This is a genomic window from Acinetobacter sp. MYb10 (assembly GCF_002980175.2).
GTDB lineage: Bacteria > Pseudomonadota > Gammaproteobacteria > Pseudomonadales > Moraxellaceae > Acinetobacter > Acinetobacter guillouiae.
Genome location: NZ_CP058272.1, coordinates 921,769 through 1,383,141 on the forward strand (window position 1 = coordinate 921,769; position 461,373 = coordinate 1,383,141).

Sequence of the window (461,373 nt, forward strand, 5' to 3'; positions counted from 1 at the left end):
TTGCAGCAATTTTCTCTCTACCAATTCATACGCTTAGTCTAGATCGATATTTCCATATAATCCGAAGTTGAGCAAATAGATCGACTGAGAACTTTCTTTTCAGCGATATAAGTTTTATCGCTGTTATTTACACGTACAACAAAGCCAATCAACTTATTGTCTCGATAAATCGCAGATCTAAGCTCCAATTGATCAATAAATGTCTTTTGTCAGCTTTACTCTTGGTGTTGACATATATAGAATCTCTAGCTGTCGCAATGCTAAATACTATATCAAGCTATTCTCTACAGTCTACTTGTAAAAAAACTTGATAAACTCTAAAATCTTAGATAGTATTGCACACGTTCCAAGTAGTTGATAATTAATCAATTCACTTGATGAAGGGCCTGTAGCTCAGTTGGTTAGAGCAGCGGACTCATAATCCGTTGGTCCCCAGTTCAAGTCTGGGCGGGCCCACCAAATAAGACAACCACTTAGGTGCATTAATCCTAAGTGGTTTTTTGTTGTTTGCTATTCTTGATTAACTATTTTACATCTGCTTTATCGTCAATTAGCTTTTTTCTTTTAATCGAAGTGTGGAACTTGCGCCCCCTCATTTTTCAGCATTTATACATTTCTCTCAATTTACAACAAATATTCATCATCCTTCCCTTAAAAGCATTGAAGTATAAGTCAATTAATCAAAATTTTAGCTTAAATAAATTGACTAGAATCTAGCATTTGCAATGTAATTTTCTTTACCTCATCACGGCTCTGTTTGATATGCTCTGTAGTCGCATTTAGCGCAGAATCCCGTTCTTTTCTAAAAATAAAACCTAAAATAGTCTGATGCTCAGCATAAGTTGCCTCTATACGATATTGTTTGGAGAAATCTAAGCGACGAATAATTCTAATTTTTTCACTCAGTTCTCGATGTATTCGTGCCATTTCCTGATTACCTGCTGCACGAACAAGAGAACAATGGAAATCTTCATCTTGTTGAGAAAGCGCCTTAATATCTTTTAGGTATTGCTCAGGTTCGATACACCATAAATCTTTTAATACTGCCAACTCAATTGATGGCTCCCCAATATGAGCGCAAAGTATTTCGATGGCTGCTTTTTCTAAAATGATGCGAACATCATACAGTTCTTCATAATATCTAAAGTTCAGTGGTCTCACCTGCCAACCACTTCGAAAACTAACCTCTACATAACCTTCCTGCTGTAAACGATATAAAGCTTGACGTATAGGGGTACGACTCACTTGATAAGTTTTAGCAATTTCTGACTCAGTAAAACGCTCACTCGGCATAAGTTTAAAATCAAAAATATCATTCTTGATTCTTCGATAAACCAGCTCAGACAAATTGTCTGAGCTTTTTAAAGAATTCTTTATTTCAGTCATATCCTATTCCATATAGACCAATGGCTCACCACTATGTACTGTCTGACCAGCGCGACAAGTCACAGCTTTTACAATACCGTCTTCAGATGCATATACAGGTAATTCCATTTTCATAGCCTCGATGATCGCTACAGTTTCACCTTTCTTCACCACTTGACCATGTTCAACCAATATTTTCCATATATTGCCTGTCATTGATGCATTTAAAGCGACAAAGTGACTAAAATCTTGCTGTTCAATGTAATCCTTTTGGGTTTCTTCTGGATGGATAAAATCTTCTTTCCATCGTTCAACTTCAGTTTTAAAAGCAAACTGTTGTTTTTCTTTAAAGACCTCGATGCTGTCAGCTTCATCCTCTAAAAATTTACAGTATTGCGCATAATCAAATTCAGTTTCTTCAATTTGAATTTGAGCTTGACCATTGGCAAAATCTAAACGCCACTGATCTAATTCAGCTTCAGTAACCTCAAAAAATTTGATTTGGTCAAAAAATTGCAGGAACCATTGTTTATCGCCAAATTGTTTATTCTTTTTAAATTTATTCCAGATCGGTAATGTGCGACCAATTAATTGGTATCCACCTGGTGAATCCATTCCATAAATACACATGTACATACCACCAATTCCCACAGTCCCTTCTGCGGTAAATGTACGTGCTGGATTATATTTAGAGCTTAATAAACGATGACGCGGGTCTATCGGTACTGCGCAAGGTGCTGTCAGATAAACATCTCCTAATCCAAGCACAAGATAATTTGCATTAAATAAGATTTGTTTAACTTCATCACGGTGTTTCAAACCATTAATTCGCTGAATAAAATCCACATTATTTGGAAGCCATGGTGCTTTGGCGCAAACACTTTCCTGATATCGTTCAACTGCACTCAGGGTGGCACTATCTTCAAATGCCATGGGTAAATAAACGATACGTGATGGTATTTTTATTTGGCTTAGATCTCCCATTTGTTCTTCTAAATAGAGCAGTTCAGCGATTAGCGTTTTTTGCGGGATGATCAAACCATCATATTTAATTTGCAAGGAACGAACACCAGGTGATAATTCTAAAATACCTGCGATATTGTGAGCACGTATCAGCTCTATCAATTTGTGGACACGTAACCTAAGGGAAAGATCCAGAATATTGTCACCATACTCAAGTAAGATATAACTATCTCCGGCTTGACGATAAACTGTTTTTGGAGAAAGCTGCATAGCCTCTCTCTGTGCCAAAATCGTCGTACCCATTTCCGCTTTAGAAATAGGGGCTACATCTGGAACAGCAGTTGAAAAGTTTTCAATCAAATCTAGCTGCTGTTGTTCTAATTGATTCGCTTGTTCTACGCTTAATGGATAAAAAGAGATTTTATCATCTGCTTTAAGTTGTCCGATTTTCCATAATTCTGCTTTAGCAATCGTTACTGGGCAAACAAACCCACCAAGACTTGGTCCATCTTTAGCTAAAATAACAGGGAAATCACCTGTAAAGTTGATTGCGCCAATGGCATATTCACAATCGTGTACATTGGAAGGATGTAATCCAGCTTCTCCACCATTTTCTCGTGCCCAACTAGGCGTTGGCCCACTTAAACGAATTCCTAAACGGTTTGAGTTAAAATGAACCGTCCATTCTGAAGCAAAGAATTCTTCAATATATTCTTGTTTAAAAAAATCTGGTGCGCCATGTGGGCCATATAGCACTCCGATTTTCCATTCGGTGCTATAGCTTGGAATTAAGTGGTTAGACAATGCTTGTGGTTGTGCAATGGCAATAGGTAACTCATTCATAAGTAAAGTCGGATTCACCATTTTAATCGTATCACCTGCACGAAGTGTACGACCAGCATGACCTCCAAAATTACCTAATGCAAAAGTCGAGCGACTGCCTAAATATACTGGGACATCCAAACCATCCCGTACTGAAAGATATGTTCGACAACCGGATTCAACTTGCCCTAACTCAAGTATCTGTCCAGACTTGACTGTGATCGGTTGCCAAAAATGAATAGTTTGATCGTCAAGATATGCAGAACATGGCGCACCTGTTAATGCAATGGTGGTATCAGCATGAAATTTTAACGTAGGCCCCATCAAGGTAAATTCAAAACCCGCAGCTTTAGCATCATTGCCTACAATTTTATTTGCCAATTGGAAAGCAAAATCATCCATAGGGCCTGATGGTGGGACGCCAATATCCCAATAACCAATACGCCCAGGATAATCTTGAATCGAACTTAATGTTCCCGGCTGAACCACTTCAATCACCCGAGGTGTATATTTAAAATCGTCTAACATCCGTGTCCAGATTTGCATACTTTCAAAGCGAACATCTGAAATAATCTCACGCGCATAATCAAGATTGGTACTAATACCGTTGAGTCGTGCTTCAACTAATGCTTGTTTTAACTTTTGTATCGCAGCCTCACGATTTTCAGCATGAACGATGATCTTAGCAATCATTGGATCAAAATATTGAGAAATTTCAGTGCCTGTAGATACCCATGTATCAACCCGAATTCCTTCAGGGAAATAAACATCAGTTAAAACACCTGGACTCGGCTGAAAATTCTTAACTGGGTCTTCTGCGTAGACCCGAACTTCTATAGCTGCACCTTGGGGCTGTATATGCGCTAAGTCATCCCAATCCAACCGATCCCCTGATGCGACTTTTAGCATACATTCGATTAAATCCAGCCCTGTTACCATTTCTGTTACAGGGTGTTCAACTTGTAGTCGAGTATTGACCTCTAAGAAATAAAACTCATCTCGTGCTGCATCATAAATAAACTCAACGGTTCCAGCGCTACGATATTGAACCGATTTTCCGAGCTCAATTGCAGCTTGATGTAGTTTTTTTCGTGTTGCGTCAGGTAAATTTGCTGCAGGTGTTTCTTCAACAATTTTTTGGTTACGACGTTGTAGTGAACAATCCCGTTCTCCCAAAGCAACCACTTGACCTTGACCATCACCAAATATCTGTACCTCTACATGACGAGCCTTATCTATAAAGCGTTCTAAAAAGACGCCAGCATCCTTAAAAAATTGCTCACCTAAGCGTTTCACACTTTCATAAGCTTCCATTAAGGCATCTTTTGAGTCACAGCGGGTTAAACCAATACCGCCACCACCTGCGGTACTTTTCAGCATGATCGGATAACCAATTGTTTCCGCAGCTTCGAGTGCTTCATCTAAACTATTTAATAAACCTGTTCCGAGTGTCATTGGCACATTGGCTATGGCCGCCAGTTCACGTGCACGATGTTTTAGTCCGAATTCTAAAATTTGCTCGGCTGTAGGCCCCATAAATGCAATATCGTTTTCCTCACATGCTTGAGAGAACTCAGCACTTTCAGAAAGAAAACCATAACCCGGGAAAATCGCTTGTGCGCCTGTGTCTTTTGCAATTCGGATTAACTTTTCAATACTCAAATACGTATCTGCTGGCTTAATCCCCTGTAAAGCAACTGCGAGGTCTGCATCTAATACATGCTGAGCATAACGATCTGTGTCTGAATAGACAGCTATACTTTTGATGCCTAATTTCTTTAAGGTTCGAATGGCTCTTACAGCAATTTCACCACGGTTTGCAATTAATACAGTATGAAACATGATGCTTTCCCCCCTTAATTCGATACAGCTGGTACTGGATTATTTCGCTGTTGGATATATGCCCGCCATCCTCCCAAATGACTGATATTCTCTGCATCTTCCAAACCATAAGGTTCACAGATAAAGCCTTTTACCCAGCGCCCATCTTCAAGTTCCACATTTCCCATACCCAGTGGTGTCGGGATTTCTGCAACAAACTCCCCAAAACGAGCAGTTGGAATATCCCAAAGTTCTACAATAATGGCTTTCCCCTCAGCTTCATTACGTGCAAGGCCCGGTTTAGGCGGCACTGTCCCATTCAATGCATATAGAGAATATTTACTGGCAGTTTTGGTCGTTTCAATATGTACAGCATCTCTGCTGGTCAATTGAAAATTCAGTGGCATACCTGTTAAATGAGCCCCAACAACAGCCACACGGATATGATGATCAGATCGGGTTAAATCCAGTTGAGTAGATTTCAATTTTGCTTGTGTTGCACCTAACTTTAAATCGAGATATCGCTGCCAGAGTTTTCCAAAATGAGTTAATGCAGCATCATGCCAAGCAGGTGCAATTAAAGTAATTCCAAAAGGTAAGCCGTCTTCTCGAAACCCTGCGGGTAAAGCCAGTGCACTTAAATCAGCCAAATTGGTGAAATTAGTATATGTACCAAAATGAGAGTTAAACTTAATGGGTTCAATTTTCATTTCTTCGATTGTGTAAATTGTGGGGGATGTTGGTACGATCAAAGCATCAAATTGAGCCAATTTTTCCTGAATTTCACGTGCCAAATCTTGTTTTAGATACTCTGCGTTGTAAGCATCAATCGCTGTGTATTGATAACCCTGTTTAACTATTTCTAAAACTGTTTGATCAAATGCTTCAGGATTTTGTTCGATAAAATCTTCTAAAGCAGCAGTTCGTTCAGCCACCCAAGGTCCTTGATAAAGTTGTACTGCGAGTTTTTCAAAAGCCGTAAAATCAATCTCTGTAATAGAAGCCTGAAAAGACTCAAGTAATTTTAGTGCTTGGTTAAACGCTTGTTCCGATTGTTGATCATCAAAAAAATTTAAAGTGTCGGGTATTGCAAAATTGAGTTTTGAGGTAAAGCGTGCTGGCGCTGTTTTTGGATTCTTCCGCGAGTAACTATCTCGCGCATCATGTTTTTCTAATAGATTGGCAACATATTCAGCATCTACAACTGTTAAAGCAAAAATCGAAATACAATCAACAGTCTTACAGGCAGGCAATAGACCATGATTTGAAAAACGCCCTTTGGTTGGTTTTAATCCAACAATATTGTTAAAACCAGCTGGAACACGGCCAGACCCTGCAGTATCAGTTCCCAATGAAAAAGGCACCAGACCACGAGCCACTACGCTCGCTGAACCAGAACTTGATCCACCACTTACATAATTTGGATTAAAGCTATTTTTAACTGCGCCATAAGGAGATCGAGTGCCAACTAATCCAGTTGCAAATTGGTCCAAATTTGTTTTACCAACGACAACCGCACCAGCATTTTTCAATAACTGGACAAGTGCGGCATCTTGTTCAGCAGGATGAGAGATGATCTTACATGCCGCTGTAGATACAAATCCTTTTACATCAATATTGTCTTTAACTGCGAATGGAATTCCATATAACGGAAATTGCTGATAAATATTCTCTAAGTCATGAGAATCGATTTGAAGATCTTCAATCTGTTGTTTGATTTGTTCGACAGTCGCAATTGAAATCCATGCATTATCCTGCGGATCAAACTCACTCACTAAGTCACACAATTTTTCGATATTAATTTCACCAGTTTGATAAGCCCGTTGCCAATCACTAATCGTCCAGCCACTCATTTTTTCTAAGTACATTTTTTGAATCCCATCTTGTATACAAGTTTGAATTACATTTGCAGGATCCATGCCAAAAACTAACAATCTGTTTTTTATATTCTTTTTATATATGTGAGACTGATATGCAATAATTTAGATCAATTTTTTTTAGTCAAAATGCAAGCTTGCTATTTATGAGTGCAATATAGGATGGTTTATAAAATTGGTGCTCTACTTAGGCAACTTCATCCACTTGTTCATCTGAATAGATTGAAGTCTGTAGCGGTCAACTGCTTTTTAGAGTGAGTCAGCATCACCTTTATGCTCTTTCAAAAGCTCAAGTTTTTTTATGATTTAACTTTATTTTATCGTGGCGATCTTTTACGTTTTTTATGACTTTTCCTACAAATTTTTATTTTCTTATGTTGAGAAATATGACGATTTACGCTCTAAATATTAACCTTATATTTTAAGTATCACTTCTCTATAAGTAATATGTGAGCAATCCAATAAAAAATGCGTATTAAATTTTTACGCAATAAATAATAATATATAAGACTCGTCCTACGCCTACATAAAACAACAGCTATATTTTATCAATGAGAATGCTATGGTTAAGCTAAGTGGTCAGTTAATCTGTGTGTCTGAACAAGAATTAAATATCGTAATCAAGTGTCTTCCAGAACATATCAAGTTAACCAGACAAGAACAAGGTTGTGTTTCTTTTGAGGTCAAACAAAGCCAAAATCCCTTAATTTGGGATGTACATGAAGTTTTTGAGAATCGACAAAGTTTTGAAAATCATCAACGTAGAATATCTGGTTCCGTATGGGGAATTAAAACCCAACATATTCAAAGATTATATGAAATAACCCTCGATTAAAGGGCTATCTCAAAAGTTTAAACTTTGCCTAGCCTGCTCTATTCACTTATTCCAACTCTTTTAATATCGCCTCATTAAAGGCAGGAATATCATCTGGATTACGCGATGTAATGAGTACCCATCCCCCCGTATTACAACGATGAACTTCTTCATCTATCCAGTTTGCACCTGCATTCTCTAAATCTATACGAATACTTTTATATGAAGTCAAATTTTTATCTTTAATTCTTTCTGCATTGATTAAAGCCCATGGTCCATGACATATGGCAGCAATCGGTTTCTTATGGTCTGTAAAGGATTGAATGATTTTCTTAGCATTCTCATCAATTCTCAATTGATCAGCATTGACCGTTCCCCCTGGAATAACCAGCAAATCATAATCACTTGGATCTACTTTTTCCAAAATCGCATGCGGACTATATGACACCGATTTTTCATCATCATGAACAACGGTTCGTACATCGTTTAATTCAATCGCAGCGTGTATGCTTTCTATGCCCTTGCTCGTCAAAAAGTCCAAAGGTTTTTTAAGCTCATCATGCTCAACGCCAGAATTGGAAGTGATGAATAGTACTTTTTTAGTCATTTTCTTACTCCAACAATACGGTATATTTCAAGCTAACAAAAAATACGATTGTAGATGTACAAGTTTTAGCTTCTTATTGTTAAATGTTTTAGGATATTGTTTTAAGGCTTGTTATATATCCTTTTATTTTTTTGATCTATAAATAATTAAACACCACTATTAAGCAGCCTATGTATTAAACATCAAATACCGCCATAACAAAAACTACAGAAAAGACCAAAAATTATTCATTCAAAAAATGGCATAACTATTGCTTTTTCAAGTGACCTTTTAGTTATGAATCTCCTCAATGAAGCTTATTAAACGCTCTTTATTTTTACAAGTGATGATTGCATTGGTGATTGGTTGTTTATTCGGTTACTTTTTGCCTCATATTGCGATCAATTTTCAAGTGTTTGGTAATGGCTTTGTCAAACTTGTCAAAATGCTGATTGCACCGCTTATATTCTGTGTCATTGTGTTAGGAATCTATGGTGCAGGAGACTTAAAAAAAGCTGGGAAAGTGGGAATAAAAACGCTGATTTATTTTGAAATAATGACCACTATCGCTTTAATTTTAGGATTAGCCGCAGCTTATATATTTAAACCTGGACATGGTATGCACGTGGATATTTCAACATTAGATGCATCCCAAATGACCAAGTACAATGAAAATATCCATGCAGTTACAGGCGTATCTGATTTCTTTTTAAATATGATTCCTCAAACTGCTGTGGGCGCATTTACAGGGAATGATATTCTGCAAGTGGTTGTCTTTTCAATTTTATTTGGCGTTGCATTATCTATGCTGTCTAAAGATGTCAGTGAACCTGTAGCCTCTTTTATCGACAAAATATCTCAAGTTATTTTTAAAATCATGTCCATTATCATCAAACTAGCCCCTATCGGCGTTTTTGGTGCAATTTCTTTTACCGTGGCAAAATTTGGAATAGAAACCTTACTTAATTTGGGCTATTTGGTCTTAATTTATTATGCAACTGTGATTTTCTTTGTGATCTTCATACTTGGTCTGGTATTAAAACTCTTAGGTTTCAATATTTTTAAGCTCATTCGCTATTTTAGAGAGGAAATCACCATTGTATGTGGAACATCATCTTCTGATTCGGTATTACCGCAAGTGATGTATAAACTAAAAAAATTAGGGATAAAAGACTCCACTGTAAGCCTAGTCATTCCATCGGGTTACTCTTTTAACTTAGATGGCTTTTCAATTTATCTCACCCTTGCTGTTGTATTTATCGCGCAAGCGACAGGTGTTCACCTAACAATTTCAGACCTCATCATGATTCTTTTAATCACCTTATTTACCTCAAAAGGAGCACATGGCATTCCTGCATCAGCGATCGTTGTACTCGCTGCGACTTTATCCAGTTTTCCTGTTATCCCGGCGATTGGCTTGGTATTGATCCTTTCAGTGGATTGGCTGATTGGTATTTTAAGAGCAGTAAGCAACTTGATTGGTAATTGTGTCGCAACTTTAGTGATTGGTGTATGGGAAAATGATGTTGATAAGAAACGTGTACATCAAATGTTAGATGATCCGAACTGGGCAAAAAATGAATTGAGCAGTTAAAACGCAATTAACACATAGTGGGGAAAAATTAGAGTTTTATTCTGTAGCAAAACCAATGCACTACATAACCAACGCACTATTAGCAACACAATACGCTTTAGATAAAATCCTTTAACGCTATCTTAAGCACACATATTTCATAAAAACCATTTCCGCATTGAGTCGCTGAAATGGTTTTTTTATGAATCACAGTTATTCACTTAAACTAAAGCCCTCAATCGAAGACCATTCCAGGAAGCACACACAAAAAATCGTGCTGATCATCATGACGGATCATTTGATATGGCTATGCTGTGATTATCTATGCTGTCATTAGCCATACGGTAATGTCCCCATAATACAATCACCAACACCATACCCCCTGCGCATAATGCAACGAGAAAACCCGATCTTAGCCCATAGCCATCAACCATTTGTCCAGAGATTGCTGCTCCTAGTGCCACACCAACATTTAACCCAGCCAGTAACCATGTCATACCTTCCGTCAGGCGATGTTTTGGCACAATGCGCTCAACCAGTGCCATTGCGACGATCATCGTCGGTGCAAAAAATACTCCTGCCAGTAAAACACTACTTGCCAGCATCGTAATACTATTCACCCATAATAAGGGTAATGTACTCGCTGCAGTTGCCACACCTCCAAGTAATAAAAGATGCTGTAAAGACATTTTCAATTTAACTGCACCAAATAATAAGCCAGCTAAACATGAACTTAACGCATATGCAGAAAGCACCAAACTAGCAGCTGCAGGCTGACCAAGATGTTCAGCAAAGGCGACACTAACGATATCAATCGTGCCTACAATGATCCCCATTCCAACCATTAACAATGTCAGCAAGCGTATCTGAACAAGCATAATGATTGAGCCGGAACGCTTATGAATTAAATATTGTGTGTCGATTTGGGGTTCTGTACCTCGTTGTAACACCAGTAAAAATACACCGATAATCAACAACAATGTTGCAACCAGTAAACTTGCTTGTGGTAACACTGCTATCGATAAGCCAACAGACAATGGCGGGCCAATAATAAAGGTGACTTCATCTAGTACTGTTTCTAGTGAGTAAGCGGTTTGTAATTGAGCTTGTCCAGCATATATTGCCGTCCAACGCGCCCTTACCATGGCAGATATACTGGGCATAAAACCCGCCAATAATGCACCCACAAACAACGTCCAATCAGCTGCCCGCCACCATGAAGCAAATACCAATACTAGTAAACCAATACTGCTGATCGTTGTTACGATAGGCAGTATGCGGCTTTGTCCATATTGATCAACTAACTTTGATACTTGGGGCGACACTAATGCGTATGTCAATACGAATACCGCAGATACTCCTCCTGCCAGCGCATAACTCCCCCTCATTTGAGACAACATAACAATGATACCAATGCCGGTCATCGGTAAGGCAATCCGAGCCAATAGCCCAGCCAAAGCAAAACCTTGGGTCCCCGCGACAAAAAATAGTTCTCTATATGGACCAATCATCAGACTCTCCTGAATACAATCTCTTGCAAACATATAAGGATTCAGCAAAAATACATACACTGCGTATGAATAAAGCATACATTCATACGCAGTGTATGTAAATAATCATACGAAACGTATGTAAGGAGAAGTTGATGGTTCGTCGTACTCGTATTGAAATGGAAGAAACCCGTGCTGCACTGATTACAATGGCTCGAAAAGTCTTTAGTGAACGTGGTTATGCCGATACCTCAATGGATGATCTCACTGCACAGGCAGGTTTCACTCGTGGTGCGTTGTATCACCATTTTGGTGATAAAAAAGGATTACTGGCTGCAGTCGTTGCACAAATCGATCATGAAATGGATCAACGTTTAGATATGATCTCCGAACAAGCTAAAGATATTTGGTCGGGATTTAATCAGCGTTGTCATACTTATCTGGACATGGCAATAGAATCAGAATATCAACGCATCGTACTGCGTGATGCACGGGCAGTATTGGGTGGCGCATCTATAGATTCGCAACAACACTGTATTGATTCGATGCAAAGACAGATAGCACAACTTATCCAGCAAGGAATCATTGAGCAAGCTGATCCGCAAGCACTCGCCTGCTTAATTTATGGCAGTTTAGCTGAAGCCGCGTTTTGGATAGCTGATGGTGAAGACCATAATCAAAGACTCAAGTCTGGAAGAACAGCACTAAACCTTTTACTCCGCGGGTTATTGATTAGGGTCTGTTGACAATTCGTCTACGTTTGCGACTAAGTGTGTTTTTTAGGCGATACTAGGCACGAAGTATGAAATTTAGTCATTCTAAATAAGTAGTTCGTAACGACGTAGCGGCAAAAAATACACTAGTCCCGAAGGGTTGTGGCTAAAATTATCTCAGCCTTCGTTATGAAACTCGAAAATAGTCTCGCTATTCTCTTCGTTTCATGCCTTGCCTGCTCAATTTTAACCTACAACGCAAGCCATTTATGAAATGGCAACAGACCCTAAAGTAGATCAATAAAAATTCTGATTGCTATGAGTACAAGCATTAAATTGAAACTCGATATTCAGAATAATAAAGTCAGAGAATTAGGATCGATATCCCTATTGATGACTTCAATTTAAGATAGTTTTTAGCTTAAACCTATCCTGATTTTAACCATGTATCTTTTGTCTGCTATACGATAAATTAACTGTAATTTTGAATTTTCGAGGTTTTTTTGAACTGGAATAATATAGAGATCCATTTTTCTCAAGTTGTTTTAAAACCATTTACATCTTTAGATGCTGATGAGGTATTTCAGCATATTACTCCCACCTTAACTCGATATATGGCTTGGGATCCTCCGCAAAGCCGTCAAGAGTTTGATGAGATCTGGCATAAATGGCTAGAGAATATTAAAGATGGGAATGAGTTAATTTTCGTCGTCACAAACATTGCCAATCATGAGTTTCTTGGCCTTGCAGGATTGCATCAAATACAAACGGAAACACCTGAATTAGGCATTTGGATTCGAGAAGATCGACATAAGTCAGGATTTGGTAAAGATGCGGTAACAAGCATGGTTCATTGGGCTTCAGTCAATTTGAGTTTTAAAAATTTTATTTATCCTGTAGCTGTCGAAAATTATGCCAGTCGCCATATCGCAAAATCTTTAGGTGGGGTTATTTCTGAGTATAAAAAGAAACCTAAATATGATTCTGTAACCTATGCTATTTCTCCTCATAATGCATAATACCAATGGATAGATTGAATTGTTTATGATTTATTGATGCAGGATATTGAGCATCTTTGCAGTTTTATCATCAACTCTCGCGGTATTAGTGGCATTTTCATGTAAAAGCCGATACGATAATGAGAATTATTGTTATTTATATGGAATAAATCATGGCGCTGAATGCACATCGCACTTTTATTCAAGTGAAAGAGAAAATATATCTAGGTCCAAACTATATCCGTATTATTTTTGACTGTGCAGATGTAGAGAAATTCAAACACACCAGTATTGGTGATAACAATAAAATTTTTATTCCAAGGCATGATCAAACCACAATAGAAATTCCTGATTTTGATTTTAATCAACGTAAATGGATTGTCAGTAATCCTGAGATGATGCCAGAAATTCGGACTTATACCCATCGTGATATTGATTTAGTCAATAAAACTCTAACCATCGAGTTTGCAATGCATGGTACAGATACGGTGGCTTGTCACTGGGCAGATCGTGCTCAACCTGGAGATCAAATTGGCGTAACCATGTCTACTGCTGCTAAAAATTCAATCCCTACAGGACTAAATCATTATCTCATTATCACCGATGGGACGGGACTTGCAGTCACTCAAGCGATCTTAGAAAAATTAACAGCTGATGCCAAAGTATATGTTATTGCAGAAGTGGCAACTGTAAAAGATCAAATCGAACTGCAGACGCAAGCTGATTTAGAGCAAATATGGCTGTTCAATCCGAACCCGCTTCAACAAAGCTTATTGGCTGACGAGTTGTTACGCCATCCTGAATTCATTAATCTACCAGCAAGCCGTTTTGCACATATTACCGCTGAACTACAAGCTGTACGCGCATGTCGTAATATCTTAAGAAAGCAAAGTGATTGGGGCAAAGAAGATTGTTATGCCTGTTCTTACTGGCAGATTGGGAAAGCAGATAATGAACGACAGTCTAAAGTGCTAGATGATTAAGCCCAAAGTAAATAAATGATCAATCCCGAAATATCTGGTTTATATTATTCTGAGTAGATGCGTTAAAACCTTACAAACTAGCGTTTATAAGGTTTTTGATCCCCAAAAAAACTCAATTGAAAAAACACGAGTCTTAGAAATATAGAATAATTAGAGAATCAAGTTTAATACCTAAGAACTGACAAATTTCCAAACTCATTCATGAATGTAATAGAGAAAATCAGCTACACATCAAAACCAAACCCATATTATTGATTTAAAAATATTTAAATCGTTTTCTCATTCATATAGCGCCAATATCGCTTTGGTACATATTGAATATGCAGTTTAATGTTTTTTCGCGCTGAAATATTTACACTGTTAAAATAATCTTTCCAAAGCTGATCATATAGAACCTCTTGATGATCTAATTCAACACTAAAATCCTGACTAGAGCCTTGATGAATATTTTGATCAATTTCTAAGACATTCATATTGACTTGATGAACCTGTCTTAAATCATAATAGATACCAAAATTTCGTTTTTCATCATAAATAAGCCAGCGCTGGTCTTGATATCTGGCTTTAAAATGCTTTTCGATCAAAGGCAAAACATTGAAATCTGGCTTAACCAAGCTTAAAAATAATTCATCTTTACATTTTTTAAAGCGAACAAAAGCTTCCATACGATGTTTTTCTCTTCCCACTTGTTTGGCCCATTTTGACAGTGCCAAAACATCTGGATGACCATAATCTCGATCAATCGCTTTTTGAGCGAAGAATGCATAAACACTAAAATTAAACAGATGTTGAAAAGCATCTTCCTGTTCAGATAAAAAAGTATAGTAAAAATTACGTAAACCACTTGCTGAAACTTTTAACTTTAGGCCTTGCCAAACTCTATTGGCTTGAGCGTCATTGGATTCAACAAAAATCGTTTCATCAAATAAAGCGGCTTGGGTGTTGTTTTCACTTGAGACAATGACATCGAACTCTTTAAATTGAAATGCACGAAATACACAGCACAAAATCCCTGTCATGGTCCCATCAAAAATATATTTCGCCATTTAGAATAACAAGTCCAACTGGGGTGAAAGTTGTTGAGTATATTTTGAATGCCCTGTCTGTAATATTTTCTGGCGAATTTGGCTGGGTAATTGATCTTTTAAAAATGGTGGAGTATCTGCACAACGAATAAAATGCATTGCCCTATTATAAGCAATTCCCAATTTTTTGATTTGATCAATATGAATTTTACCAAAGCGACGTGCTTGAACAATCTTTTTAGCTGAACGTACCCCAATTCCAGGGACTCTTAAGATCATTCGATATTCAGCTTGATTGATATCGATAGGAAATTGTTCAGGATGACGTAGCGCCCAGCTCAGTTTGGGGTCGATATCTAAGTCTAAATTTGGATGCTTTGCATTGACAATTTCAGTCGCTTCAAAACCATAAAATCGCATTAACCAATCAGATTGATACAATCTATTTTCACGCAATAATGGCGGTGCTGAACCCACTGAAGGCAATGCTTTTTCTTCATCATTAATCGGAATATAGCCCGAAAAATATACCCGTTTGAGTTTAAATTCTTTGTAGTGACGATCAGCCATTAAGATAATATCCTGATCCGTTTCATTATGTGCGCCCACCACCATTTGAGTTGTTTGTCCTGCTGGAACAAACTTCGGCACAGTTTTTATAATTTTTCTTTCATCTTTAAATTGAATCAAACGATCTCGAATAATACCCAAATCTTTTTGCACTTCATCATGGGTTTTTTCAGGAGCAAACTTTTTAAGGCCTTCCGCGGTAGGCATTTCTAAATTGATACTCATCCGATCTACATAAAGCCCTGCCTCATGGATAATCTCCTGTGAAGCACCTGGAATCGTTTTAAGATGAATATAGCCATTAAAGTTTTCTTCTAATCGTAGCTTTTTAACGACTTGTAGCATGCGCTCCATAGTATAGTCTGCTGACTTAAAAATTCCTGAACTGAGAAACAGCCCTTCGATATAATTTCTTCTATAAAAATTAATGGTTAAATCAACAACTTCTTGTACCGTAAAAGCAGCTCGTTTGACATCATTAGAACGGCGAGAAACACAATATGAGCAATCAAAAATACACACATTGGAAAATAAGATTTTAAGCAGCGACACACATCGACCATCTTCGGTATAACTATGGCAAATTCCAGCCCCCGTATTGCCTAGCCCACTGTCTTTGTTTTTACGGTTACTGCCACTGGATGAACATGACACATCATACTTCGCAGCATCTGCTAAAATTTGCAGCTTTTCTCTAATACGCTCTGTCATCACTCACACCTAATTTTCCGAATGAACTTTAGTGATTATATAAATTATGAGCGGTCAACAACGGCGATTTCTTTATTGTTGCGACATGAGCTGTCGTATAAATTTAAAACGTTAAATAGAAATTATTGTGCTAGAAAAACCTACATTATTTGCCCATTCAATTGAATGGGCAAATAACTTAAGCAGAAACAACTACATTTTTTAAGCTTGAGCGGAAAGTGGGACACCAAATAATCGATCAAAAGACCAATTAAAAATAAAGGTATAAATTGGAATGATAACAATTAAAGCTGCATCTAATAAAAATGCCTCTAGAAAACTAATATTCATCCACCATGCAATCAATGGAATAAGAAAAACCACCAAGGTTAATTGAAATCCGATCGCATGAGCTACACGGCGTTTTACTGTACGTTGACGTAAAGTTTGGCGTTTTTCCCATGCTTCAAAAATTAAGTTATAAATAAAGTTCCAGCTCACAGCAATCGTGGTAATCAGGAAAGCCAAAGGCCCCGTATGGGTTAATTGTGTACCCGAAAGTAGTGCCAGCCCTAAAGAAGAAATACCTAATCCAATGATTTCATAGGTACTTACATAAATTACTCTACGTTTAAGACCTTGCATAAACTTACCCAAACAGATTTTCAAAAAAGCTATTTTAATTTCAGTTATAATAATAGATAAAGACAATAGCTTTCAGTTTGACTGATACCAATTATGAATTTCACCAGCGAAAATATAGAATTATTTGTAAAAGTACTGGATACAGGCTCTTTTTCTGCTGCGGCTCGTGCCTTAAATCGAGTACCATCAGCCGTCAGTATGGGCATCGCAAATATCGAAGCAGAATTAGGCTTACTACTGTTTGAAAGAACACCCCGCAAAGTGATTCCGACAGCTTCAGCACTTGCCCTAGCCCCACAGGCAAGAATCATCTCAGAACAATTAAAACAATTGAGTAAGCATGCTTATGAACTGTCCTTAGGTTTGGAGAGTACTTTAAAAATAGGTGTTGTATCGGATGTAAACAATCAGAAACTTTTACAATCTATTGATAAACTTGCATTAAAATATCCGCTGCTCAATATCGAAATTATTACTGCACCACAAGATGATATTTTGCATTTACTGTATTCAGAACAAATCACAATTTGTTTAGCGGGTTCAGGGCAACATATCAAAATGCAAGAACATTTGCAGTTGGTCAGCATGGAGGTTGTTGTTGCAACTATATCTGCAAATCATGCCTTGATGGATCAAGCAGTTCATCCTATTTATATCGAGGATTTGGTTAATGTTCGACAAATTGTTGTCGCGAGTAGTGCGCTTGATATTGCAGATTTGAGATCGGTAATTGCTGCATCTTACTGGCGAACCAATGATCTACAAACGGCGATTGATATGGTTGAGATCGGCTTAGGATGGGGAAATTTTCCATATTCATTGGTTAAGTCACATATTGATGATGGGCGTTTAATCCAAATTGATTTTAAAAACACCTACAATCAACTTTCTGTTCCGATTTATCTAATTTGGTTAAAAGATAAAGCACTACCTAAAGCATCGCGCGAATTAATCGAGTTAATTAGACAAAGTCTAAATGAACATAACGACTCTTTGAGTAACAGCAATACTCTCTGACTCAACGCTCGATAGTGATTTTATTTTATCCAGTTTTCATTGTAAATTTATTAGAATTGAATGAAATTCTATAAAAAATTTGACTTGCGAAGCTCAGCACTTACAATACGCCTTTTAGATTTCTAGTATTACCTAAATCATGTCAAACGATCAAATTGAAGCACAAATTGTAGAATTAGACAATTTGCAAGAACACCGTGAAATTGTGACATTTATGCGTAGATCGTCACCGCTCAATACTTCACAACGTACTGCGCTTGAACAACATCGTGATTTAATTTTGGAATACCCTGTCGGCGATTTACGTCAACACTTTGAACATCCAGAACGTCCACTTACGGTAGAAATTGGTTTTGGTATGGGCCGTTCTTTGGTTCTGATGGCAAAAGCCAATCCTGAACGTAATTTCGTTGGAATCGAAGTGCATGTACCTGGTATTGCGCAATGTGTTTATGAAGCAGGTATGGCGGAAGTTAAAAACCTACGTGTTTTAGATGCAGATGCAATTCAAGTTTTACGAGAAATGCCTGACAATAGTATCAATACGGTTCAACTTTATTTCCCTGATCCTTGGCAGAAAAAACGACATTTTAAACGCCGTTTTGTTTCTCATGATCGTATGCCATTGGTTGAAGAAAAACTTGAAATTGGTGGTACATTCCATGCTGCAACAGACTGGGAACCATATGCTGAATGGATGCTCGATGTTTTAGACAATCGCCCTCGTTTAGAAAACTTAGCAGGCAAAGGCAATAGCTATCCTCGTCCGGACTGGCGTCCACAAACCAAGTTTGAACGTCGTGGTATTGAGGCAGGCCATAAGATTAATGACTTTATTTTTAAGAAAATAAACTAATGATCTAAGAAAACTAGACTGAGTCTACAATTAAACATTATAGGGTTAAATATTAATTATTTAACCCTATTTTTACATCTAAATTTAGGTAATTATTCGAGTTAATTCTTGTTCTAAAAATAATTAATTCAAACAATCAAAACATAAATATAAGACCTCATACGAGCCATAGTCTCTACTCAGCGCAAAATTCAGCCGGATAAGAATCAAGAGAAGAAATCAGGGCTAAAGGTCAATTAAATAATGGTCATTTTTTGATATTCAAACAAATATTGATAATTGTCATATCAAAGTCTGAACGGCTACAAATTGAAACCGGTTCTAAAACAACATTCTCCACTTGCATGTAATTTTACATCAAGCTCTTTGACTAATACTTTCAGCATTCACTCAGCGTGACTATTATTTTATATGTTGTAATTTAATGACGGTAGTTGGTTCATTTTAAAAGATTATTCAGTAAGGATTCTTTTTATACATATAAAGCTACCTTTGGCGCCCTGCTCTTTAACTCCATTAAAAATCGTATTTTGGTTGATTTTAAAAACAAACAAAAATAAACTACCTACCGTTAGGTAGTTTTAATTATACAAACTTGGGTGAAATTTATGCAAGGTCACTTACAGACTCACAAAATGAGTACTTCATTTATCATATTACTCTCACTATTAACTGCTTTAGATGCCTTAGCAATTGATATTTATGTGCCCGCATTTCCAGTGATAGCGACCTCATTACAGGTATCTACCAGTCAAATCCAACAAACATTATCAATTTTTTTAGTAGGTTTAGCTGTTGGCCAAGGCTTATATGGACCATTTCTTGATCGTTTTGGTCGAAGAATTCCATTATTAATTGGTTTAATTATTTTTATTTTGGGTTCTCTGCTCGCAGCAGTCACAACTTCACTTGAACTATTATTGTTCGCACGCTTTCTTCAAGCCATTGGTGCTGCGTCTGGTCTGGTCACACCTAGAGCAATTATTAGCGATATTAGTAATGAGCAAGATGCAGCTCGCCATTTTTCTGTGTTAATGCAAGTCATGATGGTCATTCCAATCATTGCCCCTTTGGTTGGAAGTCAACTTTTGAACTACGGCACATGGCATATTATTTTTTATACATTAGCCTTACTATCTTTTATGTTATTGGTGTGGAGTAGTATATCTGTTCCAGAAACATTAGCTCTTTCGAATAGACAACCCTTAAATCTAAAAAATATTTTCAAAAATTACTATCTTCTATGTAGAAATAAAAGCTATTTCAGTTTTACCCTTGCTGGAGGCTTTCTACTCGGTGGGTTCTTCTTCTACATTAGCAATTCACCCTATATTTTTATTCAACATTACTCAGTCAGCCCTGAACATTATAGTTATCTCTTTGCACTCAATGCACTGTGTTTCATCATCTTTGGTCAGCTTTCAATTTGGTTATTGAATAGAGGATGGTCTGCTTACCAAGTTTTAAAGCTAGGCTCTATTATTTTAATGTTTTTTACACTTATGCTTAGCCTAGTAACGTTACTGTATACACCAAGTTTATGGGTTTACACCCTATTACTGACTATGGTTATTAGTTCTACAGGGCTTTTATTTGGTAATCTTACAGCACTGACCATGCAACAGGTACAACATCACTTAGCAGGAATCGCTTCAGCTTTAATTGGCTTACTTCAATATAGTTTCGGAGCAGTTATTGGTTTTATTGCCAGTCTTGCAACAGAAAATATCCTCGTCCTTCCTGTAACTTTACTTATATGTGCTTTTTGTATGATTATATTAAATACAATTGCTCATAAAAATGCTTAAAAATAGATAGTGCTAAATATCTAATATTAGATATTTAGCACCTTTTAACCGAGTAACACCTCAAGTGCTTTTAAGATCGCATCTAATCTTTTTTTATATTTATCTTTACCACCATAAATGAGCTCACTTTGCAAAGCATCTACAAAACACATGCACAGTCGAGCCAAAGTCGTTGAATCAAACTTCTTGTTTTCTATATTTTCAGGGAATACGTTTTTAAAGATATTCTCCAAATCATCCATAAATATATGCATCGGATCAATCACTTGATCATAAATATGCTGTGGTGGGTTAATGAGCGCATTCATCCAAAATTGTACATCATATGAAGCATCAAATCGTTCACCTATGCTGCAGAAATACGCACAAAGTTGTTGATGAAAATTTTCTCCACCAGTTAATGTATTTTTTGCATAAGTCAGTTCATGATTGATCATAATCGGAATTAGACTCAAATATAAATCATCTTTATTTTTGAAATGTGCATAAATAGAGGGTTTTTTAATGCCAACGTCTTCGGCTATTTCATTCATTGATGTTGCAGTAAAGCCTTGTTTTGCGAATCGCTGCAATGCAATACTTTGAATTTTTTTTGCTGTCACAAATGAAACCTAACAAAAATTTTGCCTATTATATTAAAATTATCATCATTAAAGAAGAATTTAAGCTAAAGTCACCTGACTTCATTTTATAAAGCCATCACTAAAGATATATTCAATAATATATTTTTAATGGAGAGGCTAATTACTTATACATTTTTTGTGCGTAACTGATTGGTTTTAATATTCCACAATTTTGATCAAGCACATGTTCATTACCTCCTAATCTAATAATGGTTTAAAATTCATATACCTAGTTAGATAAGTTAAATAAACGTTAATCAAACCAAATTTTAGTTTGTTTGTTAATTGATCATTCTCATTTTAATCACCCTTTTTAATTAAACTTATAGGCTTGGTCCGAAAGTACTTATCAATACGAAAACCAGCATGTGTATTTTTGATATTTTTTACTTGAAGTAATCAGAATGTGATCATCAATTATTTAAATAAATGATTTTATAATCAAATTTCTACCTATGCTTTAAAAGCACATCATCTTAAAAATTTGACTACAAGGTATAATCTTTACTTTTAAAAACTATAAATATTTCTTTTTTATTCATAAAGATAACATCTATTTTATATATATCTATTCCATTTTTTCATATTTTTATTAATTTAAAATTCTCATTAAGATCGGAGAAATTTCAAAAACACTGGAAAGAAAAATGTTGAATACAACAGATTTTCATTTTAAAAATTTGGCTTTGTCCCTCGGTATTCTCAGTTTTACACTTTTAGTTGGTTGTGGAAATAAATCGCCACAAAACAATGAACCCAAAGCTGAAGCGTCACAAACAGCAGAACAACCACAAGAGGTCCGTTTTGCTTGGGGTGGTGGTCCCCGTGTCTGGGTCCTAGGTAAAGCCGACGGAGATTTTGAAAAAGCTTTAGGCACCAAAATTAAGTGGGTTGAATTTGCATCGGGAGCAGATGTGATTAATTACTTTGCTGCCAATGAAATTGATATCGCCCGTTTTGGTTCAAGTCCAGCTGTTGCAGGGATCACTCGCGGATTACCCATTGAAGTCATTGGCTTAGAGGGTCTAATTTCAAGTGCAGAGCGTTTGATTGTTCGACCTGAAATTAAAACTCTACAAGACTTAGTGGGTAAAAGAGTTGCTTTCCCTGCAAACTCAACTGCACAATATGCATTAGAACAAGCACTTACATTAAATAAAATTGATAAATCAAAAATCAAATTATTACCACTTAAACCTGCTGAAATTGTTTCTGCATGGACTCGTGGCGATATTGATGCTGCCTATGTTTGGGGCCCATTTACACAACAATTAGAAAAACAAGGTGGCAAAGAGATTTATCGTACAACGACACTAAATGAACAAGGCATTTTGGTTTATAACAACTTCGCTGTCCGCAAAGAATTTGCAGAAAAACACCCCGATCTTGTGATTAAGTTTTTAAAAGCATACCAAGAACAAGTTGATGAATATAAAAAAGATCCGAAATTAGCTTCTGAAAAAATTTCTAAATACTTAAACCTTCCATACGAGCAAGTTGAAACTACATTGGCAGGTATTGATTACATTCCTTTGAAAGATCAAGCATCTGAAAAGTATCTAGGTACAACATCAAACGATGAAAACTCAGGCTTGGCAAAAGCAACTCAAGATATTGCTAAATTTTTAGTCGGTATCGGCGAGCTAAAACAGTCTGATGTTCCAAAAAGTTATGCGCCCAATATCGACAGTAAATACCTTATCGAAGCAACTAAATAAGGTTATAGAATGAGTCAGTTGAACCCGTTTAAAGCAAAAGTAATTAGTGCATTATCACTAATCACTTTTGTTGTTATTTGGCAGCTTGTGTGTACCTTTAAACTTGTGTCACCCATTTTATTGCCATCCCCCTTACAAATAGTAGATACAGTTTTAGATTTATTTCAAAACGGTTATCGAGATGCTCCATTTTATCAACACATTTTAGTAAGTACGGCACGTGCATTTTTTGCATTTTTCATTGCCATTATTATTGGTGTTCCTTTGGGGTTGTTAATGGGCCGTAGTCCTGTACTCAATGCCATTTTAGATCCATTCGTACAATTTTTACGCCCTATTCCTAAAATTGCTTTAATCCCATTAGTTGTTGTGTGGTTGGGGATTGGTGAGGCATCAAAATTTTTCCTAATCTTTATTGCTACTTTACTTAGTATAATTGTTGGCGCAACTGCAGCAAGCCAAAACGTTCCACAGGGTTTAATTCAAGCTGCACAAACAATGGGACTAGGAAAAGCATCAATCTTATTTCGTGTCATTTTACCCTCTTCACTTCCTGAAATTTTCACCACGATTCGCTTATCGATTGGTATTGGTTGGACCTCATTAATTGCGGCTGAGATGGTTGCTGCAACGTCAGGTTTAGGATGGATGATCATTAACGCGGGCTCATACTTACGTACTGATGTTGTGATTGTCGGTATTATTTTACTTGGAACAATTGGCTTTATTTTAGATTGGCTCATTGTAAAAGCACAGCAAAAATGGGCACCTTGGACAGGAAAAGTATAATGACTCAAGCATTTATTCAGCTAAATAATCTTCAAAAAACATTCAAGCAAAACAAATCTGAAAATACGGTTCTAAAAGACATTAACTTAGAAATTTCTGAGGGTCAGTTCGTTTGTTTACTTGGTCCATCTGGCTGCGGTAAATCAACTATTTTGAACTTACTTGCAGGTTTTGAAAAACCTAGCTCTGGTAACATTTATGTAGATGGTCAACCTATTTCAGCACCAGGCATTGATCGAGCTGTTGTATTCCAACAAGCACAATTATTCCCTTGGCTTACAGTGAAAGAAAATATTTATTTTCCCCTTAAGCAATTAAAGGGAGAGCCTAAATACATTACCGAACAAACTGAATATTACTTAGAAAAAACAGGTTTAAAAAAATTTGAAAATCATCGCGTTTGGCAAATTTCAGGGGGGATGAAACAACGTGTTGCACTTGCCCGTGCTTGGGTCATGAAACCAAAAATTTTACTCATGGATGAACCCTTTGGTGCTTTGGATGCTCAAACACGTATCTTGATGCAGGAAACATTAACTAAGCTTTGGCAAGATAACAAAACGACCGTTTTATTTGTCACTCATGATATAGACGAATCTTTACTTTTAGCAGATCGCATTATCTTAATGGCAGGACATCCTGGGCGTATTGCAGAAGATATTCAAGTCAATTTACCCCATACACGTACGATTGAAAATATTGCTCCACAGCCAGAATTCATTGAAGCCAAAAAACATATTTTAGAAATTATGCGCAAAGAAGTTAACCGCATGATTGATTACATACACTAAATCTACAGGACACTTTTATGTTATTAAGTCATTTACCCCGCGTTAAACTTGTTCATGCACCTACTCCTCTTGAGTTTTTACCTAACTTAACCAAAGCATTAAACGGTCCTGAAATTTATATCAAACGCGATGATGCAACAGGTCTTGCTACTGGTGGAAATAAAACCCGTAAATTAGAATTTTTAATAGGCGATGCAATTGCAAAAGGCGCAACACATGTGATTACTCAAGGTGCAACTCAATCTAACCATGTTCGTCAAACCATTGCTGCAGCAAATAAATTCGGCTTAAAAGCATCTGTTTTACTTGAACAACGCGTCAGTGATGCTGCAGATGAATATTACAACAATGGGAACTTATTGCTGGACGAAATTTTAGGTGCCATATCAATTGAAGTTGTTCCTGGCGGCACAGACATGGCTGCTGCTTTAGAAGCAAAAGCAAAAGAATTAGAAGCACAAGGTGAACGCCCTTATATTATTCCAGGTGGAGGCTCAAACGCTATTGGTGCTTTAGGTTATGTATCTACTGCAATTGAATTAATTAACCAACTCAACCAGATCCAACTTGCACCAACTCATCTTGTACATGCAACAGGGAGTACTGGAACTCAAGCAGGTCTTTTAGCGGGTATTGTTGCAACGAATTCTAACTTACCTGTGTTAGGTATCAGCGTTCGTGCTGAAAAATCTAAACAAGAAGAAAACGTCTATAAACTTACTCGCTCAACTTTAGAACATCTTGGTTTGAGTGCTGATCTTATCGCACGTGAAAAAGTTGTGGCAAATAGTGACTATGTTGGCGAAGGTTACGGTATCCCAACAGACAGCATGGTTGAAGCTGTTGAACTCCTTGCCAGAACTGAAGGTATTTTGCTTGACCCAGTTTACTCAGGTAAAGGTTTTGCAGGTTTAGTAGGCCTAATTCGCCAAGGTTATTTCACTAAAAACGACAAAGTGATCTTTCTGCATACTGGTGGTGCTGTAGGCTTATTTGGGTACCGTAAAGCATTCTCTCACAAAGACGCATACCGCTTGTAAAATGATTGATTTTTCAGAATTTCCTACGCTCGGAATCCTGGGTGGCATGGGGCCAGGTGCTGCAGTTGATTTTCAACAGCGCCTGCTCGATGCAAGCCCTGCAACTAAAGATCAGGAACATATTCCAACTATTGTTTGGAATCATGGTGGAATTCCTGACCGACAACTTGCACTTAAAAACTTAGGTGAAAGTCCTTTCAAAGCCATGTTACATGGTTTAAAAATTTTAGAACGTAGTGGTGTTGCTAAAGTGGCAATTCCATGTAACACCGCACATTTTTGGCATGCTGACTTACAACAACAGACCAATATTGAAATCTTAAATATGATTGAAATTACTGTACAACAGATTTTGGATCATTATAAATATGGTGATAAAGTTGGAATTTTAGCAACCAAAGGCGCCCTTTCTACCGAGTTATATCAACGTGAATTAAGTAAATATAACATCCCTTATGTAATGAATTCTGAAGAAGAAATTGAAAAAAAATTTATGCCTGCAGTTTATGCTGTTAAACGGAATGAATCAGAAAAAGCAGGTATCATTTTTCAAGAACTCAGTCAACGGCTTATAGATGTAGGTGCAGGTTCAATTATTTTAGCCTGTACAGAAATTCCCTTGGGCTTACACGCCATTCAATCTCCAATTTTAAATGTAAGCTTCGATACTACGCAACTTTTAGCAGATGCTTGTGTAAGGTGGTTTTACTAAAAATAAATCAGTCTTCATTTTCTATTTAAGAGAATACTTTGAATTATTTTCGGCTTTTTATTGCCTTACATTATATGGCATAAGCATGGATCAAGCAGTATATAAACCCATCTATAATCAATATAGATAAATATCTAGTGTTCGTAACATCAGTATGCATTGATAAAATTTAATTAACTATTCTTGATTCTAAAAGTTAAGCTTTGTCCCCAATGCCAAGACCCAAGCATTGTTGATATCATGTGTTGCACCAGGATGAACAATATATTGCAGGCTTGGACGTAACATCAGCCATTTTGTTGGATAATAACTATAATTTAATTCAATATTATATTCGGCATCAGCATTAATTTGTTTCTTATCATCTGCAAAACGATTATTGATATGAATACGATTAAGCGCAAAACCCAAATTATCCTCAGCTCGGCTGGTTATCACCCCATAATACTTTAGACCGATCTGTTGAGACTGATCCACCTTGTTGGTGGTACGGCTATGGAATGTAAAATTTGCAAAACTGTGTAAGCCCTGCTTTCCTACACCAACTGAAGTAAGTTGCTGGTCAAAATTAAACCAAGCGCCATAGGTATGATTTTGTTGCTGCCCCGTCCGTATATCCTTTTGATTTTTAGTTTCATCTGCAGTGTTATATATTGCCCCTACGCGATAAGTTCCTGCTAATGCATTGATCAATGATTTCGGTTGCCAGATCATCTCTAACGGAATGGTGACACCATCAGCTTGATGGGTACTCAGATTCCAGCCATGCCGTTCTAAAGCATTTTGAGGGTTATATTCATAAACACCGATTTGTAAGGCGAGTTCTGGGTGAAATTGATATTTTAAACGACCACCCCATTGAGAAATTGGAGAGTTATACCAAATTCCGCTTTGCCATTTTCCCATTTGCGTAGCACAAAATGAATTATTTTGAAATTCACAAGACATCACATTGAAATCTGTACCCATTCCCAAACGCCCTAATTTAATACTGAGCCCCTGTTCTTTAAAGTTTTTCTCCAAAGAAAACTCGGTCAATCGACTTTTACTGTTGCCACGACCATAATTTGCTTGAACATTGGCAAGCTGTGGTGCGGATGGATCAGAAATACCTTCTGAAGATAAACTTTGTCCTTGTCTTGCTGTGATTGTTGCTCTTAATGTGATCCCCTCCCAATTTGCCAGCTTTTCTAAATCTAAAGTTGAACCAATTAAAAATTGACTGGCATATTTAGGATCACTCCCCGGATTGTAGCCACCATCAACTAAATAAGCGCTGTCTACAATCAAGTTTGCATCTAATTTAATGCCTTGCTTTAAAAGTTCAGTCCGCATCCCCTCCCAATCACCAAACAAATAAGGACTATTTTTGTCTAAGCTGTATTGAGCAGCATGTAACTGTATACTGAGCAATGAAACAAGAGAAATTGTAAATTTAATCAAATTTGACATAGGTTTACCTTAATTTTGCAAAGTCCATAATTTAAATAAATGACAGATGCTGGTTTTGCTATTCGACAAAACATGGTTTAATTTTTGGATTTCTCAAAAATGTGAATGATGAATACGAGTTAAATCAATCAAGGCTTGATTTAACTAAAAGACGATTGTTCCAATAAATATTTGAGGGAATTTTTAAGCGCCTACGTGGTCACAATAATCATGACAAAACTCCATTAAGCATGATTACTCATTGACGTTTATTCATCATTGAGTCACTAGCTTGGTTGGACAAATCTTTGCTGGGCTGCGAGATAAGACAGATACAACACGGGTGCCACAAAGAAAGCGACACTCCAGAAATCTAGATACACATATAAAAAAGCACCTAAAAATGCGCCAATCACAAAACCCACCACAATGCTGAAACTGTGCTGTAACTTTTGCATATTGCTATGGTTCCGATCTCTTAAATAATTAGAAATATCTATACCTAACTGTGTTGTATTTCCCGTCATCATGGTGCTCGGACTAATATGTTTAATTAAGGTTTTACTTGAAGTGTTACGAATAGCTAAGGCGATCAGCCCTAAACCACCTGTAATTGCGACAGTGACACTATTGGCATCTTTAAACGGTTCAAAATATAAACCTGCAAGCATAAACCCAATTAAAAAAATTGCTTCCCCCAAAAATAAATAACTTAAGGTGGTATGTTTTTGTACGCTACGATCAATCCAATATTTGGTGATGGCAACAGTCAGAATAAATAAGGGAATTGCCCCAAGCTTAATCCAAATCCCAGGCCCACCTTTGACCCAAGCAGCACCAGCTAAGACTAAGTTTCCTGTGACATGCGCAGTAAAAAAACCAAACAGTGCGATAAAGCCAATGGTATCAATTGCGCCACCCACAATTGTCAATAACAAAGGATCTCGACATGTTTTCCAAAACCCACTCGGCGGCGTCGTTTGTATATTTTCCATGTTCTACTCGTCATTCAATAATTAATTAGAATTAGGATCTTTCAAAACCTAAGCTTTTTTATAGTTGTCCCGATTGATGTAAATCATCAGCAATAAAACTGGGGGAAGCAAAAATAACCACAGTAGTGCAAATTTATATACGATTGCGGCAACTGCGCATCCCAGTGCAAAACTCAACATGGTTGGAAAAATTGCAACAATACTCTGTCGAATTTGCAGTCTTTTTTCCTGAGAAGGTTTGGAAAAAAGCTCGGCAATATTTAACATCAATTGTGTTGTAGCACCCGTCATCACGGTTGTTGGTGATTCTTTCGTCCAATGGATACGGTGCATCGCGTTTTGAATCGCCATAGCCGCCACCAACAACATGCCTACAGTGAAACTCATGATGGTATCGTATTTCGGAAAGGGCAAATAAAAGTAGGAACATACGGCGACAATACTAAAAAGCAAAAACATCAGTTTTAGAAAAAACGCATATGAACTATTTTGATGTCGGATAAACTTTTGATCCAACAATTTGACCGATAAAACTGTAATACAGAACATCGGTAGTGCTGCCAATTTAGCCCAAGCACCTGTTTGACTCTCGGAGACTAAAGCCGCGCCTAATGTTACAAAATTACCTGTCACGTGGGCAGAAAATAAGCCATGCAATGCGAGAAAGCTTGCAGTATCGACATAGCCTGCATTGAAGCTCAATAACTTACTTAGTCTGAATTGCATCATTTGCCCCTTTCTCCTGTTATTGCATCACCCTATCGTTAGGATAATAAGTTTTTAATCATTGGCATGAGTTGTTCGCCAATAACCATCCCCAATAAACCGCATAGGGCCACAAAAGGGGGGGCTGGAGATTTCACATTTAATAGGTAATACAACACGCCAACCAACAACCCAACGGCCAAAGAGATCAGATAGATTTTCATAAATTTCTCCCCCAATAAAATTCCACCTAGTTTCAGATGGAATTTTTTAGGTTGGTTTTAAAAAGCAAAACAAGAACAGCCTAATGCGCCCCAAAATGATTTTTTATCCTGATCATTGATAGGAACATCAAGCATCCATGCATGCGAATGTCCATGCATGCCACAGCTGCTAGAACATGCACACACTGCTGAATCTTTTTGTAAGGGTTGTAAGGAAGGCGCATTACGATTTTCAGAGTGGCGCCACTGCCCGCCAAATCGCTTGACTGGTGACCAATCAGGCGAAGCGGGTGGAATCGGTGGATCTTGTTGCTTAAATTCGGCACCCGCATAGACCACTTTACCGTCCATCACCGTCATGACTGATTCAATAAATTGAATTTCATCGCCCTCAACAGTGAGATAGTCATCTGAGAGTACAACTAGGTCTGCATGTTCCCCTGCGACTAAAGCGCCTTTATGGTTTTGCTCGCCTGAAAACCAAGCAGATCCTTTGGTCCATAGTCTTAACGCTGTTTGACGATCAAGTAAGTCTTTCTCATCATATAAAGTAAAACCACCCACAGTTTTACCTGTGGTTAACCATGCCAAACAGACCCAAGGATTGTATGATGCAACACGCGTCGCATCTGTTCCAGCGCCCACTGGTACACCCAACTCAAGCATTTTTTTTACCGGAGGCGTGTCTTTGGCTGCATCGGCACCATAACGCTGAACAAAGATTTCGCCTTGATACGCCATACGGTGTTGAATGGCAATTCCTCCACCGAGGGCACCAATCCGTTCTATGTTTTTTTCTGAAACCGTCTCTGCATGGTCAATAATAAAACGGGTTTCAAATGGCTTTTTACCATTGACACGTTCAAAAACATTGAGCAATCGACTAATGCTTTCATCATAGGTGGCGTGAATTCGAAACGACCATTTCTTCTCAGACAAATGTTCAACAATAGCTTCTAATTCAGTTTCCATTTTTTCTGGAAGATCTGGGCGAGGTTCATAAAAATCCTCAAAATCACCAGCTGACCAAGTCAGGTTTTCACCCGCACCATTCATCATCAATAATGCATCACCATCACCAGGAAACGTCATTTCTGTCCATCGTTGATAATCTTCTAACTCTTCACCGGCTTTTTGTGCAAAGAGGTTATAAGCAATACGAACGGTCATTTGATCTTTTTCATGCAATTGATTGATCACTGCATAATCATCTGGATAGTTTTGCCCACCCCCTCCGGCATCAATCGCAGAAGTAACACCGAGTCGATTTAACTCACGCATAAAATGTCGAGTAGAATTCACTTGATCTTCGACGGGTAATTTGGGTGCCTTACCCAGTGTTGAATACAGAATTGCAGCAGAAGGCGTTGCCAATAATAAACCTGTTGGCTCGCCTTTTTCATTGCGTTCTATTCTGCCCCCGGGTGGATCAGGAGTATCTTTATTAAAACCTAAGACGTCTAATGCTGCTCTGTTCAGCATTGCACTTGCATATAAGTGCAGAATAAAAACAGGGGTATCAGGTGCAGCTTTATTGATTTCAGCTAAAGTTGGTAAACGCTTTTCTGCAAATTGGAATTCAGTCCACCCACCGACAACACGTACCCACTGTGGTGCTGGCGTATTTTCTGCCTGCTCTTTGAGTAAGCTTAAAGCATCTTTAACAGTCGGAACCCCTTCCCAACGCAACTCCATATTATAGTTAAGCCCGCCACGGATAATATGGAGATGGCTGTCATTTAAACCGGGAATAACGCGACGACCATTTAAATCAATCACTTTTGTCGAGTCGTTGGCCAACTTCATGATGCTATTTTCATCACCCGTGGCAAACACTTTTCCATCAGCGATCGCAATTGCATCTACTTCAGGTTGTTTCGGGTCAAGCGTGGTAATTTTGCCGTTCTTAAGAATTAACTGTACATCTGTCATGATCATCTCCATGTAGATGAATATTTATATCCATAAGGTTTATTTTGCTGACACAGGTGCAATAACTTCATGTTGCGTTGTGGTTCTTTCTGGCGCTTTATGTACCATAGTATATGCATAATCTACGCCCATACCGTATGCACCCGAATGTTCACGCACAATGTCCATCACTGCATCATAAGTTTCACGATGTGCCCAATCACGTTGCCACTCAAGTAAAACTTGTTGCCAGGTTACAGGAACCACGCCTGCTTGAATCATCCGTTGCATCGCATAATCATGTGCTTCTTTTGAAGTTCCACCTGAAGCATCGGCAACCATATAAATTTCATAATCACCTTCCAGCATTGCACCAAAAGCGAATGTAATATTGCAAACTTCAGTCCATAAACCCGATACGATAATTTTTTTACGATGATTGGCTGCCAATGCATCACGAACCTTTTGGTCATCCCATGAGTTCATAGAGGTTCTTTCGAGTAAAGGGGCTTCAGGGAACACATTTAATAATTCTGGAAAAGTGTGTCCTGAAAAACTTTCTGTTTCTACTGTTGTAATGGTGGTTGGAATATTAAAAACCTGAGCGGCTTTAGCCAATCCCACCACATTATTTTTTAAAGTTTGACGATCAATTGACTGTACGCCAAAAGCCATTTGTGGTTGTTGATCAATAAAGATGATTTGACAGTTTTGAGGTGTAAGTTGTTCTAAAAATGCTTTATTCATTTTGATTAGCAACACATTTATAAAGGAATTTATATAAAAGCAAAAATACACGTAAACCACTAGACACTATTTTAAATACAAACTGTATCCTAAAAAGATACAATGATTGATCAGCGTAGGATGATGCGTTACTTTAATCATTCAAGTGAAGAGTACTTTAAAATTAAATGGATAAATTAGACTGTATCAATACTTTTATTAGTGTCGTTGAATATGGAAATTTCAGCAGTGCATCACGTCACTTAAACATTACTAGAGATCAAGTTGCGAAAAGAATTTGCCATCTGGAAACTATTTTTAATACGGTCCTGTTCATCCGCAATACCCGCAAAATGGATTTAACTCATTCAGGTGAAAAATTTTATCAACACTCTAAAGTCATTATGAGTGAGTTTGAATGGGCAACCAGTGACTTTACTCACGACCAGAAATATCCCGAGGGTAAACTCAGAATCAATGCACCTCATTCATTTAGACATGCGCATCTTACCGAGATCATTTCTAAATTTATGACACAGTACCCCAATATCAAAATAGACTTGTTACTTTCAGATAAGTTTTTAAATATCAGTGAAGATCAATATGATATTGTTCTAAGAATCAGTCAGGATATTGATCAGCGCAATGCTCACCTGTTTAGTACCTATCATCGACATTTCTATGCAACTACAGCTTATTTTGCAAAATATGGCGTACCCAATACAATTGATGAGTTAAAACAGCACAGTTTATTGTTGTATTCACAAACCGATTCAAGTACTAAAATTGTGCTGAATAAGAATAAAAAAGAAGAAACTATTTACTGTACGCCGAAATTGACATGCAATAGTGGCGATTTCCTTTTAGATTTTTGTAAACAAGATCAAGGCATTATATTTTTACCCGATTTTTTAGCAAAAAAAGATCAAGATGCTGGAAAAATTGTTCGCTGTTTAGAAGACTATCATTCAAAGCAACTTTATTTTTATGCAATCACACCATCTCAACAAAAGATTCCAAAAAAAGTGAAGCTCTTTTTAGATCATCTCAAAAAACACTTATCTGATCGCTAAAATATAAAGCTTTAGACTAGACTTTAACCTAATAACTAAGTATTCACTGCTCATGTCGTATCTTTATAGATAGCAATTTAACAAAGTGTTGTTTATGCAATTATTCAGCATCTAAGCTTGCAAGCTTGACACAGATTTGAATTTTGGACTAAACACATTGTTCTGTAATCGTGTTTGCATATACTCAGCATAAACCGATAATTTTTCATAAATATGTTCAGAATAAAACATATCTTCGACTAGGTTTTGCGCTTGAGCTAGATCATAAAGACCTGATAAATTTAAAATTTTAGCATTCATTTCTGAAAATTTACGACATAAAGCCACATAAAAATCATCTTTATATTTAAACAAAAGCTTCTGCATGTTTAATTTATGATCATGATGATCTAATTGCAAATTTAGACCAGCTTGATCATTTTCGGGATTTACCAAGAAAATTCGAACCTTAAAAAAACATTCTATTTCAAACAAATAATCTGAATTGATCGGTTGATCTGTAATTAAAAAGATACGATCAACTTCTGCCTGAGTCAGTGCTTTGAACAACTGAAAATAAACAAATTCCTGTGCATCCCATGTTTGATCTTGTAAGTCTAAAAATAGATTTAAACTTTCTAGAACGACATCATCCTTGGTCAAGTTCATGGTTTTTTCCACCTGATAATAAGGTTTTAAAATATCTTGAACTTGTGCAGTCAGAACTGTTGAGTAAAGCACTGTTTGATTTAAATTCGCCAAAATAAACGGTGAAAACAAATAAGCCAGACTTAAATGATTTGAAGTAATTGCAGATTGGATAATCGCTGTACTTTTCTTTTTTGAAAATTCACGTAAGACTTTGGCACGCAACAATGTAGCTTCTAAGTTTACAAATCTTTGATTGAGTTGCTCTATCACATTTTCAGAGCAACCATGCTCACATAAAACTTGTGTGAGCACATTCAACTGAGTCGTCACAAACATATCCCTGCCTCATTGTATACTGCATCGTGTGCGACTATTTTGGAAAGAAATCAAAAAGAAATATAGCCACAAAATTTTAGAAAAAATATATAACAGATAGAGCTGTGCTGATTGCTTCTGTTATAGTTATTTTAAATACCCACTTGCATTGACATATGTATAAATCTGAACAACTGGCCCATAGCCTAAAACTATTGATTGAAAATGGGACGTGGAAAGCGCATGAAAAGTTACCCTCACTACGTCAACAGGTTGAACAATCAGGTTTAAGCCTGATTACGGTGATGAATGCTTATCAAGAGCTCGAAGCGCAAGGTCTGATTTATTCAAAAGAAAAGTCAGGGTATTTTGTTGTAGAACAAAGCTCAGATCACCCCACTACATTACATGTTATTAATGAAACAGTTGAAATTAACTCCGTTGTTTTTAAATATTTAAAATCAACCCAGTCCGAACACATTATCCCTTTAGGCTCTGCCTTTCCCAATAGCCAGTTGCTCTACTCCGCTAAACTGATACAAACGCTCGGACAACTTGCTCGACAACGGCGTAGCTATGAACAAACACCCAGCCTCCCACCCGGAAATTATCAACTGAGAAAAATTATTGCTCAAAAGTATGCTATGCAAGGCATCCCCACTGATCCATCTGATATTGTGATTACGTCTGGAGGTTTAGATGCATTAAATCTTTCATTGCAAGCACTTACACAAGCTGGGGACTATATTTTATTACAACAAACGATTTTTTATGGGGCATGGCAAGCGGCTGAACGACTTGGATTAAAAGTAATTACTATTCCAGAGCACCCTGAACATGGCATTGATTTAGACGCATTCGAACAGGCAATTTTAAAATATCCAATTAAAGTGTGTTTGATGATGTTAAATGGTCAGAATCCAATTGGCTTTACTGTGAGTGACGAAATTAAATTAAAATTGGCGAAGTTACTCAACCAATATCAAATTTATTTGATTGAAGATGATGTCTATGAAGAACTTTACTATGATCAGAAAAAACCCCTCTCTATGAAGTATTTTGATCAACAAAATTGGGTATTACATTGTTCTTCTTTTTCAAAAACATTAGGTGCAGGTTTTCGTATCGGTTGGGTCTATGCAGGTAAATTCTCTGAACATATTCAACACACTCAACTTATGAGCACCCTTTCAGTCAACTCATTTATCCAAAATGCCTTGGTTGAATACCTCTCTCATCGTCATTATGAAAAACATTTAAAAACTTTACGATCCACCTTACAACGTTATAAAAAACAATATTTTAATTATTTAAAAACCCATTTACCTGAGCAATGCCATGTCAATTATTATCCTTCCGGATACTTTCTATGGATTGAATTGCCTGAACAAGTCGATAGTAATGAGATCTATCAGCACATGTTAGAACACGGTGTTAGTGTCGCGCCGAGCAGCTTATTTAATATTAGCAATCAACAAAATCACTTTATTCGGATGAATTGTTCATTTGAAATGAATGAAAAGATTCAAAATGCATTAAACCAATTGATTTATATTATTGGTAAATCAGTCGCAACATAAGCTGAATTTTTATAACAGATTCATCATTGCTTACTTATCTGTTATAGTTTTTTTCTAATTTTTTGTATCTACAGTGTGAACACTTTTCTATCCATAATGAATCTATATTAAGCAGAAAGAGATTTTGCGATGAATGATGACAAAAGCCCTAAAAAACCACAATATGCTGATAGCTCGATTTCAGACAAAGCCTTTAAACGCATGATCATCTGGTTTTTTATCTACTGTAGTCTGTTTTGTATTGGTGTTATTGTCACAATCGGTGCAGATCACGCTGCTTTAAACTAGATCTCAATTGATTTCAAAAGATACAGAAAAAACACTCACTTAATCAAGTGAGTGTTTTTTCTGTATCTGTTGGCTTAAAAGTGTATAGACATCTTTAAGATCTTCCCGCCCCATAACCTGTAACATGCGCTGATGCATATTTAAAATATTCACATCTCCACGCCTTGCAGGACCCGTCTGCATTGTTTCAGGATCATTTTGAGTGGCTTTTTTTGCTGTTTCCAAAATTAATGGATACAGTAAATTAAAATCGACCTGCTGTGCATCGACCACTTGTTTAGCCATGTCATAACAATAATTGGTAAAATTACAGGCAAATACCCCTGCCATATGTAAGCTCAGCCGCTGTGCTGAATTATATGGATAAACCTGATTACTTAGACTATTTGCAAGCGTCGTTAGAGCAGACAAATCCTCTTGCAAAGCTGTTTCAATAAATAACGGGGTATTCTGCCAATCCACTTCACGTTCAAAGCTAAAAGTCTGTAAGGGGTAAAAAACCCCAGATTTTACATGGTGTTCAGTCAATATATTGAGGTTGGTACTGCCAGAAGTATGAACAATCAAAACATCCGAAAGTTGTGAATGAATCGTTTGGATGACTTTAGCAATGGCTTGGTCACTCACCGCAATAATCAATAAATCAATTTCAGGGTCTATACAATGCACAGCATCAATAGCCTGAGCATTCACCTGCTGGGCTAAGCGTTGTGCATTGTTTAAATCACGACTATAAATCTGAACAATATGATGTTGTTTTGACAATGCTTTTGCAAAATGTGTAGCAACACGACCTGAACCAACAATACTAATACGCATATCAACATCTAAAACTTTAAATATAGTTACAGCATGCCAATAAAAAAGGGATGAATCAATTCATCCCTCTCAGATTATGATGATTACATCAATTTAATGCATTGTTTAAGTAAATAATTCGCTCAGCGGTACGTTTATTAAAACACTTGGTATATTGCATCTCTTTGTTTTGCTGAGACATCGCATCATCCCAATATTGACGTTGTTGCTGATAGGTTTCAATTTCACTGTCTGGAATATCACCAAAACTTTTCTGTGAAATGACTTTACAATCAACATCACGTTTTTCAAACCATTCTGTTTGATCTTGCTTAAATTGTGCTTTTTGTTCATCACTCAAACTATCCCAAGTCTGGTTTAAACGATCAACTTGTTTGAGCTTTTCTTCATCTAGCTCTTTTTTGCGGATATCCATGGCTTTTTGTGCAAGCGCTGTTTGCTCTGCATTTTCAATTTGGTTGACCTGCTCGCGTTCACGCATATCTTTATTTTCTTTCATATAGGCTGCGTATTGCACCGCTTTTACCGTAACAAAAGTTACCCCTTGAATAACTGCATCCTGATTAAGCACATCAAGGGTTAAACCATCTTTGTCTGTTTTCACAACATTATAATTAAACTTGCCTTTCAGCTGATCATTGGCCAATACCAATTTAGATTCACCAGCTTCGATATACTCACGTATGCTGCGATACCCATCACCCTCACATCCCTCCTCACAATCTTGCCCAAATTCTGCATATGAATTTTCAGCACGCTGTTGTAAGCCTTTCGGGAATTGAACCACTAACTGACTTTCACATTCCAGTTGATTGGTTTTAGACGAATCTTCAGTAATCGTACGAACATTCTTGACTTCAAACTTTAAAGCATTGTTAATTTTCTGAAGTAGTGCTTGGTCAGCTTCATAACCAGAATTTTTAATATTATCTGCGACTTCACGCAAATACTCATCTTTCAAATATTTTTGAATTTGATTGATATTATCTTGATTGGTACAACTCCACTCTGCAAGTTCAGAATTACCTTCATCTTTTTTCTTTTTGAAGTAATCACAGCCTGACAGCATTAAGGTACTCGAAATCGCAGCAATCATAAATAATGGGTTTAATGATTTATTCATTGTTTATACGATCATATTTTTATGTGGGTCATTTAACCAAATAATTGAAGAATTTTCGAGTAAAAAAATAAAAAGCTTCTGGATATTCAGAAGCTTTTTATACAATTTATGCCTGTTTTAACACCGAACATACCGCTCAAAAAGATTATGGCGTCGTTGCACCAAGTACTTCAAACTCAATACGGCGGTTTTTAAATTGCCCTTCTTTGGTTGAATTATCTGCAATTGGATTGTCTTGACCATGTCCTTCAGCAGTTAACTGCGAAGTATGTACGCCCTTTTCAACCAAATATGTAACAACCGATTTTGCACGTTTTTCAGATAATTTTTTGTTTGAATCCGCATTCCCAACATTATCGGTATAACCTTTAACCACAAGTTTTGCATCTGGTAGTTGTTTTAACAAATTCGCTGCCTTATCCAAAATCGCTTTATTGGCTTCTGGAATACCTGAAGAACCTGTCGCAAAATTAATCACCTGTAAATTCAATGCAGCGGCAATATCATTTACATTGGCTTTATCTGCCTGAATGCTTGAAAGTGCTTGGTCTGCTTGTAAATTACTTGTATCTACATTTGCAGCACTACTGGTTGGAGCTGCATTTGCATCGGCTGTTTGCTGTGCAGAAATGTGTAGATTAGGAACAACAGCTTTTAACTCGTCTGCCAATTTTTGTGCTTGCGCTAAATCTGCTGTTTGAATGGTAAGTTGATCACCGATCCAAGCCAGTGAAATATTTGGAATGCCTTTAATTTTAGCCAACACCTGATCTACAGCATTTTGATCTGGCAAATCAGCAGCATAAGCACCACTGGCTGTAAGTTGACAATGATCGTTTTGGCCAAACACTGAGGCAATACTAGTTTTTAAACTATCCAGTAAAGATTGACTGCTCGATTGTGCCTGACAACTTGCTAATTTACCTTCAGCATCTGTAGAAATTTGCAGTTCAGCGGCTTGCAAATCAGCAACAGCTTGTGAAGCTCCACTGCTTACTGGATCTCCCCCAGCAGGCGGTTTACTACTGCATTGTTTAAATAACAATGCGGCCAATCCTGCAATCACCAACAGAGCGATAATTGGCAATAACCAATTGGATTTTTTAGGTTCATCTTGGATCGAATTTGTTGTGATTGTAGACGTATCAAGAGGTACTGGTGTTGGAGATACACTTTGTACAGGTATCGGTGCCACAGGTTCTACAGGGGGGATAACAGCCTCAGCCACGGGTGCAGCTTGCGTTGTGGCTGCGAAACCAAGACCGCCTACACTTAAGCCCAGTGTGGCAAATAATCCTGTTGCCCAAGCTGGCAAAGCATCTTGAATATTGTTCCATTGCGCTTTGATAAAATCAAAAATTTCATGCTTACCATCTGAACCTGCTTGATCTGCAAGCAATGATAAAGTCGGAGCAATAGAATGGTTTAATGTGGTTTCAATTTCTTGGGTCGGTGCATTGCCCGCAACCAGTCCTAAAAAATGCGCGACTGTTTCTGGTTGGTGACTGAAAATATCGCCTAAGCGAGGATTTAGATTTTGTTGAAGTGTATTAATAAGTTCTGGTTTTGATTTTAAAACTGAGAGGAGAATGGGATAAAAGGCACTTAAAGCACCGATTTTTTCATCTTGAAACTGAAGATCACCCTGTAAAACTTTTGTGGTCACCCGTTCTTTTAGAAGCTCGATAATATTCATAATTTTGGACACTCCGATTTCATTGTTGTATTTGTCACATTAAAAATCATTTTATTGATCATTTTTTATTCTAGTGATTAAATTCTAATAGTTATAATAGCTTTTTGTAGCACAGCGTGTTCAATATCTATTTGAAAAGCCAGCTTATGCTGGCTTTTTGTTTCAATTTTTGCGCTTATGTAAATTTTACAGCTTAGGCAGTAAACGTTTGTAGCACTTTACCGACCATTTTTTGATTGATTAATGGCGTATTTTTTCCATGAGATAAAATACTGTCATTGTTAACAACCCATTCTAGATCTGGATCAACCAAAGCCCAACCCGACTCTTTGACCCAACGATCCGTCATATTGGCCACTTTTGCAGGGGCAAGCGTAACTTTTTCAACCCATTCTAAAGGCTCAAACAAACCTTCACGAACCAATTGCACCCCAAAAGACACATAGGTATCAAATGCGCTAATACCGGGTAAAGTCTCGGCAAAAGGCGCTAATTTCGCAGAACCACTCAAAGGTTCATGATGGGTACAAATCGCATCAATCACACCGTCTTTGACACCTTGACGCAGTAATTCTTTGTCATTTTCAGCACGCAATGGTGGGCGCACATGTGCCAAAGAATTAAAACCATCAATTAAGTGTTCTGTTAAATGCAATTGATGCATTGCAACATCTGCTGTCACAGGCAAACCTTTGTTTTTTGCAATTTTAATCAACTCTACAGATGCACCACTTGAAAGCAAACCAAAGTGCGCTTTGACGCTTGTGGCTTCAATCATCAACAGGTATTTCGCAATAGCAACAGTTTCAGCCAGTGCTGGAATCATCGGTAAACCTTGGCGTGAGGCAATAAACCCCTCATGTACACAACCGTCTTTTGCGATCTGATGCTCTTCTGGATAAAACACTACGGTCATGTCTAAACCAGCCGCATATTCCAAGGTACGCAGAACCACATCATCATCTTTAAAAGTTGCATAGGCGTTTGAAACGGCAGTACAACCACCCTTTTTTAAACCTGCCATATTTGCGGGTTGTTTACCATTTAAACCTTGGGTTTGCGCACCAATCACTTGTAAATGAATACCACCATCTAACATGGCTTTTTCTACAAGTCCATGAATCAAAGCACCATTGTCTTGCACGATCGGCTTTGAATCAGGTGGGGTAAATACATGCAAAATACCATTTTCACGTGCCGCTTTACCTTCTGACTTCAAGGTACCATGCTGTTGCTGACCTGGTTCACGTAATCGTGCACACAAATCCACCATGGTCGGTATCAACCATTTTCCTTGTCCGTCAATTGTATCTACGACATTGGCAGATGATTCGACTATTTTTCCATGTTCAACATAAACCGTTTGTACAGTGTCAATTTTTTTGATTGGGTCTAAGACACGTACATTTTCAATTTTTACACTACTCATGACTTTATCCTTAACCTTAAACTGCAATTGCTTCTAACAAACCTTTCTCTTGCAACTGACCTTGCATTGCCAAAGCCAAAACAGCCATTCGCACTGCAATACCATTGGTCACTTGATGCAAAATTACCGACTGCGCACCATCAGCAATACTAGAATCAATCTCTACACCGCGGTTCATAGGTCCCGGATGCATAACAATACAATCAGGTTTAGCCATGGCAAGCCGATCTTTATTTAAACCATACATTTTGTAAAATTCAGCTTGTGACGACAAAGCTGGTGAATCAATACGTTCATTTTGAATACGTAGAGTAATGATCACATCACAGTCTTTAATGCCTTCATCCATTTTATTGAACAAGCGAACGCCTTCACCATATTCATCAAAACCACACGGAAGCAAAGTATTTGGTGCAATTACACGGATATCTTTACAACCTAAAATCTGTAACGCTGCGATATCTGAACGTGCAACACGCGAATGCTTAATATCACCAATAATCGCCAGACTAATGTCTTCAAAATTCTTTTTCGTTTCACGGCGAATGGTTAACATATCTAACATTGCTTGAGTTGGATGAGCATGACGCCCATCTCCAGCATTGATGATTGCAACATGCGGACAAACTGTTTCAGCAATAAAATGCGCTGCGCCTGATGAAGAGTGGCGTACAACAAAAATATCTGCTGCCATCGCTTCGAGGTTCCATAGTGTATCGCGCAATGTTTCCCCTTTTGAAGTACTTGATCGTGCAATATCAATATTCAATACATTTGCAGATAAGCGTTTTGCAGCCGCTTCAAAAGTAGTTCGTGTACGTGTCGAATTTTCAAAGAATAAGTTCATCACTGTACGACCTTCTAAAAGTGGTGTCGTTATCAGTTGATTTTGATCATTTATAAAGGAATGGGCTGTATCTAGAATTTTGGTGAGGGTTGCTTTAGAAAGACCTTCGATGGTCAGGAAATGCTTTAAGTTTCCGTCATTATTGAGTTGAATCTGACTCGGTGTATGCAATGCCGCCAAGTGCATGAGAGATTCCTTAGAGGTTAAGTTAACGTATTATACAGATTTTCTTTTTCTTTGGCAGTTGAAGTTTTGGACAAATAGTCATAAAAGTCAGCGATCAAATTTTAAATTTGATCTGCTTTAAGTCTGCCAGTTTGAGCGTTAAGTTCATCAATTTTTCTCGAAGTTGCTGAATCATATTGAGGTAGTCAATATCTGATTGATCTTTTAACAGCTCAATATAAGCATCTATTCGCAACAAGGCTTGATTACGCCATTTAAGTAATTCTGCTATGGGATGGTACTTTTGTGGATCAAAATCATGCAATTGATATTCCGATATTTGTATATTGGTTAATGTCACATCGTATTCTTTTACACGTTTTAAGCACTTTAAGGTATCTTCTAAACGAAAGCGGATCTCGTGTTCACAAAGAAATTTTAAATGTGGAAAATCCTGTTGAGCAGCAAAATATTGTGCCAATGGCAGAGTAAAATCCTCATAAGGATACCAACGCCCATGTGCACAGGAGATTAATTCTTTATATTTTTTCTGTTCAACCCACAGTTTAAACACAACAGCCTTTGCTTGATGATAATGACTTAATCGCAGCTCAGTTTGTTGTGCCGACTCATCAGCCGTACCCACGTAAATCATTTGGTTGTTTTTTAAATATTTGCTAATTTCTGCATTGAATTTCGTATAACTCAAGTGATTGTCTCACAGCTTATCCTCAGCTTAAAAATACTATAAATGAGTTTTAATTTTAATCACACTGTATCAATTAAGCTCTAACACTATAGCTAGAGCTTATTGCCCCCACTTATCTCAATGCACCAATATAGTGATGTGAAACTTGTGCTCGATAAATTTCTTCTTCTGTTGCACCAGAAACATATGCTTCCTCGCTTTGTTCAACTTGCGTTGTCGTTACTGTATTCACAGAGGAAGCTGGTTGTTCCTGTTCTAATAAATGCTGTAAGCGCAAGGCATGACGATTTAATTCTGGATCTTGAGTCGCCAATGACATATCAATCACATACTGTGCATAGCTTTTATTATCCACTAAATACATCACATCAATCACACGTCCTGTCACACGTCTTAATCGCGTTAAGATTAATGCCCCGATGGAAAACGCATCTGCATGTGCAATAAATCTGCTGTTGTTAATATCTTGCATAGAAATCCCCGTATTTATTAATTCATTAAAAATTCAATTAAATTTCTGAGCCAATACGATGGATAATTAAGCAAATTGTGTACCAAAATCACACCATAAAATGAATTAATAATGCATACACATTATTCTCTATTTAGAAGTTTAGCTATTAGAACTCGCCCCACACATTGCGGATCTTCAAATAGATCTAGAAATTGCCCCGTATGCACTTTGCGCTCATCATGAACTATATTCAACCTGTCAAAAAACTCAGAAACGAGAATATAATTTCTCTTAATCAATATTTTAAATTAAATCAATTACATGAGAAAAATAAATTGTTTAATTCTAAAAATCTTGCAATGCCACACCTTACATTCAAAGTTTAAATAGCTTTGCGTAGGCGATGCCTCACTTTTCAGAGATGAAAAGTGACAAAAATCTTCCGTCGTGCGAGGGGTACGTCCTTTACCCCCGCCCAACGGCGACATCCCTGTCGCCCCACTATAGGATCACCATCTATGATTCAAAAGTACAAAAATGAATTGATAACCAAGAGTTTCTAAAAGTTCATACAAAAACATAAGCTTCATTTATGATCAATGAATTGATGCAAATCAGTAATACTTCAAATCTTTCAGAGCTTTGCTCAATATTTCGATTTTTTTGCTTTTTAGTCATTTGACCTAGCCTATCAACTAAAGCATCATGATTATCAGCGACACTATTCTGTTCAATACATCAGTGCAATTGTAAAAATAAATCCATGTTTAAGCCTTACATTGAATGTAAGAAAGTTAAATCAAATTTTAATGATAAAAATAGCGCCAACACATTTCCAATGAAATCAAAATCAATAACAGTCCCATCACGATATTAAAAAGACGTGCTCGATTTCCTGTATTTAAAAAGCTTGCTAACTTTTCACCAGCAATCCCCCACAGTAATAAAGATAGATAACAGACGACAAAATAAATCACTACAAAAACCAATAAAACAGCATGGATATGCCCCGTTGAAAATAGCCCTGTACCCGCCACTGCGGCAATCCATGCTTTGGGATTTAGCCATTGCATCAACGCACCCTGTATAAAGGTTGGTATTTTTACTTCATCTTGGGATTGACTTGAGATAACTGTCCCTTTTGCACGTAGAATATTGAGTCCGATCCACAACAATAAAACTGTACCTAAAATCGTGATCACATCAAGAAGTACAGGATAAACCACAATCATTTGATATAAACCAAAACAGACTGATGCCAATAACAAGGTAAAACCAATGGTCGCCCCTGAAATAAATGCAAAAGTTGCTTTTACACCATAATTCATACTGCTGGTTAAAATGGTCAAATTCACAGGTCCCGGTGAAATCGACATAGATAGCGAAAAAATAAACATTGAAACAATAAGACTGAGCATTTTTTAAATTCGTTATTTGATCTTATCTACATATTGATATTTGAATATATTTCAAGCAAAAAAACCGAATTTTTAACTGAATTTAGTACTTTTTATAAAATTTCGGACTTAAAAGGCCATTCTATAAGTTTTCGTCATCAAAATACGCTAAAATACGCGATTGCTTTTTTAATGTCTTTGGAAATATTCATGAATTCGAAACCACGTCTTTCTACATATTGGGTTACCTGTGCAGATGGACTAGAAACCTTACTGCAAGAAGAAATTCAAGGTTTAGGGATTCAAGATATTGAAAAATTTCCTGGACGTTTAGTCTTTAAAGGCAAACTCGAAGATGCATACCGTGTTTGTATGTGGTCACGTTTGGCTTCTCGTGTACTGACACCGATCCATGTCCATGAACTTGAATTTACCCATGACGCACGTGACGTTGCAGAAGAACTTTATGAAGGTGCGATCAATTTTGATTGGTCACTTATTTTTGCACCACAAAGTACTTTCGCAATTCGTCTTCACGTAGAACGTGATATTAAAGTCAATACACAGTTTGCGACTTTACGTGTTAAAGATGGTGTGGTTGATTCCTTCATGGAAGCTGTAGGAAAACGTCCAAGTATCGACATTAAACAGCCTGAAATTACCCTGTATGTGCTTGCTGGAAAAACTGAACACACCTATTGTTTAGATTTATCTGGGGATTCTTTACATAAGCGTGGCTATCGTCGTTTTATGACAGATGCCCCAATAAAAGAAAACCTAGCAGCCGCTATCCTACAAAAAGCACAGCTTAAACAACGCAATCCAGAAATTATTCTTGACCCAATGTGTGGTTCAGGAACCTTTATTATTGAATCATTGATGATCCTAACTGATCGTGCACCTGGTTTAGTGCGCCGTTTCGGCTTTAATGGCTGGAATGGGCATGATCATGAGTTATGGATGTCGATTAAAGCTGAAGCAGCTGAACGTCATAAAGTTGCCCTAGAACAACCTTTACCTAAATTCTATGCCTATGATGCAGATTGGGAAGCAGTAAAAGCAACCAAACAAAATATTATTGCTGCTGGATTTGAGCAACAACTGGATCAAATTCAAATTGAAGAGCGTACTTTAGCAGATTGGCCTGATTTCCAAGCAGAAGGCAAAACTTCATTTATTGTCACCAATCCACCTTATGGTGAGCGTTTAGGGGAAAAAGCCTCTAACCGAGCTTTATATCTGGGTCTGTCAGCACTTCTACAAAAGAATTTCCCCAATCAACATGCTGCCGTTATCGCAGCAGCTGTTGAACAAGCTGATGTATTGGCATTTAACAATCCACAAATCTTACGTTTAATGAATGGTAAATTGCCAATTTATATTCGTTTTGGTGATATTAAGCCTGCAGCAGTGGTTAAACCTTTCCTTGCAGATTGGCAACCTCAACAATTTGAAAAAATTGAAGGTGCAGAAGACTTTACCAATCGTTTACAAAAAAATATGCAAGCTTTGAAAAAATGGGCTGTAAAAGAAGATATTTATTGTTTACGTCTCTATGATGCAGATTTACCAGACTTTAATGTCGCTGTAGATTTGTATGGTGATCGTTTACATGTTCAAGAATATGCACCACCAAAAACCATTGACCCAGAAAAAGCCAAAAAACGTTTTAACCTCGCTTTGGCTTCAATCCGTGCCGTAACAGGTTTAGGTCGTGATGCGATCTTTATCAAAACCCGTGCCCGTCAAGAAGGTAAAACCCAGTATGCAAAACAAAGTACTGCATCTAAACGTTTTATTGTTCAAGAAGGTAAAGCCAAAATTTTAATCAACTTGACTGATTATTTGGATACTGGATTATTCCTAGATCACCGTCAAATGCGTCTACGTATTGCAGCTGAAGCTAAAGGAAAACATTTCCTGAACCTGTATAGTTATACCTCTACAGCAAGTCTACACGCTGCTTTAGGTGGTGCTGCAAGTACGACAAGTGTTGACTTATCCAATACTTATCTAAATTGGTCTAAAGAAAACTTTGTCTTGAATGGCTTAACAGTTGATCATCCAGATGAACAGCATCAATTCTTCTCAAGTGATTGTTTTGAATGGTTAAAAGAAGGTCATGAACAATATGACATGATTTTTATTGACCCACCAACCTTCTCAAATTCAAAGAAATTCTACGGTACTTTTGACGTGCAACGTGACCATATTTCTTTACTTAAACGTGCAATGAATCGTCTAACCACAGAGGGAACGTTGTATTTCTCAAATAACTATCGTGGTTTTGAGATGGATGAAGAAATCGATGCAATGTTTGATGTACAAGAGATCACCAATGAAACAATTGGCTTAGATTTCAAACGTAATCAAAAAATCCATAGAGCATGGAAAATTAAACACTTCCCTGTTTAATCATGTTGGACCTCGGGCTTATTTATAAGCCACGGGGTCAATTTCGTGTCCTATATAAAGTGTAACGCGATCTTGGGTTGTAATTCGAACATCATGGCGTTGATATGGATTATAACCAACCTCAATTATTCTATATTTTTCTAGTGGCTTTAAATATTTATCCCCAGGTTGATTTGGATCTGGATCTTTTTTCTGCCACTCGAAATCAGTTAATACAGTAGAATAAATTTCATCTTTTTTAGCATCGTCTGACCTTTCCTGAGCAACTTGTTTATGCAGATTATTTTGCTCTTCTACAGGTTGTTGTGCATTTTCCTTTACAGCTTTAATAATAATGGGTGACAGTTTAACCACACCTACAGATTGCTCTGCAAGATCTTGATCATCTAATTTATCTGCCAATGCCTCTATCGAACTGAATGCCATCAAGAGAAAACCGAATATTTTTAAATAATCAGATTTGTCCTTATCTTTGATCCTCATGATCAACTTTTCCTTTCTTATTATTCCTCATTGAAAAAACTATCAATTTTTGACCGTTTTTTCAATAAATTCATGAAAAACCCGATAATAGGTAAAACCTAAATAAACACGCATAAATAATTGAAGATTAAAATAATATGATAAAAAGCCAAGGCTATGCCGATTGCTTCTTCTAGATGGTTTATAGATCTATGCATCCCTATAGCTCTGGATGCTTGATTGGGGGATTAAACAGGCCTTAATAAACCTTTGCATCAATTCTGTGATGTGTAGTGTTTTCCCTATTATGCGGAAAGTCTTAATGTGGCATTCTGCTGCACAATCAACCTCATTTCCCCTTCACAAGTGCTATCCATCAATATTACTTCCCCTTGCACCAATGCTTGCACTTATGTAGAACACTAAAAAGTCCTCAAGCTTGCAATGCCATACCTTATATTCAAAATAACACGCAAAAATATAAATGCATATCCAATAAAAAAGCCAACCACCTTGCGGTAGTTGGCTTCGGTTATACTGTTGGATAAATTAACTTAATTTTAATTTACCAAAATCAAGTTGACCATTTTCAGCACTGATTAAGATGGTATCACCTGCTGTAAATTGACCGGCAAGGATTTGCTGAGCCAATGGATTTTCAACCTGTTGTTGAATTGCACGTTTAAGTGGACGCGCACCATATACAGGATCAAAACCAGCATCAATCAGAATATCAAAGGCCTGATCATCGACTTTCAACCCAATATCTCGTTCAGATAAACGTGAACGTAAACGATCCAATTGAATATCCGCAATGCCACGAATTTGTGATTTTTTCAATGAGTGGAATACCACCAACTCATCGATACGGTTAATAAACTCAGGACGGAAATGTTGTGATACGGCATTCATCACCGTTAAACGAACATCTTCATCACTCGCACCTTCACCGAGTTCACGTACATCACTTGAACCTAAGTTCGATGTCATCACAATCACAGTATTTTTAAAGTCAATCAAACGACCTTGTGAGTCAGTTAATCGACCATCATCCAACACTTGTAATAAGATGTTGAATACATCTGGATGGGCTTTTTCAACTTCATCAAATAACACCACACTATACGGTTTGCGGCGTACTGCTTCAGTTAAAACACCACCTTCTTCATAACCCACATAACCTGGAGGAGCACCTACCAAGCGACTCACCGAATGCTTTTCCATAAACTCTGACATATCGATACGGATAATTGCATCATCACTGTCAAATAAGAAGTTACCTAAAGCCTTGGTTAACTCGGTTTTACCCACCCCTGTTGGTCCAAGGAATAAGAACGAACCACTTGGACGATTAGGATCAGATAAGCCCGCACGTGAACGACGAACTGCATTTGAGACAGCAACCACAGATTCATCCTGTCCCACCACACGGTTATGTAAGAAATCTTCCATATGAAGCAATTTCTCACGCTCGCCTTGTAGCATTTTTGATACAGGAATACCGGTTGCAGCACTGACCACTTCTGCAATTTCATTTTCAGTCACTTTGGTACGAATCAGTTTCGGTTCTTCATTGACTTCCGCAACCTCTTCTTCATTCAAACGTTTTTGCAACTCTGGAATTACGCCATATTGCAAACGACTTGCTTCTGCCAAATCACCTTCACGTTGCGCTTTTTCAAATGCAGTACGTGCTTTATCAAGTTCGATTTGCGCCTGATTTGTACCATCGACTAGACGCTTTTCTGCAATCCAAATTTCTTCCAAATCACTATATTCTTTTTCAACATCTGCAATTTGTTTTTCCAAATGCTCAACTTCAGCTTTACTGACTGAATCTGCATCTTTTTTCACCGCTTCCAATTGCATTTTTAATTGGATTAAACGGCGGTCTAAACGGTCAAGTGGCTCAGGTTTTGAGTCAATTTCCATTTTGATACGTGATGCTGCTTCATCAATCAAATCAATCGCCTTATCTGGCAATTGACGGTCTGTAATATAGCGATGTGACATTTTCGCAGCAGCTATAATGGCAGAGTCGAGAATTTGCACACCATGATGCGTTGCATATTTGTCTTTTAGACCACGTAAAATTGCAATGGTGTCTTCAACACTTGGTTCATCCACCAAAACTTTTTGGAAACGACGTTCTAATGCTGCATCTTTTTCAATAAATTGACGATACTCATCCAGTGTTGTTGCACCCACACAACGTAATTCACCACGTGCCAATGCAGGTTTTAACATATTACCTGCATCCATAGCACCATCACCTTTACCTGCACCGACAAGCGTATGCAGCTCATCAATAAACAGGATGATCTCACCATCAAATTTAGCCAGATCTTTAAGTACTGCTTTTAAACGTTCTTCAAACTCACCACGGTATTTTGCACCAGCCAGCAACGAGCCTAAATCTAATGATAAAACACGTTTACCTTTTAAGCCTTCAGGCACCTCACCATTGATAATACGCTGTGCCAGACCTTCAACAATCGCTGTTTTACCTACACCTGGTTCACCAATCAATACCGGATTATTTTTAGTCCGACGTGACAGCACTTGAATGGTACGACGGATTTCTTCATCACGACCAATCACAGGATCGAGTTTGCCTTCCGCAGCACGTGCCGTTAAATCTACGGTATATTTATTGAGTGAATCTCGCTGATCTTCATGGTTATTTGCCATAACTTGTTCGCCACCTCGAATATTTTCAATTGCTTTGCGTAGTTTGTCGGTTGTTACACCTACACTGGTTAACAATGTTTTGGTTGCACCTGTTTCAGCAAGTGCCAAGATCACCCAGTCGGTAGATAAAAATTCATCTCCTGCTTTTTGAGCAAAACTATCTGCCAAATTAAGCGCACGTACAGCTTCTGGATTTAAATTGATATCCCCAGTCGGTGTTCCAATTTTTGGTGCATCAGTTAAAGCTTTTTGCAGTTTTGTTTTTAACTCAGGTAGATTGGCGCCTGACTGTTGCAACAGACTTAGATTGGATGGTTCTTCCAACAAAACGGAAAGAATATGAATACCCTCAATTGCGGTATTATCATTACCCATTGCCTGAGATTGTGCATCAGATAAGGCTTGCTGCAGGCGGTTCGTAAATTTTTCAAATCGCATTCTTGTTATTCCTCACAACAAATTTTGTACTTGAATAATAAATGGGAACGTTTTTTTCGATTTCAATAGCAATAATGAATTAATTTATATATTTTTCAAAAACTTACCAAAACACTTGGAATAGATTTCAGTATTAATATCTGTGCTGAAACGTTATTTTTCAAGTAAGCTGATGGAAAAATATAGAGGATTAGTTTTTTAAGCGTTTGTATTTTCAACGATATGCTTTAGAGTAAGGAGTATTGAGAGATTTTAGTATAAGAACAATGTTGACTTTCGGTAAATCATTAACTGTGTTAATTGCAGTATCTGCACTGTATGCCTGTGGCTACAAATCGCCAAATAGTGAAGAATTTCCGCACAAACATATCCAGCAATTAACACCGAATATATCAGGCATAGAATTAAAATGGTTTAACACTTCTGATGATATAAATAGAAAAGCCATCAATGAAAATTTTATCATCTACAGTTGCCCTGAAAGTGATGTGAAACAAAAACCTGTAAAAAACTTTAAAATATGTACTTACGATTTAAATCACGATCAACAGATTCAGCCTCATTCCATTGCTGCACAAACAAATCAATTTATCGATCAAATGTTCGCGCTAAATCACAGTCACTTTCTCATCACTATTAAAACCTTTCAATCTGGTGTGAATGATCCAATGCAAGCCTATTTGTTCAATGCACAGACACAAAATTTAACGGCCTTGACTTCATTTTCTTATACTGCATTTTCTCAGACAATTTTAGAACAAATGGTACAGGAAAAGACCTATCAAAAGAAAGTTTTAGAATATGGCACTACGGTTTATTTTGATCCTCAATATATTTCTGCTAAAGAAGCCGCAGAAGCTCAAGAAGAACTCAAACAACAACAGCAATCTGTAATCGAAAATTTCAAAGATATTTTTAGAGACAGGCCTGAAGAGCCAAAGCGTGATTTTTCACCAGATGATTATCGTGTTCAACCTGCCGAACCTTTTAATTTAAAGCTTATTCAACAGTTAAAGCTTTATCTACAACAATACCAAGCAGAATGCTATTTAATGGTTGATCCCGAAACACAGCTCTTAAAAACACCACAAAGTTATATATATGGTCATGATTTTTCTCAATTTCTGCCACAGTTAGAAAAAGAGTTAGGGCTGTCTGAATGCAAAAAACCAGCGGAATCATCACCTGTAAATGCCAAATATCTAAAATATCAAAGTATTGATGATGTTAAGGGCTCAGGAAATCATTATGTATTTTGGTTTACGCCCATTGGTTATGATGTATTCGAAATCAAACAGCATGGGCAAAATAAACAATTTAAGCTGCCCATTGACTCTGCTTGGATATATCAAAGTAGAAATAAACTGATCATCATCTATGGTCAGACTTACTTTGTCATCCCACTTTCTTAATGAAGCATTTTAACTTAATAAAAATCTTAACCTACGCTATTTATTAAGTATTCAATAGCTTTACACTTCTGACTTTGTTGCAGAACTTTGAGAAACCGCACTATTCGCTGCGACACTTTGAGTAATCCATACATTCCCACCAATTACGGCGCCTTGACCAATGGTAATACGCCCAAGAATGGTTGCACCTGCATAGATCACCACATTGTCTTCAACGATTGGGTGACGTGCATATTCTTTCTGTAAGCGCCCAGAATCATCAATTTCAAAACGTTTGGCGCCAAGCGTTACGGCTTGGTAAATCCGCACATTTTTACCAATAATACAGGTTTCACCAATCACCACACCTGTACCATGATCAATAAAGAAACCTTGATCGACTTGTGCACCTGGATGTATATCAATACCAGTTTTTGAATGTGCAATCTCAGCAATTAAACGTGCCAGTAGCGACAAATCTTTTTTATAAAACTCATGTGCAATTCGGTGGTAAATAATTGCCAAAATACCCGGATAACACAATAAAACCTCATCAACACTTCGCGCAGCTGGATCACCATCGTAGGCTGCAATAACATCTGTATCTAAAATACGGCGTAGATCTGGTAATTTTTGTGCAAATTCACTGACGATACTTTGTGCCAATACCTCAATCACATCGGCATTTTCGTTGTGTTTTTTATATTTATAATCATAGGTTAAATTGAGTTTGACTTGCTCCAATAATGAGTGCAGAGTTTTCTCAAGTGCATGTGCAATATAAAAATTTTCGCTTTGTTGGCGTAGGTCAGGTGGTCCAAGTCGCATTGGAAACAAAATGCCACACAGATCATTCATAATTTTCTTAATTTCATCTTTTGAAGGTAATTCCCTACCGCCAAAGTCTTTTAAGCTTTTACGTTGAGTACGCCATTCATTTCGAGCTTGTTGTAGCTCATCCACAATATTGGGGATATTCCATTGGGTCATATATTTACCTACTGAAATGACTTTTCACAATCCATGCGCTTAACATGAAATTTTATTATTCACTTTGAATAAACAGGGTCTGTTGGCAATTCGTTTATGTTTGCGACGACGAGTGTTTTTTAGGCGATCCGAGGCACGAAATACGAAATTTAGTCATCTAAATTAGTTGTTCGTAACGAAGTAGCGGCAAAAAACACTCTAGTCCCTCAACTACGCTTTAGACTGCAAACAAAGCAGTGCTTTGTTCTTACTCTGGGTTATCGTTAAAATTATCTCAGCCTACATTATAAAACGCAGAAATAAGCTGGCTATGCTCCTTATCCCATGCGTTACGACATATTCGCCTCATGCTCATTTTAACCTACAACGCAAACTATAATATGAAATGCTAGCAGACCCTTGATACTATTTTATTAGCAATCTTGTAGATAAACATTCTTCGTATAAAGATATCTTTAAAAATCATTTAAACCCTATTTCAAAATAAGAATAAGCAATTCAATTTTTATTAATTTATAGAATATAGAAAATCATTATAGTTGTTATCAATACATCTGATACATCAAGACTTAGATGTAATTCTAAGTTTGAAGAAAGGCAACTGAAATGACGAGTTTAAATCAACAACACTTTACCGAATTAACAACGGCTCAAATTGAAAACATCTTTGAACAAGCAAAACAACGTGTAGAAGATCATTATTTAGAATTTACAGGGACGATTTTACCTCATGAAGCATGGGCTTTGTTTAAAGCGGGTCATGTGGTGATTGTCGACGTACGTACCAACGAAGAACGTAAGTTTGTGGGCTATGTAGAAGATACCATTCATATTCCTTGGGCAACAGGAACTGCTCTAAACCGCAATCCACGCTTTGCCAAAGAACTTGAAACTAAAATTGGAAAAGACAAGATCATTCTACTGCTTTGTCGTAGTGGTAAACGTTCCGCAGCAGCTGCAAATGTGGCTTTTAATGCGGGTTTTGAAAATATTTACAATATCGAACAAGGCTTTGAAGGCGACCTTGATGAAAATGATCATCGTGGTTCTTTCAATGGATGGCGTTTCCACAACTTACCTTGGCGTCAGGAATAAAGCTTTTGCTTTATTCCCCTTATGCATTTTTATAAGCAGTTGAGAATGATTAAAGACGCTCTTAATTAGAATCAAATTAATGCAATAAATACCCGTCACAATTAAACACCAATAGCAAAATTCTTACTTTATTGGAGATGATAAAAAACAGCATTTTTAAATCAAATCAGTAATCAATAATTAATTTCAAATACCACCAAGGATTAAAACATGGCTAAGAACCAAGAAGTCACACGCCAAGCGCTAAATGATCAAGCAGCCCGTCAACTTGCCAATGCGACAAAAACAGTACCTCAACTCTCAACTATTACACCTCGTTGGCTGACACATTTATTGCAATGGACCCCTGTTGAAGCAGGTATTTATCGGGTCAACAAAGTCAGCAATACCGATGACATTCAGGTGGCTTGTACACAACGTGATGAAGCAACACTTCCACAAACTTTTGTCGACTATGAAGTTAATCCACGTGAATATTTTTTAAATGGTGTTTCCACTGTACTGGATATTCATACCCGTGTTTCTGACTTATATAGTAGTCCACACGATCAAATCAAAGAACAGTTACGTTTAACCATTGAAACCATTAAAGAACGTCAAGAAAGTGAATTGATCAATAATCCTGAATACGGCTTATTGGCTAGTGTTGCAGATGAGCAACGTATTTCCACTTTGACGGGTGCACCCACACCAGATGATTTTGATGATTTACTGCGTAAAGTTTGGAAAGAACCAGGCTTCTTCTTAGCACATCCCGATGCGATTGCCGCTTTTGGACGTGAATGTACCCGTCGTGGTGTTCCACCACCAACTGTAAGCCTATTTGGTTCACAGTTCATCACTTGGCGCGGTATTCCACTGATTCCTTCAAATAAAATTCCAGTTGAAGACGGCAAAACCAAAATCATCTTGTTACGCGTTGGTGAAAAGCGTCAAGGTGTTGTTGGCTTATTCCAACCAGGTCTTGCTGGTGAACAGGCACCTGGCCTATCTGTACGCTTTATGGGCATCAATCGTAATGCAATCGCCTCTTACTTAATCTCCTTATATTGTTCTCTTGCTGTGTTGACAGATGATGCACTCGCTGTGCTCGAAGATGTGGAGGTAGACAAGTACCATGACTATCCAACAACTTACAAGTAATCAACCTACTCCAGATATTTCTTCTGATCATATTGCTGATGCACCCATCAGTGAATCTGTCATTGCACAATTGGCTGCTGAATTTTTTTCGGCTTTACCCAAGCAAAACCCACAAGGTTTTAACTTTGATATACCCGATCAACGATCTCAAGGTATTAGTCACCAACCACAGCCTAAAGACCCGATTACTGCATTGTCTGGGCGCATACCTGCTATTGTGCAACAGGCAAATTTAAACCCGGATTCTACACATCACTATGTAGAACCGACCGCCGACCATCCCGAGCGTAGAATTCTATCTTCTTCGCCCATTGTTGGTGGTGCAAATACTCCTGATCCATTTGCTGTCGGACAAAAGCTAGATTTGTCTTTGGATCCTACACAAATCACACAACAGACTGCACCATCAAACCTAACAACCACTGCGCCACATCAAGCTCAATCGAGTTATTACTTTTTGGATCTGCCTCACCCTGAAGTTACCAGCGCCCAAACAGTCAATACCAATGCGGCTCAAACTGATGTGCTTAAAAATCCATATGCGTTTGATCATTATCATGTGACAGATGATCAGCAATTAAAAAGTGTATTACAAGATCGTAATGACAAACCTGCAACAGCAGCGTCTGGTTATTATTTTCTTCAATCACCCACCATTGAAGCTGTTCGTCCGCATTCAGATGTGCAAATACCAGCGAATGCTCAGAACTATCAACCCATTGATATTTTGCAAATCCTTCGGGATTTTCCCATCCTACAAGAGCGTGTAAATGGTAAGCAATTAGTTTGGTTGGATAATGCAGCCACCACCCATAAACCTCAGGCGGTCATCGATCGAATTTCATATTTCTATCAACATGAAAATTCGAATATTCACCGTGCAGCACATGAACTTGCAGCACGTGCCAGTGATGCTTATGAGCATGCACGTGATGTTGTTGCTCGCTTTATTGGGGCCGCTTCAGCAAAAAATATCGTCTTTGTTCGAGGTACAACAGAAGGCATCAACTTAATCTCAAAATCGTGGGGTAAACAGAATATTCAAGCGGGAGACGAAATTATTGTGTCCCATCTTGAACATCATGCCAATATTGTGCCTTGGTACCAACTCAGTAAAGAAACTGGTGCAAAACTCCGTGTAATTCCTGTAGATGATACTGGTCAGATTCAGATTGAGGAGTTTGTAAAATTGCTCAATCCTAGAACCAAACTGGTTTCGATTACACAGGTTTCAAATGCCTTGGGTACTGTAACGCCTACTCAAGAAATTATTGCATTGGCGCATGCAGCAGGTGTGCGAGTTTTGATTGATGGTGCTCAGTCTGTTTCGCACATGCCCACCAATGTTACTGCCTTAGATGCCGATTTCTTTGTGTTTTCTGGGCATAAAGTTTTTGGCCCAACGGGTATTGGCGCTGTTTATGCCAAGTCTGAATTACTTGATAGCATGCCTGTATGGGAAGGCGGCGGAAATATGATTCAGGATGTGACGTTTGAGAATGTGGTCTATCAACCTGCACCAAATAAATTTGAAGCAGGTACGGGGAATATTGCAGATGCTGTTGGCTTAGGCGCTGCTTTAGAATACGTAGAAAGTATTGGAATCCATAACATTGCACGTTATGAACATGACTTGCTTGAATATGGTCAACATGCACTACAAAGCGTTTCTGGACTACGCCTGATTGGTACTGCATTAAATAAAGCCAGTGTGATGTCTTTTACACTGGCAGGCTATGAAACGGAAGAGGTCGGGAAAGTACTCAATCAATATGGTATCGCCGTGCGTACTGGGCATCATTGTGCCCAACCGATCTTACGCCGTTTCGGTGTTGAACGTACGGTACGCCCTTCTCTTGCGTTTTATAATACCACTGAGGAAATAGATTTATTGGTTTCAGTATTGCATCAACTCCGCCGTGCTAAACCTTATAAATCCTAATTTTAAACTTTAGCTTTTAAAGCTTAATTTTTAAGTTTTAGTTTTAGTTTTAGTTTTAGTTTTAGTTTTAGTTTTCAAAGACTTTATTGATCGTTCATAATCACATGCTTAATTAATTAGGCATGTGATTTTCGAGGTGAAGATTATATGATCTATTTTTGAATAGGGTACATAATTTATCCAATGGCTAAAAACACCCCCTAAATTCGATAAAAAGCTACACTACAACAAAAAAATTAAGCCACCATTTAGTTTAAATCAGTTTGATCTACCACTATTTTCATCAACCTATTTTTGCATCATTTCTAAGGCGATGTTACTCTTAACTTTAAAGTAAATATATCAACTGTACCTGTTAGTAAGGACAGTAATCTTTCGAGCTAACAAATCGTGGGTCTGCATAATTCTTTTGAATGATAGCCTTCCATTTAATACGCTTATCTTCCAGCCATTTAAGCGTCTTTAAATCTTCCTGATTTGTAGTGGGTCTAATCTTGCTATAATCAGATACAAACTTCCCTATCCAACAATAGTCGGAAATTAAGCTAGGCAATGCATCATTTTCTATTTTTCCATTGAAAAGACTTTGTTCTTCATAAGCTTTTAAAATAGACACTTTCATTAATGCTGAATCATAAATAGCATCAGATACTTCACTCTTGATTTTTTTATCTATTACCTTATAAATTGGTGTATCCAAAGAGAAATAAGCACTTGAAGATTCAAATGATTGCTTTAATTCCTTACTGTCTAATTCAGTAGCATTAGAACAAGCACTTAAACTAACAGAGATAAAGCAAATAAAAATTATTCTTTTTTTCATTTTAATACCTATTTGGTGGAAATGGGGTGAGAGGACCTTCCCCTCTATAGGTTCTGTCATCTGTTAATTGTTTGACCATTCCTGCATGATAGTCTTGTTTAAAAATTCTATTAAAAGTTTGTCTATTAATATATAAAGGGCAATAATTATTACGAGCCAACGCCCTTGTATCTAAGAGAACTTGCTTAATATCCATGGCATTTTTGATTCCCAAAATAAGCATAACATCTGTAGGTGAAAAGCCAGTTTTCACTTTTAGACTAAATGCTGTTTTTTCAAATTCATGAATAATCTGAAAAGCTTCTTTTTGAGCATGTTTTTTAACGTACTGGCTGAATTTTATATACATTTGAGTATTAAATGAGAGCTTGCTAAGCATGCCATCACCTAATTTATTAATATCATATTCTAGTCCAAAACGTACAGCTAACAAAACTTCAATTTTATTAGTAAGTTCGGCCTGTGACCAATACCAACTATCAAAAAAGAAATTATATGGTGCTGCCTTGTAATAATTATCAACTTTTAAAATTGGGTTACAAGTTAAAGAATTATACTTACATAGCTCTACATCTTCAGGAAATTGACCATTCGGTAACCCTATACTATCGCTCATAGCTTACTCCCAACTTTCCATAGGTTCAGATAAGACTGGGATAATGAATTGTATCTGTTCTTCTTCATTTCCTGAATTGATGGCTTGTGTTTTTCCTTCAGCATCCGTGATGCCTTCAATAACTTCACCTGAAGCTCTTATTATTCTATAAGGTAATTCTGTGATAGGCTCATTCGTGGTTTCATCTAATAATTGATACTGCAAACCAAAATTTGTTGAGATTACTTTATCTATAAAGCTATTTTGTAAAGGCTCTTTTGAGCTTGAAGAACTTCTATAATTCTCACCTTGGCTTGTTCCAACAACATGATCTTGTTTAGGTAAAATTTTAGCTCCACAAGTCAATAAGTCATCAACATAAGCAACAGCTTTGCCATCCATAATAATATGATCATGGCTTTTAACAATTTCAGACCAACATTTGCACTTAGGGCAAAAGTGACCATCTCCAGCACGTAGAAATAGATTTCCCATTTGAGAGGTTCGTTGTTGTGTTGCTTGAATGATACCTCCATGATTTGTCATAGAGTTATGAATTGCAAAACCTTTAGCCATGATTAACACCTTCTTGGCACAAAAAGCCTTCAGGGGCCTTATCACCGATAAAGATATTTATAGCTACAGAGTTATTAGGGCTATCGACAATCTCATCACCATTCTCTAAGTGGCTTCCTACCAATGCAACGGACTGACCATTTATAAGGCACCCCTTGCCAGCACCTGAAATGATTTTAGAAATCTCCCCATCTACATAAATGACATCATCACCGACTAAAGCAATAGGCAATCCACCAATTCGGCTTTCCAATGCACTCGCTTTCACTAACCCACCATTTTTGGTTTTAGCCCCATTTACCGCAAGGTAATAGATCTTTTTGGGCCTATGTCGAAAATAAAGCTGCTCTGCTTTTATTGTTTGCTTTATGTCTTCTTGAGACATTTGTTTTAACTGTTCAATTGGTAATTCATGTAAAAAATTAGGTTTTGTCATACATAGTCCAATTATTGTTATTGAATGAAGAACATAGCGATTAAAACATAAAATCAACTATTAAGACAAATTTAATTGAATTATTAATTATATTTAATAATTTAAATTTATTTACTCAAATTAACGACAGTCTTTTATGGCGCTTCTGTTCTGATTATCTCGCTTATATAAGTTTATGACCAATCGCATAAAGTAAATCACATACATCTTTCTTGTCCTATAATTTAACAATCACATGCTTGAGCATCTAAATAAAAAAGCGAGATACTACAAAAAATTAAACCATGTATGTTATTTATGCCTTCAATCAAAAAACTTTTCCTACTATCTAGCTTAATTATAGCAACTCAATCCTTTGCCTTACCTCAAGACTCACGTCGTGCAGGTGGCATAGCGGTTATTCCTGTTCCTAAAACCGTGTTAAATGTCACTTACCAAGACAAACCTGTCTTGATCGTGGATGGTGAAAATTCAGTAAACCATATTGTTTTTGGTATTCCGCTTTCAGTACCACTGGGTATACTGCAATTACAAAGCTCAACAGGCCCAATTAATATTGAAGTGAAGCCATTTAAATATGCTGAGCAGCGCCTCAATGTAAAAAATCAGGATTATGTCAATCCAAATCAAGAACAACTTGATCGTTATAGCCAAGAAGCTAAAGAACAAAATAGTGTTTACAGCTCTTTTAGCCCTGCTCAATGGAAAGACTTTCCAAAATTCATCAGACCTACAGCAGGAAAATTTAGTAATTCATTTGGTCGTAAACGCTTTTTTAATGGTGAAGAGCGTGCTCCACATTCTGGTTTAGATATCCCTGCCCCCATCGGACAAAAAGTTGTTGCGCCAGCTGCGGGAAAAGTGGTTGCGACAGGTAATTATTTCTTTAATGGGAATACCGTCATGATCGATCACGGACAAGGTCTGATCAGTATGTTTTGCCACCTCAGTAAAATAAATGTAGAAAAAGGGCAAATCTTGAAACAAGGTGAATTATTGGGATTGGTGGGTAAAACAGGGCGAGTAACAGGTCCACATCTACACTGGGGAATGAGCTTAAATAATGCCAGAGTTGACCCACAATTATTTTTATCACCTTAATTTAGCAAGAAAAATGCTAAGAATCCGTTGAACGGTTGTTTCAAAAATGCTTATTTTTGAATAAATACACATTTTGTAATAATTTATTTTTTTTAATTTTGACCAGATAAGTCACCGACTTAAGTCGTCAAAACCCATTAAAAAAAAGCCAATCTTTTGATTGGCTTTTTTTTAATTAAGTCAGTTATTCTGCAGAAATAATTTCAAAATCATGGGTGATTTCGACACCACCATCGGACAGCATTTTACTTGCTGAGCAATACTTTTCGGCTGATAATTCAACAGCTTTAGCCACTTGCTTCTCTTTTACTTCATGCCCTGTCACCACAAAATGTAAATGTATCTTAGTGAATACAGCTGGAATCGTGTCTGCTCGATCCGCTTTGAGCTGACAAACAACATTTGTTACATTTTGCCTAGATTTCTTTAAGATGGTCACAATATCGAATGAAGCACACCCACCAAGTCCCATTAATATGAGTTCCATAGGACGTGGTCCACGGTTTTCACCACCATATTCAGCAGAACCATCCATTACAATTTGATGACCACTTTCTGATTTTGCTTCGAAAGCAACATTCTCTAACCAATGAACGCTAGTTTGCATTGCAACTACCTAAAAAAAGCTATAAATTTACGGGGTACCTGTACACTAGCATAAAATGAGTTGATAAGGAATTTCATCTCTACTGCTTCTACGTGACGAGTTCAATTTAGATCAACAGATCTAGTTATTATCCAATTCGGAATTTTTAAGCATGTCTTCTAATTTTGCACAACTTAGTACAGATGCTTTGTCTCCTGGTCAACTACCTGAGTCAGTCAAAGCTTTGCTCAAAAGAGCCCACATCAATCGTTTTCCAAAACGCTCAACGATTATTGATGCAGGTTCAGAGTCAAAATCACTGTATTTAATTTTAAAAGGTTCAGTTTCAATTATTTTACGTGAAGATGATGAACGTGAAATTGTTGTTGCATATTTGAACCCTGGGGACTTTTTTGGGGAAATGGGATTATTTGAGCAGAATCCACAACGTACTGCGGAAGTAAGAACCCGTGACGTATGTGAAATTGCTGAAATTTCATATGACAATTTCCACGAAATTAGTAAACAATATCCTGACTTAAGTTATGCCGTATTTGCACAACTTGTTCGTCGTTTAAAAAATACAACACGCAAAGTAACTGACCTTGCATTTATTGATGTATCTGGTCGTATTGCACGTTGTTTAATAGATCTTTCAGCACAGCCTGAAGCGATGATCTTGCCAAACGGCCGCCAAATCCGCATTACTCGCCAAGAAATTGGTCGTATCGTGGGTTGTTCCCGTGAAATGGTTGGTCGTGTTCTAAAAACACTTGAAGAACAAGGCATGATCGAAACCGACGGTAAAGCCATCCTTATATTTGATGTATCTTTGGAAGAATCTAATTTTTCTGAAGACGAACTAAGCACAGATGATGAATAAAGCTTAAGAACAAATTTGAGAATTTAATTCCTTAAAGAATTATGTTGAATGGGATAAATATCAAATATTGTCAAAAAGTTAAAATATAGTTTAAAAGCAAACTCCCGAGTTTGCTTTTTTCATGTTGCGATAAATACACAGAGAATTACTGTGAGCTGGTCTCATGACCATGTTATAAAACAAGACCAAGCTAAAATGAGCATTTTATAAAAAAATCAGATAACTTTATCTTATTTTGATAATTAGAAACATTCTTTCACTTAGTTATCAAATTTAAATTACGTTATTATTCTCATAAGATACTGAATATTAATTTTGAAGGACATGAAATGAAGTCAAATCGTTTAGGGCATTCTGATCTTGTTGTACCTGAAATTTGTTTAGGTACCATGACCTTTGGTGAACAGAATAATCAAAATGAGGCATTTGAACAACTTGCTTATGCGCTCGATCAAAATATTCATTTCTGGGATACTGCTGAAATGTATCCGGTACCACCTAAACCAGAGACACAGGGATCGACTGAAAGCATCATAGGGAATTGGATTGCTCAAAACGGTCAACGTGACAAACTCATTATCGCCACCAAAATTGCAGGCCCCCAACAAGGCGGCAGTCAAATTCGTGATGGGCATACCAAGTTTATAGAAGCAGAGATCAGTAGTGCTATTGATAGCTCGCTCAAGCGCTTACAAACAGATTATATAGATCTTTATCAACTGCATTGGCCACAACGCCCTGTTAACTTCTTTGGCACGTTAGGCTACAGCAATCAGCTTGCGGCACGTACACAAGACATTACACCACTTGCTGAAACCTTAGAAGCACTCTCGAAAGAAGTGAAAAAAGGGCGTATTCGTCATATTGGCTTATCCAATGAGACACCTTGGGGTACCTTAAAATTTTTACATTTAGCTGAACAATTGGGCTTAGAAAAAATAGTGAGCGTACAAAATCCTTATAGTCTACTCAATCGTACTTATGAAATTGGGATGTCTGAGATCGCACAACACGAGGGCGTTGGCTTACTCGCTTACTCACCCTTGGCCTTTGGTTACTTAACTGGCAAGTATCGCCACGGCGCACGCCCTGAAAAAGGACGTATTACACTATTTTCTCGCTTTAGCCGCTATAGCAATCCACAGAGCGATTGGGCGACAGAACAATATGCACAGCTTGCAGAAAAACATGGTTTAAGCCTTACCCAATTGGCTTTGGCATTTATTAAACAACAATTTTTTGTGAGTAGTACCATTATTGGTGCGACTACGCTCGACCAACTAAAAGAGAATATTCAGGCCTTTGATACCCAATTGTCTGAAGAAATCTTATTGGAAATAGATGCGATTCATCAGCAGCAGCCAAACCCTGCACCTTAAACGCTATTTTTGAAACGCTCGTTGTTCTACGTTGTTTTCAATAAAAAAGGATGCATAAGCATCCTTTTCTATTCGATAGGTTTTATCAAAAAACTTATCTTCCGCCTCGCGCAGTATAAACTGCCATTGCAGCAGGTAAATTCTTTTTCATTGCATTGATACGATTGACATCAGATGGATGTGTTGACAGTAATGCAGAACCTTTTCCTCCACCCTGTTTCGCCATTTTTTCCCACAAGGTAATTGCCGCTTGAGGATTATAGCCAGCTTTCGCCATCATCATTAAGCCACCCTCATCCGCACGACTCTCTAAACTACGTGAGTATGGTAAGCCTACCCCGACTTGACTTCCCAAATCGAGCGCTGCATTGCCTAATTCACCAATTTGGCTGCCTGCATAAGATTTACCAATACCAACTGCAAGATTGGTCAACGCTTGCGCACCTAATTTTTGTTTCGAGTGCTCTTCTAAAGCATGGGTCATTTCGTGGCCCATCACCGCAGCAACTTCAGCTTCAGATAGATTAAGTCGATTTACAATCCCTGTGTAGAAAACCACTTTACCACCGGGTGCAACATAAGCATTGATTTCGTCTGACTTAAGTACCGCCAATTGCCAATCAAATCTTTGACCCGTTTGGTTCATTTGATCAGCAAAAGGTTTTAATCGAATAAATGCTGCATTTACTTTTTTATAAGTTGCAGAAGTTGTATCTAAAGTCTTATTCAAACGTGCTTCTTGCACTGTTTTATTAAAGCCTTGTGTTGCATTTAAATTAAGCGTTGCAGAATCAGCACCTGCCATATCTGCGATAGTTGAGCACCCTGAAATTGAAATGGCAGTCGCCGCACAAAGACTAAGCATTAATTTATTGTTCATTATAATCAACTCCATGGAGAACAAATAAAAGCATTGTGGATTATATGCAAATGTTACATAAGGATAAATCAATAAAATCCATTAATTCATATTAATTATGTAAGTGAAATATCACAAAAATTGAATCGCCAACCAATATATGAGACAAATTACATTCAGGGTCAAATATATGTTTTTCAATGGAATAATCTTTTGTTCTAAATGTTGATCATTTCTTTTGATAAACAAAAATGCATTCTGGATCAAAATAATAGGAACCAGTACACATGCAACCATCACACTCAAACCAAGCAATGCATTATTGATGATATTCAGATCATTGGTTTGTGCCTGAATAATCAGCATTGCGATCGTTGGAGCACCGCCCATTGCGAAAATCAGAGAATAAAATATCGTACTCGATATATTCTTTTGCATCCTACAAACTCAATGTGTGTCTAAAAATACATTTTAACAAGCTAAGCTTGAAAACCTAGTCTAATTGATATCGACTTTAGTCTTTTTTAGCTGTAAATAAAAAGCCCGATTTACATCGGGCTTAACGTTCTACAATCAAATTACTTTTTAATCACAGATTGATAGATTTGCTTTGCTTCAACCATGTTTTTGTTTAAATCTGAAATACGGTCGTTATTTGATGGGTGCGTTGAAGTGAACTTCTGTACCCCATTATTACTACCACCATCAATCTTGTTCATTTTTTGCCAAACGCTGATTGCTGCTTCAGGATTATAGCCAGCTTTCGCCATAAGCATTAATCCACCACGGTCAGCAGACGACTCTAAACTACGTGAATATGGTAAACCTACACCATATTTACTTCCGATATCTAAAGCTTGAGTGCCGACTGAGCCCAATTTATCGCCTGCATAAGTTTTGCCCATTTTCACAGCAAAATCTGTAATTGCAGTTGCGCCAGCACCACGTTTAGAATGCTCTTCTAAGGCATGGGTCATTTCATGTCCCATAATGGCAGCAATTTCAGGATCAGTCAGTTTCAATTGATTGACGATACCTGTAAAGAACACAACCTTACCGCCAGGCATGACAAATGCATTGAGTTCATTGGATTTAAGCACGCTCAATCGCCAGTCAAATTTTTGACCAGTTTGATTTGCTTGATCAGCAAAAGGTTTCATCTTTAAGAAAACAGCATTAACTCGTTTATATGTTGCAGATGTTGTATCAAGTGCTTTTTGTGCCTTTGCATCTTCAACAAGAAGTTTATAATCTGCTGCTGCATTGAGGTTTAAAGTCGCAGAATCATTACCCGTTAATTCAGCAACAGTGGTACACCCTGTTAAGCCTATAGCCAACCCTAAGCCAAGTAATAGTTTCTTGTTAATCATTATTTTCACCAAATTTCATAGATCTTATTGCAAGCTTCAAAACGAAGCTCAGCTCTTAGCGGCTGAATTATGTTGTATTTTACAAAAAAAATCAAAATATAATCACACTTTATTTAAAACACCTGAAAATAATAACAATAAAAAAAGCTCCCGCAGGAGCTTTTTAAAGTTTGAATCAATTAAGCATCAAATGGATGACGCATCACAATTGTTTCATCACGATCTGGACCTGTTGAAATGATGTCGATAGGACATTCAATCAACTGTTCAATACGTTTTACATAGTTAATTGCGTTTTGTGGCAATTGATCCAATGATTTCGCACCAAACGTAGACTCAGACCAACCAGGCATAGTTTCATAAATTGGTTTTAATGTTTCAAATGCAAGCGCATCTGTAGAACCCACACAACCTGAATCTGCAGCTTCATAACCGATACAGATTTTCACTTCTTCCAAACCATCTAAAACATCAAGTTTAGTTAAGCAAATACCTGATAATGAGTTTACATCTACAGAACGACGTAAGATTTCAGCATCAAACCAACCACAACGACGCTGACGACCAGTCGACGCACCGAATTCTGAACCCACAGTACCCAAATGTTTACCAACTGAATCACCAACATCATTGGCAGCATCATAAACAAGCTCAGTTGGGAATGGACCTGCACCTACACGAGTTGTATAGGCTTTGGTGATTCCCAAAACATAGTCAAGATGCAATGGACCAAGACCTGAACCAGAACTTACCCCACCAGCGGTAGTGTTCGATGAAGTTACATACGGATATGTACCATGATCGACATCAAGAAGTGAGCCTTGCGCACCTTCAAACATGATGTTTGCACCATCTTTACGATAGTCATGCAATGTTGTAATCACATCTAAAACTAATGGCTTAACCACTTCGCGCCATTGATCACAAAGTGCCAAAACATCTTCAACTTTAACTGCTTCAACACCGAAGAATTGAGTCAATTGGAAGTTATGATATTCAAGAAGCTCTTCAAGCTGTGCTTTAAGATGTTCGCCACCACGAACTAAATCCGCAACACGGATCGCACGACGGGCTACTTTATCTTCATAAGCAGGACCAATACCACGACCCGTTGTACCGATTTTGGCATTACCACGTTTCTTCTCACGCGCTTGATCAAGTGCAATATGGTGAGGAAGAATCAACGGACAGTTTGGAGAAATACGCAGACGTTCACGAACGGGTACGCCTTCTTTCTCAAGAATATCCATCTCTTTGATCAATGCTTCAGGTGAAAGTACAACACCATTGCCAATTAAGCAAAGTACGTTTTCACGTAAAATACCTGATGGAATGAGGTGAAGAACTGTTTTCTTACCACCAACGACGAGCGTATGCCCTGCGTTATGTCCGCCTTGATAACGTACTACCGCAGCTGCTTGATCTGTGAGCAGGTCAACGATTTTACCTTTACCTTCGTCGCCCCATTGGGTACCGAGTACCACAACACTTTTGCCCATAATAGCCTCATTACATCATGCTGTTAAAATAGAAAACCAAATCGAATGACATGAACATTCAATCTGATACTTAAATTGTTTCGATTTTCCACTCACCAGCAACATTCACCATCTGGTGGGTTGCATTTGGAACTGAGTTTAAATCGTCATTACCCAATAACTGAATTACACTTAAACCTTGTTGACGTGCTACGGCAATCGCATCCAGCAACGTGGATTCGGTACCTTTCGGTGCAACTACTTTTTCAATCTGTTGACGTTGACCCGCACTTAAGGAATACAAGTCACAAGAAAAGCCTGTTGCAGGACGCGCGCGTCCAAAGTGTTCACCAATACCATCATAACGACCACCTTGTGCCAACGGTGCAGCACGATTTGGTGCATACACGGCATACATTAACCCAGTGTGATAATGGTATGAACGAAGCTCTACAACATCGATACCAATATTGAGTTTTGGCCAACGTGCTTGAATTTCTGTATATGTTGTTTTAAGTACCTCAAAAGCATTTTTAAATGCTTCATCAGCAAAAATTTCTGCGCTAATATTCGTTTGCAATGCATCCAGATCACTTGCATAACGACCTAAAGCATAAAAATCAGAACCAAACTCTAAATCTTGAGTGAATTCAGCAAGTTCTGGTAGTGCTTTGCGCTGATACAAATCAGATAAATGGCTTTCTGTTGATTTGTTTAAACCCACATGTTTTACCAGACTTCTAAACAGTCCTACATGCCCTAAATCAAGATGGATACCATCAGCTAAACCCGCGGTATTAATCAGATTGAGCATCACGTCGATCATTTCAACGTCTGCGTCAATACTGTCTGATCCAAATAACTCTGCACCTAACTGAAGTGGTGCACGTGTGGTATTAAAACCTTGTGGTTTAGTATGAAGTACAGTTCCTGCATAGCAGTAACGCGCCACACCTTGTACTTGATGTACATGGGCATCAATACGAGCCACTTGTGGTGTCATATCGGCACGCACACCAAGTAAACGACCAGAAAGTTGGTCGATGACTTTAAAAGTGGCTAAGTCTAAATCTTGATTCGATTCGGAGAGAGAAGAAAGAGATTCGATGTATTCGATGAATGGCGTATACACCAGCTGATAACCTCGTGATGCGAGGAAATCTAAAGCTTCACGGCGCAATTTTTCAATTACTTGCGCTTGCTCTGGTAATACATCAGCTACACCATCAGGTAATAACCATGTCTCTGAAATGGGCATGTTGTAAACCTAAATCCTGTCAGCGCGGAAGTAATCCGCATAAAAAAATCGGGAACACACCCGATTTCTCTTATTTTAGCACGATCATCTGCGCCATGCATTAATAAAATAACTTTTGATGCCTAGATAATTTGACCACTTATGCATAATTTAGGCAAAAAACTATCTATTACACATTACCCCACTTCAATTCTTTGTATTTATTTAACTTTTCACACCAGTGTTGATTGCTATTTACGTTATTCAAAATATAATTTATTCGTTTAGAAAAACAGCATCTATTTAAAGCAACTGAAAACTAAAAATTGGGGAAGTATGGAACTACATAGCAACTTATATTACACGCATCCAAATACGGAAATCATGCAAAAGCTAGGCCGTTTATTTCAAGAGCATTGCGGTGAACAAGACAAATTTATTGCTATTGCAGTTGAGCTCAATTCACAATTGGGGCAAGAACTTGCAGAAGATCTTTTAAATACAGTTAACAATATTGATTTTGATTTGGGTCCTGAATCATTACACGCTATTGCAGGCTATTCAGTTGCCCATTTTGTGCATGGTTCTTCGGGTGATGAGTTTATCGAAGCAATCCTACTTTTCTTAAAAGCATTACTCCCTGAAATTCACACTCTGGCTTGGGGTTGTGGGGATGATGACCCGTGGGAATTCTGGTTTAAATTTGAAGGCGATGAGTTGATTCGTGAAGATGATGAACCTTTCAATGATCCTGAACAAGATGACGAAATAAAATCTTCCATTTATACATGGTGGCATACAGGTTTACCTGAAAAAATCAAAGAAGGTTTCTTAAACCAAGAATAAATTTTCATTCAGATTTAAAGGGAAGTACAAAATCGAATCGCTGTACTTCCCTATTATTTTGACTCTTTCAGCTATTTTAAATAGTCCTCAATACTGACTACTTGTGAAAATATTTGAAAGGCTGACAAACAGGCTGTTTGTACTTCTTCTGCTTCAACTGTTCTGCCTGAATAGCTCAATTGACGCGTCGCTGTAGCGTCTGCAATGATCGTCGGTTGATAAGCAAATTCTGCCGCTGCACGTGACGTCGCATCAACACACATATGCGTCATCATGCCACTAATCACCAATTTATCAACATTCAGTCGCTCTAATTCTGCTTTTAAAGTGGTTTGAAAAAAGCTATTGGGATAATGTTTTTCAATCACAATTGAATCGGTCTTAACGCGTAAATCCGTATGCAATGCTACACCCTGCGTTCCTGCTTCAAAAAATGTAGCATTGGGTTGATTGGCAATATGCTGAATATAAATAATCGGCTGCTCACGCTTTATAAATAGATCTTCCAATCGATTGATCTGTTTTAAAGCCTGTTCCGCACAGAACAACTCCATTTTTCCTTGAGGAAAATAATCATTTTGGACATCTATTACTAATAATGCAGTTTGGCTCATGGTGTTTCCCTAACCCTTGTGTTGATGTTTTTATAAGATTAATCAAAACAGCTGGCGATTTGCAGTCACTCATGAAAGAATAATCAATTAGAAACTTTCAAACTGAAAATTTGTTCAATTCACTATGTTGCCAAATGACCCAATTGACCTCAAAATTTTAAAAATACTGAAAACTGATTCTCGGCTAAGCAATAAAGAGATCGGAAAATTAGTGCACCGTACAGGCCAAGCTGTAGGAAGTCGCATTGCTCGAATGCAAGATGAAGGAACGATTCAGAAATATACAATTACGCTACAGCACCAATCAACACAATTTATACGTGTGATGATGCAAAATAATGAATTTGAACAGTTTGAAGCATTTATCGCTCAATTTGAGTCAATTGAAAGTTGCTATAAAGTCTGTGGTTCCGCTTGCTATATGCTGGTTGCTCATTTCGATAGTCATGCAATCAATCTATTTATTGAGCAACTCTCTGAATGGGGACAATATTCAGTAGATAGTGTCGTAAGAGCAATTGAAACTCAGCCTTAATTTTATATCCAAATCCATATCATGTAAGAATAACAAATGAAATCTTCAGAAAAAACATTACGCGAACATAGTAAATTTCTAAGTTTAGTACTTCGACATCAACCAGAAACCATTGCAATCCAACTCGATTCCGAAGGCTGGACGGATGTACACATCCTTTTACAGCAAATGATCAAACACAGAAGACCACTTAAACTCGTAGAGTTGATTGAGGTCGTTGAAAGCAGTGATAAAAAACGCTTCCAACTTTCACCTGATCAAAACAAAATCCGCGCAGTACAAGGTCACTCTAGTGCTCAGGTTCAACGTGAGTATGTTGCTATTACGCCACCCGATACACTTTTTCATGGAACAGCAACTCGCTTTGTCGACAGTATTTTAGAAAAAGGCTTAATTTCAGGTGAACGTCATCACGTACATTTATCTGCTGATTTAGTCACAGCCCAGAAAGTGGGACAACGACATGGCAAAGTCATCATTTTCATCCTAGACACCAAACAGATGCATCAAGATGGTTTCCAATTTTATTGTGCTGAAAATGGGGTTTGGTTGACTGAACAAGTGCCGATAAAATATTTAAAGTTATTCGAAAGCGAATCAAAAAAACTAATCCAGCGGTAAGGCTGTGGTCTGTTTAATCTTCTGTAAAGGGATTTCAGTTTTGACATTCTGGATCCCTGGAATTTTATTTAAATGATTAATTTGAAATTTACGATATGCCTCTAAATCAGAAACCACAATACGTAAGAAAAAATCACAATCTCCTGCCATAAGTTGACATTCAACAATTTCAGAAATATTCATAATGCTTTCGATAAATCGATTGACCGCTTGTTCATCCTGACTCTTTAACCAAATTCGTGCAAAGACTGTCAAACTAAGATCTACTTTGTGTGGATTGACCAATGCAACATATTGGTCAATGATCCCCTCATCCTCCAGTTGCTTTACTCGTCTTAAACAAGGTGAAGCGGATAAACCTATCTGTTCTGCCAATTCATTATTTTGTAGTTTTCCATTACGTTGTAATGCACACAAAATGCGCCGATCTATCTGATCCAATTTCATAAAATTATTTCTAGTAGATAAAACCAAAAAATAACATATTCCAGCAATAATATTGCAAAAATTATTTTAAAGGCAGCAAGTTTAGCGAAATATAGCGAATCATTTGGCATAAAATAAAAATCACCTTGTTTTAGCGACCATTGAGCGACTCATGTTAAGTTTTAAGAACACTACGACTGAACTGACCTATTCAATTGAATTTAGAGAGTTTGTACGTGGGCTTAAAACCTCTATTCCAATGCTACTGGGTATTATCCCTTTTGCACTGGTTTTAGGAACACAAGCAGCACAAAAAGGATTTTCTGCCTTAGAAGTTCCATTGTTAACAGGACTCAATTTTGCTGGTGGTTCTGAGTTCGCCATTATTGAAGTCTGGACGCAGCCACCTCAATTGTTGTTTTTAATTCTGATCACTTTTCTGGTCAACAGCCGCCATATTTTAATGGGTGCAAGTTTAGCACCCTATATTCGACACTTGCCTAATCGTAAAGCCCTTCCATTATTATTTTTTATGTGTGATGAGAGTTGGGCCCTTAGCATTACGGATGCACACAAACAAAACCCTCGCAATCCCTATGCAGGATTTAGTGTGTTTTTTTATATCGGCCTTTGTTTTGCGTTATATGTTATGTGGGTGGTTTTTACCACGATGGGAGTCGGCATTGGTTCTTTCCTTGGTGATGTCACAAAGTTTGGTTTTGACATGGCATTCCCCGCAGTTTTTCTGGTGCTTTTACGCGGAATGTGGAAAGGCTTTAAACCCGCACTGCCTTGGCTGATAAGTCTGATCGCGGCCGCACTGGCCTATTATTATCTACCTAAAGGCTGGTATGTATTGATTGGTTCTATTTCAGGAATTATCGCTGCTTTTTTACTGATTGGAGATGAAGAATGATTCATATGACGACATTCATCGCCATTGTTTGCGTGGGATTAACAACCTACTTAACTCGAATCTTAGGTTATTTACTGTTAAAAAATAAACACCTCAGCAAAAGAACCACGCGAATTTTACAGGTTATCCCCGGCTGTGTTTTGATATCAGTGATTGCACCCTACTTTGTTACGGATCAACCAGCCAACTTGATTGCAATTATCATCACACTGTTCGCAGCTTGTTATTTTTCATTATTACCCACTGTACTGATCAGCATCATTGCAACAGGGATTTTGAGATACTTTATGCTTTAAACGTTCTCAATAGCCTGTCACTCTTGACTTGATGCAATTCAAAACCTCAATTAAGGTTTTGAATTTTGCTGTAATATTTTAATTAATTCACCGTTTTGAAACTCAACTTGAGTCAAACGTGTTGAGGTATTGTCTAAAACTTCCTGCTGTACATGCATTTTTTTAGCCAAATCTTGCATAATTTGTAAGGTCTGTTTGAGATGTTGCTCTTGTGCATGGATCTGTTGCTCATGATTCTGCACATGCTTAAGCCATTCAAGGTTTTCTTTCTTTAACTTTCCCATTTGCCAAATCACAAACATCATGGCCAGATAAAGAATCACAATAACCAAATATATAAAAAACATCATTCACCCCCAACTAAACACGTCAATCTTCGTCTTGATTAAACTCAAGTCATTAAAGTTATTTTTAAGTGATAAATACTAGATTAATAAAATGATTCACACAAATCTAACAAGCGATTTGCATAGCCCCATTCGTTATCATACCAAGCAAACACTTTCGCCTGTTGACCCACGACCATAGTTTGAGTCAGATCAACAATCAGTGAATAAGGTGAATGATTAAAGTCACTTGAAACCAATTGCTCATCTGTAACAGACATAATCTCAGCATAATCATATTTTGCTGCTTGGATTAAGGTTTGGTTAATTAAATGAGCTGTTACAGGCGCTTTAGCAATAAATGTTAAATCAATGGCGGCAACATTAATTGTTGGTACACGGATTGAAAAACCATCAATACAGTTTTCCATTTTGGGCATGACTTGTTTTAATGCACCCAAAGCAGAAGATGTAGTTGGAATAATATTTTGTCCTGATGCACGTGCGCGGCGTAAATCTCGATGTGCATGATCCAGTACAGATTGATCTGCTGTGACCGCATGAATTTCAGTCATTAATGCGCTGTCAATTCCAAATGCATCATCAATAATTTTGACCAAAGGGACTAAAGCTTGTGTGGTACATGACACACCCGAAATAATTTGATCACTAGCTTTAACATCATGATGATTTACCCCATAAACAATGGCAGCATCAACAGTATCAAAAGGTGCAGCACCGATAATGACGCGTTTTGCACCAGCTGTTATATGTTGTGTTGCAGCGGCTCTTGAACGAAACAGCCCTGTACATTCTAAAACAACATCAATGTTAAGCGCTTCCCAAGGCAATAATTCAGGATTGGCTTGTCTTAAAATTTGAACTTTCTGTTTAATTTGCCGTGCGTCAATCGACATATAAAGCTGTCCATTTTCTTGAACGATATTCACCGCACCGTCAAAGCGACCATGGGTAGTATCATATTTAAATAAATGAACCAGCGTTTCAACATCTGCAATATCGTTAATGGCAACAATTTCAAAATGGAAGTTTTTCGGATTTTCAAACCAAGCGCGTAATACATTCCGTCCAATTCGCCCGAATCCGTTTATTGCCACACGTTGCATCAGATGTCCTTTTACAGCCAAATTACTTTATGCGGTATATGTTATAAGATTTATAGTGACTACTGTTAGAATATGCTTTATTTAGTCATAAAAAATTCTCAAAAATAAGTTTTTAATTTACTTAGGATAAAAATAAATGAGCAGCTCATTGTCAAAAACAAAGCCATATTATGAAATTCGAAACGAAAAATATCGTTTTAAACAGCTAAAATTTTAGACTTTGGAGTTTAATTATTTAATTAAATTTTGCAATTACAAAGGTTAGATCATGAAAACATTACAAATTGTATTGAACACTGCACTGCTTTTGATTGCTGGAAATAGTTTTGCAGCACCTTATCAGCGTTGCTCAGACCAACAGCAACAACAATTGATTCAACAATTTAAATTGGTCAATCAGCGTTTTGCCAATACTGAAGCCAAAACATATCAAAGCTGTATCCATTTAGACAATCAACAAAAAATTCAGCTTATTGCGATCAGTCAACCGATTGCTTATAAATCTTATGATGATATGGAACATGATCTAAATTTATACTTAATTGACTCTTCTCAGCATAAAATTCTGCAAAAGTATAAAGCACCAGAAACTTTTTACTCAGATGCAGATCATTATGATGGAGCAAAACTCCACAGCACTAGATTTTCAACCTTGCCGAATACAGATGTGGTCGGCTTAGAGACTTCATCATCACATGAAGGTGGTTTTACCTATAGCCATAATAATCTTGCTTTATTTAAAGTTAACCCTCGCCAACCAATCAAACAAGTTTTTGCGGGTATTGGAACAAATAATAGTGGTTATGAAAGAATTGGAAATTGTGTAGGAAATAATACCAGTTCAGATGTGAGACGTATTTTAGTGCTTTCAAACAAAACCACACATGGTTTACAAGATATTGTATTAAAAGAAACCAAAGACCAAACGAAAACCAACTATAAAACCTGCACTTCGGTAAAAAAACAATATAAACAACAACTGACCATTAAATTTAATGGTCAAGTATATAAATTACAGCATAATGATCTATTGGGAATTGACCCTTTTTAAGCAAGCTTAAATACGATAATGGCAATGTGGCTATGTTTTAAATTTATACAACCAAAATTTACCCCAGATGAAAGTTGAAAATGTATAGAAATACCAATAATTCACCTTAAAATCATTGGTGGACACTACATTTTCCGTTATACTTTGGCGTTTTTAAAAATAAGCCCGTGTGGTGACTGAGCACAAAAATCAGACTCAGCAACGCACTTTTAGCCAATACGAAAATTAAGGAGTGACTTGGTTGTGAGTACTCGTTTTATGACAACTGCTGAAATACGTGAAGCATTTTTGCGCTACTTTGAATCGCAAGGACATACACGTGTCGCGTCAAGTTCACTTGTACCTGCCAATGACCCTACTCTGCTTTTTACCAACGCAGGGATGAACCAGTTTAAAGACTGTTTCCTTGGATTAGAAAAACGTGACTATGTTCGCGCAACGACGTCGCAAAAATGTGTCCGTGCAGGCGGTAAGCACAACGACTTAGATAATGTCGGTTATACAGCACGTCACCATACATTCTTTGAAATGTTAGGTAACTTCTCTTTTGGTGATTACTTTAAGCGTGACGCGATTCGTTTTGCTTGGGATTTCCTTACTGGTGAAGAATGGTTAGCACTACCTAAAGATAAATTATATGCCACTGTTTATCATACAGATGATGAAGCGTTTGACATTTGGAACAAAGAAATTGGCTTAGCTGCAGATCGTATTATCCGTATTGGTGACAATAAAGGCGAAAAATACGCTTCTGATAACTTCTGGGCAATGGGTGATACTGGCCCATGTGGTCCTTGTTCTGAAATTTTCTTTGACCATGGTGATCATATTTGGGGTGGCTTACCGGGCACACCAGAAGAAGATGGCGACCGTTTTATTGAAATCTGGAACAACGTTTTCATGCAGTTTAACCGTACTGCTGATGGCGTACTGCATAATCTTCCTGCACCATCTGTAGATACAGGCATGGGCTTGGAACGTATTTCTGCTGTTTTACAGCATGTCAATTCAAACTATGAAATTGACCTGTTCCAAGACCTATTAAAGTCTGCTGCTGAAATTATTGGTGTTGATACATCTGAAGCGGTTGCAACTGCACAAGCAAACAATAAACCTATTGAATACCCTGCTTCACTTAAAGTGGTCGCAGACCATGCACGCTCATGCTGCTTCCTGATCGCAGATGGCGTTAACCCTTCAAATGAAGGTCGTGGTTATGTATTGCGTCGTATTATTCGTCGCGCAGTACGTCATGGTAATAAAATGGGCGCAACGGGTACATTCTTCTACAAGATGTTGCAACCATTAATCGATGCTATGGGCACTGCTTATCCTGAGCTTGAACAACGTCGTAATGTGATTGAAGCAGCTTTGATTCGTGAAGAAGAATTGTTTGCCAAAACGCTTGAACAAGGTTTAAAACTGCTTGAAGGTGAATTAGTCAACCTCAAAGGTAAAACCATTCCAGGCGAAACCGTCTTTAAACTTTACGACACTTATGGCTTCCCTGCTGATTTAACCGCAGATATCGCACGTGAACGCGAACTGGAAATTGACGAAGCTGGTTTTGAAGTTGAAATGGCAGCACAACGTCAACGTGCACGCGATGCAGGCAAGTTTGCTGTTGACTATAACAGCATTGTGAAAGTAGATAGCGAAACTCAGTTTGATGGCTATGAAGCAACTCAAGGTCAAGGTCAAATTATTGCGATCTATAAAGATGGCGTACAAGTTGATGAAGTCGTTGAAGGCGATGAAGCACTAATCGTATTGAACCAAACACCGTTCTATGCAGAAAGCGGTGGTCAGATTGGTGATACAGGTCTGTTCAAAAACGATACTGGTATTTTTGAAGTTCAAGATACTAAAAAATCTGGTGGCGCGTTTGTCCATCAAGGTATCGTGACAATGGGAAGCCTAAAAGCGACTCAAAATGTTGAAGCAATTGTAAAAGCAGATCTTCGTGAAGCAACTGCACGCAATCACTCTGCAACTCACCTTTTACATGCTGCTTTACGTCAAGTATTGGGTGAGCACGTACAACAAAAAGGTTCGTTGGTCGCTTCTGACATTTTACGTTTTGACTTTGCCAATGACCAACCGGTGACATTCGAACAAATTCAACAGGTTGAACGAATTGTAAACCGCGAAGTAATTGCAAACACCGCCGTTTCTACTGAACTTTTAGACATTGATGCCGCAAAAGAAAAAGGCGCAATGATGTTGTTCGGTGAAAAATATGGTGATGAAGTTCGTGTACTTTCTATGGGTTCAATCCAAGATGAGAAAAATTTCTCAATCGAACTTTGTGGTGGTATCCATGTAAAACGTACTGGCGATATTGGTCTGTTTAAAATCACCTCTGAAAGTGGTGTTGCAGCAGGTGTTCGTCGTATTGAAGCTGTTACAGGTACCAAAGCGCTTGAAATCGTTCAAAAATTTGATGCAGATATTTTGCATATCAACGATTTATTAAAAGCACAGAAAGATCAAACTGTTGAAAAAGTTCAATCAACGCTAGAAACAGCACATCAATTGCAAAAACAAATTGAGCAATTGAATCAAAAATTGGCGAATTTCCAAGCCTCTGATTTAATCAGTCAAGTGACGGAAATTGCGGGTCGCCAAACACTTATTGCCACAGTTCAAGGACAAGATGCGAAGTCTGTTCGTCATCTTCATGACAGTGTCAAATCAAAATTAGATAATGCAGTGATTGTGCTTGCGGCTGTAGAAGGTGACAAAGTTAGTCTTATCGCATCTGTAGCTAAAGATTTCACTGCAAATCTAAAAGCGGGTGACATCATCAAACACTTAGCAACTGAGCTTGGTGGTAAAGGTGGTGGTAAACCTGACTTAGCACAAGGTGGCGCGCCACTAAACGAGAAGTTTGAACAAGTGATGGCAGATTTAACTGCTTGGCTTGCTCAAAAATAATACTTCACCTTTTGTGTAACTGACCCTAATGCCGATTAGGGTCATGGCTTATATGGAACAACTATGGCATTAATCGTTCAAAAGGATTAGTGCCATTCAGACACACTAAGACACACTAAGACAAAAATTATAATAAAACCCTTATTCTTCAATATATCTCTCAAATTTTATATAGACACACTAGGACATATTAGGACACAATGAGTCTCACTAATTATGTACACATGCGTGTACATAATCATGAATTTTATTAGCCTTTTAAAATTATGTACACAGGTGGACTATGGCTTTAACTGAGGCATGGCTTAAAGCCAATAATGGTAAGGCACGAGATAAAGTCGAAGAAGTTGCAGATCGAGACTCTATGAGTGTCAGAGTTTCTGCAAAAGGCAAGATAGTATTTCAATTGCGCTATAGATTCGCAGGTAAGGCCGAAAGGTTAGATCTGGGGACCTACCCTCACCTATCTCTAAAAGATGCTCGATTCAAATCTAGTGAAATGCGCGCACTACTTGATAAAGGTCAAAATCCAAAAATTGAAATACGTGTACAACAGCAAAAATATATTGATGCAACAACGCTAAAAGAAGTGTTTACAGATTGGTATGAAAGTTATTGCTTAAAAAAGAAAACATCAGCTGCAGATATAAAGACTTCATTCGAGTTACATGTATTTCCTGAAATCGGTGATTTACCTATTGATCGGATTACCTTACAACAATGGCTTGCGATTTTAGAGGAATTAGCTGAAGAAAAACCCTCAATTGCGGAAAGAGTGCTTACCAATGCCAAACAAGTTTTAAAATGGGCTAAGAAGCGTGAATTGCTTGAAGTGAATGCACTATCAGATATTTATGCAAAAGAAGATTTAGGAATAGAAAAAAATAGAGTCAATCGGATTCTAAGCGATGAAGAAATAACTATGGTTCTAAAGGCCATAGAAGAGTCGAAGATCCTACCTAAAAATAAAATATTCCTTAAGCTTTGCTTGATGTTCGGTTGCCGTAATGGTGAATTAAGAAAGGCAAAGAAATGTGATTTTGATTTAAAACGTAAAGTTTGGATCGTACCAGTAGCAAATAATAAAGTAGGTAAAAAAACAGGGCGTGAAATAATCCGACCGATTCTCCCCGAAATGGAAGATTTAATCAAAGAGGCAATGGAACACAATAACAGTGAATACTTTTTGACTAATGATAATGCTGATACGCCTATGGGAAATGGCGCATCAATCGCCCTACCCGCGAATGTAATGGAAAGATTACGCAGGCATCATGATTACCATATGAAGCATTGGACACTTCATGATCTCAGAAGAACCGCGCGAACAAATTTTAGTGCTTTTACTTCACGTGATGTGGCTGAATTGATGATCGGTCATGTAATGCCTGGTGAACAAGGCACATATGATTATTATGAATACATACCTCAACAGACTGAAGCCTATAAAAAATGGCTTAACAAATTAAGCCATCTTTTATCATTTTAAGTTTATTTTGTAGCTTAATTTGGTTCTGTGTGAACCCATATTATTGGTAGTTCTTCACTATTATGGTTATATGGAATTACCTTATTTAAATCCAAAGGAATTCCCGAATAAGATAATTGTTTTAGTTTTTTGTTTTCTGTTGTCTTACCATGGAATGATTTAATTAGAAGAGAACTTAAATCTGTAATGCTATGAAATTCTCCAGCTTCATCTTCTTTATAACCTGTGGGATAGTATGAAAGTATAATATCAGTTAAATTTTTTTTATTATTATCAAAAATATATTCAACTCTTTCATCATTCCAATCCCCATGCCAAATCAATTTATAAGCGATATTCTTATTAAGATCATTACTGATTTCAATATTCATGCATTTAATAACCACATCATTGACTGTTACATCAAATTCTGAATAGTCCTTATGATCATTTGACATTATCCCTGTAACTTTTAAATGTAATTCCAAGGGAGCAGTTGTAGCTAGTTTTATATCACCCAAGTCCCCAAATCTATTATTCACGAGTGCCTTTGATATAGATATTGTATATCCATCATCATTTTTTTCAAAATCATCTGTATGTACCAACAGAAATCTCTCTAATTTTCTATAGTATATAGCAATATATAATTCCGTCATTGTTAAATTAGAATATCTTTTCAAACTATTAAAATAGTTATCTTTAAACGTATAATCATTCCTTGGATCATCATTATAATTCTTAACCTCAACTAAAATTTGCTTATCGTTATTCATAATAATTCTAAAGTCAGGAATTTTTACTTCTTCTGAGATATATGTATATGCATCACCTGCATCCTCTTGTTTTATGAGTTTAACCTTGTTTAGTCCTCTTACAATATACGAAAATAGACCCTCGTTTCTTTTCCCATATAACATTGCATCATTTTTTGCAGAATCACCAATTTTTTCTTTGATAGTTTCACAAACTTTATTAACGACATCATCATCACTTATATTATATCCTAACTCCTCAACTAAAATTGAAAATAGTTCAAAGGTTTCAAATTTCTGAGGATTTCGTTTAACTTTTTTCATTGTGTTGTAATTCACTGAAAATAAAATAAAAGTATAACCGAGGTATATTGTGTGCGCCAACTATGTGCCAATTTCAAAAGACAGAGTTCAGCTTTAAGATCTGCTTGAGCAAACCTTTGACTATAAGACAGATATCTAACCGAATTATGCTGGGCCTATCCACTTTTCAAACAAAGGTAATATTGAATGGCGTTTAGCCCGAATCGGATTGGTGACGCCTTGGGTGGAAGATTTAAAGAAAATTAAAACGACTCATTTTGACGGGCCACTGATTATCCACAGTTTTTAAATTTGAATTTAAATTACTAGAAAACTATCATTAATTTGATTTTGTAACGATTTCAAAAAAATGAAAGAAAGGATTATCGCGCTCATCGACATTAATAACTGTTATGTGTCTTGTGAGCGCCTGTTTCAGCCTAAATTGAATGGAAAACCTGTAATAGTCTTATCCAACAATGACGGCTGTGCTGTTGCTAGAAGTCAGGAAGCCAAAGACCTTGGCATAAAAATGGGTGTTCCCCTATTTCAGATCAAGGACATTGTTAAAAAACATAATGTCGTGGTTTTATCCAGTAATTATGCAGTCTATGAGGAAATGTCACATAGATTCACAGCAACAATAAAATCATTTGTCAGTGAAAAAGATGTTGAAGTTTATTCTATTGATGAAACGTTTGTTGAGCTTACAAGCTATGCAAATCAAGATTTAAATGTACTTGTAGGAAAAATCAAAGATGCCCTGCTTAAGTGGCTAGGCTTACCCGTCTGTATAGGTATAGGCAGATCAAAGACTGAAGCAAAGATGGCAAATCATATTGCAAAGAAAAATAAGCATTTTCAAGGAATCTGCAATTTAGTTGAAATGGACCCATGTTCTAAAGAATCGCTATTTCAAAATATAGATGTTGGGGAAATATGGGGAGTCGGTCGGAAACATTGTAAAAAGCTTCACTCACTCAATATTAAAACAGTATTTGATTTAGCTATCGCAGATCCAGCATTTATTCAAAGTCAGTTTTCAGTCGTTATCAAGCGTACAGTCTTAGAGTTGCAAGGCACTGCATGTATCGAATTAGAAGAAGTTGCACCCGACAAGAAACAGATAGTTTCATCGAGATCATTTGGGCAACGTGTCTCAGATAAAGACGCCCTTTCTGAAGCAATGAGTTGTTATATTCAAGCTGCAGTTAAAAAATTAAGACGACAAAATGGATTGACTGGGTGTGTGATTGCTTTTGCTCACTCAAACCCATTTGATACTAAAAAACCATTCTACAAAGCAAGTGTGAGCGTTTCATTTCCTGAGCCGACGGATTCAGCAGCACAGATCATTAAGAGTGTTTTGAAACAAATGGATAAGGTTTACAAAGATGGAGTGGATTTTAAAAAGTGCGGTGTGATTCTGACTTGCATTGAATCGAAGTCTAGATATGTGCCTGATCTACTTGCAGACTATGAAGCCATCCAAAGGAATGATGATCTACAACGTGCACTCGAACAAGTAAATGAGAAGTTTAACAAGAAACTAGCTATTGGTCCATGTCTGTTAAAGGATAGAAAATGGAGTATGAATCGAGGAAAATTGACCCAAAATTATTTTAGTTGGGGTGGACTACTAGTTGTAAATAAATAATTATCTAAACTCATTATTATACTTTCTTTCTACAATAAATATGCTTATCTTTACGTGCTAAGATTTCCTTATTTAAATCAGAAACATATTTAATATCAACTTCAAAAAAATTAATTAAAGAATAACTAACGCTTACTGAATCAAAATTATGTTCAGTATTATAAAAATTAAACAATTCGCTCGTGTTTTCATCATTATTTTCACAAATTTCTATTGCAACTCTTGGAGAAACAGGCAATTTAATAAAAAATCCACCATTTTCAAATTTTTGATTAAAACAAGGATCATCTGAGGTTATAAAATCTATTACAGATTTATTATAAATAATATTAATTTTATCAACTCTTTTGATGCGTGTTTGGTTAATTAGTTCAGCGATACAAAAAAGAAAATAAATTTTAAATGTATGAAATTCATCCTTATCAAACTTAAAATCTTCAAAAATTTTTTTTATACTACAATCATCATTGCCTAGACCAATATTAATAATTTTTTTAGGTGTCTTATATAGCTGAAAAATTATAAAAAAAATTAATGTGCAGTATTCTTTGAAAGTAAAATTAGTTTTATCACTTGAATTAACTACCTTTTTTAAAACACTACTATATTGAGCCTCTTCATCACTAAACTTATCTTCAATTGTATTATGTTTATAGATTTCTTTTAATTTGTTTAACTTTTTATATTCTTCATCTACATTTATATTTAAATTTTTCAATTTCAATATTCTTTTTTCAAGATTACGTATAGAAAATTGAAAATCAAGAATTGGCTCAATAGTCAATCTATATATATCAAAATCACCAAAACCACTAGAAATACATAATTTTTTAAATAAATCAATTTGAACTTCATTAAACATTACTATTTTATAAAAATTTTTCTTGAATGCAATATTTTTAACATCTGAATGAAAAACACTCCCCCGACCATCACTAATTCGCAATAAGCTACCATTAGCCCATCTTTCTAAATAAAATTGACTAACAAAATGGTGATTTTTTTTAATGTTTATTTTCTCAATATTCATATGCATATTGTTAATAAAAAAATAATATTAACTTATTAGTATTAGATATTCAATTATGAAATTAATTAAATATCTAATAATTGCCCTCAATCCGAGGGCCATGCTTCAATCAATTTTTCTGAATCAGCTGCGTGTCCATCAGCTGCTTTTGCCACTGTTCGATATTCAGTGATGCACTTTTCGAGTATGTCACTGTTGGTATTGGTGTACTCAATGATGGTTTCTTTGGAAGCACTGGACAAACGGCTGTTTGCAACTTTGAGTTGCTTTGACAAGCTGTCAGCGCTGGCACTAGCAGTGCGACTATCAGACTCAATTTGTTTAATTTTGGCATTATAGTTTTGCTCCGCTTTTAACTGTTGTTCAGACCATTGTTTCTCTTTTAGTGCTGAGTCCGCTTTGGCCTTTGCATTTTCAGCTTGCAAAACAATTTCAGCATGTTTGTATTTTTCTATCTGCCCTGCTTTGTGGTTCAATAAGGCAAGGCAAATTAGTAATAAAAAAGCGAGAAGTCCGATTAAGATTTCTCGCCATTTTGATAGTACTTTAAAAATCCATATCATTTGTCGATACTCCATTTTTTATATGCATTAGCCAACTTCACATCATAATTATTAATTGCATAATTTTTGCCGTTATATCCTTTAGCAAAAGTTTTCCAATCTTTGTTTTTAAGGGCATTCACAAGATTATTTATCTTTATATATCGGCACATCGCATCAAGCTGTGAGGCTTCATCTTTATACATGGCATTAATAAAGGATTGTAATGTTGGATATTCAAGGGCTTTCCAGTGATAGCCCATAACCTGCCCTAAGCCCCATGAAGCTGACTCTAAAGCAGAAGTGCGACTAAATTGTGCTGCTGCATTTAAACGACCATGCTGTGCCGAATATAATCCATAGCCGCCTGCTGTCTTATTGCATAGATCTGGGCGCTTAATCATCATTTGATCAGCTATAAAGGTATTACCACCATTATTTGCAATTAATCTTTGTCGCATCACATGACGTTCAAATAGAATTACAGGTGTACCATCCAAATTAAATCCTGAGCCTTTGCATTCGACTTCAATTACAGCTCGTAATGATGCAATTTCAATACCCAAAGCATTCGCTTGATCCTTAATTTGAAGCTCAGTAAGTTTTTTATTCATTTAAATATTGCTCCAAATGCCTCTTTAACTTCCGAGATAATTTCATTAAAAGATTTGCCTTTTAGAAGCTGTACGGACTGGTAAGTAATGCCAATACAAAGCATTCCAAAAATGGCAAAAATCAACATGACAAATCCCTGTGCCATGTGTGTGTAGTGGGTTAAGTCGTAATACTCAATAAATGCAGATCCACCATATAAGCTAATGGCCACACTAAAAGTGAACTTCATAATGACGCCCATGGTGATTTTGATACGCCCTTGTGTGTCGATATCCCCTGATAAAGTCAGTGCAAAAATAGCCCCAATTACCGCAGCCATAATTTTAAAAAGCCATGGTAAGCCTTTGATAGAAATTGGATCGTTCACTTTGTTCCCCTGATTTTTGGCAATAAAAAAACACCTTTCGGTGCTATTGATAACAATTGATATTTAGACTTAAAGGGTCATGGCTTGCTGCCAGAGGATATCCACTTCTTCGTCTTTAAGCTCAAGCAAATTACACATTGCAATAACTGATTCTGATTGACGTTGAAATTCATCTGACTCTGTATATTCGATCTGAAAACGTTTACGCAGTGACAGATCTGGAATGTTTTCGATTGTCGATTCAACTTTTTCGAGTAGATTGTTTTCAAGTAGAGCAAGTTTAAATTGACGACGAGTAAGCGGTCTGAGTGTGTTTAAATAATCAGCTCGTTTCTCGGTCGATGTTCGTTTATCTACCCATTGCCCACGGCTCCAAATGTGAAAATGAGTAGGTCTTGGTTCTGAATATGTGAGATCTGCAAAAACATGACAACCTTCATTTAACTTTTGTAGCAATCCTGTATGTTGTTCTTCAGTTATTTCGACTAAATCGCTTGGCAATTCAGAATAATCAATGTTTAGATCATAGAATGATTGTGTTTTTTGACTAAAATTTAACATATTAATAACCTATTGCTCGCCACATTGTTCCACCAAGTGATCCTTTTGAGTCTCCAGAAAACCCCTGCTGACTAAAAACAAATGATGAATTGTAAATACTTCCTTCAACTACAAGTGCACCACCATCAGCATCATTGAATGATGTTGTTCTGTATTTACTCATTCGTGATATCTGAATATTTAGACATTTATTTGAAAATGAAATCGGAAAGTAAACCGTTTTGATTACTTCTTCTGAGGAACCCTCTACGAAGCCCCACTGTTCAATTAAACCATCTGGGTGAATTCTGTATCCATTTTCTTGATAATTTTTACCACTGTTCAGTGTTGTATTAATTGTGATATTGCCAGAACCATCAAAATTTGCACTTCCTGATACTGCGCCTGAGAGCGCAATATTTCGGGCATTGGCAAGTTTTGTTGCAGTAGCTGCATTACCAGTAGTGTTTTGGTTACCTGCAGTATTTACGCCAGGCAAATTGATATTTGCTGTACCATCAAAAGCTATACCGCCGATTGTTCGACCTGTAGCTAGTTTTGTAGCAGTTGCAGCATTGCCAGTAGTGTTTTGGTTACCTGCAGTATTTACGCCAGGCAAATTGATATTTGCTGTACCATCAAAAGCTATACCGCCGATTGTTCGACCTGTAGCTAGTTTAGATGCTGATGAAGCATTTCCTGAAATTCCACCATCAACAGTCAATTGTCCTTTAACGTAAGCCCCATTTGTCGGAACTTTTGCATCATCTGAATATGAGTTCGAAACAAGTAGATTTCCAACTCTAATACCACGTGCTGAGCCTGCACTGTCCCCACCTAAAAAAGAAATTGGCTCTAATGATCTAGTTGCTACTTTATCAAAAGAAATATAGCCTGAAATTTCTAAATTTCCAGTGATTGTTCCACCAGCAACAGGTAGTTTAGATGAATCATTTTGATAAAGATAATTCCATCCTCTCCATGACACACCATTATCGAATGTTTGTCGGGTTATCATGACAACACTATTAATAATGGTGTGAGGATAAAAAATCTGAACAGTTACTCCTCCATTTGTAAAAACACTTAATATTCCATAGCTATAGTTTCCGTCAATCGAAAAACCATTAACTTGATAAAAACCAGAATCTCTTGCAGCATTAAGTGAGCTCTCATTATTGATACCGCCCAAATAAGCTATTTTCGCTGTGCCAGTTGTATTTTGATTACCAGTTGTATTTACTCCTGGTAAATTTATATTTGCAGTACCATCAAATAGGACTCCTCCGATAGTCCGTGCAGTTTTCAATTTCAGTGCCGTAGCACTTGATCCCGTATCTGCAAGGTTAACAGCCTGAACAAATGCTGTTGTAGCTACCGATGTATTGTTTGTTGCTGTAGGTTGGGTTATGAATGTAGGTGATAGATTTATATTTCCTGAGCCATCAAATGATGCACTAGCTGACATACCGTTGGCTGTTGAAGAAATTGTTCGGGAAGTAGCAAGCTTTGTAGTAGTTGCAGCATTGCCACTTAATGAGCCAATAAATGTTGGTGCTTTTACATTACCTGGTAGAGTAAAATTACCATTATGATCAACCGTTAATGCACTGTTATTACTATATTTTATACAGAAGTTACTGTTTGCAGTATCATCAAATATTCCTATACTCCAAACACCCGAGTGACTTGGTGGAAGAATGCTTATTCGGTCATTAAATACCCCATCTTTCGCACCATTTCTTAGTCCTATATATAGTGTATTATCGGTATTAATTGAGCCTTTTATATACGCCCCATTTAGAGGGACTTTAGCATCATCTGAATATGAATTCGAAACAAGTAGGTTTGCAACTCGAACCCCTCTCGCGCTTCCACCTGTTAAAAAAGAAACTGGTTCAGCCGATGTACTCACAACTTTATCAAAAGAAATATTGGCCGATAAATCAGATGTACCATCGAAATCTTGACCATATATTTTTCTTTTATTTTGTAGTTTTGTTGCGCTTACAGCATTTGCTGTTTTATCAAGCTTTTCATCTATAATCTGATTAATTGCTAAGGCTAAGGTATTAAACAAGAAATTAAACCATTGTCGTGCTGGTTTAAGGTTTACAGGAAAACCATCTTCAAGTGTTAAACCATCTGTATTTTTTTGCCCATTTTTGGCAAATTCAGGAAGCTTTTTAACTGCCATTTTTACATGCTCTCAATAATAAGTGATACACCCGCAGGCAATGGGAAAAAGAGTTGAACGAGAATTTTGTCCGAGTAAGACTCTCGAGTTAAAAACTTGAAAGTTACTGACATATCTTTGTTGTCAATCACTTTGAATTTTTCGTGATTAAGAACTAATTTAAAAATTTCTTTGGTCTGGTTTATATTTCCAGTACTCGTATTTTTTAGAATTTTGGCCTTAATCAAATTTCTTAAAAATTGCCCTTTGGGGATCAATCCACCAGTACCTGATTGACCAGACTCACGGAAGAATCCCCCCACATCGGGGTTATCTGTTTCGCCAAATGTCAGTGCATTTTCTTGATCGATAAAACCAAAATATTCAAGCTGTGCTGCACCGGGGATAATTAAGGGTGTTCCCGTCCAACGGGCTAAAGTTTCTAGATAAGGATCTGTTGCGGTATCAACATCATAGTGGCTGTGTAAATTATTCAAAAAATTAAAGCAGTCAACTAACGGGGAATTGACTGCTTCAATCATTGCAATATATTTAGGTTTTAAACGATGTTGACTAGTAATCAATTTTTTATAATCACCAATCTTTTTTTCATCCACTGGTCACCTCGATTTTGATCGATGAAGGATCACAAAAAGCAACGCAGCCAAACGGTAAAATATAATCTGTAGAATATTCGACATTGTTGGCCACAATAATTATTGAGGAAACTTCATAAGTCTGGCTCTGCTCAGATCCATATAGATTGGCTGCACCAATAAGCTTGTTTTGCGTAATCTTATCGCCTATGTCTAATGCGTTTACATATTCAGCAAGTAGCTTTTTAATTGATTCTTCAGTATCAGCACTGTATGAATCATTCGTTGTGATTTGGATCTTAAAACTGATGTTTATAACATCTGGTCTATACAGCTCTATTGTTTCTGCATCACCATAAACATTGACGACAATCACATTGGTATTTCCATATAAATCACATCCCATGGATTTATATTTGTGGATCAGTTTTCCGATTGCTTGTGAGTCACCACCATAAGCAATGACACAAATCGATTTAGGCGGTAATCCATTGGCATCAGCTACTGTTTTTTTATTTTCAAAAAATTTACAGCGCGTGACATTAGGCAAATCTAGGATTGCCCCTCGTAAACCATCAGGTAAGGATCGAGATGGTATTGCGACAGATAAAGCCTGTCTTTGACGTAACTTGGCATTGGTTTCTGCATCTTGGCCAATCGACGATGAGTTCTGATTATTTACGCTTTGCCAGCCTCGAGTTGGATTCAAAATAATTTTAATGGCATTCGCTGTAGCTAGAACTGCACCCGCATTTTCTGCTGTAGCAGAAACGACAATAGATCCTGATTGCGGGATCGTAATATTTAATGGCAAGATCCATTTGTTGTTATTGGTGTCCGCTACTACACCCGCACGTATTAGCGTTCCTGAAGTACCGGTGATTGTCACATCAACGGTCGAGTACGTTGCTAATGCGCGAGAAATGCCATTAATTTTGACATTACGTGTTAAAGCTTCAGTATCAGCGGTTTTTGGGCTAAATGAATTATATGTTTTTACACATGCTGCATTCACATCTGCAATGGCTAAAGATACTACTCCTAAAAACTGACCATCTAAGCTGTCATTTTCTAAGTAAACATCATTCCCATAAATGTTTTTATATTGCTGTTTGAAGTAAGCAAGTATTAGATCATACGTGGGTGCACTAATCCCATTTTCATTAATGATTGGTGCAACTGTTGTAATTGCCATTAATCATAAGCCCCTGTTACTGTAGTTTGGCCATAAATAGTATTCACAGTCATCGATACTGTTAAACTGCGAGTATCTGAATCAAGTGAACTTTGGAAAGACTCAATACTCGTTACTCCAAAGGTTTCTAGTACTCGCTGGCGTAATGTGAGTTCATATAAATTCTTAGACTGTTTTCCGAGAATTGCTTGAGACCAACCTGTGCCATCTGACGTATCAGCAAACCACTCACCAATCCATAGCTTGAGCCTTGTTTCAATTGCCTGAGCAACAGCCTCTGCACTATCAATATGAAAGTTATTTAGACCAGACCCAAAGCTGTAATCACCCTGTTCATCTTGTTTTCTATAACGCATAAAAAAAGACGCTTTCGCGCCCCTCATTTTGATGTATCTATTGTTTTGGTGGTCCTGAATTATCAGTGCCTGATTTAACCCCTGTTGTAATGTGGCTTATTAAACTCACTGTCTTGGCCACAACATCTGCAAGTGATTTGATAATGCCCGTTACAGTCAAAGTTTTTTTCATTTCCACATCACAATGAAAAATTGCCTTTGAACCGATAAAATGAATTTCTCCACCTGGTGTGATTTGAATCTTGCAACTGTTCTCATCATTACGGATCTCTAGATTATCTGTAGAAATATCATTGATTTTTTTTGTTTGGGATTGTGGCCTAAAAAAAGCGAATCCATCTGATAAATCATGTTTTCGCATATCAAAGGGATTTTGAATCCCTCCAGACTGCCACCACAAATCTATATTACGATCTGCAAAGGAAACTAAGCACTCATCACCTTTCTTAATAGGGTGTGTGATCGTAAAGCCACCAGCACACGGAAACATCACCGGCACATCTTGAATAACGGGTAATTCAACCGTTTCAATATCACCACTGGTGCTCATTACTGGGATCTTAATCAAAGGCTGAACATTTACCGTTACAGCTTCAGAGTCATAACTATCAATTTCGCAAGGCAAGGCCGTCCAGAAGTTTGCTAATTCTGCTTTAATGGCATCTTGCATAATTGTTAATTGATCGGGTGAAAGCTCATTAAAACTTAAAGCCATTGGCTATCCCCCTGCAGTGTCAGATGGCCGATAATTATCATCAACCGCCTCAATGGTAATCCCTGTTTTAGGTACGATTGCATCTATACCAATACAAACTAAATCCGTGTACCACTCAGTGCCCCGCGTATCTCCGTGATGCTCAACTGATCTAATAAGAAAAAGGCCACCTGCATTGGTGGCCATTCTAGGATCCTTTTGGGCTTGATCTACTTCTTGGCCACCATAGGAAATATCGTACCCCTCAGTTTGTAGATTGGTCATGTCGACTTGAACGCGTCCGCCCCACTTCATTTTAGGATTCAACAAGCAAGAAACCTTAAGCCCCTCACTTGTTAATTGTGGCATCCCTACCATCCCTGTAGTAGGCGTAAGCACTTGAACAGGTACTGGTGTATATCCAACCACTGGTGCAATGCTTAATGTGTCATCTGAGAAGTCTATAAGCATGTTATTTTCTTCATAGAACTGACGTAAATTCTGTTCTAACGATCCAAAAAATACACGGCCACGTGGATATTGTTGTTGGCGAAGATCCACTAAATCACCATTTTCAATTCCTTGTTTGTTTGCCTCAGCAATTAAAATTTTGCCCGTGTCATCAATCGTGGTACCTGCAGGTACGCATTGATTCACTAAGGCAGCATTTTTTAATCTGTCACCGCTTTGGGCGAGAATACATAGCCAAGTATCAGTAGGATTATCTCGTCCACGGCGATATTGAAAAACCCGACCTTTAAAAACGATTTCTAAAGGGCCAAGCATATAACCACTTTCAAAAATTAAAGTAGTTTCAATACGTTCATTGTTCATTCCAGCCAAGCGATTCATTGTAGATTCACTTAGATTGTAAATATAAAATTCCGCAGCTTTCGGTGTTGAAGTGGTCGCTTGTCCAATGTGAAATACGATTTTGAAGTCGGATAAATCCAACGCTTCAGGTTGACCATTATTAATTTGCACAGTCAATTTACACTTACGATCCCATAGTAATGTCATGACGGATCACTCCAATAAAACTGGATTTTCGAACCCAAATCATAAAACCCTTGCGACTCATCTTTATTTGAATTGGTCACAATTAGAGATCCTTTAATTAAATGTTGATGCTGTTCAAGTAAGTCTATATTTGGATTCATCGCTAAACCTGAAATAATCGGGTTTTCTGAACCGTCCATCACATCCAGATACCAGCAATCTAAGCGAAAAATGAGTTGCAATTTATAGGTGATTTTATTGAGTTGAACAGCGAACTTTTGATTTCCTATACCTAAAGGGATTTTGTATATGCCCATAATTAACTCCCAAAAATACCAGTAGCAATCTTGCTCAAAACTGATTCATTTTCTGGTGTAGCCTGTACTGTTCCACCATTAGAAACGCCTGCAGTACTTGCTGGATTAGCTTGGTTATCAAGTAAAACAATTGTTTCAGATGATTGAACTAAAAACACTTTTTTCAATGTCATTTCAATCATTAAGACATTTTCAGTTTGTAAGTCTGTTGTACATCCAAGAGATTTAATCAGCATGTTTGAATACAGACGTTTACCTGTAGATATTACCAAAAGTTGCTTTAAGTTTTGAAGCTGTTGCAATGTTTCATATACAGCAACAAGGCCAGTGGTTTCAGATAAAAGCGAATCACCTACTAATCCATTTAACTTGCCTGCACTTTCTGACCAACCAACTTTAATTATTACCTCAGGCGGCTCTTTATAAGCATGATCAGCCATAGGAGATCCAACCTCTGTCGGATGCTCAGTAATCACTAATTCATCTTTATGCTTTTCTTCGATAGTTACGTCAGCGAAAAGCCCCATGATTGTACGTCCACGGCCTGCAAGCAAAAGTGAACCAGCTATTTCAGTTAAAGGTGATGCCGCAACAGTACCTAAAGCAGTATTTAAGATTGAGTTAATTGACATATTTCACCTATAAAAAAACCAAGCTCAAAAGCTTGGTTCGTTGAAATTATTTGACTGAATGTGTTTATCGTTTTAATTTCTCATAATATTATGATCAAAAATACATTGAGTCTTTGAAATGAAAAAACTTCTCCTACTTACAATCTTATTCAGTGGCGGGGCTTGGGCAAATTGTGATGATCCTAAAACATCTTTTGAAGTTCAAAAGTGCTTGTCAGATGATTTAAAAGACCTTAATAAAGAAATGCAATCTTCATATTCAAAATTATACAAACAGACACAAGCTAAAGTAGAATTAAAAAAATCTCAAAATGCTTGGGATAGTTACAAAGATATCCAGTGTGGGGATTTCATTGCTGTAAACACTGATCACAGCCCTGCATCTACAGCATACTCATTAGCTTGCCAAGCAGATCTTATACAACAACGTATTGAATTTATTAACAATCAAATTGATTAAGCAATAACACTCTTCGCATTTCTAGCCATGACAGCCATTGAGTTTTCTTGCTGACGTTTAATGGCGTTAGCAGACTCAATAGGTTCTTTAGCTCCGTTGATAGTCATATCCGTTTTAAATTCTTGATGAATTGTCACATTTGACGTAGACATTTTTGAATTAACACTATTGATATGAGATTTCTCAGGATTTCTAACAGGTGCTGCAATGTTTTGAAATGTAATACCTGAAAATAAGTTTTTGCGATCATTAATATAATTTGTTTTGGATACTGGTTGATTTAATGAAATATTAAAAGGCTTAGGTATAAACTTTTTCAAGTCATTAGTTGTTCCATGTCCATGAACATTTTTTCCAGAACCAAAAACTAAATTATCCTCTACCGATTTTTTATAAAATTCATCAACCCAAGCCTTTCTATTTTTCTTATCTGACACATAAGGATTAGCATAATTTAGATGCCCACCAATGCTAGATTTTTGACCATTAGCCCTTTTTCCTAAATAGCTCAGTACCTCTTCTTTCACCTTCAAATTAATATCTTTTAAAGGCATATTTTGTACAGAGCCATAAGGATTGAGCTTAATAACTTTACCTGTTTTGGTTTTATATGACTCAGGTCCTGTGATTTTGGTAAACTGTCTTTTGGCATTTGCTACATCACGAACTGATTCCCCCCATTTCCCTGAAGCCACACGATTTAAGATTGTGTCCACTACTCCCTGAGTTTGTTTTGTAAATGCATCACCTTTAAGTGATGGAACAACTTCAGTAGAAGTTACTTTAATTAAGTCCTCAATATCTTGTTTTGATAGGTGCAGAGTATTATTACTAAATTCAGTTTGACTAACACTTGTAGAGTCCTTAATCACATTCTGTGCCAAGGTAGCCACACCCACTACAGCATTAATTCCTTTTTGAATATTGCCTTGTAAGCCATCAATAAAAGATGATTTATCTTTATTCAGTGGTTGTTCAATATTAGTGGGTTTAACAGTCTGAGGGATGGTAGGTTGTGAAGCTGCAGAACTATTAGGTTTTATAGTTTGCGGTTTATTTGGCTGTTGTGCATTTTCGGCAAATTTAGCTAAATCTTTAGCACTCTTAGGCGTTTCGATCTTTGGTTGTGATTGATAACCGATTTCACCACGTTCACGTTGATCTACCCGAGTTTGAGCATCTTTATCACCAAAAAAAGCCAACCCTTTATCAACTAATCCAAAACCTGCATCCATCCCATTAGCAATAGCATCACGTGGGGCAGAAACTTCCCCATTTTCATCTGGAGTGGGATTAGCCAGCTCATTGCCTACATTAGATAAAACATCTTTTGTGGTTTCGACAACTTCCTGAACAGCACTGACTGGATCTGAAATAATCTTTTGAACAAAGTTAATAACTTTATCTTTGATCTTATCGAGCAAATCTAAAAAGTCTTTGATCTTATTGATAATGGTATCAATGCCATTTGTCCATTTAGACCAATCAAATAAAGACTTGCCACCATCACGCCAAGTTTTATAGTCATCATAGAGTAAGGCTAATGCTGCAGCTAAAGCTAAAATGATCCCTATCGGGGATGCAAGAAAAGCCAAACGGAATAGTTTTAATACGCCAATAAAGCTTTTGATCATTGGAATAAATTTAAAGATCATCCCAAACGTTTTGATGAATCCACCAAAAACTAAGGCCAACATGCCAAAGCGTAAACCTACACCAAGCATCTGCTTAATTTCGGGATTTAACTGGCTAAATGCTGAAATCCCCGCTTGTATTAACTGATTAAGCAAACGCAGAATTGGAATTAAAGCCTTACCCGCTTGCATTACAATGACCTGAAAACCTGTCTTGGTTACCATAGTCAGGTCACGGTATTCAGTCATGAAATCATTGCCTGATTTGGTCAAATCATCATTCATGCCAAGCTGTTCTTGTATCTTTTGGTATTTCTCCATGTTCGATACAAATTTACCATCACGCATGGCCAATAAAGTATTTTGATCAATACCTAATGAATTGGCATAAGCATTAGCCTGATATGCTGGCATTTGAGCAAGCACACCACTTAGATCTTTCATTACATCGACACGATCACGCATCTCACCATTAGCTTGTTGTGTATTCACGCCAAGGCTGTTGATCATTCCCTCATAACCGGGTGAATTACGCATTTTTTCAGCTAATGATTCTAATGTGCCGATGGCGCTTTCAGCATTACCACCCATTTGGCTTATGGCATTACCAAATGCAGTAATGTTGGTTGCACTTGCACCTATGCGCTGTGAAGAAAAATAAAGCTTATCTAGCTCGCTTGCAGTTTGCCGCACTGCAATCACCGCGCCAGTGGCCAAAGTCAAAAGGGCAACTTTAAGCGAAGCTGATTTAAGCTCTACACGCCCCATTGCATCCTGCATTTGACCTAAACCGGTATTATCAGTTTTAAAACCTAATGCAACCATGAAGTTGCGAATTACACCTTCTTCAGCCATGAAACCACCTAATTATTTACTTTTCTTTTTCACGCTCTTCAATGATCAAATATTCATTGTCAGCAACAACATCAAGAGCATCATTCATCAATGCAATATCTGCCAAATCAACCTTGCCATTTTTTAAAGATTCAAACTTGCACATGCCTTTTATTACAGGACGTAAGAGCCAATCTTCTTTATCTGGAAGGCTTTTAAAATCTATGTGGACTGTTCCTGAATGGTCGATGCCTTCATAAGCAGTCCTTGAATAAAATTTCCCAGACTGACACGAATCACAGCAACAACAAGCGGGAGGATCTGCACCATGTCGAGATCATCAAACATAATCGATTGACCACGACACACGACCGATGAACCACGTTTCACAACAGATAAGCATTTGTGAATGATGTAATTTACATCCTCTTCAGGCATTTTGGAGAATGCATCCATTAATGGCTCTAAGGCTTGAGCTAAAGGCTCTAAATCATCAAGGTCATCATTATTACCTTCCTTGATAGAATCGATAATGGCATCAAGATCCGCTTTGGCCACCTCAGAAATGATTGGCATAAGTGTAGGAACGATCGGTGCGATTTTTCGTGATACATGAAATTGATCGAGCGCATTTAAGCGCCCGATCGTGTAATCATGCTCACCAATTGTGATGAGTTCATTCATTGATAATTAAACCTTATTCATAGGTGCCGTATTTCATATCGACTTTGATTGAATCAAAAACCCACTCAACCATTGCCCCTGTCTTTGCATTGGTATAATCAGGGACTTTCTTAAATGCACATTTGGACGCAGTGTGGTTATCACCTGAACCTGAATGATTCAAAGTGATGGTATTTTTGCCCCATTTACGTGTAACGCCTTTCTGAGCGTTATAAATGTTCATCAGCTTGGCATTTGCCGAAGATGTTTTAAGTAGGCGAACCGTGACCTGACCTGAATTATCAGCATGCAAAGAATGCATACCCTCACCATCTGCACCAATCGTCATGGTGTTTTTATCGCCAGCCATTGCAAATGTAATACCTTCCTCTGCAATACCTGCACCATACCCAAGATCGATGACACCGTCAGCGCTCGTTAAAGAGCACTGGGTATCCATAAAGCTATACGTACTCATAATGACTCCTTAGCGATTTACTGCGACTAGAACATCGGCAGAGTGTGTTGCACCTGCCAACTTTGCCGCAATTTGAAATACTGGGGCTTTACGTGCTTCACGTTCCGACTGAGCTTGATCATCTAAGCTATTGGCAAATACATAAAAGCCTTTTGGTAGATAATCACCAGTGTTTAAGGCCCCAAAGCTATCACCATTCCATTGCCCCTCACCCATCAAACCATTATTCATTCCCTGCTCGCATGCGCGCTCAAGTACACCACACTGACGATTTACGCCTGCAGCAGTTTGGGGAATTTTGGTTGTGTTGGTGTAGTACAGATTCCAAAGCGAATTTTCTAAATGATTTTTAAGCCAATCTAAGCCGTGGATTTCATCAATGAATGTTCCATCACACATTACACCCTCTTGTAGAATGGCTGTGTCATTGTCATAACCTGCAAAAACATTACAGTTTTTAGCCGTCAATGCATTCGCTTCTGAGATTTTTAAATCTTCAGGTGGAATGCCCGGCAATTGCTTAAACTTAAGAGTAATGGTGGTATTAGTACCGTTAAAATTCACGCTAAATGCACGACCAAAAACTGAAGCTGCAGCATAAGCATTGGTGCTTGAAAAAATACAGAAGGTACGGCGGTACTTCGCATTTGAAAGTTTGTAAGCAATATCGGTTTTGCTTGTTGCGCTTGTTGAATCATCTACCTGAGTCGTATAACCAAACACGCGTACAGGATCAGCCGCTTCAATCAGAGAGGCAACAGATAAAACTTGCTCATCGGTTAAGTCAGATGCCACAACCAAACCGTACCATTTTAGTGAATCTAAACATGCTGTAATTGCAGCTTGAATAGTTTCAGGTGTTTGTCCATCTTTGTGCCAATAGCCAATATATAAAGTTCGAGGCTTTGGTGATTGGCCAAAGTACGTCAATGCCGCTTTATATTCTGGATCATCAACGCCATAGTCTTGGCCAACCTCTTTGATGCTTGAATATTGGCGCATACGCTCAATATTATCGATCACACCACTAGTTGAACCTAGAATCAGTAAAGAGCCAAACGAACGAGGCCCTGCCGCTAATGCAGCAAGACTAATGCTGACATTGACGACATTAGAAACAGGTAATGTCATTTAAGACTCCTAATTTCGATGAGTTTTAATTTGAAAACTTTTGAATGTTTTGACCGCATACGTCCGTTTGGTCTTACGTCTAAAAGTAGCGACCAAGTCATAACGATGCACATATTGTTGGTTTAGGAAGTCGGGTGCGGTGATAATTTCATCACAACCAACATATTTGATTTTGTACTCGTGTAATTGAGCAATGTTTTGCGGAATGCCTAGACCATCTTTAAAGATATTTGCAAATGCCTGACCACGTTGGCCATAAAAGGATAAAAGCAGTTTTAAGGTTTCGTGGCGTATAGAATCCATATCCTCGTCATGTTGTTCAAACATAGGACCATCATCTGAGTTGAGCGCCTTTACTGCAAAACCACACCAATCCACGCCAACGGCGGGCATAGGTGGTGGATCTTCTTGCCAGCGAGGGCGCACGAACTGACCTTGTAGAGATGTAACCCCTACAATGAATGCTTGAAAAATATCTTCTAATTCACGGTCATAGGCGACTGTTCCGCTTGGTGGAATATAACCACCTGTTGCAGAGTCGCCCATTTTTACCCCAAAGGTTTTAAGTCACAGATTGCTTTATTGAATCCACGCCCATAATGCAAATTGTCAAACACCTGAACAACATAGTAAGTTTTACCTTTCCATGTAATCTCATCGGCTTGATGATCTTTACTGCCCGCTATTAATGGGGTTTTGGTGTGAATATTTATTGCGCCTTTAATCAGTGTGCCATCTTCTCGACGATCCATGTTTTGACCGCTATTGGTTGTCACCACGCCACTAAATTTAAAACTGTTTTCAGTTTTAATCGGTCGCCCATTCTCTCCAACTTCAACTTCGATCCGCTTACAAATAAGGTCCTTTGTCGTAAAGTCAGGATCTTGAAGAACGTCTGATACATCAAGATTAGGCACGTTTAATTTCCTCCTCTCCGCGCATCACAACATAAGTATGTGAATTACGGTATTGAGCTGTATCTACTAATGGCTTTTCAGACTTTCGCCCTCGAGCTTTACGGCCTTTGATTGTCAACGGCGCTAATGGGGCAAAATCACCCGCATTAATAAATCGTTTAACATTCATGGTGGCTTTCATGCCCGCAAATTCAAGATAGAAATACATGCGCTTGGTGTTACCAGTTAATGCAGCATCAACAGCCCATGTTAGCTTTTCAGCGATAACATCTTGAACCTCTTCAATACCAGGTACTAAATGCGGTCGTGGGGGTAAGTTCATAGCTGGGGAACCAGTTTCGAGTAAATAACCAATAGCTGCATTGGTCATACCGTCTCCATCTGTTCTGGCCTCACCATGTGGTACACCCACCAAAACATCAGTTTTCGATAACTCAGATACAGCATTGAGAATATCGAGTAATCCGTTTCCTGTTGAAGTTACACTCATAGTTGAATTCCACCTGCACCAGCCATCATCATGAGCTCATAGAACTGAATACCAAAGGTCGTCATATTCCAATGCCCTGCATCTGTGATTAATACACCTGATACATCCATTGATTTAGATACACTATCTACTGATTTGGACGTTTCATTGCCTATGACTTTTCCTGCATCACCGCCAATACTTGAAGCATCCATCCCACGCTTGTAAAGCGTGAGATAGTGAGCGATAAAAAGAGTCAGACCATAATCAATCAAACCATCAGGATCATTAGGATCACCCCAACGTGAAACAGGCAATAGCTTTTTTCCAAGGTTCAAGTAGAAATTGAACTGAAAGGATGGATATTCATTCACATCGGCAAACATCGGCATAGATTCACGAAAGGATGATTCAGTAATCATGATTATTTACCTTTTGCGTCCGCTGCAGTGGATTGTTGAGCCTTAGTTAATTGCACTTTTAAATCTGCAATTTCTTTATCCTTGGCTTTACTCGCCTTTTCTAATTCATCGATCATTGCGTCCGCTGCAGTGGATTGTGCTGTTAATGATTCAATTGCAGCATTTGCAGCATCAAGCGCAACCTGTAGCTCGCTTGAGAGTGCATCACTCAGTGTGATTTCCTGCGCATGTGCCTTAACAAACCAATGTTCTGCAATATCTTGCTCAACTTCTTGCAAGCCGGGTTGCAGTACTATAGTTTTTGCTTCCCCTTGGTCATCACGACCAAGGTTTACAGTGAGCTGCTTTGACAAAAGGATCTGAACTAACTTAGACATAACAACTCCTTATAGCCCATCAGCATAGTAAGCGGTTTCAGGATAAACCCACTCGATGGCACCCAAACGACCAAAATAAGTGGTCAATTGACGTAAATCACGATATTCAATCGGTGTACGTTGCAACGGTACTAGAGGGAATCGAACACGGTTTTCAGATTGTGTGTAGGTCGCCATGCGATCAGTACCACCCACTCCTCGCCCAACACACCACTTGGATGGCTGAATATCCAACTCGCGACCATTAACAGTATTAGACAAACTATTGAGCTTTAAGAATGTGAGAATTGAAATGTTGCCTGCTTCACTTACAATCCGATTAACTAAATAACTAAATTGAGTCGGTGGAATCAGTAATTTATCTGGACAAACGGCAAAACCTGAAGCAATCCAAGCATTGTTTAGAATTAAATTCACATCGTCTAAGATTTCTTGTGGAGTAGCGGTCTTCCAGTTTTTATTAACATTGGTAGCACCAACTTTTGAAGAGTTGAGCAATCCCTCAACACCTAAAATTTCATCCCCGATATAGACTTGCTCGTCAATATCCATTTGATGCTTGAGCTGTAATCCTGACAATTTTTGAGAATCTACAGGACGACCGACTGCTCGTGCTGACTCAAGCTCTGGGATGGTCCAACCAACTTGCATTGCCCATAAAGTCAATGGTTGCGCGGTTTTACCAATATCCAATGCAATACCAGCGATAGCATCGGTATTCTTACCTACCCATGATTTACCGTTCGGTGAAGCACCACCTGCAGCTGCAAAAGTAGAGTTGGTAAAGGATGAGGTTTCATCAGCAATCGACACATCAGAGCGCAAGTCAACATCACGCCCCCATGTTACGCTCACCAATGGATCGTGCATGGTTTGATCGAGACGCTCTAATTCACCCAGTAAGAAAGCACCAGTACTATCCACTGTTTGAGCATCAAAGGTGCGCATTCCCATACCATTGTCACGTGTACGTGCACGAATAGGATTGCCCATTGCTACTGCCTGCGCCATGGTAGTGGCTAAGAGTAATTTACTCATATTTTTATTTTCTCCAGACATAAAAATAGACGCTTATAGCGTCCTGTTTTACATCAACTAAGCTTTAGATATTAAATGAGATTTCTACATTGCCTTGCGCATCTGCATCGTGCATGAACATGGCGTTTTTCAATTCAATTGTATTTGTGGCATCCGCAACTGCTTCAATACCGCCAATAGGTTTAAGTTCGGTACCAGCAGCAACACGAACAAATACTGCACCTGCTTTTTTGGCATTTCCTACATTACATTTGACAGTCATATAACCACGGCGCAATACATCTTGGATAATTCCTGAATGGGGAATTGCAGCACCCATGCCGTTTAAGGCTGACTGTGTTGGGTATGAGCGAACAATTAAGCCGTAAACATCAGTATCTGCAGCAGCTAAAGGAACAATTCCATCTGCCGTTAATTTTCCAAATACACCGAACGCACCAAAACTACCAACCGCAAGATGCGCTTCAATTGTTGAATGTGATTTTCGGCTCACATCACCCGGAATGCCTGACGGCATACGATATAAAAATGCATTACTCATGCTTATTTTCCTTTATTCCAAAATTCGCGGTTACGAGCGTTAATATCTGCAGGCGATGCTGGCGCTCGACCAAAGTCACGGGTAGAAATACCTGAACGAACACCAGCTAAATTATTTTGCTGTTTCATTAACTCAGATGCACCAATGAATGCAGCATCAATCGTTGCAACTGACATTGCATCAAAATCTGAATTGCCACCAATAAATGGTGATATAGCTTTTTGACCATCCGTGGTTGTATAGGCTTGTTTTAAGGCTGATCGTTTAGCATTTAATACAGCCTTGCCATTATTCGCACTATCCATAGTGGGCAACTTAATGCCTGGTACCAATATTTCAGCGCGTGATAGTACTTGTTTTAACGAGTCACCAGTATGATTTTGAACGCCTTGTTCTGATAATTTAGCCGCTTCTTCAGCTTTTAAAATATCATCTTTAGTTTTTTCTGGATCATCATCTGAATTGTCGTCATCCTCTGTTTTCTTTTCAGGATCATCAGAGTCTTTGGTTTTTTTCTTCTCCAAAGCAACTAGACGCGCATCCATTGTTTTAAGGGTTTTAAGAATTTCGCAATTGACTTCAGCATCACCGGTTTGAGTACCAGATTCATCCTCAGGATCTTCATCCTCAGTTTTTATATCAGGCGCTTCATCTTCAACTGCTTTGGCTAATTTCTCAGCCTCGTCAGCATCCTTTGTTTTAACTAGATTGCGGATACGATCAGCAAAACTAATTTTCTTCTTAGCCATAAAGCTATCTCCAATTTTACAACGTGACCCACAGCGCCCTTTAGGAACCAAGGCGATGTGATTTCCAAAAATATTAGTTTGAAACCCTTTACCGACACTAATTTCAGTATAATCAGCATCATAACCTAATGAAATTTCAACCTTTCCAGCCATTACCGCATCAATTGTTTCTTTATCAGTAATAAGTAGATCTGCAACCAAACAATCAGAATCAATATCATCTCCACGGCGGACATTGTTCGCAGAGCCTTTAGATAAATCTTTCCAGTTCTCAGGATTCACCCAATCATTAGGATGATCATCAGTTACAGGCTTCCCCTCAAAGCTTGCGATAGTACGTGGATCAAAAAGCACATCCTCATCACGCTCAATGATAATCAAGCCTGACTTGTCCGCTGTAACTGGAACCTCACCATCGCCATACATCAGCTTACCGATACGCGCAATTGGAACATCACGGCAAAGTAAATAACCTTCAGGTGTAGTTTCCCGTGTGCGACCAATCTGACCAGTCGTGTAAAAGTTTGAGCGATCAACTGTCTTTTGGTCTTTTGTCTTTTTTGGCTTAAACATGCTTCACCATTAAATAGGCAATAAAAAACCACCATATTGGTGGTTTTTTTACAATTAATATGCTTAATTACATGTGGTTAGTTTTACTTCATCACAAATAAAACTAGCTAATTTTAATAACTTTAATTCAAAAACTTTCAATATTAAAATTGAATGGAGAGAAAAATGAGCATAAAAGATATTATTTCTTCTGCTGGCCGTAATTTGCACACAATTATTATCACAGCAAAAGAAGATGGTGGGCCGACAGAAACAAGAGAAGCCGAGCCTTATAGCTATCGAATTAAAGGAGGAACAGAAAAATTTTTCTGTTACGATATTGAACGTGGCGGAATTAGAAACTTTCACGTATCCAATATTATCTCTGTAGAAGAAACAAACAATAAGTTTACTCCTCGTTGGGATGTTGAAGTTTAACTACTTCATCGCCATTTTCAACTCGAATAGTAATTGCTTCTAAACGATCTGCGGCGACAGCCAAATTTAAACAGGCATGTCGCCATTTTTCATTATTTTCTTTTAAAGCCTCCAATTCAGCTCGCTCACGTATTTCGATTAATTCATGTCTAGTCCACATATTTTTTCCTCTTAAAACACATTAATAAAACTTTTTATTTGATCTCAATTAATAATCATTTGGTATCACTGGTTCAGGATAACATCGGCAATTAATATCACAGCCCGCATGCGCTCTTCGACCAGACTTAACATCAACAATTGGGGGCTCATTCCAGTAAATGAATTTCCCATTCAACCAAGCATGCCTTTTACGTACATCCTCATCATCCGAATCGCGCCAAATGTACCCCTCAGATCCCAAATTTTCTGCCCGAGCTTGTGTAAATATACTTTGTGCTCTGCTTACTTCCGTACGTGCAATAGTATTTGCCCGTGACTTGGTCACATGGCCAGTGGCCATAATCAGGCTAGATGTTTCACTGGCTCGGCTACCCTCAATCAAGGCACGTGTAGACAAATCACTTATTCTTTGTGCTGCATCGAGTGGCAAGGATTTAATTAAGCGGATTTGCTCATTAATTAATTGTTGGTACACCGCACCAATATCAGTATTGCGAATTTGATCTCTGACACCTCGCGATAAATCTTGTGCATAAATCAACCAAGTTTTCTCATCACGTAAAGCTACATCTGTAATAATTCTACCTGCAGCATTTTTTGCCCAAAAATCTAAAGTATTTGCATACTCGTTTAAGGCAGAAACAATAAGAGCATGTGATCTTGGATCATTTACGTTAAAGCCTTTAACGATCGTATCAATATAACCCGCAATTTTTCTAAGCTGCTGACTGTACCGAATCTCCATCTTTCTTGCCCGATTGGGTGTCAGTCGGTTGATTTGATTCTTCATCATATTCACCCTTAGGCGGTGGTGGGTCATCGTCTGCAGCTTCTATTTCTTCATCTGTGATATGAGAAAAAATTCCAGTCACTTCTGAAGATTGGCGCAATTCTTTCAAAGCGGTTTTACGGCTGATTAATCCGCTTTCTTCAACAGTAGTAACCGCTTGAGCGACCGTGTTGGCCACTTCAGCTTTAACCTTTTCATCAATCTGCCACAGAGAAGCAAAATCAAATTTAAATGAATCAGGTAAGGCTTTACCTAATTTAGACAATGACACAACAGCTAGAAGCGTTTGCAACGGCGTACGCATCCGGCCTTCTTGCTGTTGATTAATATTATCGTAATAGTTAGATAAGTCACTTTCACCTGTTGCACTAAAACCTGCGGGGGATTGACCAAACAAACGAACCAAAGGGATACCAGTTGCACCAGCAATTTGTTGTCCAAACTGCATCAACAAATTATCTAAGCCAGTAAAACTATATTGATGTGTTTCGAATGTATCTTCGGCATCCATCAAGGTCATGCCTTCATTAGATTGCCACTGCCGAATCTGTTGAATCTGCTTAACTAAAGCATCATAAAGTCGTCCACCCTTTGCGATGATCTCACGCAAGCCTTTAACCTTATATGTGCGTAAATGCGCCTTATAGACCAACTGGCCAGCACCTAAAGTTGCACTATCAAAAATTGTTAAACGATCCTCTAAGCGCTCAATAACTGATTGTCCCCATAAATTTTCAGCAATTGCTTGCCAATATGGGAGTTCTACTCCATCCATACGTATTACACGTGAATAGTGAATTTTTTGATTACACAACCCCACTGAGTCGGTGATTACATCGTAATACTTAGGCATTCCATAATAAGGGCCATACTCTGTTACAAGATCTTCTAAGCTCGGCACCACCATCCAACGATCTAATACTATTAAGCCTTTGAATTGATCTTTAGCTACAGTATTAATATTTAATGGTGTCGAGACATTTTGACCATCAATCATCATGACGGCAATTGCACCGCCATAAAGTCGAGACCACTTAATTGTTTTATTAAGTTTATCCCAGACCTGTAAGCGGTCTAATTCCTGATTAATTTCCTCTGCATCTTCTGGAGACTGCAAGCCTCGCATGTTAATGCCTTCTCGTGTCATATCATCAGCTACAACATCAACAACTTGACCGACCACCCAAGACGATCGATACATTGATTCAACTAGCAATCGATTGCGACTTAAGTAATTTGCGCTGTAGGTTGATTGATCGTGTTGACTTCCAGCACCCAAGCCAACCCGAGCCGCGAAGTTTTGAAAACTATCCGCAGTAAATTTAAGTAATCCCATATCTTTCTCGAATTAAAGCTTGCCCCAAACGCTAAGGAATGAAACTTGCGGATTAAAACAGATCATGACTCCATCAGCCCTGTTGGGTGATGCTGTGCCGTCTGGTTGCTTATTGACTAAGATCTTGCCCACGCCATTTTTTGTATAAGTCGGCTGTGATAATTCAGTGGTAAGTAATGCCAACTCTTTTGGATCTATGTCTTTACTGGATAGAGAAATGATCATATCGGGATCATATTCACGCCCCTCGAGTGCTCTAAAGGTTTCTTGAAATCTCAAACGTAAAGACCACCACGATTGGGCTTTGAGGTTGGCAAAGAAATCCTTATTTAAACGACTTTCTACCATCTGCCCATCTGGATCATGTACAGCGCCTGAACCTCTAAACGGTTGTACATCAACTTCAGGCAATCCCTTTTCACGCTGTTGCTCGTTAATGACGCGCGAATCTCCACGGCATCCAGCTCCTAAACCATCAGCATCATAGAAAAGCGTATCAATAGACCTTTCTATGCTTATGTCCATTGCTCTTTGAGTAGTTCCGAATATATCGTCGCCCTTACCACTCCATGTGTCTAGATAGTCCATCACAACACCATGACGGCACACTAAAGAGTTTTTATCCTTGCCCTCATCTGCAACATCCAACCCGCCAATACGATCGCCAGTCGGCTCAATCCCTAGTTTGAGATGTGCATCAATAGAAAGCTGAACCCATGCAGATGGAATTAATACACCTTCAACAGAAGCTGCATAGTTAATATCGACCTCTTGAGCTAATACAACATCATCCAATGTGGCCAGTTGCTTTTCATACCATGGATGGATCTCTTTGCCGTTGTAAAAGACCGTCCAATTCTTATCAGGATTTTCACGCCACGGCATTGTAAAGACTGAATATCGACCACTGAAGCGATCTTGATGAAATCTATCACCAATACCATTGGGTGTTGATCCTTTGATATGAACGTTGGTATTTTGCGATATTGCCGCATCTACCGCTTCTTGACGCTCTACAAACGCCCATTCATCAAGAAAGTACATCGTGGTACGTCCACCACGGCCAATGTTGTCACCCGCCTCACCTGTGATGGTTGCTCCATTATCAGGATTGATGATACGCATGTAATTGTCATGTACTTTTTCAACAAAGCCCTTAGGCTTCATCCAATCAGGCATTTTACTGAACATATCTCGGATTTTATGAAACAGCGTTTTAGGGTCACCCTTTTTATCAACCAACTCTTCCTTACGGCTTCCTACACCGCCAGCAAAACCCTCAACAAATAGCCAACGATGCAAGAAAAATCCTAGAACTACATAAGACATTCCCTCATCACGTGATTTTTCAATCAAGCCGTGTGTTTGGGTGTTTTCACGTTCAAGCAACCAATCTACAAGTTCAACCTGTTTTGGACGTAATACAAAAGGAAGATTTGCAGGCAAGCCGTATGACATACCACGAGGATCATAAGTCCAGATCCAATGGTTAAACCAATGCACTGGATCTGTTCGGCATTTGTAAAGTTCTGCCTGTTTGCTTAATTCGTTTTGCTCTGTCACCGCTTTATAATAATAACGGCGGCTCATTTCCCCTATCACATCAGGCAAACGTGTATTGATTGTCCATGTCTTGATTAAGGGTGCAATTTCATCCAGTGCATAAGTCATAACTTACCTGTAATCGCTAAACGTGAAAGTTCTTGCGGGGTCATTTCTGCAAGTTCTTCAGGGCTTAAGATTGGTTGAGTTTTCTGTTCAGTCTCAGTTTTAATTGCCCCACCATTTGCACCTGTGACCTCTTGTCGAGTCACACGCCCATCTGTTTCTTGAAAGGCTTGTTTAAGCAGATTTTGTTTTAATCGCTTGTTTTTACCTGACTCGTTGTACATTTTTTGAAGTTCGTTAAGGCGAAATGCTTTGTTTGCAATCGCTATATCTTCAATATTTTCTCGGAAGTCCTTGCGTGTACGCTCAAACAACTCTTTTAATTTTTTGCTTAGGTTACGTCCAGCCACTTTTGTCGGGTCGTAAACTGCAACCTGTTGCCGGGTTATCTCAATATTAAAATCTTGCTTTACAGCTTCGACTACTTGTAAAGGGGTTTCAAAGCAAGCAAGAGACTGAACTATAAAGATTTTCACAGGCTCTTTTAGTGCTGCCATAAACTCACCTTCGTAAAGCTACGTATAGCAAAATAGTCAAAAAAAAGAGCCTCAAGGCTCAATTAATTAGACATGTACCGCAGCACTTGGAAATATTTAAATCTGATACAAACGGCGGGTTTTTAGCGACCTCAACCATTCGCTTGACGTTTTCGCTTGCTCCCCAGCGTTTGACCACCCCGATAAACTCTTCTACATCATGGCCAGCTAAATAATGTTTAGGTAAGCCTGTGTGATCACTGTAGAGAGTTTCCCCATCTTCGTCACGCTCTACACCAATGTGATATAGCTCATGCTCAATCAAAGCACAAAATTCACGGTCATTTGCACGTTCGCAAAAGCTTGCATCGACAGTAATTAGATAAACAGGAACAAATCCAAACCAGTCGCGCATTTGCTGCTCTTGCCGAGCTTTACGCCAACCACCTTGATTAAACATGACCTTTTCACACTGCCCTAATACCATTCTCTTTTTAGCAACGGCGGCAGATGATGCCCATGCGAATGCTAAAAAAGTTTCATCATCATGAAGTAATTCAGCTATATGGTCATGGTCGGGATTATGAAGTGCACCGCCAAGCGTTAAGAAGTTTGTGATCACCCATTCTTTTAGATCCACGGCGGGTGCCAAGCGAATCGCTTCTTCTTCCTCTGCTTGATCAATAAAATCAGTCGGTGGAAATGGTCTAATCTGTTCCATTGAAAATATGCCTCTTCAAATTCTTGAGCCACTGACTAGAAAAATTAGATTCGACCTGTAATGGTCCATATTCCTGAATTTTATATCTTGGCGCTGACTCCATTCTTACAACGGTGTAACCCATATCGACAGCAACATCGTAACGATCCATACTCCAAGCTTTATCTTTAAGCTTACCTTTGCAGCCGCCCGACCATGGCCCACCAGAAATTTAAACTAAAATTCTGAGTTCAATAAGATGAAAATCAAAACGCCAATGTTTTGTTGATTCAAATTGGAATAATTTCTCATACTTGATATTGAATACATTTAGTGATTGCTCAAAGTCTTTAAATGCCTCTAAGTATGCTTCTTTTGCCTTAGGTAAAGGTCTTGTTCTTGGTTTTAGTTTAGGTAGATTCTTTTTTGTTCGTTCATGATACTGCTTTAAATCCAATGGAATGTGACTCCCAAAAATTGACTTCAGGTTAGTGTTTAACTAACAAAAAAAGTTAACTTAAAAAATTTATTTTTTTAATTATAAATATCAACAACTTATACATATTGTGAAAAACGCAAAAAATCATTAAAATAAATATCAAACTTATGGTTATTAATTAAGTTTTTATCATTCCTTAAAGTTTCTAATGAGGTGAAGTATGTTATATTTTTTTTTAATCTTGTTCTTAGGAGTATCTATTGATGATAGAAATACATATTAAATTGACAATAAAAAAACCCCAAAAAGCAAAATCTATAGTTTGGCGACTCGATGACTTGCTTAAAGGGATTTGGTCTTTTCTACTTAGAACTAACTGGACATATGTCTTTGTTTTTACTAAGTGTATATATTGGTTACATGTATATATAAATCAATATATACCTTATCTTACAACTTAATGGCCCCTGCTTCAAGCAAACGCTTTCTAATGAAGGCGTTTTTGTTTTAAACAATATATTTAAAAATAAAAACCCCGCCAATATCTAAAATTGAGCGGGGTTCTTTGTGCCGTAATCCGTTCGGCTAAACTACATTCATCTCGGTAAATATCTTTTGTTTCCGCCACTTGTAATGCAGAAATGCCCACCCCTTGGACCCACACAATAATTATTTCCAGAGCATGGGCAATAACTTGAAGTGGTGCGAACTGGTGGTTTAGTTTTAGGACTAGTACTTCTGCTACCAGTGCTTTTATTCTGAGCTGGTTTGTTAGTTTTATAAATTACTTGTGGTTCAGAAACTCTATATTCATATGGTAGACTTTCATACTTAGGTTTATCTCTATAGATTGTTTCTGGCTCTGCAATAGGCTTTCTAAAACAACCTTCGTAATCACAAAGTAGATAAGTGCTAATCCATCTTGGTGAGGCCGTATCATTACTTATTCTTGCCCAATTCCCATAATATCCATAAATATAAATTTGATTACCACCATACAGCTTATCTATCTCATTCCCATTTGGTGCATCTTTGACTAAAATAATATCAGTATTCACCCATTTGGTTGCTATTGGACGGCTTTCATAATTATATGGTTTACTTTTCAAAACTTTATTAGGTGCTACACATCCAACCAATATTAAGCTTATGGCAAATGTAATTATAAGTTTAAACATATTTATTTTACTTCTACTTTCAAATAAGTAACTAAATTTTATAAATTTCTTTCAAACAAATCAATGTATAATTAATTTTTAATGACCTAAAACCGTGTCACAGAAATATTAGATTAATGATAAACATAGCACCCTTTAAAGTGTTATAAAAACATATTAAAAAAAGCTATGTGAAGAACAGGAATTTTTTCAACTGCTACTGTTAGATAGTTGCTAAATAAGTTAGCAAAAAATATAAGTTCAAGAACGAATATCAAAATAGTCACTATAACAACCTTCTGCATAGTGAAAACTTCATTATGTTGTTGATGAAATGCTAATAACGAATTAAATGCAACTGATATATAAAGTGAAATAAAAGCACTTATAAAGAAAACCCCTTGTACATTTAAGTAATAATTATCAGTTAAACCAATTACAACAACATTTATAATTAGAATAATATATACCAAAAAACAAATTGAAACTCGTGTATAACTTCCAAGGGGTTTATTACTCATAAAAGAATTAAAACAAATAATCATTATTACTATAATAAAAAAACAATTTATAAAAAATAAAATTTTGATATCAGAATTAGAATTATCTGTAACTTTTTTCATAAGAATAGCGATAATATTTGTAGTACCAACTAAAGTAAACTGCTTACTTACTTCATTGCTTAAGCTTATCCTAAAATCTTCTTTAGACGATTTTTTATTTTGAGATTCTACAAAACTCACTAACTCTAGATCATATCTTTCTAAAATTTTATATACTAATTCATTTAGTTCTTCTAACATATTTGAATTAATTTTATAAACTAAAAATTTTTTTCTCCAAAGATAATTGTCAAATATATTTTTTATTTTAGTTAACTCTGTTTTTGTAAGATCACAATCATTAATTTGATTCCAAGCATTGAGTATTTCAGATTGAAAAACTATTCTCCTTTCTAACTTATGGATATCAATCAGCCACACTCTCAGTCTTTCTGACTTTTGTATATTATCTTTAATAATTTTTAGTTGTAAATCGCAAGTAGTCACTCAGAATAAACTCAATAAAATTAAACCCCGCAATGCGAGGTTTTAGACGGCGGTGTTATACAAATTCGCCAACATATCACAAATATGCCATACCCTGTATATACAGTCAAGTGGATTCAATATCCTTAATTTGTTTTTCAATTTTTATAAATTTTTCAATTAAAAAGTGTGGGTATCGTGATTTTATGAAAGCTAAACCGCATTTAATGTCCTGCTGAATTTGAGCGATATAAGTATCATTGCTTTTAGCTATATCTCGCAATGACTCACCCATTACGTAATGCCACCAAATTGAACCGATCCAGTCCTGTACAACCTCATCATCTATAGATTGTAGATCAATTAATAATTTTTGGATTGCTCTCGCTTCATTGCTATTTAACTCACAGCAAACCCCTTTGCGCTTTACACACAAACGATCTATAAAATTTTCATCTTTCATGTACATTGCAAGCAATCTTTCACGCTGCTTTTGCGTAATCCGTTTTGTTGGCATTGTTTTTACAATACGTACCATTGTTTCATTATCACCATTTATCCAAGCCCCTAACTGGCGACACCATTCCTCAAAGCTGTATTTTTTCCAGTCTGTTGACTGCATAATCGTAACTGCTGCATTCATATAATCACCCTTTTAACCGTCTAATTTCTTCAATCGCCTTGCCACTTTTTACCTGTTCAGTGCTATATCTGAACACTAAATAACCCAGCTCCTGAGCTGAGTTATATTTCTCCATATCCGCTATATAACCTTTCCCCCTTGTATGTCTGCCATTGCTCCAAATACCTCCTTCAACTTCAATTAAAATCTTGGTACCAGTAATATGAAAATCAGCTCTCCATTTACGATTCTCATTGAACTGATACTCTTGTTTAAATTCGATTCCGTAAGCTCTCAAGTGCTGAATTAATGTTGCTTCACCATCACTTACAACACCTTCTTTTTTTAATGAATTACTACGCTTCGATTTTCTTTTCACCTTAGGCGCGTATCTCTTTTTATATTCAGCAATTGAGATACTTTCCACTTACGCAGCACCTCTGCTCTTGGATTTAAATCCAACGTCAGCAAGATGTGATTTCCAATTCTGGCGTTCAGTTGGATCAGCAAGTTTTGCAGCTATGCGACCAGCAAGATTTTCGTATGATTCACCTGCAGTGCTGTACTTGCTGATAACTTCAGGATGTCGAGCAAGTTTGTTTGCAAACATGTACATCTGACTTGGTGAAGCGAAAACAAGGAAATCAGGATCTAAATTAATTTGCTCAGGCTTAGATTTATTTCCGTATTTATGGCGATTTTTTAAAAGCCAGTCTGCAAAGTGGTAAATCATCAAGTCATCACAAAGATTGTTTCCAGCATTAAAAAGTTCGAAAGTTTTCTTTTCGCGCTCAAACCAACTTGCTTCGATAATTTCTTTTGGTACTACAGAAGAATCAGCTTGATCTAATTCCAAACGGAGTTTATTAAAACAAAGCCACCCATTTTTATTTTTAGATTCATTAATAGATTCTTTGAAAGATTCCGTGTCCCAACGTTGGGACTCTTTAACGGAATTGTTGGGACTGTTTAATGGAATTGTTGGAACTGTTCCATTATTGGTACTGTTCCATTGTTGGGACTCTTTAGACCCTTTAATAGTACCATTGTTGGTATTGTTTAAGTCTTGATTTTCATCACTTAACAGTACCGTTATTGGTACGGTTTCACGACCACTCACTCCCATTAATTGATATACTTTTACCTGTTTTGTACGTCCTTTTCGCTCACCTGTATCTTGAATTAATCCATCTTCTATTAACTCATCGATGATTTTCAAAACGGTTTTACGATCCATTTCGGTATCTTCAACCAATCTGGCCACACTTGGATAAGCGCAATGATCCTCACTTGCACGATCCGCAAGTGACAGCAAAACCAATTTTTTTAAAGGTTTTATACTGCCGCCTTTCTTTTGTTTTTGTCTAATTTTCCATGCCCATACAGTTGCATCAAGGCTCATAATTCACCGACCTTAGGCTTTACGTAGCCACCAAATGAAATGACCTGTTCAGCCTTGATCAAGCTCGTAATAACCTGATGTGATAACCAAATCGTGATCTTGAATCGATAAGCCATCTTTTGGGTCAATTCTTCCTTGGTTACAGCTGCATTCTCTTCGTTGTAACCACGCATTCTTAGATTGCCTTTTTTGATGTCATGAATATGGTTCAACAAAAGCAAAGTTGGTTCATAAAATGATTGGATTTCCTGAGTCTGCTTATGCTCAGGTTTAATTTGAAAATGGCTATTCATGAAACCTCCGCGACTGCTTGTTCAGCTTCGGTTAAACGGCGATTGGCTTGGATTTCTGCAATTGATGCTGTGCGAATTTCATTTGCAAAAACATGCAGCAAATAACTTTTAGACTCAATTTCGTACATATCAAGATTTGAGTGAAACTCTTCAACACTGAATAATTCCTCTGAATCTGTCGTGTAGTGTGGCTTTGTGAGAACCACAACATCACCCAGCAGAAAATCAGCATTAATGTTGTTTGTGTTTTGGTGTTGTGCTAAATTTGATTTCATATTCATTGGTCCCATAATTGATGAATTAGAAGCCTGATTTCTGAGATCAGGCTTTTTTATTGTCTAAAACTTGAAGTGGAAATTTGACCTGACTATCCCCGTCATTCCCGTCACCGACCACTATCTCCCGCATCCGCTCATTTCTTTTGATTCGCTCAAGCCCTAAATTGACGATATGCCATTCACCAACAATGGCTTTTTCGAAGAGGATCGAAGCTTGTCTACTCATTTCCATACCGTAATACGCAGAAATATCTCGAAGTTTGTCCATAATTTCAGGGTCGTGCTTAGTGCGAAGATCTTCTTTTTCAAGACTCATAATTGTTCCTATGCAATTAAAGATTGGAATTTTTTTAAAGATGAACAAAGTTCGGCAGCTTTAAATTTCCCACTTGTGGCTTTTTCGGCTCGGATAGCAACATCTACAGACATGTTCCAACGCCCTGAAACATAGCCACTAATATTTGATTGACTTACCTCTAAGGCTTTAGCAGCAAGATCTTGGCTGCCAAAATGCTCTACTAGTTGTATGTATAAGGCTTGCATTAGCATTCTCTTATTAAATTATAAGTAACAAGATAGATAATATTAGCATACTAATAAATAGTCAATAAGTATTCTTATTTGATTTCATATTAGTTGCCTAATATTATTTTCATAACTAATGTGAGTTTTTAAAATGCTTAAAGATAGACTTAAAGAAGCCAGAAAGAACGCTAAGAAGTCTCAGGCTGATGTGGCTGAAGCTATTAAAATTACACAATCAGCATATAGTCAGTTAGAGACAGGACGTGTTGACTCTTCTACTCACCTTCCTGCTATAGCTAAATTTTTAGGTGTAGATGCTTATTGGTTGCAAACAGGTGTGGGATCTTCAACTGTAGGAAAGCAGGATTCAAATTTTACTAATGTTGTAATCAATGAAAGCCCACTTTATAAAATTCCAATCCTTGATTTTGTTCAAGCGGGGATATTTCATGAATCAGGGTATGATGGGATTAATCCAAAGGGTGAAACTTATACAACTTATCGCAGTTGTCGTCCAGATAGTGTTTTTTCCCTTGAAGTTTCAGGATTAAGCATGTCTCCAGAATTTATGCCAGGTGATAAATTAGTAATTGACTCTGCAAAAGAACCTTATCCAGGCTGTTATGTTATTGCTCAAAATGGTAGCCATGAAGCAACTTTTAAAAAATATCGAGCAATTGGTTACGATGATCATGGTCGTGAAACTTTTGAATTAGTTCCACTAAATTCAGACTTTCCTACCATGAATTCAATACAACATGAGATTCGAATCATTGGAGTTGTTGTTGAGCACCTGAGATCGTTTGGAAAGTAGATAAGGATTTAAGAACATTGAGAAAAAATTTTCTATTGTGCGCACTAATGCTTGTAACTACTTTATCTCAGGCAGAAACATGGAAAAAGATTTATATTCCAATTAATAAAAATTATATTCAAGAAATATTTATTAATGAAAAATTTAAATTACTTTCAAATGGAAGGATTAGAGTAAGCTTCAAAGAATATGTTGGCTTTGTAGGTTCTTATGACTTACATCAGGTTGAAATTGATTGTAAAAAAAATGATGTTACTGATCTTGGCGGTCAACTTTTTGACAAAAATGGAAAATTAACAAAGTTTGATATAGCTAAAAAATCTAAAATTAATTTAAAAACAGATACTACATATAAGTTTATTTTTAATGAGGCTTGTAATCTTAGATAGGATTAGCTTCTTAGGGTTTAAAACTGGACCAAATAATATTCCTTCCAATGACAATATGAACCCTAAAATTATCAGAAAGACATGACATATATACAAATTTGACTTATCTCACCCTGCCTCATGCGGGGTTTTATTTTATGGATCAATAAACAAAAAAATAAAAACGCTAATAAATATATTAGCAAACTTATTGACTGTTAATATTAGTATGCTAATATTTATCTCATACAAAAACAAAACCCCCGAAGCCGACCAAAGCTATTCGAGGGTTTCTACTCAAAGAGTGAGATAAGTATGAACACAAAACCGCATTCAATCAATCCCGTTGTTACACATCGTGTACAGCCATTCAGCTTTATCAAAGTTGCAGCAATAAGTGGTTTATTCACAGTAGGTGCTATCGGTCTTACATATGATCAAAAAGCTACTGAATATAAACCTGCAGTAGTAGTTCCTAACACTGCCCCTTCTTCATATAGCATTCAAGCTTTAAAGGTCACTTCTGATTCATCAGGCATGGCCGTTGTTAAACTTGATAGCTTCTTACTTAAAGTTAGCTTTGATTTTGAATCTCATCCAGATAGCTACGGCGTACCTGGTTCAGAATTCACAACTGTTGATATTACAAACTTGGCAATTGAGAAAATCACGGACGTAAATGGTCAAGAATGGAATGACTTTACTGACTACAACGATCACCGAATGATTAATCAAATTATTGTCGGATATATCGAACGTAATAAATTAGTGGAGGCAATCTAATGAATACATCTACTCCTAAAAAATCAGAATTCATTAGTGATGAAAACGGCGAATTCCGTATGCGTATTTATTCATCTGAATACATTCAAAAAAATGGTGAAATTTACCGTGTAAGCAAATCAGGCTATTTGTTTCTTATCGAATTCGCAGAGCACTTAGAGAAACCTTGGATTAGCCTTAATTTTGAACGTGAGCGCAAATTCCAAAAACGTAAAGCGTTAGCAATCGGTCTTCAAAATTCAAATATTCCCTCTTACGAACGTCGCGCATATAAAAAGCGTATGGGCTGGACTGGAGCTTAATCATGACTAATTCAAATAATACAAACATGGATCTTTGGAATTCTTTAAGCATCACAGATCCAAAGAAAGTTAAACCGATTACAGGTAAATCTTATAAAGGCTCATCACCTCAACCGTATTGGTTAGTTCAACGAGCTACCGAGACTTTTGGCCCTTGTGGCCAAGGTTGGGGAATTGAAATAGTTCAACAAGGTTTTCAGCAATGTAATGCCGAAACAATGATGCATTATGCGACAGTCCGCGTTTGGTATATGCAAGAAGGTAAAAAGTGTTCAGTGGAACATATGGGCGGAACAATGGCCATGTATAAAACCAGTACAGGCAAAATGATATACGACGAGGATGCTCCTAAAAAATCAGTCACAGATGCAATGGTGAAGGCGCTTAGTTTTATTGGTTTTGCTGGTGATATTTTCTCAGGTATTTGGGATGATTGGAAATATCAAGAAATGGCTGCAGCACATTATAATGAGCAAAAACAACAGCCCTCTCAAAATCAAAATAATCAGCAAAACTCGAGACAGGCTCAACAACCGAATCGCAATCAAAATAATCAAGCTAGTGGCCAGCAACAAAAGCCATTGGCTCAGCGTTTTAACGATGCTCTAAACGCTATTAAAGATGCGAAAAATCCTCAAACCCTTGATAAAGCAATTAACACATTCAAAGGTACTCAATACGAGTCAGGTATATCAAAAGCCTGCCGTGCTCGAGCAGATCAAATGGGATGGAATGAAGCACCACCGATAAACCAAGTTCAACAACAAAATCAAATGCAGCATTGAGGAAAATAAAAAATGAACATTTTAAATGGAAATGAAGCTTTCGCAGCATTAATTGCTGGTAAAAATATCATGTGCCGTGCTGTAGGCGAGTTGATGGTATTTGACGATCTTGATCAATTCCCAGCTACTGTTTTTGCTATGCAGAATTATGAGTTTTGTATCAAGATTGATGAAATTACAATTAATGGATACACATTCTTAAAACCTTATTCTCTAGAAGAACTTTCAGAAGGACAAGATGTGTTTTTACTGGGTAATACTGGAAGTATTGTTAAAGGACAATTTATTCCTGAATATGAAGAACTCGTATTAGCAGTAAAAAATGGTTCGGTACAGCGTGACTTTGAAAGTGCCCAAAATCAAGCTAAAGCTATGCAAAGCTTACTTGGTATAAATAATGATTTAGTCTTAAAAGTTGTTAATTTTCAAGAATTCATGAAACCTGAAGCTAAACCCAAAAAAACTACACGTAAAAAAGCTGAGTCAAGTAGTGAAGTAGCTCAAGGCGTTGTTAAAGAGCCAACGACTGAAAGTCGTAAAGGATTCACTATTCAAGAAGTTTCAGAAATTGAAACAGATCCTACCTTAATAATTGATAAATTTGCAGCGCAAATTGCAAACTGTACTACGACAGAAGCTGTTCTTTTGTTACGCCCAGTGTTTTTTGCCAATGGTCATCTAGAGCGTGAACATACTCAACATCTTTGTAAGCTAACAGAGGATAAGTTGATAGAGCTTGATCCTGAACAATATACGCCAAAATTAACAAGCTTGGACAATCAAATTTATATAGATGGGATTAACTCTTGTGAGTCTGAGCAAGAAATTGAAATCACTTTAAGGGATCTTGATTCTCAAGGGTTTTCAGCAGAACAATTACTCGAAATTACGATGGCCAAAGAAAGCAAATTGGCGGAATTTAGCCAGCCTATCACAATCGTTTCTCAGGAAATATTGACCACCACAGAAGATTCATTAATTGCAGATGATAATTCTCCTGCATTGCATCCATATCAATCGGTTCTTGATGAGTTGATAGAACGTTTAAAGATAGTTAAGACTCCTAAAGAAGCAAACGCCCTATACAAATACACAATGAATTGGACTGAAGAAGAACGCAAGCCAGTTATGGATGCTATCCATAAACGTTTAGCTGAATTTAACCCACCAGAGAAATCCCAATCATCATTAATGGTAAGGATTCAAGAAGCAAAAACTTTGATTGAACTTACAAAACTTGAAGATGAAATAAGCGAATGTGATCCTCAAATTCAGGAAAGTTTAATGAGCTTTGTAAGTCAACGGCGTTCAGACCTCATGATGAAAACTGACATACCATGGGAAGCTAAAAATTGAAAACTGTAGTTAAAACCAAAAACTTAAGAGCTTTTCAAATTTGGTTGGAAAAGCTTGGATATGAAGTTAAAAATCTCAAATTTAAAGGTTTCACGGCGCGCATTAGCGACCGTGGAATCAAAAAGAAACATCACTATGTATTGGTAACTGATGGCTTAAATGGGAATACAGCAGCTTTTGAATTAGGTAAGGAATTTGAGGAGCACTTATCTTCACCAGATATAACTTTGAGGACTAAACATGGAAGGGTTTCTAATGTTGCTTGAAGTGACGATTTTATTAAATGGGTTCGTAATTATTAATTTAGATTTATGGTGGATGTAATGGATATAGCAAGTTTAAAACTTGAAGGAACACCCGCTGAAGTTGCAGAACAACTGTTCCAGCAAATGATTGGGCCTATGTTTGAGCATCTAAAAAAGACAGATCCACAAATGGCAATTGAATTTGGATTTTGCATAGCTGGTAATGCGATCGCTAGTTATATGAACAGTCTTGATGATGTTAATCAAGCTGAAAGGTTAATTATAAAGTCTACTCTTTCTATGGCTAATGATATTAAACGCTCTAGAAAGAAAATTTGCTGAGGTGTAAATATGGAAAAATATCTAACATCAAATAGTGTGTGTGAAATGTTTCATATTTCAAAACGCACCTTAAATAGATGGCAAGAAAAAACACCATGGGGTGTTCCATTCCCTGCCCCTGCATTTGGTTCGGATGGTGGAACAATGAAAAGATATCTTACAACTGAAGTAATAGCATGGGAAGAAAAGTGCCAAGTTTCTGAACCTGTTAAAAAGGCTATATAAATAGTATAAAAGTTAAAAATCGCAAAACTTAGTACTTTTAGTCTATTTCAATGATTGTTAGCGTATTTACGTTGCTATATACTGTCCCGAATTTTACGGCTTGCTAAAAAATTCAGTATTTTCATTTATGTACATATATGTGTACATAATAAAAGTCACGGTAAGCAGGAATAAACTTTACCTGTATAAATTCAAGGGTTTAGGCGTTATGGCATTAATCGTTCAAAAATATGGCGGTACTTCTATGGGTACTCCCGAGCGCATTTTAAATGTTGCTCGTCGTGTAAAGCGTTGGCATGACCACGGCCACAAGGTTGTAGTGGTTGTATCCGCAATGAGTGGTGAAACAAACCGCTTATTGGCTTTAGCGAAAGCCATTACCGAAACCCCTGATCCTCGTGAACTAGACCAAATGGTGTCTACGGGTGAACAGGTAACGATTTCAATGTTAGCAATGGCGCTCAATTCAATTGGTGTTGAAGCTAAGTCACTCACAGGTCGCCAAGTTGGTATCAAAACTGACAGCGCGTTTACCAAAGCCCGTATCGAATCTATTGATACAGATGTGATGACAAATCATTTGGATGCAGGTCGTGTCATTGTTGTTGCAGGCTTCCAAGGTTTCGACATTGATGGCAATACAACAACTTTAGGCCGTGGCGGTTCTGATACCTCTGGTGTTGCACTTGCTGCAGCATTAAAAGCAGATGAATGTCAGATTTACACAGATGTGGATGGGGTTTATACCACTGATCCTCGTGTTGCACCTAAAGCGAAAAAAGTTGATCGTATTTCATTTGAAGAAATGCTTGAAATGGCATCTCTCGGTTCTAAAGTATTGCAAATTCGTTCTGTTGAATTTGCAGGAAAATACCAAGTGCCTTTACGCGTATTATCAAGTTTTGATAATGACAATGATGGCGCATTCGACGAAGATTTCAAAAACAATGTCGGAACACTAATCACTACTGAAGCGGAAGACAATATGGAACAGCCAATTATTTCTGGTATCGCATTTAACCGTGACGAAGCTAAATTAACAATTTTAGGTGTACCTGATGAACCAGGTATTGCGTCTAAAATCTTATCGCCTATTGGTGCTGCAAACGTTGAAGTGGATATGATCATCCAAAACGTTGAAGAAGATGGCACAACTGACTTCACTTTTACCGTGAATCGTGGTGAACTTAAAAAAGCCAAAGCAATCCTAGAAGAAACGGCTACAGCGATTGGTGCGCGTGAAGTTGCTACGCGTGATGACATTGTTAAAGTGTCGATTGTTGGCGTTGGTATGCGTTCTCATGCAGGTGTTGCAAGTAAAATGTTTACTGCACTTGCAGATGAAGGGATTAATATCTTGATGATCTCGACTTCTGAAATCAAAATTTCTGTGATTATTGAAGAAAATTACTTAGAACTTGCAGTTCGTTCACTCCATACAGCCTTCGGTTTAGACCGTGAACATGGCGAATCGAGTGCGCGTGCATAATTTTTGATCAAATATAGCAACTTATTCGCTGTTTTGACCAAGAAAAAATCAGAGCCACTATAGTGTTTTCTATAGTGGCTCTGTTATATTAGTTTTTGAGGTTTTAGAGAAATTTCAATAGAGCAATGTGAAAATGAAAAATTTGTCACATTATTCTGTTAAAATTATCGGTGCTATTTAAAGTTGTGTTTTCTAGTTTTTAGAAATTCATCGCAGGTTTAGCGTTTAAGCAAGGAGATAAACATGCTGATTCTGACCCGCCGTGTCGGAGAAACTTTGATGATTGGGGATCAAGTCAGTGTTACTGTGCTTGGTGTTAAAGGCAACCAAGTTCGTATTGGTGTAAATGCCCCAAAAGAAGTTTCTGTACATCGCGAAGAAATTTATCAACGTATTCAACATGAGCGTGCTATGCACGAGCATTTGCAACATATTGATCAAGATTATCAACCTTCTTTTGAAGATGATAATTCGCAAAACACCTATAATCGTTAAGATTATAGTGGTTTTGGAAACTAAAGCGGCTTTTAAGCCGCTTTAAATTTTTATTGATCAGTAAAAAACATCATCCGTTTTATTCAAGACCCAGTGCTTTTTTGACTGGCGAATAGCTACGACGATGTTGATCAATCACCCCATGTTCAGCGATGGCGTCAAAGTGTGCTTTGGTTGGATAACCTTTATGTTTAGCAAAACCAAATTGCGGATACAACTTGTCTAGCTCAACCATTTCATGATCACGCGTTACTTTGGCTAAAATACTTGCCGCACTGATCTCAGCATGTAAAGCATCCCCACCTACGACCGCATCACAGCTCATGCTTAAGCCTTTAGGAACTTTATTGCCATCTACAAGCACATGTTCTGGTCGCGTTTTAAGTGCCTCTACAGCACGTCGCATCGCCAATAATGAAGCTTGCAAGATATTCAGCTCATCAATTTCTTGATGTGTTGCTTCAGCAATTGCCCAAGCAATCGCTTTTTCCTGAATCTCAATGAATAACTTTTCACGTTTTTTTTCAGTTAATTTTTTAGAATCATTTAACCCTTGAATTGGGTTGTTTGGATCTAAAATAACTGCAGCTGCAACCACAGAGCCAACCAATGGACCTCGTCCTGCTTCATCTACACCAGCAACTAACATTTTCTTTCCTATCCTAAAAGAAGCTCAACAGGTTTTATCTGAGTTCATACATCATCATCTTGAGATGATGACAGATCGAAAGCCCTTTTCTTTCTACATAACTTCAATCGACTGATCAAAATTTAGAATATTTTGCTTAGCGTGAAAGACGCCATTTAAAGAAAAGAGCATCAGTCCTAAGACCATGAATTTATCAACATACAAAAAACTGTATCAATAAATTCATATGTCTTTGATGCTTTAATGCAACTATCTCATCGCTTCTGCAACACATGCATTAATTGTTTTTGTCACGACATTTGAAACAATCGTAGCACGCGCTTGAGGATCTAAAGCAGCTGTTGCTAAATCTACAGTGCTAACACTTTGGGGTGCCTTTTCACTGACACAACCACAAATTTCACTTTGTACATTGTTTTTCTGGTCTGCAGTCATGACTTTTGTTGCAGTCTTCCAAGCAGGTAAATTATTCAGTTCAGTTGTACATTTCGCATTGATCGCGATTTTAAGCGCAACACCACCTAACTGCTGAGTTGTTGACGCTGCTGCAGCACCTGTTGGATCATTGGTCGCGCAAGCCGTTAGAGCTAAAGCGATTGAAGCAAGAAAGACAACGCGTTTTTTCACAATTTTTTCCTTTTTATGAGATAAAGCTAGGCTATTTTGCCTAAACTAACACTTGGATTAAACTAAAAATTTGAATAATCACCTCATTAGACGCTAAATGGATAAATATTTCACAATTATTGCTTTAAGCGTTGCAAATTTAAAACAATACGTTGAGTTTTTAGAACTGATTTCTTTTAATAAAATCCATATTATAAGCACTAAATTAAATTGGAATCTGTGTCATGCAACAAAAATCACAATACTATACAAGGACAGCACAATGGTTGCATTGGATTATGGCAATCATCTTTATTACCGCTTGGGTCATTGGTTTTTATAGTGGCAATTTTTTAAGCTATGATGTCGATGGACCGTTTAAAGGCGATGTCATTACTCTACATAAGAATATTGCATCGGTGATTATCTTTTTGGTCATTATCCGTATCTTTTGGCGATACACTCACCCTGCCCCTGAACTACCTGAAACCATGTCACCATTGATGAAAACTTTGGCTCATTTAGGTCATTTGGGTTTATATTTCATGCTATTGGCATTGCCAATCACAGGATGTTTATTTAGCTGGAGTGCTGGTCATCCCGTGCCTGTATTGTACTTATTTGAGATTCCAAGACTTGTACAAGATAATCCCGATTTAACAGCGATTGTTAAACCTTTACATATTTATATTTCATGGGCTGCTGGCTTACTTCTTGTCGGACATGTTCTCGCTGCGCTCAAACATCATTTTATTGATAAAGACAATGTATTGAAAAGTATGACACGACAAGGTTAGTCATATACAGATTAAAAAGCCTATTAAAAGCACATCAAAACGGTGTGCTTTTTTTATATTTTTATTGTGGTTTAAATTTATGGCGCTTTAAATTCTAGATCTTTACTTTAATGCTTCTTTCGCACAACCTTTTAAACTATTCATCACTGCTTGTTGAATCAGCTTATTTTTTGCAGCTTCATTAAAAGTTGCCATCACCAGCTGTTTAGCTGGTACATCGTTCAAAGCATTATCACTGACACAGCCACAGATTTTTTGCTGTGCATGTTGCTGTTGTGCAGCTGTCCATAAAAATGAGGATGCTTGCCAAATCTTTGACGCTTTTAACTCACTGGCACACTGCTGTTCGATTAAAGGCTTTAGCATTTTCTGCGTAATCGTTTCTGTGCTTGAGTCTGCACATGCAACAGTCACAGGTAAAATAATGAATAAGGTTAAACTTGTTGTTAAAAATTTCATCCTATTTCCCTCATGAAAAAAAAAGCAGTGTTCACACACTGCTTTTATATGCTTAAAGAATATAGCTTGATTTAAGCCAATTGATCAATTTGATTGTTCCATTTTTGCTTTTCTTCATTTGAAATAAATGACGCTTCAAATGAATTTTTTGCCAATTGCTTTAACTCTGTATTTGAAAGATCTAGTGCTTCAGCAATCGAAATAAAATTATCATTCATATAGCCACCAAAATAAGATGGGTCATCTGAATTGACAGTCACATGCACACCTTTTTGCAATAAACGATGAATATTATGTTGTGCCATATCATCCACCACACACAATTTTAAATTGCTCAGTGGACAAACAGTCAAAGGCATCTTTTCTGCAATTAAACGTTGCATCAGTGCTGGGTCTTCTTCTGAACGTACACCGTGGTCAATACGGTTTACTTTTAATAAATCTAAAGCTTCCCAAACATATTCAGCAGGCCCTTCTTCTCCCGCATGTGCAACCACCAAGAAACCTTCTTTGCGTGCTTGAGCAAAAACTCGTTCAAACTTAGCTGGTGGATGCCCAACTTCGCTTGAATCTAAACCTACAGCAATAATTTGATCTTTATACGGCAAAGCTTGCTTTAACGTTTCAAATGCTGCTTCTTCACTTAAGTGACGCAGGAAGCACATGATCAAATGAGAGCTTATACCCAACTTTGTTTGAGCATCATCGCATGCACGTTGTAGACCATTGATCACCGTTTCAAAGGCAACCCCGCGGTCAGTATGTGTTTGTGGATCAAAGAACATTTCAGTATGTACAACTTTATCTTCTGCACATTTTTCAAAATATGCCCAAGCTAAATCATAAAAGTCTTGTTCATTGATCAGTACATTTGCACCTGCATAATAAATATCAAGGAAAGACTGTAGATTATGAAAGTTATATGCTTGTTTAACTTCTTCTACAGATTTATACGGGATATCAATTTGATTACGCTGAGCTATTGCAAACATCAACTCAGGCTCAAACGTGCCTTCGATATGTACATGGAGTTCTGCCTTGGGTAAGGCACGAATAAGTTCTAATCTATTCACGTTTTTCCTCAAACTTATTAAATTAAATTTCAATCATCCAAATCGCTTGGATTCATTTCAATCTGATTAAAACAAAAAAGGGTGCAAACTTGAGTTTACACCCTTTTCTTATTTAAATTTATTAACCACCAAATGCAACGAATTTAATCACCCAAAGCACAGCAATGATCCAAACCATATATGGAACTGTTTTCGCTTTACCTGTAAATAATTTAACCAATGCATAGCTGATAAAGCCCATTGCAATACCGTCTGCAATAGAATAAGCAAATGGCATAAATACAATGGTTAAAAATGCTGGAACTGCTTCGGTAATATCATCCCATTCAATATTGATGATGCCTTGAATCATCAACACACCAACAAATAATAATGCTGGAGCAGTCGCAAATCCAGGAACAGATTGAGCCAGTGGTGCTAAGAATAAACACGCTAAAAATAAAATACCAACAACAACTGCAGTTAAACCTGTACGACCGCCTGCAGCAACACCTGCAGATGACTCAATATAAGGCGTTGTTGATGATGTACCTAAAGCAGCACCGGCAACAATTGCAGTTGAATCGGCAAATAGCGCTTTTTTCAAACGTGGTAATTTACCATCTTTCAATAAACCAGCACGATGTGAAACCCCGACCAATGTTCCGGTTGAGTCAAATAAATCAACCAAGAAGAATACGAAAATAACGCCGACTAAACTTACCGTAAATAAGTTTTCAAAATTCATTTGCATGAATGTCGGTGCAATAGAAGGAATCGAACCAACAACCCCTTTAAATTCATTTAAACCTAAAGCTGTTGCAATACCAGTGATTGCTAAAATACTGATAATAATTGCGCCACGAATTTTATAGTGGTGCATAATCACGATCAGGAAAAAACCCAATAAAGTCAGTAAGACTGTAGGTTGTTTTAAATCACCCAAACCCACCAAAGTTGCTTGATTTGCAACAATAATGCCTGAGTTTTTCAATGCAACCAGTGCAAGGAATAATCCAATACCACCACCGATTGCAAATTTCAATGACATTGGAATCGCATTGACAATGGCTTCACGGATTTTAAACATGCTAATTGCGATGAAGACAAGTCCGGAAACAAATACAGCAGCCAAAGCGGTTTGCCATTCAACGCCCATACCTAAACAAACGGAATAGGTAAAATAAGCATTCAGTCCCATACCTGGTGCAAGTGCAATCGGATAGTTTGCAACAACCCCCATGACCAAACAACCAATCGCAGCGGCTAAACACGTTGCCACAAATACGGCGCCATGATCCATACCTGTTTCTGAAAGAATCAATGGGTTAACAATGATGATGTAGCACATTGTTAAAAATGTCGTTAAACCTGCCAGTATTTCGGTTCTAAACGTTGTTTTGTTTTCGCTCAGTTTAAATAAGCGTTCAAGCAAACCCGCTGAAGGATTTGGATTCGTCATTGTTGAGCCCCTGTTAAGTTTGAGCTATTCGTTGATAAAATCGAGTTCATTTAAAAAAAATGCTAAATGCCGTCAATTAAGGCCATAATTCAGCATTCAATAAACATACCAAAATGACATTTCCGATAAAAAACTTGAATTAAAAAAGCTGCAGATTAGCAGCTTTCATTTTCTAGAAGGTTTAACGGTCGTTATCGATTACATATTACAAATTATAACATACAGTTTAAATAATTTTATCAATCTGATGCTTTTAGTCATCCAATTCATGTGAACTCAGAAGTTTAGTGCTTTAAGGATATACAGTACGTAAATCAAATCACCGTATTACTTACTTTTAAATGATTGTGATTATTAGGATTAGACTCAATTTTCCGAATGGTTAAATTCGCATCTTTGATAATATTTTGCATTTCTTGTTGTTTTTTCTGTTGCGAATCGACATAAGAAAAATAGCCTAGAAATATCACACTACTAAACACGAAAAAAGTTACAAGCTTTACCATTTCAAAATCAAATCAGGGTATAAATTTCGCTGATTATACACACAAATGTGACACAAATAACACTTTAACAATAAAATTGTCCGACAAATCACAAGTATTAACTTGCGCTTTCATAGTGCATATCAGGCTTTAAATCCTGCTATACATCTAAAATGGTGCTATTTGTTTTAAATGATGATAAAAAAACAACATGAAACTTGATGAATCATAGGCAATCTTTAAATACATAAAATTTTTAACAACAAGAGTTTAGACAGCTTAGCTTACACACTTTTAAAAGCATGTAAGCTTTTAAATCAATAAGATTTAAATACACTATTCAAAGATTTAAGCCAACTCACTTAAGTTTTACATAGGGCCTTCAACTGATATTCCACCTAAGGCTGCAATCAGTTGGGCTGTATTTTTTAACTGCAAATGCTTGAGCTGTAAAGTTGCCTGTTCCGCCTGTAAGGTTAAATTCTGTGCTGTGATCACTTCTAAATAACTGACTAAGCCAGCGTTATAGCGTCGAGTTACAACTTGTTCATTTTCTAAAGCAAGTTTAAATAGTTGAGCTTGTTCAGATTGTTGCTGTTTAAAACTGGATGACTGTAAAAGCGCGTCTTCCACCTCTTTCCAACCCGTTAAAACAGCCTGTCTATACGCTGCTGCTTTTTCAGCATAACTCGCTTGTGCTTGTGCAATCTCAGCCTTACGTTTTCCACCGTCAAATATCAATGCCGTTGTTTGTAATCCAGTCGACCACAAGTACTGTGGTGCTTGAAACAGTTGACTCAACACACGACTATTTACTTCACCCGTTAAACCAATACTGAGATCGGGTAACCATGCCGTTTGAGCCAAGCCCAATTGGGCATGTGTTGCAGCCAATTCACGTTCAGCACGGATTACATCAGGACGCTGGATCAGCATCCGACTTGGTAACTGAGTGGGTAATAGTGGAACTTTAAAGTGCTGTTCCTGTTTGGCCAATTGAAATTGAGCAACTGTTTTACCTTGTACCACAGCTAAAATATTTTCTTGTAAATCACGTTCCCGCTGGGTTTCTATCTGCTGGATTTGCACTTGCTTGAGCTGTGTTTCAGCCTGTATCACATCCGCGCGCGCAATCATTCCAGCAACATATTGGTTATTTAAAATTTTGACGGAACGCTGATAACTGTTTTGGGTTTGTCGTAAAACATCCAACTGCGCATCCAGTACTCGGATATTCCAATAGCTTTCTGTGCCCAATAATTGTTGATTGAGTTTAACTGCAGCTAAGTCAGCCTGTGAAGCCTCTAAATTTGCCTGTTGCCCTTCAACTGCTTTGGCGACCCTGCCCCATAAATCAGGAATCCAACTGACCTGAACACCCGTTGTAGATTGGTTATTTGGCGTACTGTCCTTTGTTCCACTACGTTGTGCAGAACCATTTAACTTTAAACTTGGCAAACGGTTAGCGCGTTGCTGCTCAAGTAAGGCATTGGCTTGTTGATATCGTGCTTCTGCTTGTTTCAGACTCAAATTTTCTTGATTCAATTGTTGCATCAATTGACTAAGAATAGGATCTTGAAAAATTTCCCACCAAGTGTTGGCATTGACTTCTAAGCTTGCGGTTTTTTTCCAATTTAAAACAGCATATTTATAATGATCATCCGTTTGAAGGACTGGCACTTTATATTCAGGCGGATGCAACACAACAGTAGAATTGCATGCAGTCAATATCAATAACACACTAAGGCACATGACATTTTTAACGATTAAACTCTGCATTATATTTTCCTATTTACCTCAATGAAGTGCATATTTATTTTTCAATTTCAAACAAGATTCAGCACATTTTTCCAACACCAAATACAAGACAGGCGTTGTATACAACGTCAATAATTGACCCAAGGCTAAACCACCCACAATGACAACACCCAAAGGCTGACGTAACTCTGCCCCTTCTCCCCAGCTAAGTGCCAGTGGAATTGCACCCAGCAACGCTGCGGTATTGGTCATCAGAATTGGACGAAAACGGAGAGCTGCGGCAGACAAAATAGCCTGATATGCAGTCTTGCCTGCTCTTCTTTCTAATAAAGTAAAATCAATTAAAAGAATGGCATTTTTTACAACAATTCCGATCAATAAAAACATGCCCAAAAGTGCAATTAAGGTGAATTGGAAATTAAATAACCATAAGGTCAACAAAGCCCCCAAAGCCACTGCGGGTACTGTCGATAAAATCGTCAATGGATGAATCAGACTTTCATAGGTAACCCCAAGAACGATATAAATAAGTAAGATCACCACACAGACAAGTAACGGGGTCGATAAACCAGCCTGCAAACTTTCCGCCTCGACATCTTTATCTGTCATGATAAAAATTTCATTGGGTAACATCACTTCGGGTAAAACACTACGAATAGCTGCATCCGCTTGTTCATAGCTATAGCCTTGTTTAACCACATAACCAATCCCCATTGCGGCATATTGGTTGCGTCGATAAACCCGATCATTGGTAATACCATAAGACCATGTGGCAAAATTACTGAGTGGTACAGCAATACCTTGTTGGTTTGGAATGCGTACATTTGCCAGCGCTTCAGGATGTTCAGTAAAGTGTTTATCGACTTCCATCACCACATAAAACTGTTGGGTTTGATCATAAATAGTCGAAATTTGGCGCTGCGAAAATGAGTTATTGAGTACGCTTGAAATATTTTCTATATCCACACCCAAACGACGTGCTGCTTCACGGTCAATGTCTAAAGTCACATGCTGGGCACCTTCATCGCCCATGGTTTCAACTTCTTCTAACTCTGCAAGCTTCTGCATTGCCTGAGCAACTTTAGGCACCCACTGACGTAGCAACGCAACATCATCAGATTGCAGTAACAACAAATAATCTTGCCCACTTCCACTTGAAAATGGATCATCCAATTCTAGTTCCTGTTTGACTTGTGCAGAAAAAATCGCACCTGCCAGCCATGGGGCATTTTTTTTAATTCTATCTACAATTTCATGTGAAGATTTGCCATCTCGCTCTGCTTTGGGTTTTAAACTCACCATTAAAAAAGAATTGGTGATTCCACCAGCACCACCAGACGTACCAATCACATCTTTGACTGCGGGATCCTTTAATACACTTTCACTAAAGGTGGCGATTTTGGGTTGCATAATTTGAAAGGAGAAACCATCATCCCCTCGAATAAAAGCTTCAACCCGTCCGGTATCTTGCTCAGGTAATACCCGTTTGGGTAATGTTTGATAGACATATACAGAAGCAGCAATTGCACCTCCCCATAGCAAAATGACCAAATAACCGTGTTTGATCATCCATTTCAGTGAATGCAAATAGAGCTGACTCAAACCCTGCATCAAGCAATGGCTATAGCGATACAAAACCTGATGTTGATAACGCTCTAATGGTTTTAAACAGCGTGCAGATAAGCTTGGCGTAAGGACTAGGGAGACAAATACAGATAAAATAATAATAAAAATCAGTGTTAAAGAAAACTCTCTAAACAATCGTTCGATTACACCTCCCATAAATAGCACGGAAATAAAGATCACCACCAAAGCCAAATTCATTGCCAGCAAGGTCAGACCGACTTCTCGAATACCATTTAAGGCAGCCTGTATAGGCTGTTCACCCTGTTCTATATGACGTTCAATATTTTCCAAAACTACAATTGCATCATCAACCACGAGCCCAATCGCAACAATCACCGCCATAATCGACAAGTTATTCAATGAAAATCCAGCGAGATAAACCAGGCTGCATGCGCCAATCAAAGTCACCAGTAAAGCAATACTTGGAACAAGAGCACTTTGCAGACGACCTAACATCAGTGCGACCACAATAATCACCAAAAGCATGGAAAATAATAAAGTATCCCTTGCCTCATTTAAGCCCGCCCGAATAATTTCCGATCCATCCATCACTGTGGTCAGTTGTGAATCTGCTGGAATTAATCTGCTTAACTCTGGTAGTTTTTCTTTGATCTTTTCAATTGTGGCAACGGTATTTGCATTGGGTTGACGGCTGATTTTAATAATAACCGCTGGTTTGCCATTGTGAAAACCACTTACATAACGGTTTTCGACCGAATCCTGTACCTCAGCCACATCTTTTAAACGGACAACTGTCTGACCATTTTGATGTATGATCAAATTGGCAAAATCATCCGCTTTTTTTAAACGACTTGGAAGCTCAACTTGCCAACGTAACTGTTCAGTTTCAATTACCCCTAAGGCTTGTACTGTATTACTTTTTACAATCGCTTCACGAACTTGCTCCAAAGACACCCCTTGTGAAATCAAGGCATTTGGATTGAGTTGAATTCGCACAGCTGGCATAGATGCCCCGTCAATGACAACTTCCCCAACCCCATTAATTTGCGCAAGATTTGGCTGCAGCTGATTACTGGCAATTTCATAGAGTTTGCCCGCAGAAAGATGTTCTGAACTCAGTGCCAAATAAAAAATTGGACTCTGGCTTGGATTGATCTTGAAATATTCAGGAGGGCTTGGCATTCCAGAAGGCAGCTGTGACATCGCAGCATTGATTGCAGCTTGGACCTCTCTGGCGGCTTCATTGATGTCAGTCTTTAAATCAAAATGCAAAACCACTTGGGTTGCGCTTTGATTACTTGAAGAATTAATCGCTTTTACCCCTGAAACGCCCATCATGGCGCGCTCTAATGGCGTCGCCACGGTGGCAGACATACTTTCAGGACTTGCACCAGGTAAACTTGCTCGCACCACAATCGTTGGAATATCTGCCTGTGGTAAAGCGGCTACAGGTAAGCGAAAATAGGCCAATATACCCAATAATACAATTGCGATTCCCAGTAAAATACTGGCAACTGGTCGGTGAATAAAGGTCGAGAGAAAAGTCAAAACTCTCTCCTTGTCGTATCATGATCTGTGGGTAAATCATCTACAGATAAATCTGAATTGGTATGTTGCAATGAATATTGCAGACGATCAAAAAATAAATAAACCACTGGTGTAGTAAATAACGTCAGGACTTGACTTAAAATCAAACCACCCACCATGACGATCCCAAGAGGCTGACGTAATTCAGCCCCTGAACCCGACGCAAGCATCAATGGAATTGCCCCAACCAGTGCCGCAAGTGTGGTCATTAAAATTGGGCGAAAACGCATCAGTGCGGCTTGATAAATCGCTTGCTGTGGTGACAATCCGTCATTACGTTGTGCAGCCAAAGCAAAATCCACCATCATGATGCCATTTTTCTTGACCAGACCAATCAATAAAATGATCCCAATCAAGGCAATCATGTCCAGTGGTCGATTAACCATAAACAATGCCAACAAAGCACCAATTGCAGCAGATGGCAAGGTAGAAAGAATGGTTATCGGGTGAATAAAACTTTCGTACAGAATGCCCAACACAATGTACATGGTCACTATTGCTGCAATCACCAACCAGAACGTATGTTGTTGCGAGTTCTCATAAGCAGCAGCTGCACCTTGCAGTTTGACTTTGACTTCTGTTGGTAGATTTAGACGCTGTTGTACACGATCAATCGCTTTGATCGCATCCCCGAGCGCGACCCCTGATGCAAGATTAAAAGATACCCCATTGGCTGGAAATTGTGATTGCTGTTGCAGAATAATAGGCACGCGTTTTTGCACAATATTGGCAACAGAACTGAGTAATATCGGCTCTCCACTTTTATTATGAATATAGGTTTGCCCTAAAGCATCTATACCTTGAGTGAATGTTGGGTCCAGTTCTAAAACAATACGATATTGATTAGATTGCGTGTATAAAGTTGCAATCTGGCGCTGCGCAAATAAATTTTGTAAAGCTAAACTGATATCTTCAATGTTTAAACCCAAACGTGCTGCGGCATCTCGATTGACATCAATAAATGCTTGTAAGCCTTGTCCACCCTCTTCACTGGTGACTTGTGCAAATTCAGGTTGTAGTCGTAAAGCATCAACAAATATAGGAGTCCATTCGGCTAAATCTGTCGTTTTAGCAGCGCTTATACTCAGTTGATATTGAGTACGACTAATTTTATCTTCAATACTCAGCTCTTGTACTGGTTGCATCCAGCCTTGAATACCTTCAACTTGAGCGAACTGTCCTCTAAGTCGTGCCATAATTTGATCTACAGGATCTCTTTCAGCATGCGGCTTTAGATTAATTAAAATACGTCCATTACTTAGTTTTGGATTATTGGCATCTATACCAATAAATGAAGACAAACTTTCCACAGCAGGATCTTTTAAGATCTGCCCCGCGAGTGTTTGTTGACGCTCACTCATGGCTTGGAATGAAATATCATCAGGCGCTTCAGTCACCACCTGTATGACACCACTGTCCTGTACAGGGAAAAAGCCTTTGGGAATCATCCAATACAGCAGACCCGCTAAAATGACGGTACTCAACATCACCGCAAGAGTCAGTACTTGATGCCGAAAAACCCACTGTAAAGCTTTACCGTATTGCTGGATAATTCGGTCTAGACTCCAGCGACTGTGAGAAGTTGAATGTTTGGCATTTTTTAATAAATATGCGCACATCATTGGCGTCAATGTAAGCGACACCACCAATGAAATTGCGATTACTGCTGCTAAAGTGACAGCAAATTCATGGAACAGTCGCCCAACCACATCCCCCATAAACAGTAATGGGATTAATACTGCAATCAGTGAAATCGTCAGGGAAATTAAGGTAAAGCCGATTTCTTTAGATCCTTTAAGTGCGGCTTGTAATAAGCTTTCTCCTGCCTCACGATGTCGTGCAATATTTTCCAACATCACAATTGCATCATCGACTACAAAGCCTGTCGCAATGGTGAGTGCCATTAAAGTCAGGTTATTAACAGAGAATCCTAAAAAATACATGACGACAAAAGTACCAATAATCGACAGTGGTACGGCAATACTAGGAATAATCGTAGCGGATAAATTTCTTAAAAATAAAAAAGTCACCATCACCACCAAGCACACGGCAAAAACCAATTCTTTTTGCACATCATCAATGGAGCTACGAATACTCTCAGTTCGATCGGTTAACACTCGAATTTTGACATTTTCAGGCAGATTTTTTTGTAGCTCAGGCAATATTTGCTTAATCTGATCTGCAACTTGAATCACATTGGCATTCGGTTGGCGCTGTACATTGACCAAGATTGCAGCTTGACTGTCTGCCCAAGCCGCCATATAGCGATCTTCGCTTCCTTCTATGACTTTTGCCACATCTCTAAGACGTATCGGTGCGCCATTGTTCCAACGTAAAATTAGATTTTCATAATCTGCAATCGAGCGAATCTGATCATTGGCATCCAACATGGTGGTGCGATATGGTCCATCAAAGCTGCCTTTGGGTTGATTTGCATTGGCAGAATTAATTGCAGAACGCACATCCTCAGCACTCATTTTATAGGCAGCAAGTGCCGCAGCATTCATTTGCACGCGTATTGCTGGACGTTGCCCACCCGCGAGGCTGACCATCCCGACACCTGAAAGCTGAGAAAGCTTTTGCGCAACTCGGGTATCCACCATGTCGTAGACTGTTGTTAAAGGTAAAGTTTCTGAACTGATCGCAAGGGTAATCACAGGAACATCAGCAGGATTTACTTTACGGTAAACCGGTGGTGCTGGTAGATCATTGGGTAATTTACTGCTGGCTGTACTGAGTGCTGACTGTACTTCTTGTTCAACGACACCAAGTTCTGCGCTCAGTTCAAACTGCAAGGTAATAACGGATGCCCCCACTGAACTACTAGAAGACATTTGCTTTAAACCAGCAATTTTACCCATTTCTCGTTCGAGTGGTGCGGTGATTGTGCGTTGTACTGTATCGGGATTGGCGCCAGGTTGAAAAGTATAGACTTGAATAATTGGATAATCGACCTGTGGCAAAGCAGAGACAGGCAACAACCGCCAAACCAAGAAGCCACTCAACAGCAGTGCTAACATCAATAATGTGGTTGCGACTGGACGTAAAATAAAGAACCGTGAAATATTCATGATTTATCCAGCAGTTGGCTTGGCCGTAGAAATTGGCTGTTGATTCTCTACAACAATTTGAACTTCTTTGCCTTCCGAAAGACGATCAATTCCTTCAAGTACTACTTTTTCGCTCCCCTTTAATCCGTCTAAAACTTCAATTTGACCATTCGATGTCATCCCCAGTTTTAACATGCGAATTTCGGCTTTATTTTGCGGATTGATGATATACACATAGCTGCCTTTTGCACCATGTTGTACAGCATCACTCGGGATACTGATTGCATTTTGAATGGTTTGAGTATTTAAACGCACATTGACAAACTGATTTGGGAATAAGGCATCATCATAATTATCAAAAATTGCTTTTATTTTTAAAGTCCCTGTACTGATATCAATCTGATTATCTATTGCTTGTACATGCCCCAGCGCAAGTTGTTTTTGCTCTGTTTTATCCCAAGCAGTTACCAACACTTTATCGCCATTTTTTAATGCTTGACGCAGGTTTGCTAAGTAGTTTTCTGCCACTGAAAATTGCACAAAAATTGGATGAACTTGAGTGATACTGACTAAACCAGCACTTTCATTGGCTTGAATAAGGTTACCAGCATCTTTCTGTCTAAATCCAACCCGCCCCTCAATAGGCGCATAAATTTTAGTATAAGACAGCTGTAGTTTTGCAGCATCTACTTGCGCCTTGTTCGCCTGTATTTGACCTTTAAGCTGGTTGACCAGCGCCAATTGCTGTTCTACTTGTTGTTTCGCAATTGAATCTTGTTTAAACAGTAATTGATAACGCTGCAACTCTGTTTCAGCATTTTGCAATTGTGCTAAATTCTGCTGCCGTGTTCCTTCAGCCTGTGCAAGTGCGACCTGAAACGGCGCTGGATCAATTTGTGCAAGGAGCTGACCTTTTTTTACGGTTTGCCCTTCTTTAAAATAAATCTGCTGTAGAACCCCGGAAACCTGACTTTGTACATTCACAATATGCGTAGGAATGACTGTACCAATTGCTTTAATTTCAACCTGTAAATCTTGTCGTTGTACTGGTACAGTTCGCACGGGTACAGGTTTACTCCATTGGCTATATTCCTCTGCGGGTTTGGATGAGGTTTTTTTCCAATAGAAGCCTGCTAGTCCGAAAATAATCAGCAGCATAAATCCAATTAAATATTTAAATTTACGGCCAATAAAACTTTTTTTGGGGTTTACATTTACAGATGGCTTACTCATAAAAACTCTTATTCATAAAGTCGCAGAACGATCAAAATTTACAATTGCGAAATAATTAAAGTGAAATTTCACAGATACCCATTGTTCATCTCATTAATAATCAAGAATAAATAAAGGTTAGCTTCGCTAATTATCATGTTGCATTTTGTAATCTTTATTATTGCATTTAATAATCATTATCACTATCATTATTTTCAACACTTTCTTCCTCCAGCAAAACTCCATGTAGTTCGCTTTTTAAACAGGCAACTCTTATGCATTTGAACGTACAAAAGCAGCAATGGTTTGATCATATTTATCAAGACCATCAAAATACTTTACTTTTGTGGTTCAAACATAAACTTCACAACCATCATCACTCTGAAGATCTTAGTCAGGAGGTTTTTTATCGTGCATTAAAAAGTAATTACTGTTTTGAAAATATTAAAGAACCCAAAGCATGGTTATTGGGAATTGCGAAACATGTAATTATTGATCATTGGCGCCACCAACAAGTTGAACACTTATATTTAGATGCGTTAATACATACACCACAGGATGGCTATCCATCTGTAGAACATGAAATATGTATTCGAGAAAGTTTGTATCAAGTTCATCAAACACTAGAAAGACTACCCGAACGCGTAGCACAGGTCTTTTTATTATCTCAAATGGAAGGTATGACCTACCGCGCAATCGGTGAAAAACTTAATATTTCTGAAGCTACGGTAAAACGAGATATGAAACAAGCTTTTTTAGCCTGCTCCAGCATTTATAACACAACCTTTAATTCATAATATTTTTTACCTACAAAACAATAGATTAAATAAAAACTAGTATATAAATCCAATTAAACATATTTTAAAATTTATCTCAAACTTATTTAACATCCATTTACTGATTAAAAAAGTTGTTTTAAGCCCTCTCTATCTCTCACTATTCACTCTTGTGATCGACTGTTTTCGCATCCAAGTACATACACACTATTTAAATAATAAAAAAATGAGCTTTTTTTTAAAAATAAACGACTAAGTACATGAATATGACTCATACGAGAATCTAATGAAGGAACATCAAAGCAAACATGCATTAGCAATTGCAATTCGAACTGCACTTTGGGGCGGATCTATTTGTTTAATACATGGAACTGTATTTGCTGCATCGAACCCATCTGATGACCAAGAACAAAATTCTACTCAGCTTCCTACCATCACTGTATCTGCCAATAATACCAATAGCCTTACAACCGAAGGCTCTGGTTTATATACTGCTAAAGCCACCACAGCATCAACAGGCTTGGCACTCAGCCTAAAAGAAACACCGCAATCGGTTAGTGTGATGACCCACCAAAGAATGCAAGATCAAAATCTTACACAACTGACCGATGTTGCAAACCAAGTTGCAGGATTAACAGTTAGCCAGTCTGGAAATGTAGGTTCTGATTCTTCACCAATTTACTCACGCGGTAAAAGTGTAGATAGCTATTTACTTGATGGTGTAAAACTCCTAAGTACCTACTCTTCTATTTTTCAAAGCCAAGACACTACGCTTTTCGATAGAATTGAAGTGGTACGAGGAGCGACAGGTTTAATGACTGGTGCGGGTTCCGCCAGCGCTAGTATTAATATGGTTCGGAAAAAACCATTACAAGATTTTAAAGCATCAATCAGTACAGATCTTAGCTCATGGGATTCATACCGTTTCGATGGCGATATCTCAACACCTCTTAATCAATCGGGTACGCTTCGTGGACGTGCTGTAGTTGCTTATCAGAACTCGGACTCATACATAGATCGCTTCAATGAAGAACGCAAAGTGGCCTATGCTGTTGTTGACACTGATTTATCAGATAAAACTCAAGCAAGTCTAGGCTTAAGTTATCAACAAATTTATATTACTGGACAAGCTCGTGGCGGTTTGCCTGCTTTTTATAGCGATGGGACACGAACAAACTGGTCCCGATCAGATTCAGCAGCACCCAGTTGGTCTTACTCAGATCGAACAACCACTTCACTCTTTGCCGATGTCAATCATCAGTTTAATGATAACTGGAAATTAAAGGCTTCATTAGCACGTATCATTACGGAATCAGATGAATTAGTTGGCTATGCAAGTGGTGGAACACCCAATAAAGAAACTGGTAGTGGGGTTTCGATTTATTCTACTCACTGGGCTTATAAACCAATTCAAGACTTGTTTAATGTCAGCTTAAACGGCTCATTTGATTTATTGAATCAAACCCATGATGTGATCTTTGGTTCAACATTAACCAGAAGTGAAAATAGCCAGCCGTACTTTACCAATTGGTGGATTGATGGTTGGAGTGGAAATATTGATAATATATATAAATGGGATGGAAATACGCCTGCACGTCCAAATAATCCTGCCGTAGGATGGACCAAAGAAAATAATACAAGTTCATCATTTTATACGGCAGCTCGGTTCAAATTAAGTGATGATTTAGCACTGTTGCTCGGATCACGTTTAGAAAATTGGAAGTTAAAAAAAGAAAATAATGACTATAAAGAAAATAAAATTACAGTCACAACCCGTAAAGAAGAAAATAAACTGATCCCTTATCTTGGCTTAGTTTATGATCTCACCCCTAATTGGTCTGCTTATGCGAGTTATACAAATATATTTTCTCCACAAGATCTAAAAACAAGAGCTGGGGATTATATAGACCCATTAGAGGGAAATAGCACAGAACTTGGAATCAAGGGCGCTTTTTTTGATAATCAACTTAATCTAAGTGCTGCAATTTATGAAAATAAAGAAGATAATTTTGCGGTCGCGATTCCTGAACAGCCTGATAACTCACATTTAGCACCTGATGGATCTCAAGCATATACAGCAGAATCTGGAACCAAGAGTCGCGGTATTGAATTAGAAGCCACAGGAAAACTCACAGATGCTTGGCAAATCTCCTCAAGCTTTGCCCGTAATTTAAGCCGAGATCGTAATGGTAAGCTCTTAAACCCTAATATTCCAAGTAATACTGCCAAACTTTATACAACCTATAGACTTCCTTATCTTAATGAAGCAATAACCGTTGGCGGAGGCATACGTTGGCAAAGTGAAATTCAATCAGCAGATCAGAAATTTACCCAGAGTGAATACAGTGTTGTTGATTTAATGGCACATTATAAAATAAACAATAAATTAACAGCCAATCTCAATATAAATAATCTTTTTGATAAAAAGTATTATTTAACAACAGGCAATAGCTACTACGGTGCACCAACTAATTTTAGAGTGGGGTTAAAATACGATTGGTAATTCTGAAACCTATTTATAATTAGCTAAACATTGATTTAGCTTAAAATAAACCAATGAGTTAGATGTAGAGAAAGTTACCGTTAAGGTGGCTTTCTCTACAAATTCAAATATTATCAAGATAACTAAAATAAACGCCTCTGCTGGTCTAGCAGTAAATCTCATCTAGTTCTTCCGTTGATTTTTAAGCTGCCTATATGGCAGTGAACTTGAAGAAGCGATTAAGAAGTTAAAAGTTTAATTTCTAAGCTGCCTATATGGCAGTGAACCGCAACTCTTAGTGCTCCCTTCTGATTGTCTTTTTCTAAGCTGCCTATATGGCAGTGAACAATAATTTTAAATCAAAAAACGCTCTGATAACAGCAAGTTAAATATAAAAACCACAAAATACCCAAAGTTTTTAAAGCACATATAACCTATTGATTTTATTAAACTATAAAATGATCAAAAAATATTGGGGGAAATTTTGGTACGAATAGAAGAATACCTAAACCCTAAAAAATCATTGTTTTCACTATTTCATACACAGCATTCCATCCATCCAAATAAAAAATACATAGCAAAAAACCATCCGCAGATGGTTTTCATAACGCATGATTTATTACTGAAGTGAGTTTTCACTTCAGTATGATTGATTAAAATTTAAAGGTTGCGCCTACAAATACTTTTTGACGCTCAACGAAGTATGCGTCTGCACCATTTGACAATTTTTTATCAAGTAAATTAGTAAAGCCACCACGTACAGTGAGCTTATCATTCACTTGATAATTGCTTGCTAGATTTACAATCGTATGTGGTTTTTGCATCGTAGGAGTAGCGCTTTTATCAGTTAAATATTGCTTACCTAAATATTGCGCAGACAATTCTACATTGAGTGGATCTATCGGTTGCCAATTTAGGGCTGAATTTACCGTTAATTTTGAAGTGGTCAGTAAGGTTGCACCAGTATCTTCATTTTTTGCTTTTAAGAAATACGTTGCATTATTATTCCATTTTAGATTGTCTAAAACTGGGAAATTTACAACCATTTCTAGACCACGCGTTACTGCATTTTGAATATTTTCATTTCGAGTAAACCAAATACCACCTTCGTGACCTAACGGCGAATAAGTGATTTTATTTTTAAAATCTGTATGGAAGAATGTCAAACCTAGGTCTGTACCAAAACCAGTATAATTTACACCAATTTCATAGTTTGTGCTTTCCTCAGGCTTAAGGTTTGGATTACCTGTCATAAAGCAGCTACCACCCGTATAGGTATCTGGCTTTTGCTTACTGTCATACCAAATTTTACCTCTTAACCCATTGCAACCATTCCCACCAGATTCAGTTGCCCCACCAGGAGATGATTCTTTCACAGTTGGTGCACGGAAACCTTTTGCGATCCCCCCTTTAATCACAAGATCATCCATTGGACTATAAACTAAATAACCTCTTGGACTATGATGCTCACCATATTTATCATCATGATCTAAACGATTCCCTACTGTTAATGTCAAATTATCGAGCAGTGAAATATTGTCTTCAAGAAATAATGCCCAATTTTTATTATCCACCTTAGGGTCGGTATAGCTTTTCCCATCCCAACTGCCACCAGGTAGAGTACCAATCGTATCAGTATTGGTTAATTCTTGTTTTTTCCATTGACCGCCAACAGTTAAGACTTGCTTAAACATTAGCTCAAATGGCATGGTTAAGCTACCCTCAACAATCAATTCATTTGATTTACTCGTAACCTTATTAATACTTGAATCATAATCATTGTAGTATGCGCTTAACTTAGATTTACCAATTGCCCACTCACCATCATGCGATACGCTAAATGAATTATGTTCTAATTTTTTAGCTCCCCAACTGGTCTCTTGTTCTGCACCTGTTTTGGCGTTAATTTGAGAACCTTTTTCATTCTTTTGGATACTGTGCCCTGCTTCAAAACTGAATGACTGTTTATCTGTTGGCTGATAGTGCAACATCGCATTGTAGTTTTGATCTTGAGAACCTGTGGTTCCGTTACCTGCTGAATATTTCTTATCTGCCTCTCGTTCAGTCATCCCTGCCGTCAAGCGTAAACCTAAGGTATCAGTTAATGGACCAGCAGCCATGACACCTGTTTGTAAAGAAGTGCCTAAATCAGACGAAGTTGTTGGCTGAGTATAATTTAAAGTGACATTACCGCCCCAAGCATTGGGAATCTTCTTAGTAATAATATTAATTACACCTCCCATGGCATCTGAACCATATAAGGAAGACATTGGACCACGAACGACTTCAATTCTTTCAATCATATCGGGTGTAATCCAGTTTAAATCCTGACGACCTAAATCTGGACGATAACTTACATCTCTTGAAGACCCGATGCGTTTACCATCAACTAAAATCAGTGTGTAATTGTCTGGTAAACCACGCAATTTAATCTTAGAACCTTCCTTCGAAGGACTAATTCCACCTGTTACCCCAGGGACTTTACTTAATAACTCTCCAAGACTACCCACAGGTTGTTTTTCAATATCTTCGCTTGTAATAACACTAATACTTGCTGGTGCTTCTTTAACATCTACTGCCTGACTACTCGCAGTCACCACAATTGTTTTTAACTTTGTCGCATCTTCAGAAGTATCTTTTGCATATGCTGAAATTGACATTGCTGTGAGTATAGAGATTGACAGCGTTTGAAATCTTAATTGTTTATTCATGTTAATACGCAACTTAAATTACGGAGGAATTGTGAAAGAATTGTTGCGTATTGTATTTGAGCAAAATCTCAAATGCAATTACTAATAATAATAATTATCATTTATATATTTTTAACTTGAGGTAAATTTATGCAAATACACTTAATCTCAAATACATGAAAAGTATTGTTTTTAAAGACCAAATTCAAGGAATAGTTTTATCAAAGTTGAATTCAAAAATTTATTTTTGGGTGCACTTTTTATAGCTTTCTTTTTCTACAAAAAAGAAAGCTTACAAGCCATCAAACTGCTTGTAAGCTTTCCTTTGCTTATTTTACTCACTATCATCAAGATCAAATTGGTCAGTTTTAAAGAATCAAATACATTAAAAATTTATAAATATCAAAATCTTCAATAATTAGTACAATGTTTTTGATCAATCTTACTCAATTTTTTCTGATTCAATAGAAATAAAACCCGCTTTTCCCCCTAAAAGCATAGTCCTATTTCTTGATAAAATAGTTAAATGAAATGTTACTTTTTCGGTAAAGTGGGTTTAGTCGCATAATCTACACCATGCTTTTCTAAATACTCACGAATCAGTTGGCGAACCACTTGTGAAGGCTTTAGATCCTGACGATTGCACAATTCCTCAAAAGCTTCCTTTTTGTTCGGGTCTATCAAAATAGTTAATCTTGCTGTTTTATTTTCCATATCCCCAATCTCTTAATTTATTTAGAAATAGAATTCTAATAACATTTATGAGTTTTTCAATGATATTTTTTTATTTTATAGTATTCATATTTATAACTTTACATTCATAGACTTAAGTCGACTATTTCACTCAAGTTTCAATATCTTTAGATAACCTATATTCGGGCTGTATTTATATGCTAAATATACTTTCTATTTTTGAGTATTGATGATTTAAAATGGCTATTACACCTTATCCAATATAATAGCCAATCGATGTTTTTAGGAAAAATCTAACTCTTTTTCAAAAATTCGAAGTTCATGTCTTGCCATCGCTAAGTTCGATTTTTGGCGATCCAATACCAGATATAAAAATAAATCGCTATTCTTTTCAAGTGGACGTAATAAATGATACTGCTTCCCGAGTGTGATCAAAACATCATCAATCGTATCTTTCAAATCTAGTGCTTTTGCTGTTTTAATTTTTGCTCTTAAAACTTCCGTATTTCCAGCAGCAGCTAGTTCTAAATCGATCCCCGTTCCTTGAGCGGCAAGTGATAATCCACTTGTATAGTCTACAAGTGCTGCTGCTGTGAAGCCATCAATTTCAGCCAATGGATTTAAGTCAATTTTAGCCATTATTTTTTACCCCTTTTATTCAATATAAGATGATTTATATAGATTTATAACACTATATAACAACATAAAAATATCATAAAATGATAATAAAATATTATCTTATTATAATAATATGTGATTTTTTTAATGTTTTTCAGCACCTTGACACACAAAAGCCCTCCAATGAGGGCTCTATCAAGCTTTTGAACTTTTTAGCTCAGTGCTTACATCACTATAGTAAAATTAGATCTTCTTCTTTTAGCAACTTTTATAATTTTTGTTTGTTTTGTTTTCATAGGCAAATAGTAGATAAGAAATCTGTAAAAATAATTACAGTTCAAAAATATCCAATTAATTTTTAAATCCAACACCATGATTGCATAGCATTTTTTGACAATAAAAATTAGCCAAAAGTACTCTTGGTTAAAACCACAAAATTAGTCGTCATTCTGCTTGAATGATATTTTCATTTGTTTAAAAATCAAGCCCGATGCGATAAAACCAAGGCATCCAATAACGATAAACTCAACAATAGCTTCCGTTAAACCTAGAACAAAAAAAACTATGGATAAGACTACCGATACAGTAAAAACGATCTTCGCAAACATTAGAATTAAGCCACTTTAAAGATCAATGTAAATTTAACTATAAAATCATAGTATATAAGTTTTATGAAATTAAATAAGTAACGATAAATTTCTGTGTAATCGTGACTGCACTAAGCTCAATGATTATCTATGTTTTGGATTTGTAGTCTTGTTTTAATCCACTTTATTTTTATAGCGTTAGATGAAAAATCCTATTTTTAGAAAAATCTGAACAAATTATCAATCTATTAAATTTAGTTGTCCATCCGTTATTTTTAAATTAAATGAAGTTAAGAATTTAGCAGTTCTGTTCTTTTGGAGATAGAATTCCTAGGTTTATATTTATCAACTGCGATACAAACATTATGCTCAAGCTGAAGATATGCCAAAGTTAAGATACGATATCGGCAATAGCTGCAGAATCAAGATAAAAACCCTATTGTATTTTTAATAATTTAGATTCACTTTTCATGTGAATCAATATTAATGATCAGGGAATGGTTGATCTTGTCATGATAAAATCATTTTTTAAAGTAATTCAAAAATCGTTTGGAAGAATTTTTCATGAAACTTATAGTAATTTTATCTACCTTTACGGTTTTACTTTCCGGCTGTGCTGCAATGAGTGTTGAACAATGTAAAACTGCAAATTGGTTTAACGTTGGCGAAAAAGATGGCGCTGCTGGAAATAAATCCCACTTAGATAAATACTATTCCTCCTGTAAAAAAGCCAATATTATTCCTAGTCAAAATCTTTATGAAATGGGTTATCTAAAAGGGTTAGGGGCTTACTGTCAACCTGAAAATATTTTTTATGAAGCTTTAGAAGGTCGCGGTAATTTTCGAGTTTGTCCTGCAGAGAAACGTGAATCCTTACGTCATTATTATCAAGTCGCCAATAACTTTTATCATGCGAATTCAGAATTTAATACCTCACAAAACAACCTAGATTACTATCTTGGAAAGTTAGATAGTAAAGACCTCTCTACCAAAGATCGTGATGACTATAAAAAGAAATTATCTGACCTCCGAAGCAATAGCAGTCAAGTACGCTCACGTTATCAAGATGCACTTCGGAATCTAGAACGTTTTAAAGCTGAGCATGATCTCTATTAGTTTTAAACAAAGTCACAGAGATCTACTCAGTAATGATTTCGAACGTCGCTTGGAATAAATCATTCGAATAAAAAAGCCTCACATCACTGTGAGGCTTCCCCTTAATTTTTGCGCTGATTAAGGATTATTGTATGTTTATTCACTATAATGAATTAACAATCACAGTTTTACTAAATAACGTGAAATGTGTCAATTTTAAAACATGAAACAACCATATTTTTTCAACTATTCACCATCATTCAATGATACAGACTTGTTTTCTTAATGGACTATCATCTGCAAGATCGTCATTAGATGAACCAATACCATGTGTAATGCCATTTTCATCATAAAATGACAAAAATGTATAAGTTTTATTTTTATCACAGTCTACATAATTGATCATTTTCATATATTTAAAAGAATTATCCTGCCTATCCTTAGCGACTCTTAGCATAACTGCTTTATATCTAGGCTGGTCCAATTTTGGCTCTCTTTTTACAAGAAAAAGCGACTTTTTTATTTTAGATGTATGCTTATCATCTAGCTCTTTTTTAAACTTTTTAATATCTAATTTTTCTTCAAGAAAAGTCGGTTTTATTGGATCAGCAAAGCTAAATTTCGAATTCAATAAAAGAAATGCCAAGAGAATTTTTTTTATCATTGATTTGAATGTCATCTACAAAAAAAGTTCAATCATATCAATTAAAGCCCCAACTTTTGATGGGTGCACTCGCTAAGTAATTTTAAAGACTTATATCAATATCGATGTTGTTGGCAATGTCAGAAACAATATCTTTATTCGTATTCACAATCAATCGACCTGTTTCCACGATCAGATCAACGGCATCCAATGGATTGATCGAATTCACGATATCATTCATTATGCTAGAGTCTTTTTGCTCTTGTTGAGATTGCTGTTCTAAATCTTCATTTTCTAAATTATTCACTTTGTTCTCCCATAAGCCTCATATAAAAATCTCCCAATGATCAGGAGCTATTCAGTTGACTACATCTCGATAGCAGAACTATGCCATATTCCCTCTACAGGACCAATAGCTGACTTCTATTCATAGTCTCAATCCAGCAAATGCAGAGTCTTATAGTGATCTTGTGAATATGTATCTTTTTTTGACATGTGGTTCATCCCCACAATAAAACGAGACAGACTATTGAAATGGTTTTCATCATTGAGTCTTATCTTGATTGAAAAATTAAACCCAATCAAAAAATAAAAGTTGGTTCATTTAGGTGGGGAATCAAGTTATGGTTATTTCTTTCTGGAGATCTTAAAACTTACAGTGTTTTAATTCCAAAAAACAGAAAATATTTTTTCTTTACCAGCATTTTTGATCCTCACCTTGTAGCCCGCTTTCTTAAATTCTTCACCCAAATTAATTATGTCATGTTGAGCAAAATCTTTAGTAATGTATTCACTTACAAATAATTCTCCTTGATCAGCTTTTAATCTAATTTGTGTTTTCAAAAATCTTTTAAGCTGCTCAATTGAAAAATATGGCGCTTGATTGGAATCAATATTAGCTTCACTCATTTTAGGTATTGGCATTTCAAAACTCACAATCGCAAAGTAAAAAAATATTATGAACAGCTTAACTTTGAATTGGGTATAAAAATTGAAATATCATGTATTCTTTGTCATTTCATTTATATGATTATTTTTTAACAACTTTTAAGCAATGATGACAAACCTCCAACTCGCCATCTTTACAATAATGTGTCTCAATCACACGATGAAAGCCAAACATACATTTTAATAGTTGGATCAAAATCAATCCCTCCATAAAATAAAAAGCCCATCTCAAGATGAGCTTTTCCATTGAACTATTCTACTTTGGAAACCATATTCCAGTTGGCACATTTCCCAACAGGTGTACAAGTAAAGTTAAAACAATAAATACAAAAAAGAAAAAAACGATGTTTATTGATTTGTCTATCATGATTTCACCCTCATTTTATTGTTGTTTCTTTTTTATACAATAAATTATGTAAAATATCAAACAATTTAAGTAACTTAAAATATATTTTTTACCATTTGTTAAAATAAATTATCAAACAATCAGAATAAAAAATCATGGATTATTCAAAATGATCACCATTTCACTCTAACCCAAATGCAGCAAGGCAAAATGAAAAAATATAAAAAAAGACGCCTTAGCATCTTTCATTTATATGAAGTTTATTTAAACAATAATATTTAATTTTTTAAGTAAAAAATTTTTAATAATTTCATTCTCATCTAATAACATCAGTTCATCAGATACCCAAAAAATATAAAATACGTTTTTAAACTGAATCTTTCTTTTAAAATAGTTTGTTGTTGAATTGGGTAATTTGCCTTTTACTTTAAAAGACTTTTTATTATCATTTCCTAGCAACTTACTTCCATGCCAGGGACCGCCTATACAAATATTCATAAGAATTAATTTTAAAGATGTTGTTCTGAATTTACATCAAATCTATAAATAAACAACCCATACCTTCGTATAAATTTTAAGCAAAACAATAATAGGCCACATCATTGGATCAAATAGCGCATTATTTGAACTCCAATGATGTCAAGTTAGAAAGCAGAACATCCGTTTACAGTAGCTATTCCAAATATGAATTCATTCATATTTATTAAAAGTGTGCTTAAAATCACATTAAATCCTCAATATTCTTTCAATAAAGCTTAACTATTCAGCTTTCCATCGATACTAATATTCATTTTTCAAATCGTTTTATGCTTTTAGATAGAAGCCAGATACTTATCATTTATTGATTAGGCTAAAATTAATAAACCCACCTAAAAAATAGGTGGGTTTATTAAAGACTTAAATACCAAGTCAAAGTGAAAAGCACAACCTTCTTCACTGGTTAAATTTTACACAATTCATATTAAGATTCAAGAAAATATTTTACCTTTTGGTAAAGCTTCATATATGTATCGTAAATTTTATGTAACAGACTGCTTAAATCCTTAGCAAATCGCCTAAGGATTGTCGGTCTAAGCGATCTAAAGCTTAAATTTTCATGGATTACAATAACCACGCGCTTGATTCAAATATGTCATATCACACATATAAAAACTGGATTCAACATATTGATTAAATATAATAATTTATAATTCAAAAACGTAGCCCGATAAATTTTCCAATCGCGCCGTAATATGAAATATTTAGAGGAATAAGCTTATTACTATAATACCCATACATAAAGTCATTCGCTTTTTAAAAATTTTTTAAGCTTTTGTTATTTATACTTATACGATCATTAATTGGGTTTTGACAAATGATTGACAATCTCACCTATTTTGCAAAAGTTATAAGAGCATATTTTGTCTCAGATAAGCAATATTTAACCAAACGTTTTATTAATAAACTTGGCTATATTCCCAATTTTGATCAACCCAAAAGTTTTAATGAAAAAGTCACGGCACGAATGATTTTCGAAAGAGATCCATTACATACCTTATTAGCTGATAAATTGGCCGTAAGAGAAGTGATCAGCAATAAAATTTGTTCTTCTCATCTGATCCCATTGATCGGCGTATATAAATCTTACAATGAAATTGACTTTAGTCGAATGCCCGACAGATTTGTTTTGAAATGCAATCATGATAGTGGCAGTGCAATCATCTGCAATGATAAGCGTCAATTTGATCAAAGTAATGCTGAAAACAAATTAGCGCATCATTTAAAGCAAAATATGTATTTCAGAAAAAGAGAATGGCATTACAAAAATATTAAGCCATCAATTTTAGCTGAGCAATATGTTGATTTATTGATTGACCAAGAGACTAAATTAACCATTACCACTTGTAGAGTCCATTGCTTTGAAGGTCAACCCAAATTTATTGAAGTCGATGTACAAGATAGTCTCAAAAATGAATATTCAAATATTTACGATACATCGTGGACACTCCAACCATTTACAGTTGATTTAAAAAGCAATAGCCCTGCATATTTAAAGAAACCAGCTCGGCTAGGCATCTTAATTGAGCTATCTCAAGCGCTCTGCCTTAAATATAGTTATAGCCGAATAGATTTTTTAATATCAAAAAATAATATCTATTTCAGTGAAATAACCCTAACACCTAATGCTGGAAGAATGGTCATTGAACCTAAAGAATGGGATATGAAACTTGGTAGTTATTGGCATTTATTTTAAAATGATTCAAAAACACCCACAAAGAGCCAGACTTATGGGTATATAAATCATGCAAAGCGAGTAAAAAATACGAAGTTTACTTCAATGAAAATATGACATATTACATGTAACCGATCAGTCACTACACAATAAACTTAAACTCAAATTTCCCTTTATAATCAATAGCATCTAAATAATCTTTAATATCATGTGCGATATTCTTAAAGGTTTCTAAAACATCACTTGGTGGATCAATAACGACTTCAATTTTATAATTTTCATCTTCTGTTTTTGTCGTCTGTGTATATACGCCATCACAACTCATTTTTAATTTTAGATAATCCTCTAGCGCTTTAGTTAAATGATTTGTTACCAGCTCAATTTTTGAAAATTTGTGCATATACCCTCTTTCCTAAATCGCGTGTCATAACCAGATAAAGAATTTCGTACCTACCACCCAAATACTCTTTAACTTATCAGAAAGATCAGTTATCCAGACATTAGTTCTTAAGTTACGATTCACTATATCGTATTTTATAGATATACTAATTCAAATTCAGGCTGAAAATCAACTACTATTCTTTTGAAATTTCTACCATTTTGAGATTTCATACCAATAAAAATTAATTTTTCACATATTTTCTTCTTCTATTCTTATATTTCCTAATATATTTTATACCAACACAGTTCTTAAAAAGATCTTGCATAAATTAAAAAATAATCATGTGGAGTGAATCATATTGGTATTGAAAGTTCCTCCTCCCTTTGAGAGAAAGCGAGGATGAGGGGGCTTTTATGTTGATCTGTGGCTTTTAAAGGACTTATGAAGAAGTCTAAAATGTAAAAATTAAAGTCTTATCTACAATGGTTGTAACTGTTCAGATCATTTTACTCAGCACTAATCCAAGTATGCCCCAATCCAAGTGTGATCCAATATAGGTTTGATGAATAAAGCACGGAAAATAATTCATCTTCAAATGACAACAAAATCAAAAATAACATTGATTTAAATGAATTAATATTTACACAACTAGGGATGATGATTTTAAAACCAATGGCAATAAATCATTTATCTTTACGCGCTAATCTGTTTTTTATACAAGACTCATTTAGAGACTACCATAGCAATATCTTAAAATTCTCATAACTAATCGACATATAAATAAAAAATTACTGATTGAACTAAGAAACTAATAGATTTTTTAAAAGAGTACTTTTTGTTTCATAACATTTCCAACATATAAGTCTATACATAAAAGTGTTATGGTATAACAATTCAAAAAAAGAGTTCTTCATGACAAATCCATATATCAATAGCAAGTTCTATATTCTAATTTTAGTCTTATTTATATCAATTATGACCACTAATGTAATTCATAATGATTTATCAGACACCTTATTAACCATAATTAACTGTTTTATCATCATAAAAATATTACATGTATTGTCTATTCAACTTTTAAACACAATCTTTAAAATTTGTAATCCTTAATTCAATTAAACTATACAGTTATATTTATTCAATATAAATAGAATGTTCTTCAGCAACGATTAAAAAAAATTTAAAATAAAACACTTATGAGTACAAATAAGTCTAGAAAACGCTAAAATCATCAATTTAATTTTTATAGAAAAAAGCCCTCAAATGAGGGCCTTTATACATTTCTTAGTATCCAACAGTAAAACGTTGATTAATATGGTTGTTATTTTCAATTTCATCAGATAATGCTATTGCAAAATCTTCAGCTGAAATTTTACTGCCATCTTTACCAATTATAAGTTCATCTTTTCCTAAACGAAATTCTCCTGTACGTTTACCTGGAGCAAACTCAGCCGAAGGTGATATAAAAGTCCATTCAATATCATCAACGTGTTTAAGTTTTTCAAGGAAATTTACAGCAGCTTCTGCTTCAGGTTTATACGCAGCAGGAAAATCATCCGTATCCAATAAGCGTACATTTTTGTTGGGAATAGTCAGTCCACCAGCACCACCAACAACCAAATAACGCTTAACTTTAGAATCCCGAATTGTGTTAATCAATGCATTCGCATCTAAGCCATGAAAAGGAACAGCACTTATCACGGCATCTTGCCCTTTTAGAGCTTCAACAAGCGCTTCATGATCATTTAAGTCCACATCTACGGATAAAACACGTTCCGTATCAGGTACTTTATGTGTATTACGTGCGATGGCTTTAACGTAATGACCACGTGAAACAAGCTCTTCTAAAATACGTGAACCCGCCATACCTGTTGCACCAATTAAAGCAATCTTCATAATCGTTCCTCACTTATTTAAGATAATTCAAAAATCTTAATCAAATAGTTTTATAAACCATTAAATATAAAACTTATAATGTTTAAAATTTTATAAATAATTTACATATGAAATAATTAACAATTTATAGATTAAGATTAATAATCCATTATCACCTACATAGCTCTATTTTAAATTATTAGTTAAGTTTATTTTCTGTCAAAATCATGTAAACAATGTCACTTTTTAATAGCTCTCATGTATAGGTATTTATTTTTAAGTACAATGATTTTAGTAACTGACTTTCACTTAAATAAAGCTTGTGCCTTATTTTAAAATATACCTACTAAGATGGCTGAGTTGCCTTAGCTGACCCTATTAAAGGTGGCCAATAAACAGAAAAACGTTATGATTATTCACTTCGATTAGCTAAACACACAGCCCTAAATTTTTGCATCTTTAAAAACTACCTACCAAGAGTGTAGCATTTTATATTCAGGATGTAGTTTTGATTAGTTAAGATATTCTATGAGGTAACTCTTAGTCACTTTAGACCGATTAAATTAAGGCTAAAATTATAAAAAAGAATTGAGAAGCTAGAATATTTGATTCAAGTGCTTCTCATCATTTGTCGTTGCTGGCGAACTAATCCTAACTGCATCTTTCTCTCAAGTATTTCTTCTTCAGAGAATGATAATGAATCTTTTAATATTTCAATAGGTAATGAACTATTTTCAATCAAATAGCAGTCTTGATCAGTTGACCACTCTGAAATCAATGTTGCTTTTTTGCGCTTATGTCTATGATGCATATAGATACCCTTAATCAAAAACCTTATAGATTTATTTGCCGATCAACCCATTCCAAAAATTTATTTTTATTATTTATTTCTGGTGCGTTGACTATTACTATATTTTTTTTACTGCCAAATTTACCCGAGATTTTGTTTGGTTTCTCAAAATTAAACTCATCATCTGTGCCCTCATTTAAAGATCTGAAATATTCAGCGATCTTCTCAAAATTTGTTTTGCTATTAAAATCAGGTCTTAAAAGTAAAAAATTATAAATTTGTTCTAAAACAAAATCATAGTTAATATTTTTCATAATATGCTCAGTTCAAATTTATTAAGTAATTTAAGTATTTTCAAATTCATTATATCTAACGATAGAATGACTAAATTCTACCGTTAGATGGTTTATAATGACTATACCTTTCCACGAGAAATAAAACCAATCACAGTAAGGATAACAGCCACGACTAATAGAATAACTGCAAAATCTTTTGAAAGACCTGCTACACCACCAAATCCTAAAAGACTCGCTATAAGTGCTATTACAGCAAATATAATCGCCCAACGAAACATAATATAGTACTCCCTAAAATATATTTTGATTTAAGATAACACTATAAATTAATAATTTAATTCGAGTGTTATTTTATGTGATTAAAATGTTCTAGTTTAGAATATATTTTCACTTAAAATAACACTAAAACTTAAGCATAACAATTAAGATCAACTTACTATTTTAAAAATAGTAATTGCTAAAATTTACTTTTTATATAATTTATTAAGAATAAAATATCGATCGACGCGTGTATCCTTTAATTTAGGCATAATCATTTTTATCATGAATAATACAGAACAAGAAATAAAAAGCATGATGATGACTTCAACAGAGTAACTTATCATGAATAAAAGGCTATAAAACCCTAAAAAGAAAGATAGGCTTAGGAATACCTTTTGTAAATAAATTGTGATCAATACCCCATACAGTAAAGCTGATAAAAACAAGTTGAATTTCTTATTCATCCCCAATTGATCAAAAATAATAATGAGCAATGAAATACTTAAAACAGAGACAATAAAAATAACAATATTTTTTAAAATTTGCATTTCATCCCCTCTTATTTCATATTTATAAAAATGCTCCCCCCTTAGTTGTCCGACTAAGGGGGAAGACTCCCCCAATACACAACACTTTTTATTTAGCACATCAATTTTATAACGAATTATTTTAATTTAAGCGTTAGCGACAATCACCTTAAATTAAGATTCAGATTTATAATAATGATGAGCACTTGTGGTGTATCTAGGCAGTATAAATAATATGAAATTTAGCGATATAATCCATGGCTTACATGATTGTGAGAAATTTCTTACATTTGTATATTTTTTAACCACACAAAATTCAAAATATGTAAATTAAATATATTATTTTCAAATATTTAATTTTAACAATAGGCTCAATTTGTTTTGTAAAGTAACAAAACACTCAAACAGTGTTAAAAAACTTTACATTTCATGTTTAGACCGGTTGGTACGATTTGTTAGCTTTTGATTAATTATCAATGTATTGTAGTCATCATTACTAATCTTTCTATGTGAATACATAAAGCTTATTAATAAAATTAAAGCGTTAGCACTTAGTTCGAAGTAATTATTTATCGTGGAAGCCTTCTAATGGAATTTGTAAGAGTTTTATATGCAAGTAAAGCTACGAGTACTCATCCAAATCTTAAGAATGATTTGATAGAAATTCTTAACACAGCTGTTGATTTCAACTCTCGCAATGAAATCACAGGCGTTCTTTATTATGGACATGGATATTTTGTTCAATGTCTTGAAGGACATAAAAGTAAAGTTGATGATCTGTTCTATAATCAAATTTTAAAAGATCAACGTCATCAAAACTGTGAGATTTTATATTACGAAACATGCGACATAGGTTTGTTTAAGCATTGGAATATGAAATTTGCCCCTGTCAATAAAAGACTTGGTGACTTTTTCCTAGAAAATCATCGTGATGATTTCAATCCATTTCTTCTTTCTAGTGAGACGATCCCTTCTTTTATCGACCTTTTAGCGGGTGAATACGCTATTGAGCCATATAATTTTGATATCAATGAATAAGATTTTTTATACGAATCTACGCAACTTGAGGAAAGATGTATGCTAATTCGATTGTGCTATGCGAGTACTCGAAATGAATTAGCCAATGACCTTATTGAAGATTTAAATGCTATCTTAAATACTGCGCGTGATTTTAATGGAAAAAATAAGATTTTTGGCGTTCTATATTATGCCAATAATCATTTTTTTCAATGTCTTGAAGGTGAAAAGCCTATAGTTCAAGCGCTATTTCAAAGTATAAAAAATGACGCTAGGCACAATAGCATTATTGAATTTGAAATCATGGATATTGACAAAATTAGTTTTAAAAACTGGTCAATGAAATATGTACAAAAGTGCTCAAAAGTTGATTTATTTTTTAATCAGCTTGGCTATAACTCATTTACGCCAGCAGCCCTCAATGACGTTCATTTAAATAGCTTATTAAATGAGCTTTTGAAAGAAAAGCAAACTCGAGTGCGTAAAAAGGTCGGTTTAAATCAACGAGGAATCTCCTCATTTCTTTAAATATCAAAAGAGAGGGTTATGGACCCTCTCTTTTAAAGAATTTTAAATTTTGACTGATTGACTCGAACCCAGTTACTCTGATTCACCAGATATAAATGCTTTCACTAATTTAAAAAAGTGACAAGCTTCCCAGCGCCATTACAAATCGAGACTAGTTAATGAATGGATTAATCTCTTGTTGGCCGCTTGTTAAGTTTTCACTTTTAATTTCCTATATCTATAGAAATGTATTGTTACCATCCCTAAATAGATAAAGTTAAATCGTTTTTACCTTAGGTACATGTTTTAAATTATTATGAAAATTATTTATCTTTAATATAATTAAGTTTTATGAGTAATTTATTTTATTGTTATTATTAATACTAACTACTTTAAAGTTACAATTTTTATAATTAATATTTTCGTTTATTCTTGCATGATCAAGTTCATCCCATAATTCAAAGTAAAAAAATTCAGATGTGTCTGAGTAAATCCAAAACCACAAAGTAGATTCATCTTTTTTGACTGGGTCATAAATACTATCTTTAACTTTGACAAGTTTATGTAAATGAAATTTATCATCTTGAAGTACTATTTCATGAATACTCAATAGTGTGATTCCTGCAATTTAAAATCATTTAGACTATAACTCATTTTTATTTCTTTTTTTTATTATGATTTTTTTAAAAATGTAATTTAATGATTAAATGTACATATATCTTTATATATGTAAGTTAAATTTAAGATAGGTTTGAAGCACCTTAGTACTTAACTTAAATAAGCCAAGTATTGCTACATTTTCTAGGTATTTTTATTTTGTTGCTAACTTATTGCAAACATGTTGAATATACCTCCATTTTCTGCAATTTTTCTGAATTCACGTATAATAGAGATGCAACAAAAGCAAAAAAAAGACCTATAAGCTTTTGAATCACTTATAAGTCTTTAAAAATCTTGGTAGGTATATCCAGACTCGAACTGGAGACCTCTACGATGTCAACGTAGCGCTCTAACCAACTGAGCTATACACCTGAAGTGCTGAGAATATTATTCATTTTTTAATAAGATGACAAGCCTTATTTCTTTACTTTTAATGCATTCGCACACTCTTTAAGCAATTTCTTGATATTTTGAATATCCTGTTGATTTTCATTACCTAAATAGACAATTTTTTGAAAAATCTGATTCACTTGTTCAAACAGATGTTTTTGTTCAGTCCACAAGGCTAAACGCTGCATCCATTGTTGAAAGGTTTCTGATTCAGCTTTTTGATCAACCTCAGATAATTGATGATTAAATTGAGCAATGATTCGCTCAAGTCCTGACATTTGACGAGTGCGCCAAAATTGCGTCACCCCCCAATAGATCAGCAGTAATCCAAGAATTCCAAAAATTAAAACCAAACCATAACTATAAGCCGATGTTAAGCCAAGCTTGTTCATCCAGCTGCTTTGCTTCTCTGCATCGTAACCGACAACCTTACTCTGCCATTGAAAACTGGCATAGTCACTCCAAACACGCAGCGTTCTAAGCAGTGATGAATGCTGGAAACGCAAATTTGAATAACCCGCATCACCAAAAATCGAACGATCGTCATTCATCACATTTTGCATACCACGATCAATACGCATCGGTGCAATGATGGCCGTTGGATCAATGCGTTGCCATTGCCCGTGTTGATAAACCTCAGCCCAAGCATGTGCATCTAACTGACGTACTTCCCAACTTTGACCATCAGGAGACAGCTCACCACCTTGGTAGCCTGTGACTACACGCGCTGGAATTCCAACATAACGCATAAGCAAGACAAAGCTTGAGGCATAATGTTCACAAAACCCCTGCCGAGATTGAAACAAGAACTCATCAACGCGGTTATTCCCCAACCTTCCTGGTGCAAGTGTATAAACAAACTTTTCTTTCTTGTACCAGTTCAATACATTCTGAATATAAGCTTCAGGATTAGACTGGCTCTGCTGATACAGATTTAAAGCAAACTTCTGGGCTTGTAGATCACTCTTTTTCGGATAACTGAGGTTATTTTTCAGCATCATCTGTTCAAAATGTGCATCCTGAATATCTCTAACCTGACTCCCCATCCACTGCAATTCAATTGGCTGGGTACGCTGTACCAGTCGTTTAGGTGTTATCGACCAATCTTGGTGTAACTCAAAACGTTGTTCTATTGGAATCGACTTTTCCAAACCGGTAATCCATTGCTGACTTGGATCACTGGCAAGATATTGATAATGAAATCCATCAATCTGCCCTGCGATCTTGGAATAAGCTTTTACCCGTTTATTGGCAAACTCACTTGTCCACGTTGTACCATCATAACGATCAAGCACCATCGCTCGCCAATACAGCTCATTACGATTTGGCAATTGCTGCATATTGCCAATAACTCGAAATGCCAATGCACTTGACTGTGAAAGCTCAGCAATATCACCCGGTGACATGCGATCACTTAATCCCGTTACCGCTTTATTATTGGGAATGGGGATTTGCCAAAGTGGTGGCAAACGCGGAAAAAACATAAACAGTAAAATAAAGAATGGCAAAGCCAAAGCAATAAATTTAAGGATATGCAATGAATCACTTTTAAGTGACTGAAAAATCGGTTGCTCTATTTCAAAATTGGCGATTTGTACACGATACAGTCCAACCAAACAACTGATTAAACAGCATAAAACTAACAGTGCCATCCAAAAGGCTTGGCTGTGTAAAAACAAACTGGCACTGACGAACAAAGCAAAGTTAAACAGAATAATAAAGTCACGCTTTGATTTGGTTTCTAGTGCTTTCGCAAATAAAAATGTGGAGAGAACCGCTGTACCTGCTTCTACGCCTAAAAATGTGCGGGAATCAAAATAAATGATGAGCAAAGCTAAAAGTGCAAAAACTAATTTTGGGGTTTGTGCAAATAATCGAGGCAGATTATAGACTTGATGTTTATTGGTTTTGTCATAATACAGTGCTAAACCCACGATATTAATGAGGAATAAAATAGACAATGCCACAGGCATATAAGCCAGCTGTGCCAGCCAAATCAAACTCAGCACAACTAAAATTGAAATTTGTATCGATTTATTCATTGTTCATCCTCATGCTTGCGCCAATAAGGTTTTGATATGAATATAGTGCTGTTCACCAATCCCGTTTTCAGTTTGTGCATGCGGTAAAATGATGCTGTACGGCGTTTCCGTCTGATGACATCGATCGACCAACTCCATCATAAAACTTAGCTTCTCTTCATGGTCTGCGCTTGGCATTTTGCTATATTCAATTTGCATCGCATGGGTATCAACCAAATCATCGAATTGCTTTACAAATAACCCTTGTCCACGCGCGGCCTGTTTCCAAGAAATGCTTTGCAATGAATCACCTGATTTAAAAGTCCTTAACTCTTTAAATTCATCTAAATCAGGCTCACCTGTATTGGAATAATTCTGTGATTGATGGGTTAAAGACTTCGCTTCAGGGGCAATCCAGTAACTGTCAGTTAAATAAATATAGGTCCATGCCCGTACTAAACCAAGCGGATATGTGGAGTAAATTTGAATTGGGGGAACTGAAAATTCACCTCGTTGTTGTGGGATAAAATTCAATTCAAAACTTTGTTGTTTTTCTTCAAATAGAAAGGATTGTAATTGTTCATCAATTTTAAAGTTTAAAAACTTAGGCGTAGCACGATCTTGTTGTAGGTTAATTCTCACCTTAAAAGCTTCATTAACCTTACCCACCTCATCAACAACCACATCTAATGTAATCGCATGTAATTGTTTAAAACTGAGATAGAAACTAATACATAAAATTGCACTGATTAAAAAACAAAAACCAAGAATTAAATTGTTGGCATAATTAATCCCAGCGATAAAAGTAATCAGAATAAGGACCAGATACAGAAAACCTTGTTGGTACATAAACACCAACACTTGGTTTTGTTTCAGTGTACGGGTTCCTGTATAGCGAAACCGAAGATGCAGCCATTTAACAAATCGTTGACCTAACATAAGCGTTTCCAATTAACCCTTTACAGGAACTTTTTGCATAAGTGCTCGTGTCTCAGACTCACCTAATCCTATACGATGCGACACCACAGCAACAAACACTGCCTGTACATCATCTGCAATTACAAATTGTCTTTTTTCAATCAAGGCAGAGGCTTGTGCTGATTTTTTTAATGCCAATAACCCACGTGGAGATAACCCATGACGACCTTTACGTGTTTCTTCTGCTAGATCAAGCATATATTCAAAAACAACATCACTCAATGTAATTTGATTTACCACACATTGTAATTGCAAAATTTCCTGATGTTGGAAAATCGCTTGTAACTTTTCAATCAAATCATGGCGCGAGTTTTGCTGCAATAATAGTTTTTCTGCTGCGCGTGATGGATAGCCTAAAGACAGTCGCATCAAAAAACGATCAAGTTGTGACTCTGGCAAACTATAGGTTCCACTTTGAAAAAGTGGGTTCTGTGTTGCAATCACCCAAAATGGTTGTGGTAAAGGGTAACGTGTACCATCTATAGTGACATTGCCCTCCTCCATTGCTTCAAGCAAAGCACTTTGGGTTTTAGGGCTACAGCGGTTAATTTCATCTGCAAGCAGAATTTGGGTAAAGATTGGACCATGTTTAAACTCAAATTGATGTTCTTTTTGATTAAACATATTGATCCCAATCACATCACTTGCCAGCATATCATTGGTAAACTGAATCCGTTGAAAATCGAGACCTGCTAAACGTGACAAGCTGCTGGCTAAGGTGGTTTTTCCAAGTCCGGGTAAGTCTTCAAAAAGTAAATGTCCACCAGCCAATAGACTACATAACGCCAGTTTAGTCTGATGACTTTTATCTAAAATAATTTGGTTGATTTGACTTAAAAAATCATCAATTTTTGGATAAAACTGAGTGAGGTCTAAATTTGATACAGTGCTATGTTGTTCTGATGCTTTTACTTGTGTTGTTCCCCAAATCACCTTTTATTTCCCCAATAAAATTATTGTAACTTCCTTAACATACACGGTTTTAAGGAATACTCAATCTTGACTGCGATAAATCCTTATTTTCATTTGCTGAATACACTTCAACATTTATAGCTTCCCCTATCAGCCAAAATTTACACTTTTAATTTTGCGGCATGCTCTAACTTTGTTTTTAAATCGTGTGCACCAATTGAAAATTCACTTTCTGAAATTTCAGCCTGTTTAATCAATTCGATTAAGGTTTTATTGATGGGTGCTTGTTTACCTAACTGTTGGGCGAGCTGGACAACTTCCCCATTGATCCAGTCCACTTCTGTGGTTCGCCCTGTCATCAAATCATCTTGCATAGATGAACGCGCCAAGGGATCGATTGCCAACATTTTACGGCTTAATATTTTAAAAATGAAATTGGGCAAACTGATTATTTTAGGCAATAGATGTGCCGAAATTGCCGTGAGTTTGGCTGGCTGGATTTGTGCTAAATCTAAGAGATGTAACGTTTCTTGTTGCGCCATAGCAAGGCATTGTCGATATTGATGATTAGACAATTGTTGTTTTAATGGTAACTTTGATAAAGCATTGATTGAATTATTTAAATTCAGCAAAATTTTTGCCCATTGCACCGCAAGCATATCCTGATCAAAAACAATCTCTAATTCAGCTTGTTTAAAAAGCTTGGCTAAATCCTGTTGCTGTGTATACGCTTTCACATGCAACGCACCAGATGTCCCTTGATGAAAATGCCCAACTGCTTGAACTGCAACATTAAAAGGCACCATGCCTTCTAAAATCGAATGATGTTTTAAAATCTGCTTTAAAATTGGAACATTACTCAACCCATTTTGAAAACTCACAATATAGGGCCTGTGAACACCCAAGTTGTCATAAAGTTCCTTGGCCACTTGCTCAGTCGCAGCCGATTTTACACATACAAAAATAATATCGGCATCTGTGACTATTTTAGGATCAACACTGAGATGTAAATCATTTGCCGCGATTTTTATCGTTTTACCAGTGTAATCTGTCAGTTTTAAACCAGACGTCCTCAATTCTTCATATACACGAGGACGTGTAATAAAGCTCACATCAGCACCTACCGCTGCTAATCGACCGCCAATATAGCATCCAATACTACCCGCACCATAAATACAGATTTTCATAGCAGTCTCCTTGCATTTATATCTATTAGATGATTCTAGCGGAGTTAGTCTTTGCCAACTGTCAGTTATCCGACAAGTCTAATCATGAAGTACACTGTTATTGCGTTAAACCGATAAATCGCTTCGCTCATATTCAAAAAAAACGGCACCCAAGTGCCGTTCTATTTAAGCTTTAAATCAACGGGTACTTATATCAACATGGACACTTCTTCATTGTTCCACCAGCCGTTGGATAGCGGGCATCTACACAATAGCGATGAAAGGTCTTTTCATCCATTGCATCCATATCGGGATGATGCTTTTTCATGTGTTCCAGATAATTTTGATAATCTGGAACACCCACCATCAAACGGAAACTTTGCTGTAAGCGTGTCCATAATGTTGCAATTCTGGACCAATTTTTAGGATTAAAAATTAGCTCCTTTTGCGACATGATGGTCATCTTGATGATTTTATAAATCACCGTTTTACCACCTTGAGCAAATTTAAGCTTCATCACTCACCTCTCACTCTATCTGTAATATCAACTTAGTGTGATTTAGAAACAGACACTTCTTCAGGATCTGCATACACCGCTGGTGCTTCATTTACTGTTGGCGTTGGACTTGCCAATGCACGACGAATTGCGCCAATAGCAGCAAACAGCATCACAATCGCAACAACCATAAAGAATGCACACAGTGCAGCATTGATTTGATTGGACAATACAATGGTTTGCATTTCTTCAAGTGTTTTGGCTGGTTTTAAAATTTCACCATTGGCAATTGCTGTTGAGAATTTATCCGCCTGAGCCAAGAATCCAATCTTAGGATTGGTATGGAAGATTTTTTGCCAACCCGCAGTCATACAGGTAATGAATAAGAAAATTGTTGGGATAATGGTGACCCATACATATTTTTCTTTCTTCATTTTAAATAAAATCACCGTACCTAAGATCAAAGCCATTGCCGCAAGCATCTGGTTACCGATACCAAACAAAGGCCATAAGCTGTTAATACCACCAAGTGGGTCGACTACACCTTGATAAACAAAGAAACCCCATCCAGCGACAGCAACCGCAGTACCGATCATATTCCCAACAAAGTTGTGTGAGTTTTTAAGTGCTGGAACAACGATACCCACTGTATCCTGTACCATAAAACGACATGCGCGTGTTCCTGCATCGACAGCAGTTAAGATAAACAAGGCTTCAAATAAGATCGCAAAATGATACCAGAACGCCATCATTGAACGATTATTAAAAATATCCGTGATGATGTGAGCCATACCAATTGCAAATGTTGGCGCACCACCAGTACGCGAAAGAATCGTACTTTCACCCACTTCTTTTGCCAGCAAGCTCAATGTCTCAGGTGTAACCACAAAACCAAGTGTACGTACTGCTTCTGCTGCGCTCTCTACTGTAGTACCCAATACTGCCGCTGGCGCATTAATCGCAAAGTAAACACCAGGTTCAAGCACTGTTGCACAAATCATTGCCATGATTGCAACAAATGACTCCATCAACATACCGCCATAACCAATGACACGAATATTGACTTCGTTATCAATCAGTTTAGGTGTAGTCCCAGATGAGACTAAGGCATGGAAGCCAGAAATCGCACCACAAGCAATGGTAATAAATAAGAATGGGAACATAGATCCAGCAAATACAGGACCAGTACCATCAACAAAATGCGTAACAGCCGGCATTTTTAACATTGGCATTGCTACAATAATACCGACTGCTAAACCCGCAATTACACCAATTTTCAAGAATGTTGATAAATAATCACGCGGTGCTAATAACAGCCAAACAGGTAGAACCGAAGCCACGAATCCATAAATGATGAGTGCCCAAGTAAGTTGTGTTCCTGTTAATGTGAAAAATGGTCCCCAATAAGGATCAGCAGCAACATTTCCACCATAAACAATTGCAGCCATCATTAACACAAAACCAATGATAGAAACTTCTGCAATCTTACCCGGACGGATATAACGCATATAGATGCCCATAAATAAGGCAATCGGTATCGTTGCTGCAATACTAAACACACCCCAAGGACTATGTGCCAGTGCTTTCACCACCACCAGTGCCAATACGGCAAGGATGATAATCATTACACCTAATGCGCCAAGCATCACCACTACACCTGCAAATGAACCCAGCTCTTGCTTTGCCATTTCGCCAAGTGAGCGCCCATCTCGTCGTGTAGAGATAAATAAGACCAAGAAATCCTGAACTGCACCAGCAAGAACAACCCCGACCAAAAGCCAAATTGTTCCTGGTAGATAACCCATTTGAGCAGCAAGAATAGGCCCAACCAATGGCCCCGCTCCTGCAATAGCAGCAAAATGGTGACCAAAAAGTACATATTTATTGGTCGGGACATAATCCAAGCCATCTGCTAAACGATGTGCTGGTGTTAATCGCCGAGGATTCAGTTCAAAAACTTTGGTCGCAATAAATAAACTATAAAAACGATATGCGATGCTATAAACACATATCGCTGCAAGCACTAGCCAAACCGCATTGACATGCTCACCCTTGCTGACTGCAAGTATTCCAAAAGATACTGCACCAATTATGGCGACAATCACCCAGATCAATTTTGATAAGGGTGATGATTTTGTTTGAATATTTTCCATTAAAACCTCACATCTTGATTACAAAAAGCAGTTCCATTGTTTTTATAAAGCGTAATGCATTTCCGTGACTCATTCCTTGGTGACTCTACTCCTCATTTTTTTGTTTTCATCTAAGACTTTGGCATTAAAACTGGTCTGAATATGTACTATTAGCATGACATCACAGTGACTTAAATCGCGACTTTGTTATTTTTATCATCAATGTAATTATCCGACTCTCTGACTCTACTATTAATTATAGGCTGTCGATCTACGACTTTAGTCGAAAATTTAGCCGATGTTCGCTATTTTTATAAAGGCTTGTACTTTTAAAAAGCCGTATAGCAACTCAAGCTATGCGCAATAAAAAAGGGATGATTTTCATCATCCCTCAGCGTCATCATTTTTCAATAAAATGATTAAGCACGCTCTAAGTAATCACCAGTACGGGTGTCTACACGAACGCTTTCTTCTTGCTGTACAAATAATGGAACACGTACAACTGCACCCGTTTCAAGTTTAGCTGGTTTACCACCACCACCTGAAGTATCACCACGTACACCTGGATCAGTTTCAACGATTTTCAATACAACGAAGTTTGGCGCACTAACGTTTAATGGAATACCATTAAATAGCATAATTGTGCATTTTTCGTTTGAATCGTCTTTTAACCATTTTGCAGCATCGCCCATTGCAACTTTATCAGCAGCAATTTGTTCGAAAGATACTGGATCCATGAAGTTCCATAATTCGCCATCGTTGTAGAGATAATCCATTTCTACTTCTACAATATCAGCTGCTTCTAAAGATTCACCTGATTTAAAAGTTTTTTCTAATACTTTGCCAGATCTTAGGTTACGTAGTTTTACACGGTTAAACGCTTGACCTTTACCTGGTTTTACATATTCGTTTTCCATGATTGAACATGGGTTACCATCAAGCATAACCTTTAGGCCAGCTTTGAAATCATTTGTAGAATAATAGGCCATGAAAGGCACACTCCGAACTTACTAATTTAAATCTCTACTGCGATGCTATCAGCAAATCACCCGATTTGTGACAGTGATCATTCCAAACAGCAAAGAATGTATTTTACATTTTTCGTATTCTAAATGAGCAATACATCGTGAAGCAATGAAAAATTACCCATGTTCGGTCAGATTGAGGGTAAAATCTTCGATTCATTGGTGATTCACAGCTGTTCAATACAAATCAGCTGTACTGAAAGCATTTTTCCAGTGAAACATTTCAGATTGAACCTGACAGATTCAATCTGAACAAGCAATACCACCCGCTTTCCCCTATCTTCAACTATTTATTGCACGTGGCATGTTAAATTACTTATATCAAGAGCAAAATTGGCAATCTCAACTCAGTGATTTAATTACTGATCCATTAGAACTGTTAGAAATACTCGAACTTTCTAAAGCACAGTTATTGTCTGGTGCAATCCTTGCGTCTGGACAATTTAAACTACGTGTGCCCCGTGCATTTGTCAGAAAGATGGAAGTTGGCAATCCCCTAGATCCGCTTTTACTGCAAGTTTTACCACATCATCTGGAAATGGAAGAACACGAAGGCTTTGTCACAGATCCACTTGATGAAGAACAAGCCAATCAAATTGCTGGGGTCTTACATAAATATAAATCACGTTTTTTACTGACCCTCACTGGTGCATGTGCCGTGCATTGCCGTTATTGCTTCCGTCGTCATTTTCCATACCAAGAAAATTTACCTAAAAATGAAGATTGGTTGAACATTAAAGGCTATTTAGAAGCTCATCCTGAAATCAATGAAGTGATTTTAAGTGGTGGCGATCCATTAACTTTATCTAACCGAAAATTAGCCACTTGGATAGAACGTCTAGAATCTCTCAGTCAGATTAAGATCCTGAGAATTCATTCACGCGTTCCAATTGTAATTCCAGAAAGAATCGATGAAGAGCTGGTTTCTTTATTGAAAAACAGTAGGCTACGTGTAATTCTAGTGGTACACTCGAACCATCCTGCAGAATTAGATAATTTGACCTGTGCAAAGTTATCTCATTTAGCAAAACAAAATATTCTTGTGTTGAATCAAGCGGTTTTACTTAAAGGTGTGAATGATTCTGCACAAACTCTCGTTAATTTGAGTCAACGACTTTTTGAAGCACAAATTTTACCGTATTATCTTCATGTTTTAGATAAAGTAAAAGGTGCGCATCATTTCGATTTAGGGACGGAAAAAATTGATCAGATTTATAAGGATGTATTGGCCAGTTTACCGGGTTATCTAGTTCCTAAATTGGTTCGAGAAGTTGCGGGAGAAAATAATAAAACACCGCTGTTTGGAGTCACAACCTTTTAAGAGTTGAAATGCTCATGATAAATAAAGAAATTTCAGAAATTTTTCAAAATATCACGGTTCTACAACGAGAAAGTCTAAGTTTTGCAGAAAATTCGGTGGCATCTGTCAATGCATGGGTGGCCACACTATCTATTATGCAACTTGGCGATACCTCAGAGTCGGTCTTAAAAGCCATTTGTGAAATCAGCGAACTCGATTGTAGCGAAATGCTGCGCTTTGATTTAATTCAAGTTTTACACCCAATTACCGAAAGCATTTTATCAAGCCTTGAAAAAAACATCTTAAATCAAGGTCTTTCTCAAAATGCGCGTATTGAACATATTATTGATTTATCCTCTAGAATTCGTACCTATTTTGCCAACGTCTATATCAATATTGTGCGAAGAAGTCATCAGACACTGGTTTCAAATAAATTCTCATTTTTTAATTTCAAACAAAAACGAAATTTACAAACAGCCCGTACACTTGCAACCTTTTATGCTTTAGAACAACTTGGTTTATTGTTGGTTCAACAGCAAATGCTCTACAGTGGTCCATTGACCCATCAATGGCTCACTACACATCATCTTTATGAGCTTGCGGTTAAAAACCAAGAATTTAATATCAATATCAACCAATTACAAGGCACACACTTTACCATTCAAAATATCCAGCAAGCCTATGCGCAAGTGCTGCTTTTGGATATTTTTAATACGCACCAGATTCGCCCTTCAGAAACACAAGCACTTTATCAATGTACTTTTGATTGGGTCAAACTGATCCAAATTTTACCAAGAGAAACCAGCTTATCGCGTTATGTGATTGATGGCTCTAAAGACGTTCCACCAATTTATAATCGCAAACAACATGCGAATTTCCGTACTTCTTTGTATATTTCTACACAGAATCTGCTCGAACATATTAATTCAACGATTCATAAAGACGAATATCTGTCTAAAAATGAACAAATCTATTTATCTGCTGCCTTAAAATTTCATGTGCAAAATGTCTTGGGTACAACAACTGAACGTCAACATGAGCGTTATGAATACTCTGCACAACTTCAAATTTGTTTTAGCTTACAAACCGCACACTTCTATTTATCCAAAGCTAAAAATTTCTATGAAACACTTAATTTAAATAATAATTATGCATTTCAGTCTGAGTCCAATATTCATTCATCGATTTCAACAGGTTCAAGCACTACATCGAACTTAGGACAAATCAAAACTTTAGACCGTGAAGCAAAACAGATCTATCAAACCCAAGTACTGGATATTAGTGTAAACGGTTATCGTATTCGCTGGTCAGATGAAACCCCACGAAATTTACGCACGGGTGAATTTATCTTGGTCAACGAAAGTCTCAATGACAAATGGAAAGGTGCGATCATTCGTTGGATCAAACAATCGGTTAAAAAAACCTATGAAGTGGGTTTAGAGGTTTTAGCTCAAGACATCTACCCATGTGCGGTAAAAGTTCCAGCTGATCGTTCGACGATTAACTACCACCCTTGCCTTATGGTTCAAGTGCAAAATTTAAATGAATCCAACGTTTCTATTATTTTGCCAAATTTACCGTTCTTCAAAGAACAGCAAGCAATTTATCTACGTTTAGACACTGAAGAAATTAAGGTGTATTTAACAAAAACATTGTTAATTACCCAGAGCTTTATTCAGTACGAATTTGAATTGATCAATGATGAAGAAAATGACCGCATTGATCAATTCATTCAACACCAATCTGCCAATTTGAATAATCAAGATGTATGGGAAGCTTTAAAGTGAGAAATTTATTATTATCGAAAAAATTAAAACTCTCTGAAACTAGATTACTCATTATTGATGATAACCAGATTCGTTATAATCAAATTATTGATCTTTTTCAAAGTAAGAATCATCAAGTACAAGCGCTTTTATTGGATGATTTAAAAAGTTTTGAAAAACAACTCAATACCTCATGGGACTTGATTATTTTTGGTCGTGCTTATGACATCAAGATTGAGCAAGCTATTACCTTGATTCAAGCCTCTGCTGATATTGATCTGCCTGTTTTGTTCTTAGAACCTGAAGATTATCAAACCAACCAATATCAATCCTATATTCAAAAAGGCATCTATGATGTCGTTAATTTAGAATATACTGATCGTTTTTACATTAGCTTAATCCGTGCGTTGTCATATAGCCGTACCTTACAAGCGAAAAAGCACCTTTTAAACGATCTTGAAAGTGCAAAGAATCAAGCCCAAGCCTTGGTTGAAGAACAACATAAAGCGATTGCCTTAATTCAGGAAGGTATCCATACCCAAGCCAATGCTGAATATTTAAAATTGTTTGGTCTAAAAGATGAAGCAGAAATTATCGGATTGCCGATATTAGATATTTTAAAACCGAAGAATATCAATGATTTTAAACAACGTTTTAAAAAGATTTCTCAAGGTAATTTTGATTTAGCACGTTTTGAAATTGATACACTGAATAGCAATGCTAAATCAGAAAATCCATTAAAAATTGAATTTCTGCCTTCAGATGAAGAAGACTGTATCCAAATCACCATTGAAATCAATTCTGCAAGTCAAAAACCGCAAACACAACCCTCCGAATCGAATAAGAAAAACATCAGTGCTGTCGCAAGTAGTTTGCAAAAAATTCAGTACGCTTTAATTAACCAACCTGCCAAATCGAATGCATTGGTACTGTTTAGCTTTGCCGCTTGTCCTGAGAATATTTTAACTTCTCCTTGGAAAACAGCCGTTCAATACTTAGATGGCTTTAAAAACTTTATTCAAGAACAAACCAATACCACGGTATATCAAATTGATATGTTGTTGTATGCAGTGATTTTACAAGCTGAGTCTGATACCATTTTAGAATCTCGTATTCATGGGCTGCATGCTTTAGAAAAACCACAATTATTGGAAATTGATGGTCATACTTACCCACTGAATATCAAGATTGGCTATTCAAACATACAGCAAAACAGCTTTACAGAAGCAAGTTTTAACGACGTTTTAGAACAAGCTTATAATCATCGTCTGGCAAAAAAAGACTCTGTATCCGACCAACAATTAACGGCAACTTTACAGGACACTAAAATTGAATTGTCATTGCTTGAACCAAAATTAGATCAAGCAGAACCGCTGCAAGTACAAAGTAACTCAATTGAATTTGCCCCAAAACCTCAAGTTGAAAATACAGCTGTAGAGAAACAAGTTCAAATTCAAGAAACACCAGCGCCACATATCTTTAAAACCTCCGCGATTCTTGGTCAAATTGCTCAATCTCTTGAAAAAGGTGAGATTCAGCTAAAATACCAGCAGCTTTATGACAAACAAGATAGCAATTTAAATACCTATGAAGTCAGTAGCGGTTTTATTTTTGAAAATCAGTGGAAAAAAGTAAGTAATTTAATTGATTTAGATGATGATATTGAGCTTTCAATTAAATTAGATCGCTGGATTTTAGTCGAAGCATGTAAGCAATTACATAACTTTATCACTCAATATCCAGAAGCAAAATTAATCGTCAATTTAAATCGTCATGTGCTGTTCCATGACAAACAGTTCCCTGAGCTTATTTCTAAACTATTGACCATTGTTGGAAGCCGCCAATCTCATCCACTGATTTTACAATTTGATGAAGAAGATATTGCAAAAAATATCTTAGAAACTCAAAAGCAAATTGGCGTTTTACGTGATCATGGTGCCGAAATTTCAATTCGACGTTTTGGTTCGAGCATTTCAAGTGAAGCAATCTTAAAACAATTGGATGTGAGCTTAGTAACGCTGGATGAGAAGTTTACAAAGCAGCTCAATAGTGATGCGACTATGACGCAATTCCAGCACACCCTTGAAAAATATCATGCAATCAAGCCAATTGAATTGCTACTGAAAAATCTAAATGATATGAACTCTTTTGCAAATGCTTGGAATGTAGATGTCAGATTCTTGCAAGGTGAATATTTCCAAAAGAAATTGGATCACTTGACTGATGTTCAAGATCAATAGAGTCTAATACTAAAAAAGGTTGAGTGTTTTAAATGCTCAACCTTTTTTTAAATCTATCACTTTGTCTGATCCTGAAATAGATCAACACGAGATAAAAATCAGCAACAAAAAAACGGGCTAAAGCCCGTTTTTTATGTTTTGTCGTATTAACGCTTAACAGAACGTGACATACCAGCAAAACGTTGTTTGAATTTATCGATACGGCCGCCAGTATCAACATTCTTCTGTTTACCAGTATAGAATGGGTGGCAAGCTGAACATACGTCTAGATAAAGTGTTTCTTTACCTAAAGCTGAACGAGTTTCGATAACGTTACCACATGAACAAGTAGCAACTAATTTTTCGTATTTTGGGTGAATATCGGCACGCATGGTCGATTCTCCTAAGTTAAGAAAGGTTTAGCTGTCATCGCAATTAACCACTCTCAAAGTCTAATAAAACTTTGAGGAAAGCAGATTTAAATTAAAAACCAGCAGGTTAACACCACAACAGACCATTTCTTTTGGCCCACCGAGACTATAAGCGTCAGAGCTAAGCACAACAAGTGGGCAAGATTATACTCGAAATATTTATAAATTGCGAGCCAATCGATACTAATTTATTCGTCAGGATGCTTTTGCTTAGACCAGTAGTTTGCAATCACCCCACAAACCATTAACTGGATTTGATGGAAAATCATAATCGGTAACACAATCATACCTAAAGGTTGCCCAATAAATAAAATCTGCGCCATAGGCACACCACTGGCAAGGGTTTTCTTCGATCCACAGAAGAAGATTGAAATCTGATCTGCTTTGCTAAATCCAAGCCATTTTGGAACATACAACGCCAACAGCATAATCACCGTGAGTAGAATCGAACATGCCAAGGTGAGATAAATCAATGTAGATAAGCTGACCTGATGCCATAAACCTGCCACCACTGCCCCACTAAATGCACCATAAACCACCATCAAAATCGAGCCTTGATCAAAAACTTTGACGATCTTTGGCATTTTCTGCATCAATGGAAATACATAGGGGCGTAATAGTTGCCCTAAAACAAATGGAACCAATAACAACAAGGTGATTTCGATAATAGAAGAAGTCGGATCGTAATTATGCTTAGATTGACCGAAAATAAATATGCTCACCAAAATCGGAGTAATAAACATACCGATCAGGTTTGAAAATGAGGCACTGCAAACAGCCGCTGCCACGTTCCCTTTTGCAACAGAGGTAAATGCAATTGATGATTGTACTGTCGACGGCAAAAAGCACATAAACAGAAAACCCCAATACAACTGTTGACCCAGCAAAGGTTCAAGCACAGGTTTTGCCATTAGTCCCAATAAAGGAAAAACTAAAAAGGTAAAAGCAAAAACCAATCCATGCAATTTCCAATGCAAAATCCCCTCAATCACGGCTTCACGTGATAATTTTGCGCCATGTAGGAAAAATAAAATTGCAATCGCAATTGTGGTGATTTTTCCAAAGATAAGCGCTGCCTGACCTGAAATCGGTAAAATAGAAGCTAAAACCACCATCGCGATTAAAAGTATCGTAAAGCGATCCAATGCTAATAATTTCAACATTTTCATAAGCAACGTCCTGTATTTTAAACATGAAAAAGCCCAGTAGTTAAATTTTACTATCGGGTAAAATTCAATCTTACTGAGCGAAATAAATAAAGCTACTCATTTGGCTAAATGTTCACTATTTATTTACGACACATATCAAGTTAATTTAAGGTCTATTGATATGTCTTTTCCAAATAAACAATAGCCCCGCATCATTTTTAAATGATCAATTATTTCGTGCATCTTGATCTTGTTGGATCAATTCAATTTTATAGCCATCTGGATCTTCAACAAAAGCAATGACTGTGACACCACCTTTCATAGGTCCAGCTTCACGTACCACATTACCACCACGTGCTTTGATCTCTTCACAGGCTTTATAGGCATCATCGACACCAATGGCAATATGTCCATAAGCATTACCTAATTCATAACTTGCAGTATCCCAATTATGGGTAAGCTCTAATACAGTATGATGCTCTTCATCACCATAACCCACAAATGCTAAAGTAAACCGCCCTTCTTCATAATCACGTTTACGAAGTAATGTCATACCGAGAACTTCAGTATAGAACGCTAAAGATTGTTCTAAATTGCCTACTCGTAACATGGTATGCAACATGCGCATGATTTATTTTCCTGTTTGATCAGATATCATCTGCCAATATAGGCAATACAGTTCAATATTTCAATTTATCTATATTTCAGCTGATCAATGATGTCGTCTTCTGGATTATTTTTAAGCAATAACCGCTTATTTTAGATGAACACTACAGCTTTATCTTTCGAATAAGCTGTTTGAATGTGTTAGCAATCCAACGATTCAAATTCTCATCCTGTTAAAAAAGCCTACTTTATCTATAAGATAAAATAGGCTCTTGCGATCATCATAAATCTATCTTGAGTAATTCAGTCGCTTACTCGATAGATTGATTCACCTTTTGCGCTTGATGTTCTCGCAATAATTTTCCAACCCATAGCACAAGCAATAGAATCGGAATACCAATTAAGGTGGTCATTAAAAAGAATTTAGGATAACCAATGTGGGTGACAATTGTTCCAGAATACCCGCCTAAAATCTTAGGTGTAAGCGTCATCAATGAACTAAAGATCGCATATTGAACTGCTGTAAATGACACACTGGTCAAACTAGACAAGAACGCAATAAATGCTGCACCAGCTAAACCAGAAGCTAAATTATCGACAACAATGGCAAAATACAGCCAACCAGAACTATATTTCTCAATCACTTTACCCTTAATCTCAACGGCTGCAGATGAATCCGCTTTGATTACTGGAATTGCTTGAACATCTACATCGATATCACTTTTTATCGTTGTTAATTGATAGCTTTGTTGAGTATTTAATGCTGCTTGTGCGTGTTGATAATTGACCACGGCGATCACATTTTTTGAGCCAGAAGCATATAAGGCTTTACCGTCAATCGCACCACTAAACAAACCATCTTTATCTAATTTTGCAGGATATGATTTGCCATCGAGTTTAAGGGTAATCGGCTGATCTGGATTAAGCTCAGATACAGGTATTCCTGCAATCTGCCCCTTAACCACAATACTTTGCTTTGCTTCTGTTTCAGACAATTGATTGTCACTGGTAATAGGCAACAATTGAATTTGAGGCTTGGCATTTTCTTTTAAATAGGGCACCGTATATTCATTCGCGACAGCCTGATCAACCAATGCTGCTTTGATATGAATGGTATTTTCCTCTACCAATTCCTGACCAGGCACAGAAACTTTCCAATAGCCTACTTCATCAGGTTGAGCTTGAAATTTCTTATCGCCAATCTGTACAGATACAGCTTGCATTGGTGCACCCGATTTTACCAACCCAATAAAGATCAAATTGGTTGAACTTGCTAAAACAGCACCAACAAACATCAATTTCATAATGTTCATACGTTGCGCAAGTAAGCCACCTAAAAAACCACCCAATAGGCTAAAAATAACCCCGTAAATTTTAACGGCTTCTGCAATTTGCTCTTTGGTAAAGTTTAAATCTTGATAGAAAACATTCGAAATAACACCCGCAATAATGTCTGAAATTCGATAAAAACCGATCAATAACAGTAAAACCAATGCTAGCTTTACCCCATAACGCTTAAAAAAATCAGCAATCGGGTTAACCCAAGTCTCATAGGCCATCTTTTTATTGACCACACCAAAACGAATCAACGATGTTGCAACAAGAATTGCACCGAGACCTGAACCTAAAAAGCGTACTGCTTCCATTAAAAACTTCAGCAAGTTGTCTTCGACTTGCCAAGTCGCTTGCAGATATTGAACCATGTCATCGGAGTAAATATATAAACAAACAAAACTCGCCACAGCCAAGATAAAGACCAAAACTAAACGATAGTAATCAATATTTTTATAGTGTTTATCAACTCGATTAACCAAGGGTTCTCGGATTACTAAAGTGGTGATAATGCCCACTAGCATCACCAGCGCCATCGTTAAATAAGTATATTTCCACGCTTCATAAATATAGTTCCCTTTTGCAGTCCCCAAAGAAGCAGCAAGAAATAAAGCGCCCGCACCTGCGAGAATCATCCCTAAACGATAGCCTGCGTTATAGGTCGATGCCAACACCGTTTGCATTTCGGTTTCAGCCAGCTCGATTCGATAGGCATCAATCACAATATCTTGTGTTGCTGCGGAAAACCCCAGTAATACTGCCCCCACAGCCATTTGGTAAATATAACTTTGGCCCAAAGCTGGATCAGAAAACGCCATAATACAGATCGCACAGATAATCAGTACTTGTGCAATCAACAACCAAGCACGGCGCCGACCCAGTTTTTTGGTGAGTATCGGGACGGGTAATTCATCAATCAGCGGTGCCCATACAAATTTAAAAGAATAGCCCAGCGCGGCCCAACTAAAAAAAGTCACTGCACTTTTTTCAATTCCAGCCTCACCTAACCATAAAGATAAACTTGAGAAAATGAGCAGAATTGGAATACCTGCTGAAAACCCAAGAAAGAGCATAATTGCAGCACGCCGATCGATAAAAGCGGCAAAAGCAGATTTCCACCCATTTTTTGCTGTGGAATTCTGCTCAGCTGATTGCTGAGATAGTTGCGTTGTCATTGCGTTGTTATTTTCTGAAAAATGAAATAGTGCTATTCAACCGCTTAATGCTTAGAGTTTCAATCACTTTTATGCAACTGATGAGCGCTTTTACAGATATTTCCGCTTTTGGCGCTTGATCTTTACCCCCAATCCTGTATACCTTTAACTTTTCAACCCATATAAGTTTTGGATTTCACCTGTGACCCAAAGACACGATCAATTAAGCTCTACCACTGTTTCAATTACGACGACTGCAACCCCAATACAAAAAACTGAAACGATTTTTCCATCTGCTTTTGATCAAACGGAAATTCAAAACACGTTGACACAAACCGCACTAAAATCAGAACAACTGACGCATATCCCCAATCTAAGCAAGATTCCTACGTCAACCAAGCGAATCAAGCCCTTAAATAATTTCTTAGGGCAAGATCGCGCTAGAGCCTCTGTAGAAGCAGGGATTGCTTTACCTTATTCAGGCTACAACATTTTTGCTGTGGGTACGGCAGGTCTTGGCAAAAGAACCATGATCAAGCGCTTGCTGCAACAACATGCCAAAACCATGCAAACGCCTGATGATTGGGTCTATGTTTATAATTTTAAAAATGCACGACAACCGATTGCACTGCGTTTTCAAGCAGGCCAAGGCAGTAAGTTTCAAGCTTTAATCCATCAAGCATGGCAAACCATTCTCAAGCAACTTGAACGTCGCTTTAGTGCCGAAACGTATCACAATCGTATTGAACGCATTCGTCAAATTACGGGGAATGAGCAACAACTCGCTTTAGTTGAACTGACCAAAGAAGGCGAAGACCTCGACCTAAAACTGATTAATCGTAACGATGAACATATTTTTGTGCCGATCCATGTCAAAGATGACAAAGTATTGGAAATGTCACAGGAAGATATTAATGCGCTTGACAGTAAACAGCGCGCAGAAATTAATTCCAATATGCGTTATATGGATAAAAAGCTTGAGCGCCTTGGTCTACAACTCGGCGATTTGGAAGATGATGCACGTGATCAAGTTTCTGAACTGAATCGTGATATTGCCAAACAAGTGGTGATTCCTCGTATTGATTTAATTTTAAGTAAATTTAAAACCGTTCATGGACTCGATCAATACTTAAAACATTTTGCAGCAGATATCATTGAAAATGTTGAAACGATTTTAGACCAAGAAGGTGAAGAGTTCTCTCCTGCTTTATTTAATCGGGTTCCTTCACGTTACCAAGCCAATGTTGTGGTCAGCAATAAACCGAATTCCGGTGCACCAGTTATTTTTGAAGACTTCCCAACACATTACAATTTACTGGGACATGTTGAACAGCTGACGCAAAATGGCACCATCACCACGGACTTTACTCTGATTCGCCCAGGCTCATTGCACCAAGCCAATGGTGGTTTTTTAATTTTAGAAGCAGAACAGCTGTTAGAACAGCCTTATGCATGGCAAGGGCTAAAACGTGCATTAAAATCAGGACAATTAAAGCTATCCTCTCTTGAGCACATGCTGACTTTAACGGGCAGTATTTCAATTGAGCCAGCATCTGTGCCACTCAACTTAAAAGTGGTTTTATTGGCAGAACCTGAAATTTATTATGAAATTTTAGAACTAGAGCCAGAATTAGGCAGTGTTTTTAAAATTCGTGCTGATTTTACCGATACCCTGCAACGTAATGATGATAATGAACAAGCTTATATGCAACTGATTGCAGACTATGTTCAACAAGACAAATTACTGCCTTTTGATCGCTCAGCATTGGCGGCATTACTAACAGATTCAAGTCGCCAAGCTGAAGACCAGAGTTCATTGTCTCTACATGCTTTGACCCTAGGTGACTTGATCCGTGAATCTCATCATCACGCTGCACAGTCAGATGAAAAGTTAGTCACCTCTCATCATATCAACACTGCCCTTAAACATCGTCAATATCGCTTAGGCTATTTAAGAGAACTCTATTGGCAAGACTTGTCACGTGGTACCCAACTGATTGAGACACGCGGCCATCGCTTGGGTCAGATCAATGCTTTATCCGTGATCCACTATGCTGATGTTGAGTTTGGTCTACCTTCACGCTTAACCGCTTCTGTATACCAAGGTGGCGGTGACATTCTAGATATCGAGCGCAGTGTAGAACTTGGTGGTTCATTACATGCCAAAGGTGTCTTGCTGATGTCGAGCTTCTTAAAGGCTCATTTTGGTCGTGAACAGATTTTGCATTTCTCTGCTGCCCTCGCCTTTGAACAAAGTTATGGTCAAGTGGATGGTGACAGTGCCACGGTTGCAGAACTATCTGCATTGATTTCCGCAATCTGCCAATTGCCTATTGATCAATCGTGGGCGATCACAGGTTCGATGAACCAATTGGGTCAAGTTCAGCCTATTGGTGGGGTCAATGCAAAAATTGAAGGATTCTTCGATGCATGCAAACTCCAAGGATTAACAGGCAAACAAGGGGTGATTATTCCACGTCAGAATATGCAGCATTTAATGCTTCGCCATGATGTGATTGAGGCTGTCAATGAGGGGCAATTCCATATACATGCAATTGACACCATTGATCAAGCTTTAGAAATCCTAATGGCACGTCCTGTTGGAACATTAGACAAGAAAGGTCGTTATACCAAAGGTTCAATCTATGCAGCAGTGATGGCACAGCTTGAATATTGGCAAGCCTTGGAAGATGGCGTTGAAATAGAGCAAAAGCCAAAGAAAAAGAACAAAGGAAAAAAACAGAAAAAGGCAGAAGCTGAATCAGCAAGCATCATTACTGACGAAAACCAAACTGAAGTTGCGGCAAAACAAAATAAGCACAAGTCAGCTTAAGTTGCTTCTTGGCTAAACTTCAGATAGACAAAGCTTTGAATATTCAAAGCTTTGTCTAATTTATTCTGATAATTTGTTAAATATTCAAAACAAACAAAGATTGAAACAGTGCATCAGTCACGACATAATCTCGTCTAGGCAACTGATCAGTTCAGCCAAGTGAAAACAACATAAAGCTTAGCCAATAAAAAAGCACCTTCTGGTGCTTTTTCTACATCATCTACTTATTAAGCATCTGCTGCTGGGCTATATTGCTCAATCAATGGTTTTAATTCACCATTTTGGAACATTTCTAGCATAATGTCGCTACCGCCAATCAATTCGCCATTAATCCACAATTGCGGGAATGTAGGCCAATTTGCAATTTGTGGCAAAGTTGCACGAATATCTGGATTTTCCAAGATATTTACATAAGCAAATGGACGACCAATTTGGCTAAGTGCTTCAACTGCACGTGCAGAAAAACCACATTGTGGGAATTGCGGAGTACCTTTCATATAAAGAAGTACTGCATGTTTAGCTATTTGATCGCGAATTAACGCTTCTGTATCACGCGCTTGTTCAGTCATTGATTAAATCCTCAACTCATCTGCCTGCATTATACCTAAATCCACAATAAAGAATATGTCTAGACGATTATTTCCAATTTTATTTATATTAAAGCTTTAAATCTTGCGCATATTTTGGTTAGATAATCCTTTACCCTTTCCACTCCTAACAGATAAGAGTTAGTTATGAATAACATCACCCTCGCTCCGGTACAAACTGATCAACCTTCACATTTGATGCCTGTATTCAGCCGTCAACCGATCAGCTTTGTACGAGGACGAGGTTCTTATCTTTATACTGAAAATGGTACAGAGTATTTAGATGCATTGACAGGTATTGCCGTGTGTGGCTTAGGACATGCTCATCCTGTGCTGGCAGAGGCTATTGCAGAACAAGCGGCTACATTAATCCATACCAGCAATATTTACGAAGTCGCTTGGCAAACTGCAGCAGCGCAAAAGCTGGCTGAAGTTTCGGGTATGGAAGAAATCTTTTTCTCAAACAGTGGTGCAGAATCAAATGAAGGTGCAATTAAAATTGCACGTAAATTTGGTCACTTACAGGGTGTTTCTAATCCCAAAATCATTGTTGCGGATCAATCATTCCATGGTCGTACCCTTGCAACGCTTTCAGCTACGGGCAATAAAAAGGTTCAAGAAGGTTTTGCACCATTAGTTGAAGGCTTTATTCGTGTGCCTTTTGGCGATGTAGAAGCCATTGAAGAAGCCGCTATTCAGCATCCTGACATTGTGGCAATTCTGGTCGAACCGATCCAAGGTGAAGGCGGTGTCAATACCGCACCTCAAGGCTTTAGCTACCTTGAAGATATTCGTCGTATTTGTAATCAACATAATTGGTTGATGATGCTAGATGAAGTCCAAACAGGTAATGGTCGTACCGGTAAATACTTTGCTTATCAACATACCAATATTATTCCAGATGTTTTAACCACAGCAAAAGGCCTAGGAAATGGTTTCCCAATTGGTGCTGTGATGACACAAGGTCGTGGTGTTGGGGTACTTGCTGCGGGAAATCACGGCTCTACTTATAGTGGTACGCATTTAGGCTCACGCGTTGTCTACACAGTTATTGACTTGATTCAAAAAGAAAACATCGTTGCAAATGCTGCTGAAATTGGAGCATATCTGGTCGATCAGTTCCGTGCTCAACTTGTAGAGCAAAATGTGATTGTGCGTGGTTTCGGCATGATGATTGGTATCGAATTACCTAAAGACTGTGCCGAATTAGTAAACATTGCACGTGATAAGCATCATTTAATTATTAACGTTACTTCAGGCAATGTGGTGCGTTTACTGCCGGCTTTGAATATGAATCATCAACAAGCAGATGATTTATTAAAACGCTTAGTGCCTGCAATTAAAGAGTTCCTTGCCTAAGTGTGTATAAACGCTTTAAGAGATTAACCTGTTAATCTCTTTTGGTTTCATCATCATTGCGTATAAAATTGCAGATATAGAAAAGCCGCTTTAAAGCGGCTTTTTTATTAGAACTTATTAGAATTAGAACTTTGACTCTATGAAGCTTCTTGGAAAATTCTACCACCAGGTAACTGGCTAAAATATTGTTTCAAAGCATCCAAACAACGATGAATTTTCATCGGCTGCTGTTCACGCTTTAAGGTCACAGCACTTAAAGTGAAAGTTGGTAATTTCCACTCTGGAAGCACTTCAACCAATGTTCCGTTCATTAATTCTTTTTGCACATCTAAATAAAGGATCCGCGCAATACCATGCCCATGTTGGCACAATGATTTTGCAACAAATACGTTATTTGTCTGAAGACGATGCTTCATTTCTAAATTAACAACTTCACCAGTTGCGCCATGCTGAAATGAAAAATGTTGAGAATTTTTCATGATATTTATCGGAATCAAATCATGATTCTGTAAATCTTCAGGACGTGAAATAGGTGCTGTTTGATTTAAATAACTTGGCGATGCAACTAAGATCTGATCGACTCGTGCAAGTGGCATACAACTCAAGTTATTCGCATCTTCGATTTTTGAAGACATGCGAATAGCAATATCTATACGCTCTTGAATCAAGTCAATATATTGGTTATCTGCTTCAAAATGAACCATCAAACCTCTATGTGCAGACATCCAATGCGATAAAGCAGGAACAACATGTGTTGCTCCTATTTCTGGGGTTGTCGCAATACGCAAATCCCCAACTAAATCATCGCGCAACTCATTAATGCGGATTTTTCCACGCTCTGCGGCAGCGAGCATTTCTTGACAACTGTGGAAAAAAGCTTGACCAGCCTCAGTTAAACTCAGCTTTCGCGTAGAACGATGTAGAAGCGTAACTTCCATTTCATGTTCTAGAGATCTAATTTGCTGACTAACCGCACTAGTCGTAATGCCAAGGTCACGCGCGGCACCACTAAAAGAGCTTTTTTCAACAACACAAGCAAATACACCCATTGCCCGAAGTTGATCTAACATAAATTTCCCTCTGAAATTATGAGCTGTTTCACACTTTTTTGTTCAAAACAACTCATTGTATTATACGAAGAAAATTACACTTTGCATTAAAATATTTAATTTATTGGTAAAATATTTGCTGGGTTTATCGGTTTGCCATCTAAACGTACCTGAAACTCCAACATGGTACTGCTAGCACCTGAAGATCCCATCTCTGCAATCTTCTGTCCTGCTGTCACAGTTTGACCACTTTTCACCAACATTTTGCTGTTATGAGCATATGCAGTAATGTAACCATCAATATGTTTTACTAAGACAAGATTACCATATTCTTTTAATCCATCTGCAGCATAAACCACCTGTCCATCTGCTGCGGCAAAAATTGGATCACCTTGATTCCCTCCAAAACGTATTCCTTTAATATTATTCGCAATATTATAATTTGCAATAACAGATCCATTTGATGGTTTTACCCATCTCAATTGAGTTGATTGTACTGTCGTCGTCGTTTGTACAGGCGGTGGCGTTACTGGCTGAGCCGTCGTTGTGCCAGTTGGCGACGTCGGCTGCTGCGTTGGTAACTTAATCGTTTGGCGTTGAATTTGTGGTTCATTGCTCGTCAACGGTTTCGTTGTAGATCGGGTGACATTACCCCCACCTTTTTTCAAACGTAATGACTGCCCTACATAAATTCGATAAGGCGCAGCAATATCATTCATTTCAGCAACACTGAGATAACTCAAACCATAACGCATAGAGATTGCACTTAGGGTATCACCAGAACGAACTGTGTAATAGTCAGGTGCAACAGCATAACGTGTAGGGTTATTAATTTGAGGCTTCGATGCACACCCAGTCACCACTATGGTAGAGGTGATTGCTATTGTGGACAAAATGATTTTCATCCATCGCTTAGGCATTTGAATTGGAAGTGTTGATCGAGCCAAAAGCATTGATTTCCCTCTCTACAATCTTAAAATTTAAAAATATTTGCTTAAGATTAGCAAAATACACACGTATTTCACTGTTTAACAGTGCTTTTTCACAAAGTTATAACACTCATACATCAAAATGACTATGTGAGAGTTGTGATTGTAGTGTTTCAAGAATTGTGTAATTGGTTGCATCCATCTGAATTGGGGTAATACTGACGCAACCATTGGCAATGGCAAAAAAGTCACATTGCAGGTTTTGTGCGTTTTTTTGGGGATCTGTCACCGCTTCACCCGCCAAACCAATCCAATAGACTTGACGACCACGCGGGTCAACCTGACTGGTCATTGGTTTTGATTGTATACGACGACCCTGATACGTAATTTGAGCCCCTAAAATTTCTGCGACATCTGGAATATTGATATTTAAGATATGTCGTGGAGGCAGCTCGGGTAAGCCCTTAGCAATAAAGTTGTAAACCCAGTTTGCGGCTTGCGCATAATCTTCAGGGTGGTCATAGGAACGTACATTACTGCCTGCCAATGAAACTGCGATTGCAGGCTGTTTCATCAACCGTCCTTCAAATGCCGCCCCTACGGTTCCAGAATAAAGGACATCGTCACCTAAATTTGCACCACTATTGATTCCACTGACAACTAAATCAAACTCAAAATCAAATAAACCATTCATTGACAAATAAACACAATCAGCAGGTGTGCCGTTTACTGCCCACATATCTGGTGCAACTTGAATCGGTCGAAGTGGTCGATCTAAGGTTAATGCACTTGAAAAACCACTGCGCTCACTTTCTGGCGCAACAATAACAACTCGACCTAATGGTCGTAATGCTTTTGCTAAAGCTTGAATACCTGGTGCAAAAACACCATCATCATTGGCAACTAAAATATTCACTAAAAAGTTCTCTGACTAAAAAATATTAAATGACTGCCGAGTAATTTAATTCAAATTTATTGAACAATTATATATAGTTACTTACTCAATTTTAAATCTAATTTGTGACTATAAAGATGATTACACGTTCTCTTACTCGTACTATTTCTATCGCACTCATCACACTTTGCGCACAATCTGCATTTTCAGAAACATTAACTTCACAAGAATCTGATCGAATTGTGAAAGAAGATATTGCCGCAACACAGGTGCTTGCCGAAGTTTGTCCAGCGTTAATTGGAAACAACCCTGCATTTCAAACTAAAATCGGAAGTTTAACCCAAACCTTATTAAAGGATTTGTCTAAACCTACAACATTGACTCAACTTCAACAAGATCCAGAATACCAAACCGTACTCAAAGAAGCACAAACCAGTGCCAAAGAAGTTGATCAAGCTGAACACAAAGCAGTATGTGCAGATGTACTTGAACTTCCACACTAACATAAGATAAAAAACCTCCCCCCCCCAATGCGATGTTAAAAACCCTTTTTTGACATCTTTTGCATTGTTCAGTTTGCGAAAATTTCAAATAAATCTACAACATCGATACACTTTCTCTATATTTTTCACAGTTTTTACGTTTAATCTATGCAGGTTCTCAAATTAAAAATTGATTAGGTTATTTATGCGTATGACTTTAAAAATGCTTACATTAAGCCTTGTTTCAGCAAGTGGTTTGTTTATGACCCATGCTTTTGCCGCATCTGACAAAATCGAAGTCACACAGCAACAAGTATCTAAAGAAGAATTGGCTGCAATTTATGTATTGTCGGATATCTGCCCGAGTCTAATTAAAACAGATGCTGCGTTTAATAAAGGTTTTGATCACTTGCTTAAAGACTATATGCCTAATGACAAAGATCCTAAAGCAACCTTAAAATCACTTGCCAAGCAAAAAGATTTCCAAAGAGCATTAAAAGAAGCAAAAAGTGATGCTAAAAAAGCGGGTGATACTGAAAACACAGCAATTTGTAATGACATTAGTAACTATCAGTCATAACGATTTCTGCAATTTATTCAACAAATATTGAATTAGTTACAATAAGTAAGAAATAAGCCGACTTTCCTTATAGAAGTCGGCTTTGCTTTGCCCTAAAATGCTAGCCTGTTTGTGCTCATATAACGATTGGAACGACCTAGAATGACTCGAAAAAGCGCCATTGCTGCATTATTACTTTTACCTTCATTTTCTTATGCAGCAACCGTCTTAACAACTCCGCCAGAATTAAATAATAAATCGTATGTCTTAATGGACTATGAGACAGGTCAAATTCTTGCATCGAAGAATGAAAATGAAAAATTAGCTCCTGCTTCGATGACGAAAATGATGACGAGTTACATCATTGAGCAAAAACTTCTTAAAGGCGAACTGACCGAAAATGAAAAAGTTCGCATGAATGAGTCTGCATGGTGTCGTGGTAGCAGTACTGAATCTTGTATGTATGTGCCGTTAAATGGTACTGCAACAGTTTTAGAAATGTTACGAGGCATTATTATCCAGTCGGGTAATGATGCATCTAAAGCAATGGCTGAACATATTTCAGGTAATGAAGGTTCATTTGCCTATGCAATGAACCAAGAAGCCAAACGTGTGGGCATGGTCAATACACACTTTATCAATGCAACAGGTATGCCTGCTGAAGGTCATTACTCCACTGCAAAAGATATGGCGGTACTTGCTAAACATATCATTCATGACAGTTCAAAATATTATCCTATTTATTCTGAAAAAGAATTTACCTTCAACGGGATTAAACAAGGTAACCGTAATGCCTTGCTTTATACTGACCCAAGTGTTGATGGCTTAAAAACAGGTCATACAGAGGAAGCTGGTTATTGCTTAACCACATCTTCAAAACGCGGTCCAATGCGTTTGATTTCAGTGATTTTTGGTGCACCGTCTATGAATGAACGTGCGAGCCAAACACGCTCATTGTTATCTTGGGGTTATTCAAACTTTGAAACGGTCAGCGTTCAACCTGCAAATCAAGTGCTTGCTAAAGCAAAAGTTTATTTTGGTAAAGAAAATGATGTACAAATTGGTTTAGCTGAAAACTTCAATGTGACCATGCCTAAAGGTCAAGCCAATGCAATCAAAACACAAGTCACTGTTCAACCCAACTTAAATGCACCATTAAAACAAGGTCAAGTCGTTGGTAAATTAACAGCAACCTTAGATGGTAAAGTGATTGCTGAAAAACCATTAGTGGCTTTAAAAGCTGTAGAAGAAGCAGGCTTCTTCTCTCGCTTAATCGACCATATCAAAATGTTCTTTAGCAACTTGTTCTAAGTTATTCGCTTAAACCTAATATTGAATCTATTAGACTAAAGCACAGGCATCCTGATCACAGATTTGGATGCCTTTTTAATTTATACTCGGTAAAAATACACTGGTTAAATTTGCTTTTGACATGGAAGCCAACATGAAAAAAAATATTCGTTCGTATTTAAGTCATCATCCTAAAATTGATTCAACTTGTTATATTGACGATCTCTCCGTTGTGATCGGTGAAGTAACTTTGGCGGAGAATGTATCTGTTTGGCCTTTTGCAGTGATTCGTGCTGATGTCAATCACATCAAAATTGGTCGTTATTCTAATGTACAAGACCATTGCATGTTACATGTCAGTCATAAAAATGATGCTAAACCCAATGGCTCACCTTTAGTGATTGGGGAAGATGTGACCATTGGACATCATGTCACCTTACATGGTTGTACCATTGGCAACCGTGTTTTAGTGGGAATTAATACCATTGTTCTAGATGATGTAGTGATTGAAGATGATGTCATGATTGGTGCGGGCTCACTGGTTCCACCGCGTAAGCGCTTAGAAAGTGGTTACCTCTATGTGGGAAGCCCAGTACAAAAGGTTCGACCTTTAACTGATAAAGAAAAGGAATTTTTGCCTTATTCCGCAAGACACTATGTCAAAGTAGCAAATCAATATTTAGAAGCGAATGATTAGGGATACAACAAACATATAAACATCTTTTAAAGCATATTGATTATTTGAATTAAGTGGTTCAAGTCGACTTCGTTCCACTGAAGCACAGTGGAATGAAGCCTATATTTTTTAGATCAAATTTCTATTTTGAAACATTGTAGTATTTGGTTAATTCTTCAAATACTGGTGCTTTGACATTATCTTTTAAGATATATCGAGTAATCACACCTTGATCTGTATGTATTTCCATAAAGATATTTTGAGAACTTTTAAAGTCCCCCATAAGATTGACTGGAATAAGCACACTGTTGCGAGAGCGATTTGCCTTAAAAGCAAAATCAATTTCAGTTGGTCCAATCACATTAAATGAGTGACTTTTTGCGCCATCACTAAATACAACTTTTTCAATATTATATTTTGTATAGGCACTATTTAAGCTAAGTTTCACTTTTAAAAAATCTTTATGTGTCTCATTCCACACTACGGTGACGATTGGACAAAGCTCATTTGGCTGACAAATTAATAATCCCTGCGTACCTAAATTTGAAGTAGCGTCATTAGGATTTGAAGCACACCCAGTAATTAGTAATACACTGAAAGGTATACATAATAATTTCTTTATCATACTTTTTTAAATCCTATTGTATGCCCAAAAATTGAAATGGTGGAGCGACCTTAAAAGAAGAATTAGCCTTACCTGCATAAACTTTTGCTTGATCAGCACCCAACTCAAGCTTTCTGGTTTGGCCATCTTTAAAATCAATCTCTTTTAAGTCTACCCAAAAAACATTTGGTGATACAGCAGATTCAAAAAAATAAAGTCCTCGCTTATGATCTACCACTGTACGCCAACGTGTAGAGGAGATATTTGGCTCTTCTTCTGTATTGAGTCCAAACGGAACAGATGTGTTACGTATCACGCTAAATACACTTGCTAAAGAATATTCAGGAGTCGCATCTTTAGGAATCGCATTTATATAAAAAGATGCTCTTGCAAACCGATCTGCAGCTCGATTGGTCCCAGGTAACATCGTTGTTCCGCCAATTTGTTTCCAATATGTATTTAACGCCAATTGCTGATCAAAGGTTGGAGAGTTTGTCATCACTTGATATTGTCGATTATGATGGATGACCTGCTTACCACCAATGTATTCAATAATAGCACTGTCACCCGTTGCATCTGAAATTGATAAATGCAGAGTCGCTAGTCTTTTTTCACCTGGCACTTGATCTGTCACTATCATAAACGGCTCTTGTGCTAAAGCCTGAATTGCTTCATCTACTGTTGCATAGTTATCTAAAACATACTGCGCCCAAAGTGAGATACTTAATGGCGGTTTTTTATTGTTTTTAACATTTGGATATTCAGACTCAACCAGCCAAAGTAAATTTGCAGCCAAACCCTTTTCATTTACACCATCTGTTGTTGAAATATCATAACCTGTTGCGACAACACTGCCATATTTAGATGTCCATTGAATCGATTTTGGCCCAGCCATACCACTGCGTTTTACATTATTGGGCAATATCCACAAGTTTGTTCCAACATCACTTTTCCAATCCATAGAACGTGCTGTCATCACATCATTATTGCCTAAATAAACAACCCGCGTACATGCCGTCGCCAGCTCAGCCGCAACCAAAAGCCCTGCTGCAAACAATACCTTTTTTATTGCCTTTTTCATGATTATACTCACTTATAAAATTACTAAAGTTAGACTTATTTTTGACTCAATATAAGCATATATTTCCAATAAAATATGCTTAAACTATATTTATCAAAAAAGTTTATTTCCACTCTATTTGTGATTACACATCTTTAAACGATAGATCCATGAACTAATTAATTTTGGATAACCATACCTATTCAACGAAGCATCCAATAAAACCAAATTGAATAAACTCACTATTAACAGGAAAAATAAATAATTGTTAAGTTTAATAAAATTTTATATATGCGTATTTTTTATCATATGTTTAAATCATAGTAAATGCCTTATTCGGGTATTTATTGTACAAAAATAAATTAAATGTCATTCACCATAAAACCAATAACTTTGAAATATTTACTTATGAGTTGCTACCTCTATCTATTGGTCATTACTGATAAGAATTAAAATAAAAAAAAATTACTTCATAAATTGATGTCACATTTAATTGCATTTAGATATCAAGATATAAGAATATTTTTATTAAACTTTTTACATGAAGTATCACCAAAAAAACCATGAGATAAATCTTTCCTTTATAAAATAAGCAAATTAAAATTTAAAAAAATAAACAAAACTCGACCATGAGGTATTTTTAAACAGGCTATAGATATAAATCCTTTTAGGGTGATCAAAGAAAACCCTTATGAACATAGCCACCACGCGCTAAATTTTGTAGAATAATACTTTATCTCCCTTGGTGCTGGTCATGACCGCTTGGACACCCCACGTTACTGTTGCGACAGTTGTAGAAAAAGATGGAAAATTTCTTTTTGTAGAAGAATATACTGAAGGTGTAAGCCATACTGTGTTCAATCAACCCGCTGGGCATGTTGAATCTGATGAAACCATTATTCAAGCTGCGTTACGTGAAACCATGGAAGAGACAGGATATGCAGTAGAAATCAATTCATTACTGGGAATCTATACCTATACCCCACCCATGTTTCCAGACCGTACCTATTTTAGATTTTGCTTTTTAGCCCATGTAACTGAATACTTTCCAGACGCGCAACTTGATACAGATATCATTGGTCCGCAATGGATGACGCTTGAAGAACTGCTTGAATCTGCTCGCGCAAGAAGCCCTTTGGTCATTAAAGCTGTACAAGACGCACTTTCTGGGCAAAAATACCCGCTTTCGCTCATCTATGAGCACCAAAACTCTCCTTTAATTTCAAATTTGGATGCCTAATCCTATGCAACAACGTGTCATCGTCGGTATGTCGGGTGGTGTAGATTCATCTGTTTCTGCTGCACTTTTACTTCAACAAGGATATCAAGTTGAAGGGCTTTTCATGAAAAACTGGGAAGAAGATGATGGCACGGAATATTGTACCGCAATGGATGACCTTGCTGACGCACAAGCTGTGTGTGACAAAATTGGGATCAAACTCCATACTGCAAATTTTGCAATGGAATATTGGGATCGCGTTTTTGAACATTTCTTAGCAGAATATGCCGCTGGGCGTACGCCAAACCCAGATATTCTGTGTAATAAAGAAATTAAATTCCGTGCATTCTTAGATCATGCTGTCAATTTAGGCGCTGATTTTATTGCAACTGGACATTATTGTCGTCGTGGTGAAACAACCACCAATTCAAAAGGCGATCAATATGCGCCTTTATTACGTGGTGTAGACAACAACAAAGATCAAACTTATTTTCTTCACGCAGTTCATGGTCGTGAAATCAATAAGACCTTGTTCCCTGTTGGTGAGATTGAAAAACCACAAGTACGTAAAATTGCTGAAGAGCTTGGTTTGGCTACTGCCAAGAAAAAAGATTCAACGGGGATTTGCTTTATTGGTGAACGCCGTTTTAATGACTTCTTAAAACAATATTTACCGGCTCAACCTGGGAAAATTGTCTTAGATACAGGAAAAGAGGTTGGTGATCATCACGGCTTAATGTACTATACGCTCGGTCAGCGTGGTGGTATTGGTTTAGGTGGACTCAAAGGTGCAGAAGAAGGTGCTTGGTTTGTTCTACATAAAGACATCGAAGGTAATCGTCTTGTGGTTGGACAAGGTCATGAACATCCACTGATGCAGAGTACCATTTTATGGTCTGAAACAATTGACTGGGTTGCGGGTGAACAAGCGATTCCAGACACAGGTTTCCGATGCACGGCAAAAACTCGTTACCGTCAGCCTGATCAAGCATGTACAATTTATAAAGATGCAAACACGCCAAATGGTGTTCGTGTCGAATTTGATGAAGCACAGCGTGCCGTAACGCCGGGACAAAGTGTTGTTTTCTATGTCGATGAAGTCTGTTTAGGTGGAGGTGTGATTCATCATACCAATGCACCAAAACCAGATTTTATTGAGTAATGATTAAAAATTATTTAAAGGAATTTAGGCATGGTTGAGTTGCCCTTTCAACAGCCTCAAACTTTGAATCAACGCCAAAACCGAGCTTTGGCGTTAGCAGCTGTGTTTCAAGCAACGCAGCTAACCCATATGACTGCAATGTCAGGACGTCAAAGTATTGGTGAAAGCGGTAATTTTTATTTTGAACAGCTCATCAAAGCCAGTCTCAATATTCGTGCCACTGCCAATTCGTCTGGTCAAACTTTAGACTTCTTCAATCAATTGGCAGACATCTCCTTAGGTTTAAAAGCTTTAGAAAGTAGTATTACGCAACCTTTCTCGACATCACCGAAATCTAGAATTCCTAAAATTGCCAATGCAAAACTGCCAATGACTTATGCCATGTCATTATTGGCCTTGGAAAAAAAAGTTTATAGCAATCCAAAGTTTGTTGAAATTATTGAACAATCTCAACAAAAAATATTAAAACAGCTGTCTTTTTTTGATAATAACTATTTACATCCAAGTATCATTGCCAATTTAGCACAAACCTATGTCGACACTGCTGGTCAAATTAACCCTCGAATTCTAGTCCGTGGTAATGCAGAAGCCTTTAAAGACTCTGCACATACCAATCGTATCCGTGCCAGTTTATTCACAGGCTTACAAATGGCTCACCTATGGCGTCAATTAGGTGGTAGTTCATGGAATATGATCTTTAGCAAACGTAAACTTCTTCAAGATATTCAAGATCTTGCTCGATTACAATATCAGGTTGTTTAATTTGATACTGTTCGAGTTACGCCATTCGCTCTAATTCCAAAATTTAAGGAATCTTTATGAACGCTTTAACCGCACTTTCTCCACTAGACGGACGCTATGCAAGCAAATGTGATGCATTACGCCCTTACCTCTCTGAGTTTGGTTTAATCCATGCTCGTGTGACTGTTGAAGTGCGATGGTTACAAGCGCTTGCAAATCGTCCTGAAATCACAGAAGTTCCAGCTTTTTCTACTGCAACCAATACAGCTTTAGATGCCATTGTTACTCAATTTTCGGAAGATGATGCTAACCGTATTAAAGAAATTGAACGCACCACTAACCATGATGTAAAAGCGGTTGAATATTTCTTAAAAGAAAAAATTGCACATATTGATGAGCTTAAAAATGCAGGCGAATTTATTCACTTTGCTTGTACTTCAGAAGACATCAACAACCTTTCTCACGCTTTGATGTTGAAAAATGGTCGCGAAGTGTTAGTTGTTGCTATGCAACAAATTGTTGATTCTATTGTGGCTTTAGCTGAAACACATGCAGAACAACCAATGCTATCACGTACCCATGGTCAAACTGCGAGCCCAACCACTTTGGGTAAAGAAATGGCCAACGTTGCATATCGTTTAGCGCGTCAAATCAAACAATTTAAACAAGTTGAATTATTGGGCAAAATTAATGGTGCGGTAGGTAACTACAACGCGCACTACTCTGCTTATCCAGAAATCAACTGGCCTGCTCACTCACAAGCATTTGTTGAATCACTCGGTTTAACCTTCAACCCTTATACAACTCAAATCGAACCACACGATTACATCGCTGAATTGTTCGATGCTTTACGTCGTTTTAACACAATTTTAATCGACTTTAACCGTGACGTTTGGGGCTATATCTCTTTAGGCTTCTTTAAACAACGTCTAAAAGAAGGTGAAGTAGGTTCTTCTACAATGCCTCACAAAGTCAATCCAATTGATTTTGAAAACTCTGAAGGTAACTTGGGCATTGCCAATGCAGTATTAGCCCACTTAGGCGAAAAATTACCAATTTCTCGTTGGCAGCGTGATCTTACCGACTCGACTGTATTACGTAACATGGGTGTTGGCTTGGCACAAAGTTTAATTGCTTTTGAAGCATGTTCAAAAGGTATTGGTAAACTTGAGCTTAATGCAGCACGTATTCTTGAAGACCTTGATCATGCTCAAGAAGTATTGGCTGAACCAATCCAAACTGTAATGCGCCGTTATGCAGTTGAAAAACCATATGAAAAATTAAAAGCATTGACTCGCGGTCAAGCGATGACACGTGACATGATGGTTGATTTTGTCAATGGCACTGAACTTGAAGCCGTACCTGCTGCTGATCGTGCACGTTTGGCTGAAATGAGCCCTGCGACTTACACGGGTAATGCTGCGGATCAAGCCAAACAAATTAAAGATTTGATTGCTAAAATCTAAGCTTTTAATCTTCTAAAAGACCTGAAAATGCGAAGCCAATGCTTCGCATTTTTTTGCTTTTTGATTACAATGCGCAGTAATAATTTTTAGAAAATACCATAATGATTTATCATGCCTTAACAAAAAAACATTGGCTTGTTCTTGCTATTCTTGCAATCGCAATCATTCTTGCCAGTATCAATCCTTTAGAATATCCATCCTACATGCTGCATCAGATTGGCACCTTGCTCATGCTGATTACCCTGTTTTTCTGTCTAAAGAAAATAGGGCTGACATTTTCATCATTTTTATTGTATATCCTCTTCTTGGTGATTCATGTCATTGCAGCACATTATCTTTATTCTTATGTGCCTTATAATGATTGGTCAATCAAATACTTACATTTTGATCTCAATCAAGCAATGGGTTGGACACGTAACATGTTTGACCGCTTTGTACACTTGTTCTATGGTTTATTCCTTTACCCATTTTTCTACCGAATTTTCCAAGTCTGGTTACCAAGCTTAAAGCCTAAAACCTTATTTTTATTGGTCATTCAATTTGTTATGGCAACCAGTTTATTTTATGAATGGATTGAATGGTGGATTGCCATTGGCCTATCTCCAGAAGAAGCTGAAAACTACAATGGGCAACAAGGTGATATATGGGATGCACATAAGGATATGTTCTTAGCCACCATTGGTGCAGTCATGACAGGACTAGTCTCTTTAAAAGCTGCGACAAAAGGGAATCATCCTCAATAATACGGACTTTCCTCTCAATATACTCACTCAGCGATCAAGTTCTTGGTGAGTATAGAATCCACTGAGTTTTACTTTTGCAATCTTTGTTTATTCTCTAAGATATCGGGCAAACTGCGCTCGATCCAACCAATCAAATAGTTTAATTTTTCAGCCGCTTGTGCACCTAAAATCGTCAATTGATACTCTACTTTCGGTGGTACTTCAGGGTAAACCGTTCTCAATATAAAGCCATCTTGCTCAAGCACTTTTAATGTCTGTGCCAGCATTTTTTCGCTGATCCCCTCAATTCGATTGCGCAGTTCACTAAAACGTTGCACACCATCATTTAAACAACGTAAAACCAATACAGACCATTTGCTGGTTAAATGCTCCAATATTTCTCTAGATGGGCACTGACTGGATAAAACTTGACCAATTAAATCACTTGAAGCATAGATGCTCATAAATTCTCTCTACACAGTAATTAGCTTACTTTTAGGTACGTACTTACATATAGTAAGTTTAATGATTATGATAATAACATCAAGTTTAAAAAACATCCAATTTAAATCATATTTAAAGGTGAATTTATGAAAATCGCAATTACAGGTGCAACGGGTCAACTTGGACAATTGGTGATCCAAGCCTTACTTCAACATACTGCTGCTGAAAATATTGTGGCGCTGGTTCGAAATATAGATAAAGCACAGTCGCTCAAACAACAAGGGATTGAACTTCGCCTATTTAACTATGATCAACCTGAAACATTAATACCTGCTTTACACAATGTAGATAAATTACTTTTAATTTCAGCCAATGAAATTGGTCGTCGTACCCCACAACATAAAGCAGTTATAGATGCCGCAGTCGCAGCCAAAGTTGAACACATTGCCTATACCAGCTTACTCAATGCAACAGATAACCCACTCGGTTTAGCGCAAGAACATCGTGAAACAGAAGAACTTATTCTGCAAAGTGGTTTGAAATATACGTTTTTACGCAACAATTGGTATAGCGAAAATTATCTTGGTAACGTTAAGCATACTGCGGAAACAGGAACGCTTTACGGCAGTGCTCAAAATGGAAAAATCAGTTCAGCTTCTCGTTTAGATTATGCTGAAGCTGCGGCCAAAGTCCTTGCTTCCTCAGGACATGAAAATAAAACCTATGAGCTTGCAGGTTCAAATCATTTTACCCTTGCAGATTTAGCCTCTTATATCGCTTTGGCATCAGGTAAAACTGTACAGTATCAAGATATCAGCCCAGAAGATTATACTCAGGCGCTTCTCACAGCAGGATTAGCCCAAGCACTTGTAACGGTTATTGTTGATGCAGATGTACAGACTGTAAATGGTGCAATGTATAGTGAAAGTAAAGACTTGGAACATTTGATTGGTCGTAAAACAACGCATATTCAGGATCAGGTTAAAGCTTTATTTTAGGTATTTTAAAGATGAGCATGGGCTTAAATACAAAATTTAAGCCCATGCTATATTGAGCAATTAAGGGTGAATATTTTTGATAGGGAAATCGATATTCATCTCTAGATCTGCGAGGGACTGCCTTTCTGTGTTGTACATGGTTGCACGGAACACCGCAATTTTTTTCATCGTCATTGGATCATTAATATTCAGTATTGGCTTAAGTTTATGCTTAACATATAAATGAATCACTTCATCAAATTCTAAATAAACGTGTCCATCAAACATAATCTTGATCGGGACTTGATATCGTCGTTTTAACTTAAATGGCACCGAAAGTTTAATCGGAATATCCACTTTTAAAGGAAATTGAGGCAACAGTTTATTTTGATAAACCAAGTCCGTAGTTGTTTCTAATGGCATTAGCGTTTCAATCTGAATATCAGTCTCATAATCAAGCTCAACCTCAATCGGCGTTGTCACAACAAAACTTAAATTAGCCAAATATTTGCCTTTCAAAGGTAAAGCCAACTCACGGTCAATCGTCAACTCAGTATCTAAAGCGCCTTGTGCATGTGTTTGTAAATAATTCCCCACATGGATTTTTGTCGGTAAAGATTCCGACAATTGAATTTGTGCGCTTTGTGCAGAAACCTGCATTGAGGCATGAATATTCAAATATAACCAAACGCACAGCGCAATGAGCAACACGACGCTGATAAAAGTGAACAACAAATTTCGTATAGATTTAAAGATCCACATTTCCATACCACCCTATTTTAAAACTTCGGACTGTGGTTGTTGTGGTTCTAATGGCAGATGATCGCGACGTGATAGCCTTAAACTATTGAGTGGAATTTTAAGTTGCCCTTTTTCAATTTTTACTGGCAATGTATTTTGAACATCTACTGTTGCTTGAAGTGCTGATTTAATTGGAACATTGAGGTGGCCTTGAATTGGAATATTGGTTTTTAATGTCGCATCAAGTGGCACATGTAAATTTTCTTTAAGTAAAACCTTTACAGGCGCATCAAACTTTAAATGAATATTTTGGTTGAGTGGCACTTGTAAATTAATCGGCACATCCATATGAATCGGGATGTTCCCTTTTAACGGTAAAGTAATATCTTTGCCTAAAACAGTGACTTTAACCTTGGTATCAATCGGCATATCCTGATTGATTTTGATCACTTCATTCACAGGAATTGTGGTTTGAATTGGGACTTCATTATCAAAATACACATGTGGGGTTAAGGTTTGTGTAATCGGTAAGTTTAGCTTTTCATGAATAGGAATTTCAGCTTTCACTTTTCCTTTGACATCCACATCTAATGCGTCATGAATTTGTACTTTGGCTTGTAAAGGCTCTTTTAAATCGATACGTACAGCTTGATTTTCAAGTGGAATATAAATATTAAAATGTTTAAATACCCAGATTGCAATCAATACACCACACACTGTAGCAATAAGAATAAAGGCAACTCCTGCCATAACTTGCTTCAACTGCAAAATCCTGTCCTTAATTTTTATCCTTAATTATTTTTCATTTTAAATACTTATGTGAATTAATATGCGTTTTTATGTATAAAAGTCGAAGGATTTTGTTTAATTAATAAACAATTGATATCTAACCTACGGATTATTTCGAAAAATCAGCTAACCAATAGCACTGCACAATTGCTGTATTATTTTTATACTCAACACTCACATCGCCTTTTTCATAATTTTGATTGAATTTTAGAGTTTTAAATCGCTGCTTTGCTGCTGTAGCACTCAAATCAAAATATAAATATTCATTGTATTGTTGCGCTGGACGACCAAAACTAAATTCTATTTTGCGAATAGGAATGCCAGCATAAGTGACATTTTTTAATTTATAAGTGGTTGAGTCATATACCTGTTTATCCACATATTTTACATCAATCGTATAATGTTCAAGTGGTGCAATCAGTTCTGTATTTTCATTATGAAAATCATATTGCTGCCGAATTGCACAGTTTTGTTCAAAACGATCTTTTAATAAAGGACGTAATTCTAAGGATTTTGCATGTGTAGCTCCCATTAGCAGTAACATCATGCTCAGTATCTTTTTCTTCATGTTATTTTCCATTGATGCAAATTACTTTATATAAAATAGCTTTTATTAGACTTCTTGCGTTAGTCAAAAATGAGCATTTAATACGTGCTTCGTTTTAAATATTGATGAAACCATAGATGGTCTTTCTATCGTGAGGCGACATGGAGGTCGCCACGTTGGGTGGGGGTACAGGACGTACCCCTCACCCAACAGAAGATTTTTGTCATCTTTTCATCTCTGAAAAGTGAGGCATCGCCTACGCAAAGTAATTTAAACTTTAAAGTAAAGCGCGGCATTGCAAACTTTATCTTCTATTTCATCCTTAACCACATGATTCATTAAAATTACCTGAATCTCATCATCATGAGTATAAAGATCAAACTGCTGACGAATCGCACAATTTTTTTTTCAAAATGGTCCTGTAATATAGGAGTTAAATCGAGACTTGTATGTGGTGATGCATGAATCACTGTTGATAAATTCAGCAAACCTAAAGCAAAAATTGATAATTTCTTATTCATTTTTAATATTCTCGAAGTTTTAATTAAAATCATGAATTAAATTTAAATCGAACCAGCTTTAGAATATAAAAAAAGGAGCTTCATTTGAAGCTCCTTTTCGACGACTCTTACAAATTATGCATTTGTTTCAGCCGGTACTTTTGGATAGCTTACGCCACATACTTGTTCAGCAATACGCAATACTTGGCAGCTATAACCAACTTCGTTATCGTACCAAACGTAAGCTGTTAAACGGTTACCAGAAGTAATTGTTGCTTGTGCATCAAATACACCCGCTGTACGCGAACCAATAAAGTCAGACGATACAACTTCTGTAGAGTTGGTATAGCCAATTTGACCTTGAAGGTTAGAGTTGATCGAGATTTGACGAATATATTCGTTCACTTCTTCACGATCTACTTCTTTCTCAAGTGTTAAGTTAAGAATAGCAAGTGAAACGTTTGGTGTTGGAACACGTACTGAATTACCTGTTAATTTACCTTGTAACTGAGGTAATGCTTTCGCAACAGCTTTTGCAGCACCTGTTTCTGTAATAACCATATTCAGAGTTGCAGCACGACCACGGCGATCCGCTTTGTGGTAGTTATCAATCAAGTTCTGGTCATTTGTAAATGAGTGAACAGTTTCCACATGACCATTAATCACTTTGTATTTGTCTTCTAACACTTTTAAAACTGGTGTGATCGCGTTAGTTGTACAGCTTGCAGCAGAAATGATTTTGTCCGAATCAATGATGTCTGCTTGGTTAACACCAAACACGACATTCTTCATATCACCTTTACCAGGCGCTGTAAGCACAACACGACTTACGCCAGGGCATTTAAGGTGTTGAGATAAACCATCGATATCACGCCATTTACCCGTGTTATCAATCACTAGTGCATTGTCAATACCATAAGCTGTGTAATCAACTTCAGCAGGACTAGACGCATAGATCACTTTGATAAAGTTACCATTTGCAATGATTGCTTCATTTTGTTCATCAACAGAAATTGTTCCTGCAAATGGACCATGAATTGAATCACGACGTAACAATGAAGCACGCTTTTCTAAATCACCATCAGATGATTTACGTACAACAATCGCTTTAAGGCTTAAACCACGACCAAGACCTGATTGGCTAATGATTAAACGCGCTAAAATACGGCCAATACGACCAAAACCATAAAGAACAACATCTTTAGGCTCAACTTGCGCAGGACGACCTTCTAAAGATTGAACAGCTTGAGCAACAAATGCATCAATATCGCCACCCTTTTCTTTATATTCAACTGCAAGTTTACCTAAATCAACTTCAGCAGAACCGATATTATCTAATTTCGCTAAAGCTTCTAAAATAGGGAAAGTATGTACAACAGAAAGCTCAACATCCATCATACGTGTACGACGGTGTGCTTTAAGAATTTGAATTACTGAACGGTTCACTAAAGAACGACCGTACACAGAAGTCACAATGTTTTTTTCACGGTATAATTGACCGATTAATGCAATCATACGTTCCGCGATTTCTTCACGGTTTTTCCAGCGACCTTGGTGCTCTGCATGTAGGGCGATGATAGTGTCTTTGCTCACAGATACGTCCTCTATTTATGTATATCTAGACATGGATTTTTAAACCCCATAATTGTAATGTAATTCTCATTTAGTTGAAATCAAATCGTGATACATTTTTATAATATTTTGTCATACTAGGTATTTTATTTTAAATTATGCCTTGATCTCTAAACAATATTTTAGCCATTTCGATTTTTTACATCTATGTAGATTTTTAGTATTGATATTGACTTTAGCAGACTAAGAGGAAAATAAACCAGATAACAATAAAGAAAAAACCAGACAAAAGAAAAAATAAAGCTGATGTAGCTTCGTTAAACATCCTATTATCGCGCTTAGTCTGAGCTTTCTACTCAGCCCCTAACACGCGCTTTAATCATCATTAATCGACGCATTAAATTCTTCCAAATCAAAATCAGCTAAATTTTCGGGCAGCTTCATTAAATAAGGAAAGCGAATAATACCATTGTCCCCTGAAGGAAATGCGTAATGGCGCTCCAATTCACTCATTGAAGTCAGGCTTTCAAACTCAATAAATACACTATACTTTGCTAAACCTTTAGGGACAGTTAATACCTCTAAATAGGTTTGTTTTTTTATCAACATTGCAGCATGGTTTGCTTGAACAATATCTTTTTCAACTTTCCCACCTTTGATCATTTTTTTTAACAGCGAGCCTTCTACTTCATTTTGTTCATTCTTTAATTGTTTAACATAGCTGTCTAAAGCCCTATAATCTTTCACTTGCTCAGCGATAATTTCTTGAAGTTTTCTAATTGGCTGTTGAGAACGTTCATGCATGACTTGCCACTCTCGCGGACTCATTGGAATAAAAATTTCATCTTTACGCTTTTCCAATAGCTTTAAATAAGCCAGCAAACGATATTCAAACAGTTGTACATGAGAATTAAAAAATAATGCGGGTTGTTCTTTAAAGTCACGATAATGCGATAAAATTTCAGAAAATATTCGATGTACACTCATAAACAAATATTCAAATTCTTCAATATGTGATAAATCGCTTTTAACCGCATTTCTTAAAGGCATCAATATATTGGCCGTGAGCAACTGTTCAATGGTTTTGATATGGTTTTGTGCAACCGTATCACTATTTTTCCCCACCATTCCAAGGGGTTCCATCAAAAATGGCAAGAGCTTGTTTTCTGTGAATTCTTCAAATTCTTGCACAATTTCAATTACATCTCTATGGACTTGATGCTGAATTGTGACCATTTTCTGAATCAAAAGATCCGTGCTATCTCGATATTCACTTTCACTCATTTGATCCGTATCGAGAACCAAACCCGTTACATAGACCTGATTTTTATATTCAATATTTTCTTCAAACAAAAAGCGTCGAATTGAATAAGGATTCTGTTCAAAATTTTCAATTGGTGCAATTAAATAGATAAATTCAGAGGTTTTAACAATCTCAAACTTACGAATCCGTTGTTCTCTTAAAATAAAATACTTAAAAAAAGGACGTTTCATTAATTCAGATGATTTGGTCAATAAGGGCTTAAACCAATAACCCAATAATTGTTGTTTAATAAACACTTCAATAATAAAACATTTAATTTGATCAGAAGTTAAGTTGCGGATACCTGCTGGCGCTTCAATATTTAATGTACGGATCAATTTCGCCACATCTTGTAAAAAAACACGACGAATCAGTAATTTTTCTCGCTGCAAATTTAGATGATCATCCACCGAAATCAAATCAATTTGATACAACGCATTTTCTAAATAGTCTGCAATCTGAATACTATCTGTAATATTTTTTAACCAATTGATTGAGTTGCTCAGTTTGGTTGCAATGGAACGCATTCGCTCATTTTCAAAGGTATATTTTAAATTTTCTAATGAATTTGTGATTTTAAATTCAAAGCTGTTATTGCCTTTGTTCCATTGAATTTCTTTCGGTCTTAAAATTTGACGCTCAATCTCTTCGCGTATTTCGATATTGGCTTCATCAAAAACATCACACAAAACCTGTTCCCAGTTTAAATCGGTACTAGGCTCTAATTGCAATAAGGTTGCCCGTGTTTGATAGGGAATTATTGTTGTGTTCATAATATATTCAGCGTTTTTTTACTCAAAAACCAAATTAAAACATAGATTAATGAGATGAATTTAACACTTTTAAAAATTATAGTCCAATAATTATCAATTTATTTTTTATTGATTAACCAATTCTTTCGTCTAATTTTTCGATATTCAAGGCTAAGTTTTTCCGTTTATTGTTTTGTTGATAGAGATGCCAAATCCCTTCCAATACCAAAACCCCCACAGCACACCAAATTGGAATATAGGTAAACCATTCATCTGCTGAAATAGACTCACCCAGCGCCAAGGATGCTAAGGCCAACAAGACAGGTTCTAAATAACTTAACAATCCAAACAAGACCATCGGTAGATGGCGACTCGCCAAAATATAGCTACCTAAACCAATCGCACTCAGTATCCCAAGTCCTGCAACCACAAATATTAAAACCGGTGCATTAGCAAATTGGCTATAAGCATCTAATCCTGTTTGAGTGAAATAAATTGCGATGGGAATACAAATTAAAATATCCCACCAAAAGCCACCTAAATTATCGGTTTTAATAGTTTTTCGAACAAGAAAATAAAGCGAATAGCCCAATGCAACACTGAGGGTTTCCCATGCAATAGTGCCCAAACGCCATAATTCGTGCCCTACTCCAAGCACCGCAAAAGCAACGGCAACCATCTGGAATTTAGATAATTTCTCTTTATAAAAAATGCTACCTGCAAGGACTAGAACCAAGGGTAAAAGAAAATACCCAAGCGATACTTGTAAGCCGCGTCCATTCATCGGCCCCCAAAGGAAAAGCCAAAGTTGGAAACAGGTCAAAATAGAAGTGATGATCAATAAAAGTAATAAAGCAGGTTGTTTGACCATTCGATGATAAATGGTTTTAACATGGACAAAATCACCGCTCAATAACATAAATAAGGTCAGGAACGGTAAAGTGGCGATAATCCGCCAACCAAAGGTTTGTTGACTATCTAGATCGCCCAGCAATTTGGTATAAAAGTATAAGACCCCAAATGTTACAGATGCCAATACAGACAATACGACGCCCTTAAACATCTGTCGCCTCACGGTGATTTTCAAATAAATTCTTAGGCATTATAAACATCTTCACCCAAAATTAATTTGAATATTCAATTATTTTTCCAAACTCAAGAGTTGCAAATATCGAAATATTCAAAATATATCGGCTTAAATTTCTGATTATTCTTGCGCGTTCTGCTTGGTTCGAATCAGATCTTTTAAGTTAAAACCAACAGTCTGGGCATAACGAAGAAATTCAGTTACTTTTGCTTCATCTGGATGAGGGTCTCTAGACAGCAACCACAAATATTTTCGCTTAGGTTCTCCCACCAAAGCCATTTGATAGTTTGAATCAATTTTTAACACCCAATAATCACCACGTCCCACCGGCATCCAACGAATCGCTTCTGGAATAAAACTTACTTTAAATTTTGAATTAAACGGCTCATTACTGATAAATGCTTCACCCAATGAACGTAATTCTTGTCCATTTTGATCTACGCATCGATTATCAACTGCGACATTGCCATATTCATTCACGGTATATCGTGCAGTCACATCAGACTTACAATCTTTTTGAAAATACATTGGCTTGCGGGCAATTTCATACCATAGCCCTAAATATTGACCCAATTCCAATTTTGGAATCGCAGCTAAAGTCGAATTTTCCGCATAGGCTTTTGGATAAAAAAAGCTCGAAAAAACCATCCCGAATACGATTATTAATTTTTTAAAGTCATAAGAATTGGGTAATATTTTAAATAATTGCACCTTATACCCTCAGCATTACTTTTTACTATTTATTATAAAATAATCAGAAATTTAAACTTAGACTGTAGCTTTATGTATCCTTGTTCGAGCTAAAGCTACAGCAAGCACAAAAGTGAAATCATCTCACAATGAGACAATTACTTTAACATTCTGGTTTTTAAACGCACAATTTCGTCACGTAATCGCGCAGCTTGTTCAAATTGCAGTTCTTTAGACGCTTTTAGCATTTCTTTTTCAAGCTTGCTAATGTGTTTCGTAAAGAGTTTTGGATCAGATAAAATATGACGCTCATCCGCAGTTAAAGCCTGATGCTGGTCACTAATACCTGCTTCAATTTGATCATCGCTGATCACTTCACCAGTATCAATTTCTTTAATTGCTTGACGTACAGCACTGCGTGGAATAATGCCATGCTCTTCATTAAATTGAATTTGTTTGGCCCGACGACGATCAGTTTCATCTATGGCTTTCTGCATCGAATCAGTTATACGGTCAGCATATAGAATCGCCTTACCTTTTAAATGACGAGCGGCACGACCGATGGTTTGGATTAACGACCGTTCAGAACGAAGAAAACCTTCTTTATCTGCATCAAGAATGGCAACCAACGATACTTCTGGCATATCCAGACCTTCACGCAACAAGTTAATCCCGACCAGAACATCATGTACTCCTGTCCGCAGTTCGTGAATAATTTTGACACGCTCAACGGTATCAATATCTGAATGTAAATAAGCCACCTTAACCCCATATTCTTTTAAATATGAAGTTAAGTCCTCTGCCATCCGCTTGGTTAAGGTGGTGACTAAAACACGTTCATCGAGTTCTTTACGGATATTAATTTCTGAAAGCACATCATCCACTTGAGTCAATACAGGACGTATTTCAATTTCTGGATCAACCAATCCTGTTGGACGTACCACCTGCTCTGCAACTTGTTCAGATTTTTCCAGTTCGTATTTCGCAGGTGTTGCACTGACATAAATAGTGGTTGGAACAATACGCTCCCATTCCTCAAATTTCATCGGACGGTTATCCAATGCACTAGGTAAACGGAAACCATAATTGACCAAGTTTTCTTTACGTGAACGGTCACCTTTATACATTGCCCCAATTTGTGGAACAGTCACATGCGATTCATCAATAATCAGTAACGCATCATCTGGGATATAGTCAAATAATGTCGGAGGTGCTTCACCCGCTGGACGACCAGATAAATGACGTGAGTAGTTTTCAATGCCATTGGTATAACCCAATTGTTGCATCATTTCTAAATCATAACGGGTCCGTTGTTCGATCCGCTGTGCTTCAAGGAGTTTTTCATGCTCTTTAAAGAACACTAAACGATCAGCCAATTCATCGCGAATCGTTCCAATCGCACGCTGTAAATTGTCTTTTGGTGTTACATAATGGCTTTTTGGGTAGATTGTTATACGCGGTGCTTTACGGACCATTTTCCCAGTAATTGGATCAAACCATCGAATTGAATCGACTTCATCATCAAACAACTCAACCCGAACTGCATGTTGGTCCGATTCAGCAGGGAAAATATCGATAATTTCGCCACGAATACGATAGGTACCGCGTAAAAATTCCAGCTCATTACGGGTATATTGCATTTCAACAAGTCTGCGAATAATGTCATCACGACTAATTCTGTCCCCTTGTACAATATGCAATAACATACTCATATAAGCATTGGGATCACCTAAACCATAGATTGCGGATACTGAAGCGACAATAATGGCATCACGGCGTTCTAATAAAGCACGTGTAGCAGAGAGACGCATTTGGTCAATATGATCATTGATTGCTGAATCTTTTTCAATAAAAGTATCCGAAGATGGTACATAAGCTTCAGGTTGATAATAGTCATAATAACTAACGAAGTATTCAACTGCATTGTTTGGGAAAAATGCTTTAAATTCACCATATAATTGTGCAGCGAGAGTCTTATTATGTGCCATGACAATAGTTGGACGTTGCGTTTGTGCAATCACATTTGCCATGGTATAGGTTTTCCCTGAACCCGTTACACCGAGTAGAAGTTGGTCGTGAAAACCTTTATTTATGCCTTCGACTAATTTTGCTATTGCCTGTGGTTGATCCCCAGCAGGTTGATAATTTGTAACAAGTTCAAAAGGTTGATGTTCACTCACAATAATTCACTCTTTAACCAATCGGGAAGAAGCCACAGTAGTTTAACAGAAACCAATTAAACCCATACATTGACACCTATTCTAGATGGGGCTTTTTACACAATATTCAACAAATACCTTGACCCTTTTTTATTTCAATAGCAACATGGAAACAAGCCAATTAAAAGATTGAAAAACATGACATATCACTATCATGATGAAAGCATAATCAAAACTTTGCCAGAAGATACTGTGTTTGTTTTTGGTAGTAATATGGCGGGTACTCATCAAGGCGGTGCGGCAAAAACAGCACATTTACATTTTGGCGCAACCAAAGGTGTTGGACGTGGCTGGGCAGGACAAAGTTTTGCTATACCGACCATGAATGAACATTTACAACAAATGCCACTTTCGCAAATTCAACACTATATTGATGATTTTAAAATTTATACAAAAAATCACCCGAAGATGAAATATTTTATTACGTCGGTGGGTTGTGGTGTTGCAGGCTATAAAGTCGAAGAAATCGCGCCGATGTTTAAAGGTATTTCACGCAATGTGATCTTCCCTGCTTCATTCCGTCCATTTGTAGAAAAAACCTTGCCTAAGCTCACGCAAAAATTACTGCATAGTTTTTTAACTGATGACGTCATATTTAGTTCAGATATAGAGCAAAAGATTCAAAGCTTAGATTTAACTGAAGCTGAAAAAAGCCTTGCTACGATTATTCTCAATACGCCAATGTATCCTAACGACAGTAATGGTCGAGATCGTATTTTTGAAATACAAGATATCCTGCACAATTTAAATGGAAAAATATTTGAATTTCAATCTAATTCAGAAGGTTCAATGATTTTTGGAGGGGCTATTTTAGCACTTTTAGAACTCTATAATTTAAATGAAACAGACTTTATTGCAGTATGGACTGGTCAGCGTACTATTGCTGCACCAAAAGCAGAACATCGGGCTAAAAAGTAAAATGCTGTGATTATTTTTAATTGAACAACTATTTATGTTAAGTTTTTACTTATGTTATATAGTTAAACAGGGGTTGTTAACAATTCGTCTATGTTTGCGACTACGTGTATTTTTTAGGCGATACTAGGCACGAAGTATGAAATTTAGTCATTCTAAATGATGAGAAACATCGTTTCGTAAGGTAACACGTAGCGGCAAAAAACACACAAGTCCCGAAGGGTTGTGGCTAAAATTATCTCAGCCTACGTTATGACACTCGAAAATAGTCTCGCTATTCTCTTCGTTTCATGCCTTGTCTGCTCAATTTTAGCCTACAACGCAAGCCATTTATGAAATGTCAACAGCCCCTAAATTAATAAACAATTTTTTGGAAAATATATGGAGCAAATGGATTTAACAATATTTGATTTGTCTCCAATTGCCATGTGGCTACAAGATTTTAGTGGTATAAAAAAAATATTTGATGAATGGACCGCGCAAGGTATTTCCGATATTAAGCAACATCTATTGGAAGATACTAGCCGTTTAAAACCTTGTTTGGCGGCGATCCGCACCATTCATATCAATAAAAGCACCCTGATTTTATATGAAGCTGATGATTTAGCGGAGATTTTAGAAAAATTTCCGGAAATGCATACAGAAAATACTGAACTATTACATATCCAATTTTTTTCAGCGCTTTGGAATAAAGAAACAGATTGCTCGATTCAAGTGGTCAACCTTAGCTGCAAAGGCAAAAAAATTGATATCCAACTTAGAGCCAATATTTTAACGGATGCGAAACAAAGCTGGGATCGAGTTTTATTAACCACGGAAGATATCTCTCAGTGTCAAAATGCACGTCGGATTGCAGAATCCCTATTTTTGCATTCACCCACTGCCCTCTGGGTCAAAGACTACAGCAAAATAAAATCATTATTTAATCAATTAGTAGCGAATAATGTCACTGACTTAGATCAATATATTCAGCAAAATCCAGATTTTCTATTTCTTTGTTTTGAAAACATCCGATCCGTTGGTGTAAATCAAGCTTTACTGGACTTATTTAATGCCGACAATGAACAACATTTTTATCAGCATTTAAATCATATTTTTAGAGAAAATTATCAACAAAATTTTCATAAACAATTATTACATTTATGGAATGATCATCATCAACTTAAACGAGAATGTGAATACCAGTCAATCAATGGAGATTTGCTGCATGTACTCGAACAGTTTGTTATTTTTCCAGATTCAAAACATAACTGGGATACCGTGCAAATTGCCTTTACCGATTTAACGGAACGAAAAAAATTAGAAGATCATCTGCAACATGCCAGTAAACATGATCAATTAACGCAGTTATATAATCGAACATTTTTTATCGGTGAAATTCAACGCTTACAATCTCAAAAATTTAATTCACTTTCATGTATGTATTTAGACATCAATGGTTTAAAAAGAGTGAATGATTTACAGGGACATCATGTCGGCGACTTACTGATTCAACGTTTTGCACATCTGTTAAAAAAATCCACCATCAAAACACCTTATTCTGTTTCGCGTATTGGTGGTGATGAATTTGTGATTCTTATGCCTGAATCAAATCATCTGCATATAGAAACATTACTTAAGATCATTCAACAAGAATTAGAGATAGATCGACTGAACAATCCTCAACATCCAATTCATGTTGCGATTGGTTATGCGACAACAAGCCATTATAAAAATATTGATGATTTATTAAAAAAAGCAGATCAAATTATGTATCAAGATAAGCAAGCATATTATTTATTAAATACGGATTAATGTCTTTTAAGAATTAAAGAAATTAATTGAAATTAACCAACATCAATGTAAACCCAATAAAAGGATAACCAGCGATCATAAAATACAATAAGTAATAAATAACTTGGATTTTATTATTTTATATCGCTCTTTTTTAGGATATATTTCAAACATTCTAGATCACCGCTCAACACACGAGAATCTTATAATGGAATTTTCTGATTCTTCTATTTTTGATATATCACCTACCCCGATGTGGATAGAGGACTATAGCGAAGTAAGAGAACAATTTAATCAGTGGAAAGGCCAAGGAATCACAAATCTTCAAAGCTTTTTAGAAGAAAATCCAGATCAGATTACGGCTTGCGCACATAAAATTAAGATTCTACATGTCAATAAAAAAACCTTAGATTTATTTGAAGCCAGAAATCAGCAACACCTGTATCAGAACTTAAATATTATTTTTCAGAAAGAAATGCTGCACTCACATATCAAAGAGCTGGTTGCACTTTGGAATGGAGAAGCTGAGTTTTCAAATACCACAGTCAATTACACGATTTCAGGCAAAAAATTAGACATCAAATTACGCGGTATCATCATGCCGGGTTCAGAAGTCAGTTTAGACCGGGTTTTAATCACCACTGAAGATATTACGGACTATCAAAATGCGCGCCGTTTAGAAGAAAAAAATCGCCAACTGGCAGAATCTCGCTTTATTTACTCGCCTACCTCGTTGTGGGTTGAAGATTTTAGTCGTGTAAGACTCCGCATAGACCAACTCCGTGAAATTGGTATCGAAGATTTTCGCACCTTCTTAGATGTACATACCGACTTTGTAAACCAGTGTATCGAAGACATCATCTTATTGGATGTCAATCAAGCAACCCTTGATTTATTTAAAGCCAAAGACAAAGAAACCCTGTTTAAAAACTTAAACAAAGTATTTGCAAAAGAGATGTATCAGACTTTCCGTGAGCAACTGATTGAACTCTGGAATGGTAAAATTCATCATCAACGTGAAGCTGTAAATTATGCATTGGATGGTTCAGTACGAAATGTATTGCTTCAATTTACTGTTTTCCCAGGTTATGAACATGACTGGAGTCTAGTGCAAGTTGCATTGACTGATATTACTGCACGGAAAAAAGCAGAAACGTATTTGGAATATTTAGGAAAACATGATGTTCTGACTAAATTATTCAATCGTTCGTTCTATACAGAGGAAATTAATCGTTTAGAGCGTGGTGTACTGCGTCCGACTTCAGCCATTTTTATTGATATGAACGGTTTAAAAGCCATCAATGATCAGTTGGGTCATGATGTCGGTGATGAATTGCTGCGACGAATGGGCAATATTCTGACTCGCACCATTGCCAATACAAGTTATACCGCTTCCCGTATTGGTGGAGATGAGTTTGTGATTCTTATGCCTGCGGCAAATGAACAGACCGTCGAATCGATGATTATGACCATTGAAGAATTACTCAATATCGACAATCAATATTATTCGTCACAGCCTATTAGTATTGCCATTGGTTATGCAACAACATCTGCAAATGAAAGTATAGACAATATGTTGAAACGTGCAGATTTATTGATGTATCAAAAGAAAAAAAATTATTATGAATATGTCACGGAAATGTTAAATGGTAGTGCTTAATATTCCACAAGGATAAATGCTATAGCGTTAAGTAAACGATTCTTTTTAATTCTTATTATAAAAATAGGTGCATCAAGCACCTATTTTTATATCTCAAACACTTAGCGTTTTCCCATCGAACGGCGTGTACCACGAGGTGGCATCCAAGTACGATCTGCATATTGCTCAGGTTTAGGACGGACGTTGTTGTGGGCAACATCATCATCATTTTCTAAAGATGATGGCATTGGAAATGGTAAATTCACCAATGGCTTCTTTTTGGGAGTATTTTGGGTGCTCATGTGATTCACTCAATTTTAACTGGCTATATTGTACGTAAATTTCAGCTTTGATGCGAGTGCTCTTAAACTTTCGCTTTTATTTGTATTCTCTTGATACATTAATTTCTGCTTTTCATGAATATTTATTGAATTTGCATAGATATTAGACGACCAAACATGAAAAATTAGGCTATGATAATGTGCTTTTTATTTTTTTAATCCCTATAAGAAGGAATAATGCCGTGGACGTACGTCTCTCTGATCGTGTAAATGCCATCAAACCGTCTCCAACGCTTGCTGTTACCAACAAAGCTGCTGAATTAAAAGCTGCGGGTAAAAATGTAATCGGATTGGGCGCTGGCGAACCAGATTTTGACACCCCACAACACATCAAAGATGCTGCTATTACAGCGATTAACAACGGTTTTACCAAATATACCGCTGTTGATGGTACACCAGGCCTTAAAAAAGCAATTATTGCGAAGCTAAAACGTGATAACAATCTTGACTATGCTGCAAATCAGATTTTAGTGTCTTGCGGTGGTAAACAGTCTTTCTTTAACTTAGCACTTGCTTTGTTAAACAAAGGTGATGAAGTCATTATTCCTGCACCATATTGGGTAAGCTATCCAGATATGGTGATCATTGCTGAAGGTGTTCCTGTCATCGTGAAATGTGGTGAAGAACAACGTTTCAAGATGACACCTGCTCAACTAGAAGCTGCGATTACAGACAAAACACGTTTGGTGGTTTTAAATAGCCCTTCTAACCCAACAGGCATGATCTACAGCAAAGCTGAACTTGAAGCTTTAGCAGAAGTGCTCCGTAAATATCCTCAAGTTTATGTTGCTTCTGATGATATGTATGAGCCGATCCGTTGGGATGATGAGTTCTACAATATTGCTACTGTAGCTCCTGACCTTTATGAGCGCGTTATCGTGCTTAACGGTGTATCTAAAGCATATGCAATGACTGGATGGCGTATCGGCTATGCAGCAGGACCTGCAAAATTGATTGGCGCAATGAAAAAAATCCAATCACAATCAACTTCAAACCCAACTTCGATTTCACAAGTTGCTGCTGAAGCTGCATTAAATGGTCCTCAAGATGTACTTCAACCGATGATTGAAGCATTCAAACGTCGTCATGATCTCGTTGTGAATGGCTTGAATGAAATTCAAGGGATTAGCTGCTTACCTGCTGATGGTGCATTCTATGCTTATGCCAACATTCGTCCTTTGATTCGTGCAAAAGGCTTAAAATCTTGCACAGAATTCTCAGAATGGTTATTGGAAGAAACTGGTGTAGCTGTAGTTCCTGGTGATGCTTTTGGTTTAGGCGGTTATATGCGTATTTCTTATGCGACTGCAGATGAAGTACTTGTTGATGCGCTTGCTCGTATTAAAAAAGCTGCAGATTCTATTGACGGTGTTGATGCAGCAATTGCTTCAATCGCAGCTGAAAAAGCAGCACAATAAGACGAGATTGGTTTAAATGAAAAATGGGTGTATTGATTACACCCATTTTTTTATCTTTGTTTATATTTTTAGATTTGTTGATATTGCTTATCAACACGTCACGATGTTTTATCAATAAGCATCTATGCTTTATGCAAATTATTCTTTAAGGAGCAAGCCCGTGGTATTGTCTCCATCATTTCCAGTACCGTAATGATCTATACGTACAGTATCAACTTGCACAGTAGATGTGTTTGCCGCATAGTACTTTTCATGATCGACTAATAATAACCCTGTGGTATTGTCTCCATCATTGCCTGTGCCATAATGTTCAATTCTCGGCTCCTTATTTTGATCAAGCTTTGAATAAGGCACAAGTTTTATTGGCTCTTTCAATAAAAGACCTGACGTATTATCTCCATCGCTACCTGTACCAAAGTGATCAATGCGTATTTCTTGCGTATTTTGATGTGATGCAAAACTTAAACTTGAAACACTACAAAGACCAATAACAGTTAATCTGATTAAAGTTTTCATGTCATTCTTCCCATTGAGATATCATTTCATTCTAGAGGTCGAAACTATACAATTCACGGTCATGGGAATTACATTTATGACATTAACCAATCTAAGCAAGTCTTTAATAAAAATCTGAAATCTAGCCTAAATCTTCAAGTTTTATTGCTGTTCCAGATCAGTTTGGCTAAATACGATTCAGTGTTAAAGCGCGTTTTAAAGCATAAAAACTAACTTTGATCATTTGTATTTATTGATCACTTTGTATCAATGACGCTCTAAATACTTTCGGTGCACATCCATATGTTTGTGTGAAAGCACGAGTGAATGCTGCTTGTGAGCTATATCCTACTAATTCAGCAATTTGAAAGATATTTTTGTCTGTCTCTTTTAGAAACTGACTTGCCAGTCTCATCCGCCAATTTTTTAAATATTGAATTGGAGAAACACCGACTTGTTCAACAAATTTTTTAGCAAAACTTGAACGTGATTGATGGGTGGATTGAGCCAAATTTTCTACATCCCATGCATAAGCAGGACGATCATGCATCAAAGATAATGCTTTACTAATCGCAGGGTCACGTAAAGCAACAATCCAACTTTTATGTTCAATGGTCGCCTTTACCAACCAAAACCGTATTGACCACACCAATAGAAGATCAATGATTCGTGAAAGCATCACTTGACTACCAAGGCTAGGATGCTCAAGCTCAAGCTTTATCGCAGCAACAGTCATTGGCACCCATTCTGCAATTTTACCAGTATCATTATGCGATGGGACATGGATATAGCGAGGCAACCCCTCGATTATGGCTTCACCATAAATTCCACTGAGTTTAAAAATACAGCTAATCACAGCGGCTGTTTGGTTTTCAGCATCCAACAATTCAATCGTGTGTTCTCCAGCCGAAGGTAGAACAATAATATCCCCTGCTTTTAAAACAAGATCTAGATTAGTGTTTGCTACTTTAAGTCTGCATGTCGCCTGCTGAACGATATGGATATATGCATAATCCTGTTTAAAGCTTAACTGTTGTTGATCTGTAAATCGCGCGAAGTCATAGATCTCACCTGATATTTTTGCAAACTGATAAATATCAAAGAATAGATCCGTTAAAGCACTTTTTTCAGCATATTCATCTCTCATTCTTTGTCACAATTCCTAAAAAGTGTTTCTGCAAAAACATTGGTGTTTCTGTTATTGTTAAAGTGAATTTAAACATGAATAATCGTTTATAGAAGCTTTTTTGAGTATAAAAATTACATCCTGTATCTATCCAATCTTTATACAAAAATTCTTCAACCATTTAGCTCAACAAATACAATAGCATTTAGCTAGGAGACACACATGAGTAATAAACCGACAATTATATTCGTACACGGATTTTGGGGAGGCGCTGCTCATTGGAGTAAAGTGGTAACTGAGCTGTCTCACCGAGGATATGAATCATTACGTGCAGTAGAACTCCCGCTGAGCTCACTGGCTGAAGATGTTGAACGAACTAGAAAAATGATTGCGCAAGTTAAAGGAGATGTGCTTCTGGTTGGTCACTCATATGGTGGCGCTGTAATTACTGAAGTTGGCAATCAAACGAATGTGGTAGGCCTGGTTTATATTGCTGCTTTTGCACCTGACTCAAACGAAAGCCCTGGTGGCATTACTCAACAACATTTACCTGAAGCTGCACCAAACTTAGAACCAGACAGTGATGGTTATCTCTGGCTTAAAGCAGATAAATTCCATGAAAGTTTCTGTCAGGATTTAACCAAAGATGAAGGGTTTGCAATGGGTATCACCCAAAAAGCGCCAGTAGCAAGCACTTTTGGCGATACGATTTCCACGCCAGCATGGAAAACGAAACCATCTTGGTATCAAATCTCGACTCAAGACCGAATGATCCACCCTGAAAATCAAAAAGTCATGTCTGCACGCTTAAATGCAAAAAAAGTGATTTCGCTAGATGCAAGTCATGCTTCTTTGGCATCACATCCAAAAGAAATTTCAGACTTGATTGAGGAAGCTGTCAGCTTTCTTGCTCAATAAATGATGAATGAATAGAGGAAATCAACAGATTTCCTCTATATCTTAGACCCATTTAAAACTAAGATTTATCGAAATTCAATTTGGCTATATAAATGCCTAAATTAGAATTCAGTAATAAAACCTCTACAACACTTTAAAACCGATGCTCCAGCTTTAAACTAACATTATGTTTATCATAAGAATATAGCCACTCTACATTGCTGTTATTTTGATTATATTGATAAGTGAGATTAGGTGTTAAACCATAAAAAGCCCAACGAGGTGCACTTAAAATCAAAGTATAATTTTGTTCAAAATCATGTCGTCTAGCCTCCAATACCGGAGTAAATTTATCAAATTGACGCCAACGGAAAGAACTAAACAAATTTGCGTTAAAACCTGAGTCAAAGTTTTTGGAAAGGCCTAAACGTATGCCCTGTTGCTGATAAGCCGTAAAATATTGTTCTTGGGTATTATGGTCGACAAAATCCAGTCCGCCAAATAGCGTCCAGTTTCTCGGTAAAATTTTCCAAAAGGTTGAATAGACTGAATATTCCACGCCATCTTGGCCTTTATACTGGGAATAATTTATATCCTTCATTTCGGCTTCTAACTTGACAGCTTTGTCGTTAGAGATAAAACGCATCCACTCACCCCTTAGCCCATAAGCACTATACAGCGGGTCGTGGGCATAGTATTTATGTTCAAATACGGGTGCAATCAAGACTTGATTACGTTCGTTGTAATAACTATAACCCGCATTTAAGTTAAAAGTTAATTCATTATAATCTGTCTGCTCTGGATAAACTTGACCATAGAATAATCCGCGCAATGCAATGCCATGTTGTCCAGAAAGCGACCATCGTTTAGTTAAGGTCGCTTCATAGTCCAAACCTTGCGCACTGATCGCGTCAGGTGTGCCACGCTTTACTTGTTCAATAGGAACGACCTTCTTAGTCTCAGGGTCAATGCCATAATACGTAATGATGTCGTATTTATCGGAAGCATTATTAACATTACTGGCATAACGTGAACCAAAAGCCAATGAACCATGCCATTCATCTCGTTGTTTAAGCCCTTTGAGATACATCTCTACAGTTTGACCTATACCTTGGGCAGCAGGATCTGTAGACAGAGCCAGTTGAGATTGAATCTGCTGAAATAACTGTTGACCTTGCTGATTTTTTTGTTGTTCGGTGTAGATACGAGCCAGCTCAAGTTGGGTCATTAAATTATTCGATTGAATCTCTAGGCTATGTTTAAGTTTACTCTCAGCTAAACTTAAATTCCCCTGTGTTCGTGCCATGACACCCTCAGCGAACTCAGTCAAAGCCTGATCATAATTTGGAAATTTTTTATATTTTTCAAGATAACTTAAAGCCACTTGCCATTGTTTTTGCATCACTGCCAAGTAAAGTGCATATGCAACTTCTGCGGGTTCATCCTTAACCACATATTCTTGACCTTGTATGATCAGATTCGGTAATGCTTGTGTGTTCTTAGGGTCTTCTGATTTGAGTAATTTCTTATCATTTTGATATTGCTGTTGGCTAATTTCCTGATTTAACCTGATACTGGTATCATCCGCTGCATAAACACATTGTCCACACTGCAATACGGCACCAAGCAATACTATTTTTTTCATCTATAAACTCACCAGATAGAATAAAAAAAAAGAAAGACTTACCGAAGTAAGCCTTTCTCATTTAAATCATTATTTTTTTCCACCAAAAGCAACGTCATGCACATTATTGTTAAATGTTGCAATTCCAGCTAAGCTGCTTTGGCTATTATAGAATTGACCTGAAACTGTCCCTGCACCAGCTGACGGATTAGTCGTCCAAGATGCATTTGAACCACTAATCGTTGCGTCGTTATTAATTGTTGCAGTACCCAAATTAAAGGTACGTGAACTATCGCTCAATGAACCCGTTAACTGTTTGGTTGCAAAGTTAGCGGTAAAAGTACCTGACAATAAATTAGAGCCATTATAATTATTGACACCTTGAACACTATAATTTGCAGTACCTGTAGACGGTACGCTGGTATCCGCATCTTTACCATTGTAATAAACAGTGTGTGTTGCTGGATCAACCGTACCTAAACGCTTACCGCTGGCATCTTTGGCTTCGGCATTCCACTCACCAAACCAAACGTCTTGTGTAGGCACTTGTTTATAGTTAGCATAACCAATCCCAGCATGAGATGCTGGAAGCCCAGGTAAGTAAGGGCTTAGACGTACAACGCCATTGCCATCTGCATAGCCGTTAAAACCTGAGAATGCAACAATTGCACCGTTATAAAGAGTGTTAACACCAAAACCAACACCTGAGTTTGGATGAGTCGGTCCAAGTGAACCTGTAGAACCAACTACAATATTACCAATATCACTTGATTCACCTACAACAGCTGCTTGTGCAACACCCACTAAACCAACAGATAGTAAAATAGCCAATGAGATAGATTGAAGTTTCATTTTAAGTTCCTCGATATGAGTTTTAAAGTTTTATCATTAAGAATAAAAATAAAAGTCTTAATGATTATCATTAAAAATAAAACATGTGCTGCACTGATTTTAATTTTAAATTCAAGTGTAAAATCAAGGAGTACGTGTCTTATTTTCCACACATTTATTGCACACCAAGTGCAATAAATTTGGTTAATTACCTCTAAGTTCCTTAAAACTTATGGGTAATGCTTAGCTTAAATGTTCGACCTGGTGCTGCAATTGCCGAACGAGTTAATGGATCAATATAGAATTCGTCAGTGAGATTAGTCCCCACCAGTTCAAATAAGGTGTCTTGTTTAAGTCGATAATTGATATAAGCATCCACAATGGTCATTGAGTTCCATGCCAAAGGGGTATTGGCGTAATAACTCATCTCTATATCGTTATAGTTTTTCGTTTCAGGATTTTCATACTTATGGTGATAACTCGCACGAGTTCCGACTTCAAGTTTTTGATCAAAGAATCGTCCACCAAGTGTTAAATTCACTGAATATTTTGGGGTTGCCATACTGACCAAATATCCGCCTACAAATCCATCATCAACACAACGATTTAATAAAAACTGGTGGCTCGCCCCTAAAAGCATCGCTGAGTTTTCATCACAAACTTTATTTTTAAAACGATAATTGGCACTTAAGTCAGTAAAGAAACGCCCATTGTCAAAGCGACTTTGCAGTTCTAATCCTTCTGTGGTAAGGCTATCGACATTGCTAAATGCCAAAGTTGGACTACGCTCAATCGCATTCTTAGTTTTGTTATAGTAATAAGCCAATTTAATATCTGCATAACTGCTGTTTTTAAATAACTCAGATAGATTATGAACATAGGCAAGTTCATAATTTGATGCATGCTCTGGTTGTAACTTATAACCACTTAAGGTTCCAGAAAACCCAATCGTGCTTTCAAACATACTTGGCATTCTATAAGCTTCGCTATAACGTAAATACATTCGACTATTGGGGCTAAAATTAACCGTTGCTGAAGCTGTCGGTGTCCAACCATGATCTTTGCTTTTTTGCACACCTGTTTTGGTTAAATCAATATCTTCATAACCGCTAGGAATGCCACTACCAGAATAATATCCATAATCCCGACCTTGTACTAAGGTCCCATTTAAAAAGGGATTATTGGCAATGGTTAATTTTCCACGGTTATCCATTTTGTAATCAATTTTATTAGATTTCTGATAAATTCGACTTAAAATTCGAGCCTGCTTGCGCTCCTCAGTCCAACCTTCCGCTAAAGCAAGAGCCTCAATACTTTCTCGTGTTTGCTGTTCAAGTTCTGGTGTCATATTTGGGCGTTTAGTAAAATAAGTCATACTTAATGCCGTGGCTTTTTTAATCAGGCTAAACTGGGGATCACCCGCATTGACTCGTTCATTAAGAAAATCATCAAAGGCCCAATAGTTTTGATATCTTGCACCTGCGTTTAAATTCAGCCATGAGACAGGTTGATAGTCAAAGTTAAAATTAAATTCTTTTTCTTCTCGACGACCTGCTCTCGGTAACATCCTATAACCCGAATTTGTTCCGTTAATATTCGGGTCTTTATAAATATCATCCGAACTGAGTTTTTCTTTTTGAAAACTCCCCCCAACAGTTAAACCCAGATTAGACAGCAATTTAAACTTATTACTTAGGGTCATTCCTTGGCGAGTATTGTCTGAGTTTGCGGTAGCACTGTTCACAAAAACACCCAAGTTTGCATTGGTATCATTGGGAAATCCACCTGAACTATAGGTATGACTCTTGGTATCAGTCCGCCAAATATTGCCGTAGAAATCGACTAAATTATTGTTTTGAGGTTGATATTTGTATTCCATATTATAGGCTTTGGAGTCGATATGACTTAAAGGCCATTGTGGTACCCCTGCTTTATTTTTGACGACTTCACCCCAAGCAATTCGTGAAGGTAAAATTTCTCCATTGATGATTGAACTGTCCCGATAACCGAACTCTAAACGCTGTTCATCTGTAGGTTTCCACGCCGCTTTTAACAAATAAGATTCTGTTTCAAGGGATGTATTGGGAACTTCTGTACCTCCTGGGTAAACTTTGGCAAGGTATGGAACGTAATTAAATCGTCCTGTGGCAGGTTTATCATAAAAATCACTGCCATTTTTCCCTGCAAAGTGATTGCCTTTATTACGATAAGCATAAGCAGCCAAAACTTCAAAATTATCACTACGTCCTGCCAAAGCAATACGTGTTGCAACATCATCGCCTGAATAAATATTATTTTCTTTATTCTGCCGTGCTACTTTAAATAAGGATGGATCATAATAAGGCTCGAAAACTGGATTGCCTTGCCAGTCCGTTCCTGTAGCTGGATAATTTGGATTATCGTAAATGCTTTGACCAGTTAATAGTTGTGGTTCTCTAGGTTTCACTGCATTGCTGCTGGTTTCTACTTTTATCTCCCCACCAAAATTTTTACCTTCCTTTAAAACATCATCTACAGCTAGAGTATGAATAACGACCGCACCACCCACACCTGTATTTACATTGCGTGTGATGGAAGGCCCCTTAATGACTTGTAGCCCACCGATTAAATTAGGATCAATATAACTCCGATTATTCGCACCGTTATAGCCACGCCATACAGTGAGTGCCTGTTCTGTCCCATCAATAAGGACAGGAACACGGCCCGGTCCTTGAACACCACGGATACTTGGATCTAAAGCACCACTGTTTCGGGCATCACCACTGTATACGCCGACCATTCCCTTGAATAAGTCTGCTGGCTGAGCACCTTTATATCGTTCTATTTGCTCTTTGCTGGCATAGACGCTAGAAATATCTTGATCATAAACATCATTCTGCCCTTTTGTATCGCGACTGACTGTGCCAAAAACAGTCATTGGGCTAAGTTGTACGACATTTTCTTGATCAGCTATCATCGGCTGAGATTGTACTGGAATGGGTCTAATTTCAGCTTTATCCACATGCTTCAATATATAGCCATTTCCAACTTTCACCACAGTAAACTCGGTTGCTGCTAAAATATGTTGAAAGCCGTTTTCTAGATTATATTGTCCGCTTAAACCTAAGCTACTTTTACCTTTGAGCTGATTTGCATCAATTGCAATCGATGTACCCGCTTGCTCAGCAAAGGTATTTAAAACACTGGCAAGTGAACCCGCTGGAATATGATATGACTGCGTTTCTGTACTGAGCGCATAACTGCTTTGTGTCGCGACTGTTGTTGCTACACCCACACAAACGAGATGAATCGCCAATGCCAATGATGTCACTTTGAAAGAATATTTTGGATGCTTTTGACCGCAAACAGCTTCACTCATTTTACGCCCCAGTAAATGTAAATAAGAATCATTCAATATATTAAATTAAATGTATTCCTAATATTTGCTTCTACTTACTATGACGTACAAGAATTGAAAAAGTGGAACCGTTTATTCAAAATAAATTTAAATTATCTATCTTTTATTTTTCCAAGATTATTATTGATTATATTTATCCATCATTTTTAAAAACGATATGCATAGTCAGCCTTTCATAAACTCAGACACAAGAATATAATTTCTCTTAATTAATATTTTTAATTAAATCAATTGTATAGGAAAATAAATTGTTTGATTATAAAAAGTTTGCAATGCCACAACTTACATTCAAAGTTTAAATATCTTTGCGTAGGCGATGCCTCACTTTTCAGAGATGAAAAGATGACAAAAATCTTTTGTTTGGCGAGGGGTACGTCCTATACCCCCGCCAAACGGCGACATCCATGTCGCCCCACGGTAAGATCACCATCTAGGATTCAAAAGCACAAAAAATGAATTGTTAACCAACAGTTTCTAAAAGTTCATACAAAACATAAGTTTCATTCATGATCAATGACTTGATGTAAATCACTTGTATGAATAATTAGAAGATTTGATCATATTTTATCCTAAAATTTTAGGTCTAATTTAAAGCTAAACAGCATGATTCAAACCAAGTGCTTAAATCATGATGTTTATTGCAAAGTCACAACTGTGAAATATGGGGTAATTTGATAGACATTTAGCTGAGGGAACACACTGCTTAATAATTGCAATGCACTTTCGGTATGATCTAAAGGCAATACAGCATTGACCTTAATTTGCTCTAACTTGTCAGCGTTAAATATAATTTTTTCTTTACTATTTCGATTCAACTCATTTAGCACTTTTGACAAAGACATATTTTCAACAATCAAATGCCGTTGATTCCATTTCTGCTGTTCATTGTATAAATTAAAAGTATGTATAGGTTGTATACCATTTCGATCAAGTATGACTTCTTGCCCTGCTGTCACAATCACAGAAGATGCTTTGGTTTGATCTTCGTCTTGTTTCGAGGACTGAACTTTCACTTTGGAATGTAGCATTTTAAGCCCAGTCGCATCTGGCTGATATTGAACACTAAATGCAGTTCCCAATGCTTCAATTTGACCATGTTGGGTTTTGACAATAAAAGGACGGGCTTTGTCTTTGGCCACATCTACAAATATTTCTCCTTGAACCAACTCCACAACACGCTGATTTGCTGAGAAGTCCAGATTAACCGCACTCTGACCACTGAGTTTAAGTTGTGAACCGTCTGCTAAGGTTTGGGTTTTCCATTCTCCCGCATGATTTTTAATATCAGCGGTTAGATATGACACTGGATGATAAATAAAATAACTATAAATACCCCCTACACAACACAATATCACCGTTAAAATTCCACCATAGCGCATATTTTTTTGCTTACGGGCACTATGCAAACCTGTTTTTAAGACAGATTGGGTCATTTTCTGTTGTTGTGGAGTCTGTACCAGTTTTTGAATCGAAGTAATATATTGCTCGATATCTTGAGCAATTTTTTGGCGTTGCGGACTCTTGCTTTTCCAAGCATCAAAATCTGTTTGCGCTGTTCTTTTGAGTAAGTCATCATCGGTACTCAGCAGCACAATCCATTCCGCTGCTTCTTCGATTAATTGTTGCTTACTCTTCTCTTCTTCAATCATTTACTCAAACAAATCCTTCTCTTGTTTCAGTGCGTAGCATTGCACAAGGCAAGTTGCTAGATATTTTTGAATCATCTTGGTTGAAACACCAATGATTTCTGCAATTTCTTTATGGGTTAAACCTTCAAAATAATGTAGCACAAAAGCTTGCTGTGCTTTTTCAGAGACGCGTATCAAAGCCTGACAAATCTGGTCAATGGCTTGAACAACCTGAAGTTGATCTTCTGGCGAAGGAATTGTATCCAGCATATATTCCATCTGACTTAATTCATTCAGATAGGCTTGTTCTATGCGCTTACGGCGCACCTGATCAATCATTAAATTTCTAGCAATGGTCACCAGATATGCACGAGGTTCTTTTACTCCAAAAAGTTCATCACGCGTTTGCAGAATTTTAATAAACGTATCTTGTACCAAATCTGCAGCTTGCTCACTATTGCCTACTTTTTTTCTAAGCCATTGATGCAACCAAGATTGGTGATTACGGTACAATTGATCTACAAATGCAGGATTTTTGTTCACAATAGGATCAACTCTTTGACGGTCTGTTAAATGATAATAATTATCATTTAAATGTCAAGACACTCTGAGAGAAATTCCCCGTATATATGATTATTTTTTAGTTCATGTACATCCTTATGTTCTATTTGATCGTTTAATATACTTAAAAAATAAAGTTAAATTATCAATAGTTAATGCACATTGAACCTCAATATCTTGGTTATCATTCAGTGTAAATTCCGATTTATTATTTATGGATATTTTTATCATAAAATAATCTACCCTTTGGCATGTTGTTTTAATGACTACAATAAGGACAAGAGGGTTTTTCTATAACAAGATGATATGAACTTGCACCATGTTCTAAAATAAGTCCTCGAATTTGCTGCTCTAAAGCCTCATCATTAATTTGTTGCAACTGACTACACTTTTTACAATATATTCTCATATTGGTTTGACTTCCCTTGAATGAATATAATGCTTGTTCACTGCCCAGCTTAAATTTAACCAACAATCCTGCTTTAACAAGCTGTTTCAGGGTTTGATAGACACCAGCAAAAGATAATTTTTTCACTTTTAAATCTGGACTATACAAAATTTCGGCTGCTGTCAGCTCTCGTTGTGCATTTCTTAAAATATTCAGTACAGTTAATCGTGTTGTGGTTACTTTTAAGTTTGCTTGCAACAGCAAGCGTTTAAGTTCTTCAGTATTTTTATAATATTCAAAGATTTCCATCCTGAGATTATCCTCATTTATGCTTTTAACCACATCCACAATTGCACACAAACCATCATCAAAACAATGGTCCCTACTGCCCATGGATGAGGCACAGTCCAAATTAAAATTCCAGCAGCCACACTCATACTGGCCAAAGAAAATAGTTTTACTTTTACAGGTAAAGTTCGTTTGAGTTGCCATTGCTGTAAAATTGGAGCAATGACTTTATTATTAACAATCCACTGATGCATTCGCTGCGAACCCTTTGCAGCAAACAACGTCGCAAGAAAATAAAAATCAAACGTAGGCAAACCAGGAACCACCAAACCGATCGTCCCTAAGACCAGACATAACCCCGCCAGTGCAATACAGATCCAGCGAACCAACCATGACTTCGCCAATCTCGGCTCCGACATAGAAATACTGGTATTTAGATTGGTCTCTGACCCCGTTTGCTTCATTGCTTGATTTCCTTTATCCATCATCAATTATTTATTTCAGTGTTTTTAATTGTGCTAAAAGTTCACCAAAACGATGAAAGCCTTGCATAGCCCCCTCAATAATCAATTGCTGTTCCTCTAAACTAAAATTTGCATCATCTAGGGTTTGCTTGAAACGCTTCCACACTAATCCACGACCCTCTGGATATGCTGCTAAGTTACGTGCAGCAAAATCAGCATTAAAGCCAAATCTAGCCTGAGCCTCTTTGAGTAAAAATGCTGCGCCTAAGGTTGAACCTTCTGAAACATAAATCCAGCCCAAAGATTGTGGAAAACTGATTTCATCTGTTGCAATACCCTGCTGCTGAGGCGTTAAACCTAAATCAGCCAAGTCTTGTAAAGCTGCATCGGAACGCCCACGCACATCTAAATCGGGAATCAATTGTTCAACCTGTGAATCTTGATAAAGATGTTCAACATCTTTCTGAAAATAATATTGCGACAGGGTGAATTGCGCATAATTCTCTTTACTCTCAAACGCGCCTGATTGCTGCATCAAAATTTCCATACGTTCATGCTCTGCCAGTGTTTCTTGTTTCAAGCGTTGCATTAAACTACTGCTGATCACTTTTTCTGTTGATGCGTTCATAAAAACTCCTAAATAAACCCTTTCATTGTTTAATGATCCAATCAGCGATTACGACCAAGCTTAAGCTGAATGGGAAAATCCACCACGATTGCCAATGCTTCACCATTGACAATATGTGGTTTAAATTTTGCTTTTTGTGCAGCTTGTATAGCTCTTTCATCCAAACTACTGATGCCTGAGCTTTGCTTTACTCTGACATCTATTGGCTGCCCTTGTGGATTGATTTTGATGGTGAGAACCAACAAGCGCTGCTGGTTTTGCAATTCGCGATCATCGTAATTAAGCTTGCCAAAGCTGAGTACATCAACCCGACTCACGGGAAGCGGTTGCTGTGGTTGAGAAGTAGAGGCAGCGTTTTGTTCTTTTTTATTGTCTTTGCCTGCTTCACCACCGGCACGTTTGGCTATCTCATTTGACTGACCAGAAGCAGTCTGTTCAGTATTCGCAGATGATTTCGTTTCAGTGAATGTTTGCGTTGACTGACGATTTGATTCAGATTTACTTTCCGTCTGTTGATCGGTTGGTTTTTTTTCTTGTGTTTTCGTTGTCTGTTGTGTTGTTTGATCCATCTTCAACTTTTTTGACTCAGTACTGTGTATCACTTTGACCTGTTGTTGATGTTGTACCGCTGTTGCTACTGTAGATTGAGGTTGTGCTTTTGATTGCGTTGCAGCTTGCTCTGATGCCATCTGCAGCTTTGTACTGCTTTGTTGTACAACATCGGTTTTGTTCAAGCTGATAAAACGAATTTGAATCGCATTTTCAGGTGAATGTGATTCAATACGAACATCTGTTTTTAAATAAGACAAAGACCATAACAACAATATATGACTGATCACTACCCCACAAAACGTAGAGTATTTTTGCTTATCATTTGAAGCGAGAATTACAGCAGACATAGGCTTAGATACAGCACAAATAAATGTAGCGCATTTGCTGAGTGCTGGATAAAACCCTGTGCTTTTCTTGTCTGCTCAATCTATTGTATTGCGTTGTACTGTTCATGAATCCTTCCTGCTTCGTCTATCAGATCAATTGCCGTGAATTTAAAAAACACTGCCTTTATCTATATAGACGAATGAGAAGGCAAAAATGCCTAATGAGAAATGTAATTAAATGTAAATAAGAATGGTTTAGAAGAGGTAATTTGACGATAAAATGCGGGGAACTAACCATATCTATTCAAATGTAAAGTCAATCTGTCAAAAAACTCAGACACATGAATATTATTTCCATTAATTAATATTTTCTATTAAATCAAATATATGTAAAAAAGTTTTTCGGTTATAAAAAAGTTTACACTGCCACTTCTTACATTCAAAGTTTAAATATCTTTGCGTAGGCGATGCCTCACTTTTCAGAGATGAAAAGATGACAAAAATCTTCCGTTGGGCGAGGGGTACGTCCTGTACCCCCGCCCAACAGCGACATCCATGTCGCCCCACGGTAGGATCATCATCTATGATTCAAAAGCACAAAAACGAATTGATAACCAACAGTTTCTAAAAGTTCATACAAAAACTTAAGCTTCATTGATGAACAATGACTTGATGGAAATCATTTGTATGAATTATTAGGTGGTTTGTCTATATAACAATAAACTTATATAAATAATGCAGTTAAAACAACTGACCTGTATATCTAAAGAAAACTATACGAGATAAAAATAATAGGAGGAAAAATTAGGTCATCTAAATGAATGCATATAATAAATGCGGTGATTCGCTAGAAATATTGTAGAGAACAAATGCTTATCCTCTACAAAACACAAGACTAAAAATTAAAAGCTTAACGCAGAGCGCTTAAGGCAGTTTACGTACAGGTAAAGCTTTGCCACGTAATTTCTCAACAGCACTGAGAATAAACACAAAAAATACTGGGACAAAAAAGATTGCAAGTATCGTCGCACTGACCATACCACCAAAAACCCCTGTACCAATCGCATGTTGAGTTTCAGAACTTGCACCTGTAGCAATCACCAATGGAATTACACCAGCGGTAAAAGCCAAGGATGTCATCAAGATCGGTCTTAAACGAAGTTTGGCAGCTGCAACAGTGGCTTCAATCAGAGTCATTCCCTCTTCTTTTAGCATTTTGGCAAATTCAACAATCAAAATGGCATTTTTTGCAGATAATCCAATGATGGTAATTAAACCCACTTTAAAGAAAATATCATTGGGAATCCCTCGGATCCATACTGCAACCACTGCACCAATCATACCTAAAGGTACAACCAACATCACCGACAATGGAATCGACCAACTTTCATAAAGGGCAGCAAGGACGAGGAAGACCACCAACATTGACAATGCCAATAAGAAATTGGTTTGTGCTTCGGACTGTTTTTCCTCCAAAGATTGCCCTGTCCACTCATAACCAATTCCTTTTGGTAATTGCTCAATCAATCGCTCCATTTCCTTCATCACTACCCCTGAAGAAACCCCTTCTGCGCCTGCCCCTGCAATACTCAATGATGGTCGTCCATTATAGCGATTGTACTGCTGCGGAGACTGTGTCCACACAGGTGTAACAATCTCAGACAGTTTAACCAGTGCTCCAGTCTTATTAACCGCATTCAAATTTAGAATATCAGTGACTTTCATCCGTGAATCGGCATCGACTTGAACAATCACTTGCTGCATTCGTCCTTGATTTGGAAAATCATTGACATACATTGAGCCCATTGAAGATGAAATGGTGTCTGTCACATCAGCAAAATTCACACCTAAAGCTTCTGCCTTATTCCGATCAATTTTTAAATCGACATTACTGCCTGATGGTAAACCCTCTGGATAAACATAAGCCAGTTTTTTACTGGTTGCTGCAAGACCAATCAACTGTGCTTGTGCCTCATTCAAAGCTTGCATTCCAAGATTACCGCGATCTTGTAAACGTAAAGTAAAGCCCGAAGTTGTTCCCATTTCTTCAATTGCTGGCGGTAAAACAGACATAATCGTACCTTCTGCACTTTCTGCCATGGCCGCATTTACAGCGTTAACCTCATCTGCAGCAGAGGTATTTCTGTCTTTGAAATCTTTTAAATTTGTAAAGGCAATGGCAGTGTTATTGCCAGAACCACTAAAGCCAAACCCGAGTACAGAGACATTTTCTTTAATACTTTCTCTGCTTTTTAAATGTTCCTCAAACGATTTTACAATGGTCAATGTACGCTCTTGACTGGCATCTGCAGGCAATTGAAATGAGGTGATAAATGAGCCTTGGTCTTCTTCAGGTAAAAAAGCGGTTGGGATCGATTTAAACGCAAATAATAAGAAACCTGTCAGGACAACAAATACAATCATCACAGTAAAAATGTGTTTTAACAATTTCACTAAAATTGCTTCATACTTTTTATTGACGCGGTCAAAAAAGCGATCAAACCACGCAAAGAAGCCCTTTTTCTGATGATCGGCTTCAATCGGTTTTAACAAGGTTGCACAAAGTGCAGGGGTTAAGGTCAGTGCTAAAAATGCTGAGAATGCAATGGATACCGCCATGGTCACGGTAAATTGTCTATAGATAATCCCTACCGAACCACTGGCAAAGGCCATTGGTAAAAATACCGCCACCAGTACCAAGGTTATCCCGATGATTGGACTGGTAATTTCTTGCATTGCTTTAGAAGTCGCATCAACAGGTGATAAGCCTTCCGTTGCCATGATACGTTCCACATTTTCAATCACCACAATCGCATCATCGACAATAATACCGATGGCTAAAACCATACCAAACATGGTTAAAACATTGACCGAAAAACCACTGATCAACATCACTGCAAATGTGCCCAGAAGTGCAATCGGTGCAACAATTGAAGGGATCAAGGTGTAACGAATGTTATGTAAAAATAAATACATGACAAGGAAAACCAACACCATTGCTTCCAGCAAAGTCATGATTACTTTTTCAATCGAAATTTTAACAAACGGCACAGTATCATAAGGAATCGAATATTGCATCCCCTTTGGTAAAACCTTGCTCAACTCCTCAACTTTTGCTTTGACCGCTTCAGAGGTCTTAACCGCATTCCCGCCTGGGCTCATTTGAATCGCCAAAGCGGTTGCTGGCTTTCCATTTTCTAAAATAGAAAAACTATAGGTTTGCGCCCCAAGCTCCACCCGTGCAACATCTTTAAGTGTGACTTGTGCGCCACTCTGATTGGCACGCAAAGTAATATTTTGAAATTCTTCCACTGTACTTAACTGCCCTTCAGCCGTTAATGGCAGTGTAATCATCTGTCCTTGGACCGCAGGCAAACTCCCGACACTTCCCGGAGATATCGGCGTATTTTGTGCTTGAATGGCATTTGTGACATCTTTAATCGACAGCTGATAAGACACCAGTTTGTTTGGATCTATCCAAATACGCATGGCTTTTTCAGATCCAAAAGATTGGATACGTCCAACCCCATCAACCCGTTTTAATTCTTCAACCACATTTCGAACCAAATAATCACTTAAATCAATTTCTTTAAATTGATCATTTGGTGAGTTGATTCCGACCATCATCAGAAATCCAGAAGATGCCGCTTCAACAATCAGTCCTTGCTGTCTAACAGATTGTGGCAATCTCGGTTCGATAGACTTTAGTTTATTTTGCACATCTACCTGAGCCAACTCTGGATCAGTCCCCGGTTTAAATGTGGCGGTGATACTCGCTTGACCACTGGCATCTGAGGTGGCGCTGTAATAAAGTAAATTCTTTACTCCCGATAACTCTCTCTCAATCAAGGTAACAACACTATCATTCAAGGTTTCTGGTGTTGCTCCCGGATAGGTTGCATAGATACTAATCGAAGGTGGTGCAACTGAAGGAAAACGAGAAATCGGCAACTTTGGAATACTTAAGACACCAAACAGAATAATAAAGAGTGCAATTACCCAAGCAAAAATTGGCCGTTTAATAAAGAACTGCGATATCATAATTTTTCTCCTATATTCGGAGAAGACTGACCTGCCGTGCTTTGATCACTGCCCTTATTTTGTGCTTGCGTGCCCCCAACATCGGTTATGTATTGCGACTTCCACTGGGTTATTTTTAAAGGCTGTTCTGGCTGTTGAATTCGATCATGCCCCTCAACGATGACTTTTTCACCAGCTTTAATTCCACTATTCACCACATAGAAACCTTTATATAACTGCCCTAAACTCACTGGACGTGTTTCAGCAGTCTGATTTGCTTTTACAATCATCAGTTGTGCTTGACCTGAAATATCTCTTTGCACAGCTTGCTCAGGTACAAGTAAGGCATTGGGTTGTGATGCTCTGTTTAAACCAACTCTGACATACATCCCTGGCAATAATTTCCGTTGAGGGTTATTTACTTCCACACGGATGGTGACATCACCCGTATTAGGATCTACGCTGGTATCTGAGAATAAAATCTTTCCAGTCACTGGATACAATTTACCCTGACTATTGGATATGCTGACATCAGCACCACCACGTTGTAACAACGAACCATCATTCAAACGATCTTGCAATTGCTCATATTCAGAAATTGATTGTTTAACATCAACATAGACTTTATCTAACTGATGTACCAAAGCCATTGGATTGGTATCGCTGGTGCTGACCAATGCACCTTCGGTTACCAGCAACTTACCAATTTGACCTGAAATCGGAGCGCGTACAGTCGCATAGCGTAAGTTTAAATTTTGTCGTGCCAATGCTGCCTTGGTTTGAGCAACTTCAGCCAAAGCCTGTTGATAAGCGGCTTCCGTATTATTAAATTCCTGTTTACTAATGGCATTGGAAGGAAGCAGTTGTCGATATCGCTCCTGTTGCGTTTTTAGACGCACCACTTCTGCCTGTGCTTTTGCCAATAAAGCCTGATTACTATTGACATCTGCTTGAAGAATTTCCGAATTGATCTTAAATAAGGGTTGTCCAGCCTTAACTTCACTGCCTTGGGTAAACAGCACCTTTTCAATAATTCCGCCAACTTGTGGGCGAATTTCTGAAATTCGATAGGCTTGTACACGTGCAGGTAAGTTTTCAATCAAATGAATATCTTGCTGTTGAACGGTATAAATACTGACTTTGGCTGGTGCAGCCTGCTGTGCTTGTTCTGCTTCAGCATTTCCTGAGCGATTACATCCAGTTAACGCACTCCCACTTAAAACAACCAATAAAATAATAAAAAAATAAGGCTTAGGCATCATCTGCACCCAGAGTTCTAGATATGACGATTATTGGCAATATTTGTGTACTTAGCGTCACCAAAGTGTGGAGATTGTGTGGATATAGCCACTAAAAATAAATTATGATGGGCCTGTATCCATTTTAAAGTATCCAGCAATGGGCAATATTTCTTTTGCGTCTGATCCAGCCAGTAAACAAATTTTAGTCGTTGAAGATGATTATGATATCGGCGATATTGTGGAGCATTATCTGAAAAAAAATGGCTTCAATGTGCTTAGAGCACTTAATGGACAGCAAGCCATCGAAATACATGCGCAGCAACAGATTGATCTGGTGATTCTTGACGTGAAATTGCCGATCTTAAATGGTTGGGAAGTTTTAAATCATATTCGTCAATCCAAACAAACCCCTGTGATTATGCTGACCGCATTAGATCAAGAAGTGGATAAAGTCACAGCACTTAGAATCGGCGCTGATGACTTTGTGGTAAAACCATTTAATCCAAATGAAATTATTGCCAGAGTTGAGGCAGTATTGAGAAGAAGTGCAATGTCATCTCAGGCGAAAGCCCAAATCATTAGCTTTAAATCAATTGAAATTAATACAGAAACACTTTGTGTATACATTATCAAAGAACATTCGAAAGCACTGTTAAACCTTACCTTAACGGAATTTAAGATTCTTGCGTTGATGTCGCAAGCACCCTACAAGGTTTTTACCCGATCAGAATTAATGAACCATTGCTTGCCTGATGGTGATGCCTTAGAGCGTACTGTAGACAGTCATATCAGTAAATTACGTAAAAAACTGGAAGATCATCATCAAACTGACTTACTGATCAATGTCCGTGGTGTTGGCTATCGTTTAAGGCATAATGATGAAAAATAACATTGGAATTAGCCGCCAGCTGATTATCACCATGGCCAAAGTGAGCTTATTGACCACTTGTTTTTCCTTGATTTTTGGCTATTTGACTTATTTTGTTGCCATCGAGTTTAAATTGGTCTCGCTAGAACAGTTAAATTCTGAGGATTGGTCATTTAATTTGATTGATCTGATCTGGATTTTACTGGTGACTTTATGCGGTTCATTAACCTCTGTTTATTTAGGATTAAAATTAGCGCAACGCTTTATCGCCCCGCTAAATTCTTTAGCCATTGCAGCAAGAGAAATTAGTTTGGGCAATCTTTCCGTAAGAGCGCAATTGGACAATCCCTCTTCTGTCGCTGAAATCACAAAGATGATCAATGATTTTAATCGTATGGCAGAAAAACTGGAAATCTCAGTCAACAATGCATCTATTTGGAATGCCGCAATTGCACATGAATTAAGAACACCTGTGACCATCTTACAAGGTCGCTTACAAGGCGTGCTTGACGATATATTTACCCCAGATAAAGCCCTATTAAAAAATTTGCTCAATCAAGTTGAGCAACTGTCATTTTTAATCGAAGATCTAAGAACCCTAAGTCTGGCGGATAATCAACAACTTCGACTTAACCTAGAGTCAGTTTGTCTATCTGACGTCATTACACAATCTGTAAACTTACTTCAAGACCGTTTTGATCAAGCAAAATTAGTCATCGAAACCGATCTATCAGATCAAGCCTGCTTTTTTGACCGACAACGGCTTGAACAGATTTTAATTGCGTTATTTGAAAATGAAATTCGTTATGCACAGGCAGGGATTTTACGGATTAGCACCCAAAAAAAATCAGAAGGTTTGGTTTTAACCATTGAAGATCAAGGACCCGGTATTGCAGATCAGCATATCCCCTTTATATTTGATGCGTTTTATCGACTTGAAGAATCCAGAGGCAAGAAGAATGGTGGCAGTGGTTTAGGTCTATCTGTTGTCAATGCAATTATGATCGCGCATGAAGGTCGGATTGAATATTCCAAGTCACAAGCTTTAGGGGGAAGTTGTTTTAGTATTTTATTTAAGCCCGACGATTTAAATAAAATATAAGATCAGCATCCAAGTGTAAAATCGACTTCATTGAAACAAGCATTCAACTCATCTGTTTTAAATTGACAACTATCAGCAACTATAGACAGATAACATAGCGGCCTGTAGCTGATCAAAGCGCTATCCAAACACATTTCTATGGCTATTGGTCTATGGTTATTGGGACCTATTTGATTTTAACCTAGCGTAATTTTCTTTAAACGGTAATCCAATGTTGCCCGACTAATTCCAAGCATACGGGCAGCTTCTGATACATTCTGTTGGCTTTTATCCATAGCGCTACGAATAATATTTTGTTCAAGTTGATCTAAAGAGAAATTCTCACTAAATAAATCCTCTACATTGATCAGCGATTGTGCAGTTTCACCCACTGCTTCTAAATCTTTATGTTGAGGAAACAAACTGTCCAATTTAATTTCCTGTTGATGATCGGTCAGTAAAGTGGCTCTTTCCAATAAGTTTTCCAACTCACGAATATTGCCAGGCCAATCATATTTCATCATAAAGTTTTTCGCTTTATCACTGAGCCCTTTTAGGGTCTTGTTATACATATTTTCAAAGCGTGCCAAAAAGTGATTAATCAGCAAGGGAATATCTTCTCTTCGCTCACGTAAAGGCGGAATAATCACAGGAAAAATATTTAAGCGATAATATAAATCTGCACGGAATTTTCCATCTTTAACGGCCTGCTCTAAATCCTCATTGGTCGCAGCAACAAGTCTGACATCGACTTGGCGGGTGCGACTATCTCCTACCCGTTCAAACTCACCTTCTTGCAGCATCCGTAATAACGCAGCTTGTGCGCGTGGTGAAAGCTCAACCACTTCATCTAGAAAAATAGTTCCGCCATGGGCACGTTCAAATTTTCCCATTCGAGATTGAACCGCACCAGTAAATGCGCCTTTTTCCACCCCAAACAGTTCTGACTCAATCAGATCAGGAGGAATACAGGCACAATTCACAGCCACAAATGGTTGCGCTTGGCGCTGACTGCCATTATGAATACCCCGTGCAAATGCTTCTTTGCCAACGCCTGTTTCACCCTGTAATAAAACTGCGACTTTACTCCCTGCTGCTTTTTTAAGTAGATCACAGACTTTGCGGTAGGCGACCGACTCGCCAACTGCATTAAACATGGTGTAATCACTTTCAGCATCGGTATAGATATTTTTCTTTAATTGATTGAGTTCCGCCTGTAAGGCAATGATTTCATCTGAGACGGCATCGGGTGACATAAAGCGAATCAACTCATCGGCATTTTCCCATTCACTCAACGGCTTCCCAATGATTCGACAATGCTCATCACCTTGAGCAACGCAATGTGTCTCTTGATAGATAATGGTCTGCCCCATGACAAAGCTGCTATAGCCACAGGCATAGCCCAATAACATCCAACAAGCAGGTTGATCTGAAGCACCAAATTCACTTAAATGCACCTCTGCCTCAAATGAATTAAGCCAGTTAAAATCAGCATAAAACTGTTTTAAATCATGACTTAAATGCAGCTCATTGACGTCAACCTGCACCATACCACGGATGCCATGCATTTGCGGTCCAGCCATAAAAGCTTCTGCTTCATTTAAATTTGGTCGTAGTTTTGAGGTCACTTCTGCATCGCGCATGCCAGCTTGGTAACCACAACGAATAAAAAAGCGTTTAGTGCGTTCAAGCCCCAACATTTGATAAAGATCTTTTCTTAAAAAGCCCAGAATACTGGTATGCATCAACAGCATTCGATTTTCATCAAACCAGATTTGTCCGTGTTGAGCATCAAAAACGATTTTATCGAGTAAATCTTGAATATCTTTGTTCTGTTCCAGTATTTTTTTATATACCTTCACATCTTTGGCTGGGGGCATAATATATCCATCCTTGGCTATATGTCTTTGTGAATGCAATCTTGATATTACCTAATTCTGAACCAAAAGCTTCACTACCTTTTCTTATATTTTCATACCTTTAAGGTATATTGTTTTTATTTTAACCAATATCAAGTCTTTATTGGTTTTTATAAACATTAACTCGACCTTTCCCCATCAAAATCACTGTTTCATCTTTTGATGAAATCAGCATCTCTTTACGTTCATTATTTGATGAAAATAATGCTGTTGTGCTTCATATCCTCATGAACAAAAAATATTAAATATTTGAATTTTAATTAAATTTTAAAGTTGGCACGACTTTTGGAATATCTAGAGCAAACCTAGCACATGAGCATGAAGCTCTACATCGAAATTGTTTTGATGTTGATAAAAGGATAAGCACATGATTGACGCTAAACAGCCTACCGCATTGGTCAAATATATCCGTATTACTGGTGAGCGGAATGCCAAATTTGTCGAGTTCGATTTTGCCATTCAAGACCCCACGCTTTTTGTTGAACTGATTCTCCCCCAACAGGCTTTTCAGCATTTTTGTGAAATTAATCATGTCATTGAAATGACCGCAGAACAACAAGCTTGGAATGATGCGCAGGAAGATAAATGGCGTTATGGCATTGAACCGACTGTTTTAAATCATGCTCGCCAACATTCTGATCAAGAAGATCAGGCTTAATTCTACAAGGAGAAGCTAATGACTTTAGAAATTAAAACATCCAATTTGCAACCGATTCGTCAGACTTATGCGTATATCGAACGCCGTTTTGGAGTCAAGCCCGCAACACGCTACCAAGAAGTCAGCTTTGATATTCAAGCTTCGACAAACTTTCACTATCGCCCCTTGTGGAAGCCAGACAAAACCTTAAATGATAAAACCCATACGGCTTTGCAAATGCAAGATTGGTATGCATTTAAAGACCCTCGCCAATTTTATTACGGTGCTTATGTGCAACATCGTGCACGTCTGCAAGATACCGCTGAAAGTCATTATGCTTTTTTTGAAAAACGTCAGTTGGTCAATAATCTCAGTGATGAAGTGAAACAAAAAATCATCCAGTGTTTATTACCTTTTCGCTATGTCGAACAAACGGCCAACTTACATATGATGTCAGGCAGTGCCTATGGTTATGGCACCGTCATCACCCAAGCATGTATTTTTGCAGCAATGGATCGTCTCGGTATGGCGCAATACATTTCACGTATTGGCTTAATCCTCGATGGCAATACAGGTGAATCATTACAGCAAGCCAAACACGCTTGGCTAAATGATGAAACTTGGCAACCCTTACGTAAACTTTGTGAACAAAGCCTAACCGAACAAGACTGGTTCAAACTTTACATTCTGCAAAATCTGTTGATTGACAGCATGTTACAAGAGCTGGTTTTTGCACAGCTGGATGAATGGCTGGTTGAAAATGGCGGGCGTGATATTGCCATTCTTACTGAATTTATGAAGGACTGTTTAACTGATTTAGCGAAGTGGTCAGACAGTGTTTTAAAAACTGCAATTTTAGAATCTGAAGACAATAAAACCCTGATTCAATCATGGATCACGGAATTACTACCACAAGTTAAACAAGCATTTAGTGCTTGGGCACAAACCGCACTTACGGATTCTGGGATTGATTCAGGTCTAAATAAGATCTCTGAACGTAGCAAAAAAGCCGGCAACATTTTACTCGATTTAGCAGCATAAGGATTTGCCATCATGACCTCTAAAGTTTATTTAGCATTGCAAGACAATGACACCTCACGCTACATCATTGAAGCGATTGAACAGGACAATCCTGAAGCAACAATTCAATATCTTCCCGCGATGATTCGGGTCGAAAGCACTGGCGAGCTGGTGGTACGTGCAGAAACAGTATCAGAAAAACTTGGGCAAAACTGGGATATCCAAGAACTACAACTCAACATGATTACCTTGGGTGGCAATGTTGATGAAGATGATGACAGTTTTACCTTGAAGTGGAACTAAGCCGTACTTCCCCTAGATTTAAAGCATAAATAGCAGGCAGCTGCATGTAAGTTAAAGGATGATCAAAATGAATAGCCAAGCCAAAGTAAACAATAAAAAGCTCAATGCCAAAGAACGTTATCGGATACTCACCCGTGATCTAGATTGGGACTTTTCCTATGCAGATCGTAAAGATGCCTTTCCGTATGAAGAGTTTGAAGGCATCAAAATTACCGACTGGTCGAAATGGGAAGATCCTTTCCGTTTAACCATGGATAACTATTGGAAATACCAAGCAGAAAAAGAAAAGAAGCTATATGCCATTTTTGATGCTTTTGCACAAAACAATGGGCAAATGAATGTTTCAAATGAACGTTATGTCAACGCGATTAAACTGTTTTTAACCGCGGTAACCCCGCTTGAGTATCAAGCGTACCAAGGCTATGCCCATGTTGGGCGTCAGTTCAGTGGCATTGGTGCACGTATCGCCTCGCAAATGCAATCCATTGATGAATTACGTCATGTACAAACCCAGATTCATGCGATGAGCCATTACAACAAGTTCTTTGATGGCTTCCAAGACTGGGCACATATGCATGACCGGGTCTGGTACTTGTCTGTACCTAAATCATTCTTTGAAGATGCACGTTCAGCGGGGCCTTTTGAGTTTTTATTAGCAATCAGCTTTGCCTTTGAATATGTCCTAACTAACTTATTGTTCGTTCCTTTCATGTCGGGAGCAGCTTACAACGGTGATATGGCAACCGTAACATTTGGCTTTAGTGCACAATCAGACGAAGCACGCCACATGACGCTAGGACTGGAAATTGTAAAATTCTTACTGGAACAGCACGAAGATAATGTGCCAATCGTACAAGAATGGATTGATAAATGGTTCTGGCGAGGAACTCGCCTACTCTCCATCGTCGGCATGATGATGGATTACATGTTGCCAAATAAAGTCATGTCATGGAAAGAAGCTTGGGAAACTTATTTTGAAGAAGCAGGTGGCGCTTTATTTAAAGACTTAAGTCGCTACGGGATTCGTATGCCGAAATATAGTGAAGTGATTAGCAAAGAGAAAGAACATGTTTCGCATCAAGCATGGTGGATTTTCTATAACTTCGGTCATGCAGCAGGCTTCCATACGTGGATTCCAACAGATGAGGAAATGGATTGGCTCTCAGAAAAATATCCTGACACGTTTGATAAATACTATCGCCCACGTTGGGAACTTGCTCGAAAAATGGAAGCTGAAGGTAAACGCTTCTATAGCGCGGGTTTACCTCAATTGTGCCAAGTGTGCCAAATTCCAATGACCTTTACTGAAATGGATGGTGACCCAACGCTATTTAGCTACCGCGATTCAATTTACAAAGATGAACGTTACCACACTTGCTCTGATGGTTGTCATGACATTTTTGAACGCGAACCTGAGAAATACATCCAAGCGTGGCTGCCTGTACATCAAATTTTGCAGGGTAACTGTGGTGGTCCAGATTTAGAAAGTATTTTAAGGGATTACTACAACTTTAATGTCGGTGCAGACAATCTCGATATTGAAGGTTCACCTGACCAACAGCGCTGGAAAAAGTGGAAAGGCAACGCAGCTTAAACCCTCATCCAAAAATTAAAAAATAAACAATGGATGTTGTCTAACTCGACAGCATCCGCTCAAGGATTTATTCAAAAGTTTAAGGAAATACACCATGACTGTACAAGCGATTGTTGAAAAATATCAATTTGAACCACTAGACCTACAACAAAATTACGGCGAAAACATGTTGTTGTTTATTGGTTGGGATCATCACACCTTATTTTGTTCGGCACATGCTTTTGTGGTTTCACCAAAACAAAGCTTACAAGCCTTGATTGATGGGCAAATTCAGGCGGGTTTTGAGCAACATCCCGATTTTAGACATATTGATTGGTCTAAAGTTGAATTCCGTTTAAACCGTAATCTTTTACAGGCTGATTTTTCTAAGTCCCTAGAAGATTTGGGTTTTGATCATAAATCTCTCCTGCGCTTTGTAACGCCTGATTTAGCAGGTTACCAAGGCACACATGTTTAAGGAGAACACAGATGAGCTATCAAGTCACGATTGAACCAGCAGGAACCATCATTCAAGTTGAAGAGGATCAAACCATTTTAGATGCAGCATTGCGTCAAGGTATTTGGTTGCCCTTTGCTTGCGGACATGGCACTTGCGGTACATGTAAAGTTCAAGTCACAGACGGCTTTTATGATGTAGGTGAAGCCTCACCATTTGCACTTATGGACATTGAACGTGAAGAAAATAAAGTGTTGGCTTGTTGTTGCAAGCCAGAATCTGACATGGTCATCGAAACTGATGTGGATGAAGACGAGGATTTCTTAGGCTATTTAGTCCAAGACTACCAAGCTAAGGTTATTGAAATAACGGATTTATCGCCAACGATTAAAGGTGTCCGACTTCAACTTGATCGACCAATGCAGTTTCAAGCAGGCCAATACATCAATATCCAACTCCCTAATATTGAAGGAACCCGGGCATTTTCAATCGCCAATACACCGAGCGAAGCAAATCTGATCGAATTACATATTCGTAAAGTGCAAGGGGGTGCTGCAACACGCTATGTGCATGATGAACTGAGTGTTGGTGAAGAAATGGCGCTTTCAGGACCTTATGGACAATTTTTTGTGCGTAAGTCTGATCAGCAAAATGTCATTTTCATTGCAGGTGGTTCAGGGCTTTCAAGCCCTCAATCGATGATTCTGGATCTTTTAGAACAAGGTGACACCCGTATCATTTATTTGTTCCAAGGTGCACGGGATGTTGCTGAATTATATAACCGTGAAAAATTCGAACAGCTTGTCAAAGAATATCCAAATTTCAGATACATCCCTGCTTTAAATGCGCCTAAGCCAGAAGACCAATGGACAGGGTTTACAGGTTATGTACATGAAGCGGTTGCCAATTATTTTGAAAATAAATGCAGTGGGCACAAAGCATATTTATGTGGCCCGCCACCGATGATTGATGCCGCCATCTCCACCTTGATGCAAAGCCGTTTATTTGAAAAAGACATCCATACCGAACGCTTTTTAAGTGCTGCAGATGGTGCAAATGGGCAATCACGTTCGGCACTTTTTAGACACATCTAAAGCTGAGTGGTTGAACCCTTAAATTATCCAATATAGCAACACCAGCTTGAGTGATCTGCACCGATTCCAGATCACTCTCAAGATACTCATGCCAAATACTCATATCAATCAAAGGAAGATGATGATGAATAGACAACAAATCGATAGCCTCGTTCAGCAAATGAATGTCGCGACAGCAACAGGTGAAGTCAATCTGCGTGTTCAGCAAATCGTTATACGTTTACTTGGTGATTTATTCCAAGCCATTGAAGACTTAGATATGTCTCAAACCGAGCTTTGGAAAGGCTTAGAATATTTGACAGATGCAGGTCAAGCCAATGAACTGGGACTTTTGGCAGCAGGTCTAGGGCTAGAACATTACTTAGATTTACGTGCAGATGAAGCAGATACTAAAGCAGGTATTACAGGTGGAACACCACGAACAATTGAAGGACCGCTTTATGTTGCAGGTGCGCCTGAGTCCGTTGGCTTTGCTCGTATGGATGATGGCTCTGAATCTGCGCACGTCGATGCCTTAATCATTGAAGGCATTGTCACTGACACTGCTGGACAGATTATTCCCAATGCAAAAGTAGAAATCTGGCACGCCAACAGTTTAGGCAACTATTCATTCTTTGATAAATCTCAGTCTGCATTTAATTTACGCCGCAGTATTTTCACCGATACACAAGGTCAATATATCGCTCAAACCACCATGCCTGTCGGTTATGGCTGTCCACCTGAAGGTACAACACAAGCTTTACTCAATTTGTTGGGGCGACATGGTAACCGCCCTTCGCATGTTCACTACTTTGTCTCTGCACCGGGTTATCGCAAACTGACCACCCAATTTAATATTGAAGGTGACAAATACCTTTGGGATGACTTTGCCTTTGCTACTCGTGATGGACTGATTGCTACTGCGCTGGATGTAACGGATCTCGCAAAAATTAAACAATACAATTTAGATAAAGCCTTTAAACACATCAAATTTAATTTCCAATTGGTCGAAGACGCTGATCAAGTCCCCTCTACAGAGGTTGATCGTCGTCGAGTAGCCGCTTAGTCAACAATGTAGTGATGCTTAATCCGTTTAACTACAGCTACCTGCAATAAAAATATCATTGAAAAGGATTTTCTATGAAACAATTGATGTTCAAACTTTCAGTTCCATTGATGCTCGGTTTAACCAGTAGCATTGCCTGTGCCACAGAAAATGGGGCTGACTCATTTGCCCTCGGTGCCGAAGGTATGATGGCGGGCGCACTACCACCTGCTGGCGTGTATCTATTAAGCTATTATCAAAATTATCATGCTGGAAGTTTTGACAACGGCCCAGCGAATTTTCATTTAGATGTAAATGCCTTTATCCCCCGTTTGGTCTGGATGACAGAACAAAACTATCTCGGCGGTCAACTGGGTTTCTATGCCATACAGCCTATGGTTGATCTCAGATTATCTGCAGCGGGGATGTCAGACCATAACACTGCCTTAGGTGATTTAATGTTGGGGTCAATGTTAGGTTGGCATCAAGGAGATCACCACTGGATTGCTGCGGTAGAAACAGTACTCGCCACAGGTCAGTATGATAAGGCCACAGCACAACAACCTTTGGTCGCCAATATTGGCAAAAACTATAATACTGTTCGACCGATTTTTGCTTACAGCTATGCGCCAAAAAATGGTTTAGATATTTCAACTAAAATTTCTTATAGCTTTAACACTGAAAATGATGATACCCAATACAAATCTGGGGAATATTTTGCTGGTGATTATAGTCTTGGGTATAAACTTACTGATCAGGTTAAAGTGGCTGTTGAAGGCTACGCTTTGAAGCAAACCAAGTCAGATAAGCAACAGGGTGAAAATATTGCGATGCGTGGACAAGTTTTGGCAATTGGTCCTGCAATACAATATCAAGATAAAAACTGGTCAATTGAAGCAAAGTATTTAAAAGAAACTCATGTTGAGAATCGCCCTGAAGGTCATACGAGTGTATTAAAATTTGTGTGGGCTTTTTAGTGGCTATGCTTTGCACTTAGCAGTATTTGGTTTTTTACGCAGATGCTCAATTGTAGTTGTTAAATCATACTCATAATCAGTCATTAACGCCGAATGAACTTCATTCGGCGTTAATTTAGAAACCGTCAATTCGGGTTAAAGTAAAGCTGCAATATATCAACATAAATCACTTCGGTTTACGCCAATAATCATTTATAAATCTAATACCAATCTTTTGCCTTTGGCACGAGATACACAGATCATCATCGATTGTTGTGATGCCTTTTCATCATCACTCAAATACTGATCAAAGTGCTCTGCCTCACCGTCTAGAATTGCAGTTTCGCAGGTACCGCATACTCCTTCACGACACAAACACTCAACATCGATATTCAGTGCTTCAATCGCCTGTAAAATAGTCTGGTTGCCTTGAACTTCGACTTGCTGATTGGATTTCGCCAAAACCACAGTAAATGCTTCACCATCTTCAGGTACGGTTGAAGCAAATTGTTCCCAATGAATATATTCATCTCGATAACGATGAAAATTACAACGATCAATCACCGCATCAATCATTGGCTTTGGCCCACAGACATAAACGTGTGTGCCCTTTGGCTGTGCGGAAATTAATTGATCGAGATCAAGGCATTTCCCATCTGAATCGACATAACTAAAAATATGTTCAGCATGTTTTTGTTTGAGCTCTTGAAGCAGTGCAGCATGCTCTGGCGAACGATAGGCATAATGCAATTCGTAATCTGCTCCTCGTGCAGCCAACTCATCCATTTGCGGCACAAAAGGCGTAATCCCAATCCCACCCGCAATTAAAATATGTTTTGCGCCATTTTCAGCCAGCGGAAATAAATTTTTAGGTTCTGAAATCAGAATTTCATAGCCTTCATTGCATTGCTCATGCATATAGACCGAGCCACCTTTACCTTCTACATCTTTGCGTACGCATACTTGGTAAGTGCTAAGATCCTGAGCACAGCTCATCAGTGAATAGGCATTGGAAAGCTGATCATTCATTTTAACAATGATATGACTGCCCCCATTAAACTGAGGAAAATTTTGTCCATCCTGACGTTTAAATGTAAACCGTTTGATCAATGGTGTAAGTTGCTCTACCCCTGTGACCACTGATGCAAACATTTCATAATGACTTGCCATGTCTAAATCCTCTTTACCACATGTTGCTTTTTTAAGTACTTATTCAAGCGCTTTCTCATTGGAGGGCAGCGTGTTGGATGATCATCAATGAATGTCCAACACGCCTTTATCCTATAGCCCTAAACACATATATTTAATGGTCATGAATTCTTCTAAGCCATACTTAGAACCTTCACGGCCTACCCCTGATTGCTTCACACCGCCAAACGGGACCACTTCATTTGAAATTGCAGTTGAGTTCATCCCCACCATGCCATATTCAAGTTTTTCTGCGACACGCCAGATCCGTGAAATGCTTTCGCTATACACATAGGCTGCCAAACCAAAGATGGTGTCATTGGCTTGGGCAACCACATCTGCTTCATCACTAAATCGAATCAGTGGTGCCACTGGCCCAAAGATTTCTTCTTTGACAATTTCCATGCTTTGATCCACATCAGTAAGCACGGTTGGTTCAAAAAAGGTCTGTCCAAGTGCATGCTGTTTACCACCACAAGCCACTTGTGCACCTTTTTTTCGTGCATCATCAATCAACTGTTGAGCCTTAAGGACGGCTTTTTCATTGATTAAAGGCCCTATCTGTACATTTTCTTCAAGACCATTGCCAATCTTAAATTTTTCAACTTCTTGCACAAATTTCTCAGTAAATGCCTGATAAACCTTGTCATGTACATAAATACGGTTGGCACAAACACAGGTTTGCCCTGCATTACGGAATTTGGCAAAAATTGCACCTTGTACTGCTTTATCTAAATCCGCATCATCAAAAATAATCAATGGCGCATTTCCACCGAGTTCGAGCGCAAGTTTTTTAATCGTGTCTGAACATTGCTGCATCAATAAACGGCCAACAGGCGTTGAACCAGTAAAAGTCAGTTTTTTGACTTTTTCATGACTGGTAAATACTGCACCAATTTCTTGTGATTGACCTGTTACAACATTGATCACCCCAGCAGGAATCCCTGCCATTTCTGCAAGTTTTGCAATGGCCAGGGCGCAATAAGGCGTTTCATTGGCAGGTTTAATCACAATCGTACAACCCGCAGCTAAAGCTGGCGCAGCCTTACGAGTAATCATAGCGATTGGGAAATTCCAAGGCGTGATCGCTGCAACCACTCCTACAGGTTCCTTGGTAATGATAAAACGCTGTTGATTGTTGGTGGTAGGAATCACATCACCATAAACTCGCTTGCCCTCTTCTGCGAACCATTGAATAAATGAAGCAGCATATTTCACTTCACCTAAGGCTTCAGCCAAAGGCTTGCCTTGTTCAATGGTCATGATACGAGCCAGTTCGTCAGCATGTGCCAATACCAACTGATACCAAGCCAATAATAAATCTGCGCGTTTTTGTGCAGTTAAGGCTTTCCACGTTGCTAAGGCTTGATATGCAGCATCAACCGCTAGGCTTGCTTCTGCTGCCCCCATATTGGGAATAAGCCCAATCTCTTCACCTGTTGCTGGGTTGGTGACGGGTACAGTGGCATTGGATTGTGCATTGATCCACTGACCATTTACCCATCCACGTTGTTGAAATAGCGGACTACCTTGCAAACTTGACATGTCATGATCCTATGGTTTGAAAGCAAGGTACGACTTTATTTGCCGCACCTTTAACTTGAGCGCTTCTCTAAAAAACACATGATCGAGCTCTTGGCCCCAGTGATATTTTGAGAGGCTCCCTTAAATGATTATTTGTGATATTGCGCAACGAGGTTTTGGAAATAAGCAATGCCGTGTTCACTAATCCCCGAACGTTGCTTATCCGTCATGATTCGCCCTTGACCGCGATAACCACGTGACTTTAAGCCACGTTGCACACTTTCAACCAGATTTAAATCTTCTGGGCGGAAGACATTACGATACCATTCAATCAAATCTTTTTGGTCTTGAGTCAGTTCTTCATTGGTAAAGTAAATATCATAATGTTGTAATGTCGTTTCAGCATCTACAGGAAATTCATAGATCACGGTCATAAAATTACCGCCTGGTGGCACATTAAACATGGTGCAAGGCCATGTCCAAAAACCACTAAAGGTTGGATCTTGTACCGATGGATCCAGCTTGAAGGATTTTTCTGAAGAACGTGCATATCCATATTGCAAGGTCCAGTTTTGATGTGTGGTATGCCAATATTTATCCACCTGAACAGAATCAGCAAAGCCCGGATGCGCAGGTCCGCAGTGATAACATTCCATATAGTTATCTACAATCACTTTCCAGTTCGCTGGTGTTTCCGTCACAAAGCGTGCTGCAAGTTTTAAATCTTTGATGACCGCACAAGTTTCATTGAGCTTTTGTGCAAACTCAGGCAATTGATCTTCAACACAAGTGGCATTTTCATCCATATTGATAAAGATAAAACCGGCATACTCTTCAACTTTTACAGGCACCATACTTGAGTTTTGTTTATCAAAGGATTCAACATGATCACAGTTACGTGCCAGCGCCAAACTTCCGTCTAACTTAAATGTCCATGCATGATAAGGACAGGTAATCACATTCTTCGCTTTACCACTGCCACTTAACAACTCATGTCCACGATGCGGACAGACATTATAAAAAGCCCGTAGTACGCTGTCTTTACCGCGAATCACAATAATATTTTCACCAATGACCTTACGGGTAATATAGTCATTGGCTTGAGCCACCTCACTGCCGTGTGCAACGCAAATCCAGCTTTTTGCAAAAATTTCTTCTTTTTCACGCTCAAAAACCTGAGACGATGTATAGAACACTTTGGGAAATGTCCAAGCAACGTCTGGGTTTGAACAGAAATCTTCTGGTAATTTTTCAACTGCATTCATGTTTTTACTCCATTAAACTCTTTTTTGTCCTAACGACCGTTTGTTTAAAATTGGCTGATGTTCAAATCAATTGAACATTGGCTTTAACGAACTCAGCATGCGCTGATATAAATCTTGCACCACAGGACAGTCACGTACTAAACGCAAACTGCCATGTAGTAATCCTTTACCGAGATAAAATTCGGTTGCAATATTGGCCTGTTTTAACTTGTCAGCAAAAATACGCCCATCATCACTGAGTGGGTCATACTCAGCCACAGCAATAAAACTACGGGGCATATCGGAAAAATCCTGTGCCAACAGTGGTGATAAACGTAAGTCCTGCCAGTCGCTTGTATTTGGCGCATAGGCTTGCAAGTAATCATGCATATCCGCTAGCGACAGTAACGGTGCATCTGCTTGCTGCTGACAAGATGCCGTATCAAAACCACTACTCAAACATGGATAAATCATTGCAAGACCACAGGCTTGAGCCCCTGTATGTTGTAATTGCACTGCAAGTGCAGCCGCTAAATTACCGCCCGCACTGTCCCCCATCAAAACAATTTGATTTGGATTAATCTTCCATTGCAGGCCATGTTGATAGAGCCAGTGATATACCGTTTCACAGTCTTCATATGCAGCTGGAAAATGGTGTTCTGGTGTTAAGCGATAATCCACACTCAGCACAGCAACATTTAAATCACGGCATAAATAGCGAGTGATAAACTCATGTGAATCAAGATTTCCCACCATCCAACCGCCACCATGAAGATATAAAATACATGGCCAACCTGTCGCTGGTACTTCACCCAATGGTGAATACAACCGAACATTGACTGGATGATTGAGCTGCGGCACAGTTTTATCTTCAATATTGACCGTACCATCACGCGGTAAGGTGTAATGTAAGCACATCGCATCATACGCAGCCCGAATAGAATCGATATCGTCATCCGCAGGTGAATAAATGCTGCTCCAATACACCAGACTTTGCATTTCTTCACTCAATCTATAGTGCATGCTCGATTGTTGTGTCATGACAATTCCTTTTGACTGGTTTTATCCGCAGTGGGTTCAATTGCAACATCAATGTGCATATGTTTATTTGCGTCTGTTTGATCTAAAGATTCCAACTCACTAAAACTCATTTGCTCAATCAGATGGGATGGAACCTTTGAATAATCCTCAATCAACCATTTCACCAAGCCATAGGTCTGTATCAAAATAATCACAATGAATGGCAATGCAGTCACAATGGTCGCGGTCTTCATGGTGTCCAAAGGTGCTTTAGAGAAAATCATCGCAATCGGAACAAGGGTTAGCATCACACACCAGAACAAACGTGCATTTGGTGATGGGTCTTGCCCCTCACGTAAACCACGAGTACAAGTTGCCGACACTGCATAGCCCACAGCATCCATATGTGCTGCAAGAAAAATCACCATAATCCCAAGGAAAATCCACATCATCAGCTTGCCAGCAGGCAATAAACCAAGCAGTTGGCTAATCGCAACTTCACCACCTTGTTGGCTTAAAACTTGTGGCACATTGACCATACCGTGAATAAAGTTATAGACACTGTAGTTTTCAAACACCCCAAAGATGAACCATAAACCAACGCTACCGCCGATGACCATGGCAAGAATCACTTCTTTGATGGTACGTCCCTTTGAAACACGCGTTACAAATAACGCCACACCCGGTGCATAAGAAATCCACCATAACCAATAAAATACGGTCCATTCACGGGTGAACTTTCCATCGCCCATTGGGTCGGTAAATAAACTCATATCGACAAAATTGGTTGCCATTAAGCCAAAGCTCATCAGCGAGTTATTCATAATGAATTGGGTCGGCCCAAAGCACAGCACATAAATCGCAAACAACACCACACCTAAACACACCATATGGCTGAGACGTTGCATGCCCTTATCCATCCCCACATAAGAACTCAGGGCGAATAAAATCGATACTGCAAAAATAATCACCACTTTGGTCATAAAGGTATTCGGGATACCTGTCAACTGCGACAATATATTGGTAAAAGTCACCGCAGTCAGCACCAAAGAAATTGTTAAAGCACCGAACATACACAACAAGAACATCAGATCGACAAGGCGCCCAACAGGTCCAGTTGCCTTAAAACCAGTGACCGCTTCAATCATTGACGCCAAACTTAAGCCTTTATTTTTTCTGACGTGATAGCTATAACACAGTGAAATTGAAGCCAGCGCATAGATCGACCAAGCACTCAATCCCGAATGAAAGAATGAGTAAGCAACGCTATATTTCAGTGCTTCCGCAGATTCAGGAGTTAAATTTAAACCCGGTGTTTGATAATAATAAGCCCAGTCTAAAAAGCCCCAATATAAGGTCGAAGAACCAATACCCGATAAAATGAACATGAAAATCCATGACATGGTACTGTATTGCGGTTTGCCTTCACCTAACTTGATTTTTCCATATTTACTGAATGCCAAAGCAAAGGTAAAAATAATCGATAAAAATGCAAATAAAAGCACTGGTGTAGTAAAAACAGATGTTGTCCACTTCATCCATTGAGCCGCAAGCTGTATAGATTCAGTCGAGTAAATTGCCAAACCAGCCACCGAAATAAACACAACGGCAAGACTGGTTATTGCAAGTGTCTTATCTGTATAAAGTTTTGTATTTTGATTATCCATATCCATTCAATCCATCTTGGATCCTGATTGTTTATTCCCTAAGGGCGATTACTCCATCGCGAATAAGTCCATTTTTTGATGTGTTACAAATGCTGCTATCGCATCTCCAACATCGTCCGTCTTGGCTGTTCCACCCACATCTGGTGTTTTCGGGCCATATAGCAATACATGTTCAATTGCCTGCATAATCTCTTGACCTGCTTGAACCACCTGTTCATCACCATCTGCCAAGAAATCCAACATCATTGCGCCAGACCAGATTGCAGCAATTGGATTGGCAATTTTTTGACCATAAATATCGGGTGCAGAACCATGTACAGGTTCAAACAACGATGGGAAATTACGTTCTGGATTTAAGTTTGCAGAAGCAGCTAAACCGATCGTTCCTGTACATGCAGGCCCCAAATCCGACAAAATATCACCAAACAAGTTTGAAGCAACCACGACATCAAAACGTTCAGGCTGTAACACAAAACGCGCGGCCAAAATATCGACATGCTGTTTGTCTGCCTTGATTTGCGGATATTGTTTTGCCATCTCATCAACACGTTCATCCCAGTACGGCATACTGACTGCAATACCATTTGATTTGGTTGCAGCGGTAATTTTTTTAGCATCGCGTTGATTGGCAAACTCAAAAGCATATTTCAAAATGCGGTCTACACCATGACGGGTAAACACAGCTTCTTGTAAAACAAACTCACGCTCAGTACCTTCAAAAGCCTTACCACCAATCGCAGAGTATTCACCTTCGCTATTTTCACGTACCACGTAGAAATCAATATCCCCCGGTTTTTTACCTGCAAGTGGGCATTTCACCCCTGGCATTAAACGTACTGGACGTAAATTTACATATTGATCAAAACGACGACGGAACTGTAGCAACGACCCCCAAAGAGAAATATGATCTGGCACTTTTTCAGGCCAACCCACTGCACCAAAGAAAATCGCATCGTATTGCTGTAAAATTTCAAACCAGTTATCCGGCATCATTTTTCCGTGTTCAAGATAGTAATCACAACTTGCCCACTCAAACGCATCGAACTGTAGCGCTATGCCATATTTGTCTGCAGCTGCCTTTACAACCTTGATCCCTTCTGGTAGAACTTCTAACCCGATTCCATCGCCTGCAATCGTCGCAACTTTATACTTTTTTGCCATAACGCTCCCTTACACCTTTGGTTAATATCCTTAGCTGTAAACATGCTATTTTCAGCAAAAATGATCAATAATAAAACTATCACCCCAATGGACACGGATCGTGAATAATCTACCTAACCTATCGGATTTAAAGGTTTTTTGCACAGTCGCAAAACGTAAAAGTTTTGTTGATTCTGCTGAGGAACTGGGTGTTTCGCCTGCGTTTATTAGTAAGCGCATCAACATTTTAGAAAACAATTTAAACTGTAAATTGTTTCATCGCAGTACCCGTCATGTCAGTTTGACTGAAGATGGCAAACTGATTTTGGAGCGAGTCGCTCATATTTTGGATGAATTTGATGAAATCAGTGAGTTGGTCAATAACCCATTAAGTACCCCCACAGGCCATCTGGATATTGTCAGTAGCTTTGGTTTTGGACGGAAACATGTTGCACCGATCCTGTCTAAACTGCTGACCATGTATCCAAAATTAGAAATTCAGTTTGATACAATTGATAATACGAAAGATTTAATTCAACACAGTATTGATCTAGATATTCGGATTGGTAATGAAATTGCACCCAATATGATTGCCAAAAAAATGGTTTCTAATTTCCGAATTTTTTGTGCTGCACCAAGCTATTTACTAAAAAATGGAATGCCTGAAAGTTTAGACGATTTACGTAGTCATGATTGCTTAACCATCAGTGAACGTGATCAATCCTCGGTATTATGGAAATTACGCCACGCTTCAGAAGATATGTCGGTACATGTCACCCCACGTTTTATTTCCAACAATGGTGAAATTATTCACCAATTGGCAGTCGAAGGTCATGGCATTATCTTACGTTCAATTTGGGATGTTGCAGATGAGTTGATTAGCGGTCAGTTACAGCATATTTTGCCTGAATACTGGCAAGATGCCGATGTATGGGCTGTCTACCCGTCACGTTTAAAAAGCTCATCTAAATTACAGACCTGTATCCTGTTTATCCAAAATGAATTACAGAATCGATTGCAGCATGTTCAGAACCTATCACGTGGACAACTGATTCAACCGGTAGAATCGGTAACACAGCACGCTGAAAAGGTATTTTTATAATCGAGATCAGCTGCCTGCTTTCTTTTTTTAACAACATCATGCACATTAATTCAATCATGAACATGCAGGCAGCATATGAGCACGGCAATATTTGGCCTTATTTTAATCGCAGCGGTATTTCACGCCACATGGAATGCTATTGTCAAAGCAGGCTCAAATAAATTTTTAACCACTGTACTGGTGACTGCATCAGCAGCAGTTTTAGCAGCGCTACTGCTGCCCTTTTTCCCGATACCACATCGCGCTAGTTGGCCTTATATTTTGGCCTCAACGGGAATACAGATTCTCTATTTTGGTATGGTTGCCAAAATCTATCGTGTCGCTGACATGGGACTAAGCTATCCACTGATGCGTGGTACTGCACCGCTTATTGTGGCAGTTTTAGGGACATTCTTGCTGCATGAAACATTAGAACTTAATGCTTGGCTTGGGATCATTACCATTTCCATCGGCATTTTATCTATGATCTTCGCGACCTCTCAAACAGGAAGAAAAGGGATTGGCTTAGCCTTGCTCAATGCAGTTTTAATTGCTGGCTATACCTTGGTGGATGGTCATGGGATTCGTCTCTCAGGATCACCCATTTCTTATATCTTATGGAGCTTTGTGCTCTCAGGTCTGATCTTTTTTATGTTTGCCTTGAAAATGCAGTATCGCCAGATGGGTGATTATTTTCGTCATAATTGGCATTTCGGTTTAATCGGTGGGATTGGCTCATTTTTCTCTTATGGACTTGCATTGTGGGCGATGACACTTGCACCAGTTGCTATTGTTGCCGCACTGCGTGAAACCTCGATTTTATTTGCTACGCTAATTTCGATCTTTATTCTTAAAGAGCAAGTTAATACGATACGTATTATCTCGTCATGTATTATTTTAATCGGGGCATTGGTCCTAAGAGCCGTCTAACCCTAAGAGCGGCCTAATCCTAAGTGCCAACTATTCCTAAGAGTGGCTGGCCTAGGCAGAACCGAAAGAACCAGTCTATTTTAAATAGACTGGTTGATCTTCTATGTTAATTTTAGAAATAATAACCAAGTGATAAGTAAAATAATTTATTCCACTGATTACTGTCGCCTTGTGCAAGACCATTGGCACTACCGCCTGTCATTGGATCATTACGACTCCAAATATATTCGCCCTGAATCCCTACTGCTTTGTAATTAAAATACACCCCAGCAATTAAACGATCTGAATCTTGATAGCCCTTTTGATCTTTAAAGAAACGGCTATAGGACAGATAAGGTTTAATATTTTCCAACTGATAAAAGGGTTGAGCCAAGGTGTAATTAATTTCATTGGCCATAAATTTGCCTTTATTGGCCACTTGGTAGGGATAATCAAACGCCCCGATGGTTGAGCTATTTGGCAGAAGATTATCGGCATTTTTAATGTTCTGTTCACCTGCAAGGAAGAGCCATTGCCATGCTTGATAATTGGTTGTACTAAATACACTCCATGTACTTCGATGACCATCTTGCTGCGTGCGATTATTTTCCAGATCTGAGTACCAGAATGAACCACCAATCTCAGTTGAAAACTTTTGCGCTGGGTCCAACTCAAATTTTTTAGATAAGCGCGTCACCCACATATTTTTTTCATCGATATCTGTGCCTTGGCTTAAATCATCGGCTTGAACGAAGTTACCACTATAGCGACTTGCGTCTTTGGATGTTCCTGTATAGTTACCGCCATCTGTTGGATAAAAACCTAAAATAAAATTGTATTGATCATTTTTAAACTGATACTTCGCACCTAGATTTTGAATATCTTCTAAGCCAACCGTATTTAGCAAGGTTTCATAATAGCTGTTGCCCCACAGTCGACCAAATCCAAAATCAACTGACTGGAAACCCACGGTAAAGCGTTGTTGGTCTGAAATTTTATATCCAGCCCAAGCATCTTTTAGAAATAATCCATCACATAAACGGCTGTATTGGTAACAGCGTAGATCTAATGAGGCAATCCAATTTGGATTTTCATAACTCAATACTGTTTTAATATCTGCAAGCTGCCAATCCTTGTTTTTAGAACCTTCATTTGCTTCAACGATATAATCTTTGTACATATATCGGGTACGGATTGCGCCAGAAAGTTTAAGTTCACCTGATTCTGTTTTAGGGTCACCTATACTTAAATCTGCTGCAAAACTAGGCATGCTGACCAAAAGCCCCATTGAACCTATAAATAGAAATAACTTCTTCATTGTTGTACATCCTTGTTTAACCTCATATAAAAATGAAGAATTTATGTACAACAAACAATGGGCAAACTATAAAGTCGGAATTTACAGACTGTGTTTAATGCGGATTGATTCAATCACGATAAGGAGGTAAAAAACTGTGATTTTTAGGTTTTATTGAAAAACCAAACTTATGGCAACGATTCAAATCAAAGCTTCTTAAAATCAATAAAATCGTTTGAATTTTGATTACATGCAGCTAACTTTGATGTACTTTTATAAACAGAAATCTGCCAGACATTAATGTCATCATAGCTTAATGGAATACCTGCTGGAGTCTTTGCGAATTTTCCTAATGGATATAAAATAATTAGAGAAAAATCTTCTCCATAGCAAAAATTAACGTAATTATCATGATTAGTCTCGACTAATTTCCACCCTCCATCTTCAAGTTTTTTATAAATATTTTTCATTTCATCGCGATTTAAATCTGCTTTTTTAATCTTAATTAATGCATATTGCTCACCATAATTATGATTACCACGAGCATTAATATCCTTATATTCATAAATATAGCCATGAAAATATATATTCATAAAATTCTTAAAACGATCAGGAATAATTTCTGCTTTATCTGTATTTGAACATGCAGCCAGCCAAAACACTAGAAATGAGGTTACAATAGACTTAATAATTTTTTTCATAACGATCCTAAAAAACCTAATTATAAGTATTTTTTAATTCTATTTGGCACTTTGCTTAAAAGACCTAATTTTTTCATCTCGGCATAATATATAGCGTAGTTTTTCCTAGCAAGCAGTTCATTTTTTTGTGCGACATATATATCGGCAATATTTAAGTAAGCTACTGCTCTACTTGGATCTAGCTTTATAACATGGTTTAAAATGCTTAAAGATTCATTATAATAACCTAATTTATATAAATAAAATGCAGAATCATTAAGCTCTTGAATATCATTTTTGCTATATACAGACAATTGGCAATTTATGCTTTTGATTATTTCATCTATTTCTAATCTTTCAGACTTTTTCATTTTTTTTAAATTTTGGCTTGTTGAATAATTCATATAAACAACTGCGCCTCTTCCCCCACCTACATCAGCCTCCCAAATAGGTAGATCTTTTTGCTTATCCCACTTTCCAGCACACATACCACTTAACATTGTTGGAATAGCATCAACAATCACTTTATTTTTATTATTGATAATTAAACAATAATGTTGATCTTGATCTGAAATCGGTAACGTCAAAAAGTTATATTTTTTAGTAATGTATGAATATTCAGGAAAGACTTCTTTCGATGAAAGACTAAAATTTGCATCACTTAAATTTAGCGGACTGCAATTTTTATAGCTTAAAAAATCAGGAGTTGCATGTACTGTAAAAAATGTACTACTTAACAATATAAAGAGCGTTTTCTTTAGCATTATCGTTGTCCTAATGTCTGTGTTAAATATTAACAATTATTCGTACCATCATCTTTAAACCTATAATATACAACCCAATAGTCTAGGTACTTTTTTGTTATACTAAACCCATTCTTGCCATCTTTCGAAGAATAATTTTGTTTTGTAGGATATAAGATTGCCATTTCATTTTTTTCATCATAACAGTATATATCTTGATTCTCATAGGTTGATTTAACTTTTTTCCAACCCATATCTTTAATTCTTTTTATTACAGTGCTATTATAAAATTCAATACTCATGTATTTTTTACTGACAAAAACATTATAATTTTCGACCTTATCCTTGACTATAACTTCAACAAAATCATATTTAACATCATAAAATAATTTTTCACTTACTAAAGTGTAATTTAAACTATCTTTATTTTCATACATATTTGTATTTGAACTACACCCCACCATTAAAAAAAATAAAATACATATATATTTCAACACTATAAAAACCTTCGACTTTCAACCCTATTAATTAATCAGCACTTCAAACAAGAAAACTACTATCTTAATTTTCATTCACTCCAAATAATTTTAAATAAAAACTCCATATAAATTACTTACAACCATTTACACCACCATCATTATATACATAATAAATCAACCAATCATTAAAATCACCAAAGACAACTCTACTTCCACTTCTATCAAAATATTCATTCTTTTCTGGATATAAAATTCCTAATTTATTATAAATACCATGACAATATATATAATCCATTATAAACATCCTTTCTTACCCATCCTTCTTTTATTATCTTTTCTTCAACACCAAAAAATTCAACTTTACTCATGTTATCTTTGGATATCAAAATACTAGACATTTCAGCATTAGGCTTCACTATCCCAGGCTCATACTCATATTTATACCCTTTAAAAACCAATTTTGAAAACTCTTGAATATCGACCTTATTTTTGTGTGAATTATTATTTACACATGACACTAAGAAAAAGGGTAATCCTAGTATAGAAAAGAATATTTTATACATTTTTAATCTATAAGTTTTATCCAAAGTTGATTTTAGTTTTGTCAATAAAAAACCATTCAAAATTCAGCATCCTTACAATATGACGTTCCTTCTTTTATATACTTTATACTTATCCCCCACTTATCAAGAGAACTAGATTTTATGTATAATTTTTGACCAAATTTATCATAATATTCCATTTTTTCTGGATAAATGATTGTCATTTGATTATACCAATCATAACAAAACACATACTGATCCTCAGATGTATAGACCAACTTCCAATTTTTCTCTATTTTACTTTTTATCATTTCAAAATCAGATAAGGATAAATCAGACTTAGGAATAAAAAAATTATAGTAGTTCGCAAAACCTCGTTTCATTCCTACCTTTAAATCATAATTAAGACCTTCAAACAAGTAAGAAACTTCTTTCTCAACTTCAATTTCATTGTTTTCAGAACTATCTTTATGTATGCCATTACAAGCTTGCAAAAAAAAGATCAAAGTCATTAAATAAATAAACCTCTTGATAGCACATCATCCTTAATAATTTATGTAAAAACGCAGTACTACATATTGCTAATATTTTATGGCTTATTATAATATCCCATACAATAATCAACACCATAGGCATTAAAATATAACTCTAAAGCCCAATTATTTTTATCATCATATTTAAATATATTACCTTTGGAATCATAATGATTATTTTTACTTGGAAATAGAATTGATAAAATCTGATATTCATTTAAACAATATTTAAACAATACATCATTTTGATCAACCAATTTCCATCCATTTCTATTTAATTTTTTTTGAACTTGTTGAAATTCATAAAAACCCATCTTTTTCTTACTTATATCAATAGCCATATATTGCGTGACATCTTTATCAATAAGGTTAAATGATTTTGGCTCATATTGAACAAAATAAGTATTTATAACCTTATTAAAATCCTCTTTATAAACAATATCAGTTGGCACATTACTTTTTTTAATTATGCAACTTGAAACAAACAAAGTACACAACATTATTATTGCAATCAGTTTTTTCATTACACCTCTATTTTTATTTAAAACCTTCAACTTACAACCTGTATCATAGCTTATAGACTAATTAATTAGAATAACCATTTTAAAAAAAATTCATCTTTCTTATCAGAAAATAAATAATCGATTAAAAGAAAAATTAATGAAACGCCCCCTAAAGCTTGAGTTAATAAAAATATTAGGTCATTAAAAGGCATTAGATAATCATCTTTAAAAAAATTATAACTAACCACTAAAAAAACCTGTCAACCCTAAAAAGCATCCCTTTATCAAACAAAATAAACAAGGATGATCCTCTGCTTTGAGATTAGATATAAATTACCCCAACACAACTTCAATAATTATGGTAAACATATAAAAATACTTTCTTATTTATTGTACTGTGGTTCATTTAACTTTAGACTCGATTTCTCTTGATAGGCTTCGTTACAATGGCTTTTATGAGCTAGCAATCTCAAAAGATCTCTTAAATTATCCTATTTAAGAGATCTTAAAAATCAATTTAAAAAGATCTATAGCTCTTTTAACATATCCTTAGCAGGCTCATAACCTCCATTTACAGCTATTTCCAAGAACTCTTTAGCTTTAATTTTATTTTTTGGTACACCTAAACCATTTAAATACATATATCCTATTTTTGATGCAGAAACAACTTTAATATCTTTATCTGTAGAGTTAAATAACATTAAAAAAATATCCAAAGCTTGTCTATAGTTTTTATCACAATTTCCTCCTGTTAAGTATTCTGCACCTAAATTTATACCAGCAGGCATATACCCATTTTCAAAAGAATTTTTATATAATTTACAAATTTCAGGAGTTCTTAGATTTTGATAATGAAAAACTTTTGCTTTGACAAAATCACCAACGATTACATCATGTTCAATTAGTTTGTTTGCCAATAAATCAGCTTTTTTTAGATCACGATAATCTTCCAAGTTTGGCATTTCACCTAAATATAAAGAGGCTAAATCAACAAGTGCAAAACAATATTTTTTTTCAACTGCTATATTATTATTTTCAATAAAACCATCAACATCTCCTTTTTGTAAATCTAGTAATGCTATTTCTGAATAAGAGGCTGGAATAAATTCTTTTGATTGATTTAATAAAAATAATGCTTTTTCTGTATTTTTTTCAACACCACTCCCTCTAATATACCTTGCACCTAAATTATGCATTCCCAAAGGGCTACCCAAATCTGCCGCTATTTTTATGTATTTAATTGACTCTTGAATATCACCTTTTTTTGAAAAATAATCTCCTAACCAAGCATTCGCCTCAGGATTATTATTATCTGCAGAAAATTTTATAAGTTTAAATCCTTCACTTTCATTCTTAGTAAAATATTTACCATAATATTTCAAATTCCCTAAGATATATGCATCAGCTGGTCTATTATAGTTTTCTTCTAAACATTTCTTTTCATTTTTAGTAAAATTATTAAAGTCTATATCGCAATTTGGATAAAGCTTTTTGTTTACCTCATCATTAATGCTAATAGGTACTTTACCACATCCTATTACTCCATTTGCATTGGTTATTGCACAAGGAACTTTTATAACATCAAAACGATTGGATTCAGTATTAGAATTTATACATCCATTTAAACCTCCCAATATTAAAAACAATGGGATTAACAAAAAAACTTTCATAAACCCTCTATATAAAACATTCTTCATCTACAGAAATCAAAAATCTTATTAGTCAAATTTTAATTTTAAATTTCCTATTAAATAAATATAATTTCTATTGTTCAAAATTAAAAACCTCAAACAATAGAAAAACAATAAAATTATTTTATTTTTTGCAACATATCTATAGCAGGCTGAAATCCATAGTTTTTAGCATACTCTAGATATTCTTTTGATTTATTTAAATCACGATTAACTCCCAATCCATTTAGATACATATAACCTAAATTTGAGGCTGCTACAACTTTTATGTCTTTATCTGACTCGCTATATAGTGAATTAAAAGTAGTTAATGCTAATTTATAATTTTTAGAACAATTATTACCTAACAAATATTCAGAACCAACGCTTAAACCAGCAGATAAATAACCTTTATCAAAAGATAATTTATACAAATCACAAATCTCAGGATTAGCAACTCCATCTGATTTATATTGTAATACTCTAGCCTTCAATGCATACCCTACAGCAACATTATGTTCTATTAATTTATTCGATAAATCAATAACTTTATCCAAATCACGATAACCTTCAAGATTTGGCATTTCTCCCAAGTATAAAACAGCTAAATCAGCATAAGAAAACCAATACTTTTTATCAATTGCAATGTTATTATATTTAATAAACCCCTCTATATTACCTTTTTGCAGTTCAATCAAAGCTATCTCTGAAAAAGAAGCAGGAATATATTCTTTAGATTGATTTAATAATAATAATGCTTGATCTAAATTTTTATCTACACCAATTCCTCTACTATATCTTGCACCTAAACTATGTATTGCCAGAGGATTTCCTAGATTAGCTGCTTCTTTTATTAATATTGTTGCAGAATTAATATTACCTTCTGCTTCAAATTTTTTAGCTAACCAGAATTTAGCTTGAGGATTCTGATGCTCTGCAGCATATTCGATATATTTTAATCCTTCTGCCTCATTTTTATCATAAAACTCTCCATAATATTTTAAATTTCCTAAGATATAGGCATCAGCAGGTCTTTTATCATTCTGTTCTAAGCACTTTTTACTACTATCATTAAAATTTTCAAAGTCTATTTGACAATTTGGTATCAATTTTTGATTGACTTCATTTTTTAGACTTATTGGGATCTGTCCACATTTGATCGTGCCATACTCATTTGCAATTTCACATGGGATTGAAATTATATTTGGATTTTTATCCTCAATAGTATTTATCTTTGAGTTTGTGCATGCACTGAGCCCGCCAATTAAAAAAATAAAAACAATCAATATCTTATACATTAAAATCCATCCATCCAAACTTCAAATTTTATTTTGGTACACTACATATCGTAATTTGTGGGCAAATAGAGCCACTAACACCAGCAGCAGCACCTACAACACCACCAACTGTTACTGTTTGATTTGATAAACTATACAGTTCCTTTGGAGTTTTAAAACCCAAATTTTGTTTAATACCGCTAGAATCAAATATTGTAGTGCAATTTGATGCTGTTCCACCTACTGTAGCTCCAGCAACTCCTGTTCCACATGCCGACAAACTAATACCAGAATTCATTTCTCCAGCACTATATAATTTTTGTACATTTCCTGTCGCTTGAGCAACTGCTCCTATGGAAGGGCAAAAGCTTACCAGTTTACATCTTTTAAGTTTATTGTCGTCTGTTTTAGAATAAGCACTTCCAGCCAAACCATCAAATCCGCCTACAAACTTAAACGATCCTCCAACAACTGTTCCTTCAGTTCGAGTCATCATATCTGATATTGATTTTTGTGGTAATTGAGACTTTCCAGGAACATTCATTTGATTAATTCCCATCTGCCCACTATATTCTCTTCTTTTTTCTTTTCTTTTTAACTCAGCTTCTTGTCGTTCTAATCTTTCTCTTTCCTTTCTATGAGCTTCATCTCGTGCATTTATCTGTCTAAAATATTCTCTACGATACTCTCTATCCTTTTGTATGTTCATATTTTCATTTAAAATAGAAGGAGAAAGCCCTTCTATTTTAAATGGATCTCTTCTATCTTTTCCAGCCATTAACCCCATTGGATCCACCCACTGATTTGGATCATTCACATAAACGGAACTATTCATACCACCAAATAATCCTATCGGATCTTTACTCACATACCTTGCACTAAACGGCTCGTAATAACGATAACGGTTATAGTGTAAACCTGTTTCCTTATCGTAATATTGCCCTTGAAATCTTAAGTTGGTTTGCTCAAGCAGATTATCACTTGTATTAATTTCTAAAGCTGTGCCCCATGTATCCTGTTTAATTTCCCAGACACATTCCCCTAGCTCATTACTTAAAGTTTGTGGTGTACCGACTTGGTCACAGTGGTAAAAGGCTACACGTTCTAATTCAGCATTGTTTTTTCTGGTTTCTGTTTTCCATACAGGGTCTTTATAAATCGAATAGGGTACGTTTTGAAATTGGCGATAGTCTGGTGTTTCTATCAGTTTAATAAAGCCAACATATCCAGTCTGTAATAGCGGTACAAAACTATTCGGTTCATAGACATAGTGTTTGGTGTAGTCTTGCTGTTTTGATTGAGTTTGGTTTGCTTGATATGACTCCCATATCATTAGATCACCATCCCAACCAAATAAGGTTAGGCTGTGGTCTGTTTGGTTATTCTTAAATAATCGTCTGCCAAACACATCATAACCATAGTCTGTAATTTGACCATTGTTGTCACTTTGAATCAGACGGTTTAAGTTATCCCAAGTGAGTTTTAAGGTCTGACCTGCTTGAGTGGTTTCAATCACATTGCCCTGTGCATCATATTTATAATGTTTGCCTTGATACTGGCTAATCAAGTTATTTTTCACTTGCGCAGCTTGTGTGGCAATCGGATCAATCAAGTTCCCCGCAGGATCAAAACTAAAGCTCTCCGATTTATATGGGTTTTGGCTTTTGATTAAACGTCCGATTGGATCATATTGGTAATTTAACTTTCCTAGACGACTATCATCGACTTGAGTCAGCAAATAGTTTTTATCATAGTGATAATAACGTCCTGCTTGAAATTGTACCCTGTCCGTTGTTTCTTGTTCAGGGCGAATGACTTGTGAGGTGAGTAAGCCCACATCATTATAATTCTTGGTTTGCACTAAACCATTGGCCAGCAGTCGTGTGGTTTCACGATGTAAATCATCACGTTGGAATGCCACCATATCTTGTTGGTTAAAAGCAATGCCATAAATATGCCCTGATCCATAACTTAGATTGGCTTGTACTTGTCCATCAGGACGAATGGTTTGAGTCAAATTCCCCAATTCGTCGTACTCATAACGTAATACTGCTGTGAGTGGGGTTAGATTTGCTACTTTATAATGTTGATGCTCACGTACCAATTGTCCGAGTTGATTGCGATAAAAATCAATTTGGCTTTCTGTATTGGTCGCTTTGCTGAGTTGGTTATTTAAGTTGTATTCAAATTCTTCAACTTGGCTATGCCGAGTCTGCAAATGGGTATAAGTCTTTGACGCGATCGAACCATCCGTATGATAGCCGAATTGAGTCAGAATATTTGGTTGGCGGATTTGAAATAAAAATCCATTGTCATGATATGTAAAGTGCTTTTCTTCACCATCAAAGGCTTGTTCACGTACCAATTGCCCAAAACGATTATAGTCAAATAGATATTCGGCATGGTTTTGATTGCTTAGTTTTTGAATTCGACCTTGTTTATCCCACTGGTAGCCGATTTGGTGTCTATTGGCATCGACCCGTTGTTCTAATAGCCCGACTTGATTGTATTTATATTGGGTGATTAAACCTTTACTATCAGTATGCTTAAGTAAACGCCCTTCTTCATCATGTTCAAATTGTTCTTTTAATCCATCAGGATAAATGATTGCTTGTAACTGCCCTCGGTCTTTACCTTGAGTACTGTAGAGATACTGAACCTGTTGTGCATCCGCAGCAGCTTGCGCGGTCAGTGTCCCTTCTTCATCATATTCCCAAGCACTGCTTTTCCCTGAACAATCGGTATACGACACCATCTGCCCAAGATCATTATATTGAATTTTCTTTGAGCCACCTTTGGCATCAATCACTTCAACCAATTGGTTGTCATTATTATATTTATACTGGGTGATATGTCCTAAAGGATTAATGTCTTTGCTGACATTGCCATCAGCATCATATTGTTTTTTCCAGATATTGCCTTCTGGGTCTTTGGTTTCAGTCAGATTACCATTTTCATCATAGGCAAACAGAATAATACCACCATTTGGCTGTACAATTTTCACCAATTGATCTTGATCGTTATAGACTTGCTCTGTTTCTAAGCCTGCAAAATCAATTTGACGCGTAATCCGTTTTTGACTATCTCGAGATATCCACTTTTCACGACCATCGGCTAAACGAGTACGATAGGTAAAACCGTCTAAATCAAAATAATAATAGGTTGGAACTTCATAAGCATCATAGACTGCCACTTGACGCAAACGTGGATGCCATTCTAAACGGGTTTTAAAACTGCCATCATCTGCCCATTCCTCAATCGCTTTGGCTTTGGGTGCGGTAGATTCATATCGAATATTTTGCCCACGTCCAGTACGATCTGTATAACGGGTCAATTGATGGGCATGGTTATATTCATAACTGCGTGTATGTCCATTTTGATCAATGGCTTTGATCAGATTGCCTTGTTGATCATATTCATAACGTGCCAATGCTTCCGCTTGTTCATCGACAAATGCGGCAATGACTTTGGCTTGTTCATTAAAAGCAAATTTAACTAAATGTTTAGCGCGCTTCAATTGGAAATCAATCGCTTGTAAATAGGCAAATTGTTCAAATAACAAATAGGTCAGAACCACCTTTTCATCAGTCTGATCATTAAATTGTTGAACGAGGTGATAATGTTTTCCAGCATTAAAACTATGAAAATGAAAATTCCAGTCTGAACCAAAATTCAGCAATAAATCTCCACCGTCATGTGGCGCAACATTAAAGCCTTCAAAGGGTACCTGATATGTTTCATACACGATCGAAGCAGGCAGTTGATGTTTACGTCCATTGCTGTCAATAAATAAATACCCATTTTGGTTTTGTATGATCACATTGGAAAATGGCATCATCCAACGTGCGCCGATCATACTGTGGTCAAACTCATTCATTTGAGAGTTATATTGACGACTAAAGGTAAAACCAACTTTAGGCAAGTAAAAGTCTGAATGATTAACCCGCTCAGCGCCAATCGCATAACTGATACTTTTATCCGTTTTAGAACTTTGATCTTGAACTAAGGTCGCACAAATCGGATCATTTAAAGCATCAGGTTGTAAGGTGACAAACTCTAAAATATCACCATTGATATGCTGCTCATGTTCGCCTGTTTGGTTTAACGGTACACTGGCTGTGGCTTTTTTACCTTGAGTTTGGATGACTTTTAGTGTTTCTTGAATCAACCAAGCAAGACTATATTGAGTTCCTGCATTGCTTTGTTGTTGAATCACTGTAGCAAGGTGTGGTGTCGCCTTAAGCACTTCTTCTGTTAATCGTGTTGCGATATTCGGGGTCATCTTTGCTGTCATATCAGCTTGTGCAGGTGTACCCAACAAATCAATCAATGGCTGTGCCCAGTTGCTAAACTGTTTGCTGGGATCACGTTTTTCAGCTGTGGCTCCCGCTGCAGCAACGCTGGGTAATCCAGCTACAGCACTGCTACTAAAAGCTTGGAGAATTGAAGTCCCTAATGTCGTAGCACTCGACAATAAACCTGATAATTTACCTTGTGTTTCTTGTAGGAATTTTTCTAAATCGCCTGCCATCTGCGCATTTAAGTGTAGCTGCATACGACGTAAATCAGCTTCTTTGATTTTGCCATTGGCTGGGTATAAACATTCGGCCATTAAACCCAACATTGGACGTAAAGCCATACGCACATGTGCTTCTGTATTCGGTTGTAAAAATAAACCGATTAAGTTCATGCTTAACAATGCCGATTGTTGTACGCCTGCCTCAGCTTGTTTGGGTTCAGTAGCAAATAAAATAAGGTCTAAAACACTGCCGGATAATGCAAAGATATTGGCGACTGTCGGTACATTGGCGCTTGCTTTGATCTGTTCTAGGCTGGTATTTCCGCAAGCCTGTAAATAGTTTTGGATTTGATGGGCGATAAACTTATGGTCTTCTGTATGCGTCAGGCTGGCCAAATTAAATACTGCCAACTCTACCGCTGGCTTGGTCTCTTTAGCGGCTGGTTGTTGCTGTGTATTTGACCCTGCGGTCTGATTTTTACTGTCTATAAATGCCATAAGCTTAACCTTAATACGTTCTAATTTTTAATTTAATTTCAATCAATTAAAACTCAAAAAATGTTCAATTATTTATTTCGCGCGTTATATACATCTGGTGGTTCAGCAGCCGTTTTCCGCACAGTCACTTGTTTGGTGACATAACGAGACTCTTCCAGATCCATCCGTACCACATCCTTATCCATATCATAAATCGACTGCGGTTTTCTCACTTCGACAGGTGCTGTCGCTTGTGGAGTCTGTTGAGTCAAAATTGGCGCAGGCTGACTGACTTGTTGAGGAATATTTTGTGGGATCGTAGGTACTGATGCATCGCCTTTTCGAGTGGTAATGCTATAGGTTAAGAAGCGAGAGAAATATTCATCTTTTTTAATAAAATCATCCACCACTTTCACTGGGGCATCTAACCCATTTTGAGCAGCGCCAAATGACTCTGCAACAAAACCTTGCCCCAGTGACGACCCAAATCCTGTTCCAGCAGTTATATTAGAAACTAAACCGCTGGTCTGTTGAGCAAACAATGCTGAGGCTTGGTCTTTAAAGAAATCGATGCCTTGATCTTTAATGTTTTGTAGGGATTGACTTGGATTAGCAATCATCTGGCCCACATTCATCATCTGTGACGGAGATAAATTTAAATTCAATGCTGAAGAGACGGAACCTAATGCACTTTGAGTAAATTGTTCTTTAAATTGTCCCAAGCTTTGTGTGCCTAAGTCTTTTAAAGCGTTTTTGCCCATATCTTTCAATGAGTCAGCATTCAAAGTGAATAAATTGTTTTTGAGTTGGGACATCATATTTTGTCCCACTGAATTTAATGTATTTTGTGCAAAACTTGTGGCACCACTGACCACTTCTTCTGACCAAGTATAATCACGGTTAAAATGACTTGCTTTATCCCATGCACTCCGTGGATCAGTTTCAAATTCAACTTTGGCAGGGCCAGGTGCAATACCTGTCACTTGGGCAAAACCATTGCCATCCAGCTTGCCAGACACTTGCTTGCCAAATGAGTCAATTACTTTAAAGCCGGTTTGTTTAAAGAAGTCTTGTCCACCATAGCTTTTTAATAAGTCGAGCGCGCCTTTAAGCGGATTCGATGGGGGCAGTTGTGCTGATTTACTGACACTGGCACCCGGCTTAAATGTGTGCTGCCCAGCATTGACCTCAAACTTACCGCCTGTTTTGGGGAAAATCCCTGAACCATTTAGGGCAATCTGCGATGAGCCACCTGTAATCAACACTTCTTTTGGACTACTGATTTCTATCCGATCTTCTGTAGATGAGATGGTAATCCCCAGTTTAGCAAATACATCTAAAGCATCTGACTGCGCTTGAATTTCAACTTTACTTTGCGCTGCAATGGCTTTAATGCCACCTTGTGCAGCAAATAGGCTCACTTTGCCTAAAGCTTGCCCCAAAAGATTCTTTTGGGTACTGAGGTTAATACTATCGCCCGCAGTATGGTTAATGATGCCTGTGGCTGAAAGATGGATATCTTCAGGGGTACTTAAGGCAATCCCATCAACAGAACTGAGTAACATGATGGCTTTTTTATACTTGGCAACATCTTTTTCAATTTCTTCGGCAAAAGCTTTGAGTTGCTCAATCGATTCTATTTCATCCGTCTTTTGATTCTTGGCAATATCGCTTAAAGCTTTACTGTTGGTCTGACTGCCTTCAAGTTGCTTTTTGGCAAACTCTGAATCAAGGTGATCACCTTTGGCTTGGTCTTGTTTATAGGTCGAAAGTAGTAAACCTTGCCCTGCCCGAACTGCTCCCCATTGGTCAGTTCTCAGCTCAAAGCCTTCACCACGATCATCACTTTCTGCTTTGTCTTTAGGATGACTCAGTTTGCCCAAGTTGAGTTGGCTGGCGGCATGACTACTCTGTAATTGGCTGCTGATTTGGCCAGTAGTATCGTCAAACCTCAGTTGATTGTAACCACTGCCTTGATACTCTCGACTTTTGATTCCTGCCAGTTTCTTGGTGTCAGGCAGTTTGCCTTTGTCATCAAACTTACTTGGATGACGTTGTGCTTCATGGATGCGCCCAACCACAAATGGACGGTCAATGTTGCCATCAAAGAAATCAATAACAACAATTTCACCGATTCTCGGTAAGAATCGCGCCCCATAGCCTTCACCTGCCCATGGGGTCAGGACATCGACCCAAGCGGAATCTGTGTCATTGTCATTAGAACCCGCACCGCCATCATGGGTGTTGTCTTCATTACGGCTAAACAGGAAGCGAACTTTAATACGCCCCCATTCATCAACATGGATTTCTTCTCCGCTTGGCCCCACTACTTTGGCCCGTTGTGGTGATGCCATCGGTCGGTGTTGTAATGGGTTATAAGCTGGAACCGTGCTGATGTTACGACGTTGAATGGTTAAATTACTGGCTTGACGTTCATCACTCGTGTTGCTGGTGATTTGGGTGGCTTGCCAATTGCTTTGTTGAACTAAAGCGGTGACTTGATCGGTGAGGTCTTTAGGTAAGTTATTTTGGTTATAAAAGCTTTTAGCCGTGATTAAAAACTCTTTGTCTGCACCTGAGTGTTGATCTATCTCAGGGTGTTCATTTAGTTCAAACCAATAACCAACATGTGCATCGCGCACTGTTGACGTTGCTGTAAATTGTTTGGCTTGTGAATCGTAGTAGTTGCTGAGGTTTTGATTAAACTTTTCAATCTGACTGTTGCCCGATGGCGTTGCGCCATCTTCGCCATTCAAGTCTTGAATCCATGCAGGGCTAAAGTGCCATGCTTGTTCTAAAGCTAGACTGGCATTGTCATAATTTTCACTATGGCTGTGTTTACTTTGGACACTGCCAGCGCCTTCATCAATATCCAATACATCGGCTTGCCAACGCTGGATATGCACCGAAGTCGGTTGAATGGAACGCTGACCAATAAAATTGGTGATTGAATCAGTTTTTTCTACAGCGCTGCTTCTATGGAAGCGAATATTGCGGCGTTCTAAGGCACTAAATTGCGAGTTGTCATCAATTAAACGGAGCTTTTGTGCTTGAATTTGTTCTGTTGAGCTCGACACTTTAAGTTGTGCTTCATCGATCAGCCAGTTAATCCCTTCACTTCTCATCAAACGGGTCAGGAAGTCAAAGTCACTTTCAGATGCCTGCATAATGAATGGGCGCACATCATAGTCTTTGCTTAAGCCACTCTTATCTAGACTCAGACTTGAGGCAAACAGTGGGCTGCGTTGTGCCCATTCTTGGAACACGGTTTGGATCACATCCACAACCGACTTATTCATAAATACTCGAGAGTTTCTACGGTGTTTCCAAAGTGCTGTTGGGTCTTCTACAGTCAAACGATAGATGGTAAGAGAACCATCAGATGCGCCAATATCGGCTTGGGTCACAATCCCTGAAATACGGGTTAATTCGGATTTATCTGTGACGATATCAATTGCAGCTTGAGTTCCAATAAAGCTTTTTAAAGGGATAGTTGCTGACGTTGCAAGACAGATGAGTTGAAGTCGAACACCCTCATTGATTTGATGTGTTCCATCAATGCGTTGTAGGAACACTTGCTGGCTCAACGCCGAATTAGAAAATTGTACGTGAATCGCACGTTTTTGTGCTGATAATCCAAGCTGCTCCAAAGCAGCGTAAATATTGTTAGACATGCGTTATTATTTAATTCTAAATTGTGATCAATTGTACTAAAAAATTTAGGGCTTTGTCTATACAGACCTGTCTACATTGCGCTTAATATTTAAGCAGAAATGCATCTATTTTTATTATAACTCATATAAAAGATAAAAATTTCTCATTGTTTTATCAAATATTTATTTAAAAATACGCCCTTGCTTAAAACACGATTATTACACTGAGCTGATGTTTGACTATTTTTATTTCGATTCGGTCAATTCACATAATGCGTTTTAAACAGTATGGGGAAACTAAACAGCTTTGAACCAAAATTAGGGCGATACAACATGTACTCATTGAATTTTTATTCATTTTAAATTGTGCAACGACAACTCAAATAGAATAGACCTCTACAAACATGGCTAAAAAATCCGCTAAATAGCTTATCCATTCTATTGTTTTAAATTTTTGACGACACTTGATACTTATCTTTAGTTAAGGATCTTTTTTATAATCAACCTGTCAAAAACTCAGACACAAAAATATAATTTCTCTTAATTAATATTTTTCAATTAAATCAATTATATGGAAAAAATAAATTGTTTGATTATAAAAATTTTGCAATGCCACACCTTATATTCAAAGTTTAAATACCTTTGCGTAGGCGATGCCTCACTTTTCAGAGATGAAAAGATGACAAAAATCTTTTGTTTGGCGAGGGGTACGTCCTGTACCCCCGCCCAACGGCGACATCCCTGTCGCCCCACGGTAGGATAACCATCTAGGATTCAAAAGTACAAAAATGAATCGATAATCAACAGTTTCTAAAAGTTCATATAAAACATAAGCTTCATTTATGATCAAGGACTTGATGCAAATCACTTGTATGAATAATTAGGCGGTTTAACTATATATAAATAATAAAAAAGCTGGTGATAAGTGAGAATTAAACACTCAGCACCAGCTTTTAGCTAACATTAATTAATAATTAAAAGTATAACTCAAACCAAAGGTCCGCCCTTGTGCCCGCATACTAGACACAGGGGAAAAGGTAATTTCTGACTGCTGGCTATACACCGTGCGATAGTCTTTATTCCACACGTTATAAATTCCAAAATCCACCCGCCCCTTATACGCAGGGAAATTCACTAGGGTATCCATAATCGCATAACCCTTTATTTTTGCAGCACGGTTTGGAACCACCTTATCACTGTTCACTGCAACCTTATCATCTTCAAATGCTTTGTCAGTTCCTTTTACAGCAAGCATCTGTACACGGAATCCATAACCATCATCACTATTCCACTCACCAAAAATAGTTCCCTTAGTTGGAGATACCTGATAAGCATTTAACTCACGCCAATTACCAGCCGCATCCTTATATTGTCCACGGGTGTAAGCCAATGTACCACCAATTTTAAAATCATCCAGAATTGGATATGCCGCAGTCATTTCAGCACCGTAAACACGCTGATCAGTATCAGCAATATTGACTGAACGGTCCGCATTGAACTGAATGACTTTATCAGATGTGTTATAAAAGCCAGTAATTCCTAAATCAAGTTTTTGATCATCTTGCAGACGCCAACCCAGTTCATAACTATTGACGGTTAGTGGTTCTATATTCGCAGTTGAAACGGTCAGAATTGAGACATCACGCAACATCCGTAATACATCTGGATAACTAAATCCTTGAGAAAAATTGGCAAATAATTGCTGATTATCAGTAAGTTTATAAACTGCGCCTAAATTAAACAAAAACTTGTCAGCATTTGTTGAATCACTCGCTACGCTTTGTGTTTGTCTAGAAGGTGTATAAGCGTCTGTATCTGCCTTGATATATTGATAGCGCGTTCCCGCTTGTAGATTAAAGCGATCCGTTAATTGATAATCTGCCTGTAAAAAAGCACCGATATTTTGAATGACAGTATCTGGACCAGCATCTAATCTTCTACCAGTATCCTTGTAAACCATACCGTTATTGCTGACAGACAATACGTCATAATGCTGAGTATCTTTTTCTCGGTCATAATCCAGACCATAGGTCAGATTAAGATCACGCGCTGCAAGCTTAAAATCAGACTGAACTGTAGACCGCATTCCTGCCACATCAACCGTATATTGCGATTGATTTACCGTCGCGCCACCAGCATAAACTGGGAAAAAACGTCCTTTTTCATTTCTATAATAGGCTTCCAAATTTACCGTCTGCCCCCATACATCCTGATTTTGATATTGGGTATTAAAGGCATAACGATCCGTAAATGGCTGATTACTTAATTCCAGTCCCTTGATTGCTCGTTCAGACTGTGGCCCTTTAGCAATGGTATAGTTCGGTCCATAATCAGGTAGATAACGAGTATCTTGCTTATCCTTATAATACTGCGCACCAAAACTCAAGCTTTGTGTGTCAGTCAAATTAAAATTCAGGCGCCCATTTATATCTAGTGTATCTGTATCATTACGGCTGGTCTGATTGGGTTCAGTTGCGATTCGATCCCCATTCGCATCAAATAATGATCCTCGACTGGTATAGTTCGCACCAAGAAAACCATCCATTTTATCATTGCTGAAAGAAACGCTCTGACCCGCTTCATAAGCCAGGCCATCTCCTCGGAAATTATCAGCAGAGGTTATCCCTAATTTCGTCTCAAAACTCAGTGGTTTCGATTTGTCAGCACGTTTGGTAATGATATTAATAATCCCACCCGTTGCGCCAGAACCATAGATACTGGTTGCCCCAGAAATAACCTCAATCCTTTCAATCATCCCCGGACTAATACTGTTCAATTGGCGCGCAGGATCACGCGATCCCGTCTGAGATACACCATCAATCATCACCAGTACCGTTCTGCCTCGCATGGTCTGGCCATAATTACTTCCAGTACCACTAGACGGCGCCAGTGAAGGAACCAGTTGAGCAAGAACATCTGCTACTTTTCGCCCTGCCCCAGCCTGTTTTTGTACCTCTGCTCCGCTAATGTTCTGTACAGTCCCTGCAATATCTGCAATGCTTTTTTCTGATCGTGTTGCTGTAATAACGATCTGTGGCAATTTCTGGACAGATTCCTGTTGTTGAGCATTGCTAACTGGTGTCTGATTATTCGAGGTTTCATCCTGTGCATATAACTGACTACTGATTGCAATAGATAAAACACATAAGCTGAATTGGGAAAGGCGCATCCTGTTTCCTCAGTTGTAGGCCTGAATTTTAGCGCTAATAATAATCATTATTATTACTGATGTAAAACATAATATTCCGATGGTGTATATCAAACCGGTTCTGGCATATTCGAGATAAAAAACAATTAAGTTGTTGATTTATTATATTTTACTGTACTCTTATTTCTGTTTCATTTAGTCCATCACCTTGCCGATAACGTCCACAGCGTGAGTAAAATTCATTTCGATAACAATGATATAGAACTGCTGTTTTTTCCAACATCTTTATTTTTTTCTGCGCTTGGTAAGCAATATCTTCTGCAATATAGGCATAAGATTTTACATTTTCATCCGGCTCACCCACAATTTTACTGGCAGCTGAATTTTCAAAGATAAAATAACTCATCATGCGCATAACAGCTCTGAAATGTCCTTGCCCAAGCACATGTTTTTCACCGAGTAAAATATGCCAGCCCAGATCAGAGTCATCAGCATCATAATAAAGTGCCAGTCGATCGCGCTTGGCTTCATATATCTCAAGATAACCGACATCTGTATGTTCAATCGTAATAATAAATAAACGCTGATGATCATCACAAATCATCTTTTCAAAATAAACGGCCAGTTCAAGCTCTGGTTTATTCAGCTGCCACTGCGGAATCACATGAGGTTCATGCATCCATTTATACAATAATGGAAAATCCTGCGGAAGTTGCACAGCCCTTAATCCATAAGCTATTCCTCTTTCCTCGTAATGGAACTCATCCAACAGCTGTGAAGATAATGTCATCATAAATATTTACTCAATTCAATTTCATGCAGATGCAGTAAAGTGATAATAATCCTGTGCTGAATGTTCGCTGAAAAACTGGTCCCGTTTCTGCCGTTCTTGGATTTCCATTTGCTGAAACTGCTCGAGATGATGACGGGCAATATCTGGACTCAAAATAAACACACCATCGGCATCTCCCACCATTAAGTCGCCAGAGGAAATACAGGTATCTCCCATCTGTATTTGCTGGTCAAACTCCACCACACACTCTCCCTGCTGACGTGTAGTCAGACAACTGACCGATGAAGCAAAAACGGGGACCTTCATGTTTCTTAAAGCAGTTACATCCGTTACTGCACCCAATATGATTACAGCGGCAAGCTGATGATATATGGCAGCGCGATGTCGCTGTTCTCCCCAGCAGGCACGATGTTCCAGCTGACGTGCATCAATGACCAGTACATCACCCGGCTGACTGTTCAGCAAAGCCTGACGCAGTGCCATACCATTGACTGAATGCACTGTAGCCGTACGCACCCGACCCACAGCATGCCCAATCTGGTTAATCGCATGAATCTGTGGTAAATGCCCTTGGTCCAGTACATGACCAATGGTTGAGCTGGCAATATCTGCATAACTCTGGATTAAATTATTTAACTGCTCTTGCATGAGTATTGACCTCTGTGTTCATCCTGTCTCAGTAATGGACAGCTTGCACAATATTCTTTCTGTGCTTCAGGTAACTGAAAATAAAAGCAGCATTTTTTACGTTGATAGGTCGTGGACGATTGCTGCCGACTCTGATCCAGTAAATAAAATGGGTTTTGTTTTAGGCCCAGATCAGCTGCAGGCAAATCTATCAAAAACTGCCGTTGATACTGGATACGGCTAAGTAAAGCTTGGTTACCCCCTTTTCTGTTCAGCATGTCGTAAAATTGCAGAATTCGTAATGCAGTATTTTCCCACAACAAAAATTTCTGTACTTTCCCTGTACGGGCAAGGACATCAAATAACTTTTTCAGGTCATCCAGTATGAATCGCACATATCCTTCAAAAGATTGCTGTTTTCTACTGACGCCATGCTGTAATTGGGGCAGATTAATCAGATGCAGTGTTCTGTCCCAATACCAGTCAGGAGGCAATCCTGTGGAAATACAGGATAAGTCCCATGGCAAATCAATATCCTCAGAAGTCAGTGCGTAAAAATATGGGAATAACAGAGGGACAGCCCAGTATTTAATGAACATGGATGTAGCGCAGGTTAAATTCACTGCATCCACGCGAGAACCAAAATCATTTAATGCTATCAAACATGCAGAGGGATTTAGCAGATCAGTAAAACTCAGTATCTGCTGACCCTCTACAGGTAGTACATCAAATTGAATATTCAGGCGTTCAGCCAGCAACTGCCTAAGTACTGATATATCAGATTTTGTCATTTTAAAATCAGACCCAATATTCAATACTGCAATCTTTGACTGCACACCTGAGTTTTCTCTATTCATGAAATTAAACAACACTCCTGAATACATTCGGCACAGTTCCCATACTGCTTGGCATACTTCCCACCCTATTATCTTGTTCAAGTAGTGGGCGGATCAGTTGCTTATATGGCCACAACTCACTATCAAATAGGATATGCTTTAATTCAGCTCGGGCCGTATCCGTAAATGGCACATCATCCAGTGCTTGCTGTAACTGCTGAGCCAATACACGCCATAAATCCGCCGAGTCAATCTGATAGAACTCTGCAACAGTTTCCAAGATACTGGCCAGATTGACCTGTATACCGAGTGTCTGTAGATAGAGAATCAAACTTTCCACGCTGTCGTGGTACAACGTAATACGAAAATCATGTGGACTCAGGTACTCAGGATCAGGCAAGCCCTGCTGCTGCATCCATGGCTGATAAATACGGACAGAATCATGGTCGCGGAGCATGAAACCAGCGAACTGCCCATGTTCCAGTACAATACAGATATTCTGACCATGAATTTCGCCCATCAGACCAAGACGGAACAGGCGCAAATTTACCTCAAAGAAATCACGGCATAATGCAGCAAAAATATTGCAGATATGCTGTGGTGTAACAGTTAAATTCTGCCATTTTAGAATCAGATCAAATACACATCCCTGCCCATCCATCAGTTGCCCTAAGCTAGCCATAGGAATAATCTGATAAGGTGCTTGTAACAACTCAGCAGGAATCCTTCGGCGCTGTGCTGCGAGATGCATCGGACGTTCATTGAACAGCATTAAATTATCTGGCGTTAAATTATCCTGCTGCTCCGGAAGATAAGCCCACCATTGATTTTCATCGCATAACCACAGACGTCTTTTCAATACCTCATCTTTTTGCTTAGCGAGCTGTAACAGTTGCTGATTTTTTTGCCCATTGATCATTTTGACAATCGGTAAAAAACGCAATGAACCCAAAGACTTAACTGCAAGTGGTAATTTTAGACTATCCTGTGGCTGTGACGCTGAAAGAAGGCTTCTTAGTGACGAACTGGCGTACCAGCCGCTGGACTGAAACGCTAAGGGGATAATGTCCTTATGTTGCAACTCTTCAGAAAATTTGTCAGACAGCACATGCTTGAACTGCCACGCATGTAAGGGAATCGCCAAATAACCATCCCCCAGCGCTTTTTCATCACACTCCTGTTTCAACATCAGGAACTGTTCCGCGTTCAGAAAAATACGAGCAGGTTGCTGCCTGCTGATCTCAGTAACATCCTTCCCATAGACCAACTTTTCTCTATTTACTGCAACCCAGTGAACATTCATATCCTGAGCAAATTCAGGACTGAAATACTGATATTCATCGGAACTAAAACCGTCCTTTAACTTGGCCAACGGATGATAAGGGCGATCTCGCAAAGCGGCATACTGCTCCAGCTGTATAAATAAGTCTGCGGGATGCTGCGTTAACCACTCTGAGGAGGACAACTGATGTTGCTGAGACAATTCTGCATGCAACATTGCCTGTTTTAAATCTGCACGAAAATCTGCCAGTTTTGATGCATCAGCAGAGTTGAAGCAGTGTAATTGCTGCATGAAGTCAAATAACTGCAATGCACTTAATTTCTGAACATGATAACCCTGTGCTTCGTCCATGCTAAGCTTATAGATCGATGCTCCAACATGCATCTGCCAACGCTGTTTCAAACCCTGTTTCAGCGGTAGAATCAAACACTCAGTCTGTGCAGAATTAAATAAAACTGCAAAACACTCCCCAACTGTATAACTGTCGAAAAGTGATTCAAAGCCATGCTGAAATCTTTGTCTGCATAGTCGTTGAGCCTGATCCTTTGTCAGGATCTCCGATTCTGAAATATATTGCTCAGCAAGTAGGCTATTGACCAAATCCATCAATATCTCCTGCCCTGAAACAGCAGGTGAAAATACCATGGTATTCATTCGTTTATCCCCCTAAACAGGCTGACGGAAATGGAACAGAGGGTTATTGACATAACGCATCTGTACATCACCATCACCGAATAAGCGGCGGCGGGTCAGCGATTCAATACAATATTGCTCTGCAAAGACATCAAACACCGCATAGCGTGACTGATGTTCAGGATATTGCTGCTGAAAATCATGAATAATATCTGCTGCTTTTTGCCAGAAGACCTGTTCACTAAAGTCAAGCTGCTGTTGTAGTGTCATGGCGATATCACTCAACGCAACAAAGAATAGACAAGCGCAACTAAAATCCCGTACTGCATTTAAATCATCCGTGAGGATAAATGACATGCGATTGGCTTTCGCATGTTCCGCAGGTAATGCATGCAAGGTCGGAAAAGCTTCTGGATGGGTCAGATGATCAGGACTAAAGCGTACCCCATCATGAAAATCCTTTAAAATGATCCGTACTGGCCAGCCATTACGATGAACCAAAATGATATTCTGCCCATGCGATTCAGTTCCAATTCCTTCAGCAAAGAGTAAATATAGAATTGGCTGAATGACCACAGACAGCAATTGCCCAACCCATGCATCCACACCATACTGATCCAGCCAAGGTGCGATCAGTAACTTCCCATCCTGCTGGACATGACCAATTCCATTCAAAGGAATCGCGTCTTCACCAGATTTTAGATACTGCTGCACACTTTCACGCCACAGACTGGCAATAGTTCCATATGCCTGTTTGGCATGTGATGCAGGCAGACGCGTGAAATCCACTGCTGAGGCATGTACTTCACCAAGAATATCAAAATCCAATTTTTGGGCAATTTCACTGTTCTTTTTTAAACCCTGTAGCCAATCTGTAATTAGCGGCCCATTCATTGCGGTATGCGTTGCCAATATCCGTGAACTTGAGGTATTTGTCAGACTCATAGACATTTTGATATAAGGCTTTTCAGGATGTTGTAAATTGGTCAGTGTTCTCAGTGACTGCTGAGCAATATAGGCATATTCCCCTCGTCCCAGATAAACAATCTTCTGCTCAGCAATTTCCTTAAAGAACACATGCACAATAGTATTTTCCCATTGCCATGGATGAACGGGTAACCAAATATACTCATCTGCATTTTTTTGCTGATCCAAAACCTTTGCAAACTCTTGCTGATCCTGTTCAGTCAACTGCTGCTGCAGGAAATCATCCGCATTTAAATGACTGGATGCGTTATGGGAAAATATGGACTGATGTACTGCAATCCACACCAGATGAATAGGTTGTGCATATTCAACCCCATATTTCAGATTATCCTGCAGATTAAAACCAACTCGAGATTTATAACAAGGATGATAGGGGTGGCCATCCATCAGATAGGTTTCCAGCACATCATAACTATATTGTGCTGCTGGTAATGCATACTCATTCTGGCAATGTTGAGACTGCACATCATGAATAAAAGTTCGCTTCAATTCACTGATAAAACCATCAATCTGGGCTGCCTGTGGAATACTTCTGACGATCTCATCAATCACTAAATTCAACTGTGCAACCGTTTTCTGTCCCTGATGATCTTCACGGATAACATCTGAAGCAGTCATGCGTACCAGTCCAAAACTGAGATGTCGCTGTCCTGCAGCCACGTAACGAACCGACTGCCCTTGTGAATTGATCACATCTATATAAAAAACACCATCCTCAAATTGGGCTGGAATCACCTCTTCATAAATCAGTGCCTGTAGCAATTGTTTGATCACACGCTGTTCAACTTTCTGCATTGTGACTTGATCAGGCTCTTGCCAAGCCAAAGTGCTTGTATTCACAGAATGTGTGGCCGTGGAAAGTGCTGGATGTAAATTGCCCATTATTTTTACCTTTATTGATTTTGAACCAAAACGTCCGCTTGCTTCTGACTCGGAAACTTCCATGCAGCGGGTAATGCCAACAGCATCACTCCTGCACAGATCAAAAACAGTTCCCGTATTGCATGAATTTGAGCAATTGCGAGTTCAGGTGAATATGAAATATTGTGTGTACGAATTTGCAGATATAGTGCTGCAATCACAACAGCAATTGCAGCGCAGATCCGGCGCAGTAAGTTATTAACAGCTGCTCCCTGAGTCACCAGTTCCTGATCTTCCAGACTATTTAACCCAGCTGTTGTCGCTGGCATATAGGACAAACCAAATCCCAACCCATGCAAGATCATACAAAACATCAGGGATATAACATGTGTACCAGGAATCAATGCCAGACCAGCAAATGCAGCAACAGTCAACAGAAGACCAAAACAGATTAATTGTCGGGCACCATGTTGATCGAGATATTTACCCGCCCATTGACTACATAGACTGGTGGTCAATGCACTGCTCATCAGGATCAGCCCTGTCCACACTGGACTGAGTTTTAAAGTATTCTGTAACAGTAGTGGGATCAGGAGTAAGGTAATGAACAGTCCGATGGTATGCACAACTGAAATAATGACACTGTAGTTAAAACCACTACTGGTAAACAGTTGCCAGTCAATTAAGGCATTGGGCTTATTACGACTAAACCAAATAAAGCCACAACATGCCGCAATGCCTGTACTGAACAACAGCAGAAACTCAGGTCTTTGGATGTCACTCAACTGCTGGATACCACTCAAACTGAGCAGTAACGCCACAATACCCACAGCAAGCAGTACAAAACCACTCCAGTCAAAACCTAACAATCTCATATTCGTCTGCTGTGACGGCAACCAACGCAACCCCATCACCAATGCACAGATGGTTAGCGGAACATTCAATAAAAATAACACCTGCCAGTTCCACCATACCAAAACCAGTGCACCCAGCATGGGTCCACATGCCAAAGTCAGCATAATCATGGCACCCCATAGCCCTGTAGCAGTACCCCGCTGCGCACGCGGAGTTACCATAAATATAATTCCCAGAGACAATGGGATCATCAATCCACTTGAAAAGCCTTGTAAGGCACGAACCAGCAGTACAGTTTCAAAATGCCCTGCAAAAGCACCATACAGCGAGCTCAAACCAAAGACTGTCAACGCAGTCAGATATACCTGACGTTTACCAAATCGCTGACTCAAATAACCTGTGAGCAATAGACTCAGGCTCATACTCAGCAGAAAAATAACCATCACCCAACTGACGGCTGTTTCATTGATCTGAAAATCATGCATCAACTGAGGAATAGCGGGGTTAAAACTACTGTTATTTATACTGACGGTGCCAGTCCCCAGCATCACACAGATCATCACCCAACGTTGTAACCCTGAAGATGCAGGATTTTCTGTCTGCAACAGTGGTTGTGGCTGTTCAGCCATCTCCTGTCCCCTGTGTTATTTGCTCATGACTTTTAAATACTGATCATCGGTTTTCCCAGAGGGACGCGGCATGACTGTATTTGTTCGGGAATTATTTATTTGGAATTCAGTCGTCAAGGCCTGACTACCTAGCTGAAAATCCTGAAAGCCTTGTTTTCCGTCTACATCAAAATAGTTTTCTTTCAGAATCTGATTGGCGATCCGTGCGGAACGAAATGCGCCCAATCCCAGATCAGGGGTACCTACGCCATGGTGTTGTAGACTGGTATTTTGAATATAGATCTCACCATCCCCTTGATATTGCAGTTGATGATGCTCACTAATTTTCCAGCGTTGCTGGGTATCTAATACAATCCCGTCATTTAGCTTATTCAGGAACGTCTGTGCAGGATATTGATAACCCGTTGCTGCAATCACTGTACTAGCCCGGAGTTTCAACATCTGCTGCTGCTGAGTCTGTAAAAATTCAAGTTGGATATTATTCGGACCATGTAACTGTGCATTCTCCAACTGATAGTTGCCAGCAATAGTCACACAGGTATCCGCTTGTCCAATACTACGGTGATAAAGGCGCTCATAGATTTCCTGAATGGTTCTGCTACTGATACCCTTATACAAATGGGCTTGTGCAGTTGGCAGAGTATCCTTGAGAGCTTCTGGTAAATGGTAGAAATAACGCATGTAATCTGGACTAAAGCTTTCCAGACCCAATGGTGTATTTTCCATGGGTGAAAAACCTGCGGAGCGGGTCAACCAATACAAATGGAATCGGGGCTTACCTGTTTCTGATGAAATCTGCTGATCAAATAAATCAATAAAAATTTCCGCCGCAGACTGACCAGAGCCAATCAGTACCACATTGCCAGACAGATTATCGGTACACTGCTGTAGATAGCTGGAAGAGTGCAGACAAGAGGCGGTCTGTTCTGAAATGGTTTGTAATGGTTTGGGTAATCGCGGCACCGTTCCCACCCCCAATACCAGTTTACGGGTCTGATGAATGGACAATCGTCCACGCTGTTCAGCAATCACCTGAAAACCTCCAGAGATTGGAGCAACGTCCACCACCCGCTGACCAAAGTGTAGATCATGCAACTGCTGTACGACCCACTGGCAATAATGGTTATATTCTTTGCGTGGAATATACAAATTCTCACGGAAGTAAAACTTATAGAGACGTTGCTGTGCCTTTAAATAGTTCAGAAAACTATAAGGGCTTGTCGGCTCAACCAGACTGACCAAATCAGCCATAAAAGGGACCTGCAACATCGCACCTGGTAGCTGTAATCCTGCGTGCCAATCAAAATTTTCGCGTTTTTCAAAGAAACAATACTTCAATGAAGCATGCTGATTCAGCAACGCAGCAAGACTTAAATTAAAGGGCCCCAGACCAACACCGATGAAATCAAGCATAGTCGGCCTCCTCAATAACTTGTCTAACATAGAGTGGATTTTTTAAATCGACATAGATTGATTGCTGAGAAATATCAGCTTGCAACTCATCCAGTTCATACAGACGTGTCATCATATTGCCTTTATAGGGGAAAGTTTCATGATGCAAAACAGTCTTTAATAAATTGCTTTCAGGATATTTCTGATAGGCCTGCAACAAGTAGGATTGCAGCATTTCAATTAATTGTTGCTCCTGAACGGCGCCAGTCATACCTATGGCATTAATCAGACCAAATAAGGTATTACCAATAAAGTAATAACGGAAACGTTCATCCACCAATGACAATGGGCATACTGCCTGACCATCTGTTGCCAGTGTCGGATAATGTTTCAAAATTTCTGTGGCAAGCTCACGGATATAGTAAAACCCTTGATTATCCCTAAACCATACTGTTTTAGGCATACCCTGTTCCAGTTCAATCAAGGTATTCTGTTGGTGTGCTTCAAAAGCCATTCCATATTCATGATACAACTCCATCAATGGCAGAATGGTCATTTCCAGGAAACGATCAAACCATAGCAAGGCAACTTGTGACTGAGACTGACCTGTTTGTTTTGAAATATCTGCAAAAATTTCACTGAAACGATTTTTTGCCAATACAGGATGATCCTGACACAATGAAGCAATACAAGTCACATCATCACTGACCTTAAATGGATTTTCACGCAGAATACAGATGGTTTCATCCAGTACCTGACCATCAAATTTCAATGCAATCCAAGCAGGATCACTCAAAGCCTGAAGGTTCGGATTTCTCTGCCTGAATTCACTTAGACAATCATCATGCCACAGCTGATAACTCAACAAACCACGGTGGCATTCCTTATACAGATTGACCCGAACTGAATTAGTCACAGCCACAGTCATGGATGCCTTGAACATCCAAGGTGATTGCTCACTGTACAGCGTACGTACTGAAGTTGTTGCTTTGACATCCCAGCCTAGGGCGCCAAAATCAATCAATTTTTCTTCATGTAAAAGCTGTTGATACCAGTCCTTGTCCTTTAAATAACGTGCCTGCCATGGATGTAAAGGTAACAAGGCATAGTCAGGAAACTGGGCTATTTTTGCTCGGTGATACGCATTGAAATATGGCTCTAAATCATGTTTAAACTGTGTGGGAATATCAATTTTATGCGCATTGTCCGAAGCAATATGTTCTGGGTGCACATATAAAAATTGCATTTTGAAGGTATTCTGTGTTTCAGGTGAAAAAATCTTCCAGTCATCCTGTACAAAACCCTGACGGCTTTTTGGTGAAGGATGCATGCTATGACCAAGTACCAATGCCTGTTCACTCTGAATAAAATTTTGTTGTTTTGCTATAATCTGATCAAAATCTGGTTCACGATGACTGAGAAATTGCTGTAGTGCCCTGTGACTCTGAATCCAACATTCCAGCAATGAAGATGCATCAAGTTGCTGAGCTTTGGATTGTTCAATTAAATTTTCCAGTAGATTTGCCGCAATACTTACAGGGCTGAGTGCCAGATACTGATCTTCTCGCTCGACCCACGGCAAGTCAGCAAAACGGTGTCGCCCCACCTGACTGAAATATTCAATCGGTGCATAAAGAAACCCATTGATTGCGTGCAAAGGGATACTGAGTAAAACTTTACCCTTGCCTCTGTCTGTTAAATGAGGAGATTGTTCTGTTAAAGAGAGAAAACGACCATGACCTGTTTCTTGTAAATATGAGTTCACTAAATGCTGCAAGGCAATTTTATTTGTGATTGATCTCATCAGGATTACTCTGTGGGGGGATAAGTACCTACGGAGAATATCCATGCTTAATTACAAATACAAATGATAACTATTATTATTTACATTCAATAATAAAAAATTACTCCCACTTAACAACTCTTCATTTTTCTCACACAGTAAAGTCTAATCAAATCACTCAGACTATAAAATTCAACCTTAAATTTCCTAAAATGCTGATCAATGAAAGACAGGATCAGATAAATTTATCTTGATTAAGCGTGATATAAATCACGATTATTTTATAATTTTTAACAAATAGAAAGTTTGCCCTCTTAATACTTTCTTCTCGTTCCTGAATAGAGCTAGAAACAAATTACTAAAAACAAAAAAGCAATTCGCTAGGATCAATTGAAAGAAATGATACAAGCCGAGTAAAAAAAGATTTATGAAAGCAAATCATTATAAATTTAAACTAAATATAAGTGCTTTATTCTGTATTCAGTAGTTTCTGTGAATTACAATCATTCTCAATTATACTTTCGTCAATTTAAAGCAATCTCAGGGTGAGATAAAAGGAAACAAGATGAAAAGCAACAAAATTTTTAATAAGAAGTCTGATGTAAAAAAAATCATTCCACTTATATCAATTGGTGGGTTCATCTTTTTATCACAATCCTCTTTTGCTATTTCACCCACAGAGGCTACAGATACAGAAAACAAAGCTGCGGTGCTTCCAACCATTACTGTCAGCGCATCACGCTCAGATGAATTCTCCTCTTCTGCAAAACAAGTGACCAAATTAGATGAAAAACAAATTGAATTTCTAAAAAATGCGTCTTCTGGAAATATCGCCACTGTTTTAGCCAAAGTTGTGCCTGGCTTATCTGATTCAAGTCGTACAATTACCGATTATGGGCAAACTTTACGCGGACGTAATGCCTTGATCTTGGTTGACGGCGTACCCATGAATTTGACACGTGATACATCAAGAGGTCTTTCATCAATCGACCCTCAAAGTATTACGGGGATAGAAGTCATTCGTGGCAGTAATGCGATTTATGGAAGTGGTGCTGCTGGCGGAACGATTTCAATCACCACCAAAGCAGCGGGCGGTGAACCGACTGCAAAAACTGTGATTGGGCTACAAAGCGGTTTGACCAACTTTCGTACAGATGCTTTAAGTGGAGATATTCATCAATATTTTTCTGGAAGCTTAAATAACTTTGACTATGCATTTGATTTTGGCTATCAACGTATTGGTAGTCCATACGATGCCCGAGGCGATCGTGTTGCACCAGAACCAAGTCAAGGTGATTTATTTGATGCGGATGCATATAGCGTAGGCGGTAAACTTGGCTATCACATTGATGATAACCAATACCTGCAATTTGCAGCAAATTACTATAACGCTGAACAAGACTCTGACTATGCCTCTGACCCAAGTGTAGCAAAACTTCCTGCCGGTAGCGTACCTGCAAAAGCAATCAAAGGGCTTAAATTAAAAGACCAGAATAAAAATGAAAATCAAATCTACAATTTAACCTATAACAATAAAGATTTATTTGGCAGCAAAGTTGACGCGCAAATCTATTACCGAGACTTTTTTACTCGCTTCTCGCCATTTGATGCGCGTAAAGTCAGTACACGTGGTGGGCAAGTCGATCAGGTTTATCAAAATAATAATGTACTTGGCAGTCGCCTAACCGTAAACACCCCACTAGAATTTTTAGGTGATACTTCAATTGTTTGGGGTGGCGATTTTAGCCGTGAAAAAAGCGAAATGCCTCTAGATACGTTTGATCCTACAATTTATGACCAATCTGGTGGTTTAGAATTTGTTAAAAATGGAAAACTGATCTATTTACCTGAATTAACCACCCAAAGCATCGGTGGTTTTGCGCAATTAAAACATAATTTTAATGAGCAATGGTCTGCTGAAGTTGGTACGCGTTATGAAGACAGTTATGCAAAAATTGATAGCTTTGTTCCATTATCACAATTAGGTAAACCAAAGCCTTATACCGTTAGGGGTGGTAAAGTGACGGCGGATGCATGGTTATATAATGCCAATATCACCTTTAAGCCAACAGATCAGCACTCAATTTACGCATCTTTTAATCAAGGTTTTCAATTGCCCGATGTAGGGGTTGTAATCCGTAATGCAACAGCAGGATTTAACTTAGCATCATCATTCCTTGAACCCGTTAAGGTGGATAATTACGAGCTCGGTTGGAATGGTCATTTTAATAATTTTAGCTCAAGCTTAGCGGTGTTTCAGTCAACTTCAGATCTGGGTGGTGTTCAATCCTTTAACAATGGCTTGATACTGACGCGTACCAAAGAAAAAGTGACTGGTGTAGAAGCGACTCTTGATTATCTTGATGATGCAAAAGTATGGGGAACTGGAGGAAGTGTTACATGGATGAAAGGCCGTGAAACGCCACAGAACACCAATAAAGAACAAGACATGACGGGTTACCGTATTCCACCTTTAAAAGTAACAGGATACATTTCTTATAGCCCAACAGACACATGGACAAATCGTTTACAAGCGACATATTTTGCTTCAGAAGATTATCGCTTAAACGGTCTCAACAGTTTTGGTCGTTATGATGTGAAGTCATATACCACTGCAGATTTAATCAGTAGTTTTGCCCTCAACAAAAAAGATACCGTTACGATTGGCTTAGAAAATATGTTTAACCGTAAATACTATCCTTTATACAGCCAACTTCTCCGTACCAGTAATAACACCAGCCATCTGCTGGCGTCAGGTGCAACATTGAAAGTGACTTATAGTCATAAATGGTAAGATTTGATAATAAAACCTTGTGCTTTTGAATCAGAAATGGTTGTCCTACCGTGGGGCGACATGGATGTCGCCCCTTGTGTGGGAATACGGGGGTACAGGACGTCCCCCCGCCCAACATGAGCAAAAACAAAGCACGGCTTTGTTTGCAGCGCAAGGTTTGGCATCCTCTACGAAAAGTCAGGCATCGCCTACACAAAGGTATTGAAACTTTGAATGTAAGGTGGGGCATTGCAAACTTTTCATAATCAAACAATTTATCTCGCCATATTTTTGATTTAATTAAAAATATTAATTTCTTGGGTTTGAGTTTTTTGACAAGTTGACTATACATAAACTCACATGACAAAGAACAGCAAAAAGCCGGCAGTATTGAAACGACCGGCTTTTTTAATTTTGGATCACAAACTATTTAGCTATTTATTACGATAAACAATAAATTATGCGCTTAATTCAACTGCAAGTGCTGTAGCTTCACCACCACCAATACAAAGTGTTGCGATCCCTTTAGTTTTACCTAAGCGTTTTAAAGCATGGATCAAGGTCACAATGATTCGTGAACCTGATGAACCCAGTGGATGCCCGAGTGCACAAGCGCCACCATTAATATTGACTTTTTCAGGATCAAGTTTAAATGCATCAATTGCAGCCATAGTGACCATGGCAAAAGCTTCGTTAATTTCCCAAAGATCAACATCGTCTACGGACCAACCAACATTTTTCAGTAGTTTTTCAATCGCTCCCACAGGTGCAATGGTAAACTCTTCAGGATGCTGGGAATTGGTTGTATAGCCTTTGATTTCGGCCAATACAGTTAAACCACGCTTTTGTGCTTCTGACGCCGACGTGATCAGTAGTGCAGATGCACCATCACTGATTGAACTAGAGTTTGCAGCAGTAATCGTACCGTCTTTAGCAAATGCAGGTTTTAAGCTTGGGATTTTATCAATCTTGGCATTTTCAGGATTTTCGTCCACATCTACAGTGATCTCACCCTGACGTAACGCCACTTTAACAGGCGTGATTTCGTCTTTAAAATAACCTTCTGCAATTGCTTTTTTTGCACGCGTCAGTGAGCGAATTGCAAACTCATCCATTTGCTCACGGCTATAGCCCTTTTTATCCGCCATTTCCTGTGCAAAACTTCCCATTGCACGCCCTGTACCCGCATCTTCCAAACCATCAAGAAACATATGATCAATCACTTGACCATGCCCCATCCGAGAACCTGAACGTGCTTTAGGTAATAAATACGGTGCATTGGTCATAGACTCCATACCACCGACGACAATAATTTTGGCACTTCCTGCTTTAATGGCATCGCTGGCTTGCATTGCAGCTTTCATCCCAGAACCACAGACTTTATTGATTGTGGTTGCGCCAACATGATCTGGTAAACCCGCTTTTCGCATCGCTTGACGTGCTGGACCTTGTTTTAAACCCGCAGGTAATACACAGCCCATAATCACTTCATCAATATCAGCAACAGGCACATTGGCTTGTTCAACAACTTTTTCAATGACGACTGCACCCAAATCCGGTGCAGATAAACTTGCAAGACTGCCTTGAAAACTTCCCATTGCAGTACGACGAGCAGCGACGATGACAATCTTTTCCATTCGAGTTCACCTTGTATTTTAAATGCGTATACTTTTGAAGCGGGTATTTTTGAAAATAGCATATCCATTGATAACATGTCTAAGCCGCCAAAGCGACTTAGCATTTAAACTTGGCTGGTTAAATTAGAATTTTAAGCTCGCTTTGTCACAATCAAGCCACAGCGAGATTTGAGGTGATCAGTTCTACCCCGGTTGCCGCCTGAATTTGTTCTAGGCTTACATCTTTGGCCAATTCAATCAACTCAACACCTTGGGGAGTGATATCCATCACCCCTAGATCCGTAATTATACGGTTTACAACCAGTCTTCCAGTAAGCGGTAATGAACATTCAGCGACAATTTTAGGACTACCATCTTTAGCACAGTGTTCCATCAACACCACGACTTTTTGAACACCAGCAACCAAATCCATTGCACCGCCCATACCTTTTACTTTTTTCCCAGGGATCATCCAGTTGGCTAAATCTCCCTTTTCGGATACTTCCATTGATCCTAAAATGGCAATATTGACCTTACCACCACGAATCATGGCAAAAGATTCAGCACTAGAGAAAAATGCAGCACCCTTACGTGCAGTTACGGTTTGTTTACCCGCATTAATTAAATCTGCATCGACAGTAGCTTGTGTTGGAAATTCATCAATCCCCAATAAGCCATTTTCAGATTGAAGCCAGACATTGATATTGTCAGGAATATAGTTTGCAACCAAGGTAGGTAAGCCAATGCCTAGATTGACATAAAAGCCATCTTCAAGCTCTTGCGCTGCACGTTCAGCCATTTCATTACGCGTCCAAGCCATGATTAAATCTCCGTCTTCAATGTCAATTGTTCAATTCGTTTTTCAGGCTGCGCATTTAAAACAATACGACTTACATAAATTCCCGGTAAATGAATTGAATCTGGATCTAACTCACCAATTTCAACAATTTCTTCAACTTCGACAATGGTCAATTTGCCAGCCATTGCACACTCTGGGTTAAAGTTTCGTGCAGTCTTACGAAAAATTAAGTTGCCAGCTTTATCTGCCTTATAGGCTTTTACCAAAGCAATATCTGCAACCAATGCTTGTTCGAGTATGTAATCTTTACCATCAAATTCGCGGACTTCTTTGCCTTCGGCAATCAATGTCCCAACACCTGTTTGGGTAAAGAACGCTGGAATGCCAGCACCACCTGCACGTAACTTTTCAGCCAAGGTGCCTTGAGGTGTCAACTCAACTTCAAGTTCACCATTTAAATATTGACGTTCAAATTCTTTGTTTTCACCGACATAGGATGAAATCATTTTTTTAATTTGTTTGGTTTGTAAAAGCTTGCCTAGACCAAAATCATCCACACCTGCATTGTTAGAAATACAAGTTAGACCCGTTACACCAATTTCTTTTAAGGCATCAATCAATGCTTCTGGAATACCACATAATCCAAAACCACCCACTGCAAAAGTCTGGTTGTTTGCAACCACATCAGCCAAAGCTTCATGTGCATTCGCGACAACTTTGTTCATCGTTTTAACTCTATGTCCTTTAGAATTATTATTATTAACATCGAGCAAATTATTTTAGAAATTGATTCTTTCAAATGTCTAATGAGTAAAACTCATTAATCTGATTTGATCCTGAAATAGTGGACTTTATGATGGGCTAACATTCTTTTTAAAACTGGTGTGCCAATATCGTTTCAATAAATTGCGAAGAAATATTAGAAAGTTCAAAATCTTTTTTATAAATGATCCCAACCGAAAGATTGACATTGCCCTCTTCAATTTCAACCAAGACATTATTTTCTTTATCGATATAATTTTGAAAATGACGTGGAATCGCACTGACCCCCATACCAAAAGCCACAAAATGCGACAATGAACTAATCTGATGACACTCAAGTTTTAAATCTAAGATCATATTATTTTGTGAACATTTCTCTTCCACCACGTGTCGAATGATCGAAGGTTTCTGTAAAGTGATAAAAGGATAAGCATACAGCTCACGCCATGTCACACTTTTACGCTGCGCCAACTCATGATCCTTGGGAAGTAGTGCTAAAAAATCTTCATTGAAAAATGGCTTAAAAATTAATTGATCATTGTGTTGCGGTTCAAAACAAATCCCAATTTCAAAAATGCCCTCTTGGACTTTTTCAATAATTTTTTCATTGGGAATATCATGGATTGAAAAATTGATATTGGGATGATTCTTATTAAATTCATGCAGTACAGCAGGTAAAACTGCATGTGTTGCGAAAGGCATCGAGGCAATATTTAATGTGCCACGATGTAATTTAAAACGCTGTTTGACATCTCTTTCCATGTCTTCCCAATTTGCCAAAAGTTTTTTAGCAAATGGAATCAACGAATTTCCCTCAGCAGTAAGATCCACACGGCGGGTATTGCGCTTAAACAGCTTGCCACCCAACTCATCCTCTAAACTTTTGATACTTAAGCTTAAAGCAGATTGACTTAGGCAAAGTTCATTGGCGGCATTGGCATAATTCAATGTCCGAGCAAGAACTAAAAAAGCTTTTAACTGTTTGAGTGTCATACGGCAACCTAACTGATTTATAGCGCTATAATACGCTAAACCAAGCGAGTTTTGATCCTAAAATGAGTCATTTGAGCTATCGATTTGCTTATAGAATAAGATATCAATCCATGCTAGCTGATCTCACTTTTGCTCAGATTGATGTCTTAATGAAAGTTTTTAATTTGTATGATCTGTAAAAATATGTTTATGCATTTAAATCAGGGCAAAATCGATATACGACGTATTTCAAGCAACATACTTGTCAATAAAATCACTGCTATAAATAAAAATTAAAATGCTCAATATATACTCATTCATCTATACCTCCACTTTGGCTTTTTTCTTTTGCTTATCTATGACCTATTGCGCAAAAACCTCATGAAACTTGTTTCTATTCATTAGTTTTCCATATTGACTCATAAATATTTTCAAACAATGCCTCGAATAATTTGGATTATAGTTTTATCCATCATTTGGAAATGGATATTCCAATTTATAAGTCTGGACGATTTATAAAAGCTAAATTTATTGATCAATATTAATTTCTCTAGATATCCATTTTTATTGGTTTCACTCACTAATGCATTTTTATGATTGAGATAGCCTTGTCGTGATTTGAAATAAAAACAAGGTGGGTTTTGACATATATTCTTTAAGGACGGAGTAAAAATATGTGGGAACTGGGTATAATTTTACTTTCTCTTGGCTTGTTGATGTACACAGCCTACAGAGGATTTTCTGTAATTCTCATGGCACCGATTTGTGCCTTATTGGCCGTCTTGCTGATTAACCCTGCCAACGTTTTACCATTTTATTCTGGTGTGTTTATGCCAAAAATGGTGGGCTTTATTAAAGATTATTTCTTGGTGTTTTTGCTGGGTGCGATTTTTGGTAAAGTTGTTGAAATGTCTGGTATTGCTGAATCCATTGCCAAAACGATTGTTAAATTAATTGGCTCTAAAAATGCAATGCTTACCGTTGTTCTGCTAGGGGCAATTTTAACCTATAGCGGCGTCAGTTTATTTGTCGTGGTTTTTGCAGTCTATCCTTTTGCAAACCAATTATTTAGACAAGCAAATATCCCTAAACGTTTGATTCCTGGCACGATTGCACTGGGTGCTTTCTCCTTTACCATGGATGCCTTACCGGGTACGCCTCAGATTCAAAACGTTATTCCAACTACATTTTTTGGAACCAATATTTATGCAGCGCCATTTTTAGGGATTATCGGTGCAATCTTTGTTTTAGGTGTTGGTTTAACTTATCTGGAATGGCGTCGTCGTGTTGCTGCTCGCAATGGAGATGGCTTTGCATCTGGTATTACTTTAACAGAAGCCGAACTTCAACAATTCGAAAATCAATCTCAGCAACAAGATAATGGTTCTGGTCTACGTCAATTCATGGCATTTGTTCCCTTAATTTTAGTTGCAGTGATGAATAAATATTTATCTACAGCAATTAAAACATGGTATCCAAATGGCTTTGATTTTAATGCACTCGGACTGGCAAACTACACTGTCGATGTCGCAAAAACGTCAGCGATTTGGGCAGTTGGTTTGGCTTTAATCGTTGGGATTGTCACTGCGATTATGTTCGATTATCGTCGTGTTTCAACCAGCTTTAAAGAAGGTGTAAATGCAAGTATAGGTGGTTCTCTACTCGCTGTGATGAACACTGCATCTGAGTATGGTTTTGGTGCAATCATTGCCGCTTTACCGGGTTTTGCCGTAATCAGCCATGCTTTAGGTCATACATTTACCAATCCACTAGTCAATGGTGCAGTCACCACAACCGTTTTGGCAGGGATTACAGGTTCAGCATCTGGCGGTATGAGTATTGCCCTCAGTGCCATGGCTGACCAATACAATACAGCTATTGCTGCAATGGGCATTCCTGCTGAAGTCATGCATCGTATTGTTGCAATGGCATCTGGCGGTATGGATACCTTACCGCATAACGGTGCCGTAATTACCCTACTTGCAGTCACTGGGCTTACACATAAACAATCTTATAAAGACATTTTTGCCATTACCATCATTAAAACAGTTGCAGTATTTGTCGCAATTGCCGCATTTACATGGTTTGGTATCGTCTAAGTTTATCTTCAAAATGAACACAGGGAGTCAATAATGAGTCAACTTCTCAAAGATAAAGTTGCATTTATCACAGGTTCAGCAAGTGGTATTGGTCTTGAAATTGCCAAAAAATTTGCCCTTGAAGGTGCAAAAGTAGTGATTTCGGATATGAATGCGGACAAATGTAATGAAGCAGTTTTAGCCTTAAAAACTGATGGATTTGAAGCCTTATCTGCACCTTGTGATGTTTCAGATGAAGATGCTTATGCTGCTGCTATTGGTCTAGCACATAGCACCTTTGGTCGTTTGGATATTTTGATCAATAATGCTGGTTTTCAACATGTTGCTGCCATCGAAGAGTTTCCAACTGCCATTTATCAAAAACTACTAAATGTCATGCTGGTGGGTTCTTTTATTGGAATCAAACATGCATTTCCAATCATGAAGGCACAAAACTATGGTCGTATTATCAATATGGCTTCGATCAATGGTTTAATCGGCTTTGCTGGAAAAGCGGGTTATAACAGTGCCAAACATGGGGTGATTGGTTTAACTAAAGTTGCAGCGTTAGAATCTGCTCGTGATGGAATCACGGTCAATGCATTATGCCCAGGTTATGTCGACACACCTTTGGTACGTGGTCAAATTAAAGATTTAGCCAAAACCCGTAATGTCAGCGAAACAAGTGCACTTGAAGATGTCATTTTAGCCATGGTGCCACAAAAGCGCTTACTCAATGTTGAAGAAATTGCAGATTATGCCGTTTTCTTGGCGAGTGAAAAAGCAGCGGGCGTGACGGGTCAGGCAGTGGTTATGGATGGTGGTTATACCGCTCAATAATACAGTTGATGATTGTAATGATCATGAATTTATCTCTATGTAAATCATCTAACCAGATGTAATACATATTCATTTGTAGGGGAAATTCTCCCCTACTGTTTTTAGTGTTTCTATCTTTAGTTTTTATCAAAGTGAAAGGCTCACTTTGTCATGTGTCATAACGAGACAATCCAACGTTCTCAGGTTATTCAAGGAAAATGAATATATGAAACCCATAAATAAAGTTGCCATTATCGGTACTGGTGTTATTGGTGCAAGTTGGGCAGCATTCTATTTAAGTAAAGGATTTCAGGTGAGTGCTTTTGATCCTGCTGTTGATGCAGAATTAAATTTAAAAAATAGAGTTCAGACCTATTTACTTGATTTGTTTGAATTGGCTGAAGAGCAAACCACTTCTTCTGATCATTATGTTTCAGACACTTTAAAAAATCTCACTTTTTATCAAAATCTAGCAGATGCGGTAAAAGATGCCGATTTTATTCAAGAAAATGGTCCTGAGCGGATTGATCTAAAAAAAGACTTATATGCACAGCTTACTCAAAATTGCCCCAAAGATAGCATTATCGCCTCAAGTTCATCTGGCTTAAAAATCTCAGATATTCAACATGATTGCCTTTATCCTGAAAGAATTGTACTGGGCCATCCTTTTAATCCACCACATTTATTACCTTTGGTTGAAATTATTGGTGGAGAAAAAACCCAAGCCAACTATATCCATGATGCTTTTGAATTTTATAGATTATTGGGGAAAAAACCGATTTTAATTCAAAAAGAAGTCAAAGGCCATGTCGCCAATCGTTTACAGTCTGCAATTTGGAGAGAAGCGTTTTATCTGGTTTCTGAAGGTGTATGTAGCGCAGAAGATATTGATATTGCGATCACCAATGGACCTGGATTACGTTGGGCAATATTTGGTCCTTATTTAAATATGCAGTTGGCCAATCAACATGGATTTAAAGCCGCTATGCATCATTTAGGTGAACCAATGTCTGAATGGTGGGCTGATATGCACCCTTATACTTTATCTGAAGAAAAAATTGAGATGCTGAATGAAGAAACTCAGCAGTTTGTTAAAAAGCTAGGCGATAAGAATCTTCAATTACTTCGTGATCAGGCATTACTGCGATCTTTAAAGATGCGTAAAGAGTTAGATTTGCCTTAAATGGGATTTTACAAAAGTGATCTCCTTTGATTCTCCAGAATTCTCATCTGGAGAATTTAGTCTTCAAAAACTTAGCCAAGGGAATCAGGATCATTGACCTTCCCGCTCCTAAATTGAATCAACAGATCAAAGCACCCCAAGCAACAATTTTAGACTGAACCTTGTTGCTCATTTTTGAACTATATCAAAAATGCCCATTAGCTTTTAGATTGTTCGAAAATTCGAATAGACATGCCAAGTTTCATATCATTATTGTTCTACTAAAAACATTTATCCTTGTCTTATTCGCTACTTTAATCATTAAGTCGCCCAAATAAGGGAAGTATTATGCTCAACAATAAAATAAAGTTAAAACAAATGTGGTAAAGCAACTTCGATATGATGAATGAAAATATAAATAATCTCTAATTCAAATGGTGACCCAATATGCGAACTTTCTATACGATTCTCATCGGTATAATGCTACTCCTTGCAATTCTTTTTATAAGTCGAATATTACGTGGTCGCTTTAGTCCAACATTATTTTTTATTCTGTTCATCTTGATTTGGTTTGTAGCAATGAGCTGGAATATGTATATGGGCATACAAGCAGGATATGCGGTTAAAGAAGAATTCTTAATATTTTTACTAAATTTTGGTATTCCTTCTCTTCTCGCAACTTACTTCATATATAAAAAATAAAAGCTCTATTTAGCTTACTAAGGTTAAAAACCATCATGTAAACAACGATCAAAACTAGGGTCTGTTGACATTTCATAAATAGCTTGCGTTGTAGGTTAAAATTGAGCAGGCAAGGCATGAAATGAAGAGAATAGCGAGACTATTTTCAAGTTTCATAACGCAGGCTGAGATAATTTTAACTACAACCCTGAGCAAGAACAAAGCACTACTTTGTTTGCAGCGCAAGGCGCAGCGGGGGGACTAGCGTGTTTTTTGTCGCTTCGTGTTACCTTGCGAAACAATGTTTCTCATCATTTAGAATGACTAAATTTCGTATTTCGCGCCTAAAATCGCCTAAAAAACACACGTAGTCGCAAGCATAGACGAATTGTAAACAGACCCTCTTATTACTTATTATAAAGCACTCTCCAAAGAGAGTGCTTTTTGAGTTAACTTTTACTGGTTAAACATGATTAGGCATAGATTTGATCAATTAAAATTAGCTTTCCTTTTTTCGATAAAAGCCGCAATGCCCTCTTTATAATTGTCTGATTGTCCAGCAATACGCTGTAACTCTCGTTCCAACTGTAACTGTTCAGCCAAAGTATTTTGCGAGGCAGTATTTAATGCCTTTTTAATTAGCGAAATCGAACTGCTTGGTTGCTCTGCCAAACGTTCCGCCAATTCAATCACGCCCTGATCAAAAGCATCATCTTCATAGACCTCCCAAATAAGCCCCCAACTCAAGGCTTTCTGGGCAGATAACTTATCCCCGAACATGGTCAAACCTTTGGCTCGGGCAAGCCCCACCAGATGTGGCAAATTCCACGTCCCACCTGCATCTGGGATTAAACCGACTTTGCAAAAAGACTGTATAAAAGCAGCAGATTGTTTGGCCACAACAATATCGCAAGCCAAAGCCAAATTCGCACCAGCACCAGCCGCTACGCCATTGACCGCAGCCACAACAGGTTTAGCCATATTGGAAATTTTAACGACTAACGGATTATAAAATTTTTCTAAGGCAGCACCTGCATCATAATCAGCTGCGCTTATCACCTCTTTGTTTCTGGCTCTTAAATCCTGACCCGCACAGAAGCCCTTGCCTGAACCAGAGATTACAATGGCTTTAATCTCAGTAGAAACCGCCCACAGGTCTAAAATTGCAGCAATTTCACGATGCATTTGCTCATTAAAACTATTGAGCACCTCGGGACGGTTTAAGGTTAAATAGCCCACCCGATTTTCCTGCCGAATCAAAATATGTTGAAAATCCATTTATTTTTACTCATTTAAATAAAAAACAGCCTGACCCTGCTTAAAAAGCAAAGTCATCTTGTTCTAATTCCATTACCGCTTCAGCACCTGATGCAATAGCAGCCGCATGACTTTGGGTACGGTGTAATAATTTTTGAAAGAAAAATTTCGCTGTGGTTAATTTAGCCTGATAAAATTTTTCGTCCTGCGTTGCTTGGCTTAACTTTTCATCTGCTACTTGCGCCATACGTGCCCAAAGATAAGCAAACACGACATAGCTAGAGAAATACAGATAATCAACTGAAACAGCGCCAATTTCTTCTGGGTTTTGCTGTGCTTTTTTGGCAACACTGTCTGTGATTGATAACCACTGTTGCTTGAGTTCCGTCAGTTTTTCCAGATAAGCTGCCAATACGGTATTTGATTGATTGGCTGTAATAAACTGTTCTATTAAATCAGTCATATTTTTTAATAGTTTGCCATCCGACTTGAGCACCTTACGTGCCAGCAAATCTAAAGACTGAATCTCTGTGGTTCCCTCATACAAGGTTGAGATACGGGCATCACGAACAATTTGCTCCATGCCATGTTCAACAATAAATCCATGCCCACCAAAAATTTGTACGCCGTGTTTTGCAGCTTCATTGCCTGATTCAGTTAAAAAAGCTTTGGCAATCGGGGTTAAAAATGCCAACAATTCATCTGAGATTTTCTGTTGTTCAGGATCATTGGATGTTTCAACAATATCAACATGCTGAGCCAGAAAATACGCCAATACGCGACCACCTTCAGAAAAGGCTTTTTGCGTCATTAACATCGAACGCACAGCTGGATGCACAATAATCGGATCAGCATTTTTATCTGGATATTTTGCGCCTGATAAAGCACGCATCGCCAAACGTTCTTTGGCATAACTCAATGCACCTTGAAATGAAATCTCCGAAGCCGCCAACCCTTGTACAGCTGTTCCAATACGTGCTGTGTTCATAAAGGTAAACATACAATTTAACCCACGGTTTTCAGGACCAATTAAATAGCCTTTGGCCCCATCAAAATTTAAAACACAGGTTGCATTGCCATGAATCCCCATCTTGTGTTCAATCGCACTACAGATAACCTTATTGCGATCTTGGCAATCACCTGCATCATCGAGGTTAAATTTAGGCACGATAAACAGTGAAATCCCTTTGGTCCCCGCTGGTGCTTGTGGTAATCGGGCTAAAACAATATGAATAATATTTTCTGACAGATCATGTTCACCAGCAGAAATGAAGATTTTTTCGCCAGTTATTGCATAACTTCCATCTGGGTTTGGTTCGGCCTTGGTGCGGATCAAACCTAAATCTGAACCGGCATGTGACTCAGTTAGACACATTGTCCCTGTCCACACGCCACTAATCAGTTTGCTTAAAAATTGTTGCTTCTGTTCTGCTGTGCCATGATGTTCAATGGTGCGCATTGCACCATGCGATAAGCCTGGATACATTGCCCAAGCCCAGTTAGAACCACACAGCATTTCTGAGATTGCAATACGCAATAATGTGGGTAGACCTTGACCGCCATATTCAGGATCCGCCGTCAGTGAGGTAAAACCCAATTCAGTATATTTATGATAAGCCTGTTTAAATCCCGCTGGGGTTGTAACAACACCCTGATTTAAATGACAACCTTCCTGATCACCATTTTGATTGATGGGTGCAAGCTCATTTTCACAAAAGTCTGCTGCGGCATCTAAATATTGATTGATCAATTCACGACTGACCGTTTCCTGATATTTGGGTAGTTTTTGGTAGTTTTCTTCTGTTTGCAGCATTTCATGCAATACAAATTGCATATCACGCAGTGGTGCTTTGTATAAAGGCATAGTGTTTCCCTTTTAGTTCTTCTGCCGATGATGCAGATAGAGATGATTTCCCTTGGATGACAATTTTATTTTACGATTGCTTAAAAATATCAAATAAATTTCTTATTGCAAAATTTATTTTCATTTTAATTAGATAAATTTATTCAAAAATACCATCAAAAATATGACAAACCGACACAACAAGCTGTATTTTAACAATAATATTTAAATAAATAAAAATTCAAGTATAATATTTGATTAAAAAATAATTTTGTATAGCAAAATATTATTTCGTAAAATTAAATTTTATAGTATGGTAATTAGATCGCTTAACACTCCAAGGATGATTTATGGATAACCCTCAATACACAGGTCTTGAATTCTTAACTGCTTTAAAAAATGGTGAAATTTCAGCGTCGCCCATGGCGCAAACCATTCCTATGCAGTTAATCGAAGTTTCTAAAGGCAAAGCGACGTATAAGGTTACGCCAAGTCAAGCGCATCGAAATATACAAGGAACAATCCATGGCGGTTTTTGTGCGACTGCTTTAGATACTGCAACGGGAAGTGCAGCACATACCTTACTGGAATATGGCGTGGGTTATGGCACGATTGATCTCAATGTGAAAATGATTCGCCCAATGCAGATCGATACCACCTACTACGCACAAGCTGAACTGATTAATGCTGGACGTAATATCATTACCACAGAAGGTAAAATTGTGGATGAAAATGGCAAAATTTATGCTTTTGCGACGGCAACACTGATGATCATACGAAAATAATAAAAAGACTAAGCCCTTGTGCGGCTTAGGGTCTGTTGACATTTCATAAATGGCTTGCGTTGTAGGCTAAAATTGAGCAGGCAAGGCAGGAAACGAAGAGAATAGCGAGACTATTTTCGAGTTTCATAACGAAGGCTGAGATAATTTTAGCCACAACCCTGAGCAAGAACAAAGCACTGCTTTGTTTGCAGCGCAAGGCGCAGCGGAGGACTAGTGTGTTTTTTGCCGCTACGTGTTACCTTGCGAAACGATGTTTCTCATTATTTAGAATGACTAAATTTCGTATTTCGCGCCTAGTATCGCCTAAAAAACACACGTAGTCGCAAACGTAGACGAATTGTCAACAGCCCCTATTCTTTTATCACTGTTTTCTTCATGACATAAAAATCTATTCGGTCAATTATAAAACTTAGAATTGCCATGGCTAAACCCACAGCCACACAGACACTCCATCCCCAATGTTTCCACGTGTAGACCGCAACCAAAGAACCCAACGCAGCACCACCAAAATACAATGTCATATAAATAGAATTAATTCGAGAACGTGCTTGTGCTGAAATTCGATAGACCAGATTTTGGTTAAGTACATGAAAGGCCGATAAACCAAAATAAGCCAAAATCACACCTCCTGCATAAGCCAGCAAAGACTGTTGGGCAAAAAACAGTGGAATCCATGCCAGTACCAATAACCACATACAAATCAGTGCAACTTTATTTTCCAATCCTTTGGCAATTTGTTTTCCCGCCCAAGGGGTTGCAAACACACCCGCCAAACCAACTATGCCAAATAAGCCAATTTGGAAATCATTAAAATGATAAGGCGCATTGGCAAGAATAAAAGTCATGGTGGTAAAGATCAACGCCAATATACCGAAGCCGATCCCACCTGCCAGACCGCGGCGGATTAAATGTGGCTGATCAACGGCCAATGTAAACAATGAACGATAAATTTGCAGCACTGTTAATTGATGAGATTTTCGAGCAACGGGTAATTTAAGCCACATCACTACTGCAAAAGCTAAAATCACAATACCACTGAGTAAATACACCGCATGCCATGACCAAACGGTCGAAAGTAAGCCTGCGATTGATCTGGCCAAGAGAATGCCTAAAAACAAGCCACTCATCAGTGTTCCGACAATTTGCGGGCTTTTTTGAGGGCTCGCCAAACCAGCAGCAAATGGCACCAAGACTTGTGTCGTAATCGAAAAGAAGGTGGCTAAAAAGGTAAAACCATACAATACGGACAAACTTTGACTTAAAGAAAGTCCGATCTGGGCGAAACCTGTGCAGCACATCAACAAACAAATATAGCTACGCTTTTCAAAAAAATCACCGAGCGGCACCAAGATAAACAGACCAACGGCATAAGAGAGTTGGCCGATCACAATTGTTAAAGCGACTTGCTCTGCATTGACCTGTAAGGCTTCTGCAATAGAATAAATCAAAGGCTGGTTATAATAGTTCGAACCTGCACAAATTCCACATGCCATTGCCATGATGAAAATAAAGCTTTTTGACAAGATATGCGTTGTGTCAGGTTGAACTATTTTTTCCATTGCGCAGCTCACCTTATTTTAGAATTTGTACATCGACACAAAGTTAATGCGAGAAACATCTGCTGTTCTTCCATCAAACACTTCACGCTTACCTTGATGATATTCCATACCAATATCAATTTGCTCAGCAGGTGAATAAAACAGATTGGCAGCATAATCCGTTAAACGCTTATTTGCGTCAGGATTGAGTTTTGCATAGGCTGAATCATCATCAAAATCAAAAATCGATGCAGATAAATTTGCACGCCATTGCGGATTAAATTTATATGAATAGCCAATATTTAAGCTATTGAGTTTATTCATCTCTAAATCTGTTTTTTGCGCATTTAAAGAAAAATCACCTGCCGCATTTAAACTGGTTGCATTTGTCAGGCCAGTTTGTGTGGTATATGGCATGAATTTTTGATCACCCACGATATATTGATAATTCGCCTGTACAGATTGCGCTGGGCTTAGTTGGTATTTTAAACCAGCACCCGCGCCCCAACTGACTTTTTTAACGGTATCTTTCGCAACATCTACTGATTTTTCATTGACAAAACCTTGAGCCAAAGCCGTTAAGGCACCTTCTTTTACCGTATATCGACCTGTCAATGTCGGGAATGCTGAAACCCGAGATCCAGTGTATTCCAATGCGACTTTTAAATCACTCTTGCCATTTATCTTCCAGTCATAGCGCACTTGAGGTGTACGGGTATAAGAGGTTCCCATAAACTGAGTATAATCGACGGACTCTGTACGTGTTTCCATATTGGACATCAAAGACCATGTTTGACCGAAAGTCCAATCTTTATAAGTAAAGAAAGCATGACGAATACGGAATTTACCATCGCCTGTACCCATATTGGCACTGTCAAAGAAATCGGCTTCAATATTTCCTGTTACAGCCTTATCTGGACTGTTGAAATACACCCCGATTCGACTGGCATTGATCATGGCATCTGAGCGGGCATGATCGGAACGCTTGTCACTTTCAAACGGAGTACGGTTTAAGCTATTGGTGGTTCTTCCTCCCGAATCTGGTGAGGACTTAAAATCAACTGCAGCATCAAGTCGAGCAATTCCATAGACTTTAACATTGTCGGTCCAAGTCACCCACGAAGGTGCTATTGGCTTCGCGGTTTCAAGTGATTTATTTTTTTCTACATTTTCTTCAATTTTTGCTTGTTTGACCTGCAAATTATTTTGTGACAGCTTTTGAGCTTCGAGTTCTGCTTTGAGTTTTTGCAGCTCTGTCTCTAACAAATTAATCCGTTGTTCTGCTGTCACTGGTGAATTTGCAAAAATAGTCCCTGAAGCCACAGCGCAAGCTGTGGCTAAAATTAATTTTTTCATCTTTTAATCCTTAAAGAAGCTTTTTTTCCTACGCTTATAAACTAAGCGTCTCGTGCATCTATCAACGGGCAGCCCGTTACTGCCTGTAATTCATCAAAACTCAGTCCCGAAACCATTTCAGTGACATAGGCTTTGTGATCTTTTAATTCAATAATGCATAAATCGGTATAAATACGATCTACACACTGTTCCCCTGTAATGGGATAACTCAATGCATCGACAATTTTAGCTTCGCCCTTTTTGGTGACATGCTCCATATAGACATAAATTGACTTGGCTCCCACCGCTAAATCCATTGCACCACCTACAGCGGGAATATCATCAGCTTTGCCAGTATGCCAATTGGCTAAATCGCCATTCACTGCGACCTGAAAAGCACCAATCACACAGATATCCAAATGCCCACCACGCATAATGTCAAAGGAATCTCCATGATGCATAAAGCAACCACCATCCAATAAAGTCACTAACTCCTTTCCAGCATTGACCAAGTCCTCATCTTCTTCACCTGCTTTGGGTGGCGGGCCAAAGGCCAAAACCCCATTTTCTGAGTGTAGAAAGATTTCTTTGTCTTGAGGTAAATACTTCGCAACATTGGTGGGTAAACCTATACCTAAATTGACATAAGCTCCTTCGGGAATATCCTGAGCAATCAACTGAGCGATATCTTCACGAGAACGTTTTTGAACTGACATTAGATATCTCCTACTTTGACAACATGCTGTACAAAAATCCCGGGGGTGATAATGCACTCAGGATCAAGGCTTCCTAGATCTACCGTATGATTCACTTGAACAATGGTTGTTTTTGCCGCTTTTGCCATAATCGGGCCAAAGTTCCGTGCTGCCTTACGATAGGTCAAATTCCCCCAACGATCGGCTTGATCGGCATAAATCAACGCAAAGTCAGCTTCAAGCGGATACTCAAGTACATAGTTTCGACCGTTAATGGTTCTGGTTTCTTTGCCTTCTGCGACTTTTGTGCCATAGCCTGTCGGTGTAAATATTGCACCTAGACCTGCACCTGCCGCTTGAATACGACAGGCTAAGTTGCCCTGTGGAACCAGTTCTAACTCAATCTTTCCTGCACGATATAAGTCTTGAAATACAGTCGAACCTGCTGACTTTGGAAATGAACTGATCATTTTTCTGACACAACCTGCAATGATCAGCTTGGTCAAACCACGATCACCAGAGGCAGCATTGTTATTGACAATGGTCAGCTCTTTTTTACCTAAATCGATTAAGGCTTCAATCAGTTCCGCAGGCTGACCTGTCACACCAAAACCACTGGTCATGATGGTTGCGCCATCAGGAATTGCCTTTAAAATCGGTTCAATGTCACTGGTGATTTTATTTATCATTTCGCTTGTCCCTTTTCATCCTTAAATTGACGTGACAGGTCAAATTGTCACTCTGCCTTTTGCGGGTTAAATAGTCGGTCTTTAATAAATAACAGTGGAATTACACCGCATATAAAGTACGCCCCAGCCATCACCAACAGTCCTAAACCAATCGAACCATGTTGTGATAAATAACCGATGGTTAATGGTGAGAAAATTGAAAGTACTTTACCGATGTTATACGCACCGCCGACTGCCGAGCCTCGAATTGAGGTTGGAAAACTTTCAGTCATATACGTGGCATTGATTGCATACGGTATGCCGTATAGAAAACCAAAGAACAGCATGAGCCATAAAATATTGGCAGGCGTGTTAAGGTAAACAATCACGGGAATAAATAGAGCTGTGCCAATTGTGCCGAATGCAAATACAGCGCGGCGACCCAATTTATCCGCAATAATTCCAGCAATAATTTTGGCAAACATCATGATTAAGAAAGTGCCGACCATATACATCGCCATTTCTTTAAACTTGATTCCTAGATCAGATTCCAAATAAGCCGGCAGCCAGTTACTCACCCCGTAATAACCAAATTGCAAAGCACCAGTACTCAAAATCCACAGCACAAACATGGTGCCATGTTTCTTATCTTTCAAAATTTCCCAATACGGATTCTGACGTTTTACAGGCTGTGCATTTTGTGGCGTTGCAATGACTTTTAATTGGCGTGCTTTTTTCCATGACTCAGGCTCAGGTACGATAAAATGCATCAGTACTGATAAAATAATCGGGGTAATTGCAAGCCAATATAGGAAACGCCAGCCATGTTCAGGAATAATATGACCTGCCAATAAAGTCGCAAGTAAAGACCCCAAGGTATAGCCCGTCATCAGTGTTGCCAACACTGTAGAACGATGTTTGGTCGGCACCATTTCAGACATTAAAATATTACAGGCAATATAAAGTGCGCCTAAGCCCATTGCACCGACTGTTCTTAAAATCGCAAATTGCATATATGAATGCGTAAAACCCAATGCACAGGTCAGAACAGAAGAAAAAGCAATAAAGAATACGATCACGCGTACTCGGCCAAAGCGATCACAGGCCCATCCGCCGACTAAGCCACCCACAGCGGAACCTAACAAAGTCAAACTGCCCAATGTGCCTGCTTGTACACCACTCAAATGAAACTCGGCCTTTAAACTGGTCAAACTTAACGCTAAAAAGCCTAAATCTGCGCCATCACAAAGCAAAGTAAAGAATGCAAAGATAAAGGCCGTAATCCAAATCTTTTTGGGTGTCTGAATCACCTCTCCAGCCCCATTATTACCACTATTATTTTGTGTAACTGTTTCCGTTGTCATGTCCATATCCTCAGAAGGAATATGAGGCATCCCCTGCCTCATGGCATCTAATTGTTATTAGGCTGTAGCGTCCCTAATCATGTTTTTTGCGATAATCAATTGTTGAACTTGCGTGGTTCCTTCATATAAACGGAACAAACGCACATCACGATAAAAACGTTCAATGGCATATTCACTGATATAACCAGCACCACCGTGAATTTGTACGCAACGATCTGCGACCCGACCACACATTTCAGTGGCAAACATTTTTGAACAAGATGCTTCTGTACTAATGTTTTCGCCATTATCACGGCGACGCGCAGCATCGAGCACCATACATTTTGCCGCGTAAATCTCAGCTTTTGAGTCTGCAAGCATGGCTTGGATCAATTGAAAATTAGCAATCGGCTGACCAAATTGTTTGCGCTCAATGGCATAGTGAAGTGCGTCATTTAACATCCGTTCAGCCACACCGACGCTATATGCACCAATATGTAAACGACCTTTATCTAAAACCTTCATGGCTGTTTTAAAACCAATACCTTCAATTCCGCCAATCAGTGCTGATGCTGGAACGCGGCAGTTTTCAAAAATCACATCACAAGTATGAGAACCTTTTTGTCCCATCTTTTGATCGATTTTTCCCAAACTAATCCCGGGCGTATTGGCTTCAACTAAAAATGCAGAAATACCACTTGCGCCTTTAATATCAGGATTGGTCCGCGCCATCACGGTAAAAGTAGCAGCATGTGGTGCATTGGTAATAAAGCGTTTGGTACCATTTAAAACGTAGAAATCACCATCCTTGACCGCACTGGTTTTTAAAGAGGCGGCATCTGAACCTGCCTCAGGTTCGGTTAAGCAAAATGAACCAATAATTTCACCACTGGCATAACGAGGAAGATATTTTTGTTTTTGTTCTTGTGTGCCATCAATCAAAATTGCACTTGAACCAATACCATTGTTGGTACCAATCAGTGAACGGAATGCCGGTGAAGTTTGCCCAAGTTCAAATGCAACATTCACCTCCTCTTCCATGGTAATTCCCAATCCACCATATTCTTCTGGAATGGTTAACCCAAACAAACCTAACTCACGCATTTGTTGCACGATATCCTCAGGAATTTTGTCCTGCTCGGCAACCTCATGTTCACGTGGAATCAATTCATTTTTTACAAAGTCACGAATTGTTGTGAGCAACTGTTGCAACATTCCTTCATCACGGATCATCTATGATCTCCCTTCTTTTGTAGCTTCATTGCATCCATCAGCTATTCCAGCTGGGTAATGGATACCCTGTTTTAAATCTTGTTTACTGCGAATGTGTTTCATAGTACGAGATTGAAAACACAAATTTCAAGCTTTTTTGAAAATTAATTTCATTAAGCGAAATTTTATACTCTACCAATATTAAATATCAATCACTTATAAAAATATGCTGACGATAAAGTGCCGAGAGGAATAAAAAATACTTGAAATAAATTTCAAAACACGCATTATTAAAGAAACATAGTTTTGATCTGCGAAACAAGGAATCAAAAAATGAGTGAAATAACAGGGAACAGTTTCATTGAAGTTGACTATTCTGTTCAGAAAGTAGCGATCGTGAAGATTAATCGTCCAGAGGCTAAAAATGCCTTAAATACACAGGTACGTAAGCAACTGGCTCAAGTGTTTACCGAATTAAGTTTTAATGACCAGATCCATGCCATTGTGCTTACAGGTGGTGAAGAAGTTTTTGCCGCAGGGGCAGACTTAAAAGAAATGGCAAGCGCAACCTCTACAGAAATGTTGCTACGTCATACAGAACGTTATTGGAATGCAATTGCGCAATGCCCTAAACCCGTGATTGCTGCTGTAAATGGTTATGCACTGGGTGGTGGTTGTGAACTTGCCATGCATAGCGACATTATTATTGCGGGTAAAGGCGCAACTTTTGGTCAACCTGAAATTAAAGTCGGTTTAATGCCTGGCGCAGGTGGAACCCAACGTCTCTTCCGTGCAGTGGGTAAATTCCACGCGATGCGTATGATCATGACGGGTGTAATGGTCAAAGCCGAAGAAGCATATAGCATTGGACTGGTTTCCCAAGTTACTGAAGATGACCAGACCATCCCAACTGCCATTCAAATGGCTCAAAGTCTAGCAAAAATGCCACCGATTGCCCTACAACAAATCAAAGAAGTTGCATTAATGAGCGAAGATGTTCCATTAAATGCAGGTTTGGCATTGGAGCGTAAATCATTTCAATTGTTGTTTTCGACCGAAGATAAAAATGAAGGCATTCAAGCATTTATTGAAAAGCGTAAACCATCATATCAAGGCAAATAAGTTTAATCGATAACAACAATGGAATAGAAATGGCTAGAAAAGTATTGATTAGTGCAGGCGGTTCAGGAATTGGACGATGTATTGCAGAAGCATTCTTAGCGCATCACGATGAAGTTTTCGTTTGTGATATCAATGCAGAAAGCTTAGCGCAATTCCAAAAGGCCTATCCTGCACTACATATTTATGCATGTGATTTATCTAACCATGATGAAATCAAATCTATGTTTAGTGATGCCATCAGCAAACTGGGGCATATTGATGTTCTGGTCAATAATACAGGGATTTCTGGCCCAACCATCGCAGCAGCAGAATTGAGTTTTGCCGATTGGAGTGCAGTATTAAACCTTAATTTAAATAGTACCTTTGCGATCACCCAACTCGCTATCCCCTTTTTAAAACAGTCGGAAGCAGGTGTCATTATCAATATGTCATCGATCGCTGGACGTTTGGGCTATCCATATAGTTTGGCTTACGCGACCTCTAAATGGGGATTAATTGGTTTTACCAAAACATTGTCGATGGAACTTGGTGCAGACAATATTCGAGTCAATGCCATACTTCCAGGTGCAGTGGATGGGGAACGTGTTCAACGGGTGTTACAAGCGCGTGCAGATGTCGCTCAAACTTCTTTGGATGCCGTTACGCAAAATGCACTTAAAAATCAATCGCTCAAATATTTTGTCAATCCAAAGCATATTGCCGATTTGTGTATATTTTTAGCCTCGGAAAGCGGTTGCTCTATTTCTGGACAAATTTTACCAATTGATGGTGATAAACAATGTCTGAGTTAACCCACCAGACTGTACTGGTTTCTTTCGTTTCTATTTTTTTCCGTCTCTAATTTTTCGTTTAATCTGGATCAGTTATCAGGATGATCGACATGACTTATGATATTCAAAGCATGGCTGTAATTGGTGTTGGTATTATGGGCAGCGGTATTGCTCAAATTGCCGCACAATCAGGTCATACCACCTATTTATATGACACCAAAGAAGGTGCTGCGCTACAGGCCAAAGAAAAGCTGGCAGCAACTTTTCAAAAGCTGGTCGATAAAAATAAAATCAGCGCTGAACAGGCGGAAAATGCCAACAAACATTTGATCGTTGCAGCGCAACTTGAAGATTTAAAAGCCTGCGACTTGATTGTGGAAGCGATTATTGAGCGTTTAGATATCAAACAAGCGTTGATGCAACAACTCGAAGAGATCGTTTCAGACACCACTATTTTAGCCTCAAATACTTCATCGCTTTCAATCACAGCCATTGCAGCAAACTGTAAAAAACCACAACGTGTAGTCGGTTTCCATTTTTTTAATCCGGTACCACTGATGAAAGTTGTGGAAGTGATCCAAGGATTAAAAACGGATCCACGTATTGTAGATGCATTAAATGAGCTATCACGTGCATTTGGTCATCGACCTGTTGTTGCCAAAGATACCCCAGGATTTATTATTAATCATGCGGGGCGCGCCTATGGCACCGAAGCGTTAAAAATCTTAAATGAAAACGTCTGTGACATCAGTGAAATTGACCGCATTTTAAGAGATGGTGTTGGTTTTAGAATGGGACCATTCGAACTCATGGATTTAACAGGACTGGATGTATCACATCCTGTAATGGAGTCGATTTATCATCAATACTATGAAGAAGCCCGTTACAAGCCCAATCCATTGACCAAACAAATGCTTGAAGCCAAACAACTTGGGCGTAAAGTTAATCAAGGCTTTTACCACTATGAAACAGGCACAAAAACAGGTGAAAAACCCGCACAGTTTGTTGAGCGTTTAACAGACTATCCAAAAGTTTGGATTGCAGCTGATTTTGCTGAAGATAAACAACAACTGGAAGATTATTTAATCCAGCAAAATATTGTCTTAGATACAGGTTTAGAACCATTACCTGAGAGTTTATGTTTACTCGCTTGCTACGGTGAAGATACCACCCAAGCAGCGACACGTTTAAAAGTCAATCCACAACAAGCTGTTGCCATAGATATGCTATATGGCATAAGCAAACATAGAACGTTAATGCCGTCACTGGCGACAAACACTGAGTATCGTCAAGCAGCCCACTCTATGTTTAATTTAGATGGTGCTATGGTCAGCATGATCGCTGAAAGTATTGGCTTCGTGGCACAACGTGTTTTAGCCATGGTGATTAATTTAGGTTGTGATATTGCACAACAAAATATTGCCAGTGTCGATGATATCAATGCCGCAGTCCGTTTAGGTTTAGGCTATCCATTTGGCCCTATTGAATGGGGTGATCATATCGGTAGCCAAAAAATCTTACTCATTCTCAATCGTATCTCAACACTGACCTATGACCCACGTTATCGCCCTAGCCCATGGTTACAACGTCGTGTCGCATTAAATTTACCGCTTACTTTTAATTCTGGATTTTGAAAAGGAACTTCTCAATGTTAAATGCCTATATTTATGATGGTTTACGTAGCCCGATTGGTCGTCATGCAGGTGAGCTTGCTTCAGTACGTCCAGATGATTTAGCTGCGGCAGTTTTGCAAAAGCTCCTTGAAAAAACTGGGGTTCCGGGCGCAGCGATTGAAGATGTTATTTTAGGCGATACCAACCAAGGTGGTGAAGATAGCCGTAACGTTGCCAGAAATGCCCTATTAATCGCGGGCTTACCTGTGACTGTTCCTGGCCAAACTGTAAACCGTTTATGTGCAAGTGGTTTGGGTGCTGTAATTGATTCTGCACGCGCCATCACCTGTGGCGAAGGCGACTTGTATATTGCAGGTGGTGTAGAAAGCATGTCACGTGCCCCATTTGTGATGGGTAAAGCTGAATCTGCCTATAGTCGTGATGCCAAAATTTACGACACCACAATTGGCTCACGCTTTCCAAACAAAAAGCTGATTGCGCAATACGGTGGTCACTCAATGCCTGAAACTGGTGACAATGTCGCAGTTGAGTTTGGCATTACCCGTGAACAGGCAGATTTATTTGCTGCCCAATCACAAGCAAAGTATCAAACAGCCAAACAAGACGGCTTTTTTACTGGTGAAATTACCCCAATTGAAGTCTTTCAAGGCAAAAAGTTACCGCCAAAGCTGGTTTCTGAAGATGAGCATCCTCGCCCAAGCTCAACGGTTGAAGCCTTAACCAAATTAAAACCATTATTTGAAGGTGGTGTCGTCACTGCTGGAAATGCATCGGGTATTAACGATGGTGCTGCTGCACTACTCATCGGTTCCGAAGCAGCGGGCCAAAAATATGGCTTAAAGCCAATGGCAAGAATCTTGTCAGCAGCAGCAGCAGGTATTGAACCTCGTATTATGGGTGCTGGCCCAATCGAAGCAATCAAAAAAGCCGTTGCACGTGCAGGGCTAACTTTAGATGATATGGATATCATTGAAATCAATGAAGCTTTTGCTTCACAAGTATTATCTTGCTTAAAAGGTTTAGATGTTGATTTTAATGATCCGCGTGTCAACCCAAATGGTGGTGCAATTGCCATTGGCCACCCACTTGGGGCTTCTGGTGCACGTCTTGCACTGACAGTTTCGCGTGAGCTGATCCGCCGCAATAAGAAATATGCTGTTGTTAGCTTATGTATCGGCGTAGGACAAGGCTTAGCTATGGTGATTGAAAACGTGTCATAGCATTGACTGTTTAATCACTAACCGAGTATCCATTCATCACAACAGCGCAGTGATGAATGGATTTATTTTGCAGAGCGAAATATAATAGCCAAACTGTTGCTTTATTATATTTGAGTATTGAATGTCTCAGAATTCAGAAACTGAACAACCTATAAATTTTGATGAGATACGTCTTGATCCTATTTCACATATTCATCGGGAAAATAACCCCCAATTTATCGCTTCTTTAGCACGTGGTTTAGAACTATTACGTTGTTTTTCTGCCAACAATCAAGTCTTGGGAAACCAAGAACTGGCAAAAATGACGGGTTTACCAAAACCAACCATTGCGCGGATAACCAATACCTTAGTGTCATTAGGCTATTTAAAACAACTACCTAATTCCACCAAATATACCTTGGATATCGGTGTTTTATCTTTAGGCTATGCAGCCTTGTCCAATATTTCTATCCGTAATATTGCACATCGCTATATGGAAGAAATGAGCCAATATGTGCAAGCACCGGTTGCGATGGCAACCCGTGACCGTTTAAATATGGTCTATATCGATGTGGTTCAGATCGAAACCGCTTTAAATATGCGCCGTCCCATCGGCTCAACCCTACCCATTCACAGCAGTTCCATGGGGCGAGCTTGCTTGGCGGCTACACCTGAACGTGAGCGTAATTTTTTACTGGATGCGCTTAAACAAAAAAATGCTGAAAACTGGCCTGCAATTAAACGTTCTTTAGAACGAGCTTTCCGAGATTATCAAGATTACGGATATTGCCTTTCTTTAGGTGAATGGCATAAAGAAGTAAACTCTGTTGCTGTACCTTTAGTCAGCTCCAAACATGGTCTTTATGTGTTTAACTGCGGTGCACCAAGTTTTCATTTAAACCCTGAAAAACTTGAAGGTGAAATTGGACCCCGTTTAATCCATATGGTGCACAACATTCAAGATGCTTTGAGTGAAACGCCTTAACAACGATGTTTAAAATCAGATGCTTAAAATCAGCAGATACATGGTTGTGTGGATTAAAAGTTCCGATTTCATAATGACAAACCATAGGCATGATGAAAAACACTCTCTATACCCCAACCATTATTTTAATGGCAGTTGCAGCAGGCATCTGTACTGGTGGGAATTATTTTAGCCAACCACTGATTCATTCCATTAGTCTAAGTTTAAATTTAGCAGATACCACCACAGCATGGGTGCCTACTTTAGCGCAAATCACCTATGCAGCAGGTCTGCTGTTTTTAATGCCTTTAGGGGATATTCTTGAAAAGCGTAAGTTGTTGTTTATATTTATGCTGCTTGCCTCAATTGGGCTAATTATTAGTGGTTTTTCCCACAATATTTATCTGTTAATGTTCGGTACCATCATTACAGGGTTATTTTCTAGTTCAGCCCAACTGTTGTTACCACTGGCTGCCAGTCTGGTTCCAATTCAACATAGTGGTCGTGTTGTTGGTTTTTTACTGAGTGGGTTAATGATGGGTGTCTTATTGGCACGCTCATTATCAGGGATGATGTCGACGCTTTTTGCTTGGAATGTTATTTATCTGCTCAGCGGTTTTTTATTATTGCTCATTGCGATTATTTTGTACCGTAATATTGGCTTATTTCCTCCAACCAAATCTGAAAATTATCTCAAAACAATTCACTCACTGCCGCAAATCTTTATTCAAAATCGTCGCCTAAGAATCAGAACCTATATTGGTGGATTAACCTTTGCCTGTGTAAGCTTAACCTTTACCAGCATGTCTTTACTCTTAGCTCCTGCGCCTTATTTTTTCAGTGATTTTACGATTGGCTTATTTGGGTTTGTCGGTGTTTTAGGGACATTCGTTGCCAATTTTTCAGGTAAATTTATTGATCAAGGCTATATTCATAAAATTTCGATATGTTGTGGTATCGGTCTGATTTTAAGTTGGCTATTGTTTTTGTTGCTTTCTTATCATTTTATCTTTTATATCATTGCCTTACTTACCCTTTATGCTTCGCTCTCGGCTGTTCATGTCACCAATCAGAGTATTGTCTTTAAGCTTAACCAACAATTGCGTTCACGTTTCAATGCCATCTATATGACAGGTTATTTCGCTGGCGGTGCTTTAGGGACCACGAGTGGAAGCTATGCATGGAAACATTTTGGCTGGACAGGTGTATGTATCTTGGGCTTAGTTTTTGCCCTGCTGTGTCTATATTATTGTCTTGCAGATGCTAAAAATCAGCACAATTCATAGTGTTGTGCTGATCTTTAAAAGCAGTCTTTCATCATCGAGATAAAGCTGAACTCAAATAGATGTTTATAAAAGCCCGAATAAACGTCCACGAATAATGTCTTCTGCATCTTTTACAATACGGTTGACCAGTTCATCACATGTCGGAATGTCATGGATCAGACTGGCAACCAAACCACATGACCACGCCCCAGCATTGACATCACCATCGATCATCACTTTAGGATAAACACCTGCAACTTCTTCAATGATATCTTCAAATTTAATCTGGTCACCAAGTGCTTTTTCTTTGGCTACAATTTTTTCTACAGCTGCATTATTCATAACGCGCTCAGTATTACGCAAAGCGCGCATAATTAAACGAGTATCTCTTTCTGTAGCATTCAGGATCGCCTGTTTCACATTTGCATGTACTGGCGCTTCTTGAGTTGCAATAAAACGTGTTCCCATATTAATACCATCCGCCCCCATGGCTAAAGCGGCAGCAAGTGAGCGTCCATCAGCCATACCACCTGATGCAACAAATGGAATTTCTAAGGTATCGGCAGCTAAAGGCAATAAAATCATATTCGGTACATCATCTTCACCGGGGTGCCCACCACACTCAAAACCATCGACAGAAACAGCATCACATCCAATTTTTTGAGCTTTTAGACTATGCCGAACCGAAGTACATTTATGAATCACTTTAATTCCAGCAGCCTTTAAATAAGGCATGACCTGTTCAGGATTACGGCCTGCTGTTTCTACAACTTTTACCCCACCCTTAATAATTGCCTCGACAAAACCCGGATAATCAGGTGTATTGACTGTGGGTAAGAAAGTTAGATTGACACCAAAAGGCTTATCGGTCATTTCTCGACATCGGGCAATTTCTTTTGCTAGATTTTCAGGTGTTCGCTGGGTTAAACCGGTAATAATGCCTAACCCACCAGCATTTGAAACTGCAGCAGCCAGCTCGGCAAAACCGACATAATGCATACCGCCTTGAATAATCGGATGTTCAATTTCAAATAATTCTGTAATTTTGGTTTTCATATTCTTTCCACTCACTATTTTATATTTAGATGCTCATTTCTTAGCATCCTATGCTTATCGATAATTTATTAAATCTGATCGATCATGAGTCCACTGTATTCTCACTTTGTTTGCAAGGTGACGAATTTAAACAAGCTCTGAGTACCTTGATGAAAAAAAACCCATTTTCCGTAAGCAAACTATTTAACATGCATCTTATTAAAAAGGCCAACAATGTAGGTCGTTGCTAGCCTTTCAGTTTTAAAGCAATAAAATTAGCTAATTTCAGTGCGGATATTATTCACCATGTGGAGAAGACGCGGTGCAATATCCTCTTCAAGTTTTTCGCGGTTCATAATAAAGCTTGGTCCGCCGCAGTTAAATACCAGTAGACCATGTTGTTCATGAATCAAGGGGACTGCCACTGAATTGACATCTTTATGCCATTCACCAATTGAAAAACAATAACCAAAATCTTGATAATCTTTAAATGCCTTATCTAAATCACGGTTAATCTTGATCCAATCGTCTTTATGTTTGCTACGGATTGCATCAAGTAAAAACTCTCTTTCATCTTCAGGCATTGCAGCCAGACATGCACGTCCCATTGAACTTAAATGAATCGGTAAATAAGTACCGACTTGGCGACGCATGGTCATATTGCCCTTGCCTTGTACCACATCCAAATAAATCATATTTAGACGATCACGCGTTGCCATTGCCACAGCAGCACCCGCATAATCCGCTAAGTTTTTCATATAGGGATGTGCAATATTACGGATAGACACATTAGAAAGCATGGAGTAACCAAACGCCAAAACCCCAACTGAAAGTTGAAATTTGCTTGAATTTGGGACCTGCTTGATATAGCCCAAACGTGACAATGTGTGCGTTAAACGGGTAATGGTCGGTTTAGGCAAACCCGTCATTTGTGATAACTCTTGATTACCCAAATGCTGATGTTTTGGGGTAAAGCAACGTAAGAGTTCTAAACCACGTCCTAAAGCTGTAATAAATTGACGATCATTTTCATCTTGCATATCTTCAATCGGATGCAATAACTCATGCCTCAAAGGCGCTAATAATTTTTCTGTTTGTTCTGCATCTACGGCATCATTCATGGTTATACCAATTCACATATTTGTTTCGCACTGCGAAAATTATAATCTATTTTTTCTATAAATAGCAAAAAGCAATCATCTGATTCACTTTGAAAATAAAACGATGCATCTATCTCGATGTGAAAAGTCTAAATTTGCTTATTTTATTGAAAAAAATGGCTTTAGACTGCTCACATCATCTATTTAAAAACTATCCTATCACGCCTTTGGCTTTTAACTCATCAAGTTTAGCAGGAGAAATAATACGGCCTAAGATTGTTTGAGTATGTTCGCCTAATAAAGGAGGCGCATTTCTATACTCTACAGGTGTACGTGAAAGCTTAATCGGAGAACCGACTACAGTAAGTTTTTTACGTTGAGGATGTTGCATTTCTACCAGCATCTCTCGCGCAATTACTTGAGGTTCATTAAAAGCTTGCTCTAGATTATTAATCACACCAACAGGCACTTTAGCAGCATAAATTGCACTCACCCACTCATCGGCAGTCTTGCTTAAAAAATGCTTTGATAAAATTTCTATCACTTCATCACGATGCTTAACACGATCTGCATTACGGGTAAATCGAACATCATTGGGTAACTCTGGCAAACCAATACTTCTACACAGTTGAATAAACTGGGTGTCATTACCACAAGCAATGATAAACTCTCGGTCAGCGGCTTTAAACAATTGATAAGGCACAATATTGGCATGTGCATTGCCATAACGTACTGGCACTTTTCCAGATGAAAGATAATTCATTCCTTGATTTGCCATTGTGGCAATTTGCACATCAAGTAAAGCCATATCTATATGTTGTCCTAAACCCGTCATATGACGATTGAGCAAAGCCGCTTGTATGGCAATGGTTGAATATAATCCCGTTGATAAGTCTGAAAATGCGACACCTACTTTTTGCGGACCGCCACCGGGTAAATCATCTTTTTCACCCGTGATGGACATGAGTCCACCCATTCCTTGAATGATAAAATCATAGCCAGGTTCTTCTGCTCTCGGTCCATTTTGACCAAAACCCGTAATCGAGCAATAAACCAGTTTAGGATTAATTTCTGATAAAGAAGCATAATCCAAGCCATATTTTTTCAAAGAACCAGCTTTGTAGTTTTCAATGACCACATCGGTATCTTGAATAAGTACTTTGATGAGCGCCTGCCCTTCAGGATTTGCAATATCAATTGCAACAGAAAGTTTATTACGATTGGTCGACTGATAATAAGCGGCTTCTCGTGTCTCTTGTCCGGCGTCATCTTTCATCCAAGGTGGTCCCCAAGAACGCGTATCATCACCTAGTTTCGGTCTTTCAACCTTAATCACTTCTGCGCCTAAATCGGCAAGAATCTGTCCACACCACGGTCCAGCCAGTACTCGACTTAAGTCAAGTACACGAATTCCATTTAAAGCACCCATGTTTATTCCACTAACCTTTGATTAATTTCCTACAGGAAAATTTATTTAACATAAATTTCGCATAGCGATATATATTTTTAATATACACAGAAAACTTTAAAAATAAAACTTAATTTTTTCATCAAAAGTGATGATTTTTATTCAACAAATATAGATTAATTAAATCAAATAATTAGCCAACTGAAAAACAAGCACAATATACCGCATTGCGAAATTAATTTTCAAAATATATTGTTTTCTACTGATCCTTTGATTACTATCGCATCAATATGCAGGGTTTTAGCAACATCAGCTCGATGTTTTCAACATGTTGTACAAAGGACAAGACTATGATTCGAGATCAGGAAACACTCAAACAATTAGTAGATATGATTCGACAGTTTGTAGATGGTGTCCTTATCCCTCATGAGAATGAAGTCGCGGAAACAGATCAAATCCCTCAAGCCATCATTGAGCAAATGAAAGCTTTGGGTTTGTTTGGGCTGACGATTCCAGAAGAATACGAAGGTCTTGGCTTGACCATGGAAGAAGAGGTGTCCATCGCTTTTGAACTTGGACGTACTTCGCCTGCCTTTCGTTCACTGATCGGCACCAATAATGGAATCGGTTCGAGTGGCCTGATTATTGATGGTACCGAAACTCAAAAATCATTTTTCTTGCCCCGTTTAGCACGTGGTGAAGTGATCAGTTCTTTTTGCTTAACTGAACCAGATGCAGGCTCAGATGCTGCCTCTTTAAAAACCAGTGCTGTAAAAGAAGGTCAGTTTTATATTTTAAACGGCACCAAACGCTTTATTACCAATGCACCTCATGCAGGGGTGTTTACGGTGATGGCACGAACCAATCCAGACATTAAAGGTGCTGGTGGAATTTCTGCTTTTATCGTAGATCGCAAAACCGCAGGAATCTCTCTAGGTAAAACAGATAAAAAAATGGGGCAAAAAGGTGCCCATACCTGTGATGTGATTTTTGAAAACTGTCGGGTTCCTGCTTCAGCACTGATTGGCGGTGTCGAAGGTGTAGGATTTAAAACCGCAATGAAAGTCTTGGATAAAGGTCGTTTACATATAGCCGCAATCAGTGTCGGTGCTGCCATACGTATGTTAGACGATACCTTAAAATTCGCCCTTGAGCGTAAGCAATTTGGACAAGCGATTGCTGAATTTCAACTGATTCAAGCCATGCTTGCTGACTCCAAAGCAGAAATTTATGCAGCGCAATGTATGGTTTTAGATGCAGCAAGACAACGTGATGCTGGGCACAACGTTAGTACAGAAGCATCATGCGCAAAAATGTTTGCCACTGAAATGTGTGGTCGCGTAGCCGATCGTTGCGTACAGATTCATGGTGGCTCTGGCTATATCAGTGAATATGCAATTGAGCGTTTTTACCGAGATGTGCGTTTATTCCGTCTCTATGAAGGCACCACCCAAATTCAACAAATGATTATTGCGCGAAATATGATTCGCGCTGCGTCTTAATTAATTTTTAGGCACTTTAAAACGATTTGAAGTGCTGTAAATCAAATGTAGGTAATGGATTATGGCGACAAACTACAATACACATCTCTCTTCAATACAACCTCACACTTGGAAAATTGCATTTGTTTTTGCATTTTTAGCCTTGTTGGTGGATGGTGCCGATCTGATGCTGCTGTCTTATAGTCTCAACAGTATTAAGGCAGATTTTGGTTTAAGTTCCGTGCAGGCTGGTATGCTGGGTAGTTTTACCTTGGCGGGTATGGCTGTCGGTGGAATATTTGGGGGATGGGCATGTGACAAATTTGGTCGAGTACGGATCGTGGTTATTTCTATTCTCACCTTCTCACTACTTACATGTGGACTAGGCTTTACCCAAAGCTTTCTTGAATTTGGACTATTACGCTTTTTTGCTTCTCTCGGACTTGGCTCGCTTTATATTGCCTGCAATACCTTGATGGCGGAATATGTACCTACACGTTACCGTACAACGGTATTGGGTACCTTACAAGCAGGTTGGACGGTTGGCTATATTGTTGCAACGCTACTCGCTGGATGGATTATTCCAGATCATGGCTGGCGTATGCTGTTTTATGTTGCCATTGTACCGGTGTTAATTGCTGTTTTAATGCATCTTTTGGTACCAGAACCACTCGCATGGCAACAGTCTCGTTTACAACAACCAACACGCGATAAAAATTCTGAGGAAACTTCAGCATTTAAACTGATTTTTAAAGATAAACGAAATCGCAATATGTTTATCTTGTGGGCGCTCACAGCAGGCTTCTTGCAATTTGGTTATTATGGGGTAAATAACTGGATGCCTTCATATCTAGAAAGTGAATTAGGCATGAAGTTTAAGGAAATGACCGCATATATGGTCGGTACCTATACCGCTATGATCCTCGGTAAAGTCCTTGCGGGGATGATGGCTGACAAACTTGGTCGTCGCTTTAGTTATGCCTTTGGTGCGATTGGGACTGCTATTTTTCTACCACTGATTGTTTTTTATAACTCACCCAGCAACATTTTATATTTATTGATCGCTTTCGGATTTTTATACGGTATTCCTTATGGTGTAAATGCCACCTATATGACGGAAAGTTTCCCAACAGCGATTCGTGGTACAGCGATTGGTGGTGCCTATAACGTGGGGCGTCTTGGTGCAGCACTTGCGCCTGCAACGATTGGCTACTTGGCGTCGGGTGGTTCTATTGGTTTAGGTTTTGTGGTGATGGGAGCTGCTTATTTAATTTGCGGCGTTATTCCTGCCCTCTTCATCAAGGAAAAACTCTACGATCCGCAAAAATCGTAAAAGTAACCTTGTAAAATCAGTTATCCCATTTTAAAGCCAGCTAAATCTAGCTGGCTTTTTTGTGGGTATCATTTTGAATTTGCTCATCAAGCAGCCCTTTTTTGATGCTTTTTTATTTGATATTTTTAGCCCAATAAATTAAAATACCGCTAAGCGAAATAGGATTTCTTTTTATGAAAGATTTACAACGAGAGTCAATGGAGTTTGACGTAGTCATCGTAGGCGCAGGCCCTGCGGGTCTTTCTGCTGCGATTAAAATTCGTCAATTAGCGCTTGAAAACAATCTTCCAGACCTTTCCGTCTGTGTGGTTGAAAAAGGCTCTGAAGTTGGTGCGCATATCCTTTCTGGTGCTGTACTTGAACCGCGTGCAATCAATGAACTTTTCCCTGACTGGAAAGAACAAGGTGCACCTTTAAATGTACCTGTGACTGAGGACAAAACTTATTTCCTCATGTCTGCTGAAAAGTCACAAGAAGCACCGCATTGGATGGTTCCTAAAACCATGCACAATGATGGTAACTATGTTATTTCATTGGGTAATGTAGTGCGTTGGTTAGGTCAAAAAGCGGAAGAATTAGAAGTTTCTATCTTCCCTGGCTTTGCTGCTTCAGAAATCCTTTATCATGAAGATGGTTCTGTAAAAGGTATCCAAACTGGTGATATGGGTATTGGTAAAGATGGTGAACCTACTCATAACTTTACTCCTGGCTATGAACTTCATGCAAAATACACAATTTTTGCAGAAGGTTGCCGTGGACATCTCGGTAAACGTCTGATTGCAAAATACAACTTAGATCAAGATGCTGATCCGCAACATTACGGTATCGGGATAAAAGAGCTTTGGGAAATCGACCCTGCAAAACATAAACCAGGTTTAGTGATGCATGGTTCAGGCTGGCCTTTGGCAGAAACAGGTTCTTCAGGCGGCTGGTGGTTATATCACGCTGAAAACAACCAAGTAACCTTGGGTATGATTGTCGATTTATCTTATGAAAATCCACACATGTATCCTTTTGCTGAAATGCAACGTTGGAAAACGCATCCACTGATCAAGCAATATCTTGAAGGCGGTAAGCGTATTTCTTATGGCGCACGTGCAGTTGTTAAAGGCGGTCTAAACTCACTACCTAAACTGACCTTCCCAGGCGGTTGCTTAATTGGTGATGATGCTGGTTTCTTAAACTTTGCTAAAATCAAAGGCTCTCATACTGCGATGAAATCGGGTATGTTGTGCGGTGAAGCTGTATTTGAAGCAATCCAAGCCGGTCATGAGAAAGGTGGCGATTTAGCAGTGGCACGTGTCGCTGAAGGCGAAGACTTCTTTGCTAAAGAATTGACTGCATATACGGACAAATTCAACAACAGCTGGTTAAAAGAAGAGTTACATCGTTCACGTAACTTTGGTCCAGCAATGCATAAATTCGGTTTATGGATGGGTGGTGCATTTAACTTTATCGATCAAAATATCTTTAAAGTGCCATTTACACTACATGACCTTGCACCTGACTTTAGTGCATTAAAAACTGTAGATACTGCGACATTTAAACCTACCTATCCAAAGCCAGACGGTAAATTAACCTTTGACCGTTTATCTTCTGTATTTGTATCCAATACCGTACATGAAGAGAATCAGCCTGCTCACTTAAAGCTGACCGATGCTTCGATTCCAATCAATGTCAACTTACCAAAATGGGATGAGCCAGCTCAACGTTACTGCCCTGCTGGTGTTTACGAGATTATGGAAAATGATGATGGTTCTAAGCGCTTCCAGATTAATGCTGCAAACTGTGTTCACTGTAAGACTTGTGATATCAAAGATCCATCTCAGAATATCACATGGGTAACACCGGAAGGTGGTGGTGGGCCTAACTATCCAAATATGTAAGCTGGATACTTAGGACGATGCTTTAATGCTGCTCACCACTAAACATGCGAGTGTTTAGATAATTTTGTGTAGTATTAACAGCGTCTTTTACCCCAATTTGTCGAGTGATATAAGCTCTTCATTTTCATTATTTAGGTAAGTTTAGTTCCCTAGGGAGCTAAACTTGAAAGACAAAATAGAATAAGTCTTGGCTCAAATTAAGTTGACTATAACTTAATTTTGCACTTTAATTTTATTGATTAAAAGATACAAATGATTGAAAAAATGAAGAAATTTAAAATTAAAAAGCTGATGTACCCTCTGATTATTCTTACATTTTTTCCCACTACACTTGTATTTGCAGAAAGTTTTGAAGCGCTACTCGAAAAAGCCAACAATGGGGACGTAAAAGCGCAATACCAAGTGGGTTATCTTTATAGCAGTGGCAATCAGGGTGTGTCCTTTGATGAAGAAAAAGGTGTTTTTTGGTTTAAAAGAGCCGCAGAAGCGGGTGATTCAGAATCTCAACTCAGTTTAGCAATGAGTTATTTATGGGGCTCAGGTGTCGGTAAAAATACCCGTAAAGGTATTGAATGGCTGACCAAATCTGCAAATCAGAACAATGCGATGGCACAATACAATTTAGCTGAAGAATATTCAGATGGGAAAAATATCAAGAAAGATCTAGATCTTGCAAATTATTGGTATCTTAAGTCGGCTGAAAATGGTGATGTGACTGCACAATTTAAATTGGGATCTCTATACTTAGATGGAAATTTAGGTCTACCTCAAGATATCAATAAAGCAAAAGAATGGCTGAAAAAAGCCGCAGATCAAGGCTATGAATTAGCACAACGGCAATTGACTGTACTATGATTGAAGACAATAAAACCACCAACTTACCAATTTATAGAATTGATTTTTAATGATTATTTATTTTGACTGATACTTTTTTAAATCAGCGGTTTTACAACATTTAAAACCTCATGGCTTTTAACAATTAAACAAATACATTGATCAAAAATGGCTTTTGAATTTTGTATAAATTCATCTTCCATCGCATCTAAATGTAAGTGGCTTTCTTTTTGGACTTTTTTGTACAAGGCAAATAAATCATGCTTATACTGAGACTTACAACTGAGATTGAATTCCTTGAGTTCTTGCTCAAGTTCTAAACGCATATTTTCAATAAAATGCTGACGTGAAGCTTTATTATTCTGAATATAAAATAAGCGTGTTTGTTCATAAGTTCCTTTATGAAATATCATTTCATAAATTTTCATCGTAATACTTACCTATAGATTTGTATTTTCACTCTTAAAAGTAGAATTCATACAAATGTGTTATTTTATAAAATTTATCTATGTTCCCATTGAGATAATGTATTTTCAGTCTTTTATAAACATCTTTATCTGTTGTTTTTTATTAATCCTTAAAAACTCCTATTTCCCTTGGGGAAGGGAAATAGGATCAAGGCATCAAGAATCTTTAAAAAAGATCTCCCTCTAATTCTGTAGAATTTATCACAATAATCTTCAATTAATCAATACACCATCAACATAAAAACAGACAGTTCTGTATATTTTTGTTTAAAAAACATTCATTCGCAATCAAAGTGACTTGTTTATTTACATCGGCGTTTAAAGTTTAATCAGATTAAATTGTAGAACTGGATAAATTCAAATTGTTGCTATGCTAAAACCAATGATATTACAAAGGTGTATTTGAATATCATGTATTAAACTATCACGAATATAAAACTTTCCTAATATGCCTAAAGCATATCCAAGGCCTTGCTATAAGCTGATGGTGCTCATTTTTTTAAGCCTAGAAGTATTTTGGTTTTATTAGACAGCTCAACATACTTACTTTTAAATGATTTCAACATCTATTCGGAAGCATATTGAGGGCTTTTCTTTTTTTCAGATTAACAATCAAATTTTAATTATTTTTACCATAAAAATTAACGCTCTAAACTCAGCCTAATTTTTTAAAAAACCAAGTCGACACGTATGTCTCATAAAAATCTGCTTACAACACTTTCTATTGCATTAATCAGTCTTTCTATTTCAGCATGTAATAATGATTCAGACCATTCAAATACTGTGGTGGAAACCAAGAAACAACCGAATATTTTATTTATCATGGCTGATGATTTAGGTTATTCAGATTTAGGGGCATTTGGTGGAGAAATACACACCCAAAATATTGACGCACTGACCAAAGAAGGTCGTATTTTAACGGACTACCATACTGCCCCGACCTGCTCACCGACGCGTTCACAATTGATTTCGGGTACAGACCATCACTTAGCTGGCATTGGGGCTATGGCTGAGCTCACTCCTGCCCACTTAAAAGGCCAGCCGGGTTATGAGGGCTACTTAAATGAGCGCTCACTCTCAATAGCAGAAGTGCTTAAAGATAATGGCTACCGAACCTATATCAGTGGAAAATGGCACCTCGGTTTAACCGCTGAAACTAACGCACATGTAAAAGGCTTCGATCATTCATTTACGCTATTGCAAGGTCTAGATTTACACTTTAAACAAGCGCCTAGTGCATATAAACGTAATGCCACCTATACGGAGGATGGTAAAGTTGTTCCAATTTCAGCATTACCCGATGATTTTTTCTCAACCAATTACTTCACCGATAAGCTAATTAGTTATTTAGAGTCAGGTAAAAATTCAGGAAAACCATTCTTTGCCTATGCTGCTTACACCGCACCTCATTGGCCATTACAAGCCCCAGCTGAATATCGTGACCGTTATCGTGGCGTTTACGATGCTGGTTATGATGTGATCCGTAATGGTCGTATTGCCCGCCAAAAACAACTTGGTCTAATTCCAGCTAACTTTACTGCAGCCGAACCGATTGCGACAAAAAATGCACCACAAAAATATGGCAAATGGAATGAACTTTCCGCTGAGCAAAAAGTCTTAGAAGCACGCAGAATGGAAATCTATGCGGGTATGGTCGAAAACCTTGATGCCAATATTGGACGCGTGATTGAGTATTTAAAACGCAATAACTTATACGACAATACTTTAATTTTCTTTGTTTCAGATAATGGAGCTGAAGGCTTTATTCGTGGTAGTTATGGGGCTGAATCAGGTTTTGATAATCGGGTGAACAATGTCGGTACATCCAGTTCTTATCACTATGTCGGTCCGCGTTGGGCTGAAGTCAGTGCTGCACCTTTCCATTTATGGAAAGATACTGCGGGTGAAGGTGCAACCACAGCACCAGCCATTGTTAAACTTCCTCATCAAAATAAAGCGCAAGCAACCTATCATGGTTTTGCTTCAGTGCTCGATGTTTTCCCAACTGTTTTAGATTATGCCAATATTGCTGTCCCACAAAGTCAATATAAAGGTCGTCAGATTAATACCCCAAGCGGTTACTCGTGGAAATCGGTGCTTGAAAATAAAGCACAGGCGATTCGTCCTGTAAACTTTAGTTTTGCAGATGAATTGCATGGCAGTAAATATGCGCGTCAAGGCGAATGGAAAATTGCTTTACAAGGTAAAGCAGAGCTAGGAACGGGAGCTTGGGAATTATATAACTTAAAAAATGACCGTGGTGAAACCCAAAACCTTGCACAAAATAACCCAGTAAAACTACAAGAACTACTTGATGTGTATAACAAATATACCCAACAAAATGGGGTGAAGGAATACAACATTCAATGAAGTTTAGCCCTCTTTTAATTTCACTGTGTAGCCTGTTCCTTGTAACAGGCTGCAATAAAGCTACGCCCGACTCGCACCATTCTCCCAAACAAACCAGCAAAGCTTCTATACCACTTGGTTCATTGCAGCAATGCGAACACTATTCAGGTTTACCCAATGCATGGCAAAAAAAGCCAACAGCAGGTATGGTTTGGATTGCCAAAGGTTCATTTCAGCTCGGCTCCGATAAAGCCTATCCCGATGAACTCAATTTTGGGCAAAAACAACGTCAAGTTGAGGGTTTCTGGATCGATCAAACCGAAGTGACTGTGGCGCAGTTTAGTAGTTTTGTAAAAGCAACCGGCTATGTAACCGACGCAGAGCAACAGAAACAGGCAGCTGTATTTTCACCAGATGCAAATAAGCCTAATCAGTGGTGGCAACTCAAGTCTGATTACACTTGGAAAACGCCTAATGGCGCTTCGGGTCAAGCTCCACGCCCTGCTGAACCTGTTCGCTATGTGACCAAAAATGATGCTGAACATTACGCAGTTTGGTTAGGACGAGATTTACCTACCGAACAAGAATGGGAATATGCTGCAAAGGCAGGCTCAAAAACCGATACGCCACTGCATCAAGCGCCTCAGGATGCCCATCAACATCCACAAGCCAATTATTGGCAAGGTGAATTTCCAATGCATAATTCTGTTGAAGACCATTTTGCAGGTGTGGCACCTGTCGGCTGCTACCCTGCCAATGCGTTCCAATTGTTTGATATGATTGGGAATGTCTGGGAGTGGACCTCCTCTGTATATCAAGGCGCGCATGATCAACATATGGGAAATTATACTGATCTGCGTCAGCAAAGCATCGCAGCAACCCAATATGTGATTAAAGGTGGTTCTTTCTTATGTGCTTCGAGTTATTGCTCTCGTTATCGAAATAGTAGTCGATATCCGCAAGAGTTTGATTTGGCTGCAACGCATGTGGGGTTTAGAACAGTATTACGAACTCACCCATGAGACAAGGATAGGTTAAAATCTAGAGATCTGGCGAATTTATACACTTAAATATAAATTCGTCTGCTTTAAAAAAGAAGGGTTGAATAGAACAAAGCAACACTTAACCACTTTCGCTACAAATCAGCACTTATACACGTTTACGTTTTTCAATCATCTTGCCAAATACCAATCCCAATTCAAACAACATCCACATTGGAATTGCCAACATGATCATCGAAATAGCATCTGGTGGCGTGACAAACATCGCAATAAAAAAACAGCCCACAATAATAAAGCGTCTTTTTTCCACCAGCGTTTGCGTGCTGACCAAACCGATTAAAATCAATACCAGTGTAATAATTGGAATTTCAAAAGTGACCCCAAACACCAAAAAGAGTTTTAAACAGAAACTTAAGTAACTGTTAATGTCCGTCATTGGTGCAACGGTATCAGGTGAAACACTGATAAAAAAATGCAGAATCGAAGGTAAAGCAATAAAATAGGCAAAGGCAATCCCTAAATAAAACAAGCAAATACTGCTCAATAACAATGGGAATGCCAGACTCTTTTCTTTTTCATACAACGCAGGTTTAATGAATGCCCAAATCTGATAAATAATAAAAGGCATCGCCAGCATCAGCGCAATAAAGAAATTCAGTTTAAAAGGTGCCATAAATGTTGCAGTTACATCTGTAGCAATCATGGTCGAACTGGCAGGTAATTGGGCACGTAGTGGTTCAGATAACATTGAATAAGTTCTGTTTGCAAATGGCAACAAACAGAAAAAAAGCACAATCAATACCCCGATAATTTTAAACAGATGCTGACGCAACACCATCAAATGTCGGGTGATTGGCATTGCTTCAAGCTGAGTCGCTTCTTCGGAAACTTGCTCTTGTAGCTGCGGTATCATTGATGTCATACGGCCACCTTCAATTGCGATATTGACTTGGATTGAACAAGATCAATACTGAGTTTTTCATCATTACATTGAACTTGTTTTAGCCAGATACTTGGCAAATAGACTGTAGGAATATCACGTGAGACAGGTTGATAAATCTGCTTCACTCTCAGCTGGGCTTTTTGCTGTTCTTTTAATTGCGGTTGCTCTAATTGCTGTTTCTCTAATCGTGCTGGCGCTTGCTCTTGCTGTATAGCATCTTCAGGCATAGCCGATAATTGCTGTAGCTCATGCATCTGCGCCTGCATTTTTTGCTCTAATTCTTGAATACGCTGCATCTCATTCTGCATCTGTTCGCGCAATTCAGATAAGCGTAATTCACGGTCAATGTCGTTCTGAACATTGCTGATGAGACGTTTCAATTTACTGTACCATTTCGCAACAAAACGCGCAGCTTCAGGGAGTTTATCAGGTCCTAACACCAACAGCGCAATAATCCCAAAAACCAATAATTCAGAAAATCCGACATCAAGCATGTGTTAGTTCTCCAGTTTTAGTGCTTTACCGTAGAGTTCACATCAGCATTGCTATTTTGATGTTCCTGTGTTCTTGGTTCATTCAGTGCAGCAGTGGTTGTTTCATCATCTTGAATTGATTTTTTAAAATCCTTCACCGCACCACCGACATCTTTACCTAAATTTTTTAATTTAGATGTGCCAAAAAGTAAGATCACCACAATTGCAAAAATAAGTACGTGCCAAATCGATAATCCAGCCATGGTTTTTTACTCCTGATATTCTTGTGTTATTTCAATCATTATGTGTACAAAGACAGTTTAGCCATGTACTACTAAAGAAATGATGCGATAGCAATAGCATCAAAATCTTCTTCAGTAGTCAGGCGATATAAAATTAAATAGTCTTTTGTTAAGCAGTTTTCTTAATCGAGCGGGCATTGACCAATTGATTATTCAACACCACTTGATGCCCACGTTTTGTATCCACAGTATATTGCGGCTCTTTAATGGTATCGACATAGATCCAGTCCGCTTGAACCTGCGTTGCAGTAAAGCTGACATTCAGATAACCACGTTGATTTAGGTTGGTATAATCCAATTCATCAATCAGTGTGGTAAACGCCATTTCAAACTGCTGTAACTGTTCCACTGGAATATTGAGATACTTTTCAATTCCCGGCGATGACACTGAACTTGTCGCCAGCTCAACACCGACAAAATCACCCGCCTGACTATACAACTCTGATGACCATGCATTATGGGTATCACCTGCCAGCACTACGACCTTCTTGTTCAATGCTTTTAAGGTACCATACAGAATTTCACGTTCAGCATAATAACCATCCCAAGCATCTAAATTATAAGGTGCGACAGTGGTTAAACGTGCCTTTTCAATTGCTGTCAATGTTGGATCGCCCTGTAGCACACGCATTTTCAGTTGCACTAACTCCATGATCATCGTATTGATTTGATTTAAAACCTCTTGAGTTGCGTTTCCACTCAGAACTGTACTCAACGGTACCAGTAATTCAGCAGGGATTAATATCTTACCCATCAACACTTGCTGACCCAATACATTCCACGTTGCCTTGGATTGAGCCAACTTTTGCTGTAACCATTCACGTTGGGTATACCCCATCAAGGTTCGATTCTGATTGGTTAAGTCAGTCTGAAAACGTTGAAAATCCATACCAGAAGCGGTGATATAATCGGTATATTCCAGTTGCTTATCTCTGGCAAGGATACGGGTATCTAACATGGTCAATTGCACCAGTGAACCAAAGTCAAACTGGCGATAAATATTGAGATGATCATTTGCGGAAATAGGACGAATCGGCATCCATTCAAAGTATGCTTGTAATGCAGCAAGTTTACGATCGAAGAAAGCCCCTTCATTGGCTTGGTGATTTTCAGCGCCTTCTCGCCATGTATCATTTGCCAGCTCGTGATCATCCCAAATCACAATAAATGGATGACGGTGATGCAATGTTTGTAAATCTTTGTCTTTACGATATAACGCATAGCGTTTGCGATAATCATCTAACTTGATAATTTCTTGATTATTGTCCGCAGCCAAAGTACGTCCCAACTTCACTGCATCTTCTGTTGCATAACCACCTTGACCATATTCATAAATATAGTCACCCAAATGAATTACCACATCAACATCTTGCTTGGCCATTTCACGATAAACATAGAAATACCCTGCTGGATAGTTCGCGCAAGAACATACCGCAAAACTGACTTTGCTGGGGTTGATTGGTAGCGTTTTGGTTTGTCCAACTGGTGAAACTTTATTGCCAAAGCTAAAACGATAGAAATAGCGTTGATCTGGTTTTAAGTTTGTGGCATCAACTTTCACCGTGAAGTCTTGTGCTTTTGCTGTGGTGACTTTGTCTGTTTTAATGATTTGCTTGAATTGATCATCTAAAGCAATTTCCCAAGTCACTTGCAAACGTGCGCTGCTATCATTGGGCGTCAAGCGTGTCCATAAAATCACGCGATCTTGTAAAGGGTCTCCACTGGCAACCCCATGTTCAAAATTGACTTGTAGTGTTGTTGATTCTCGATCTGAACTGTCATTACATCCCGTAAAACCCGCAGATAAAGACAGTGCACCAAAACCGAATAGGCTTTTTTGAATAAGTTCTCGTCGTGTAATTTTGGCTGTCATACTTTACTCCTTAAACTATGGCTACATTACAAATACTAAATAAGACCTAAATTTATTTATTCTCTACGGTCCCATTAACTAGATTGACTCATTGAATACACTTACATTAATTGAGAATATCTAACGATTTTTCCGTATCATAAATTTTTTCCAAACTGATAATTCTCCGCTTATCATATCTGTCACTAAAAATTTCTTTTCTAAGCGCTTCAATTGATTTTTCCTGATCAAGCATATTCAAATCACGCCGCAAAATTTCACCTCGCTTTTGCATATATATTTCTGCTTGGTTTTTAAATTGCGCTCTTGATTTATCAACAGATTCCATCCGCTCGGTCACTTCAGGACCAAACACTTTTAACCGCTCCTTGCGGATCTCTTCCTGTGAACCTCCTCTATTTTTTATTTCCTGAACTTTACGAGATACATCGTTAAAGTCTTTATTAAACTTTATGGCCTTTCTAGATTTTTCGGGCAGGTTGTTTATCGCTGTATTGAGTTCCTGTTCGATTTCATCATCTGTCATCCCTGTAGAGTCATTTATTTTTAAAACAACCAACTCATAATCTTCAATTTTGTCACTTGCACCAAATAATGCCTTTATCTCAAAGGGGGTAAAAAATCTTTCTCGGATAGATCGAATCGCATCTACAAGTCTTTTCGCATTTTTATAATTCGCTTGATTTTTCGAATGTGCCTTATGCGTTAAAATGACCTGATCGGTATATTTGACATACCTAATCCATAAATCCTTTACGATACTTTGAGCCGGATCAACCAACAGCTTATTGAAAAAATTTAAACCAAAATTGGTAGGATCAGATTCAGTTGGATTATTTTTTAACAGCTTATCAAAACAATCCTTGGTCATATTGTCTAAAACAAAAGTTTGATTTGTATCAAAACTTAATTCGCAGTAAATATTCCCTCCAAACGCATCAACCGCAATGGGTATAAAACCATTGCTTGGTTTTATACTACCTATATTTAAAGCGGTCGCTTGATCTGGCTTTAAATCCTCCTGATTATTTGTCTTTTTATCTATTGGCTTAAACACAAGCCATAGAAAACAAACAATAACTACTAGAAAAAAAGATGAAACTAAAATACTTTTTTTCATTTAAAATCCCTGATTTTTTGTTTTAAATAAAATCAAGCTATATTTATTCTTTATAGATCAATATAGCCCAAAGTCAATCACATATTATTTTCCTTTAAATAATTTGCATGATCTTTTAAAACATCAATTGGGTTTGGAATTGTTGCCCATTTCGTCGGTGTTTGAATCCAACCCCAATTCCAAGGCCAGCCTGAAACTGAGAATGATTCATCGTATTTACTAAACGTTCCTGACTGTTCTCTATGTTTCCAGTTATAAATTCCTTTTAAGTTTCCTAGACGACTACTACATACCGAGACCGTACCATCATGTGCTTGGTTGGGAAATAAATTTACCACTTCATCAATTTTTCCCGTCCATGATGTCATATAAACAGGATAGGAATTTCCATCTAATCCTTTGATAGAATATCGATCAGGTGTATTGGGTAGATTATAATCGCTTGGGTTAGCTGTCTGTTTTAGACATTGAGCAGAAATGGGAATACCTTCAGGGAATAAAGTATTAAAATCTTGCATACTTTTGGCACTATTGGCTCGGATCCCTTCAAGCAAATTAATATAATTTAGACTGTTACGACGATAATCTTCATCTGGTAATTTTCTAACACCCTCACCGCCCCACACCCAGAACGAGGTGTTGGCATTAAAGGTTTTAATATCATTTTCATCTAATCTGCCATCAATTATGATTTTATGAAGTGCACTTAAAAAATCATGTCTATAAATGATATTTTGCAAAAAATTCAACACAGACTGTAGCGAAGAATAAGGCAACATACTGCTAATATCTAATTTTCCAGTTGCTTCATATTCTTGGATATTTTGATCAGCAAATGGACTTCCCCGATGTGGAGAACCAACAGTCGCGATGGAGGACACCAACTCAGGTTTAACCCCAAGCGCATAACGAGATGTCGGTCCACCTTGACTATGTCCTACTAAATTAAATTTAACGTCATCACGATAGTAAGTCGTTTGAATATACTGTAAATGCTTGATTAATTCTTCACCACGATATTCATTGCTATTTAAAGGACTTATAGAAACAGCTATCGCTGGTGTGGACTGTTCAGCCAATTGAGTTAATGTTGAGCCCCAGTAGTCATAAATAGAAAATTTTCCTAAAAACTTTACATGTTCTGCCCCTGCTAAGCCATGTACAAGCACAATTGGTTGAGGAGTATTTTTATTTTCATAGCTGTCTACAATTGGATTTACATTAAAACCCGCAAAAGAATAGCTTGAATAAACTACTGTTGAAATTAAAAATGCCCACTTGGATAAATTAAAATCTTGCATACGTACTCCAATTTATAAAAATTTTCTTGTCATGGTCTATATCGTCGTCTCAAACTAAAATACATACCAAGATTCACAAATCCTTCGTGCTGTCTTATCGATTGGTATTGATTTAAATCATTTCTTAAAGTTATAAAAGTTGTGGAGTTTTATTGATAAATATTCACAACACAGTGTTAAAGTATAAAATTTAGAAATATGCGTATTGACATTTCACCACGAATTCATTGACAAATTACGACAAATATAAAGACCGATATGTATAAAGTATTTTCTTTTAGGGTTTTAGTAAATTCAATTGAATTAAACATACAAATAAAAATCACTTGAATAATAAAAAACTTATTATCTTAAATGCTTAATTATTATTTATGATGATCAAAAAATTCAGACTATAAATAAAAAATTAAAATCATACCATCCAAGGTTATTATTTAATTTTCATTTGATTAATATAATAAATACAACCAAACCAACGCATTATTTATACAAGTGATTTATATCTAGTCATTGATCATAAATAAAGCATATATTTTTGTATAAACTTTTAGAAACTATTGGTTATCAATTCATTTTTTGTACTTTGAATCATAGGTTGTCCTACCATAGGGCGACATGGATGTCGCTGTTGGGTGGGAGTACATATTTTTAATATGCTTCATTTTTAAACGCTTCATTTTTAAATATAAATATCCCACCTCACATATCTAAGTGACTAATAATTAATAAATTACAGATCAAAATCAATAATAATTTTAATCACATCTGCAGGTGCCGATGCCGCTAACTTAAATGCCTCAATACTTTGATTAAAATGAAATTTTTTTGAAATTAGAGGTTTCACATTAATTTGACCAGAAGCAATCAGCGCAATAGAACGCTCATAATCATTTGCGTAACGAAAAATTGAAATCGTCTCAATCTCTTTGACCTGCATGGCAACAATATCCATAGGCACAGCGTGTTGTGGCATTCCAACAAAAACCAGTTTGCCCGCAGGTTTTAGACAATCGGGTGCTGCTGCAATTGCGCTTGCATGACCACTACAATCAACAAATACATCAACCCCACCAGCAAAGTGCCGTTGCACAAAGCACTTTAAATCTTCCTGTGCGACATTACATGCAATTAAACGCTCACCATAATGCTGGACTAAAAAATCCAACTTTTGCTGTTTTACATCCGTAATGATAACTCGACTACAGCCTGATGCGAGTAATGCCAATGCCATTAAAGCACCAATCGTCCCAGCACCAGTAACCACAGCAGTATCTCCAGGTGAAATACCCACTTTGCGAGCCACATGTACACCTGAGGCCAAAGGTTCAACCAACACCGCTTCTTCAAGGCTGACATGATCTGGTACCTTAAAGGTTAAGTTTGCAGGATGAACTACAGACTCACGCAATACACCATGTACAGGCGGTGTTGCCCAAAACTGAATATTCGGATCTAGATGATACAAACCCTGCATCGCTTCTGGAGAATTGGGCTCAAAAACCCCCGGCTCCATACATACGCGATCGCCTATTCTTAAATGTTGAACTGCTGAACCAACTTCAACAATGATCCCACTCGCTTCATGCCCCAGAATCATTGGTGCATTGACAATAAAATCACCAATTCGACCATGCTGATAATAATGCACGTCACTGCCACAGATACCCACTTTGGCAATTTTAATACGTACATCAGTTGCACTTAGATATTCATTGATCTCAATATCACGAATTTGCAGTTTATCTTTTTCTTCCAGTACCAATGCTTTCATTGTGATTGCTTCCTTGGGTGTTGTTTTCCGTTGTTGCTTTTTTTGTTTTTGACTTTCTGCTGCTACTGACTTATTCCAGTAGCAATGGTTGATGACATTCTTAATTGAGTTATATTTTCAATTGAGTCGTATTTTTTAAAATGAGCGATCTTATAAGACCACTCATTTTGAATAATCAATTAAAGCCTTACCACCAATATTCCAATTGAGCACCAAAGTTTGAACCACGATTCACATTGTGAAAATTGTTATTCGGCATCACCAAGTCACGCATTTTTTGCTCATTATCGTTCCAAAATGCATAGGTATAATAAAGGCGCAGTTCTGGACGATCATAATAGCCTGTGCCCTTTATCGACCAGGTTGGTACCAGTGTCAATTTGGTCAGATTACGGGTTTGGTCATTGGCCCTAATTTGGTCATAGCCAATTTCAGTGGAAATTTTAAAATGATCTTGAACCACATACGCCACCCGAGAGCCCACTGAAATCCAATCACGATCTTGTTGATTCTTCAGTTGGTCTTTTTGGTAGATAAATTGAGCTTGTCCATTGAATTTCTTACTGTCTGAGCTCCAATCCAAGATTTCAAGAAAGCGCAGTGAAGAAGTATCTCGATCCAGTTCAGGGTTACCGGTATAACTCAGCCCGATCCCAGCGCCTTGACCATATTGTAGCGCTACGGTATTTTTACCATTCAATACCTCAGCCGTGACATTTTGCACGGTCAGTGCCCAGCCCATCTCATCTGCATCAATCAATGACAAACCTGCATTGATTGTATTTTTAGAACCGATTGGAATCCCTTTCACTGTCACATCATGTCGATTGATATATTTTTCCTGAAATACATTGTCTTTTCGGGAAAACACATAACTTAAGGACAAGTCATTGATTTTATAATCATCAATACCAAAGCCAGTAGCACTCTGATTCCAATAAAAGAAATCTGTCATGTGAATGTCATTACGTTGATAAAATCTCCTGCCTGCCCAGAGATTTGCCCCATTCAGATAGGAAATATTTCTCCAATCCAAATAAATTTGGTTCATTCGGGTAAAACCATTGTCATCATTAAAACTTAATGTTTGCCCATATCGGTTATAAAACTGAAGCATTCCGTTGATGTTAATTTCGGAATTATCTTTTAACTTGATCAGGTTTTGTTTGGCAAAAAACTCACCGTATTGTTCACATTCATTTCCAAGACGATACTTGGTCGGCGCTCCCGTGAGTTGAAAACACTCTTGTGTTTTGCCATTTTCAGTTGCACCGATTCCCGTACGAAAATAGCCACCAAATTCAATCGCAGATGCAATTTGCGACAATAAAAAAACCGCTGTTCCAACAATCCATACGTTTGTTTTCATGTTAAATTCCTTTTTTAAGCATGAGTTTGCCTTATCCCTCTGATTCATTCAGTTGGATGGAGTAAAGAGCGCACTCATTAAAGTTATATTTATTTCAATTCGGGTTAGAGTTTAATGATGAGATAAAACCATCTCCTTTAATTCATCTCATTGCCTTTATTTTCAAGCACATTGCGCTTGATTTTTACTTAACGTAAATCCACAGGAAGTAAGTCTTCCGCAATATTTTGATAACACACAGGACGCATAAAGCGACGAATCGCCAGCGTACCTACAGAGCTTGCACCAAAGTTTGTTGAAGCTGGATAGGGGCCGCCATGAACCATGGCATCACATACCTCAACCCCAGTTGGGAAACTATTTGCAAGAATACGACCTGCTTTACGTTCCAGCACAGGCAGTAATTGACTTGCAACGTGATGATCTGCTTGATCAAGATGAACCGTACAGGTAATCTGCCCCTCAAGGGACTTCGCCACGTGCATCAATTCATCGATATTTTTAACAATAACCACTAAACCCAGCGGTCCAAATATTTCTTGTTCTAAGGTCTTATTCTCCAGCCATGCTTTGCCTGTTGTAACAAACAGATAAGGACTCGCATTACGCAAATCACTGCTTGAACTAAAGACTTCACTTACATCTGCTGTATTTGCCAAACGTTTTTGCCCTTCACGATAAGCCTCGGCAATCGCATCGGTTAACATGACCTGTGCTGGAACAGATTCAAGTGTTTTTACAACAGTTTGAATATACGCATCTGCTGCTAAACCTTCGATCAACACGGCGACCCCAGGATTGGTGCAGAATTGACCTGCGCCTAATGTCAATGATTCCGCCCAGCCTTTGGCAATTTCATCACCACGGTTGGCAATTGCATTGGGCAAAATAAACATTGGATTGACAGAACCCAGTTCACCAAAGAACGGGATCGGTTCTGGACGTGCAACACAAAGATCATATAAAACACGTCCACCACGCAACGAACCTGTAAATCCAACCGCTTTAATCAGCGGATGTTGTACTAAACTTTGACCAACATCTAATGCTCCACCATGGACTAAACTAAATACACCAGCATGTAGTCCACATTTTTCAATCGCAGCATGAATCGCTTCAGCAACAATCTCAGCTGTACCTGGATGTGCCTCATGCCCTTTAACCACAACTGGACACCCTGCGGCCAATGCCGATGCTGTATCCCCGCCTGCCGTTGAAAATGCCAGCGGAAAATTTGATGCGCCAAACACTGCAACTGGTCCGATTGGGCGTTGCATCAAACGAATATCTGGACGTGGTAGTGGCTTTCGATCCGTAAGTGCAACATCATGACGGCGATCCAAAAACTCACCTTTCAAGATATGTGCAGCAAAAAGTCGCAGCTGCCCCACAGTACGTCCACGTTCTCCTTCCAGTCGAACCTTGGGCAACCCTGTTTCTTGGGTTCCAATCTGGGTAATCGCATCTGCTCGGACTTCGATTTCATCAGCAATGACATTGAGAAAAGTCGCGCGCTCCTCAAGCGTTGAGTAACCATAAGTACAAAAAGCATCTTCTGCAGCTTGGCACGCTTGATTGACAAGTTCACGATGACCGACAGAAAAACGAGATACTGAACCATCAATAGGGTTATTGGTAAAAGTCTGATCAGTCGCAATCCACTTCCCTGCGATTAAGTGCTGACCATGTGGTTGAAAAGACATTGTGCTTTTTCCTCGATCAAGTTGAGTAAATTAACCAAAATAACGGACGCGGAAAGCATCAATCAGTACTGCAATAAAAATCATAATTCCTCCAATCATTCCGACATAAAAAGAAGGCACATTGATAATTGCAAGTCCGACCTGAATGATCGTGAGTAGCAATACACCACCCAATACGCCTTTCACATTACCACGCCCACCAAATACACTGACACCACCAATAATGGGCGCCGCAATCGCATAGAGTAGATAGCTTGAGCCTTGATTTGATGTAATCGCCATTTGCCATGAAGCCAGTAAGAATCCCGCAAGAGCAGCAAGAAACCCAGAAATGGTATAGGTCATAATTTTGATACGCTTCACTCGGATTCCCGCAGAGAGTGAAGCAGCAGGATTTCCACCTACAGCATAGATTGAACGACCTAAAACGGTATGTTTCAACATCACGCCAATAATCAGCAACATGATCAAAAATACCACCGGCATTAATGGCCAAGTCCCGAGGGTTGCTTGCCCAATCCAGGTATAAGCTTCTGCAAAATTATTCAGCGTTTTGCCTTGTGTTAAGGCCAAAAGTGCACCTTGAAGGATGATCATCATTGCTAGGGTTTGGATCAACGCAACCATTTTTAGTTGGGTGATACACCAACCATTAAAGAACCCAATAAAAGTACCGACCAATAAGCCCAGTAAAATCGCGGCAAACCAAGGTAATCCCCAATCAGAATAAGCAAGTGCGCCTACAGCAGCGGAAAAACCTGCATTTGCTGGAATTGAAAGATCGATTTCAGCAATCAACAATGGCAATGCAACAGCCAAACCCAAAAGCCCTAAAACGGTTGCCTGCACCATGATATTTTGCAAATTAAACACGGTAAGAAAGTATTCATTAAATGCACCAAAAATGATGACCAAAGCGATCAACCAAATCCAGACCACGTTGTGGAGCACCCAACCTAAAATTTCGCGGGTATTTTTCTTTGCTGTAATGTTGGTGATCTTATTGTCTGCTGCTATTTCATTACCCATTGCATCTCTCCTTACTCATTGCATCTACCCTTATTATTGTCTCGTGACATCACGCCTGAACGGATGCGCGTAGACGGTCGACGGTAATCTCCTGCCCCGTCAATGTTTCTTTTACAGTCCCTTGATCAAAAATACACACCCGGTCGACCACACGAGCCAATTCGTCCATATCGGTTGAAACAATGATGACCGCAACACCAGCACGACTAAGTTCATCAATGATGCGCAATACATCTTGTTTCACCCCAATATCAATTCCACGTGTCGGTTCATCCACCATCAGCAATCGTGGCTTTGCTGCCAACACTCGTCCCAAACACACTTTTTGCTGATTACCACCACTCAATGTATCCACTGCATATTCAGCATTCGGTGCTTTCACCCCCATTGCGTTAAAATAATGCTGAATCACCGAATCCTCTGCCTGTTGATCGATAAATCCCAATTTTGAGCGTTGTGATAAAGAAGACAGCGCAATATTCGATCCAATTGACATCTGTCCAACAGCCCCATCATGACGACGATCATCAGAAAGATAAGCTATTCCCATATCAAAGGCTTCATGTGGAGACGTTGCTAAAGCTTGCGCATCTTCACCATGCATTGAGATCGAACCTTTTGCAGGATGCAATCCAAAGATTGCCCGAGCAATTTCTTTTGCGCCTGCGCCAGGCAGACCTGTAAATCCAATCACTTCGCCTGGACCAATGTTCAGTTGTTGCAAGGCCAAATCTTTGCCATATATATTTTTTAAACAAACAGCAGGGATTTGACCGGTGTAATCACATCGCTCCCGTTGAAAAAGCGCAAGGTCTCTCCCGATCACCAACTCAGTCAGTTGTTCAGCACTCATGTTACTCACATTGTCAGAACCACCTGCCAAACTGCCATCACGTAATACAGTCACCGCATCACAAATTTCAAGAATTTCATCGTTGTAGTGTGAGATAAAGATAAACGTTACCCCCGTAGCTTTTAATTTATGCATAAAATCAAATAACTGACGGCGATCAGCAACAGTTAATGCCGCTGTTGGCTCATCTAAAATAATCACCCGACCACCAGAGAACATCGCCCGTAGAATATTTAACTTACGTCGTGCCACCGCATTTAAATGCCCTGCTAGCGCTTTGGCATCGATATTGGTTCCTTCAAGCATGCGACTTGCATTGCCACGCAAAGTTTTCCAATCGATAAAGCCTTTTTTATTCGGCCAAATACCCAGCATCAGGTTTTCTTCTGCGGTCATGTTGTCAATGATCATTGGCTCTTGTGTCACCAAGAAAACCCCTACGGCTTCCATTGCTTTGACATCAACATGCTCAAGTACACGACCATTTAAAATAATTCGCCCAGATGTGGGGGTGACTTGTCCCGAAATGATGCCAACCAATGTGGATTTACCTGCACCGTTTTCACCCAGCAAGCCATGAATAGAACCTTTACGAATTTCAACCGTGACACCGCGTAGTGCTTGAACCACACCATAACTTTTGGTCACGTTCTCAATGCTTAGGATCTTCTCATTAATTGCCTTATCAATATTCCGTTCATGTAATCCCATTTTTTCTCTCAACATTGCTTATTTGTCATCACTGGAACAAGTCTGCTTTACTCAATGCGAATTAAGCATAGGGAATGCCCCAATCCTTCTCAGCTACTGCCCCCCAATGTCTTGCATCACTAGCATTGTCCTTATTGATGACAAAAGCAGGAATAATCAGTGTTGGTCCTGTTTTACCTTTTACGATGACGCCCTTTTCCCAAAAGTACTTGGTGTTGTGGTATTCACCCAAAGGCACTTCTGCATTTTTCAATGAATGCTTAGTTAGCATTTCAACCGCAATCTCACCATAAGCAATTGGGTCTTGAGATACACATGCATCCATATAGCCTTCCTGAATCCATTTCAAAGCAATTGGCTCACCATCAATCGTCACAAAAATAACATGGCCTTCCTCACCGACCTTCTTCCAACGATTTCTTTGTTGCAATGCAGTCGCAATACCGCGTGCAGGAGAGTCAGAAGGTGCATGTACTGCATCTAGATCAGGATGCTCAGATAAGGTAGATAAAGTTACCGCCAGCATTTTTTCCAGTTGCCCTTCAGTCGGTCGAGACAAATAGGTAATTTCTGGGTATTCCGCAAAAACTGAATCCATGCCTTCTTTACGTAAACGCCATGCCACAGAAGCCAAAGCACCAAAACAATTTAAGACTTTACCTTTTGGCTTTCCGTACTTTTTGACCAAACGACTTACAATTTCCTCTGCAGCAATGACACCGCCTTGAAAATTATCAAAACTTACAGTAATTGCGACATCACCACCATCCGCAGGCGTATCGATAATACCGACAGGAATTTTTTGCTGGTTATAGCGCTGGATGGCAGAAACAATCGCCTGACTGTCTATTGAATCTGAAATAATTGCAGATGGTTTTGATAAGAGTAAGCTCTGCCACTGCTCAAGCTGACGGGTACTGTCAAAGTTTGCATTGGTGGCTTGAAACTCGCCTGAGTTGGCTTGCACCGCACGTTTAACAGCTTCTTCCTGAATCACAAAAAAGTAGTAATCAAGACTTTTATTGGAATATGGAATTGAAAGACGAGTTGCGGTTGATGTAGAACGACTACATCCTATAAGCCCTCCCCCCAAACTCAGTCCTATACCTGCTGCAACTGCGCTTTTAAATAGATTACGGCGGGTTATTCCGCCCTGATTTGATTTTGTCATTGGAATATCTCCTTTATTCCTTATTTATTAAATCTAGTAATACTACATTTTTAATTAAACTGTCAATAACATCCCATGCAGAATATTTAAAAAATAATCTTTAGATACAATAAATAGATACTTAAAATTAAACAATAAAAGCTTAAATATATAATAAACACGGATATTTAAGAGAAATATCAACCATTTTATTCTGGTAAATCGATTTTAGTTTTATAACAATAAAATATAGTTTTACTATATTATCGCATTTTTACGTAAGAGGTTCCATCAAAACACGCCACCACCATCCCCACCGCTTCACGAGTAAACAGACCATTTTCGACCACACCCGGAATTCGATTGAGCTCAATCTCTAATGGTGATGGATCTTTGATTATTGGCGCACAATGGCAGTCTAGAATAAAATGACCACTGTCTGTCACGACGGGTTGCCCATCACGCATTCGACGTTCAATCCGTATATTGTCAATACCATGTTCTGCAAGTACACGTTCAACCATTGCTAAGGTTTGCTTCCATGCAAATTGCACCACCTCAACTGGAAGCGGAAAGCCACCCAAACAATCGACAATCTTGGTTTCATCACAAATACAGATCATTTGTTTAGAAGCGTGTGCGATGATCTTCTCCCAAAGCAAACAAGCACCACCACCTTTGATCATATTAAACTGGTGATCAACTTCATCTGGACCATCAATGGTCAGATCAATTTCACCGATCTCATTGGGATCCGTGATTTCAATCCCCACCTGTTGTGCCACCTCAATGGTTGAACGAGAAGTGGTGGTACACGTCAGGGTTAATCCATGTTCTCGGATGTGTGCACCCAACTCTCGAACAAAAAAATGCGACGTCGTTCCAGAACCTAAGCCCAATTTCATACCATCATGGATAAAATCCTGAATTACTCGGCGTCCTGCTACTTTTTTTGCTTCATCCTGTTGATTACTCATTCAGTACTCCTGTTACTTACGCAGCTTCACTGCTACTTTTTAATTGATCAAATCTTGTCCGTGTGCCATAAATCAAGCGCCGGCAATTGATCAGGAAATTGACTACCACTTGCGATTGCAATGGCAGTGACTAACATATTGGTCACCAGATGATGGTTCAGGCGTGAAGCCAACGGCGTCATAAGCTCGGTATGCTCATAAGGCTGCACAGCAATCAGCACATCTGAAATCTGTGCCAATGGACTATCATATGCCGTAATCGAAACCACTTTCGCACCACGTTTACGGGCAATGCTGGCAATCTCGACCATTTTTCGCGTATGTCCAGACTGCGAATAAATCAAAATAACTTCTTCAGGTCTGGCACTATCGGCATGAATACGTTGGTGCTTTGTACCAAGCAAGGCCTGACAGCGGATACCCAGTCGTTGAAATTTATGTTCTGCATCCACAGCATTGATTTCAGACATTCCTGTGGCATAAATGCCAACCCAATTTGCTGCTTGTAGGCAACCTGCGCCCGCCGTGATTTGCTCTGGCACTAAATCTTCAGCCAAGCGCTGAATTGCATTCAGTGAATTACGGCAGGTTTTTCGCACAATATTTTCAATACTGTCATTGGGAATAATTTGCTCATAAGCAAATGGTGCAGATGGCACTAAGCTCTGCGCCAACTGAAGTTTTAAATCCTGATAACCCTCAAAACCAAAACGGCGGCAAAAGCGCATAATGGTTGGATCACTGACAGAACAGACTTCAGACAGACTCGCCATACTCATCTGAATCACTTCAGATGGTGATGTCACCACAAAATCAGCCACACGTCGTTCAGCACGATGCATGTTTTCACTTTCTTGAAGAATCCGCTGTAACAAACTGACGGTCATACCACTACACTCCTAGCCGCCACCTGACAGCACATCAAATCAAACTTGTAATAAATCCGCCAAACGACTTAAGCGTTGCTTGGCAGAAATTTTCACCTCTGGGCCACCGCCCCAAGGTACAACAAAAAAAGGCACATCAGCACCCACTGCGGCTTGTTGATCAATGGGTGTATCGCCAACATAAGCCCAACCACCAGAAACCAAATTCATCGCGTCCGCCACAGCCAACAAATGTTTTGGATCTGGTTTACAGGCAGGTACCGCATCCGCACCTAAGGCCACATCAAATAACTCAGATAAGCCCAATTGCTGCAACACTTTAGCAGTGATTGCATGGGTTTTGTTGGTACAAATACCCAATTTTATCCCAGCCGATTTTAACGCCTCAAGATCTTCACGTACGTGTGGAAAAATTCGGGTATGCCCCGCAGGATTGGCCAGATACGCCTGTTGATAACATTGTAAAGTTTGCTGTAATGTTACTTCGTCATAGGCAACATCCAATTCATCTAAAATATCGATAATCAGCCGACGTGGACCATTGCCAAGAAATTTTTCAACAAAATGCGCCTCAAGCTTGGGCCAACCATTTTGAGCAAAGCCAATATTTAAAGCCTCCGCAATATCAGGCGCACTATCAATTAGCGTACCATCTAAATCAAAGATAAATGCAGAATAAGCAGTCATAAAAAACTCCTGAGAATTATTGGTCAAAAATTGGAGAACTTAACGCGGTAAGCGTTTGCCCCAATACGGGATAGAGACTGCGATACATTTCATGCGCTTGTGCATACACCTCAGCGACTGCCAAATTTGGCTGTTCTCTAGAAATTGCCCGAAAGTTTTTGATCGCACTCTGTGCATCGGGCCAAACCCCCATTGCCAAGCCAGCAACCAATGCAGCACCAAAGGCGGCACCTTCAGCAGCACCATCGGTCGTCACCACCTCACAACCAAATACATCAGCCTGAATTTGTCGCCAAAGGGTAGACTTTGCACCACCTCCAGAAGCTTTAATCACATGCTTTTCAATCCCTAATGGCTGCATTAAGGAATACATATCCGCCAAGGCATGCACCACCCCTTCCATCACAGACCGAGCAACATCACCACAATCATGTCGCGCAGTGAGACCGATAAGCGCACCACGCGCTTTAGGGTCGGCATGTGGGCAACGCTCACCATAGAGATAAGGTAAAAACAATAAGCCCTTTGCACCCGCCGTACTCGCTGTTGCTTTGGCAACAATTTGCTCAAATGAAAGATGTTGCCCGTCAGCAATATGACAAAAATTCTCACGGAACCAATTCATTGCACTGCCAGCATTGAGAGAGACACCCATACAATGCCATTTATCAGCAGCCACATTGCAGAAAACCTGCAAACGACCTTTCGGGTTTTCTTGTGCTGTCTCTAAGGCAGCAGCGAGAATCCCACCTGTACCAAGTGTGGTTTGCAGTTCACCCGGCTCAATCACACCTGAACCAAAAGTCTGAATTACCGAATCCCCACCCCCACCCGCAACAGGCAATCCCTCTGGAAGGCCGAAGAGTGCTGCGCCTACTGCTGAGACGTGTCCTGAAATCACTTGTGATTCAAATACAGGTGGGAGTATCGCAGGATTAATTCCTATCTTTTCGATTAAATCCGTGGCCCATTGTCGCGAACGCACATCAAACAAGCCTGTGCCAGAAGCATCAGAAACCTCAGTGGCAATCACCCCAGTCAGACGTAAACGCAAATAATCTTTCGGGTTCAACATGCTACGCATACGCGCAAATAGTTCAGGCTCGTGGCGTTGCATCCAAAGAATTTTGCCACCGGTATAGCCCACCAACATTCTGTTATTGGTTGCCGCAAGTAATCCATCCAACCCACCAGCAGCCACGACAATATCATCACATTCAGCTTGATTACGTTGATCATTCCATAAAATGGCTGGGCGTAAAACTTGCTGTAAAGCATCAAGTGGAACCAAGCCATGCATCTGCCCAGACAAGCCAATACACAATATTTGCACTGGAGGCGCTTTGGCCAATGCCCCTGCGACAGCCTGACGTGCACCCTCCACCCACAATTCAGGATCTTGCTCTGTCCAACCTGGTCGAGGTCTAGACAATGGATAAGTTGCGATATCGGCTGAAACAACTTTTCCTTCAATATCGACCAATAAAGCCTTACATCCTGAAGTTCCTATATCTATCCCTAGAAGTACTTGCATAAATCAATTCTCCACGCCGTGGTGTAAACGAATATGTTTGAAATTAAAATATTCAAGCAATCCTTCACGACCATGTTCGTAGCCAACACCACTCTGCTTACGACCACCATAAGCAGCATTCATTATTCCAGCATCAACGTTATTGATCGCAACATTGCCATAATCAAGACCCACTGAAACCCGATGAATTTCTGTCAAATTTTGAGCATAACAATAAGCTGCTAAACCATAAGGCGTATCATTGGCATAGCTGATTGCCTCATCCAAATCATCAAAAGGTGCAACCCCAACCAAAGGACCGAACGTTTCTTCGCTCATGACTTGCATACTATGCTTACAATCCGCGATCACAGTTGGACGAAAAAAATGTCCTTTGGCATATTGAATCCCCTCTGGTGCTTTACCACCAGCCACCAACCGTGCGCCTTTAACCAAAGCATCTTGGAGATGGGTACGCGTTTTATCTAGAGGCTCAGCAGATGCCATTGCCCCAAGATCAGCGGCTGGATTTTCCAAGCCATTATCGACACTCAATGCATCAGCCGCCGCTGCAAGTTGAGTAACAAACTCCTCATATATTGCGCGATGCACATAGATGCGATTAATCGCAATACAGATTTGCCCACAATTACGGAAGCTACGACGTGCTGCACCTTTGACCGCTGCATCAAGATCGGCACTCGCAGTGACAATCATCGGGCAATTGCCACCCAACTCTAAAGACAGACGTTTCACTTGTGGGCAACTTTGTTGAATATGCAAACCCACTGCACTTGAGCCCGTAAATGCAATTTTATCCACTAGCGGATGCTCGACCAGTGCCTGCCCCACTTGTGAGCCTTTACCCGTCAATACATTGACTACTCCTGCAGGAATACCCGCTGCATGACATTTTTGTGCAATTGCCAAAGCAGTAAATGGCGTCAATTCAGCAGGTTTAATAACGATGCTACATCCAGCAGCAAGGCTGGCACATAATTTCCATCCCACCAACTCAGCGGGATAGTTCCACGGTGTAATTGCAGCAACCACACCAATCGGTTCACGTACCACTAAACTTTGAAATCCTTGTTGATCATTGGGAATAATTTCACCATGCACTCGCGTGGCTTCTTCAGCATAAAAATGACATGCTTCAGCGAGTTTTAGAATTTCACCTTTTGCTTCATTAACAGGTTTGCCTTGTTCCGCTGTCATGATCATTGCCATATTTAAGGCATCCGCAGCAATAAGGTCGCCTAAACGATGCAAAGCAATCGCACGCGTTTTTGGCACGAACTTAGACCATGAAGCAAATGCATGACGTGCAGCAGAAACAGCCGCATCAATCTCATCCGTTGTTGCTGCAGCAATATGACCAATCACCTCACCCGTTGCAGGGTTTAGCACAGGCAAGCGAGACCCTTTGCCTTTAGAAAATTTTCCGTCGATATATAAAGTACTGTCGAGTACAGCGATTGATTCAGCTAAAGCATTATTTTTCATCATTTACTTGACGCCTTCCTATGCGAGTAATCTTGTTATTCATTATTAAAATATATAGTAATACTATTTTTATGCAAGAATAATTTATAAATTATCTGAAAACCCTTTGGGAAAACATCAAAATCAACAATAAAAATAAAATAATTTATGAATAAAAAACAAATAAATATATTAAAACCCCATTAATGTAAGCGTATAATCTCTGCATATACTCAATACACTACTTGACCAAAGCTAAAATTAAAAAGTAGTATTACTAGATAGAAGAAATGATAAACAAAGGAAGGATTCTCCATGTTACCCACATCACTCAACAGCGCCAAATTGGTTGGACGTGTTTGGCTTCCTCACAAAGGGCCATCGGTTGTCATCTTACGTGACAACATACTGATTGATGTTACTGAGTCAGTCATCTCAATGGCTGATTTTCTTGACCATGATCCTGCTGGTCGTTTTGACCAACTCACAGGTGAAGTGCTTGGAAGAGTTGAAGATTTGGTGCTTGATCCTACAGAAATGGGTTACCACGCAGATCGTCCTTGCTTACTTGCACCCTGTGACTTTCAATCCTTAAAAGCATGTGGGGTTACTTTTGCCAAAAGTATGGTTGAACGTGTCATCGATGAAAGAACCTCTGGTGATCCTGCTCGTGCCGAAGCATTACGTCAACGTATAGGTACACTGATCGGTGGCAGTTTATCGAATATTCAAGCGGGTTCTGAGCAAGCAGCTGAAGTTAAAGCGACATTGATTGCTGAAGGTTTATGGTCACAATATCTCGAAGTCGGGATTGGGCCAGATGCAGAAGTCTTCACCAAGTCACAACCCATGTCTGCTGTAGGTTATGGTGCACAAGTGGGGATTAATCGAATTTCAGCATGGAACAACCCTGAGCCAGAAATAGTGTTGGCGGTGGATAGCCAAGGCAATATTCGTGGTGCGACGCTGGGCAATGATGTCAATCTACGCGATGTTGAAGGCCGTTCAGCGCTATTACTCGGTAAGGCAAAAGACAATAACGCATCATGTTCAATTGGCCCGTTTATTCGTCTATTTGACTCAGAGTTCACCCTTAGCGATATTGAGAATGCCACTCTTCACATGTCTGTAACTGGTGCAGAAGATGGTTTCAGCATGTCGGGACACTCCAATATGGCTGAAATCAGTCGTAAACCCGCGCATCTGGTCGCACAAACCTACAATGACTCGCATCAGTACCCAGATGGCTTTATGTTATTTTTAGGCACAATGTTCGCGCCAACACAAGATCGAGAAGGTCAAGGTTCTGGCTTTACCCATAAACCTGGTGACGTGGTCGAAATCTCAACTCCGCTTTTAGGCACATTACGCAATACTGTTGTTTATGCTGATCAAGCACAACCATGGACTTATGGAACCCGTGCACTGATGCGTAATTTAGTAAAACGAGGAGTGCTCTAATGAAATTAGTGGTCACTGATCAAGCCTTTGGTAATACACGACATGAGCAAGCGGCCGCGCAAGTTGCTGGGGCAAGTTTTGCAGCATTTCAATGCCGTAGTGAAGCAGAAACAGTACAAGCCGTTGCAGGAGCAAATGTAGTACTCAACAACTTTGCACCAATGACCCATCGTGTGATGCAGGCCATGGCAACTGGTGCAACCATTGTACGTTATGGGGTTGGTGTCGATAATGTTGATCTCGTCGCAGCAAAACAACTTGGGATACAGGTTTGTAATGTACCTGATTATGGTATAGAAGAAGTCGCTGATCATGCGGCTGCCATGACCTTGATGATGGCACGTAAACTCAATCAGTATGACCAAGGTATCCGCGCAGGTGAATGGAAGATCGATCGGATGGTTACGGGTATTCGTTCGTTGCGTAATACCACCGTAGGTTTAATCGGGCTGGGACGTATTGCGAAAGCTTATGTCTCACGCCTCGCTGCCTTTGGTTGTCATATGATTGGCTTTGACCCATATGTCACCGAAGTGCAAGCAAAAGCACTAGGCGTTCACTTAATGTCACAGGAGCAAGTGATTTCTTCTGCCCATGTTTTATCGCTACATGTTCCACTGACCCCAGCAACACGTCATTTGATTGATGCTGAGGCGATGGCAAAAATGCCTCAGGGTTCAATCATTATCAATTGCTCAAGAGGTGGATTGATTGATGAAACAGCATTAGCCGCAGCCTTGCTCAGTGGACAAATCTCAGGCGCAGGACTTGATGTCTTTGCACAAGAGCCATTACCAGCAGACTCGCCTTTACGTACAACACCTCATTTAATCATGTCTCCACATGCGGCCTTTTTTTCTGATACATCGGTAGATACCTTACAGCGCTTAGCCGCTGAAGAAGCATTACGCTGTTTACGTGGTGAACCGTTACGATGCTCACTCATCACATAAAATGGAAAAGACAAAGAGAAAAGATATGGATTATCGCAAGAAAATGGACTTAAGCAATAAACTGGCACTGGTCACAGGTGCAGGTCAAGGCATAGGCGCAGCAATTGCTGAAGCACTGGCAGCGACAGGCGCCGAAGTTATTTGTACCGACATCTTACTGGATCGTGCAACAACAACTGTACAAGCGTTAAAAGCCAAGGGCTATCTTGCGCGTGCGGAAAGCTTAGATGTCACGGATAGTGCAGCGATTAATGCGCTTGCTCAAGCTTTACCAGCACTGGATATATTGGTATGTAATGCGGGCATTGTGACAAACACCCCAGCTGAGCACATGACAGATGAGGAGTGGGATAATGTCATCAACATCAACTTGACTGGCATCTTTAAGACTTGTCGTGGCTTTGCCCGTCAAATGCTGGATGCTGGACGAGGATCGATTATCAATATTGGTTCAATGTCAGGACAGATTGTCAACGTGCCACAACCACAATGTCACTACAATGCCTCAAAAGCAGGCGTGCATCATTTAACGAAATCTCTTGCGGTTGAATGGGCTCAACGTCATATTCGGGTGAACGCTGTTGCCCCCACCTATATTGAAACACCGTTATTAAAAAATCTTGAAAACCAAGATAACTTAGTCAATCAATGGCTGGATATGACACCGGCCAAACGTATGGGGCAAGCTCATGAAATTGCGTCTATTGTGCAATTTCTGGCTTCAGATGCCTCAAGTCTAATCACAGGTTCAATCATTACGGCGGATGCAGGCTATACCTGTATTTAAAGTCACATCGCTCAATGCGATCTATTAAGCTTGGGCCTAACTCGAAAATAAAGGAAGATGATCTTATTCAAGCATTGGAACAGAATCAAATTATGGGGTATGGTACAGATATAGTGGATCAGCAATCTAGTTGAGCGGCTTGTTGTTTAATCAAGTCGAATAGCCCAAAGCAACTCAAGCCTCATCTACTTAATTTATCCATTACAGGAGAGATGACTAAAACAATCACTGAAACATAGCAATGATTATTTTCAACGCTATTTCGATATTAAAAGACGATTTAAATAAGAATATTCCAAAGATTAAACGGAATTTAATTGACTGGACAAACAAAGTGAAAATGATGCTGAAAGAGAAAAAAATTCTTGTGAATTTATTGAAATTTTCTCTTTTAAAAACTTAACTTATAACCAACTCGCTCAAAACCTATTCATTTTAAATGCACTGCTTTTAATTGTAAGACTCTAAATGATTAGGTTATTTAAAACAATGAATTGAATCAATGGATGTTGATCTCAATACAGTAAAATCAATTCTCATGGACAGGAATAACAAGGGAGAACACTATGGCTGGTTTATCAATTTGGCATGTAATCATTTTTGCGATTGTGGTTATTTTATTATTCGGAACCTCTAAGCTTAAAAATATTGGTAAAGATGTTGGCGGCGCAGTCAAAGACTTTAAAAAATCAATGCGTGAGGAAGAAAACATCGCATTAAAAGAAACCAACACGCTTGAACATGAGGAGACCAAGAAACCATCCGACTCAACCATTAACAGCTAAGTTTAGGGATGATATAGATGTTTAATGTTGGAATGTCTGAACTTTTTGTGTTTGGCATTATCGCTCTTCTGGTACTTGGACCAGAAAAACTGCCAGAGGCCGCTCGTTTCGCGGGGAAATGGTATGCCAAACTCATGCATTTTGTGAACAATGCCAAACAAGATATTGACCGTGAACTCGGGTTATTCGAACTGCGTGAGCAAGTCCAACAAGAAATGCAGCGTATGGCAGAGCTTGAACAAAAAATGCAATCCCAACTTGCTGAACTTCGGCAGCAAACAGAGGCAAGCGACGCTAAACAACAGCTACAGAGCAGCGCTATTGAAAAAACAGCAAAGTTTAACAGTTTGATTTATTGTGATTTGTTGAGTAATCAAGCGTATTACGCAGTATTTACACCCCATTATTTGCAAAAATTTTTACAGCATCAACCACTATCTAATGATTATCAGACAGAGCCTAAAGCCTCATCTCTGGTAAAATTAAAGGTGATCGCATGAATACACAGCTCCCTCAATCTTCATCACCCGCTGTGATTACAAAAGACCTACCGTCTGAAGAACTACAGCAAATGCCACTGATTGAACATTTGGTGGCGCTTCGTCAACATTTGTTTAAAACGGTAGGGGTTCTATTCGCACTGTTTTTTTGTTTATTGCCTTTTGCCAATCGAACGTATCAACTACTCTCAGAACCGTTAAGAGCTCAGCTTCCTGCCAATTCATCCATGATCGCAACAGATGTTACTGCAACATTTATGGCACCCTTTAAGCTTAACTTTTTTGTGGCGATTCTGCTGGCAATGCCTTTTATTATTTATCAGCTCTGGAGTTTTATTAAACCCGCACTTTATGAAAAAGAAAGATCACTGGCACTTCCCTTGTTGTTCGGTAGCATCCTATTATTTTACGCAGGGATTGCCTTTGCTTACTTTATTGTACTGCCTTCTATTCTGCACTTTTTCATTAGCGTCTCTCCCGAAACCGTCGCACCCATGACCGATATCAATAGTTATCTCAGCTTTTGTTTAAAGTTATTTTTGGTGTTTGGGGTAACTTTTGAAATTCCAATGATCACACTTTTATTGATTTTGATTGGTGTGGTTAGCACTCAGAGTTTAATTGCAAAACGCCGCTTTATTATAGTGGGCTGTTTTTTTATCGCTATGTTTGTAACACCACCTGATGCAATTTCCATGATTATGCTTGCGATCCCAATGTGGTTATTGTTTGAGCTAGGTTTATTATTTGGAAAATTACTGGAAAAGCGAAGAAAGCTCTAAACTCGTCCAACTAGCTTAAAACACTAAACCTAAAATCTAAAACTAAACCCAAAATTTAAACTTAAAAAACTTATAATCAAAGAAATGGCATGCTCATCAATGAGCATGCCATACAAGATTATGCAATTTTAATAATCGGTTTGAGTGTAATACCCTTGTGACTATCTATCGCAGCTTGATTGATTTCATCAAATGCATAGAATTTTACAAGTTGGTCAAAGGGAAATTTCCCTTGTTGATATAAGCGGACTAACTCAGGGATAAATTTCTTGGGCGAACCACTCCCCTCAACGACACCTAAAATCGTTTTCCCACCCAATAACAGATCATTTACATCAAATTGTGCAGTTGTGCCTAATTGAGGTGCACCTACCACGGCGATTTTGCCTAAAATACCCAGCGCATCAACACCTTGTTTTAATATCTCAGGTCGCCCAGTAGATTCCAATGCAAAGTTGACTCCACCATCAGTAATCTCTTTAATCGCAGCCACAGGATCTTGAGTTTTACTATTGATCACATGAGTTGCACCCAATTGTTTTGCCAATTCCAAACGTGATTCAACAATATCAACAGCGATAATGATCGAAGCGCCACACACTTTTGCCGCAAGTAAAGCACTCAGACCAACAGCGCCAGCACCCCAAGTCACAAAACTACTGGCAGGTGTCACTTTTAAAGCATTTATACATGCGCCAGCACCTGTTTGAATACCACAACCTAATGGTCCTAATAGTTCAATTGGTACGTCTTTGGTCACTTTAACCGTGTTATTTTCACGACTTAAAGCATAGGTTGCAAAGGAGGATTGGGCAAAAAAATGATCATTAACCACGCCATGATCATGGGTACAAAGTGCATGATTCCCTTCTGAATCTGCCCCACTAAAATTTCGTCCAAAAAACTCTGAACAATAGGCAGGATTACCAGTATTACATTGGGTACATTTCCCACAATAACCATAGCTTAAAACCACATGATCGCCGACTTGAAGCTCGGTTACGTTAGGGCCAATCGCCTCAATAATTCCTGACCCTTCATGTCCAAGGACGGCAGGCAGCGGTACCGGATAATATTGATCACGTACAATCAAATCGGTGTGGCACATTCCTGTAGCAACCACTTTTACCAATACTTCATCACCTTGCGGCTGACGTATTTTTAAAGCTTGCAGCTCAAAGTCAGCACCTTTACATGGGGTCACTGCGGCAATAATATCTTTTAATTCACTCATGGTATAACGTCCTGTCATGATTTATTTAATTGTTTAAAAAGGATAATGTGGCGCTTGAGCCTGTACTGTAATCCATTGCCACTGGGTAAATTCATCGGCATTGGCAGGGCCGCCAATACGCGTACCATTACCTGATGAACCAAAACCACCAAATGGATTGACCGTTTCATCATTTACGGTCTGATCGTTGATATGTAGCAAGCCCACTTTGAGCTGCGCACCGAGTTGCATACCTCGTCCCACATTGGAGGTAATAATGCCTGCTGAAAGCCCATAATCGCCGTCATTGGCTAATTCAATGACCTGTTCATCTGAGCTAAACGGGATCAATACCGCAACAGGACCAAAAATCTCTTCACTAAAAATCGAATTGTTTGCAGTCACATCTGTCAGTACAGTCGGTTGAAAAAATACCCCATCGGCATGCCCGCCGATTTCCAATGTTGCGCCTTCATTAACCGCAGCACTGACCAATTGTTCTACACGTTGCGCTTGTTTAGCATTGATCAATGGCCCAATGGTGACATTCTTGTCACAAGGATTCCCTACCACAAAATTCTGCACTTTTTCAATTACACGCTGTTTGACCTGTTGATAAATTTTTTGGTGAATCAAAATCTTGCCAGAGGTCATACAAATCTGCCCAGAATGTAAAAATGCACCCCATGCAATATTTTCTGCTGCCAACTCAATATCCGCATCATCCAAAATAATCAGTGAGTTTTTCCCACCCAGTTCTAGAGAGACTTTCTTTAAGGTCTTTGCCGCATTCGCCCCAACAATCCGTCCAACTTGGGTTGATCCCGTAAATTGGATACTGGCAATATTTTTATCCAAAGTCAGTGCTTCACCAACTTCGGCCCCACCTGGCAATACATGCAGCAGCCCCTTTGGCAATCCTGCAAGTTCAAAAATCCGTGCAATCACATAGCCACTACACACTGCTGTACGCTCATCAGGTTTTAACACCACCGCATTACCAAAGGCCAAAGCAGGTGCCACAGCACGTAAAGCTAAGTACAGTGGAAAGTTAAATGGAGAAATGACCCCAACAACACCTAAGGGCAAGCGTTTCGCTATACTTAGTTTGCCATTTTGCGTAGGTAATAATGTGCCCTGTTCAGTTGCAGGTGAAGCAATACAATGTTTAAGCACTTGAATCGCAATACTCACTTCAAAGCCTGCTTTCAGTTGTAATGAGCCACTTTCCTTAACCAGCCACTCAATCACTTCCGCTTGATTTTCTGTCAGTAAAGCAGCAGCTCGCTCAAACACTGCCTGACGCTCTTGATAATTTAAAGCCCACCACTGTTGTTGAGCGGCTTTGGCTTGTTGTGCAGCACTCACCACATCAGCGGCAGTGGCATAACCGATTTCACCAAGCACTTGACCTGTTGCAACCTCAATCACACTGTAGATGTCTTGGGCTGACTGCCATGAACCGTTAAATAATTTTTTATCCCAAAGCTCTTTTGTGAATATAGACATGATGACCTCTTCAAAATTTATTTAGACAATTGCTTTACTGTTCCAACTGCATCCTTGTAAAAATGACGCAATCAATGTGTTACACCTGCTTTAAATTAAAAAATGTAAAACACACGAAAATTTAGACCGTAATCTTTCTTAAATCCGCTTTCTGTTCGTGTGTCTGAAAGCAACTGTGCACTTAATTGAGTTTTTGCATTCAGCATTTGCTGAAACTCCAATCGCGCTTGTTGCTTTTCCATGTTCTGATCCAGTTTGATTCCATCCAGCTGTTGTTCACCCCCATAATTTGCGGCATAACCTAAGGCGATTCTCTGTTTAGAATTCAAGTCGTAACGTAAGTTAAATTGAGTTTGATAGCTGGTCGCTTGTGAAAGTGTTTGATCACCCTTTCCTGCTTCATCGTTGTCTCCATACCAAATCACATCTTGATAAAGTTCAAAAGCAAACTTGCCATATAGCGGCTGTACCCATGCCAGTTGAAGATCATACTTAAATCGGTTTTCGCCTAAATTCACCGCATCATTTCGATCATATTGCCCAACTGGCAAATAAATAAATGGGGTAAATGCCAGATAACGACCCGATGAACCTTGTTCAGGTTGATTAATCAACCAAAATGCAGAAGCAATCACTGGATCTGCAAAACCTGAGGCATTGTTTAAATCAGTATCGCCAATTTGCGTATGCCGTACTGTTCCAAACGGTAAAATTATTTGAGGTGTTGCACGTAACCCAGCGATGTCGGTGTAATGAATTAAGCGCGCGATACCAATATCCGATTTAGATTCAGCACTGGTTTTTTCGCCATTTTGGTAATAACCCTCCATTTGACTATGTTGATAATAGAACACACCTGCATTGGTGCCTTTTGGCAATGCTGTATAATCCCCCACGTTTACGTCAATCGCATGGCTATACTGTACAAACATGCCACTCAACATAAGAAGCAGGCTATTTTTATTGCTAAAACGCATCATCTATTCCCTTTAGTTTCAAGCATCCTTTTCACTGCTCATTGCACTTGTTTAAATTTTTAATCAAAAATCAATCGATTTATTCATGAGGAATCGACCATCTACACTTGATGAATCGTTTGATAGATTTGTTTTAATCAAATATGAGCCATGGAATATTTGCAGTTAGCGTGCCAATATTTTTATGATTAACAATCATAGACTTAAAATAAAGCCACACTCCCAATGTCCAATAAATGAACAGCATTGAGAAAGCGCTGTCCAATCAATGGACAATCACTGGGGGCCTAAAACAAGGATGGGTTAGCGATGTTGACGAGTAGATGAAATATCTTCTAAACAATTAAATATGGCGCTTGTTGAACTGGTCGTGAACGATAAAGCAAAATTATGTTAGTAAGACAAAAATTAAAATATAAGTTATTAAAAAACACATATGACTAATTCTTAAATTTACTATTTTAATAAATCGTACGATCAGAACATGAAAGCTATAAAAAGACTGTCATTACTTTGAGTAAATAAATTTAAATTATTAAATATAATTAATAATTCAATTAAATTTGTCTTAATATTTGGTTTTATGTTTTAATCTCTATGTTCTTCATTCAATAACAATAATTGGACTAAGTATGACGAAACCTAAATTTTTACATGAACTACCAATTGAACAGTTAAAACAAATGTCTCAACAAGACATAAAGCAAACAATAAAAGCAGAACAGCTTTATTTTCGACATAGGCCGAAAAAGATCTATTACCTTGCGGTAAATAGAGCTAAAAGCAAAAAAGGTGGATTAGTTAAAGCGAGTGCGTTAGTAGGAAGCTTCTTAGAGAATGGTGATGAGATTGTCGATAGCCCTAATAACTCTGTAGCTATAAATATCTTTATCGGTGATAAGGCCCCTGAAGGCTTTTTGTGCCAAGAAGGTGTTAATCATAGCTAAAGGTTTTGCAATTCATAACTCTATGACAAATCATGGAGGAATCATTCAAGCAACACAACAACGAACCTCTCAAATGGGAAACCTATTTCTACGTGCTGGAGATGGTCACTTTTGTCCTAAGTGTAAATGCTGGTCTACAATACAACCAAGTCATAACCATATCATTATGGACGGAAAACCAGTCGCTTACGTTGACGATCTATTAAGTTGTGGAGCTAAAATTTTACCTAAACAAGATCATGTTGTTGGAACAAGTCAAGGGGAAAACTATAGTAAGAATACAAACTCATCAAGCTTTTTAGCTCAAGGCTTAACTCTATATTCAGGTCAATATCAGTTAGTAAATAATTCAAATAATCAACCCTATAGCAATGTAAAATACATTGTTACCTATGCTGATGGTCGTACTATTGAAGATGTCACTGATGAAAATGGCATGACAGAAAAACTAGAATTTACAGAAAAAGCAGAAGATATTGAAATTAAACTTTTTGAGGCTGATTCATGGTAGATCAACATCAGACTACAACAACCAAAATTGCAAAAGTAGAAATTGTAAAATTAAAATCACCTACCCGCCTCGTCCTATACGGTGGTGCCCGATCTCTTGGAGATAATGGGGCTTTTTTTCATGCCTCTAAAAATGTGATTGCTGATTATAAAAATGATCTACCTCTGAAATCTTATTTTATTTCAAATGGAATGAGGCAGTTTATTGATCTAATAAATGTTCAACCTGAAAATTCCATTCAATCTTTAGACGTTTTTAGCCATGGTTCTGATCTAGGTCTTTATAGTGTGATTGGTGCTTCTTTAAAAAAATCAATGACATTTGAATATTCTCAGTCAAATAATTTATCATCTAATTTATATAGAAATAGATCAACAAAATTGGATCAATATGAATTTTTTGGTGGAGCTAATTGGAGAAATTTATTCATTATTTCAGACATTAATTTTAAAGTTTTTACAAATGAATCAAAAATAGAAATACATGGTTGTAATAGTGCATTTGATGGAGAGCTAGACACTCTTAGCTCTTTAATATCAGTTGCTTTATTCAAAGCTGGTAAAAAAAGAAGTGTTGTTATTGGGCATGCGGATTTTGCTAGTCCAAATAGAGGGGGGACAAAGGATATGTCTAAACAAGATTATCGACATGAGACACGAATAATTTATAATAATGGTAAAGTCATTGCTAAAACACGCAGAGAAGGTCGTCTTTCAGCCGAATTTATAAAAAAAGCTTTAGGAGGGTGAAGTCGTGGAAAATTATGAATACTGGGTTAACGTTTATTCTGCTGTTTTTTCAATATTAATTATATCTTTAAGCTTAAATTCTATTATTTTTATAAAAGATAAAATTAATAAAGTACTCTCTTTTTTTGTCTTTACTGGTCTATATTCTTTAATTTTAAGCTACTTTTTTGGAAAAGCATTTATTGGTTACACTCAACAAGAATTGCTTTTTAAATTCATTTTTGAAGGTTATAGGGCTCATATCTTTCATGGAAATATATACCTATTAATAACTTTAGTCCTTTTAATTCTTTTAATTCTAAGACTATTAATTAATAGAAAAAACCTACATCGACAAGTAAAGGATAGAGCGTCTTGAATTTTTCAGGCTCTCTTTCAGCTGAATTTAGAAAAAAAGCTTTAGTATGGTGAAGTCGTGGAAAATTATGAATACTGGATTAACGTTTATTCTGCTGTTTTTTCAATATTAATTATATCTTTTAGCTTAAATTCTATTATTTTTATAAAAGATAAAATTAATAAAGTACTCTCTTTTTTTGTCTTTACTGGTCTATATTCTTTAATTTTAAGCTACTTTTTTGAAAAATCTTCAATTGGTTATACACAACAAGAACTTTTACCAACGTTTATTTATAAAGGATATAATTCTCATATATTCCAAGGGAATACATATTTGTTAATAACTTTAGTCCTTTTCATTCTATTAATTATAAGACTATTAATTAATAGAAAAACCCACATGGACAAGTAAAGGATTGATCATCTTGAATTTTTCAGGCTCTCTTTCAGCTGAATTTATAAAAAATGAACTAAAGGGCTGAATAGAAAATTACAATTAATTGCCAATATATTTATAAATCGTTGTTCTTGAGATATTTAAGCGCTTCGCTGTCCTTGCGATATTGCCATTTTCTTCTTGTAACACCTGCACAATCATTTGCTTGGTCAAGCTATTTAAGTTTTTATTTTCATCTAATATCAGTTGCTTACTTTGCTGCTGAATCGCTAAATCAGCTTCAGGTAAATATAAATGATTTAAAATTTCACTGTCTTTAAATGCTGCGGATAGCTTCACTACATGAATTAATTCACGAATATTTCCTTCCCATGCGTGCCTATTAAATTGTTGTTCTACATGGCTCGACCATTGCGCTATACCAAATTGATCCAGAACGTGATGTAAAATAACCTGTTTATCTTGACGTAAGCGTAAGGGTTGTAAATGTACCTGAAAACCGCAAATACGATAATATAAATCACGGCGGAATGACTGCTGTTGTATTTTACTTTTTAAATCCTGATGTGTTGCACATAACAGTTTAAATGCTGACTTGATCGGTTTACGTCCTCCAACCCGATAGAACTGCTGATCTTGTAGCACTCTTAAAATTTTCACTTGTAAATGTAAAGGCAAATCACCAATCTCGTCGAGAAAGAGTATGCCCTGATCTGCCAGTTCAATTAAACCTTTTTCGCCTTGCCGTTTAGCACCTGTAAAAGCGCCGCCTTCATAACCAAATAATTCTGCTTCAAGCAAATGATCTGGTATTGCACCGCAATTAATCGAAATAAAAGGTAAATCTACATCCAGCTTCTGATGTAACTGCTGAGCAAAATGATCCTTACCTGTACCTGTTTCTCCGGTAATCAATACAGGAATATCGGCTTTTAATGCTTTCAGCGCCTGATCAAGCAAATGCTGTGTCGTGATTTTGCTTGTTTCATTCTGCAACCGCCCATTCACACTACGTAGCTGGGCATAAAAAAATGCATGGTCAAAACTTTGAATTAAAAAACAATCACTCGAATTTAATGGATTCAAATGCTCAGTGAGTAAAAAATGATCCATTGGTTGCTGCAACAATTGCTCAATAGAACAATTCAGCAGTTTCAACGCCATTTGGTTGGCTTTGAGGATTTTTCCTGATTGATCCAGTACGATCATGCCCGTATAGGCATTGTCCAACAAATCTTTAGAATGTTGAAAATAAAGGACCCGTTGATCAGGTTGTAGTGCTGCCTGAATAATCTTATTTTCCAAAATATAACTTTGGTAAAGTAAGTGACGCAACCAATTGCTCGCCAAAAGCCCTTGTGGTGAAGTGATATCTAAAGCACCGAGTACATCACCACAGCCATTGAATATCGGAACCGATGCACAAGAATAATTTGAAAACTCATCTAGATAATGTTGATGCCCTGTCATGATCATAGGCTGTTTAGACATCACACTACATGTCGGTGCAATCGCACCAAACACAGAGGGCTCAATAATACGACCCGTGCATAAATAATGATATTGGTCATCTAAATCAGGATTGTGACGTTCAGCAATAATTTTAAGCTGATGATTAATTAAGAAAACGATAACATCCTGTTGCCCAAATAAGCGCCAGACATCATTTAATACACCTTCAGCCAATGCGGCTAATTTTATATCGCCCTGTGAAAGGTCAGCGACAGGAAACTCGTCTAAGTCAGTGATTTTGGAGAAAGGACTTAAGCCCGAATTTTTTGCACTTTCCCAAAGCTGTAAAATAGGTGAATCTCGTTGCACAATCTCTGGCAGTTCTCCAGTATTGTAAAAGTTATATTTAATATTTTGCCAAGAAAATTCAGATAACCCATCCATAAGCCTATTCCAAATCCAGCAGTTGCTTTCGATCATCCCTTTGATGATCCCAATATAAAATCACCCTCTATAGAATATGACAAGGGCTAAATACAATTAAATATGTAGCACAAAATCTGCATCATCACAAAATCCCATACGGAGATTTAAAATAAATACTCATGTAAATCAATTATATTTCACATTGCATACTGTCTTTAAATGCAGTCTAGACTTCATTCTTAAATGTTATTTTTCAATCTAAATAAAATGAAATCAAACAATATGTTTGGGGTCTGTTGAAAATTCGTCTATGTTTGCGACTATGTGTGTTTTTTAGACGATACTAGGCGCGAAATACGAAATTTAGCCATTCTAAATGAGTAGTTCGTAACGACGTAGCGGCAAAAAACACGCTAGTCCCGAAGGGTTGTGGCTAAAATTATCTCAGCCTACGTTATGAAACTCGAAAATAGTCTCGCTATTCTCTTCGTTTCATGCCTTGCCTGCTCAATTTTAGCCGACAACGCAAGCCATTTATGAAATATCAACAGCCCCTCATCAATGAAATCATAAAGGGCGCAAACAACACCATGATAATTCCTGAAATAATCATGGATAGACTAGCAATCACTCCTTCTAACTCATGACGTTGTCTTGCTCGCGCAATCCCCATCGCATGAGCGGCATTTCCTAGAGCGGCGCCTTGTGCAATACTGTTTTTATAGCGCATCCATAACAGTAAAAAATCACCAAATAACATCCCCACTAAGCCTGTTATGACCGTAAATAAGGGAATTAAACTGATTGAGCCGCCAATTTTTTCAGTCAACTCCAAAGCAAATGGAATAGAAATCGAACGTGCCAAAAGACTATTTTTCAAAATTTCATCGAAATTGAACATACTTGCCAATAGCCAGCTACTTAAAATCCCCACCAGCATAGACACACTAGAACTGACGATTAAAACGAAAAAATATTGTTTGACGATCGCTCTATAACGAAATACAGGAATCGCAAATGCCACTGTAATTGGTCCTAACATGGCAACCAAATATTGGGTGTATAGGTAATAGTCTTGAAAGCGATGCTGAAATATAAAGATCAAAATAATACTAAGACTCGGCACCACAATAATCGGAGAAAAATATATTTTCTGGGTAAAAACAAATAAGCGCTTTGCCAAGAAGTAACACAGTACCGTCCAAAGCAAGTAAAAAATCCCCCACAACTCCGTCATTCCATATCATCCTGTTGCAAGAATATTTTCACCATCAACACAGAGCTTGCCATCACCAAAGCGGTACTGAGTAAAATCACCAGAAATATTTTCCAACCACTGATCAAAAGCAATTGCTGATACTGAATCACACCGACCACTGGTGGAATAAAAAACAGCAACAGCTCACCCAATAGAATATCTGCACCTAGACTCACCTTTTCCAAATTGAGCCATTGCATTTGCAATAAAATCAGCAATATAAAAAAACCTAAAACACCTGATGCAATGGGTAAATTCAACAGTTTTTGCAACATATATGCAAAACCCCAAATCGCTATAATCAAGCTGATTTGGTAGCTCGCGCGCTTAATCGTGGTTAACTCAGATATTGTATAAAACACTGTCATTTACATCCGTATATTCATCATGACTCAAGCTAAATTTAACGGTACATACCTTTTTTCAACTTGAAATTGAGTGATATATCCGTAGTTTGCAGTGCATTAAAGAAAAAAAATAGCTACAAAAGTAGCCGATAAAAATATAACAGTTTAGCCATGTTTTAAAAATCTGTTATATTTTTTCTCCTCATTTTCTGTACCTACATCCCAACTAGATTATCGTGCAACATCATAATAATTATTTCTAAGTAGGTAGTTTTTATGGAACGATCTATGGTTTTTTCCAAACTTAATCATGACGGTCATGGGTCTATAGCGATCCAATGCCTCAAGCAACGATGGGGCATGCAATGAGTCTCGGATTAACTGCACTAGAACTGGCAAGAATTCAGTTTGCTTTCACTGTGTCTTTTCACATTATTTTCCCTGCAACCTCTATTGGTTTAGCCTGTTTCCTTGCACTGCTGGAATGGAAGTGGTTGCGGACACAAAACCCTGTTTACAAAGACCTATTCAAATACTGGATTAAGATTTTTGCTGTTGCATTTGCTATGGGTGTTGTTTCAGGCATTGTCATGGCCTACCAGTTTGGTACCAACTGGAGTGAGTTCTCGCGTATCTCAGGGAGTGTGACGGGGCCATTGCTCACCTATGAGGTTTTAAGCGCATTTTTCTTAGAAGCAGGCTTCTTAGGAATCATGCTTTTTGGTTGGGGCCGAGTCACCGCAAAGGCACATTTTTTTGCCACACTTATGGTCGCCATTGGAACCTGTATTTCAATGTTCTGGATTTTGTCCTCCAACAGTTGGATGCAAACACCGCAAGGCTTTGCAATAGAAAATGGCATCATTGTTCCGACGGACTGGTGGGCAATTGTATTTAACCCATCGTTCCCCTATCGCTTTGCACATATGGCAACAGCTGCATTTTTAGTGTCTTCATTATTGGTTGTGGGCACAGCTGGCTGGCATCTGCTTAAAGGTCGTCGTGATGAATTAATTAAAAAATCATTCTCTATGGGTTTATGGATGGTACTGGTAACTTCTTGTTTACAGGTAGTTATTGGCGACAACCATGGTTTAAATACCTTAAAACACCAACCAGCGAAATTGGCAGCAATTGAAGGACACTGGGAGACCAACCGTGACCATGCTATGCCACTTCTGCTGTTTGCGACACCAAACATGCAACAAGAAAAAAATACAACTGAATTCGGTATTCCCTATTTAGGCAGTTTGATTCTAACCCACTCCTTAGATGGCGAAGTCACTGGATTAAAGGACTTTGCAGCTGAAGATCGTCCAAATGTAGTCATCGTTTTCTGGAGCTTCCGTGTCATGGTGGGTCTTGGCATGTTAATGGTGCTGCTGTCTTTAACAGCCTTATGGCTACGCAAAAAGAATCGGCTATACGAGTCTACATGGTTTCATAAATTCGCCATTGTGATGGGCCCAACGGGTTATATCGCTTTACTCGCAGGTTGGGTTACAACAGAAGTAGGAAGACAGCCTTGGGTGGTTTATGGCGTATTACTTACCAAAGATGCGTTATCGCATACCGTAACAGCAGACCAAGTGGGACTCAGTCTGATCATTTTTGTACTGGTGTATACCGTTGTATTTGGTGCAGGGATTTATTATATGTTCAGACTCATGAAATCTGGACCTGAGTTTTTAACTCATTTAGATCCTGAAATAACAGGTTTAGGGCATTTTAAAACCCCATTACGCCCCCTCAGTGCTGTGGATGATCCAATCGATGGACAACAAGCGCCGCTAGATCAAAATAAGGAGAAACATCATGATTGATCTCGCTTTAATATGGGTCGGCATTATCGGTTTAGGTGTACTGATTTATGTAGTGATGGATGGCTTTGATTTAGGCATTGGAATTCTCTTTCCATTTATTCCAGACCGACAAGAACGTGATGTCATGATGAATACGGTCGCCCCTGTCTGGGATGGTAACGAAACATGGATGGTGCTTGGCGGCGCGGGATTATTTGCAGCCTTTCCGCTGGTCTATTCTACGGTACTCTCTGCTTTATACCTTCCCATTATATTTATGGTGGTCGCATTGATTTTCCGTGGTGTTGCCTTCGAGTTCCGCTTTAAAGCAATTCGAACCAAATACTTATGGGATCAAGCCTTTATTTGGGGATCGATCTTATCTAGCTTTTTCCAAGGGGTTATCCTTGGTGCATATATCCAAGGTATTCAAACCACTGCGGGTATTTATAGTGGCGGTGTATGGGATTGGTTTACCCCTTTTTCACTTTTCACTGGTTTAGGTGTTGTTGTCATGTATGCCACTTTAGGTTGTGGCTGGTTGATTTTAAAAACGGAAGCGCGTTTACAAGACATCATGTATACGCTGATGCCAAAGCTGTTAATTACGTTAATGATTATTTTTGCTGCCGTCAGTATCTATACCCCGATCACACATCCTGAAATTGCCCAGCGCTGGTTTGCATTACCAAACCTTATATATTTCAGCCCTGTGCCTATTTTAGTTGTACTCTTTTCTGGTTTAATTTTACATGCTTGTAAGCAGCGACATGAGGTCAAACCTTTTGTTTATACGCTGGCATTGGTTTTTCTGGCATTTACTGGATTTGTAATTAGTTTATGGCCCAATATCATTCCACCTTCAGTTTCAATTTGGCAAGCCGCTGCACCAGAATCAAGTCTTAAATTTACCTTGGTCGGCGCGGCAATTCTGATCCCAATTATTATCGCTTATACCTTCTTGTCTTACTGGGTTTTCCGAGACAAAGTCCGTATTGGTGATGAAGGCTACCATTGATCAAGGAGTTTTAGATGAACAAATACATCAAACAACTCAACCCTGCAACATGGTTTATTTTGTTGTGGTGTTTCGGTTTTGCAGCATTGGCTCTAATTGCGGGGTTGTTTAGATTAATGCTTAGTTTTGCCTATTAGGCATATACCTGTTGATGATCTGACTAGCGAAGAAAGGATAAGCATTTAACTATGCTTATCCTTATTTATAGCCAAACCACCTAATTATTTATACAACTGACTTTGCATCAAGTCATTGATCAGAAATGAAGCTTAAGTATTAGTATAAACTTTTAGAAACTGCTGGTTATCAATTCGCTTTTTGTGCTTTTGAATCATAGATAGTTATCCTACCGTGGGGCGACAAGGATGTCGCCGTTGAGCGGGGGTATAGGATGTACCCCTCGCTCAATAAAAGATTTTTGTCCCTTTTTATCTCTAAAAAGGGAGGTATCGCCTACGCAAAGATATTTAAACTTTGAATGTAAGGTGTGGCATTGCAAGCTTTTTAGAATCAAACAATTTATTTTCTCCATACAATTGATTTAATTAAAAATGTTAATTAGGAGAAATTATATTCTTGTGTCTCAGTTTTTACAGATTAACTATACTTGGACGCTTAAATGTCCTGACTGCTAAAGATGGTGCCCCTTATTTTTAATAACGGGCATCACTCGATTTATCGGATTAAGCAAAAAATTAGAATTTAAAGGTATAGGTTGTGATAAAACGATTTTCCACAAAATCTCTACCTGGAAGGTTTCCAACACCATATTTAATATCAGCATCAATATAGCGCCATTCCACTCCAAGTCCCTTTAACCATCCTTCTGGAACAGTATAGTTTACAATCAAATTTTTCTCGGTTTCTTTATTATCCTTAAAGCCAGCCCGATAAATGTCACTACCATTCAAATAACGCAAGGTCAGTTTCAAGCCTGGTACGCCATGATCTTTAAAGTCATAACTATATAAGGCATGCCAAGTAAACTCTTTCGCTTTATAAAATGCAATTGCAGACCAAGTCTGTAAATATCCTTGCGGGACATAACCATTTAAAAGTGGAATATTGTCCTCACCCATATGCTTTTGCACACCCGCTAAAAAGGTATTTGGCCCATGTTGTGCACTCGCTTGTAATCCTACAGATTGGACATCGATATTTCCAAAATAAGCATCGCCATCCTCTTTATAATTAAAATAGCGTGCATCTACTTTTAGCTTGGTCTCATTGACTTTTTCTGTATAAACCGCATTGAAATAGTGTTGTTGATAAATATCTTCCAACTGACCAAACCAGTATGAACCAGTGAAGTTTGGGGTAAACTTATAGTCTAATCCGATAAAATTTAAACCATCACTTCTTTTGTTGGGATCTGTGGAGTTGCCCAAAGTGAATTTTCTATATTCATCATCATCTCGAGCATTGACATGGGTAAAACGGCCTGCGGACAGTTTTAAATTTTGAATGTCTTGGCTTTCTAGCATTACCCCAGCATAGGTCGTGACCAATTGTCGAGAATCATCAATAAATAAAACCGGTGTTTTTGGAAAAAGCTCCCCCACTTTAAGCTCTGTATTTTGATATTTAAGTTTTAAGGTGGCCCCTAATTTTAAATAATCCCGTGCTTGTTGGGCTTCACTTTTGTCATATTTAAAAACGGTATCTAAACGTTCATCATAACGATTATTTAAACGTAGGGCATATTGAAAACCAAAATCCAAACCGACTTGTAGCGCAGTGTCGCTATAACCTGACTCAAAGCGCCCAGATGCTGCCTGCGACCAACTGCCGAGGTCATTCTTGGTATCTTCGTAGTCACGTTCATTATAGAAATTGCGTAAATAAATACTGGTGTTACTCTCTTCTAAAAACTCGGCATAAGCAGCATCTATACTCAGACATCCAAACAGCGTATAAAGTGCAACTCGTTGAGTTCTATAAAGCAGATTTAGCTTTAACATGGGAAATCCTTTCCTGAATCTTTGAAATTCTTGTTGTGTAAGTTCTAGGGTGTTCTTTGTCTTATCCTCCAGACAAAAACTTTTGCACTTCCTTAAAATATAAATAAATTCAAAATGATATAATTAAGAAAATACATCAGTATTACTCATTATCAGAATTATTAATGTAATTTTCCATGTATAATGTGGTATATGTTTATACCTTTTCAGTCATACCACTGCTATTTCAAACCTAGATAAACAATTTTTTATGTATAAAAACATTTTAAGATTTTGAAAAATAAATATTTTTTATTATTTTTAATGATCTAACAACATGGTTATTTTCAAGCTATAGCATGACAGCATCACAGTTTTATGATTTGAGCGGGTTAAATATACCTTTTAAGTATTTAAAGATACCGAATTCAGTCTAGATAAGGGGATTACATTCAATTAAGGTATATAGAAGGATTTATGAACCAAGCAAGATTAGGAATGATGCTGGCTCAACGCACAACATATCTTAAAAGATATGACGCAAACCAGCATTATGGCAAGATTAAGGAGATAGCCATGACAGCCAATAATATTAGAATTTTCGAGACGGAAGAAGTACAGAATTTCATTAACCTACTCAGCGGACTTGAGCAAGACGGTGGAAATCCTCGTACTAAGCAAATCATTCATCGGGTGGTTTCTGACTTATTTAAGACCATTGAAGATTTAGAGATTTCTTCTGACGAATATTGGGCTGCAATTGCATATTTAAACCAGCTAGGTACCAGTCATGAAGCAGGCTTACTTTCTCCTGGTTTAGGCTTTGACCACTTCCTTGATATGCGTATGGATGCAATTGATGCCGCTTTGGGTATTGAGAACCCAACTCCGCGTACCATTGAAGGCCCACTTTATGTCGCAGGTGCACCTGTTGCCCAAGGTTTTGCTCGTATGGATGATGGCAGTGATCCAAATGGCCATACTCTGATTTTGCACGGTACAATTTACGCTGCAGATGGTCAACCACTGCCAAATGCACAAGTTGAAATCTGGCATGCCAATACCAAAGGTTTCTATTCACACTTTGACCCAACTGGCGAACAACAGCCTTTTAACATGCGCCGTACCATTATGACGGATGCTCAAGGTCAATACCGTGTACAAACGATTCTGCCTGCAGGTTATGGCTGTCCACCAGAAGGTCCAACCCAACAATTGTTAAATCAATTAGGCCGTCATGGTAATCGTCCTGCACATATTCATTTCTTTGTATCTGCAGATGGTCATCGCAAACTAACCACGCAAATTAACGTTGCTGGCGACCCGTACACTTATGATGACTTCGCCTACGCAACACGTGAAGGCCTTGTGGTTGACGCAATCGAACATACAGATGCAGCAGCGATCCAAGCCAACGGTGTTGAAGGTCCATTTGCCGAAATGGTATTTGACCTCAGACTTAGCCGCCTTGTAGATGGTGTTGATAACCATGTGGTTGACCGCCCTCGCCTACAAGCTTAATTCAGCTAAAAGTCATTTTGTGAATCTAGAAATCAGGCGAGCTGTAATGGTTTAGCCTGATTTATTTTATGGAAAAGATATTTAGATGGATATTCATACTTTTGATGCAGCACGCAATACTATTTTAACCGTTGTTCCTGAAGATGCGAAAGCTCTGGCTCGACTGCGTGCCATTCTACAAGCAGGTCAATTTCCGACGGTTACAGTGATTGGCAAATATAATCATGGTAAAAGCCGACTGTTAAATGAGCTTATTGGTCAAGATATTTTCTCAGTTGCGGATAAACGAGAAACGGTGGCCCTCTCCGAACATCTGCAACATCATATCCGTTGGTTAGATGCACCGGGTTTGGATGCTGATGTGGCGACAATCGATGATCAACTTGCTCAAGATGCGATGTGGAATAAAGCAGATATTCGCCTAATGGTCCATTCGGTACGTGAGGGTGAGTTTGATCCTTATGAATTACACTTATTCCAGCAATTCGAGCAAGATGCAAAGCAAACCCAACGACAAAGCTTACTGCTGCTTACCCAAATTGACCAGATTCCAGATCAAACCATTTTAGCGCAGATTATTGGCAGCATTCAAAATCAAGCACCAACTGCAACTGTACTACCTGTATCAGCTACACGGCACCGTCAAGGTATCGAAAATTCCAAACCCGTACTGGTACAACGCAGTGGTATCCCCGAACTACAACACACACTTCATCGGATGCTTGAGCAAGTCCCCGCAATACGTCAATTTGAAAAAAAACAGATCATTGTTGATCTAAAAACGCGCTTATCCCAACACCTAGAAACCATTCAAAGCAACATTCAGCAACTTACAGCAACCTTACAGCAGCAACGCCAAAATTTTGAGCGTGATCTCAATCAAATATTAGATAAAGTACGTCAAGATTTACAACCGGTCCTACAGGTCTCTGGGCAGGATAATTCGCTAGAACCAGATTCTTTTGCCAATATGTATAAAGTAACCGCAGGCAAACGTGATCGTAACCGTATTCAAGTGGCTTATTCTCGTGCCTGTATCGAAATCAATAGCCATCTGGTGCGCTATGGTGTGGTGGGTTTACCTGATACGCAAAAAAGTAATGTACGTAGTCTAGATACGGTCATGGTTGCGGTGATGGGTGTCTCGGTCAAACTGCGTAAGGATCTCAATCTTATTTTTGTCGAAGAATCAGGTCGTCAGCGTTTACGTGGTGAATTTGCCCATTATTTTGAATTGTCTTCTGATCGAATGCAGTTGCAACAGCAATTACTTAATTTGCAGCAGCAACAGCAGCTCATCATACAAGCCCAACAGGCATCAACCACTTTGGAGCAGGTATAATGACCGTCCATGATTCGATTCAGACGCTGATTGCGAGCACCGAAGCTTTTGATCAGCAGGAACAGGACATCATCCTGCATTTAAATAAGATGCACACGTGGCATCAGCAACTGGCGATCAATCTCAATAAACAACGTATCAATCCCATTGGACTGACATCATATAGTCAGATTACCCAAGACATCGCAGTACTCAATTCTCAGCTTAAAAGCTATCTCAGCCATTGGGAAACACAATTAGAAACCCTACATGCTGCACAATCCATCGCAGATCATTTTGACGATAAGATTATTTTGCTGATTTTCGGAAAATTCAATGCGGGTAAAAGTTCATTCTGTAATGTATTGGCAGAGTGTTTTCACAGACATCAGCAAAGCGTTGAATATTTTTATCTCGACTCAGGTCAAATCATCCATAGTCAGGAGCGTTTTAAAGAAGGTGCCACAGAAACCACCACACGCTTACAAGGCGTTTGTTTAGCGAATAATCTCATCCTGCTGGATACGCCAGGACTCCATTCCGTTACGCCAGAAAATGCCACATTGACCCAACGCTTTATGGATAGTGCGGATGGTGTCCTTTGGCTCAGTAGTTCCTCCTCACCCGGTCAGGTCAAAGAATTAGCAGCTTTGGGGCAGGAATTACGCCGACATAAACCGTTATTGCCAGTGCTTACACGAAGTGATTATTTTGAAGAAGATGAAGTCGATGGCGACATTTGCCAGATTCTATGCAATAAAACCTCTGACCAACGTTATCTGCAAGAAACCGATGTTTATACCCGTGCTATTGACCAACTGATCGCAATGCAAATTGATCCTGTACTGTTGCAATCGCCAATTTCAACTTCCTCTCAGATGTTGAAAAATGCGGATTTCAATGATCAGGCTATGCAAATGACAGGTTTTAATCGTTTATTTGATGCACTTTTACATTTGATCCAACCTGCTCTAGCTTATAAACAGCGTAAACCTGCGGAAGCCTTGTTACATCATTTACAAGAACAAATTCTAACGCCTTTACAACTTGAAGTTGTGCCACAACTGCATCAATTACAGCAGCAGCTAAGCAATGCTAAGAGCGCCTTAGCACAACATAAACAGCAGATCATTACGCAAACATGGCGCAGTATGATTGCAACCCTGCCAAGCTTATTAGAGCAACATGCCGAGCAGCAAGCGGTGGATGAATTGTATAGTGCACTGACCCAACAGGCTCAACAGCTTCTATCACAACATATTGCAAATACTTTATCGGATTATCAACTACAATATGCCCCTCTCAGTCCGTTACAGTTTGCTGAGCATCTGGCGTATGAAGTGATTTATGCTGATGATGCAACCGAGATCTTGGCCATTGGCCATGACCGTTTATATAGCGAGATCTCACATAGTTTATGGCAAAAGCTTGATCTATATAGCGATGAAGTTATTGCACAATGCCAAGAACTGCTGAGCAATCTTCAAGAGCAAATTGCCACCATCCAGCAAGGCTTAATCAATGACGAACAGGAACTACAATACATTGCGAATTCATTAAGAATGAAGGGATAAAGACTGATAATGTCATTTTAAAATCATGGTTTCAAATCATTAACTCAATAGATCTCATTCATAAATCAAAAAAATGATCATGTTGAGTGAATCATATTGGTATTGAAAGTCCCTTCTCCCGTTGGGAGAAGGCGAGGATGAGGGGATTTTATATTGATCTCAGCGCAGATATATACTCGATTAATCCCCATCGAGTTGAAGTGGAATCCCTTCCTCTTCAAAGACCTGTCGAATACATTCTAAAATCTTAGGTAAATAAGGACTTTGATCCATATTTCTCACGGCTAATGAAATAGGACTATAGGCCTCTATATCCAAAATCGGAATATAGACCAGATTTTTCATGCCTATTTCACTGGCGCTTTCAGGAATAATGCATATCCCTTCCCCTGACGACACCAAACCCAAAGCCATATGGATTTCTCGAACTTCAACCATATCTTTCGGTACCAAGCCTAATTCGGTAAAAATGGATTGAATCAAGGTTGAGAAATTGGGCTTCTGTGTGGCTGGATAAGAAAAAATAGGTTCATTGATGATTTGCGATAAATAAATACCTTTATCAATATAACTGGTTAAATGATGATTTTTATGCGCGGCTAATTTTAATTTCTCTTTGTACAATAAAATGCGCTTAATCGATGGATCACTAATTCTTAAACGACCAAAGCCTAAATCTATTTTACCGAGTTTGAGTGCTTCGATTTGATCCTTGGTACTGTGCTCAATCAGCTCAACCTGAATGTCAGGGTTATTTTGACGAAATAAATAAATTACCTGAGGCAGTAATGCATACAGCAATGAACTGACATAACCAATACGGACAATTGTATTCATTGAACTAATACGCTTCGCCATAGAGGTGGCTTGCGCAGTATGAGTCAAAATTTGTACCGCATGTTGGTAAAAGAATTGCCCTGCTTCTGTTGTTCTTACTGGACGTGTGCCACGCTCAAATAAAAGAATACCGAGTTCTTCTTCTAACTTTTGAATCTGACGGCTCAATGGCGGTTGAGCAATACATAGTTTCTCTGCAGCTTTGGTAATACTCTGCTCTTCGACCACCGTAACGAAATAACGAAGATATCTTAATTCCATCTCTCTAAATCCCTTTTATATACCTTTTAAGTATCTAAAAATACCAAAATCGGCCTAGTTAAAGATATTACATTAAATTAGGGTATATAAATAGATTGATACTTAAGAAATAACCACGATGTACAAGTCCATAGAAACGCTGTTAATCGAAATTCCAACGATACGTCCTCACAAGATGGCCGTTGCGACAATGCAAACCCAAACCTTGGTCCTGATTAAAATCACGACTGAAGATGGTTTAATTGGCTGGGGTGAAGCGACCACAATTGGCGGTTTAGGTTATGGCGAAGAAAGCCCTGAAAGTGTAAAAACCAATATTGAAACCTATTTTGCGCCATTGTTAAAAACGCTGTCTGGTGCCAATATTGCCCAAACAATGCAAGTGATCCATCGTAATATCAACGGTAATCGTTTTGCGAAATGTGCTGTTCAAACTGCATTATTAGATATTCAAGCGCAACGTTTAGGTCAACCCCTGAGTGAGATTCTAGGCGGTCGCTTACGTGACAGTATTCCTGTGCTTTGGGTTTTGGCGTCGGGTAATACCGAAAAAGACATTGCCGAAGCAGAAAAAATGATTGCGTTAAAACGTCACAATGTCTTTAAGTTAAAAATCGGTTCACGTCCTGTTGAACAAGATGTTGAGCATGTATTGGCAATCAAAAAAGCCTTGGGTGCAGACATCTCAATTCGTGTAGACGTTAACCGTGCTTGGTCTGAACTAAATGCAATTAAAGGGATTCAAATGCTTCAAGATGGTGGCGTTGACCTGATTGAACAGCCTTGCGCAATACATAATATTGAGGCCATGCAACGTCTTAGCCGTAAGTTTGATATCGCGATCATGGCAGATGAGTCGTTAACAGGTCCGCAAAGTGCTTATAACTTGGCAAAAACCAATGCAGCCTCAGTCTTTGCGGTAAAAGTTGCGCAATCTGGTGGTCTGATTGAAGCATGCGAAGTCGGTAAAATCGCCAATCTGGCAGGTATTGATCTTTATGGTGGCACTATGCTTGAAGGTCCTGTTGGAACAATTGCCTCAGCACATGCCTTCTCTACATTTAGCAATCTCACAGCGGGAACTGAATTATTTGGCCCACTGCTACTGACTGAAGAAATTTTAAAAACACCGCTTCAATATGGCAATTTTGAGCTCAAAATTCCAACTGGTCCGGGCCTCGGCATTGAACTAGATGAAGACAAAATCGACAACCTACGTCGTCAATAATTCAAGGAGCTGACATGCTTTTCCAAGTACGAATGGATGTACACATCCCCCTCGATATGCCCGTCGAAAAAGCCAATGAAATTAAAGCAATTGAAAAGGCTTATTCACAAGATTTACAACGTCAAGGGAAATGGCGTCATATCTGGCGTATTACAGGTCAATACTCAAACACCAGTATTTTTGATGTAGAGAGCAATGAAGAACTCCACAATATTTTACAGGGATTGCCTTTATATCCTTATATGAATATCGAAGTGACTGCCTTAAACCGTCATCCGTCTTCAATTCGAGAAGATGACCATTAAGCAGCGGGTGTAAATTCATTGACTAAATAACTGTGAGATAAGTTCTTTCTCACAGTTTTTTAAGTTTCTATACATGTCTATCTTTGCTAATGCGGCATGTATAGAAATTTAAAAACATGGATAAAAGGTTCGTCTTATGATTGATAAAAGTAAGCTCTCGTTGACTGAGGTTCTGTCACACATCAAAAATGGTGCAACCATTATGATTGGTGGCTTTGGAACAGCAGGACAGCCCGCAGAGCTGATCGATGGGCTGATTGAACTTGGCGTTAAAGATCTGGTGATTGTCAATAATAATGCAGGCAATGGCGATTACGGTCTGGCTAAACTGCTTAAATCGGGTGCAGTCCGTAAAATCATTTGTTCTTTCCCACGTCAGTCTGATTCTTGGGTATTTGATGAACTCTATCATGCGGGCAAGATCGAACTTGAACTGGTTCCTCAAGGCAATCTCGCGTGTCGTATTCAAGCTGCTGGGATGGGTTTAGGTGCAGTGTTTACCCCAACAGGTTTTGGCACCTTATTGGCAGACGGCAAAGAAACTCGTCATATCGATGGCAAAGACTACGTGCTTGAATATCCGATTAAAGCAGACTTCGCACTGATTAAAGCACATCAAGGCGACCGTTGGGGCAACTTGGTTTATAACAAATCAGCACGTAACTTTGGTCCAATCATGGCGATGGCTGCAGATGTCACCATTGCACAGGTTTCAGAGCTGGTTGAATTAGGTCAACTCGATCCTGAACACATTATTACCCCAGGAATTTTTGTTCAGCATGTGGTTGCAGTTGATGCAGCCAATGGTAATGGAGAATAACAATGAGCTACCAAAAACTAAGCCGTGACCAAATTGCTGAACGTGTTGCCCAAGATATTCCCGATGGGGCTTATGTCAATTTAGGCATTGGTTTACCGACCAAGATTTCAAAATATCTGCCAACAGACAAAGATGTATTTTTGCATTCTGAAAATGGTTTATTGGCTTTTGGTCCTCCACCTGCCAAAGGTGAAGAAGATCCTGAGCTGATTAATGCAGGCAAAGAATATGTGACTATGCTAACGGGTGGCTCGTTTTTCCATCATGGTGATTCTTTTGCCATGATGCGTGGTGGACATCTGGATATTGCTGTATTGGGTGCATTCCAAGTGGCAGCCAATGGCGATCTTGCCAACTGGCATACCGGTGCGCCAGATGCGATTCCTGCGGTGGGTGGTGCAATGGATTTGGCTGTAGGGGCCAAGAAAGTCTTTATCACCACAGATCATGTGACTAAGCAAGGTGAACCTAAGATTGTTGAAGAACTGAGCTATCCAGTAACAGGCAAACATTGTGTTGATCGTATTTATACCGACTTATGCGTGATTGATGTGACTACAGATGGCTTAAAAGTGCTTGAAAAAGTTGCAGGTCTAAGCTTTGAAGAATTACAGGCTTTGACGGGTGCTCAATTGATTGATGCGACACAGGGATAATAAATCCCTCCCTTGCGGAATGATTAAATCTCTCCTAACGGAATGATTAAATCTCCCCTAACCCCTCTTTATGAAAGAGGGGGAACTTCTTCTTTTACAAAGAGGTGAGCTGCGGCTGTAGCAGCGCAAGGGAGATTATTTAAGGATATAAACAACATGAAAAACGCTTACATCATAGATGCCATCCGTACCCCATTTGGTCGTTATGCTGGTGGTCTTGCGCCAATACGTGCAGATGACCTCGGTGCAATTCCAATTCAAGCATTGATACAACGTAATCCAACGGTAGATTGGCAGCAAGTCGATGATGTGATCTATGGCTGTGCAAATCAAGCCGGTGAAGACAATCGTAATGTCGGGCGTATGTCAGCATTATTGGCAGGTGTGCCCTACCAAGTGCCAGCAACCACTGTGAACCGTCTATGTGGATCGTCACTGGATGCGATTGCCATGGCAGCTCGCGCCATTAAAGCCAATGAAGCAGATTTAATCATTGCCGGTGGTGTAGAAAGCATGAGCCGTGCGCCCTATGTGATGGGCAAGTCGGACAGTGCTTTTGGACGCAGTCAAAAGATTGAAGACACCACCATGGGCTGGCGCTTTATCAATCCAAAACTCAAAGAATTGTATGGTGTGGACAGCATGCCACAAACCGCTGAAAACGTGGCAGAACAATTCAATATTAACCGTGTGGATCAAGATCAGTTTGCGCTAAATAGCCAACAACGTACTGCGGCTGCACAAGCTCAAGGTTTTTTCCAAAATGAGATTGTGCCCGTCACTATTCCACAGCGTAAAGGTGATGCTGTGCTTGTGGATACCGATGAACATCCACGTGCATCAACCACTTTAGCTGCGCTGACAAAACTTAAAGGTGTGGTCAAAGCTGATGGTACGGTCACGGCGGGTAATGCATCAGGGATTAATGATGGTGCAGCGGCATTATTGATTGCCTCAGACGAAGCTGTAGAAAAATACCAATTAAAACCACGTGGCAAAATTATTGCAGCAACCACGGTGGGTGTTGAACCACGAATTATGGGCTTTGCACCTGCGCCTGCGATTAAGAAACTGCTTAAACAAGCTGATCTTAGTTTAGCGCAAATGGATGTGATTGAACTAAATGAAGCTTTTGCTGCCCAAGCTTTGGCGGTAACCCGTGATTTAGGTTTGGCAGATGATGATGCACGCGTCAATCCTAATGGTGGGGCAATTGCCTTAGGTCATCCTTTGGGCGCATCAGGTGCCAGACTGGTGACGACTGCCTTAAATCAACTTGAACAGATCAAAGGTAAATATGCTCTATGTTCAATGTGTATTGGGGTGGGACAAGGTATTGCATTAATTATTCAACGTGTTGATCAAAATTAAGGAACGAGCAATGCCAACTTTTCAATCAGCGGATGCACAGATTTATTATCAAAGTTTTGGAAACCCTAACTCCCCTGCACTGGTCTTTTCAAATTCCTTAGGGACCAACTATAGCATGTGGCAAAAGCAGTTCAATTATTTTAAAGAACGCTTTTTTGTCATTTGCTATGACACCCGTGGACATGGTTCTTCATCTGCGCCACAAGGTCCTTATACCTTGCCCCAATTGGCTGAAGATGTGATTCGATTACTGGATCATTTAAATATTGAAAAAGCCAGTTTCTGTGGCATTTCTATGGGGGGGTTAACAGGTCAATGGTTAGCCATTCATTATCCACAACGATTTAATGCTGTTGTTATCAGTAATACCGCAGCAAAAATTGGACAAGAACAAGCATGGCTAGATCGTGCCCAACTTGTCCGAGAACAAGGTTTAACCAGCATCGCAGCAACCGCTGCATCACGTTGGTTTACAGATCCCTTTATCCAAAGTCATCCTGCAATTGTCAATAATCTGTGTAACGACTTAAGTGCTGGCAGCGCAATAGGTTATGCCAATTGTTGTGAGGCTTTGGCTAAAGCGGATGTCCGCAATCAACTCAAAGATATCACGATTCCAGTTTTGGTCATTGCAGGAACGCAAGACCCTGTAACTACAGTTGCAGATGGGCAATTTATGCAACAGCACATTCCGCAATCCCAACTTGTGGAAATTCAAGCATCGCATATTTCAAATACTGAATGTCCTGAAGCATTCAATGCTGCACTTGAAAAATTTCTCTCTGAAATTCTTACGACTGAGCTTTGACACTTAATTTTTGACGCAGCATAAAGGGATAGAACATATCCCTTTATTTTTGGCATTTCATCAAGACTTGATAAAGCATATTTAAAATAAAATGATGAGATAAAACTCAGTACCAAACACTTTAAAATAGGGTCTGTTGACATTTCATAAATGGCTTGCGTTGTAGGTTAAAATTGAGCATGAGACGTATACGTCGTAAAGCATGAATGAGAATAGCGAGACTATTTTCGAGTTTCATAACGAAGGCTGAGATAATTTTAGCCACAACCCTGAGCAAGAACAAAGCACTGCTTTGTTTGCAGCGCAAGGCGCAGCGGGGGGACTAGTATGTTTTTTGCCGCTACGTCGTTACCTTGCGAAACAGTGTTTCTCATCATTTAGAATGACTAAATTTCGTATTTCGCGCCTAGTATCGCCTAAAAAACATACGTAGTCGCAAACATAGACGAATTATCAACAGACCCTAAGCCTCTTTATTTAAAAGTATAAATATATACCCACAAAGTAATAGAAAATTACATATAAAAATAACAATCATTTTATTTAATCAGGACCTGCATATCGATAAATCTGCTGTTTTTAGAAAACATCTAAAAGCATTTATTTCCCAACACTCTATTTCTCAACAATAATGAAAAGGATATTTCAATTGAAAAAAAGCCCCTCAAATAATCAACTGAGCGATAAACACCACTTAATCAAATTAGGTGTTTTAAGTTGTTTATTGCTTGCAGGATGTAGTTCATCCTCTCGTTTAGAATCAAACCCAGTGCAAAAACAGGTCACGATTCAACGTGACAATTTTGGCACACCGCATGTCTATGCCAAGGATACTTATGGTCTTTTTTATGGCTATGCTTATGCAGTCGCAACTGATCGTTTATTTCAAATGGAAATGTCAAAACGTACAGGTTTAGGCACTGTTGCTGAAGTGCTCGGTCCCGATTATCTACAATATGATATTGCAACCCATAGTCGCTTTAATCCTGAACAGATTAAACAACAAATTGCCCGACTTTCTCCTGAAGATCGTGCCATTTTCGATGGTTATGCTGCTGGTTTTAATAAGCGTGTCCAAGAGGTTTTGGCCAATCCAGAGCTGATGCCTAAAGAATTTATTGATTATGACTTTAAACCATCGACATGGCAGCAAGAAGATATCGCAATGGTCTGGGTGGGCTTAATTCTCAATCGCTTTTTTTCAGCCAGTTCAGAAGTCTCAAACTTAGATTTACTGACTCAACTACAAAAAGAAAAAGGTCAGGAAACAGGATTAAAAGTTTATCAGCAATTACGTTGGCTAGATGATCCGAGTGCTCCTACAATTATTCAATCTAAAGCAAAACCACAAGTTTCAGCACATCAGCAACACATGTTAAAAGGTATAGCGCCTATCTCAGACCAAGCAGCCAAAAACTATTTAGCTCAAGCGCGTATTGCATTGGGTAAAAGTGTGGTTGATGGCGTCCCTACAGCCAGTAATGCCTGGGTGGTCAAAGGAGATAAAACGGTAGAAGGCCAAACGGTTTTATATAATGGCCCTCAACAAGGCTGGTACACGCCTGCCATTACTTATGCGGTTGGGTTACATGGTGCTGGCTATAATCTCACCGGGATTACCCCCGTCGGTCTACCTGCAATTCTATTTGGAACCAATGGAAAAATTGCTTGGGGTTCAACTGTCGGTTCGCTTGATACCAATGACGTCTATCAACTCAGCTTAAATCCGAGCAATCCAAAACAGTATCGTTATCAAGGCAGTTATATTCCCTTTGAACATCAACAGATCAAAATTAAAGTCCGTAATCAACCAGACCACGTTTTAGATGTGTATCAAAGTAAACAAGGCTTTGTCAGCACATGGGATGAAAAAAATCATACCGCCTATGCACAAAAACGTAGCTGGGAAGGTGTAGAGATTGAAACTTTATTGGGCTGGGCCAATGCAGCAAAAGCGAGCAACTGGCAAGAATTCCTAGATCAAGCCAAACGTGTCGCGGCTTCGATTACGTGGTTTTATGCCGATACCCAAAATAATATTGGTGTCGCTGCATTGGGTCGTTTACCGATCCGCCCTGAAAACCAGCATATTCAACTGCCTGCTCAAGGTGATGGCTCAATGGAATGGCAGGGTTTCTATGATTTCTCACATAATCCCAAAGCCTATAACCCTGAAAAAGGCTATATTAGCAGTTGGAACAATAAAGCTTATGCGGATTTACGTTCCGATTCCTCCAACTTCTCTCATGTTGACCGTGTCAATGAACTGATTGAACCCCTAGAAAGTAAAGCAAAATTAAGCCAACAAGACATTTGGGATATCAATAAAATGGGCGCTTGGTCGGATCTGAATGCGCGTTATTTTATTCCTTATATGGTCAAAGCTGCGCAAAGCCCGAACGCATCACCTTTAGCAAAGAAAATCGCACCGATATTGGCGAGTTGGGACTTCAAACTTCGTCCTGACAGTGAGGCTAAATTCTATCAAGGCGCAGCACCTGTCATTATGCGTACATGGCTCAATCAAATGATTGAATTGGTGCTTAAACCAAATCTATCTGAAAATATTTATGCACGTTATACAGATACCCTTTACCCAGTAAATAATGACCCACGGAGTACACAACCTGCGAATGCATCTAAACTGATCTGGAATGCACTGCAAGGCAAACAAGCCAGCGTTGCTCAAACCGTTGATTTCTTAAAAGGACAATCAGCAGATGATGTGGTGTTAACTGCCTTGGAAAACACCTTAATTCAGCTTTCAAAACAATATCATTCAGACCAACCCAATGATTGGAAAATTCCTGTTGCCACAATGGGATTCTCCAACAAAAACTCAGTGGGTATTCCATGGGCTGATCAGGCGCATCAACAACAGCTGAGCACCTATGGGAATACAGGGAGTGCAACCTTTAGAGTGGTACTCAATCCCAATCAAGTCAGCATGTGTTCAATTCTTGCACCTGGTCAAAGTGGATTTATTCATCGCAATGGAAAGACCGATGCACACTTTGCCGATCAGCTCCCATTATTTGAAAACTATCAATGTAAGGATGATGCAGTAAGCCAAAAGCAAATTGATCAAGCAACACAACAAAGTATGACTTTAACCTATTAATTTTTACTCGAAACAGCCCAATATATAGATATATTGGGCTGTTTAAATTTTAAAGCTTGTTCAACTTATATATTTTCAGAACTTATCAAGCCTATATTCGCAATCAGTAGATCACTGGAAGCGATACCACTCTTTTTAGACTGTGCTACCTACTTTTAAATATCTATGCACATTTTTAATAGCGAATCATCACTGATTTTAATTCAGTGAAATCTTCAATAAATGCATCTGAAAACTCTCGACCAGTTCCTGAAGCTTTCACACCACCAAATGGAACCGACGGATCTAAAAAAGTATGCATATTGACCCATAAAGTACCCGCTTCAATTTTCGGTATTAAACGCAAAGCTTTGGACAAATCATTGGTCCAAATACTTGCGGTTAAACCAAACCGAGAATGATTCATCAGCTGAATGAGTTCTTCGTCCGTTTCAAATGGCATTAATCCTACAATTGGGCCAAAGGTCTCTTCTAAAAATAATGGATCATCAATCGCTTTTAAAGAAATTAAAGTCGGTTCGACAAAATAACCTGTTTGTTGCAAAGTATCTCCACCAGCAATAATTTGATTATTGGCTTTGGCCAAATCTAAATAATGCTTTACTTTATCAAAGTGAGGTCGGTTAGACAGCGGACCAAACATACTGCTTTCATCCATAGCCGATCCAATTTTAAATTGAGATAATGCTTTAGAAAGCTTTGCAACAAGCTCATCATATTTTGTCTGATGCACAAAAAAACGTTCTGGCGATGCACATACTTGGCCTTGATGCACAAAAGTTGCTTGTATCAAGGTAGGTAAAATCTCATCTATATTTGCATCAGCCAAAATGGCAATCGCATTTTTACCCCCCAACTCCAAGCTAACACGAGTTAAATCACTGCTCATCGCAAGCTTACCAATAGCAATCCCCGTAGGTACTGAGCCTGTGAAAGAAACCTTTTTAACCAAGGGTGACTCAATCAGATATTGCCCAGTTTCGCCTTTACCCGTCACGACATTGATCACACCTGCTGGAATACCCGCTTCAATTGCTAACTCCGCTAAACGTAGCAATGACAAACTGGCAAATTCACTGGGTTTCAGCACAATGCTACAGCCTGTTGTTAAAGCTGAACCAATTTTCCAAATGCCAATCATGAGTGAAAAATTCCACGGAACAATACCCGCGACGACCCCAACAGGCTGCCTTAAGGTAAATGCGGTATATTTTTCACCTTGTGTAGAAGGAATAGAAGGTTGCATGGTTTGACCATGAATCTTGGTAGCCCAACCAGCAAAATATCTTAAAAAAATAATAGATTGTGCCACTTCAAGATGACGGGAAATATGAATTAATTTTCCAGTAGACAAAGACTCTAGTTGCGCAAGTTCCTCAGCATATTGCTCAATTAAATCTGCCAATTTATTTAGTTTTACACCACGTTGATACGGTGTCGTTTCAGCCCAAGCATTTTGAAAAGCATGATCTGCACTGGATACTGCATCTACAACATCTTGTTGACTAGCGATACTGATCTGAGCAATGACTTGTTCGGTAGAGGGGTTTACAATATCAACTTTATTTGAATGTTGAGCAGCAACCCACTTTCCGTCAATAAAATGTCCATGCGCTCTATTCAAAAAAGTCTGTACGCTATCTAATATTTTGACTTCATTCATTTTTATTCCTCACACTTAACTTTAAAGGGCTTAATTAATAGATATATTGCAAAATCAATTGAGCATATAGATTGGTCTTATCATCATAGTTTTGAGTACCGCCACTATGGATATCTTGCTTCGGTTTATACAGCCCAATGAGCGGAATAACGGTAACGTTTTTATTTACAGACCAGACCGAAAACACATCCAACTCATGTCCATCAACATTTGTTAAAGCTTTATTTACTGTTTTAAACTTATGTGCCAAAGCACCTAATATAAAATTTTCTTTTAAATTCATCATGTAAGATATTTGATGAATATCGGCATTTTTATTGAAAGGACCCGCATAGTTTCCAGCAACCTCCCCCTGAAACCATGTTCCAAATCCCACGGTATTTCCATAAAACATGGGATCATATTGGTCTGAAAAACGACTAAAGCGATAGCCTAGCGAAGGCGTATATTTTGAGGATAAAAAGTTATAGTTCAGTCCTAAATAACCTGCATTTTCTTGGTGTTCCTTTTTGTCTTGAACAACAAATTCAGATTTAATTTGTAATTCTGGTAACAGTTGATAATTCAAACGTAAAGCATAATTTTTAAGATCTTCCCGCCCTGAAATATGCTCGGCATCGTCAAGATCTAATACATTTAAGTAAGTAAATCCGATACCTTTATCATTAAGTTGATACATCAGATCAGTTACAAAGAGTTCTGATGAAAATTGTGCTTTATTATTCGATTTTAAATAGGCCAGTTTTAAGGTTGTATGATCTTGCAATTTATATTGCAGCAGACTGGTAAAATCAAAACTGCGTCGTGCCGCCAGATAATAGGTCCCTCCACGGTCTAATGCGCCATCTGCGGGTAGTTTCCCAAGGTTTAATGCATCACCAGCAATAAAAAAACCGTCCCCAATCATTATATTTTGTCGACCAATACTTAAATCATATGTGGTCAATTGATCTTTATGAGTACCATCTTTAAAACCAATGACCCATTCGTTCACATCAGTTTTACGTTCTTTACCATTACTATTTTGTCCTGCATCCCCCTCTCCAAATGTGGCTGAGCTAATCCCACTCAAACCTGCATAGAGTTGGTTGTTATTCAATGTGTATTGTCCTTTTGCACCATATTTAAGATGCCCTTCTTGCCAATTTATTCTTTGCTCAGCTATGTTTTCACCGTTATAACTTTTCCCACTGCTAAAAGCACCCAAGGTGACTTCAAAAATCGGTTGGATTTCTATTTCGCTTGCATAGACAGTTGAAAAAATTGAGACAAAGAGAGTCCCTCTCATCACTTGAGAAAGTAGCGTTTTCATACAAAATTCCTTTTTGTGAACGGTCTACAAGACGCTAAGTTTTGGGTAACTTATTGGTTACCCATACTTGCTGATTGGCATCTTTAGTGATGCTCATGCTGGGTATTTTCTTTTTCATCACCCAAGTTCAAGGTCGGTGTATTGTCAAAGAAATTCCACGGTTTGATTAAGGTATAAACCCATTCTGTTGGCATAATTGGCCATTCTTCAGCACGTGCTACATGGGTTGTTCCTGTCGTCATCCAGACCACAAGGTCTTTATTCTCAATATTGTCATTGTTACGAATAAACTGTCCTAAACCAGTATCTTGCGTTGAGCGATTTGAATATTTACCTTCAGGGTAGCGTTCATCAGCATTGTACTGCGTCACCCAAATTTGCTTATCCATAAAATTCAGGCGTTTAAATAACCATTCATCTTTGGCAAAATTTGCCCCCTTCGCCACAGGGTGTGTACCGCCAGCAAACGGAATCAGCTGATAAGAAACTGGGTTACCGAGTTTATTTTCCTTATTAAAGTTGGTTAGCAAACGAATAGTCGACGGATCAAACTTTTCAGCAGCGTTTTGCTCATTGCTAATCACCTGACTATCAATTTGCATCGTACTTGTACGAACACCACCTCTGTCATTTACCTTTACGACAGGGTCCATGTGCATAAAGCTATTATTTTCCCCATCGACATCCATATCTAAACGGAAGTTATAGATATGTTGATGCGTGGTACCAACAATATTATGGTCAATTAACGTGCCGTATTTAGTGTCTTCTTTGGCAGTACTATCATGCATAGTTCGCGCTTTAACACCTTTAACAGCTTCAATTCCTGTTGCACCAGCATTAATTCCAATGACACCATTTTGAGCAAATACCCAATCAAACATGTAATCATAGTTTCCAACCGTACTAATCCACCGCACCACAAGCTCACGGCGGGCTTCACTTGCATCCTGATCACCAAAAATTTCTTGATGCTTATACTCAGGTCCAGCGTATCGCTCAAAAATTGCGATCGCATTTGGAATAACTTGGGGCTGCCCTTTGTAGTCAGCAATCACGGCATCCAGTAAAACCGCATTTTCTGGCGCATCTGTTCCCAGTTGAATCGATGAAGTGAGTGTTCCCATACCATACTCACCTGAGTCTAGATAAGATTTAAAGTACCATCCCATATCTGGGTCACCATATGGAACAACCATTCCACCAAGGTTGCCCTCATACATGACTTTACGCTTTACACCCTTATCTTTATAAGTCACGGTTGAAAGCTGTAGGCCAACACGAGAATCTAGTCCAACATGGAAACACCAGTTTCCCCAATGTACAGTCTGTCCAGTAATTGTGAAGTTTTTACCTTCAGGTTCAATAATGTTCAGTGGTTTAATTTTCGGGGGTTGCGTATTTTTAGTCGCATAAGGTCGATCTGCCATCGGAACGGGAATCATTGCCCCTTCTTCAATTTTAATAATTTTTTCTTTATCTAGATCAACCACAGCAACTAAATTTTCAATAGGATGTGCCCAATAATTGCCATCGCCTGTATCTAGATATGACACGACTTTTAAAACGTTCAATTGTTTGTCTAAACCATCCTTACCGCCAAAATATCCAACAGTTAAAGGATTGGTAATGACCTTTTTAACATCTGTTACGCCTCGTTTACGTAAAGCTTCCTGATATTCTTTGCTTGACTCAATCACACGCTGGACTGTCTCGAAGTTATCTAGCAGGATCATTCCATGTGTATCTTTTAATACATTCCATTTTGTAACTTGCTGAGTATGAAGGTTCACCTCACCTTCAATCGCTTGATTACCTTTTAATAAAATAAAAGATGCTATACGGTCTTCTTTATAGTCTTTGTGGTTAATAAAATAATCCCACACTTTGGCTTTTTCAGGTTCTTTCAGCTTTAACTCGGCAAAACGCATATTTTTATAGGCATATTTTGAGCGATTAATGCTCTCAAATGTTTTTTTGATTTCTTCTGTATTTAAACTATTGAGTGGGTGAAACGTGTTTTCAATTTTAAATGTTTGATCTAAGCCAGACTGAAATACTTCATTGAAAAAGTCTTTGCCAATTACAGGCTTACCCTCTTTAATAATTAATGGCACACTTAACTTTAACGGCTTACCATTGACTAAAACCTGATCTGAATTTGGTTTAGCTCTCACCACTATAGAGCCTTTGCTGATCATATATGTATTGGTAAAATCATCTTTTACAACTTTAGCGCCTTGCTCGCTCATATTTTGATATAAAGGGACTAATTCTGCCTGTCCACCATGCGCATAAGCTTGTGTGTTCAGCCCCCAAAAGCTTGCAGCTATAGATAAGTTAAGCGCCAATATTTTTTGTATATCATTGAATAATCGTTGTTTACGCATCAGTTTCATCCTTTTCATCTATCCCTAAACTATCTAAGACAGATAGTTAAATGCACGTTCCTATGTGTGAAATTCGTGAGATAAACTGAATATTTTTAAGTTTATTCAGTCGTTCCTAACTGTTCTCATCGATTTAATTTCAACACACTTGCATGGGGCTAGCTTGTTCAGGAATGACCTCGAACTTGTCTAGAAGTGACATGAAAAAAACAAAAGACTTAAGTCAACACATGCTCTCTAAATTCTTTAGGAGAGACACCATAATTCTTTTTAAAGATTTTTGAAAAATGCGCGCCATCCCAAAATCCCCATTTCAATGCAATTTGGGTAATCGAGCTTTGCTTATTTTTTTTATCAAGCAAATCTGCTTTAATTTTTTCTAAGCGTTTGAGCTGTATATACTTGTTAATCGATAAATTTTCTTGAAGAAATAATCGATAAAGATGCCGTAACGATACACCAATATGCTCAGCAATCAGCTTAGGTGTCAGATCTGGTTTGGCTAAATTTTCAATAATATAGCGCTCTGCTTTTTCCATAAGATTATTTGAATCATGCATATTTTTATAATTAATTGTCGGCTTGATTAAAGCAATCAAGGCATCTTCAAAAGCATTGCCATCTTCAGTTGCATACCAAAGTTTAATGTTTTCAGCAGACATATTTTTCATAATATTTTTAAGTAAAAAACCACTCATATTTTGCGTAATGAGTTTGCCAAAATATTCAGAACTAATATTTTCTTTCAACAATTTTTCCCGCGACAGATGCACAGAAATTTGACTGACTAAGCCTTGTGGAAACATAGAAATTGTTTCAACTGGGTCGAGTAATACAATATCGCCCTCATTGAGACTCAAGGTTTCATTTTTATAGTTCAACTGTATTTTGCCCGAATACTGCAAAATCAAAAAACAAAAACGATTATTTACTCGATCGATTTCATCCGCTTTTCGGACAATTTTGTTTGCATTATTTTTAATAAAAGCGATCTCAGTATCGCCCAATAAAAAACATTCAACTTCGCCAATGAACAAATCACGTGTACCATCAAAATCTGTTTCAAAATTGCCGCAAACATTTTTGATATTACGCGTCCAAGTTATTAGTGCATCACGTACATATTGGTTCATCCGCTCACTTCCTTGTTTTACGGTTTAAACTGTTCAAAAATCGATATTAAATGTACTTCTCGCTCATAAATTCTTTTGTTTATTATATAAATAGCGAATAGTCTAAAGCTGATAGACCCTTTCAACCTATCAGCTTATTAAGCCTTATACAATCCCCGCAATATCCTTTAAAATTTTAATAAAAATTTCCTTTTCATTTTCAGGATATTTTTCAAAAACTTCATTTTGATGGCTATCGGCAATATCAAACAGATAATGTGCGGTTTTCTTGCCCTTTTCCGTTAACTTAAAAAATCCATCCGTTTCAATCAATAAACCATCTTTTTTTAAGATAAGCGCAGCTTGTTCGATCTCACGCATCGGCATAGCAATATCACGTGGTAAATCTGCTTTATTGGATGCGGTACCACTGCCCAACACCAATAATAATCTTGCTTCACTGGTGCGAAATCCAGTGATTAACTGCTTCGGAATATAATCGGTCTGATAAAATTTAAACGCCCGACTCATTAAATAGCAGACATTACTATATAAATGCCCTTGATGTAATTCGCCTAAGTCTTCTGCTTCTACAGTATCTTTGAGCTGTAATAATGGATGAGGAATCACACCTGAATACGCACCTTGGTGATACACCAACGGACTACGCCCTTGATCATGAAACTTAACGACTTTGCCAATTATAATCCAGTGATCACCACCTTCAATAATTTCGTGTCGTTCACATTCAAACACTGCTGAACAATGATCCAGAACAGGCGATTGACCTGCGCCAACTTGATAACTTGTACCTTCATACTTATCGATATTGCGACGGGAAAACTTATTGGATAACTCAATTTGAGAACCCGATAAAATATTTACCGCAAAATGTGTGGCTTGCTCAAATACAGAAAAACTCGATGATTTTTTATCGATACTCCATAAAATGAGTGGTGGGTCTAAAGACACTGAGTTAAAACTATTTGCAGTGACTCCAACCTTCTCACCTTGCTCATTTTGTGCCGTCACAATGGTCACACCTGTAGCAAAATTACCCAAAGCCCGTCTAAATTGCATTGGATCTATTTTGATTTCATCCATTGATTTTAATGAATTCATTATTCTCTCCTGAATCTTTTATCCTATTTAGCTCGGTATCTGAAATTGCTTGATCCTGTTAAAAGCAATTAAATATCCAGTACCAATCGTGCTGACTTTGCACGGGAACAGCACACCAGTATTTGTTCATTACTGGCTTTTTCTTCATCAGTAAAATACACATCACGATGATCAGGCTCACCTTCGATCACATCGCACATACAGGTTCCGCAGACGCCCTGTTCGCAAGACATTTCAATCTCAATCCCTTCTCGTGCCAGTGCTTGCAGAATGGTTTCTTCGGCATTGACCATGATGATCTTGCCACTACGCTCAGCCACAACTTCAAATGCATCACCGTTGGTTTCAACCTCAACCTGAAAATATTCCTTATGAATCTGTTGCTCAGGAAAATTTTGTGTCAAAGCCAAATTAATCACCCAATCCATAAATCCATTGGGACCACAGGTATAGATATGGCTTGCTTTGTCTATGTCCTGAATGGCAGATTGAAAAAACTCGCGATGGCTGGCCCCTTCCGATTTAAAATGAAAGGTGGTAAAGGGCGCCAATACACTATTTCTAATTTCATCGACAAAGGCACATTGCTCTGGGCTTGCCCCGCAATAATGCAGTTCAAAAGATGCATTTTCTTGTACCAATTGATAGGCCATAGTGATCAAAGGAGTAATTCCAATCCCCCCACCCACCAGTACAGCATGTTTGGCTTTGACTAATGGAAACAGATTTTTCGGCTCACTGACCTGTATTTGCATACCATCTTTTAAATCTTCAAAAGCCGAGACTGAACCACCACGCGATTCTGGATCACGTAAAATCCCCAATCTGAATATGCCAACATCTTTTGGGTTTTGGCATAGTGAGTACTGACGCACCATACCATTAGGTAAGTGCACATCAATATGCGCACCTGCTTCAATTTTTGGTAATGTGGCAGAATTTGCAGATTCAAACTCCATGACTGCAACATTCCCACCTTCTACATGACGGTTTCTGACAACCACGTTATAGAGTGTAGCCATGATTTATCTCCCTTTTATGCATCTCGCCCAAGGCTTAACGCATAAATAATCCACCGTTAATATCCCACGTCGCCCCAGTGACAAAAGCTGCGTTTGGACTTGCCAACAAGGCACAGGTTTCAGCAATAAATTCCATACTACCTAATGCTTTGACTGGGATATTTTGAATAAATTGCGCCATTTTCTCGTCAGATACCACACTGTGTACAATCGGTGATTCCATTGGCCCAGGTGCTATGGCGTTTACAGTCACACCTTTAGCAGCAAACTCTTTGGCAAATATTTTGGTCAAAGTCACAATTGCACCTTTGGTTGCAGCATAGTGAGCGCCTGTCGCAGTGCCTCCATTTTGCCCTGCCAATGAAGCCATATTGACGATACGGCCATAGCCTTGATCTGCCATATATTTGCCAATAATCTGACACGCTTGAAAGGTTCCTCGCTGATTCACTTGGGTGATCCAGTCAAAGTCAGCTGCAGTAATCTCTAAAACAGGAGTTGCCTTAGTGACCGTCGCATTATTAATCAACACATCCAATTTGCTGAATTTTTTTTGAATCCACTGCACTGCAGCATGAAAATCTTGCTCAACTGAAATATCCAGTTTTAACGCAAACATATTCTCCGCATTAGCACTACGTGCTTTGGCATTTTCAGCCTTTTCTAAGCTGCTGGCAGAGACAATCACTTGATGCCCCTGTGCTGCAAAATATTCGGCGATCACATTCCCTAAACCAGATGCTGCGCCCGTGACTAAAACAACCTGTCTCATTTTTTTGCGCTCCTAGAGGATGTAACTGATACCCGCCAAAGTATCGGTCGAGTTGACTAAGTTGATAATTTTACGATTGATCTTAAAGCCTTGTTCTGGATCACGAACCAAATGAAAAATCACATCTGCGGTGTAATGTTTTAAGCTTTCCTTACGGAATTCACGGAGGTTTTGTGCACAGCGTAAAATGATTTCACCATCCTCATCTTTTACGACACGGATACGTGACACGCTACGGACAGTATTGGCTTTGGGTGCAGTCGAAATCGCTTCACCATTTTCCAAACGTTCGACCCGTAATGTACGCATATGATTGTTGTCATAGGCATAGTTCAAATTATTTTCATAATCCTTGAGTGTCGGATCAATCGGAATGATATACACGCCTTTTTCATTCCATAGATTGAGCCATTCACGGTATTCACTGTGGTCTAACATGTCAGCTTCAGCCCAAACAAAAGCAGTCACTTCATTTAATAATTGCAAATTCATGTTCATGCTACTCTCCTTAAGCCGTCATCATCTTTTTCCACTGCTGATAAGCAGCGCGCATTCCAGTTTCTGCACTGACATCACTCTTTAAGCCATCTTCAGTTTTTACTTCACCGGGTAAACCACGGTTCAACATGATCCATAAATCATGACCAGCATTGGCACCATGTTGCACACGTTCCCACGCTTCTGAGTCATCAGGTGTACCAAAACCAAATGGACCTTGGAAATGTTCATGTAGACGTAAGCGATATTGATTGGCAATCTGTGGACCACCATCCATCGTGATCACGGAATGATGAATTTCAGTTTCATTGACTGAAATCGGTTGCATGACACGGAAAAAGGCCATTGAACAGGCAATGTTTGGGAACAGGTTTAAGTTAAAACCAGAACCACCCACAGCACGTACAATACGGCGTACTTCAAGTTCTTCATGTCCTTCATCACGTAACGCTTGAGCAAGCTCTTCAAAACGTTCCTGAATTGGGCGTTCCATCAACTCTTCATCTAAATCAACCAGCTCAGGAATCATCACCATGACACTGTGACCATTGCCTAAGTCTTCAACATAGCCAGGTTGATTTTCAAAATTAAACAATTCTTCAGTCTTCTCATCGACTGAACTTAAGAATGACTTATGTACCAAGGGGAAATGATAAGCATCGGTGGTATTTTCCAGCTGGATTTTCCAATTGCCTGGGAAACGGAAACGATGTTCACCCAATACTTTAATTGGATAACCTGCGCCTTGTTTCATAAACAAATCAATCCATTTTTTCGCAGCGCCCAAGAAATCCGCTAAAGGCTCAATATCATCTTTGAAGGTGGCGAAAATCATACCGTTGTATTCTTCAACACGTAGGCTAATCAATGGAAACTCTGATTTATCCAGACACTCACCGTAACTTTCAGGCGAAGGTACACCACGCAATGAACCATCCAGTGCATAGCTCCATCCGTGATATGGGCAAACAAAACTGTTGGTTTTGCCTTTTTTATGTTCACATACAGTTGCTGCACGATGGCGGCAACGATTGAGCAATACATGGACTTTTTTCTTACGGTCACGTACAACGACCACAGGTTGCTTACCAATATTAATGGTTTTATAGCTACCACCATCTGGAATTTCGCTGGCATGTGCCACCCAAACCCAAGTGCTGTAATAAATCTTTTCCATTTCATCATCAAAGACACGTGCATCTTTATATAAAGAGGTATGCGCACGATCACTTTGAACTAACTCGCTGTAATCAATATTAATATTCTGCATTGGAATAATACTGTTCATATCCATTATCCTTTTCAATTTATCCATAACTTATTGCTGAGACGGTACTGGCAATATCGCTGTACTGTTCCAGTGAGACACGGGGCGACTAAAAATATTTTCAGTCTGAAAATGTTTGATCTTCCATAGACCATCGGTTTGCTGTTTAAATTTCACACTGAGTTTTGCGGCATTTAAATGGCTATCTCCATTGAGAAAGGTCGAGGTTTGCAACATCAACCAGCTTGCATTGGCCTGATCGCCTGCAATATAAATTTGTTCTGAGCTGACAAAATGCGCATTCATCACAAAATGTGATTCGGTTTGGGTATAGCTTTTAAACATGTCAAAAATGGCTTGCCATGAAGCATAGCGACCAAAAGATTGCGCATATTTCTCACCAATTCCTTCCCAAATACTGTCCTGATCAAATAAATCCATTAATTCATTGAGGTCAGTCTTGGCATTTAATCCATCACAAATTTCCATATAACGATGAATACAATTACGAATCGCGTTTTGCGCTTCGAGCTGCTCTAAGCGTTGTAAGATAACGGTCAAATCCATCTGGCTATTCATGTCATTCATCCTTGGACATCTCGTGATTATTTAAATTCGGCTTATAAATAACCGGGTGCTGGCTGCATACCAAAGCTCACCAAAGCGGCATTTTGTAAAGTGGCATCGCCCATAAAGGCATGCTGAGTCACCACATTGGTATCATTCACAAAACGGCTAAATGGGTTATGGGTATAAATTGCAGTCATGCCCGCCAGCATTTGAATTTTGCGCGTTACGCGTGCGCAAACTCGAGCAACATGGGTACAAGACAAACGCATCTCACTGATCTGTTCTGGCGTTGGCGTACCACCTGCAATAATCTCATTCCAAACGATTTGCATAGTGTCGTAGAACCAAACACGTGCTGCTTTAAACTCAGCTTCGACTTGGGCAAATTCATATTGGGTGACTGGACGACTGGCAATTTCAGCACCACCTGTGATAGATGATTTGCCAGGTGCTAACTTTTGGAATTCTTCCAACGCTGCTGCTGCAACACCGATCCCGACCACAGTTAACACCTGTGTTGCCAATGACAGTGATGGATATTTAAAAAATGGTTCCGAAAGTTTAGACGGTTCACCACGAATAAAGGTCCAGTCATTGTTTACAAAGACATTATCTACCAGCAGATCATGACTGCCTGTTCCTTTTAAACCGACCGTATCCCAAGTCATTTCGATTTGCGCTTGTTTTGCTGGGATAATTGCTAAACGTGGGAGACCTTGTGTGGTGTTATTGACCTGTGGACTAATCCCCACTCCAATAATATCGGCTCCCATACAACCACTGGAAAATTTCCATCGACCTTTTACCACCACGCCATCAGCTCTTAAATCTGCGGGTTGCGGTGGAAAAATACCTGCTGCAAATACAATATCTGGGCTCTCTTTATATAATTCTTCAAGCGTTGCTTCAGGCAGGCTACCCAAATAAGCAGGGCTCATCCCAAAACTCGCAACCCATCCCACGGACCCATCCGCTTTAGACAAACGTTCAATCAACTCACAAAATTGTTGAGGTGACCATTCATTGCCTCCAAAACGTTTCGGTACCAATGCACGATAGACTCCAATCTGCTTTAACTTATCGATAATGTCTTGACTCACATACGCTTGGTTATCGAACTCGCCTGTACAAGCACGTTCTCGAATCTCTTGACAGAGTGCTTCTAATTCCGTTATTGTTGTGTCCATTACAAATTCCTTTGTCGATAAATTATTCATTACCCAACTCCTTGTCATTTATTGCGCGGCATCCACGATATATTTCGCAATTGCACACACCAGCTCATCCGAATTTCGTTTCGCCACGATTTGTAAACCCACTGGTTGTCCTTCGCTGGTTTTGAGCGGTATTGAAATCGCAGGATGACCAGATAAATTGAATGGACGCACCAATGAAGTTAAGTTCAACAGTGCAACCATATGTTCTGCATCGATTAATTTGGGTGGGATTTGCGGAAGGGTTGGCAGTAACACAGCATCATATTTTTCCAATAAGCCATCAATTTCATTGATAAATTGTGCTTTGACCGCTTCCGCCTCTTTTACTTGTTGCGCCGTGGTTTGCGCAGATTTGAGCAAGCGAGCATGGATATCGTCACCCAATAAACCGGTTTTGGTTAACTCACCATACGCCTGCCAATTTTCATAATTAATGATCTGCATCCCTGCATCATAAGCAGGCTCAAACCATTCAGATTTCACTGGTGTAGCTGACAGATTCGCCTGAGCAAGAAAAAGCTGAATACAGTTCAATACCGTTGGATTTGCATTTACCTCAAGCCAAGCCAGTTTCGGCGTATGCGCTAATTTTTCCAAAGCATGAAAGCTTGGATCAATTATCTGCATTGCGGTTTCAATCATTGCAACCGAAGCGGCAAATGGTCCCACGCAATCCAACGAACTCATGGCTGGATGTATCCCTTGACGACTGACGCGATTGAATGTTGGTTTAAAACCATACACCCCACAACATGCCGCTGGCATACGAATTGAACCACCAGTATCGGTACCTAAAGTGAAATCAGCCAGTCCCGCGGCTACGGCAGCAGCAGACCCACTCGATGAACCACCTGGAATAAGATCAGGATATTGAGGATTGATTGCAGTGCCAAAAACAGGATTGATCCCGGTAATCCCAAAAGCCAACTCATGTAGATTGGTTTTTGCAGTAATTTGGCAATCCGCTGCCAAAATACGCTCTACCACTTCTGCATTTTTTGTTGCAGAAGGCTTATCCATCAAGGCTTTGCTCCCGATCATGGTCTTTAGACCTTGAATATCAATGGAATCTTTCACCATGACTTTTAAAGCACCGCGTCCTATTTGTACCTCTTGTACAACAATATTCATTCACTTTTCCATGTATTTTTGTACTTAATACCAATATCGGAAAAAGTAATGTAATTGTCAAGATGTTTTTATCAGAAAGAGCAAAGATTTTTTCTTTAATTTTTGTATAATGATGAATATTCATCTTTATAAAGTTATCACTTTGCTATGCTTACTCATTTAGAACAATTTCTACCTAATAATGAACCTAGCAGCTTACAAAGCTATCCTTTCTTTTGGATTTCTCAAGTGAATGGTAAATACACACAACTTATTGAAAAATCAATAAAAAAACTAGGTATCGACAATACACGTCGTAAAATCATTTTAAGTACCAATGCTTTGCAACAAGCTAGTATTACCGAAATTGCCAACCTCTCTACCCTTAAATTGACCACAGCAACCAAAGCCATTTATCGCCTAGTTGAAGATGATATTGTGCAGGTTTTTTCGTCAGAGTCTGATGAACGTATTTCGATGGTCAAGCTCACTGACAAAGGCAAAGAACTGGTGGAGCAGATTAATCAAATCAGCCAAGTGACTTTATCTGGGATTTTAAATGCCTTTGAAGATGAAGAATTGCATCAGTTAAATGCACAGTTGAAAAAGCTATTCAATTTGATGCCATCAAGCTAAAAGCTGTAAATAAACGCCCATTAGCTGAATGCAATGGGCGAATTGTTCGGTTCATCACGTTGCGGACTGTAAAATATTAAACGATGGTTTTAACTTACTTTTTTCAATTCGATCTGAAAAGGTTCGTAAGACATCTTGTTTATATTGATGAATATCCACATCCGCATAATTATAAAAGCCCTGCTTTTCACGAAGGCCATTACGCTGCTGCCGCATATTTTCCGCAATAATTTCAGGTGTACGAAAACGCTCCCCCAGCTCTTTTTGCAAATATTGCGAGGCATAATACAAGATATCACCACCGCCCCAATCAATAAACTCCAATAAGCCTAAAACAGAAAAACGCAAACCAAAACCGGTACGAATAGCAATATCAATATCTTCTGCCGAAGCGACTCCATCTTCAACCATACGTGCCGCTTCATTCATTGCCAAGGCCTGAATCCTTGGCACGATATAGCCCGCCTTGGCATTACAAACCACAGGTACCTTACCAATCGCCTGTAGAAATTGCTTAAGCTGAGTCAGCACCTCATTTGAGGTCCGGTCAGAACGGCTTAACTCCACCAAAGGCATGAGATAAGCAGGATTTAGCCAGTGTGCATTGACCACTCGCTCAGGATGCGAAATCATTTGCGCAATATCCGTCACTAAAAATGTCGATGTGGTCGAAGCCACAATACACTGCTGTGAAAGATATTGATCCAGCCAAGCAAAAATTTCTTGTTTGGCTTGTTTTACTTCTGGTACAGCCTCAAGGATCAACGCACAGTTTGGCAATATGCCTGTAGCAGCCTGTTTAGATAAAATCGCAATCTTATCCAAAATAAAATCTTGCTGCTCCGCTTGAATAAACTGAATTTTCTCAAGCAACTTTAACTCTTGCTGTAAATCAGCACGAATTTGAGTTTGATATTGTTCAAATTCAGCTTCACTGCGTTGTTTTGCATCAATCAAATCAACGTTTAGTCCTGCATAGGCAAAAGCAATCGCAATGGCTTTGCCCATACGCCCAGCACCGAGCACTGCAATTTTTTCGATCATCTGCATTTTAGACTCCTTGTTGCAAAATCGCTTGCAGTTCTGCTGGGTTTTTATCCGCAAGACCTAAACGCTCAAAAGTACGTCCTTGTTGATATAAATCCTTACCCGTGACCGCTGACGCGATATTCAACAATCCTTCAGCAACAGGGGTTGCAACACCTGCCCAACGTCCCACAGAAACTAAAAAAGATAATCCTAAACGAGTGTCTTCTAACATATAGCGATGTGAATCTAAGTCAATATCCTCACGCCAGTCACCACTGTCAGTTAATTTTCCATGTGCCCCACGTCCATACATCCATTCATCACCCTCACCTTCATGATTATAATGATCCGCCAAAGGAAAATGTGGTGCGGCATATCCCAATGCTTCACGTAGTTGCATTCGTTCCGCATCAAGTTGATTGGTGACACGACGAATTGAGGGTTGAGTACCTTCGTTATGAATATCCCACGCTTCAAAATGTTCAAGTGGACCCGCATTCATCAAAATTAAAGGTGGATGAATAATTGGTCCAGCATTCATCAATGCACCACTTAAGCTGTCTTCAACGGGTTCAACACTAGGATATGCCTGCTTAAGCACTTGAAATGCCTGCTGTGACAATACGCTTGGAAATACGCCTGTGGGTAAACGGGTCGCATAACCACTAATCACAATTTGATTCACCCCATGTTTACGCACCAAATAAGGCAAAGTTCCCGTTTCTGCAAATGCCACTTGCGCAGTGTTACCTGCTTGTTGCATCGCCTTGGCAAAGATAAAACTACCAAATGTCGCTGGTGGTAAGTACACCACTTGCCCAGCTTTAAAAAATGGCGCTGCTTGACGGGCTAAATCATCATGTGTGGTCGCAGGTAATGGAATAATAATCAACTCAGCATGTTTAATGGCGCGTTGCAAATCATCAGACAAATTAATCTGACTCTTTTCAAAACCCACCGTAACAGTACGATCACCCTGATAATCTTTAATATTTAATTGCCCAGTGGCAGCAAGTTGTTGCAAAGCATCTGAATCACGGCGCCATAACAGCACCTCATGTCCTTTTTCAGCCATTTCTGCCGCAGCTGCATAACATCCATGACCGCCACCTAAAACTGTAATTTTCATCATTGATCTTCCTGATTTATTTCAATTCATCATAGAAGTGCAATAACCTGCTGGCTTATCCAAACACGCAACACGTGTTCAGTTTACGAAAGCATTGTACTCATTTGAACAGGACTCATTTTTAAAGTTTTAGAAGGTAAACACCCATAGCGTTTTTTATACAGCGTAGAAAAATGCCCTAAACTTTGGAAGCCGTGACGCAACACAATATCCGTCACTGTTTCATTGGTTTGAGCATGCTGCAAAGCCAGATGTACCCGTTCAAGTCGCTGATCACGGATATACTCAACTGGGGTTTGTTGTAAATACTGGCTAAAGCCTTTTTGCAATGTGCGGATCGACACCTCACAACACTGGCTTAAATCTGCTAATGAAATCGGTTGTTCTAAATGATTCTGAATATATTTTTGTGCTTTTTTTAGATAGCCGGGCAAAATATGCTGTCTTTGCAAATTAAGCTGATCACTATAGTTATTTGGAATCTTTAATAAAATTAGTTCAATTAAATACTGGGTAAAACTCGCAGAGATAAAGCTCCAATTTTGAATATGATAATAGGCATGGCACAAATAATTGAGGGTTTCAATAATCGAGTCTATGCCTTCCTCGGTACAGGACAGGCTCATATCAAAGATAACCGGTTCATGACTGGTATGCCCCAACATTTTAAACAATTGGGTTTCTACATCATGTTGAGCAAGTTTTAAAATAATATTTCGGCAATGCTGATTGGTCTGGATTTGCTGTTGAGTATGCGGATGCGTAATCGACATAATCCCGACTGACTGTAGCACCTGTTGGTCTTCTATACCGACTTTACATTGACCTTCCAGTGTCAATCGAAATAAATAAAAATCAGAAACCTCATCAATGGTGATTATCACAGGGGCACTATATTTAAGATCGTACAAGGCACAATTACCAAAGCGAAAGCCATTTAAACGGGTATTTAACGGTTCACGCACTTCCACCTCAAAACGATGAGGGCTTAAATAATAGCTGACCTGATCTTTAATGGTTTGATAATCATCCGATTTAAACAACAGCAGCTCATTTAGATAATCCAATTTGAAAAACTGTTCCATTCTTTCACTCCCTGATTATGGATTGACCAAACAAGTCACAAAGCCCATTACAAAGAATGGGCGCTGTGACTGATTGAGAACACCATTGGATTAAGAGGCATGTTCCTGCTGCATACTGGCGCTAAATGCCTTACAGCCCTTTTTCAATAAGATAAATGCCAACACACATGAAATCGTACCCACGATAGACAAAGACATCCCCACCATCAGTGGATTTTCAAAGATTTTATCTGTAATCAATGCCACCAACGTGGTACCGATCCCAACCGCAACCAAATTACTGATCAGCAAAAATACAGCTGAGATTTGTGCACGCAACTGATTCGGTGCCAGCATTTGCATTGCTGTGGTTGAAATTGGCATTGGGAAAGAGGCAAAAAACATGGCAGGGACCAGAAATACCACAGAAAGCCACAGCTCATTGACTTGGGTAAAGACCATAATTGGTAAAATTAATCCTACGATTCCGATCACACCGGTAATCATTGGCGCGTCCTTACGTCCTTTTTGAATAAACCAGTCATTGAGCCAGCCTGCACAGAATACGCCAAGAATATTTGCCACCAATAACACCGTGCCTAGCATATAGCCTGCTTCTGTCGGTGTAAGGCCAAACTTACGCATGTAAAATGCTGGTGACCAACTAATCAAGCAATACAGCGCCATTGCATAGAAAGTAAAACCTAAATAATGGCAAGTAAAAGTACGACTATGTTTTTTGATAAACTTAAACGCATCTTTCATATTGGTCTTTTCAACTTGACCTTGTGCATTTAAACGCTGACCTTTGCGTTGCGGTTCTCTCACCGTAAGTAACACCAGTAAGCCAATAAACACCCCAGGTAAGCCTACGATAATAAATGCCGCCTGCCATGCTCTTAATGCACCAAATAAAGGAACCTGAATGGTGTCCATATTTTTAAGCAAGCCAATCACATAACCGCCGACCAGAAAAGCAATCCCTCCACCGACAAATGAACCAATTGAATATACTGCAACAGCACGGCCTAATTTGTCCTTACTGAACATATCACTAAACATTGAATACGCTGCTGGAGATAAAGCAGCTTCGCCCACCCCAACACCCATACGGCTTAAAAACAGTTGAATAAAGTTTTTACTTAAGCCACAGAATGCAGTTGCAATGCTCCAAAACACCACCCCGACTGCAATAATTTTTGGTCGAGAAAATCGATCTGCCAAATAGGCCAGTGGCAACCCCATGAAGGCGTAAAACAACGAAAAGGCGAGACCATGTAATAGACTAAATTGGGTATCTGACAAACCTAGATCAGCCTTAATTGGTTCAATCATCAGTGCCAGTATTTGCCGATCTATAAATGAAAAGATATAAGCCAACATGCACAGCGAAACAACATACCATGCATATGTATTTGAATGAGAGCCTGTTGGCTCTGGTGAATGAGTATCCATTTTTCTTCCTTGTCCATGCATTTTTATGATTGGTATCTTTAAGAAGACGTCGCGTATTCGAGGAAATATCCATTTCCTGTCCACCTTCATAAAGAAAAGCTTAGCCTACTATAGTTATTTTTACATGGAATTTTCCATGTTATTTTAAGTATATAGTTATACCTTTTACTTCACAATGCTCAACTCGAACAAATTTATTTTATTTAAAATAATAGATATCAATAAGATACTCTGTTTTTTAAATTGTAAATTATTTTTGGGAGTGTTCTTGAAACATACGTTAAAAATTTAATTCTAAAATAATATTGAATTTTACATTTATTTTTACATAATATAAAAAATACACCTCTCATAGGAAATGGATATGCCGCTGTCAAAACAAGATTCAATTGAAAGTATACATAGCATGCACGTACTGATTGAACGTATTTTTAACGGGAAACATACAGAACAAGATCTTCCCCTACTTATTGAATATTTTTCCGATCATTTTGAGATGGTCGGTGCAGCTGGAAAGCGTTTTTCCTTGGCCGATGTCAAAGGGCTGTTTAGCAATAATCAGGGCAAGATGCCAGATCTACAGATCGAAATTTATGATGAACAAATTTTGATGCAAAGCGAACAAAGCATTGTTCTCACCTATACTGAAAAACACACCAAGGAATCAGGAATTCTAGTTCGACGTTCTTGTGCGCTGATTGAAGAAATTCAAGGAAAAATGCTATGGAGTTACTTACAGGAAACCTTTTTACCTTAAATAGCGGTCAGTCACAATAACTCCATTATTCAATGCAACGCTTTAAGTTCAATAAGATATTAATTTAGAATATAAATGATTGAGTTGCGACTTAAAGCTTAGCCTCCCCCCGTTTTGGCAAACACTTTGTCCATTTTCATCCCCATCATTAAAATTTTACTTAAAAAACAAAATTACGGCGAAGTTCAATTCAAAAATATTATTCATTTCAAAAGTGTACATGCTTTGATTTATAAAACTGATTCAACAATCCTATCGCAATCTCCTCAACAAAAATGTATCCAAGCATTTAATCTGCATAAAGTGGATAAACACATGGAAAATCTGGATAGAGCCCTTCTTTAAATCGCGGTTCAATCAAACAAAGGACTGATTGGACAGAGGAAGAGCCCATGACTGCACGTAACCTCGCCGAATGGCAAAATTTTGTACACAGCTGTATCGATTTTCGACCAAATGATGGTGTTTATCGGATTGCTCGCGATATGTTTACCGAACCAGAACTGTTTGATCTCGAAATGGAACTCATTTTTGAAAAAGTCTGGATTTACGCTTGCCATGAAAGTGAAATTGCCAATAACAATGATTTCATTACAGTACAGATTGGCCGACAACCGATCATTATCAGCCGTGATGGTAAAGGCGAACTACATGCCATGGTCAATGCCTGTGAGCATCGTGGTGCAACCTTGACCCGTGTGGCTAAAGGCAATCAGTCTGTATTCACCTGCCCGTTTCATGCTTGGTGTTATAAGTCCGATGGGCGTTTGGTTAAAGTCAAAGCGCCAAACGAATATTGTGAAGATTTTGATAAATCCAGCCGTGGTTTAAAACAAGGCCGTATCGCCAGCTATCGTGGATTTGTTTTTGTCAGTCTGGATACTCAGGCCACAGATTCACTGGAAGACTTTTTAGGTGATACTAAAGTGTTCCTTGACTTGATGGTTGATCAATCACCAACAGGTGAGCTTGAAGTATTACAAGGTAAATCTGCTTATACTTTTGCAGGTAACTGGAAACTACAAAATGAAAATGGTCTGGATGGCTATCATGTTAGTACCGTGCATTATAACTATGTTTCCACCGTTCAACATCGCCAGCAAGTTAACGCAGCCAATGGCAGTGAACTTGACACACTTGATTATAGTAAATTAGGTGCGGGTGATGCCGAAACGGATGATGGTTGGTTTAGCTTTAAAAATGGACATAGTGTGCTGTTTAGTGATATGCCAAATCCAGCGGTACGTCCTGGTTATGATGTGGTGATGCCTTATCTGCTGGAAAGGTTTGGGGAAAAGCGCGCTAAATGGGCCATGCACCGTTTACGTAACCTCAACCTTTATCCAAGCCTGTTCTTTATGGATCAGATCAGTTCACAACTGCGTATTGTCCGTCCTGTGGCATGGAATAAAACCGAAGTCATCAGCCAATGTATTGGTGTCAAAGGTGAATCAGCGGAGGCACGTCGTAACCGTATTCGTCAGTTTGAAGACTTTTTCAATGTATCAGGATTGGGTACACCAGATGATCTGGTGGAATTCCGCGAACAACAAAAAGGCTTTCAGGGCCGTTTAGAACGCTGGAGTGATATCTCACGCGGTTATCATCAATGGAATTATGGCCCATCACAAAATTCACAAGATCTTGGTATTGAACCCGTGATCACAGGGCGTGAATTTACTCATGAAGGGCTATATGTCAACCAGCATGGTCACTGGCAACGCCTGCTCCTCAATGGACTCAATAAAAAAGCACTTAAGATGCAAGAAGTCACTTTTTTAAATCAATCTGTTACGGATGAGGTGTAACCATGTCTCTAGAACTTCATTTTGCAGTGTCTCAATTCCTTTATAAAAAGGCGGAACTGTGTGATCGCTATGATTGGGATGCTTACCTTGAACTCTATGATGAAGATAGTGAATATCATATCCCGCAATGGATTGATGACCATCACTACGTTCAAGATCCCAATCAAGGCTTGTCCTATATTTATTACCCCGATCGTTCAGGACTTGAAGATCGTGTGTTCCGTATCCGTACTGGAAAAGCAGCTTCTGCAACGCCTTTACCGCGCACTCAACATAATATTCACAATGTACAAGTAAAGACTCAAGAAGATGGTTTGGTTGAGGCAAAGGTAAGTTGGCGCACGCTTTATAATCGTCAGGGCCTTGAAGGATGCTTTTATGGTCATGCCACTTATTTGCTCCGTCCAACTGAAGATAGTTTCCGTATTCGTCGTCAACACAGCGTATTGCTTAATGACAAGATAGATTCGGTTCTCGATTTCTATCACGTCTAAGGAGAAATACAATGAGTCATTCTGTTGCACTCAACTTTGCCGATGGTAGAACATTTTTTATCGCAGTACAGGAAGACGAATTGCTGTTGGACGCAGCGGTTCGTCAAGGAATCCACCTCCCGCTCGATTGCCGTGAAGGTGTTTGTGGAACCTGTCAGGGGAAATGTGAAACGGGTATTTATGAACAAGAATATGTTGATGAGGATGCATTAAGCGAACGTGATTTGGCTGAACGTAAAATGCTGGCTTGCCAGACACGGGTTAAGTCTAATGCCGCTTTTTATTTCGATCATAGTTCCGAAATCTGTAATGCGGGTGAGGCTTTAAAAATCACCACGGTGGTTACTGCTGTTGAATTGGTTTCAGAAACCACCGCGATCTTGCATCTGGATGCCAGTAGTTTTGACAAGGAACTGAATTTTTTACCAGGTCAATATGCACGTTTACAAATTCCAGAGACTGACGATTGGCGTTCTTATTCATTTGCCAATCGTCCCAATGCCAACAATCAACTTCAGTTTTTAATTCGTCTGCTGCCAGATGGTGTAATGAGTAATTATCTCAGAGAACGTTGTCAGATTGGACAAAGCCTGATGATGGAAGCGCCTTTAGGTAGTTTTTATCTACGTGAAGCTGAACGCCCTCTGATCTTTATTGCAGGTGGTACAGGTTTATCGGCTTTTTTAGGTATGCTCGATAATATTGCCGATCAACCAAATCAACCCTCAGTGCAACTCTATTATGGTGTCAATACAGAAGCCGATCTATGTGAACAAAAGCGTTTGATCGCCTATGCAGAAAAGATCAAAGACTTTAGTTATCATCCGATCATTTCAAGCGCCTCAGAACTATGGCAAGGAAAATCAGGCTATATCCATCAACATCTGGATAAACAACAACTTCAACAACAGCGCTTTGATATGTACTTATGTGGCCCGCCACCGATGATCGAAGCCGTTAAATCTTGGCTAGATGAGCAATCTATCGAAGATTGTTCGATTTACAGTGAGAAATTCTTACAGAGCAATACGGTTAGAACTTAGTTTTAACAACAAAATGCGTGTCATATCTTAAGATATGACACCAACTCACAGCAGGGTTAAGCTCAAAATGATTCGAATCTTAATTGGGCAACAAAACTTATTAAATAGCGAGATCCTAGAATGATTTATTGATGGAATTTGAATATTTTTTCTACGTGGCCTGAATATTTCAGTTTTGTGATATCCTGATATTTGCAATAATATGAGGGTTTTTAATATAATTATATTATTCAATAAGTTAAGCCAATAAAAACAACCAAAAATAAATTGATCATTTTAGTCAGATTTGCTATACATAGAGATAGATCTTAAGGAATAGGATCATATAAAGAGTACAAAGCATGATCAACGCTATCCTTTATTTTTTTAAAAATACCATAACGTTTTTATTGATTTGATCACGCCAAACTAGACTAAAAATATGTTGTATCGAGGTATTTTACTTGGTCTATTTTTTGCTTAACTCTTTATATCACTGCCAGCCACTTAAAGTTTTAAGTATTGTTTAGTGCATTTTAATCAGGTCATCATGTGACATAAAGATTAGCTGTAATAAACAAGCCAGCCAAAAGGAATATTTATGAGTCAGGTCGATCCTACTATGGAATTCAATGGACGTCATTTACAGCAATGCCCCATTTTTTCATCGCAAAACTTAGTCTTTCAGCATCAAGACTTGGGCGAAACCTGCAAAAGTGTTGGGCAAATCTTCAAACCGCATCTATTAAAAATCGTACAACAACAAAACGATTTTCACTCATCCATGCACCATCTTAAAGCAGGACGATTATCCATCAGTCGTCTTGAATACAGTGCCGATGTCTATATTGAACCTGACCATTTAGAAAAATTTTATCTGATTCAAATCCCAACACACGGATATGCAGAAATTGAAATGAATCAACAAAAATTTATTTCTTATCCGCAAGTTGCCTCTCTAATTTCACCCGAACAATCGCTAAAAATGCGCTGGCATGCCAACTCCCCACAGCTGATTCTCAAAATTGATAAAGATGACCTTTTACAGCACTGCCGCCAGCATCTTCCAGACGCACAGCAGCACCCTCCTATTTTTGAACCCAAGCTTGATCTTTCTACCCAAGGTGGTGCTTATTTTTTCCAATTGATGCGTACATTGATGGATGCGCTTGCTTGTGAACAGCATCCTTTGCATCACCCAATGGCATTTAAGCAGTTTGAATCCAGTCTATTTAATGCCCTGATTTACGGCCAAGCCAACAGCTTATTGCATCAAATCGATCAGTACCGAGAAAAAGCCATTTCACCTTATTTTGTCAAACGTACTGAAGCCTATATGCGTGAAAATCTACACGCAAATTTAACCATTGAACAATTGGCTGAACAAGCAGGCGTAAGCGTACGTACCTTGTTTGCTGGATTTAAAAGCTTTTTAAACACCACGCCAATGTCATATTTAAAAGAGTTGCGTTTTGAACAAGCACATATGGAACTGCTACAAAATGAGCATGTCTCAGTCACAGATGTCGCGTTTAAATGGGGCTTTAGTCATCTTGGGCGTTTTTCTCAGGAATATAAACGTCGATATGGTGAATTACCCTCTTGTACACGCCGTAGCACCCTTGAACAGCAAGATCTTAGGTTTAAGCCGTATTCTTAAGCAACCGATGATTTTTAGTTAAAGAGATTTTATTCATTATAAAAAATTAAAAAACCTATTTAGACGTATCTAAATAGGTCAAGTATATCTGTCAGTATGTTGCCATAGCGTTTCAAATCAGAAGTGATGAATATAACGTAATTGCAAACGAGTTCCTTCTGGACGATTTTTTGCATCCTGTTCAAAATAGGCATTTGTCACGATATGATCATGTTTAGAAAAGCTATACATCGCCCCCGGTCCAATCGCCCACACTTGTTCACGTGTGCCTGTTAATTTTTCACCCTCTACTTCCGTGTCAGTCATTTGCTTAAGCCAGTAACCATTGATCCCTAAGCGTAATTGTGGTGTAAGCGCATAGTCGGTTGCAAAATTGGCATGGATCGCTTGCCCTGCCTGAATATCATCTGCAAGACCGAAGCTATAATTTGGATCATCATTTTTAAAATTGTACAAATAGTGCAGACGTGTAGAAACCGTCCACTTTGGATTAAACCAATAAGTTGCTGCCCAGTATGGATCAAATGAGACGGCATTATTGCCCGGATTAATATTTTTATTCTGATCATATTTCCCTGTCGGTAAATTGACCTGAAATTCAAAACGTTGTACGAATTTGGGCCCATCTTTGCCCATGACTGGGTCAAACTGGATAAATGGCCCAATCATCAGATCACCAAAACCCCCTTGGGCTTTAATCGCGGCATTATTTAAACCATCATCCATATCCATTTTACTGACAAATGGAATCAGCACATTCAATCCTAACGATGCGTGTTCACCTACACGCACATCGGACAGATAACTAACTTGTTCAACAATGACTTGATAATTTAAGTCGGTCTTGGGTAAAGCTAACCGATGAGCTTGATTGTCTTTTAACTTGTTCGAATCATAATTTTGCAGATACGTTTGAGAATACCACCCCGGCCCAGCAGGCAGTCCACCATCCAGAAAACTGGTCATGCCCAGATTCACTGTCGGCAAGTCATATGCCTGTGCTGCAACCGCTGTTAAGACCACTGTTCCAGCAAGAAAACCTCTTTTGATCACATTATTTTTCATTTTCGATCCCCGAAAAAAATCACGATCAAAATTGATCGTGATTGTTGCTGTTAAATACTCAGTTCTGGATGCGCTGCAGCAATACGATACTTGCCCGCATGAAACACCAAAGGCTCACCAATACGATGTTGATAATGTTCAATCTGACCAATAAAAATCAGATGATCCCCCCCTTCATATTGATTTACGTTTTTACATACCAATGTTGCCAATACATCTTCTAGTAACGGTAAACCGCGCTCACACTCACGATGTGCAATGTTGGCAAACTTATCCTCTGAACCACGGGCAAAATGCCCTGAAAGTGAGTGATGTTCTTGTGCCAGCATATGAATCGCAAAATATTCGGCCTCAGTAAAATCCAATAAACTTGGTGCAGTCTTTGACAAACTCCATAAAATCAGCGGAGGATCGAGTGATAGTGAAGAAAACGAGTTGGCTGTCATCCCAATTTTTCGTCCATCTCGTCCACGGGTTGTAATCACCGTAACCCCTGTAGCAAACTGCCCTAACAGGTTGCGGATTTCTCTTGGATTTTCCGTATCAATCGGTTTTAAATCCAGTTCCTGCGATGTGTTGATATTCATAACATTCACCTTTGACTTTGCTTCCCTGTTAAGCCACTTTTTGACAGCTTTTCGATTCGATAAAACGTTGCGCCTGTTCTGGATCAAACCACCATGGGGCAAAATTGCGTGGATTATCAAAATTATTGGCAATACTCGAAGCAATGGCATGGTTCTGCTCAGCCGCCGCCAAAAGCTCAATCATGTGCGGTTGTGGTGGCAACAATAAACTGTTGGTCCAAGCCACGACTTTTTCCGCATATGCCCAATAACGTTCAAATGTCTGTTGCATCCATTCATCTGTAAATGTTTGATTGTCATGCGCTAAAATGGCATCGAAATAAATTTTGCTACACTTGGCGGCATTGTTTGAACCTTGCCCAGTGATTGGGTCGTTCACCACTAATGCATCGGCCATACCAAAAACTTTACGACCAGATGGTAGGGTTAATATCGGTTTACGCACTCCCGGTGGAAAACGTCCAGACAGATAGCCACCAGCGTCGGTTAATTCAATATTTTCACAACGTGCTGCTTCCCAAGGCACATATTTGTTTAAAATATCTTTACTCATTTGCAAATGCTGTTCTGGTGTTTTTGCATCTTGCCAGCAATCCATCGGCCCACCGGGAATGCCTTCAAACACCATAATTTCACAAGCACCTGTAACTGTAAGCGCAGGAAAACAGAAATATTCACCCACTTCTGGAATCACGTTAAAAGTCACACGAGAATACGGCGACATTTGCTTCATACCTGTCACATAGGTCAAAGCAAGCGCGCGTTGTGGCTTATCAAAACAACTACGCGCTTCATCACGCTCGAACTGTTTAACCACTTCCCCCTTACCTGCGGCCAGTAAGACCAGCTCATATTCAGCAGTGAGCTGTTCCAGTTCATCTATTCCAACATCTTGAATAATCAACTGACCACCACGACGCTCAAACATTTCCATCCAGTACGGCATCTTGACGCGCTGATCTACCGATTGTGCATAACGCTCCAATCGCGCACTCCATGCAAAGGCAGGCTGTTTTGTTTCTGGGTTGACCAGTGTAAATCCAATCCCTTCAACCGCTGGACATTGCTCTTCCCAAAAATTAAGTCCAACATCACGCTCTGTTTGCAAGGCCGTGTGAAACATACACTGACTCGACATGACCTTGCCCTGACGAATTTCATCACCAGTACGGTTGGTGACAATCGTCACCTCATAACCTGTGTCTAATAATCCTAAACCGAGCTGCAATCCAGATTGACCCGCTCCTACTATAGCTATACGACGCATCATGGTTCTCCCATATTTTTTTAATTCATTGAGTGTTTTAAATGTTTGATTTGCTATCACGCTTCATCGGCTAAACGTGGAATAGCTGGTTGATTCCCTTCAGGCCCCATGACGGAGTAACCACCATCGACGGCATAATCTGCGCCTGTCACAAAACTTGCGGCTGGCGAGAGTAAAAACAGCACCACATTGGCTACCTCTTCGGGATGACCTAGACGTCCCAGCAAGTGATAGTCAGCTGCTACGGCATCAGCTTTGCTTCGGTTATTGCCACTGACGTCGGCAATCACCCGTGACCATGTCCAACCAGGTGATACCGAATTAACCCGCACCCCATCTGCTGCAAAATCCATCGCCATGGACTGGGTGAGTTGTCGCATCGCTGCTTTTGAAACGGGATAAAGCCAACGTCCTGTTTGTGCAAATTTGGCGGAGATCGAGGTGAAATTGACAATCGCACCATGCTTGGTTTTTAAATCCTCATAAAACGCACGGGTCAGTTCGACGGCTGAAAGCAGATTAATATTCAATGCTTGTAACCAGTCTTCACGTGAGGATTTAAAGCCATCATCCAGATAGGTACAGGCCAGATTGACCAAATAATCAACTTTGCCAAAGCTGTCGTGAATTGTTTTCACTGCGTTTACAATCGCCACATCACTGCTTAAATCAGTTTGAATAAATTGCGCCTGCCCGTGCATGGCATCCGCCACTTGCTGTCCTTGTTGGTCAATATCCAGAATAATGACTTTTGCACCTGCATCGACCAATGCTTGAACTACGGCCTGACCAATCAGGGTTGCGCCGCCACTGACCACAGCGATTTTCTGATTCAATTGAATATCCATATTCCACTCCTGATAGTTAAAACGATTTGCCTTCGCTGCTTGACCAAGACGGCATGAGGGTATTGGATGGCAAATCTTCATCCAGTAGTTTTTGAGCAGTTTCTACACCAGCAACGGGTAGCCCTTTAGGATTGAGTAATCCAATTTGAACCAGAACGGATGCCTGATCCCAGTAGATATGTTCATGGCAGAGTTTTGGGCCACGGAACTGAATCACACCCAGCATAGGAATCTCAACATACTTCCCTGTTGGCGCGACTCCCGGCAGTAACCAGTCAATTTCACTGTCATGGGTAAAACTCATAATGAATTCATCCACCACCTGTGTTGAACCAACAGTGCGTGAGATCGACGTGATCTTCATATCTTTAGGATTTTGATGAACGAAGTGATATTGATAGAAGCGGGCAAGTTGGCTATATCCCACACCACCTGTCAATGTTGGAATATGATTGACATAGGGTTGCGCCACCATGGTTGCCATAGTGGCAGGTACATCGCGTGTATCAAATTCATAACGGATATGCGCTTCCCAAAGTGCAACCAAATCATAAACTGGTCCGATACTTTGATGCAGTGCGGTAATACTGCGTTCATGAGCAAAACGTGCGGAGGGTTTGTGATAATGTTCGCTGTTTGGTCGGGCAAAGGCATGATCTACACCCTCATAGACATAAGCCTGAACATTGCTATATTGGGCGGCAGCATCCAGAATCTTTTGGCGTGCCTCTGGCGGTGTAAACTTGTCTAATTCAGCAATATGTAAAACTACTCGCCCTTGGGCATTTTCAAGTTCATCGAGTGTCTTCTCGATTCCTACCCCGTAATACCCCACTGCACAGGCCACTTCAGGAATACGACAACCTGCCAGATACGCCAGTTTTCCACCCAGACAATATCCCACGACACCTAAGCCTGCAGTGGCATCGCAACTCTCCAAAGTTTTGAGAAAATTCAAGCTATCTTGAATATCTTCGACACCTTGATCTTCATCATAGTGTTGATAAAGCTCGAAGGCTTTTTGAAAATCTTGCTCGGTATAACCCAGTTCAATGCGGGGTGCAGTCCGCCAGAATAAATCTGGTACCAATACGGTATAACCTTCCTCAGCCAAAAAATCAGCCTTGATACGCATCGCGGCATTCACACCAAAAATTTCCTGACACAGTACAATTCCAGGCCCTTTTCCGCCCTGTGCAATTGCCAAATACCCAGCAAATGACTTCCCTGTTTGTGTTTTTACTTCAATATATTGACCTGACATTTCATCCACTCCAGACCTAACCGTTAGCGTTATCATGTCTGTGAAAGGTATTTAACGTCTGTCCAAAATCTGCGAGGATTATCCAATCAGTGCGGAATACTGTGAAAGATGAAAATTCAAAGCATAAAATTTATTTTAGAAATCACTAGATCTTTTCATAAATCAAAAGATAATCATGTCGAATGGATCATATTGATATTGAAAGTGCCTTCTGTCTTTGGAATCAAGCGAGGATGATAGAATTTTTATCTTGAATGATGGCTTTTAAAAAGGTTTATAAAAGAAGTTGATTGCCACTTTTTATACATATTTTGACACCGACTTTTCTGAACAGCATTATCTTAAACAAGATTTTGCTCACCACATCAGTAAGAAATAGTTAAACAAGTAAATCTACGATTTTGCAAATTTTTTCAATAGAACTCATTATTAAAACAATCTCTCTCAGCAATACATTGCAAGAATACCCTGTTGTTCAGTAAGCTATGTTCAACGCTACATGTAATGCACGTTTTTGTGCGATTCGTCCCAACTTCTATAAAGCTGAGTAAATATATTAGACATGGTTTCTGATTTATTAAATTCTAATATGCAACCTGCATTTTCTGACAACAATCAAGTTCGTGTAGTAACGACTTTTTCAGAACTTGTAAATACGACATTTCAAGGCGAGAAAAATGCTATTTGTTGGAACAGAGATTTGCTGGGTAATTTTAAAGAAATTGTGTCTAAACTTGAATTAAAAGAAAATATTACCGAAGTTTCCACTGAAGATCTTTTAGCACTACAACTTTCAGAAAAAGGCATTCTGGCAAGAGATGTCATCTTAAGGGATATACAACTATTAACTGATTTCGGCGCATCGCCTTCACTGAACTTACTTAAACATTATGAACGGGATCAAGATCTGGATTTCATTTCTATAGATGTATATTCATATCATGTTGATCGTTCGCCCATTGAAACAGATACATTTTTATGTACCTATCATGGCGCTGCCAGTGACATCATCTCCAATGATCAAGTGGAACAAAAGATTTTGATCCCAGAAATTAGGGAACAGCTTAAAGCATTACATGATGGTCCTGAAACGGAATTTGAAACCTTTCTGCAAGAGTATTTTTTTGATCTGCATTACCAGCCGAAACCCGACTCAGAACCTTTAAACTTAGGCTTAGGACATCTTTGGCGCTTAGCAGTAGATCATCCAACACAACAAGTTTTACCTTGCGTTCATCGAGCGCCCATTGAAAAGGATGGCGAGTATAGGTTATTGTTGATTTGTTAGATTGGAATTTGATCAATATAAAGGGCATTTTGATAAAAATTTAGAAATCCTTATACTTAATCATGTTTAATATTTTTTTCGCTTTATGTCTTACTTTTTGACTATATCTAACTCTATTTGAAAATATTTGATTCAAATATTCAGAGAAAAATTCAAAATTTATTGGATTGCTTTCTTTAAGCCAAGTTAATGAAAGATCCCCCCAATATTCTGATCCAATTAAGAAACCTGCTTCAATTAACTCAATTTCAGGAAATACTAACCATTTTTGTAAATCTCCAATCTTTTCTATAAATTTTTCTCTGCCGACCTCTAAAAAAGGTAACAATGAAAGCGTAACGCTATGATTTAAAAGATTGATTTCATAATTTTCATTTTTAATATTAATTTCCCAAGTATTTAAGTCATTATAATGTAAATAAATATCTTCAGATAAAGCGTAAACCTTCATTTTATTTCCACATCTATCTAACTCAAACAGCGCGTGTGAATTTAATTGTCGATGGATTATGCATCATATTTTTACTCGATTCTTAGTTTCACTTGGATTCTCTCCAAATTCTTCACGATATTCATGCGAAAAACGGCCCAAGTGATTAAATCCCCAATCAAAAGCTAATTTTGAAATGGAAATATTTTTATCCATAGAGGTACTTAAGGTCTTATAAACTTGTTGTAAACGATATCTACGTAAAAAAGTCAAAGGACTTGTTCCATAATACTGTTGAAATTCAGCATATAATTTAGACTTTGATACGCCAGCTAATCTTAGCAAATCTTCTGCACGAATCTCCTCATGGGCATACTTCTGAATATAGTCGCATACCTTACGTAAGTATTCTGGCGCTTGTTGATCAGATAAGGATCTTAACAAGCTTGAATAATTATTTTCTTGCGAGAGTAATAAAGCTTTAATCAGGAAATTTTCATAATCCTCTGACCAAAGTTGTAAGCCCTGCATACTTTTGTATTGAGATCGCAGCAACAAAAAATGATCAATATTTTGCCACCACATCCCGATACCCTGATCAATCTTCAAACTCATTTCAGGATTGAAAACCACGGGCTCTTCAACAGACCGACGTAGTAATTCGCCTAACACCTTCTGCATACTTTTTTCAGGAATAACCACTTGATATTTTTTACAATCTTTATCAATCGCTAAATCTTGTAAATCTGCATTAGATAAAATTAGCCCTTTATCAGCACTGGAAATATAATTGGTGCCATTGATTGCTAAAGTCTGCTTACCTTGAATCGGCAAGCTAATACTATATGCCCTTAAATTAGACGTGTTAATGAGTACATTTGCACCATAGCTGATCTTACCGATCGCCATACGCTTGTGGGGTAATCGAATCCCTTCATAATGAAAATCCAAGACATTTCGACCGCATGTATCTAAGTGATGCTCCCCACATATTGAGGACATTAAACTGTGTGCAAATTCTGCCTGACGGGAATAGTGATTTAGATCCATCTCTTGGCTTAGTGATAACATATTCTTTTCACCTAGCTAACGCTCAATACTTGTTAAGGGGCAAATTACGTGCCAATTCCTTTACTTAAAATATTAAGCTCTGTTTATCCATAAACAATGTAGAAAATCAATTTTGTATCTTTCTTTATAACAAATTTAATTGAGAACTTATATACTATTTGAGTATGAAATTATTACTAAAATAAGTCCCCTTGCAAAATGTCTCCAGCGTTTAAAAATCTGACTACAACATAAAAAATATTATTTTCTTTAGCTTGTGATTAAAAATATAAGCATAGATATTAAGATATCCAAAAAACTAGAATTCCCATCATCTATATTGTTTATTTAAGCTATCTTCAACATAATGAAAAATTATGAGGCTATTGACTCTAATTCACCTTAACTTGTAGCGATACTCAATATAACCTGCAATACTTATCATTATTTATTAAAGCTTACATCTAATAATCAAAATTATTTAAAATAATTCGACCTCTATTGAATAAATCAAAAATAAGCATGTTAAGAAAATCATACTGCTATTCAAAGTGCCTTCTCCACTTTGAAGAAGGCTAGAATGATAGGTTTATTATAGATTTATGCTTTAAAAAAACTTATGCAAGAAAACTACTGATGATTACCATTGATAACGAAGTCTAAATAAATGCAGATCAGGCGTTGCTTTACTATCACTGGTATATAATCGTTCATAGTCAAAACCAATACCATAATTAAAGCGCAATGCCATACCTACTCCCAAATCGCGTCTTGAAAAATCCTCACCTTGAGTATATTTAATATGATCACCCATAACATAAGGTTGTATCGATTGAATACCATAATTTTGCACTTTAAACTTATATCCTGCATAGTATTCAATACCATAAGCTTCAGTATCCAAATAATGTTCTACGCCATAAGGTGCTGGCTGATTGCGCGCAAGATTATTCGGCACTAGGTTTTTATACCATCCTGCTCCCACTCCCCACATCCATTGACCATCAAAATAATATAAAGCTGTAGCGATTACATGTTGAGATAGATCATGATTATCTTGTGAATCAGATAAACTGACTTGATTATGTTTATAAGAAGTTCCCCAATGTAAATTTTTGCTCAAATGAACATCGGTTGCGATCTCTTCACCTGATTTCAACTTATAGTGGAAGTTGTTCAGTGAGGTTTCATCTCCAAATAAATACGCTGCATAAAAATCAACATATTGATTTTTCTTTTCATAACGTAATGTTTTACTTGAAACTAATGTACCATCATGAAATGAAAAAGGACTCCACGTAGAAACTTGACCTAGCATATCGTAATCCCAAAGATCTGTTTTTACTCCAACGACATCATGGTAAATACTATACATTTTGCCAAACTTTAATGTGCCATATTGAGAATTTTCCATACCCACATATGCTTGAATCGTTGTGAACTCTTCATCATTCTTAGCATAATGACCATCCCAATCCAAGATTTTTGGTAAATTAAAATAATTTTGATACCCTGCAATTAAATGTGTATTTTCATCCAATTTATAATCAAGATCTAAATACATACGGCTCGCAGCACTATAACCATTTCTACGATATTTTTGACTTTGATTGTTGGCATTATATTGATCAAAGTTTAAAGCTTGTAAGCGCATGCTCCCATGTGTTTTAACTGTAAAACTATCTTGATCAGAAAAAATTTGATCTTGGTGGATCAGCTCAACTTCAGCAGATACTGTTGTTGCATTTAGTATTACCCATGTGGAACACACAATTTTTAATGTTCTTTTTAACATTTCTACATCCTTGTCATTCAGATTTAAATCGTTAGACTATCCTTTCTAACCATGATGAAATTTATAACAATTAAATATTATCCGTGTATTTCAATGTAATATGAAAATTATGATTAAAATTGTTTAAACTTTTTACTTACTCAATTCAGAACATCAACAACCATAATATTAAAGATCACATTTACGGCAAAATACTCAAAGTATCAAAATTTTATAATTACTCATATTACTATAGTTTTTTAATAATTTATTCGATAATCTCCTATTAATGTGCATATTAGCTGAACCTAATATCACATTTATTAGAAATTTTAGAAAAATATATTAATACGACTTTAGGATTATCTCATCGATTTTATGTGTTATTAAAAACCAAATTTCTCTTGGTTTATTCTCTTCAAAAAAACCGAAATGGATAACCAATTCGGTTTTAGATTGCATATCGTCATAAAACTATTTTTTATGAGTATTCCCTTGATTCTGGATGAATTCAGCAATATTAATTACATCAAGATCCTCACTCGCATGGACAGGACCTTTAAACTCACGCCCTGCTGTTGTTTGTAGATATTCACTATTAATTTTTTCATTATCGGGCCAAATATGGTTCAATACCAATCCCTTAGCCCCCATTTTCGTAGCAAATGCACCCACACCTAAGGTTGCTTTACGATTACGAGGATCTGTTCCTGAAATAATCGCTGTATGACCATCTAAAATCTGTGTCGTCATGGTTTTTTCTAAAGGTGTACCTGCAAACACTGCTACGGCTGCATTTACATCCATCACTTCATTAATCAAAATGTCGGTATTTTTACCCAAACGAAGTAAATTTTCATTTGGAGCAGTATCACCACTAAATGTGACCGATCCATATTTAGTATCGAAGCGATAAGACCAAGCTGGATATACCAGTGGATGCTGAGCCAATGCTGCTGTCACTTTTACATAATCATCTTGATAGACCTGTATCGGATTCATCACAGGTGACATATTGCTAGGACTGGCATTTTTAGGTGCAGGTAATGCCATAATATTTAACATCCCTTGACCATTTGTTCCTGTTAAATCTCGTGGATGATCATCTGCACGACGTACTGTGTGAATTGCATTATTCATATCATAAGCATTCGCAGCAAAATGCAGCTGCATTAATTCTTTAATGCCTGGCGTTGGGTCCTCAGCATGGATTAATTTAGTATTTGGTAAATGACCAAATCCAGCATCATCACCTAATTTACCATTCGAGTCAGCACGATCTGGTCCAATCAATGCAATTTCTTGTTTGCCATATTTCCAGTTAGGGAAGTTAACATTCACAAATGGATAGAGATCATCCACATGATCAGAGTGCAAGTGTGTAATAAAAATCCCACGCACATCGCCAAAATTCAGACCACTTTCATAAAAGCGTTGTACCAAACCTGATCCTGCATCAATAACATAGACTTGACCATCTACAACCAGTGCTGTTGATGTCGCAGCCCTTAGACTTGGGAAAGGTCCTGCTCTAGTCCCCAACATAACAAGATACATACCATCGCGTGGCGGTGGAGTCGCTCTAACTCGTTTAGCTTGACGCTGCAAATAACTCGGTGTCGCACTCTTTAAACTCTTTGATTGTGTATCAGTACGATTAAAAGCTTGTTCATCTGCTGCAAAACTCAATTGGCCAATAAAACAAGTTGAAATAGCAACACACAAATATTTTTTTAAATTTTTCATATTAATTCCCTTTATATAAAACAGTCTTTAAAAATCACAGCACATCATTTTCTGTAATTTCATCCATTACGGTATTTTCAAAGCAAAACTATTGAGTTAATAGCGTTAGTTTTCTATTAATCTCAGCCAGAAAGAGAGTCCTTCACTTAAGGTTTTACATTTTACTCATCATAATTTTAACAATCATTTTTGAACAATCTTTCTAATTTTTAGGTTAATTACAACGATATTTTGAATAAAATTTAAATAATAATGAAAAATCACTCATTATATTCTATTTTATAGATCCCATCCTATTCACTGGGTCTAGCTAACATTATGCTACTCACCTATATAAAAGCTTAATGTCATTAGACCTCAATAAATTGCTTGATGTTTAACATGCTATCTTGCATTGTTATAAGACTATTCCTTATCACCCATTCCACGATTTAATAGACAGTGAATTGTTTTAATATTATTCCATTCGTTCAAGAAATTTTCTTTTTAAACCAATAAACTATTAATAACACCATTAAAAATGGAATACCAAACTGCAATGTTGATTTAAACTCGTCGGTAAACCAAGTTGTAATCATAATGCTAAATATACTGACCAAACCTAGTACAGAAATAAGTCGACTTGCTGGAATTTTAAATTTCAGTACCGTTTGATGGCTTGCAAGATGTTTTCGGAAAAAAATATGTGTTACAAAAATACTTCCCCAAGTAAATAATGCACCAAACATGGAAAGTGCAATCATGATAGGAAATGCTGACTCTGGATTAATGCTATAAACTACACTCGCAACTCCAATCCCTATAGCAGACAGCATTAATGCATTTATAGGCACACCATTGCTGCGGATTTTTCCAAAGATTTTTGGAGCATCTCCTGCACGTGATAAACTAAAAAGCATGCGGGTTGAAATGTAGAGCATGCTGTTCATCGCTGAAAGTGCGGCCACAACAACAATAGCGTTTAAAATACTGTCCGCATATGGGATACCGACCAGTCTCATGACTGTAACAAACGGACTAGTTGCATCTTTTCCAATCAATTCAGTCCATGGTACTAGCGTCACAATTAAAAATAGTGACAGTAAATAGAATAGAATCAACCGTACAGCCGTACTCTTAAACGCATATTTTACCGCTTTTTCTGGATCAGCAGCTTCACCTGCTGCCACAGCAATCATTTCAATACTAAGATAACTAAAAATAGAAATAATGACACCAATCCAGACCCCACTAAAACCATTTGGGAAAAATCCCCCATGATCAGTTAAATGAGCCGTGATATGGCTTTGCTCAGTATTTTGCGTGAGAATTCCAATTGCGAGTAATATAAATACAATAATGGCAAAAATCTTAATGGTAGAGAACCAATATTCAACCAGTCCAAAGGCTTTAACACTATAAGCATTAACCGCGAGCAAAGTCCCTGAGAAAAACATGATCCAGAACCAAGCATGAACATCTGGAAACCACATTTTCATATAATCAGCGACAGCGGTAATTTCAGTACCAACAGCAAGAACCATACAAGCCCAATAACTATAACGCACTAAGAACCCAGCTAATGGACTAATATAGTGTTCTGCATAAGCTCCAAAAGATCCTGAGGTCGGGTGCTGAACCGTCATTTCTGCAAGACATGCCATCAGTGCAAAAGCGATTAATCCACCAATAGCGTAACTGACAATAACTGCAGGACCCGCATAACTAATCGCAAACTTACTTCCCATAAATAAGCCAGTACCAATCGCACCACCAATGGCAATCATACTCATTTGCTTTGCAGTCAATTTTTTATGTAGGCCCGATTCCCTAGTTTGAATTTCATCAAAATTATTCATAAACCCCTCCTGGGTAAATGTATTTTTGTTAATAAAGCAACTTAAATTAAGTGACTTGCCCGCGAACTTGATATTCGCTGTTCTCCCATTCACCTAATATCATGACTTGCTTTAGGTGCTGTACAGCATCCCAAATATCAACAAAACCGAGATATAAAGGGGTGATTCCAAAACGCAATACTTCAGGCTCTCGATAATCACCTATTACCCCGCGCTTAATTAAAGCTTGGATAATCTCATAACCAAATTGATGTTTATAACTCACATGACTACCACGATGTTTATGAACAACTGGGGTAATCATTTCGAATCCAAAGTCAGTACATTCTTGCTCGACTAAAGCCATAAATAAATCTGTCAGCTTTAGCGATTTTGTTCGAATTTTCTCCATGCTGGTATTGAGGAAAATATCTAAACCACACTCAATGAGACTCATTGAAATAATACTTTGAGTGCCACATAAATAACGACGAATACCTACTGCTGGTTCATAGTTTTGAGCCATATCAAAAGGTTTGTTGTGCCCCCACCATCCAGATAAGGGTTGCCAGAACGTATTGTGATGCTTCGGATTAACCCAAAGTAAAGCTGGAGAGCCAGGGCCACCATTTAAATATTTATAAGTACATCCAATCGCAAAATCACTATCTGTCTGATTTAATTCAATCGGAACAGCACCAACAGAATGACAAAGGTCCCAAATAATCAAAGCACCTTGAGCATGAATTTTTTGGTTAATTTCGTTCATGTCATACAAATAGCCAGTACGATAATTCACATGTGAAAGCACCACCACAGCAACATCGTTTTGATTTAAGAGTACATCTAAGTCATTTTCGTTTTCAATTAATTCCAAACGATAGCCTTGATGAATAAGATCCAAAAATCCTTCAATGATATAGATATCCGTTGGAAAGGCATCCTTCTCAGCAATAATTACTTTACGTGAAGCATCCTTTTCTGCTTGAATTTTCACAGCTGAAGATAAGACCTTAAAAAGGTTTAATGTCGTTGAATCGGAAATAACCGTTTCACCAGCATTTACACCAATTAATTCAGCAACTTTATCTCCCAAACGCGTAGATAATCCCCACCAATCTGCGGTGTTCCAGCTATTAATCAGGTCATTGCCCCATTCTTGAGAAATAACGTGTTGTGCTAAATCTAATGATTTGGCGGGTCGAGCACCTAATGAATTACCATCAAGATAAATAACATTTGTTGGAAGTGAAAATTCGTTTTTAAATTGTGCTAGTGGGTCTTCTTTATCCCAAACTTGACATTGTTCACGTGTAATCATGTTTTCTCCTTATGGAAATCGTCCTTTATTTAGTTAAATATTATCATGATGAAAATATGATTTATTCGATAGTATCTAGTCATTTTCTTATATTTTGATATATAATTCTAATTAAATGGATTATATTTGAAGGATATCCCATCATGGATTTAGATGTTATTGATCTTAAAATTCTAAAACTGTTGCAAGAAGATGCACGCTTAAGCAATCAAGATCTGGCTGATCTTGTGCACTTATCTGCTTCTGCTTGTCATCGTAGAGTAAAGATTTTGGAATCAAATGGAATTATTGAAAAATACCAAGCGAAAATAAATTATGCGAAATTGGGTATCAAAATAGAGGCAATGGTTGAAATCAAGTTGGCTCATCTTACCGATGAAGATCATCACACCTTTATGACTCAAATTAGGGATTTTGATGAAGTAATCAACGTTTATATTATTACTGGCGAATCCAACTATGTATTGTGGGTGGCAACAAAAGACCTAGATTCTTTTTCACAATTTATCATCAACAAACTCAATAAAATTAAAGGTATTATGAATATAAATTCGAAGATCGTTTTGAAAAAAGTGGTGCAAAAAAGTTTGATTTAAAATTTACTTAATTGTTGATCATAGCGACTATCTAGCAGAAAGGGTTCAGTAACGCCCTATCATATATGGTTTAGTTAAATACCTATTAAAACCATGAATCAAAGTAATTTTTAAATTTTTTAAAGAATATTCTAAGGTATGTAATTTTTAAACGACCAAAAGCCTCCGTCTAATGAGCTTGAGTATTTTTTTAAGGAGTTCCATTTACTCATTTAGAATATTGTGAACCTTTTTACGTATATTTTGTATTATTTTCTATCGTTTATTTTTTTAGCATGATGTTTGATCAGCTGAAACACCTAACTGGCTTCCATAGCATGCGACGTTATTTCTTCTAGTTCTAGAAAAAATATAAGATGAACTTTTCAAATTAAACCCAATCGACAATCATGATAAGTGCCAAATGGTATCTGTTAACAGTTTGACTTCCTCAATATCATGAGTCACATATAACATAGGAATTTTAATCTCATTCTTTATTTGTTGAAAGAATGGAATAATTTCAGCTTTATGCTCTGCATCCAATGCAGATAAAGGTTCATCTAATAGCAGAATATTCGGCGAATATAAAATCGCACGCCCCAATGCCACGCGTTGTTTTTCGCCTCCAGAGAGGTGTATTGGCATCCGATCAAGTAGATGGCTTAGCTTTAATAATTCAATGATATAGTCCAACTCAAATTGACGTCGCTCAACATCAATTCGGTTATATCCAAACTTTAAATTTCCCATAACATTTTTATGTGGGAATAATTGGGCATCTTGAAAGACTAACCCCACACGGCGTTTTTGAGTGGGGATATTTATTTTTGTTTCATGATCAAACCAAGTATCTCGGTTCACTTTGATCCAGCCTTGTTGTGGCGTATGTAAGCCAGCTATCGCATTTAAAATGCTGGTTTTACCTGAACCAGAATGTCCAAATAATCCCACAACACTTTCATCAGACTTAAATTGCTGATTTAAATTAAATTTATTAAATTTCAGGGTTATTTTAAAATCGAAATGCATTACGTTAACTCTGTTTTTTCTTTTGATAGCGGTGAAACCACTGTGCAAACCATAATGCCAAAAATGCCACAGTCAATGAAATCATAATCAGACGTTGCAATGCATGATTCATATCAGGCTGTTGCATCAAACTATACATCGCAAGGGGTAAAGTTCTGGTTTCACCTTCAACATTCCCCACAAAAGTAATTGTTGCGCCAAACTCTCCTAAACTACGACAGAAACATAAGATTGCACCAATTAAAATACCGCTACTCGCTAAAGGCAAGGTCACATGCATAAAAGTTGAAAATGCAGATGCACCCAAAGTTTTTGCAGCCATTTCTAGCTTTTGATCAACAAGTTCAATCGCCAGACGAATCGATTGGACCAATAATGGAAATCCCATCACTGCCGAAGCCAAGACTGCACCTTTCCAATTAAATGCAAAATCTAGGCCGAACTCCGTTAAATATTTCCCTAAGAAGCCTCGATTACCAAAAACTTGTAAAAGTAAAAAACCTGGCACAACTGGCGGTAACACCAAAGGTAAAAAAATCAATGTTTCAAATAATGATTTTCCGAAAAAATCTTTACGTGCCAAAATCCAGCCAACGATAATGGCTGGAATCAAGCTAAAAATCAGACAAAAACCAGCAACTTTACAAGAGAGTTTTAAAACTTCAATTTCTGCTGGTGACAGTACATCAAACATAACCGATTTCTAATTGAGAACGCTAAAACCATATTTCTTAAATATGGTTTTAGCTTCATTGCTTTGTAAATATTGATAAAACTTAACAGTTTCAGGGGTCGGTTTTACCATCCCCATTGGGTAAACAATCGGTGTATGCGTGTTTAACGGAAACTCAGCAATAACCTTAACGTCTGGACTAATTGCAGCATCAGTTAAATAAACAATCCCCACATTACATTCCCCACGTGCCACAAAATTCAGTGCAACGCGAACATCTTCTGCTTGAACTAAACGCGGCTGAATTTTTTCCCACCACTGCAATGAGGTCAAAGCTTGCTTTGCATACTTTCCAACAGGAACACTTTTCGTATCGCCTGTACAAAGCTTGCCTTTAAATGCAGTAGTTGGGTCAAATGACGGGGTCATTTTGAATTGTATGTTTTGATTTTTCGGGCTAATCAATACCAAACGATTACCAAGTAAATTCTTTCTATTTTTAGGATTAATCAATTTTTTATCTTGTAAATAATTCATCCACTGCTCATCGGCAGAGATAAATAAATTGGCTGGCGCCCCTGCTTCAATCTGTTTTGCCAGTGTCGATGAACCTGCATAAGATGTTTTAATTTTTATATTATTTTTCTTTTCATATTTTTGATCTAGTTCTGCTAGAACATTGGTTAAACTGGCTGCAGCATAAACTGTGATTGTATCTTCTGCATAAGCATGGCCCATGGCAAGCAAACTTAAACTAAATAAAAATTTTTTCATCGACATCTTCCTTTGAATAACAAAAAATTGATCGCTAAGCATTACTGACTATAAAGGACGAAACCGTCACCCCGACAAAAGCTTGCCAATGTGAGACCTGAAGCTTGTGCCATCTCTATTGCCAGACTGGTAGGCGCAGAAATTGTTGCTAGTAATGCGATATTTAATACAACACACTTTCTAATCAGTTCATAACTTGCTCGACTGGTCATCACCACAAATCCTTTTGACAAATCAAAGTTCTCTGCTGAGATATGGCCCAGTAATTTATCTAGCGCATTATGTCGTCCAACATCTTCAAAAATAGCATGAATGATCCCCTCCACAACCCAAGCAGCAGCATGAGCTCCGCCAGTCACAGCGGTAATCTTTTGCTGGTTTTTTAATTGTTTGATTGCGTTAGGAATTTCTCTTAACCATTCTGATTGAATTGTAGAACTAATTTTTGGTAATGAAAATTGAAGTTGTTGAAGACTTTCTATACCACATAAACCACATCCTGTTCTACCAATCAGCATTCTGCGGTGTTGTTTTAATGCCATAAAAGCTTTTGATGAAATTTTCATCTCAACCTGTATACCAAAATTGTTGTGAATAATATCAAGCGAGTAAAGTTCTTTTAAACTTGCAATTATTCCTTCAGAAAGGCTAAATCCTTTTGCGAATTCAGCGATATCAGTTGGTGTAGCCATCATCACAGCATGAGATATACCGTTATAAACCAATGCGATAGGATATTCTTGAACAACCTGATCAAACTGAACATCTGTTTTATCTTGATCAAATCGTGTAATTTGAACTGACGCATAACCTGAAAATTGTGGTTCCAACTTGAGCTTTCCTTACAATTTAGGATAGCAACCATAGGTTACTATCCAATTTCACGTTTCCTGCAATAAACCAGTAAATAATTAAATCTCAACCTTTTTTTCTGCATTCTCAGGATCGACTTCAGTAAATAAATTGAAGTGCTCAGGTGCATCTCCAGCATGTAAAATAACAGGAACACTTTTTGAAGCTGGAATCTTGGCATATTGATCATGACTTGAAAGCGCAACCAGTGGATTGGTTTCAGGATAATAAGCGGCCAGACTTCCTGGTGGAATGTTATAGGGAACGATTCGGAAACTTTTCACGACTCTTTTTACCCCATCAGAGAATACACTTTCAATATCAACCCATTGATCAGCAACAAAACCAGCTTCATCAATATCTTGTTGATTTATAAATAATACACGGCGCTGGCCAAACACACCTCTATAGCGGTCATCTAGGCCGTATAAGGTCGTATTGTACTGATCATGCGAACGAATCGTCATTAAAGTGTAGACTTTGCTTTTCGTATACTGGGCAGAAAATTGATTTTCTTGATCATTATAGACTTGGCTTAATGGCGTAATGAGGAATTGTGCTTTACCCACGGGGGTATTCCAAACTTTAACATTGGCAGGATGAATCAGATGGAAACCACCCGGTTGATAGGCTCGTCCATTGAAATCTTTAAATTCCTCAAAAACCTCTTCAATAGAATCACGTATACGATCATAGTCCTCAACATACCAACGCCATTTAATTTTAGAGTCAGGTAATGTCGCTTCAGCCATTCGTGCAACAATATCAGGTTCTGAAAGCAAGTTCTTTGATGCAGGTTCATTGCGCCCAGCGGATAAATGCACATTACTCATTGAATCTTCAACTGAGATCGCCTGATTTCCTTTCAGTTGTTTATCCAATTCGGTACGACCTAGACATGGAAGAACCAAGGCGTCTTTACCACACACGAGATGGCTACGATTGAGTTTTGTTGCAATATTTACAACAAGTGAGCAGCGTTTTAGCGCTTCTTGAGTATATGGGGTGTCAGGTGTCGCAACTGCAAAATTCCCGCCTAAAGCAATAAAGACTTTAACATCGCCCTCATACATCGCTTTAATCGTTTCTACCACACCATAGCCATGTTTACGTGGCGATTTAATGTTGAACACACGATCAATATCATCCAACATTTTTTCACTTGGTAACTCGTTGATCCCCATGGTCCGATCACCCTGCACATTACTGTGCCCACGAACTGGACATAGGCCTGCTCCCGGACGACCAATCTGTCCTTTCGCCAAAAGTAAATTAGCCAACATATGAACATTCGCTGTACCGTGTCTATGTTGTGTTATGCCCATCCCCCAACAAAAAATTGAACGCTCAGACTCGCAAAACATTTTAGCAATTGATTCTAAGTTTTCCGAAGAGAGGCCTGAATACTGATAAATATCACGCCATTCTGTTCGGTCAACTTCTTTTAGCATTTCATCAAAGCCAACAGTATTCTCAGCAATATACTGCCGATCAAATACCCCCTTTTTACCTGCGAGTATTGCCTGTTTATCCCATTCATGAAGATGCTTCATCATACCCAACAAAAGTGCATAATCTCCGCCAATTTTCGGCTGAAAATAAAAGCGACTAATGGGCGTACTGCCATTCGTCATCATCTCAATTGCTGCTTGAGGATCCTGAAAACGCTCTAACCCACGTTCTTTGATTGGATTAATCGCAATAATATTTCCACCTCTACGCGATACTTCACGTAAAGTTCCTAACATTCGAGGGTGGTTGGTACCAGGATTATGCCCAAAGCTAAATACGGTATCCGCTTGATCAAAATCATCTAAAGTAACGGTCCCCTTGCCAAGCCCAATTGAATCTTTCAAACCAATACTGGTGGTTTCATGACACATATTTGAACAATCAGGGAAGTTATTTGTTCCATAACTTCTGACAAATAACTGGTACAAGAAAGCCGCTTCATTGCTTGCCCGACCAGACGTATAAAATGCTGCCTGATCTGGATGATCCAAAGCTTGAAGATGTTGAGCGATAAGCTTAAATGCATCATCCCAAGAAATTGGGACATACTTATCTGTAGCCACGTCATAACGTATTGGATCTGTGAGTCGCCCCAAATCTTCGAGGTAAAAATCGTTTTGCTCAGCTAACCAACTCACCGTGTGATGCGCAAAAAATTCTGGAGTAACTCGTTTACTGGTTGCTTCGAATGCAACAGCTTTTGCACCATTTTCACAAAAGTTAAATGCGTGCGTATCTTTTTTCTCAGGCCATGCACAACCAGGACAGTCAAAACCTGTCGGCTGGTTAATATTCATTAATGTAATTGAGCCTTTGGCAAAGACTTCTTGCCTTTTTAAATTTCTAGCAACACTCAACAAAGCGCCCCAACCACCAGCTGGGTGCGTATAGGGTTCGATACGCGCGAAATTGGTATTCTCCTGAATATGGCGTTCTTGACCTTCTGTTTCAGGTTTATTTTTTTCTAAATCGTTCATTTGAGTGCCCTCTTTAATGGCTTATCTGATTAAAAAATCAGCTCAAGAAAAAATTCATTTACTTTACATGGTAACTTTTCATAATAATCATTCTTATAACTTAAGCTGCTTAATTTACAACGACTTAATGAGAATGTGAATTCAAATGAAGATGTTTATGTGCAACATCATCATCTTTCCGGATACAACAGCCAGCAACATATTCACTGGAACCATCTGAGTAAAACTCTTCTTTCCATACTGGAACTTCATGTTTTACACGTTCTACAGCCTCTTCACACGCCATAAAAGCTTCTCTTCGATGCGGCGCATAAGCCACTGCGATGATTGCTTTGCCTCCGATATCTAGAGCGCCAATTCTATGAATAACCTGAATATATGATACTGCATATTTGTTTTGTATTTCTTGCTCAATTACACGAATCATTTTTTCAGCAATGGGCGTATAAGCAGTATATTTTAATGCCTTAACACTGCGACCTTCATGGTGATTTCGAACCGTTCCAATAAAAATTCCAATACCACCACATTCAGGAAAATGATCAATGGTTTTAAAATCATCTAAACTCAGATCCGTTTCCTTAATCCGAGATCCATTTGTCATGTTAGCCTCCTGCTACAGGGGATAATAAAACCAATGTACAATGGTTTGTTAATCGATGTCGACGGGGAATAATTTCTTCACCAATCGCACATGCACACTTCTCTAAAAGACTAGCGCAATCAGGATATTGATCAGAAATTTGCTGCAAAATTTCTGAGACCATACTATTTTCAACACAAGAAAAATTTAAATCTTTAGGTAACAGTCTTTCAATTGCACCATAAGTTTCAATCTTAATTTGAATCTCTGCCATTTAACACCTTTACTTAAGCATAGCGCCACAATGAGTATTTAGGGTGAACTAAATTGAATTTGAACGACTGAATATGTGTAATTCTTCACGGTATAGTCTTAACTCCTGTTCTGAATTAATGCTATGAAAACTTATAGGGTTTTCATATTTAACGACCTTTGGATTCAAATCATCAAAGCATTTTCGAATACTTAATTGTTCATTAGCCAAATGCTTTTCGAGCGTAGCTAAGCTGTCTCTTTTCAACAAACAAAAGGGGTAAAGGTTTTGTTCGTTTATAGAGATAAATACAGCTTGAGAATTTTCTGCCTCCAATAAAGCTTGATGCATTTTTGATAAGACATCTTTAGGGATAAAAGTAATATCGCAGGGAATGAACAGAATATAATCTGTAGTTACATGTGCCCATGCGCTTTTCATTCCCATTAATGGCCCTAAAAATCCCGCCTGATCATCTGAAAAACAGGCTATTTCAGCGATGATCTCCTGATAAACAATACAGTCCTGATGACTATTCACCCAAATTTTCGCAACCTCATCACAAAATTGATTGTAGATTTTAAGCAGTTGCATTTCATGATCAAACTGCTGCAAAAGTTTGTTTTTACCTTGCATCCGTCTAGCTTGACCACCAGCTAAAATGACTAAGTCAGTATTTGGATATTGAGACATTTTATTGTTACCCAAGCGTATCAGACTCAAAATACTAAAGACGAATGAACTCAATGAATTTGGGGCAATTTTCAGCATTGTTAAATGCTGGAATTCGACCAATGACATTCGCTTCACTTAAATTACTTAGCATATGCGATTGCTGTTTTTTGAGTTTTGAAACACTAAGTTGCCCTTGCTCATCAACATTCAATTTCATACGCAACAGTTGTTCTCGACTATCACCCTTTACAGCTTCGCTTAAGCTTGCCTTCTCCCATTCTGGTTTGGCTTCTTTTAAACCTTGCATTGCTTTAAGCAAAGTGAACACATGGATTTCTAAACAAACAAATACTGCTGCTGGATTCCCCGGCAACCCTAATAAATAGGAAGACTGGTTTGGTTTTTTATATTCAGCAAAATAAATCGGTTTGCCTGGTTTCTGAGCAACTTGCCAAAAAATTTCATTTGCCCCTAATGCAAGAGAAACAGGACGAATCAAATCATAATCTCCAACTGAAACCCCACCAGTCGTGATAACTAAATCGTAATGATCTAAGGCATTTGCTAAAGCCTTTTTCAAGACAGTTTCATCATCTATCACATGTTCTAAATGGATCGAGTAAAAACCTCTTTCCTTCAACCATGTCAAAACCATTGGCGAATTCGCATCAAAAACCTGAGCGCTATTATCAAGGCTTTTGCTGACTTCATCCCCTGTAATCAATACAGCAATACGAGGATGGTTAAAAACACTGACCTCTTTTACCCCTGCCATACTTAGTGATGCAACTAAGCCACTTTTTAGATATTGGCCCTGCTTTGCCAATATTGTCCCAATGGATAATTCTTCGCCTTGATAACGAATATCCGTCCCTTTGTTAAGCGCTTGATTTAAGCTGATTCGGCTATCTAGTTTAGATACTATTTCTTGTCTGGCAACTGTATCAGCCGAATCTGGTAATTTACCGCCTGTAAAAATTCGAACACATTGTCCAGACTCAATCTGAACATATTCTTCAATACCTGCGCGTATTTCTCCAACCAATTCAAACACGGTAATACCGGCAAGAATATCTTCGCTTTTTAAGGCATAGCCATCTACTGCACTCTGAGTAAATAGAGGTAATGCAATCTCAGACAGGACATCTTGTGCCAGATAATGTTGATGTGCTTCTACCAGTGGCAGAGTCTGAACCGCTCGTGATTCAACCGTAGAATAAGCTGCCAATGCTTGATCTAAACCTATTAATCCTTGACCAGAACAACTCATTCATAACCTCCTGGGTGTGGTAAGTCTCGACATACATCAAAGATATGCACCAAGGCAGGTAAAATCGCTGCCATAGATTCAGAAGCACCACCACGGCTTCCTGGTAACGTAATAACTAATGATCGGTCAATAAAACCAGCTACACCACGAGACATTGCAGCATAAGGTGTCCGTCTTTGCCCAAAAGCACGTGCCGCTTCCATCAGACCATTCAGCTCTCTTTCCAATAATGGTTCTATCGTATCAACAGTAATATCGCGCTTACCTATGCCTGTCCCACCCACCGTAATGATGCATCCATAAGATTGCACCAATTCTGCAATCAATTGTTTTAGTTGCAAAGGCTCATCAGCGATGATTTGATAGTGAATTGGATCAAATCCAGCCTCAGTTAAGGTTTCAACCACAGAACGTCCCGCAGTATCAGGTTTTTTGCCAGAAGCGACACTATCTGATAAAACAATGACTGCAGCTGATACAGCTTGTCGAAGATGACGTTTATAGTGCGATTTCCCGCCCTTTTTCAATTCAAGTTTGCAATGACCAATCATCAGTTCATCTGGTTCACAATGCGGTTTCAACATGTCATAAATCGTGAGCGCAGCCAGACTTGCGGCAGTTAAAGCCTCCATTTCAACACCAGTTGGCGCAATCGTTTCTACGGTTGCCGTAATCTTGACGCGATCTGCTAGTATTTCAAAATCGACATCAGCTCGATAAATAGGTAAAGGATGACAAAGCGGAATAAGCTCATCAGTACGTTTGGCTGCAAGAATCCCTGCGATTCGTGCTGTTTTTAGTGCATCGCCTTTTTCAGTATTACCCTCTGCTAATAATTGTAAACAATGCGGAGGCGCGAATAACTCTGAACTTGCAGTAGCAATACGATAACTCTCAGGCTTCATGCCTACATTTTTCATAAAAAATCCTGTCAATTTAAATAATACACAACTTCACGATAAGCGATTCATTTCAAATAAAAAAGCATATACAATTCTATCTCTATGTATAAAATCAACCGCCAATAGAATGCATACTAATCTTACGAATGGGTGCAGCTTGGTAAGCAATATAGCCTGCCTTTTTTTGCCAAACCGTACCCAAAATTGTTGCTATCAATTGTTTTCCCTGAGCTTTATCCAATAAATGTCGAACAGAAATACCTGTATTGGCAAACAAACATGTAAATAACTCACCCGTCGCGGTTAAACGCAAACGATCACAACTTTGACAAAAAGGCTTGCTGATGGTGGAAATAATACCCAGTTTAAAACGTTGATTGAGTGTATATATTGTGGCTGGGTCATTATTTCGCTCTAATTTATCGATGCGAAAATATGGCGAAAGTATATTGATAATGTCATCCTCAACCACGACTTTCTCACGCTTCCAATGCTCAGGTTGATCCAATGGCATGTATTCAATAAATCGTAGTTCAAAGTCATTTCTATAAGCCCACTCAGTTAATGGCAATATTTCCTGATGATTCTCTCCATAGACCAAAACACAGTTGAGTTTAATTGGGATATTTGCAGCTTTTGCCGCCTCAATTCCTTTTAATACGGGTGTTAAGGGTTTTTGAGTCATTTTAAAAAAAGTGTCTGGATCAACACTGTCTAAACTTATATTTAGATCATCAAGCCCAGCTTGTTTTAGCTCAACTGCATATTTTTCTAAATAATAAGCATTCGTCGTCATTGAGACACGTTGTAAACCTAAGGGTCTTAACGTATTGAGCGTATAAATAAAATTAACCAGCCCTTTTCGCATCAACGGCTCGCCACCCGTTAAGCGAATTTGAGTGATGCCAAGCTTAATCATCACTTCGCAAAATCTATAAAGTTCTTCAAAACTTAAAATATCCTGTTTAGCTAACCAGGTCGGATGATCAGGCATACAATAACTGCATTTAAAATTACATCGATCAGTCAACGAAATTCTTAGTTTTCTTTTGTGTCTTTGAAACTGATCAACTAATTTCGATTCAGGTAAATGTGCTGATAAAATAGATTCAAACTGGCTTTTTGTTTCAGAGCTTATGCTTACAGAGCTTTGTTTTAATACCTTCATCATTTTATTTCTCAGCACTTAAAAACAGTTTTGCTTCATTAAAGTTGCGTGGCAAAAATAGATAAATCAGTAATAACACCTAATCTAGGTACCCTACACCTTGCTCATTCAAAGCCTAATCAACCTTTCTTATTGAACTTTGTTGTAAAACCAGTCCGCATGGCCTTGTTCAGCAATATCATTCACAGATCAACAAACCCGTATCTAAAACCTATCATACAAGCCATTCATCTTCTACTGCCAAGCCTTGATAAATCGATGAAATCTCTCAATAGCTTTGTTCCAAAACGTAATCGTATACACAAGCCAAAGGTAAACATGAAAGAAACACACCATCCAGAATATCTTAGAGCACAAGATATCTTTTACATTGGCAATCTCAAAGGTGTTGGTCGAATCTTTCAACAAACTTTCATCGACACCTACAGCAAAGTCGTTCGCAAGCTCTATACAACGAAAATACAGATTACAGCAGCAGATCTTTTTAAATGATCCTGTATACCATTTTATCAGTCACATGATCTACCAATGCTGCGTATCCTGACAGATATGGTATTGGATATTGCGGTAAGGTTGAACAACATAATTATGAGCTATGTTTAGCCATCAATGATATTGATCACACAAAAACAAAACCAGCATTCCCACAAACGAATGGAATATGCGAGCGTTTCCATAAAGACGATCTTGCAAGAGTTTTATCAAATTACATTTAGGAAGAAGCTATATAGTACATTAGCGGAATTACAAGCTGCTCTAGACGTTTGGCAAAATTCTATAATACTGAACGAACTTATCAGGAGAAAAATGTGCAGTGGTCACACACCACTAGAAACATTATTTGAAGGGAAGCGAATTTGGGCTGAAAAGAATCTAGCTCAAATTTAACCTAACAGACACACTAAAAAAGGGTAACTGTCAGATCAGGCTTGAGCGAGTACATGTAAATTTAACAGAAGTAATTTCTGGGCCATTTCTAATAAAACTTAGTGAATTTAACAAAACAAATATAATTCTTTAACTTTACCAAATTCAAATAGCATCTTTATTAAAATCTTTTCTCCATTGTATTGGACTCATACCAAACCAAGTTTTAAATGCTCGGTTGAAAGAACTTTGTTCATTATAAGCGAGCAAAGCTGATATTTCATTAATGTTCAATGACCTGTCCTCAAGGTATTGTAATGCCAGTCCTTTTCTAACTTGGTTAAGACGTTGCTTAAATGTATAACCTTGTTTTTGTAATTTGTATTGAAAAATTCTCGTAGGAAGACCTACTTTTTTGGAAACATATTCAATATTGATATTACCTTGATGAATAGCTTTGATAATATTTTGTTGCACCAACTCATCAAATGAATTCACCTCTGGTAGCTCCGTCAACAAAATGTCTGCTTGCCTATTTAAAATATTTTTTAAAACAGGATCAGCCTTATTTATTGGCAACTCTAAATTACTTTTCGCAAAAAACATCCTTGTTCTATTTTTTGAAAACTCAATATTACAATCAAAATATTTTTCATAAGTACGTGGATTTTTGGGTCGATCGAATACAAACTCCACTTTGTTCAACTTCACAACATTGGGCGCTACAATGATGTTTACAATATTAAAAAATATAGCAATCATTGTCTCATCCGCTAACTTACCCGCTTTAAAGTTTGCATCAAACTCCCATGAAACAACAAGGCTTTCATCTTCAATAGAAACTTCCATTTGCATAAAGTCATAACAGAGCCTTTGATATTTAATAAAAAAAGGCAGTGCATCATATAAGCTTTCACATGATAAGCCGATGTATCCTAAAATACCTAAATGTGAAGGTTTTACATATCTAGCAATTTCTAATCCTAGAGATGGTCTATTATATTTTTCTTCAATTGCTTTCAACATTGCTAACCATTCAGTAAATGGAATTCGTTTGTATTCATGCAAATTGTTTGAAATTTTAGCGACATTTAAATTTTTTTTTAAAACAAAAAGCTCTAACAAATCAATTAAACCGCTCGTCACAGACTTCAAACTATAAATACGCTTCATCTTTAATTTCCCCTGTACATCTAAAAAAGATTAATCGCTAAGCATCAGATTTTATTAGAACATATAGAACTATACCAAGGTTCTATATCATTAGCTAAATGGGTTCAGATTTTTCTGAAAGTGAATTGCATTACCATCATCATCAAGAAAATTAAAGCTAAGTTTATATAAATTATCACTTTTATTAAGTTCACCAGCTATTTCATAACGTTTAGTTGAATACGGGTAGCACATCATGTCCATTTCTGATTGTATATATATTTTTTGAGAAGAACTTTCAATTTTTAAGTTGATCAATGAAGCATGATAAGGCGTGGGATTTTCACACTCGATATAATTTTTTTTATCTTGTTCAACGATTTTGAAATGTATTTTTTCTACAATCATTTCAGGCAACATTTTTGCGATCTGTTTAGGACGATAAAATAATTTAAGCTGAGTATTCATTGCTAAATTCATATACGCAGCTTGATCGCTATGGCGCTTAATCATTGGTATTTCATATAGATTTAACCAAAAAACAGTTTCTCTATCGTTTGGTAGAGCCTTGCCATTATATAAAATTCTAAGCCCGTGAATGTCATTTGATGCGAGTTTTACAAAAGGTGGTAATATTAGAAACGGCATATTATTAATATCAGGATCCCCTTCTCCTTGATCAACCCATGTTTGTAGAATAATAGGATAGTCATTAGTATTTGCTAACATTAGACTTTGTTCATGCTCACCGTCCTTAAAAACTACCCGTGTTTTAGCAGCCAATACCCCAGCTTGACATAGAAATGAATAAAACAAACAAATACATAATAGTGTAAATTTTGTTATTTTCATTACTGTACCTTAACTAATACATATGCTGTGGAATTAACTTTCCCAGCTTTAATTGGTTCAGTTCCAGGTAGTTTTTTTAAGATTGCGGTAAAATTATGTAGATAATGCGTATAGCCTGACTCTGTTGATGCCCCTGTTTGCGCTCCACTTAGTACAGGATACCAACCAGCTGCAGTACCCCCACCTGCTAAACCTGGCTGACCAACAAAATTCATATCTGTCCCAGTATTTGTGTTTTTTAAGAAAATTCCTACACCTTTTGCTGACTGTGCATCAGTATAATTATCTGAGAGTAAAGCAGTCACACCATTTTGGGCATTTACTAAACCTAATTGTTGTGCTGCTGCAAATGCACCATTTGAAGTCTGTATACCAATAGCAGTCTGATTACTTGCTGTACCTGAAGTAACTTGATTGGAACATTCAATAGATACATTAAAGTTCTCTTGTACAGATTGATTTGCACCAAGCGCTAGAGTATTAATCGTATTGAAAAAAACAATAGGAGTCGCATTTCGAGCAACACAAGTTGGCTGATTCGCAAGTGAGTTTCCAGAGCGCATTCCATAGCCTATCCCATTATTTACCCCCCAAAATCTATAATTTGTATTCGAATCTTCTCCAACATTATCACTGGTTAAACCCGGTCCTTTTAATTGAATATATGCATTAGGCTGTATACAGGTATATGAACCCACCGTGATTTGATTGTCTATACCAGTTCCACAATAAGCGCTACCTGAACCAGATTGAGGTGCTAAACGGCTAACTCTATAGAGTTCTGCATAAAGCGATGGGATATCTTGTAGTCTAATTCGTATTTTACTTCCGACAGTTTGGTAATTTTTGACTGGCAAGGATTTCCAATAGCGAGTTAAAACCACCCCATCCATTGTTTGTTTAAGACCAACATACTTATAGTAAGTTGCATATACATTGGGAAGCCCATCATACAGTCCACCCAAATCCCAATAGCCCCCTACTCGATCATCACCATTTGTAGCTACCAAGAATTGGATATTCGGTAAATCTGTAAGGTCACACTCCCAAAATACTGTCGAGGCATTCGCTCCACCATAGGTATAACTTGTTGGAGGGACAACAGCACTCCCCATTAAACTCCCAACAGGTTGTAAATATAAACTTGTTAAGTTTACTTTTCCAAACACAATAGGTGCAGTAGTACCATCAGTTGCTAGAAAGTTTCCCACTTTTGTACAGTTAGCATGGGCAAAGATAGATAAAAAGAATCCCAATAAAATTAATATTTTGAATTGTATGCGGATCATTTCAACTCTCCAGATTTACACGTTTCTTCCAGACGAATAATCGTTTGTTTAAGAAGTTCATCATTCAACTGATAATGAACATCACATTTCTGATCTGATTCTTCGCCCCATTTGACAGTTAGAACCCCTTGCTTTGCTGGAGTACGAACATACATTTGACCACTTTGCCCCACCATTCCAATCACATTATTTTGCGAATCAATTACATCAGCACCTAAAGGAACAAATTCATCAGCATCCAATTTTGCTTGGATGAGTAATGGATAACCCATTCTGGTTTTAAACTTTACTTTTACCGCTGCACCAGCATAGGGAACAATACGTTGATCATTTGTTTCAATCTCAACACGATCAGAAATGCCTTTTGGTTCTAATGAAATATTGTTATAGCGATAAGGTGTAATTGCAGGAATAAGTGCATAGCCTTGATGATTAATTCGTGTACCTTGACCATTGAAGAGTCGTGCACCTTCAGCGCCTTTGGCTTCAACTAAAGCAAAAGTTTCACCAAGGTATGGACCAAATGTGATCCCTCCAGAATGCACCGCTAATGCGCCTTGCAGATTAGTTGAAACTTGCCAGTAGTTATCACTCATTGAAGCATTTAGACCTAAATTACTATTGTCTAGACGTTTATTGAGATTTGTATTCCAAGTCGTCACTTGCATATTTCGATCATGGCTGAGACCTACTGCATAATTCAGTGATTGATCCTGAGTTAAAGAACCAGATAATGTACTTTGATAAAACTCTTTAGCGTTTTCAGCATGTGAGTAAGCTAAATCTAAATTCGGTAAATTTGCTTTTTTGTATCGTCCTAAAGGAAAGCTCAAGGAAAGATTCACTGAGGTATCTTGACGATTATCAAGTAGTTTTGAATCTATTTCATCAAATCTATTGTTGATGATATTGTCATAAGCATAACGTTGTCGCATTACAGCCAGATTGAGCGTCAAACCATTTTGAAATGCTTTGCCGTATCCAATTTGTGCCTGTACATCATTATCACGACCATCACGGTAGTTTTGTGCTGATCCTGATAAAAATAATATCCCATAATCACCAAGGCTTTGGTTCAGCGTAATTTCAAAACGGGAGCGTTGTTGGTAAGTCGATGACTCCCAACGATAACCATGTTTATAAGAATTCCTCAGCCCAATAACATCGCCTAGATCTCTATATCCTTCAGTTGAATAACGATAGCCTGCTAAAGATACTGTCGTGTTGGTAGGCTGAAAAGTCTTACTATAGGTCAGGTTAGTCATCCAACCTGTTATTATATTTTCATCAGGTAAATTTGCTCTAGAGTAAGTTAAGTTAGCACCAAAAGCACCGATATGTGATGCATATGTTCCGCCTAAGAGGCCAGCTTGATAACCATCTGCTAAACGTAATCCTGAATTTAAAGTGACGCTATTACTTATTCCTCGTTGATAAGTAAGATTAGAGAAAAAAGTGTCCTCTCCAATATCACGAGTTTTCCCTACATCTAAGTTATAACGTGAAGCACCTAAACGTAGAGACTCAGGTACAGCTGAAAATGGAACACTAAACTGAGAAATCGTTCCATCAGCTTCTCTAACTTTAACGATTAAATCACCATTAAAATTTGTAGGATATAAATCAGAAATTTTAAACGCGCCTGGCGCTACTGTTGTCTGATAAATCTCCTTACCATTTTGCAATATAGAAACATTTGCATTGGTTTTAGCTATACCTTGAATCGTTGGTGCATAGCCTCGTAATGAATCAGGTAACATCCTTTCATCGGAACTAAGGCTCAATCCATTAAAACTTAACCCTGAGAAAAACTTTCCAGAACTATAGGTCTGCCCTAAAGTCAGTACACCTTGAATAGGTTCTATAGGGCGAGAAATATAACTACGAATATTGGTCCATTTTGTCCCTATTTCTGGACTATAATTAATATTAGACTGTTGACGATATTGCCATTTTCCAATGTTTACACCACCATTTAATGATACGTATGCAGCAGATTGAGTCTGCGAATGGTCGTGTAATTGATATGAAGTATGATAATAATTACCCAGATAATTGATAAAGCCAATACTTTCACCCGCATCCCATTGGGATGAATTAACATAACCCCGTGGAATATTATGCATATCATTTTGAGGGATACTAATATCAAGTCGAAGCTTTTCAAAATTAAAATCTATTGAGCTGGATTGAATATAATTTGATAAGAGAACACATTGATCTTGCTGTTTTTTAATATTTATCAAAATTTGCTCTGAAATTCCTAATTTTTCTATAGCAACTAAATCAAAACATGGAGAAATATTTTTTTGTTGGTCTTCTACAAACTTTAAATCCATACGTTCAATAATTTGCTTGTTAACAAAAACATCCACTTTGTAAAAGCCTGGCAATATATCTTCTTTTTCACTTAAACGTTCTAATAGCTTAATTTGATGATCAGATTGCCCACGGAATAATGCTTGATCAAATATATATTCACCATCGTTATTAACATGATCATTTGCATCGGCAGAATTATAACCACCAATCAAGTAACCTACTAAAAATATAGACAATAAGCTTCTACGGCCAAAATATTCAGCAAACATAATATTATACTCGCTTATTATTTATTCAGAGGAATCTCGTGGACGACTAAAGCACCATAATCATTAACAAGGGTAAGTTTAATTTTTGAATCTTTTAAACTATGCGTATTATTATTTATTACCCAATTAACTTTAGCTTTTGGAGCAATTAAGTCATTTTTTTTCACCACGATTTCGCTATTTCCAGCAACTAAACTTAATTCTTTAATATTCACATAATATTCAGATGAATTTTGAATGTTTAATTGCTTTTTTGTTCCATCATTTCCCAAGGCAAATTGAACTTTTTTATAAGCATCTGCTGTAGAACCTTTCAAATTTTTAGGACGGTAAAAAACCTTGACACGATTCTTAAATACAATCATTAAACGGCTACTATCGCTGTCTTGTTTTTTTAGTGCAGGAAACTCAGAAAAATTCAAATAAAACAGTGACTCAACATCCTTTGAGACGTTTTCCTCACCCGTAAATATTAAGCGTACAGTTTGTCCAGTATTTGGATTTATCCGAAAAATCTGTGGACTAACAACAAAGGGAGCTTTGCTTTTTTCAAGAGTAGAATCTTCATCCCCTTCATCTAGCCAAATTTGTACAAGGTTTGGATATTGATCTTTATTTTGTAAGTAAATCGTTTTTTCATTTTGGCCATCAGGAAAAATTACACGTGTTCCTGTAAGAACTACACCTGAGAAGGCAGCGGACATTATGGTTAAGCCACCAATCAAAATATGACTTTTTATAATATTGACGATCCACCTACTCATTTTTACCACTCCAACCAAAAAATTGATTGATCTGCTACTTAAGTAGCAGATCAGATAAAACCTTATTGATAGCTTAAGGTGTATTCAACAACTGAGGTCACAGCACCTTGTGTTGCACCACCAGCTTCAGAAATATAACGCGCACCAAAATCATGGCTGGCACTTGTTGCACCATTGAGTAATTTCAGACCTTCAACAGCTGTTGGCCCATTTAGAACAACTGAAGTTGTTCCAGCAGCCTCTTTAGTCAACTGAATCGCAACATTAGTAGCAGGATTAACTGTTGCTACATTGCCTAAATTGCCACTCGTAGTTACTGAGTGACCTAAAAATTTTGTTTTAATATCAAGATCTGAGCTAGGTGCAGTACATCCAGTGACATTAATCGTAAAAGGTGTCAAACCTGCTGTGGCACCAGAAGAAGTTAGCGTATTTGCTGATACCGTAGGTAGTAAAACCACGCCATTGGTTCCACCATTGATTGAAGCTTGGCAAGTTTGATCTGTAACTTCCCCTTGAAATGTTACTGTAGGCGCAGCATTTGCAACGCCTGTAACCATAATGCTCATAGTTGCTATTGCTAGAAAACGATTTACTAATTTCATAAATACACCTTTAAATGATAAATAAAACCAAATGAAACTATGAGGATAATAATCTTTAAGCGATAAACAATTCTTTACATTTCACACAAATTACTTATACATTTAAAACAAATTTTCTTAAAAATTTAAATATAAATTTAATATTTTAAAAAATTATTTATTGAATTCAATTAGATAAATTTACTCACAACTCACAAGGAAAAGAGTGATAAGTTTAACAAAAATAATAAAATACCCAATACAAGACAAATTATTGAATTTTAATAATGACTTAAAGAAATAAAATGAAATCAATCATATTTATCAAGTTTATTTATCAAATAACTTGATAAATAAATATTTTTCAAACTAAAATTAAAACAATCAAACGCTAAAAAGGAAATAACCTGAATGAATTTTTATAAATGTATTGCTACAGCCTCAATAATCTTCGTATCAATTAACACTTCAAATGCTCAAAATTTTCAATCATGCGAATCAAAACAACAAGAAATCGAAAGTAAATTAAAAATTGCAATACAACATAATAATACATACGAAATAAATGGTCTTAAAAAAGCACTAAAAGAAAATCAGATACATTGCAATAATGTGACATTAAAGCAAAAAACAGACACTAAAATCAAAGAAAAAGAAATTAAAATACAAAAACTTAAATCAGAAATACAACTAGAGCAAAAATCTGGAAATTTAAATAAGATTAAAAAGAAAGAACGTAAAATTGAAGCCTTAGAAAATGAAATAAAAACATTAAAATCTCAATAATTAAAAAGGGAAATTCAGTTCCTTTGAACTGAATTTCCAATATACCTTAAATATTTTCCTTATCTAAACTCATTTTTAAAGTAAAATATAAATATTCATAATCTTTACTTGTCGCTTCTTTCAATACTTTTTTAATTTGTCCATCATTCCAACCTTGATATTTAACTCTCGTTAAGAAGATAGAAATGAGAATAAATGCATGATCACCTTTCCTTAGATAAGTTCGATTATATTTTCGTTTAACCTTTGTGCTTGATTTTGACAAAACAATAATTACTTAAAAAAACTGGACGTTAAAGTTTAAAATTATTGATTATTATTTTCTTTACATCTTAAACATTTTGTTTATCATATAAAACAAAAATGCTAAATAATCAAAAAAATTCTATAAATATAAATACCTTACATTAAAACCATTAATCATACTACCATTTCAAATTAAGTAATCAATTGTTTAACTTCCAAACATAAATAAATATAGATGCTTTAATTTAGCGTAATTAATTGTTTTTAAAAAATATTGATCATCTAATAATAAAAACGGAGTCCTACTAGATGAGCTTTAAATTCCAGTCCATGATCTCAAAATTCTCAATAGTGGTTTTGGACTTCCGTAGTAAATCTTGCCCCCCTTTCCTTCAAAAATAAGGGAAATAATCTTTTTCGGTATATTATTATTTTCATACTAACCTTTGATTTTAATTCCAATAATTTTCGATTCCATAAAAATGATTTTGACCATTTGCAAAGTGCGTAGAATGATAAATTTTATGATGGCAGAACCCGCTATATCTAGAGAATTTTAACTACGCCATTAATTAGTATAGACGATGCTATCAGGTGTTATTTTATCTGTAATTACATAAGCATATAGTTCGTCTTGCTTCAAGTTGTCCTTTTAAATTTCGCACACCTTGTATATTTTTCTTAACTTCAGAGCGTAAAACAATAATCACTTTAGTTAAATAGAGATAACCCACCTCTTTTACGACATCCCCTATCTTCATCTTATCAATAGCACGAGCAGATCATGCCATTTTCTTTTTGTTGCTAATTTCCGCACTCATCTTCGGATTCCTTTTTGTGAATCAGCCTCAATTTGTTAAGATGGCGACCGAGAGAAACCAATTTGTTTCCTCACACATTGTTGACTCAATTTTGGCACTAATAAAAGTACACTAAAGCGATGCTTTTTCCTTTGCTTAGGTCAGATTTGCACAGAAGTTGTTAGAATTGGTTAGATAGCCAAACTTTCAAAATAAACTTATTTATTATTTAAATTTAGAGATTTAACATACATGAATAGCATGGAAACAATGGCTGACTTATCCTCCCACACCCCAATGATGCAGCAATATCTAAAAGTAAAAATGCAGCATCCACACTCTTTAATGTTCTATCGCATGGGCGATTTTTACGAACTGTTCTTTGACGATGCTAAAAAAGCCGCAAAACTTTTGGGTATTACCCTCACTCATCGTGGTAAAGCCAATGGTGAACCTATTCCAATGGCAGGTGTTCCATACCATGCTGCGGAAGGCTATTTGGCGCGTTTGGTTAAAAAAGGCGAAGCGGTTGTCATCTGTGAGCAAATTGGTGAAGTCACAGGTAAGGGACCTGTTGAACGCGGTGTAGTGCGAATTATTACCCCTGGAACATTGACCGATGATGCCCTGTTAACCGCAACACAAGCATCGAATCTTGTTGCAATCTGCTTTCAACAAAACCAAATTGGTATGGCACTGCTGGATTTAAGTGCTGGTATTTTTAAAGTTCAACAACAAGAATTTAAATCTGAAAGCTTGGCGATTGAATTAGCTCGCTTAATGCCAAGTGAGATATTGGTCGATGAGGACATTGTCGACCCAAATATTATTGAAGATATTAAACGACAAATTGAATGCCCGATTACCAAACGGCCCAATGTCGATTTTAATTTAAATAACGCACAAAAAACCTTATGTGACCAATTCGCAGTTTCCACACTTTCTGGTTTTGGTATTGACCATCTACCCTTGGCTAAAGCGGCTGCCGCTGCACTGATTCATTATGCCAAAGAAACTCAAAAAACTGCGTTACCACATATTCGTTCAATTAAATTAGAACAAAGCTCAGATTTTATTGCACTTGATCCTGTTACACGCCGTAATTTAGAAATTATTGATCCTTTATTTGAGCACGGCACTTCGCTGTTTAGCTTAATCAATGATTGCCAAACAGCAATGGGCGGACGATTGCTGGCACGTACTTTGATGCAGCCCATTCGTGATACTCAAATCTTAGATGCACGTTTAGATGCAACGGATACTTTACTGAAAGGCTACCATGAAAGTCCTGTTCGCTTAGTCTTAAAAGAAATTGGCGATATTGAACGGGTTTTAAGTCGTGTTGCACTTGGCAGTGCACGTCCTCGTGATTTGGTGCAGCTTCGTCAAGCATGTGCACAAATCCCATTCTTAAGACATGCAATCCAACCGATTCTTGAGACTCAGCAATCTAAATTGATTGTGCAATTGAATGAAGAATTGGGCGATTTTAATGGATTACACCAACGTTTACTGTCTGCGATTGTTGAACACCCACCTGTATTATTGCGTGATGGCAATGTAATTGCAGAAGGTTTTGATGATGAGCTCGATGAACTGCGTAAAATCCGTGATCACGCAGGCCAATTCCTGATTGATTTAGAAATCAAAGAGCGAGAAAACACGGGCATTAATACCCTGAAGATTGGTTATAACCGTGTCAGTGGTTACTATATCGAACTCACCCGTGCCCAAGCAGAACAAGCGCCTGATCATTACATCCGTCGTCAGACGCTGAAAAATGCCGAGCGTTATATCACCCCAGAATTAAAATCTTTTGAAGATAAAGTACTTTCCAGTGAATCACGTGCGCTTGCGCGAGAAAAACTACTCTTTGAAATGTTACTGGAAGAATTAAGAGCGGATATTGCCAATTTACAAATGATGAGTGCATCGATTGCCCATATCGATTTATTGGCAAACTTTGCCCATCAGGCCCGTTTGAATAATTGGAACCGACCTGAATATAGCCCAGAAATCGGGATTAAAATTACCGCTGGTCGACACCCTGTAGTTGAGTCACTCAGTAAAACGCCATTTACCCCCAATGATACCCTACTCGATTTCAATCATCGTATGGCGATCATTACAGGGCCAAACATGGGCGGAAAATCGACCTTTATGCGTCAAACTGCACTGATTAGTTTGCTGGCGTATTGTGGTAGTTTCGTCCCAGCTAAAACAGCGAAGTTAGGACCAATTGACCGTATATTTACTCGAATAGGCTCTGCTGATGATTTATCTACGGGTAAATCTACCTTTATGGTGGAAATGACCGAAACGTCTCAGATTTTGCACCATGCAACCAATCAGTCTTTGGTGCTTATGGATGAAGTTGGTCGTGGTACAAGTACTTATGATGGACTATCCCTAGCTTGGGCATGTGTGCTTGATCTAACCAAACGAATCAAATGTTTATGTCTCTTTGCCACACATTATTTTGAATTAACTGAACTTTCAAAAGAAGTGGCTATTGATAACTACCATGTGACTGCCAAGGAGTTAAATGGTAATTTGATTCTATTGCATAAAGTACAACAAGGTCCTGCCAGCCAAAGTCATGGTTTACAAGTTGCAAAACTTGCGGGGATCCCTGCGGGGGTGATTAAAGAAGCGCAAAAGCGTTTAAAAATTTTAGAGAAACAACAACAGCAACAATTGCAATCCGTTGTGCAAAATGACTTATTTGCAGAAGTTGAAACCGTTGAGCCTGAAAAGTTTGAACACATCATTGAAATTGAAAAAGTCGTTGAAGTTGAAAAGTCATCACCAGTACTCGATGCTTTAGCAAATATTGATGTCGATGATTTAACCCCTCGCCAAGCGCTTGATCACCTCTATGCATTAAAAGCAGCACTAAATGCATAAGCAGTAACAGCTATCCAGTCTAAGTAAGTTTGAAATCCTCTACTTAGGCTGGAAATAACTTGCGTCTATTAATCTTTAAAGAGCAATCTAGACGATAATTTAAAGCAATCCACAATAGGTGATTGAGTACTAAGTTTTAGGAGAATAATATCAATATCTCACTTAGGCCCTTGCAGCTTTCCAATATAGATCTCATTTGGCAACATATTGATCGACGTGAATTAATCACTCAAATGTATCTACAACAAAAGCAAAAATTACATTTGGTCGATTGTTTTTATGATGTGCAAAGCTGGGATGAATATCATTTAGAAAATGATCCCCCTCTGTTAAAGCAGCATCTTATTCAAGGTGGACTATGTGTGGGCGCATTTAATCAATTGAATCGATTAATTGGTGTGCAACTGGTATCTAATCAAGTCATCACTGATTATCCAGAGGCAAAGCTATTACAATATTTTTATGTCGATGCAAATCATCAAGGCCTTGGTCTTGGTACACAGCTTATGCACTCCGCGATAAAATCAGCTGAGCAACTTGGTGCACAACAACTGTATATTTCAGCAACACCAACCCAGCGTACTGTCGACTTTTATCTTAAACAAGGCGCGCTGGTCTTAGAAAAACCTGATCAGCAGTTATGGAAATTAGAACCTGAAGATATTCATCTTATCCATACTTTGTGATGATCTGACTCATACTGAAAATACAGGTCTAAAGAATTCTAAATAGTTCTGAATATAGCAATTGGCTAAAAAACCAGCATACGAAGGTAATAACTCCATTTCGCTTCTGTGATTTAGTCTCATATTTATGTTCTTTTTTGAATATGTTTAGCATTTTTTCACCTATGGCCACATCAAAATTACAGCGCATATTTTAAAAAATGCATAATTAATCACAAGTTAGGAGAATTTTCTATAAAAAAAATTGATTTAGCAGGTTCTTCTATATTAAATATCAATAAAAGCAATTGTTAGTTTGCGGCGTTTTCCCTAAAATACAGCATTATTAATTAGAACCATATTTTTAGGTAGCTGACGCCATGACCTTTGTTGTCACTGAAAATTGTATTAAGTGTAAATATCAAGACTGCGTAGAAGTATGTCCAGTAGACTGTTTTTATGAAGGTCCAAATTTCCTAGTCATTAGTCCAGACGAATGTATTGACTGTGCGCTATGTGAACCTGAGTGTCCTGCAAATGCAATTTTCTCTGAAGATGAACTCCCTGAAGGTCAAGAAGTATTTATTGAATTAAATGCTGAACTTGCTCAAAAATGGCCAAACATTACTCAAATCGGTGATCAACCTGAAGATCGTGAAGAGTGGAATGGTAAAGCCGATAAATTACAATACTTAGAAAAATAAGTATTGTATAAAAAAGATCAGCTTAGGCTGATCTTTTTGCATTTTAATATGTAAATTGTACATTTATTTGCAATTTATCCATAATACACGCGCCAAACTAGACTAAAATAGCCCGTTACTTGCTTTAGCTAATATTGAGAATGAAATTTATTTTGAAAGGTTTACTTGCTGTCGGTGTTACTACAATGATTCTGGCTGGATGTACATCTTCCCCTCAAAAGAATCCAACAATTAGCACGTCGCATGGTCAGCGTATTTACATCCCCGAAGAAAAAATTACGATTGAGCGACCCATTCCTCCTAAAACGATGCCTTCATCTTATCGCCAATGGCTGATCTATGGAGACAATCAGTCACGTGCACGTGATTATGAACGTTTTCTTGAACAAAATAATGCTGGAAATATTATTCCTAGTTTTGAGTTATTTAAAACTGCGCGTGATTGGGACAAGTGTGGTAAGTCTGAATATATGATTCCAAGTCGTGAGCTTTGGAGTAATCAATTACCGACATTAAAAGTATTTAAATACTTGGTTGCCTCTAAAGTTCTGACTGATTTTACTGTAACCTCGGTATATCGAGACTTACCTTTAAACCAATGTGCCGGTGGTGCTGGATCTTCACGTCACCTATTCAATTCAGCCATTGATTTCCGTATTGGGCCAGAAAATCCGCAACCTCAAGATTATGCGTATATTGAACATACCAAATTCAAATTATGCCAGTTCTGGTCGCAGTATGGTCAAAGCTTAAACATGGGCTTAGGACTGTATGCTTCAGGGCAAATCCATATTGATACTCAAGGTTATCGTACTTGGGGACCTGATCTCACCCGTAATAGCTCAATGTGTAATTTTTAATACTCACATTCAATTTAAATGAGATCAATAAGATCTCTTTTTTATGACCAAGTATTTGATCACTGATCATATTTTAGATCAAAACAGCCTTAAATAAAAAACGCCCAATGAAATTCATCGGGCGTTTTTTGAAATAAAATTAATCTATTTCAAACGTCAATCAACTGGATATCAATCTAGTCAATTGCAGGCGTATAGGTACCATCAGCAATTGCATCTTTAATACGATCCGCTTCTTCTAGCACCAAGGCAAGAAGATTCTTGACGTTTTCTAAAGTTGCAACTGGACTTAAAGTGGTCATTTTCAAAGATTGAACCTGTCCAACTTTAGTTACACCGATATTGGCTTCACCACGCGCAAATAATTCATCTGCAACGTTTTGGTTCAAAGTATCAAGCAATTCAACTGGATAATTATCAGGTATTACACGGAATAATACCGATGCAAATTGTGGATCAACCAGCATTTCCAAACCAGCAGTAGCATTGATGTAATCTGCCACTTCACGAGTTAGCTTAACGCCATGGTCAATCATTGAACCATAAAGCTCTTCACCTAGGTTTTCAATCGTCATCCACAATTTCAACGCATCAAAACGGCGTGTAGTTTGTAGAGATTTAGACACTAGGTTCGGTACACCATGTTCTTCATCATAAGCAGAATTTAAATATTCAGCTTCATAATGCATGAAACGATAGTTCGCTTCATCTTTCAACAAGAACGCACCACATGAAATACTTTGGAAATAATGCTTATGGAAATCCAATGTAATCGAATCAGACAATTCAATGCCATCAAGCATTGAACGGTAGTCATTCGATAAGATCAGTGCACCACCCCATGCTGCGTCGATATGCATCCACGCGCCATATTTATTGGTGATTTCACGCACTTTCTTCAATGGATCAATCGCACCTGCATCGGTTGTCCCTGCAGTCGCAACGACACAAGCAACAATTTTACCTTCAGCCTGTAAATGCGCCATGGTTTTTTCTAACGCATCAACATCCATCTGCGCATTTTCATTGACTGGAACAGTCACCACAGATTGGAAGCCCATGCCCATCATCGCCATGTTCTTTTGCACAGAAAAATGTGCATTTTCAGAACAGATCACTTTGACATTACGCATGGCATCACTTGGAACGCCATCACGTTGCACAGACCAAGGTAGACCATTTTCGTCTTTCCAGTTCTTGGCAATACACCAGTCACGCGCTAACAATACGCCCATCAAGTTAGATTGAGTGCCGCCAGAGGTGAACACACCTGCCTGACCTGCACCATAACCTACTTTTTGACGCAGCCAGTCGATCAATTGAACTTCCATCAAAGAACCTGCTGGGCTTTGATCCCATGAGTCCATTGATTGGTTGGTCGCATTAATCAAGACTTCAGCAATTTGACTTGTCACCATGGTTGGGCAATGCAAATGTGCTAAAGAATGCGGATGATGTACTTTTAAACTTTTGTTCAGGAAAAGCTCAACCATACGCTCAAGCGATTGGTGTAAACCTAGACCTTGTTTAGACGGTGCAAAAGAAATCGCTTCACGAAGTTCTTTAATGCTCCCACCTGTATACATTTTGTCATTTTGCAACCATGCTGCGACCGCTTTGGTCGCCTCACCCATTGCTGACTCATAGTCAGCAATAGATTGAGCATCATTGCAGAGTAACGCTTTACGATGTTCTGCAAAATCTACCATGAATTAAGCGCCTCGAACTGCAATAAGAGCCTCTGCAACCGCTTTCTTAAAGCGCGCAATAGCTTCTTCACATTCTTCTTGAGTAATGATCAATGGGCAAAGTAAACGGATCACCGTACCGCTACGGCCGCCTTTTTCTAACAATAATTTATTGTTAAAACATGCCGTTTGAATTGCAGCAGCCAATTGTGAATCCGCAGGAAGAGAACCCATATGATCCGCTTGCTTACGCTCATCCACAATTTCGATACCGATCATTAAACCGCGACCACGAACATTACCAATACATGGGAATTCTTGCGCTAATTTTTTCAATTCAGCTTGTAAGAAATCACCACGTTGTTGCGCATTTTGTGCAAGGTTTTGCTCTTTAATGGTATTGATCGTTGCAAGACCAGTACCCATTGCAAGTTGGTTACCACGGAAAGTACCTGTGTGACCTGCAGGTTGCCAAGCATCAAACTTACGTTTAATACCCAAAACAGCCAATGGTAAGCTACCACCCACTGCTTTTGACATCACCACAACATCAGGTTCAATACCAGCATGTTCAAAAGCAAACATTTTGCCTGAACGTGCAAAGCCCGCTTGAACTTCGTCCAAAATCAACACAATGTTATGACGCTCAGTCACTTCACGGATTTTTTGCAACCATTTCGCAGGTGCTGTAACCACACCGCCTTCACCTTGAATTGCTTCAAGAATCACAGCTGCAGGCTTAGTTACACCGCTTTCGACATCTTCAATGAAGTTTTCGAAATAATAAGTTAAGGCATCAACACCTGCTTCACCGCCAACACCCAACGGGCAACGGTATTCATGCGGGTATGGCATAAATTGTACGCCTGGCATTAAGCCATTTACCGCATTTTTAGCAGATAAGTTACCTGTCATCGCTAACGCGCCATGAGTCATCCCATGGTAACCGCCAGAGAAACTGATAACTGTATTGCGACCTGTATAGGTTTTCGCCAATTTAATCGCTGCTTCTGTACCATCTGCACCAGATGGGCCACAGAACTGTAAGCAATACTCTTCTTGCCCACCCGGAAGTTGTGCAAGCAGTGCTTCAGTGAAAGCATCTTTTAAAGGCGTTGTTAAATCTAAAGTATGTAAAGGGAGACCACTCGCTAAAGTGTCTTGAATACTTTTAATCACCGCAGGATGGTTATGGCCTAATGCCAATGTTCCTGCCCCAGCTAAACAATCGAGGTACTTTGTACCTTCAACATCGGTAACCCAACAACCATGTGCTTCCGCTATCGCTAACGGTAATTTACGTGGATAACTACGAACATTCGATTCCATCTGACTTTGGCGAGTCAAGTAGTATTCGTTTGTGGAAGTGGCAGCAGGATTTACAGAAGTAACGCTCATATCGAATTACCATCTCTGATATGGGTTGAAAGAAATAAGTCGGGTGACTTGTGGTCCTTTGACTCGGTGCTTTATAGAAATCTAGTTAGAGTGCTTTTAATCTTCATAACTAGGAGCGCGATAATACAGTTTTTTACAAGAAAATAAATATCTTTTATGTACTTATCCACACTCCATTTATCGAAAAAAACATTTAGCTAAATCTAATTGGTTATTATCATCATACTATGTGACAAAGCAAAGAAAAGCCGATAATTAAAATCACTTTATAAATCTCAACCCTTCTGATCATTTTTTATCACAATCAAACTCGATAAGCTTTTAATTTTTAAAATATTTTAATCAAAACAAAATTGCAATTTATATGCAAATTATTACAAATGCACCACAAAATCTGCCATAGTTTTCCGCAAACCAGATTTATGATTAAAAACAGATTCAATTTATACAATATATCTTTCGGTCATAAAATTTAGTCAAACAATTTTAAGGATTCATTATGCGTTATTTAGCTTTAACTACTTTACTCTTGGGAACCACACTGAGCACAATGACGATGGCAGCAGAAAATGACCCGTTAAACTACAATATTGTCAACGTTCAAGCAGATGCGACACGTCAAGTGTCTAATGATGAAATGCATGCTGTACTTTTTATTGAGAAAAACAACAAGCAACCTGCTGAGTTATCTTCTCAAATTACCCAGTTAATGAATCAAGCCATTAGCATTTCGAAAAAGTATCCACAAGTTAAAGTCGAAACCGGTTCACAAACCACTTATCCTGTTTATGACAATGACAACCAAAAATTGAAAGAATGGCGTGGTCGTGCAGAAATTCAAATCGAAAGTAAAGATTTTAAAGCGGCAAGCCAGTTAATCAACGAGTTGCAAACCAGCTTCCAAACACAATCGATTAATTTCACAGTGTCTGATGAACAACGTAAAAAAGTTGAAAATGAATTGATGGTTGAGGCTTCAAAGAACTTCCAACAACGTGCGCAAATTTTAACGCAAGCATGGAATAAATCGTCTTATAACTTGGTCAATATCAACATCAATACCAGCAACTCTTATCCGCAACCAGTATATGCAGCGCGTGCATCTATGGCTAAGTTCGAAGCTGCCGATGCAGTCGGTGGTCAGAACATGGCCGCTGGTGAATCAAAAATCACAGTCAATGCCAATGGTTCGATCCAGTTTAAATAAGCTTTTGATTATTATATAAACCGTGCTTATGCACGGTTTTTTGCTATTGCACTATATAAATTTGCGATTGCAATATAAAAAAGTGAATATTTGATTAAAAAATCTATTAATTTGAATTAAACAATAGTTTTAAATGATAATCATCCTGATTTAAAAATATGCTTGAAGAGATTAAGATACGCACAATTTCAAATGCCTATCTCTTTATGAAAATTTCAAGCCATAGAACACCTGACTTCGCCCTGTTTAAACCCTCACATCTCAGCCTTGCAATTGCTGTTTCACTTAGCTTTATATCCAATGCTGCTTTTGCCGAAGACAATCAAGAAACTTCAACACAAACACTTAAAACAATCACCGTACAAGCTGAAGGAAACTGGCTTGAAGCAGCCAATGCTGAAAAAGTTCACAAGCATGCAGGTGCACGTACCATTATCGATCGTAAAAAAATGGACGAATCTGCGGTGACCTCTATCCGTGATGCGCTAAAACAAGTGCCAGGGGTTCAGGTTCAGGATAGCAATGGCACAGGGGGTAGTGATGTTTCACTCAATCTGGGTGTGCGTGGCTTAACCTCTCGCCTCTCACCGCGCTCCACTGTGTTGATGGATGGTGTTCCATTATCCTTCGCGCCTTATGGTCAACCACAATTGTCTATGGCACCTGTTTCAATGGGCAATATTGAATCTGTAGACGTTGTTCGTGGCGCAGGTTCAGTCCGCTTTGGGCCTCAAAACGTGGGGGGAATCATCAACTTTAATACCCGTGCAATCCCTGAAAAACTATCAGGCTCTGTTGGTTTAACCACAGAATTCGCCACAGGTACCGACCAACTCAAGTACAGCCCAAACCTCTTTATCGGCGGTACTATGGATAATGGTTTAGGTCTTGCGCTACTTTATTCAGGAACCAAAGGAAATGGCTATCGCGAAGCCAATAACGACATAGATATTGATGACGTCATGTTAAAGTCGTCATATCAGTTTACAGATGCAGATTCGATTGCACTTAATTTGCATCATTATGAAGGTCGTGGCGAAATGCCAGAAGGCTTAACGACTGCGGATTATGCCAAAAACCCATACCAGTCAAACCAATACCGTAACTATTTTGCTGGCCGTCGTTCAGATGTTTCTGTTAAATACAGCCATAAAGATGAACTCAATAACTTTGAAATCCTTGGTTATTATGTCGATTCATTCCGTACCAGTGATCTAGAATCAGCTGTAGAAGGTACTGCAAATAGTCGAATTAGTAATTCTCCACGTGATTATAAATATTTTGGCATTGAACCGCGTTATTCACGCGCCTACACTTTGGGTAATATGAATAATGAAGTCACTGTCGGTTATCGCTACTTACAAGAAGATAGTTCAGAGTTTTCTGGTCGTACAGCGCCATATAATACTGCAACAGGCACACCGGGTGAACGTCTTGCCAACACCACTAGTGAAGGTGGAACCAAAGCGCATGCCGTGTATATTGATAACCGTTTTGGTCTAGGTGCACTAACCATCACTCCAGGTGTACGTTTTGAGTCAATTAAAACCCATAATGATTATACCGCCTACCAAAATGGTAAATTCATCAATACGGTACACCCAAAAATAAATTCTGATGAGTTTTTACCAAGCCTTGCAGTGCAATACAATTTCAATGAGCAATGGAATGTCTTTGCCAATGCGGCGGTTTCTTTTGGTCCTCAGCAATATAATCAATTGGCTAAAGTCGAAGGAAATAAAGCGATAACCACTTTAGATGGTTTACATCCTGAAAAATCCAACAACTACGAAATTGGGACTAAATATCTCGGCAATGGCTTAAATGCTGAATTTACAGTGTTCTATTTAGACTTCGACAAAGAGCTATCACTAGAGCGCCCAGACACTATTGGAACAGGCATTTGGACCAATCTGGGGGCAACGACTCATAAAGGCGTAGAACTCGGTCTAAGTTATGACTTTGGTAATCTCAACGACTCGCTGCAAGGCTTAAAAGTCTATAGTAATTATACCTTTACCAAAGCAATGTCTGAGGCAGGTAAATTTGCTGGTAAGGACTTACCTTATTATTCACGACATGTTGGAAATTTAGGGCTTGGTTATAGCTTTGACAAATGGTCTGTCAATGCAGATATGTTTGCTCAATCTAAACAACATGCGCCGGGTTCAGGCAATGTTTACCAAACCGTTGAAACTTCAGATGGTCGTACTGGTGATATCCCGGGTTACTCAACTTTTGCGGTACGTACTGGTTATGATTTTGGACAAGATTTTTACGGTTTAAAAGTTGCTGGTGGGATTAAAAACCTATTTGATCAAGAATACTTTACTCGCTCATCTGACTCTACAGGTGGTAAATACGTAGGGCAACCGCGTACTTTCTATCTACAAACTTCTGTTGATTTCTAATTTTTGAAAAACTTGTAGATTTACAAAGCATTTAAAACTAAAGCGCTAATCTCATAGATTGAGATTAGCGCTTTTTAATTACTTTTATTTGAATATATTCTATGATTATTCTCTTAAAATAGCAGTTAGAACAATCTGTAATGGAATACGAGACAATACTTCTGAGTTTAGGCTTCTTCGCTTTTTGTGCGGGTTTAATTGATGCTGCGGTCGGTGGAGGTGGATTAGTTCTACTCCCAGCACTAATGCATGCCTTTCCCAATCAAAGTCTCGCCACAGTTTTTGGAACCAATAAAATCATTGCCATGGCAGGGACTGTATCTTCTGCATTTGCTTACTTTAAGAAAGTTACAATCAATTGGAAACTTATACTACCCACAATGTTGGCAGCATTTATATTTTCTTTTTTAGGTGCAATGTCAGTTTCGTTGATACCTAAAGAGTTGATGCGTTATATCGTATTCTTTTTACTGATCTTGATTGCGATTTACACCTTTGCCAAAAAAGACTTAGGTAAAGTCCATACTGTGTTACAGACGGGTAAGAAAGAAATTGCGTTAGGTTTATTTTTTGGCGCCTTAATTGGATTTTATGATGGAATTTTTGGCCCTGGGACAGGCAGTTTTTTACTCTTTCTGTTTGTGAAAGTATTTGCTTTTGATTTTTTAAATGCTTCTGCATCTGCCAAATTGGTCAATGTCGCCACCAATATTGCTGCCATGTTTTTCTTTATCCCTTCTGGGCATATTTTATGGATGGCTGGCATCATTTTAGCAGTTTGCAATGTTTTAGGCTCACTTGCGGGTACAGCTTTAGCATTTAAATATGGGAGTGGTTTTATTCGTATTTTCTTTTTAATTTTACTGGTATTTTTAATTGGCCGAATGGGCTATGACTTATTTATCGGTTAGTCATTCATACTAAATATAAAAATTGAATGAAGCCCACCAAAATGCGGGCTTCTAAACTAAGATTATAAAAAACTTCCTATGGAAGTTTTTCCAAAAATTTAAATCTTTTCAGCTTTATCTAAAAAGTATTGTGTGGCTTCAGTTAAATCCATATCTAATTCATTGGCAATAATGGCTAACCACCAAACACATTCACCTAACTTATGCTGCAACTCTTGTTGAGCATCCCCTTTGTGTAGCCACTTCCCCGTCTGCGCCATGACTAATCTGCCAACCAATCCAGCATCAGATAAAAATGCCAAAGCATCCTCTTGCACTGTCCATTCAGCATGATGATTTATTCGCTCTAGCTCATGATAACGTTCTCTGATTTTTACTGAACGTGCTACAACCTCATCAACCGTTATTTTATGATCCATCATTTTGCTCGTTTAAAAATTAGAGCTTACTTGATTTTGTAAAATTGATTCGATTAGAAATGTAATGCGTTCAAAATTGAGTGTCTAGCAATAATCGCTATTGATACACTTTTTATGAGTGAAGCGTTCAAACATAATTTTATAAAATGATTTTTCTCAAAAAAGCTAAGTAAAATCAGGGCGCGCCCAGCGTTCACTCATATGCCAATTGACCAAATCAATAGCTGCATCACTTTCTAAAAATTCATTTTCATCTTCTAAAGCATCTTCATTCAGCTGATATAAGTCATTGTCTAAATCATCTGAAAATTGTTGAAGTAAATCGGTAATCGAGTTGGCGACTAGAATACCAACATCATATTCATGATCAATAAAGATTACTTGGCCAATTTGACCAACGGCGGTGGGTGCTAAATCCACATACAAACCTGTGCGCCCACCATCGTGCGCAAACTGAACCCAATCTCGATGATGGGCATTGGTTGGATTGATTTGTGGGTCAGCATGTTGAAGAACAAACAACTCATCAACGAGATCCGCAAGATCGGCACGTTTATTTTCAATATTGGTCAGCGATAAAAATTCCATACCATAAAATAAACTGCCTAAATTTTCCTCTTCATTCATCCCATTATGCCAACAGTACAACTGTTTAAAATCATCAGGTAAACGTTTAGAAAGCCTTTGTTCAAATTGTTCTATATCAGCAATACTTGCCGCAGGATTGAGTGATTGATTTGCGATCTTTGCAGCATGTTGCACTAACCAATTTTGTATATTTTCTAATTGTTTTTGAATCATGTTCTTCTCATTAACCCTAATAACAGTCAAATAAACTTTACTGAAAAACCCAATCATTGACAATAAAAAAGCCACTTAAAAGTGGCTTTAGCAAATCAACTATTTTTTAAATGGAAATGCATATTTCACAATACGTCCAAGGACTTGACCATACTGCTTAAACAAACTTGCATTGTTGTAGTTTAAACCATACTTTTTACATACCGCTTCAACTTTGGGCGCCATTTTACGATAGCGACGAGCAGGCACTTCAGGGAATAAATGATGCTCGATTTGATGGCTCAAATGACCTGTCAAAATATGAAATGCTTCTGAACCAGTTAAATTCGAAGAACCGCGAATCTGGCGCATATACCAATGTCCACGACTTTCATCCTGTAAAACAGTTTTAGGGAACACTTCGACATCTTTGGTAAAGTGACCACAGAAAATGATACTAAATGTCCAAATATTGCGGATACCATTAGCAACTAAATTACCTGTAAATACAGGTAAAGCTGCAGGACCAGCAATCACGGGAAAGAAAAGATAATCTTTAAAAAACTGTTTACCAATTTTCTTTTGAGTTGGCTTCCACTCTTCTTTAAATTGCGCCCACGTTTTACGTTTATAAACCAATTTACCAATTTCAAGGTTTTGAATCGCAACGCCCCATTGGAACAATAAACAGAATGGAATTGCATATAAAGGCTGCAATAAAAAACCCGGTTTCCACCGTTGTTCTGGGAATAAACGCAATAAACCATAGCCGATATCATCATCCATACCTTTGATATTGGTATAGGTATGATGCTTATAATTATGGGTCTGGCGCCAGTTGTCAGAAGTTCCAACAATATCCCATTCGTAAGTTGTACCTTTAAAGCGTGGATCATTCATCCAATCATATTGCCCATGCATAACATTATGACCGAGTTCCATGTTTTCCATGATCTTGGCAAAGCTCAGTAAACCTGTACCAAGTAACCATGCTGGTGGGAACCAACCTGCAAATAAACATGCTCGGCCTAAAATACTGCTATAACGAATAGCGGCATATACTTTTTTGATATATTTGGCATCTTTTTCACCAATATCATCTAAGACTTCTTGCTTAATCGCATCCAGCTCGCGCGCTAAAGCATCCAGCTCAGTCTGGGTCAGTTCACGGTTTTTGGTGTTTTTAAAATATTGAATTTTAACTGGCATATTCATGATAAAACTCGCTTAAAGATCAATAACTAAATCAGTTTGGGCAGTATTCACACAAATTCTCAGTAAATTATTCGGTTCAAAATTTTCTTGACCATTGACTAAGTTTTTTGTGGCACCCTGTGCTTTATTACACGCGCATTTATTGCAAATCCCCATTCTACAACCATGTTCTGGTTTGATATTTTGTTGTTCTAAGCCGACTAAAATGGCTTGACCTTTGGGGATTGCAACCACTTTATTGGATTTGGTTAATGTGACATTGATAAAACCGGTGTCATCAGAAATCACGGGGCTTAGGCTAAATGCTTCGCTTTTGAGTACTTTGGCCTGTTCAAATAATTGCCCAGCTGTTGCTACAAAACCTGAAGGACCACATACGAACACTGTGCTTTGCTCAAGATTTTTAATGATATGTAAATATTCATTATTTAAACGTGCATCCGCAGGTACTTCTTGGGTATAGAACACATCAAATTTAAAATCGGGATACTGTTGGGCTAATTGCTCAAACTGTTGTTTAAAGGCAACGTCTGCATTTTTTTTAACCCAATACATTAAATGTACTGGCTGACGATCAAGCTGCTGGTTCGCTGCCAATGCCTGAATCAAGCTATACATCGGCGTAATACCACTGCCTGCAGCGACCAGAATCAATGGACTGGCAACTTGAGGCAATAACATATCACCATAAGGTCGACCAAATTCAATCACCTCACCCACTTGGGCATATTCAAACAACCAGTTACTCACAATGCCTTTTTCTACTTTTTTTGCCGTGAGTAATACATGTTGCGTATCTAATTGAGTCAGACTATAGGTACGTTCATAACGACGACCATTGATTTCGACAGTGATCGGATGATGCTGCCCTGCTAACCCCATTTTAAACAAACGGTTAATTTTGATGGTTAAGCTGATCGTATCTGCGGCGGATTGTTCTTTTTCAACAATTTTCCCCAAAGCTTGTTGAACTGACCACAATGGATTAATTTTCTGTAGCCAAAAATTAGTCGTATGAGTACCTAACACCATATCAAATATAGCGTTTACGGGAGATTTTTGCTTTTCAATAGCGTGCATACTAGGCTCACCATCTGAGTGATTTTTAATTATTATACACATGTATATATATTTGTATATACGTGTGTATTGTATCTAGACATTTCATTTATGTAATGACAAAGGCTATAATGAAAAAAATATTTTAACTATTTGATACTTTATGAATCCAACGTCCGTATTACCTCAGAACCCAGCTACCCTTCAAGATCAAATTCATGAGCTTGAAAAAGTTTCTGTACGTACTGTTGGACGCAAAGCGACAATTACCAAAGAAGAATTATTCCAAGCCGCCTTAAATTTGATTGGACCGCAAAAAAGTATTTCCTCTTTAAGTTTAAGAGAAGTTGCTCGTGAAGCTGGGATTGCGCCAAATAGTTTTTATCGTCACTTTAAAGATATTGATGAGTTGGCTATTGAACTGATTGATCGTTCAGGCGTGGTGCTCCGTCAAATTTTGCATGAAGCTCGAATCAAGGCAATTAGACAAAGCAGTATTATTCGCAGTTCAGTTGAAGTATTTATTGAACAACTAGATGCCGATGAAGGTAATCTAAGTTTACTACTGCGTGAAGGTTATACAGGATCAAAGCAATATAAACTTGCTGTAGACAAACAACTTAATTATTTCCAACAAGAACTCCAAGAGGATTTGATTCGAATAGAACGCATCAATCACAGTAAATTAACCCATCCTGATTTAGTCGCCAAAGCCATTACTCAGCTGGTATTTAATATGGGTGCCAAGGTGATTGATTTGCCGATTGGTGAACGTAAAGAAGTCGCTGAACAAACCATGGTGATGATTCGCATGTTACTCGAAGGTTCGCGTCATTTAGACGAAGCGCAAATTAAATAATACCTATTCTTTCATAGCCTATTAAATATAAGTATCAAGACCCAATGATCAGTCACAATCAACAAAATATTCGTGTAGGCATACTTGGTGTGACTGGCCGCATGGGACAAATGCTAGTTCAGGCCTGTCTCAATGCGGGACTAAACATTACTGTTGCTACAGCAAGAGTTGCAAGTGCAGCGATTGGTCATGAACTAGGACAGTATCTCAATCTAGCACCGTTAAATGTGCTTATTTCAGATCGTTTGGAAGACGTCATTCAGCATTGTGATGTGGTAATTGATTTCACTACAGCAGAAGCATTATCGCAACATTTAAAAATTTGTCAGCACGCTAAAAAGCCAATGATTATTGGTATCACTGGTTTATCTGAGCAATTAAATCAACACATTGCTCAAGCCGCGCAAGATATTGCTATCGTGCATTCAGGCAATTATTCCATTGGTGTCAATCTTAGTGTTGATTTGGTTCGAGTTGCTGCCCAATTATTAGGTACAGGATTTGAAGCTGAAATCATCGAAGCACACCACCGACAAAAAATAGACGCACCATCAGGTACTGCATTGATGTATGCAGAGGCGATTGCTCAAGTCAGAGCGCAATTGCTCAGTGATATAGCAGTCTATCAACGCCATGCTCAAGTTGCTGAACGAACACCCCAACAGATCGGTTTACAAGCCATACGTGGTGGTGACATTGTTGGTGAACATAACACAATATTTTATGGTCATGGGGAACAGGTCGAAATCAAACATATTGCAAGCAATCGGATGAACTTTGCGACTGGTGCAATTCGTGCCGCAATGTGGTGTATTTCTCAACCCGCTGGCTTATATAACATGCATGACGTAATTCATTTGAATCACTCGCTTTAATAGCGCTCTATGTACTATTAAATGTACGCAACATTAAAGTTTTTCTGATCAATCACGCGATCGTGATCTTTTATCGTTCTATAACGTTTTTTAAAGACTTTTCACCCAGTATTGAGGTCAAATATTTTCACATTGAATTAAGCTTTGTATTTAAAAATAGCTATCTCGCCGCGAGTTAGAGTGATATAAATCTAACTTGGTATTTTTATATTCCCCTATACATCAATTGTATAATTGAGCTCTATTCACATGAAACTGTTAAATGATCGTCAAAGTATTATTGCAAGTTACGTACTCATGCTGATCTTTTTGTCTTTACTGATTCCCTTGCATCTTTTAGCATCATTTTTTGCAGGTTTTGTTGTTTTTGAAATCATCAATAGTTTAGGCAGCATTACAGAAAGATATATTGATGGTCAAAGAGCTCGCCTGACCATTAGCATTATTCTAGCCATCTTTATTATTTCTTTGATTGTGCTCAGCATCACAGGGTTAATCAGCTTTGTTCAACATGATTTGCAAGGTGCGGGAATCAATGCCATCAGTGACCAAGTCGATAAAACCTTACAAAAGCTACAACTTGAAGTGGCACAATATATTCCCGGATTTATTCCTTATTCACTCACTGAATTAAAAGATCAAACCTTTGATTTAATCAAAGATAATTTATCAACCTTAAAAAGTACGGGAACAGGCTTTTTACATAATTTAGCCACCATGCTGATTGGTATGATTGTGGGGATCCTTGTCTCATTAAACCAACTGCGTCCACAGCCGGATCAGCCAGAATTTAAGCGTGCCATGATCACACGTATTGAGAATCTTTCGTCATCTTTTAAAAATGTGGTGTTTGCGCAGTTTAAAATTTCGTTAATCAATACCTTTTTATTTTTGATTTTCTCTCACCTGATCCTCCCAGTTTTTGATATACATTTACCTTTTGCCAACACCTTAGTGATCCTGACTTTTATTTTTGGATTAATTCCAATTGTCGGAAACTTACTCTCCAATACCATTATTGTGATGGCAGGTTTAACCATTTCAGTATCTACCGCAGGTATCGCATTACTTTATCTGATTTTTATCCATAAGCTGGAATACTTTATTAACGCCAAAATTATTGGCACAAAAATCCATGCAGCGTCATGGGAAGTGTTATTGGCAATGTTAGTCTTTGAGTCGTTCTTTGGCTTAGCGGGTCTAATTGTTGCCCCCATCTTCTATGCCTATATCAAGTTAGAACTTAAACAAGCCGAAATGATTTAAAGCTGAAATGATCTAAAACATAAATCATTTGAGTCATCAAGAAACCCTTCTTTTTAAAGGTAAGAAGTATTACTTTGTAAAAGAAGAGAATTAAAAAAGCCTGAACTGAACAATATTACAATTCAGGCTTTTTTCCTAATAATGCGAATGTAGTTAAAAACTTTTATTCCCAGACCACTTCTTTTTTCTGTTGTGCCCAAGCGTCTAAAAATGGCTCATAGTGACTTTCAATTTTATTACGCTTAATTTTCATCGTTGGAGTGAGTAAATCATTTTCCATGGTCCATTGTTCATTGACTACAACAAAGAAGCTGATTTTTGCATGGGCCTCCAGTTCTTCATTGATCTTCAGCCTTAATGCTTTTAAGGTGTTTTCAATTTCATCTCGCTTAGGGTTCTGCTTCAGACTGTTACGGATATCTTCAGCCAACATAATAAAGGCAACTGGTTGTGGTTGGCTTGAACCACCAATACATACAGATTCTATTAAGGCCTGATTTCCAATTTTTTGCTCAGTCGGAACTGGCATGATGTATTTGCCTTTGCTTGTTTTAAAAATATCTTTAATTCGACCAGTAATTTTTAATCGCCCTTCAGCATCAATCTCGCCCAAATCCCCAGTACGTAAAAATCCATCTTCGGTCATATCTTCTGCAGTTTTTTCAGGATTTTTATAATAACCCAACATAGTTCCTGGGCTTTTTACCAGAATTTCACCATTTTCATCAATTTTACATTCCACTTTAGGTTGGGCATGCCCCACATAACCACTGGCAAACTGCCCCACACGTGTCACATGCGAATAACCACAATTTTCAGTCATACCATAGACTTCAAGTAACTCTAAACCTAAATTTCGATACCATAAAATAATATCTGTAGGTAATGGTGCAGCAGCAGTAAATGCATAACGGACATGATTTAGCCCGAGCTTGGTGAGTAATTTCTTTTTAACCAATTTACCCAACACAGGTATTTTGAATAAAATCTTTTGTATATGGAGCGGTATTTTTTCATTAACGCCCAAATAGAACTTGGTCCATAAGCGTGGTACCGAAAAGAATAGTGTGGGTTTGGCACGATTCAAATCTTCGACAAAGGTTTCAATTGAATTTGCAAAATACACGGTAAAACCGCAAACCATCAATGAAGATTGAATAAAAATACGCTCAGCAACATGTGCAAGTGGTAAATAAGATAAGGCCCGATCAGATGTTGTCACTTGATAAGTCAATCTGAGTTCACGAGCGCCAGATAAAAGCGTCGCAAAACTTTGCATAACCCCTTTAGGTACACCCGTACTGCCAGACGTATAAACGATGGTCGCTAAATCATTTTTATTGGGTAATACTGGGTTTTCTAGTGGCGCAACAGATTGCACAATATCATTCCATTGCGGTGCGTCGAATTCAGGTGATAATGCCAAACGCACACAAGCTAAATCTTGTGGAATGATTGTTTTTACCTCATTCCAGCTATCCGCTTTACCATCCAATTTTCCAATAAATAAGAGTTTTGCTTCACTGTGGTTGAGTACATAAGCTGCACCTTCCGCATTGAGTGTTGGATAGAGTGGGACTGAGATATGACCTGACATCCAGATCGCTAAATCTGCCATAAGCCAATGCGCACTATTTTTACCATAAATTGCGATCGCACTCTTTTCAGGCAAGTTTAAAGACTGTAAATAACTCGCCATACTGCGAACTTGTTGTGCAACTTCCGACCATGTGTAATGCACCACATTGCCATTGGCCAATGGTTGTACAAACACATCTTTTTGCGGTAATTGCTTTTCCCAATGAAGTAGATAGTGCACATGGGTATCATGAAACTCAACAAAATCCTTGTTTTCCATATCATTTCTTCCATTATTTTAAGTTTTTATCTTGGCTATAGACGGTTGCTTTAGAACTTGTCTATTTGGATACACAATACTGAATGATCAAATTACATGGGTGAGTAAACTTTATCTCTAAGGAACAAATCGAGATCAAAGTACACTATTTTAATAGCATAAAAACGGTTGCGATGTATACAACAAACTCCCTGTAAATCCTTCATTGATTATTGTTGTAAAGTAGATCTCATCCAATGATACATGGCGTTTCTATCGCGTGGTGACATTGATGCATGGTCTATAGCCCCTCATACAAGATATGACCATATAAATGGTGCAATAATAGGAATTAATTTTTATAAATGGTTATAACTTTTACATTTAAAATCAAATAAATAAAAATAACCCAATAATTGATTATTTAAATATGCATAACATATACATCAAAAAAGCTCCCAAAGGAGCTTTTAGAATCTAGATAAAATACACTAAATTAAGGTTTAACCACAACCAATACCTGAATCGCTTCTGGCGTCACAGAAATACCTTCCAATAGACTTAAACCTTCTTTCTGGAATTTCTGTAAACGTTCAATTTCATCTGCACGAATACTTGGATTAAATTGCTTTAAGTAGCTTAAACGATCAATTTCATATTGCCATTTGCTACCGTAAATTTCTTTAGCTTGCTCTTTTAACTGCGGTAAAACACCTTTAGCAATATCTAAAGCTTGTGCATAGCGTTCTTCAATCACTTCACGACGTGCTTTCACCACTTGACGACAGCTATTGCTATCTAAATGATGTAAATACGGCTTAATAATTTCTGGATCAAGCTTGGCAGTAATATCTTGGCCCGTTTCAGTCAATAACACTCGAATCAATTGTGTCGGTAAGCTAGAAGGTAAATTTAATGCTTTAGGCGCAACCACATCCACTTTAAACCAAACTTCCAACAAAATCGTGCCTTGTTTAAGTGCATTGGTTTTTAGAATCGCAACATTGGTACTACCAAAAGATTGGGTACGGATAATTTCCATCACACTTTCAGTAAACGGATGTTCAAGTGTTAAATATTGCGCGTCTTCACGGATCTGTGCCTGATCACGATAGAAGGTTGCAGTCATACCCTCTTCGTCAATATCCAAGCCTTGCACTTGCATTTGATCGGTTGGTTTAATAATCACCGTACCATTGCTTTGCTCATCAAAGTCAATGTTGGTTGATGCCATAAACCGCTTCATAAACATTGGCAACAAAGTATTGTCATCATAGTCTTCAAGCGCAGTAACAATTTCTTGTGCCACGATCGGACGACATGAATTGTATTCCAATAAACGGTCACGACCATCTTGCAATTCAACTTCAAGTGCTTGACGCTGTACATTGACCGCTTCAAGAAGCTCTTCAAAAGCTTGGCCTTTATCATCCAATAAGCAATCTTTTAAATCGACAATAAAGTTTTCTTGTAAGGTTTGTGCTGTAGGCGAAATATTACTGAAAATATTCAACGCTTCATTGTACCAACGGAACATACGCTCTTGCGCTGTACCGACAAGATAAGGCACATGAATCTGAATACGATTTTCCTGACCAATACGGTCTAAACGACCAATACGTTGTTCAAGTACATCTGGATTTGCTGGTAAATCAAACAACACAAGATCAGAAGCAAACTGAAAATTACGCCCTTCAGAACCAATTTCAGAACACAGTAAAATCTGTGCACCATAAGAATCTTCAGCAAAATAAGCCGCTGCTTGGTCACGTTCCAATAAGCTCATGCCTTCATGGAACATTGCGGTGCGGATACCCGCGTGGATGCGTAAAGCATTTTCAAGTGCTTCAACAACTGGACCACTACGTGCAATCAGCAATACTTTTTTATGTTTTAAATCAGAACGTAATCGTTCCATCAACCACATAACACGTGGGTCTGTTTCCATCCATGCGCCATCAAGTTGCAGCTCTTCTGGCCACATTTGTTCGCGTAATTTTCCATCTTTAGACCAATTTTCTGGTGCTGGTAATGGTGCTGGTTGGCAATCACGTCCAGGGAAACCTTGAATTGCTTCACGGGTATTACGGAACAAGATACGACCTGTACCATGACGGTCTAAAAGTTCATGAATCGCGCGGAAACGATGTTCAGGCTGATCTTCAATCGGATGACCTAATAATTTTTCAACTGCTGCCAAATGTTCCGCTTCAAGTGGCAAATCTGACATCAACACTTCAGCAATTTTAGCAGTGTGATGATATTGCTCTTCTTCATCAAGGAAACGATCAAGCGAACTAAAACGTTGTGGATCAAGTAAACGTAAACGGGCAAAATGGCTTTCTACACCTAACTGTTCAGGTGTTGCAGTTAAAAGCAGCACACCTTCAGTTTTTTCAGCAAGCTCTTCAACAAGGTCATAACGGTCATTACCGCCTTCCTCTTCACTCCACATCAAATGATGCGCTTCATCGACCACCAACAGATCAAAACCAGCTTCAATGGCTTGCTCACGCAAATCATCATGATCAATCATCAAATCTACTGAAGCAATGATACATTGTTCAGTCAGGAATGGATTGAGTTCAGGATCATGCTCTTTGATTGAAGCTGTACGAGTAAGATCAAACAATGAGAAATTCAAATTGAAACGACGACGCATTTCAATCATCCATTGATATTGTAATGAATCTGGCACAAGAATCAGAATTCGCTCAGAACGACCGGTTTTGAGTTGTTGATGGATGATGAGTCCCGCTTCGATTGTTTTACCTAAACCGACTTCATCTGCAAGTAATACACGAGGTGCAAATCGCTTACCCACTTCATGTGCAATATACAGCTGGTGTGGAATCAAGCCTACACGCGCGCCAACCAAACCACGTAATGGTGACGTTTGCATATTGGCTTGCATTTGCATCGCTTCAATACGTAAGTCATACCATTCTTTATAGTCAATTTGGCTTGCCAATAAACGTTCTAAAGGCTTTGACAATTGAATTTGTGCGCCAATACGCGTTTCGTTTAATGCTTTTTTCTCTTGTTCACCATTATCTAATGTACGAATAACATTGTAACGAATCACACCACTACGATCATCTAAAGACTCGACAATCCACTTGATGCCTTCTTGGTCTTGAACTTCATCATTGATATTAAAAACAATACGAGATAATGGGGCATTATTACGTGCATAGACACGAGTTTCGTCACTTTTTGGAAAAAGAATACTGATTGAACGTTCATCGACGTCAATCAATACACCTAAACCTAACTCAGTTTCTGTGTCCGATAACCAACGTTGACCTATAGCAAATTGTTGCAATTTTTCCACCTTTATCTCATGTTAGGGCTAAAACACGGTTGCTCAAATCAGGAGAATATTTGAACAAAGTTTATACCCATTACGCAATACTTTTTGACATAAAGCTCATTAAATTTTGAGCGACTTAATTTCAACTTAAAAATCTAAACTAAAACGGAACTGGACAATCAAATTGTACAAGCTCCTCTGTTTTAGGATGATGAAAACTCAGTTGTTGTGCATGTAGACAAAGTCGTGGCATAAGCTGCTGTTGTTCTACAGTTGCATATAAAGTATCACCAATAATAGGATGTCCTAAATATTGCATATGCACGCGTAACTGATGTGACCGTCCTGTAATTGGTATTAACTCAACACGGGTTACAGCCTGTCCTTGAATTTGAAAATGTTGGGTTGCTTTCCAATGTGTTAATGCAGGCTTGTTATGTTCTGGATCTGCAATATGTAAGGGTGGATGTTCTGGATCATAAATCACAGGAACATCAACTGTGCCTTCACCATGTAAAGTGCCAGCAACAACAGCTTGATAGGTTTTAGAGGTTTGACGTTCTTGAAACTGTCTAGAAATACTTTTTTGTCCCCATTTACTCAGTCCAAATACCAAAATCCCAGAGGTATCGCGGT

General features: G+C 38.2%; 409 protein-coding genes, 2 tRNA genes and 6 pseudogenes (1 of these 417 only partly in view). 147 read left to right on the forward strand and 270 right to left on the reverse strand.

The window, feature by feature from the left end:
- Positions 1–41: 41 nt before the first annotated feature.
- Positions 42–234 (reverse strand): annotated as a pseudogene (locus CQZ96_RS21855) (integrase); the annotation flags it as partial.
- Between the two features lie 148 nt (positions 235–382).
- Here CQZ96_RS21855 and CQZ96_RS04410 point away from each other — a divergent pair.
- A tRNA-Ile gene (locus CQZ96_RS04410) sits at positions 383–459 on the forward strand.
- Positions 460–693: 234 nt separating this feature from the next.
- Here CQZ96_RS04410 and CQZ96_RS04415 read toward each other — a convergent pair.
- The 3 genes from CQZ96_RS04415 to atzF are packed head-to-tail and all read right to left on the reverse strand — an operon-like array spanning position 694 to position 6,839.
- Complete coding sequence (locus tag CQZ96_RS04415; protein WP_004721035.1) at positions 694–1,386, reverse strand: GntR family transcriptional regulator; 693 nt, start codon at positions 1,384–1,386, stop codon at positions 694–696.
- A gap of 3 nt (positions 1,387–1,389) precedes the next feature.
- Positions 1,390–4,992 (reverse strand): urea carboxylase, encoded by a 3,603-nt coding sequence (gene uca / locus CQZ96_RS04420; protein ID WP_105712819.1) that lies wholly within the window; start codon positions 4,990–4,992, stop codon positions 1,390–1,392.
- A gap of 14 nt (positions 4,993–5,006) precedes the next feature.
- Positions 5,007–6,839 (reverse strand): allophanate hydrolase, encoded by a 1,833-nt coding sequence (gene atzF, locus CQZ96_RS04425; protein WP_171287874.1) that lies wholly within the window; start codon positions 6,837–6,839, stop codon positions 5,007–5,009.
- 571 nt (positions 6,840–7,410) lie between these two features.
- Between atzF and CQZ96_RS04430 the strand changes: the two genes are divergently transcribed.
- Positions 7,411–7,683 (forward strand): putative quinol monooxygenase, encoded by a 273-nt coding sequence (locus CQZ96_RS04430; protein ID WP_004721040.1) that lies wholly within the window; start codon positions 7,411–7,413, stop codon positions 7,681–7,683.
- 46 nt (positions 7,684–7,729) lie between these two features.
- On the opposite strand, the gene CQZ96_RS04435 is transcribed toward CQZ96_RS04430, so the two are convergent.
- On the reverse strand, positions 7,730–8,269 hold the full coding sequence (locus tag CQZ96_RS04435) for a type 1 glutamine amidotransferase domain-containing protein (RefSeq protein WP_004821051.1): 540 nt from the start codon (positions 8,267–8,269) through the stop codon (positions 7,730–7,732).
- A 289-nt stretch (positions 8,270–8,558) separates the two neighbouring features.
- Between CQZ96_RS04435 and dctA the strand changes: the two genes are divergently transcribed.
- Positions 8,559–9,842 (forward strand): C4-dicarboxylate transporter DctA, encoded by a 1,284-nt coding sequence (dctA, locus tag CQZ96_RS04440; RefSeq protein WP_105712821.1) that lies wholly within the window; start codon positions 8,559–8,561, stop codon positions 9,840–9,842.
- 263 nt (positions 9,843–10,105) lie between these two features.
- Here dctA and CQZ96_RS04445 read toward each other — a convergent pair whose 3' ends face one another.
- The gene (locus CQZ96_RS04445) at positions 10,106–11,332 is read right to left on the reverse strand and encodes an MFS transporter (protein WP_105712822.1); all 1,227 of its coding nucleotides are present in this window, start codon (positions 11,330–11,332) and stop codon (positions 10,106–10,108) included.
- 134 nt (positions 11,333–11,466) lie between these two features.
- On the opposite strand from CQZ96_RS04445, the gene CQZ96_RS04450 reads away from it, so the two are divergent.
- The 3 genes from CQZ96_RS04450 (at position 11,467) to CQZ96_RS04460 (ending at position 14,005) form a co-directional block, all read left to right on the forward strand.
- Positions 11,467–12,057, forward strand: coding sequence for a TetR/AcrR family transcriptional regulator (locus tag CQZ96_RS04450; protein ID WP_105712823.1), 591 nt, complete (start codon positions 11,467–11,469; stop codon positions 12,055–12,057).
- A gap of 470 nt (positions 12,058–12,527) precedes the next feature.
- A complete protein-coding gene (locus CQZ96_RS04455) occupies positions 12,528–13,043 on the forward strand; it encodes a GNAT family N-acetyltransferase (protein ID WP_105712824.1) in 516 nt (171 codons plus the stop codon).
- A 152-nt stretch (positions 13,044–13,195) separates the two neighbouring features.
- Positions 13,196–14,005, forward strand: a complete 810-nt coding sequence (locus CQZ96_RS04460) for a siderophore-interacting protein (RefSeq protein WP_105712825.1) — start codon at positions 13,196–13,198, stop codon at positions 14,003–14,005.
- 266 nt (positions 14,006–14,271) lie between these two features.
- On the opposite strand, the gene CQZ96_RS04465 is transcribed toward CQZ96_RS04460, so the two are convergent.
- From CQZ96_RS04465 to CQZ96_RS04475, 3 genes are all read right to left on the reverse strand, one after another.
- Positions 14,272–15,051: a TIGR03915 family putative DNA repair protein gene (locus tag CQZ96_RS04465; protein ID WP_004721052.1), complete on the reverse strand. Its 780-nt coding sequence runs from the start codon at positions 15,049–15,051 to the stop codon at positions 14,272–14,274.
- On the reverse strand, positions 15,052–16,311 hold the full coding sequence (locus CQZ96_RS04470; RefSeq protein WP_105712826.1) for a putative DNA modification/repair radical SAM protein: 1,260 nt from the start codon (positions 16,309–16,311) through the stop codon (positions 15,052–15,054).
- 201 nt (positions 16,312–16,512) lie between these two features.
- Entirely contained in the window at positions 16,513–16,935 is a 423-nt protein-coding gene (locus CQZ96_RS04475) for a PACE efflux transporter (RefSeq protein WP_004821026.1), read from the reverse strand.
- A gap of 93 nt (positions 16,936–17,028) precedes the next feature.
- On the opposite strand from CQZ96_RS04475, the gene CQZ96_RS04480 reads away from it, so the two are divergent.
- The 3 genes from CQZ96_RS04480 (at position 17,029) to CQZ96_RS04490 (ending at position 20,616) form a co-directional block, all read left to right on the forward strand.
- Entirely contained in the window at positions 17,029–17,952 is a 924-nt protein-coding gene (locus CQZ96_RS04480) for a LysR family transcriptional regulator (protein ID WP_105712827.1), read from the forward strand.
- 139 nt (positions 17,953–18,091) lie between these two features.
- Positions 18,092–18,808, forward strand: coding sequence for a tRNA (guanosine(46)-N7)-methyltransferase TrmB (gene trmB, locus CQZ96_RS04485; RefSeq protein ID WP_105712828.1), 717 nt, complete (start codon positions 18,092–18,094; stop codon positions 18,806–18,808).
- Between the two features lie 608 nt (positions 18,809–19,416).
- A complete protein-coding gene (locus tag CQZ96_RS04490; RefSeq protein ID WP_105712829.1) occupies positions 19,417–20,616 on the forward strand; it encodes a multidrug effflux MFS transporter in 1,200 nt (399 codons plus the stop codon).
- A gap of 44 nt (positions 20,617–20,660) precedes the next feature.
- Here the strand turns inward: CQZ96_RS04490 and CQZ96_RS04495 are convergent, their stop codons facing one another.
- Complete coding sequence (locus CQZ96_RS04495; protein ID WP_105712830.1) at positions 20,661–21,218, reverse strand: TetR/AcrR family transcriptional regulator; 558 nt, start codon at positions 21,216–21,218, stop codon at positions 20,661–20,663.
- Positions 21,219–21,886: 668 nt separating this feature from the next.
- Here CQZ96_RS04495 and CQZ96_RS04500 point away from each other — a divergent pair.
- From CQZ96_RS04500 to CQZ96_RS04520, 5 genes are read left to right on the forward strand one after another with little or no spacing between them, the layout of a single operon-like run.
- Complete coding sequence (locus CQZ96_RS04500) at positions 21,887–22,957, forward strand: ABC transporter substrate-binding protein (RefSeq protein ID WP_105712831.1); 1,071 nt, start codon at positions 21,887–21,889, stop codon at positions 22,955–22,957.
- A gap of 9 nt (positions 22,958–22,966) precedes the next feature.
- The gene (locus tag CQZ96_RS04505) at positions 22,967–23,746 is read left to right on the forward strand and encodes an ABC transporter permease (protein ID WP_105712832.1); all 780 of its coding nucleotides are present in this window, start codon (positions 22,967–22,969) and stop codon (positions 23,744–23,746) included.
- Positions 23,746–24,537 carry an ABC transporter ATP-binding protein gene (locus CQZ96_RS04510; protein ID WP_105712833.1) on the forward strand — a complete coding sequence of 264 codons (792 nt, stop codon included), beginning with the start codon at positions 23,746–23,748 and terminating at the stop codon, positions 24,535–24,537. Before CQZ96_RS04505 ends, CQZ96_RS04510 begins: the two co-directional genes overlap by 1 nt.
- Before the next feature lie 17 nt (positions 24,538–24,554).
- Positions 24,555–25,577, forward strand: a complete 1,023-nt coding sequence (locus tag CQZ96_RS04515) for a D-cysteine desulfhydrase (protein ID WP_105712834.1) — start codon at positions 24,555–24,557, stop codon at positions 25,575–25,577.
- Between the two features lies 1 nt (position 25,578).
- Positions 25,579–26,289 carry an aspartate/glutamate racemase family protein gene (locus tag CQZ96_RS04520; RefSeq protein ID WP_004721068.1) on the forward strand — a complete coding sequence of 237 codons (711 nt, stop codon included), beginning with the start codon at positions 25,579–25,581 and terminating at the stop codon, positions 26,287–26,289.
- A gap of 189 nt (positions 26,290–26,478) precedes the next feature.
- On the opposite strand, the gene CQZ96_RS04525 is transcribed toward CQZ96_RS04520, so the two are convergent.
- From CQZ96_RS04525 to CQZ96_RS04550, 6 genes are all read right to left on the reverse strand, one after another.
- Positions 26,479–27,741, reverse strand: a complete 1,263-nt coding sequence (locus CQZ96_RS04525; protein WP_004721069.1) for a carbohydrate porin — start codon at positions 27,739–27,741, stop codon at positions 26,479–26,481.
- Between the two features lie 266 nt (positions 27,742–28,007).
- Positions 28,008–28,715 (reverse strand): YoaK family protein, encoded by a 708-nt coding sequence (locus CQZ96_RS04530; RefSeq protein ID WP_105712835.1) that lies wholly within the window; start codon positions 28,713–28,715, stop codon positions 28,008–28,010.
- 48 nt (positions 28,716–28,763) lie between these two features.
- Positions 28,764–29,441 (reverse strand): YoaK family protein, encoded by a 678-nt coding sequence (locus CQZ96_RS04535; protein ID WP_227515068.1) that lies wholly within the window; start codon positions 29,439–29,441, stop codon positions 28,764–28,766.
- A 38-nt stretch (positions 29,442–29,479) separates the two neighbouring features.
- Positions 29,480–29,644, reverse strand: coding sequence for a DUF1427 family protein (locus CQZ96_RS04540; protein ID WP_004721074.1), 165 nt, complete (start codon positions 29,642–29,644; stop codon positions 29,480–29,482).
- Between the two features lie 57 nt (positions 29,645–29,701).
- The gene (locus CQZ96_RS04545; RefSeq protein WP_105712836.1) at positions 29,702–31,576 is read right to left on the reverse strand and encodes an amidohydrolase; all 1,875 of its coding nucleotides are present in this window, start codon (positions 31,574–31,576) and stop codon (positions 29,702–29,704) included.
- A 39-nt stretch (positions 31,577–31,615) separates the two neighbouring features.
- The gene (locus CQZ96_RS04550; RefSeq protein ID WP_004821006.1) at positions 31,616–32,302 is read right to left on the reverse strand and encodes a hydrolase; all 687 of its coding nucleotides are present in this window, start codon (positions 32,300–32,302) and stop codon (positions 31,616–31,618) included.
- A 167-nt stretch (positions 32,303–32,469) separates the two neighbouring features.
- Here CQZ96_RS04550 and CQZ96_RS04555 point away from each other — a divergent pair, with 167 nt between their 5' ends.
- Positions 32,470–33,354, forward strand: a complete 885-nt coding sequence (locus CQZ96_RS04555; protein ID WP_004721080.1) for a LysR family transcriptional regulator — start codon at positions 32,470–32,472, stop codon at positions 33,352–33,354.
- 111 nt (positions 33,355–33,465) lie between these two features.
- On the opposite strand, the gene CQZ96_RS04560 is transcribed toward CQZ96_RS04555, so the two are convergent.
- Complete coding sequence (locus tag CQZ96_RS04560) at positions 33,466–34,320, reverse strand: hypothetical protein (RefSeq protein ID WP_105712837.1); 855 nt, start codon at positions 34,318–34,320, stop codon at positions 33,466–33,468.
- 155 nt (positions 34,321–34,475) lie between these two features.
- Between CQZ96_RS04560 and CQZ96_RS04565 the strand changes: the two genes are divergently transcribed.
- Together CQZ96_RS04565 and CQZ96_RS04570 are read left to right on the forward strand one after the other, a co-directional pair.
- Positions 34,476–35,879 carry a PLP-dependent aminotransferase family protein gene (locus tag CQZ96_RS04565; RefSeq protein ID WP_105712838.1) on the forward strand — a complete coding sequence of 468 codons (1,404 nt, stop codon included), beginning with the start codon at positions 34,476–34,478 and terminating at the stop codon, positions 35,877–35,879.
- A gap of 129 nt (positions 35,880–36,008) precedes the next feature.
- Positions 36,009–36,167, forward strand: coding sequence for a hypothetical protein (locus CQZ96_RS04570; RefSeq protein ID WP_004721086.1), 159 nt, complete (start codon positions 36,009–36,011; stop codon positions 36,165–36,167).
- A gap of 39 nt (positions 36,168–36,206) precedes the next feature.
- Here CQZ96_RS04570 and CQZ96_RS04575 read toward each other — a convergent pair whose 3' ends face one another.
- From CQZ96_RS04575 to CQZ96_RS04610, 8 genes are all read right to left on the reverse strand, one after another.
- On the reverse strand, positions 36,207–36,986 hold the full coding sequence (locus tag CQZ96_RS04575; protein ID WP_105712839.1) for a Rossmann-like and DUF2520 domain-containing protein: 780 nt from the start codon (positions 36,984–36,986) through the stop codon (positions 36,207–36,209).
- Between the two features lie 88 nt (positions 36,987–37,074).
- Complete coding sequence (locus CQZ96_RS04580) at positions 37,075–38,109, reverse strand: hypothetical protein (protein ID WP_004721090.1); 1,035 nt, start codon at positions 38,107–38,109, stop codon at positions 37,075–37,077.
- A gap of 145 nt (positions 38,110–38,254) precedes the next feature.
- Positions 38,255–39,805: an OmpA family protein gene (locus CQZ96_RS04585; protein ID WP_105712840.1), complete on the reverse strand. Its 1,551-nt coding sequence runs from the start codon at positions 39,803–39,805 to the stop codon at positions 38,255–38,257.
- Between the two features lie 193 nt (positions 39,806–39,998).
- Positions 39,999–41,234, reverse strand: coding sequence for a dihydroorotase (locus CQZ96_RS04590; RefSeq protein ID WP_004721093.1), 1,236 nt, complete (start codon positions 41,232–41,234; stop codon positions 39,999–40,001).
- Positions 41,235–41,250: 16 nt separating this feature from the next.
- Complete coding sequence (locus CQZ96_RS04595; RefSeq protein ID WP_105712841.1) at positions 41,251–42,267, reverse strand: aspartate carbamoyltransferase catalytic subunit; 1,017 nt, start codon at positions 42,265–42,267, stop codon at positions 41,251–41,253.
- 94 nt (positions 42,268–42,361) lie between these two features.
- Positions 42,362–42,955, reverse strand: coding sequence for a hypothetical protein (locus CQZ96_RS04600; protein ID WP_105712842.1), 594 nt, complete (start codon positions 42,953–42,955; stop codon positions 42,362–42,364).
- A gap of 112 nt (positions 42,956–43,067) precedes the next feature.
- The gene (locus CQZ96_RS04605) at positions 43,068–43,427 is read right to left on the reverse strand and encodes a hypothetical protein (protein ID WP_105712843.1); all 360 of its coding nucleotides are present in this window, start codon (positions 43,425–43,427) and stop codon (positions 43,068–43,070) included.
- A gap of 788 nt (positions 43,428–44,215) precedes the next feature.
- The gene (locus CQZ96_RS04610; protein WP_105712844.1) at positions 44,216–44,827 is read right to left on the reverse strand and encodes a LysE family translocator; all 612 of its coding nucleotides are present in this window, start codon (positions 44,825–44,827) and stop codon (positions 44,216–44,218) included.
- A gap of 189 nt (positions 44,828–45,016) precedes the next feature.
- Between CQZ96_RS04610 and rlmKL the strand changes: the two genes are divergently transcribed.
- The gene (gene rlmKL, locus CQZ96_RS04615; protein WP_105712845.1) at positions 45,017–47,221 is read left to right on the forward strand and encodes a bifunctional 23S rRNA (guanine(2069)-N(7))-methyltransferase RlmK/23S rRNA (guanine(2445)-N(2))-methyltransferase RlmL; all 2,205 of its coding nucleotides are present in this window, start codon (positions 45,017–45,019) and stop codon (positions 47,219–47,221) included.
- Between the two features lie 18 nt (positions 47,222–47,239).
- On the opposite strand, the gene CQZ96_RS04620 is transcribed toward rlmKL, so the two are convergent.
- Positions 47,240–47,704: a hypothetical protein gene (locus CQZ96_RS04620; protein ID WP_105712846.1), complete on the reverse strand. Its 465-nt coding sequence runs from the start codon at positions 47,702–47,704 to the stop codon at positions 47,240–47,242.
- Between the two features lie 528 nt (positions 47,705–48,232).
- Positions 48,233–50,812 carry an ATP-dependent chaperone ClpB gene (gene clpB, locus CQZ96_RS04625; RefSeq protein WP_105712847.1) on the reverse strand — a complete coding sequence of 860 codons (2,580 nt, stop codon included), beginning with the start codon at positions 50,810–50,812 and terminating at the stop codon, positions 48,233–48,235.
- A 266-nt stretch (positions 50,813–51,078) separates the two neighbouring features.
- Between clpB and CQZ96_RS04630 the strand changes: the two genes are divergently transcribed.
- Positions 51,079–52,224, forward strand: coding sequence for a hypothetical protein (locus tag CQZ96_RS04630; RefSeq protein WP_105712848.1), 1,146 nt, complete (start codon positions 51,079–51,081; stop codon positions 52,222–52,224).
- A gap of 60 nt (positions 52,225–52,284) precedes the next feature.
- On the opposite strand, the gene epsC is transcribed toward CQZ96_RS04630, so the two are convergent.
- The gene (gene epsC / locus CQZ96_RS04635; protein WP_004820985.1) at positions 52,285–53,193 is read right to left on the reverse strand and encodes a serine O-acetyltransferase EpsC; all 909 of its coding nucleotides are present in this window, start codon (positions 53,191–53,193) and stop codon (positions 52,285–52,287) included.
- Positions 53,194–53,799: 606 nt separating this feature from the next.
- On the opposite strand from epsC, the gene CQZ96_RS04640 reads away from it, so the two are divergent.
- The 3 genes from CQZ96_RS04640 (at position 53,800) to CQZ96_RS04650 (ending at position 57,373) form a co-directional block, all read left to right on the forward strand.
- Positions 53,800–54,288, forward strand: coding sequence for a rhodanese-like domain-containing protein (locus CQZ96_RS04640; protein WP_004721117.1), 489 nt, complete (start codon positions 53,800–53,802; stop codon positions 54,286–54,288).
- Between the two features lie 210 nt (positions 54,289–54,498).
- Complete coding sequence (locus CQZ96_RS04645; protein WP_004721119.1) at positions 54,499–55,431, forward strand: family 2A encapsulin nanocompartment shell protein; 933 nt, start codon at positions 54,499–54,501, stop codon at positions 55,429–55,431.
- Positions 55,406–57,373: a family 2A encapsulin nanocompartment cargo protein cysteine desulfurase gene (locus tag CQZ96_RS04650; RefSeq protein WP_105712849.1), complete on the forward strand. Its 1,968-nt coding sequence runs from the start codon at positions 55,406–55,408 to the stop codon at positions 57,371–57,373. The genes CQZ96_RS04645 and CQZ96_RS04650 overlap by 26 nt, the downstream gene beginning before the upstream one ends.
- Positions 57,374–57,728: 355 nt before the next feature.
- Here CQZ96_RS04650 and CQZ96_RS04655 read toward each other — a convergent pair whose 3' ends face one another.
- The 4 genes from CQZ96_RS04655 to CQZ96_RS04670 are packed head-to-tail and all read right to left on the reverse strand — an operon-like array spanning position 57,729 to position 59,803.
- Positions 57,729–58,196, reverse strand: coding sequence for a hypothetical protein (locus tag CQZ96_RS04655; protein WP_056510544.1), 468 nt, complete (start codon positions 58,194–58,196; stop codon positions 57,729–57,731).
- Position 58,197: 1 nt separating this feature from the next.
- On the reverse strand, positions 58,198–58,812 hold the full coding sequence (locus CQZ96_RS04660) for a hypothetical protein (RefSeq protein WP_056510542.1): 615 nt from the start codon (positions 58,810–58,812) through the stop codon (positions 58,198–58,200).
- Positions 58,813–58,815: 3 nt separating this feature from the next.
- On the reverse strand, positions 58,816–59,367 hold the full coding sequence (locus CQZ96_RS04665) for a PAAR domain-containing protein (protein WP_105712850.1): 552 nt from the start codon (positions 59,365–59,367) through the stop codon (positions 58,816–58,818).
- Positions 59,360–59,803 carry a PAAR domain-containing protein gene (locus tag CQZ96_RS04670; protein ID WP_105712851.1) on the reverse strand — a complete coding sequence of 148 codons (444 nt, stop codon included), beginning with the start codon at positions 59,801–59,803 and terminating at the stop codon, positions 59,360–59,362. The genes CQZ96_RS04665 and CQZ96_RS04670 overlap by 8 nt, the downstream gene beginning before the upstream one ends.
- Positions 59,804–60,100: 297 nt before the next feature.
- On the opposite strand from CQZ96_RS04670, the gene CQZ96_RS04675 reads away from it, so the two are divergent.
- Positions 60,101–60,904, forward strand: coding sequence for a peptidoglycan DD-metalloendopeptidase family protein (locus CQZ96_RS04675; protein WP_416377030.1), 804 nt, complete (start codon positions 60,101–60,103; stop codon positions 60,902–60,904).
- A 184-nt stretch (positions 60,905–61,088) separates the two neighbouring features.
- Here CQZ96_RS04675 and CQZ96_RS04680 read toward each other — a convergent pair whose 3' ends face one another.
- A complete protein-coding gene (locus tag CQZ96_RS04680; protein WP_056510534.1) occupies positions 61,089–61,511 on the reverse strand; it encodes an OsmC family protein in 423 nt (140 codons plus the stop codon).
- A gap of 151 nt (positions 61,512–61,662) precedes the next feature.
- Here CQZ96_RS04680 and crp point away from each other — a divergent pair, with 151 nt between their 5' ends.
- Positions 61,663–62,373, forward strand: coding sequence for a cAMP-activated global transcriptional regulator CRP (gene crp, locus CQZ96_RS04685; protein ID WP_004721139.1), 711 nt, complete (start codon positions 61,663–61,665; stop codon positions 62,371–62,373).
- 329 nt (positions 62,374–62,702) lie between these two features.
- Positions 62,703–63,752, forward strand: coding sequence for an NADP(H)-dependent aldo-keto reductase (locus tag CQZ96_RS04690; protein WP_056510532.1), 1,050 nt, complete (start codon positions 62,703–62,705; stop codon positions 63,750–63,752).
- Positions 63,753–63,846: 94 nt separating this feature from the next.
- On the opposite strand, the gene CQZ96_RS04695 is transcribed toward CQZ96_RS04690, so the two are convergent.
- The 5 genes from CQZ96_RS04695 to CQZ96_RS04715 all read right to left on the reverse strand — a co-directional run bounded on the left by CQZ96_RS04695 (position 63,847) and on the right by CQZ96_RS04715 (position 68,717).
- Positions 63,847–64,632 (reverse strand): M48 family metallopeptidase, encoded by a 786-nt coding sequence (locus CQZ96_RS04695; RefSeq protein WP_004721143.1) that lies wholly within the window; start codon positions 64,630–64,632, stop codon positions 63,847–63,849.
- A gap of 111 nt (positions 64,633–64,743) precedes the next feature.
- Positions 64,744–65,049, reverse strand: coding sequence for a hypothetical protein (locus tag CQZ96_RS04700; RefSeq protein WP_056510530.1), 306 nt, complete (start codon positions 65,047–65,049; stop codon positions 64,744–64,746).
- A gap of 140 nt (positions 65,050–65,189) precedes the next feature.
- Positions 65,190–65,981: a M48 family metallopeptidase gene (locus CQZ96_RS04705; RefSeq protein WP_105712853.1), complete on the reverse strand. Its 792-nt coding sequence runs from the start codon at positions 65,979–65,981 to the stop codon at positions 65,190–65,192.
- A gap of 179 nt (positions 65,982–66,160) precedes the next feature.
- Positions 66,161–67,480: an adenylosuccinate synthase gene (locus CQZ96_RS04710; protein ID WP_105712854.1), complete on the reverse strand. Its 1,320-nt coding sequence runs from the start codon at positions 67,478–67,480 to the stop codon at positions 66,161–66,163.
- Between the two features lie 70 nt (positions 67,481–67,550).
- Positions 67,551–68,717, reverse strand: a complete 1,167-nt coding sequence (locus CQZ96_RS04715) for an ATP phosphoribosyltransferase regulatory subunit (RefSeq protein WP_105712855.1) — start codon at positions 68,715–68,717, stop codon at positions 67,551–67,553.
- 315 nt (positions 68,718–69,032) lie between these two features.
- Between CQZ96_RS04715 and CQZ96_RS04720 the strand changes: the two genes are divergently transcribed.
- Positions 69,033–69,542, forward strand: a complete 510-nt coding sequence (locus tag CQZ96_RS04720) for a hypothetical protein (RefSeq protein WP_105712856.1) — start codon at positions 69,033–69,035, stop codon at positions 69,540–69,542.
- A 71-nt stretch (positions 69,543–69,613) separates the two neighbouring features.
- Here CQZ96_RS04720 and CQZ96_RS04725 read toward each other — a convergent pair whose 3' ends face one another.
- The gene (locus CQZ96_RS04725; protein ID WP_105712857.1) at positions 69,614–70,156 is read right to left on the reverse strand and encodes a cysteine hydrolase family protein; all 543 of its coding nucleotides are present in this window, start codon (positions 70,154–70,156) and stop codon (positions 69,614–69,616) included.
- A gap of 124 nt (positions 70,157–70,280) precedes the next feature.
- On the opposite strand from CQZ96_RS04725, the gene CQZ96_RS04730 reads away from it, so the two are divergent.
- The gene (locus CQZ96_RS04730; RefSeq protein WP_004820950.1) at positions 70,281–70,691 is read left to right on the forward strand and encodes an Lrp/AsnC family transcriptional regulator; all 411 of its coding nucleotides are present in this window, start codon (positions 70,281–70,283) and stop codon (positions 70,689–70,691) included.
- Between the two features lie 36 nt (positions 70,692–70,727).
- Positions 70,728–71,312 (forward strand): RNA 2'-phosphotransferase, encoded by a 585-nt coding sequence (locus tag CQZ96_RS04735; protein ID WP_105712858.1) that lies wholly within the window; start codon positions 70,728–70,730, stop codon positions 71,310–71,312.
- Here CQZ96_RS04735 and CQZ96_RS04740 read toward each other — a convergent pair.
- Positions 71,298–71,759, reverse strand: a complete 462-nt coding sequence (locus CQZ96_RS04740) for an Lrp/AsnC family transcriptional regulator (RefSeq protein WP_081401519.1) — start codon at positions 71,757–71,759, stop codon at positions 71,298–71,300. The genes CQZ96_RS04735 and CQZ96_RS04740 overlap by 15 nt on opposite strands.
- 151 nt (positions 71,760–71,910) lie before the next feature.
- On the opposite strand from CQZ96_RS04740, the gene CQZ96_RS04745 reads away from it, so the two are divergent.
- A complete protein-coding gene (locus tag CQZ96_RS04745) occupies positions 71,911–72,654 on the forward strand; it encodes an AzlC family ABC transporter permease (RefSeq protein WP_105712859.1) in 744 nt (247 codons plus the stop codon).
- A complete protein-coding gene (locus CQZ96_RS04750; RefSeq protein WP_004721162.1) occupies positions 72,651–72,950 on the forward strand; it encodes an AzlD family protein in 300 nt (99 codons plus the stop codon). Before CQZ96_RS04745 ends, CQZ96_RS04750 begins: the two co-directional genes overlap by 4 nt.
- Positions 72,951–73,000: 50 nt before the next feature.
- On the opposite strand, the gene CQZ96_RS04755 is transcribed toward CQZ96_RS04750, so the two are convergent.
- On the reverse strand, positions 73,001–73,297 hold the full coding sequence (locus CQZ96_RS04755) for a hypothetical protein (protein WP_056510516.1): 297 nt from the start codon (positions 73,295–73,297) through the stop codon (positions 73,001–73,003).
- An 83-nt stretch (positions 73,298–73,380) separates the two neighbouring features.
- On the reverse strand, positions 73,381–74,403 hold the full coding sequence (locus tag CQZ96_RS04760) for a type I glyceraldehyde-3-phosphate dehydrogenase (RefSeq protein ID WP_105712860.1): 1,023 nt from the start codon (positions 74,401–74,403) through the stop codon (positions 73,381–73,383).
- Positions 74,404–74,671: 268 nt separating this feature from the next.
- On the opposite strand from CQZ96_RS04760, the gene CQZ96_RS04765 reads away from it, so the two are divergent.
- The 3 genes from CQZ96_RS04765 to CQZ96_RS04775 all read left to right on the forward strand — a co-directional run bounded on the left by CQZ96_RS04765 (position 74,672) and on the right by CQZ96_RS04775 (position 79,880).
- On the forward strand, positions 74,672–75,454 hold the full coding sequence (locus CQZ96_RS04765) for a hypothetical protein (RefSeq protein ID WP_105712861.1): 783 nt from the start codon (positions 74,672–74,674) through the stop codon (positions 75,452–75,454).
- 243 nt (positions 75,455–75,697) lie between these two features.
- Entirely contained in the window at positions 75,698–78,391 is a 2,694-nt protein-coding gene (gene alaS, locus CQZ96_RS04770; protein ID WP_171287876.1) for an alanine--tRNA ligase, read from the forward strand.
- Between the two features lie 283 nt (positions 78,392–78,674).
- Entirely contained in the window at positions 78,675–79,880 is a 1,206-nt protein-coding gene (locus CQZ96_RS04775) for a tyrosine-type recombinase/integrase (RefSeq protein ID WP_105712863.1), read from the forward strand.
- 14 nt (positions 79,881–79,894) lie between these two features.
- On the opposite strand, the gene CQZ96_RS04780 is transcribed toward CQZ96_RS04775, so the two are convergent.
- Positions 79,895–80,938 carry a hypothetical protein gene (locus CQZ96_RS04780; RefSeq protein WP_105712864.1) on the reverse strand — a complete coding sequence of 348 codons (1,044 nt, stop codon included), beginning with the start codon at positions 80,936–80,938 and terminating at the stop codon, positions 79,895–79,897.
- Between the two features lie 349 nt (positions 80,939–81,287).
- Between CQZ96_RS04780 and CQZ96_RS04785 the strand changes: the two genes are divergently transcribed.
- Entirely contained in the window at positions 81,288–82,574 is a 1,287-nt protein-coding gene (locus CQZ96_RS04785) for a Y-family DNA polymerase (protein WP_105712865.1), read from the forward strand.
- 16 nt (positions 82,575–82,590) lie between these two features.
- On the opposite strand, the gene CQZ96_RS04790 is transcribed toward CQZ96_RS04785, so the two are convergent.
- The 13 genes from CQZ96_RS04790 to CQZ96_RS04850 all read right to left on the reverse strand — a co-directional run bounded on the left by CQZ96_RS04790 (position 82,591) and on the right by CQZ96_RS04850 (position 92,633).
- A complete protein-coding gene (locus tag CQZ96_RS04790) occupies positions 82,591–83,604 on the reverse strand; it encodes a DUF4238 domain-containing protein (protein ID WP_171287877.1) in 1,014 nt (337 codons plus the stop codon).
- An 86-nt stretch (positions 83,605–83,690) separates the two neighbouring features.
- Entirely contained in the window at positions 83,691–84,167 is a 477-nt protein-coding gene (locus CQZ96_RS04795; RefSeq protein WP_105712867.1) for a hypothetical protein, read from the reverse strand.
- Positions 84,164–84,760 carry an N-acetylmuramidase family protein gene (locus CQZ96_RS04800; protein WP_105712868.1) on the reverse strand — a complete coding sequence of 199 codons (597 nt, stop codon included), beginning with the start codon at positions 84,758–84,760 and terminating at the stop codon, positions 84,164–84,166. Before CQZ96_RS04800 ends, CQZ96_RS04795 begins: the two co-directional genes overlap by 4 nt.
- Positions 84,757–85,128 carry a hypothetical protein gene (locus CQZ96_RS04805; protein ID WP_105712869.1) on the reverse strand — a complete coding sequence of 124 codons (372 nt, stop codon included), beginning with the start codon at positions 85,126–85,128 and terminating at the stop codon, positions 84,757–84,759. The genes CQZ96_RS04800 and CQZ96_RS04805 overlap by 4 nt, the downstream gene beginning before the upstream one ends.
- A gap of 69 nt (positions 85,129–85,197) precedes the next feature.
- Complete coding sequence (locus CQZ96_RS04810; RefSeq protein WP_105712870.1) at positions 85,198–85,689, reverse strand: hypothetical protein; 492 nt, start codon at positions 85,687–85,689, stop codon at positions 85,198–85,200.
- A 1-nt stretch (position 85,690) separates the two neighbouring features.
- Positions 85,691–87,865, reverse strand: a complete 2,175-nt coding sequence (locus tag CQZ96_RS21510) for a gp53-like domain-containing protein (RefSeq protein ID WP_218619752.1) — start codon at positions 87,863–87,865, stop codon at positions 85,691–85,693.
- Between the two features lie 2 nt (positions 87,866–87,867).
- A complete protein-coding gene (locus CQZ96_RS04820; protein ID WP_105712871.1) occupies positions 87,868–88,461 on the reverse strand; it encodes a DUF2612 domain-containing protein in 594 nt (197 codons plus the stop codon).
- Positions 88,454–89,635, reverse strand: coding sequence for a baseplate J/gp47 family protein (locus tag CQZ96_RS04825; RefSeq protein WP_105712872.1), 1,182 nt, complete (start codon positions 89,633–89,635; stop codon positions 88,454–88,456). The genes CQZ96_RS04820 and CQZ96_RS04825 overlap by 8 nt, the downstream gene beginning before the upstream one ends.
- On the reverse strand, positions 89,635–89,991 hold the full coding sequence (locus tag CQZ96_RS04830) for a hypothetical protein (RefSeq protein ID WP_105712873.1): 357 nt from the start codon (positions 89,989–89,991) through the stop codon (positions 89,635–89,637). Before CQZ96_RS04830 ends, CQZ96_RS04825 begins: the two co-directional genes overlap by 1 nt.
- Positions 89,992–90,028: 37 nt before the next feature.
- The gene (locus CQZ96_RS04835) at positions 90,029–90,706 is read right to left on the reverse strand and encodes a Gp138 family membrane-puncturing spike protein (protein ID WP_105712874.1); all 678 of its coding nucleotides are present in this window, start codon (positions 90,704–90,706) and stop codon (positions 90,029–90,031) included.
- A 3-nt stretch (positions 90,707–90,709) separates the two neighbouring features.
- The gene (locus CQZ96_RS04840; protein WP_105712875.1) at positions 90,710–91,705 is read right to left on the reverse strand and encodes a baseplate hub protein; all 996 of its coding nucleotides are present in this window, start codon (positions 91,703–91,705) and stop codon (positions 90,710–90,712) included.
- Positions 91,702–92,001, reverse strand: coding sequence for a phage baseplate plug family protein (locus CQZ96_RS04845; RefSeq protein ID WP_105712876.1), 300 nt, complete (start codon positions 91,999–92,001; stop codon positions 91,702–91,704). Before CQZ96_RS04845 ends, CQZ96_RS04840 begins: the two co-directional genes overlap by 4 nt.
- Before the next feature lie 2 nt (positions 92,002–92,003).
- On the reverse strand, positions 92,004–92,633 hold the full coding sequence (locus tag CQZ96_RS04850) for a phage baseplate protein (RefSeq protein ID WP_105712877.1): 630 nt from the start codon (positions 92,631–92,633) through the stop codon (positions 92,004–92,006).
- A 118-nt stretch (positions 92,634–92,751) separates the two neighbouring features.
- Between CQZ96_RS04850 and CQZ96_RS04855 the strand changes: the two genes are divergently transcribed.
- Positions 92,752–93,093, forward strand: coding sequence for a lysozyme inhibitor LprI family protein (locus CQZ96_RS04855; RefSeq protein WP_105712878.1), 342 nt, complete (start codon positions 92,752–92,754; stop codon positions 93,091–93,093).
- Here the strand turns inward: CQZ96_RS04855 and CQZ96_RS04860 are convergent.
- The 13 genes from CQZ96_RS04860 to CQZ96_RS04915 all read right to left on the reverse strand — a co-directional run bounded on the left by CQZ96_RS04860 (position 93,090) and on the right by CQZ96_RS04915 (position 102,919).
- A complete protein-coding gene (locus tag CQZ96_RS04860; protein ID WP_105712879.1) occupies positions 93,090–95,582 on the reverse strand; it encodes a cell wall hydrolase in 2,493 nt (830 codons plus the stop codon). The two genes, CQZ96_RS04855 and CQZ96_RS04860, sit on opposite strands and share 4 nt — an antisense overlap.
- A 16-nt stretch (positions 95,583–95,598) precedes the next feature.
- Positions 95,599–95,727: a DUF6889 family protein gene (locus tag CQZ96_RS21785; protein WP_265596885.1), complete on the reverse strand. Its 129-nt coding sequence runs from the start codon at positions 95,725–95,727 to the stop codon at positions 95,599–95,601.
- A 56-nt stretch (positions 95,728–95,783) separates the two neighbouring features.
- A complete protein-coding gene (locus tag CQZ96_RS04865; RefSeq protein ID WP_105712880.1) occupies positions 95,784–96,245 on the reverse strand; it encodes a phage tail assembly chaperone in 462 nt (153 codons plus the stop codon).
- Between the two features lie 13 nt (positions 96,246–96,258).
- Entirely contained in the window at positions 96,259–96,702 is a 444-nt protein-coding gene (locus CQZ96_RS04870) for a phage structural protein (protein ID WP_105712881.1), read from the reverse strand.
- A 9-nt stretch (positions 96,703–96,711) separates the two neighbouring features.
- Positions 96,712–97,833: a DUF3383 family protein gene (locus CQZ96_RS04875; protein ID WP_105712882.1), complete on the reverse strand. Its 1,122-nt coding sequence runs from the start codon at positions 97,831–97,833 to the stop codon at positions 96,712–96,714.
- A 9-nt stretch (positions 97,834–97,842) separates the two neighbouring features.
- A complete protein-coding gene (locus CQZ96_RS04880; protein ID WP_105712883.1) occupies positions 97,843–98,379 on the reverse strand; it encodes a hypothetical protein in 537 nt (178 codons plus the stop codon).
- A 2-nt stretch (positions 98,380–98,381) separates the two neighbouring features.
- Positions 98,382–98,750, reverse strand: a complete 369-nt coding sequence (locus CQZ96_RS04885; RefSeq protein WP_105712884.1) for a hypothetical protein — start codon at positions 98,748–98,750, stop codon at positions 98,382–98,384.
- A complete protein-coding gene (locus CQZ96_RS04890; protein ID WP_105712885.1) occupies positions 98,743–99,240 on the reverse strand; it encodes a hypothetical protein in 498 nt (165 codons plus the stop codon). Before CQZ96_RS04890 ends, CQZ96_RS04885 begins: the two co-directional genes overlap by 8 nt.
- Complete coding sequence (locus CQZ96_RS04895; RefSeq protein WP_105712886.1) at positions 99,237–99,641, reverse strand: DUF4054 domain-containing protein; 405 nt, start codon at positions 99,639–99,641, stop codon at positions 99,237–99,239. The genes CQZ96_RS04890 and CQZ96_RS04895 overlap by 4 nt, the downstream gene beginning before the upstream one ends.
- A 2-nt stretch (positions 99,642–99,643) precedes the next feature.
- Positions 99,644–100,018: an STY1053 family phage-associated protein gene (locus CQZ96_RS04900; protein WP_105712887.1), complete on the reverse strand. Its 375-nt coding sequence runs from the start codon at positions 100,016–100,018 to the stop codon at positions 99,644–99,646.
- Positions 100,019–100,027: 9 nt separating this feature from the next.
- Positions 100,028–101,056 carry a DUF2184 domain-containing protein gene (locus CQZ96_RS04905; protein WP_105712888.1) on the reverse strand — a complete coding sequence of 343 codons (1,029 nt, stop codon included), beginning with the start codon at positions 101,054–101,056 and terminating at the stop codon, positions 100,028–100,030.
- A gap of 64 nt (positions 101,057–101,120) precedes the next feature.
- The gene (locus CQZ96_RS04910) at positions 101,121–101,597 is read right to left on the reverse strand and encodes a structural cement protein Gp24 (protein WP_105712889.1); all 477 of its coding nucleotides are present in this window, start codon (positions 101,595–101,597) and stop codon (positions 101,121–101,123) included.
- A 2-nt stretch (positions 101,598–101,599) separates the two neighbouring features.
- Positions 101,600–102,919 (reverse strand): DUF2213 domain-containing protein, encoded by a 1,320-nt coding sequence (locus CQZ96_RS04915; protein ID WP_105712890.1) that lies wholly within the window; start codon positions 102,917–102,919, stop codon positions 101,600–101,602.
- Between the two features lie 165 nt (positions 102,920–103,084).
- On the opposite strand from CQZ96_RS04915, the gene CQZ96_RS04920 reads away from it, so the two are divergent.
- Complete coding sequence (locus CQZ96_RS04920; protein WP_105712891.1) at positions 103,085–103,336, forward strand: WYL domain-containing protein; 252 nt, start codon at positions 103,085–103,087, stop codon at positions 103,334–103,336.
- Here CQZ96_RS04920 and CQZ96_RS04925 read toward each other — a convergent pair.
- The 16 genes and pseudogenes from CQZ96_RS04925 to CQZ96_RS05000 all read right to left on the reverse strand — a co-directional run bounded on the left by CQZ96_RS04925 (position 103,308) and on the right by CQZ96_RS05000 (position 114,230).
- Positions 103,308–103,496, reverse strand: coding sequence for a hypothetical protein (locus tag CQZ96_RS04925; protein WP_105712892.1), 189 nt, complete (start codon positions 103,494–103,496; stop codon positions 103,308–103,310). The genes CQZ96_RS04920 and CQZ96_RS04925 overlap by 29 nt on opposite strands.
- Before the next feature lie 48 nt (positions 103,497–103,544).
- Entirely contained in the window at positions 103,545–104,243 is a 699-nt protein-coding gene (locus CQZ96_RS04930) for a phage minor head protein (RefSeq protein ID WP_105712893.1), read from the reverse strand.
- Positions 104,215–105,624 (reverse strand): DUF1073 domain-containing protein, encoded by a 1,410-nt coding sequence (locus tag CQZ96_RS04935; RefSeq protein WP_105712894.1) that lies wholly within the window; start codon positions 105,622–105,624, stop codon positions 104,215–104,217. The genes CQZ96_RS04930 and CQZ96_RS04935 overlap by 29 nt, the downstream gene beginning before the upstream one ends.
- Positions 105,625–105,636: 12 nt before the next feature.
- Entirely contained in the window at positions 105,637–107,295 is a 1,659-nt protein-coding gene (locus CQZ96_RS04940) for a terminase (RefSeq protein ID WP_105712895.1), read from the reverse strand.
- The gene (locus CQZ96_RS04945) at positions 107,292–107,789 is read right to left on the reverse strand and encodes a DUF2280 domain-containing protein (protein ID WP_105712896.1); all 498 of its coding nucleotides are present in this window, start codon (positions 107,787–107,789) and stop codon (positions 107,292–107,294) included. Before CQZ96_RS04945 ends, CQZ96_RS04940 begins: the two co-directional genes overlap by 4 nt.
- Positions 107,790–107,847: 58 nt before the next feature.
- Positions 107,848–108,489 (reverse strand): putative metallopeptidase, encoded by a 642-nt coding sequence (locus CQZ96_RS04950; protein ID WP_105712897.1) that lies wholly within the window; start codon positions 108,487–108,489, stop codon positions 107,848–107,850.
- Positions 108,476–108,925 (reverse strand): annotated as a pseudogene (locus CQZ96_RS04955) (hypothetical protein). The gene CQZ96_RS04950 and the pseudogene CQZ96_RS04955 overlap by 14 nt, the downstream one beginning before the upstream one ends.
- Positions 108,926–109,503: 578 nt before the next feature.
- Complete coding sequence (locus CQZ96_RS21625; protein WP_228722774.1) at positions 109,504–110,085, reverse strand: hypothetical protein; 582 nt, start codon at positions 110,083–110,085, stop codon at positions 109,504–109,506.
- Positions 110,086–110,228: 143 nt separating this feature from the next.
- The gene (locus CQZ96_RS04965; protein ID WP_105712900.1) at positions 110,229–111,113 is read right to left on the reverse strand and encodes a hypothetical protein; all 885 of its coding nucleotides are present in this window, start codon (positions 111,111–111,113) and stop codon (positions 110,229–110,231) included.
- A 106-nt stretch (positions 111,114–111,219) separates the two neighbouring features.
- Positions 111,220–111,735: a hypothetical protein gene (locus tag CQZ96_RS04970; protein ID WP_105712901.1), complete on the reverse strand. Its 516-nt coding sequence runs from the start codon at positions 111,733–111,735 to the stop codon at positions 111,220–111,222.
- 4 nt (positions 111,736–111,739) lie between these two features.
- On the reverse strand, positions 111,740–112,141 hold the full coding sequence (locus CQZ96_RS04975) for a DUF559 domain-containing protein (protein WP_105712902.1): 402 nt from the start codon (positions 112,139–112,141) through the stop codon (positions 111,740–111,742).
- Positions 112,142–113,116: pseudogene (locus tag CQZ96_RS04980) on the reverse strand (helix-turn-helix domain-containing protein).
- Complete coding sequence (locus tag CQZ96_RS04985) at positions 113,113–113,409, reverse strand: hypothetical protein (RefSeq protein ID WP_105712904.1); 297 nt, start codon at positions 113,407–113,409, stop codon at positions 113,113–113,115. Before CQZ96_RS04985 ends, CQZ96_RS04980 begins: the two are co-directional and overlap by 4 nt.
- A complete protein-coding gene (locus tag CQZ96_RS04990) occupies positions 113,406–113,684 on the reverse strand; it encodes a hypothetical protein (RefSeq protein WP_105712905.1) in 279 nt (92 codons plus the stop codon). Before CQZ96_RS04990 ends, CQZ96_RS04985 begins: the two co-directional genes overlap by 4 nt.
- A gap of 46 nt (positions 113,685–113,730) precedes the next feature.
- Positions 113,731–114,003 (reverse strand): hypothetical protein, encoded by a 273-nt coding sequence (locus CQZ96_RS04995; protein WP_105712906.1) that lies wholly within the window; start codon positions 114,001–114,003, stop codon positions 113,731–113,733.
- Positions 114,004–114,011: 8 nt separating this feature from the next.
- Positions 114,012–114,230, reverse strand: coding sequence for a YdaS family helix-turn-helix protein (locus CQZ96_RS05000; RefSeq protein ID WP_105712907.1), 219 nt, complete (start codon positions 114,228–114,230; stop codon positions 114,012–114,014).
- A gap of 133 nt (positions 114,231–114,363) precedes the next feature.
- Between CQZ96_RS05000 and CQZ96_RS05005 the strand changes: the two genes are divergently transcribed.
- The 11 genes from CQZ96_RS05005 (at position 114,364) to csrA (ending at position 121,416) form a co-directional block, all read left to right on the forward strand.
- Complete coding sequence (locus CQZ96_RS05005) at positions 114,364–115,026, forward strand: LexA family protein (RefSeq protein ID WP_105712908.1); 663 nt, start codon at positions 114,364–114,366, stop codon at positions 115,024–115,026.
- A gap of 47 nt (positions 115,027–115,073) precedes the next feature.
- A complete protein-coding gene (locus tag CQZ96_RS05010; RefSeq protein WP_105712909.1) occupies positions 115,074–115,415 on the forward strand; it encodes a hypothetical protein in 342 nt (113 codons plus the stop codon).
- A 294-nt stretch (positions 115,416–115,709) separates the two neighbouring features.
- Positions 115,710–116,177: a hypothetical protein gene (locus CQZ96_RS05015; protein ID WP_105712910.1), complete on the forward strand. Its 468-nt coding sequence runs from the start codon at positions 115,710–115,712 to the stop codon at positions 116,175–116,177.
- On the forward strand, positions 116,177–116,479 hold the full coding sequence (locus CQZ96_RS05020) for a hypothetical protein (RefSeq protein ID WP_105712911.1): 303 nt from the start codon (positions 116,177–116,179) through the stop codon (positions 116,477–116,479). Before CQZ96_RS05015 ends, CQZ96_RS05020 begins: the two co-directional genes overlap by 1 nt.
- Before the next feature lie 2 nt (positions 116,480–116,481).
- Entirely contained in the window at positions 116,482–117,264 is a 783-nt protein-coding gene (locus CQZ96_RS05025) for a hypothetical protein (protein ID WP_105712912.1), read from the forward strand.
- A 12-nt stretch (positions 117,265–117,276) separates the two neighbouring features.
- Entirely contained in the window at positions 117,277–118,620 is a 1,344-nt protein-coding gene (locus CQZ96_RS05030) for a hypothetical protein (protein ID WP_105712913.1), read from the forward strand.
- Complete coding sequence (locus tag CQZ96_RS05035; RefSeq protein ID WP_105712914.1) at positions 118,617–118,886, forward strand: hypothetical protein; 270 nt, start codon at positions 118,617–118,619, stop codon at positions 118,884–118,886. The genes CQZ96_RS05030 and CQZ96_RS05035 overlap by 4 nt, the downstream gene beginning before the upstream one ends.
- 57 nt (positions 118,887–118,943) lie before the next feature.
- Positions 118,944–119,207: a hypothetical protein gene (locus CQZ96_RS05040; protein ID WP_105712915.1), complete on the forward strand. Its 264-nt coding sequence runs from the start codon at positions 118,944–118,946 to the stop codon at positions 119,205–119,207.
- Between the two features lie 9 nt (positions 119,208–119,216).
- Positions 119,217–119,432 carry a hypothetical protein gene (locus tag CQZ96_RS05045; protein WP_004820804.1) on the forward strand — a complete coding sequence of 72 codons (216 nt, stop codon included), beginning with the start codon at positions 119,217–119,219 and terminating at the stop codon, positions 119,430–119,432.
- 208 nt (positions 119,433–119,640) lie between these two features.
- The gene (locus tag CQZ96_RS05050; RefSeq protein WP_004721171.1) at positions 119,641–120,921 is read left to right on the forward strand and encodes an aspartate kinase; all 1,281 of its coding nucleotides are present in this window, start codon (positions 119,641–119,643) and stop codon (positions 120,919–120,921) included.
- A 243-nt stretch (positions 120,922–121,164) separates the two neighbouring features.
- Entirely contained in the window at positions 121,165–121,416 is a 252-nt protein-coding gene (gene csrA, locus CQZ96_RS05055) for a carbon storage regulator CsrA (protein ID WP_004721174.1), read from the forward strand.
- Positions 121,417–121,495: 79 nt separating this feature from the next.
- Here csrA and rnhB read toward each other — a convergent pair whose 3' ends face one another.
- Together rnhB and CQZ96_RS05065 are read right to left on the reverse strand one after the other, a co-directional pair.
- On the reverse strand, positions 121,496–122,065 hold the full coding sequence (gene rnhB, locus CQZ96_RS05060) for a ribonuclease HII (RefSeq protein WP_056510505.1): 570 nt from the start codon (positions 122,063–122,065) through the stop codon (positions 121,496–121,498).
- A gap of 249 nt (positions 122,066–122,314) precedes the next feature.
- The gene (locus CQZ96_RS05065) at positions 122,315–122,692 is read right to left on the reverse strand and encodes a hypothetical protein (RefSeq protein WP_004721179.1); all 378 of its coding nucleotides are present in this window, start codon (positions 122,690–122,692) and stop codon (positions 122,315–122,317) included.
- Between the two features lie 224 nt (positions 122,693–122,916).
- Between CQZ96_RS05065 and CQZ96_RS05070 the strand changes: the two genes are divergently transcribed.
- Entirely contained in the window at positions 122,917–123,468 is a 552-nt protein-coding gene (locus CQZ96_RS05070; RefSeq protein WP_004721181.1) for a cytochrome b, read from the forward strand.
- Between the two features lie 102 nt (positions 123,469–123,570).
- Here the strand turns inward: CQZ96_RS05070 and CQZ96_RS05075 are convergent, their stop codons facing one another.
- From CQZ96_RS05075 to CQZ96_RS05105, 7 genes are all read right to left on the reverse strand, one after another.
- The gene (locus CQZ96_RS05075; protein WP_105712916.1) at positions 123,571–123,927 is read right to left on the reverse strand and encodes a hypothetical protein; all 357 of its coding nucleotides are present in this window, start codon (positions 123,925–123,927) and stop codon (positions 123,571–123,573) included.
- 71 nt (positions 123,928–123,998) lie between these two features.
- Entirely contained in the window at positions 123,999–125,000 is a 1,002-nt protein-coding gene (locus tag CQZ96_RS05080) for an adenosine deaminase (protein ID WP_004721186.1), read from the reverse strand.
- A gap of 121 nt (positions 125,001–125,121) precedes the next feature.
- Complete coding sequence (locus CQZ96_RS05085) at positions 125,122–126,441, reverse strand: NCS2 family permease (RefSeq protein WP_004721188.1); 1,320 nt, start codon at positions 126,439–126,441, stop codon at positions 125,122–125,124.
- A gap of 854 nt (positions 126,442–127,295) precedes the next feature.
- Entirely contained in the window at positions 127,296–128,705 is a 1,410-nt protein-coding gene (locus CQZ96_RS05090) for an efflux transporter outer membrane subunit (RefSeq protein WP_105712917.1), read from the reverse strand.
- Positions 128,706–128,723: 18 nt separating this feature from the next.
- Positions 128,724–131,819 carry an efflux RND transporter permease subunit gene (locus tag CQZ96_RS05095; RefSeq protein ID WP_105712918.1) on the reverse strand — a complete coding sequence of 1,032 codons (3,096 nt, stop codon included), beginning with the start codon at positions 131,817–131,819 and terminating at the stop codon, positions 128,724–128,726.
- Positions 131,816–134,929, reverse strand: coding sequence for a multidrug efflux RND transporter permease subunit (locus CQZ96_RS05100; RefSeq protein ID WP_105712919.1), 3,114 nt, complete (start codon positions 134,927–134,929; stop codon positions 131,816–131,818). Before CQZ96_RS05100 ends, CQZ96_RS05095 begins: the two co-directional genes overlap by 4 nt.
- A gap of 3 nt (positions 134,930–134,932) precedes the next feature.
- Positions 134,933–136,141, reverse strand: a complete 1,209-nt coding sequence (locus CQZ96_RS05105) for an efflux RND transporter periplasmic adaptor subunit (RefSeq protein WP_004721199.1) — start codon at positions 136,139–136,141, stop codon at positions 134,933–134,935.
- Positions 136,142–136,395: 254 nt separating this feature from the next.
- Between CQZ96_RS05105 and CQZ96_RS05110 the strand changes: the two genes are divergently transcribed.
- Both CQZ96_RS05110 and CQZ96_RS05115 read left to right on the forward strand, forming a co-directional pair.
- On the forward strand, positions 136,396–136,917 hold the full coding sequence (locus CQZ96_RS05110; RefSeq protein WP_004721201.1) for an RNA polymerase sigma factor: 522 nt from the start codon (positions 136,396–136,398) through the stop codon (positions 136,915–136,917).
- A gap of 265 nt (positions 136,918–137,182) precedes the next feature.
- Entirely contained in the window at positions 137,183–139,399 is a 2,217-nt protein-coding gene (locus CQZ96_RS05115) for a TonB-dependent siderophore receptor (protein WP_105712920.1), read from the forward strand.
- Positions 139,400–140,031: 632 nt separating this feature from the next.
- Here the strand turns inward: CQZ96_RS05115 and CQZ96_RS05120 are convergent.
- The 3 genes from CQZ96_RS05120 to CQZ96_RS05130 all read right to left on the reverse strand — a co-directional run bounded on the left by CQZ96_RS05120 (position 140,032) and on the right by CQZ96_RS05130 (position 143,400).
- Complete coding sequence (locus tag CQZ96_RS05120; protein WP_004721205.1) at positions 140,032–142,089, reverse strand: TonB-dependent receptor domain-containing protein; 2,058 nt, start codon at positions 142,087–142,089, stop codon at positions 140,032–140,034.
- Positions 142,090–142,602: 513 nt separating this feature from the next.
- Complete coding sequence (locus tag CQZ96_RS05125) at positions 142,603–142,782, reverse strand: ribbon-helix-helix protein, CopG family (RefSeq protein ID WP_004721206.1); 180 nt, start codon at positions 142,780–142,782, stop codon at positions 142,603–142,605.
- 261 nt (positions 142,783–143,043) lie between these two features.
- Positions 143,044–143,400 (reverse strand): hypothetical protein, encoded by a 357-nt coding sequence (locus CQZ96_RS05130; RefSeq protein ID WP_004721210.1) that lies wholly within the window; start codon positions 143,398–143,400, stop codon positions 143,044–143,046.
- Between the two features lie 1,130 nt (positions 143,401–144,530).
- Here CQZ96_RS05130 and CQZ96_RS05135 point away from each other — a divergent pair.
- Positions 144,531–145,082: a DUF2799 domain-containing protein gene (locus tag CQZ96_RS05135; protein ID WP_004721211.1), complete on the forward strand. Its 552-nt coding sequence runs from the start codon at positions 144,531–144,533 to the stop codon at positions 145,080–145,082.
- A gap of 235 nt (positions 145,083–145,317) precedes the next feature.
- Here the strand turns inward: CQZ96_RS05135 and CQZ96_RS05140 are convergent, their stop codons facing one another.
- From CQZ96_RS05140 to CQZ96_RS05150, 3 genes are all read right to left on the reverse strand, one after another.
- Positions 145,318–145,725, reverse strand: coding sequence for a hypothetical protein (locus CQZ96_RS05140; protein ID WP_004721214.1), 408 nt, complete (start codon positions 145,723–145,725; stop codon positions 145,318–145,320).
- A gap of 82 nt (positions 145,726–145,807) precedes the next feature.
- Entirely contained in the window at positions 145,808–146,011 is a 204-nt protein-coding gene (locus CQZ96_RS05145) for a hypothetical protein (protein ID WP_004721216.1), read from the reverse strand.
- 356 nt (positions 146,012–146,367) lie between these two features.
- Entirely contained in the window at positions 146,368–146,628 is a 261-nt protein-coding gene (locus CQZ96_RS05150; RefSeq protein WP_105712921.1) for a hypothetical protein, read from the reverse strand.
- 1,724 nt (positions 146,629–148,352) lie between these two features.
- Here CQZ96_RS05150 and CQZ96_RS05155 point away from each other — a divergent pair.
- Positions 148,353–149,231, forward strand: a complete 879-nt coding sequence (locus tag CQZ96_RS05155; RefSeq protein ID WP_105712922.1) for an ATP-grasp fold amidoligase family protein — start codon at positions 148,353–148,355, stop codon at positions 149,229–149,231.
- 121 nt (positions 149,232–149,352) lie between these two features.
- Here the strand turns inward: CQZ96_RS05155 and CQZ96_RS05160 are convergent, their stop codons facing one another.
- The 6 genes from CQZ96_RS05160 to CQZ96_RS05185 form a co-directional block, all read right to left on the reverse strand.
- Positions 149,353–149,610, reverse strand: coding sequence for a hypothetical protein (locus CQZ96_RS05160; protein ID WP_105712923.1), 258 nt, complete (start codon positions 149,608–149,610; stop codon positions 149,353–149,355).
- 1,266 nt (positions 149,611–150,876) lie between these two features.
- Positions 150,877–151,488, reverse strand: coding sequence for an NAD(P)-dependent oxidoreductase (locus tag CQZ96_RS05165; protein WP_105712924.1), 612 nt, complete (start codon positions 151,486–151,488; stop codon positions 150,877–150,879).
- A 589-nt stretch (positions 151,489–152,077) separates the two neighbouring features.
- A complete protein-coding gene (locus CQZ96_RS05170; protein WP_004721224.1) occupies positions 152,078–152,278 on the reverse strand; it encodes a hypothetical protein in 201 nt (66 codons plus the stop codon).
- A 23-nt stretch (positions 152,279–152,301) separates the two neighbouring features.
- Positions 152,302–152,571 carry a hypothetical protein gene (locus CQZ96_RS05175; RefSeq protein ID WP_105712925.1) on the reverse strand — a complete coding sequence of 90 codons (270 nt, stop codon included), beginning with the start codon at positions 152,569–152,571 and terminating at the stop codon, positions 152,302–152,304.
- Positions 152,572–152,672: 101 nt separating this feature from the next.
- Positions 152,673–152,831 (reverse strand): DUF1328 domain-containing protein, encoded by a 159-nt coding sequence (locus CQZ96_RS05180; RefSeq protein WP_004721227.1) that lies wholly within the window; start codon positions 152,829–152,831, stop codon positions 152,673–152,675.
- A 186-nt stretch (positions 152,832–153,017) separates the two neighbouring features.
- Positions 153,018–153,362 (reverse strand): hypothetical protein, encoded by a 345-nt coding sequence (locus tag CQZ96_RS05185; RefSeq protein WP_004721229.1) that lies wholly within the window; start codon positions 153,360–153,362, stop codon positions 153,018–153,020.
- 567 nt (positions 153,363–153,929) lie between these two features.
- Here CQZ96_RS05185 and CQZ96_RS05190 point away from each other — a divergent pair.
- Complete coding sequence (locus CQZ96_RS05190; protein ID WP_056512393.1) at positions 153,930–154,379, forward strand: BLUF domain-containing protein; 450 nt, start codon at positions 153,930–153,932, stop codon at positions 154,377–154,379.
- A gap of 39 nt (positions 154,380–154,418) precedes the next feature.
- Positions 154,419–154,886: a BLUF domain-containing protein gene (locus CQZ96_RS05195; protein ID WP_105712926.1), complete on the forward strand. Its 468-nt coding sequence runs from the start codon at positions 154,419–154,421 to the stop codon at positions 154,884–154,886.
- Positions 154,887–155,214: 328 nt separating this feature from the next.
- On the opposite strand, the gene CQZ96_RS05200 is transcribed toward CQZ96_RS05195, so the two are convergent.
- The 9 genes from CQZ96_RS05200 to efp form a co-directional block, all read right to left on the reverse strand.
- On the reverse strand, positions 155,215–155,475 hold the full coding sequence (locus CQZ96_RS05200; RefSeq protein WP_004721234.1) for a hypothetical protein: 261 nt from the start codon (positions 155,473–155,475) through the stop codon (positions 155,215–155,217).
- Between the two features lie 345 nt (positions 155,476–155,820).
- Positions 155,821–155,897 (reverse strand) — tRNA-Val (locus tag CQZ96_RS05205).
- Between the two features lie 44 nt (positions 155,898–155,941).
- Positions 155,942–157,957: a transglutaminaseTgpA domain-containing protein gene (locus CQZ96_RS05210; RefSeq protein WP_105712927.1), complete on the reverse strand. Its 2,016-nt coding sequence runs from the start codon at positions 157,955–157,957 to the stop codon at positions 155,942–155,944.
- Between the two features lie 9 nt (positions 157,958–157,966).
- Positions 157,967–158,875, reverse strand: coding sequence for a DUF58 domain-containing protein (locus CQZ96_RS05215; protein ID WP_105712928.1), 909 nt, complete (start codon positions 158,873–158,875; stop codon positions 157,967–157,969).
- Between the two features lie 12 nt (positions 158,876–158,887).
- Positions 158,888–159,847 carry an AAA family ATPase gene (locus CQZ96_RS05220; RefSeq protein ID WP_105712929.1) on the reverse strand — a complete coding sequence of 320 codons (960 nt, stop codon included), beginning with the start codon at positions 159,845–159,847 and terminating at the stop codon, positions 158,888–158,890.
- 140 nt (positions 159,848–159,987) lie between these two features.
- Complete coding sequence (locus tag CQZ96_RS05225) at positions 159,988–161,013, reverse strand: 2-dehydropantoate 2-reductase (protein ID WP_105712930.1); 1,026 nt, start codon at positions 161,011–161,013, stop codon at positions 159,988–159,990.
- Positions 161,014–161,206: 193 nt separating this feature from the next.
- The gene (locus tag CQZ96_RS05230) at positions 161,207–161,509 is read right to left on the reverse strand and encodes a YbdD/YjiX family protein (RefSeq protein ID WP_004721243.1); all 303 of its coding nucleotides are present in this window, start codon (positions 161,507–161,509) and stop codon (positions 161,207–161,209) included.
- Positions 161,510–161,541: 32 nt separating this feature from the next.
- Positions 161,542–163,641: a carbon starvation CstA family protein gene (locus CQZ96_RS05235; RefSeq protein WP_105712931.1), complete on the reverse strand. Its 2,100-nt coding sequence runs from the start codon at positions 163,639–163,641 to the stop codon at positions 161,542–161,544.
- Between the two features lie 398 nt (positions 163,642–164,039).
- Positions 164,040–164,609 (reverse strand): elongation factor P, encoded by a 570-nt coding sequence (gene efp, locus CQZ96_RS05240; protein ID WP_004721246.1) that lies wholly within the window; start codon positions 164,607–164,609, stop codon positions 164,040–164,042.
- Between the two features lie 340 nt (positions 164,610–164,949).
- On the opposite strand from efp, the gene epmB reads away from it, so the two are divergent.
- The 3 genes from epmB to CQZ96_RS05255 are packed head-to-tail and all read left to right on the forward strand — an operon-like array spanning position 164,950 to position 169,951.
- Positions 164,950–165,966, forward strand: coding sequence for an EF-P beta-lysylation protein EpmB (gene epmB, locus CQZ96_RS05245; RefSeq protein WP_105712932.1), 1,017 nt, complete (start codon positions 164,950–164,952; stop codon positions 165,964–165,966).
- 14 nt (positions 165,967–165,980) lie between these two features.
- A complete protein-coding gene (locus CQZ96_RS05250; RefSeq protein ID WP_105713022.1) occupies positions 165,981–167,732 on the forward strand; it encodes a GTPase in 1,752 nt (583 codons plus the stop codon).
- Entirely contained in the window at positions 167,714–169,951 is a 2,238-nt protein-coding gene (locus CQZ96_RS05255; protein ID WP_105712933.1) for an EAL domain-containing protein, read from the forward strand. Before CQZ96_RS05250 ends, CQZ96_RS05255 begins: the two co-directional genes overlap by 19 nt.
- A 146-nt stretch (positions 169,952–170,097) precedes the next feature.
- Here the strand turns inward: CQZ96_RS05255 and rpmE are convergent, their stop codons facing one another.
- The 4 genes from rpmE to CQZ96_RS05275 all read right to left on the reverse strand — a co-directional run bounded on the left by rpmE (position 170,098) and on the right by CQZ96_RS05275 (position 174,622).
- Positions 170,098–170,322: a 50S ribosomal protein L31 gene (gene rpmE, locus CQZ96_RS05260; protein ID WP_004721254.1), complete on the reverse strand. Its 225-nt coding sequence runs from the start codon at positions 170,320–170,322 to the stop codon at positions 170,098–170,100.
- Between the two features lie 227 nt (positions 170,323–170,549).
- Entirely contained in the window at positions 170,550–171,530 is a 981-nt protein-coding gene (locus CQZ96_RS05265; RefSeq protein ID WP_004721256.1) for a bile acid:sodium symporter family protein, read from the reverse strand.
- 205 nt (positions 171,531–171,735) lie between these two features.
- The gene (gene gloA, locus CQZ96_RS05270) at positions 171,736–172,137 is read right to left on the reverse strand and encodes a lactoylglutathione lyase (RefSeq protein ID WP_056512413.1); all 402 of its coding nucleotides are present in this window, start codon (positions 172,135–172,137) and stop codon (positions 171,736–171,738) included.
- A 289-nt stretch (positions 172,138–172,426) separates the two neighbouring features.
- Positions 172,427–174,622, reverse strand: coding sequence for an AmpG family muropeptide MFS transporter (locus CQZ96_RS05275; protein WP_105712934.1), 2,196 nt, complete (start codon positions 174,620–174,622; stop codon positions 172,427–172,429).
- A 181-nt stretch (positions 174,623–174,803) separates the two neighbouring features.
- Between CQZ96_RS05275 and CQZ96_RS05280 the strand changes: the two genes are divergently transcribed.
- Positions 174,804–177,434, forward strand: coding sequence for a Lon protease family protein (locus CQZ96_RS05280; RefSeq protein WP_105712935.1), 2,631 nt, complete (start codon positions 174,804–174,806; stop codon positions 177,432–177,434).
- 227 nt (positions 177,435–177,661) lie between these two features.
- Here CQZ96_RS05280 and grxD read toward each other — a convergent pair whose 3' ends face one another.
- Positions 177,662–178,003: a Grx4 family monothiol glutaredoxin gene (grxD, locus tag CQZ96_RS05285; RefSeq protein ID WP_004721264.1), complete on the reverse strand. Its 342-nt coding sequence runs from the start codon at positions 178,001–178,003 to the stop codon at positions 177,662–177,664.
- Between the two features lie 165 nt (positions 178,004–178,168).
- On the opposite strand from grxD, the gene CQZ96_RS05290 reads away from it, so the two are divergent.
- The gene (locus CQZ96_RS05290) at positions 178,169–179,380 is read left to right on the forward strand and encodes an aspartate aminotransferase family protein (RefSeq protein WP_004721267.1); all 1,212 of its coding nucleotides are present in this window, start codon (positions 178,169–178,171) and stop codon (positions 179,378–179,380) included.
- A gap of 137 nt (positions 179,381–179,517) precedes the next feature.
- On the opposite strand, the gene CQZ96_RS05295 is transcribed toward CQZ96_RS05290, so the two are convergent.
- The 3 genes from CQZ96_RS05295 to surE all read right to left on the reverse strand — a co-directional run bounded on the left by CQZ96_RS05295 (position 179,518) and on the right by surE (position 182,274).
- Positions 179,518–180,450 carry a LysR family transcriptional regulator gene (locus CQZ96_RS05295; protein WP_004721269.1) on the reverse strand — a complete coding sequence of 311 codons (933 nt, stop codon included), beginning with the start codon at positions 180,448–180,450 and terminating at the stop codon, positions 179,518–179,520.
- Positions 180,451–180,545: 95 nt separating this feature from the next.
- Positions 180,546–181,382 (reverse strand): peptidoglycan DD-metalloendopeptidase family protein, encoded by an 837-nt coding sequence (locus CQZ96_RS05300; RefSeq protein ID WP_004820715.1) that lies wholly within the window; start codon positions 181,380–181,382, stop codon positions 180,546–180,548.
- A 106-nt stretch (positions 181,383–181,488) separates the two neighbouring features.
- Entirely contained in the window at positions 181,489–182,274 is a 786-nt protein-coding gene (gene surE / locus CQZ96_RS05305; RefSeq protein WP_105712936.1) for a 5'/3'-nucleotidase SurE, read from the reverse strand.
- A 116-nt stretch (positions 182,275–182,390) separates the two neighbouring features.
- Here surE and CQZ96_RS05310 point away from each other — a divergent pair, with 116 nt between their 5' ends.
- From CQZ96_RS05310 to CQZ96_RS05325, 4 genes are all read left to right on the forward strand, one after another.
- The gene (locus tag CQZ96_RS05310; RefSeq protein WP_004721272.1) at positions 182,391–182,756 is read left to right on the forward strand and encodes an MCR_0457 family protein; all 366 of its coding nucleotides are present in this window, start codon (positions 182,391–182,393) and stop codon (positions 182,754–182,756) included.
- A gap of 184 nt (positions 182,757–182,940) precedes the next feature.
- Entirely contained in the window at positions 182,941–183,315 is a 375-nt protein-coding gene (locus CQZ96_RS05315) for an MCR_0457 family protein (RefSeq protein ID WP_004721274.1), read from the forward strand.
- Positions 183,316–183,456: 141 nt separating this feature from the next.
- Positions 183,457–184,605: a D-alanyl-D-alanine carboxypeptidase PBP5/6 gene (gene dacC, locus CQZ96_RS05320; protein WP_105712937.1), complete on the forward strand. Its 1,149-nt coding sequence runs from the start codon at positions 183,457–183,459 to the stop codon at positions 184,603–184,605.
- 133 nt (positions 184,606–184,738) lie between these two features.
- A complete protein-coding gene (locus tag CQZ96_RS05325; RefSeq protein WP_004721277.1) occupies positions 184,739–185,281 on the forward strand; it encodes a gamma carbonic anhydrase family protein in 543 nt (180 codons plus the stop codon).
- Between the two features lie 121 nt (positions 185,282–185,402).
- Here the strand turns inward: CQZ96_RS05325 and CQZ96_RS05330 are convergent, their stop codons facing one another.
- Both CQZ96_RS05330 and CQZ96_RS05335 read right to left on the reverse strand, forming a co-directional pair.
- Complete coding sequence (locus CQZ96_RS05330; protein ID WP_004721281.1) at positions 185,403–185,885, reverse strand: hypothetical protein; 483 nt, start codon at positions 185,883–185,885, stop codon at positions 185,403–185,405.
- A gap of 13 nt (positions 185,886–185,898) precedes the next feature.
- Entirely contained in the window at positions 185,899–186,945 is a 1,047-nt protein-coding gene (locus CQZ96_RS05335) for a linear amide C-N hydrolase (protein WP_004721283.1), read from the reverse strand.
- Between the two features lie 733 nt (positions 186,946–187,678).
- Between CQZ96_RS05335 and CQZ96_RS05340 the strand changes: the two genes are divergently transcribed.
- From CQZ96_RS05340 to CQZ96_RS05360, 5 genes are all read left to right on the forward strand, one after another.
- The gene (locus CQZ96_RS05340) at positions 187,679–188,164 is read left to right on the forward strand and encodes an NUDIX hydrolase (protein WP_056512437.1); all 486 of its coding nucleotides are present in this window, start codon (positions 187,679–187,681) and stop codon (positions 188,162–188,164) included.
- A gap of 4 nt (positions 188,165–188,168) precedes the next feature.
- Positions 188,169–189,305: a tRNA 2-thiouridine(34) synthase MnmA gene (gene mnmA / locus CQZ96_RS05345; RefSeq protein WP_034613669.1), complete on the forward strand. Its 1,137-nt coding sequence runs from the start codon at positions 188,169–188,171 to the stop codon at positions 189,303–189,305.
- Positions 189,306–189,335: 30 nt separating this feature from the next.
- Positions 189,336–190,067, forward strand: coding sequence for a high frequency lysogenization protein HflD (gene hflD / locus CQZ96_RS05350; protein ID WP_004721292.1), 732 nt, complete (start codon positions 189,336–189,338; stop codon positions 190,065–190,067).
- A gap of 56 nt (positions 190,068–190,123) precedes the next feature.
- Positions 190,124–191,512: an adenylosuccinate lyase gene (purB, locus tag CQZ96_RS05355; protein ID WP_105712938.1), complete on the forward strand. Its 1,389-nt coding sequence runs from the start codon at positions 190,124–190,126 to the stop codon at positions 191,510–191,512.
- A 101-nt stretch (positions 191,513–191,613) separates the two neighbouring features.
- A complete protein-coding gene (locus CQZ96_RS05360; RefSeq protein WP_105712939.1) occupies positions 191,614–192,255 on the forward strand; it encodes a DUF2238 domain-containing protein in 642 nt (213 codons plus the stop codon).
- Positions 192,256–192,323: 68 nt separating this feature from the next.
- Here the strand turns inward: CQZ96_RS05360 and CQZ96_RS05365 are convergent, their stop codons facing one another.
- The gene (locus tag CQZ96_RS05365; RefSeq protein WP_004721299.1) at positions 192,324–192,698 is read right to left on the reverse strand and encodes a winged helix-turn-helix transcriptional regulator; all 375 of its coding nucleotides are present in this window, start codon (positions 192,696–192,698) and stop codon (positions 192,324–192,326) included.
- Positions 192,699–192,824: 126 nt separating this feature from the next.
- On the opposite strand from CQZ96_RS05365, the gene CQZ96_RS05370 reads away from it, so the two are divergent.
- On the forward strand, positions 192,825–193,676 hold the full coding sequence (locus CQZ96_RS05370) for an SDR family oxidoreductase (protein ID WP_105712940.1): 852 nt from the start codon (positions 192,825–192,827) through the stop codon (positions 193,674–193,676).
- Positions 193,677–193,736: 60 nt separating this feature from the next.
- Here the strand turns inward: CQZ96_RS05370 and CQZ96_RS05375 are convergent, their stop codons facing one another.
- The 8 genes from CQZ96_RS05375 to uvrB form a co-directional block, all read right to left on the reverse strand.
- A complete protein-coding gene (locus CQZ96_RS05375) occupies positions 193,737–194,417 on the reverse strand; it encodes a hypothetical protein (protein WP_105712941.1) in 681 nt (226 codons plus the stop codon).
- A 12-nt stretch (positions 194,418–194,429) separates the two neighbouring features.
- Positions 194,430–195,164 (reverse strand): MFS transporter, encoded by a 735-nt coding sequence (locus CQZ96_RS05380; protein ID WP_105712942.1) that lies wholly within the window; start codon positions 195,162–195,164, stop codon positions 194,430–194,432.
- 130 nt (positions 195,165–195,294) lie between these two features.
- The gene (locus CQZ96_RS05385) at positions 195,295–195,753 is read right to left on the reverse strand and encodes a hypothetical protein (protein WP_105712943.1); all 459 of its coding nucleotides are present in this window, start codon (positions 195,751–195,753) and stop codon (positions 195,295–195,297) included.
- 614 nt (positions 195,754–196,367) lie between these two features.
- A complete protein-coding gene (locus CQZ96_RS05390; protein WP_004721304.1) occupies positions 196,368–197,825 on the reverse strand; it encodes a glyceraldehyde-3-phosphate dehydrogenase in 1,458 nt (485 codons plus the stop codon).
- 354 nt (positions 197,826–198,179) lie between these two features.
- The gene (locus CQZ96_RS05395) at positions 198,180–199,880 is read right to left on the reverse strand and encodes a hypothetical protein (RefSeq protein ID WP_105712944.1); all 1,701 of its coding nucleotides are present in this window, start codon (positions 199,878–199,880) and stop codon (positions 198,180–198,182) included.
- Positions 199,881–199,992: 112 nt separating this feature from the next.
- Entirely contained in the window at positions 199,993–200,922 is a 930-nt protein-coding gene (rarD, locus tag CQZ96_RS05400) for an EamA family transporter RarD (RefSeq protein ID WP_105712945.1), read from the reverse strand.
- A gap of 144 nt (positions 200,923–201,066) precedes the next feature.
- Positions 201,067–201,657, reverse strand: a complete 591-nt coding sequence (locus CQZ96_RS05405) for a lipocalin family protein (protein ID WP_105712946.1) — start codon at positions 201,655–201,657, stop codon at positions 201,067–201,069.
- A gap of 137 nt (positions 201,658–201,794) precedes the next feature.
- Positions 201,795–203,816, reverse strand: a complete 2,022-nt coding sequence (uvrB, locus tag CQZ96_RS05410; protein WP_004721309.1) for an excinuclease ABC subunit UvrB — start codon at positions 203,814–203,816, stop codon at positions 201,795–201,797.
- A 177-nt stretch (positions 203,817–203,993) separates the two neighbouring features.
- On the opposite strand from uvrB, the gene CQZ96_RS05415 reads away from it, so the two are divergent.
- The 3 genes from CQZ96_RS05415 to CQZ96_RS05425 all read left to right on the forward strand — a co-directional run bounded on the left by CQZ96_RS05415 (position 203,994) and on the right by CQZ96_RS05425 (position 208,203).
- Positions 203,994–204,773, forward strand: coding sequence for a hypothetical protein (locus CQZ96_RS05415; RefSeq protein ID WP_004721311.1), 780 nt, complete (start codon positions 203,994–203,996; stop codon positions 204,771–204,773).
- 387 nt (positions 204,774–205,160) lie between these two features.
- On the forward strand, positions 205,161–206,564 hold the full coding sequence (locus tag CQZ96_RS05420) for a sensor domain-containing diguanylate cyclase (RefSeq protein ID WP_227515095.1): 1,404 nt from the start codon (positions 205,161–205,163) through the stop codon (positions 206,562–206,564).
- Positions 206,565–206,751: 187 nt separating this feature from the next.
- A complete protein-coding gene (locus CQZ96_RS05425) occupies positions 206,752–208,203 on the forward strand; it encodes a GGDEF domain-containing protein (protein WP_105712947.1) in 1,452 nt (483 codons plus the stop codon).
- Positions 208,204–208,304: 101 nt separating this feature from the next.
- Here CQZ96_RS05425 and CQZ96_RS05430 read toward each other — a convergent pair whose 3' ends face one another.
- A complete protein-coding gene (locus CQZ96_RS05430; protein ID WP_004721316.1) occupies positions 208,305–208,484 on the reverse strand; it encodes a hypothetical protein in 180 nt (59 codons plus the stop codon).
- Positions 208,485–208,705: 221 nt separating this feature from the next.
- Here CQZ96_RS05430 and CQZ96_RS05435 point away from each other — a divergent pair, with 221 nt between their 5' ends.
- Positions 208,706–209,941 (forward strand): pyridoxal phosphate-dependent aminotransferase, encoded by a 1,236-nt coding sequence (locus tag CQZ96_RS05435; protein ID WP_105712948.1) that lies wholly within the window; start codon positions 208,706–208,708, stop codon positions 209,939–209,941.
- A 138-nt stretch (positions 209,942–210,079) separates the two neighbouring features.
- On the opposite strand, the gene CQZ96_RS05440 is transcribed toward CQZ96_RS05435, so the two are convergent.
- Together CQZ96_RS05440 and CQZ96_RS05445 are read right to left on the reverse strand one after the other, a co-directional pair.
- On the reverse strand, positions 210,080–210,457 hold the full coding sequence (locus tag CQZ96_RS05440; RefSeq protein ID WP_105712949.1) for a hypothetical protein: 378 nt from the start codon (positions 210,455–210,457) through the stop codon (positions 210,080–210,082).
- Positions 210,458–210,686: 229 nt separating this feature from the next.
- Positions 210,687–211,583, reverse strand: a complete 897-nt coding sequence (locus tag CQZ96_RS05445; RefSeq protein ID WP_105712950.1) for an AraC family transcriptional regulator — start codon at positions 211,581–211,583, stop codon at positions 210,687–210,689.
- A gap of 201 nt (positions 211,584–211,784) precedes the next feature.
- Between CQZ96_RS05445 and CQZ96_RS05450 the strand changes: the two genes are divergently transcribed.
- A complete protein-coding gene (locus tag CQZ96_RS05450; RefSeq protein ID WP_105712951.1) occupies positions 211,785–212,480 on the forward strand; it encodes an alpha/beta hydrolase in 696 nt (231 codons plus the stop codon).
- 133 nt (positions 212,481–212,613) lie between these two features.
- On the opposite strand, the gene CQZ96_RS05455 is transcribed toward CQZ96_RS05450, so the two are convergent.
- The 11 genes from CQZ96_RS05455 to CQZ96_RS05505 all read right to left on the reverse strand — a co-directional run bounded on the left by CQZ96_RS05455 (position 212,614) and on the right by CQZ96_RS05505 (position 228,428).
- Complete coding sequence (locus CQZ96_RS05455) at positions 212,614–214,104, reverse strand: surface lipoprotein assembly modifier (RefSeq protein WP_105712952.1); 1,491 nt, start codon at positions 214,102–214,104, stop codon at positions 212,614–212,616.
- Between the two features lie 69 nt (positions 214,105–214,173).
- The gene (locus CQZ96_RS05460; protein WP_004820661.1) at positions 214,174–214,935 is read right to left on the reverse strand and encodes a Slam-dependent surface lipoprotein; all 762 of its coding nucleotides are present in this window, start codon (positions 214,933–214,935) and stop codon (positions 214,174–214,176) included.
- 202 nt (positions 214,936–215,137) lie between these two features.
- Positions 215,138–218,272, reverse strand: a complete 3,135-nt coding sequence (locus tag CQZ96_RS05465; RefSeq protein ID WP_105712953.1) for a TonB-dependent receptor — start codon at positions 218,270–218,272, stop codon at positions 215,138–215,140.
- Between the two features lie 674 nt (positions 218,273–218,946).
- Positions 218,947–219,960 carry a FecR family protein gene (locus CQZ96_RS05470; protein WP_105712954.1) on the reverse strand — a complete coding sequence of 338 codons (1,014 nt, stop codon included), beginning with the start codon at positions 219,958–219,960 and terminating at the stop codon, positions 218,947–218,949.
- Positions 219,961–220,482 (reverse strand): sigma-70 family RNA polymerase sigma factor, encoded by a 522-nt coding sequence (locus tag CQZ96_RS05475; protein WP_004721334.1) that lies wholly within the window; start codon positions 220,480–220,482, stop codon positions 219,961–219,963.
- Between the two features lie 277 nt (positions 220,483–220,759).
- Positions 220,760–221,197: a Fur family transcriptional regulator gene (locus CQZ96_RS05480; protein ID WP_004820653.1), complete on the reverse strand. Its 438-nt coding sequence runs from the start codon at positions 221,195–221,197 to the stop codon at positions 220,760–220,762.
- Between the two features lie 17 nt (positions 221,198–221,214).
- The gene (locus tag CQZ96_RS05485) at positions 221,215–221,640 is read right to left on the reverse strand and encodes a YbaN family protein (RefSeq protein WP_004721341.1); all 426 of its coding nucleotides are present in this window, start codon (positions 221,638–221,640) and stop codon (positions 221,215–221,217) included.
- Positions 221,641–221,671: 31 nt separating this feature from the next.
- The gene (locus tag CQZ96_RS05490; protein ID WP_004721344.1) at positions 221,672–222,268 is read right to left on the reverse strand and encodes a biliverdin-producing heme oxygenase; all 597 of its coding nucleotides are present in this window, start codon (positions 222,266–222,268) and stop codon (positions 221,672–221,674) included.
- 41 nt (positions 222,269–222,309) lie between these two features.
- A complete protein-coding gene (locus CQZ96_RS05495; RefSeq protein ID WP_105712955.1) occupies positions 222,310–223,167 on the reverse strand; it encodes an energy transducer TonB family protein in 858 nt (285 codons plus the stop codon).
- A 903-nt stretch (positions 223,168–224,070) separates the two neighbouring features.
- Entirely contained in the window at positions 224,071–227,187 is a 3,117-nt protein-coding gene (locus CQZ96_RS05500; protein WP_105712956.1) for a multidrug efflux RND transporter permease subunit, read from the reverse strand.
- Entirely contained in the window at positions 227,184–228,428 is a 1,245-nt protein-coding gene (locus CQZ96_RS05505; protein ID WP_105712957.1) for an efflux RND transporter periplasmic adaptor subunit, read from the reverse strand. Before CQZ96_RS05505 ends, CQZ96_RS05500 begins: the two co-directional genes overlap by 4 nt.
- Positions 228,429–228,564: 136 nt before the next feature.
- On the opposite strand from CQZ96_RS05505, the gene adeR reads away from it, so the two are divergent.
- Complete coding sequence (adeR, locus tag CQZ96_RS05510; RefSeq protein ID WP_105712958.1) at positions 228,565–229,296, forward strand: efflux system response regulator transcription factor AdeR; 732 nt, start codon at positions 228,565–228,567, stop codon at positions 229,294–229,296.
- Positions 229,286–230,377 carry a two-component sensor histidine kinase AdeS gene (gene adeS, locus CQZ96_RS05515; RefSeq protein ID WP_105712959.1) on the forward strand — a complete coding sequence of 364 codons (1,092 nt, stop codon included), beginning with the start codon at positions 229,286–229,288 and terminating at the stop codon, positions 230,375–230,377. The genes adeR and adeS overlap by 11 nt, the downstream gene beginning before the upstream one ends.
- Before the next feature lie 176 nt (positions 230,378–230,553).
- On the opposite strand, the gene mobR is transcribed toward adeS, so the two are convergent.
- Positions 230,554–232,236, reverse strand: a complete 1,683-nt coding sequence (gene mobR / locus CQZ96_RS05520; protein ID WP_034615101.1) for a phenol degradation transcriptional regulator MobR — start codon at positions 232,234–232,236, stop codon at positions 230,554–230,556.
- A gap of 406 nt (positions 232,237–232,642) precedes the next feature.
- Here mobR and CQZ96_RS05525 point away from each other — a divergent pair, with 406 nt between their 5' ends.
- The 8 genes from CQZ96_RS05525 (at position 232,643) to CQZ96_RS05560 (ending at position 239,360) form a co-directional block, all read left to right on the forward strand.
- Positions 232,643–232,933: a phenol hydroxylase subunit gene (locus CQZ96_RS05525; protein WP_056512494.1), complete on the forward strand. Its 291-nt coding sequence runs from the start codon at positions 232,643–232,645 to the stop codon at positions 232,931–232,933.
- 18 nt (positions 232,934–232,951) lie between these two features.
- Positions 232,952–233,953, forward strand: coding sequence for an aromatic/alkene monooxygenase hydroxylase subunit beta (locus CQZ96_RS05530; protein ID WP_105712960.1), 1,002 nt, complete (start codon positions 232,952–232,954; stop codon positions 233,951–233,953).
- Positions 233,954–233,965: 12 nt separating this feature from the next.
- Complete coding sequence (locus CQZ96_RS05535; RefSeq protein ID WP_004721361.1) at positions 233,966–234,235, forward strand: MmoB/DmpM family protein; 270 nt, start codon at positions 233,966–233,968, stop codon at positions 234,233–234,235.
- Between the two features lie 67 nt (positions 234,236–234,302).
- A complete protein-coding gene (locus CQZ96_RS05540) occupies positions 234,303–235,829 on the forward strand; it encodes an aromatic/alkene/methane monooxygenase hydroxylase/oxygenase subunit alpha (RefSeq protein WP_004820631.1) in 1,527 nt (508 codons plus the stop codon).
- Positions 235,830–235,923: 94 nt separating this feature from the next.
- On the forward strand, positions 235,924–236,286 hold the full coding sequence (locus CQZ96_RS05545; RefSeq protein ID WP_105712961.1) for a phenol hydroxylase subunit P4: 363 nt from the start codon (positions 235,924–235,926) through the stop codon (positions 236,284–236,286).
- Positions 236,287–236,297: 11 nt separating this feature from the next.
- Positions 236,298–237,359, forward strand: coding sequence for an NADH:ubiquinone reductase (Na(+)-transporting) subunit F (locus CQZ96_RS05550; protein WP_105712962.1), 1,062 nt, complete (start codon positions 236,298–236,300; stop codon positions 237,357–237,359).
- A 124-nt stretch (positions 237,360–237,483) separates the two neighbouring features.
- On the forward strand, positions 237,484–238,404 hold the full coding sequence (gene catA, locus CQZ96_RS05555) for a catechol 1,2-dioxygenase (protein ID WP_105712963.1): 921 nt from the start codon (positions 237,484–237,486) through the stop codon (positions 238,402–238,404).
- A gap of 74 nt (positions 238,405–238,478) precedes the next feature.
- Positions 238,479–239,360: a SphA family protein gene (locus tag CQZ96_RS05560; RefSeq protein WP_056512511.1), complete on the forward strand. Its 882-nt coding sequence runs from the start codon at positions 238,479–238,481 to the stop codon at positions 239,358–239,360.
- 192 nt (positions 239,361–239,552) lie between these two features.
- Here the strand turns inward: CQZ96_RS05560 and cntB are convergent, their stop codons facing one another.
- The 6 genes from cntB to CQZ96_RS05590 all read right to left on the reverse strand — a co-directional run bounded on the left by cntB (position 239,553) and on the right by CQZ96_RS05590 (position 247,143).
- Complete coding sequence (gene cntB, locus CQZ96_RS05565) at positions 239,553–240,509, reverse strand: carnitine monooxygenase, reductase subunit CntB (RefSeq protein ID WP_105712964.1); 957 nt, start codon at positions 240,507–240,509, stop codon at positions 239,553–239,555.
- A 111-nt stretch (positions 240,510–240,620) separates the two neighbouring features.
- Positions 240,621–242,072, reverse strand: a complete 1,452-nt coding sequence (locus tag CQZ96_RS05570) for an NAD-dependent succinate-semialdehyde dehydrogenase (protein ID WP_105712965.1) — start codon at positions 242,070–242,072, stop codon at positions 240,621–240,623.
- A gap of 128 nt (positions 242,073–242,200) precedes the next feature.
- Positions 242,201–243,316, reverse strand: coding sequence for a carnitine monooxygenase subunit alpha (gene cntA / locus CQZ96_RS05575; protein WP_004721375.1), 1,116 nt, complete (start codon positions 243,314–243,316; stop codon positions 242,201–242,203).
- A 66-nt stretch (positions 243,317–243,382) separates the two neighbouring features.
- Positions 243,383–244,336: an alpha/beta hydrolase gene (locus CQZ96_RS05580; RefSeq protein ID WP_105712966.1), complete on the reverse strand. Its 954-nt coding sequence runs from the start codon at positions 244,334–244,336 to the stop codon at positions 243,383–243,385.
- Positions 244,333–245,988: a BCCT family transporter gene (locus CQZ96_RS05585; RefSeq protein ID WP_016539053.1), complete on the reverse strand. Its 1,656-nt coding sequence runs from the start codon at positions 245,986–245,988 to the stop codon at positions 244,333–244,335. The genes CQZ96_RS05580 and CQZ96_RS05585 overlap by 4 nt, the downstream gene beginning before the upstream one ends.
- A 42-nt stretch (positions 245,989–246,030) precedes the next feature.
- Complete coding sequence (locus tag CQZ96_RS05590) at positions 246,031–247,143, reverse strand: tartrate dehydrogenase (RefSeq protein ID WP_105712967.1); 1,113 nt, start codon at positions 247,141–247,143, stop codon at positions 246,031–246,033.
- Between the two features lie 100 nt (positions 247,144–247,243).
- On the opposite strand from CQZ96_RS05590, the gene CQZ96_RS05595 reads away from it, so the two are divergent.
- Together CQZ96_RS05595 and CQZ96_RS05600 are read left to right on the forward strand one after the other, a co-directional pair.
- Positions 247,244–248,224, forward strand: a complete 981-nt coding sequence (locus CQZ96_RS05595) for a LysR substrate-binding domain-containing protein (protein ID WP_004721384.1) — start codon at positions 247,244–247,246, stop codon at positions 248,222–248,224.
- Positions 248,225–248,299: 75 nt separating this feature from the next.
- On the forward strand, positions 248,300–249,133 hold the full coding sequence (locus CQZ96_RS05600; RefSeq protein WP_105712968.1) for a DMT family transporter: 834 nt from the start codon (positions 248,300–248,302) through the stop codon (positions 249,131–249,133).
- 112 nt (positions 249,134–249,245) lie between these two features.
- Here the strand turns inward: CQZ96_RS05600 and CQZ96_RS05605 are convergent, their stop codons facing one another.
- The 20 genes from CQZ96_RS05605 to CQZ96_RS05700 all read right to left on the reverse strand — a co-directional run bounded on the left by CQZ96_RS05605 (position 249,246) and on the right by CQZ96_RS05700 (position 279,332).
- Entirely contained in the window at positions 249,246–250,430 is a 1,185-nt protein-coding gene (locus CQZ96_RS05605; RefSeq protein WP_056512528.1) for a hypothetical protein, read from the reverse strand.
- 185 nt (positions 250,431–250,615) lie between these two features.
- Positions 250,616–251,110 (reverse strand): hypothetical protein, encoded by a 495-nt coding sequence (locus CQZ96_RS05610; protein ID WP_105712969.1) that lies wholly within the window; start codon positions 251,108–251,110, stop codon positions 250,616–250,618.
- Positions 251,111–251,130: 20 nt separating this feature from the next.
- A complete protein-coding gene (locus CQZ96_RS05615) occupies positions 251,131–251,853 on the reverse strand; it encodes a tetratricopeptide repeat protein (protein WP_105712970.1) in 723 nt (240 codons plus the stop codon).
- A 29-nt stretch (positions 251,854–251,882) separates the two neighbouring features.
- Positions 251,883–252,329: a hypothetical protein gene (locus tag CQZ96_RS05620; protein WP_146113208.1), complete on the reverse strand. Its 447-nt coding sequence runs from the start codon at positions 252,327–252,329 to the stop codon at positions 251,883–251,885.
- A gap of 245 nt (positions 252,330–252,574) precedes the next feature.
- Positions 252,575–252,934, reverse strand: coding sequence for a hypothetical protein (locus CQZ96_RS05625; RefSeq protein ID WP_228722775.1), 360 nt, complete (start codon positions 252,932–252,934; stop codon positions 252,575–252,577).
- Positions 252,931–253,365: a hypothetical protein gene (locus CQZ96_RS05630; protein WP_105712972.1), complete on the reverse strand. Its 435-nt coding sequence runs from the start codon at positions 253,363–253,365 to the stop codon at positions 252,931–252,933. Before CQZ96_RS05630 ends, CQZ96_RS05625 begins: the two co-directional genes overlap by 4 nt.
- 77 nt (positions 253,366–253,442) lie before the next feature.
- Positions 253,443–253,910 carry a hypothetical protein gene (locus CQZ96_RS05635; RefSeq protein ID WP_105712973.1) on the reverse strand — a complete coding sequence of 156 codons (468 nt, stop codon included), beginning with the start codon at positions 253,908–253,910 and terminating at the stop codon, positions 253,443–253,445.
- A gap of 506 nt (positions 253,911–254,416) precedes the next feature.
- On the reverse strand, positions 254,417–255,559 hold the full coding sequence (locus tag CQZ96_RS05640) for a tetratricopeptide repeat protein (protein WP_105712974.1): 1,143 nt from the start codon (positions 255,557–255,559) through the stop codon (positions 254,417–254,419).
- Between the two features lie 140 nt (positions 255,560–255,699).
- Positions 255,700–256,857: an SEL1-like repeat protein gene (locus CQZ96_RS05645; RefSeq protein WP_105712975.1), complete on the reverse strand. Its 1,158-nt coding sequence runs from the start codon at positions 256,855–256,857 to the stop codon at positions 255,700–255,702.
- A gap of 28 nt (positions 256,858–256,885) precedes the next feature.
- Positions 256,886–261,853 (reverse strand): RHS repeat-associated core domain-containing protein, encoded by a 4,968-nt coding sequence (locus CQZ96_RS05650; protein WP_228722776.1) that lies wholly within the window; start codon positions 261,851–261,853, stop codon positions 256,886–256,888.
- 68 nt (positions 261,854–261,921) lie between these two features.
- Positions 261,922–265,506 (reverse strand): type VI secretion system Vgr family protein, encoded by a 3,585-nt coding sequence (locus CQZ96_RS05655; RefSeq protein WP_105712976.1) that lies wholly within the window; start codon positions 265,504–265,506, stop codon positions 261,922–261,924.
- 946 nt (positions 265,507–266,452) lie between these two features.
- The gene (locus CQZ96_RS05660; RefSeq protein ID WP_105712978.1) at positions 266,453–268,654 is read right to left on the reverse strand and encodes a TonB-dependent receptor; all 2,202 of its coding nucleotides are present in this window, start codon (positions 268,652–268,654) and stop codon (positions 266,453–266,455) included.
- Between the two features lie 148 nt (positions 268,655–268,802).
- Positions 268,803–269,426, reverse strand: a complete 624-nt coding sequence (locus tag CQZ96_RS05665; protein WP_105712979.1) for a GNAT family N-acetyltransferase — start codon at positions 269,424–269,426, stop codon at positions 268,803–268,805.
- A 21-nt stretch (positions 269,427–269,447) separates the two neighbouring features.
- Positions 269,448–270,074 carry an RraA family protein gene (locus CQZ96_RS05670; protein ID WP_105712980.1) on the reverse strand — a complete coding sequence of 209 codons (627 nt, stop codon included), beginning with the start codon at positions 270,072–270,074 and terminating at the stop codon, positions 269,448–269,450.
- The gene (locus CQZ96_RS05675) at positions 270,059–270,937 is read right to left on the reverse strand and encodes a (2Fe-2S)-binding protein (RefSeq protein WP_105712981.1); all 879 of its coding nucleotides are present in this window, start codon (positions 270,935–270,937) and stop codon (positions 270,059–270,061) included. Before CQZ96_RS05675 ends, CQZ96_RS05670 begins: the two co-directional genes overlap by 16 nt.
- Positions 270,915–272,825 (reverse strand): IucA/IucC family protein, encoded by a 1,911-nt coding sequence (locus CQZ96_RS05680; protein ID WP_016539716.1) that lies wholly within the window; start codon positions 272,823–272,825, stop codon positions 270,915–270,917. Before CQZ96_RS05680 ends, CQZ96_RS05675 begins: the two co-directional genes overlap by 23 nt.
- Positions 272,826–272,837: 12 nt before the next feature.
- Positions 272,838–274,673, reverse strand: coding sequence for an IucA/IucC family protein (locus CQZ96_RS05685; RefSeq protein ID WP_004721417.1), 1,836 nt, complete (start codon positions 274,671–274,673; stop codon positions 272,838–272,840).
- Positions 274,674–274,684: 11 nt separating this feature from the next.
- Positions 274,685–276,136, reverse strand: coding sequence for a DHA2 family efflux MFS transporter permease subunit (locus tag CQZ96_RS05690; RefSeq protein ID WP_105712982.1), 1,452 nt, complete (start codon positions 276,134–276,136; stop codon positions 274,685–274,687).
- Between the two features lie 15 nt (positions 276,137–276,151).
- Entirely contained in the window at positions 276,152–277,549 is a 1,398-nt protein-coding gene (locus CQZ96_RS05695) for a lysine N(6)-hydroxylase/L-ornithine N(5)-oxygenase family protein (RefSeq protein WP_105712983.1), read from the reverse strand.
- Positions 277,542–279,332, reverse strand: coding sequence for an IucA/IucC family protein (locus CQZ96_RS05700; RefSeq protein ID WP_105712984.1), 1,791 nt, complete (start codon positions 279,330–279,332; stop codon positions 277,542–277,544). Before CQZ96_RS05700 ends, CQZ96_RS05695 begins: the two co-directional genes overlap by 8 nt.
- 544 nt (positions 279,333–279,876) lie before the next feature.
- On the opposite strand from CQZ96_RS05700, the gene CQZ96_RS05705 reads away from it, so the two are divergent.
- Positions 279,877–282,105: a TonB-dependent receptor gene (locus CQZ96_RS05705; RefSeq protein WP_105712985.1), complete on the forward strand. Its 2,229-nt coding sequence runs from the start codon at positions 279,877–279,879 to the stop codon at positions 282,103–282,105.
- A 437-nt stretch (positions 282,106–282,542) separates the two neighbouring features.
- On the opposite strand, the gene CQZ96_RS05710 is transcribed toward CQZ96_RS05705, so the two are convergent.
- The 4 genes from CQZ96_RS05710 to CQZ96_RS05725 all read right to left on the reverse strand — a co-directional run bounded on the left by CQZ96_RS05710 (position 282,543) and on the right by CQZ96_RS05725 (position 286,254).
- Positions 282,543–283,721 carry a thiolase family protein gene (locus CQZ96_RS05710; RefSeq protein ID WP_105712986.1) on the reverse strand — a complete coding sequence of 393 codons (1,179 nt, stop codon included), beginning with the start codon at positions 283,719–283,721 and terminating at the stop codon, positions 282,543–282,545.
- A gap of 151 nt (positions 283,722–283,872) precedes the next feature.
- A complete protein-coding gene (locus tag CQZ96_RS05715) occupies positions 283,873–284,520 on the reverse strand; it encodes a 3-oxoacid CoA-transferase subunit B (protein ID WP_004721431.1) in 648 nt (215 codons plus the stop codon).
- 2 nt (positions 284,521–284,522) lie between these two features.
- Positions 284,523–285,224 carry a CoA transferase subunit A gene (locus CQZ96_RS05720; RefSeq protein WP_004721433.1) on the reverse strand — a complete coding sequence of 234 codons (702 nt, stop codon included), beginning with the start codon at positions 285,222–285,224 and terminating at the stop codon, positions 284,523–284,525.
- A gap of 148 nt (positions 285,225–285,372) precedes the next feature.
- Positions 285,373–286,254: a LysR family transcriptional regulator gene (locus CQZ96_RS05725; RefSeq protein ID WP_004721435.1), complete on the reverse strand. Its 882-nt coding sequence runs from the start codon at positions 286,252–286,254 to the stop codon at positions 285,373–285,375.
- Positions 286,255–286,907: 653 nt separating this feature from the next.
- Here CQZ96_RS05725 and CQZ96_RS05730 point away from each other — a divergent pair.
- From CQZ96_RS05730 to CQZ96_RS05740, 3 genes are all read left to right on the forward strand, one after another.
- Complete coding sequence (locus CQZ96_RS05730; RefSeq protein ID WP_004820560.1) at positions 286,908–288,332, forward strand: GntP family permease; 1,425 nt, start codon at positions 286,908–286,910, stop codon at positions 288,330–288,332.
- A gap of 33 nt (positions 288,333–288,365) precedes the next feature.
- The gene (locus tag CQZ96_RS05735) at positions 288,366–289,151 is read left to right on the forward strand and encodes a 3-hydroxybutyrate dehydrogenase (RefSeq protein ID WP_096733811.1); all 786 of its coding nucleotides are present in this window, start codon (positions 288,366–288,368) and stop codon (positions 289,149–289,151) included.
- Between the two features lie 205 nt (positions 289,152–289,356).
- Positions 289,357–290,313 (forward strand): 3-hydroxyacyl-CoA dehydrogenase NAD-binding domain-containing protein, encoded by a 957-nt coding sequence (locus CQZ96_RS05740; RefSeq protein WP_105712987.1) that lies wholly within the window; start codon positions 289,357–289,359, stop codon positions 290,311–290,313.
- A gap of 1,149 nt (positions 290,314–291,462) precedes the next feature.
- On the opposite strand, the gene paaG is transcribed toward CQZ96_RS05740, so the two are convergent.
- Both paaG and CQZ96_RS05750 read right to left on the reverse strand, forming a co-directional pair.
- A complete protein-coding gene (gene paaG, locus CQZ96_RS05745) occupies positions 291,463–292,251 on the reverse strand; it encodes a 2-(1,2-epoxy-1,2-dihydrophenyl)acetyl-CoA isomerase PaaG (RefSeq protein WP_105712989.1) in 789 nt (262 codons plus the stop codon).
- 40 nt (positions 292,252–292,291) lie between these two features.
- Positions 292,292–294,094, reverse strand: a complete 1,803-nt coding sequence (locus CQZ96_RS05750) for an acyl-CoA dehydrogenase C-terminal domain-containing protein (protein WP_105712990.1) — start codon at positions 294,092–294,094, stop codon at positions 292,292–292,294.
- A 329-nt stretch (positions 294,095–294,423) separates the two neighbouring features.
- Here CQZ96_RS05750 and CQZ96_RS05755 point away from each other — a divergent pair, with 329 nt between their 5' ends.
- Complete coding sequence (locus CQZ96_RS05755) at positions 294,424–294,858, forward strand: PaaI family thioesterase (protein ID WP_105712991.1); 435 nt, start codon at positions 294,424–294,426, stop codon at positions 294,856–294,858.
- A 350-nt stretch (positions 294,859–295,208) separates the two neighbouring features.
- Here the strand turns inward: CQZ96_RS05755 and CQZ96_RS05760 are convergent, their stop codons facing one another.
- From CQZ96_RS05760 to CQZ96_RS05785, 6 genes are read right to left on the reverse strand one after another with little or no spacing between them, the layout of a single operon-like run.
- Positions 295,209–296,417: an MFS transporter gene (locus CQZ96_RS05760; RefSeq protein ID WP_105712992.1), complete on the reverse strand. Its 1,209-nt coding sequence runs from the start codon at positions 296,415–296,417 to the stop codon at positions 295,209–295,211.
- An 18-nt stretch (positions 296,418–296,435) separates the two neighbouring features.
- Entirely contained in the window at positions 296,436–297,752 is a 1,317-nt protein-coding gene (gene dcaP, locus CQZ96_RS05765; protein ID WP_105712993.1) for an outer membrane trimeric porin-like protein DcaP, read from the reverse strand.
- A 41-nt stretch (positions 297,753–297,793) separates the two neighbouring features.
- Complete coding sequence (locus tag CQZ96_RS05770) at positions 297,794–298,447, reverse strand: 3-oxoacid CoA-transferase subunit B (protein WP_105712994.1); 654 nt, start codon at positions 298,445–298,447, stop codon at positions 297,794–297,796.
- Positions 298,447–299,115 (reverse strand): 3-oxoacid CoA-transferase subunit A, encoded by a 669-nt coding sequence (locus tag CQZ96_RS05775; protein ID WP_004721455.1) that lies wholly within the window; start codon positions 299,113–299,115, stop codon positions 298,447–298,449. The genes CQZ96_RS05770 and CQZ96_RS05775 overlap by 1 nt, the downstream gene beginning before the upstream one ends.
- A 47-nt stretch (positions 299,116–299,162) precedes the next feature.
- On the reverse strand, positions 299,163–300,458 hold the full coding sequence (locus tag CQZ96_RS05780; RefSeq protein WP_016539715.1) for an MFS transporter: 1,296 nt from the start codon (positions 300,456–300,458) through the stop codon (positions 299,163–299,165).
- Between the two features lie 57 nt (positions 300,459–300,515).
- Entirely contained in the window at positions 300,516–301,670 is a 1,155-nt protein-coding gene (locus CQZ96_RS05785) for an acyl-CoA dehydrogenase family protein (protein ID WP_105712995.1), read from the reverse strand.
- Positions 301,671–301,982: 312 nt separating this feature from the next.
- On the opposite strand from CQZ96_RS05785, the gene CQZ96_RS05790 reads away from it, so the two are divergent.
- From CQZ96_RS05790 to CQZ96_RS05815, 6 genes are all read left to right on the forward strand, one after another.
- Complete coding sequence (locus tag CQZ96_RS05790) at positions 301,983–302,771, forward strand: enoyl-CoA hydratase (RefSeq protein WP_105712996.1); 789 nt, start codon at positions 301,983–301,985, stop codon at positions 302,769–302,771.
- 29 nt (positions 302,772–302,800) lie between these two features.
- On the forward strand, positions 302,801–303,562 hold the full coding sequence (locus CQZ96_RS05795; RefSeq protein ID WP_105712997.1) for an SDR family oxidoreductase: 762 nt from the start codon (positions 302,801–302,803) through the stop codon (positions 303,560–303,562).
- Positions 303,563–303,651: 89 nt separating this feature from the next.
- The gene (locus CQZ96_RS05800; RefSeq protein ID WP_105712998.1) at positions 303,652–305,175 is read left to right on the forward strand and encodes a 3-hydroxyacyl-CoA dehydrogenase; all 1,524 of its coding nucleotides are present in this window, start codon (positions 303,652–303,654) and stop codon (positions 305,173–305,175) included.
- Positions 305,176–305,189: 14 nt separating this feature from the next.
- Entirely contained in the window at positions 305,190–306,395 is a 1,206-nt protein-coding gene (locus CQZ96_RS05805) for a 3-oxoadipyl-CoA thiolase (protein ID WP_105712999.1), read from the forward strand.
- 121 nt (positions 306,396–306,516) lie between these two features.
- Positions 306,517–307,359, forward strand: a complete 843-nt coding sequence (locus CQZ96_RS05810; RefSeq protein WP_004721464.1) for an IclR family transcriptional regulator — start codon at positions 306,517–306,519, stop codon at positions 307,357–307,359.
- 89 nt (positions 307,360–307,448) lie between these two features.
- Positions 307,449–308,624, forward strand: coding sequence for an MFS transporter (locus CQZ96_RS05815; protein WP_105713000.1), 1,176 nt, complete (start codon positions 307,449–307,451; stop codon positions 308,622–308,624).
- Positions 308,625–308,687: 63 nt separating this feature from the next.
- Here the strand turns inward: CQZ96_RS05815 and CQZ96_RS05820 are convergent, their stop codons facing one another.
- The gene (locus CQZ96_RS05820) at positions 308,688–309,659 is read right to left on the reverse strand and encodes an NAD(P)H-dependent flavin oxidoreductase (RefSeq protein WP_004721466.1); all 972 of its coding nucleotides are present in this window, start codon (positions 309,657–309,659) and stop codon (positions 308,688–308,690) included.
- Between the two features lie 50 nt (positions 309,660–309,709).
- Here CQZ96_RS05820 and CQZ96_RS21630 point away from each other — a divergent pair.
- Positions 309,710–309,889: pseudogene (locus CQZ96_RS21630) on the forward strand (hypothetical protein); the annotation flags it as partial.
- A gap of 24 nt (positions 309,890–309,913) precedes the next feature.
- Here the strand turns inward: CQZ96_RS21630 and CQZ96_RS05825 are convergent.
- Together CQZ96_RS05825 and CQZ96_RS05830 are read right to left on the reverse strand one after the other, a co-directional pair.
- Entirely contained in the window at positions 309,914–310,759 is an 846-nt protein-coding gene (locus CQZ96_RS05825; RefSeq protein WP_004721467.1) for an IclR family transcriptional regulator, read from the reverse strand.
- A 190-nt stretch (positions 310,760–310,949) separates the two neighbouring features.
- On the reverse strand, positions 310,950–312,167 hold the full coding sequence (locus CQZ96_RS05830) for a CaiB/BaiF CoA transferase family protein (RefSeq protein WP_105713001.1): 1,218 nt from the start codon (positions 312,165–312,167) through the stop codon (positions 310,950–310,952).
- A 329-nt stretch (positions 312,168–312,496) separates the two neighbouring features.
- Between CQZ96_RS05830 and CQZ96_RS05835 the strand changes: the two genes are divergently transcribed.
- From CQZ96_RS05835 to CQZ96_RS05850, 4 genes are all read left to right on the forward strand, one after another.
- Positions 312,497–313,648 carry an acyl-CoA dehydrogenase family protein gene (locus tag CQZ96_RS05835; protein WP_004721470.1) on the forward strand — a complete coding sequence of 384 codons (1,152 nt, stop codon included), beginning with the start codon at positions 312,497–312,499 and terminating at the stop codon, positions 313,646–313,648.
- Positions 313,649–313,709: 61 nt separating this feature from the next.
- A complete protein-coding gene (locus CQZ96_RS05840; RefSeq protein ID WP_105713002.1) occupies positions 313,710–314,960 on the forward strand; it encodes an MFS transporter in 1,251 nt (416 codons plus the stop codon).
- A 173-nt stretch (positions 314,961–315,133) separates the two neighbouring features.
- Positions 315,134–316,846, forward strand: a complete 1,713-nt coding sequence (locus CQZ96_RS05845) for an electron transfer flavoprotein-ubiquinone oxidoreductase (protein WP_178283365.1) — start codon at positions 315,134–315,136, stop codon at positions 316,844–316,846.
- Positions 316,847–317,110: 264 nt separating this feature from the next.
- Positions 317,111–317,701, forward strand: a complete 591-nt coding sequence (locus tag CQZ96_RS05850; RefSeq protein ID WP_228722778.1) for a tetratricopeptide repeat protein — start codon at positions 317,111–317,113, stop codon at positions 317,699–317,701.
- Between the two features lie 77 nt (positions 317,702–317,778).
- Here the strand turns inward: CQZ96_RS05850 and CQZ96_RS05855 are convergent, their stop codons facing one another.
- Complete coding sequence (locus CQZ96_RS05855; protein ID WP_105714761.1) at positions 317,779–318,108, reverse strand: hypothetical protein; 330 nt, start codon at positions 318,106–318,108, stop codon at positions 317,779–317,781.
- Positions 318,109–318,837: 729 nt separating this feature from the next.
- Here CQZ96_RS05855 and CQZ96_RS05860 point away from each other — a divergent pair.
- Positions 318,838–320,517 (forward strand): arylsulfatase, encoded by a 1,680-nt coding sequence (locus tag CQZ96_RS05860; RefSeq protein WP_105714760.1) that lies wholly within the window; start codon positions 318,838–318,840, stop codon positions 320,515–320,517.
- Positions 320,514–321,518, forward strand: a complete 1,005-nt coding sequence (locus tag CQZ96_RS05865; RefSeq protein ID WP_056512937.1) for an SUMF1/EgtB/PvdO family nonheme iron enzyme — start codon at positions 320,514–320,516, stop codon at positions 321,516–321,518. The genes CQZ96_RS05860 and CQZ96_RS05865 overlap by 4 nt, the downstream gene beginning before the upstream one ends.
- 127 nt (positions 321,519–321,645) lie before the next feature.
- Here CQZ96_RS05865 and tatC (CQZ96_RS05870) read toward each other — a convergent pair whose 3' ends face one another.
- The 17 genes from tatC (CQZ96_RS05870) to CQZ96_RS05950 all read right to left on the reverse strand — a co-directional run bounded on the left by tatC (CQZ96_RS05870) (position 321,646) and on the right by CQZ96_RS05950 (position 341,668).
- The gene (gene tatC / locus CQZ96_RS05870; RefSeq protein ID WP_105714759.1) at positions 321,646–322,419 is read right to left on the reverse strand and encodes a twin-arginine translocase subunit TatC; all 774 of its coding nucleotides are present in this window, start codon (positions 322,417–322,419) and stop codon (positions 321,646–321,648) included.
- Entirely contained in the window at positions 322,416–322,934 is a 519-nt protein-coding gene (gene tatB / locus CQZ96_RS05875; RefSeq protein ID WP_105714758.1) for a Sec-independent protein translocase protein TatB, read from the reverse strand. Before tatB (CQZ96_RS05875) ends, tatC (CQZ96_RS05870) begins: the two co-directional genes overlap by 4 nt.
- Before the next feature lie 17 nt (positions 322,935–322,951).
- Positions 322,952–323,176, reverse strand: coding sequence for a Sec-independent protein translocase subunit TatA (tatA, locus tag CQZ96_RS05880; RefSeq protein WP_056512930.1), 225 nt, complete (start codon positions 323,174–323,176; stop codon positions 322,952–322,954).
- A gap of 148 nt (positions 323,177–323,324) precedes the next feature.
- Positions 323,325–325,088 carry an alkaline phosphatase D family protein gene (locus CQZ96_RS05885; RefSeq protein ID WP_105714757.1) on the reverse strand — a complete coding sequence of 588 codons (1,764 nt, stop codon included), beginning with the start codon at positions 325,086–325,088 and terminating at the stop codon, positions 323,325–323,327.
- A 106-nt stretch (positions 325,089–325,194) separates the two neighbouring features.
- Positions 325,195–326,208 (reverse strand): lipase secretion chaperone, encoded by a 1,014-nt coding sequence (locus CQZ96_RS05890; RefSeq protein WP_105714756.1) that lies wholly within the window; start codon positions 326,206–326,208, stop codon positions 325,195–325,197.
- 77 nt (positions 326,209–326,285) lie between these two features.
- Positions 326,286–327,509 (reverse strand): alpha/beta fold hydrolase, encoded by a 1,224-nt coding sequence (locus tag CQZ96_RS05895; RefSeq protein ID WP_105714755.1) that lies wholly within the window; start codon positions 327,507–327,509, stop codon positions 326,286–326,288.
- A 730-nt stretch (positions 327,510–328,239) separates the two neighbouring features.
- Positions 328,240–329,280, reverse strand: coding sequence for an NAD(P)-dependent alcohol dehydrogenase (locus tag CQZ96_RS05900; RefSeq protein ID WP_105714754.1), 1,041 nt, complete (start codon positions 329,278–329,280; stop codon positions 328,240–328,242).
- A gap of 187 nt (positions 329,281–329,467) precedes the next feature.
- Positions 329,468–330,649: a maltoporin gene (locus CQZ96_RS05905; protein ID WP_105714753.1), complete on the reverse strand. Its 1,182-nt coding sequence runs from the start codon at positions 330,647–330,649 to the stop codon at positions 329,468–329,470.
- A gap of 188 nt (positions 330,650–330,837) precedes the next feature.
- Positions 330,838–332,352 carry an aldehyde dehydrogenase (NADP(+)) gene (locus CQZ96_RS05910; protein WP_105714752.1) on the reverse strand — a complete coding sequence of 505 codons (1,515 nt, stop codon included), beginning with the start codon at positions 332,350–332,352 and terminating at the stop codon, positions 330,838–330,840.
- A 30-nt stretch (positions 332,353–332,382) separates the two neighbouring features.
- Positions 332,383–333,381: an ABC transporter permease gene (locus CQZ96_RS05915; protein WP_004721504.1), complete on the reverse strand. Its 999-nt coding sequence runs from the start codon at positions 333,379–333,381 to the stop codon at positions 332,383–332,385.
- Between the two features lie 49 nt (positions 333,382–333,430).
- On the reverse strand, positions 333,431–334,945 hold the full coding sequence (locus CQZ96_RS05920) for a sugar ABC transporter ATP-binding protein (protein ID WP_105714751.1): 1,515 nt from the start codon (positions 334,943–334,945) through the stop codon (positions 333,431–333,433).
- Positions 334,946–335,006: 61 nt separating this feature from the next.
- Entirely contained in the window at positions 335,007–336,116 is a 1,110-nt protein-coding gene (locus CQZ96_RS05925; RefSeq protein WP_105714750.1) for a sugar ABC transporter substrate-binding protein, read from the reverse strand.
- A 242-nt stretch (positions 336,117–336,358) separates the two neighbouring features.
- Positions 336,359–337,072, reverse strand: a complete 714-nt coding sequence (gene rpiA / locus CQZ96_RS05930) for a ribose 5-phosphate isomerase A (RefSeq protein ID WP_105714749.1) — start codon at positions 337,070–337,072, stop codon at positions 336,359–336,361.
- A gap of 47 nt (positions 337,073–337,119) precedes the next feature.
- Positions 337,120–337,959, reverse strand: coding sequence for a MurR/RpiR family transcriptional regulator (locus tag CQZ96_RS05935; protein WP_105714748.1), 840 nt, complete (start codon positions 337,957–337,959; stop codon positions 337,120–337,122).
- A gap of 39 nt (positions 337,960–337,998) precedes the next feature.
- Positions 337,999–338,646 carry an HAD family hydrolase gene (locus CQZ96_RS05940; protein ID WP_105714747.1) on the reverse strand — a complete coding sequence of 216 codons (648 nt, stop codon included), beginning with the start codon at positions 338,644–338,646 and terminating at the stop codon, positions 337,999–338,001.
- 16 nt (positions 338,647–338,662) lie between these two features.
- Complete coding sequence (gene xylB, locus CQZ96_RS05945) at positions 338,663–340,180, reverse strand: xylulokinase (RefSeq protein ID WP_105714746.1); 1,518 nt, start codon at positions 340,178–340,180, stop codon at positions 338,663–338,665.
- 3 nt (positions 340,181–340,183) lie between these two features.
- On the reverse strand, positions 340,184–341,668 hold the full coding sequence (locus tag CQZ96_RS05950; protein ID WP_105714745.1) for an aldehyde dehydrogenase family protein: 1,485 nt from the start codon (positions 341,666–341,668) through the stop codon (positions 340,184–340,186).
- A 291-nt stretch (positions 341,669–341,959) separates the two neighbouring features.
- Here CQZ96_RS05950 and CQZ96_RS05955 point away from each other — a divergent pair, with 291 nt between their 5' ends.
- The 6 genes from CQZ96_RS05955 (at position 341,960) to tatC (CQZ96_RS05980) (ending at position 346,912) form a co-directional block, all read left to right on the forward strand.
- Entirely contained in the window at positions 341,960–343,105 is a 1,146-nt protein-coding gene (locus tag CQZ96_RS05955; protein ID WP_105714744.1) for a fumarylacetoacetate hydrolase family protein, read from the forward strand.
- On the forward strand, positions 343,105–344,058 hold the full coding sequence (locus CQZ96_RS05960; RefSeq protein ID WP_105714743.1) for a C-terminal binding protein: 954 nt from the start codon (positions 343,105–343,107) through the stop codon (positions 344,056–344,058). Before CQZ96_RS05955 ends, CQZ96_RS05960 begins: the two co-directional genes overlap by 1 nt.
- Before the next feature lie 25 nt (positions 344,059–344,083).
- Positions 344,084–344,845, forward strand: a complete 762-nt coding sequence (locus tag CQZ96_RS05965; RefSeq protein WP_105714742.1) for an SDR family NAD(P)-dependent oxidoreductase — start codon at positions 344,084–344,086, stop codon at positions 344,843–344,845.
- A gap of 566 nt (positions 344,846–345,411) precedes the next feature.
- Positions 345,412–345,630 carry a Sec-independent protein translocase subunit TatA gene (gene tatA / locus CQZ96_RS05970; protein ID WP_004721526.1) on the forward strand — a complete coding sequence of 73 codons (219 nt, stop codon included), beginning with the start codon at positions 345,412–345,414 and terminating at the stop codon, positions 345,628–345,630.
- A gap of 17 nt (positions 345,631–345,647) precedes the next feature.
- Positions 345,648–346,130 carry a Sec-independent protein translocase protein TatB gene (gene tatB, locus CQZ96_RS05975; protein ID WP_105714741.1) on the forward strand — a complete coding sequence of 161 codons (483 nt, stop codon included), beginning with the start codon at positions 345,648–345,650 and terminating at the stop codon, positions 346,128–346,130.
- Positions 346,127–346,912, forward strand: coding sequence for a twin-arginine translocase subunit TatC (gene tatC / locus CQZ96_RS05980; RefSeq protein WP_171287963.1), 786 nt, complete (start codon positions 346,127–346,129; stop codon positions 346,910–346,912). Before tatB (CQZ96_RS05975) ends, tatC (CQZ96_RS05980) begins: the two co-directional genes overlap by 4 nt.
- A gap of 118 nt (positions 346,913–347,030) precedes the next feature.
- On the opposite strand, the gene CQZ96_RS05985 is transcribed toward tatC (CQZ96_RS05980), so the two are convergent.
- The 3 genes from CQZ96_RS05985 to CQZ96_RS05995 form a co-directional block, all read right to left on the reverse strand.
- Positions 347,031–348,146, reverse strand: coding sequence for an NAD(P)-dependent alcohol dehydrogenase (locus CQZ96_RS05985; RefSeq protein ID WP_105714740.1), 1,116 nt, complete (start codon positions 348,144–348,146; stop codon positions 347,031–347,033).
- A gap of 33 nt (positions 348,147–348,179) precedes the next feature.
- Positions 348,180–349,634 (reverse strand): benzaldehyde dehydrogenase, encoded by a 1,455-nt coding sequence (locus CQZ96_RS05990; protein WP_105714739.1) that lies wholly within the window; start codon positions 349,632–349,634, stop codon positions 348,180–348,182.
- Between the two features lie 95 nt (positions 349,635–349,729).
- Positions 349,730–350,611, reverse strand: coding sequence for a transporter (locus tag CQZ96_RS05995; RefSeq protein WP_105714738.1), 882 nt, complete (start codon positions 350,609–350,611; stop codon positions 349,730–349,732).
- Positions 350,612–351,243: 632 nt separating this feature from the next.
- Between CQZ96_RS05995 and CQZ96_RS06000 the strand changes: the two genes are divergently transcribed.
- The 4 genes from CQZ96_RS06000 to CQZ96_RS21515 are packed head-to-tail and all read left to right on the forward strand — an operon-like array spanning position 351,244 to position 353,176.
- Positions 351,244–351,558: a hypothetical protein gene (locus CQZ96_RS06000; protein WP_105714737.1), complete on the forward strand. Its 315-nt coding sequence runs from the start codon at positions 351,244–351,246 to the stop codon at positions 351,556–351,558.
- The gene (locus CQZ96_RS06005; protein ID WP_105714764.1) at positions 351,551–352,069 is read left to right on the forward strand and encodes a PAAR domain-containing protein; all 519 of its coding nucleotides are present in this window, start codon (positions 351,551–351,553) and stop codon (positions 352,067–352,069) included. The genes CQZ96_RS06000 and CQZ96_RS06005 overlap by 8 nt, the downstream gene beginning before the upstream one ends.
- Positions 352,063–352,818 (forward strand): hypothetical protein, encoded by a 756-nt coding sequence (locus CQZ96_RS06010; RefSeq protein WP_105714736.1) that lies wholly within the window; start codon positions 352,063–352,065, stop codon positions 352,816–352,818. The genes CQZ96_RS06005 and CQZ96_RS06010 overlap by 7 nt, the downstream gene beginning before the upstream one ends.
- A 4-nt stretch (positions 352,819–352,822) precedes the next feature.
- Complete coding sequence (locus tag CQZ96_RS21515) at positions 352,823–353,176, forward strand: hypothetical protein (RefSeq protein WP_105714735.1); 354 nt, start codon at positions 352,823–352,825, stop codon at positions 353,174–353,176.
- 477 nt (positions 353,177–353,653) lie between these two features.
- Here the strand turns inward: CQZ96_RS21515 and CQZ96_RS06015 are convergent, their stop codons facing one another.
- The 3 genes from CQZ96_RS06015 to CQZ96_RS06025 all read right to left on the reverse strand — a co-directional run bounded on the left by CQZ96_RS06015 (position 353,654) and on the right by CQZ96_RS06025 (position 357,058).
- The gene (locus CQZ96_RS06015) at positions 353,654–355,450 is read right to left on the reverse strand and encodes a sigma-54-dependent Fis family transcriptional regulator (RefSeq protein WP_105714734.1); all 1,797 of its coding nucleotides are present in this window, start codon (positions 355,448–355,450) and stop codon (positions 353,654–353,656) included.
- Between the two features lie 526 nt (positions 355,451–355,976).
- Positions 355,977–356,669 (reverse strand): LrgB family protein, encoded by a 693-nt coding sequence (locus tag CQZ96_RS06020; RefSeq protein WP_105714733.1) that lies wholly within the window; start codon positions 356,667–356,669, stop codon positions 355,977–355,979.
- A complete protein-coding gene (locus tag CQZ96_RS06025; RefSeq protein WP_081409330.1) occupies positions 356,666–357,058 on the reverse strand; it encodes a CidA/LrgA family protein in 393 nt (130 codons plus the stop codon). The genes CQZ96_RS06020 and CQZ96_RS06025 overlap by 4 nt, the downstream gene beginning before the upstream one ends.
- Positions 357,059–357,402: 344 nt before the next feature.
- On the opposite strand from CQZ96_RS06025, the gene CQZ96_RS06030 reads away from it, so the two are divergent.
- From CQZ96_RS06030 to CQZ96_RS06040, 3 genes are read left to right on the forward strand one after another with little or no spacing between them, the layout of a single operon-like run.
- Positions 357,403–358,860 (forward strand): cytochrome ubiquinol oxidase subunit I, encoded by a 1,458-nt coding sequence (locus CQZ96_RS06030; protein WP_105714763.1) that lies wholly within the window; start codon positions 357,403–357,405, stop codon positions 358,858–358,860.
- Positions 358,853–359,857, forward strand: coding sequence for a cytochrome d ubiquinol oxidase subunit II (cydB, locus tag CQZ96_RS06035; RefSeq protein WP_105714732.1), 1,005 nt, complete (start codon positions 358,853–358,855; stop codon positions 359,855–359,857). Before CQZ96_RS06030 ends, cydB begins: the two co-directional genes overlap by 8 nt.
- A 14-nt stretch (positions 359,858–359,871) precedes the next feature.
- Positions 359,872–359,994 (forward strand): DUF2474 family protein, encoded by a 123-nt coding sequence (locus tag CQZ96_RS06040; RefSeq protein ID WP_004721553.1) that lies wholly within the window; start codon positions 359,872–359,874, stop codon positions 359,992–359,994.
- Between the two features lie 558 nt (positions 359,995–360,552).
- Here the strand turns inward: CQZ96_RS06040 and CQZ96_RS06045 are convergent.
- On the reverse strand, positions 360,553–361,818 hold the full coding sequence (locus CQZ96_RS06045) for an OprD family outer membrane porin (protein WP_105714731.1): 1,266 nt from the start codon (positions 361,816–361,818) through the stop codon (positions 360,553–360,555).
- Positions 361,819–362,373: 555 nt separating this feature from the next.
- Here CQZ96_RS06045 and catA (CQZ96_RS06050) point away from each other — a divergent pair.
- From catA (CQZ96_RS06050) to CQZ96_RS06060, 3 genes are all read left to right on the forward strand, one after another.
- Positions 362,374–363,318 (forward strand): catechol 1,2-dioxygenase, encoded by a 945-nt coding sequence (gene catA, locus CQZ96_RS06050; protein ID WP_004721555.1) that lies wholly within the window; start codon positions 362,374–362,376, stop codon positions 363,316–363,318.
- A gap of 85 nt (positions 363,319–363,403) precedes the next feature.
- Positions 363,404–364,660, forward strand: coding sequence for a GTPase (locus CQZ96_RS06055; RefSeq protein ID WP_105714730.1), 1,257 nt, complete (start codon positions 363,404–363,406; stop codon positions 364,658–364,660).
- Complete coding sequence (locus tag CQZ96_RS06060; RefSeq protein WP_105714729.1) at positions 364,660–366,213, forward strand: dynamin family protein; 1,554 nt, start codon at positions 364,660–364,662, stop codon at positions 366,211–366,213. Before CQZ96_RS06055 ends, CQZ96_RS06060 begins: the two co-directional genes overlap by 1 nt.
- A gap of 180 nt (positions 366,214–366,393) precedes the next feature.
- Here the strand turns inward: CQZ96_RS06060 and catM are convergent, their stop codons facing one another.
- Positions 366,394–367,311: a cis,cis-muconate-binding transcription regulator CatM gene (catM, locus tag CQZ96_RS06065; protein ID WP_004721564.1), complete on the reverse strand. Its 918-nt coding sequence runs from the start codon at positions 367,309–367,311 to the stop codon at positions 366,394–366,396.
- 118 nt (positions 367,312–367,429) lie between these two features.
- Here catM and CQZ96_RS06070 point away from each other — a divergent pair, with 118 nt between their 5' ends.
- The 7 genes from CQZ96_RS06070 to CQZ96_RS06100 all read left to right on the forward strand — a co-directional run bounded on the left by CQZ96_RS06070 (position 367,430) and on the right by CQZ96_RS06100 (position 375,620).
- Entirely contained in the window at positions 367,430–368,539 is a 1,110-nt protein-coding gene (locus CQZ96_RS06070; protein ID WP_105714728.1) for a muconate/chloromuconate family cycloisomerase, read from the forward strand.
- A 14-nt stretch (positions 368,540–368,553) separates the two neighbouring features.
- Entirely contained in the window at positions 368,554–368,844 is a 291-nt protein-coding gene (gene catC, locus CQZ96_RS06075; RefSeq protein ID WP_004820442.1) for a muconolactone Delta-isomerase, read from the forward strand.
- Positions 368,845–368,980: 136 nt separating this feature from the next.
- Positions 368,981–369,664 carry a 3-oxoacid CoA-transferase subunit A gene (locus CQZ96_RS06080; RefSeq protein ID WP_105714727.1) on the forward strand — a complete coding sequence of 228 codons (684 nt, stop codon included), beginning with the start codon at positions 368,981–368,983 and terminating at the stop codon, positions 369,662–369,664.
- A 2-nt stretch (positions 369,665–369,666) separates the two neighbouring features.
- Positions 369,667–370,320 carry a 3-oxoacid CoA-transferase subunit B gene (locus CQZ96_RS06085; RefSeq protein WP_004722148.1) on the forward strand — a complete coding sequence of 218 codons (654 nt, stop codon included), beginning with the start codon at positions 369,667–369,669 and terminating at the stop codon, positions 370,318–370,320.
- A 156-nt stretch (positions 370,321–370,476) separates the two neighbouring features.
- Positions 370,477–371,691 (forward strand): 3-oxoadipyl-CoA thiolase, encoded by a 1,215-nt coding sequence (gene pcaF, locus CQZ96_RS06090; protein ID WP_151956958.1) that lies wholly within the window; start codon positions 370,477–370,479, stop codon positions 371,689–371,691.
- Positions 371,692–371,701: 10 nt separating this feature from the next.
- The gene (gene pcaD / locus CQZ96_RS06095; protein WP_105714805.1) at positions 371,702–372,499 is read left to right on the forward strand and encodes a 3-oxoadipate enol-lactonase; all 798 of its coding nucleotides are present in this window, start codon (positions 371,702–371,704) and stop codon (positions 372,497–372,499) included.
- 631 nt (positions 372,500–373,130) lie between these two features.
- The gene (locus tag CQZ96_RS06100; RefSeq protein WP_105714804.1) at positions 373,131–375,620 is read left to right on the forward strand and encodes a penicillin acylase family protein; all 2,490 of its coding nucleotides are present in this window, start codon (positions 373,131–373,133) and stop codon (positions 375,618–375,620) included.
- Between the two features lie 175 nt (positions 375,621–375,795).
- On the opposite strand, the gene CQZ96_RS06105 is transcribed toward CQZ96_RS06100, so the two are convergent.
- The 12 genes from CQZ96_RS06105 to CQZ96_RS06160 all read right to left on the reverse strand — a co-directional run bounded on the left by CQZ96_RS06105 (position 375,796) and on the right by CQZ96_RS06160 (position 389,696).
- On the reverse strand, positions 375,796–377,283 hold the full coding sequence (locus CQZ96_RS06105) for an NAD-dependent phenylacetaldehyde dehydrogenase (RefSeq protein WP_004721583.1): 1,488 nt from the start codon (positions 377,281–377,283) through the stop codon (positions 375,796–375,798).
- 34 nt (positions 377,284–377,317) lie between these two features.
- The gene (locus tag CQZ96_RS06110; protein WP_105714300.1) at positions 377,318–378,595 is read right to left on the reverse strand and encodes a hypothetical protein; all 1,278 of its coding nucleotides are present in this window, start codon (positions 378,593–378,595) and stop codon (positions 377,318–377,320) included.
- Positions 378,596–378,678: 83 nt separating this feature from the next.
- On the reverse strand, positions 378,679–380,994 hold the full coding sequence (tynA, locus tag CQZ96_RS06115; RefSeq protein ID WP_171287943.1) for a primary-amine oxidase: 2,316 nt from the start codon (positions 380,992–380,994) through the stop codon (positions 378,679–378,681).
- A 209-nt stretch (positions 380,995–381,203) separates the two neighbouring features.
- A complete protein-coding gene (gene feaR, locus CQZ96_RS06120) occupies positions 381,204–382,118 on the reverse strand; it encodes a transcriptional regulator FeaR (protein WP_034614190.1) in 915 nt (304 codons plus the stop codon).
- 144 nt (positions 382,119–382,262) lie between these two features.
- On the reverse strand, positions 382,263–383,222 hold the full coding sequence (locus CQZ96_RS06125; RefSeq protein WP_171287945.1) for a p-hydroxyphenylacetate 3-hydroxylase reductase component: 960 nt from the start codon (positions 383,220–383,222) through the stop codon (positions 382,263–382,265).
- Positions 383,223–383,287: 65 nt separating this feature from the next.
- Positions 383,288–384,241 carry a PDR/VanB family oxidoreductase gene (locus tag CQZ96_RS06130; protein WP_105714297.1) on the reverse strand — a complete coding sequence of 318 codons (954 nt, stop codon included), beginning with the start codon at positions 384,239–384,241 and terminating at the stop codon, positions 383,288–383,290.
- A 34-nt stretch (positions 384,242–384,275) separates the two neighbouring features.
- Positions 384,276–385,013 carry an SDR family NAD(P)-dependent oxidoreductase gene (locus tag CQZ96_RS06135; RefSeq protein ID WP_105714296.1) on the reverse strand — a complete coding sequence of 246 codons (738 nt, stop codon included), beginning with the start codon at positions 385,011–385,013 and terminating at the stop codon, positions 384,276–384,278.
- A 12-nt stretch (positions 385,014–385,025) separates the two neighbouring features.
- Positions 385,026–385,511 (reverse strand): aromatic-ring-hydroxylating dioxygenase subunit beta, encoded by a 486-nt coding sequence (locus CQZ96_RS06140; protein WP_004721595.1) that lies wholly within the window; start codon positions 385,509–385,511, stop codon positions 385,026–385,028.
- A gap of 10 nt (positions 385,512–385,521) precedes the next feature.
- Positions 385,522–386,799, reverse strand: a complete 1,278-nt coding sequence (locus CQZ96_RS06145) for an aromatic ring-hydroxylating oxygenase subunit alpha (protein WP_004721598.1) — start codon at positions 386,797–386,799, stop codon at positions 385,522–385,524.
- A gap of 30 nt (positions 386,800–386,829) precedes the next feature.
- Entirely contained in the window at positions 386,830–387,357 is a 528-nt protein-coding gene (locus tag CQZ96_RS06150; protein ID WP_105714295.1) for a nuclear transport factor 2 family protein, read from the reverse strand.
- Between the two features lie 41 nt (positions 387,358–387,398).
- A complete protein-coding gene (locus CQZ96_RS06155) occupies positions 387,399–388,565 on the reverse strand; it encodes an acyl-CoA dehydrogenase family protein (protein WP_105714294.1) in 1,167 nt (388 codons plus the stop codon).
- 18 nt (positions 388,566–388,583) lie between these two features.
- Positions 388,584–389,696 (reverse strand): amidase, encoded by a 1,113-nt coding sequence (locus CQZ96_RS06160; RefSeq protein WP_105714293.1) that lies wholly within the window; start codon positions 389,694–389,696, stop codon positions 388,584–388,586.
- 147 nt (positions 389,697–389,843) lie between these two features.
- On the opposite strand from CQZ96_RS06160, the gene CQZ96_RS06165 reads away from it, so the two are divergent.
- Complete coding sequence (locus CQZ96_RS06165; RefSeq protein WP_004721604.1) at positions 389,844–390,311, forward strand: MarR family winged helix-turn-helix transcriptional regulator; 468 nt, start codon at positions 389,844–389,846, stop codon at positions 390,309–390,311.
- A 54-nt stretch (positions 390,312–390,365) separates the two neighbouring features.
- Here the strand turns inward: CQZ96_RS06165 and CQZ96_RS06170 are convergent, their stop codons facing one another.
- The 4 genes from CQZ96_RS06170 to CQZ96_RS06185 all read right to left on the reverse strand — a co-directional run bounded on the left by CQZ96_RS06170 (position 390,366) and on the right by CQZ96_RS06185 (position 394,988).
- Entirely contained in the window at positions 390,366–391,361 is a 996-nt protein-coding gene (locus CQZ96_RS06170; protein WP_105714292.1) for a 3-hydroxybutyryl-CoA dehydrogenase, read from the reverse strand.
- A 1-nt stretch (position 391,362) separates the two neighbouring features.
- Positions 391,363–392,469: an NAD/NADP-dependent octopine/nopaline dehydrogenase family protein gene (locus CQZ96_RS06175; protein WP_105714291.1), complete on the reverse strand. Its 1,107-nt coding sequence runs from the start codon at positions 392,467–392,469 to the stop codon at positions 391,363–391,365.
- Between the two features lie 83 nt (positions 392,470–392,552).
- On the reverse strand, positions 392,553–393,554 hold the full coding sequence (locus tag CQZ96_RS06180) for an AraC family transcriptional regulator (protein ID WP_105714290.1): 1,002 nt from the start codon (positions 393,552–393,554) through the stop codon (positions 392,553–392,555).
- 90 nt (positions 393,555–393,644) lie between these two features.
- Complete coding sequence (locus tag CQZ96_RS06185; RefSeq protein ID WP_105714289.1) at positions 393,645–394,988, reverse strand: spinster family MFS transporter; 1,344 nt, start codon at positions 394,986–394,988, stop codon at positions 393,645–393,647.
- Between the two features lie 364 nt (positions 394,989–395,352).
- On the opposite strand from CQZ96_RS06185, the gene CQZ96_RS06190 reads away from it, so the two are divergent.
- From CQZ96_RS06190 to CQZ96_RS06210, 5 genes are all read left to right on the forward strand, one after another.
- On the forward strand, positions 395,353–395,745 hold the full coding sequence (locus CQZ96_RS06190; RefSeq protein ID WP_105714288.1) for a DUF4440 domain-containing protein: 393 nt from the start codon (positions 395,353–395,355) through the stop codon (positions 395,743–395,745).
- Positions 395,746–396,137: 392 nt separating this feature from the next.
- Positions 396,138–397,553 carry an anthranilate 1,2-dioxygenase large subunit gene (antA, locus tag CQZ96_RS06195; protein ID WP_056515395.1) on the forward strand — a complete coding sequence of 472 codons (1,416 nt, stop codon included), beginning with the start codon at positions 396,138–396,140 and terminating at the stop codon, positions 397,551–397,553.
- A gap of 2 nt (positions 397,554–397,555) precedes the next feature.
- A complete protein-coding gene (gene antB, locus CQZ96_RS06200; RefSeq protein ID WP_056515392.1) occupies positions 397,556–398,047 on the forward strand; it encodes an anthranilate 1,2-dioxygenase small subunit in 492 nt (163 codons plus the stop codon).
- Positions 398,048–398,058: 11 nt separating this feature from the next.
- Complete coding sequence (gene antC / locus CQZ96_RS06205; protein ID WP_004721619.1) at positions 398,059–399,090, forward strand: anthranilate 1,2-dioxygenase electron transfer component AntC; 1,032 nt, start codon at positions 398,059–398,061, stop codon at positions 399,088–399,090.
- Between the two features lie 580 nt (positions 399,091–399,670).
- A complete protein-coding gene (locus CQZ96_RS06210; RefSeq protein ID WP_105714286.1) occupies positions 399,671–400,729 on the forward strand; it encodes an AraC family transcriptional regulator in 1,059 nt (352 codons plus the stop codon).
- A gap of 117 nt (positions 400,730–400,846) precedes the next feature.
- Here CQZ96_RS06210 and CQZ96_RS06215 read toward each other — a convergent pair whose 3' ends face one another.
- The 5 genes from CQZ96_RS06215 to CQZ96_RS06235 are packed head-to-tail and all read right to left on the reverse strand — an operon-like array spanning position 400,847 to position 405,760.
- Positions 400,847–401,794, reverse strand: a complete 948-nt coding sequence (locus CQZ96_RS06215; RefSeq protein WP_105714285.1) for a SphA family protein — start codon at positions 401,792–401,794, stop codon at positions 400,847–400,849.
- Between the two features lie 50 nt (positions 401,795–401,844).
- Entirely contained in the window at positions 401,845–402,381 is a 537-nt protein-coding gene (locus CQZ96_RS06220) for a flavin reductase family protein (protein WP_004721623.1), read from the reverse strand.
- A gap of 28 nt (positions 402,382–402,409) precedes the next feature.
- The gene (locus tag CQZ96_RS06225) at positions 402,410–403,648 is read right to left on the reverse strand and encodes a styrene monooxygenase/indole monooxygenase family protein (RefSeq protein ID WP_056515442.1); all 1,239 of its coding nucleotides are present in this window, start codon (positions 403,646–403,648) and stop codon (positions 402,410–402,412) included.
- Positions 403,649–403,704: 56 nt separating this feature from the next.
- Positions 403,705–404,496, reverse strand: a complete 792-nt coding sequence (locus CQZ96_RS06230) for an SDR family oxidoreductase (protein ID WP_105714284.1) — start codon at positions 404,494–404,496, stop codon at positions 403,705–403,707.
- 16 nt (positions 404,497–404,512) lie between these two features.
- Entirely contained in the window at positions 404,513–405,760 is a 1,248-nt protein-coding gene (locus CQZ96_RS06235; protein ID WP_105714283.1) for a dienelactone hydrolase family protein, read from the reverse strand.
- Positions 405,761–406,349: 589 nt separating this feature from the next.
- Between CQZ96_RS06235 and CQZ96_RS06240 the strand changes: the two genes are divergently transcribed.
- Positions 406,350–407,048, forward strand: coding sequence for a DUF1826 domain-containing protein (locus CQZ96_RS06240; protein WP_105714306.1), 699 nt, complete (start codon positions 406,350–406,352; stop codon positions 407,046–407,048).
- A 40-nt stretch (positions 407,049–407,088) separates the two neighbouring features.
- Here CQZ96_RS06240 and CQZ96_RS06245 read toward each other — a convergent pair whose 3' ends face one another.
- The 6 genes from CQZ96_RS06245 to kynU all read right to left on the reverse strand — a co-directional run bounded on the left by CQZ96_RS06245 (position 407,089) and on the right by kynU (position 415,186).
- A complete protein-coding gene (locus CQZ96_RS06245) occupies positions 407,089–407,499 on the reverse strand; it encodes a hypothetical protein (protein WP_105714282.1) in 411 nt (136 codons plus the stop codon).
- 63 nt (positions 407,500–407,562) lie between these two features.
- Entirely contained in the window at positions 407,563–408,549 is a 987-nt protein-coding gene (locus CQZ96_RS06250) for an AraC family transcriptional regulator (protein WP_105714281.1), read from the reverse strand.
- 619 nt (positions 408,550–409,168) lie between these two features.
- Positions 409,169–410,323, reverse strand: a complete 1,155-nt coding sequence (locus CQZ96_RS06255; RefSeq protein ID WP_105714280.1) for a porin — start codon at positions 410,321–410,323, stop codon at positions 409,169–409,171.
- A gap of 453 nt (positions 410,324–410,776) precedes the next feature.
- Positions 410,777–412,048: an MBL fold metallo-hydrolase gene (locus tag CQZ96_RS06260; RefSeq protein WP_105714279.1), complete on the reverse strand. Its 1,272-nt coding sequence runs from the start codon at positions 412,046–412,048 to the stop codon at positions 410,777–410,779.
- A gap of 470 nt (positions 412,049–412,518) precedes the next feature.
- Complete coding sequence (locus CQZ96_RS06265; RefSeq protein ID WP_105714278.1) at positions 412,519–413,886, reverse strand: amino acid permease; 1,368 nt, start codon at positions 413,884–413,886, stop codon at positions 412,519–412,521.
- A gap of 46 nt (positions 413,887–413,932) precedes the next feature.
- Positions 413,933–415,186, reverse strand: coding sequence for a kynureninase (kynU, locus tag CQZ96_RS06270; RefSeq protein WP_105714277.1), 1,254 nt, complete (start codon positions 415,184–415,186; stop codon positions 413,933–413,935).
- Between the two features lie 143 nt (positions 415,187–415,329).
- Between kynU and gigD the strand changes: the two genes are divergently transcribed.
- Positions 415,330–415,782, forward strand: a complete 453-nt coding sequence (gigD, locus tag CQZ96_RS06275) for an Lrp/AsnC family transcriptional regulator GigD (protein ID WP_004721649.1) — start codon at positions 415,330–415,332, stop codon at positions 415,780–415,782.
- Positions 415,783–416,169: 387 nt separating this feature from the next.
- Here the strand turns inward: gigD and CQZ96_RS06280 are convergent, their stop codons facing one another.
- The 11 genes from CQZ96_RS06280 to moaA all read right to left on the reverse strand — a co-directional run bounded on the left by CQZ96_RS06280 (position 416,170) and on the right by moaA (position 426,435).
- Entirely contained in the window at positions 416,170–416,793 is a 624-nt protein-coding gene (locus tag CQZ96_RS06280) for a molybdenum ABC transporter ATP-binding protein (RefSeq protein ID WP_004721651.1), read from the reverse strand.
- Between the two features lie 4 nt (positions 416,794–416,797).
- Entirely contained in the window at positions 416,798–417,487 is a 690-nt protein-coding gene (modB, locus tag CQZ96_RS06285; protein WP_004820372.1) for a molybdate ABC transporter permease subunit, read from the reverse strand.
- A 9-nt stretch (positions 417,488–417,496) separates the two neighbouring features.
- On the reverse strand, positions 417,497–418,240 hold the full coding sequence (gene modA, locus CQZ96_RS06290; RefSeq protein ID WP_004721655.1) for a molybdate ABC transporter substrate-binding protein: 744 nt from the start codon (positions 418,238–418,240) through the stop codon (positions 417,497–417,499).
- Between the two features lie 41 nt (positions 418,241–418,281).
- Complete coding sequence (gene fdhD / locus CQZ96_RS06295) at positions 418,282–419,070, reverse strand: formate dehydrogenase accessory sulfurtransferase FdhD (RefSeq protein ID WP_004721657.1); 789 nt, start codon at positions 419,068–419,070, stop codon at positions 418,282–418,284.
- Positions 419,071–419,151: 81 nt separating this feature from the next.
- The gene (locus CQZ96_RS06300) at positions 419,152–421,581 is read right to left on the reverse strand and encodes an FdhF/YdeP family oxidoreductase (protein WP_105714276.1); all 2,430 of its coding nucleotides are present in this window, start codon (positions 421,579–421,581) and stop codon (positions 419,152–419,154) included.
- Between the two features lie 124 nt (positions 421,582–421,705).
- A complete protein-coding gene (locus tag CQZ96_RS06305; RefSeq protein ID WP_105714275.1) occupies positions 421,706–422,185 on the reverse strand; it encodes a molybdenum cofactor biosynthesis protein MoaE in 480 nt (159 codons plus the stop codon).
- Between the two features lies 1 nt (position 422,186).
- The gene (locus tag CQZ96_RS06310) at positions 422,187–422,438 is read right to left on the reverse strand and encodes a MoaD/ThiS family protein (RefSeq protein ID WP_004820361.1); all 252 of its coding nucleotides are present in this window, start codon (positions 422,436–422,438) and stop codon (positions 422,187–422,189) included.
- Between the two features lie 48 nt (positions 422,439–422,486).
- Positions 422,487–423,110 carry a molybdenum cofactor guanylyltransferase gene (mobA, locus tag CQZ96_RS06315; protein ID WP_105714274.1) on the reverse strand — a complete coding sequence of 208 codons (624 nt, stop codon included), beginning with the start codon at positions 423,108–423,110 and terminating at the stop codon, positions 422,487–422,489.
- Positions 423,111–423,144: 34 nt separating this feature from the next.
- Positions 423,145–424,362, reverse strand: a complete 1,218-nt coding sequence (locus CQZ96_RS06320) for a molybdopterin molybdotransferase MoeA (RefSeq protein ID WP_105714273.1) — start codon at positions 424,360–424,362, stop codon at positions 423,145–423,147.
- The gene (gene moaCB, locus CQZ96_RS06325; protein WP_105714272.1) at positions 424,359–425,282 is read right to left on the reverse strand and encodes a bifunctional molybdenum cofactor biosynthesis protein MoaC/MoaB; all 924 of its coding nucleotides are present in this window, start codon (positions 425,280–425,282) and stop codon (positions 424,359–424,361) included. Before moaCB ends, CQZ96_RS06320 begins: the two co-directional genes overlap by 4 nt.
- 94 nt (positions 425,283–425,376) lie before the next feature.
- Positions 425,377–426,435 (reverse strand): GTP 3',8-cyclase MoaA, encoded by a 1,059-nt coding sequence (gene moaA, locus CQZ96_RS06330; protein ID WP_105714271.1) that lies wholly within the window; start codon positions 426,433–426,435, stop codon positions 425,377–425,379.
- A 321-nt stretch (positions 426,436–426,756) separates the two neighbouring features.
- Here moaA and CQZ96_RS06335 point away from each other — a divergent pair.
- A pseudogene (locus CQZ96_RS06335) lies at positions 426,757–427,320 on the forward strand (integrase core domain-containing protein); the annotation flags it as partial.
- 144 nt (positions 427,321–427,464) lie between these two features.
- On the opposite strand, the gene CQZ96_RS06340 reads toward CQZ96_RS06335, so the two are convergent.
- The 6 genes from CQZ96_RS06340 to CQZ96_RS06365 form a co-directional block, all read right to left on the reverse strand.
- Positions 427,465–428,472 carry an AraC family transcriptional regulator gene (locus CQZ96_RS06340; RefSeq protein WP_056515336.1) on the reverse strand — a complete coding sequence of 336 codons (1,008 nt, stop codon included), beginning with the start codon at positions 428,470–428,472 and terminating at the stop codon, positions 427,465–427,467.
- A 90-nt stretch (positions 428,473–428,562) separates the two neighbouring features.
- Positions 428,563–429,303 (reverse strand): molecular chaperone, encoded by a 741-nt coding sequence (locus CQZ96_RS06345; RefSeq protein ID WP_004721676.1) that lies wholly within the window; start codon positions 429,301–429,303, stop codon positions 428,563–428,565.
- Complete coding sequence (locus CQZ96_RS06350) at positions 429,303–430,592, reverse strand: fimbrial protein (protein ID WP_004721678.1); 1,290 nt, start codon at positions 430,590–430,592, stop codon at positions 429,303–429,305. Before CQZ96_RS06350 ends, CQZ96_RS06345 begins: the two co-directional genes overlap by 1 nt.
- Positions 430,589–433,183 carry a fimbria/pilus outer membrane usher protein gene (locus CQZ96_RS06355; RefSeq protein ID WP_004721680.1) on the reverse strand — a complete coding sequence of 865 codons (2,595 nt, stop codon included), beginning with the start codon at positions 433,181–433,183 and terminating at the stop codon, positions 430,589–430,591. The genes CQZ96_RS06350 and CQZ96_RS06355 overlap by 4 nt, the downstream gene beginning before the upstream one ends.
- Before the next feature lie 17 nt (positions 433,184–433,200).
- Positions 433,201–433,947 (reverse strand): molecular chaperone, encoded by a 747-nt coding sequence (locus CQZ96_RS06360; RefSeq protein WP_105714270.1) that lies wholly within the window; start codon positions 433,945–433,947, stop codon positions 433,201–433,203.
- Between the two features lie 62 nt (positions 433,948–434,009).
- Complete coding sequence (locus tag CQZ96_RS06365) at positions 434,010–434,552, reverse strand: fimbrial protein (RefSeq protein WP_056515326.1); 543 nt, start codon at positions 434,550–434,552, stop codon at positions 434,010–434,012.
- A 390-nt stretch (positions 434,553–434,942) separates the two neighbouring features.
- On the opposite strand from CQZ96_RS06365, the gene CQZ96_RS06370 reads away from it, so the two are divergent.
- Entirely contained in the window at positions 434,943–435,317 is a 375-nt protein-coding gene (locus CQZ96_RS06370) for a DUF1090 family protein (RefSeq protein WP_004721683.1), read from the forward strand.
- Positions 435,318–435,879: 562 nt separating this feature from the next.
- Here CQZ96_RS06370 and CQZ96_RS21890 read toward each other — a convergent pair.
- Positions 435,880–436,179: pseudogene (locus CQZ96_RS21890) on the reverse strand (IS1595 family transposase); the annotation flags it as partial.
- Positions 436,180–436,615: 436 nt separating this feature from the next.
- Here CQZ96_RS21890 and mutS point away from each other — a divergent pair.
- The 4 genes from mutS to CQZ96_RS06390 all read left to right on the forward strand — a co-directional run bounded on the left by mutS (position 436,616) and on the right by CQZ96_RS06390 (position 441,499).
- Complete coding sequence (gene mutS / locus CQZ96_RS06375) at positions 436,616–439,270, forward strand: DNA mismatch repair protein MutS (protein WP_105714269.1); 2,655 nt, start codon at positions 436,616–436,618, stop codon at positions 439,268–439,270.
- A 155-nt stretch (positions 439,271–439,425) separates the two neighbouring features.
- On the forward strand, positions 439,426–439,956 hold the full coding sequence (locus CQZ96_RS06380) for a GNAT family N-acetyltransferase (protein ID WP_416377032.1): 531 nt from the start codon (positions 439,426–439,428) through the stop codon (positions 439,954–439,956).
- A 359-nt stretch (positions 439,957–440,315) separates the two neighbouring features.
- Positions 440,316–440,639, forward strand: a complete 324-nt coding sequence (gene fdxA / locus CQZ96_RS06385) for a ferredoxin FdxA (RefSeq protein ID WP_004721686.1) — start codon at positions 440,316–440,318, stop codon at positions 440,637–440,639.
- Positions 440,640–440,779: 140 nt separating this feature from the next.
- Positions 440,780–441,499, forward strand: coding sequence for a D-Ala-D-Ala carboxypeptidase family metallohydrolase (locus tag CQZ96_RS06390; protein ID WP_004721687.1), 720 nt, complete (start codon positions 440,780–440,782; stop codon positions 441,497–441,499).
- A gap of 176 nt (positions 441,500–441,675) precedes the next feature.
- Here the strand turns inward: CQZ96_RS06390 and CQZ96_RS06395 are convergent, their stop codons facing one another.
- Positions 441,676–443,208: a pyridoxal phosphate-dependent decarboxylase family protein gene (locus CQZ96_RS06395; protein ID WP_004721689.1), complete on the reverse strand. Its 1,533-nt coding sequence runs from the start codon at positions 443,206–443,208 to the stop codon at positions 441,676–441,678.
- A gap of 3 nt (positions 443,209–443,211) precedes the next feature.
- Positions 443,212–444,585 (reverse strand): diaminobutyrate--2-oxoglutarate transaminase, encoded by a 1,374-nt coding sequence (locus tag CQZ96_RS06400; RefSeq protein ID WP_004721690.1) that lies wholly within the window; start codon positions 444,583–444,585, stop codon positions 443,212–443,214.
- 499 nt (positions 444,586–445,084) lie between these two features.
- Between CQZ96_RS06400 and CQZ96_RS06405 the strand changes: the two genes are divergently transcribed.
- The 3 genes from CQZ96_RS06405 to CQZ96_RS06415 all read left to right on the forward strand — a co-directional run bounded on the left by CQZ96_RS06405 (position 445,085) and on the right by CQZ96_RS06415 (position 449,114).
- Positions 445,085–445,792 (forward strand): SIMPL domain-containing protein, encoded by a 708-nt coding sequence (locus CQZ96_RS06405; RefSeq protein ID WP_004721692.1) that lies wholly within the window; start codon positions 445,085–445,087, stop codon positions 445,790–445,792.
- Between the two features lie 206 nt (positions 445,793–445,998).
- The gene (locus CQZ96_RS06410) at positions 445,999–448,203 is read left to right on the forward strand and encodes a TonB-dependent receptor family protein (protein ID WP_105714305.1); all 2,205 of its coding nucleotides are present in this window, start codon (positions 445,999–446,001) and stop codon (positions 448,201–448,203) included.
- A 140-nt stretch (positions 448,204–448,343) separates the two neighbouring features.
- Positions 448,344–449,114 carry a sulfite exporter TauE/SafE family protein gene (locus CQZ96_RS06415; RefSeq protein ID WP_004820319.1) on the forward strand — a complete coding sequence of 257 codons (771 nt, stop codon included), beginning with the start codon at positions 448,344–448,346 and terminating at the stop codon, positions 449,112–449,114.
- Between the two features lie 98 nt (positions 449,115–449,212).
- Here CQZ96_RS06415 and CQZ96_RS06420 read toward each other — a convergent pair whose 3' ends face one another.
- From CQZ96_RS06420 to CQZ96_RS06435, 4 genes are all read right to left on the reverse strand, one after another.
- Positions 449,213–449,533, reverse strand: coding sequence for a hypothetical protein (locus tag CQZ96_RS06420; protein WP_004721698.1), 321 nt, complete (start codon positions 449,531–449,533; stop codon positions 449,213–449,215).
- A gap of 165 nt (positions 449,534–449,698) precedes the next feature.
- The gene (locus tag CQZ96_RS06425) at positions 449,699–450,334 is read right to left on the reverse strand and encodes an SMI1/KNR4 family protein (protein ID WP_105714267.1); all 636 of its coding nucleotides are present in this window, start codon (positions 450,332–450,334) and stop codon (positions 449,699–449,701) included.
- A 99-nt stretch (positions 450,335–450,433) separates the two neighbouring features.
- Positions 450,434–451,528 carry a fatty acid desaturase family protein gene (locus tag CQZ96_RS06430; protein ID WP_004721703.1) on the reverse strand — a complete coding sequence of 365 codons (1,095 nt, stop codon included), beginning with the start codon at positions 451,526–451,528 and terminating at the stop codon, positions 450,434–450,436.
- A 12-nt stretch (positions 451,529–451,540) separates the two neighbouring features.
- A complete protein-coding gene (locus tag CQZ96_RS06435; RefSeq protein WP_105714266.1) occupies positions 451,541–452,608 on the reverse strand; it encodes a ferredoxin reductase in 1,068 nt (355 codons plus the stop codon).
- 142 nt (positions 452,609–452,750) lie between these two features.
- Between CQZ96_RS06435 and fabR the strand changes: the two genes are divergently transcribed.
- From fabR to CQZ96_RS06450, 3 genes are all read left to right on the forward strand, one after another.
- On the forward strand, positions 452,751–453,446 hold the full coding sequence (gene fabR, locus CQZ96_RS06440) for an HTH-type transcriptional repressor FabR (RefSeq protein WP_105714265.1): 696 nt from the start codon (positions 452,751–452,753) through the stop codon (positions 453,444–453,446).
- Positions 453,447–453,490: 44 nt separating this feature from the next.
- Complete coding sequence (dapB, locus tag CQZ96_RS06445; RefSeq protein ID WP_056515840.1) at positions 453,491–454,321, forward strand: 4-hydroxy-tetrahydrodipicolinate reductase; 831 nt, start codon at positions 453,491–453,493, stop codon at positions 454,319–454,321.
- 249 nt (positions 454,322–454,570) lie between these two features.
- Entirely contained in the window at positions 454,571–455,587 is a 1,017-nt protein-coding gene (locus tag CQZ96_RS06450) for an AI-2E family transporter (protein ID WP_105714264.1), read from the forward strand.
- A gap of 163 nt (positions 455,588–455,750) precedes the next feature.
- Here CQZ96_RS06450 and CQZ96_RS06455 read toward each other — a convergent pair whose 3' ends face one another.
- The 3 genes from CQZ96_RS06455 to CQZ96_RS06465 all read right to left on the reverse strand — a co-directional run.
- Complete coding sequence (locus CQZ96_RS06455; RefSeq protein ID WP_105714263.1) at positions 455,751–457,445, reverse strand: AMP-binding protein; 1,695 nt, start codon at positions 457,443–457,445, stop codon at positions 455,751–455,753.
- Positions 457,446–457,920: 475 nt separating this feature from the next.
- Positions 457,921–460,758: an RNA polymerase-associated protein RapA gene (rapA, locus tag CQZ96_RS06460; protein ID WP_105714262.1), complete on the reverse strand. Its 2,838-nt coding sequence runs from the start codon at positions 460,756–460,758 to the stop codon at positions 457,921–457,923.
- Positions 460,759–460,897: 139 nt separating this feature from the next.
- Positions 460,898–461,373: the 3' portion of an RluA family pseudouridine synthase gene (locus tag CQZ96_RS06465; RefSeq protein ID WP_105714261.1), read on the reverse strand. Its footprint extends 169 nt past the window's final position; the window shows 476 of its 645 coding nt (coding positions 170–645); its start codon lies off the right edge, out of view — the gene reads right to left on this strand; the stop codon is at positions 460,898–460,900.

What these genes read in the sequence shown, in the direction of transcription:
- CQZ96_RS04415 (WP_004721035.1), bottom strand. Translation starts at nt 1,386, where the DNA reads ATGACTGAAATAAAGAATTCTTTAAAAAGCTCAGACAATTTGTCTGAG.
- uca (WP_105712819.1), bottom strand. Translation starts at nt 4,992, where the DNA reads ATGTTTCATACTGTATTAATTGCAAACCGTGGTGAAATTGCTGTAAGA.
- atzF (WP_171287874.1), bottom strand. Translation starts at nt 6,839, where the DNA reads ATGTACTTAGAAAAAATGAGTGGCTGGACGATTAGTGATTGGCAACGG.
- CQZ96_RS04430 (WP_004721040.1), top strand. Translation starts at nt 7,411, where the DNA reads ATGGTTAAGCTAAGTGGTCAGTTAATCTGTGTGTCTGAACAAGAATTA.
- CQZ96_RS04435 (WP_004821051.1), bottom strand. Translation starts at nt 8,269, where the DNA reads ATGACTAAAAAAGTACTATTCATCACTTCCAATTCTGGCGTTGAGCAT.
- dctA (WP_105712821.1), top strand. Translation starts at nt 8,559, where the DNA reads ATGAAGCTTATTAAACGCTCTTTATTTTTACAAGTGATGATTGCATTG.
- CQZ96_RS04445 (WP_105712822.1), bottom strand. Translation starts at nt 11,332, where the DNA reads ATGATTGGTCCATATAGAGAACTATTTTTTGTCGCGGGGACCCAAGGT.
- CQZ96_RS04450 (WP_105712823.1), top strand. Translation starts at nt 11,467, where the DNA reads ATGGTTCGTCGTACTCGTATTGAAATGGAAGAAACCCGTGCTGCACTG.
- CQZ96_RS04460 (WP_105712825.1), top strand. Translation starts at nt 13,196, where the DNA reads ATGGCGCTGAATGCACATCGCACTTTTATTCAAGTGAAAGAGAAAATA.
- CQZ96_RS04465 (WP_004721052.1), bottom strand. Translation starts at nt 15,051, where the DNA reads ATGGCGAAATATATTTTTGATGGGACCATGACAGGGATTTTGTGCTGT.
- CQZ96_RS04470 (WP_105712826.1), bottom strand. Translation starts at nt 16,311, where the DNA reads ATGACAGAGCGTATTAGAGAAAAGCTGCAAATTTTAGCAGATGCTGCG.
- CQZ96_RS04475 (WP_004821026.1), bottom strand. Translation starts at nt 16,935, where the DNA reads ATGCAAGGTCTTAAACGTAGAGTAATTTATGTAAGTACCTATGAAATC.
- CQZ96_RS04480 (WP_105712827.1), top strand. Translation starts at nt 17,029, where the DNA reads ATGAATTTCACCAGCGAAAATATAGAATTATTTGTAAAAGTACTGGAT.
- trmB (WP_105712828.1), top strand. Translation starts at nt 18,092, where the DNA reads ATGTCAAACGATCAAATTGAAGCACAAATTGTAGAATTAGACAATTTG.
- CQZ96_RS04490 (WP_105712829.1), top strand. Translation starts at nt 19,417, where the DNA reads ATGCAAGGTCACTTACAGACTCACAAAATGAGTACTTCATTTATCATA.
- CQZ96_RS04500 (WP_105712831.1), top strand. Translation starts at nt 21,887, where the DNA reads ATGTTGAATACAACAGATTTTCATTTTAAAAATTTGGCTTTGTCCCTC.
- CQZ96_RS04505 (WP_105712832.1), top strand. Translation starts at nt 22,967, where the DNA reads ATGAGTCAGTTGAACCCGTTTAAAGCAAAAGTAATTAGTGCATTATCA.
- CQZ96_RS04510 (WP_105712833.1), top strand. Translation starts at nt 23,746, where the DNA reads ATGACTCAAGCATTTATTCAGCTAAATAATCTTCAAAAAACATTCAAG.
- CQZ96_RS04515 (WP_105712834.1), top strand. Translation starts at nt 24,555, where the DNA reads ATGTTATTAAGTCATTTACCCCGCGTTAAACTTGTTCATGCACCTACT.
- CQZ96_RS04520 (WP_004721068.1), top strand. Translation starts at nt 25,579, where the DNA reads ATGATTGATTTTTCAGAATTTCCTACGCTCGGAATCCTGGGTGGCATG.
- CQZ96_RS04525 (WP_004721069.1), bottom strand. Translation starts at nt 27,741, where the DNA reads ATGTCAAATTTGATTAAATTTACAATTTCTCTTGTTTCATTGCTCAGT.
- CQZ96_RS04530 (WP_105712835.1), bottom strand. Translation starts at nt 28,715, where the DNA reads ATGGAAAATATACAAACGACGCCGCCGAGTGGGTTTTGGAAAACATGT.
- CQZ96_RS04535 (WP_227515068.1), bottom strand. Translation starts at nt 29,441, where the DNA reads ATGCAATTCAGACTAAGTAAGTTATTGAGCTTCAATGCAGGCTATGTC.
- CQZ96_RS04540 (WP_004721074.1), bottom strand. Translation starts at nt 29,644, where the DNA reads ATGAAAATCTATCTGATCTCTTTGGCCGTTGGGTTGTTGGTTGGCGTG.
- CQZ96_RS04545 (WP_105712836.1), bottom strand. Translation starts at nt 31,576, where the DNA reads ATGACAGATGTACAGTTAATTCTTAAGAACGGCAAAATTACCACGCTT.
- CQZ96_RS04550 (WP_004821006.1), bottom strand. Translation starts at nt 32,302, where the DNA reads ATGAATAAAGCATTTTTAGAACAACTTACACCTCAAAACTGTCAAATC.
- CQZ96_RS04555 (WP_004721080.1), top strand. Translation starts at nt 32,470, where the DNA reads ATGGATAAATTAGACTGTATCAATACTTTTATTAGTGTCGTTGAATAT.
- CQZ96_RS04560 (WP_105712837.1), bottom strand. Translation starts at nt 34,320, where the DNA reads ATGTTTGTGACGACTCAGTTGAATGTGCTCACACAAGTTTTATGTGAG.
- CQZ96_RS04565 (WP_105712838.1), top strand. Translation starts at nt 34,476, where the DNA reads ATGTATAAATCTGAACAACTGGCCCATAGCCTAAAACTATTGATTGAA.
- CQZ96_RS04570 (WP_004721086.1), top strand. Translation starts at nt 36,009, where the DNA reads ATGAATGATGACAAAAGCCCTAAAAAACCACAATATGCTGATAGCTCG.
- CQZ96_RS04575 (WP_105712839.1), bottom strand. Translation starts at nt 36,986, where the DNA reads ATGCGTATTAGTATTGTTGGTTCAGGTCGTGTTGCTACACATTTTGCA.
- CQZ96_RS04580 (WP_004721090.1), bottom strand. Translation starts at nt 38,109, where the DNA reads ATGAATAAATCATTAAACCCATTATTTATGATTGCTGCGATTTCGAGT.
- CQZ96_RS04585 (WP_105712840.1), bottom strand. Translation starts at nt 39,805, where the DNA reads ATGAATATTATCGAGCTTCTAAAAGAACGGGTGACCACAAAAGTTTTA.
- CQZ96_RS04590 (WP_004721093.1), bottom strand. Translation starts at nt 41,234, where the DNA reads ATGAGTAGTGTAAAAATTGAAAATGTACGTGTCTTAGACCCAATCAAA.
- CQZ96_RS04595 (WP_105712841.1), bottom strand. Translation starts at nt 42,267, where the DNA reads ATGCACTTGGCGGCATTGCATACACCGAGTCAGATTCAACTCAATAAT.
- CQZ96_RS04605 (WP_105712843.1), bottom strand. Translation starts at nt 43,427, where the DNA reads ATGCAAGATATTAACAACAGCAGATTTATTGCACATGCAGATGCGTTT.
- CQZ96_RS04610 (WP_105712844.1), bottom strand. Translation starts at nt 44,827, where the DNA reads ATGCTCAGTCTTATTGTTTCAATGTTTATTTTTTCGCTATCTATGTCG.
- rlmKL (WP_105712845.1), top strand. Translation starts at nt 45,017, where the DNA reads ATGAATTCGAAACCACGTCTTTCTACATATTGGGTTACCTGTGCAGAT.
- CQZ96_RS04620 (WP_105712846.1), bottom strand. Translation starts at nt 47,704, where the DNA reads ATGAGGATCAAAGATAAGGACAAATCTGATTATTTAAAAATATTCGGT.
- clpB (WP_105712847.1), bottom strand. Translation starts at nt 50,812, where the DNA reads ATGCGATTTGAAAAATTTACGAACCGCCTGCAGCAAGCCTTATCTGAT.
- CQZ96_RS04630 (WP_105712848.1), top strand. Translation starts at nt 51,079, where the DNA reads ATGTTGACTTTCGGTAAATCATTAACTGTGTTAATTGCAGTATCTGCA.
- epsC (WP_004820985.1), bottom strand. Translation starts at nt 53,193, where the DNA reads ATGACCCAATGGAATATCCCCAATATTGTGGATGAGCTACAACAAGCT.
- CQZ96_RS04640 (WP_004721117.1), top strand. Translation starts at nt 53,800, where the DNA reads ATGACGAGTTTAAATCAACAACACTTTACCGAATTAACAACGGCTCAA.
- CQZ96_RS04645 (WP_004721119.1), top strand. Translation starts at nt 54,499, where the DNA reads ATGGCTAAGAACCAAGAAGTCACACGCCAAGCGCTAAATGATCAAGCA.
- CQZ96_RS04650 (WP_105712849.1), top strand. Translation starts at nt 55,406, where the DNA reads ATGACTATCCAACAACTTACAAGTAATCAACCTACTCCAGATATTTCT.
- CQZ96_RS04655 (WP_056510544.1), bottom strand. Translation starts at nt 58,196, where the DNA reads ATGAAAAAAAGAATAATTTTTATTTGCTTTATCTCTGTTAGTTTAAGT.
- CQZ96_RS04660 (WP_056510542.1), bottom strand. Translation starts at nt 58,812, where the DNA reads ATGAGCGATAGTATAGGGTTACCGAATGGTCAATTTCCTGAAGATGTA.
- CQZ96_RS04665 (WP_105712850.1), bottom strand. Translation starts at nt 59,367, where the DNA reads ATGGCTAAAGGTTTTGCAATTCATAACTCTATGACAAATCATGGAGGT.
- CQZ96_RS04670 (WP_105712851.1), bottom strand. Translation starts at nt 59,803, where the DNA reads ATGACAAAACCTAATTTTTTACATGAATTACCAATTGAACAGTTAAAA.
- CQZ96_RS04675 (WP_416377030.1), top strand. Translation starts at nt 60,101, where the DNA reads ATGCCTTCAATCAAAAAACTTTTCCTACTATCTAGCTTAATTATAGCA.
- CQZ96_RS04680 (WP_056510534.1), bottom strand. Translation starts at nt 61,511, where the DNA reads ATGCAAACTAGCGTTCATTGGTTAGAGAATGTTGCTTTCGAAGCAAAA.
- crp (WP_004721139.1), top strand. Translation starts at nt 61,663, where the DNA reads ATGTCTTCTAATTTTGCACAACTTAGTACAGATGCTTTGTCTCCTGGT.
- CQZ96_RS04690 (WP_056510532.1), top strand. Translation starts at nt 62,703, where the DNA reads ATGAAGTCAAATCGTTTAGGGCATTCTGATCTTGTTGTACCTGAAATT.
- CQZ96_RS04695 (WP_004721143.1), bottom strand. Translation starts at nt 64,632, where the DNA reads ATGAACAATAAATTAATGCTTAGTCTTTGTGCGGCGACTGCCATTTCA.
- CQZ96_RS04700 (WP_056510530.1), bottom strand. Translation starts at nt 65,049, where the DNA reads ATGCAAAAGAATATATCGAGTACGATATTTTATTCTCTGATTTTCGCA.
- CQZ96_RS04705 (WP_105712853.1), bottom strand. Translation starts at nt 65,981, where the DNA reads ATGATTAACAAGAAACTATTACTTGGCTTAGGGTTGGCTATAGGCTTA.
- CQZ96_RS04710 (WP_105712854.1), bottom strand. Translation starts at nt 67,480, where the DNA reads ATGGGCAAAAGTGTTGTGGTACTCGGTACCCAATGGGGCGACGAAGGT.
- CQZ96_RS04715 (WP_105712855.1), bottom strand. Translation starts at nt 68,717, where the DNA reads ATGCCCATTTCAGAGACATGGTTATTACCTGATGGTGTAGCTGATGTA.
- CQZ96_RS04720 (WP_105712856.1), top strand. Translation starts at nt 69,033, where the DNA reads ATGGAACTACATAGCAACTTATATTACACGCATCCAAATACGGAAATC.
- CQZ96_RS04725 (WP_105712857.1), bottom strand. Translation starts at nt 70,156, where the DNA reads ATGAGCCAAACTGCATTATTAGTAATAGATGTCCAAAATGATTATTTT.
- CQZ96_RS04730 (WP_004820950.1), top strand. Translation starts at nt 70,281, where the DNA reads ATGTTGCCAAATGACCCAATTGACCTCAAAATTTTAAAAATACTGAAA.
- CQZ96_RS04735 (WP_105712858.1), top strand. Translation starts at nt 70,728, where the DNA reads ATGAAATCTTCAGAAAAAACATTACGCGAACATAGTAAATTTCTAAGT.
- CQZ96_RS04740 (WP_081401519.1), bottom strand. Translation starts at nt 71,759, where the DNA reads ATGAAATTGGATCAGATAGATCGGCGCATTTTGTGTGCATTACAACGT.
- CQZ96_RS04745 (WP_105712859.1), top strand. Translation starts at nt 71,911, where the DNA reads ATGTTAAGTTTTAAGAACACTACGACTGAACTGACCTATTCAATTGAA.
- CQZ96_RS04750 (WP_004721162.1), top strand. Translation starts at nt 72,651, where the DNA reads ATGATTCATATGACGACATTCATCGCCATTGTTTGCGTGGGATTAACA.
- CQZ96_RS04755 (WP_056510516.1), bottom strand. Translation starts at nt 73,297, where the DNA reads ATGTTTTTTATATATTTGGTTATTGTGATTCTTTATCTGGCCATGATG.
- CQZ96_RS04760 (WP_105712860.1), bottom strand. Translation starts at nt 74,403, where the DNA reads ATGCAACGTGTGGCAATAAACGGATTCGGGCGAATTGGACGGAATGTA.
- CQZ96_RS04765 (WP_105712861.1), top strand. Translation starts at nt 74,672, where the DNA reads ATGAAAACATTACAAATTGTATTGAACACTGCACTGCTTTTGATTGCT.
- CQZ96_RS04775 (WP_105712863.1), top strand. Translation starts at nt 78,675, where the DNA reads ATGGCTTTAACTGAGGCATGGCTTAAAGCCAATAATGGTAAGGCACGA.
- CQZ96_RS04780 (WP_105712864.1), bottom strand. Translation starts at nt 80,938, where the DNA reads ATGAAAAAAGTTAAACGAAATCCTCAGAAATTTGAAACCTTTGAACTA.
- CQZ96_RS04785 (WP_105712865.1), top strand. Translation starts at nt 81,288, where the DNA reads ATGAAAGAAAGGATTATCGCGCTCATCGACATTAATAACTGTTATGTG.
- CQZ96_RS04790 (WP_171287877.1), bottom strand. Translation starts at nt 83,604, where the DNA reads ATGAATATTGAGAAAATAAACATTAAAAAAAATCACCATTTTGTTAGT.
- CQZ96_RS04795 (WP_105712867.1), bottom strand. Translation starts at nt 84,167, where the DNA reads ATGATATGGATTTTTAAAGTACTATCAAAATGGCGAGAAATCTTAATC.
- CQZ96_RS04800 (WP_105712868.1), bottom strand. Translation starts at nt 84,760, where the DNA reads ATGAATAAAAAACTTACTGAGCTTCAAATTAAGGATCAAGCGAATGCT.
- CQZ96_RS04810 (WP_105712870.1), bottom strand. Translation starts at nt 85,689, where the DNA reads ATGTTAAATTTTAGTCAAAAAACACAATCATTCTATGATCTAAACATT.
- CQZ96_RS21510 (WP_218619752.1), bottom strand. Translation starts at nt 87,865, where the DNA reads ATGGCAGTTAAAAAGCTTCCTGAATTTGCCAAAAATGGGCAAAAAAAT.
- CQZ96_RS04825 (WP_105712872.1), bottom strand. Translation starts at nt 89,635, where the DNA reads ATGGCAATTACAACAGTTGCACCAATCATTAATGAAAATGGGATTAGT.
- CQZ96_RS04830 (WP_105712873.1), bottom strand. Translation starts at nt 89,991, where the DNA reads ATGCGTTATAGAAAACAAGATGAACAGGGTGATTACAGCTTTGGGTCT.
- CQZ96_RS04835 (WP_105712874.1), bottom strand. Translation starts at nt 90,706, where the DNA reads ATGGCTTTAAGTTTTAATGAGCTTTCACCCGATCAATTAACAATTATG.
- CQZ96_RS04840 (WP_105712875.1), bottom strand. Translation starts at nt 91,705, where the DNA reads ATGACATTACTATGGGATCGTAAGTGTAAATTGACTGTGCAAATTAAT.
- CQZ96_RS04845 (WP_105712876.1), bottom strand. Translation starts at nt 92,001, where the DNA reads ATGGGCATATACAAAATCCCTTTAGGTATAGGAAATCAAAAGTTCGCT.
- CQZ96_RS04850 (WP_105712877.1), bottom strand. Translation starts at nt 92,633, where the DNA reads ATGTCAATTAACTCAATCTTAAATACTGCTTTAGGTACTGTTGCGGCA.
- CQZ96_RS04855 (WP_105712878.1), top strand. Translation starts at nt 92,752, where the DNA reads ATGAAAAAACTTCTCCTACTTACAATCTTATTCAGTGGCGGGGCTTGG.
- CQZ96_RS04860 (WP_105712879.1), bottom strand. Translation starts at nt 95,582, where the DNA reads ATGGCTGAAGAAGGTGTAATTCGCAACTTCATGGTTGCATTAGGTTTT.
- CQZ96_RS21785 (WP_265596885.1), bottom strand. Translation starts at nt 95,727, where the DNA reads ATGTGCAAGTTTGAATCTTTAAAAAATGGCAAGGTTGATTTGGCAGAT.
- CQZ96_RS04865 (WP_105712880.1), bottom strand. Translation starts at nt 96,245, where the DNA reads ATGAATGAACTCATCACAATTGGTGAGCATGATTACACGATCGGGCGC.
- CQZ96_RS04870 (WP_105712881.1), bottom strand. Translation starts at nt 96,702, where the DNA reads ATGAGTACGTATAGCTTTATGGATACCCAGTGCTCTTTAACGAGCGCT.
- CQZ96_RS04875 (WP_105712882.1), bottom strand. Translation starts at nt 97,833, where the DNA reads ATGACATTACCTGTTTCTAATGTCGTCAATGTCAGCATTAGTCTTGCT.
- CQZ96_RS04880 (WP_105712883.1), bottom strand. Translation starts at nt 98,379, where the DNA reads ATGGGCGACTCTGCAACAGGTGGTTATATTCCACCAAGCGGAACAGTC.
- CQZ96_RS04890 (WP_105712885.1), bottom strand. Translation starts at nt 99,240, where the DNA reads ATGAGTGTAACTTCAACAGGAAACGGATTACTCGATATTCTCAATGCT.
- CQZ96_RS04895 (WP_105712886.1), bottom strand. Translation starts at nt 99,641, where the DNA reads ATGATTACTGAATCATCCTTTCGTGAATCTATGCCGATGTTTGCCGAT.
- CQZ96_RS04900 (WP_105712887.1), bottom strand. Translation starts at nt 100,018, where the DNA reads ATGTCTAAGTTAGTTCAGATCCTTTTGTCAAAGCAGCTCACTGTAAAC.
- CQZ96_RS04905 (WP_105712888.1), bottom strand. Translation starts at nt 101,056, where the DNA reads ATGAGTAAATTACTCTTAGCCACTACCATGGCGCAGGCAGTAGCAATG.
- CQZ96_RS04910 (WP_105712889.1), bottom strand. Translation starts at nt 101,597, where the DNA reads ATGAGTAATGCATTTTTATATCGTATGCCGTCAGGCATTCCGGGTGAT.
- CQZ96_RS04915 (WP_105712890.1), bottom strand. Translation starts at nt 102,919, where the DNA reads ATGTTTAAGCCAAAAAAGACAAAAGACCAAAAGACAGTTGATCGCTCA.
- CQZ96_RS04920 (WP_105712891.1), top strand. Translation starts at nt 103,085, where the DNA reads ATGAGCATAAAAGATATTATTTCTTCTGCTGGCCGTAATTTGCACACA.
- CQZ96_RS04925 (WP_105712892.1), bottom strand. Translation starts at nt 103,496, where the DNA reads ATGTGGACTAGACATGAATTAATCGAAATACGTGAGCGAGCTGAATTG.
- CQZ96_RS04930 (WP_105712893.1), bottom strand. Translation starts at nt 104,243, where the DNA reads ATGGAGATTCGGTACAGTCAGCAGCTTAGAAAAATTGCGGGTTATATT.
- CQZ96_RS04935 (WP_105712894.1), bottom strand. Translation starts at nt 105,624, where the DNA reads ATGGGATTACTTAAATTTACTGCGGATAGTTTTCAAAACTTCGCGGCT.
- CQZ96_RS04940 (WP_105712895.1), bottom strand. Translation starts at nt 107,295, where the DNA reads ATGACTTATGCACTGGATGAAATTGCACCCTTAATCAAGACATGGACA.
- CQZ96_RS04945 (WP_105712896.1), bottom strand. Translation starts at nt 107,789, where the DNA reads ATGGCAGCACTAAAAGAGCCTGTGAAAATCTTTATAGTTCAGTCTCTT.
- CQZ96_RS04950 (WP_105712897.1), bottom strand. Translation starts at nt 108,489, where the DNA reads ATGGAACAGATTAGACCATTTCCACCGACTGATTTTATTGATCAAGCA.
- CQZ96_RS21625 (WP_228722774.1), bottom strand. Translation starts at nt 110,085, where the DNA reads ATGTTTAAACTTATAATTACATTTGCCATAAGCTTAATATTGGTTGGA.
- CQZ96_RS04970 (WP_105712901.1), bottom strand. Translation starts at nt 111,735, where the DNA reads ATGAATGCAGCAGTTACGATTATGCAGTCAACAGACTGGAAAAAATAC.
- CQZ96_RS04985 (WP_105712904.1), bottom strand. Translation starts at nt 113,409, where the DNA reads ATGAATAGCCATTTTCAAATTAAACCTGAGCATAAGCAGACTCAGGAA.
- CQZ96_RS04990 (WP_105712905.1), bottom strand. Translation starts at nt 113,684, where the DNA reads ATGAAATCAAATTTAGCACAACACCAAAACACAAACAACATTAATGCT.
- CQZ96_RS04995 (WP_105712906.1), bottom strand. Translation starts at nt 114,003, where the DNA reads ATGAGTCTTGAAAAAGAAGATCTTCGCACTAAGCACGACCCTGAAATT.
- CQZ96_RS05000 (WP_105712907.1), bottom strand. Translation starts at nt 114,230, where the DNA reads ATGCAAGCCTTATACATACAACTAGTAGAGCATTTTGGCAGCCAAGAT.
- CQZ96_RS05005 (WP_105712908.1), top strand. Translation starts at nt 114,364, where the DNA reads ATGCTTAAAGATAGACTTAAAGAAGCCAGAAAGAACGCTAAGAAGTCT.
- CQZ96_RS05010 (WP_105712909.1), top strand. Translation starts at nt 115,074, where the DNA reads ATGCTTGTAACTACTTTATCTCAGGCAGAAACATGGAAAAAGATTTAT.
- CQZ96_RS05015 (WP_105712910.1), top strand. Translation starts at nt 115,710, where the DNA reads ATGAACACAAAACCGCATTCAATCAATCCCGTTGTTACACATCGTGTA.
- CQZ96_RS05020 (WP_105712911.1), top strand. Translation starts at nt 116,177, where the DNA reads ATGAATACATCTACTCCTAAAAAATCAGAATTCATTAGTGATGAAAAC.
- CQZ96_RS05025 (WP_105712912.1), top strand. Translation starts at nt 116,482, where the DNA reads ATGACTAATTCAAATAATACAAACATGGATCTTTGGAATTCTTTAAGC.
- CQZ96_RS05030 (WP_105712913.1), top strand. Translation starts at nt 117,277, where the DNA reads ATGAACATTTTAAATGGAAATGAAGCTTTCGCAGCATTAATTGCTGGT.
- CQZ96_RS05040 (WP_105712915.1), top strand. Translation starts at nt 118,944, where the DNA reads ATGGATATAGCAAGTTTAAAACTTGAAGGAACACCCGCTGAAGTTGCA.
- CQZ96_RS05045 (WP_004820804.1), top strand. Translation starts at nt 119,217, where the DNA reads ATGGAAAAATATCTAACATCAAATAGTGTGTGTGAAATGTTTCATATT.
- CQZ96_RS05050 (WP_004721171.1), top strand. Translation starts at nt 119,641, where the DNA reads ATGGCATTAATCGTTCAAAAATATGGCGGTACTTCTATGGGTACTCCC.
- csrA (WP_004721174.1), top strand. Translation starts at nt 121,165, where the DNA reads ATGCTGATTCTGACCCGCCGTGTCGGAGAAACTTTGATGATTGGGGAT.
- rnhB (WP_056510505.1), bottom strand. Translation starts at nt 122,065, where the DNA reads ATGTTAGTTGCTGGTGTAGATGAAGCAGGACGAGGTCCATTGGTTGGC.
- CQZ96_RS05070 (WP_004721181.1), top strand. Translation starts at nt 122,917, where the DNA reads ATGCAACAAAAATCACAATACTATACAAGGACAGCACAATGGTTGCAT.
- CQZ96_RS05075 (WP_105712916.1), bottom strand. Translation starts at nt 123,927, where the DNA reads ATGAAATTTTTAACAACAAGTTTAACCTTATTCATTATTTTACCTGTG.
- CQZ96_RS05085 (WP_004721188.1), bottom strand. Translation starts at nt 126,441, where the DNA reads ATGACGAATCCAAATCCTTCAGCGGGTTTGCTTGAACGCTTATTTAAA.
- CQZ96_RS05090 (WP_105712917.1), bottom strand. Translation starts at nt 128,705, where the DNA reads ATGCAGAGTTTAATCGTTAAAAATGTCATGTGCCTTAGTGTGTTATTG.
- CQZ96_RS05100 (WP_105712919.1), bottom strand. Translation starts at nt 134,929, where the DNA reads ATGAATATTTCACGGTTCTTTATTTTACGTCCAGTCGCAACCACATTA.
- CQZ96_RS05105 (WP_004721199.1), bottom strand. Translation starts at nt 136,141, where the DNA reads ATGAGTAAGCCATCTGTAAATGTAAACCCCAAAAAAAGTTTTATTGGC.
- CQZ96_RS05110 (WP_004721201.1), top strand. Translation starts at nt 136,396, where the DNA reads ATGCATTTGAACGTACAAAAGCAGCAATGGTTTGATCATATTTATCAA.
- CQZ96_RS05115 (WP_105712920.1), top strand. Translation starts at nt 137,183, where the DNA reads ATGAAGGAACATCAAAGCAAACATGCATTAGCAATTGCAATTCGAACT.
- CQZ96_RS05120 (WP_004721205.1), bottom strand. Translation starts at nt 142,089, where the DNA reads ATGAATAAACAATTAAGATTTCAAACGCTGTCAATCTCTATACTCACA.
- CQZ96_RS05125 (WP_004721206.1), bottom strand. Translation starts at nt 142,782, where the DNA reads ATGGAAAATAAAACAGCAAGATTAACTATTTTGATAGACCCGAACAAA.
- CQZ96_RS05130 (WP_004721210.1), bottom strand. Translation starts at nt 143,400, where the DNA reads ATGGCTAAAATTGACTTAAATCCATTGGCTGAAATTGATGGCTTCACA.
- CQZ96_RS05135 (WP_004721211.1), top strand. Translation starts at nt 144,531, where the DNA reads ATGAAACTTATAGTAATTTTATCTACCTTTACGGTTTTACTTTCCGGC.
- CQZ96_RS05140 (WP_004721214.1), bottom strand. Translation starts at nt 145,725, where the DNA reads ATGATAAAAAAAATTCTCTTGGCATTTCTTTTATTGAATTCGAAATTT.
- CQZ96_RS05150 (WP_105712921.1), bottom strand. Translation starts at nt 146,628, where the DNA reads ATGCCAATACCTAAAATGAGTGAAGCTAATATTGATTCCAATCAAGCG.
- CQZ96_RS05155 (WP_105712922.1), top strand. Translation starts at nt 148,353, where the DNA reads ATGATTGACAATCTCACCTATTTTGCAAAAGTTATAAGAGCATATTTT.
- CQZ96_RS05160 (WP_105712923.1), bottom strand. Translation starts at nt 149,610, where the DNA reads ATGCACAAATTTTCAAAAATTGAGCTGGTAACAAATCATTTAACTAAA.
- CQZ96_RS05165 (WP_105712924.1), bottom strand. Translation starts at nt 151,488, where the DNA reads ATGAAGATTGCTTTAATTGGTGCAACAGGTATGGCGGGTTCACGTATT.
- CQZ96_RS05170 (WP_004721224.1), bottom strand. Translation starts at nt 152,278, where the DNA reads ATGCATCATAGACATAAGCGCAAAAAAGCAACATTGATTTCAGAGTGG.
- CQZ96_RS05175 (WP_105712925.1), bottom strand. Translation starts at nt 152,571, where the DNA reads ATGAAAAATATTAACTATGATTTTGTTTTAGAACAAATTTATAATTTT.
- CQZ96_RS05180 (WP_004721227.1), bottom strand. Translation starts at nt 152,831, where the DNA reads ATGTTTCGTTGGGCGATTATATTTGCTGTAATAGCACTTATAGCGAGT.
- CQZ96_RS05185 (WP_004721229.1), bottom strand. Translation starts at nt 153,362, where the DNA reads ATGCAAATTTTAAAAAATATTGTTATTTTTATTGTCTCTGTTTTAAGT.
- CQZ96_RS05190 (WP_056512393.1), top strand. Translation starts at nt 153,930, where the DNA reads ATGGAATTTGTAAGAGTTTTATATGCAAGTAAAGCTACGAGTACTCAT.
- CQZ96_RS05195 (WP_105712926.1), top strand. Translation starts at nt 154,419, where the DNA reads ATGCTAATTCGATTGTGCTATGCGAGTACTCGAAATGAATTAGCCAAT.
- CQZ96_RS05210 (WP_105712927.1), bottom strand. Translation starts at nt 157,957, where the DNA reads ATGAATAAATCGATACAAATTTCAATTTTAGTTGTGCTGAGTTTGATT.
- CQZ96_RS05215 (WP_105712928.1), bottom strand. Translation starts at nt 158,875, where the DNA reads ATGTTAGGTCAACGATTTGTTAAATGGCTGCATCTTCGGTTTCGCTAT.
- CQZ96_RS05225 (WP_105712930.1), bottom strand. Translation starts at nt 161,013, where the DNA reads ATGAAAATCTGTATTTATGGTGCGGGTAGTATTGGATGCTATATTGGC.
- CQZ96_RS05230 (WP_004721243.1), bottom strand. Translation starts at nt 161,509, where the DNA reads ATGAAGCTTAAATTTGCTCAAGGTGGTAAAACGGTGATTTATAAAATC.
- CQZ96_RS05235 (WP_105712931.1), bottom strand. Translation starts at nt 163,641, where the DNA reads ATGGAAAATATTCAAACAAAATCATCACCCTTATCAAAATTGATCTGG.
- efp (WP_004721246.1), bottom strand. Translation starts at nt 164,609, where the DNA reads ATGGCCTATTATTCTACAAATGATTTCAAAGCTGGCCTAAAGGTTATG.
- epmB (WP_105712932.1), top strand. Translation starts at nt 164,950, where the DNA reads ATGTTAAATTACTTATATCAAGAGCAAAATTGGCAATCTCAACTCAGT.
- CQZ96_RS05250 (WP_105713022.1), top strand. Translation starts at nt 165,981, where the DNA reads ATGATAAATAAAGAAATTTCAGAAATTTTTCAAAATATCACGGTTCTA.
- CQZ96_RS05255 (WP_105712933.1), top strand. Translation starts at nt 167,714, where the DNA reads ATGGGAAGCTTTAAAGTGAGAAATTTATTATTATCGAAAAAATTAAAA.
- rpmE (WP_004721254.1), bottom strand. Translation starts at nt 170,322, where the DNA reads ATGCGTGCCGATATTCACCCAAAATACGAAAAATTAGTTGCTACTTGT.
- CQZ96_RS05265 (WP_004721256.1), bottom strand. Translation starts at nt 171,530, where the DNA reads ATGAAAATGTTGAAATTATTAGCATTGGATCGCTTTACGATACTTTTA.
- gloA (WP_056512413.1), bottom strand. Translation starts at nt 172,137, where the DNA reads ATGCGCATGTTGCATACCATGTTACGAGTAGGCAATTTAGAACAATCT.
- CQZ96_RS05275 (WP_105712934.1), bottom strand. Translation starts at nt 174,622, where the DNA reads ATGACAACGCAACTATCTCAGCAATCAGCTGAGCAGAATTCCACAGCA.
- grxD (WP_004721264.1), bottom strand. Translation starts at nt 178,003, where the DNA reads ATGACTGAACAAGCGCGTGATACAGAAGCGTTAATTCGCGATCAAATA.
- CQZ96_RS05290 (WP_004721267.1), top strand. Translation starts at nt 178,169, where the DNA reads ATGAATAACATCACCCTCGCTCCGGTACAAACTGATCAACCTTCACAT.
- CQZ96_RS05295 (WP_004721269.1), bottom strand. Translation starts at nt 180,450, where the DNA reads ATGTTAGATCAACTTCGGGCAATGGGTGTATTTGCTTGTGTTGTTGAA.
- CQZ96_RS05300 (WP_004820715.1), bottom strand. Translation starts at nt 181,382, where the DNA reads ATGCTTTTGGCTCGATCAACACTTCCAATTCAAATGCCTAAGCGATGG.
- CQZ96_RS05310 (WP_004721272.1), top strand. Translation starts at nt 182,391, where the DNA reads ATGATTACACGTTCTCTTACTCGTACTATTTCTATCGCACTCATCACA.
- CQZ96_RS05315 (WP_004721274.1), top strand. Translation starts at nt 182,941, where the DNA reads ATGCGTATGACTTTAAAAATGCTTACATTAAGCCTTGTTTCAGCAAGT.
- dacC (WP_105712937.1), top strand. Translation starts at nt 183,457, where the DNA reads ATGACTCGAAAAAGCGCCATTGCTGCATTATTACTTTTACCTTCATTT.
- CQZ96_RS05325 (WP_004721277.1), top strand. Translation starts at nt 184,739, where the DNA reads ATGAAAAAAAATATTCGTTCGTATTTAAGTCATCATCCTAAAATTGAT.
- CQZ96_RS05330 (WP_004721281.1), bottom strand. Translation starts at nt 185,885, where the DNA reads ATGATAAAGAAATTATTATGTATACCTTTCAGTGTATTACTAATTACT.
- CQZ96_RS05335 (WP_004721283.1), bottom strand. Translation starts at nt 186,945, where the DNA reads ATGAAAAAGGCAATAAAAAAGGTATTGTTTGCAGCAGGGCTTTTGGTT.
- CQZ96_RS05340 (WP_056512437.1), top strand. Translation starts at nt 187,679, where the DNA reads ATGACCGCTTGGACACCCCACGTTACTGTTGCGACAGTTGTAGAAAAA.
- mnmA (WP_034613669.1), top strand. Translation starts at nt 188,169, where the DNA reads ATGCAACAACGTGTCATCGTCGGTATGTCGGGTGGTGTAGATTCATCT.
- hflD (WP_004721292.1), top strand. Translation starts at nt 189,336, where the DNA reads ATGGTTGAGTTGCCCTTTCAACAGCCTCAAACTTTGAATCAACGCCAA.
- purB (WP_105712938.1), top strand. Translation starts at nt 190,124, where the DNA reads ATGAACGCTTTAACCGCACTTTCTCCACTAGACGGACGCTATGCAAGC.
- CQZ96_RS05360 (WP_105712939.1), top strand. Translation starts at nt 191,614, where the DNA reads ATGATTTATCATGCCTTAACAAAAAAACATTGGCTTGTTCTTGCTATT.
- CQZ96_RS05365 (WP_004721299.1), bottom strand. Translation starts at nt 192,698, where the DNA reads ATGAGCATCTATGCTTCAAGTGATTTAATTGGTCAAGTTTTATCCAGT.
- CQZ96_RS05370 (WP_105712940.1), top strand. Translation starts at nt 192,825, where the DNA reads ATGAAAATCGCAATTACAGGTGCAACGGGTCAACTTGGACAATTGGTG.
- CQZ96_RS05375 (WP_105712941.1), bottom strand. Translation starts at nt 194,417, where the DNA reads ATGTGGATCTTTAAATCTATACGAAATTTGTTGTTCACTTTTATCAGC.
- CQZ96_RS05385 (WP_105712943.1), bottom strand. Translation starts at nt 195,753, where the DNA reads ATGAAGAAAAAGATACTGAGCATGATGTTACTGCTAATGGGAGCTACA.
- CQZ96_RS05395 (WP_105712944.1), bottom strand. Translation starts at nt 199,880, where the DNA reads ATGAACACAACAATAATTCCCTATCAAACACGGGCAACCTTATTGCAA.
- rarD (WP_105712945.1), bottom strand. Translation starts at nt 200,922, where the DNA reads ATGTTTAAGGGCGTCGTATTGTCTGTATTGGCATCTGTAACATTTGGG.
- CQZ96_RS05415 (WP_004721311.1), top strand. Translation starts at nt 203,994, where the DNA reads ATGACATATCACTATCATGATGAAAGCATAATCAAAACTTTGCCAGAA.
- CQZ96_RS05420 (WP_227515095.1), top strand. Translation starts at nt 205,161, where the DNA reads ATGGATTTAACAATATTTGATTTGTCTCCAATTGCCATGTGGCTACAA.
- CQZ96_RS05425 (WP_105712947.1), top strand. Translation starts at nt 206,752, where the DNA reads ATGGAATTTTCTGATTCTTCTATTTTTGATATATCACCTACCCCGATG.
- CQZ96_RS05430 (WP_004721316.1), bottom strand. Translation starts at nt 208,484, where the DNA reads ATGAGCACCCAAAATACTCCCAAAAAGAAGCCATTGGTGAATTTACCA.
- CQZ96_RS05440 (WP_105712949.1), bottom strand. Translation starts at nt 210,457, where the DNA reads ATGAAAACTTTAATCAGATTAACTGTTATTGGTCTTTGTAGTGTTTCA.
- CQZ96_RS05445 (WP_105712950.1), bottom strand. Translation starts at nt 211,583, where the DNA reads ATGAGAGATGAATATGCTGAAAAAAGTGCTTTAACGGATCTATTCTTT.
- CQZ96_RS05450 (WP_105712951.1), top strand. Translation starts at nt 211,785, where the DNA reads ATGAGTAATAAACCGACAATTATATTCGTACACGGATTTTGGGGAGGC.
- CQZ96_RS05455 (WP_105712952.1), bottom strand. Translation starts at nt 214,104, where the DNA reads ATGAAAAAAATAGTATTGCTTGGTGCCGTATTGCAGTGTGGACAATGT.
- CQZ96_RS05460 (WP_004820661.1), bottom strand. Translation starts at nt 214,935, where the DNA reads ATGAAACTTCAATCTATCTCATTGGCTATTTTACTATCTGTTGGTTTA.
- CQZ96_RS05465 (WP_105712953.1), bottom strand. Translation starts at nt 218,272, where the DNA reads ATGAGTGAAGCTGTTTGCGGTCAAAAGCATCCAAAATATTCTTTCAAA.
- CQZ96_RS05470 (WP_105712954.1), bottom strand. Translation starts at nt 219,960, where the DNA reads ATGATTGAAGAAGAGAAGAGTAAGCAACAATTAATCGAAGAAGCAGCG.
- CQZ96_RS05480 (WP_004820653.1), bottom strand. Translation starts at nt 221,197, where the DNA reads ATGGAAATCTTTGAATATTATAAAAATACTGAAGAACTTAAACGCTTG.
- CQZ96_RS05485 (WP_004721341.1), bottom strand. Translation starts at nt 221,640, where the DNA reads ATGAAGCAAACGGGGTCAGAGACCAATCTAAATACCAGTATTTCTATG.
- CQZ96_RS05490 (WP_004721344.1), bottom strand. Translation starts at nt 222,268, where the DNA reads ATGAACGCATCAACAGAAAAAGTGATCAGCAGTAGTTTAATGCAACGC.
- CQZ96_RS05495 (WP_105712955.1), bottom strand. Translation starts at nt 223,167, where the DNA reads ATGTCTGCTGTAATTCTCGCTTCAAATGATAAGCAAAAATACTCTACG.
- CQZ96_RS05500 (WP_105712956.1), bottom strand. Translation starts at nt 227,187, where the DNA reads ATGATATCGCAGTTCTTTATTAAACGGCCAATTTTTGCTTGGGTAATT.
- CQZ96_RS05505 (WP_105712957.1), bottom strand. Translation starts at nt 228,428, where the DNA reads ATGATGCCTAAGCCTTATTTTTTTATTATTTTATTGGTTGTTTTAAGT.
- adeR (WP_105712958.1), top strand. Translation starts at nt 228,565, where the DNA reads ATGGGCAATATTTCTTTTGCGTCTGATCCAGCCAGTAAACAAATTTTA.
- adeS (WP_105712959.1), top strand. Translation starts at nt 229,286, where the DNA reads ATGAAAAATAACATTGGAATTAGCCGCCAGCTGATTATCACCATGGCC.
- mobR (WP_034615101.1), bottom strand. Translation starts at nt 232,236, where the DNA reads ATGCCCCCAGCCAAAGATGTGAAGGTATATAAAAAAATACTGGAACAG.
- CQZ96_RS05525 (WP_056512494.1), top strand. Translation starts at nt 232,643, where the DNA reads ATGATTGACGCTAAACAGCCTACCGCATTGGTCAAATATATCCGTATT.
- CQZ96_RS05530 (WP_105712960.1), top strand. Translation starts at nt 232,952, where the DNA reads ATGACTTTAGAAATTAAAACATCCAATTTGCAACCGATTCGTCAGACT.
- CQZ96_RS05535 (WP_004721361.1), top strand. Translation starts at nt 233,966, where the DNA reads ATGACCTCTAAAGTTTATTTAGCATTGCAAGACAATGACACCTCACGC.
- CQZ96_RS05540 (WP_004820631.1), top strand. Translation starts at nt 234,303, where the DNA reads ATGAATAGCCAAGCCAAAGTAAACAATAAAAAGCTCAATGCCAAAGAA.
- CQZ96_RS05545 (WP_105712961.1), top strand. Translation starts at nt 235,924, where the DNA reads ATGACTGTACAAGCGATTGTTGAAAAATATCAATTTGAACCACTAGAC.
- CQZ96_RS05550 (WP_105712962.1), top strand. Translation starts at nt 236,298, where the DNA reads ATGAGCTATCAAGTCACGATTGAACCAGCAGGAACCATCATTCAAGTT.
- catA (WP_105712963.1), top strand. Translation starts at nt 237,484, where the DNA reads ATGAATAGACAACAAATCGATAGCCTCGTTCAGCAAATGAATGTCGCG.
- CQZ96_RS05560 (WP_056512511.1), top strand. Translation starts at nt 238,479, where the DNA reads ATGAAACAATTGATGTTCAAACTTTCAGTTCCATTGATGCTCGGTTTA.
- cntB (WP_105712964.1), bottom strand. Translation starts at nt 240,509, where the DNA reads ATGGCAAGTCATTATGAAATGTTTGCATCAGTGGTCACAGGGGTAGAG.
- CQZ96_RS05570 (WP_105712965.1), bottom strand. Translation starts at nt 242,072, where the DNA reads ATGTCAAGTTTGCAAGGTAGTCCGCTATTTCAACAACGTGGATGGGTA.
- cntA (WP_004721375.1), bottom strand. Translation starts at nt 243,316, where the DNA reads ATGAATGCAGTTGAAAAATTACCAGAAGATTTCTGTTCAAACCCAGAC.
- CQZ96_RS05580 (WP_105712966.1), bottom strand. Translation starts at nt 244,336, where the DNA reads ATGACACAACAATCGAGCATGCACTATAGATTGAGTGAAGAAATGCAA.
- CQZ96_RS05585 (WP_016539053.1), bottom strand. Translation starts at nt 245,988, where the DNA reads ATGGATATGGATAATCAAAATACAAAACTTTATACAGATAAGACACTT.
- CQZ96_RS05590 (WP_105712967.1), bottom strand. Translation starts at nt 247,143, where the DNA reads ATGGCAAAAAAGTATAAAGTTGCGACGATTGCAGGCGATGGAATCGGG.
- CQZ96_RS05600 (WP_105712968.1), top strand. Translation starts at nt 248,300, where the DNA reads ATGAGCACGGCAATATTTGGCCTTATTTTAATCGCAGCGGTATTTCAC.
- CQZ96_RS05605 (WP_056512528.1), bottom strand. Translation starts at nt 250,430, where the DNA reads ATGAAGAAGTTATTTCTATTTATAGGTTCAATGGGGCTTTTGGTCAGC.
- CQZ96_RS05610 (WP_105712969.1), bottom strand. Translation starts at nt 251,110, where the DNA reads ATGAAAAAAATTATTAAGTCTATTGTAACCTCATTTCTAGTGTTTTGG.
- CQZ96_RS05615 (WP_105712970.1), bottom strand. Translation starts at nt 251,853, where the DNA reads ATGCTAAAGAAAACGCTCTTTATATTGTTAAGTAGTACATTTTTTACA.
- CQZ96_RS05630 (WP_105712972.1), bottom strand. Translation starts at nt 253,365, where the DNA reads ATGACTTTGATCTTTTTTTTGCAAGCTTGTAATGGCATACATAAAGAT.
- CQZ96_RS05635 (WP_105712973.1), bottom strand. Translation starts at nt 253,910, where the DNA reads ATGAAAAAACTGATTGCAATAATAATGTTGTGTACTTTGTTTGTTTCA.
- CQZ96_RS05640 (WP_105712974.1), bottom strand. Translation starts at nt 255,559, where the DNA reads ATGAAAGTTTTTTTGTTAATCCCATTGTTTTTAATATTGGGAGGTTTA.
- CQZ96_RS05645 (WP_105712975.1), bottom strand. Translation starts at nt 256,857, where the DNA reads ATGTATAAGATATTGATTGTTTTTATTTTTTTAATTGGCGGGCTCAGT.
- CQZ96_RS05650 (WP_228722776.1), bottom strand. Translation starts at nt 261,853, where the DNA reads ATGGCATTTATAGACAGTAAAAATCAGACCGCAGGGTCAAATACACAG.
- CQZ96_RS05655 (WP_105712976.1), bottom strand. Translation starts at nt 265,506, where the DNA reads ATGTCTAACAATATTTACGCTGCTTTGGAGCAGCTTGGATTATCAGCA.
- CQZ96_RS05660 (WP_105712978.1), bottom strand. Translation starts at nt 268,654, where the DNA reads ATGCGCCTTTCCCAATTCAGCTTATGTGTTTTATCTATTGCAATCAGT.
- CQZ96_RS05665 (WP_105712979.1), bottom strand. Translation starts at nt 269,426, where the DNA reads ATGATGACATTATCTTCACAGCTGTTGGATGAGTTCCATTACGAGGAA.
- CQZ96_RS05670 (WP_105712980.1), bottom strand. Translation starts at nt 270,074, where the DNA reads ATGCAAGAGCAGTTAAATAATTTAATCCAGAGTTATGCAGATATTGCC.
- CQZ96_RS05675 (WP_105712981.1), bottom strand. Translation starts at nt 270,937, where the DNA reads ATGTATTCAGGAGTGTTGTTTAATTTCATGAATAGAGAAAACTCAGGT.
- CQZ96_RS05680 (WP_016539716.1), bottom strand. Translation starts at nt 272,825, where the DNA reads ATGAATACCATGGTATTTTCACCTGCTGTTTCAGGGCAGGAGATATTG.
- CQZ96_RS05685 (WP_004721417.1), bottom strand. Translation starts at nt 274,673, where the DNA reads ATGGGCAATTTACATCCAGCACTTTCCACGGCCACACATTCTGTGAAT.
- CQZ96_RS05690 (WP_105712982.1), bottom strand. Translation starts at nt 276,136, where the DNA reads ATGGCTGAACAGCCACAACCACTGTTGCAGACAGAAAATCCTGCATCT.
- CQZ96_RS05695 (WP_105712983.1), bottom strand. Translation starts at nt 277,549, where the DNA reads ATGCTTGATTTCATCGGTGTTGGTCTGGGGCCCTTTAATTTAAGTCTT.
- CQZ96_RS05700 (WP_105712984.1), bottom strand. Translation starts at nt 279,332, where the DNA reads ATGAGATCAATCACAAATAAAATTGCCTTGCAGCATTTAGTGAACTCA.
- CQZ96_RS05705 (WP_105712985.1), top strand. Translation starts at nt 279,877, where the DNA reads ATGAAAAGCAACAAAATTTTTAATAAGAAGTCTGATGTAAAAAAAATC.
- CQZ96_RS05710 (WP_105712986.1), bottom strand. Translation starts at nt 283,721, where the DNA reads ATGGAAAAGATTGTCATCGTCGCTGCTCGTCGTACTGCAATGGGAAGT.
- CQZ96_RS05715 (WP_004721431.1), bottom strand. Translation starts at nt 284,520, where the DNA reads ATGGCTTGGACGCGTAATGAAATGGCTGAACGTGCAGCGCAAGAGCTT.
- CQZ96_RS05720 (WP_004721433.1), bottom strand. Translation starts at nt 285,224, where the DNA reads ATGAACAAAGTTGTCGCGAATGCACATGAAGCTTTGGCTGATGTGGTT.
- CQZ96_RS05725 (WP_004721435.1), bottom strand. Translation starts at nt 286,254, where the DNA reads ATGACACTCAAACAGTTAAAAGCTTTTTTAGTTCTTGCTCGGACATTG.
- CQZ96_RS05730 (WP_004820560.1), top strand. Translation starts at nt 286,908, where the DNA reads ATGTGGGAACTGGGTATAATTTTACTTTCTCTTGGCTTGTTGATGTAC.
- CQZ96_RS05735 (WP_096733811.1), top strand. Translation starts at nt 288,366, where the DNA reads ATGAGTCAACTTCTCAAAGATAAAGTTGCATTTATCACAGGTTCAGCA.
- CQZ96_RS05740 (WP_105712987.1), top strand. Translation starts at nt 289,357, where the DNA reads ATGAAACCCATAAATAAAGTTGCCATTATCGGTACTGGTGTTATTGGT.
- paaG (WP_105712989.1), bottom strand. Translation starts at nt 292,251, where the DNA reads ATGGATTTTCAACATATTTTGATTCGGCAGGAAAATCGGGTGGGCTAT.
- CQZ96_RS05750 (WP_105712990.1), bottom strand. Translation starts at nt 294,094, where the DNA reads ATGCCTTTATACAAAGCACCACTGCGTGATATGCAATTTGTATTGCAT.
- CQZ96_RS05755 (WP_105712991.1), top strand. Translation starts at nt 294,424, where the DNA reads ATGGATAACCCTCAATACACAGGTCTTGAATTCTTAACTGCTTTAAAA.
- CQZ96_RS05760 (WP_105712992.1), bottom strand. Translation starts at nt 296,417, where the DNA reads ATGGAAAAAATAGTTCAACCTGACACAACGCATATCTTGTCAAAAAGC.
- dcaP (WP_105712993.1), bottom strand. Translation starts at nt 297,752, where the DNA reads ATGAAAAAATTAATTTTAGCCACAGCTTGCGCTGTGGCTTCAGGGACT.
- CQZ96_RS05770 (WP_105712994.1), bottom strand. Translation starts at nt 298,447, where the DNA reads ATGTCAGTTCAAAAACGTTCTCGTGAAGATATCGCTCAGTTGATTGCT.
- CQZ96_RS05775 (WP_004721455.1), bottom strand. Translation starts at nt 299,115, where the DNA reads ATGATAAATAAAATCACCAGTGACATTGAACCGATTTTAAAGGCAATT.
- CQZ96_RS05780 (WP_016539715.1), bottom strand. Translation starts at nt 300,458, where the DNA reads ATGACAACGGAAACAGTTACACAAAATAATAGTGGTAATAATGGGGCT.
- CQZ96_RS05785 (WP_105712995.1), bottom strand. Translation starts at nt 301,670, where the DNA reads ATGATCCGTGATGAAGGAATGTTGCAACAGTTGCTCACAACAATTCGT.
- CQZ96_RS05790 (WP_105712996.1), top strand. Translation starts at nt 301,983, where the DNA reads ATGAGTGAAATAACAGGGAACAGTTTCATTGAAGTTGACTATTCTGTT.
- CQZ96_RS05795 (WP_105712997.1), top strand. Translation starts at nt 302,801, where the DNA reads ATGGCTAGAAAAGTATTGATTAGTGCAGGCGGTTCAGGAATTGGACGA.
- CQZ96_RS05800 (WP_105712998.1), top strand. Translation starts at nt 303,652, where the DNA reads ATGACTTATGATATTCAAAGCATGGCTGTAATTGGTGTTGGTATTATG.
- CQZ96_RS05805 (WP_105712999.1), top strand. Translation starts at nt 305,190, where the DNA reads ATGTTAAATGCCTATATTTATGATGGTTTACGTAGCCCGATTGGTCGT.
- CQZ96_RS05810 (WP_004721464.1), top strand. Translation starts at nt 306,517, where the DNA reads ATGTCTCAGAATTCAGAAACTGAACAACCTATAAATTTTGATGAGATA.
- CQZ96_RS05815 (WP_105713000.1), top strand. Translation starts at nt 307,449, where the DNA reads ATGATGAAAAACACTCTCTATACCCCAACCATTATTTTAATGGCAGTT.
- CQZ96_RS05820 (WP_004721466.1), bottom strand. Translation starts at nt 309,659, where the DNA reads ATGAAAACCAAAATTACAGAATTATTTGAAATTGAACATCCGATTATT.
- CQZ96_RS05825 (WP_004721467.1), bottom strand. Translation starts at nt 310,759, where the DNA reads ATGAATGATGCCGTAGATGCAGAACAAACAGAAAAATTATTAGCGCCT.
- CQZ96_RS05830 (WP_105713001.1), bottom strand. Translation starts at nt 312,167, where the DNA reads ATGGGTGCTTTAAATGGAATTCGTGTACTTGACTTAAGTCGAGTACTG.
- CQZ96_RS05835 (WP_004721470.1), top strand. Translation starts at nt 312,497, where the DNA reads ATGATTCGAGATCAGGAAACACTCAAACAATTAGTAGATATGATTCGA.
- CQZ96_RS05840 (WP_105713002.1), top strand. Translation starts at nt 313,710, where the DNA reads ATGGCGACAAACTACAATACACATCTCTCTTCAATACAACCTCACACT.
- CQZ96_RS05845 (WP_178283365.1), top strand. Translation starts at nt 315,134, where the DNA reads ATGAAAGATTTACAACGAGAGTCAATGGAGTTTGACGTAGTCATCGTA.
- CQZ96_RS05850 (WP_228722778.1), top strand. Translation starts at nt 317,111, where the DNA reads ATGAAGAAATTTAAAATTAAAAAGCTGATGTACCCTCTGATTATTCTT.
- CQZ96_RS05855 (WP_105714761.1), bottom strand. Translation starts at nt 318,108, where the DNA reads ATGAAAATTTATGAAATGATATTTCATAAAGGAACTTATGAACAAACA.
- CQZ96_RS05860 (WP_105714760.1), top strand. Translation starts at nt 318,838, where the DNA reads ATGTCTCATAAAAATCTGCTTACAACACTTTCTATTGCATTAATCAGT.
- CQZ96_RS05865 (WP_056512937.1), top strand. Translation starts at nt 320,514, where the DNA reads ATGAAGTTTAGCCCTCTTTTAATTTCACTGTGTAGCCTGTTCCTTGTA.
- tatC (WP_105714759.1), bottom strand. Translation starts at nt 322,419, where the DNA reads ATGACATCAATGATACCGCAGCTACAAGAGCAAGTTTCCGAAGAAGCG.
- tatB (WP_105714758.1), bottom strand. Translation starts at nt 322,934, where the DNA reads ATGCTTGATGTCGGATTTTCTGAATTATTGGTTTTTGGGATTATTGCG.
- tatA (WP_056512930.1), bottom strand. Translation starts at nt 323,176, where the DNA reads ATGGCTGGATTATCGATTTGGCACGTACTTATTTTTGCAATTGTGGTG.
- CQZ96_RS05885 (WP_105714757.1), bottom strand. Translation starts at nt 325,088, where the DNA reads ATGACAGCCAAAATTACACGACGAGAACTTATTCAAAAAAGCCTATTC.
- CQZ96_RS05890 (WP_105714756.1), bottom strand. Translation starts at nt 326,208, where the DNA reads ATGAAAAAAAGTATTTTAGTTTCATCTTTTTTTCTAGTAGTTATTGTT.
- CQZ96_RS05895 (WP_105714755.1), bottom strand. Translation starts at nt 327,509, where the DNA reads ATGCAAGATTTTAATTTATCCAAGTGGGCATTTTTAATTTCAACAGTA.
- CQZ96_RS05900 (WP_105714754.1), bottom strand. Translation starts at nt 329,280, where the DNA reads ATGAAAGCATTGGTACTGGAAGAAAAAGATAAACTGCAAATTCGTGAT.
- CQZ96_RS05905 (WP_105714753.1), bottom strand. Translation starts at nt 330,649, where the DNA reads ATGAAAACAAACGTATGGATTGTTGGAACAGCGGTTTTTTTATTGTCG.
- CQZ96_RS05910 (WP_105714752.1), bottom strand. Translation starts at nt 332,352, where the DNA reads ATGTCTTTTCAACCACATGGTCAGCACTTAATCGCAGGGAAGTGGATT.
- CQZ96_RS05915 (WP_004721504.1), bottom strand. Translation starts at nt 333,381, where the DNA reads ATGGGTAATGAAATAGCAGCAGACAATAAGATCACCAACATTACAGCA.
- CQZ96_RS05920 (WP_105714751.1), bottom strand. Translation starts at nt 334,945, where the DNA reads ATGGGATTACATGAACGGAATATTGATAAGGCAATTAATGAGAAGATC.
- CQZ96_RS05925 (WP_105714750.1), bottom strand. Translation starts at nt 336,116, where the DNA reads ATGACAAAATCAAATCAGGGCGGAATAACCCGCCGTAATCTATTTAAA.
- rpiA (WP_105714749.1), bottom strand. Translation starts at nt 337,072, where the DNA reads ATGAGTAATCAACAGGATGAAGCAAAAAAAGTAGCAGGACGCCGAGTA.
- CQZ96_RS05935 (WP_105714748.1), bottom strand. Translation starts at nt 337,959, where the DNA reads ATGACCGTCAGTTTGTTACAGCGGATTCTTCAAGAAAGTGAAAACATG.
- CQZ96_RS05940 (WP_105714747.1), bottom strand. Translation starts at nt 338,646, where the DNA reads ATGACTGCTTATTCTGCATTTATCTTTGATTTAGATGGTACGCTAATT.
- xylB (WP_105714746.1), bottom strand. Translation starts at nt 340,180, where the DNA reads ATGCAAGTACTTCTAGGGATAGATATAGGAACTTCAGGATGTAAGGCT.
- CQZ96_RS05950 (WP_105714745.1), bottom strand. Translation starts at nt 341,668, where the DNA reads ATGATGAAAAATAATGCTTTAGCTGAATCAATCGCTGTACTCGACAGT.
- CQZ96_RS05955 (WP_105714744.1), top strand. Translation starts at nt 341,960, where the DNA reads ATGTTACCCACATCACTCAACAGCGCCAAATTGGTTGGACGTGTTTGG.
- CQZ96_RS05960 (WP_105714743.1), top strand. Translation starts at nt 343,105, where the DNA reads ATGAAATTAGTGGTCACTGATCAAGCCTTTGGTAATACACGACATGAG.
- CQZ96_RS05965 (WP_105714742.1), top strand. Translation starts at nt 344,084, where the DNA reads ATGGATTATCGCAAGAAAATGGACTTAAGCAATAAACTGGCACTGGTC.
- tatA (WP_004721526.1), top strand. Translation starts at nt 345,412, where the DNA reads ATGGCTGGTTTATCAATTTGGCATGTAATCATTTTTGCGATTGTGGTT.
- tatB (WP_105714741.1), top strand. Translation starts at nt 345,648, where the DNA reads ATGTTTAATGTTGGAATGTCTGAACTTTTTGTGTTTGGCATTATCGCT.
- tatC (WP_171287963.1), top strand. Translation starts at nt 346,127, where the DNA reads ATGAATACACAGCTCCCTCAATCTTCATCACCCGCTGTGATTACAAAA.
- CQZ96_RS05985 (WP_105714740.1), bottom strand. Translation starts at nt 348,146, where the DNA reads ATGAGTGAATTAAAAGATATTATTGCCGCAGTGACCCCATGTAAAGGT.
- CQZ96_RS05990 (WP_105714739.1), bottom strand. Translation starts at nt 349,634, where the DNA reads ATGTCTATATTCACAAAAGAGCTTTGGGATAAAAAATTATTTAACGGT.
- CQZ96_RS05995 (WP_105714738.1), bottom strand. Translation starts at nt 350,611, where the DNA reads ATGCGTTTTAGCAATAAAAATAGCCTGCTTCTTATGTTGAGTGGCATG.
- CQZ96_RS06000 (WP_105714737.1), top strand. Translation starts at nt 351,244, where the DNA reads ATGACGAAACCTAAATTTTTACATGAACTACCAATTGAACAGTTAAAA.
- CQZ96_RS06010 (WP_105714736.1), top strand. Translation starts at nt 352,063, where the DNA reads ATGGTAGATCAACATCAGACTACAACAACCAAAATTGCAAAAGTAGAA.
- CQZ96_RS06015 (WP_105714734.1), bottom strand. Translation starts at nt 355,450, where the DNA reads ATGGATGGGTTATCTGAATTTTCTTGGCAAAATATTAAATATAACTTT.
- CQZ96_RS06020 (WP_105714733.1), bottom strand. Translation starts at nt 356,669, where the DNA reads ATGACGGAGTTGTGGGGGATTTTTTACTTGCTTTGGACGGTACTGTGT.
- CQZ96_RS06025 (WP_081409330.1), bottom strand. Translation starts at nt 357,058, where the DNA reads ATGACAGTGTTTTATACAATATCTGAGTTAACCACGATTAAGCGCGCG.
- CQZ96_RS06030 (WP_105714763.1), top strand. Translation starts at nt 357,403, where the DNA reads ATGAGTCTCGGATTAACTGCACTAGAACTGGCAAGAATTCAGTTTGCT.
- cydB (WP_105714732.1), top strand. Translation starts at nt 358,853, where the DNA reads ATGATTGATCTCGCTTTAATATGGGTCGGCATTATCGGTTTAGGTGTA.
- CQZ96_RS06040 (WP_004721553.1), top strand. Translation starts at nt 359,872, where the DNA reads ATGAACAAATACATCAAACAACTCAACCCTGCAACATGGTTTATTTTG.
- CQZ96_RS06045 (WP_105714731.1), bottom strand. Translation starts at nt 361,818, where the DNA reads ATGTTAAAGCTAAATCTGCTTTATAGAACTCAACGAGTTGCACTTTAT.
- catA (WP_004721555.1), top strand. Translation starts at nt 362,374, where the DNA reads ATGACAGCCAATAATATTAGAATTTTCGAGACGGAAGAAGTACAGAAT.
- CQZ96_RS06055 (WP_105714730.1), top strand. Translation starts at nt 363,404, where the DNA reads ATGGATATTCATACTTTTGATGCAGCACGCAATACTATTTTAACCGTT.
- CQZ96_RS06060 (WP_105714729.1), top strand. Translation starts at nt 364,660, where the DNA reads ATGACCGTCCATGATTCGATTCAGACGCTGATTGCGAGCACCGAAGCT.
- catM (WP_004721564.1), bottom strand. Translation starts at nt 367,311, where the DNA reads ATGGAATTAAGATATCTTCGTTATTTCGTTACGGTGGTCGAAGAGCAG.
- CQZ96_RS06070 (WP_105714728.1), top strand. Translation starts at nt 367,430, where the DNA reads ATGTACAAGTCCATAGAAACGCTGTTAATCGAAATTCCAACGATACGT.
- catC (WP_004820442.1), top strand. Translation starts at nt 368,554, where the DNA reads ATGCTTTTCCAAGTACGAATGGATGTACACATCCCCCTCGATATGCCC.
- CQZ96_RS06080 (WP_105714727.1), top strand. Translation starts at nt 368,981, where the DNA reads ATGATTGATAAAAGTAAGCTCTCGTTGACTGAGGTTCTGTCACACATC.
- CQZ96_RS06085 (WP_004722148.1), top strand. Translation starts at nt 369,667, where the DNA reads ATGAGCTACCAAAAACTAAGCCGTGACCAAATTGCTGAACGTGTTGCC.
- pcaF (WP_151956958.1), top strand. Translation starts at nt 370,477, where the DNA reads ATGAAAAACGCTTACATCATAGATGCCATCCGTACCCCATTTGGTCGT.
- pcaD (WP_105714805.1), top strand. Translation starts at nt 371,702, where the DNA reads ATGCCAACTTTTCAATCAGCGGATGCACAGATTTATTATCAAAGTTTT.
- CQZ96_RS06100 (WP_105714804.1), top strand. Translation starts at nt 373,131, where the DNA reads ATGAAAAGGATATTTCAATTGAAAAAAAGCCCCTCAAATAATCAACTG.
- CQZ96_RS06105 (WP_004721583.1), bottom strand. Translation starts at nt 377,283, where the DNA reads ATGAATGAAGTCAAAATATTAGATAGCGTACAGACTTTTTTGAATAGA.
- CQZ96_RS06110 (WP_105714300.1), bottom strand. Translation starts at nt 378,595, where the DNA reads ATGAAAACGCTACTTTCTCAAGTGATGAGAGGGACTCTCTTTGTCTCA.
- tynA (WP_171287943.1), bottom strand. Translation starts at nt 380,994, where the DNA reads ATGAAACTGATGCGTAAACAACGATTATTCAATGATATACAAAAAATA.
- feaR (WP_034614190.1), bottom strand. Translation starts at nt 382,118, where the DNA reads ATGAACCAATATGTACGTGATGCACTAATAACTTGGACGCGTAATATC.
- CQZ96_RS06130 (WP_105714297.1), bottom strand. Translation starts at nt 384,241, where the DNA reads ATGGCTACACTCTATAACGTGGTTGTCAGAAACCGTCATGTAGAAGGT.
- CQZ96_RS06135 (WP_105714296.1), bottom strand. Translation starts at nt 385,013, where the DNA reads ATGAGACAGGTTGTTTTAGTCACGGGCGCAGCATCTGGTTTAGGGAAT.
- CQZ96_RS06140 (WP_004721595.1), bottom strand. Translation starts at nt 385,511, where the DNA reads ATGAACATGAATTTGCAATTATTAAATGAAGTGACTGCTTTTGTTTGG.
- CQZ96_RS06145 (WP_004721598.1), bottom strand. Translation starts at nt 386,799, where the DNA reads ATGAACAGTATTATTCCAATGCAGAATATTAATATTGATTACAGCGAG.
- CQZ96_RS06150 (WP_105714295.1), bottom strand. Translation starts at nt 387,357, where the DNA reads ATGAATAGCCAGATGGATTTGACCGTTATCTTACAACGCTTAGAGCAG.
- CQZ96_RS06155 (WP_105714294.1), bottom strand. Translation starts at nt 388,565, where the DNA reads ATGAATAATTTATCGACAAAGGAATTTGTAATGGACACAACAATAACG.
- CQZ96_RS06160 (WP_105714293.1), bottom strand. Translation starts at nt 389,696, where the DNA reads ATGAATATTGTTGTACAAGAGGTACAAATAGGACGCGGTGCTTTAAAA.
- CQZ96_RS06165 (WP_004721604.1), top strand. Translation starts at nt 389,844, where the DNA reads ATGCTTACTCATTTAGAACAATTTCTACCTAATAATGAACCTAGCAGC.
- CQZ96_RS06170 (WP_105714292.1), bottom strand. Translation starts at nt 391,361, where the DNA reads ATGCAGATGATCGAAAAAATTGCAGTGCTCGGTGCTGGGCGTATGGGC.
- CQZ96_RS06175 (WP_105714291.1), bottom strand. Translation starts at nt 392,469, where the DNA reads ATGAAAATTACAGTTTTAGGTGGCGGTCATGGATGTTATGCAGCTGCG.
- CQZ96_RS06180 (WP_105714290.1), bottom strand. Translation starts at nt 393,554, where the DNA reads ATGGAACAGTTTTTCAAATTGGATTATCTAAATGAGCTGCTGTTGTTT.
- CQZ96_RS06185 (WP_105714289.1), bottom strand. Translation starts at nt 394,988, where the DNA reads ATGGATACTCATTCACCAGAGCCAACAGGCTCTCATTCAAATACATAT.
- CQZ96_RS06190 (WP_105714288.1), top strand. Translation starts at nt 395,353, where the DNA reads ATGCCGCTGTCAAAACAAGATTCAATTGAAAGTATACATAGCATGCAC.
- antA (WP_056515395.1), top strand. Translation starts at nt 396,138, where the DNA reads ATGACTGCACGTAACCTCGCCGAATGGCAAAATTTTGTACACAGCTGT.
- antB (WP_056515392.1), top strand. Translation starts at nt 397,556, where the DNA reads ATGTCTCTAGAACTTCATTTTGCAGTGTCTCAATTCCTTTATAAAAAG.
- antC (WP_004721619.1), top strand. Translation starts at nt 398,059, where the DNA reads ATGAGTCATTCTGTTGCACTCAACTTTGCCGATGGTAGAACATTTTTT.
- CQZ96_RS06210 (WP_105714286.1), top strand. Translation starts at nt 399,671, where the DNA reads ATGAGTCAGGTCGATCCTACTATGGAATTCAATGGACGTCATTTACAG.
- CQZ96_RS06215 (WP_105714285.1), bottom strand. Translation starts at nt 401,794, where the DNA reads ATGAAAAATAATGTGATCAAAAGAGGTTTTCTTGCTGGAACAGTGGTC.
- CQZ96_RS06220 (WP_004721623.1), bottom strand. Translation starts at nt 402,381, where the DNA reads ATGAATATCAACACATCGCAGGAACTGGATTTAAAACCGATTGATACG.
- CQZ96_RS06225 (WP_056515442.1), bottom strand. Translation starts at nt 403,648, where the DNA reads ATGCGTCGTATAGCTATAGTAGGAGCGGGTCAATCTGGATTGCAGCTC.
- CQZ96_RS06230 (WP_105714284.1), bottom strand. Translation starts at nt 404,496, where the DNA reads ATGGATATTCAATTGAATCAGAAAATCGCTGTGGTCAGTGGCGGCGCA.
- CQZ96_RS06235 (WP_105714283.1), bottom strand. Translation starts at nt 405,760, where the DNA reads ATGTCAGGTCAATATATTGAAGTAAAAACACAAACAGGGAAGTCATTT.
- CQZ96_RS06240 (WP_105714306.1), top strand. Translation starts at nt 406,350, where the DNA reads ATGCAACCTGCATTTTCTGACAACAATCAAGTTCGTGTAGTAACGACT.
- CQZ96_RS06245 (WP_105714282.1), bottom strand. Translation starts at nt 407,499, where the DNA reads ATGAAGGTTTACGCTTTATCTGAAGATATTTATTTACATTATAATGAC.
- CQZ96_RS06250 (WP_105714281.1), bottom strand. Translation starts at nt 408,549, where the DNA reads ATGTTATCACTAAGCCAAGAGATGGATCTAAATCACTATTCCCGTCAG.
- CQZ96_RS06255 (WP_105714280.1), bottom strand. Translation starts at nt 410,323, where the DNA reads ATGTTAAAAAGAACATTAAAAATTGTGTGTTCCACATGGGTAATACTA.
- CQZ96_RS06260 (WP_105714279.1), bottom strand. Translation starts at nt 412,048, where the DNA reads ATGAAAAATTTAAAAAAATATTTGTGTGTTGCTATTTCAACTTGTTTT.
- CQZ96_RS06265 (WP_105714278.1), bottom strand. Translation starts at nt 413,886, where the DNA reads ATGAATAATTTTGATGAAATTCAAACTAGGGAATCGGGCCTACATAAA.
- kynU (WP_105714277.1), bottom strand. Translation starts at nt 415,186, where the DNA reads ATGATTACACGTGAACAATGTCAAGTTTGGGATAAAGAAGACCCACTA.
- gigD (WP_004721649.1), top strand. Translation starts at nt 415,330, where the DNA reads ATGGATTTAGATGTTATTGATCTTAAAATTCTAAAACTGTTGCAAGAA.
- CQZ96_RS06280 (WP_004721651.1), bottom strand. Translation starts at nt 416,793, where the DNA reads ATGCATTTCGATTTTAAAATAACCCTGAAATTTAATAAATTTAATTTA.
- modB (WP_004820372.1), bottom strand. Translation starts at nt 417,487, where the DNA reads ATGTTTGATGTACTGTCACCAGCAGAAATTGAAGTTTTAAAACTCTCT.
- modA (WP_004721655.1), bottom strand. Translation starts at nt 418,240, where the DNA reads ATGAAAAAATTTTTATTTAGTTTAAGTTTGCTTGCCATGGGCCATGCT.
- CQZ96_RS06300 (WP_105714276.1), bottom strand. Translation starts at nt 421,581, where the DNA reads ATGAACGATTTAGAAAAAAATAAACCTGAAACAGAAGGTCAAGAACGC.
- CQZ96_RS06305 (WP_105714275.1), bottom strand. Translation starts at nt 422,185, where the DNA reads ATGACAAATGGATCTCGGATTAAGGAAACGGATCTGAGTTTAGATGAT.
- CQZ96_RS06310 (WP_004820361.1), bottom strand. Translation starts at nt 422,438, where the DNA reads ATGGCAGAGATTCAAATTAAGATTGAAACTTATGGTGCAATTGAAAGA.
- mobA (WP_105714274.1), bottom strand. Translation starts at nt 423,110, where the DNA reads ATGTCTCAATATCCAAATACTGACTTAGTCATTTTAGCTGGTGGTCAA.
- CQZ96_RS06320 (WP_105714273.1), bottom strand. Translation starts at nt 424,362, where the DNA reads ATGAGTTGTTCTGGTCAAGGATTAATAGGTTTAGATCAAGCATTGGCA.
- moaCB (WP_105714272.1), bottom strand. Translation starts at nt 425,282, where the DNA reads ATGAAAAATGTAGGCATGAAGCCTGAGAGTTATCGTATTGCTACTGCA.
- moaA (WP_105714271.1), bottom strand. Translation starts at nt 426,435, where the DNA reads ATGATGAAGGTATTAAAACAAAGCTCTGTAAGCATAAGCTCTGAAACA.
- CQZ96_RS06340 (WP_056515336.1), bottom strand. Translation starts at nt 428,472, where the DNA reads ATGAAGCGTATTTATAGTTTGAAGTCTGTGACGAGCGGTTTAATTGAT.
- CQZ96_RS06345 (WP_004721676.1), bottom strand. Translation starts at nt 429,303, where the DNA reads ATGAAAATAACAAAATTTACACTATTATGTATTTGTTTGTTTTATTCA.
- CQZ96_RS06350 (WP_004721678.1), bottom strand. Translation starts at nt 430,592, where the DNA reads ATGATCCGCATACAATTCAAAATATTAATTTTATTGGGATTCTTTTTA.
- CQZ96_RS06355 (WP_004721680.1), bottom strand. Translation starts at nt 433,183, where the DNA reads ATGTTTGCTGAATATTTTGGCCGTAGAAGCTTATTGTCTATATTTTTA.
- CQZ96_RS06360 (WP_105714270.1), bottom strand. Translation starts at nt 433,947, where the DNA reads ATGAGTAGGTGGATCGTCAATATTATAAAAAGTCATATTTTGATTGGT.
- CQZ96_RS06365 (WP_056515326.1), bottom strand. Translation starts at nt 434,552, where the DNA reads ATGAAATTAGTAAATCGTTTTCTAGCAATAGCAACTATGAGCATTATG.
- CQZ96_RS06370 (WP_004721683.1), top strand. Translation starts at nt 434,943, where the DNA reads ATGAATTTTTATAAATGTATTGCTACAGCCTCAATAATCTTCGTATCA.
- mutS (WP_105714269.1), top strand. Translation starts at nt 436,616, where the DNA reads ATGAATAGCATGGAAACAATGGCTGACTTATCCTCCCACACCCCAATG.
- fdxA (WP_004721686.1), top strand. Translation starts at nt 440,316, where the DNA reads ATGACCTTTGTTGTCACTGAAAATTGTATTAAGTGTAAATATCAAGAC.
- CQZ96_RS06390 (WP_004721687.1), top strand. Translation starts at nt 440,780, where the DNA reads ATGAAATTTATTTTGAAAGGTTTACTTGCTGTCGGTGTTACTACAATG.
- CQZ96_RS06395 (WP_004721689.1), bottom strand. Translation starts at nt 443,208, where the DNA reads ATGGTAGATTTTGCAGAACATCGTAAAGCGTTACTCTGCAATGATGCT.
- CQZ96_RS06400 (WP_004721690.1), bottom strand. Translation starts at nt 444,585, where the DNA reads ATGAGCGTTACTTCTGTAAATCCTGCTGCCACTTCCACAAACGAATAC.
- CQZ96_RS06405 (WP_004721692.1), top strand. Translation starts at nt 445,085, where the DNA reads ATGCGTTATTTAGCTTTAACTACTTTACTCTTGGGAACCACACTGAGC.
- CQZ96_RS06410 (WP_105714305.1), top strand. Translation starts at nt 445,999, where the DNA reads ATGAAAATTTCAAGCCATAGAACACCTGACTTCGCCCTGTTTAAACCC.
- CQZ96_RS06415 (WP_004820319.1), top strand. Translation starts at nt 448,344, where the DNA reads ATGGAATACGAGACAATACTTCTGAGTTTAGGCTTCTTCGCTTTTTGT.
- CQZ96_RS06420 (WP_004721698.1), bottom strand. Translation starts at nt 449,533, where the DNA reads ATGGATCATAAAATAACGGTTGATGAGGTTGTAGCACGTTCAGTAAAA.
- CQZ96_RS06425 (WP_105714267.1), bottom strand. Translation starts at nt 450,334, where the DNA reads ATGATTCAAAAACAATTAGAAAATATACAAAATTGGTTAGTGCAACAT.
- CQZ96_RS06430 (WP_004721703.1), bottom strand. Translation starts at nt 451,528, where the DNA reads ATGAATATGCCAGTTAAAATTCAATATTTTAAAAACACCAAAAACCGT.
- CQZ96_RS06435 (WP_105714266.1), bottom strand. Translation starts at nt 452,608, where the DNA reads ATGCACGCTATTGAAAAGCAAAAATCTCCCGTAAACGCTATATTTGAT.
- fabR (WP_105714265.1), top strand. Translation starts at nt 452,751, where the DNA reads ATGAATCCAACGTCCGTATTACCTCAGAACCCAGCTACCCTTCAAGAT.
- dapB (WP_056515840.1), top strand. Translation starts at nt 453,491, where the DNA reads ATGATCAGTCACAATCAACAAAATATTCGTGTAGGCATACTTGGTGTG.
- CQZ96_RS06450 (WP_105714264.1), top strand. Translation starts at nt 454,571, where the DNA reads ATGAAACTGTTAAATGATCGTCAAAGTATTATTGCAAGTTACGTACTC.
- CQZ96_RS06455 (WP_105714263.1), bottom strand. Translation starts at nt 457,445, where the DNA reads ATGGAAAACAAGGATTTTGTTGAGTTTCATGATACCCATGTGCACTAT.